This is a genomic window from Variovorax sp. AB1(2024) (assembly GCF_037482385.2).
Taxonomy (GTDB): Bacteria; Pseudomonadota; Gammaproteobacteria; order Burkholderiales; family Burkholderiaceae_C; genus Variovorax.
Genome location: NZ_JBBHKP020000001.1, coordinates 3,547,323 through 4,000,477, shown reverse-complemented (window position 1 = coordinate 4,000,477; position 453,155 = coordinate 3,547,323). Strand labels below are relative to the sequence as shown.

Below are 453,155 nucleotides of genomic sequence, written 5' to 3'. Positions count from 1 at the left end.
CACGTAGAAATTGTTGCCGTCGACGAGCGCGAACATTTCACGTCTGGAATTGCTTGATGCAGCTCGTGACCACGCCCCATACCTCGATCGTCTGGCCCTCGGAGGGCGTGATGTCGGGGTACGTAGGGTTGCCTGCCTTCAGCTTGAGGCGGCCCGCGCGCAGGTGGAGCTGCTTGACGGCGAAGTCGCCGTCGACAACGGCCACCACGATCTGCCCGTGCCGCGGCTTGATCGCCCTGTTGACCAGGAGCAGGTCGCCATCTTCGATGCCGCAGTCCCGCATGCTGTCACCGGCTACGCGGAGGAAAAAGGTCGCCTGGGGATGCGTCACCAGCACAGAGTTCAGATCGATCCGCTTGACCAGGAAGTCCTCGGCGGGTGAGGGAAAGCCGGCGTGGACGGTCGCGTCAGCTATGGGCAGCATCAAGCGTTCAGTGGCCACGGCCACCGGAATTGCTTGCGCCGGAATACTGTTCATACATACAGTATAGGCGGATCGATTGTGAACATGTAACTCCGAAGTCTTACGGCGCCTCGCGCCACAGGAAGGAGCATCCGATGTGCTTTTCAGCTGAAGTCCGGGCCGACCACGGCGCATTCCTGCGCCTGTTCCCCAAGTCGAAGCTGTCCATCGAGGAGTTTTTCAAGGCCTACTGGAAGCGCAAGCTCAACCCGATGCTGCTGTTCCCCAAGGCGATGGACGCGCAGTTCGCGCACCCAACGACCGAGCGCGAGCAGGAAATTAAGGCGCTGATCGACGAGTTCAACGCGGCGCAGGTGATGAAGTATGAGCAGACGCTGTTCAAGCAGCGCGCGCGCCTGGTCGCCGCGGAGCGGCTGCTGCAGGAAAAGGAGACGAAGCAAGCGCTCAACGATAAGCGTATCGCCAGCGAGAAGATCCCATGGGCGATGTCGAAGCTCGAAGACCTCAAGCGCGTCGAGCTTAAGCCGCGAGACTCGCGCATCTTCCCCGGCTGGTACGCCCCGGTGCTGATCGTGGAAAACGGCGAGTGGGTCATCAAGCCGATGCGCTACCTCTGCCGGCCGGAGGGCAAGCCGGCGTTCTACGACACCAAATACCCAGGCCTCTACAACGCGCGCCGCGACAACATCCGGAAATTTTGGAAGGGGCAGTTCGGCCACACCCACGGGCTGATGATCGTGAATGGCTTCTTCGAGAACGTGAAGCGGCACAACTTGGAGCACCGCGAGCTGCGGCCTGGAGAGGTTCCCGAGAACGTCATCCTCGAGTTCCGGCCGCGGCCGACGCAGGACATGCTGATCGCATGCGTCTATTCCCACTGGACGCCGCCGGCTGGCTCAGACGAGGATGACCTGTGGTCTTTCGCAGCGGTGACCGATGAGCCGCCGCCCGAGGTGGCTGATGCTGGGCATGACCGGTGCATCATCCAGTTGCGGCACGAGAACGCCGAAGCCTGGTTGACGCCTCAAGGGCGCCCGCTCGAGCAGCTTGACGAGATCCTCGAGGACAAGGAACGGCCGTACTACGAGCATCGGATGGCCGCGTGAGGATCACGCGTGCCGTCCGATCAAGCGATCGTCTCGGTGTCCCGGGCGTCTTCGGCGGCAACGATATCGCCGGCGCCTTCTATCCGCAGCCATCGAGCAGTACCGCCTTTGGCGTGAAGGATGACGTCGATGCCTGGCTTGTCCGCTTGATCTGGTCGCATGCCCTTGTGGTAGATCACGATCCATTCGAAGGTATCGCTCACAAGTTGCCGTGCACGCATGCGCGATTCGTAGTCGAGTGCCTCAACCCCCTCGGCCAGCGCTTTCCATCGTTCGTCAGCGCCGGTCAGATCTGACCGCGCAGCTTCGGCAAGGGCGAGTTCCGCCGTGCGCACCTGTTCCCTTGCCAGCTCGCGGTCGGCCTCGAGTTCGCGCGCCCGACGAACGAACGTAGCAGGGGCGGCATCGTCGCTCTCGAGGAGGGCATTCGTTATGCGCTCGAGCTTGGTCTCAATGCTTTGGAGGTTGGCTGTTGCTGCGGCGAGGTCGCTGCGAGGTAGTGCTCCCCGATCGCCGGCGTACAGGGCGCGCAGGTTGACCATGTCCGAGCAGTAGCGCATCAGCGCGCGTTCGATCGGCGCAGACGAGCATGATCCCTTGACCAGGCATCCCGTGCCGCTGTTGACGCGAACGCATTGCAGACGTCTGTGGCCATCAGCCAGGCTGCCGTCCGCGCGTCGCTTGCTGGACATGTTCTGGCTCTTGAGCGGTGAGCCGCAATAGCCGCACAGTGCTACGCCGAACCCGGTGAGGAGCGAGGGAATCTCGCCTTTGACATGACGGCGGCTTCGCAGGCCGACGAGCTCCTGCAGATCCGTCCAGACGTCTGCATCGATGACGGGCGGGTAGTAGTTCTCGAGGACGAAAGTTTCCGGCTCGAGCACCAGGTGTTTTTCGCCCTTGAGGGCCGGGTTGGCCAGCAGTCGCACCAGGTGGCCGGAAGTGGGGAGGGCGCCGCTGCTGGCCAGACCGCCGGCATGCAAGGCCTTGGCGATATGGCCCGTGCCAAGGCCTCGGCGAAACATGTCGACGGCCGCGCGGACGGCTTCTGCCCGTTCGGGGATCAGCTGCCATTTCCCGTCGACAACGCGCAGCCATCCAGGCGTCTTGCCGTAGCGGATCAGGCCGCGGTAGGTCCCGTTGATCCAGCCTTGGCACTGGCGCCGGATCGCGTCTCGCACCCGCTTGCTCTTCGTGTCGGATTCCTCGTGGGCACGAATCATCACGAGCACGCTGTAGACAAGATCCATCGGGTTCGCCTTCAGCCGCTCGCGGCTGTAGACCTTGCCGTCGCTGGCCGTGACGACGGAAATGCCGGCGGAGATGATCGCCGTCAACTGCGCCTGCGCCTGGATCGGTTCGGCCCGTGAGAGTCGATCAAGACCCTCGACGACCAGGAACGACCCGGCGGGCACCTGGCCATCCTCCACGGCCTTGAGAAAGACCCCGAGGGCACCCTTCTTGACGTGGCGCTGGTGGAAGGCAGACAGGCCCTCGTCACGCATTGAGAGCGATTCGTCAAGGATTAGGGAGTGTTCTTTCGCCCACGCTGCTGCGTAGGCGCCTTGGCGTTCGGAGCTCGCACCGCCGGCCTGGCGGGCATCGCTGAAACGCATGTAGCTGTAGACCTTGGCCGTCATGCAGCGCAGTTTACTTAGCGTGCATGAGGTTTACCTCAATCAGGTTCAAAGGGACTTTCTCAGCCGAACGGCAAGCCGTGCAGCACCCCTAGCAATTGCGCCGCGGGCAACCTACGGCGCGGCCCGGAGTTTATCCGCTGCGGGGAAGCCGCAATGGCAGGCGTGCCTTTGCGGGCAAGGGGAAACCCTCGGGTCGCGCGTGCCCCCGCGCGAGAATCGCCGCGCCCACAACAACAAAACAGAAGAAAAGGGCGCGCGTGCCGATAAGCAGACAGGAAACAAAAAAAGGGAGAGGGAAATTGCATGGCCGATGAGGATTTCAAGGGCACACGCCTGCGGCGTTTCAGGGTCGACGTGGGCTCTATCATCTGCGCCGTCGCGCTGGTGCAGTCACTGTTGCTGGTGGCCTTCGGCTACTGGGCGGCGGAGAAGCTGGTGTCCAAGGTGGGCACGGCCGCGCACAAGACCAACCACGACCGGGTCGAGGACAACGTGCTGGCGTTCCTCGCCAAGACCGAGGGCGTCATCCGCGCCATCGCCGATTCGCCCAGCGTGCACGCGACCGGCGAAGACGGCGAGCAGACCGCAGAGATGCTCTGGACCATGCTGGAGCAGACCCCCGAGCTCGACAGCATCAACGTGGCCACCGACGACGGCCATGTGCTGATGGCCGTGCGCTACCCGGTTCCGGCCATCCGCCAGGTATTGCGCGGCCCGGACTTCAGCACCGAGACCTGGCAATACAAGAGCTCGCCGGACCTCGAAGGCGGCGACGCCCGGCAGCGCTTCGCGACGACGTCCATCTCCTCGTACCGCAGCGACTTCGACCCCGAGAAGCGCACCTGGTACCGGGAGGCGGTGAAGGCGAAAGGCCCGGTGTGGACCGAGCCCTTCCTGATGAGCGACGCGCAGGAACTCGCCGTCGGCCACGCACGGCCCTCCGGGCGAGTCGACGACGAGGGCCACCGGCGCGGGCTCGTGGTCGATGCGAATGTGTCGCTGGGGCATCTGTCGAGGCTGGTGCGCATCTTCGGCGCGCTCGGCAGCGGCGACAGCGCCTTGCTGAGCTCCGACCATCATGTGATCGCCCGCAGCGACCGTCCCGACCCGGTGCGCGAGCTCGAGTCGCCCGACACTGGCGTGCTGGGCGCCATCCACGCTCACATGCTCGCGAAGAGCACGGCCGGCGGTGCCGACGACCTGGCTTTTTCGATGGCGCACGATGGGCGAAGCTACCTCGTGCAGACCTCGCACATCCCCCATACGCGCTGGCAGCTCGTCAGCTGGGAGCCCGAGGAGACGGTGCTCGGGGGCCTGCAGCGCTCGGTGCTGTGGGCATTGCTCATGACGCTCAGCTTCCTTGGACTGGCGCTGTTGCTTTCGCTGCGCTTGTCCAAGCTGGTGACCGGGCCCATCGAGAACCTTTCGCGCGTCGCGCGCCGCATCGGTCGGCTGGAGCTGGACAACCTGCCGCTCGAGCCGAGCCGGGTGCTGGAGGTCCAGCATCTCAACCAGGCGCTGGACGAGTCGGCACGCAGCCTCCAGGCGTTCAGGAAGTTCGTGCCGGTCGACATCCTGCGCCAGCTCGTGGTCAAGGGCCACGCGCTGACGCCCGGCGGTTCGCCGCGGCGCGTCACGGTGATGTTCACCGACGTGGAAGGCTTCACCAGCATCTCCGAATCAATGCAGGCCGACGTGCTCGTGAGGCAGCTGACCGAGTACTTCAACCTCGCGTCCGGCATCTTCGCGCGGCACGGCGGCGTGGTCGACAAGTTCATGGGCGACGGCATCATGGTGCTGTGGGGCGCCCCGGCCGACCTGGAAGATGCGGAGTACCGCGCCTGCCTGGCGGCGCTCGAGCTGCATGACCGGATGAGCGCGCTCAACGCCAAGTGGCGTGCGGAAGGCCTGCACGAGTTCCGCACGCGCATCGGCATCCACACCGGCCTGGTGATCGCCGGCGTGCTCGGCTCGAGCAACCGACTGTCGTACACCGCCATCGGCGACACCATCAACGCGGCAAGCCGCATCGAGGCCGCCAACAAGGAACTGGGCACGCGCACGCTGATATCGCAGGACACCTTCGACGGGCTGGGCGGGCGCCTTGCCACGCGCCGCATCGAGGAGCTGGCCGAGCTGCGCGGCCGGCAGACGCGCATGGTGCTGTACGAGCTGCTGGGGCCTAGGCCCCCGGCCTGACCCTGCGCGCGAAGGCTTCGAGCCCGTCGATGGTCATCTGGATGTGGCGCTCGAAGCTGCTGTCCAGCGGCACGGCGGTGCCGTTGTCCCAGCGCATGATGAAGGCCTTGTTGGCCAGCAATGGCAGGTTGCGCGCGAGCACCGGGTGGTCGAGCGGGCGGATGGTGTGCACGCGTTCGCGCAGTTCCTCGGCCCAGGCCTGGGTGTTGTCGGCGGGCAGGGGCGAGAACTCCATCGTCAGGAAACCCAGCATCGCCGCGATCACGCAGTTGTAGGCCTCCAGCAGGGGTTCGCCCTCGAAGCCCGCCTCGGTCAATGCGGCCAGGACGCCTTCGACCAGCTCCGTCGGCAGGCTGCCGTTGGACACGAGTTGCGCGCCCAGCAGCTGCGCGACGTTTGGGTGCTGCTGCACGGCGTCGCGGCAGCGGCGGAACAGCTCCGCGATCCATGCCTGCCATTCGAGCTTGCCCGCAGGCGGCGCAACGCCGGCCATGACGGCGGCCGCCACCTCGGCCAGCAGGGCTTCGCGCGTGCTGACGTGCCAGTGCACCGTCGCCGGATACACGCCGAGCTGCGCCGCCACCTCGCGCATGCTGAACGCGCCGAGGCCGAATTCGTCGATCTGCGCCAGCGCGACTTCGGCGATGCGCTGTTTCGTCAGTTCGCCGCCGCCGGCGGGGCGGCCAGCGGAGCGGGGCTTGGGTGGCGAGGTCGTCTTCATGGTCGACGCCATTGTGCTGCAGTTCAATTGATCGTATAAACAATATTAATTGTTCAGTGACCAATTAATCCCTGTCTGCAAATTAAGGACATCCGCCATGACCCATGCCGCCATAGACCAGGCCCTTGCCGATGCGTACCGGCGCTTCACCGACGCCAATCCGGCCAGCCAGCGCCAGTTCGAGGCGCAGGCGCGCTACATGCCCGGAGCCAACAGCCGCTCCGTGCTGTTCTACGCGCCGTTCCCCCTGACCATCGCCAGGGGCGAAGGCGCCGCGCTGTGGGACGCCGACGGCCATCGCTACGCCGACTTCATTGCCGAGTACACGGCCGGTGTCTACGGCCACTCCGCGCCGGAAATCCGCGATGCGGTCATCGAGGCGATGCAGGGCGGCATCAACCTCACCGGGCACAACCTGCTCGAAGGACGGCTGGCCCGGCTGATCTGCGAGCGATTTCCGCAGATCGAGCAGCTGCGCTTCACCAACTCGGGCACCGAGGCCAACCTGATGGCGCTCACGGCGGCGCTGCACTTCACGGGGCGCAGGAAGATCGTCGTGTTCTCGGGCGGCTACCACGGCGGGGTGCTGGGCTTCGGCGCCAGGCCTTTGCCGACCACCGTGCCGTTCGACTTTCTCGTGCTGCCTTACAACGACGCGCAAACGGCCCGCGCGCAGATCGAACGGCACGGCCCCGAGATCGCCGCGGTATTGGTCGAGCCGATGCAGGGCGCGAGCGGCTGCATTCCGGGGCAACCCGACTTCCTGCAGGCCCTGCGCGAGTCGGCCACGCAGGTCGGCGCGCTGCTGATCTTCGACGAAGTCATGACCTCGCGGCTTGCGCCGCATGGGCTGGCGAACAAGCTCGGCATCCGTTCGGACCTGACCACGCTGGGCAAGTACATCGGCGGCGGCATGTCTTTTGGTGCGTTCGGCGGGCGCGCCGACGTGATGGCACTGTTCGACCCGCGCACCGGTCCGCTGGCCCATTCGGGAACCTTCAACAACAACGTGATGACGATGGCGGCCGGCTATGCCGGTCTCACGAAGCTCTTCACGCCCGAGGCGGCCGGTGCGCTGGCCCAGAGGGGCGAGGCACTGCGCGCGCGGCTCAACGCGCTGTGCGCGAACGAGGGCGTCGCCATGCAGTTCACCGGCATCGGCTCGCTGATGAACGCGCATTTCGTGCAGGGCGATGTACGCAGCAGCGAAGACCTGGCGGCGGTCGACGGCCGGCTGCGGCAGCTGCTGTTCTTCCACCTGCTGAACGAGGGCATCTACAGCTCGCCGCGCGGCTTCGTCGTGCTGTCGCTGCCGCTGACGGATGCGGACATCGACCGCTGCGTGGCCGCCATCGGCAGCTTCATCGGCGGGCACGCGGCGCTGCTGCCCCGCGCGGACTAGCGGATCAGGCCTTGCGCACGCCCAGCAGCTCGTGCAGCCGCGTGCTGGTGGTCGTGTACTGCAGCGGCACGGCCTTGCCCGGAAACACGATGGCCGTGGCGCCCCAGGCAGCCAGCGTGGCCTCGTGGAAGCCGCAGACGATGAGCTTCTTCTTGCCCGGGTAGGTGTTGATGTCGCCGACCGCGAACACGCCGCGTTCGCGGGTTTCGTATTTCTCGGTGTCGACCGGCACCTGCTTGCGCTCCAGCTCCAGCCCCCAGTCGGCGATGGGGCCGAGGCGCGGGGAGATGCCCAGGCAGGCGATCAGCGCGTCGAGCGGCAGGTCGAGCGTGGTGGCGTCTGGCGTGACGATCTGGAGCTGTTTGCCATTGAACGCGCCGGGTTGGCCGACCTTGAAGGCCAGCTTGCCCTGCGCCACGAGCCGGCGCATGGCCGCGACCGTGGCCTCGTCGGCCTGGAAACCGTCGCGGCGATGGACCAGCGTGACATGCGCGGCCGTGCCGGTCAGCGCAATGGCGGTTTCCAGCGCGACGTCGTCGCCGCCGTTGACCACGACGGCCTGCCCGGCAAAGCGGTCCAGCGAGTCGGGGTGATAGAAAAGAGACGTGCCCTCGAAGCGCTCGATGCCTTCGACGGCGATGCGCTTGGGCACGAAGGCCCCGACGCCCGCCGCGATGAATACCGTCTTCGCCAGGAAGGCCTTGCCCGCCGAGGTTGTCAGCAGCAGCCGTTCGTCAGGTTGCCGGGCCAGCGTGGCCACCTGCTCGCCGAAGTGGAACTGGGGCTTGAAGGGCGCCACCTGCTGCAGCAGAGACTGCGCCAGGTCACGCCCGCTGGTCACGGGCGTGCCGGGAATGTCGTAGATGGGCTTGCCGCCATACAGCGCCACGCACTGGCCGCCCGCGGCGGGCAGTGCGTCGACGATGTGGCAGGAGATTTCGAGCAGGCCCAGCTGGAAGGCCTGGAACAGCCCCACGGGGCCGGCACCGACGATCAGCGCGTCGGTCTCGATGGGAGCGGCGATGGCGGCCGGCTGGTTCAGCGGACCAGCTCCCCGATCTTGTCCGTCTTGTCTTTCCACTCTTCTGCATCAGGCAGCGCGGGCTTGCGCTTGGTGATGCTCTTCCAGCCGTCGGCCAGGGCCAGCTCGGCGTTGATCTTGATGAAGGCGATCTGGTTGGCCGGCAGGTCTTCCTCGGCGTAGATGGCGTTGACCGGGCACTCGGGAATGCAGACCGCGCAGTCGATGCATTCGTCCGGGTCGATCACCAGCATGTTGGGACCTTCGCGGAAGCAGTCGACGGGGCAAACGTCCACGCAGTCGGTGTATTTGCAACGGATGCAGGCTTCGGAGACGACGTGGGTCATTTGTCTTTTTGCGTCAGAAGTGGTCGGGAAAAACCCTAGATTTTAGGCCTTTGCGGCGGCGGGCTGCACAAGTACGGCGGCAGCGGTCTTGTGGGAGGCCGTATCGACCAGCACCAGCGAGCCCAGCGCGCGCGATTGCGTGAACGGGAGCACCGCCAGCGGCTGCTGCAGCGCCAGCACCACGTCGCCGATGGAGTTGGCTTCCAGCTGCGTTGCGGGCTCCGATTCGAGCGTGGTGATGTTCACCCGGTCGACGATGCGCGCCACCTTGGCCTTGACCCAGCGGTGGCCCTGCAGCGCCCAGTACACGCGGCCCGCGACCAGCGGCTCGTCGTCGAGCCAGGCCACGGTGGCGGTGATCTCGCGCACCGGCTCGAAGGCGCCGGGCGCCAGCAGCCAGTCGCCGCGCGACACGTCGACCTCGCGGTCGAGCACGATGCCGGCGCTGTGGCCCGCGTGCACCGACTTCGGCTGGCGCGTGTGGCTCAGCACCTGCGCCACGGTGGCGGTCTGGTTGCTCGGCAGCACGGTCACGCGCTGGCCGGGCTCCACATGGCCAGAGGCGACACGGCCCCAGAACACGCGTCGGCCTTGCGAGGTGTCGGCGGAGGCCGAGAACTTCTCGACCCACTGCACCGGGAAGGCGAAGGGCACGGCCTCGTCCTGCGCGGTCACGGGCAGCTCTTCGAGCAGCTCGAGCAGGCTCGGGCCTTCGTAGCCCACCCAGTCGGCGTGGCGCGTGGCCACGTTCCAGCCCTTGAGCGCCGAGATCGGCACGATGGCCCCGACCTGCACGCCAGCCGCTTCGGCAAAGGCGGTCAGTGCGGTCGAGATGCGCTCGAAGGCCAGGCCGGCATCAGCGATGGCGTCGAGCTTGTTCACCGCGAAAACGATGGACTGCACGCGCAGCAGATGGCACAGCAGCGTATGGCGGCGCGTCTGCGGCAGCAGCTCGCGCCTGACCACGGTGCCGTCTTCCACTTCGGCGGCCCAAGCCAGCTTGGTCGCGTCGACCAGCACCACGGCGGCGTCGGCGGCCGAGGCGGCGGTGACCATGTTGCGCGTGTACTGCTCATGGCCCGGCGCGTCGCCGATGATGAACTTGCGCTTGGCGGTCGAGAAGTAGCGGTAGGCCACGTCGATCGTGATGCCCTGTTCGCGCTCGGCCGAGAGGCCGTCGGTCAGCAGGGCGAGGTCGGTTTCGCCGCCGCGCTGCACGCCGGCCAGCTGGTCTTGCAGCACGGTCTTGCTGTCGACCAGCAGGCGGCCGATCAGCGTGCTCTTGCCGTCGTCGACCGAGCCGCAGGTGATGAAGCGCAGGGCGGTGCCGGTGTCGCCGTGGACGGTGGTGTTCACAGGGGTTGCAGTCGTCGTACTCATCAGAAATACCCGTCTTTCTTGCGCTTCTCCATGGAAGCTTCCGAAGTCATGTCGTCCATGCGGGTCGCGCCGCGTTCGCTCACGTCCACCGACAGGGTCTCGAGCACCACGTCGTCGGCATCGGCCGCCAGGCTTTCCACCGGGCAGGTGGTGGTGATGTCGCCCACGGTGCGAAAGCGCACGTCGCGCACCTGCACCGTCTCGCCGTCGCGCGGCGGGGTCAGGTCGGTCACGGGCACCAGCAGGCCGCGACGCTCCACCACCTCGCGCTTGTGCGTGTAGTAGATCGAGGGCAGGCCGACTTCCTCGCGGGCGATGTACTGCCACACGTCGAGCTCGGTCCAGTTCGAGATGGGGAACACGCGGAAGTGTTCGCCCGGGGCCAGGCGCGTGTTGAACAGCGTCCACAGCTCGGGGCGCTGGTCCTTGGGCTGCCACTGGCCGAAGCTGTCGCGGTGCGAAAAGATGCGTTCCTTGGCGCGCGCCTTTTCCTCGTCGCGGCGGGCGCCGCCGATCAGCGCGTCGAAGCGGAATTCCTCGATGGCTTCCAGCAGGGTCACCGACTGGTGCGCGTTGCGCGACTCGCCCGGGTGGGCCAGGCGCACGGTGCCGCGCTTCATGGAGTCTTCGACGCTGCGCACGATCAGCTCGGCGCCCAGTTCCCTGGCGCGCTGGTCGCGATAGGCCGTCACTTCAGGGAAGTTGTGGCCGGTGTCGATCATCAGCAGGGGGTAAGGGATGCGGCCCACGCCGAAGGCCTTTTCCGCGCACTTCAGCAGCACCAGCGAATCCTTGCCGCCCGAGAACAGCAGGGTGGGGCGCTCGAAGGCGGCCGCCACTTCGCGCAGGATGAAGATGGTTTCTTCCTCCAGCGCATCGAGGTGCGTGTTGGACAGGTGTGCCGGCGGCAGCAGCAGATCGGTTTCGGTACGGGCGTTCATCGGATGGGGTGCTTGCTGGATGCTGGGAATCGGTGAGGCGCTGGCGCTCGCTCAGTGCGCGAGATGCAGGCCGCACTCGCGGTTGTCTTCGCCCTTGGTCGGGTCCACGTAGTCGAAGTTGTTCGGCAGGCCGTGCTTCACGCAGTACTCGTGAAGATCCTTGGACGACCAGTGCAGCAGCGGAGCCACCTTGATGAGGCCGTCGGGGTTCACGCTGACCGGGTCCATCTGCGCGCGCACGGCCGTGTCGGTGGCGCGCAGCGCGGTGAACCAGACCTTGGGTGCCGTCTCGCGCAACGCGCGGGCAAAGGGCTCCAGCTTCACTTCTTCTGTGAAGGCGGCGTGGCGCGGGTCGTCCAGCGCCGGTGTGGGGCCTTCCACGGCTTCGCGATGCGCACGCGAGCGGCGCGGCAGGTAGATGTGCAGGTCCAGGCCCAGCTGCTTCGTCACTTCGTCGGCAAAGCGGTAGGTGGCTTCGGTGTTGTAGCCGTTGTCCATCCACACCACGGGCACATCGCGCTTCACGCGCGTCACCATGTGCAGGATCACGGCCTCGAACGGGCGGAAGTTGGTGGTGACGATGGCGCTCTGGCCCAGGCCGAGCGCCCAGCCCACCAGGCCCTCGGCGTTGCGGCCGAGTTCGGTGTTGATGCGTGCGAAATCGATGTCCGTTGCGGTGCTCATGTCGAGGATTCCCATTCGCTCTCAGGCGCCGGCCGCGAAGTGCGGCGCGGGCTGTACCGCGTCGCCTTGGTAGAAGGCGTTGAAGCGGTCGAACTGGCGCTGCGCGTCGGAGGCGTCCACGCCTTCCTTGAGCACGGCGCTGGAGAAGCCGGTGCGCTCCATCTGCACCAGCTGGTCGATCAGCACGTCGCCCGTGGCGCGGATGTCGCCGGTGAAGCCCAGGCGGCGGCGCAGCAGGAAGGCCTGGCTGTAGGCGCGGCCGTCGGTGAACTTCGGAAAGTGCAGGTCGATGCGCTCGATGTCCGCCAGGCACACCTCGATGGCGAGCGGGTCGGCGTCGTTGGCCAGTTGCAGGACCTTCGGGTCGCCGTCGTCGATGTGTTCTTCGGCCGAGAGGATGTTCAGGGTTTTTTTCATGCTGCTTCCTCCACCTTGAAGCGCGCACCGTTGGCGGCGGCCTTGAACGGATCCGGGCCCACGCGGCGCAGTGTGTCGATGAAGTTCTCTCCGTTCTCACGGGTGTCGCGGTACGTGGTGAGCACGGCCTCGATCACGCCCGGCACTTCGGCCGCCGAGAACGAGGGGCCGACCACCTTGCCGGCCTGCGGCGCGCCGCTGAGCGCGGAGCCGTCGGAGCCGCCGAGCGTGACCTGGTACCACTCCTTGCCGTCCTTGTCGACGCCGAGGATGCCGATGTGGCCGCTGTGGTGGTGGCCGCACGAGTTGATGCAGCCGCTGATGTGCAGGTCGATCTCGCCCAGGTCGTCGAGCTCGTCGAGGTCCTGGTAACGCTCGGTGATGGCTTCGGCGATGGGAATGGAGCGCGCATTGGCCAGCGCGCAGAAGTCGCCGCCGGGGCAGGCGATCATGTCGGTCAGCAGGTGCACGTTGGCGCTGGCGAGGCCGGCGGCGCGGGCGGCGAGCCACAGCGCGTGCAGGTCTTCGGCATGCACCCAGGGCAGCACCACATTCTGGTCGTGCGTTACGCGGGCTTCGCCGGCGGAGAAGCGGTCAGCCAGTTGCGCGAGGGTGTCGAGCTGGTCGGCCGATGCATCGCCGGGCGCCTGCTTCAGGCGCTTGAACGACAGCGTGACGGCGCGCAGCGCGGGGTTCTTGTGCGGCGCCACGTTGCGGGCGAGCCAGCGGGCGAATTGCACGTCGTCGGCGGCATGGGCGCGCAGTTCGGCGTCGGTCTTCTCGGCGCTCTGCAGCACGCGGGTGGCCAGCGTCGGCGGCACGAAGGAAGCGGCCACGCGGTCGAATTCGGCCTGTGTGATGGTGTGCGGCGCGCCGTCGTGCTCGAGGATCTGTTTGTACTCGGCGTCCACGTCGTCGATGTAGCGCTGGCCTTCGGCCTTCACCAGGATCTTGATGCGCGCCTTGTAGATGTTGTCGCGGCGGCCATAGCGGTTGTAGACCCGGATCACCGCTTCGAGGTAATTCATGATCTGCTGCCACGGCAGGAACTCGCGCAGCACCGTGCCCACGATGGGCGTGCGGCCCATGCCGCCGCCCACCTGCACGCGGAAACCGATCTCGCCGGCTTCGTTCTTCACGATGTGCAGGCCCACGTCATGCCAGCCGGTGGCGGCGCGGTCTTCGGTGGCGCCGGTGATGGCGATCTTGAACTTGCGCGGCAGGAACGCGAACTCGGGGTGCAGCGTGCTCCACTGGCGCATGATTTCTGCGTAGGGGCGCGGGTCGGCGATCTCGTCGACGGCGATGCCGGCGCGCTCGTCGCTCGTGATGTTGCGGATGCAGTTGCCGCTGGTCTGGATGCCGTGCATGTCGACCGAAGCCAGCAGGTCCATCACGTCGGCCGACTTGGCCAGCGGAATCCAGTTGAACTGGACGTTCTGGCGCGTCGAGAAGTGGGCGTAGTGGGTGGGCAGCTTCTGGCTGCCGAGCAGGCCTTGCGTTTCGATGGCCTTGCGGTAGACCTCGGCTTCGGGCTCGTCGTATTCGCGGGCGATGCGGGCCAGCACGCGGATCTGGCGGCTGGAGAGCTCGCCGTAGGGCACGGCCACGCGCAGCATGGGCGCGTAGCGCTGGACGTACCAGCCGTTTTGCAGCCGCAGCGGGCGGAACTCGTCTTCATGGAGGCGGCCCTTCTGCCAGCGCTCGAGCTGGTCTCTGAACTGGGCGGCTCGTTGATGAACGAACTGGCGATCGAATTCTGTGTATTGGTACATCGTGCGTGTGTCTTGAAGAAGTGCGGTGCCGCACGTACAACGGGGCGCCCCAGCAAGAAGCCGAGATTCTGGAAGCGCGGCTTATGGAAACAAACTATTTTTTGGTTCGCGCCTTATGCGGATAAGCTTATTCGCCAGTATCCATGCGGGTTTCCAGGCGGTTTGATGCTTATTCCGGATAAGGCGAAAGCGCCTCCAAGCTGTCGCCATGCCGACCGCGGCGGACTTGGGCAGCAAGGGTAAATCCTGACGCGGCGGCCGCTGTGCGGCGTTGAAATGATTATCTCGAATAATCAAATCGACGCAGGACGCAATGAATTCCAAGCCTTCCTCGACCTCGCGCCGCGGCGCGCTGATTGCCGGAATCACCGCCATGGCCACGCTCGCAGACGCGAGGGCGGCCGATGCGCCGCCATCCGGCATCGCCACCCCCTCCAGCGAGCGCATTCCCGTCGTGTTGCCGCGCACGGAATTCGTCTACGAGGCCATCGTCGACATCGCTGCGCCGATGACGCTGGGCGCCTCGCCCTTCGGCGAGCGCTTCATGGTGCCGATCACGGGTGGTTCGTTCGAGGGGCCGGGCCTGCGCGGCACGGTGCTGGCCGGTGGTGCCGACCGCCAGCTGCTGCGCCGCGACGGCGCGAAGAACCTTGATGCCGTGTACGAGCTGAAGACCGACGACGGCGTGGTGATCTCGGTGCGCAACACCGTGCTGTCGCGCAACCCGAAGAATGCGCCGCGCTATGTGTTCTCCACGCTGCAGATCGTCGCGCCCGAGGGCAAATACGGCTGGCTCAACGACTTCGTCTACGTGGGCACGCTCGACGCGCTGCGGCCGCAGCGCGAGGCCGTGGTGATCCGGGTCTACAAGGTTGTCTAGCGCAGCATCGACGACATCGCCGAGCAGCAGTTCAGCATGCGCACGGCCGCCTCCACCGTCGGCGCGGTGAAGCGCAGGGTGACGCCGTCGACGCGCTCGAACGCCGGCCACTGGCAGAACAGGTCGGCCAGGGCGGTCGACTGCGTGCGCAGCGTCACCGTCTGCGGGCCTTCGAAGACCAGCGGCCGGGCGTTCGCGCGTGCGGCCAGCGCTTCTTCGACGCCGGCGCGGATGGCGCGGCGCGACTGCTCGGGCGACAGCGACACTCCGCTGCTGAAGCCAGTCGCCTTCTTCGTTTCCACGAAGGTCGCGTGCGGAAAAAGCGGGCGGTTCTCGGCGATGAACACGTCGTCGCCGCTGCCCATGACCACGGGCGCGCCGTATTCGCCGGCCAGCGCGCCGTAGAGCCCGGCCTCGCCCAGCTCCTGCCCGCCGAGCGCGATGCCCGCGAACGCGAAGCTGTTGATGGTGTGCGCGAGGATGCCGCGCCCCTGCGCGCGCGAGTGGTAGCCCACCATGCAGACCGCGTCCACGCCTTCTTCCACGCCGGCCACCATGCTCAGGTAGCGCGGCTTGCCCTGCACCACGCGGGCGCGCGCATCCAGCACGTCGGGCGGCATGTTGCGGAAGCCGCCGTGCGAGTCGTTCACCAGCACCTCGGTGGCGCCCGCATCGAATGCGCCGGCGATGGCAGCGTTGGCCTCCTGCGCCATCAGCAGGCGTGCGCGTTCGTACTCCGGGTTGCCCTGGCGCGTCTGCTCGGGGTGGTAGACGCCGGCGACGCCTTCGATGTCGGTGGAGATCAGGACTTTCATGGGCGCAATGTGATCGGAATCAGGAAGAAAGAGAGAGGGCCGGCAGCAGGTCACGCAGCGAGGCGCGGTGGTTGCCGTCGCGCCCCGTCACGGCCGTGGCCTGCCAGAGGGCATGGATGATCGCCTGTTCCGTGCTGTCGGCGGCGGCCTGGAACAGGCCGTCGAGCAGCCCGTCGTGCAGCATCGCCACGGCAGGCATCGGGCGTTCGACGCTGCCGGGCACCGTGTAGGCGGTGGAAAAGGCCAGCACGATGTCGCCGCTGCCGTGGCCGTAGACCGACCCGGTGCGGGCCAGTCCGGCGCCCGCGCGCAGCGCCAGCCGGCCCAGCTGGCGCGCGTCGAGCGGTGCGTCGGTCGCGACCACGATGATGATCGAGCCCTTCTCGGGCTCCGTCGATGCCGGTACGCCGCGCACGGCCTGCAGCTGCGCCAGCCGCTCGCCGATCGCATGGCCGGCCAGCAGCAGCTGCGGCTGGCGCCCGTAGTTGGCCAGCACCAGCGTGCCCACCGTGTGCAGGCCGCCGCCGCGCGCCGACACCCGGCGCGACGCGCTGCCGATGCCGCCCTTGAGCTGGAAGCTCGACATGCCGCGCCCCGCGCCGACCGAGCCCTGAGCGAAGTCGGCGGCTGCGCCTTCGTGCGCGCGCAGGTAGTCGGCCTCGCTCACCGCGAGCCGCTGTATGTCGTTGAGGAAGCCGTCGTTGCACTCGAACACCAGCGGATTGACCGTGGGCAGCGAGCGCCCGGTTTCGGGGTTGGCCGCCGCGCACTGGCGGATCTGCGCCGTCGCCACCGTGCCGACCGAGAAAGTGTTGGTCAGCGCGATCGGCGTTTCCAGCACGCCGAGCTCCGCCAGCTGCACCAGCCCCACGCTCTTGCCGAATCCGTTGAGCACCACGGCGGCGGCCGGCACCTTGTCGCGGAACGGGTCGCCCTGGTGCGGGCGGATCACCGTCACGCCGGTCTGGATGCCGCCGTCGTCCAGGGTGCTGTGGCCGACTGTGACGCCGGGCACGTCCGCGATGGTGTTGCGCTCGCCTTGCAGCAGGGTGCCGATGAAGGGCGGTGCGGTGGGCTGCACCGGGGAAGAGGTGGAAGGCATCGGGACGGGAGGGGGGCTACTGGCGGTCGATCTTCGGATCGAGCGCGTCGCGCAGTGCGTCGCCCAGCAGGTTGAAGGCGAGCACGGTGAAGAAGATGGCCAGGCTGGGGAACAGCGCCACGTGCGGCGAGGTCACCATGTCGGCGCGGGCTTCGCTCAGCATCGCGCCCCACTCGGGCGTGGGCGGCTGCGCGCCCATGCCCAGGAACGACAGGCTGGCCGCCGTGATGATCGACGTGCCCACGCGCATCGAGAAATACACCACGATCGACGAGATGGTGCCCGGCAGGATGTGCCGCACGATGATGGTCCAGTCCGACGCGCCGATGCTGCGCTCGGCCTCGATGTAGGTCTGCTGCTTGAGCACCAGCGTGTTGCCGCGCACCAGGCGCGCGAACGCCGGCACGCTGAACACCGACACCGCCACCACCACGTTGGTCATGCTGCTGCCCAGGATGGCCACCACGCCCAGCGCCAGCAGGATGCCGGGAAAGGCGAACAGCACGTCGGACACACGCATCACGATGCGGTCCCACCAGCCTTCGTAGTAGCCCGCCAGCAGGCCGAATGCGGTGCCGACGAAACCGCCCACCAGCACCGACAGGAAGCCCGCCATCAGCGAGATGCGCGCGCCCATCAGGATGCGGCTGAAGATGTCGCGGCCCAGCGGATCGACGCCGAACCAGTGCGTGGCCGAGGGGCCGCTGTTCAGCATGTCGTAGTCGAAGAAGTTCTCCGGGTCGAAAGGCACGATCCACGGAGCGAACACCGCGACGAACACCAGCAGCAGCACGAAGAGCGCGGCAATGATGCCCACGGGCTGCTTCTTGAAGCGGCGCCAGCATTCGCCCCAGGGCGTGCGGACCTTGCCGGCGGTTTGCACCGCGGCAACGGGAGACAGTGGAACGATGGATTCGGCAGGCACGCCGGAAGCTTGTTGCGTCATGGCTGCTTGCTCACTTGTATCGGATGGTGGGGTTGATGTAGCCGTACAGCACGTCCACCACCAGGTTGATCAGGATGAATTCGAGCGAGAACAGCAGCACCAGCGTCTGGATCACGGGGTAGTCGCGCATCTGCACGGCGTCGACCAGCAGGCGGCCGAGGCCGGGCCAGTTGAACACCGCCTCCACCAGGATGGAGCCGCCGAGCAAAAAGCCGAACTGCAGGCCCATCATGGTGACCACCGGAATCAGCGCATTGCGCAGCGTGTGCTTGAACACCACGCTGGATTCGCGCACGCCCTTGGCGCGCGCGGTGCGCACGAAGTCTTCCTGGATCACCTCGACGAAGGAAGCCCGCGTGAAGCGCGCCATCACGGCGGCCACGGCCGCACCCAGCGTGATGGAGGGCAGGATGTAGTGTTTCCAGCTGCTGGCGCCCACCGTGGGCAGCCAGCCGAGCTGGACCGAGAAGATCTGCATCAGCAGCATGCCGAGTGCGAATGCGGGAAAGGAGATGCCCGACACGGCGAGCGTCATGCCCAGCCGGTCCGGCCATTTGTTGCGGTACACCGCCGAGACGATGCCGATGCCCATGCCGAAGATCACCGCCCACACCATGCTGGTGATGGTCAGCATCACCGTCGGGAAGAAGCGCTCGCCGATTTCCACCGACACCGGCCGCCGCGTGCGGATCGAGGTGCCGAAGTCGCCTTGCAGCATGTGGGTGAAGAAGTTCACGAACTGCTGCGGCAGCGGCTTGTCGAGGCCCAGCTCCGCGCGGACCATGGCCACGGTCTGCTCGTCGGCGTCCTGGCCGGCGGCAAGGCGCGCCGGATCGCCGGGCAGCATGTGGACGAACAGGAACACCAGCACCGCCACGATGAGCAGCGTGGGGATCAGGCCCAACAGTCGTTTGAGAAAGTAATTCAGCATGGGGTGCGGTTGCCGCGAGCGGGCGATGGCGGCATGCCATCGCCCGTCGGGCATTCAGTCAGGAAACGAGGAACCGGCGATCAGTTCGACACCGCGACGGCGTCGATGTTGATGTTGCCGTCGGGCATCACGAACACGCCCGAGAGGCGCTTGGCGTGCGCCGACAGGTTCTGTTCCGTGATCATCGGCACGCGGGGCAGGTCCTTGCGGATTTCTTCCTGCGCGGTCTTGTAGAGCGCGGTGCGTTCCTTCTCGTCGACGGTCACCAGCGCCTTGGCCAGCGCGTTGTCGACCACCTCGCTCTTGTAGAACGACATGTTGTTCAGCTTGGGCGCCCAGGCTTCCGAGGCGAACAGCGGGCGCAGGCCCCAGTCGGCTTCACCGGTCGACGAAGACCAGCCGGTGTAGTACATGCGGACCTTGGCCGTCTTCGGATCCGGCCATGCATCGACCTGCTCCGTGCGCTGGCCCACTTCGAGCGCCTGCACCTGCAGCTTGATGCCGATCTGCGCGAGCTGCTGCTGCACGAACTGGATCGTCTTCTGGCTGGTCGTGTTGTTGTAGGCGCTCCACAGCACCGACTCGAAACCGTCGGGGTAGCCGGCTTCCTTCATCAGCTCCTTGGCCTTCTTCAGGTCATAGGGAATGGGAGCCATCTTCTCGGCGTACTTCACGCCCTGCGGCAGCACGCCCTGCGCGGGGAAGGCGTAGCCGCCGAACGCGACCTTGGCCAGCGCTTCCTTGTTGATGGCATAGCCGATGGCTTCGCGCACCTTCGGGTTGTCGTACGGCTTTTGCAGCATGTTGAATGCCAGGAAGCGCGTGATGATCGAGGGCGTGGCCACCACTTCGAGCTTGTCGCTCTTCTTCAGCAGCTCGGCCTGCTCGTAGGGGATGGGGAATGCAAAGTCGGCTTCGCCGGTCTGCAGCATCGCAGCGCGCGTGTTGTTCTCGAGCACCGGCTTCCACTGCACCGTGTCGACCTTCGGGTAGCCCTTCTTCCAGTAGCCGTCAAACTTCTTGGCCTTGACGGCTTCGGTCTGCTTCCACTCGACGAACTCGAAGGGGCCGGTGCCCACGGGGTGGAAGGCGATGTCCTTGTTGCCCCACTTCTTCAGCGCGGTGGGCGAGATCATGGCGGCCGATGCATGGGCCAGCGAGTTGATGAAGGGGCCGAAGGGCTCCTTCAGCGTGATGCGCACCGTGCTCGGGTTCACCGCTTCGACCTTGCTCACGCGGTTGAACTGGTTGTAGCGCAGCAGCTTGTTGTCCTGGTTGAGCACGCGGTCGAGCACGAACTTCACGGCTTCGGCGTTGAAGTCGGTGCCGTCGTGGAACTTCACGCCGGTGCGCAGCTTGATGGTGTACACCAAGCCGTCCTTCGACACGTCGTAGCCCTCGGCGAGCACGTTCTGCACCTTCAGGTCCTTGTCGAACTGGAACAGGCCTTCATAGAAGGTCTTGGTCACTGCCGTGGTGATGGTGGTGTTGGTGTTGTACGGGTCCAGCGTTTCCGGCTGGTAGCCGATCGACAGAACCACGTCTTTCGCGGCCAGTGCAGTGCCCGAGGCGGCCAGTGCGGCCAGGCCCAGCAGCGCGGATGCCCAGCGCAGGGAGGAAGAAGATTGCTTCATGGAAGAACTCCAGTCGGTTCGAGGAAAAAAGCAGGAGGGGGCCTGCGGGTTGAGAAAAATGAGTTGAAGAAGGTCAGAACGCGCCGCCGATGGCGTGGCGTGCCACGAAGTGGCCGGGCGCCACCTGCACCAGCGGCGGCACATCGGGCTCGTCGCCCACCGCGCGGATCGGGCTGGGAATCTCGCCTTCGAGCAGCGCGCGCGGCTTGTGGCGGCGCGACGGGTCTGCCACCGGCACCGCGGCCATCAGCTTGCGGGTGTAGGCGTGCTGCGGTGCTTCGAACACCGCGCGGCGCGGGCCGATCTCGACGATCTGGCCGAGGTACATCACGGCCACGCGGTGGCTGATGCGCTCCACCACCGCCATGTCGTGCGAGATGAACAGGAAGGCCACGCCCAGCTCGCGCTGCAGGTCGAGCATCAGGTTCACGATCTGCGCCTGGATCGACACGTCGAGCGCGGACACCGACTCGTCGGCCACCACCACCTTGGGGTTCAGCGCCAGGGCGCGCGCGATGGCGATGCGCTGGCGCTGGCCGCCCGAGAACTCGTGCGGATAGCGCTGCGCCACTTCCGGCGGCAGGCCGACCTTCTGCAGCAGCCAGTCCACGCGCTGCTGCGCCTCGGCGCCCTTGGCGATGCCGTGGATCAGCAGCGGCTCCATGATCGAGAAGCCCACCGTCACGCGCGGGTCGAGCGAGGCGAAGGGGTCCTGGAAGATGAACTGGATGTTGCGGCGCAGCGCCTGCAGCTCGCGCGTGGGCAGTTCGCGGATGTTCTGGCCGCCGAATTCGATGGCGCCGCTCTGGCTCTCGACCAGGCGCAGCAGCGAGCGGCCGGTGGTCGACTTGCCGCAGCCCGATTCGCCGACCAGCGCCAGCGTTTCGCCGGGGTACAGGTCGAAGCTGATCTTCTCCACCGCATGCACGCGGCGCTTCACGCGGCCGAAGAGGCCGCTGCGCACGTCGAAGCGCGTCACGAGGTCGCGCACGCGAAGAATCGGGCCGGCGTCGGCGCGCACGGTGTCCTGCGGCGTCGCGGGTTCGGGCGGGGCTGCATCGGCCGGGCTTTCGGTGCGCAGCAGCTCGAACTTGGCCGGCAGGTCGGTGCCCTGCATGGCGCCCAGCTTGGGCACGGCCGACAGCAGCGCGCGGGTGTAGGGGTGCTGCGGCGCCGCGAACACGGTGTCGGAGCTGCCGGCTTCGACCTTGTCGCCGCGGTACATCACCAGCACGCGGTCGGCAATCTCGGCCACCACGCCCATGTCGTGCGTGATGAAGAGCACGCCCATGCGCATCTCTTTCTGCAGCTCGCGGATGAGCTGGAGGATCTGCGCCTGGATCGTCACGTCGAGCGCGGTGGTGGGCTCGTCGGCAATCAGCAGCTGCGGCTTGCACGACAGCGCCATCGCGATCATCACGCGCTGGCGCATGCCGCCCGACAGCTGGTGCGGGAAGCGGTCGAGCACGTTGCGCGCTTCCGGAATGCGCACCAGCTCCAGCATGCGCAGCGCTTCGGCGCGCGCGGCCGAGTCGCTCTTGCCCTGGTGGATGCGGATGGCCTCGGCGATCTGGTCGCCGGCGGTGAACACCGGGTTCAGCGACGTCATCGGCTCCTGGAAGATCATCGCGATGTCGGCGCCGCGGATGCCGCGCATCGCGCTGTCGCGCGCCTGGGCCAGGTCGAGCACTTCGCCGTTGCGGCGGCGGAACATCATGCTTCCGTTGAGGATGCGCCCGCCGCCGTGCTCCACCAGCCGCATCAGCGCGAGCGAGGTGACCGACTTGCCCGAGCCCGATTCGCCCACCACCGCGAGCGTTTCGCCGTGGTCGACGTGGAAAGACAGTTTCTTGACGGCATCGACCGTGCGCTCGGAAGTCGAGAAGCGCACGGTGAGGTCGTCGACGGCGAGGACGCGGCCGTCCGGCAGGGCGAGGGCAGGGGTGGACATGGGAGTGCGAGAGAAAAAGGTGGCGTGCGGCAGCGTCAGGCGAAGATGGCTGTCTGGGGCGCTTCGTTGCCGCGCGCGTGGCCGCGGTACATGCCTTCGGTGTTGAAGGCCAGGCTCAGGTTGCCGTGGCGGTCGACGGCGATCAGGCCGCCGGTGCCGCCGATGGCCGGCAGCGACTGCTGCACCACGGCATGCGTGGCGGCCTCGAGCGTGGCGCCGGCGTAGGCCATGCGCGCGCACACGTCGTAGGCGGCGGCGACGCGGATGAACATCTCGCCGCTGCCGGTGCAGGACACGGCCGCGGTGCGGTCGTCGGCATAGGTGCCGGCGCCGATGAGCGGCGAATCGCCGACGCGGCCGACGCGCTTGTTGGTCATGCCGCCGGTCGAGGTGGCGGCGGCGACGTGGCCGTGCATGTCGAGCGCCACGGCGCCGACGGTGCCGAACTTCCTGTCTTCGTCCAGCGGGGTGGCGGGCGCGGCCGTCATGGACGCGCCTTCATGGTCGGTCACCACGCGGCCGGTGCCGCGCACGCGATAAAGCTGCTCGCGGCGCGCTTCGGTGGAGAAGAACGAAGGCTCGACCATCTCCAGCCCGTGTTCGCGCGCGAAGGCCTCGGCACCCGCGCCGGCCAGCAGCACATGGGCGCCGTCTTCCATCACGGCGCGCGCGGCGCGCACAGGGCGGCGGACGTGGCACACGCCGGCAATCGCGCCGGCGGCGAGCGTGGCGCCGTCCATCACGGCGGCGTCGAGTTCATGGGTTTCGTCGTGCGTGAACACGGCGCCGTGGCCGGCATTGAACAGCGGGCACTCTTCGAGCAATTCGACCGCCAGGCAGGCGGCGTCGATAGCGGACGCGCCCGCGAGCAGCGCCGACTGCGCGGCGGCGACGATGCGGTTCAGCGCGTCGTGGTAGGCCTGCGCCTGTTCGGCGCTGGTCGTGGCGGCGCTGATGGTGCCGGCGCCGCCGTGGATGGCGATCACGGGCACGTGGGTCTGGGTCATCGGGGAGCTTTCTTCTTTTTCGGGCCGTCGCCGTTCGGGGCGGCGGCATCGGGAGGGGTGGCGGCATTGGCGCCGTTCGCGCGCAGGAGGCCGTTGGCACCGTGCAGCCACGGGCGCACCGCCTGCAGGATGCGGCCGGCGGACTGCACCGGATCGGGCGCGCGCAAGGCGACGGCGCTGGTCAGTGCCTCGACCAGCGCGAGCACGCTGGTCTCGCAGTTCGGGCGGTAGCTGGTTTCGGTCTGGCAGTACAGCACCACGTCGGCCAGCGGCGCGAGCGGCGAGCTGGGGCGGTCGGTCAGCGCGAGCAGGGCGCAGCCCTGGGCGCGCGCGATCTGCGCCAGTGCCACGGTGTCGGTCAGGTAGCGCGGGAATGTCAGGCCGATGAAAAGGTCCTGCGGACCCGCGTGCATCAGGGTGCGCGCCGAATGCGTCACGCCGCTCACGCTGGAGAGCAGGCGCACGTCGCTGCAGCTGCCATCCAGGCCGTGCTGCAGCAGGCCCGCCAGCCAGGCGCTCGCGCCGAAGCCGGCGATGTAGATCGAACGCGCCTTGCCGATGCGCTCGACCGCTGCCTCGCAGGCGGCGTAGTCCAGCGTCTGGCGCGTGGCTTCGATGTTGCGGCGGCTCTCGTCGAGCGCCGTGGCGAACACCTCGGCCACGGTGGTCGGCCGCTCCAGGTTGCCGCGCATGCGCTCCACCGGCGCCACCAGCGGCTCGAAGCCGCGCACCAGCTCGGCACGGAAGGTGGCGTAGCCGTCGAAATCCAGCGCGCGCGCGAAACGGTTGGCCGTGGCCACCGACACGCCGACCACGGCGGCCAGCTCGTCGATGGGCAGCGTCGCGACCTGCAGCGGGTGCTCGAGCACGTAGTCGGCCACTTGGCGATGCGAGCGCGTCAACCGTGGCAGCGCTTGCGCGATGCGCTGTGCCACGGTGGTGCCTTGGGTGTCGACGGTGCTGTTCATGAAAGGTGCGTAGCGCCCGAAAGTGTGCTTTTTTTGAAAACCAGTTTACAAATATAAGTCAAACAAGAAAATTTTCTGTCATTTCTGATCGCTGACGCAAATACCGGGCCAGCGTCGAAGGGATTCGGCAGCGCTTCGCGGCGGGGCGCTTTCCCTCTGGCGGTGGTCGCGTAAGCTCGCCCGGATTCTGTTTCTAGGTGTTTTCCCGATGTCGTTGCTTTCCGGTTCGTCCGTCCAACCCCGCAATTTCAGGATCGACGTCCTGCGCGGTATCGCCATCTCGCTGGTGCTCCTGCTTCACTTCCACCTGTCGTACTCGCTGGTGGACAGCCCGCTGGCCGACCTGCTGCCGGCTGTTTTCATCAAGTCCCTGGCGATCAACGGCAACTACGGCGTCACCATGTTCTTCGTGGTGTCGGGCTACCTCATCACCTCGACCACGCTGAAGCGCTACGGCAGCCTGGGCAACGTGGACGTGCGCGGCTTCTACGCCTTTCGCTTCGCGCGCATCGTTCCTTGCCTGGCGGTGGCGCTGGCGGTCATCGTCGGGCTCGGCCTGCTCGGGCAGCCGGCGTTCATGAACATCGCCAAGCCGGGGTGGCCGCAGGTCGGCTATCCGGTGGCGGTGCTGTCTGTGCTGACCTTCTGGCACAACCTGCTGATGCAGCATGCGTGGTACTTCAACTACGCGATGAACATCTACTGGTCGCTCTCGGTGGAGGAGGTGTTCTACCTCGCGTTCCCGCTGCTGTGCTTCGGGCTGAAGCGGCAGTGGGCCATCGTCGCCGTGTGGCTGGTGGCGATCGTCGCGGGGCCGGGCTATCGAAGCTTCCACGCGCACGACGAGATCTACTTCATGTACGGCTATCTCGCATGCTTCGACGCCGTGGCCTTCGGCTGCTGCGCGGCGCTGGTCGCGCAGCGGGTCGGCCTGCACGGATGGGCCGGCCGCCAGATCCAGCTGGCCGCGGCGTGCCTCCTGGCAGTGACGTACCTGCGCGGGATCCACGGCAACGAAATCTTCGGCTTCACCGCCATCGCAGCCGGAACCGCGGTCCTGCTGGTCGGCGCGCACAACGAGAAGGTATCGGCATGGGCGCTGCGCAGCAGGGCGCTCGCGGGTCTTCGGTGGCTGGGGCGGCACAGCTACGAGCTGTACCTGTTCCACATCATCGTGCTGGGCCTGATGCGCGGCGTCGTGGCGCGCGGGCAGATGCAACCCGAGTGGAAGCTGCCGGCGCTGGTGTTTTTCGTAGCGGCGTCCGTGGCTGTGGCCTGGGCCATTGCGCGCTTCTATTCTGAGCCGATGAATGCTTGGCTGCGGCGCAGGTTGCTTGCTTCATAGCCGTCGCTGTATCGACAACGTGCATTGCAATCGGTCGATCAACGGGCCTGCTCCGGCCAAGAGATACACTGCCTTTCGCACGTCAAAAAAAGGCGTGCTTGGGATTGGCGTCCCAAAGCACCTCTGCGATCCAAGCCGCAGATTCCTATGCCCACACGCTCTTCCATGCTGCCTTCCTCTCCGATCGACGAGGAAGGCACTCCACTTGACACGACGCCTGACGTCATGCCGACGCTTTTGACTCCACCGCTGCCACCGCAGGCCACGGATGCGGATTCCATTGCACTGCAGGCGTGTGACGACATCGACAGCCTGCGCGAGGTGTGGCGTGCTTACGTATGCCTCGAGAAACTCTTGGTGCCGCTCGAGTTGGCAGACACAGAGCAGGTCTATCCGACACGCACCGAGTTGAGTTCGCTCGTCCGCTTGATCAATGACGAAATGCATCGTCGAATCGAACTGATCGACACGACACTTCATGCAGCACGAGCTCCATCGCGTCACCCGGCCTGAACGCCTCTCGCCGACGCATGCGCCGCGACCATCCAGCAGGCCGCGGTGAACCGGACTTCATCGCCATGGACATACGGCTCGAGAGCCGGGCGGACGGCCGCGATGACGCGGCTGCGCGTCCTCCTCCTGCAACTGTTTGCCGACGGGGCCGAAAAAGCTAGGCGCGCGCCTTCTGCATGAAGACGCTGAACGGATCGGGGCCGTAGCTGCCGAACGGGCCGCGCGGCAAATAGCCCGAGCGCGCATAGAGCGCAATCGCCTCGGGCTGGCGCGGTCCGGTTTCCAGCATGAAGGTCGTGCAGCCCTTCGCCGCGGCTTCGCGCTCCAGAAAGTCCAGCACCCTGGCCGCGATGCCTTGCCCCCGGTTCTCGGGCCGCACGAACATGCGCTTGAGCTCGCCGAACTCCGGGCCCACGACGATGGCGCCGCAGCCGACGGCCTTGCCCTCGTGGTCGCGCGCCACGGCGAACAGCACGTTGGGCGCGGAGAGCGCCGCGATGTCGATGCCGTGATGGCTCTCCGGTGGATAGAGCGGCTTCTGGTAAGCGTCGAGATCGTCGATGAGCTGGATGACGTCGGGCTGGGCGGGGCTTTCGAGGGAAATCTGCATCGGTCGATGTTATCGAGCAGGCATCGCCACGCGCAGTGCCTGCGCCCACCGCTCGGCCATGGCCGGCGAGTTGAAGCAGGTGGTTTCCTCGGTCGCGCTGCAGACGGCGCGCTCGAGCAACTGGATGTCGGCTTCATGCTGCCGCGCCACATGCGGGTCTTCGAAGAAGATGACCTTGTGGCAGCGGCGGTCCAGCACCAGTTCGGCGATCTGCGCGTCGCCGCCGAGCGGGCCGCTCTGGTAGCGGGTGACCCACGGCACATCCGACGGCCATCCGCGCGACCATGCCAGGTCGTTCAGCAGGCCGCCGGTCGTGCCGGTCGCCACGCGGTTGCGGAAGCCGGAGAGAAGATCGAAGTGCAGCGCGGCAAACGCGACCATCCGCTGCTTCAGGGCATCGTGCGCAATGAGCGCAACGGTCTGCTCCTCGCGGGGCACGAACGCGTTGCCGGTGGCGTGGCCGGCCAGTGCCAGCTCGATCGCGATCCATTCCCGCGCACCGGCCGCGGTCGAGAGAAAAGGCTTGCCGTGAATCACGCACTGGCGCTTCAGCGCCTGTGCCTCGGGGTACAGGGAAGACGGATCGACCGGGTCGATGAAATAGATCACGCCGTCGATTTCATCGGCCGGCACCAGGCCGCCGGAGATCCGCGACACCAGCCGCATGAGCCCGCCGTCGGGGCCGTGAGGCAGGCGCGCAAGCGGCGCATGGCTTGCGAGCAGGCCGTCGCGCACCAGCGCGTCGTGCGTGCCGCCCACCGCAAGGAGGCCCAGGTTCAGCGTGCGGATGCCGGCCTCGCAGGCCTCGGCCCATCGGCCCAATGCGCCGACGCCTTCCTGCCGGTGCAGGCGATTGGCCACGAGGCCGAAACGCCGGGAAGCTGCCAGGTGCGCCTGCGCAGGAGGCTGCTGTGAAAGCGGCGATGCTGCCATGTGTCTTTTCACCTTTGACGGAATTGGATGAGGTGTTCGAGCATGCCCGGCTATCCGGGCGTCAGCCCGAGCACCCACCGCTTGAAGTGCTCCAGCGCCCCGGAGGCCGGCCGGCCTTCCGGGTAGGCAAAGTAGTAGCCCTGGCGCACGTCCAGGTGCCGGTCGACCGGTATCACCAGTTCGCCGGTCTTCAGCTCATGTTCCACCAGGATGCGCGGCGCAAGGCCGACGCCCATGCCGGCGGCGGTGGCCGCCACCACCATGGTGAACAGCTCGTAGCGCGGCCCGCGCGACGCATGCACCGTGTATTCCCAGCCCTGCTGCGCATACCAGTCGCGCCAGGCGTGGGCGCGCGTGCTCAGGTGCACGTGGCGGCAGCGCTCGAAGCCGGCTTCGTCCCATGGGCCGTTGGCATCGCGGAAGGCAGGGCTGCAGATGGGCACCATCTCGCCTTCGGCAAAGATCAGCCCGCCGCGCGTGTTCGGCCAGAACTGGTCGCCGAAATAGATGGCCGCGTCGTAGGCGTTCTCCTGGAAGGAAAAGGGCTGCGAGCGCGCCGACAGGTTGACGGTGATGTTCGGATGCAGCTTGCTGAACTCCGGCAGGCGCGGTATGAGCCACTGCGTGGCGAAGGTGGGCACCACGGCCAGTTCGAGCACGAAGCCCATCTCGTGGCCGGCGCTGATCTCCAGCGTGTCGCGGCGGATCTGGTCGAGGTGGCGGCGGATGCGCGCAGCGTATTCGCGGCCCACGTCGGTCAGCGTGAGCCGGCGCCGCACGCGCGAGAACAGCGGCACGCCCAGCCGCTGCTCGAGCATGGCCACCTGCCGCCCGACGGCGCTTTGCGTGAGCGCGAGTTCGGCGGCCGCGCGGGTGAAGCTCCCCAGCCGCGCCGAGGCCTCGAAGGCCTGCAGCGCGCCGAGGTTGGGAATGTCTTTTCTCATCGATTGCCAGCAGTTGTCTCAGTCTCTTTCGGCGAAGCACCCATCGTGCCCGGGGAGGCGGGGTCCGCGACGCTATTTTGCGTGCCGCCACGCAGGCGCCGCGCGGCATTTGTGGATACGCTGGCGGTGGCGCCATGGATGGCGGCCGGCAAGAAAGGCATTTCATGCGTCGTGTGGTGATCATCGGCGGCGGGGCCATCGGCTCCGCCATCGCTTACTTCCTGAGCTGCGATCCGGAGCAGGAGCCCTTCGACATCGCGGTGGTCGAGCGCGATTTCTCGTACCGGCAGGCTTCGTCGGCGCTGTCGGCCAGCTCCATCCGCCAGCAGTTTTCCACCGCGATCAACATCGAGATGTCGCGCTACGGCATTCACTTCATGCGCGCGCTCGGCCAGACGCTGCGGGTGGGCGACGAGGTGCCCGACATCGGGCTCGTCGAGCCCGGCTACCTGTACCTGGCCTCACCGGCCGGCGTGGACGTGCTGCGCGAGAACCATGCGATGCAGAAGGCGCACGCGGTCGACGTGGTGCTGTTGACCCCCGACGAGCTGAAGGCGCGTTTCCCGTGGATATCGGCCGAGGGTGTCGCGCTGGCGTCGCTCGGGTTGTCAGGTGAAGGCTGGTATGACGGCTACAGCCTGCTGCAGGCCTTTCGCAGGAAGGCCGCGTCGCAAGGCGCCCGCTATGTGCAGGCGCACGCGACGGGCCTGCGCCGCGACGGCCGCCGGCTGACCGGCGTGCAGCTAGGCAACGGCGAGACGCTGGACGCCGACGTGGTCGTCAACGCTGCGGGCGCGTGGGCCGCAACGGTGGCGGGCTGGGCCGGCATCGAGTTGCCGGTGCGCGGCCGGCGCCGCAGCGTGTTCAGCTTCTCCTGCCCCGACGCGCTGCCGGGCTGCCCGCTGGTCATCGACACATCGGGCATCTGGCTGCGGCCCGAAGGCCGGCAGTTCATCTGCGGCTTCGCGCCGCCCGCGGCGCAGGACCTCGACGACCAGCCGCTGGACGTGGAGTACGAGGCCTTCGACAGCTTCATCTGGCCCGCGCTGGCCGAGCGCGTGCCTGCCTTCGAGGCCATCCGCATGACCGGTGCGTGGGCCGGGTACTACGAGATGAACGTGTTCGACCATAACGCCATCCTCGGCCTGCACCCGGCGTGCGGCAACCTGTACTTTGCGAACGGCTTTTCGGGCCACGGCCTGCAGCAGTGCCCGGCGGCCGGGCGGGGCGTGGCGGAGCTGATCCGCTTCGGCGGCTATCGCAGCCTCGACCTGGGTGCGCTGTCTTTCACGCGCATCCTCCAGAACAGGCCGCTGCTCGAGAAGAACGTGATCTAGCCGCCCGGATTCAAGGCGACGCCAATGCGGTGAACGGCCCTTGCTGGCCCAGCGCGGACTGCCCCTCGTTGAGCACCGCGACGAGCCTGCCGTAGAAGAACGGAAGGCCGAAGTCGATGGCGCTGCCGATGCTCGCAGCAGCCACGTTGTTGACCGCCACCGCGCCCGGGTTGCTCGTGAACAGCGACTGCGCGTTCGCGATGGCAAAGCTCTGGCTCAGCGCGGGCCCCGTGGCCGCCGTGAAACTGGCGCTGAGGTCGAGCGAACTGGGCGGGCAGTAGAAGCCTTGGTACGTACTGCCCTTGGCGCACTGGGCGATCGTCGAATCGTTCAGGAACAGGAAGTTCGATCCGCTGTCCAGGAAGCTGTCGGGAAAGCTGCTGTTCTTGTAGGTGGCCGAAACGCGCAGCGTGCGCGGGTTGGTCTGCAGCACCGTCGCGCCGGTCATGGCGTTGTTGGCCTGCGTGGCAACGCCGAAGTAGAGCGTGCCGACGGTCACGCCCTGGCCAGCCGAGGAAATCGCGGGCAGCCCGAGCACCACGCCGTTGTTGTCCTGCGCGAAGCTGGCGACGATGTTCTGCGCCTGCTGGGCGAGCGGCACCGCCGTGTTCTGGCACTGCGCGCCCGCCTGGCAGGTGTAGTAGGTGGCCGTGACCGCCTTCTGCGCGCATGCGCTGCCGCAGTCCTGCAGGAAGGCGGCCACGCCGATGATGCCGTTCGTTCCCAGCTCCGCGGGCGTGTTTTCGGCCTGCAGCGTGCCGTTGTCGGAGCATGCGCTGGGCACGGCGCCCGCCGCGGTGTCGCCGGTGATCTGCAGCGGTTGCGCCGCCGCCGACTTCGGCCCCAGCGTGATGTCGGCCGTGCGCATGGTTCCCCATGTGTAGCCGTCGAGGAACTGCTCGCAGGCGTTCAGCGGCGCGCCGCTCACCGACTCCTGCGGCAGCGCCGCCAGCATCGAAGAACTAAGCGCGGAGGCGGCGATGCGTATGCCGGTGGAACCGGTGTCGACCAGCACGTTGTCGATCGTCTGGCAGGTGCCGGTGCCCGGTGCGCAGAGTTTCACGCTGACTTGCGGGAGGTTGACGCCGCTCGTGTCCGTTCCGCGCGACACGGTGAGGGACATGGAGTTCTGCGAACTCGTGGTGGGTGTGGATGTGGGTGTGGGTGTCGCCGCCGGGGTGCCGGTGGTGGTCGGCAGCAGCGCGATCGGCAGTGCGCCGCCGCCTCCGCCGCCCCCGCCACCGCCACAGGCAGCGAGTACCAGCAGGCCTGCGGCGCATGCCGCCATGGCCGCCGCTTTGAGAATCAGCGCCCGGGCGCCGGCGGCGGCGCGCGGGCTGCCTGCTTGTCGTGGTTCCATGGGCATGGTGGCTGCTTGCGGGAGGGTGGATGGGTTCAGGAGTCTTGCGGGATGGATAGCGTGTCCGGATCGAGCCCGGGCGGCAGCAGCCGTGGCAGCCAGGCGATGCCCGTCGACGAGCGCTGGTGCGCCGAGGCGTGCACCGCGAACGTGTCGTCCACCTGAGAAGTGGAGCCATGCGAGCCCCGGCCCTGCTGGCGCAGTTCGCGCGCCCTGCGGGACATCTGCGTGGCGTACTGCGTGCCCAGCAACACCGAAAGCTCGGGCCGGCGGGAGCCGCGCCATGCCACCGCGAAGACCACGCCGTCGGAGTTCAGGTATTCGCGCTCGACCAGCCCGTCGGGCTGCGTGGTCTCTCGCATGGTCCAGCTGTTCGCCGCGGTGGCCTTGGCCGCGTCGGCGGCCGCAGGTGCTGCGGCCTTGCGCGATGCGTTGGTGACCCGCTGTGACGGCCCCATGGTAGGAGCGCCGCCCAGTTCCGCGAACGCGCAGGGCGTTCCGAACACAGCGGCGGCAAGCGAAATGCCAGACAGCAAGGTGGCCGCGTTGGCGCGCCGCGCATGACATTCTCGTGACTTGCCGTTCATCCTGAGTTCCTTTCCGTCCCGACGCGCGAAGGTTAATGCGCGTTCGCGTCACCTTGGCAAAGACCCGGAGCGCCGCATAGCTGCAATGCCAAGTCGGCCAGCGATCAGGTTCGCGGTGTTAACGAGTGGCCGGGGAGGGCGTAGGATGGCCGCCAGAGAGGTGTCACGACTCATGAATGCACAGACGTTGATCGATACCGCCAGCGCGCTCGTCGCCGGCGACAAGGGCCTGCTCGCCATGGACGAGAGCAACGCCACCTGCAACAAGCGCTTCGCCGCGCTGGGCATTCCGCAGACCGAGGCGGCGCGGCGCGACTGGCGCGAGCTGATCGTCACCGCGCCGGGCCTGGGCGAGAGCATCAGTGGCGCGATCCTTTTCGACGAGACGATCCGCCAGCGGACCGACGCGGGCAAGCCCTTTGCCCAGGCGCTGTCCGACGTGGGCATCGTGCCCGGCATCAAGGTCGACATGGGTGCCAAGCCGCTGGCCGGGCACCCTGGAGAGACCGTCACCGAAGGCCTGGACGGCCTGCGCGAGCGGCTCGCCGAGTACGCCGGCATGGGCGCGCGCTTCGCGAAATGGCGCGGCGTGATCGCCATCGCGGACGGCCCGGGCGCGGGCCTGCCCACGCCGGCCTGCATCGACGTCAATGCCCATGCGCTCGCGCGCTACGCCGCGCTGTGCCAGGAGGCCGGGCTCGTGCCCATCGTCGAGCCCGAGGTGCTGATGGACGGCGGCCATTCCCTCGCGCGCTGCGCCGAGGTGACCGAAGAAGTGCTGCACCGCACCTTCGCCCAACTGCTCGCGCAGGGCGTGCTGCTCGAAGGCATGCTGCTCAAGCCGAACATGGTGCTGCCCGGCGAGAAAGCCGCCACGCAGGATTCGGTCGAGGCGGTGGCCGACGCCACCGTGGCCGGCCTGCTGCGCGCCGTGCCCGCCGCGGTGCCGGGCGTCGCGTTCCTGTCGGGCGGGCAGTCCGCACAACTGGCCTCGGCGCGGCTGGATGCGATGAACACCCGGCACAAATCGCGCCTGCCGTGGGCGCTGACCTTTTCTTTCTCGCGCGCGGTGCAGCAGCCGGCGCTCGATGCGTGGAAGGGCGATGCGGCCAACGTCGCCGAGGCGCAGCAGGCGCTGGTGTTCCGCGCCCGCTGCAACCAGGCCGCGCGCCGGGGCGGCTACGACGCGAAGCGCGACGCACCCCGTTGACCGGCAACGGACCCGGGCGCACATACAACGAACAGAGACAACGCACAAAGCTTCATGACGATCCAGGACCTCTACCAGCGCAAGCTCGTTTCCGCCGCCGATGCCGTACGCCAGCAGGTGCGCGACGGCGACATGATCATCGTGCCGACCGGTGTCGGCGAGCCGCCCACGCTGCTCACGGCGCTGTCGGAGCAGCGCCGGGACTTCCGCGGCGTGAAGGTGGCGCAGATCCTGGCGATGCGCAAGTACGCCTACATCGACCCGGAGACCGTCGAGCATGTGCGCCATGTCGCGCTGTTCTTCGGCGGTGCCACGCGCGCGGGCGGGCAGGCGGGGTGGATCGACTTCATTCCCAACTATTTTTCGGAGATTCCGGCGCTGATCGAGCGCGGACAGGTGCCGGCCGAGGTGGTGTTCACCATGGCATCGCCGATGGACGCGCACGGCTACTTCTCGCTGAGCCTCGGCGCCGACTACACCATGGCCGCCGTCGCCAAGGCGCGCGCGGTGGTGCTGGAGGTGAATCCGAACGTGCCCTTTGCCTGCGGCGCCTGCCATGTGCATGTGTCGCAGGTCGCGGCGCTGGTGGAGAACGACGCGCCGGTGATGGAAGTCGGGCTGCCGAAGATCGGCCCCGTGCAGGAGTCCATCGGCAAATACGTGGCGGAGCTGATCGACGACGGCTCCACGCTGCAGATCGGCTACGGCGGCATTCCCGACGCGGTGGTGATGCAGCTCACCGGCAAGCGGGACCTGGGCATCCACACCGAGATGATCGGCGACGGCATCCTCACGCTGGTGGAAAGCGGCGCGGTGACGAACCGGCGCAAGAACTACCTGCCGGGCAAGTCGATCGCGACCTTCGCGCTGGGGTCGAACAGGCTCTACCGCTACATGGACCGCAATCCGTCGCTCGAGATGCACCCGGTGAACTTCACCAACGACCCCGCGCTGGCGGGGCTCAACGACAACCTGGTGGCCATCAACGCGACGATGCAGATCGACCTGCTGGGCCAGTGCGGCTCCGAGAGCCTGGGGCATGCGCCTTACTCGGGCACCGGCGGGCAATCGGACTTCGTGCGGGCGGCCAACCGCTCGCGCGGCGGCAAGGCCTTCATCGTGCTGCCGTCGGCCGCCAAGGGCGACACCGTTTCGCGCATCGTGCCGTCGCTGTCGCCGGGCACGCACGTGAGCACCAGCAAGAACGACATCAACTACGTCGTCACCGAATACGGCGTGGCGCAGTTGCGCGGCAAGTCCGCCGGGCAGCGCGCGCGGGAGTTGATCGCCATCGCGCATCCGGACTTCCGTGCGGAGCTGACCGAGCAGGCCAAGCGGGCGAATCTGCTGTGAGGCCCGGGCGCGACATGCGCGCGGCGGGCTGCGCATGGATTCGCTGATTGCCGCCTCGGCGCGCGCCCTGGCCGCCGGCGACGCGCTCGGCGCCCTGAAGCGGGTGGCCTTGCGCGACGACCCGCCGGCGCTGGCGCTGCGCGGCATCGCGATGGCCCAGCTTGGCGAGCATGCGCGCGCCCGCGAGTTGCTGCGCCGGGCCGCACGCGATTTCGGCGCGCATGAAGAAACCGCGCGTGCGCGCTGCGTGGTCGCCGAAGCCGAGGTGGCGATGGCCATGCGCGATCTCGGCGATTCGCCGCGCGCTTTGGCGGCGGCCGCGGCCACGCTGGAGGCGCGGGAAGACCACGCCAACGCGCTGCAGGCGCGGCTGATCGCGGTGCGGCGCCTGTTGCTGATCGGCCGGCTGGACGAGGCCGCCGGAGCGCTGGCAAGGCTCGACGCGCGCGGCCTTCCGCCTGCGCTGGCGTCAGTGGCCGAACTTACTTCGGCAGAACTCGCACTGCGCTCGCTGCGCATCGGCAACGCGCAGGCTGCGCTGGGCCGCGCGCAGGAAGCCGCCCTGCAGGCGCATGTGCCGGCGCTGCTGGCCGAAGTGGCTGAGATGCGCTCGGCGCTGGAACGCCCGGCGGCGCGACGCCTGTCCGCCGAGGGCGAACAGACGCTGCGGCTGGGCGAGGTGGCCGCGCTGCTGGCGTCCGACGCGCTGGTCGTCGACGCCTGCCGCCGCGGGCTGGGCGCGGGCGACAGCTGGCAGCCGCTGGCGCGACGGCCGGTGCTGTTCTCGCTGGCGCGCGCTCTCGCCGAGGCCTGGCCGGGCGATGTTGACCGAGAGGCGCTGATCGAATGCGCGTTCCGCACCCGTCGCCCCGACGAGACGCACCGCGCCCGCCTGCGGGTCGAGATCGGCCGGCTGCGCGCGCTCGTCAAATCGCTGGCCGGCATCGAGGCGACGGCGCGCGGCTTCATCCTCAAGCCGTGCGACGACCGCGCGGTGGCCGTGCTGGCGCCGCCCATCGACGGCGAGCAGGCATCGCTGGTGGCGCTGCTGTCCGACGGCGCGGCGTGGTCGACATCGGCGCTGGCGCTGGCCCTGGGCGCGAGCCAGCGCACTGTGCAGCGCGCGCTGGCCGAGCTGGAAGAAGCGGGCCGCGTGCGCTCCATCGGCCAGGCCAGGGCGCGCCGCTGGCTGTCGCCACCGCTGGCCGGATTCACGACGATCTTGTTACTCCCTTCCGCGCTGCCTATTGAATAAAGTTGTCTCCAGGGCGCCATGTCAGGCGCACCAGGAGCCAACGATGAGCAACAGGACAGGCAGCGCCGCGGTGCACGCGGCAGAGATCGTGCGCGAATACGGACCCTTCGCGGGCTCCGACAAGGTGGCCGGCGTCACGCACGACGGCCAGCGCGTATGGGCCGCCACCGGCGCCGCGCTGGTGGCCTTCGACCCCGCGAGCGGCGAGGCCACGCGCACGCTGGACGTGGCCTGCGACGCCGGCACGGCCTTCGACGGCACCCACCTCTACCAGATCGCCGATGCGCGCATCGACAAGATCGACCCCGTCAGCGGCAAGGTGCTGGCGTCCATTCCGGCCCCGGGCAAGGGGCTCGACTCCGGCCTGGCGTGGGCCGAGGGCAGCCTGTGGGTGGGCGAGTACCGCAACCGCAAGATCCACCAGATCGACCCCGAGACCGGCGCGGTCGTGCGCAGCATCGAGTCCAACCGCTTCGTCACCGGCGTGACCTGGGTCGACGGCGAGCTGTGGCACGGCACATGGGAGGACGATCAGAGCGACATCCGCCGCATCGACGCACGGAGCGGAGATGTGCTCGAGCGGCTCGAAATGCCGCGCGGCGTGGGAGTGAGCGGGCTGGAGTCCGACGGGGCGGACCTTTTCTATTGCGGCGGCGGCAACAGCGGGAAGGTCCGCGCCGTGCGGCGCCCGAAGGCGGCCAGGTCCTGATCGCCGCTTCATCACTTTCCAGCAAGGAGTACTGAATCATGAACACAGCCATTGCCGAGCCGTCAGCCATCCAGAACCATCCCGTCGTGCCGGGCGATCGCTGGCTCGCCGAGCGCAGGACGCTGCTGGCGCGAGAAAAGGAACTGATGCGCCTGCAGGACCAGATCGCCCGCGAACGCCGCGCGCTGCCGTGGGAGCGCGTTTCCAAGAACTACGTGTTCGACACGCCCCAAGGCAAGCGCACGCTGGCCGAGTTGTTCGAAAGCCGCCGCCAACTGGTGGTGCAGCACTTCATGCTCGGCCCGGGATGGGGCGAGGGCTGCCCGAGCTGCTCCTACATGGCGGACCACACCGACGGCATGAACGTGCACCTGGCGCAGCGCGACATCAGCTTCGTGGCCGTCTCGCGCGCGCCCTTGGCAGAGATCGCCCGCTTCCGCGAGCGCATGGGCTGGCGGTTCGACTGGGTGTCGTCCAACGGCAGCGACTTCAACCACGACTTCCACGTCAGCTTCACGCCCGAGGAACTGGCCGCTGGCGAGGTCGACTACAACTACGCCAGGCGTGCATTCCCGGCCTCGGAGGCGCCCGGCGTCAGCGTGTTCTACAAGGACGACGCGGGCGACGTCTTCCACACCTACTCGACCTACGGGCGCGGCGTGGAAGTGATGATGGGCGCCTACAGCCTGATGGACCTCACGCCCGAGGGGCGCGGCGAGCGCGACGTGCCGCACAAGATGGAGTGGGTGCGCCACCACGACCGCTACGAGCCGGCGCCCGCCGCGAGGGCCGCGGCGGATTCTTGCTGCTCGCATCGCGCCTGAGCCCGGCGCTGACGAACCGATCGGGCATGTCATGGCGAGCATGGCGAGCCTGTGGCCCTGGCTGGCCGTCGCCGGCCTCGGCGCCTTTCATGGGCTGAGCCCGGCGAACGGCTGGATGTTCGCTGCCGCATGCGGCGTGCAGGCCCGCAACGGGGCGCAGGCGCGGCGGGCGCTGCTGCCCATCGCGCTCGGGCATTGCGTGTCGGTCGCCGTGGTGGCGTGGGGGTTCGCCTGGGGCATGTCGATGGAACATGCGCGGGTGCAGGGCGTGGCGGGCGGGCTGCTGCTGGGCTTGGCTGCCTATCGCTGCCTGCGCGGCGAAGCTTCGCAGGCCGGGCATGGCGCTTCAGGCATCCGCGCGGGGCAGGTCGGCATCGCGCTGTGGTCCTTTCTCATGGCCACCGCGCACGGCGCCGGCCTGATGCTGGTGCCGGCGCTCATGCCGCTGTGCCTTGCCGACAACCCGGCGCGCGAAATCACCGCTTCGGGCTCGTTGCTGCTGGCGCTGGCGGCGATCGGGGTGCACACGGCCGCGATGCTGGCGACGACCGGTGCCATCGCCGCCGGCGTGTGCCGCGGCGTGGCCTTGCATCCCCGGCTCATGGGCGATCGATTCCAGCGCCACGCCTGGACGGCCGCGCTGGCCGCCACCGGCGTGCTGCTGGTCGTGCTGCGCGGGGGCTAGCCTGCCTTGGCGGCCTTCACCAGCGAGGGCGTCGCCTTGTAGACCTCGGGGAAGAGCTTCTTCAGGTCATCGATCTTGGGCATGTCGTTGATCGCGATGTAGGGCTGGCTCGGGTGCAGCGTCAGATAGTCCTGGTGGTAGTCCTCGGCGGCGAAGAAGGGCTTCGACAGCTCGACCGTGGTGGCCAGCGGCTTGCCGTAGGTCTTGGCCTGGTTGAGCTGCGCGATGTATTCCCTGGCGATGCGCGCCTGCTCGGCGTTCTCCGCGAACACAGTCGAGCGGTATTGCGTGCCGGTGTCGGGGCCCTGGCGGTTCAGCTCGGTCGGGTCATGCGCCACCGAGAAATAGATCTGAAGCAGCTTGCCGTAGCTGATCTGCTGCGGGTCGTAGGTGATGCGGACCGACTCGGCATGGCCGGTGCGGCCCGAGCCGACTTCCTCATAGCGCGCCGTCCTGGCGTCGCCGCCGGCATAGCCGGAGACCGCATTGCTCACGCCCTTGACGCGCTGGAACACGCCTTGCACGCCCCAGAAGCAGCCGCCGGCGAAGACGGCGGTCTCCGTCTTGGCCTTGGGGGCGGCGGTCAGGTCGGCCGTAGGAGCCGGTACGCGGCGCGAGGTTTCCGCGGACGAGGGCACCGCATACCAGACGAGGGCCGCGGCGGCCAGGGTGCCTGCGGTCAGTGCGAAGGATTTCATTGGCTTTCCTTTCAGGGGGCTCCTGTCGAATGGCGCGACATTGACGCCCAATCCGCCGTTCGTCAATGGCGGGGCGGATCGGGTGGTTCGCGCCCGGTGCTTACTTGGACATCGAGTCTTTAGACATGCTGTCCTTCGACATGGAGTCCTTCTTCATGGCGTCCTTGGACATGCTGTCCTTCGCCATCGAATCCTTCTTCATGCCGTCCTTGGACATCGAGTCTTTCGACATGGAGTCCTTCGCCATCGAGTCTTTCTTCATGGCGTCCTTGGACATCGAGTCCTTGGCCATGCCGTCCTTCGCCATTTCGTCGGCGGCAAAGGCAGAGGCGCCGGCGAAGGCGATGCAGGTGGCGAGCAGGGTTGCGGTGAGCTTGTTCATTTGGAGTCTTCCAGTTGAGGTGTCATTTTTCAAAAAAAGATCGGCCTGGTTCCTTGGAACACGGCCTCGCGCTTTCATCGGCAGTCGAGCGGCTGTGGCAGCCCCTCAGCTCCCTCCGAACCAGTTGTAGCCCTGGTCTTCCCAGTAGCCACCGGAATAGGTGTTGGTGACGAACATCGCCTTGATGTGCTTCGGGTTCTTGTAGCCAAGCTTCGTCGGCATGCGCAGCTTCATCGGAAAGCCGTACTTGGGCGGCAGCGGCTGGCCGTCGTAGGTCAGCGTCAGCAGCGTCTGCGGGTGCAGCGCGGTGGGCATGTCGATGCTGGTGTAGTAGTCGTCGGCGCACTTGAAGCCCACGTACTTGGCGGTGGTGTCGGCGCCGATGCGGCGCAGGAAGTCGGCAAAGCGCACGCCGCCCCATTTGCCGATGGCGCTCCAGCCCTCCACGCAGATGTGCCGGGTGATCTGGTCTTCCTGCGGCATGGCGCGCAGCTCGGCCAGCGTCCAGGCATGCTTGTCGGCGACCATGCCGGTCACTTCGAGCCTGTAGCCGGCTTCGTCGACCAAGCGCACTTCGTCTTCGCCGTAGTAGGCGTTGAACGGGAAGGGGCGGGTGATTTCGGCTTCGGAGTAGGTCGGCGCGAGCTGCGTGGGGCTGAAGATCAGGCCCTGCACCTTGTCGTTGAAGCGCGAGATCTTCGTCAGTGCTGCATCGACCTGCGCGTTGTCGCTGATGCTGCAGCCCGTGAGCAGCGACAGGCCGCCGAGCGTGAGCGAGCGTTGCATGAAGAGGCGGCGCGACGGCTGGTCGAGCTTCTTTTCGATCAGCGTGCGGGCTTCGCGCAGCACGGCCTCGCCGTCGATGCCGCTCAGGGTGGGTGCCTTGAAGATTTTCATGGTTGGGTCAGGCCTTGGGTGCGCGGCCGCGGAGCATGGTGAGAAGGGTGCGGGGCACCAGGGCCACCATCACCAGGTGCAAGACGACGAAGGCCACGATGGCGGCCATCGCGAAGAAATGGATGCGGCGCGCGAATTCGTAGCCGCCCAGCAGGTCGCGCAGCACCGCGAACTGCACCGACTTCCACAGCACCAGGCCCGACAGCACGATCACGATCAGGTCGAGCATCACGAACAGGTAGGCCAGCTTCTGCACGCTGTTGTAGCGACGCGGGTCGGCATGGGAGAGCTTGCCCTTGAGCGCGGCCAGCGCGTCGTGCAGCACGCCGCGCGGCGTGACGGGAAAGAACTTGGCCGCCAGCCGGCCGCTGGCGATGTTCAGCACCAGGTACACCAGGCCGTTGAACACCAGCAGCCACATGGCGGCAAAGTGCCACTGCAGCGCGCCGCCCAGCCAGCCGCCGAGCGTGACCACGGTGGGAATGGTGAACGGGAAGAACGGCGACGCGTCGTAGATGCGCCAGCCGCTCGTCACCAGCACCAGCACCGCCAGCGCATTGAGCCAGTGCGTGACGCGCATCCACAGCGGGTGGATGGGGCGGCGATCTGCCTCGGGGGCCTGGGCGGCGGGAGGAGCGATGGCTGTGCTGTTCATGGAGCGGATTGTTTGGCGCACCCCATGGCCGATTCATCACGCAAACTTCAATTAATCGTGATAACTCCGGACCGCGTATCGCGGGAGAATGCCACCCCATGGATACAGCCAAGCGCGTGCTGATCGTCGAGGACGACGCCCACATTGCCGAACTTCTGCGCATGCACCTGCGCGACGAGGGCTATGCGGTCGAGCACGCCGCCGACGGCCATGCCGGCCTGCGCGAGCTGGAGCGCGGCAACTGGGACGCGCTGGTGCTCGACCTGATGCTGCCCGGCATCGACGGCCTCGAAATCTGCCGCCGTGCCCGCGCCATGACGCGCTACACGCCGATCATCATCATCAGCGCCCGTTCCAGCGAGGTGCACCGCATCCTCGGGCTGGAGCTGGGCGCCGACGACTACCTGGCCAAGCCCTTCTCGGTGCTGGAACTGGTGGCGCGGGTGAAGGCGCTGCTGCGGCGCACCGACGCGCTGGCCCGCAACGCGCGCATGGAGTCGGGCAGCCTCACGCTGGGCAACCTCGACATCGAGCCGCTGGCGCGCGAGGTGCGGGTGGACGGCAGGCTCATTGAACTCACGCCGCGCGAGTTCGACCTGCTGTACTTCTTCGCTCGCAACCCCGGCAAGGTGTTCTCGCGGCTCGACTTGCTCAACCAGGTCTGGGGCTACCAGCACGACGGCTACGAGCACACCGTCAACACCCACATCAACCGGCTGCGAATCAAGGTCGAGGCCGACCCGGCGCAGCCGCGGCGCATCCTCACCGTGTGGGGACGGGGCTACAAGCTGTCGCCTGCCGCCAACGGGGAGGACTCGGCATGACGGCCTGGAGCACGCTGTCGCGGCGGCTTTCTGCCGTGTTCGCGGTGCTGCTGCTGGTGTGCTGCGGCGCCTCGGCGTGGCTGCAGATGCGCTCCAACGGCATTCACGAGCAGGAGGTCGTGCAGCGGCTGTCGCTCGGCCTGGCCGCGCACATCGCCGGGAACTCCGAGCTCATGAAGCCCGGCGGACTCAACCAGGAGGCGGTGAAAGACCTGTTCGACAAGCTGATGGCCGTCAATCCGAGCGTGGAGGTCTACCTGCTGGGCCTGGACGGCCGCATCAAGGCACAGGCGGCGCCGCAGGGGCACCTGAAGCGCGACACGGTCGGGCTGGAGCCGATCCGCAAGCTGCTCGCAGGCGCGCCGCTGCCCATCGGCGGGGACGACCCGCGCAGCCTCACCGCTTCCAAGGTGTTCAGCGCCGCGCCGCTGCGCATGGACGGGCGTGACGCGGGCTACGTCTACGTGGTGCTGCAGGGCGAGGACCACGATGCGCTGGTCGCCAACGTGGCCACCGACAACGTGCTGCGCACCACGCTGTGGTCGATGGGGCTGGTGGCGTTGCTCGGGCTGCTGGCGGGGCTTGCGGCCTTTCGCCTCATCACCCGGCCGCTGCGCGAGCTGACGGCGGCGGTGAAGCGCTTCGAGACCGAGGGCATCGCCTCGCTGGAGCGCGAGACGCCCACGCTGGAGCGCCTGTCTCGGGGCACCGACGAAATCGCACAGCTGGGCCAGGCCTTCACGCAGATGACGCGGCGCATCGCCGAGCAATGGCGCGAGCTCACGCTGCAGGACCAGCAGCGCCGCGAGCTGTTCGCCAACATCTCGCACGACCTGCGCACGCCGCTCACGTCGCTGCACGGCTACCTCGAAACCCTGCTGCTCAAGGCCGGCACGCTCAGCGAGGAAGAGCGCCGGCGCTATCTGGAAATCGCGCTCGGGCAGAGCCGCAAGGTCGGCCGCCTCGCGCAGGAAGTGTTCGAGCTGGCCCGGCTCGAGTACGGCGTGGTCAAGCCCGAGAAAGAAAACTTCGCGCTGGCCGACCTGGTGCAGGACGTGTTCCAGAAGTTCGAGCTGGCGGCCGAGGCGCGCCACCAGCGGCTGAAGCCCGACATCGCGCCGGGCCTGCCGGTGGTGTCGGCCGACCTGGGAATGATCGAGCGGGTGCTGACCAACCTGCTCGACAACGCCATCCGCCACACGCCGGCGGGCGGCGAGATCGTGGTGCAGTTGCGCCCGGAGAACGCCGGCGTGACGGTGCAGGTGAGCGACACGGGCCCGGGCATTCCGGGCGAGCTGCAGAAGTCGCTCTTCATGCGCCCGGTGTTCATGAGCGGCTCGCGCACCGACAGCGCCAGCAGCGGCGGGCTGGGCCTGGTGATCGTCAAGCGCATCCTGCAACTGCACGACAGCGACATCCGCCTGGTGCAGCAGCCCGACAAGGGGGCCGTGTTCCGCTTCCAGCTGGGCGGTGCGGGGAGCGCGGCAGGGGCCTGATCGGCGGTTTGCCTGTGGTGGGGGGCGATGCTACAAGCGTGGCGCGATCCGTCCCAAAACACAGGAGACAAGAGACCATGCCAGTTTTCGACACCGTCCTGATCGACAAGGATCCGCAGCACCCGCGCATCGCGCGCCTCGTGCTGAACCGCCCCGAAAAGCTCAACGCCATCGGCGAGACCACGCCCTCGGAAATCCGACGCGCGGTCGAGTGGGCCGAGGCCGACGACGAGGTGCACGTCATCGTGGTCGAGGGCGCGGGCCGCGCCTTCTGCGCCGGCTACGACCTTGGCGACTACGCCGAGGGCCAAGGCCGCGAAGGGCAGGGCGACCACCCCTGCCGGCAGGAGAAGTCACCGTGGGACCCGATGCTGGACTACGCCGCCATGAAGGGCAACACCGACGACTTCATGGCTCTCTGGCGCAGCCGCAAGCCCACCATCGCCAAGGTGCACGGCTACGCAGTGGCCGGCGGCAGCGACATCGCGCTGTGCTGCGACCTGCTCGCCATGGCCGACGACGCACGCATCGGCTACATGCCCACGCGCGTGTGGGGCTGCCCGACCACCGCCATGTGGACCTATCGGCTCGGCGCCATGCGCGCCAAGCAGCTCATGTTCACCGGCGACACCATCGACGGAAAGCAGGCGGCCGAATGGGGCCTGGCGAACTTCTCCGTGCCCGCCGACCGGCTCGACCAGGCCACGCTGAAGCTGGCCCTTCGCATCGCGGGCGTGCCGCGTTCGCACCTGATGATGCACAAGCTGGTGGTCAACCAGGTCTGGCATTCGATGGGGCTGGAACAGAGCCAGATGTTCGCCACCGTGTTCGACGGCATCACGCGCCACAACCCGGAGGGCATGTGGTTCCGGCGGCAGGCGGAGGCCGAGGGCTTCAAGAGCGCCGTCGCGTGGCGCGACAGCGGGCGGGATATTCCGGAAGGCGACGAGGCCCGGGCACGCATCGCGGAACTCGAAGCGAAGCTGGCCGCGCGCGGCTGAGCTGGCGCCCTTCGTCGCGTGGCCAATGTCACGCGACGGACATTTCCTCCCTCGATGATCCGGCGCGCCTTCTGCCAATCCGTTTGACGGCAAAAGACGTGTCAATTTACATCGATGTGAACAAAAGGGAGGAATTTAAATGCAATTGCTTGATTTTTCGAGGACCGTGCTGGCGGCTGGTGCCTGCGCGTTCATGGCGGCGTGTGGCGGCGGCAGTGGCGACGCAGGGCCGATGCCGCTGTTCTTGCCGGCTTCACCTCCGCCGGCGGCTCCCGCGCCTGCGCCTGCGCCGGCCCCGGCGCCCGTGGAGGCGGCACCCCCGCTCGTCATCGGGCATCGCGGTGCATCGGCGCTTCGGCCCGAGCACACGCTGGCGTCATACCAGCAGGCCATCGACGACGGAGCCGACTTCATCGAGCCTGACCTCGTGCCCACCAAGGACGGCGAACTCGTTGCCCGCCACGAGAACGCCATTGCCATCGTCAAGGACGGAAACCTCGTCGAGGCCACCACCAACGTGGCCGACGTGCCTAAGTTCGCCAGCCGCATGACCACCAAGGTGATCGACGGTACCTCGGTCACCGGCTGGTTCACCGAGGACTTCACGCTGGCCGAGCTGAAGGAGCTCAAGGCCCGTGAGCGCATTCCGAAGCTGCGCCCGGCGAACGTGTCGTACAACGACCAGTTCCAGGTGCCCACGCTCGACGAAGTGATCCAGCTCGCCAAGTCGCAGTCGGTGGCCAAGGGCCGCGTGATCGGCGTCTACCCCGAGACCAAGCACCCGACCTACTTCCGCTCGATCGGCCTGCCGCTGGAGAAGAAGCTGATCGACACGCTGCAGAAGCACGACCTGAACAAGGCCGAGGCGCCGGTGTTCGTGCAGTCCTTCGAAACCGGCAACCTGAAGGACATCCGCCTGAAGAGCACGGTGAAGATCGTCCAGCTCATCGACGGGCAGGGCGCGCCCTACGACCTCGTGGCCCTGAGCGACAAGCGCACCTACGCCGATCTCGTGAAACCCGAAGGCCTGGCGGAGATCGCGACCTACGCGCAGGGCATCGGCGTGGCCAAGGCGCGCGTGATCCCGGTGGCGGACGGCAAGCTCGGCGCACCGACCACGCTCGTGAAGGACGCGCACGACAGGAAGCTGCTGGTCCATGTCTGGACGATCCGCCCGGAGAACAACTTCCTGCCGGACAGCCTCAAGAAAGAGCCGAAGACCGATCCGACCGCATACGGCGACACCGCCGGGGAGATCAAGGCCTTCCTTGACGCAGGCATCGACGGCCTCTTCGCCGACAGCCCCGCCACGGCGGTGCCGGCGGTCAGGGCGTATCGCGCGGCACGGCGCAACTAGGGCGCGCTGAACTCAGATCAGATCGGTGGCGAGCAGGACGGCAGGAGCGGGCGCACGTTGATCGTGCTCGAGCCATCGTCCACGCTCACCGCGTTGCGGGTGAAGTTGCAGCCGTACCTCGAATCCTTGATCGTGGAAGGGGTCAGAACGTCGTCGCCGGCGGGCTTCGCGTTGTTGTCCTTTTCCCAGCCGATCATGGCGACGAAGGCTTCCTCCTGCTCCTTGATGGTGAAGTCGCAATGGGTGATGCCGCGGATGGCGCGCTGCACCAGCCACTGGCTGTTGCCCTTGGCCGCCACGCGCCTGTTGTAGATCTGTTCCATGCTGAAGGGCACGTACATGTCGCCAAGCGTGTGCAGCGTGACCACCGGGATCTTGAACTCGCCGTTGACCTTGGGAATCCAGCGCAGGCCGTCGGTGCGCAGGCGGTTCGCGTCCGGTGCGGCCGTGAGCTTCTGGGCGAGCGCGTTGAGTTCGTCCGATGCGGTGGTGTCGCCGTCGATCTTGTAGACGAAGCGGTTGGTGTCCAGCGTGCTCTTGTTGAGGATGCCGTTGACCGTGCCGTCACTGCCGAACACGCCCCACACCGCCTGGAACGAGCGGCCGTTCTGCAAGGAGAAGTTGAACAGGGGCCGCGGTCCGCCGGTCAGGTTCTCGAGCACCGAGGCGTACTGGTTTCCGACAGTGCCGTTGGGCGCGATGGCCGTGGCCGAGAAGGTGGAGAAGAGCGCCGGGGTGACCTGCGCCGCGATGTCCGCCCATTTGGGTGTCGGATAGCTCGCTTTCCCTGCCAGCGCCTGCGCCGCCACCTGCGCGGCGGCAAAGTAGTCGAACAGCTCCGTGTCGCCCACCACGCCGCACATCGGCACCGCGCCGTTGTACTTCACCTTGTGGTTGGCCGTGGCGTAGGTTTCGTCCTCGATGGCAGCCGCCGTGATGTGGCCGCCCATCGAATGGCCGGTGATGAATATCTTCGACGGCGCGGCCAGGTTGCGGCCGCGGGCCTTGGCGATGGCGTTGAACTGCAGGGCGAGGGCGTTGGTGTCTTCCACGCCGGCGCGCACGTCGTAGTAGTTCTTGCTGTAACTGGAGGCGGCCCAGGCGTAGCCGTTCTGGATCAGGTAGCGGCGGATGGTGGGCGTGCCGGCTTGCAGCAGGTTGCCTTCGCCCGCATAGCCGTGCGCATACATCACGAGCTGGCCGTTCCAGTTGGCGGGCACCTCGACGTTGTACTGGGCCCCACCCAGCATGCCGGCCCAGCGGCTGGTCGTGCTGTTGTCGACCGTGTCGCTGCCGTCCGCGGCGAGCGCGGCGAAGGTGGTGGCCGAGGGATCCGCCGGCGCGAACGAATTGCGGCTGTCCTGCAGGCGGGTTTCTTCGGCGACGGGAGCGGGGGGCGGCGCGGGAGGCGGCGGTGCGGCAGGCGCGGGTGCGGGCGTGGGCGCGGGAATGAAGCCGAGGCTGTTGCCGCCGCCGCCTCCACCGCCGCAGGATGCGACCGCGAGGCTGGCTGCCAGTGCAAGAAGTGTCAGGCGTGCTGAATGCATGGGGTGTCTCTCTCCGTTCTTGTGAGTTCTCGAGAAGAAATGACCGGCGCGGCGCTGCACCCGCGATCGTTCAGAACGATCGTGCTATTTCGCTGGCCGGCGGCGCAGCGTAGAGGTGTTGGGGAATGTGGCGCTGCGGGGTTTCCCGCAACGGCTATCGCCTGCGCGACAGCAGCCGTCGATCGGCGGGGGCGCGCCTCAGTTCTTGCGGCGCGTGACCACCACCGTCGCCTCTAGGCCTTCGTAGGCCTCTGCATCGCCGTACCAGCTGCCGGAGATCGGCGCCGCCTGTGCCGGATCGCGCGTGACGCCGACGCGGATCAGCTGGCCGCTGCCCATCAGGTTGTTGGTCGGGTCGAAGGCCATCCAGCCGATGCCCGGCAGGTAGGCCTGCAGCCAGGCATGCGTGGTGCCGGCGCCGGTCATCGAATCGCCCTTGGCCTGCGCCGCGGTGTCGAGCGCGGCGTCGTAGATGTAGCCGGAGACGAAGCGCGTGGCGATGCCCAGGCGCCGCGCCGCTTCCATCATCAGCAGCGCGTAGTCGCGGCAGCTGCCGCTGCCCAGCGCCAGGGTGGCGAGCGGTGTCTGGGTGCCTTCTTCGTCGCGCGCCTTGTATTCGAGGCTCTGGCCGATGTGCGCGTTCATGCGCGCGAGCACCTCGCGCGTGCTGTTGGGCTTGTCGGTGTGCAGGAACTGGTGGGCCCAGCGGATCAGCGTGCCCTGCGTGTCGTCGTCGTGGTGCGGGCGCAGGTAGTGCTCGAGGTCCAGGCGCTCCTGCACCGTATAGGCGAAGGGCAGGAATTCGGCGGCCGGGTCGAGCGCCAGCTGGTCCTGCTGGGCAGGCACATGCTCGATGGTGAACGAGCACACGATGCGCAGCTCGGTCGCCTCGCCCATCGGCTGCACCAGCGCGACGGAATTGGAGTGCGGGTCCTGGATGAGTCGGGTGAATGCCTCCGGGCTCACCTGCAGGTCGGTGGCGAGCACGCGCAGGTCATGGCTGTCGCGCGGTCGGAACATCACGCGGTGCAGACCGAAAGTGACCGGCTTGTTGTAGCGGTAGACGGTGGTGTGCTTGATGTCGTATTGGGTGGCCATGCGATGCATTCTCACGCGTTCGAATGACGGGCGGTTGGTTGATTGCAGTACCCATGCCGCAGAATCAGCCCCCGTTTGGCCCCCGTTCGGCCCGCACCGGGCCGGGCTTTTGCCGACTTTTCCGGGAGGTTTCGATTCCGCCATGTACTCCGCTACCTTCATCTTTGCCAAGAAGCAGTTCGACGACGAGTTCCACCGCCTCGACCAGACCATCGCCGCCGCGGCGAAGTCGCTGCCCGGCTACCTGGGCGAGGAGACGTGGGAGAACCCCGGCAACGGGCTGGTGTCGAACGTCTACTACTGGGACTCGCTGGACAGCCTGCAGGCGCTGATCCGCCACCCCGTGCACCAGCAAGCGAAGGCCGCGCAGGCGAACTGGCTCGACGGGTACAAGGTCGTGATTTCCGAGGTGCTGCGCACCTACGGCGACACCCGCATCGACCACATGCTGGCGCCTTCGCGGCAGCCCGGCTGACGACCTGCCCGAACGGGCGCGCCTCAGAGGCGCTGGGTGCCCAGCGCCTTGGCCAGCGTGGCTGGCAGTGGCAGCGGCTCGGCATGCCACTGCGCGGCCAGCAGTTCGGCGCACAGCGCCGCGAAGCTGAGGCCGCGCGAGCCCAGTGCGGTGCAGGCCCAGAGGCCCGTGGCGGAGCCGTCGAGCGGGCCGACCAGCGGGCGGCGGTCGCCTGAGGCGCAGCGGATGCCCACCCAGCTTTCGACATCGCCGCTCAAGAACGACGGCGCCAGCGCTGCGGCGGAAGCGGGATGCAACCGGCTCAGCCGTTCGCGGTTCGCATCGGCGTCGGCCGCTGTCGCTGCGAGGTCGGTGCTGTCGCGGTCGAAGGTCGCACCGGCCAGCCAGATCGGGGCGCCGGCGCCGTTGGGTACATGGGCGATCAGGTGGCCATCGCCGTTGATCGGGGTTGCGGGCAACGCGGCGCCATCGGGCATGGGCCCCCAGGCGACCTGGCCGCGCACCGGCTGCAGCGGAAGGGCGGGTGCGAAGCGGCCTGATTCATGGCCGGCGCAGACGACCACGCGGTCCGCCTCGGCCAGCAGCTGGCCGGCCGGGTCATGCAACTGCCAGGGTCCGCCAGGCTCCCGCTCCACCCGCGCCACACGGCAACCGCCGCGGAATTCGACGCCCGGCTGGCGCAGCCAGGCTGCGATCAGCCGGTGCGGCCGCACCCACGCCGCCTGCCCATGCCAGAGCGCGGCGGTGTCGCCGGGCAGGCCGACAGTGGCCAGTTGCCCGTCGTTCGCGGGCCAGGACTCGTTGGGGCCGCTGGCGCTCCAGCCGGCAGGCACGCGCACGTCGCCGTCAGGCCGGCGCTCGAGCACGCCGCTGGCGCGCCAGTCGCGGCCTTCTTCCAGCAGCCTCTCGAGTTCCGTCCAGGTGACGCGGATGCCGGCGCGCGTGAGCCGCGACAGCAGCGCGTCGTCCGGCGACACATGCGGCGCGAGCATGCCCACGGGCAGCCCCGACGCACCGGAGGCTGGCCAGTCGGCCGCGTCGAGCACGGTGACCCGCCAGCCGCGCCGCGCCAGGCTCGCCGCCACCGCCGCACCGGCCAGGCCGGCGCCGACGACGGCGCAGCGCCCCGGCGCCCCGATGCGCTCGGGCACGGGTTCGCGCCGGCGCACCGTCCAGGCGGGTGCGAACACGCCGCGCAGGCAGTCTCGCTTGGGTGGCAGGCCCTGGTGTTTCTCGACCGTGAAGCCGTATTGGGCCAGCGCATCGCGGATCGCCCGCGCGATGGTCCAGGTGGCGATGCGGGTGTCTTGCCGTGCGAAGCGCGACACGGCCTTCAGCGTGTCCGCCGACCACATGCCGGGGTTCTGCTGCGGGCTGAAGCCATCAAGAAAGATGCTGTCGGCGTCGAAGCGCTGCGCGCGCAGCATCGGCTGCACGTCGCCGATGCACAGCGTGAGCAGCACCCGGCCATCGTCGAAGGCCAGGCGGTGGAAGCCGGGCAGCAGCCCGTGCCATTGCGCGGCCAGTTCGCCGGCCAGCGCAGCAAGCTCGGGGTAGGCCCCGGCCGCGCGCAGCAGGTCGCCGGACGAGACCGGATGCGCCTCGATAGAGACGAAGTGCAGCATGCGCGGCCGCTCGGGATCCGCGCGCCACGCCTGCCAGGTTGTCAGGAAATTGAGGCCAAGCCCGAAGCCGGTTTCGAGAACCAGCCATTGCGGCTGTCCGGCCCAAGCCTCGGGCAGGCCGCAACCGCCCAGGAACACATGGCGCGATTGCGCCAGTGCGCCGGTTTCGGTGTGATAGATGTCGTCGAAGCGTTCGCTGCGCGGCACGCCGTCGGCGCGCCAAGTCACTGGTTCAGCCATGACGGAACGATCCAGAGGGCCTCTTCACCAGGGGTACCGCGGAACCGGCTTTGCCGGGCCGCTGGTGCCGCCCCCTGAAAGGGGGTTGGCGAAGCGACACGAAGTGCGCGAAGACTGGGGGTCAGTTTGACGGGGGTACGTAGCCTTGCGCCACGTCGGCGCCTTCGCCGAAGAAGTGCTTTTCCATCTGGCGCGCCAGGTACTGGCGGGCGCGCAGGTCGGCCAGGTTCAGCCGGTTTTCATTGACCAGCATCGTCTGCTGCTTCAGCCAGGCGGCCCAGGCCTCCTTGCTGACGTTCTCCCACAGGCGCTTGCCCAGTTCTCCGGGATAGGGCGGGAAGTCGAGCCCTTCGGCCTCTTTGCCGAGCTTGATGCACTGAACCATGCGTGCCATTTCTGTTGCCTCTGGTGGGGAAAGCGGTTGCTTAGTTGATTTAGCTATTTAGAACTGAAAACTTGGTCGTTCCAGTTTCTATATGTCGTATTGAGAATACGCAGCTTCATTGATATGCCTTTTTAGAGCAAGACACCATGAGCCTTCGCCGCGACTTTATCAAGCTTTCCCTGGGTGCCGGCGTGGCCGGTGCCATGGCCCTGTCGGCATTGCCGACGTTCGCCCAAGGCGGCGCGGGTACCGTGACGCTGCTGAACGTGTCCTATGACCCGACCCGCGAGCTGTACGTGGACTACAACCAGGCCTTCGCCAAGTACTGGAAGGGCAAGACCGGCCAGGACGTCACGGTCAAGCAGTCGCACGGCGGCTCGGGCAAGCAGGCCCGCTCGATCATCGACGGTATCGACGCCGACGTGGCCACGCTGGCCTTGGGCGGCGACATCGACGCGCTCGTCACGCACGGCGGCCTCGTCAAGCCAGACTGGCAGAAGCGCCTGCCGCACAACTCGGCGCCGTACACCTCGACCATCGTGTTCCTGGTGAAGAAGGGCAACCCCAAGGGCCTGAAGGACTGGGACGACCTGGTCAAGCCCGGCGTGCAGGTGATCACCCCCAACCCCAAGACCTCGGGCGGCGCCCGCTGGAACTACCTGGCCGCGTGGGAATTCGCCAAGCGCAAGTACGGTGGGGATGCGAAGGCCAAGGAATACATCGGCAACCTGTTCAAGAACGTGCCGGTGCTCGACACCGGCGCGCGCGGCGCGACCATCACCTTCGTGCAGCGCGGCGTGGGCGACGTGCTGCTGGCCTGGGAGAACGAAGCCTTCCTGGCGCTGAAGGAATTCGGCCCCGAGAAGTTCGAGATCGTGGTGCCTTCCATCTCCATCCTGGCCGAGCCCAGCGTGGCGGTGGTCGACAAGGTCGTCGACAAGAAGGGCACGCGTGCCGTGGCCGAGGAATACCTGAAGTACCTGTACTCGGACGAAGGCCAGGACATTGCCGGGCGCAACTTCTACCGCCCGACATCGGACAAGGCCAAGGCCAAGTATGACAAGCAGTTCCCCAAGCTCACGCTGGTGACCATCGACCAGGCCTTCGGCGGTTGGGCGAAGGCGGACAAGGAGCACTTCGCCGACGGCGGCTCCTTCGACCAGATCTACGCCCCGAAGCAGAAGTAACCCCCCAGGCTGCGCGCACTTCGTGTCGCTTCGCCCACCCCCATGCCGGGGGCGGGCCGGCCGCTTCGGGCGGCCGTGCGCGGCGGCCCCCAGGCATTCGCGCTCCTCGCTCCTCTTTACCGAACGAAAGTCTCTTGTGTCCGTTCTCCTGATTGCCGGCAGCCCTTCGGCCCCGTCCCGTTCCACCGCCTTGCTCGAAGCGGTGGGTGAGCGGCTGGCCCAGCGCCATGCGCGGATCGAGCGGCTCGCCATTCGCGACCTGCCGGCGCAGGCGCTGCTGCTGGCCGAGTGGAACCATCCGGCCATCGTCAACGCGATCGCCAAGGTGGCGGAGGCCCGCGTGGTCGTGGTGGCCACGCCGGTCTACAAGGCCGCCTACAGCGGCGTGCTCAAGGTCTTTCTCGATCTGCTTTCGCAGAACGCCCTCAAGGGCAAGACGGTGCTTCCGCTGGCCACCGGCGGCAGCCCGCACCACATGCTCGCGCTCGACTACGCCCTGCGGCCCGTGCTGCAGTCGCTGTCGGCGCGCCACATCCTGCCGGGCGTGTACGCCAGCGATTCGCAGATCACGCTGACGCCCGAGAACGCCTACCAGGTGCACCACGACCTGGCCGAGCGGCTCAACGAAGCCGTCGAAGTGCTTGCCACCGAAGGCCTGAAGCTGCCGCCAACCCACGGCTTCGAGCCGGTGCCTTTCTCGCGCGTGCGATGTAGCGTCTGAAGCCGGGGCTCCGCGCGAGCCCGGCTCTTCCGACCTCATCCCTGATCCCGCTTTTTGAGAACCGCCTGTGCGCGGCGCGGGACAGCTTTTGCCCGACGTTTTGCAACACCAAGGAATCCACGCATGAACCCCGTTGCCACCGAAGACTCCGTGCTCGATGCCTCGCCGCGCTCCCTCTGGCACGCGCTGGGCGATCTGGCTGCCAGCGTCATCGTCGTCAGCGCCATCGCGCTGATCGTGAGTTTCATCGCCGCCGCGTGAGCACGCGGCTCAACCACATCCAGGCATTGCCATGACATTGATTTCCACACCCCGCCGCCGGCTCATCCAGGGCGTTGCCGTCGCCGCCGTGCTGCCGTCTTTCGCCGCGCTGGCCCAGGCGCCCGCGCGCCAGCTCCGCATCGGCAACCAGAAAGGGCCGCTGAGCGTCCTCAAGGGCCGCGGAACGCTCGAGAAGCGTCTGGCGCCGCTGGGCGTGACCGTGAAGTGGACCGAGTTCACCGCCGGTCCCGTGCAGCTCGAAGCATTGAACGTCGGCTCGATCGACTTCGGCGACGTGGGCGAGGCGCCCCCCATCTTCGCGCAGGCTGCCGGCGCGCCGCTGGCCTATGTGGCTGCGACCGTGCCGCGTCCGAAGGCCGAGGCGGTGCTCGTGCCCAAGGGCTCGGCCATCAAGACCGTGGCCGACCTGAAGGGCAAGAAGATCGCGCTCAACAAGGGCTCGAACGTCCACTACTTCATCGTCAAGCTGTTCGAGAAGCACGGCCTGCCGTATGCCGACCTGAACCTGGTCTACCTGCCGCCGGCCGACGCGCGCGCCGCCTTCGAGAAGGGTTCGGTCGACGCCTGGGTCATCTGGGACCCGTTCCTGGCCGCGGCCGAGAAGTCGCTCGACGCGCGCATCCTGGCTGACGCCACCGGCGTGGTGGGCAACCGCGGGTACTACTTCTCGTCGCTCGACTACGTGGCCAGGAACGCCGACGTGCTGGCCATCGCGGTCGAGGAGATCAACAAGATCGACGTCTGGGGCGCAGCCAACAAGGGCGACTACGCGGGCGAGCTCGCCACGCTCTGGGGCCTGCCGAGACCGGTGGCCGATCTCTCCGTGGGCCGCGTGGACTACGGCACCGCAGCCATCACCAAGGCCATCCTCGCCGAGCAGCAACAGATCGCCGACACCTTCTTCGCGCTGAAGCTGATCCCCAAGAAGATCAACGTGCTCGAAGCAGCCGGCGCCGGAGTCGCGTGATGCAGATTTTCTGGTTCCTCCCCACGCACGGCGACAGCCGCTACCTGGGCACGAGCGAAGGCGCGCGCCCCATCGACCTGGCCTACCTGCAGCAGATTGCCGGCGCGGCCGACAACCTCGGCTACGAGGGCGTGCTCATTCCCACGGGCCGTTCGTGCGAAGACCCGTGGGTCATCGCGTCGAGCCTGATCGGCGCGACCAGGAAGCTCAAGTTCCTGGTGGCGGTGCGCCCGGGCCTGCACCAGCCCAGCCTGGCCGCGCGCATGGCCGCGACCTTCGACCGGCTCTCGGGCGGCCGCCTGCTGGTGAACCTGGTGACGGGCGGCGACCGGGCCGAGCTGGAGGGCGACGGTGTCTATCTCGACCATGCCGCGCGCTACGAGCAGTCGGCCGAATTCATCCGCATCTGGCGCGAGATCATCGCGCGCAGCCATGAAGGGCAGTCCTTCGACTACGAAGGCAAGCACCTGAGCGTGAAGGGCGCCAAGCTGCTGTACCCGCCGGTGCAGAAGCCGTATCCGCCCGTGTGGTTCGGCGGTTCGTCGGCCGCGGCGCACGATCTTGCGGCGGAGCAGGTCGATGCCTACCTCACCTGGGGCGAGCCGCCCGCGGAAGTCGCCAAGAAGATTGCCGACGTGCGCGCGCGCGCCGAGCGCAAGGGCCGCAAGGTGGAGTTCGGCATTCGCCTGCACGTGATCGTGCGCGAGACCGAAGACGCCGCCTGGAAAGCCGCGGAGGAACTCATCAGCCGCGTGGACGACGAGACCGTGATCCGCGCACAGGCCGCTTTTGCGCGCATGGACTCCGAAGGCCAGCGCCGCATGGCCGCGCTGCATGCGGGCGGCGCGAAGCGCTCGCGCGCCGACCTGGAGATCGCGCCGAACCTCTGGGCCGGCGTGGGCCTGGTGCGCGGCGGAGCAGGCACCGCACTGGTGGGCGATGCGAAGACCGTCGCCGCGCGCATCGAGGAATACGCGGCGCTCGGCCTCGACAAGTTCATTCTCTCGGGCTACCCGCACCTGGAGGAGGCGTACCGCTTCGCCGAGCTGGTGTTCCCGCTGCTATCGCGCAAGGCGAAGACGCAGCTGGCGGGCGGCTCGCTCAGCGGCCCGTTCGGCGAGGTCGTCGCCAACCTCGACGCCCCCTCGCGCCTCGTTTCCCAAAGCTAGAAGGACCGCATGCCATGACGGAACAAGTTCAGGAACTGCCGGCCGTCGCGCCGGCCGAAAGCGAGGGCAGCGTGCTCAAGTCCTTCGCGGTCAATGTCGCGAAGCGGCTGGTGCCGTGGCTCGTGCCCGTGGGGCTCATCGTGTTCTGGCAGATCGCGTCGTCGCTGGGCTGGCTCAGCACGCGCGTGCTGCCGGCACCGGTCGATGTGGTCAAGGCCGCGTGGAACCTCACGGTGTCGGGCGAGCTGTGGACGCATGTGAAGGTGAGTGCCGGGCGTGCGCTGGCGGGGCTGGCCATCGGTGGCGGGGCGGGGCTGGCGCTCGGCCTGCTCACCGGTTCGGTGAAGTTCGCCGAGACGCTGCTCGACTCCACCATCCAGATGGTGCGCAACATTCCCGCGCTGGCGTTGATTCCGCTGGTGATCCTGTGGTTCGGCATCGACGAATCGGCCAAGCTGTTTTTGATCTCTGTGTCGGTGTTCTTCCCGATCTACCTGAACACCTTCCACGGCATCCGCAACGTCGATCCGCAGCTGATCGAGATGGGCCGCACCTACGGCCTGTCGCGCTGGCAGCTGTACCGCGAGGTGATCCTGCCGGGCGCGCTGTCGTCCATCCTCGTGGGGCTGCGCTTCTCGCTGGGGCTGATGTGGGTGATCCTGATCGTGGCCGAAACCATCTCGGCGCAGGCCGGCATCGGCTACCTCACGATGAACGCCCGCGAGTTCCTGCAGACCGACATCGTGCTGGTGGGCATCCTGCTGTACGCGCTGCTCGGCAAGCTGGCCGACCTGTTCGCGCGCGGACTGGAGCAATGGTGGCTGCGGTGGCATCCCGGCTACCAGCGCAAGGCGAAGTGAGGGCAGTGGCATGACGACGCATTCATCCGACATCTCGCGCCGCACGGCCATTGCGACCCTGGCCGCGCTGGGCTCGGGCGCGGTGCTCGCGCAGGGCCTGGCCGCGCGGCCCGTGACCGTGCGGCTGGGCTACCAGAAGTCTTCCACGCTGATCGCCGTGCTGAAGGCACAGGGCGTGCTCGAAAAGCAACTGGCGCCGCTCAACGCCACGCTGAGCTGGCACGAGTTCACCAGCGGCCTGCCGCTGCTGGAGGCGCTGAACCTCGACAACCTCGACATCAGCGCCGACGTGGCCGACACAGTGCCGGTGTTCGCACAGGCGGCCGGCGCCGAGCTGACTTTCATCGCGCAGGAGGCGCCGTCGCCCGCCGCGCAGGCCATCGTGGTGCGCGAAGACTCGCCGATCAGGACCGTGGCCGATCTCAAGGGCAGGAAGGTCGGCTTCGCGAAGGCAGCCGGCGCGCACTACCTGCTGATCGCCGCGCTCGACAAGGCCGGCCTGTCGTTCAGGGACATCGAGCCCGCCTACCTCACGCCCGCCGACGGCCGTGCTGCTTTCGAGAAAGGCGCCATCGACGCATGGGTGGTGTGGGACCCGTTCCTGGCCGCAGCGCAGCGCCAGTCGAAGGTGCGCGTGCTGGCCGACGGCGCGGGCATCGCGTCTTACCAGCGCTACTACCTTGCCAGCACCAAGTTCGCGAAGGCGCGGCCCGACGTGCTGCGCGTGGTCTACGCCGAGCTGGAAAAGACCGGCAAATGGGTCAAGCAGAACCCGAAGGACGCGGCGGCGCTGCTGTCGCCCGTGTGGGGCCTGGACGGCGCGACCATCGAGCAGGCCAACGCCCGCCGCAGCTACGCGGTGCGGCCGGTCGTGGCCGAAGGCCTGACAGAACAGCAGCGCATCGCCGATGCCTTCTTCGCCGAGAAGCTGCTGCCCAGAAAAATCGATGCGCTGAATGTGGCGCTGTTCAAACCCGGAGCCTGAAGCCCATGAGTGCCGTCCTGAAAGACATCCAACCCCAGGCCCCCTCGCCGGCGATTCCCGGCGGCGTGCGCCTGGAAGCGCGCGGCCTGCACAAGCGCTACGGCGCGCGCGAGGTGCTGCGCAACACCCGGCTCGCCATCGAGCCCGGCCAGTTCATCGCCATCGTCGGACGCAGCGGCTGCGGCAAGAGCACGCTGCTGCGGCTCATCGCCGGGCTGGAGGAGCCGACCTCCGGCGGGCTCTACACCGACGGCAAGCAGGTGCACGGCCTGCACGACGACACCCGCATCATGTTCCAGGAGGCGCGCCTCCTGCCGTGGCGCCGCGTGCTCGACAACGTGACGCTGGGCCTGTCGAACGATGCCAAGGCGCGCGGCAAGGAGGTGCTCGCGCAGGTCGGCCTGGCCGACCGCGAGAACGAATGGCCGGCGCGCCTGTCGGGCGGCCAGCGGCAGCGCGTGGCACTGGCGCGTGCGCTGGTGCACCACCCGCGCCTGCTGCTGCTGGACGAGCCGCTGGGCGCGCTGGATGCGTTGACGCGCATCGAGATGCACCGGCTCATCGAGAACCTGTGGCAGCGCCACCGCTTCACCGCGCTGCTGGTGACGCACGACGTGCAGGAAGCCGTGGCGCTGGCCGACCGCGTGATCCTCATCGAGGACGGCCGCATCGCGCTCGACGAGAACATCGCGCTGGCCCGCCCACGCTCGCAGGGCGACCCGGCCTTCGCCGCAATCGAGAAACGAATCCTCGACAGGGTGCTGCAGAAGCCGGAAGACACCGCGCCCGAGAGCACCGACGCCAGCTGGCTCACGACACCGGCGCACGCATTGCGCTGGGCGATCTGAGCTTCTTCATCCATCAGCCCATCCTGAAAGGTAGTCGCATGTCGCAGAACTGGAAATTCGAAACCCTGTCGGTGCACGCCGGCTATTCGCCCGAACCGACCACGCGCGCGGTCGCGCCCCCCATCTACCAGACGGTGGCGTATGCCTTCGACAGCGCGCAGCACGGCGCGGACCTGTTCGACCTGAAGGTGCCGGGCAACATCTACACCCGCATCAACAACCCGACGCAGGACGTGCTGGAGCAGCGCGTGGCGGCGCTCGAAGGCGGCATTGCCGCGCTCGCCCTGGCCTCGGGCCAGGCGGCCGTGACCTACGCGATCCAGACCATCGCGGAGGCGGGCGACAACATCATCAGCAGCACGGCGCTGTATGGCGGTACCTACAACCTGTTCGCCCACACGCTGCCGCAGTTCGGCATCACCACGCGCTTCGCGGACCATCGTGATCCGTCCAGCTTCGAGAAGCTGTTCGACGACAGGACCAAGGCGGTGTTCGTCGAATCGCTGGGCAACCCGGCGGGCAACGTGACCGACATCGCGGCCATTGCCGAGATCGCGCACCGCCACGGCGTGCCGCTGATCGTCGACAACACCGTCCCGTCGCCGTACCTGAGCCGCCCCATCGAGCACGGCGCCGACATCGTGGTGCATTCGCTCACCAAGTACCTGGGCGGCCACGGCACCAGCATCGGCGGTGCCATCGTCGATTCGGGCAAGTTCCCGTGGGCCGAGCACAAGCAACGCTTCAGGCGGCTGAACGAGCCCGACGTGAGTTACCACGGCGTGGTCTACACCGAGGCGCTGGGCCCGGCGGCGTACATCGGCCGTGCGCGCGTGGTGCCGCTGCGCAATACCGGCGCGGCCATCTCGCCGTTCAACGCCTTCCTGATCCTGCAGGGTATCGAGACGCTGGCGCTGCGCATGGACCGGATCAGCAGCAACGCACTTGCGGTGGCGCAACACCTGAAACAGAGCAAGGCCGTGAACTGGGTGAACTACGCGGCGCTCGAAGACCACCCCGACTACCTGTTGGCGAAGAAGTACTTCGGCGGCCGCTCCAGCGGCGTGCTGACCTTCGGCATCGGCGCGGGCCGCGAGGGCGGCGCGAAGTTCCTCGATGCGCTGAAACTCTTCACGCGCCTGGTGAACATCGGCGACGTGCGCTCGCTGGCCACACACCCGGCCTCGACCACGCACCGGCAACTGTCGTCCGAAGAGCTGGCCAGGGCCGGCGTGACGGAAGACACCGTGCGCCTGTCGGTCGGCATCGAGCACATCGACGACCTGATCGCCGACCTCGACCAGGCCCTTGCCGCCGCATCGAACTGAAAGACTTTTTTTTGAAGAAATGACCGCACTGCAATCCATCCCCGAAGCCGCGCTGGACCAGCTGTTCCGCAAGGCCCGCACCGTGCACGCGTTCAAGCCGGTGCCGGTGACCGACGAGCTGATCCACAAGCTCTACGACCTCGTGAAGTGGGGCCCGACCGCCTTCAACGCCCAGCCGGCGCGCTACGTGTTCGTGCGCAGCGAAGAGGGCAAGGCGAAGCTGAAGCCGGCGGTGTCTGCTGGCAACACCGCGCAGACGCTGGCTGCCGGCGTGACGGTGATCGTGGCGCACGACACGCGCTTCTACGAGCACCTGCCCGCGCAGTTCCCGGCCTACGACGCCAAGCCGCTCTTCGAGAAGAGCGCCGAGGCCGCGCAAGCCACTGCCTTCCGCAACAGCAGCCTGCAGGGCGCCTACCTGATCCTGGCGGCGCGCGCGTTGGGCCTCGACGCGGGGCCGCAGTCGGGCTTCAACGCGGAGCTGGTCGACAAGGCCTTCTTCCCCGATGGCCGCTACAAGGCCAACTTCCTGGTGAACCTCGGCGTGGCCGACCACGCCGGCACCTTCGAGCGCGGCCCCCGGCTGGCGTTCGAAGAGGTGGCCGAGATCGTCTGACGGCAGCCACCTCATCTCATCTTTTTTCGTGCTTTTCCTCAACGAATTTCCTCAACCCGAAAGAGAACCCATCATGTCCATTCAAGCCATCAACGTACGCAACCAGTTCAAGGGCAAGGTCCGCGAAATCATCCGCGGCGACGTCGTCTCCGAGGTCGATGTCGAGACCGCCTGGGGCATCGTCACTTCGGTCATCACCACGCGCTCGGTCGACGAGCTGCAATTGAAGGTGGGCTCCGACGTGGTCGCGCTCGTGAAGTCGACCGAGGTTTCGATCGCGAAGCTCTGACGGACCCTCGGGCATCTGCGACAACCCGGCGCTGTCATGGCGCCGGGTTTTTTTGTTTCTGGGGTGATTGTTTGCAATCGCTTTGGGCGGTTTACAGGCGTGTCGAAATCGAATGTGCTGAATGTCAGGAATCCGATGAATCTTTGAAAGCCACACATCAGCCTTGAAGGGGCCGCCATAGCATGCGCCGCGAGATCGCGGTCCATGCCCTGAACCGGCTTGCGGCTCCATCTCGCGAAGAGTCGAAAAAACAAACGGAAATCTTCAGGGAGTCACCGCATGCGTGTGGAAATCGATGAGCATGGAATGATCAGTCACGCGCGAGTCAGGCACGCTCGCAGCACCCGGATCGAGAGAGGAAAGAGAACCGGAGCCATCACCGGAATCGTGGTGCACCAGACGGACGCCGATACTTCGGCGTCTTCATTGAACAGCTACAGGCAGCCGGGTGCCAACGGCGCGCACTTTCTCATCGACAAGGATGGGACGATCTATCAGACGGCAGCGATCTATCAGCGGACGAATCATGTGGGGCCGTTGAAGGCGAGGTGCCTGGTGATGCCGACGTGCAAGATGTCCGACTTTCCTCCCAAGGTAGGGCCGGCGGAGATGCATCGCATCGAGATGCTCAAGGCGCCTGCGGACCGGTATCCGAGCAATATGGAGGCTGTCGGGATCGAGATGGTTGGGAGGGCGAGGCTGCCGGCGAGTGTGAGGCTGCTTCCCACAGAGTTGACGTGGCCTCCCGAAAAGGTGCGGGCCAAGTACGCTGTATTCGACACGCCGACTGCTGCTCAAAATCAATCGCTTTCGTGGCTTGTCAGAGTGCTTCAAAATTCGATGCAAATTGCTGCGGATGAAGTCTTTCGTCATCCTGTGGTCAGCAGAAAAAATCCAACTGAGGCACAGGGCGCAGATTGGAATCTCTCGGTACCAGCACCATGACCAACTCAAGACTTTTCATGACTGCTGCGGCGCTGGCTGTGGCTGTAATTTCTTTGTCGGCGCAGGCCGCGGACCGGCGATACCCCATTGGCTATGTCAGGAAGGTGGAGGTCACGCATCCTTCACACCGAAGCGCTTGGGAAAACAAGGACTTTCTGGATTGCGACGATGTCGTCCTTACAGAGGAAGACGTTCTATATGCCCTGAGGTATATGCACAGGATTTCGTGGAAAGCCTACGATCCGGAGAAGATGGACACCACGGGCTGTGAAGGGCAAGCGCTTGTGACGTTCAAGAACGGAAAAATCCTCGCGATGGGAATCGAGCCCACCGGGCGGATCAGCACCGCAGAGTTCGATTCCAAGATGAAATCTACGGCGAGTCCCCTGGGTTTTTACGAATGCCATCCGTGCGGAGAACGCAAGATGGCTCTTCTCAAGGACGCGTTGAATCGCGCTGATGAGCGCAGGCTCAAGCGAATGGAAGCCGAAGGACGGATCCCACCTGGCGAGGCGGAAATCCTGCTGAAGAAGGCGCGGGCTGATCGTGAAAGGCCATGATTTGTTTTTCGACGCTGCATGATTCCGTGATCGCGCGCACCAGCCTATACAACGGCTGGTTGTTAAGAACCGACTTTTCGGTTGTTTGAGCTTCGGCCCCTGGCTTCTACAGTGGTGGTTATCGCCATCAGGGCGAATGCACCGCACAACAGGAGCCTCATCGCATGCCAGTGGAAGTTGAAGAAGAACTCGTCGCCTTGCCCGAAGCACTTGAACAGGCGCGCGCCAAGGCCGCCGAAAGCAATTGGCCCTATGCCGGAGGCGTGGCGCCGCCGGTGGCTTGGGAACTGGTCCGCGGTGGCCAGGCGGTGCTGGTCGACGTGCGCTCCGGCGAGGAGCGCAAGTTCGTCGGCCATGTGCCCGACAGCCTGCACGTCGCCTGGGCCACGGGCACGGCGCTCACGCGCAATCCGCGCTTCGTGCGCGAACTGGAAGCCAAGCTGGCAAAGGACGGCGGCAAGGACGCCGTGGTGCTGCTGCTTTGCCGCAGCGGCAAGCGATCGGCGCTGGCAGCCGAAGCAGCGGCCAAGGCGGGCTTCACGCGGGTGTTCAACGTGCTCGAAGGCTTCGAGGGCGAGATCGACGCGCAGCAGCACCGCGGCGGCTCCGACGGCTGGCGCTTCCACGGCCTGCCGTGGGTGCAGGACTGATCTCGCATCGAACAGACAGACATCCACGGGAGAACATTGCACATGGCCCATTTCGAAGTGAGCGACATCGTTCGCGCGTTGCACGGCGTGCGCGACGAATGGCGCGATTCGCAGCGCCGCTCGCGCGAGCCAGGCGCACGCGAGTTTCCGTCGCGCGACGCACTGGCGCAGATCGTCGAGTCGCTGAAGGGCGCGCTCTTTCCGATGCGGCTCGGCCCGCCGGACCTGCGCCATGAGAGCGAGGATTTCTACGTCGGCCACACGCTCGACGCCGCCCTGCAGGCGCTGCTGGTGCAGGCGCGGCTGGAGCTGAACTTCAACGCGCGCCACGAGCCGCGTCCCGCCAGCGATATCGACGACTCGGCCACCGACGCCATACGCCGCTTTGCCACCGCCTTGCCGGGCCTGCGCCGCCTGCTCGACAGCGACGTGCTCGCCGCCTACCAGGGCGACCCAGCGGCGCGTAGCGTCGACGAGGTGCTGCTGTGCTATCCGGGCGTGCTGGCGATGATTCACCATCGCCTCGCGCACGAGCTCTACAAGCTCGGGCTGCCGCTGCTGGCGCGCATCGTGGCCGAACTCGCGCACGGGCAGACCGGCATCGACATCCATCCCGGTGCGCAAATCGACGCGGGTTTCTTCATCGACCACGGCACGGGCGTGGTGATCGGCGAGACGGCGGTCATCGGCAAGCGGGTGCGGCTCTACCAGGCGGTCACGCTCGGTGCCAAGCGCTTTCCGACGGACGCCGAAGGCAACCTGCAGAAGGGTCTTCCAAGGCATCCGGTGGTGGAAGACGACGTGGTCATCTACGCGGGCGCAACCATCCTCGGGCGCGTCACGCTCGGCAAGGGCGCCGTCATCGGCGGCAATGTGTGGATCACCGACGACGTGCCGGCGGGCGCGAGCGTCACGCAGGCCAGCCTGCAGAACGCGCCCAAGGCAGGTGGTGCAGCATGAAAGCATTCGTCGAAGACTTCGGCGTCACCATTCGCCAGTTGCGCGAGGGCAAGGGCTGGTCGCAGGAGGAACTCGCGGAGCGTTCCGATCTGAACCGCTCCTACGTGGGCGAGATCGAACGCGGGCGCGTCATTCCGTCGATCGTCACCGCGCAGAAGCTGGCCACCGCGCTGGGCATCAACATGGTCGGCCTGCTCATGCGCTGCGAGCAGCTGGAGCAGTCGCGCCTTGCGCGAAGGATCAACTTGGCGGCTATAGCCTGTTGAGGGAAAACCCGTGGGCGCCGGACACTGGCGTCCACTTTTTCCTCAACCCACGGAGCCCTGATCCATGAGCGCAACAGTTGGTGGTACGACCGCCCTTGGCGACAACGCCGCAAGACAGCTAGCCAATGCCACCAAGACGGTACCTCAGCTCGAGACCATCAGCCCGCGCTGGCTGACGCACCTGCTGCAATGGGTGCCGGTGGAGGCGGGCATCTACCGCGTCAACAAGGTCAAGAACCCCGAGTCGATCAAGGTCACCTGCACCTCGCGCGAAGAAGAAAACCAGCTGCCGCGCACCTTCGTGGACTACGAAGAGAACCCGCGCGAGCACTACCTCAATGCCGTGAGCACCGTGCTCGACGTGCACACCCGCATCTCCGACCTCTACAGCAGTCCGCACGACCAGATCAAGGAGCAGCTGCGCCTGACGATCGAGACGATCAAGGAGAACCAGGAGAGCGAGCTCATCAACAACCCCGACTACGGCCTGCTGGCCCAGGTGACGGAAGAGCAGCGCATCTTCCCGCTGACCGGCGCACCCACGCCCGACGACCTCGACGAACTGCTGACCAAAGTGTGGAAGGAGCCCGCCTTCTTCCTCACGCACCCGCTGGCCATTGCCGCCTTCGGGCGCGAAGCCACGCGCCGCGGTACGCCGCCGCCGACGGTGAGCCTGTTCGGTTCGCAGTTCATCACCTGGCGCGGCATTCCGCTGATTCCGTCGAACAAGGTGCCGGTGGCCGACGGCAAGAGCAAGATCCTGCTGCTGCGCGTGGGCGACAAGCGCCAGGGCGTGGTGGGCCTCTTCCAGCCGGGGCTGTCTGGCGAGCAGGGTCCGGGGCTGTCGGTGCGCTTCATGGGCATCAACAACCATGCGATCGCGTCTTACCTGATCTCTCTGTACTGCTCGCTCGCGGTGTTGACCACCGACGCGCTGGCGGTGCTCGACGACGTCGAGATCGGCAAGTACCACGACTATCCCGACACCTACAAGTAAGCCGCTGTGAGCAGCACTCCATCGATTCCGGGCGAGGCGCCGTTCGACCCGGCCATCCTCGCGCGCATGGCCAGCGCCATGTTCTCCGAGGTGCCGGGCGCGCAGTTTCCCGCCAACGTCGCGCCGCCGGGCTCGCCGCTGGTGAGCCCCGCGGGCTTCGGGCCGAGCGTGCCGGGCACCCCGATTCCGCAGGGGCAGATTCCGGGCGCCAACCTGGTGCCGGCATCGCCCACGCAGTTGCCGTCGCTTGCCAATCGCGCGCCTGCCTTGCTGCCGCATGCGGTGGCGGGCAACGGCGTGCCGGACAGCGTGCTGTCGGTGGCGCCGGCTTTCGAGCCGCGCTCGGGCGGCTCGGTGCTGGGCGTGCCGCAGCAGGTGAATGCGCCTTCGGCACCGCAGCCGGCAGCGTCGCCGTTCTACTTCGTGGGCAACAGCTTCGGGCATCCTTCCGCTGGCGCCACGCAGGGCATTGCAATTCACGATCCGTTCGCTGGCCTTGAAATGCCGCAACCGGCTGCGCCGGTTTCGCCGCCGAGCCCGTCGATGGCGCCCGCCGGTCGCGACGCACAGTTCTATTTCGTCGATGCGGTGCGCCTGCCCAACGGCTTCGTCACGCCGGCCAAGCCCGATCCGCGCGGCCCTGACGCCGTGCCACTGGCGGGCAGCGGCCAGCATCCGCCGTTCGACGTCCATGCCGTGCGGCGAGACTTTCCGATCCTCAAGGAGCGGGTGAACGGCAAGCAGCTCGTGTGGTTCGACAACGCGGCCACCACGCACAAGCCGCAGTCTGTCATCGACCGCATCGCGTATTTCTACGAGCACGAGAACTCGAACATCCATCGTGCCGCCCATGAACTGGCCGCGCGCGCAACCGACGCCTATGAAGGTGCGCGCGAACGCGTTCGCAAGTTCATCAACGCGCCGGAAGTTGAAGAGGTGATCTTCGTGCGCGGCACCACCGAGGCCATCAACCTCGTGGCCAAGAGCTGGGGCGGGCAGCACGTGGGCGAGGGCGACGAGATCATCGTCTCCAACCTCGAACATCACGCCAACATAGTGCCTTGGCAGCAGCTAGCCGCGGCCAAGGGCGCGAAGCTGCGCGTGATTCCGGTGGACGATTCGGGCCAGGTGCTGCTCGACGAATACCGCAAGCTGCTCAACGACCGCACGAAGATCGTGGCCGTCACGCAGGTGTCGAATGCGCTGGGCACGGTGGTGCCTGTGAAGGAGATCGTTGAATTGGCGCACCGCGCGGGTGCCAGGGCGCTGGTCGACGGCGCGCAGTCGGTATCGCACATGCGCGTGGACGTGCAGGACATCGGCGCCGATTTCTTCGTCTTCTCCGGCCACAAGGTGTTCGGTCCGACCGGCATCGGCGTGGTCTGGGGCAAGCGTGAAGTGCTCGAAGACATGCCTCCGTGGCAGGGCGGCGGCAACATGATTGCCGACGTGACCTTCGAGAAAACCGTGTTCCAGCCGATCCCGAACAAGTTCGAGGCCGGCACCGGCAACATCGCCGACGCGGTGGGCCTGGGCGCGGCGATCGACTACGTCAACAAGGTCGGCATCGAGAACATCGCGCGCTATGAGCATGACCTGCTGGTGTACGGCATGGCGCAGCTCGGCGCGATCCCTGGCGTGCGGCTGATCGGCACGGCGGCCGACAAGGCCAGCGTGATGTCCTTCGTGCTCGACGGGTACGCCACCGAGGAAGTGGGCCATGCGCTGAACGACGAAGGAATCGCGGTGCGCACCGGCCACCACTGCGCGCAGCCGATCCTGCGGCGCTTCGGCGTCGAGACCACGGTGCGGCCGTCGCTGGCGTTCTACAACACCTTCGACGAGATCGATCGGCTGGTGGCTGTGGTGCGGCGGCTGGCGGGGCAGCGGCGGGCAGGGTAGGTTCGTCAGGGCGTCGGCGCGAGGTGGCGGGTGAAGAAAGCCGTCACCTCGGCGTTGAAGGCCGCATGAAAAGCCGTGCGATCGAAGCCGGGCGCATCGCGGCAGATCTCGGACTTCGCTTCGATCTGCGCTGGCGGGCACGGCGCAAGGAAGCCGAAGTGCTCGGCTTTCTCGGCCACGCGCCATTCGGGCGCCACGGGCAGGTTGCGGCGGACCGCCGCCACGCTGTCGGGCGTGACGCCGTCGCCGCCGTAGGCCGAGGCCCAGAGCAGGATCGGGATCTTCACGTCCTTCAGGTCATCGGCGTCGAAGACCATGCTGAGCGGGTCGGCGATCACAGCGGCCTTGATGCGGGCGTCGTGGGCCAGCGGCGACGCGAGCAGTTCCTGGAATCTCCGGCGCATCAGCGCGCATGCCGGGCTTTGCAGGTCTTTGGCGCAGGGCGATGAGGGCAGGGGCGGGAGGCGCTCGAAATCGGGACGTGCGCCGGCGAGCACGAGGCCCGTGTAGCCGCCCCTGGAAAAGCCGTAGAAGCCGATCCGGTCGGACGCGATCCGGTCATGCGAGGGCCATTGCCTGAGCATGTGGTCGATCAGCCGCTTGATGTCGGTCGTTCTCGTCGCCAGGGCCGAGATCCTGTCGTCCGGGCTGCCGCGAATCTGGAAGTTGTCTTCCGAATGGCTGATGGCGGCGACCACGAAGCCCGCGTCGGCCAGCGCCTGGGCGGTGTCGTGGTGGCCGAGGAAAGAGCCCCCATACCCGTGCGACAGCACGATCAGCGGGAGCTGGGCGCCGGGCACGAGCGGGCAATCCCGCACGCCGCGGATCGTGGTCCGGCCGAGCTGGATGTCGCCGGCCGGCGCGGCGCAGGGTGTCCACACGGCGCCGCGCATTGCCGGGCCCTCGCGGTCGGCGGGTATCTCGAGGGTGCTGAAGCCGGCGGCCTGCGCGAGCGCGGCCGAGAGACAGGCGGCCGCGAGGCCGAAGGAGCGCAGATGGCGAAGGAGATGCATCGCCGCAGTGTGCTGCGCCGTGTCGCAGGCTGCTTAGCAGACTTTGCGATCTTTGCCCGGTTTACGAATGGCGCGCTATGCTTGGAGATTGTTAACACTCGTGATGCTTGCCACCGCATGTCCCTGCCTCAAGCTCCTTTGCCCGCGTCTTCGGCGGCCGACGAATCCTGCGACGTGATGGTCGTCGGCGGTGGCCCCGCCGGATCGACCATTGCCGCGTTGCTGGCCCAGCAGGGCCGCAAGGTGGTGCTGCTCGAGAAGGCGCATCACCCGCGCTTCCACATCGGCGAATCGCTGTTGCCCGGGAATGTCGAGCTGTTCGAGAAGCTCGGCGTGCGCGACCAGGTCGACAAGATCGGCATGCCCAAGTTCGGCATCGAGTTCGTCTCGCCCGAGCACGAGCACCGCAGCTATGTCGAATTTGCCGAGGGCTGGGACAAGTCGCTCGACTCCGCCTGGCAGGTGCGCCGCTCCGAACTCGATGAGCTGCTGTTCCGCAACGCGGCGACGCGCGGTGCGCAGACGATCGAGGGCTGCAAGGTGCGCGACGTGGCCTTCGATGCCGACGGCGCCACCGTCAAGGCCGAGATGGACGACGGCGCGAAGCGCAGCTGGCGCGCCCGCTTCGTGGTCGACGCCACCGGGCGCGACACCCTGCTGGCCAACAAATTCCGCTGCAAGGAGAAGAACCCCGACCACAACAGCACGGCCGTGTTCGGGCACTTCACCAACGCCGAGCGGCTCGAGGGCAAGAAGGAAGGCAACATCAGCATCTGCTGGTTTCCGCACGGCTGGTTCTGGTTCATTCCGCTGGCCGACGGCACCACCAGCGTGGGCGCGGTCTGCTGGCCGTACTACCTGAAGACACGCGACAAGCCGCTGAAGGACTTCTTCTACGACACCATCGCGCTGTGCCCGGCGCTGCAGGAGCGGCTTCAGCACGCCACGCTGGTCGACGACGCGGTGCATGCCACGGGCAATTTCTCCTACTCCAGCACGCACGCCACCGGCGACCGCTACCTGATGCTGGGAGACGCCTTCACCTTCATCGACCCGATGTTCTCGTCTGGCGTGTACCTGGCCATGCACAGCGCCTTCGACGGCGCCAAGCTGGTGGCGACCGCGCTCGACCAGCCGGCCCAACTGGCGGCGGCGCGCCGGGGCTTCGAGGCCATGATGCGCAAGGGCCCGAGCGAGTATTCGTGGTTCATCTACCGCGTGACCAACCCGACCATCCGAGACATGTTCATGCACCCCGGCAACCCGTTCCGGGTGAAGGAGGCGTTGATGTCGCTGCTGGCCGGCGACATCTACAACGGCACGCCGATGTGGAACGCGCTGCGCATGTTCAAGGTGCTGTACTACGGCATCTCGATTGCCAACTTCCGGCGCACCTGGGCGGGCTGGAAGCGCCACCGCTTCAACACCCGCGACATGGGGATGTTGAAGGGCGAGACCATTCTCAAGTCGGAATAGCCTGCGCGTTTTTCCGGGCGATGGCGCGGAATGGCGCCGTGATTCGCTCGTCCGCGTCGACCGTCCGCCAGAACACGCTGGCAAGCTGGCGTGCCGCCTGCCATTCCCCCAGCGTCTCGACGGTCGGTGCCAGGTCGCCGGCCGCCAGGTCGCGCGGCGGCAGTTCGCCGCTGGTGGGTGCATAGAGCGTCGGCAACACGTCGTATGCGGGCGCCAGCCGCCAAGCGCCGTTCTCTATGAGCAGCGAGATGTTGCCGTAGTGTCGATCGGTGTTGCCGATGAGCCGGCCAAAGGCCTCAAGGAAGCGCAGCGTTTGGGCATCGTCTGCGCGCAACAGCCCGCGCGAAACCATGCGATTCGCAGTGGCGGCCCAGTTGTCGATCTTTCCGATGTGCTGCGCGTCGTATGCCATCAGCGAAACCATTGCGATCCGGCCCCGAGCGGTCCGGTCGAAGCGCTCGACTTCCAGGAAGACGCGGCCCGCCTCGATGAACAGGCGAGTGGTGGCCGCCGCCACGCCGGCCTCTTGTAGCGTGCGCAGCGCCAGGTGCTCGCACACGAGCAGGTCGCGCGAACGCCTGTCCGCCGGCGAAGCGCCGGATGGGGAGAACTTGACGATCACTTGCCGCCCGTCGCGCACGGTGCAGAACTTGGGCTGTTCGCCGCCGGCCGATGAGCCCGGCAATGTGCCTTGCATGGCGCTGTCCGCCATGGCGGGGTAGTCGGTGGGGGACACCTGTGGCGCTGGCCGCGCGGCAATCGACTGGAATCGTCGGAACGACTTCCCGCCGACGACCAGGTTGCCCGGCAGATCCTCGCCGCAGAGCGCCAGCGCTTGAAGCACGTCGTCATCGCGCCAGTGGTCTGGGTTGGCGGGCAGGCCGAGTTCCGGGTGGCCGTGTGCAAAGGCGCGGCCTATGAATCCCTGGGGCCGCATGTCGGCCAGGAACCATGGCAGCCCGTCATGCAGCGCGCTCGGCCCTTCTTCCTCATCCATCCAGCAGCGGCCACCTTGCAACGGCACGATGCGGCCGAACGGTGCGGCATCGCCATTCGCGTCGACCTTGATGACCGGGACTTCCGCGCCGACGCGCTCGACATGCCGGGGTGCGACATACATCTGCGAGCGCGCGGCACCCACCTTCAGGATGCTGGCGTCGCGCAAAAGAGGTGCCAGCGTTCTCGAGACTGTCGGCTGGCTTACGCGAAGCCGCGCCTGAATGTCGGCGCTGGAGGCGGCGCCCTGCGATCGGATGAATGCAAGCGCAGTCTCGGCAAGGGTCGCGGGGGTAGGGGGCATTGAATACCAATGTGAATAGATAAATTATTCTATCCTTCGCTTGGAAATTCGTCTGAGTGAATTAATTAATGAATAGATACTTGCGATTGGTTTTTGGCGGTTTGCGCCACTTGGGCCCGCATCGGATGTAAGGCGCTCAGCCCCCCGCACGGGCGCGCTGGGCTTCGTAGGCCTTGAGATGGACGTAAGCCGTGCGCAGCACCGAAGGCGCCGCCGCATGGCCCGGCGCCGCGCGGCCCAGCAGGTCGCCGACGATGTGGTCGGCTTCCACTTGCGCGCCGCGCACGATGTCCTTGTACATCGATGCCGTCATCGGCGAGCCGGCGGCGGTCATGATGGCCCGGCCGCGCTGCACTGCCGCCGGGCGCGGCGCGAAGCCGTTGTGTTCGGCGATGGCGCAGCATTCGCCGAAGATCGACAGCGCCACGTCTTCCCCGCCCGCCGCCATGATGTCGCCGATGGACGCGCGCATCAGGCTGGTGAGGCCCGCCGCCGAAGCGATGAAGACCCATTTCTCCCACATGTCCTGCAAGATGGTCTCGCTGGCGTTGCCGTCGAACCTGGCGCCCGCGAACTGCGCCGCGATGGCGTCGATGCGCGCCGAACGGCCACCGGCGCGCTCGCCGTAGCTCAGGCCGTGCGTGTCGTTGAGGTGCAGCACGCGGCCTTCGTCGTCCAGCGTGGCGGAGATCATGCACAGGCCGCCCAGCACCTTGTCTTCGCCGAAGCGCGCGACGAGGCTGTCGATGTGCTTCATGCCGTTGAGCAACGGAAGAATCACGGTGTTCGGCCCCACCGCCGGAGCGAACGAATCCATCGTTGATTCGAGGTCGTAGGCCTTGCTGCCGGCGATGACCACGTCGTAGGGCCCGTCGATGCCGTCCGCCAGCACGTGCCTGGGCGCGGGAAGCTGCAGGTTGCCGAATTGGCTCTGCACCACCAGCCCGGTCTTCGCGAGCTGCGCTGCGCGGCGCGGCCGCAGCAGGAAGGTGACGTCGCGTCCTGCTTCCAGCAGACGGCCGCCGAAGTAACCACCGAGTGCGCCGGCACCCACCACCAGAAATCTCATCGCGTGTCGCTCCTGAATCAGTCGAACCAAAAAGATCGATGGCGATGATGCCCGGGATTGCGCCGGGCTGCTTCAGGCGGGTACGCGCCAAGCCAAGAACTTTTCTGGAAAAGGTCTTGGGCGGTTCGCATAATCGCCTTCGTCAAACGACGCCCTCATTTCACAGGAGTTCCATCCATGGCCCAGATCCGCATCGCCGTTCTCGTCGGCAGCCTTCGCAAGGATTCGTACAACCAGAAGCTGGCCCTCGCGCTGGCGCATCTCGCTCCGCCCGAGCTCACCTTCGAGCATCTGCGCATCGACGACCTGCCGGCCTACAACCAGGACGACGACGGCAACCAGGCGCCCTCGGTCAAGCGCCTGAAGACCGAGATCGCCGCGGCCCAGGGCCTGCTGTTCGTCACCCCTGAATACAACCGCTCGATTCCCGGCGTGCTGAAGAACGCCATCGACCATGCCTCGCGCCCCTACGGCCAGAGCGCATGGGCCGGCAAGCCGGCGGGCGTGGTGGGTGTGTCGGTCGGCGCCATCGGCACCGCGCTGGCGCAGCAGCATCTGCGCAACATCCTGGCCTACCTCGACGTGCCGACGATGGGCGCGCCCGAAGTGTTCCTGCAGGCCAAGGACGACCTGTTCGACGACAAGGGCCACATCGGCAACGAAGGCTCGAAGAAGTTCCTGCAGGGCTGGATGGACAAGTACGTGGCCTGGGTCAAGACCCACTCGGCCTGAGCGCGTCGCGCGCCAACGAAAAAGCCGCCCGTGAAGGCGGCTTTTTTTCATGGCGGGGCAGGGTCAGGCGACTTGCGCCACGTCCTTCTGGTTGGCGGCCTCGCCGGTCGCCACCAGGATGTCGGCGCGGGCCGAGGCCAGCGCGCTGGCCCTGGCTTCGTCGCCCATGGCCACGCCTTCGGCACGCACGATGCGCACGTCGGTGATGCCGAAGAAGCCGAAGACCGCCTTCAGGTAGCTTTCCTGGTGTTCCATGGCCTGGCCGCCTTCGCTGGTCGAATAGACGCCGCCGCGCGAAGAGGCCACGATGACGGTCTTGCCGCCGGCCAGGCCGACGGGGCCCTTCTCGGTGTACTTGAAGGTGCGGCCGACTTGCCCCAGGCGGTCGATCCAGGCCTTGAGTTGCGTCGGGATCGAGAAGTTGTAGAAGGGCGTGCCGATGACGACCACGTCCGCGGCCAGGAACTGGCTCACGAGCTTTTCGGACAGCTCGTTTTCACGCTTTTGCGCTTCGGTCGGCTGGGCCTGCACGCCGATCTTGATGCCGAGCGAGTCGGCGCTGAAGTGAGCCGGGGCGTCGACGGCGAGGTCGAGGTATTCGACGGTGGTGTCGGGGTGGGCGGCGCGCCATGCGGCCACGGTCTCGGCCGAGAGCAGGCGCGAGGTGGAGTTTGCGGCGAGGATGCTGGAGTCGATGTGGAGCAGCTTCATGATCAGTCAATCACTTTCTTGGGGCTGTCGGCACTCAAGTTGGCCGGCGATGTGAGAATTCTATTTTTGGATGCAGTGGCCGATAAGTAGCCAAAATTAGCCTAGTTCGTTCTGTTTGCAGGACAATGAGCGGCATGCAAGACCTCAACGACATGGTTTTCTTCGCCGAAGTGGCCGAGCGGGGCGGCTTTGCCGCTGCCAGCCGGGCGCTGGGCATTCCCAAGTCGCGCCTGTCGCGCCGCGTGGCCGACCTGGAAGAGCGGCTGGGCGTGCAGCTGATGCAGCGCAGCACGCGGCGGCTGTCGCTCACGCCCGCCGGCGAGATCTACCTGCGCCACGCCTCCGCCATGCGCGACGCGGCGCAGGCGGCCGCCGAGGCGGTGGCGCAGGTGCAGACCGAGCCCAGCGGCCTGGTGCGGCTGAGCTGCCCCGTGACCATCGCGCACAGCGGGCTCGCGCAGCTGATGCCCGTCTTCATGGCGCGCTATCCGGCGGTGCGCATCGACATGCGCGTGATCAACCGGCCGGTCGACCTGATCGAGGAGGGCATCGACATCGCGCTGCGCGTGCGCCCCGTCATCGAGGACAGCACCGTGCTGGTGGCCAAGACCTTCGGCTACAGCCGCGGCGTGCTGATCGCCAGCCCGGAGCTGCTGGCGCTCCACGGCCCGGTCAACACGCCGGCCGACCTGGCGAAACTGCCGACCGCGGCCATGTCGGTCAACGGGGAAGGGCGCAGCGACTGGCGTCTGGAAGGCCCCGACGGCCAGAGCTGGGTGCATTCCCACGTTCCGCGCTATGTGGCGGACGACCTGGCAACGCTGCAGTTCGGCGCACTGGGCGGCGTGGGCGCGACCATGCTGCCCGACTACATGTGCCGGGCCGACGTGGACGCCGGCCGGCTGGTGCGAGTGCTGCCGGACTGGGGGCCGTCGCCGGTGGTGGCGCACATGGTGTTTCCGGCACGGCGGGCGCTGGTTCCGGCGGTGCGGCGGCTGATCGACTTCCTGACGGAGCACCTGCAGAGCGTCGACATGCGGATGTTCTGAGCGCTCGTTATGCGAAAAACGTCATATCCAAACAAGCAGATATTCGTTTGTCATTGAAGCGATGGTTCGCACAATCCGAGGCTCCCATCCAATCCAGGAGCGATCATGGCAACTCTGCGACTCGGCGACACAGCCCCCAATTTCACCCAGGACTCCAGCGAAGGCCCCATCGACTTCTACCAGTGGGCCGGCGATTCGTGGGTCGTGTTCTTCTCGCACCCGGCCGACTTCACGCCGGTGTGCACAACCGAACTGGGCAAGACGGCGGCGCTGTCGGGCGAGTTCGCCAAGCGCGGCGTCAAGCCCATCGCGCTGAGCGTCGACCCGGCCACCAGGCACAAGGAATGGATCGGCGACATCAACGAAACGCAGAACACCACGGTCAACTTCCCCATCATCGCGGACGCCGACCGCAAGGTGGCAGACCTGTACGACCTGATCCACCCGAACGCCTCGACCACGGCCACGGTGCGCAGCGTCTACATCATCGATCCGAAGAAGATCATCCGCACGACCATCACCTACCCGGCGTCGACCGGCCGCAATTTCGACGAGATCCTGCGCGTGATCGACTCGCTGCAGCTCACCGACAGCCACAAGGTGGCCACGCCCGTGAACTGGAAGGACGGCGACGACGTCGTCATCGTGCCGAGCATCCAGGACCCGGCCGAACTCGCCGAGCGCTTTCCCAAGGGCTTCAAGGCCGTCAAGCCTTACCTGCGCATCACGCCGCAGCCCAACAAGTAAGCGGGACAGGGCAGCGTCGTCATGCAGACTCGTGTCGTCATCGTGCCCGGTTGGCGCGACTCCGGGCCCGGCCACTGGCAGAGCCTGTGGGAAGAGCGCATTCCGGGCGCGGCGCGGGTGGTGCAGGACGACTGGGCCTCGCCCAAGCGCGACGCCTGGGTGCCGGCGCTCGCCAAGCTGGTGCTGGAGCAGCCCGGCCCGGTGGTGATCGCCGCGCACAGCCTGGGCTGCATCGCCACGGCCCACCTGCCGCCAGAGGCCGCGGCCCGCATCCAGGGTGCGTTGCTGGTGGCTCCGGCCGACCCCGAGCGCCGGGCGGTGCTGTCCGACTTTGCCCCCGTGCCGTATGCGGCGCTGCCGTACCGCAGCATCGTGGTGGCCAGCAGCAATGACCCTTTTTGCCCGATTCGCCTGGCTGGTGCATATTCGCGCGCCTGGGGAAGCGAGTTTGTCCGCATGCAGAATGCGGGCCACATCAACATCGACTCGGGACACGGGGACTGGCCGCTGGGCCTCGCCTTGCTCCAGTCCTTGACCGACGAGCCCGCCGCCTGGTCGGCGGGCCGTGAATTTTCAGAAACTTTGGCAACCACATGACTTCCAGAATAAAGACCTTCGTCGCCGTGCTCGCGCTGGCGTCCTCCGCACTCGCCGGCAGCAGCGCCTTCGCACAGGGCACGTCGCTGCTGAACGCCTCGTACGACGTGGCCCGCGAGTTCTACAAGGACTACAACGCGGCCTTCGTGGCGCACTACAAGAAGGCGACCGGCAAGGACGTCAAGATCGACCAGTCGCACGGCGGCTCCAGCGCGCAGGCCCGCGCGGTGGCCGACGGCCTCGATGCCGACGTGGTGACCATGAACACCTCGACCGACATCGACTTCCTGGCCAACGCCGGCGTGGTCGCCAAGGACTGGAACAAGAAATTCCCCGAGAACGCATCGCCGACCACGTCGACCATGCTGTTCCTGGTGCGCAACGGCAATCCCAAGGGCATCAAGGACTGGGACGACCTGGTCAAGCCGGGCGTGCAGGTGGTGATCGTCAACCCCAAGACCGGCGGCAACGGCCGCTACGCCTACCTGGCGGCCTGGGGCTACATCAAGAAGAAGGGCGGTACCGACGCCCAGGCCGCCGAGTTCGTCGGCAAGCTGTTCAAGAACGTGCCGGTGCTGGCGCGCGGCGGCCGCGACGCCACCACCGCCTTCCTGCAACGCAACATCGGCGACGCGCTGATCACCTTCGAATCGGAAGTGGTGTCGATCGACCGTGAATTCGGCACCGGCAAGGTCGATTCGGTCTACCCGTCGATCAGCATCGTGGCCGAGAACCCGGTGGCCGTGGTCGAGCGCACCGTCAACAAGAAGGGCACCGGCGAACTCGCCAAGGCCTACCTCGACTGGCTCTACTCCGAAGAAGCACAGGAAATCGCCGCCAAGCATGCGCTGCGTCCGCGCTCGCAGACCGTGCTCAAGAAGTACGCCTCGACCTTCAAGCCGCTGCAGCTGTTCACGGTGCAGGAACTGTTCGGCAGCCTCGGCGAAGCGCAGAAGGTGCACTTCAACGACGGCGGCCAGTTCGACAAGCTCTACACCCCTGGCGCGAAGTAAATGAGCGGCGCTGTTCCTTCGGCGCTCCCGTCCGCGGGAGCGCCTTTTTCGCGTGCCAACCGGGCAGGGGGCGCCAAGCGCGTGCTGCCGGGTTTCCACATCACGCTCGGCTTCTCGATTCTCTATCTGAGCCTGATCGTGCTGATCCCGCTGTCGGCGCTGGTCTTCAAGACCTTCACGCTGACCTGGGACCAGTTCTGGGTGGCCGTGACCGCGCCGCGCGTGATGGCGTCGTACCGGCTGACCTTCGGCGCCTCGCTGTTCGCCGCCATCGTGAATGCGGTGTTCGGCCTGCTGGTGGCCTGGGTGCTGGTGCGCTACAAGTTCCCGGGCAAGCGCATCGTCGATGCGCTGGTCGACCTGCCGTTCGCATTGCCGACGGCGGTGGCCGGCATTTCGCTGACCGCGCTGCTCGCGGGCAACGGCTGGATCGGGCAACTGCTGGAGCCGCACGGCATCAAGCTGGCGTTCACGCCCGCGGGCATCGTGATCGCGCTGATCTTCATCGGGCTGCCCTTCGTGGTGCGCACGGTGCAGCCGGTGCTCGAAGACGCCGAGAAAGAACTCGAAGAAGCCGCCACCTCGCTCGGCGCGACGCGGCTGCAGACCTTCACCAAGGTGATCTTCCCGTCGATCGCGCCGGCGCTGCTCACGGGCTTTGCAATGGCCTTCGCACGCGCCATCGGCGAGTACGGCTCGGTGATCTTCATCGCTGGCAACATGCCGATGATCTCGGAGATCACGCCGCTCATCATCATCGGCAAGCTGGAGCAGTACGACTACGCGGGTGCCACGGCGGTCGCGCTGGTGATGCTCGTCATTTCCTTCGTGCTGCTGCTGGTCATCAATGGCCTGCAGGCCTGGCAGCGTCGCAGGGCGGGAGCCTGACATGAGCGCACCTTCCAAAGTCATCCGCCGCGCGCAGGCCGGCACCACCGAATCCGCCTGGGTGCGCTGGACGCTGATCGGCATCGCGCTCGGCTTCATGTTCCTGTTCCTCGTGCTGCCGCTGGCCGCCGTGGCGACCGAGGCCCTGCGCAAGGGCGTCAATGCCTACCTCGATGCGCTGAAGGAGCCCGACGCCTGGAGCGCGATCCGCCTCACGCTGATCACGGCCGCCATCGCGGTGCCGATGAACCTCGTGTTCGGCGTGGCCGCCGCCTGGGCCGTGGCCAAGTTCGAGTTTTGGGGCAAGGCCTTTCTCACCACGCTGATCGACCTGCCGTTCGCGGTGTCGCCGGTGGTGGCGGGCCTGATCTACGTGCTGGTGTTCGGTGCCCAGGGCTGGCTCGGCCCGTGGCTCGCCGAGCACGACATCAAGATCATCTTCGCCGTGCCCGGCATCGTGCTGGCCACCGTGTTCGTGACCTTCCCGTTCATCGCGCGCGAGCTCATTCCGCTGATGCAGGCGCAGGGCACCGACGAGGAGCAGGCCGCTATCGTGCTGGGCGCGACCGGCTGGCAGACCTTCTGGCGCGTGACGCTGCCCAACATCAAGTGGGGCCTGCTGTACGGCGTGATTCTCTGCAACGCGCGCGCCATGGGCGAGTTCGGCGCGGTGTCGGTGGTGTCGGGCCACATCCGCGGCCAGACCAACACCATGCCGCTGCACGTGGAGGTGCTCTACAACGAATACCAGTCGGTGGCCGCGTTCGCCGTGGCCTCGCTGCTGGCCATCCTGGCGCTGGTCACGCTGGTGATCAAGTCGGTCATCGAATGGCGCCACGAGCGCGAGATGAAAGCCATTGCCGAGCTGCCGCCGGAACGGCCCCCTGAAACCACGGCGGCCTGAGCCTGAGAGAGAAGAAATCATGAGCATCGAAATCCGCAACATCAGCAAGCAGTTCGGCGACTTCCGCGCGCTGCGCGACGTGAACCTCGACGTCGAATCGGGCGAACTCGTCGCGCTGCTCGGCCCCTCCGGCTGCGGCAAGACCACGCTGCTGCGCATCATCGCGGGGCTGGAGACGGCCGACACCGGCAGCATCCTTTTCTCGGGCGAAGACACCACCGACGTGCACGTGCGCGAGCGCCAGGTGGGCTTCGTGTTCCAGCATTACGCGCTGTTCCGCCACATGACCGTGTTCGAGAACGTGGCCTTCGGCCTGCGCGTGAAGCCGCGCAAGGAGCGCCCGAGCGACGCGCAGATCAAGGCCAAGGTGACCGACCTGCTCAAGCTGGTGCAGCTCGACTGGCTGGCCGACCGCTATCCGTCGCAGCTCTCGGGCGGCCAGCGCCAGCGCATTGCGCTGGCCCGCGCGCTGGCCGTGGAGCCCAAGGTGCTGCTGCTCGACGAGCCCTTCGGCGCGCTCGACGCCAAGGTGCGCAAGGAACTGCGCCGCTGGCTGCGCCGGCTGCACGACGAGCTGCACGTCACCTCGATCTTCGTCACGCACGACCAGGAAGAAGCGCTCGAAGTGGCCGACCGCGTGGTGGTCATCAACAAGGGGCAGATCGAGCAGGTCGGCTCGCCGCAGGAAGTGTGGGACCAGCCGGCCAGCCCCTTCGTCTACGGCTTCCTGGGCGACGTGAACCTGTTCCACGGCCGCGCCGACAACGGCGCGGTGCAGATCGACGGCATGCGCCTGGACTCGCCCGAGCACAGCGGCGCGCGCGATGCCAAGGCCCGTGCCTACGTGCGCCCGCATGACATCGACGTGACGCGCTACGTGCCCGGCGCCTCCGGCATCGTCGCCACGCTGGCGCGCGCCATCGTCGTCGGCCCCATCGCGCGGCTGGAACTTGAGCCCACCGAATCGAATCCTGATAATCCGGGCTCCGGAACCATCATCGAGGCGCAACTCCCTGCGCAACAGTTCCGTGACCTGGGCTTGAAGGAAGGCGACACCGTCGTCGCCAACCCGCGCAAGGCCAGGGTGTTCGTAGAAGAAGATTGGGTATCTCCTTGATCGATTGGTACTTCGGCGCGCCGCGCCGCGCGTATGGGCTGATCTGCCTGGCCTGCGTTCTCATGCTGGCCTTCGGGCTCTATCTGCAGCACGTGGTGGGGCTGGAGCCTTGTCCCATGTGCATCGTGCAGCGGTATGCGCTGGTGCTGGTGGCGCTGTTCACCGGCCTGGCCGGGGTGTTCCGAAACGTCGGCCTGCGCTTCACGGGTGGGCTGCTTGCGCTGGTGGCTGCAATCGGCGGCGCCTACACGGCGGCCTCGCAAAGCTGGCTGCAGTGGTATCCGCCCGAAGTCGTGTCCTGCGGGCGCGACCTCTACGGAATGATCGAGACCTTCCCGCTGAAGCGCGCGCTGCCGATGATCTTCCGCGGCGGCGGCGACTGCTCCAAGATCGACTGGACGCTGTTCGGCCTGACGCTGGCGAACTGGTCGTTCATTGCCTTCACGGTTCTTTCGCTGCTGCTGATCGTGCTGCTGGTGCGTTCGCGCCGCGCACGCTGAGATCCATCGCATCGGGCGCAATGCCCCGATGCGGCCCCGGTTTTAGGGGGCCTTCAGAAACCGCAGCTAGGATGCAGCAGCAGCCTCCCCGTGCGTCCATCACGCGGCCATCCGGGCCCGCGCGGGCCGGGGGAGCGTTTCACTTCATCCTCGTTGCATGCAAAAAAATCCCAAGCGGCGCTCGCGCAAGCTCGTCTACGGCATCGTGGCCCTTGCGGTCCTTGGCCTGCTGTCTCTGTTCTGGCTCAGCCCCTCCAAGAAGCCCGAGTACCTCACCGCCGCGGTGCAGCGCACCGACCTCGAGAACGCGGTGCTCGCCACCGGCGTGCTGCAGGCGCTGAAGCAGGTGGAAGTGGGGGCGCAGGTCAGCGGCCAGCTCAAGTCGCTGAAGGTGGTGCTGGGGCAGACCGTGAAGAAGGGCGACTGGCTCGCCGAGATCGACCCCGTCATCTCGCAGAACACGCTGGCGCAGGAGCAGGCCAAGCTCGACAACCTGCAGGCGCAGAAGCTCGCGAAGGAAGTGCGCATCAGGCAGGCCCAGCTCAGCTGGGCGCGCCAGCAGGAAATGCTCGCCCAGGACGCCGCCGCCAGGCAGGACATGGAAAGCGCCGACGCCGAGCTGCGCGCGCTGCGTGCCGACGGCGTATCGCTCGACGCGCAGATCCGCCAGCAGCGGCTGGCGCTGGCCTCGGCGCAGACCAACCTTTCGTACACGCGCATCGTCGCGCCCATCGACGGCGACGTGGTGTCCATCAGCACGCTCGAAGGCCAGACCGTGGTGGCCTCGTTCCAGGTGCCCACGCTGATGAAGCTGGCCGACCTGTCGACCATGACCGTGAAGGCCCAGGTGTCCGAAGCCGACGTGGTGCGCGTCAAGGCGGGCCAGCCGGTGTACTTCACCATCCTCGGCGACCCCGACAAGCGCTACTACGGCACGCTGCGCGCGGTGCAGCCGTCGCCCGAGAAGATCAACAACGCGGTGTTCTTCAACGCGCTGTTCGACGTGCCCAACCCCGACCGCACGCTGCGCGTCGACATGACGGCGCAGGTCGCGATCATGCTGGGCGAGGCCAAGCAGGCGCTGGTGGTGCCGCTGACGGCGCTCGGCGCGCGCGACAAGGACGGCCGCCAGGAAGTGCGCGTGCTGAAGCCCGACCAGAGCGTTGAAAAGCGCATGGTGCGCGTGGGCATCAGCAACAACTTCCAGGCGCAGGTGCTCGAAGGCCTGAACGAGGGCGACAACGTCATCACCGGCGACGCGTCGGCCGTGGCAGACAAGCCCGACGGCGGCCCCCGGGGCAAGTCTCAATGACGCAGCAGGCCGAACGGCCGCTGCTGAGCCTGCGCGGCATCGGGCGCAGCTTTCCCTCGGGCGAGCAGGAAGTGCAGGTGCTGAAGGACGTGAACCTCGACATCGGCAGCGGGGAAATGCTGGCCATCGTCGGCGCCTCGGGCTCGGGCAAGTCGACGCTGATGAACATCCTGGGCTGCCTCGACCGGCCGAGCGCGGGCACCTACATGGTGTCGGGCAAGGACGTGGGCACGCTCGACAGCGACGCGCTGGCCGAGCTGCGGCGCGAGCATTTCGGCTTCATCTTCCAGCGCTACCACCTGATGCAGCACCTGACGGCCGCCGGCAACGTCGAGGTACCCGCGGTGTACGCCGGCACCGACGGCGAGGCGCGCGACGCCCGCGCGCGCCAGCTGCTGGCGCGGCTGGGCCTGGGCGACCGCACCGAGCACCGGCCGAGCCAGCTCTCGGGCGGGCAGCAGCAGCGCGTGAGCATCGCGCGCGCGCTCATGAACGGCGGGCAGGTGATCCTGGCCGACGAGCCGACCGGCGCGCTCGACAGCAAGAGCGGCCAGGAGGTGATCGCCATCCTGCGCGAGCTGCATGCGCAGGGCCACACCGTCATCATCGTGACGCACGACATGCAGGTGGCGAGCTGCACGGAACGCATCATCGAGATCGCCGACGGCGTGATCGTGCGCGACCGGCCGAACGTGCCCACCGCCGCGGCGCCCGCGCAGCCGGCGCAGGCCGATGCCTCCGCGGCACCAGCTGGCGCGATGACCCGGCCCAGGCTGGGCATCGCGCGCTTCAGCACCGGCTGGGCGCGATTCGCCGAAGCCTTCCGCATGGCCTGGCGCTCGATGATGGCGCACCGCATGCGCACGGCGCTGACCATGCTGGGCATCATCATCGGCATCACTTCGGTGGTGTCGATCGTGGCCATCGGGGAGGGCGCCAAGCGCTTCGTGCTGTCGGACATCAGGGCCATCGGCACCAACACGCTCGACGTGTACCCGGGGCACGATTTCGGCGACGACAAGGCCTCGAGCATCCGCACGCTGACGCCGTCCGACCTCGACGCGCTGGCGGCGCAGCCCTATGTGCACAGCGTGACGCCTTCCACCTCGCGAAGCCTGCGGCTGCGCTACCGCAGCGTGGACATCAACGGCATGGTGAACGGCGTGAGCGACAGCTTCTTCCGGGTGCGCGACATCCAGATGGCGAGCGGCGCGGCCTTCACGGCCAGCGACGTGCGGCACCAGTCGCAGGTGGCGGTGATCGACCAGAACACGCGGCGCAAGCTGTTTCCCGAGGGCACCGATCCGCTGGGCAAGATCATCCTGGTGGGCAACCTGCCGTGCACGGTGATCGGCGTGTCGCAGGAGAAGAAGAACATGTTCGGCGAGAACAAGTCGCTCAACATCTGGCTGCCCTACAGCACGGGCGCGAGCCGGATCTTCGGGCAGCAGCACTTCGACAGCATCACCGTGCGCATCCGCGACGACCAGCCGACCAAGGCGGCGGAGGACAGCGTGGTCAAGCTGCTCACCATGCGCCACGGCAGCAAGGATTTCTTCACCTTCAACATGGACAGCATCGTGAAGACGGCGGAGCGCACGAGCCAGTCGCTCACGCTGCTGCTGTCGCTCATTGCGGTGATCTCTTTGGTGGTGGGCGGCATCGGCGTGATGAACATCATGCTGGTGTCGGTGACCGAGCGCACCCGCGAGATCGGCATCCGCATGGCCGTGGGCGCGCGCCAGAGCGACGTGCTGCAGCAGTTCCTGACCGAGGCGGTGCTGGTGTGCCTGGTGGGCGGGCTGATCGGCGTGACGCTGTCGTACGGCATCAGCTTTCTGTTTTCGCTCTTCGTCAAGCAATGGCAAATGATCTTTTCGATGGGGGCCGTGGTGTCGGCGTTTCTTTGCGCTTCGCTGATCGGCGTGCTGTTCGGCTACCTGCCGGCGCGCAACGCCGCGCGGCTGGACCCGATCGAGGCGTTGGCTCGTGAGTAGCGCGCGTTCTTTTCATCGGTGCGCCGTGGTTGCGGCCGCCGCATTGGCGCTCGGCGGGTGCACGCTGTTCCAGCCGGTGGCGCGCGAGCAGCAGCCGTTGAGCGTGCCTTCGGCGTGGCGGCAGCAGGCGGCGTCGGCCGATGCATCGAATGCCGCCGCGATGCCGTCCGAGCGATGGTGGACGGCCTTCCGCGATCCGCAGCTGGACGCTCTGATCGACCACGCACTGCTCACCAACAACGACCTGGCGGCCGCGGGCATCCGCGTGCAGCGTGCGCAGTTGCAGGCCGGCCTTGCCAACACCAACCTCACGCCGAGCGTGGCGGGCCAGCTCAACACGAGTCGCGGCCATGACCTCCAGCGCGGCGGCGGAGCGGGCTCGACCTCCAGTTCGCTGGTCACGCTGAGCTACGAGCTCGACCTGTGGGGGCGCCTCGCGGCATTGCGCAGCGCCGCCGACTGGGAGTTGAAGGCCACCGTGGCCGACCGCCGGGCCGCCGCGCTCGCGCTGGTCGGCACGACGGCGGGCCTCTACTGGCAGACCGGCTACCTGAACCAGCGCATTGCACTGAGCGAAGCGGGCATCGAGGACGGCCGGCGCATCCTGGCGCTGGTGCGCACCAAGTACGCGGCCGGCGCGGTGTCGGGGCTGGACGTGGCGCAGGCCGGCCAGAACCTGGCGACGCAGGAGGCGGCGCATACGCAACTGCTGCAGCAGCGCGTGGAGGCGCGCAATGCCCTCGCGATCCTGTTCGACCTGCCGCCGGAGCCGCTGGCGGGCGAGCCCGCGCGGCTGCCGGATGCCGACGTGCCCGTCGTCGATGCCGGCGTGCCCGCCAGCCTGCTGGGCCGCCGGCCCGATCTGCAGGCGGCGGAACTGCGCTTGCGTGGCGCGCTGGCGAATGTCGACGCCACGCGCACCGGCTTCTATCCCACGCTGAGCCTGACGGGCTCGCTCGGCACTTCGAGCACGGCGCTGGGCGATCTGCTGAGGAACCCTGTGGCCACCCTGGGCGCCGGGCTGGCGCTGCCGTTCCTGCAATGGAACACCGCGCGGCTGACGGTCGGCGTGTCGCAGACGCAGTATGAAGAAGCGGTGGTGGGGTTCAGGCAGTCGCTCTACACGGCGCTGTCCGAGGTCGAGAACGCGCTGTCGTCGCGAACGCAGCTGCGCGAGGAGCGCATCAAGCTGGTGCTGGCGCTGCAGGAGGCGCAGCGGGCGGAGAGACTGTCCGAGGTGCGTTACAGGGCCGGAGCGACCGCGCTGCAGCCGGTTCTGGATGCCAAGGACCGGCGCCGCAGCGCCGAGGTATCGCTCGCGCTGAACCGCCTGAACCAGTTCAACGCGACGATGACGCTCTACAAGGCCCTGGGTGGGGGCGCGGCGGTCGCGCCGTAGCGCGCAGGCTCAGAGCGGCAGCGTGTCGAAGGCCGCGTAGGCGGTGGCCAGCCACGACTTCACGCGTTGCCGCTCCAGCAGTCCCAGCGCATGCGGCCCTTCGCGGTCGTTCACGGCCTTCCAGAAGCTCGTGTTCTGTGCATCGATCTTGCGCATGCTCGCCTCGTGCAGGCGGGGCAGCGCGATCACGCGCGCGCCGTTGGCCGTGGCCTTGGAGAGCGACTGCGAGGCCAGCAGCATCCCGAAGTCGCTGCCGCGCCCGTAGTTCTGCACCACGATGTAGTTGGGGCGGTTGCCGAAGGTGTCGATCAGGCTGCCGAGCAGGTCGGTCGAATCCTTGCCGTCGTCCAGCACGTGCCAGAAATTGACCGTGACGCCGATCTCGGCGAACACGTCGAACAGGTCCGACTCCTTGATCCAGCGCGACAGCGGCGCCAGCGTCTGCGCGGCGAGGTCGACGATCACGCTTTGCTGCGGGTTGGTCTCGAAGCCGTTCACCACGGTATCCAGGCCCTCGAAGCTGTCGACCACCACCGGCGATGCGAAGCCTTCGTAGAAGCGGGTGAACGAGCTGTGCGAGCGGTCGGTGTCGAAGCCGGTGAAGGGGCGGCTGTGGTCGATGAAGTACTGGGCCAGCACGCGTGCCGTGACCGACTTGCCGACACCGCCTTTTTCGCCGCCGATGAAATTGATGGAGCTCATGTACTGCTGCTGCCTCTGAAGGGTTGAGGGGGTAAGGGCGATTTCATTCTAGGGGCGCCGCCTTGCGGCTCCGCGTCTGACGGCCTACTTGGGCACGAGCGTGAAGAAGGGCATGACCACGCCCATGATCCAGTTCTGGCCGAAGTCGAGCGCGGCGCGGCGGTATTTCTCGTCGGCCTGCGCGGCCAGCAGGTCGAGCCGGGCCACCACCTTCGACAGCTCGCGGTCGGCCACGAGGTTGCGGCCGCGGTCGCTGATCTCGGTGGCCAGCAGCAGCGGCTGGCCGTCGGGCCCGGTCTTGGAGGAGATCAGCCAGAGCGAGATCTCGAAGTTGCGCGCGGCCCGGAAGCTGTTTTCGGCGTTCACGCCGTCGATCATGGTCTGGTCCCAGGTGTCGCCGTTGGCCTGCTTGAGCATGGTTGCCCAGCCGAACACCAGTGCCGCCACGCGGTCGCCCTGGTAGCCCTGCGGCCCGGTGTCGAAGGCCATGCGGATCGCGTCGATGCCGGTGGCGCCCTTCAGTTCGGGCAGGGGCGGGCCCTTGAGCACGGCATCCCAGGCGCGCTGGGTGGCTTCCTCCATGCTGGGCGCCGACTTGCGCCATTCGCGCGGGTTGCGCTTGTAGAGGGTGGACTGCACGCGCCTTACCGACTGGAGGTTGTCGCGCAGCGACAGGTTGGCAATGCGGTTGGCGCCGGACTGCATCCATTCCTGGCTGGCGTAGGGTTCGGCGCGCTCGGTGGATCGGACCGACGCGCAGCCCGCCACGCCGAACAGGACGGCCGCGCCCGCCAGCAGGCAGGCGCCGCGCGCCGCGAGGGTTGAAACCGGGGAATCGCTCATGCCCTGACGTTATCATCCACGGCTGGGGCGGCGGCCTGCTGCAAGCTGCAGGCCCGTGCAATTTTCCTTACAAATCAATACCTTGGCGCTATAACCAAGGCAGGCCGACAAGTCGTGCGTCTTAATTCCATCAAGCTCTCGGGCTTCAAGTCGTTCGCCGAACCCACCAACTTCCTGCTGCCGGGCCAACTGGTCGGCGTGGTCGGGCCCAACGGGTGCGGCAAGTCGAACATCATGGATGCGGTGCGCTGGGTGCTCGGCGAGTCGCGTGCGTCGGAGTTGCGCGGCGAGTCGATGCAGGACGTGATCTTCAACGGCACGACCACCCGCAAGCAGGCCAGCCGTTCGAGCGTGGAGCTGGTGTTCGACAACGCCGACCACCGCGCCGGCGGCCAATGGAACCAGTTCGGCGAAATCGCGGTGCGCCGCGTGCTCACGCGCGACGGCACCAGCAGCTACTACATCAACAACCAGCCGGTGCGACGCCGCGACGTGCAGGACGTGTTCCTGGGCACCGGCCTGGGCCCGCGCGCCTACGCCATCATCGGCCAGGGCACGATCAGCCGGATCATCGAATCCAAGCCCGAGGAACTGCGCCTGTTCCTCGAAGAGGCCGCCGGCGTCTCCAAGTACAAGGAGCGCCGCCGCGAGACCGAGAACCGCCTGGGCGACACGCGCGAAAACCTCACGCGCGTGGAAGACATCCTGCGCGAACTCAACGCCAACCTCGAGAAGCTCGAGAAGCAGGCCGAGGTGGCCGCGCGCTACAACATGCTGCAGGGCGACGCCACGAAGAAGCAGCACCAGCTGTGGTTCCTCAAGCGCAGCGAAAGCAACGCCGACCAGGCCAGGATCAAGGCCGATTCCGAGAAGGCGATCAACGACCTCGAGTCGCGCACCGCCGACCTGCGCCGCATCGAGTCCGAGCTGGAGACCGTGCGCCAGGCGCACTACGGCGCCGGCGACCTGGTCAACCAGGCCCAGGGCAAGCTCTACGAGGCCAGCGCCGAAGTCGGCCGGCTCGAAGGCGAGATCCGCTTCGTGGTCGAAGGACGCCAGCGCGTCGAGCAGCGCCTGGTGCAGCTGCGCGAGCAGATGGGCCAGTGGGGCCGCCGCCGCGAAGAGGCCGAGGCCGAGATCGAAACGCTGGCCGGCGCGGGTGTCGATGCGGAGGAGCAGGCCATCCTGCTCGCCGCCCAGCTCGAAGAACACGACGCGCGCATGCCCGAGCTCGAAGAAGCCGTGCAGCGCGCGCAAGACCAGGCCAACGCCCAGCGCACGACCGTCTCTCAGGTGCAGCAGCAGATCCAGGTGCTGGCCGCCGACCAGCGCAACATCGAAGAGCAGAGCCGCCAGCTCACGCAGCGCAGCGAACGCCTTCGCGCAGACCAGAACGCGCTGGCCGCGCCCGACGAGGCCCGGCTGCTCGACATGCAGGAGCAGCATGCCGCCGCGCAGGAAGCCGCGAGCGAGGCCGACGCGCGCCTGCAGGAACTGCAGGAATCGGTGCCGCAGCTCGACGACGACCGCCGTGCCAGGCAGCAGGCGGTCAATACGGAGGGCGCCCGCCATGCCGAGTTCTCGGCCCGCCTCGATGCGCTGCGCGCGCTGCAGGAGAAGGTCAAGACCGACGGCAAGCTCGCGCCCTGGCTCGCCAAGCACGGCCTCGACGGGCTGCAAGGCCTGTGGAGCCGCATCCACATCGAACAGGGCTGGGAAAGCGCGCTCGAAGCCGCGCTGCGCGAGCGCCTGGGTGCGCTCGAAGTCAGCCGCCTGGACATGGTGCGCGCTTTCGGCAACGACGCGCCGCCCGCCAAGCTCGCTTTCTACAGCCCGCCGGCCGCGGGCGTGCCGGAAGCCGCTGCCGCGCTGCCTCGCCTTTCGAGCCTGCTGCGCCTGAACGACGCCGGCCAGCAGGCCCTGCTGACCGACTGGCTGCACGGCTGCTACACCGCCGAGAGCTTCGAGGAAGCGCTGGCCCAGCGCGCGACGCTGCAGGCCGGCGAAGTGATCTACGTGAAGAGCGGCCACGCCGTGTCTTCGCACAGCGTCAATTTCTACGCGCCCGATTCCGAGCAGGCCGGCCTGCTGGCCCGCCAGCAGGAAATGGAAAACCTGGAGCGCCAGCTGCGTGCCCAGACGCTCATCAACGAAGAAGCGCGCACCGCGCTGGTCCGCGCCGAAGCGGCCTATGCCGACGCCGCGCAGCGCCTCGTGACCGCGCGGCGCGAAGCTGCCGAGACCCAGTCGCGCGCGCACGAACTGCAGGTCGAGACCCTGCGCATGACGCAGCTGGCCGAGCAGACCCGCGCCCGCAGCCAGCAGCTGGCCGCCGACCTCGGCGAAGTCGATGCGCAGCTCGAGGAACTACAGGAACGCCGCATCGCCGCCGAAGGGCGCTTCGAAGAGCTCGACATGCAGCTGGCCGACAGCCAGGAGCGCCACGCCGAGCTGGACGAACGCGTGATCGAGGCCGGCCGTGCGCTGAACGCCAGCCGCGAACAGCACCGCAGCCTCGAGCGACAGGCGCAGGAGGCCACCTTCTCGCAACGCACGCTCGAGGCACGCCGGGCCGAACTCAACCGCTCCATCGAAACCGCGGCGCAGCAGGTCGTGTCGTTGACCGACGAGGACGAGCGCGCTCGCGCCGAACTGAGCCGCCTGTCCGACGCCGCCGCGCAGGCCGGTCTGCAGGACGCGCTGTCGCTCAAGCTCGAACGCGAAGCGGCCCTGGGCTCGGCGCGCAGCCAGTACGACGACCTCACGCTCAAGCTGCGCGCCAGCGACGAGCGCCGCCTGCAGCTCGAGCGAGAACTCGAGCCGCTGCGCCAGCGCATCACCGAATTCCAGCTCAAGGAACAGGCCGCGCGCCTGGGCGTCGAGCAATACCAGCAACTGCTGGACGATGCCGGCGCCGACCTCGAAGCCATCGAGCAGTCGATCGAGACCGACAAGGTCAAGCTCACCGGCCTGCAGAGCGAAATCGACCGCCTCAACCGCGAAGTGGTCGCGCTCGGCGCCGTGAACCTGGCCGCGCTCGACGAACTGGCTGTCGCCAGCGAGCGCAAGACTTTCCTCGACGCCCAGTCGACCGACCTGAACGAGGCCATCGGCACGCTCGAAGACGCCATCCGCAAGATCGACGCCGAAACGCGCGACCTGCTCGGCGGCACTTTCAAGATCGTCAACGAGCACTTCAGCCGCATGTTCCCCGAGCTGTTCGGCGGCGGCAACGCCAAGCTCATGATGACCGGCGACGAGATCCTCGACTCGGGCGTGCAGGTGATGGCGCAGCCTCCCGGCAAGAAGAACCAGACCATCCACCTGCTCTCGGGCGGCGAGAAGGCGCTCACGGCCATCGCGCTGGTGTTCGCCATCTTCCAGCTGAACCCGGCGCCTTTCTGCCTGCTGGACGAAGTGGACGCGCCGCTGGACGACGCCAACACCGAGCGCTATGCAAAACTCGTCTCCGCCATGAGCCGTGAAACCCAGTTCCTGTTCATCAGCCACAACAAGATCGCCATGGAAATGGCCGAGCAGCTGATCGGCGTGACGATGCAGGAGCAGGGCGTGTCGCGCATCGTGGCGGTCGACATGGAGGCCGCCGCCTCCATGGTGGCGGCAGGCTGAGCCGGGCGGCACACCGATGAGCAGCCTCACTCTCGCCCTGACCATCCTCGGCGGCCTCGTCCTCGCGGCCGTCGTTGCCTACAACACGCTGATGTCGCGCCGCAACGCGCCGCGCCAGCCCGACGCGGTCGACGTCGCGTTGGCCGACGCCGAGCGCGCGATGTCCGGCTCGGCCGACGGCCTGGAGCCGACGCTGCACGTCGACCCCAACCAGGTGCCGGGCAGCGACCGCCACGAACCCCTGTTCGACCCCGACCTTCCGGCGCCCAGCGGCGTGCCCGTGCCGACCGGCGAGCGCCGCGGCGGGCTCGACCCGCTGATCGACGTGATCGCGCCGATCTCGCTCGACGGCCTGGCTTCCGGCGATGCCGCCATTGCCGCCATGCCGCCCACGCGGCGCGCGGGCAGCAAGCCGGTGGCCATCGAGGGGCTCAACGAACTCAGCGGCCAGTGGGAGCCACCGGTGCCGGGGCAGCGCTACAGCGCGTTCCAGGTCGGGGTGCAACTGGCCAACCGCACGGGTGCGCTCAACGAGATCGAATACTCCGAATTCGTGGTCAAGGCGCAGGCCTTTGCCGATGCAGTCAACGGATCGCCCGAGTTTCCCGAGATGCTCGACGAAGTGGCGCGCGCCCGCGAACTCGACCAGTTCGCCAGCGCGCACGACGCGCAACTGGGCTTCGTGCTGCGCGCGCTGCACGCCGCCTGGAGCCCCGGCTACGTGCAGCAGAACGCGGCGCGGCTGGGCTTCGTGCCCGGCATCATTCCGGGGCGCATGGTTCTGCCGACCAGTGAAGTGGGGCTGCCGCCGATCCTCGGGCTGGCCTTCGACACGCAGGCCGCGCTGGCCGACGACCCGGCCCAGTCGGCCATTCGCGAACTGAGCCTGAGCCTGGACGTGCCGCAGGTCGATCGCGCCGAAGAGCCATTCCGCCGCATGCGCGAAGCCGCCGCCACGCTCGCGCGCGAGATGGACGGCGTGGTGACCGACAGCGACGGCCAGCTGCTGCGCGACGAGACGATGGACGTGATCGGCAACGACCTCGAGCAGCTCTACGACACGCTCGACGGGCGCGACCTCGCGGCGGGATCGCCGCTGGCGCGCCGCCTCTTCAGCTAATTCGGACTTTCCGGAGACACCCATGACATCGCGCGACGAAGCGGCACGCGAAGCCGCCGCACTGAGCGAACAGCTCCACCGGCACGCCCACCTCTACTACGTGCTCGACGCGCCCGAACTGCCGGACGCCGAGTACGACAAGCTGTTCCAGCGCCTGCAGGCCATCGAAGCCGAGTACCCTGACCTGCGCACGGCCGACTCGCCCACGCAGCGCGTGGGCGGCAAGGTGCTCGACGGCTTCACCAAGGTTCGCCACAAGGTGCCGATGCTGTCGATCCGCACAGAGACCGACATCACCCCCGCGGGCGCCAGCGCCTTCGATGCGCGCGTGCGCAAGGAACTCGGCCTGGCCGAGGACGGGCCCCAGGTGGCGTACGTGTGCGAACTGAAGTTCGACGGCCTGGCCATGAACCTGCGCTACGAGAACGGCGTGCTGGTGCAGGCCGCCACGCGCGGCGACGGCGAGGTCGGCGAAGACGTGACGCAGAACATCCGCACGGTGCGCGAGATTCCGCTGCGCCTCGAGGGCAAGGCGCCGCCGGTGGTCGAGGTGCGCGGCGAGGTCTACATGAAGCGCGCCGATTTCGACGCGCTCAACGAGCGCCAGCGCGAGAAGATCGCGGCAGGGCAGAAAAACGAGAAGGTCTTCGTCAACCCGCGCAACGCGGCTGCCGGCGCGGTGCGCCAGCTCGACCCGTCCATTGCCGCGGCGAGGCCCCTGAGCTTCTTTGCCTACGGGCTGGGCGAGGTCACGCCGGCGAGCGAAGGCGGACCCGATTGCCCGACCCAGTTCGACTGGCTGGCGCAGTTCAGGGCCTGGGGCTTCCCGGTCGCCCGGCAGACGGCGCGGGCCACGGGCGCCATCGAACTGATCGCCTTCCACGAGAACATCGGCCGCCAGCGTGACGCCTTGCCCTACGACATCGACGGCGTGGTCTACAAGGTCGACAGCATCGAGCTGCAGCGCCAGCTGGGCTTCGTCACGCGCGAGCCGCGCTGGGCCGTGGCCCACAAGTACCCCGCGCAGGAGCAGTTGACCGAGGTGCTCGGCATCGAGATCCAGGTCGGGCGCACCGGCAAGCTGACGCCGGTGGCCAAGCTGGCGCCGGTGTTCGTCGGCGGCGTGACAGTGACCAACGCCACGCTGCACAACGAGGACGAGGCCCGCCGCAAGGACGTGCGGGTGGGCGACACCGTCATCGTGCGCCGCGCCGGCGACGTGATTCCCGAGGTGGTCGGCGTGGTGCCCGAGAGCCTCGCCAAGCCCGACGATCAGCGCGGCCCGCTGTTCACCATGCCGCACAAGTGCCCGGTGTGCGGTTCGGAGGCGGTGCGCGAGGAAGGCGAGGTCGATTACCGCTGCACCGGCGGCCTGTTCTGCGCGGCGCAGCGCAAGGAGGCCATCCTGCATTTCGCGGCGCGGCGCGCGGTCGACATCGACGGGCTCGGCGACAAGCTGGTGGAGCAACTGGTCGACGCGAACCTGATCCGCACCTTGCCCGACCTCTACAAGCTCGGCTTCACCACGCTGGCCGGGCTGGACCGCATGGCCGAGAAGTCGGCCAAGAACCTGGTCGATGCGCTGGAGGCATCGAAGAAGACCACGCTGCCGCGCTTCCTGTTCGGCCTGGGCATCCGCCATGTGGGCGAGAGCACGGCCAAGGACCTGGCCAAGCACTTCGGCAAGCTCGACGGCATCATGGACGCGACCGAGGAGCAACTGCTCGAGGTGAACGACGTGGGCCCGGTGGTCGCCCAGAGCCTGCGCACCTTCTTCGACCAGCCTCACAACCGCGAGGTGGTCGAGCAACTGCGAGCCTGCGGCCTGACGTGGGACGAGGGCGAGCCCGCGGCCCGCGCGCCCAAGCCGTTGGCGGGCCTGACCTTCGTCATCACCGGTACCCTTCCTACGCTGAGCCGGGACGACGCGAAGGATAAATTGGAAGCAGCCGGTGCAAAGGTGGCCGGCTCCGTCAGCAAGAAGACCCACTACCTGGTTGCGGGCGAAGAAGCGGGCAGCAAGCTCGACAAGGCACGGGAGATCGGGGTCGAGGTGATCGACGAGGCGCGCATGCTGGAAATCCTGGCCCGCGGCGCTGCGGATTGAGACCCGGCTTCAGGTTCTCCTTACCGGTCGTTACCCGACTTCATCGGAGCGCAGTCAACAGGGGCTACAACCTGGCGTTGAAAGAAAACTGAAAGGCCACAAGGAGTCCCTCATGCAAAAAATTCGTGTTCTTGGTGCCTGCATTGCGCTTGGCGGCGTTGCGCTGCTGACCGGCTGTGTCGGCGTGCCGGGCGATCCCTACTACGGGGGCGGCTATTCGTCGGGGTATTCGTCGGGGCCTTACTACAGCGAGCCCGCGCCTGTGGTCGTGGCGCCGGCACCTGTCTACATCAACGGTGGCGGCTACTACGAAAGCCGCCGGCCGTACTACCGCGACCGTCCGTACTACAACCGGCCTGCCTATCCTGCGGTGCGTCCGGGTTATCCCGGAGGCGGGCGACCGCCGCCGGTCTGGGGTGGCGGGCGTCCGGGCGTGGCGCCGCCTGCAGTGGCTCCCTCGGCTCCCGGGCGAAACCCCAATGCGCGTCTCTGGACTTCACCGGACCAGAAGGGCACCACGCCTCCTTGATTGATCCCGTGGCGCGCGAAGGTCGCGGGGCTGTCGCGATAATCCCGCCATGGCCATCCGCGAAATCCTGAAAATGGGCGACCCCCGGCTGCTGCGCATCGCGCAGCCGGTCGCCGCCTTCGATACCGACGAACTGCACCTGCTGGTGCGCGACATGTTCGAGACCATGCATGCCGTCAACGGCGCGGGTCTCGCGGCGCCGCAGATCGGCGTCGACCAGCAGCTCGTGATCTTCGGTACCGATGTGGTCAACCCCCGCTATCCCGACGCGCCTCCGGTGCCCCGCACGGTGCTTCTGAACCCCGTCATCACGCCCCTGAACGACGAGGAAGAAGAGGGCTGGGAAGGTTGTCTCTCGGTGCCGGGCCTGCGCGGCGTGGTGCCGCGCTTCGCCAATATCCGCTACACCGGGTTCGATCCGTATGGAGACCCGATCGATCGCGTTGCCACCGGTTTCCACGCGCGCGTGGTCCAGCACGAAGTCGACCACCTGCTGGGCAAGCTGTACCCGATGCGGGTGCGCGATTTCTCGCGCTTCGGCTACACCGAGGTCCTGTTTCCAGGCCTCGATGCCAATGACGACGATTGAAGCCTAGTTGTACTTGCTGCTCAGGGCGAAACGGCCGCCGCCCATGAAGGCGACGGCGAGTGCTGCAAACAGGAACATGCCCTGCAGTTCCAGCGCCCAGCCGCCTTGCTTGCCGAGTGAGGTCAGGTCCTTCATGTGGACCAGCGCAAAGGCCACCAGCATGTTGATGGCCACGATCCAGGCGGCAGGGCGCGTGTACAGGCCGATGATCAGCAGCACCGGCGCCACCACTTCACCGATGTAGACCAGGTAGGCCAGCGCGCCGGGAAGCCCGTGCTGGGCCAGCATGCCCGAGATGAAGCCGACGCCGCCCTGCAGCTTGGCAATGCCGTGCAGCAGGATCAGGACGCCAAGCGAAACGCGCAGGATGAACTTGCCGGTATCGTCGGATTTGACCATTTGAGTAGGTTCCAGATGAAGTGATTCGAGGGCCGTATGGTAGTGAACCTGCGTCGCTTCCGGACACATATGGATCCAACCCGGAGTTCTTTGGCAGAGTCCGGCGACGCCCCGTACACTGCCTTTTGCTTACTGTTGAGGAGAACACCAATGAACAATCGATTCCGCCCGGCGCTGCTTGCCGCCACCTCCGTCATCGCTTTCGCGGCCGCCGCCCCGGCCTTCGCAGGCAAGACGCTCGACGCGGTCAAGCAGCGCGGCACCGTCAAGTGCGGCGTGACCAACGGCGTGGCCGGCTTTTCGGCACCGGACACGCAGGGCAACTGGTCGGGCCTGGACGTGGACACCTGCCGCGCCATCGCCGCGGCCGTGCTCGGCGACGGCAAGAAGGTCGACTTCGTGCCGCTCAATTCGCAGCAGCGCTTCTCGGCCCTGCAGGCCGGCGAGATCGACATCCTCGCGCGCAACACGACCTGGACGCTCACGCGCGACGCCTCGCTGGGCTTCAACTTCACCACCATCACCTACTACGACGGCCAGGGCTTCCTGGTGCCGAAGAAGCTCAAGGTGACGAGCGCCAAGCAGCTCAAGAACGCAACCATCTGCACCCAGTCGGGCACCACCAACGAGAAGAACGTGTCGGACTACTTCCGCGCGCAGGGCATCCCGGTCAAGACGGTGGTGTTCGAGAGCTTCGAGGCCTCGTTCAAGGCCTTCTTCTCCGGCCGCTGCCAGGCCTTCACGACCGACGCCTCGGCGCTGGCCGGACTGCGCAACAAGGAAGCGCCAAACCCCGACGACTACATCATCCTGCCCGAGCTGATCTCCAAGGAACCGCTGGCGCCGCTGGTGCGCCGCGGCGACGACGAGTGGTTCGCCATCGCCAAGTGGGTGCCCAACGCGCTCATCGAAGCCGAGGAGGCCGGTGTCACCCAGGCCAATGCCGACGAGCTCAAGGCCAACAGCAAGGACCCGGCGCAGCAGCGCCTGGTCGGCACCGGTGAAGACCTCGGCAAGCTGCTGGGCCTGGACAAGGACTGGTCGTTCCGCGCCATCAAGGCCGTGGGCAATTACGGCGAGATGTTCGAGCGCAACGTCGGGCCGAAGTCGGTGCTGAAGCTGCCGCGCGGCTCCAACAACCTCTGGAGCAAGGGCGGCCTGATCTACGCACCTCCGGTTCGATGAAGGGCGGGACGTCGCGCCGCGGCGTCTGGCTGGCCTGGGCGGTGCAGGCTGCGCTGGTGCTGGCCGTGGCGGCCGGTGCCGTCTGGGTGGTGCACCACGCGCTCGAGGTGCTCCGCGCGCGCGGCGTTCGTTCGGGCTTCGACTTCCTGACCGAGCCCGCGGGCTTTTCCATCAGCGAGGGCTGGCTCCACTTCGACGCGAGCCAGCCGTTCTGGCGCGCCTTTCTCGCGGGGCTGATCAACACGGTGCGCGCGGCAGTGCCGGCGGCCATCTTTTCGGTGGTGCTCGGCACGCTGATCGGCATCGGCCGGCTCGCGCCGCATGTGCTGCTGCGCGGCATCTGCACCGCGTACGTGGAGCTGCTGCGCAACGTGCCGCTGCTGGTGCAGCTGCTGATGCTGGCCTTCGCAATGGCGAACCTGCTGCCCGACCCGACCGAGCCAGTGCATCTGCTGCCCGGCGTGTGGCTCAGCAAGGGCGGGCTCAGCGTGCCCTGGCCCGTGGCGGCCGAAGGCGGCTGGTGGCCGACGCATTTCGAATGGCCGGAGCGCGGCGACTTCGGCGTGAGCGGCGGTGCCGCGCTGAGCCCGGAATACGTGACCATCGTCGCCGGGCTGACCTTCTATTCGGCCGCCTTCGTGGCGGAAATCGTGCGTGCCGGCATCCTCTCGGTTCCGCAGGGGCAGGTGTTGGCGGGGCAGGCGCTGGGCCTGTCTTCCGGGCAGCAACTGCGCATCGTGATCCTGCCGCAGGCGCTGCGGGTGATCGTGCCTTCGCTGACCAACCAGTTGCTGAGCCTGACCAAGAACTCGTCGCTCGCGGTGGCCGTGGGTTATCCGGAGCTGGTGTCGGTGGCCAACACCACCATCGGCTCGAACGGCCGGGCCTTCGAGTGCATCGCGATCATCATGGCGGTCTACCTGCTGCTGTCGCTGCTGATTTCCTTCGGCATGAACCGCTACAACGCGCGCGTCGCATTGCGAGGCTGGCGATGAGGAACGCCGCGCAGGGGCCCATCGCGTGGCGCAGCGAACTCTGGGGTTCGCCGCTGCGTGCGCTGGCGACGGTGCTGCTGCTCGCGCTGCTGGGGTGGGGCGGCTTCCATGTCGTCGAATGGGGCATCGTGCATGCGGTGTTCCGGCCCGACGCCGAAGCCTGCCGCGCCGTGCAGCATGGCGCCTGCTGGGGCGTGGTGGCCGAGAAGTGGCGGCCGATGCTGTTCGGGCGCTTTACGTATGAAGAGCAATGGCGCCCGGCGATCGCGGTGGTCGTGCTGTCGGCGGTGACCGTGCTCAGTGCCTGGCCGCGCAGCTGGCGCTGGTGGCTGGCGCCGCTGTGGCTGGTCGCGCTGCTGCTCTTCGTGCTGCTCATGCGGGGCGGCGTGCTGGGGCTCAGCGGCGTACCGACCAGCCGCTGGGGCGGGCTGCCGCTGACCATCGGGCTGGCGGTGGTCGGGCTGGCGCTGGCATTTCCGCTTGCGCTGCTGCTGGCGTTGGGTCGCCGTTCGGGCTGGCCGGTGGTGCGCACGCTGAGCGCGAGCTACATCGAACTGGTGCGCGGCGTGCCGCTGATCTCGGTGCTGTTCATGGCGTCGTTCCTGCTGCCGCTGTTGTGGCCGGCCGGCTGGCAGCCCGAAGTGCTGGTGCGCGTGCTCGCGGGCCTTACGCTGTTCGTTGCGGCGTATCTGGCCGAGATCATCCGTGGCGGCCTGCAGGCGGTGCCGCGCGGGCAGACCGAAGTGGCGATGGCGCTGGGCTTCGGGCGCTGGCCGGTGCAGCGCGACATCGTGCTGCCGCAGGCGCTGCGGCTGGTGGTGCCGGCGCTGACCAACAGCGTGGTCGGCACACTGAAAGACACCTCGCTGGTCACCGTGGTCGGGCTGTTCGAGCTGACCGGCGCGCTGGGCCTGGCGCTGGGCGGCGACCCGACCTGGCGGCCTTTCTACCTCGAGGGCTACCTGTTCATTGCAGCCGTGTACTGGGTGCTGTGTTTCGGGCTCTCGCGCTACAGCGTGTGGCTCGAAAAGCGCCTGTCGGCCGCTTCCTGAGCCGGGCGCCGTCGGGCTGCGGTACACTCCGGCCCTTCATGCCGAGCCATAACTTCATCCCCGCATCCAGCGCAGCCCTGATGGCTCGCATGATGCCGCCTGCCTCCGCGCAGGCGATGGTTGTTGCTCGAATGATTACCACCATTACCACCGCGGCCACCTGAGCACGCGCAGGTGGCCGTTCCGGCAGCCACCTGGTGTATCGCTCTCTCCCCCGAACGAATGAACCCAGCTCTGGCAGCTGGGTTTTGTTTTTTCGTCTGGAGATGTCCATGTACCGCGATCCCGTTGAATCCCTCGAGCCCCTGCACGACAGCCGCCCGGCCGTCACCCGTACCCTGCGCGTGGGGATGATCGGCATCGGCACCGTGGGCTCGGGCACCTTCCGGGTGCTGGCCCGCAACCAGGCGGAGATCGCTGCCCGCGCCGGCCGGGCGATCGAGCTGGTGATCGTCGCGGCGCGCAATCTCGATCGCGCCGCGGGCATCGTGGGAGGGAGCGTTCCCCTCACGGCCGAACCGATGCAGGTCGCCACGCATCCCGAGGTCGACGTGGTCGTCGAAGTAGCCGGCGGCACCGGTCCGGCGCTCGACTGGGTGCTGGCCGCCATCGCACACGGCAAGCACGTGGTCACCGCCAACAAGGCGCTGCTGGCGGTGCACGGCGCCCGCATCTTCGCGGCCGCGCGCGAGCAGGGCGTGGTGGTGGCCTACGAAGGCGCGGTGGCCGTGAGCATCCCGATCGTCAAGGCGCTGCGCGAGGGGCTGGCGGCCAATCGCATCGAGTGGGTGGCCGGCATCATCAACGGCACCACCAACTTCATCCTGAGCAAGATGCGCGACGAGGGCCTGGACTTTGCCGCCGCGCTCGCGCAGGCGCAGGCGCTGGGCTATGCGGAGGCCGACCCGACCTTCGACATCGAGGGCATCGACGCCGCCCACAAGCTCACGCTGCTCGCCGCCAACGCCTTCGGCATGCCGCTGCGGTTTGCCGATGCGCAGGTCGAGGGCATCAGCGGCCTGCAGGGCATCGACGTGGCCTGCGCCGAGCAGCTCGGTTTTCGCATCAAGCTGCTGGGTGTCGCGCGCCGGCGTGCGGCCGGCGTCGAGCTGCGCGTGCAGCCCGCGCTCGTTCCCGCGGACCACCTGATGGCGCAGGTGAAGGGCTCGATGAACGCCGTCATGGTCAAGAGCGATGCGGCCGGCCTCACGATGTACTACGGCGCCGGCGCGGGCTCCGAGCAGACCGCATCTGCCGTGATCGCCGACCTGGTGGACGTGGCACGGCTCGACGGCGTCGCTGCCGCGCAGCACGTGCCGCACCTGGGCTTCCATGCGCATGCGACGAATGCCCTGCAGGTGCTGCCGCGCGCGGCCGTCGACACCTTGCACTACCTGCGCGTGCCGGTGCGGGCGGCCAGCCAGATCCAGGCGGTCACGGCTTGCCTCGGCGAGCAGAAGGTGCCGGTGCGGCAGGTGGCGCTGGCGGCCGAACGGCCTGGCCAGGGCCCGCAGGTGCTGGTGTTGACCGGGCAGGTAGCGCAGGGCACCGTGGACCTCGCGGTGCATGCGCTGCAGGAGCACGCGGCCGTGGCCGGCGCGGTGACAACGCTGCGGGTGGAAGAACTCGCCGGTTGAACCCGGTGTTCAGGCCTTGGGGCGTGGCGCGAGTTCGGCGTAGCCCGTCGCCGGATCGTGCGTGCGGGCGAAGTGCCATTGCGGCAGCCACGCGACCAGTATCTCGGCGGTCGTGCGCACCGTGCAGCCCGGCGCGGCATGTCCGCCGAAGACACTTCCCTCGGCGTCCGACACGCTGACGTGCAGGTGCGAGCCGTCCGGCGACAGGCTGCCCGCCAGCGTGAGGATTTCCAGGTCGCCCTCGATGCGGGTGGCATTCGCCGCACCCGCGAAGCGGATGCTCGCCCCGCGCAGGCTGCCGATGCCCGAGACCACGAACGCCGCCTCGCCGCCGCCTTGCTTCAGCGCGAGATCGAGCGACGCGCGCAGGTCGTCGCCGGGGTTCAGCCGCAGCACCAGCGTCTGCACGCCCTCAGCCCCCCGACAGTGCTCCGTCGACCACCTGCTGCGCTTCTTCGAGAATGCGCGCGAGGTGCTCCGTGCCCTTGAAGCTCTCGCCGTAGATCTTGTAGATGTTCTCCGTGCCCGAAGGCCGGGCCGCGAACCAGCCGTTCGCGGTCACCACCTTCACGCCGCCGATGGCCGCGCCATTGCCGGGAGCGTGGCTGAGCACGTCGACAATCTTGTCGCCAGCCAGTTCGGTCGACTTGATCTGCGCGGGCGAGAGGCTGGACAGCCGCTTCTTCTGCTCGACCGTGGCCGCCGCATCCACGCGGTCGGACACCGGCTGGCCCAGCGCCTGCGTCAGCTCGGCATAGCGCTCGCCGGGGTCGCGCCCGGTACGCGCGGCGATTTCGGCAGAGAGCAGGGCGGGCACCATGCCGTCCTTGTCGGTGGTCCATACCGAGCCGTCCTTGCGCAGGAAGGTCGCGCCCGCGCTTTCCTCGCCGCCGAAGGCCAGCGACGCATCGACCAGCCCGTCGACGAACCACTTGAAGCCCACCGGCACCTCGTACAGCTTGCGGCCCAGCCGCGCGGCGACGCGGTCGATCATCTGGCTGCTCACCACCGTCTTGCCGACGGCGGCCTGGGCGGGCCATTGCGGGCGGTGCGTGTAGAGGTAGTCGATCATCACCGCGAGGTAGCTGTTCGGCTGCATCAACCCGGTGCTGCCGGCGACGACGCCGTGGCGGTCATGGTCGGTGTCGCAGGCAAAGGCGATGCCGAAGCGGTCTTTCAGCGCGATCAGCTTGTGCATCGCGTCGGGCGAGGACGGGTCCATGCGGATGCGGCCGTCCCAGTCGAGCGACATGAAGCGGAAGGTGGGGTCGACCTCCTGGCTCAGCACGTTCAGGCGCGCGAGCTTGTAGCGCTCGGCGATCGCCGGCCAGTAGTGCACGCCCGCGCCGCCCAGCGGATCGACGCCCAGGTCGATGTCCACGCCGCGGATGGCGTCCATGTCGAGCACCTGCGCCAGGTCTTCGACGTAGGTGTTGAGGTAGTCGTGCCGGTGGGTGGTGGCGGCGCGCAGGGCCTGCGCGAGCGGCAGGCGCTTCACGCCTTCGAGGTTGTTCGCCAGCATCGTGTTGGCCGCGGCTTCGACGGCCGAGGTGATGTCGGTGCCGGCCGGGCCGCCGTTGGGCGGGTTGTACTTGAAGCCGCCGCTCTCCGGCGGGTTGTGCGAGGGCGTGATGACGATGCCGTCGGCGAGCCCTGCGGTGCGCCCGCGGTTGTAGACCAGGATGGCGTGCGACACGGCCGGCGTGGGCGTGTACTCGTCGTCCTTGGAGATCATCAGCTCGACGCCGTTGGCCGCCAGCACTTCCACCGCGCTGTTGAACGCCGGCGTCGACAGCGCATGCGTGTCGATGCCCAGGAACAGCGGGCCGTCGATGCCTTTCTGCCTGCGGTAGTCGCATATCGCCTGGCTGATGGCCAGCACGTGCCATTCGTTGAAAGCGTTGTCGAAGGACGAACCGCGATGGCCCGAGGTGCCGAAGGCCACGCGCTGGGCCGGCACGGAAGGGTCGGGCCGGCCGGTGTAGTAGGCCGAGATCAGGCGCGGCACATTGACCAGCAGGTCGAGCGGTGCGGGCTGGCCCGCGAGGGGATTGGTGGCTTGGCTCATGTCGATGGAAAGTCGAAGTTGATCAGGTCGCCGATGCGTTCGATGGTGATGTCGGCGGGAGCGTAGGCGGCAATGGCCTGCGCATCCAGCGCATAGTGTCCCTGCCGCACGAAGACCGTCGTCAGACGGTTCCCCCAGACGGCTTTCATGGCCGAGAGAATGCGCAGCTTGTCGTCGATCATCACGTAGTGCCCGGCAGGGTGGCTTTGAGCGACGGCGTCGAGCATTTCTTCCTTGTGCACGTAGATCAGCACGCGGCCGTCGGTGGCGTCCCACAGGCCCGAGCGCTGTACCTTGCGCGGCTGGAATACCACGTCGCCGTCGGACAGTATCACCGTGGGGCCATGCCGGCGCAGGTGTTTCAGCGCGTCGAGCGCGCCCGGGTAGAGGCGGTCGGCGAACGGGTAGTCGATCAGGAAGCCAGATATCAGCAGCAGCCGCGAGTCGCTCATGCCGCGTCGGCTTTCTTCGGCCCGGTAGCGCTGCAGCGCGCCCAGGTAATCGACGTAGCCGAGCTCGGTGCGCAGGGCCTCGAGGGCGTCCCAGTAGCGCGCGGAGCTTTCGGCGCCGAAGTTTTCCTCGAGGTGGGCGTGCAGGTCGGCGATGACGCGGTCGTTGTCGAGCAGGGTGTTGTCGACGTCGATCAGGAAAACGGTGGACGGAGGTTGTGTCATGGGATGTGCGGGCGGCGGCCGTCGATTGGCGCGTCGCATCCAGCATACGCCTGGCGGCCAAGGCCCGGCGACGGCCATGCGAATTAGTTGATGCCTTGCTGCCCGCTGGCTTAACCTCTGCCGCAGAACAGCCCGCTCCCCGATTCCCGGAGTTCCTGGAGGAAATCAATCAATGCATATGACGAACGGCAGGTGCCTCGCCCTGGCCACCCTTGTGTTTGCGCTCGCCGGATGCCAGTCACCGCCGGCCGACAGGCCGCTGACCTCCGACGTTCCCGAGCCGCCAGGCTTCGCGCCGCCGCCCGAGACCTGCCAAGCCGCAGCCGCGCGCTTCGGCCTGGGACTGCGCGTGTCGCCATTGCTGGTCGAGGAAATGCGCCAGCGCGCGGGGGCCCGGATGGCCCGGACCGTGCCGCCCGCCGACTCCCCCGATCCGGCCCAGGACGCCACGCGGCTCAACATCCAGGTGGAGCCGGGCGGCCGCGTGGCGGGTGCTTATTGCGGTTAGGCGCGAAGATAAAGCCCTTTTTTGCATGCACATGTGTTGTGCGCACACAGCGGCTGTCACAAATCCGCGCTCCAACGCGCCGAATAGCCAGAATTGGGAGAACAATAGCCCGCGACTTTCCGGAGCCACAGTCTTTTGTCGATCAAGCAACCTCCCGTCTCTCTGCCGTCGCATTACGACGGCTCGGCACGCCTTCCGCCAGATGAAGTGCTGCGTCCCCTGATGGACGATTGGGCACGTGCGGGCAAGCGTCTCGCGGCCGTGTGCTACCTCGACGTCGATCGCTTCGCGGAACTCAACGACCGCCTCGGCATGATTGCCGGCAATGCGGCGCTCGAAGAGGTCGCGCGCCGCATCAAGGCCCAGCTGCCGCGCGAGAGCGTCATGGCCCGGGTGGGCGGCGACGAGTTCGCCGCCGTGTTCGCCGGCCTGGGCACCTCGCAATGCGCGCAGGTGCTCGAACGCATCCAGAACGCGCTGGCCGAACCCTGGACCTGGCGCGACCAGACGGCAAGCATCGACGCCAGCATCGGCGCGATGATGCTCGACAGCAACGGACCGCCCCCCGAGATCGCCTTGCGCCAGGCGCAGCACGCGGCCTTCTTCGCCAAGCGCGCGGCCGACGGCAAGGTGCACTATTTCGACGCCCCCCAGGCGCGTGCCGACGAGCAGGTGGTGCGCGAACGCCAGCGCATTCAAGAGGGGCTGCTGCAGGGCGAGTTCTTCCTGGTCTACCAGCCGAAGGTCGACATGCGCCGGGGCGAGGTCGTCGGCGTCGAGGCGCTCATCCGCTGGCAGCACCCCGAGCGCGGCCTGCTGCCGCCGATCCAGTTCGTGCCGCTCATCGAGGACGACGCGCTGGTCGAGCAGGTCGGCGACTGGGCCATCGCCACGGCCTTGTGGCAGGCGCACCAGTGGCGCCTGGCGGGCCTGCAGGTGTCGGTCAGCGTGAACGTGGCACCGCGCCACATGATGCGCTGGGACTTCGTCGACCGCCTCGCGCGCCATCTCTCGCAGTTTCCCAAGCTGGGCGCGGGCATGCTCGAACTGGAGATCCTCGAGACCACGGCGATCAGCCAGTTCGCCAACGTGGCGCTGTTCGTGGAGGCCTGCAAGGCGCTGGGCGTGGGCGTGACCATCGACGACTTCGGCACCGGCTATTCGTCGCTGACCTACCTGCGCCAGCTGCCGGTGTCGGCCGTGAAGATCGACCAGTCCTTCGTGCGCGGCATGCTCGACAACGCGCAGGACCGGGCCATAGTGCAGGGCATCCTGGCGCTGCTGCATGCGCTGGGGCTCACGGCGGTGGCCGAGGGCGTGGAAACCGTGAAGCAGGGCGAAGCGCTGCTCGCCATGGGCTGCACGCTGGCCCAGGGCTACGGCATCGCCATGCCGATGGCCGCCAAGGACATCGTGAAATGGGTCGCCGCCTACGAGAGCGCGCCCCTGTGGGGCCGCGACACGACCCCCGACGCACCGGTGCCCGCGCCGCTCGTGGAACCGCCCACGGCCTGAGCCGCGGGCTTTCTTGCTCTTACAGCAGCGGCGTGTAGGGCGAGACCATCGGGCTCAGCGAGGTTCCGCCGCCGAGGCTCGGCACGCCCAGGTTGCTGGAGCCGCCGAACACATAGCGCAGGTACATGCTGCCGGTGAACTGGCGGTAGTTCTGCGCGTTGTTGAAGCCCAGCGCGCCGCCCAGGAACATCTTCGGCGCCAGCTGGTACTCCAGCACCGCGCCGAAGTTGTAGGCGAGGCCGGTCTTCGAACTGCTCGGATAAATGCCGTTGTATGCCGAGCTGCTCAGCCCCAGCGCCAGGGCCGCGTCCGCCACGCGCTGCGCATCGGTGTTGCGCGAGGGGTCGGTGGGGAAGTAGGGCGACGATTTCTGGGTGAACGACTGCACGCCCAGCGAGGCGTTCACGCGCCACGAGAACCGGTTCGCGCGGCCGGTCCAGTCGACCGGGAAGGCCACGCTCACGAAGCTCTGCGGGCTGAAGTAGCCGCCTTGCCCGAAGGTGTAGTAGCTCAGGTTCTTCTGGTAGCCCATCAGCCCGATGTTCATGCCCAGCGTGAGCTTGGAGCTGGGGCTGTCCAGCAGGTGCAGGTAGGCGCCGCCGCCGGTTTCCACGCGCGAGTTGCTCGCCACGTTCTTGCCGGTGAGGCTGTGCGCCGCCAGGTAGCTGTAGATGCCGTAGGTGCCGTCGTCGTAGCCGATGTCGCCGCGCACGCCGGTGGCAACAACGCCGCCCCAGCGTTCGCCGGTGCGCCCGTCCTTTGCGCCGGCGAAGGACAGCACGCTGTCGGTCACCGCGCGGCGGGATATGTCGGCCTTGTAGGTCCAGGAGTCGCCGAAGCTGCCCTTGAAGGTCGCGTTGCCGACCACGTTGGTGGTCGGGAAGCCCAGCGGCGTGGTGCCGATGCCGCCCTCGAAGTTCTTGCCCTCGTAGCCCACGTTCAGGCCGACGCCCGCGGCGTTCTGCTGGCCCGGCGTGGTCTGGCTGGCGATCGAGTTGTAGAAGGCCGTGGGGCCGCCGCCGAAGCGGCTGGCGGTGGAGTAGGCGGAAGAGGGCGTGCCGGCGTCGACCACCGTGGGCGTGACGCCGACGACGATCTTGCCTTCACCCACCGGGAAGCGTGCCTGGATCGGCAGCTGGAAGTCGGAGAGCTGGCTCAGGCCCGCTTCGCCCGCGCGGCTGCGGTACACCGTGCCCGCGGTGAGGCTCACCGCGCGCTGTGCTTCCAGGTCCTGCAGCTCCGACTGCAGCGAGCTTGCCGGTGCGGGCGCCGCGCGCAGCGGCGCGTTCCAGCTCGGCTCGCTGCGCGGCAGCGGCGTGTTGGCTTGCGCATAGGCCGCGTTGGCCGACGGATAGGCGGCCGGCGGATAGCCCGGCGCGGGATAGCCGGCCTGCTGCTGCGGATAGCCGGCAGGCTGCGCCTGCGGAATGTAGACCTGCTGCCCGCCCGGCTGCGCCATGTAGGCGGAAGCCTGCGGCGTGTTGTTGGCGGCCTTGCTGTTGCGCGCGGTGCGCGTGGTGGCGGCGCGGCCCTTGGTGTTCGATGTTGCGGCGGGCGCGGCGCCCCAGGGCAGCGCACCCGGTGCTGCCGCCATCGGGGCTGCCGGATAGGCGGCGGGATAGGCACCGGCAGGGTAGCCCGCTGCAGGGTAAGCGGGGTAAGCCGCATTCGCCGCGACCGGGTAGGAGACGGGCTGCGAGCGTGCCTGCGCGAAGGGATTGCCACCGGCGGCCGGATAGCCGGCGGGCGCGGCCGCGCTCGGCGCGCCGCCGGTCATGCCAGCGAACGGGTTGGCGGGCGGCATCTGCGAAGGTGCGCCGCCCGCTCCCGCGAAGCCGGTCGAGGCGACCTGCCGTTCGGCTTCGACCGCGGCGCGCAGGTACTGCTCGGCCTTGCGGCTTTCGCCCGCGTTGCGGTAGACGCGGCCGGCGGCGGCCAGCACGCGCGACTGGTCGGGTGCCTGCTTCAGCGCGGCCATCACGTAGTTTTCGGCCTCGCCGTGCTCGCGCTGCGCGCTGGCACTGGCGGCGGCGGCCAGCAGCGTGTCGAGGTCGGTCGGGTTGCGCTGCAGGATGCGCTGGTACAGCGCCAGCGCCTGCCCTTCGTCGCGCGCCGCCGAATACAGGCGGGCCAGCGCGGCCATCGCCTGCGGGTCGTTCGGGCGCTCGGCCAGCACCGGGGCCATCGCGTTGTAGGCGGCTTCCAGGTTGCCGGCTTCGCGCAGGGCGTCGGTCTGGCGCAGCGCAAAGGCGATGCGCAGGCTGTCGAAGTCGTTGCGCTGGCTGGCCGTCATGTTGACGCCGGCAAGCTGGCGCAGCACGGCGGACAGTTCGATGTCCTGCTTCGTCTTGAGCAGCACCGACGCATACAGCAGCCGGTCGCCGATGCTCGGCGTGGGCGAGCGTGCGAGCAGCTGGCGGCTCATGGCCAGCGCGCGCGGCGCGTCGCCGATCTCGGCGTAGGCGCCTGCGAGCTGGCCCCACAGTTCGGCCGGCATGTCCGCGCTCAGCGCCGATTCGGCCTGGGCGAGCACGCCGCGCGCGGCGTCGACCTGGCCTTGCCGCGCGAGTGCCTGCGCACGGGCGGCCTGCGACTGCGCCCACAGGCGGCGTTGCAGCGTCGCCATGTCGCGGGTGCGCGAGCCGGCGGGGATGCGTTCGAGGTACTGGATGCCGGCGGCCGAATCGCCGGTTTCGGAGGCGAGCAGGGCGCTGGCGTACAGCGCGTCGGGCATGTCGGGCTGCGACATCAGCAGCCCTTCCATCACGCCGCGGGCTTCGGAGACCATGCCCTGCTTGCGGTAGATGTTCGCGAGGTCGAGCCGCACCCAGGGGCTGTCGGGCGCCGCGAGCATCGCGTCTTCGAGCGTGCGCTGGGCGCCGGCCGCGTCGCCGGCATCCGCCTGCTGGCGGGCCCGGTTGCGCGCCTGCTCGACCTGGATGTCGCGCAGGCCGCCCATCTGCGTGGCCTGCTCGGGCGTGAGGCGGCGCGACAGCGCCAGCGCCTCGTCGGGGCGGCCGGTCTGCCCGTACACCGAGATCAGCCCGCGCAGCGCCTGCGTGTTCTGCGGCCTGCTCTCGAGCACGCGCTTGTAGCCCTGCTCGGCCTGCGCGAAGTCGCCGGCAGCGGCGCGCAGGTCGGCCAATGCGTTCTGGCCCACGGGTTCGCGCGGGTCGATGCGCACGGCGCGTTCATACAGCGACTGCGCACCGCGCAGGTCGTTCTTGCCCTGGGCGGCGCGCGCCTGCCCGACCAGCACCCAGTAGTTGGCGCTTTGCAGCGCCGAGTTCCACTTGGTGGCGCCGCCGCGCACGGCGCGTTCCAGCAGCTCCTGCGCTTCGGCAAAGCGCTCCTGGCGCATCCGCACCAGGCCCAGGCCGCCGAGCGCCTCGGTGTCGTCGGCCTTGGTGCGCAGCGCCTGCTGGAAGCGCTGCTCGGCCGTGGCCGGGTCGCCGCGTTCCAGCGCCTTGAAGCCTTCGCCCACCGGCACGTCGGGCGCATTCGCCGCGGCGGTCCTGGCGGTGGTGAGCGTTTCGAGCCGCGCGGACACGGCGGCATCGGCCTGGTTGTTGCTGAGGTAGTCCTGGTAGAGCGGAATGTCGGGCGCGCGCGCGTCGAGCCAGATCAGCGCCTGCCGCCAGGCGGCGCGCGCGGCGGTGGCCACGGCGGGCTGCTTGGCCAGCTCGACCAGTTCGCGGATGCCCGCGCGGCGCGTCGGTTCGCTGTAGGTCTTCTGCTGCGCGAGCGCGAGCCGGTAGTTGGCGTTTTCCGGGTGGTCCTTCACCAGCTGCTCGAGGCCCTTGCGGCCTTCTTCGATGCCTTGCGGGGTGCTGGCCAGCGCCTGGTAGTACTCCAGGGCCACGGCCTCCGGCGGCGGCCGGTTGTCGAACAGGCTGCGGTACAGCTCCACCGCCTCGGCGGAGCGTCCGGCACGCGCGGCGGCGCGGGCGCGCTGCAAGGTGCCGCCCTGCTGCCCGGGCTGCTGGGCCTGCTGCTGCAGGCGCGCGACGCGGGGATCGTTGGGATGCGCGGCGCGCAGGCGGTTGGTCCAGGTGCGCACCTGCTCGGCGTTGTTGCGCGACAGCTCGACCTGCGCCATGCCGTACATCGCGTCGGCGGATTGCGGGTTGACGCTCAGCAGCTTCTTCCAGCTCTCTTCGGCCAGGTCGGCGCGGCCCTGGGCCTGCCAGTAGTTGCCTTGCTCGATGAGGGCGGCGCTGGCGTCGGCCTGCGCGAAGGCCTGGCCGCCGGTGCCGAGCGCCGCGAGCATGCCGATGCAGGCCAGCCATTGCTGGGTGCGGAAGGAGGGGGGACGCTTCGGCTTCACGCCGGTCGATTGGGACGGCATAGCGTTCTCCATGATGTTTGCAGTTGGCCGTTGCGGCCGAATTCATAGCGGCCGTCGAGCCAGGCCTGGCCGAACAGCAGCAGCACCTGCTCGTAGTAGGGCAGGGGCGCCGCAGCGGCCGTACCGGAGGTCGCCGCGGCCGGCAAGGCGGCACGGCCGCCCGGTACGCGGGCGACCTGCGTGGCCAGCGCCTCGGTTTCGTCCAGCGCCTTGAGGTAGGGCAGCATCGCGCCGGCAAAGCCCAGCGGCGCCATGCCGCGCACCGCACCGGTCACGGTGTCGACGTACTCGGGCACCGGCTGCTTGTCGGCCAGCAGCAGCCGCGGGCCGCGCAGTTGCGCCAGCAGCATCTTGCGGGCCGGGTCCTTGTCGGACAGCATGCCCGCCCAGAGGTAGACGCGAATGGCGTCGTAGCTGCCGGTGACGCCCTTCTGCGGGTCGGCCACGAAGGCGCGCGCATCCTGCGACCAGGCGCACCAGTCGGGCGCGAAACCCTTGGGCGTGACGCTGCCGAACATGCGCAGCGTGTTGTCGGTGACTTCGTGCCAGGGGCCGCTCGGGTCGGCCTGCTGGAAATAGCGCAGCAGCTGCAGCGGCATGTAGCTCGGGTTGAGCCGCCAGAGCGGCCCGCTCGCTACCGACTTGGGCCAGGGCAGCAGCATGCGGCCGAGCCCGGGCAGCGAGATCACGTCGTCGCGCACCGCCAGCGCGAGCAGGCTGCGCCCGAGCGTGCGGTAGCGGTTGTCGTTCCAGAGGCGGCCGGCCTCCATCAGCGCATAGGCGATCCAGAGGTCGGAGTCCGACGCCGCATTCGGGTCGAGCACGCCCCAGCCGCCTTCGGGCTTGCGGCCCCATTGCCAGGCCGGCAGCTGCTTGGCGAGGCTGCCGCCGGCGAGGTTGGCCTCGGTCCAGGCCAGCACGCGGGCGAAGATGTCGCGGTCGTTGTGCACGAGCGCGAAGAACAGCGCGTAAGACTGCCCTTCGGAGGTGGACTGCTGCTGCGCGGTGTTGAAGTCGATCACCCGGCCGTCGGGCTGGATGTGGCGCGCGGCGAAGGCGGCCCAGTCTGTTGCCGGATGGCAGGCAGCGGCTGTGTTCGGTGCAGGCGCCGCGGCGGGCGCGGGCGCCTGTGCACCCGCCAGCTTCGGCAGTGCAAGGGCGAGTCCGGCGGCCGCCAGCAGGTTGCGGCGGCTCGCCAGCGGGAGGGCGGGAGGGCGGAAGGTCGGCAGGCGTCGCATGGGTGGATTATTTGGCCTTGTTGACCGACAGGCGGCGGCGCGCCCGGATCTGCAGGCCCGCATACGACACCGCCGCACCCAGCAGGGCCAGCACGATGACCAGCGCCGCGAGTCCCAGCGGACTGCGCGACAGGTGCCACTGCAGCCAGGTCAGAGGCGGCAGGCGGCCGACGTAATACGTGTCGCCGCCCAGCACGCTGTTGACCTGCGTGTCGCGCACGATGGTCATGCTGCCCTGCACGCGCTTGAGCAGGTCGGGCGTCATCAGCGCATTGAGCAGCGCTTCCTTCGAGTCGGCGTTGGTGATGGCGGCGATCACGCTGCGGCCGCTGCGCAGCGGCGACTCGAAGCCCGCCAGCACCGCGTCGCGTCCGTCGTCGCTCACCGCGATCTGCATGCTGCCCGGCAAGTCTTCGCGGGTGCGCGCGCCGATCACCAGGTCGATGGCGTTGTCGATCCAGCTGCGCAGCTTGAGCTCGGGCGCGTTGCCGTTGCGCTTGAGCGGCATCTTGTCGGCCCACTGCGTGAACAGCGACTGGCTCTGCAGGTTGCCGATCACCAGCAGGTCCTTGTCGGCCCACTGCCCGGCCTCGGCCGAGCGGCCCACCTTCACGCGCAGCGCGGGGTAGCCGGTGGAGCGGCCGATCTGACCCAAGAGACCGAGATAGGTCTCGGTGTCGGCGTCGTTGGGCTGGTCCGGCAGGATCACCGCGGTGTCCGACAGGTCGGCCATGCGCGAGAACGGAAAGCCGCCGTTGGCGTAGGCCGCGAGTTCCGGCATCGCGATGAAATGCGGGAAGCCCGACACGTCGATCTTCGAGGTCGGGTCGATCGAGCCGCGTACGTTGTCCAGCTGCGGCACGCAGCGCCCGCCCACGGGCTCGAAGTAGTAGTGCAGGCGCAGCTGGCTGCGCGGGCCCATGGCCAGCGGCGGCAGGATGACTTCCTTGTGCTCGGCCAGCGTGCCGTCGGGCATCAGCTTCACGGCCAGGGGGTTCCACCAGCGGTCGCCGGCCGGATTGGCCGAGCGCAGCGGCAGGCCGCCCACGAAGTTGTCGTTGACGTTGATGTTCAGCGTCGACTGGTCGGGCCGCACGCGCGGCGTGTAGCGGTATTGCAGGTCGAGCGGAATGCCGCGGCTGCGCCAGGTGAACAGGTCGGGCGGCAGTTGCAGGTTGACGCGGACCACGTCGGGGTTGTAGCCGGTCACCGACAGGTCGGCGGCCGTGGCCAGCTCGCCCAGTTGCAGTGCCCGGTCGCTCGGCACCCAGCGCGGCGCGTCATAGGGCTTGCGCACCGGAGGTTCCTGGAAGGCGGTGACGGCCGCCTGCGCGCCCGCGAAGGCCTTGCTGTTCAGCGCCAGCGCGGCGGCGGCGGTGCGCAGGTCGGCCGGGTTGCGGCCCATCACCAGCAGCAGCTTGCCGGAGGCGTCCTGCGGGTTGTCGACCACCGCCAGCCCCGGGCCCTGTATGGACGGCAGCGTGAGCCCCGCAATGGCCGACTCCGGCGTGACGAACACCACCGCATGGCCTGCCGGCAGCTCGCCGTGCGACACCGGAAAGGTGGCACCGCGGTAGTCGGCCAGCGCACCGAACCACGAAGACAGCACGCCCGCGGCCTCGAGCATCGGCCCCGTGTCGGCGCCGCCGAAGACGAAGGGAATGCGGGCGCGCCGCACGTCGCGGCGATCGAAGAAGGGCTGCGGCAGGGCCGCCAGGTCGTTCGTGAGCTTGAGCGGCGAGACCGTGAGCTTCAGCGTGCTGGATGCGTCCACGCGCGCCCAGAGGCTGGTGTGCGCCGGGTCTTCGCACTCGCGCGTGTAGTGGCCGATCAGCTCGACGTTGATGCGGTTGAACTCGGTGATCAGGCGCCGGTCGATCGGGATGTCGGCCGTCTGCGGCTTGCCCGCTTCGGCATGGCTGACCGGCAGCGTGGCCACCAGCACGTCGTTGACCGTCACCTTCAGGTGCGAAAGCTCGGGAATGAGCGAGGGCGAATAGGCGTAGTTCAGCCTGAACGACGCGGCTGTCACCAGCTCGTCGGCGCGCACGTTGAACGGGATGCCGACGGTGCCGCTGATGCCGCGCAGCTGGATGGCGTAGTCGATGCCGAGCTGCGTGAGGTTGAGCTCGCGCACGGCGCCTGCAAAGGGCGTGGTGTTGGCGGAGGCGGCCGTCGCGGCTGCTGCTGCCGTCGCGGGCGCTGCCGGCAGCAAGGGCGGCGGGACCACGGCGGGCCGGGTTTGCGCCGACGTCCCGTCGGCGAGGGACACGGCGGCAAGCGCGATCGCCAGCATGGCGCAGGGCACGACGCGACGATGCGCGAAACGGGGGGGCGTCACGTGGATTCCTTCGTTTTGACGGGGCGCAGCCTTGAAATGGCCGAACGGTAGTAATGGCTGAACATGTCTCTGAAGCCGGTGCCGCTGATGCTGATGATGTGGCCCAGCACGCGATGGATGGGCACGCGCGGGTGGTTGCCCCAGCGGGCAGCCCAGATGTCGGCGCGCGCCGTGGTGCACTGCACCAGCGCGCGCTCCTGCGCGAAGCTCATGGGCGCGAAGCGCAGGCCCAGGCGCCTGCCGCTGCTGAAGCGCACCGTGGACGCGAAGCGCGATTCCTGGTCGTTGCGGTACAGCGCCACCTCGACCGGGGTCTCCATGTCGAGCTTGAGGTCGCTGGGCAGCTCCACGCCCAGGCCGCCGCTGGAGAAGTCGAAGGTATTGCAGCGCAGCGAGCGGCCGTCGGCAAAGTACAGCGTAGCCGGCAGGTTGAGCTCCACGCGGTGCGCGCCGCGCAGCTGGCGCGACTCGTTGGCCGCGGCCACGCAGGCGCCAAGGATCATCAGGTTGTAGATGGTCCAGGCCAGGTTCAGCCACACGGTGGCGATGTTCTGCGGATCGACCCACGTCAGGCGCCACACGCCCAGGCACACGCCCACGAAGTTGAACGCCAGCAGCACCAGGCTCGCCTTGGCGATGGTGCTGTCGAAGTACTCCTTCTGGATCAGGCCGCCCTTGGCCGTCACGTTGAAGCTGCCGAGCTTGGGGTTGATGAGCGCGACCAGCGTCGGGCGGAAGATGTACCAGGCCAGCACCGCCTCGTACACCTCGTTCCAGAGCAGGTAGCGAAAGCGTCCCTGGATGCGGCTGTTGGTCAGGTTGGCGTGCAGGATGTGCGGCAGCGCGAAGGCGAAGATCATCGACGCCGACGCATGGATCACGCTCGCGCCGAAGTACAGGTAGGCCAGCGGCGCCGTCAGGTAGATGAGGCGCGGCAGGCCGTACAGGAAGTGCAGCATCGCGTTCACGTAGCACAGGCGCTGGGCCCAGTGCAGGCCGCGGCCGAACAGCGGATTGTCGATGCGGAAGATCTGCGCCATGCCGCGCGCCCAGCGAATCCGCTGGCCCACGTGGCCCGACAGGCTTTCGGTCGCCAGGCCGGCGGCCTGCGGCAGCGCCAGGTAGGCCGTGCTGTAGCCGCGGCGGTGCATCTTCAGCGCGGTGTGGGCGTCCTCGGTCACGGTCTCGACCGCGATGCCGCCCACTTCCTCGACGATGGTGCGCCGCAGGACCGCGCACGAGCCGCAGAAGAAGGTGGCATTCCACAGGTCGTTGCCGTCCTGGATCAGGCCGTAGAACAGTTCGCCTTCGTTAGGTACCGTGCCGAAGGTGTCGAGGTTGCGCTCGAAGGGGTCGGCCGAGAAGAAATAGTGAGGCAGCTGCACCATGCCCAGCTTCGGGTCGCGCCCGAACCAGCCCATGGCGATCTGCATGAACGAGCGCGTGGGGATGTGGTCGCAGTCGAAGATGGCGACGAACTCGCCGGTGGTGTTCTTCAGCGCGGCATTGATGTTGCCGGCCTTGGCGTGGCGGTTGTTGTCGCGCGTGACGTGGGTCACGCCCACGTCTTCGCAGAACACGCGGAATTCCTCGCGCCGGCCGTCGTCGAGCACGAAGATCTTGATCTTGTCGCGCGGCCAGTCGATCGACTGCGCGGCCAGCACGGTGGAGCGCACCACCGACAGCGCCTCGTTGTACGTGGGAATGAACAGGTCGATGGTGGGCCACTCGGCCGGGTCGTCCGGCAGCGGCACCGGCTTGCGCTCCAGCGGCCAGGCGGTCTGCACGTAGCCCAGCAGCAGCACCACGAAGGCGTACAGCTCGGCCATCAGCAGCCCGGTGCCCAGCACCAGGTCGACCAGGTTGTCCATGAACATGGTCTCGGTCACGCGCCAGTAGGTGTAGCGCGAGGACACGACGACCGACATGAAGATCAGCACCAGGCTCGCGAAGCGGCCCTTGATGCGGTTGGTGATCAGCGCGGCCACGAAGATGCCCACCGACAGCACGATCTGCTGCTCGAAGGTCATCGGCGTGATGATCAGCGCGGGCAGGATCGCCAGCGCGATCAGCCAGCCGGCGATGCGCACCGGCAGCAGGCGCAGGAAGGCGGGGGCCGGCCGGGGCGGCGGCGCGGACGTGGGGGCGCTGTTCATCGTGTGGATTCCATGGACCTGGGCGCCTGCCGTGCAGCGGCGATGCGCTCGAGCAGACGCTCGGCGCAGGAAGCAATGTCTTGTGTCGCCTGGCTCATGGGCGCATAGCGGTGCACCGGCACCGCGGACGCCAGCGCCTCGGGCACCGACTGGTCGAGGTGCAGCACGCCGAGCAGTTCGGGCCGCAGCCGCTGGCGCAGCATTTCGAAGACGTCGTGGTTCAGCCGCTTGCCGGGGTCGACCTGGTTGACCACGTAGGCGCTGCCGGCGTAGTCGGGGCGCGGGCGGCAGTACTTGTCGACCATGCGCTCGATGATCGGCAGCGTCGCGAACGAGCCGGCATCGGCCAGCACCGGGATCACGCAGAGGTTGGCAGCGCGCAGCACCTGCTGCAGGTAGACCGTGGGGCCCGGCGGGGTGTCGAGCAGCACCAGCATGCCGTCGGGCAGCGCGAAGCGCGCCAGCGTCTCGGCCAGCCACATCGGATGGCGGGCCAGCTGTTGTTCGAAGACGATCTGCCGCTCGTCGTCGACGTCGCCGAAAGGCAGCAGCATGGCGCCACCGTGCGCGGGGCGGATCGCATTCGCCCACGGCATCTGGCCGGTGGCGGCATCCACCAGCCCGGAGTCGCAGGCATGCGGGTCGCTGGCGATGTGAAAGCGCAGGGCGTTCTGCGGATCGAGATCGATGGCGAGCACCTGCTGCCCACGGGCGGCGAGCGCGGTGCACAGATTGGCTGCGATGGTGGTCTTGCCGACTCCACCCTTGGATGAGATGACGGGGATGACGACCATCGTCACGTCGGCCTTCGCCAGCGCGACATGAGGCCCGGCTGGGCGGCGCGCGGCTGCGGCGCCGCCAGTCGTTCGAACAACTGGGAAAGCGGAGTCGGCGCGGGTTCGCTGGCGGTGGCGGGCTGATGTGCCGCCGGGGGCTGGGGCTGGTGCGCTGCCAGCGGCGGGCGCGCGAAGAGAGGCGCCGGAGCCGGAGCGGGCGCATGAACGGGTGCAGGTGCAGCAATGGGCGAGGGCACCGGCAGCGGGCGCAGTACCGGTTCGACCCTGGGCTGCGGCGCGGCGGCGACCGGCAGCGGCTGCACTGGCGCCATCAAGGGAGCGGCAGGCGTGCGTGCGGCGGGTGCGGACGGGCGCTCGATCTTCTCGCCCGTCAGCAGCGGCCACACGCGCGGTGCTTCCTCCTCCGTTTCGGGCGGAGCGAATTCCTTGTAGTCGTGGGCATCCCCGCCGAACTTGCGGAACAGGCCGGCGATGTCTTCCGGGGTCGGATCGTCCTTGCTCATGCTTGCGCCTTCGACAGACGCAGGTCGATGCGGTGGCCGGCCTGTGCGGCGTCGGGCGGGAACGCCTGCACGCGAAGGGAGGAAGGCATGCGCTGCGAATCGAACCAGGCCTGGTAGATGCCCTCGAAGAAGCCGACGCTCCAGTCCGTGGCCTCGGGGCCGAAGGCCGTGGCGATCGGGCTGCAGGCGTGGGTGATGAAGACGCAGTCGGTGTCTTCGCTCAGGGCGCTGAAACCCCAGTCGATGCTGTCCCAGCGCGCGTTGAACTGGGCTTCGAGGTCGCCGAGGGTGTTACACGGGGGGATGGGCATGGCATGCGCAAGACGTTGGCCGATGCGGAAGAAAAGCTGCCGCAGCTCCTCCGGCGGCAGGCCGGCACTCAACTCCGCGGCCATGCCACGATTGAATTCCAGCCACTGCGAACTGCATGAATTTCTCTCGTAGTACTGAATGAACGGCGTCGCTGTTTCCATGTCCGAGCATTCTCTGGGATCAATTAACGCTTGACAACAAATGTGAACTTTTCGACACACGATCGAACGCGAACTGTCTGAATTCGGGGACGGTCGGTCGAACGGACCGGAACGGCTGCACAAAACCCGTGCACCGCCACCTTCGATACGGCGCAAGGCGCGTTCCGGATTCAACCGGCGCACCCAAGCGGGGCGCCGCCCGGTCAGTCTTCGATGCTGTCCGGTGTCGACCCAGCGGCGCGCACGGAGCCGTTGCCGTTGGGTGCCTGCGGCAGGCGCGGCGGACGCCCGGCGCGCACCACGCCGCGTCCCGCCGCCTTGGCGGCATAGCAGGCGGCATCGGCCGCATCGACCCAGGCGTCGACCGAGCCGATCTCATGCGAAAGGCTGGCCACGCCGATGCTGGCGCCGACGTGCAGGCTGCCCGACAGCCACGGCAGCGCGATCGCCGAGATCGACGCCACGATGTCTTCCGCCACACGCACCGCGGCCTCATGCGTGCACTGCTCCAGCAGCAGCGCGAACTCGTCGCCGCCGATGCGTGCCGCCAGGTCGCCGGAGCGCACCCGCGACATGATGGCCGCGGCCGCCGCGCGCAGCATGGCGTCGCCCGACAGGTGGCCGCCGGTGTCGTTCACCTGCTTGAAGTGGTCCAGGTCGATGAACACCAGCGCCGCCGGCAGCGAGCCCGGCCGGCCCTCGATCAGCCGCTGCGCCTGCTGGTCGAAGCGCTGGCGGTTGGCCAGTCCGGTCAGGCCGTCATGGGCGGCAGACCATTCGAGCGCCTTGCGGGCATTGCGCTGTTCCTCGATGTTGAGCACCGTCCAGATCGAGCCGAAATCGGTGTGTTCCGGGTCCACCGGCCGGCTGCGCAGCCGGGCCCAGAAGCGCGAGCCGTCGCCGCGCTGCATGCGGGATTCGCCCACGTACGAATTGCTGCTGGCGAAAGCCTCTTTCTCCAGCGCGGCGAGCGCGGGCTGGTCTTCCTCGGGCACGACGATCAGGTCCACCGGCTTGCCCAGCAGCTCGTCCTCGCGGTAGGAAAGCAGGCGGCACAGTTCGTCGCTCACCAGCTCGAAGCGCCGGTCGCGGATGAAGGCGATGCCGATGGGCGCCGCGCGCATCACCGAGCGCAGCTTGCTGAACATCTCGCCGTTCAGCCGTTCCAGCTCGGCGCGCTGCACGCCGACGCGGCGCAGCACCTGGCCGAGCTGGCCGATCTCGCCGTCGCCCGTGGGCCAGCCGTCCTCGGGGCGCATGGCGTCGTCGAACATGTGCTGGGCGCGCCGCTCCAGCTTGCTCAGCGGGCGCAGCAGCAGCCACAGGCTCATGAAGATGCCGGCCGACAGCACCGCCACCAGCGTGAAGGCCCAGACCAGCGCCAGCCGGCGCGCGGCCTTCACCGGCGCCAGCACCTCGGCTTCCGGCCGCACGCGCCACACCACCCAGTCGGGGCCGGGCACGCCGGCGACGCTGGCGATCTCCTGCGCCTGGGGCAGCAGCAGGCCCAGCGGCTCGACCGGACTGCCCGCGGCCTGCCAGGCCTTGAAGGCCCGGGCCAGCCGGGGTTCGTCGGCAATCGATTGCAGCAGCCGCTTGCCGTCGGGGTGCGCCAGCACCCGGCCCTGCGCGTCGGTCAGGACAACCAGCGCGCCGGCATCGCCTTCCTGCGGGTCGACCAGGCCCTCGAGCAGGTCGCGGCTCGACAGGCGCAGCGTGCCGCCCAGCACGGCATAGATGCCGTTGGCGCCGCGTACCGGCTGGTTGACGGCGATGATCGGTTCGCCGGTCAGCGTGCCCAGCAATGGCTCGGACACCATCGGCCGGCCCTCGGCCAGCAGCCGGCGGAAGTAGGGGCGGTCGCCGATGTTCAATTCCGGCTGCGACACGCCCTTGTCGTCGCTCATCACCCGGACATTGCCGTCGGGCGTGGCGATGTAGGTGTTGGCGAAGAAGGTGCGCATCACCGGCTTGCTCTGCAGGAACGCCTTCAGTGCCGCCGGGTCGTTGAGCAGCGGCTCGTTGAGCGCGTTGCCCACCGATTCCAGCACGCGCTGCAGCTGTATCACGTTGTGGCCCAGCAGGGCGGCGGTGCGCACCGACTCGTTCAGCTCGCGCTGGCGCTGCGATTCCAGCAGGTCGTGCTCGGTCCGCCCCACGATGATGGTCGTGATCAGGCCGATGCCGAGCACCAGCGCGAAAATCCCCCCCATCGTGATCCGGGCCTTGAGCGAACCCAGGGCCTTTTCTAGGCGTACCAGCCGGTCGGTGTTCATTCAGTCGAGCTGCGTTTCCCTGGCGGGCGCCGTGGCCCGGCGCTCGCGTTTGACGTTGTACATGGCTGTGTCCGCCTGCTTCAGCGCTTCTTCCGCGGTGGTGGCGCGCGGGTCGACGGCCACCACGCCGACGCTCGCGCCGCCGTACTCGATGGTGGTCTTGCCGTTGAGCCGCAGGTCGCCGATGGTACTTTCGCCCAGGCGGTCGGCCAGCGCGCGCGCCGCGGTGCGCGGCGATTCGTCGAAGCCCGGGCCCGCGCCGATCACCACGAACTCGTCGCCGCCGAAGCGCGCCAGCACGTCGCTGGCCCGCAGCGAAGCCGACAGCCTGCCGGCCATGGTCGACAGGAAATCGTCGCCCACGTCATGGCCGTACTTGTCGTTGATCTTCTTGAAGCCGTCCATGTCGATGAACCCGACCAGCGTGCTGCGGCCTTCGCGCTCGCACTGGGCGAGCAGCCGGCGCAGGGCGTCGATCAGGGTTCTGCGGTTGGGCAGGCCGGTGAGGCTGTCGGTCGAGGCGTAGGCGGCCAGCTCGGCGTTGGCCCGCTTGAGCTTGACGAGGAGCATCTCGCGCTCGACCTGCTGGGCCAGCAGTTTCGCGAAGAGCCGCAGCACCGGTGCCGCATGGGGCGACAGAGGCAGCTTGTCCGCGCTGGCGCCGCACAGGGTGCCGAAGAGGCCGCCGCTGTCCGTCTTGATCGGTGTGCTCACATAGGTCTGGACGCCGAGCTGGCGGGCGGCGTCGGAGTCGCCCCAGCGGGTGGCGACGTCGTCGGCGAAGGGGCGGTCTTCTTCGAGGGCGCGGCGGCAGAGGGTGTCGGACCAGGGGACGGAAAGGCCCTCGGGGATGGTCATTTCCTTCGCGTTCCGAGCGAAAAGAATGCTCTGCAGGCCCTTTTCGAGATCGATGGTCGTGAGGTAGGTCGATTCCAGCCCCGTGACCACTTCGAGCATTTCGAGCATGGGGCGAGCCAGGTCCTCGAGCGTCTTGGCCGAGGAGACCGAGTCTGAAAGCTGTTCAATCAGTGAGTCCATAGCCCACATTTTGACGGCGATGCGCCAAGGCTTCAGGCTTTCGTTGTACGAAAGTAGCGCCAGACCGGCCGCGGCGCCCTAAAAACCTGCGGCTCAGGACGCCAGCGCTTCCATCAGCTCGGTCTCGATGGCCAGCTGGGTTTTCTGCCCCTGCAGCTCGGGGCCGCTGATGAGGAAGGTGTCTTCCACACGTTCGCCGAGCGTCGTCACCTTGGCGAGCTGCAGGTTCAGGTGGTGGCGCGCCAGCACCCGGGCCACCGAGTACAGCAGCCCGGCCCGGTCGCTGGCCGATATGTTGAGCAGCCAGCGCTGGGCCTTGTCGTCGGGCAGCAGGCTGATGCGCGGCTTGATGGGGAAGCTGCGCACCCGGCGCGACACCCGGCCCATGCTGGGCGGGGGCAGGGCGCCGGCCTCGGTGAGCGTCTGCGCCAGGCCCGACTCGACCATGCTGATCAGGTCGCGGTAGTGGTCGGGCAGGAAGGTGGTCACCACCTGGAAGGTGTCCAGCGCGTAGCCGTCGCTCGTGGTGTGCACCTTGGCGTCCAGGATGCTGAAAGACGACTGATCGAAATAGCCGCAGATGCGCGCAAAAAGGTCGGGTTGGTCGGGCGTGTAGACGACCACCTGCAGGCCTTCGCCCACCGGCGACAGGTGCGCGCGCACGATGGGCGGCGCCTTCGGGTCGATCGGCACGCCCTTGGGCGGCACGAAGCGCGAGAGCTGCTTGGCGTGCCAGGCGATCTCGGTGGCGTCGTGGCGCATGAAGTAGCCCACGTCGAGCGTGTCCCACAGGGCCTTGTGCGCTTCGAAGCGCTGGGCGTGCAGGGCCAGCTGCACCAGCGCCTCGCGCTTGCGCGACTCGACCTCGGCGTCCGGGTCGGGCATGCGGCCGCCGAGCGCGCGCAGCGTGTAGCGGTACAGGTCCTCGAGCAGCTTGCCCTTCCAGGCATTCCACACGCGCGGCGAGGTGCCGCGGATGTCGGCGATGGTCAGCAGGTAGAGCGCCGTGAGGTAGCGCTCGTTGCCCACGCGCCTGGCGAAGGCGCTGATGACCTCGGGGTCGCTCAGGTCCTGCTTCTGGGCGACCTGGCTCATCACCAGGTGCTCGGCCACGAGGAATTCGATGAGCCTGGCGTCTTCGCGGGCAATGCCGTGCTGCTTGCAGAAGCGCTGCACGTCGCGCGCGCCAAGCGTGGAGTGGTCGCCGCCGCGGCCCTTGGCGATGTCGTGGAACAGGGCCGCCACGTACAGGATCCAGGGCTTGTCCCAGCCGGCCGCGAGCTGCGAGCAGAACGGGTACTCGTGCGCATGTTCGGCAATGAAGAAGCGCCGCACGTTGCGCAGCACCATCAGGATGTGCTGGTCGACCGTGTACACGTGGAACAGGTCGTGCTGCATCTGCCCCACGATGCTGCGGAACACCCGCAGGTAGCGCCCCAGCACCGAGGTCTGGTTCATCAGCCTGAAGGCATGCGTGATGCCATAGGGCTGCTGCAGGATCCGCATGAAGGTCTCGTGGTTGACCGGGTCGTTGCGGAACTTGCTGTCCATCACATGGCGCGCGTTGTAGAGCGCGCGCAGCGTGCGCGCCGACAGGCCCTGCACGCCGATGGTCTTCTGGTAGAGCAGGAAGGTCTCGAGCACCGCGTGCGGCTCGCGCTCGTACAGGTCGTCGCTGGCGATCTCGATGAGGCCGGCGCGCTCGTAGAAGCGCTCGTTGATCGGCGTGTGCCGCTCGTCGCTGGGCTGCAGGCGCTCGGAAATGTTGAGCAGCAGGATCTGGTTGAGCTGCGACACCGCCTTGGCGGCCCAGTAGTAGCGGCGCATGAGCGCCTCGCTCGACTTGCGCTGCGACTCGCTCTCATAGCCGAAGCTGGCCGCCACGGCGGTCTGCAGGTCGAACACCAGCCGGTCTTCGCGGCGGTTGGCGATCACGTGGAGCCGGGCGCGGATGAGCGAGAGCAGGGCCTCGTTACGCTTGATCTGCTGGGCTTCGAAGGAGGTGGCCAGGCCGTTCTTGGCCAGGTCGTCCCAGCGGCTGCCGTAGCCGGCAGCCTTGGTCATCCACAAAATGGTCTGCAGGTCGCGCAGGCCGCCGGGTGATTCCTTGCAGTTCGGCTCCAGCGCGTAGGGCGTGTTGTCGAACTTCTGGTGCCGGTGCCGCATTTCCTGCGACTTGGCCACGAAGAAAGCCTGCGGATCGATGGCGCGGGCGAAGCGGCGGCGAAAGGCGGTGAAGAGCTTCTTGTCGCCGGCGATCAGCCGTGCCTCGAGCAGCGAGGTCTGCACGGTGACGTCTTTCTCGGCCTCGGCCAGGCATTCGTCGACGGTGCGCACGCTGGAGCCGATTTCGAGGCCGGCGTCCCAGCAATGGCCGATGAAGGCCTCGATGCGGGCCGGGTCGACCGCGTTCTCGTGGCCTTCGGGCGGCAACAGCAGCAGCACGTCGACGTCGGAATACGGAAACAGCTCGCCGCGCCCGAAGCCGCCCACGGCGGCCAGCGAGAGCGCGTCGCCGAAATCGGCCTCGCGCCACAGGGCGCACAGTGTTTCGTCCGCCAGCGCCGAGAGCTGGCGCAGCACCGTATGCACGCTGCGCGTTGGCGCGCGCGCAAAGCGCAGGGTGTCGAAAAGCGCGAGCTTCTTCGCGCGATAGGCTTCGCGCAGCGTCGCCACGTCGATCTTGGCTGCTTCGATCACGGCCGGGGAACGCGTGCGCGCGTCAGGTTTTGGTCGAGGTGACGAAGGAGGGCAGCGGAGGGCTGCCGGCGGAGAGCGTCAGCACCTCGTAGCCGGTTTCGGTGACCAGCACCGTGTGCTCCCATTGGGCCGACAGCGAATGGTCGCGCGTGACGATGGTCCAGCCGTCGTACTGGCCGCCCTTGAAGTCTTCCTTCACGTCGCGCTTGCCGGCGTTGATCATGGGCTCTATGGTGAAGATCATGCCGGGCTTGAGTTCTTCCATGGTGCCCGGGCGGCCGTAGTGCAGCACCTGGGGTTCTTCGTGGAAGCGCTGGCCCACGCCGTGGCCGCAGAACTCGCGCACCACCGAGAAGCCCTGGCCTTCGGCGAACTTCTGGATCGCATGGCCCACGTCGCCCAGGTGCGCGCCGGGGCGTACCTGCAGGATGCCGTGCCACATGGCCTCGAAGGTGATGCTGCACAGGCGCTTGGCTGCGATGGAGGCGTCGCCGATCACGTACATGCGGCTGTTGTCGCCGAACCAGCCGTCCTTGATGACGGTCACGTCGACGTTCATGATGTCGCCCTTCTTCAGGGGCTTGTCGTTGGGAATGCCGTGGCACACCACGTGGTTCACCGATGTGCACAGCGACTTCGGGAACGGGACGCTGCTGGCGCCCATGTAGCCCACCGTGGCCGAGGTGGTGCCCTGCTTGACCATGTATTCGGCGGCCAGCCGGTCGACATCGTTGGTCGTGATGCCGGGCTTGATGAAGGGGGTGAGGTAGTCCAGCACCTCGGAGGCCAGGCGGCAGGCGACCCGCATGGCTTCGATGCCCGCAGCGTCTTTGTAGTTAATGCTCATCCCCGAATTATCCCATCGGCCCGGCTAAAATCCCGGGTTAACGCGGATGACCCCAGTCAGCGGTCATTCGCCTTTATTCCTTGATTCCCAACGCGGCCCCCGAGGCCCCATCGACCGTGACGCAGCCCGCACCTCAAGCCCTTCCTGTCGTAACCATGTTCGAGGGCGGCAGCGCACTCAGCGATTTCCGCGCACGCCAGCTGCTGCCGAAGCTGCAGGCCATCGAGCCGCGCATCGAGGGCATTTCGGCCCGTTTCGTGCACCTGGTCGTGACCGATGCGGCGCTCGGCACGGACGACCGCGAGCGCTTTGCCGCGCTGCTGACCTACGGCGAGCCCTTCGAGGCGCCGGCCAAGGCGGGCACTTCGGTGGTGGTCACACCGCGGCTGGGCACCGTGTCGCCGTGGGCCTCCAAGGCCACCGACATCGCCCACAACTGCGGCCTGGCGCTGCGCCGGGTCGAGCGCGTCACCCAGTACCACCTGAAGCTCAAGGCCCCGCTGATCGGCAAGGCCCCCGTGCTCGAAGGCGACCAGCTGGCCGCCGCGGCCGGCCCGCTGCACGACCGCATGACCGAATCGGTGCTGGCCACGGTCGAGCAGGCGGCCAGCCTGTTCAGCGAGCTTCCGGCGCAGCCGATGGCGCAGGTCGACGTGCTGGCCGGCGGCCGCACTGCGCTGGTGGCCGCCAACACCGGCTTCGGCCTGGCGCTGGCCGAGGACGAAATCGACTACCTGGTGGACGCATTCACCCGCCTGGGCCGCAACCCCAGCGACGTCGAGCTGATGATGTTCGCGCAGGCCAACAGCGAACACTGCCGCCACAAGATCTTCAACGCCGACTTCACCATCGATGGCAAGGCGCAGCCGCAGAGCCTGTTCTCGATGATCCGCCACACCGAGAAGCAGAACCCGCAGCACACGGTCATCGCCTATGCCGACAACGCCTCGGTGATGGAAGGCGCGACCATCGAGCGCTTCATCCCCGCCAGCGGCTCGCAGAGCTATCAAAAAGATAGCGCCCTGAGCCATGTGCTGATGAAGGTCGAGACGCACAACCACCCGACCGCCATTTCGCCTTTCCCCGGCGCATCGACCGGCGCGGGCGGCGAGATCCGCGACGAAGGCGCCACCGGCCGCGGCTCCAAGCCCAAGGCCGGCCTGACCGGCTTCACCGTGTCGAAGCTGTGGCCTGAAGACGGCCACTACGGCAAGCCCGAGCACATCGCCAGCCCGCTGCAGATCATGACCGAGGGCCCGCTGGGCGGCGCCGCGTTCAACAACGAGTTCGGCCGTCCCAACCTGCTGGGCTATTTCCGCGAATACGAGCAGACGGTGGCGAGCGACCTCGACACCGTGCAGCGCGGCTACCACAAGCCCATCATGATCGCGGGCGGCCTCGGCAGCATCGACGCCACCCAGACCAGGAAGATCCAGTTCCCGGCCGGCTCGCTGCTGATCCAGCTCGGCGGCCCCGGCATGCGCATCGGCATGGGCGGCAGCGCCGCCAGCTCGATGGCCACCGGCGCCAACGCGGCCGAGCTCGACTTCGACTCGGTGCAGCGCGGCAACCCCGAAATCGAGCGCCGCGCGCAGGAGGTCATCAACCACTGCTGGCAGCAGGGCGCGGCCAACCCCATCCTGGCGATCCACGACGTGGGCGCCGGCGGCCTGAGCAATGCTTTCCCCGAACTCACCAACGACGCCGGCCGTGGCGCGCGCTTCGACCTGCGCGCCGTGCCGCTCGAAGAATCGGGCATGGCGCCGAAGGAAATCTGGTGCAACGAAAGCCAGGAGCGCTACGTGCTGGCCATCGCGCCGGAATCGCTCGAGCAGTTCAAGGCCTTCTGCGAGCGCGAGCGTTGCCCGTTCTCGGTGGTCGGCGTGGCGACCGAAGAGCGCCAGCTGCTGGTGGCCGACGAAGGCGCCGAGGTTCAGCCGGTCGACATGCCGATGGACGTGCTGCTCGGCAAGCCGCCCAAGATGCACCGCGACGTGAAGACCGTGGCGCGCACCTTCAAGCCGCTCGACCTGACAGGCATCGACCTGCAGAAGGCCGCCATCGACGTGCTCGCGCATCCGACCGTGGCGTCGAAGCGCTTCCTCATCACCATCGGCGACCGCACCGTGGGCGGCCTGAGCCATCGCGACCAGATGGTCGGACCGTGGCAGGTGCCCGTGGCCGACTGCGCCGTGACGCTGGCCGACTACAAGGGCTTTGCCGGCGAAGCCATGAGCATGGGCGAGCGCACGCCGCTGGCCGCGCTCGACGCACCGGCCTCTGGCCGCATGGCCGTGGCCGAAGCCATCACCAACCTGCTGGCCGCCCCCATCGAACTTTCGCGCGTGAAGCTGTCGGCCAACTGGATGGCCGCCTGCGGCGAGCCCGGCGAAGACGCCGCGCTGTACGAAACCGTCAAGGCCGTGGGCCTGGAGCTATGCCCGGCGCTGGGCGTGTCGATTCCGGTCGGCAAGGATTCGCTGTCGATGCGCACGCAGTGGAAGGACGGCAGCGAAGCCAAGAAGGTCACGTCGCCCGTGAGCCTGATCGTCAGCGCCTTCGCCACGCTGGCCGACGTGCGCGGCACGCTCACGCCGCAGCTCGACGCCGAGGAGGCCGACACCACGCTGGTGCTGGTCGACCTGGGCCAGGGCAAGCACCGCATGGCCGGCAGCATCCTGGCGCAGACGCTCAACCAGAGCGGCGACACGGTGCCCGACCTCGACGACCCGGCGCAACTGGTGGCCCTGGTCAATGCCGTGAACGCGCTGCGCGCCGACGGCAAGATCCTCGCGATGCACGACCGCAGCGACGGCGGCCTGTTCGCCACCGCCTGCGAAATGGCCTTTGCCGGCCATGTGGGCGTGGCGCTGAACGTCGACATGCTGGTCACCGAAGGCGACGGCATTTCCGACAGCCGCATGGAAACCGGCGACGCCAAGAACTGGGCGCAGCAGGTCAGCGCGCGGCGCGAGGAGCTCACGCTCAAGGCGCTGTTCAACGAAGAGCTGGGCATGGTGCTGCAGGTGCGCACCTCCGAGCGCAACGATGTCATGCAGGTGCTGCGCGCCCACGGCCTCAGCACGCACAGCCACTTCGTCGGCAAGACCCGCCCCGCCAGCTCGCCCATGGATGCGGGCAAGGGCAAGGTCGAAGTCTGGCGCGACGCCAAGTCGGTGTTCAGCGCCAGCCTGCACGACCTGCAGCAGGTCTGGGACTCGGTGAGCTGGAAGATCGCCCGCGAGCGCGACAACCCCGCCTGCGCTGATGCCGAACACGCCGCGGCCGGTGTGCCGAACGATCCGGGCATGCACGTGTTCCTGCCGAATGCGCAGACCGGCTCCGCCGTTGCGCCCGCCATCCTGCAGTCGCGCCCCAAGGTCGCGATCCTGCGCGAGCAGGGCGTCAACTCGCACGTCGAGATGGCCTACGCCTTCACCGAAGCCGGCTTCGAAGCCTTCGACGTCCACATGACCGACCTGCAGACGGGCAGGGCGGACCTCGCCGACTTCAAGGGCGTGGTCGCCTGCGGCGGCTTCAGCTACGGCGACACGCTGGGCGCCGGCATCGGCTGGGCGCGCAGCATCACCTTCAACCCGAAGCTGGCCGAGCAGTTCAAGACCTTCTTCGGCCGCGCCGACACCTTCGGCCTGGGCGTGTGCAACGGCTGCCAGATGTTCGCCGAGCTGGCCGACATCATTCCGGGTGCGGAGGCCTGGCCGCGTTTCACCACCAACCAGAGCGAGCGCTTCGAGGCGCGCCTGTCGATGGTCGAAGTGCTCGAGTCGCCGAGCATCTTCTTCGCGGGCATGGCCGGCAGCCGCCTGCCGATCGCGGTGGCGCACGGCGAGGGTTACGCCAACTTCAAGCACCGCGGCGACGCCGCCAAGGCCATCGGCGCGATGCGCTTCGTCGACAACCACGGCCAGCCGACCGAGCAATACCCGTTCAACCCGAACGGCAGCGCGGGCGGCCTGACCTCGGTCACGACGCCGGACGGCCGCTTCACCGCGGTGATGCCGCACCCGGAGCGCGTGTTCCGCAACATCCAGATGAGCTGGACCTCGGGCGACAAGAGCGACCTGAGCCCCTGGATGCAGATCTGGCGCAACGCGCGTCGCTGGGTGGGCTGAAGCAGATGCTCGACCTCGATCACCCGGGAAGCCGGCACGTGCTGGAAGCGGCGCGGATCGAGGATCTGGCAGGCTTTCGTCGTGCTTGACCGCCCGGGCGACAACTTCGGCACCTGGGCGATCTGAAATAAGGACGCCCACGAAAAAGCGGCCCGCGGGCCGCTTTTTTCATTTCCAGAACACCGCGGAACCGGCTTCGCCGGGCCGCAGGTGTTGCCCCCTGCAAGGGGGTGGGCGTAGCGACACGAAGTGCGCGAAGCCTGGGGGTTATTCCACTTTCGCCTTCGCGCGCAGGTCTTCCTGGTACTTTTGGAGGCGCTGCTGCTGCAGCTGCTGCGTGATCTGCGGCTTCACTTCTTCCAGCTTCGGCAGTTGAGCCTGGCGGATGTCGTCGACGCGGATGATGTGCCAGCCGAACTGGGTCTTGATCGGGGCGGGGGTGGTCTCGCCCTTCTTGAGCTTGATCATGGCTTCCGAGAACTCGGGCACGAAGCTCGCGGGGTTGGCCCAGTCGAGGTCGCCGCCGTTGGCGCCCGATCCCGGGTCCTTGCTCTGCTTCTTGGCGATGTCTTCGAACTTGGCGCCCTTCTTCAGGTCGGCCATGATCTTCTTGGCCTGGTCTTCGGTTTCGACCAGGATGTGGCGCGCCTTGTATTCCTTGCCGCCGTTGGCCGCGACGAACTTGTCGTACTCGGCCTTCACGTCGGCGTCCGAGACGGGGTTGTTCTTGCGGTAGTTGTCGAAGAGCGCGCGGATCAGGATGGCCTGGCGGGCGAGTTCGAGCTGGTTCTTGTAGTCCTCGCTGGCGTCCAGGCCCTGCTTCTGGGCTTCCTGCATGAACACTTCGCGCGCCACGATTTCCTCGCGCAGCTGGCCTTGCATTTCAGGCGTCACCGGGCGGCCGGCGGCGGCCAGCTGTTGGGCCAGAACGTCCATGCGGGCCTTGGGCACCGGCTTGCCGTTCACGATGGCTGCGTTCTGTGCGAGCGCGGCCATGGGAATGGCACCGAGCAGCACTGCGGCCGCGACGGCCTGCAAGATTTGTTTTTTCATGGAATGAATATCGAGCTGGAAAGGAAATGCGCGTGTAGGAAAAGGCGCGGGAAAGAAAGCAGGGATAGGGAAGAAAACGGCGGGATGGCACGGCAGCCGCTGCAACCACATCGGGCGTGGCGCGCGGCCCCTTGGACGACTCAGAGCACCTCGATGGCGATGGCGTGCAGACCCTGTGCGATAAAAACTTGGAGGGCATCATACACAAGCCGATGCCGCGCCACGCGGGGCTTTCCCTCGAACCGGGGCGAGGCGATGCGGACCCGGAAATGGGTGCCGCGGCCTTGCGCATTGGCGCCCGAATGGCCGGCGTGGGCGGCGCTTTCGTCGATCACTTCGAGCTGCGTGGGGGCCAGCGCCTCGCGCAGCGCGGCCTCGAGGTCGGCCGCCGTGGGCAGGAGTGCGGTGGTGGTGTTGCTCGTCATGCGGTGGGCTTGTCGTCGTTCTTCAGGTGCGGCGCGATGTACAGGCCTTGCGCCACCAGGAAGACGATGGGAAACACGTAGCCCCAGAGCTTGAAGTTGACCCAGGCCTCGGTCGTGAAGTACGCCGCCACATAGCCGTTGATGGCGGCCATGAACAGGCAATAGCCGATCCACGCCACGTTCAGGCGGCCCCAGATGCGCTCGGGCAGCTCGAGCTGCTGGCCCAGCAGCATCTTCAGGAAGTTCTTCTTCAGCGCCCAGAGCGCCACGGCCAGCGCGAGCGCCATTGCGCCGTACAGCACGGTCGGCTTCCACTTGATGAAGCGGTCGTCGTGCAGCGCCAGCGTGAGCGTGCCGAACAGCAGGATCAGCACCAGCGTGGCCTTCTGCATGGCCTGCAACTTGCGCTCCATGGCGTAGATGATGGCCATCTGCACCACGGTGGCGGCCATCAGCACGCCGGTGGCCGTGTAGATGTCGGCCAGCTTGTAGGCGCCGAAGAACAGCAGGATCGGGAAGAAGTCGAGGATCAGTTTCATTCGGAGCGGCTCAGTCGGCCTTTTTCTGGAAGTCGAGCGAAGCCGAGTTCATGCAGTAGCGCAGGCCGGTCTCGGTCGGGCCGTCGGGAAACACGTGGCCCAGGTGGGCGCCGCAATTGGCGCAGACGTTCTCGGTGCGGACCATGCCGTGCGAACGGTCGATGATGTTCCTGATGGCGCCGGGCACCGCTTCTTCGGAGAAGCTGGGCCAGCCGCAACCGGCGTCGAACTTGGTCGAAGACTCGAACAGCTTGGCGCCGCAGCACACGCAGTGGTAGGTGCCGTCGTCCCAGTGGGCTTCGTACTTGCCGGTGAAGGGGCGTTCGGTGGCGGCGTGACGCGTCACTTCGAAGGCGGCGGGTTCGGCGCCTTTTTCAGCGAGCAGGGCTTTCCATTCGGCGTCGGTTTTCTGTACGGGAGTGGTCATGATGAGCAGCTGATTTCGATCGTGGAGGCCCAGTCGGGCGGGAAGCCGGCATAAGCATCGGCGCCGGGATGTTCTTCAAATGGGGACTCGAGCAGAGCCAGCAAGGTTGCCACACCTGAGTTGTCTTTTTGCTGACTTGCTTCGATGGCTTGCTGTCCGAGGTGGTTCCGCAGCACGAACTTGGGGTTCGACCGAAGCATCAGGCCCGCCACTCTCGCCCGGTCGGACGCCGCATGGCGCTCCGAAAACAATAGCAGCCAGGCATCGAAGCCCTCGCGGTCCAGGAACAGGTCGCGCACCGGCTCGAGCTTGCCGTCGGCCATGTAGTTCGACAGCCGGCGCCAGAAGATCGTGTAGTCGACCTTGCCCGCGGCCAGCAGCTTGAGCACGCCTTCGACGAGCGGGCGGTCGCCCTCGGCCGCGTCAGCCAGGCCCAGCTTGGCGCGCATGCGGCCCTCGAACTCGCTGGGGAACACGCTCTTGTAAGACTCCAGCGCGGCCACGGCGATTTCCTGGTCGCCGATCAGGGGCAGCAGCGCCTGCGCCAGGCAGAACAGGTTCCAGTACGCGACGTTGGGCTGCTGGTTGAAGGCGTAGCGGCCGCTGGTGTCGCTGTGGTTGCAGATATGGCGCGGATCGAAGCCGTCGAGGAACTGGAACGGCCCGTAGTCGATGGTGAGCCCCAGGATGCTCATGTTGTCGGTGTTCATCACGCCGTGGCAGAAGCCCACGGCCTGCCATTGCGCGAGCAGGGCGGCGGTGCGCTCGCTCACTGCCTCCAGGAATGCGGCGTACGCATTGCCGTTGAAGCGCCCGGTATTGCGGCAGTCCGGGTAGTAGCGGTCGATGACGTAGTCGGCCAGCGCGCGCAATTCGTCTTCGCGCTGGTTGGCGGCAAAGTGCTCGAAGTGGCCGAAGCGCACGAAGCTGGGCGCCACGCGTGCCACGACCGCTGCGCTTTCGAGCTCCTCGCGGCGCACCCGGGCGTCGGAGCCGGTCACGCTGAGGGCGCGCGTGGTCGGAATGCCCAGCCCGTGCATCGCCTCGCTGCAGAGGAATTCGCGGATGCTGGAGCGCAGCACCGCGCGGCCGTCGCCGCCGCGGGAGTAGGGCGTGCGCCCCGCGCCCTTCAGCTGCACTTCGAGCCCGCCGTCGGTCTCGCCGATCATGATGGCGCGCCCGTCTCCCAACTGGCCGGCCCACACGCCGAACTGGTGGCCGCTGTACACGGTTGCAAAGGGGCGGGTGCCCGCAATGGGCATGCTGCCCGTCAGTGCGGCCAGCGTGTCGCCCGACTCATGCCAGCCGGGCGGCAGGCCGAGTTCGCGCGCAACGGCCTCGCTGCGCCCCACCCAGTACGGATCGGGCAGGGGCGTCGGCCGCAGTTCGGTGAAAAACGCGGGGCCCAGGTTGGAGAAGCCGGGTTTCCAGCGCAGTCCCAGGTCGGCGACCGGGGTGTCTTCAGCAAGCAAGCTCATGCGCGGATTGTCCGGCAGAGCGCGAAACCCCTTGCCGCGGGGGCCATCGGGGTGGCCGTTCAGGCGGCGAGCGGCGCGGGGCTGTCCCAGATGCGTGCCCGGTACTGCGCCGGCGGCACGCCGAACCAGCGCTTGCAGGCGCGGAAGAAGTTGCTCGTGTCGACGAAGCCCAGCATGTCCGCGACGTCGGTCAGCGTATGGCGGTCTTCCGCCAGGTACTGCTGCGCAAGTTCGCGGCGGGTGCGGTCCAGCAAGCCCTGGAACGACACCGACTCCTCCTGGAGCCTGCGCTGCAGGGTGCGCTCGGCCAGGCCCAGGCCCGATGCCACGTCCTGCCGGCGCGGCTCGCCGTGTTGCAGCCGGCGCGCGATCTCGGCGCAGACGAGGCTGCTGGTGGTGGTCTGGCCCAGCAGGTCGAGCTGATCGTCGAGCAGGTGCTCCTGCAGCTCGCCCAGCGTCTCGTGATGGGTGGGCAGCGGCAGGGCCAGGTCGGCGGCCGACAGCAGCAGCCTGTTGGCCGGCGCGTTGAAACGCACCTCGCAACCGAAGGCCTCGCGGTGCGGCCGGTCGTCGGCCGGCGAGGGGTAGACGAACTCCATGGCCAGCGGCTGCAGGTCGCGCCGCGTGAGCCACTGGCATTGCATGAGCGTTGTCAGCAGGGCGTATTCGACGCGCTGGCGCGGAATCGGCAGGCTGCCGCCGGTGTGTTCCATCGCCAGCCAGCAGCCGCGCGGCTCGGGGTGCAGCGAGAAAGCTGTCGCGTCGGAGATCACCGCCATGTAGCGCGCCAGCCGCGTGAGCGCAGCCCCGAGCGTGGGGCTACAAGACATGGCATGGCCCACCGTGCCCAGCTTGCTGTGCGTGGCGGCCAGGTCGCGATGCAGGCCCAGCGTGGGCCGGGCGGCGCGCGCCACGGCCAGCTGCCACAGCACCGTGATCTCGTCGACGGGGATGCGTGCGTTCTGCCGGTGCAGGGACTCGGGGTCGAAGCCGGCCTCCAGCAGCAGCGAAGGCACGTCCAGTCCTTCGGCCTCGAACATCGACAGCACGCCTTCGAGCCACGCGGCGGAGCTGGTGCGCAGTTCCGGCTGCGGCATGCCGCCGGACCGGCGTTGCGGCCCGCGCTGGCGGTGCGACAGGGAGGCTCCTGAAGTCATTCGTTTGGCTTCCTTGCGATAGCGATGAAAACGACGCCGGTTTCTAGAATTTTTTTGCGTGCTCGGCGGCCCGGAGTATGGGTGCCGTGCGCCAGGCAAGGAATTCCGATTAACCCGGTGTGGAGACAAAAACATGAATGCAGAGACAACGACGCAAGACCAGGGCGCGGCGGCAAGGACAGCGATAGCCAGGGCCGCCGCCGCAGTGGTCGCCGTCGCGGCCCTGGCAGCGCTCTCGGCCTGCGGCGGCGGATCGTCCGGTTCGCCCGGCTTCGCCTTCCTGCCGGCTGCGCCTGCGCCGGCGCCAGCCCCCGCGCCCGCGGCCCCGCCTCCGGCCGACGGCCCGATGGTGCGCCAGACCACGGCCGGCAAGATCGAAGGCGTGGACGACAGCGCCGGCTCTGGCACCTATTACTGGAAGGGGGTCCCCTTCGCCAAGGCACCGGTGGGCGCGCTGCGCTGGCGTGCGCCGGTTGCGCCCGAAGCCTGGAGCGGCATCCGCCCGGCCGCCAGATTCGGCACTGCCTGCCTGCAGATTGGCCGCATCTTCAGCCCCGGCCTCAACAACACTTACGACGCCACCATCGGCACCAACCTCGGAAAGCCGGTCGGCAGCGAAGACTGCCTGTTCGTCAACATCTGGCGCCCGGCGACGTCCGAGAAGAACCTGCCGGTGCTGTTGTTCATCCATGGCGGCAGCAACATCTCCGGCTATACGGCCGACCCGCTGTACGACGGCGCCAAGCTGGCCAAGACCGCCAACGCGGTGGTCATCACCGCCAGCTACCGCCTCGGCATCCTGGGCTTCCTGAACATTCCGCAGCTGAAACCCGGCGGCACGCAGGGCGATGACTCGGGCAACTTCGCGCTGCTGGACAACATGGCGGCGCTGCGCTTCATTGCGGACAACGTTTCCAACTTCGGCGGCGATCCGGGCAACGTCACGCTGTCGGGCGAGTCGGCAGGCGCCACCAACCTGCTGTCGGTCATGACTTCGCCGATGGCCAAGGGCCTGTTCCACAAGGCCTTCGAGATGAGCGGCGGCATTTCGCTCGCGACCAACCTGCCGCCCGGCACGCTGCCTTCGCTCTCGCCGGCCTCGGCTTCGCTCGCGCAGGGCGCGGCCATCCTGGAGAAGCTGCTCGTGGCCGACGGCACAGCTGCCGACGAAACCGCAGCCAAGGCCTACATCGCCACCCGCACGCCGGCCCAGATCGCAGAGTACCTGCGGGCGCAGGACGGCGGTGCGCTGCTGGGCAAGGTGGCGGCGGCCGGGCTCGGCTCGGTCGCGCCGATTCCCGATGGCACCGTGATCCCGACCGACCCCATCGGCGCCATCGCGGCCGACCGGTACGTGAAGGTGCCCATGCTCGCGGGCAACACGCGCGACGAGGGCAAGCTCTTCGCCTCGCTGCTGGGGACCATCGGCTTTCCGACCTCGGGCTGGATCGTCAACGACGCCCAGCGCTTCTCGCTGATGTTCAACTTCGACCCCGATGCCGCGCCCACGCTCACGGTGAACGACATCATCGATCCGTTCTACCTTCCGGTAGACAAGGCCGGCACCGGCTACAACGCGGCCACCGCGCTCATCACGAAGGGCCTGTTCGAGGCCAACCGCGACAACCTGCTCGACACGATGAAGACGCGCCAGTCGAACATCTGGCACTACCGCCTCGACTGGTCGCAGGAGGCTTCGCCGTGGAACGACGTGTACGGGGCCTCGCACGCCTTCGACCTGCCGTTCGTGTTCGGCAACTTCGGCCCGTCGGTGCTGTCGAGCTCCATCGGCGGCAAGGCCAACGAGAAAGGGCGGCTCGCGCTGTCGAAGGCCGTCATGGCCAGCATCGGGGCCTTCATGCGCAAGGGCGATCCGAACACGCCCGAACTTGGTGCGACCTGGGCGCCGTGGCCTTCGCAACTGCTGCTGGACGCCACGCCCACGGACATCAGGATCACCCCGGTGCAATGAGCCGCTCCGTTCAATCTTGCAGTGCGGGTTTGTGTCATTGTGGAAGTGGCCGAAGCTTGCGTGAATCCGTTGTCCGCAAGTTTTCATGAAGTCATTTCACATAGGAGTCCGTAGATGCTGGGTTTGATGCAAGACCAACCGCTTTTGATCTCGTCGCTGATCGAGTTCGCCGAGCGCCACCATGGCGACGGCGAGATCGTCTCGCGCCGTGTCGAGGGCGATATCCACCGCTGCACCTGGAGCGACATCGCATCGCGCGCCAGGCAGGTGGCCAATGCGCTGGACGGCGAGCAGCTGCTGTTCAGCGACCGCGTCGCGACCCTGGCCTGGAACGGCTATCGCCACCTGGAGCTGTACTACGGCGTGAGCGGCAGCGGCCGCGTGCTGCACACCATCAACCCGCGCCTGCACCCCGACCAGATCGCCTGGATCGCCAACCACGCCGAAGACCAGATCCTGTGCTTCGACCTGAGCTTCCTGCCTCTGGTGCAGGCGGTGCACGCCAAATGTCCCACGATCCGGAAATGGGTTGCACTGTGTGATGCCGACAAGCTGCCGGCCGACAGCGGCGTGCCCGGCCTGGTGAGCTACGAGAGCTGGATGGGCGCGCAGCCCACCGACTACGAATGGCCCAGCTTCGACGAGAACTCCGCGTCGAGCATGTGCTACACGAGCGGCACTACGGGCAATCCGAAGGCCGCGCTCTACAGCCATCGCTCCACGCTGCTGCATGCGTATGCCGCGGCGCTGCCCGACGTCATGCGCCTGTCGGCGCGCGACTCGGTGCTGCCTGTGGTGCCCATGTTCCACGTCAACGCCTGGGGCATTCCGTACTCGGCCGCGCTGGTGGGCTGCAAGCTGGTGTTCCCCGGCCCGGCGCTCGACGGCAAGTCGGTGTACGACCTGATCGAGGCCGAAGGCGTGACCTTCGCGGCGGGCGTGCCCACCGTGTGGCAGATGCTGCTGGGCCACGTGCAGACCAACGGCCTGAAGTTCAGCAAGCTGGACCGCACCGTCATCGGCGGATCGGCCTGCCCGCCGGCCATGATCACGGCGTTCCAGGAGAAGTACGACGTCGAGGTGCTGCATGCCTGGGGCATGACCGAGATGAGCCCGCTGGGCACGCTCTGCACGCTGAAGAACAAGCACCTGTCGCTGCCGCCGGACGCCCAGCTGAAGATCCGCATGAAGCAGGGCCGCGCGATCTTCGGCGTCGACATGAAGATCGTCGACGGCGACGGCAACGAGCTGCCCTGGGACGGCAAGGCCTTCGGCGACCTGCTGGTGAAGGGCCCTTGGATCGTCAAGGAATACTTCAAGGGCGAGGGCGGCGATCCGCTCATTCCCGATGCGCGCAACCGCGGCTGGTTCCCCACCGGCGACGTCGCCACCATCGACGCCGAGGGCTACCTGCAGATCACCGACCGCAGCAAGGACGTGATCAAGTCCGGCGGCGAGTGGATCAGCTCCATCGACATCGAGAACATCGCCGTTGCGCACCCAGCCGTGGCCATGGCCGCGTGCATCGGCGTGTTCCATCCCAAGTGGGACGAGCGGCCCGTCATCGCCGTCGCGAAGAAGCCGGGTGCCGAAGTCACGCGCGAGGAGCTGCTGAAGTTCTACGAGGGCAAGACCGCCAAGTGGCAGATCCCCGACGACGTGGTGTTCGTCGAGGCCATTCCGCTGGGCGCCACCGGCAAGATCCTGAAGACCAAGCTGCGCGAGCTGCTCAAGGACTACAAGCTGCCCACACTCTGAAAACACAGGCAAAGCCCTGCCGCACTGTCGCGCACGCGATAGGAAAGCCGCCCCGGCGGCTTTCCTTGCGGGCAATCCCTGTGCGGTGAAAAAAAGGGCGCTTGTACGCTGCGATCCCGCATAACGAAACTGGAGACTCCTCATGCAATTTGCTATCAAGTCAGTAGCTGCCTGCGCCATGTTGGTGAGCGTTACCGCTGCATTCGCGCAAAAGGGCGAGACCGTCAAGATCGCCTGGCTCGACCCTCTGTCCGGCCTCATGGCCGCGGTCGGCACCAACCAGCTCAAGACCACGCAATTCCTTGCCGAGGAGTTCAACAAGAAGAACCAGTCGGGCGTGAAGTTCGAGATCATCGCGCTCGACAACAAGCTCAGCCCGCAGGAGACCACCGCTGCGCTGCGCTCGGCGCAGGACCAGGGCGCCCGCTACATCATGCAGGGCAACGGCTCCGGCCCGGCGCTGGCCATCATCGACGCCATCGAGAAGAACAATTCGCGCAACCCCGGCAAGGAGTTGCTGTACATGAACTACGCGGCGGTCGACCCCGACCTGACCAACAGCAAGTGCAGCTACTGGCACTTCCGGGTCGACGCCGACACCTCCATGAAGATGGAGGCGCTGACCACCTGGATGAAGGACCAGCCCGACATCAAGAAGGTCTACCTGCTCGGCCAGAACTACGCCCACGGCGTGCAGGTGGCCAAGTTCGCCAAGGAAGACCTGAAGGTCAAGCGCCCCGACATCCAGATCGTGGGCGAAGACCTGCACCCGCTGGCGCAGGTGCGCGACTTCTCGCCCTACATCGCCAAGATCAAGGCCTCGGGCGCCGACACCGTCATCACCGGCAACTGGGGCTCCGACCTGTCGCTGCTCATCAAGGCGGCCAACGACTCGGGCCTGAACGTCAAGTTCCTCACCTACTACGCGCCGGGCGCCGGTACCCCCACGGCCATGGGGGCCACTTCGGACGGCAAGGTCTACACCGTGGCCTACGCCCACTACAACATGGGCGGCGAGATCCAGCAGCTCCTCAACGGCTACAAGAAGCGCATGAACGACGACCTGACGCAGTCGTCGATCTATCACGTGTTCGCGCTGCTCGACGCGGCCTTCGCCAAGACGAAGTCGACCGATCCGGTCAAGGTGGCGGCGGCGCTTGAGGGCATGAAGATCAAGAGCTTCAACGGCGAGGTCGAGATGCGCAAGTCCGACCACCAGCTGCAGCAGGGCCTGTACATCTCGCGCTGGGAAAAGGCCAGCGCCAAGTACCCCTACGACGCGGAGAACACCGGCTACACGAACGTGCCCGTGAAGTACTACGAGTCGTACGTGGCAAGCACGCCCACCACCTGCCAGATGAAGCGGCCCTGAGGCGTCCTGGCGCGCGTCCGCTCCAGCATTTCTACCCGCTGGTAGCAGCGGTCTACCCGCGGGTAGCAACTCGGGCGCCGCGCTGTCGCATGCGCGATAGAAACGGCCCCTTGCGGCCTCGCTCTTACGGGCATTCCCTGAGGGGAGGGGCTGCAATCGCTTGTACGCTCGTACAGCGTTTTGATTCGGTTCTGATTCGGTTTGACCAGGAGATATAGATTGAATTTCGCTCTGAAAATCGCTGCCGCAGCCGTCATTGCGGCCACCGCCACCGGTGCCCTCGCCCAGAAGGGTGAAACCGTCAAGATCGCATGGCTCGACCCGCTGTCGGGCCTCATGGCCGCGGTCGGGACGAATCAGCTCAAGACCTTCCAGTTCTTCGCCGAAGAGTTCAACAAGAAGAATGCCGCCGGCGTGAAGTTCGAGATCATCGGCATCGACAACAAGCTCAGCCCGCAGGAGACCACCAGCGCGCTGCGCTCGGCCCTCGACCAGGGCGCGCGCTACATCGTGCAGGGCAACGGCTCCGGCCCTGCGCTGGCCATCATCGATGCGCTCGAGAAGAACAATGCGCGCAACCCCGGCAAGGAAGCGCTGTACCTGAACTATGCGGCCGTCGACCCCGACCTGACCAACAGCAAGTGCAGCTACTGGCAGTACCGCTTCGACGCCGACACGTCGATGAAGATGGAAGCGCTGACCACCTACATGAAGGACCAGCCGGACATCAAGAAGGTCTACATCATCGGCCAGAACTATGCGCACGGCCAGCAGGTTTCCAAGTTCGCCAAGGAAGACCTGAAGCACAAGCGCCCCGACATCCAGATCGTCGGCGACGACCTGCATCCGCTCGCGCAGGTGCGCGACTTCGCGCCGTACATCGCGAAGATCAAGGCTTCCGGCGCCGATACCGTCATCACCGGCAACTGGGGCTCCGACCTCGCGCTGCTCATCAAGTCCGCGAACGACTCGGGCCTGAACGTCAAGTTCTACACCTACTACGCCGTGACCACCGGCACGCCGACCGCCATGGGCGCGGCGTCCGACGGCAAGGTCTATCAGGTCGGCTATGCCCACTACAACATGGGCGGCGACATGCAGAAGTACGCCGAAGACTTCAAGAAGAAGTTCAACGACGACCTCTACACCACCGACATCTACACCGTGTTCCAGGCCCTGACCGAAGCCTTCGTGAAGACCAAGTCGACCGACCCCGTCAAGGTGGCGGCCGCCATGGAAGGCATGAAGTTCAAGAGCTTCAACGGCGACGTCGAACTGCGCAAGGCCGACCACCAGCTGCAGCAGGGCCTGTACATCGCCCGCTGGGAAAAGGCCAGCGCCAAGTACCCGTACAGCCCGGAGAACACCGGCTACACGCTGGCCCCCGTGAAGTACTACGACGCCTACGTGGCCAGCACGCCCACCAGCTGCCAGATGAAGCGCCCCTCCTGATTTCGGGAGCGCGCCAACGCGGTCGAGGCCCGACTTCAACACTCGGGCCTTTTTCTTTTTTACCTGACACGAAAGACCGATGAACGTCGAATTCTTCGTCATCTCGCTGCTCAACGGCGTGAGCTACGGCTTGCTGTTGTTCATGCTGAGCTCTGGCCTCACGCTGATCTTCAGCATGATGGGCGTGCTCAATTTCGCGCACGCCAGCTTCTACATGCTGGGCGCCTACTTCGCCTACACGCTGTCGGGCATCGTCGGCTTCTGGCCGGCACTCTTCATCGCGCCGCTGCTGGTGTTCGTGCTGGGCGCGGCCTTCGAGCGCTACTGCCTGCGCCGCGTCCACAAGTTCGGCCACGTGCCCGAGCTGCTGGTGACGTTCGGTCTTTCGTACCTCATTCTCGAAATCGTGCAGCTGGTGTGGGGCCGTTCCACGGTGCCCTACGGCCTGCCGACGGCGCTGCAGGGGCCGCTCTTCACGCTCTACGGCACGCAGTTCCCCAAGTCGCGCTCGTTCATCATGCTGGTGGCGGTGCTGATGCTGGTGTCCGTGTGGCTGCTGCTCACGCGCACCCGCATCGGGCTGGTCATCCAGGCGGCGCTGAAGCACCCCGACATGGTCGAGGCGCTGGGCCACAACGTGCCGCGCGTGTTCATGCTGGTGTTCGGCGGCGGCGCCGCGCTGGCGGGGCTGGCTGGCGTGGTCGGCGGCAACACCTACGTCACCGAGCCGGCCATGGCGGGTTCGGTCGGCTCCATCATCTTCGTGGTGGTGGTGGTCGGCGGCATGGGCTCGCTGGCGGGCGCATTCCTGGCCTCGCTGATCATCGGCATCGTGCAGACCTTCGCGGTGGCCATGGACCAGTCGCTCGCGACCGGCCTGCAGGCGCTCGGCGTGGCCGTGACCGACCAGACCTTCGGCTACGAGCTGCTCAAGCTCACCATCTCGCAGGTGGCGCCCATTCTTCCGTACCTGTTCCTGGTGCTGATCCTCATCTTCAGGCCCAAGGGTCTTCTCGGAACCCGGGAGGACTGACGCCATGAATACTGCAACCACAACCGCTTCGACCTCCACGCCGGTGCGCTACTACCGGTTCAAGCCGCTGAACATCGGCCGCATCTTCATCTGGTCTTTCTTCGCGCTGCTGCTGATCGTGGCGCCGATGATCTTCACCAGCAGCCTGGCGCTCACCATGCTGTCGCAGATCGGCTACCTGATCATCATCTGCCTGAGCTACAACATCCTGCTGGGGCAGGGCGGCATGCTCAGCTTCGGGCACGCGGTGTACGTGGGCCTGGGCTCGTTCATCGCCATCCACGCCATGAACCTGGCGGGCGCCGGCAAGCTGCCGATCCCGCTGGTGCTGATTCCGCTCGTGGGCGGGCTCGGCGGCATGTTCTTCGCGGTGGTGTTCGGCTATGTGTCGACCAAGAAGTCGGGCACCACCTTCGCGATGATCACGCTCGGCCTGGGCGAGCTGGTGGCCGCGATGGCGCTGATGTTCCCCAGCTTCTTCGGCGGCGAGGGCGGCATCACCACCAACCGCGTGTACGGCACCTCGTTCTTCGGCATCAACTTCGGGCCGCAGAACCAGGTGTACTACCTGATCGCGGTGTACTGCTTCATCTGCACCGGGCTGATGTTCGCCTTCACCGGCACGCCGCTCGGACGCATGCTGAACGCGGTGCGCGACAACCCGGAGCGCGTGGAGTTCATCGGCTACAACACGCAGCGCGTGCGCTACTACGCGTTCATCATCGCGGGCTTCTTCGCGGGCATCGGCGGCGGCCTGGCGGCCATCAACTTCGAGATCGTGAACGCGGCCGACAGCCTGAACGGGCTGCGCTCGGGCAGCTACCTGCTGTTCACCTTCCTGGGCGGCGCCACCTTCTTCTTCGGGCCGATCATCGGCGCGGCGCTGCTGGTGTTCGCGCTGGTGCTGCTGTCCGAACTCAGCAAGGCCTGGCTGCTGTACGTGGGCCTGGTGTTCCTGCTGATGGTGATGTTCGCGCCCGGCGGCGTGGCCAGCCTGATCATGATGAACGTGCGCGTGGCGCTGTTCGGCAAGATCAAGCGTTTCTACCTGCTGTACGTGGGCCTGTTCGTCGGTGCGGGCGTGATGCTCGCGGGCGCGGCGGCCATCGTCGAGATGATCTATCACATGCAGCTGAACGCGGCGCTCGGCCCCCTGGTGCCGTTCGCGGGCCTGCAGCTGGACACCTCTTCGGCCACGAGCTGGATCGTCGCGGTGGCGCTGCTGGCGGTGGGCCTGGGCATCTTCGAGGTGTTCCGCAGGCGCTTCGCGAAGGCCTGGGGCCACGCGCAGGAAGAAATCGAAGCCGAGATCAAGCGGCGGGAGACGGCATGACCTATTCACTCGAACTCAAAGGCCTGCGCAAGAGCTTCGGCAAGACCGACATCATCCGTGGCGTGGACCTGGCCGTGACGGCCGGCGAGCGCATCGCCATCATCGGGCCGAACGGCGCGGGCAAGTCCACGCTGTTCAACCTGATCAGCGGGCGGCTCACGCCCACCAGCGGCGAGGTGCTGCTCAATGGCCAGCGCATCGACGGCATGAAGCCGTACGAGATCAACCGCATGGGCCTGTCGCGCAGCTTCCAGATCACCAACATCTTCCCGAAGCTCAGCGTGTTCGAGAACCTGCGCTGCGGCGTGCTGTGGAGCCTGGGCTACAAGTACACCTTCCTGCGATTTCTCTCGAACCTGGACGACGCCAACGAGCGCACCGAGGAGCTCATCAGGCAGATCGGCCTGGAGAAGAAGCGCGACGTGCATGCGGTGAACCTCACGTACGCCGAGCAGCGCGCGCTGGAGATCGGCGTGACCATCGCTGGCGGCGCCAGCGTGATCCTGCTGGACGAACCCACGGCCGGCATGAGCAAGACCGAGACTTCGCACTTCATCTCGCTCATCAAGCACGTCACCGTTGGCAAGACGCTGCTGACGGTGGAGCACGACATGGGCGTTGTCTTCGGCTTGGCCGACAAGATCGCGGTGGTGGTGTACGGCGAAGTGATCGCCTTCGACACGCCGGCTGCGGTGCGCGCGAATGCGCGCGTGCAGGAGGCGTACCTGGGCTCCTCGGTTGCCGACGCACAAGGGGCGGGACACTGACATGCTGAAGCTCAAAGACATCCACGCCTACTACGGCAAGAGCCATGTGCTGCATGGCGTTTCGTTCGACGTGAACCCCGGCGAGATCGTCGCGCTGCTGGGCCGCAACGGCTCGGGCCGCTCGACCACCGCCAAGGCCATCATGGGCCTGGTGCATGCCGAGGGCGGACTGCACTGGAAGGGGCAGGACATCCTGCGCCGCAAGGCGTATGAGATCGCGCACTTCGGCATCGGCTACGTGCCCGAGAACCGCGACATCTTTCCCAAGCTCACGGTGCACCAGAACCTGCTGCTGGGGCAGAAGGGCTCCGGCAAGGGCAGCCGCTGGTCGTTCGACGACATGTACGGCATGTTCCCGCGCCTGAAGGAACGCCAGCACACCGAGGCCGGCGTGCTCTCGGGCGGCGAGCAGCAGATGCTCACGCTGTGCCGCACGCTGATGGGCGACCCCGACCTGATCATCATCGACGAACCCACCGAAGGCCTCGCGCCCAAGATCGTCGAGCTGGTGGGGCAGTACCTGCGCACGCTGAAGGACAAGGGCATCTCGGTGCTGCTGATCGAGCAGAAGCTCACCATCGCCATGCAGATCTCGGACCGCGCGCTCGTCATGGGCCACGGCAGCATCGTGTTCGACGGCACCCCCGACAGCCTGCGCGCCGACGCCACCACTCGCAAGGAGTGGCTGGAGGTCTAGGCAAACCCCCAGGCTTCGCGCACTTCGTGTCGCTACGCCTTCCCCCTTGCAGGGGGCAACACCTGCGGCCCGGCGAAGCCGGTTCCGCGGTGTTTCCCGAAAGCTCCGCCCTCCTCAGGCGGGGCCTTGTCTCTACAGCGACTGCGTGCCATTGTCTGGCCTCGCGAAACGCCTAGAATCCCTGAAAAAGAACACTCGTGCTTTTTCTTCTTTTCTTCACACACCAAGGAACGCAGCATGACGGCTGAATACAAAGTGCTCGGCGATGTCGCCGTGATCACCATGACCAACCCTCCGGTCAACGGTCTCGGTTTCTCGACCCGCATCGGCATCACCGATGGCCTGGCCAAGGCCAATGCCGACGACGCCGTCAAGGCCATCGTCATCACCGGTGCCGGCAAGGCGTTCTCGGGCGGCGCGGACATCAAGGAATTCGGCACGCCCAAGGCGCTGCAGGAGCCCAACCTTCTCAGCGTGATCCTCGCGCTGGAAGCTTCGGCCAAGCCCATCGTCGCGGCCATCCATTCGGTGTGCATGGGCGGCGGCCTCGAGCTGGCGCTGGGCTGCCACTACCGCGTGGCTGCCCCGGGCACCAGCGTCGCGCTGCCCGAAGTCAAGCTGGGCCTGATCCCGGGTGCCGGCGGCACGCAGCGCCTGCCGCGCGTGGTGGGTGTCGAGACCGCGCTGAACATGATCGTCAGCGGCGAGGCTGTGAAGAGCGAACTGCTCGCGAGCCTGCCCGGCCAGAAGCTGTTCGACAGGCTGGCCGCCTCGCCCGAATCGGTGTTCGAAGAAGCCGTGGCCTTCGCCAAGAGCGTGGCCGGCAAGACCGGTGAAGCGCTGCCGCTGGTGCGCAACCTGCCTTGCAAGCACCCGCAAGGCGACGCCTACTTCCAGTTCGCCAAGAACATGGTCGGCGGCATGTCGAAGAACTATCCCGCGCCGCTGCAGTGCGTGGACGCCGTGCAGGCCGCCACCAAGATGAAGTTCGACGCCGGCATGGCCGAAGAGCGCCGCATCTTCACCGCGCTGATGTTCACGCCCGAATCGCTGGGCCTGCGCCACCTGTTCATGGCCGAGCGCGCCGCGAGCAAGATTCCCGATGTGCCCGAAGACACGCCCAAGCGCGAGATCAAGTCGGTCGGCGTGATCGGCGCCGGCACCATGGGCGGCGGCATCTCGATGAACTTCCTGAATGCGGGCATCCCCGTCAAGATCCTCGAGATGAAGCAGGAAGCGCTCGACCGCGGCGTTGCCACCATCAAGAAGAACTACGAAGCCCAGGTCAAGAAGGGCAAGCTCAAGCAGGACAAGTACGAGCAGCGCATGGCGCTGCTGAGCACCACGCTGAGCTACGACGACCTGAAGGACGCCGACCTGATCATCGAGGCCGTGTTCGAAGAACTCGGCGTGAAGGAGAAGGTCTTCAAGGAACTCGACCGCGTCGCCAAGAAGGGCGCGATCCTGGCCTCGAACACCTCTACGCTCGACGTCGACAAGATCGCATCGTTCACCGAACGTCCGCAGGACGTGGTCGGCATGCACTTCTTCAGCCCCGCCAACGTGATGAAGCTGCTCGAAGTGGTGCGCGGCAAGGCCACCGCCAAGGACGTGCTGGCCACGGTCATGGCCATCGGAAAGAAGATCAAGAAGACGGCCGTGGTCTCGGGCGTGTGCGACGGCTTCATCGGCAACCGCATGATCGAGCAGTACTCGCGCCAGGCCGGCTTCCTGCTGGACGAAGGCGCCACGCCGCAGCAGGTCGACAAGGCCATCGAGAAGTTCGGCTTTGCCATGGGTCCGTTCCGCATGGGCGACCTGGCCGGCAACGACATCGGCTGGGCGATTCGCAAGCGCCGCGCCGTCGAGCGCGCCGACATGAAGTACAGCCGCACGGCCGACAAGCTCTGCGAACTGGGCCGCTTCGGCCAGAAGACCGGGGCAGGGTGGTACGACTACCAGGCCGGCAAGCGTGACGCGATTCCGTCGGAACTGGTCAACAAGATGATCGAGGACCACCGCAAGGAACTGGGCATCACGCCGCGCAAGATTTCTGATGAAGAGATCGTGCAACGCCTGGTTTACGCGCTGGTGAACGAAGGCGCGCACATCCTGGAAGACGGCATTGCTTCGAAGTCGGGCGACATCGACATGGTGTACCTGACCGGCTACGGCTTCCCGATCTGGCGCGGCGGCCCGATGCACTACGCATCGCAGGTCGGCCTGTACAACGTGGCCGAGACGATGAAGCGCTTTGCCAAGAACCCGCGCGACGACGCCGAGTTCTGGCAGCCCGCGCCGCTGATCCAGAAGCTGGTGGCCGAAGGCAAGCAGTTCAGCTGATCCGCGAAGGCAAAGGGACCGACCGCCAATGTTGAAACGCATCTTCCTCGGGCTGCTGCTGGCAATCGTCTTGCTGGTGGCCGCCGTGGCGGTCAAGACCTGGACCACGCCGTCGCAGCAGCTGGCGGTGGCGCCCGCGCCCAAGCTGGACATCGACCTGCAGGCGGCCGCCAAACGGCTGTCCACGGCGATCACGTTCCGCACGGTGTCGGGCATGGACGACCCGGCCGCCAACGCGGCCGAGTTCGACAAGCTGCATGCCTACCTGGAGCAGCAGTTTCCCAAGGTGCACGCCACGCTCAAGAAAGAGGTGGTGGGCAACAAGGCGCTGCTCTACACCTGGGCCGGCACCGATCCGCAAGCCAGGCCCATCGCGCTGATGGCGCACCAGGACATGGTGCCCATCGCGCCGGGCACCGAGAAGGCCTGGACGGTCGACCCCTTCGCCGGCGAGATCAAGGACGGCTACGTCTGGGGCCGCGGCACGCTCGACAACAAGAGCAATCTCTTCGCGCAGATGGAAGCCATCGAGCTGCTCATCGGCGCCGGTTTCAAGCCGAGGCAGACCGTCTACCTCGTGATGGGCGACGACGAAGAGGTGAGCGGCCTGCGCGGCGCGCTGCCCATCGCCGAGCTGCTCAAGTCGCGCAACGTACGGCTGGACTGGGTGCTCGACGAAGGCCTGCTGGTGCTCGACGGCGTGCTGCCCGGGCTGAGCAAGCCGGCGGCGCTCATCGGCCTGGCGGAGAAGGGCTACGGCACCTTCTTCCTGTCGCTCGACACGGCGCCCGGCCATTCGTCGATGCCGCCGCAGCACAGCGCCATCGGCAGCATGAGCGCGGCGCTCGCACGGCTCGAAGCCAACCCGATGCCCGGCGGCATCAAGGGCATTGCCGGCCAGATGTTCGGCACCCTCGCACCCGAGATGAGCGGCGTGAACCGCGTGATGCTCTCGAACCTGTGGCTCACCGAACCCGTGGTGCGAGGCATTCTCGAGAAGAGCCCCAGCAGCAACGCCATGCTGCGCACGACCACCGCGCTGACCATCGTTCGCGCCGGCAACAAGGACAACGTGCTGCCCGGGCGCGCCGAGGCCGCCGTCAACTTCCGCATCCTGCCGGGCGACACGCTCGCCAGCGTCGAGGCGCACCTGCGCAAGCAGCTGGCCAACGACGACATCAAGATCAAGCAGTACCCGGGCAACGCGGAGCCTTCGCCCGTGTCGCCGACCGACAGCACCGGCTACCGCGCGATCCAGCAGGCCGTGCGCCAGAGCTTCCCCGACGCGGTGGTGGCCCCCGGCCTCATGACCGCCGCGACCGACTCGCGCCACTTCAGCCTCGTGAGCGATGCCGTCTTCCGCTTCTCGCCGTTCCGGCTGAAGGGCGAGGACCTGGCACGCATCCACGGCAACAACGAACGCCTGGCCATCTCGAACTACGGCGAGATGATCGGCTTCTATCACCAGCTCCTGAGCAACACCAACGCTGCTCCGGCGCAATGACGACAACCTCTTTTCCCTTCCATCTGCTTCAAAGGACCTCACCATGACCAGCGCCGTCATTGTTTCCACCGCCCGCACGCCGCTCGCGAAGAGCTGGAAGGGTGCCTTCAACATGACGCACGGCGCCACCCTGGGCGGCCATGCGGTCCAGCACGCGGTGCAGCGCGCCGGCATCGACCCCGCCTCGGTGGACGACGTCATCATGGGCTGCGCCACGCCCGAAGGCGCGACCGGCTCCAACATCGCGCGCCAGATCGCGCTGCGCGCCGGCCTGCCGATCACCACGTCGGGCATGACCATCAACCGCTTCTGCTCGTCGGGCCTGCAGACCATCGCCACCGCCGCCCAGCGCATCATCGCGGGCGAAGGCGAGGTGTATGTGGCCGGCGGCGTCGAGAGCATCTCGTGCGTGCAGAACGAAGCCAACAAGCACATGCTGGCCGATCCCTGGCTCGTGAAGCACAAGCCCGAGATCTACTGGAACATGCTGCAGACGGCCGAGCAGGTCGCCAAGCGCTACAACATCAGCCGCGACGCCATGGACGAATACGGCGCCGCCAGCCAGCAGAAGGCCACCGCCGCGCTGGAAGCCGGCCGCTTCAAGGAAGAGATCGCCCCCATCACCGTGCTGGCCGGCGTGGCCGACCCCGTGATGGGCCTGCGCACCAAGGAAGTCACCGTCGAGAACGACGAAGGCATCCGCCCCGGCACCACCAAGGAAGGCATCAGCGGCATCCGCCCGGCCATTCCCGGCGGCCTGATCTCGGCCGGCAACGCCAGCCAGTTCTCCGACGGCGGCGGCGCCTGCGTGGTGGTCGACGAGAAATACGCCGAGCAGAAGGGCCTGAAGCCCATGGGCCGTTTCCTCGGCTTCGCCGTGGCCGGCTGCGAGCCCGACGAAATGGGCATCGGCCCCGTCTTCGCGATTCCGAAGGTGCTCAAGCGCCTGGGCCTGACGGTCAACGACATCGACCTGTGGGAGCTGAACGAAGCCTTCGCGGTTCAGGTCATCTACTGCCGCGACAAGCTCGGCATTCCGGCCGACCGCCTGAACGTGGACGGCGGCGCCATCGCCGTGGGCCACCCCTACGGCGTGAGCGGCCAGCGCCTGACCGGCCACGCGCTCATCGAAGGCAAGCGCCGCGGCGCCAAGAAGGTCGTGGTCACGATGTGCATCGGCGGCGGCATGGGTGCCGCGGGCGTGTTCGAAATCATCTGACGCTCCCCCAGGCTGCGGCGCACTGCGTGTCGCCTTGGCCAACCCCCTTGCGGGGGCAACACCAGCGGCCCGGCGAAGCCGGTTCCGCGGTGTTCCACGAATGGGCCGGGCTTTGCCGGCCGACGAGCGCTGCCGGTGGAAGTCGGCAGTCTCAACATCAAGATCCGACCATGAGCCTGCGTTCCACCCTCGACTTCCTGCTCTACGACTGGCTCGACGCCGAGTCGCTCAACCAGCGCGAACGCTTTGCCGACCACTCGCGCGAGACCTTCGACGCGGTGCTGGATACCTGCGAGCGCATCGCGCGCGAGAAGTACGCGCCGTTCAACCGCACGGTCGATACGCAGGAGCCGCATTTCGACGGCGAGAAGGTCATCCTGCCGCAGGCCACGCACGACGCGCACAAGGCCTTCGTCGACTCGGGAATGATGAGCGCCGCGCAGGACTACGACATCGGCGGCATGCAGCTGCCCTACACGATGCAGGCCGCCGCCAACAGCTTCTTCGCGATGGCCTCGGTGAGCATCGGCTCGAACATGCTCACCAGCGGCAACGCCAACCTGCTGATGGTGCACGGCACCGAGATGCAGAAAGAGGTGTTCGCCAAGAACGAGTTCTCCGGCCGCTGGGCCGGCACCATGTGCCTGTCGGAGCCGCAGGCCGGCTCGTCGCTGAGCGACGTGGCCACGCGCGCCGTGCCCGACGGCGCCGACTTCCGGGACGACCCGCTGGGCCCGCGCTACCGCCTCACGGGCAACAAGATGTGGATCTCGGCCGGCGACCACGAGCTGACCGAGAACATCGTGCACATCGTGCTGGCCAAGATTCCCGACGAGAACGGCAAGCTGGTGCCGGGCACGCGCGGCATCTCGTTGTTCATCGTGCCCAAGCGCATGGTCGACACCCAGGGCAACCTCACGGGCCAGCGCAACGACGTGGCGCTGGCGGGCCTGAACCACAAGCTGGGCTGGCGCGGCACCACCAACACGCTGCTGAACTTCGGCGAGGGCAAGTACCCGGTCGACGGCAAGGCCGGCGCGGTGGGCTACCTAGTTGGCGAACCGGGCAAGGGCCTGCATTGCATGTTCCACATGATGAACGAGGCGCGCATCGGCGTCGGCACCGCCGCCACCATGCTCGGCATGGCCGGCTACCACGCCTCGCTCGAATACGCCAAGACCCGGCCGCAGGGCCGCTTGGTCAAGAAGCCCGAGGCCGCAGGCGCCGCGGTCGCCAAGGACTCGGCCGCGCCGCAGGTGCGCATCATCGAGCACGCCGATGTGCGCCGCATGCTGCTGGCGCAGAAGGCGTACTGCGAAGGCGCGCTGGCGCTGGAGCTGTACTGCGCCCGGCTGGTCGACGAGCAGAAGACCGGCGACGCCCAGGCCGCGGACGACGCGCGCCTGCTGCTGGAAGTGCTCACGCCCATCGCCAAGAGCTGGCCCAGCGAGTGGTGCCTGGAGGCCAATTCGCTGGCCATCCAGGTGCACGGCGGCTACGGCTACACGCGCGACTTTCCGGTGGAGCAGTACTGGCGCGACAACCGCCTGAACATGATCCACGAAGGCACCCACGGCATCCAGGCGGCCGACCTGCTGGGACGCAAGGTGCTGATGGAAAAGGGCCGCGGCCTGCAGCTGCTGGCCGGCCGCATGACAGCCACCATCGGCCGCACCGCCGAGGTGCCCGCGCTGGCGGCCCACGCCAAGGCGCTGGGCGCCGCGCTGCAGCGCATCGGCAGCGCGACCGAGGCCGCCTGGTCCACCGGCGACCCGGCGGACGCGCTGGCCAATGCGGTGCCCTACATGCAGGCCTTCGGCCACACGGTGCTGGCCTGGATCTGGCTGGACGTGGCCGGCAGGGCCCTGGAGAACGACGGTGAAAAGGCCAGGGCGGTAACAGCTGGCAAGATCGGCGCCACGGACTATTTCTTCCACTACGAGCTGCCGAAAATCGGTGCCTGGCTCAACGTGGTCGAAACCCGCGACCCGACCTGTACCGCTTTGCCCGAGGACGCCTTCTGATGGCCATCAACAATCCGCCGAATTCCACCCCCAACACCCCCGCAAACGCACCGAAGCCGCCCAAGCCGCATGCCCGCCTGGAGAAGTGGATCTGGATCCTGATCTACGGCGGCCTGTTCCTCGTGATCCTGGGCATTTCCACCGGCCGCACCGACGCCGCCCTGGGCTGGTCGATCGCCGTTCCCGGCGGGCTGGTTTCGCTGGTGGGCTTCGTGCTCATCTACGTGCGCTCGCGGCTGGGCAACAAGTAACCCGAGGACGACGCCATGCTCAAGCACATCGTGATGTGGAAGTTCAAGGAGCACGCCGAGGGCGCCGACAAGGCGACCAACCTGCGCAAGGCCAAGGCGCTGCTCGACGCATGCGCCAAGCTGTCGCCGGGCACGCACCGCTTCGAAGTGGCCATCGCCCAGCCCGGCCTGGAAGCCACCTACGACCTGATCCTGAACTCGGAATTCACCGACGCCGCCGCGCTCGCGGCCTATGCGGACCATCCGCAGCACTTGGCCCTGAAGCCATTCATCGGCGCCGTCCGCGAAGCCCGCCAGTGCATGGACTACGAGATCTGACCCAGAAACCGAACCCCGGAGACAACCCAATGACCGCCCGCACCGTCCAGAAACTCTTCGACCTCACCGGCAAGACCGCACTCATCACCGGCGGCTCGCGCGGCCTGGGCCTGCAGATGGCCCACGCGCTGGGCGAGGCGGGCGCGAAGATCATGCTGAGTTCGCGCAAGGCCGACGACCTGGAGCAGGCCGCGGCCGAGCTTCAGGCCGCCGGCATCGACGCACGCTGGATCGCCGCCGACTGCTCGAAGGAGGAGGACACCCGCCGCCTGGCCGACGAGACGCTGCAGCGCATGGGCGCGGTCGACATCCTCATCAACAACGCCGGCGCCAGCTGGGGCGCGCCGGCCGAAAACCACCCGGTCGAGGCCTGGGACAAGGTGATGAACCTCAACGTGCGCGGCTACTTCATCCTGTCGCAGCAGATCGCCAACGGCTACATGATCCCGAAGAAGACCGGGCGCATCATCAACATCGCCTCGATCGCCGGCCTGAACGGCAACCCGCCCGAGATGCAGACGCTGGCCTACAACACCTCGAAGACCGCGGTCATCGGCTTCACGCGCACGCTGGCCGCCGAATGGGGCAAGTACAACATCAACGTGAACGCGATCTGCCCGGGCTTCTTCATGACGAAGATGGCCGCCGGCCTGATCAAGTCGCTGGGCGAGGAAAAGATGGCCGCGCAGGCCCCGCTGGGCCGCCTGGGCGACGACGAAGACCTCAAGGGCCTGACGCTGCTGTACGCGAGCGATGCCGGCAAGCACATCACCGGCCAGTGGCTGGCAGTAGACGGCGGTGTGAGCGTGGTGCTGGGCGCCGCCTGAAAAACCGAAATGACAATTCCAGAATCCGACGACATCAACATCCGCTCGTACACGAGCCAGATTCCCTTTGCGCGCCACCTCGGCTTCGAGCTCACGAAGTTCGAGGGCGGCGAGTCCGAGATCGCCTACACCGCCAAGCCGGAGCACCTGAACACCTTCGACGTGACCCACGGCGGCGCCTGCATGACGCTGCTGGACATCGCCATGGCCGCGGCCGCGCGCAGCGTGTCGCCCGAGACCGGCGTGGTCACCATCGAGATGAAGACCAGCTTCATGCAGCCTTCCGTGGGGCCGCTGCGCGCGCGCGGCACGCTCATTCACCGGACGGCGACGCTGGCTTTCACGGAAGCCAAGATCTACGACGAGCAGGAGCGCGTGTGCGCCCACGCCACGGGCACCTTCAAGTACGTGAAGCGCCGCCTGCCGACCGGCCCCGCGAGCGCCAACGCCATGCGCCCGCCATCGACCGACTGACAGACACACACCCCACACCGGAGATACACATGCCCACCAACAAGCAGATCCACCTCGACAACCGCCCCGACGGCGAGGCCGTGGCGAGCAACTTCAAGCTCGTGACCGCGGAAACCCCGGCGCTCAAAGACAACCAGGTGCTGGTGCGCCACCACTACATGAGCCTGGACCCGTACATGCGCGGGCGCATGAACGACTCCAAGAGCTACGCGCAGCCGCAGCCGCTGGGGCAGACGATGCAGGGCGGCACCGTCGGCGAAGTGGTCGAGAGCAAGCACCCCAAGTACGCCGTGGGCGACAAGGTGGTCGGCTTCGGCGGCTGGCAGGAATACAGCGTGGTCGACGCTTCGCAGCCCGGCGCGCTGAAGAAGGTCGACACCACGCACGTGCCGCTGTCGCACTACCTCGGCGCGGTCGGCATGCCGGGCGTCACGGCCTGGTACGGGCTGGTGAAGATCATCGCGCCCAAGGCCGGTGAAACCGTGGTCATCACCGCCGCCAGCGGCGCCGTGGGCAGTGCCTTCGGCGCGCTGGCCAAGGCGCGCGGCTGCCGCGTGGTCGGCATCGCAGGCGGCCCCGACAAGTGCAAGTACGTGACCGACGAGCTGGGCTTCGACGCCTGCATCGACTACCGCCAGCACCCCGACGTCAAGTCGATGAGCGCGGCACTGAAGGAAGCCTGCCCGAACGGCATCGACGGCTACTTCGAGAACGTCGGCGGCTACATCTTCGACGCGGTGCTGCTGCGCGCCAACGCCTTCGCCCGCGTGGCGCTGTGCGGAATGATCGCTGGCTACGACGGCCAGCCGCTGCCGCTCGCGAACCCGGCGCTGATCCTCATCAACCGCATGAAGATCGAAGGCTTCATCGTCAGCGAACACATGGAAGTGTGGCCCGAGGCGCTCACGGAACTGGGCACGCTGGTGGGCACGGGCAAGCTCAAGCCGCGCGAGTCGATTGCGCAAGGCATCGAATCGGCGCCCGAAGCGTTCCTGGGCCTGCTCAAGGGCAAGAACTTCGGCAAGCAACTCGTCAAACTGATCTGAATGAGCTGAACGCACGGCAAGGAGGCCGGTCATGGACACCACGCACGAGGTATTCAACCAGCCCACGCCGCTGGTGGACTACAACCTCTTCGATACCAACCGGCCGCTTCGCGATGCGCTGAAGTTCAACGCGCCCGCGCTGCAGACCACGCAGCTGCATGAACTGGGCGCGACCCTCGGCTCGGCCGGCATGCAGGCGCATGCGCGGCTGGCCAACATCCACACGCCCGAGCTGCACACGCATGACCGCTTCGGCCGGCGCGTCGACGAGGTGGAATTCCATCCGAGCTATCACGCGCTGATGAGCGCCGCCTTGGGCGCGGGGCTGCACGGCACGCCGTGGACCGGCGCCTCGGCGTCGCCGCATGTGCTGCGCGCGGCCGGCTTCATGCTCTTCACCGAACTGGAGCCGTCGATTCTCTGCCCCATCTCCATGACCTACGCCGTCACGCCCGCGCTGCGCGGCAATGCCGGCGTGTACGCCGACTGGGGACCTAAGCTCGGCAGCCTCCGGTACGACCCGGCGCTCAAGCGCTTCAGCGACAAGCCCGGCGTGACCATGGGCATGGGCATGACCGAGAAGCAGGGCGGCTCCGACGTGCGGGCCAACACCACCCGGGCCGTGCGCGACGGCAGCGACGCCTGGGGCGAGCGCTACGCCATCACCGGCCACAAGTGGTTCTTCTCGGCGCCGATGTGCGATGCGTTCCTGGTGCTGGCGCAGGCGCCGGCCGGGCTCAGCTGCTTCTTCCTGCCGCGCGTGCTGCCCGACGGCACGCGCAACGCCATCCAGATCCAGCGCCTGAAGGACAAGCTGGGCAACAAGGCCAACGCCAGTTCCGAGGTCGAGTTCCAGGGCGCCAGCGCCTGGCTGGTGGGCGAGGAGGGGCGCGGCATTCCGCAGATCCTCGAGATGGGCACGATGACCCGGCTCGACTGCGCGCTGGGCACCAGCGGCCTGATGCGCCAGTCGCTGGGCATCGCGCTCAACCATGCGACGCAGCGCAACGCCTTCGGCAAGCCGCTGATCGAGCAGCCGCTCATGAAGAACGTGCTGGCCGATCTCGCGCTCGAAAGCGAAGCCGCCACGGCGCTGGCCATCCGCCTCGCGAGAGCCTTCGATCGCCAGGACGACGAGCACGAGCGCCTGATGGCCCGGCTGCTCACGCCCGTCGCCAAGTTCTGGATCTGCAAGCGCGGCAGCCACTTCGCGCAGGAGGCCATGGAATGCCTCGGCGGCAACGGCTATGTGGAAGAGGGCGGCGAAGGCATCATGGCCCGCATCTACCGCGAGATGCCGCTCAACTCCATTTGGGAAGGCGCAGGCAACATCATGGCGCTCGACCTGCTGCGCGGCCTGCGCAAGGGCGACGCGATTGCCGCGCTGACGAAGGAACTGGCGCCCGCGCGCGGCCAGCACGCGGCGCTCGACCGTCTTTCCGATGCGCTGCCCGCGCGCATCGAGGCGATGGCATCCGAAGCAGAGGCGCGCCGCCTGGCCCAGGACGTGGCGTTGGCCGTGCAGGCATCGCTGCTCGCGCAGACCGCACCGGCGGCGGTGGCCGGTGCCTTCTGCGCATCGCGCCTCGGCGGCGACTGGGGCAACGCCTTCGGCACGCTCGGCGCCGGCACCGATTTCGATTCGATCATTCAGCGCGCGCAGCCCCGTTGAGCGTGCGCCGGGCCCACTGCAACGACCAAGCAACCCACAGGAAACAACCCATGGCCGACCTGATCCTCCATCACTACACCACCTCGCCGTTCTCGGAAAAGGTGCGGCTGATCCTCGGCGCGAAGAAGCTGCCGTGGAAGTCGGTCTTCATCCCGCCGATCATGCCCAAGCCCGACGTGGAAACGCTCACCGGCGGCTACCGCAAGACGCCGTTCCTGCAGATCGGCGCCGACATGTACTGCGACAGCGCGCTCATCGCCGACGTGCTCGAACATCTGCAGCCCGAGCCCACGCTCTACCCCGAGCCGGAGAAAGGCCTGTCGCGCATCCTCGCGCAGTGGGCCGACACCACGCTGTTCTGGGCCGCGATGGCCTGGAACCTGCAGCCCAGGGGCGCGGCAGAAGTGTTCGCCAAGGCGCCGCCCGAGGCCGCCAAGGCCTTCGGCGAAGACCGCGGCAAGATGAGCGCCGGCAACATGACCCGCCTGCGCCCGGCCGATGCCACCAGCGCCTACAAGTCGTACCTGCGCCGGCTGTCGGACATGCTCGACGACAAGCCGTTCCTGCTGGGCGAAGTGCCCAGCATTGCCGACTTCTCGGCCTACCACCCGCTCTGGTACACGCGCCGCGTCGAGTCGGTGCGAACCATCCTCGACCTCACGCCCGCGGTGGTCGACTGGATGGACCGCATGGCCGCCATCGGCCACGGCGCGCCGGAGAAGTTCACGAGCGACGAGGCCATTGCCACCGCCAAGGCCGCCACGCCGCACACGCTGCTGACCGACAGCACCTTCCAGGACGACCACGGCATTCCGCTGGGCAGCGCCGTGACCATCCGCGCCGAGAGCTTCGGCCTCGAAGAGACGCCTGGCACGCTGGTCGCGGCCACGCGCACGCACTACACGCTGGAGCGCACCGGCGAGCGTGTGGGAACGGTGCACGTGCACTTTCCGCGCATCGGCTATGTGCTGAAGAAGGCGGACGCCTGAGCCTGCATGGCGGGCACCTTCGTGACTGCGCCCGCGCGCATTCCGTATTTCAATAGCGCCTTCGACGTCAGAGACATTCAACAAAAGAAGGACACCGGCAAATGATTCAGGACTTCAAGGGCAAGACCGCCGTTCTCACCGGCGCGGGCTCGGGCTTCGGACTCGAGTGCGCGCGCATCGGCGCGGCGCGCGGCATGAACCTCGTGCTGGTCGACGTGCAGCAGGACGCCCTCGACAAGGCCAAGGCCGAGATGGAAGCCGCCGGCGTGCAGGTGATGGCGCGCAAGGTCGACGTGTCCGACGCGGCGCAGATGGAAGCGCTGGCCGCCGCCGTGAAGGAACGCTTCGGCGCGCCGCACTTCGTGTTCAACAACGCGGGCGTGGGCGCCGGCGGCCTGGTGTGGGAGAACACCGTGGCCGACTGGGAATGGGTGCTGGGCGTCGACCTGTGGGGCGTGATCCACGGCGTGCGCCTGTTCACGCCGATGATGCTCGAGGCCGCCGCCAAGGACCCGTCCTACCGCGGCCACATCACCAACACCGCGAGCATGGCCGGCCTGCTCACGCCGCCCAACATGGGCATCTACAACGCCGCCAAGGCGGCCGTCGTGAGCCTCACGGAGACGATGTACCAGGACCTGAACCTCGTCACCGACCAGATCGGCGCGAGCCTGCTGTGCCCGTACTTCGTGCCCACCGGCATCACGAGCAGCGAACGCAACCGTCCCAATGCGCCGAAGGACAGCGAACTCACCAAGAGCCAGCTGATCGGCCAGGCCATGAGCAACAAGGCGGTGAGCAGCGGCAAGATCACGGCGGCCGAAGTGGCGGCCAAGGTTTTCGAGGCCATCAGCGACAACCAGTTCTACGTGTTCAGCCATCCGAAGGCGCTGGGCAACGTGCGCAGCCGCATGGAGAACATTGTGTCGGTGACGAACCCGGCCGACCCGTTCCTCGAACGGCCGGAAATCGGGCAGAAGCTGCGCGAGCAACTGCGCTCGGCCTGATTCTTCACGTCTCTTCAGGCCTCTTCAGGCCGCCGCCTGCAGCTCGCCCACCAGCGTCTCGACGCGGGCGAGCGCGGCGGCGATCGACCGGTCGAGCAGGTCGCCGTGGTCTTCGGCGTGCTCCATACCCACGCTGTGCGTTTCGGTGAGCCCCAGGAGCGCCAGCGGGGCTGTGATGCCGGGCGTCAGGAAGTCCATTCCCGCCTGGAACCCGCCGGGTCCGTAGCCGCTGCTGCCGCATGAGGTGAGCAGCACCGTGCGGCGACGGCGTTCGGCCAGCAGCGGCACGTAGGGGTTGTCGCGGCTGCGGTCGAAGTCGAAGGTGGCGCCGATGCGCACGATGTTGTCGATCCACGACTTCAGCGGCGCCGGCATTCCGAAGTTGTACATCGGCACGCCGATCACGAGCAGGTCGGCGCGGCGCACTTCGGCGATCAGCGTGTCGCTCTCCGCGAGTACTGCATGCATCCACGGCTCGCGCTCGGCGGCCGGGGTGTAGCCCGCGGCGATCCATTCGCCGGTGACGTGGCACGGCGGCGTGGCGCCGATGTCGCGGTAGATCACCTCATCGTGTGGCCGTGCCGCGCGCCAGGCCGATACGAAATGCCGGCTGAGCCGGCGCGAGTGCGAGCCGTGCGCATGCGTGCCAGAAAAGCCGGGGCGGGCACTGGCGTCGATGTGGAGCAGGGTGGTCATGGTCGGGTCCTCGTTGTTGCTTGGTGGGATGAAACTGGTTCAGCTGTCGACTTGACAGGGTTCTCAATCTATCCAAGCATCCGAGGCCCAACAAACGATGATTTCTTTGCACTGCTAAAAAATAAATTCATTCATGAGCAACCTGCGCCAACTCCCGCCGCTGGCGTCGCTGCGTGCCTTCGAGGCGGCAGCGCGGCATTGCAGCGCCAAGCTCGCAGCCAGCGAGTTGTCTGTCACGCCGACCGCCATCAGCCACCAGGTGCGCCAACTGGAAGACTCGCTCGGCGTCGCGCTCTTCATCCGTCAACCGAGGCAACTGGTGCTCACGCCGCAAGGGCGCGAACTGCAGGCGGTGCTGAGCGGATCGTTCAATGCAATGGCCAACGCAGTGGCACGGCTGCGGGCACCGCCGCAGCGGCAGGCCATCACGCTGTCGGCCACGCCGGCCGTTGCGGCCCGCTGGCTGCTGCCGAGGGTCGGCGCCTTGCGTGCGCTGCATCCGAAGCTGGACCTGCGCATCCACGCATCGCACGAGGCGGTGGCACTCGACGGCGTTACCGCCGACATCGCCATCCGCTACGGACGCGGCCAGTGGCCGGGCATGGTGGCCGAGAAGCTGTTCGACAACGTGTTTGCGCCAGCGTGCAGCCCTGCGCTCAAGCTGAAGAAGCGGAGCGACCTGGTGCGGCACACGCTGCTGCACTTCGCGCTGCCCGGCAGCAGGAGCCAGCCGGGCACGTGGACGGAATGGCAGCAGGAGGCGCAGGTGGCCGGCCTCGACGTATCTGCGGGGCCGGTGTTCTCGGACGAGACGCACACCGTGTCGGCCGCGCTGCAGGGCCAGGGCGTGGCGCTGATGAGCCTGGCGCTGATCGCGGACGAACTGCGCGCAGGCAACCTGGTGAAGCCCTTCGGCCCCGAACTGCCGGGGCTGCCGTTCCATCTGGTGTGCCCCGAGGCGCGGCGATCGGAGCCCGCCGTGGCGGCGGTATTCGACTGGGTGAAGGGGCTGCAGCCGCTGGATGGAAGCGGGGCATGAGGAAGCACAGCAGGCGGCACACGGCGCGCGCACCTCGGAAGAACGCACACAGCATGGCTGGGCCAGCCAAAGAAAAACCCGCCTGAGCGGGTTGAAGGGTAGCCCTGGAGGAGGGAGGAAAGAGTGGGCTACCGGCGGTGATTGTTTCGGCCGAAACTTATGCGGCGCTTAAAGCGGCATACCCGAGCGAACAAGAGCTCACCGCGTTGCAAGCCGCAAAGTCCTACGTCCGTCGCAGGCGCTGTCGCGGAGCCCTTTTCAAGGCAGGCGATTAGAATCGCCGCTCCCTTGGGGAGTAGCCGGCTTCCGGACTTCGGAAGCGTTCACGTCAACATACTCGGTTCGCACCTTGCGACCGTGGCGTGAGCAGCCGAAAGGTTGGCGAGACCAGCGGTGCATGGACGCGGCTTTGGCCGGCGGGTTCGTGCGCCGCGGCGTCTTGAACCGGCCTTGCTTGCTACTTCCAAAATGAACATTGCCTCCACGATCCTTCTTGCATTCGCCATGTCGACGGATGCTTTCGCCGCTGCCGTCGGCAAGGGCGCAGCACTGCGCAAACCCTCCTGGCGCGAAGCCTTGCGCACGGGTGTCATCTTCGGCGTCATCGAGGCGATAACGCCCGTCATCGGCTGGGCTGCCGGCCTGGCCGCCGCCAGTTACGTCGAACGTTGGGACCACTGGATCGCGGTCACGTTGCTCAGCGTGCTGGGCCTGCGAATGATCTGGGAGGGCTGCGGCACGCCCGACGCGGTGGACGACAAGCCCAGCCGCAACTCCTTCTGGACCCTGGCCATCACCGGTTTCGCGACCAGCATCGACGCGATGGCCGTGGGTGTCGGGCTGGCCTTCATCAACGTCAACATCGCCTGGACCGCGCTCGCCATCGGCCTCGCCACGCTGACCATGGTGACGCTTGGCGTGATGGTGGGGCGCGTGCTGGGCGCCGTCGTCGGCAAGCGCGCCGAGATCGTCGGCGGCGTGCTGCTGATCGGCATCGGGTTCTTCATCCTCTATGAGCATCTGAACGGGCTGGCCTGAAGCCGGGCATCGGTTGATACCGATGTAAACACGCGACGGAGGTATTGCGTGAAAATGTGAATAAATCACGAATTCCGGCCATTTCGGATCACGTGTCCGAGCTGCTCAGGACAAGCCCCGAGCGAATCCTGAGTACCTTAAGACTACGATCCGGGGAATTAGACAAGGATCTCCATGGAGACGTACCCGACCCTTCGCCAGGCCACAGGCGTTGCCCGCATTCTCAGCAAGCGCTCGTCCTGCACCATCGTCGTCTACCGGCAAGCGGAAGGGAAGTTCGTGGCAGCGCATTCGACCGATCGGGTGGAGGGGAGCATCGAAGGCGTGTACCGCGACGGGTATGTGGTTCCGACGCTCCTGAGCAAGCCCGAGCGTTGAAGGGCTGCCTGCCTCGCTATCGCTGCGACGCCGATACGCCCTGCATCAGCAGCGACAGGGCTTTCCGCAGGCTGGTTGTCGATGCCGCCTCTCCCTTGTCAAGGCCGAGCAGGCGCCCGTGCCGTTGATCCAGAAGAAGCCCCCATAGACGGGGCGCTTGTCGGCCGCCCACGTCGAGGCGACGGTGCTCACGAACTTGACGAACCCCTCGGGCAGGAGGCGCTCGCCGTTCCACAAGCCATCTTGCAGCTGCAGAATCGCCGTCCGGAGAAACCACGGCCCGAAGTCTAAAATCTTCGACGCACGAGAAGTCGGGGGAAATCGGGATATGGAAGGCCCCGATACTGTCGCCGGAGACTCCCGCTGCACACGCCTCGGCAGCTTGAACAAGACCAATAATGAATCCCTCGGGCCCTTCGAAACTGCGCTTCGGTTTGCACACACGCCTCAGCCTCGGGGTGGCGGCGGTGGTTCTCACCGCCACGTTCACCATCGCGACCTGCGCGCTGCATTTCGTCAAATCCAGCCTGCGCGCCTCCATCGCTGGCGAGCAACTGGCCAGGGTGTCCGCCGTCGCGGACGCGATCGACCAGAAACTGAGCAGCCGCCGCATCCTGCTGCAGACTTTCGGCGACAGCGTGGTGGCCCAGGACTTCAAGGACGCCGAGCCGCTGCAGGCCTTTCTGGAGAAGCACGCGGCGCTCAAGCAGGCCTTCGACAACGTCGCCTTCATCGACATGGAAGGCAACCTGGTCGCCAACCAGAGCGGCGCGGTGCCCATCGGCAGCGTGAACATCAGGGACCGCGCCTATTTCCAGCAGACGGTGGCGTCCAAGGCCGGCATCATTTCGCAGCCCTACCGCAACCGGCTGAACGGCCTGGCGCAGGTGGCGATCACCGCGCCGGTGCTCGACGGTGCAGGGCAGGTGCGGTACGTGATTTCCGGGGCCATCAACCTCAAGGACCGCAACGTGCTGGGCGCGCTCGCCGAGGTCAAGATCGGCAAGACGGGGTACCTGTTCATCACGACCACCGACGGCATCGTGATCGACCATCCGCGCACGTCGCGCATCCTCAACCATGTGCAGGCCGAAGGCGGAGCCGGGCCGCAGGTGCTGCGCGCGATCGCTGGCTTCGAGGGCACGAGCGAAGGCGTAGACGAGCGCGGCGTGCCCGGCCTCTACGCCTTCGACCGTACCGAGCAGACGAACTGGATCGTCGGCTCGATGTACCCCAGCGCCGAGGCTTTCGCCCGTGTCGACGCCATCGAGCGTGCCGCGTGGATCGGTGCCGTGCTGCTGGCGCTGACCGCGGGCGCGCTGGCGCTGGGCGTGGTGCGCCGGCAACTGCGGCCTTTGGCCGAACTGCACCATCACATGCAGGTGGCGCAGCAGTCGCCCCACGAGATCGAGGCGCCGATGCAGTACGCGCACGACGAAATCGGTGATCTCGCCCGCACCTTCGACGAGCTGATGAAGCAGCGCCGCGCCACCGAGCAGAGCCTGGCGCACAGCGAGGCGCAGGTTCGCACCATTGCCGACAACATTCCCGCGATGGTCTCGCACATCGATGCGTCGCTGCGCTACACCTTCGTCAATGCGCACGTGCGCGCGCTTCACAACAACGCGCCGCTGGTCGGCCGCGCGATGCCCGAGGTACGCGGCCAGCGCGACTTCGCACTGGTGGAGCCGCACATCGCGCGCGCGCTGGCCGGCGAGGCCGTGATCATCGAGAAGCCGGGCGATCCCGCTCTGGGCATCGGCAATCGCACTTTCAAGGCGCACTACATTCCCGACATCGATGCCGACGGCGTGGTGCGCGGCGTGTTCTCCATGACCTTCGACATCACGGAGGAAGTGACCATCCACAAGGCGCTGACCGAACAGGAAAAGCGGCTGCGCGACGTGACCGACAGCATCCCCGCGCTGGTCGGCTACTTCGACCGCAACCAGAACTGCCTGTTCGGCAACATCCGGGCGCGGCAGATGGCAGGCGTGGGCGACGGCTCGCTGGTGGGCACGACGCTGCGCACCGCGCTTGGCGACGCCATGTACGCGCAGCACAAGCCCTACCTGCCGGTGATGTTCTCCGGCAAGAAGGTGCGCTTTTCGGTGCGTGCGCCCACGCGGGGCAAGGAGGGCTTCTTCCAGGTCAACCTCATTCCCGACAAGAACCTGCGCGGCGAGGTGGTGGGCTTCTACCTCATGAGCTTCAACATCACGGCGCTGAAGGAAGCCGAACTGCGCCAGGCCGAGAGCGAACTGCGGCTGCGTGCCATCACCGACAGCATGCCGGCGCTGATCACCTACATCGACCGCGAGGAAAAAATCACCTTCGCCAACGCCACCAGCCGCGAGTGGCTCGGCCTCGACCCGACGCAGGTGCTGGGGCGCCACATGCAGGACATCTCCGGGCGCGAGGTGTATCTCTCGCGCAAGCCGATGATCGAGCGCGCGCTGGCGGGCGAGAAGGTGGAGTTCGAGGCGCGCACCCAGCGCAAGGGCTTCGAGCGCATCACCCAGGTGATCTATGTGCCCGACGTGCGGTCCGACGGCCTGACGCACGGCATCTTCTCGCTGGCGCTGGACATCACCGCGCTGAAGGTGGTGGAGCACAAGCTCATCGAGCTGGCGCGGCTCGACACGCTCACCAGCCTGCCGAACCGGCTGGCCTTCAACGAATACCTGCCGGACGCGGTGCTGCGCGGGCGCTTCACCGGCAATTCGCTCGTGCTGATGTTCCTCGACATCGACCACTTCAAGGCCATCAACGACACGCTCGGCCACGCGGTGGGCGACGCCGTGCTGGTCGAATATGCGCGGCGCCTGCAGGGCAGCGTGCGCGGCACCGACATGGTGGCCCGGCTCGCGGGCGACGAATTCGTGCTGGTGCTCGAGAACCTCGGCGGCCAGGAGGCGGTGGCCATCGTCGCGGCCAAGATCACGGATCGCATCGGCAAGCGGCCCTTCGAGATGGACGGCCGGCAGATCGAAGTCACGACCAGCATCGGCATCGCGTTCCACCGGGCCGCCGATTCACTGGTGACGGCAGAGGAACTGCTCGCGCGCGCCGATGCTGCGCTCTACAACGCGAAGGCGGCGGGGCGCAACCGGTTCGAGTTCTTCATGTCCATCAGGAACTTGCCGGACACGACGGCCGAGGCCCACTGAGGCAAGAAGAGCGCAGCGCCGCGGGCGCCGGCGTCAGGGCAGCGGCGGCGCCACCGCGCGGTTCCGGCCCAGCGACTTCGCGGCGTAGAGCGCCTTGTCCGCTCGGCGCAACGCGCTGGCCACGCTTTCCTCGTCGCGCAGCATCTGCGAGACACCGCAACTGATGGTGATGTGGCCCACCGGATCGATGAACGCATCGCCCACCAGCCGCACCAGCTCCGTGGCCGCCTGCATTGCCTCGGCCGCATTGGCGCCGGGCAGCATCAGCACGAACTCTTCGCCGCCCAGCCGCGCTGCTATATCTGACTTGCGCAGCCGGGTCTTCATGAGCCCGGCCACCGCCTTCAGCACGAGATCGCCGGTGGCGTGGCCGAAGCGGTCGTTGACCGACTTGAAGTGGTCGATGTCGATCATCACGATGCCGAGCGGCGCGGTGTCGGGGTTCGACACGGCCAGCACCTGCTGCAGCCGTTCTTCCATGCCGTGGCGGTTGAGCAGGCCGGTCAGGGCGTCGAAGCGCGCCTGCCGGTCGAGCTCGGCGTTGGCGGTTTCCAGCGCGGCGGTGCGCTCCTTCACGCGCTGCTCCAGTTCGGCGTTGGCGCTGACCAGCTTGGCCGTCATGCCCGCGAGCGCCAGCGACAGCTGCTTGACCTCCGAGCTGCCCGCATTGGTGGGGATGCCGGTGTCGAGCCGGCCGGCACCGATGTCGCGTGCCACCGACGCGATCTGCCGCAACGGCCGCGTGAGCCGCTGCGCCAGCAACCAGCCAAGCACGAAGGCCAGGCCGGCACAGAGCAGGCCCAGCATCAGCGCCTTCCTGACGCCGTCGCGCGCCGCGGCGCGCGCCACGTCGGCGGGCTCGCGCGCCACCACGGTCCAGCCGAGGTCGATCTTGCCGTCGGTCGCCCCGACGGAGGCGGTGGCCATCAGGAACTCGCCGCCCGTCGATTCGCGCGCGAACTTCACCCCGGAGCCGCCCGTGGCGGACGGCTGCACGCCGAGGTCGGCCGAGCGGTCGAAGCCGGCGTCCGACGCGTAGATCACATGGTCTTTCGCGTCCAGCACGAACACCTCGAGGCGGCGCGCCAGGGCGTCGTCCGGGAAGAGCGACTCCACCACGCTGCGGGTCCATTCCCAGCTGCCGTGCATGCCCAGCACGCCGATCAGCTGCCCGTCGCGCCGGATGGGCGCCGCGAAGTCGACGAAGCGCTGCGGACCGCCGTCGCTGCCCCTGGGCAGCAGCGCCGCGAGCAGCTTGGCGGCGTGCACGTCGCCCACGTGCGTGCCGAGCAGGCCTTCCTGGAACCACGGCCGCTCGGCCACGTTGGCGCCGAGCAGCAGCTTGCCGGTGGACGCCTGCACCACGCCGTCGGGCGACACCACGCCGATCCACGCGCTGTAGGGCGTGAGCGCCTGGGTGCGCGAGATGGTCTGGATCACGCGCTCGGCGCCCAGGCCGTCCTTCCAGAGCGTGCTCGAGTCGGCGAGCAATTCGATCTCGCGCGTGCGCGAGGTGAGGCCGTCCGCCAGCGCCTTGGATGCGTTCCGCGCGATGGTGCGCAGCACGGCCGATTCGTCAGCCTCGCTCTTGCGCGCGAACATCGATCCCAGCACCAGCGAGAGCGTGACGGCCAGCACCGCCGCGAGCCCGCCGAAGCCCAGCGCCACCTGCGTGCGAAAGCTGCGAAACCAGCTTTTGCGGCGTGCCGGGGAGGGCGTGTCGTGGTTGTCGTCGTTCGCGGAATGGGCTGTGTACATCGATGGATGGTGCGCGGTTGTGGCTGCCCGTGCTCAGGGCACGGCGAATACGTGGTTCTCGTGGCGGTCTTCGCCCAGAGCGAACCAGGTTCGTCCCTTGAGGCTGAAGCCGTGCTTTTCGTAGAAGCGGCAGGCGCGCTGGTTGCGGGTATTGACCGCCAGCCACATCGCATCGGCGCCGGTGCGCTCCCTCACCGTGATGCGTGCCTGCTCCAGCAACGCCGTGCCGACGCCGGCCCGGGTGAACCGTTCCTGCACGTAGAGCGTGCAGAGTTCCGTGTTGCAGGCCAAGGCGAGCGGCTGCGCTGCACCGAAGCGCAACAGCGCGTAGCCGACGAGGTGCGCATCGTTCTGCGCGACCAGCAGCGCTGCTGCCGCGTCCTGCGCCAAAGCGGCAAAGCCCGGCGGCGTGAACGCGTCGAGCACGTGGCGCCCCAGCAGGTCGTTCACGCCATCGGTGGCGTAGGTGTCGAGCCAGACCTGGATGGCCAAGGCCGCCAGCGCGTGCGCGTCGGTCGCAACGGCGGGGCGGACTTGAAGGGAAAAGGGCATTGCGCAGTAGATACGGGGCTTCGGTGTCCCTGGATTCTGCCTTTCCCGCGATTCCTGCGGATTCCCGCCAGTAGAAGGTTCAGGCGGTTTGCGAAGCGCAATCGTGCAGCGTGTGGCGCGGTTCGCGCCGGTCCAGCGCGCGGCTCCACAGCGCGATGGCCAGGCCCGCGAGCGTGAGCAGCGCCGCCACCCAGCCCAGTGCGCGCAGCCCGGGGCCGTGCGCGATCACCACGCCGCCGACCCACGCGCCGAGCGCATTGCCTAGGTTGAAGGCCGCGATGTTCAGGCTCGACGCAAGGTTCTGTCCGGCACCCGAGGCCTTTTCGAGCACCTGCAACTGCATGGGAGCCACCGTGGCGAACGAGGCCACTCCCAGCAGGCCGACGAAGGCCACCGCCATCCATGGCGTGCCGATGACCCACTGCATGACGCCCAGCACCACCGCCAGCACCGCCAGCGTCCCCAGCACGGCCGGCATCGTCGCGCGGTCGGCCAGCTTGCCGCCCAGGATGTTGCCGACGGCCAGCCCGCCGCCGAACACCAGCAGCACCGGCGACACCGCCGATTCCGACAGCCCCGTGACCTGCGTCAGCAGCGGCTGGATATAGGTGAAGACGGCCAGCACGCCGGCAAACCCCAGCACCGTCATCGCAAGGCCCAGCAGCACTTGCGGGCGCACCAGCACCGCCAGTTCCTCGCGCAGCGGGGCGAGCGGCGCGTCGGTGCGGCTGCGCGGCACGAACACGGCGAGCACCGCGAAGGCCAGCACGCCCAGCGCGGCGACCGCCCAGAACGCGGCGCGCCAGCCCAGGTGCAGGCCCAGCCATGCACCGGCCGGCACGCCCAGCAGCGTGGCGGCGGTCAGGCCGGTGAACATGATCGCGATGGCCGACGCCCGGCGCTCGGGCGCCACCAGCCCGGTGGCCACCACCGAGCCGACGCCGAAGAAGGTGCCGTGCGCCAGCGAGGTGATCACGCGCGCCGCCATCAGCGTTTCGTAGTTGGGCGCGACCGCGCAGGCCAGGTTGCCGAGCGTGAAGATCGCCATCAGCGCGAGCAGCACCGTCTTGCGGGGCAGCTTGCGCGTGGCGATGGTGAGCACGGGAGCACCGACCGCGACCCCGAGCGCATAGCCCGATATCAGCAGGCCGGCGGCCGTGATGGAAACATTCAGGTCCGTCGAGACCTGCAGCAGCAGGCCCATGATGACGAACTCGGTGGTGCCTATTCCGAAGGCACCGGCGGTGAGGGCAAGTAGAGCGATTGGCATGATGCCCTGTACTTTGGAGACAAACGGGCTCGATGACTAGAATGCCGCGAGTACAAGCATTTGTGATTTGAAGTCACAGAATCAGGAGGCCGCCATGCCGCGCATCGACGTCAACCGCTCCGGCGAAATGGAGGCCTTCGTCCAGGTGGTGGAGTCGGGCGGTTTCTCGGCAGCGGCGCGCCTGCTGGGCATGACACCCTCCGCCGTGAGCAAGCTGATTTCTCGCATGGAGCTGCGCCTGGGCATCCAGCTGGTGCACCGGTCCACCCGCAAGCTGCAGCTCACGCCAGAAGGCACGGAGTTCTACGAGCGCAGCCTGCGCGTGCTGGCCGACATGGACGAGGCCGAGCGTTGCGCCGCGGCCGGCGCCGCTCCCCGCGGGCGGGTGAGCATCAATGCAAGCGTGTCATTCGGGCAGCACAGGTTGGTGCCGCTGGTGCCGCGCCTGCTGGAGATGCATCCGCAGATCACGCTCGACATCGCGCTGACCGACCGCATCGTCGACCTGATGGATGAGCGCGCCGACATCGCTATCCGCTGGGGCCAACTGCCGTCTTCAGACCTCGTGGCGCGTCGGCTCGGCGAGACCAGCCAGTCGATCGTGGCCGCGCCGTCTTATCTTGCGAAGTACGGCACGCCGCGCACGCCGCAGGAACTGGAGGCGCACAACCGGCTGGGCTGGAGCTACCGCCGCAATTCGCCCGACTGGCCGCTGCGCGTGGACGGGCGAACGCAGTGGCTGCCGGTGGCCGGCCCGGTGCGCGCGGGCGACGGCGAGACCTTGCGTCAGTTGGCGATCGCGGGGGCGGGCGTTGCCCGGCTGTCGCTGTATCACATACAGCACGACATCGACGCGGGCCGGCTGGTGCCGCTGCTGGAGGAGTTCAATCCCTGCGAGGTGGAGCCGATCCACGCGGTGTACATCGGCAAGGCCGGCACGCTGCCGGCCCGGGTGCGCGCGGTGCTGGACTTTCTGGTCGCATGCTCCGGCGTGGGCGGCGGGCGCTACACGCTCAAGCGGACCGCGCCGACACCGGGGAATTCGGCCGACACCTGATCGCCGCGCCGGCAGGGCAGCACGCCGACCCACGAGCCCGTGGTGACGACCGTGCCGGCCGGCACGGTATGGCCGTGGCGCGTGAGGTGGCGCAGCCAGATGGGCAGCAGCCACGTGGGGTCGCCCAACGGGTGCGTGCCGGTGCGCAGCACCGTGTCCGCATTGCCGACCCTGGTCTCGCAGCGCTGCGAAGACCAATCAAGCGCGGCATACGGCTTCCATTCGCCGATCACCAGCGCGCCGTGCACCTGCGAATCGGCCAGGCGCAGCAGGGCGGGCGTGGAGGGCAGGTCTTGCCAGCGGGCATCGACGATCTCGACCGACACGGCCATGGCATCGACGACCGATGCGGCGTTGCCGTGGTCGAGCGCCGCCGCCTGCGCGGGCGTGACGTCCTGGCCGAGCCGCAGTGCGATCTCCGCCTCGATGCCGGGCGTGTGGAACACCAGGTCGCTGAAGTCCGCCGGGCTCGGGCGAACGCAGGCGGGCGGCAGCGGCGCATGCGTGAGCGTCGCGCTGCGCGAGCCGCCGCCCGACTTCCAGGTGCCGGGCACGCCAGCCGCGCCGAACCAGCCGAGCGCGGCGGCCACGACGTCCTGCACTTCATAGGCCTGCTCGGCGGTTTCGAGCGTGTCGAGCCAGGGCGTGGCGTCGAGGGTGCGGTTGCCGCGGCGCGCGGCGACGAGGGCGTCGGTAAGGGCGGTCTGGGATGGGTTCATCTGCCCGATCTTCCCAGCTTCAGGTCTCGACATGGACATTGCCGTCCTTCACCACCTTGGCCCACTTCGCGATTTCCGTGCTGATGAACTGCTTGAACTTGTCCTGCGAGCCGCCGCCGTCTTCGGCGCCGTAGGTGTCCAGCCGTTCCTGCACGTCGGGCATCGCCAGCACGGTGTTGACGTCGCGGTTCACCTTCTGCGCGATGGAGGCCGGCAGCTTGCCCGGCCCCGCAAGCCCGTACCAGGTGGTCGCCTCGAAGCCCTGGAAGCCTTGCTCCTGCATGGTCGGCACGTTCGGGTGGCCCTTGGCGCGCTTGGTGCGCGTCTGCGCGACGGCGATCACGCGGCCGTTCTTCACGTGCGGCGTGGCCGCGGTCATGGTCTCGAAGCTGTACTGGATCTGCCCGCCCATCAGGTCCGCCAGCAGCGGGCCGCTGCCCTTGTACGGCACGTGCAGCGCATCGACGCCGCCCTGCAGCTTGAACATTTCCAGCGCCAGGTGCTGCGCCGAGCCCGCGCCGGCCGAGCCGAAGCTGAGTGTGCCCGGCGCGGCCTTGCAGGCGGTCACGATGTCCTTCACGCTCAGCGCCTTCTGCCCCGGATTGGCGATCAGCAGGTTGGGCGTGACGCCCACCAGCACGATCGGCACGAAGTCGCGCTCCACGTTGTAGCGCAGCTTGGGCTGCAGGCTGGGCGCCAGCGCATGGCTGTTGATGTGCGCCATGAGCAGCGTGCTGCCGTCGGCCGGCTGCTGCGCTACGTAGTCGGCCGCCAGCACGCCCGCCACGCCGCCCTTGTTCTCCACGATGACCTGCTGGCCCCACATGACGGTGAGCTTCTGCGCGACCACGCGGGCCAGGGCGTCGGTGCCGCCGCCCGGCGGAAAGCCGACCACGATGCGCACCGGCCCCGAAGGCCACTCCTGCGCGAAGAGCCGGGGCACGCCCAGCGTGGCGGCGGCCGCACCGGCGGCCTGGATGAGGGAACGTCTTTGCATCTTCTTTGTCTCCGTCGTAGGTAGGAATCCGATGCGCGCCGGGGGCGCTGTTGCCGGTGCTGCACCGGCAGTGCTGCGTGCCTATGCGGCTTTCTGCAGCGCGGCCGGTGCCGTGTGGTTCGCGAAGTGGTCCATGGCCGCGTGCACGCCGCTGCCGGCCAGCTTGATGCCCGCGAGCTTCATGCCCATCTCGACGCCCGCGACCATGGCCACCAGCGTCAGGTCGTTGCTGTCACCCAGGTGGCCCATGCGGAACAAGCGGCCCTTGAGCTTGCCCAGGCCGGTGCCCAGCGAAAGGTCGAAGCGCTGGTGGATCAGCCGCCGCAGCGCGTCTGCATCGACGCCCTCGGGCGTGATCACGCCGGTGAGCACCGGCGAGTAGACGGCCGGGTCGGCGCACTGCATCGGCAGGCCCCAGGCATTGACGGCGGCGCGCACGCCCGCGGCCCAGCGCTGGTGGCGCGCGAACACGTTGTCCAGGCCTTCGCCGAGGATCATGTCCAGCGACTCCGACAGGCCGTACAGCAGGTTGGTGTTGGGCGTGTAGGGCCAGTAGCCGTCCTTGTTCATCTCGACGATCTCGTCCCAGGCCCAGAAGGCCTTGGGCAGCTTCGCGGTCTTCGAGGCTTCGAGCGCGCGCGGCGACAGCGCATTGAAGCTGATGCCCGGCGGCAGCATCAGGCCCTTCTGCGAGCCGCTCACGCACACGTCCACGCCCCATTCGTCGTGGCGGTAGTCCGCGCTGGCCAGGCCGGAGATGCTGTCCACCATCAGCAGCGCCGGGTGCCCCGCCGCGTCGATGGCCTTGCGCACCGAGGCGATGTCGGAGGTGACGCCGGTGGAGGTCTCGTTGTGCACCACGCACACGGCCTTGATCTTCTTTTCGGTGTCCTTGCGCAGGCGCGCTTCGATCAGCTCGGCCTGCACGCCGCGGCGCCAGCTCGGCGCGCTGGGCAGTTGCGCGTCGGTGCCCGACCACGCGAGGAACTCGGTCGACAGGCCCAGCCGCGTGGCCATCTTCTGCCACAGCGAAGCGAAGTGGCCGGTTTCGTACATCAGCACGTGGTCGCCCGGGCTCAGCGTGTTGGCGAGCGCGGCCTCCCATGCGCCGGTGCCCGAGGCGGGGTAGATGGCCACCGGGTGCTTCGTCTTGAAGACCTGCCTGATGCCGCCCAGCACCTTCAGCCCCAGCGTGCCGAACTCGGGCCCGCGATGGTCGATGGTGGGCAGGCTCATGGCCCGCAGGATGCGGTCGGGCACGGGGCTGGGGCCGGGAATCTGGAGGAAGTGGCGGCCGGTGGGATGGATGTCGAGTTGCAGCATGGACTGTCCTTTCGCGTTTCAGTTTTGCATTCAAAATACATTTTTGTGCGATGGTTTACCCTGATGCATCTTGGTTGTTGGGGCAATTTTTTGCATTCAAAATGCATTCAAAGGGAAAAACCATGACAGCGGAAATCATCGAAATCTCGCGCCTTGCGTTGCACGACCAGGTGGCCTCGCGGCTGCGGACCATGCTGGTGGAGGGCTACATCGCGCCCGGCGCCAAGCTCAACGAACGCGAGCTGTGCCTGCAGCTGAACGTCTCGCGCACGCCTCTGCGCGAGGCCATCAAGCTGCTCGCGGCCGAAGGGCTGGTCGACCTGCTGCCCAACCGCGGCGCGGTGGCGGTGAAGCTCACCGAGGCCGACGTGCTCAACACCTTCGAGGTGCTGGCCATGCTCGAGGGCATGTCGGGCGAGCTGGCGGCCAAGCGCATCACCGACGACGAACTGGCCGAGGTGCGCGCGCTGCACTACGAAATGATGGCCTGCTTCGCGCGGCGCGACCTGTCGGGCTACTACCGCCTGAACGCGCGCATCCACACCGCCATCAACGACGCGGCGGCCAACCCGGTGCTGTCGAACACCTACCGCTCCATCAACGCCCGCGTGCAGTCGCTGCGCTTTCGCACCAACCAGAACGAGGCCAAGTGGAAGCACGCCGTGCAGGAGCACGAGCAGATGATCGACGCGCTGGCCGCGCGCGACGCCGCCGCCATGCGCAAGGTGCTCGTGTCGCATGTGCTGCGCAAGCGCGACACCGTGCTCGAGCTGCTGCGCGCCGGCGAAATCTATCCCTCGGCCCAGTCGAGCTGACCAGAGAACCACCATGCGCATCGATCCCGCCAGCCACATGCAGCCAGCCGGAACCGTTCTCCCGCCCAACGACACCTGCGAGCTGCTCGCGCGCCGGCTGCGTGCCGACACGCAGGGCGAGGTGCTGTTCGACGACGGTTCGCGCGGCCGCTACGCCACCGACGCGTCGATCTACCAGATCACGCCCGTGGGCGCCTTCGTGCCCACGAACGAACGCGACATCGCCACCGCCATCGACATCGCGCGCGACCTGAAGGTGCCGGTGCTCGCGCGCGGCGGCGGCACCAGCCAGTGCGGGCAGACCACGGGGGCGGCGCTGGTCATCGACAACAGCAAGCACTTCCGGCGCGTGCTCGACGTGAACGTGGAGGAGGGCACGGCCACGGTCGAGCCGGGCCTTGTGCTCGACCACCTGAATGCCCAGCTCAAGCCGCACGGCCTGTGGTACCCGGTGGACGTATCGACCAGCGCGCAGGCCACGCTGGGCGGCATGGCGGGCAACAACTCCTGCGGCTCGCGCTCCATCGCCTACGGCAACATGGTGCACAACGTGCTGGGCGCCAGCGCGTGGCTGTCGAACGGCGAACTGGTCGACTTCGGCCCCGTGGGTTCGCTGGGCGTGCGCGCGGCGGGCATCGCGCAGTTCGTGCGCGGGCTGGCCAGGCAGCAGCGCGAGCAGATCGCCGAGCACTGGCCCAAGGTGATGCGCCGCGTGGCGGGCTACAACCTCGACATCTTCGACAACCAGAGCGAGCGCCCGTACACGGCGGACGGCAGCGTGAACCTGGCGCACCTGCTGATCGGCTCCGAGGGCACGCTGGCCTATACACGCAGCCTGAAGCTCAAGCTCGCGCCGCTGCCGCGCGCCAAGGTACTGGGCATCGTCAACTTCCCGACCTTCCACGCGGCGATGGATGCGGCGCAGCACATCGTCAAGCTGGAACCGACGGCGGTGGAGCTGGTCGACCGAACCATGATCGAGCTGAGCCTGGGGAACCCGGCCTTCAAGCCCACGGTGGAGACAGCGCTCATCGGCAAGCCGGCGGCCATCCTTCTGGTGGAGTTCTCGGGTGCAGACAAGGCCGCGCTGCTGGCGCAACTGAAGCGGCTGGTAGAACTGATGGGCGACCTCGGCCTGCCCGGCAGCGTGGTCGAGATGCCTGACGACGCGCGGCAGAAGAACCTGTGGGAAGTGCGCAAGGCAGGCCTCAACATCATGATGAGCCTCAAGGGCGACGGCAAGCCGGTGAGCTTCATCGAAGACTGCGCCGTGCCGCTGGAGCACTTGGCCGAATACACCGATGCGCTGACCGAAGTGTTCGCGAAGTACGGCAGCCGGGGCACCTGGTACGCGCACGCATCGGTCGGCACGCTGCATGTGCGGCCCATCCTGGACATGCGCGTGGACGGCGCCGCGAAGATGCGCGCCATTGCAGAAGAAGCGAGCGCGCTGGTGCGCAAGTACAAGGGCGCCTTCAGCGGCGAGCACGGCGACGGACTGTGCCGCGGCGAGTGGATCGAATGGCAGTTCGGCCCGGCCATCAACGAGGCCTTTCGCGCCATCAAGCGCAAGCTCGACCCGCTGGACCTGTTCAACCCCGGCAAGATCATCGACACGCCGCGCATGGACGACGGCTCGCTGTTCCGCTTTGCGCCGCCCACCGCACCCAAGCCGTACCGACGCATCGAACTCAAGCCCGTGCTCGACTGGTCGGCATGGAACGTCAACGCCGACCCGGTGACCGAGGTGACCACCGCGCCCGGCACCGGCGGCGACAGCACCGGCGGCCTCGCCAAGGCCGTGGAGATGTGCAACAACAACGGCCACTGCCGGAAGTTCGACGCCGGCACCATGTGCCCGAGCTACCGTGCGACGCGCGACGAGCAGCACCTGACGCGCGGCCGCGCCAACACGCTGCGCCTGGCGCTATCGGGCCAGCTCGGCCCCGATGCCTTCACCAGCGAGGCCATGCACGAGACCATGGACCTGTGCGTCGGCTGCAAGGGCTGCAAGCGCGACTGCCCCACGGGCGTGGACATGGCGAAGATGAAGATCGAGTTCCTCGATCACTACAAGAAGCGCCACGGCCACACGCTGAAAGACAAGCTCGTGGCCAGGCTGCCCGACTACGCCCACAAGGCCAGCCGCCTGTCGTGGCTGCTGAACTTGCGCAACAGCGTGCGCGGCGCCGCTTGGATCGGCGAGAAGCTGCTGGGCTTTTCAGCGAAGCGCTCGCTGCCCGCCTGGCGCAGCGACACCTTCTGGCGCGCGAAGGACAACGAGCCCGGCCTGTTCGCCGATCGCGACGCGGTGCTGGCCGTCGCGCGGCGCGGCGGCAAGGCGGCGGTGCTGTTCGTCGACACCTTCAACGGCACCTTCGAGAGCGAGAACGCATTCGCTGCGGCGCGCGTGCTGCAGGCGGCCGGCTACCTGCTGCACACCGTCGAGAAGCACGGCGGCCACCTTTGCTGCGGCCGCACCTTCCTGGCGAGCGGCATGGTCGAAGAGGCCAAGGCGAAGGCCGGCGCGCTGATCGATGCGCTGGTGCCGCTGGCGCGGGCCGGCGTGCCCATCGTCGGACTGGAGCCTTCGTGCCTGCTCACCCTGCGCGACGAAACGCTGGTCATGGGCTTCGGCGAGAAGGCCGAGCTGGTGGCAAAGCATGCGCTGCTGTTCGAGGAATTCATTGCGCGGGAAGTGAAGCTTGGCCGCTTTGAACTGGCCCTGCGCCCGGCCGAGACGCCGATCCTGCTGCACGGCCACTGCCACCAGAAAGCCTTCGGCGCGGTGAGCCCGGTGATGGAGGTGCTGAAGCTGATTCCCGGCGCGCAGCCCGAGCTGATCGAAAGCTCGTGCTGCGGCATGGCCGGCAGCTTCGGCTACGAGGCCAGCCACTTCGAGGTGTCGATGCAGATGGCGGAAGCGAGCCTGCTGCCCGCCATCCGCGCCAGGCCCGACGCGGTCGTCGTGGCCGACGGCACCAGCTGCCGCCATCAGATAGAAGACGGCGCCCGGCGCGAGGCGGTGCACGTGGCCGTGCTGCTGGAGCGACACCTGTTGCACAGCGACCCTGTCGCTGGCACGGCCTGAGGGGAGCCCCCGGCAGCAGGATCTGGCAGGCTGCCGCAAAATGCGCGGCACCCCCTTTGCTGCTGATGTCGACCTCGCTCACTTCCACCGCCGCCCCGGCACAACCCGCGCTCCGTCTTGCATTCGCGCTCTCGATGGGCGCGGCCGTGTCGCTGGGCATCACGCGCTTCTCCTACGGTCTGCTGCTGCCGCCGATGCGCGCCGATCTCGGCTGGAGCTATGCGCTGGCCGGCGGCATGAACACGGCGAACGCGGTGGGCTACCTGATCGGCGCGCTGATCACGCCGATGCTGATGCGCCGCTTCGGCGTGACCCGGTTGCTGGTGGTGGGCGCCGTGCTGGCGAGTGTCTTCATGGCGGGCAGCGGCTTCGTGACGGCGGCACCGGCGTTGCTGCTGCAGCGCCTGCTGGCCGGTATTGCGAGCGCGTGGGTGTTCGTGGCGGGCGGCCTGCTGGCCGCGCGGCTCGGCGAGGCCGGCTCTTCGAGAGGCGGACTGCTGCTCGGCATCTACTACGGCGGTACCGGCTTCGGCATTGCGCTGTCGGCGCTGCTGGTGCCGCAGGTGTTGCGCGCGGCTGCGGACGTGCCGCACGGCTGGGCGTGGGCCTGGTGGGCATTGGCCATCGCCAGCGCGGCGGCCACCTGCCTGCTGGCGTGGGCGGGCCGTGCGATGCCGGACAGTGCTCCCGCTGCGCACGCCGCGCCGTCGTCCGCTGCAGCCGCCAGCGCACCGCCGGTCGCGCTGCGCCGATTCGGCTGGGCGCTGGCGGGCTATGCGCTGTTCGGCATGGGCTACATCGGCTACATGACGTTCGTGATCGCGCTGCTGCGGGAGCAGGGCGCGAGTGCCGGCTTCATCACGCTGTTCTATGCCTTGCTGGGTGTCGCCTGCGTGGCTTCCTCGCGGCTGTGGGCGGGCCTGCTCGACCGCTATCGCGGCGGCCAGCCGCAGGCGCTGCTGAACGGGCTGCTCGGCGTGGCCACGCTGCTGCCGGTGCTGAGCCCCTCGGCGCCGGTGGCGCTGGTGTCGGGCGTGCTGTTCGGCGGGGTGTTCCTGTCGGTGGTGGCGTCGACAACCGCGCTGGTGCGCCACAACCTGCCGCCCGCGCGCTGGGCGCAGGGCATCAGCATGTTCACCATCGTTTTCGCGGCGGGGCAGATCGTCGGGCCGACCGTCACCGGATGGATTTCCGACGGCGCCGGCGGCCTGGCGCGCGGCCTCGTGGCGTCCGCGATCACGCTGTGGGCTGCTGCCGTGCTTGCGTCGCGCCAGCATGCACTGCAGGAGGCGCCATGAGCGGCTTTGCCCTGTTCGAGACTGCCATCGGCATGTGCGCGCTGGCGTGGGGCCCGCAGGGGCTGGTCTGCGTGCAACTGCCCGCGGACGACGGCGAGCCGGCCACGCGGGCGCGCATGAGGCAGCGCTTTCCGGAACTGCGCGAAGGGCCGCCCGACCAGATGGCGCAGCGGGCCATTGCGGCCATCCAGGGCCTGCTGCAGGGCGTGCACGACGACCTGAGCCACATCGAACTCGACATGCGTGGCGTGTCCGAGTTTCACCAGCGCATCTACGCGATCGCGCGGCGCATTCCGCCGGGGCAGACGCGCACCTATGGAGAGATCGCCGAGGAGCTTGGCGACAAGAGCCTGTCGCGCGCGGTGGGGCAGGCCATGGGCCACAACCCCTTTGCGCCGGTGGTGCCGTGCCACCGCGTGCTGGCGGCGGGCAACAAGCCGGGCGGCTTCTCGGCCGGCGGTGGTGCGCTGACCAAGCTGCGCATGCTCGCCATCGAGGACGCGCGGCCCAACGGGATGGCTTCGCTGTTCTAGCAGCGCTCAGGTGGGCGCCAGCGCCGGCAGCCGGCGCAGCGTCGCGATGCGCGAGGCAAAGATGATCCCCGCCTGCAGCACGAAGCCCGCGAGCGCCAGCAGCAGGCAGGCCGACTCGCCCTGCGTGGCGCCGACCAGCCCCCCGAGTGCCGCGCCTATGGGCCGCGCGCCGGTGTTGATCGTCAGGAACACCGCCGACACGCGGCCGAGCATGGCCGGCGGCGCAACGCTCTGGCGCAGCGTGGCCGATGTGATGACCCAGACCATCGGCCCCGCGCCGAAGAGAAAGAACGACAGCGAGGCCAGCGCTGCGCTGGGCACGAAGAGCGTCGCCGTCATCAGCGCGCCGGCCACGACCGCTGCCGCCGGGCCTATCTGGATGGCGCGTCCGAACGGCATATGCGCCACCGCCCGCGCGGTCAGCAATGCGCCGAAAACCATGCCCGCGCCGTACATGGCGAGCGTGAAGCCGACCGCCTGCGCGCCGAGGCCGAGCACCCGCACCGCATAGGGCACGTAGGCCGCCTGCAGCACGAACCACGAGATGTTGAAGACCGCGCCGGTCATCAGCATGGGCCGCAGCAGTTCGTGCCGCCAGACGAAGCGCGCGCCGTCCCTCACGTCGAGCAGCGGATTGCGCCGCGATGCGGCTTGCACGCTCGGCGCCTCGCTGAGGCTCCACAGCAGGCCGACGGCCGAGACCGACAGCACGGCGGCGAGCACGAATGCAGCCGATGCGCCCGCCCACGCGACGAGCGCGCCTGCCAGTGCCGGCCCGGCAGTGAAGGCCGTGCTGCGGGCCAGTTCCAGCCGCCCGTTGGCCACGGCCAGTGCGTCGCGCGGCACGAGGGCCGGCACCAGCGCAGGCGCCGCGACGCTGAAGCCCACCGTGCCCACGGCACCAAGAAACCCGAGCACCGCAAGCCATGCAATGCCGAGCTTCGACCAGAGCACAAGCGCGAGCAGCATCAGCAGCGACGCCGCCCGCAACCCTTCGGCCCACACCATCAGCCGCCGCCGCGACATGCGATCTGCCAGCAAGCCCAGCGGCATGGAGACCAGCAGGAAAGGCAGTGTCTGGATGGCCGCGAGGAAGCCGATTTCTCCGGGCCCGGCCTTGAGCGCCATCACGGCGACCAGCGGCACGGCCGCGAGGCTCAACTGTTCGGCGGACTGCGCGGCGAGGTTGGACCACGCGAGATTCCGGAAGGCGCGGGGCAGCGGTGTCGTCGTCGGCGTCGTGGTGGGGATCATGCCGGCATCGTGCGGCCGGCCGGCCAATGGCGCTGGCCGCTTCCGGACACGAGCATCAGCGCCTGGGCTTCGGTTTCGATGCAGGCGAAGACACTGGAGAGACGACCTCCATCACGAAATCGATGAACGCCCGCACTTTGGCGGCCGGCAGGTGGCGTGACGGGTAGAGCGCATAGAGCGCAAGCCGCTCGTCGGGCCAGTCCGGAAACAGGTCGACCAGCTCGCCGCTGTCGAGCTGCGGCTGTATGCCCACGGCCTTGATCTGCGCCACGCAGATGCCGGCGAGCACGGTTTCCAGCACGGTGCCCGGATCGGTGAGCAGCAGCCGCCCGGTGGTGGGCACCTGCACGAGCTTGCGTCCGCGCTGGAACTCCCACGAATAGGGTTGCCCCGTGGCCGGATTGCGCACCTGCAGGCAGGCATGGCCGCCGAGATCAGCCGGCTTCGCGGGGCGACCATGCCGTGCCAGGTAGGCGGGCGTTGCGACGGTGACGACGCGCGAGTCCATCAGCTTGCGAGCCACCAGCGACGACGACGGTGGCTCGCCGAAGCGCACGGCGATGTCGAAGCCTTCGGCCACCAGGTCGCCGAGCTGTTCGCGCGCAACCAGTTCCAGCGTGAGTTCGGGGTATTGCGCAAGGAAGCGCGGCAGGTGGCGCGCCAGCAGAAGGCGTGAGGTGAATGCGTCGGTGTTGACGCGCAGGCGCCCGCGCACCGCGCCGGATGCGCCCGACGCGATCGTCACCGCGTCCTCGATGCCGAGCACCAGCGGATTGATGTTGGCGTGGAGCAGCCGGCCTTCGTCGGTGAGGTTCAGCGAGCGCGTGGTGCGGTCGAACAGCCGCACGCCGATGCGTGCCTCGAGCCGCGCGATGGAGCGGCTCACGCCGGAGGGTGTGAGGCCCAGCGCCGTGGCGGCGTTGGCGAAGCTGCCGCCTTCGACCACGGCGGCCAGCACGCTGACGTTGGAGAGGAGGCGTCCGTCGAGTGTCATTGCGCGCGTTTTTAATTGGTGATCAGGTGTCATGAATGATATGCCGCTCAGTCGCTTTACTCAAAGATGGCGCGTTCCTACCATTCGACCCCATCGTGACTCCACGCATTCGAAAGGAAAGTTTCATGTACGCAATCACCGGTATCACAGGCAAGGTCGGCGGTGCCGTCGCGCGCACCTTGCTGGCCGCGGGCCAGCCCGTTCGAGCGGTCGTCCGCGACGCGGCCAAGGGCAGCTTCTGGGCCGACCAGGGCTGCGAGGTCGCCATCGCGGAAATGGAGGACGCGCAGGCGCTCACCCATGCCTTCACCGGCGCGACGGGCGTCTTCGTGCTGCCGCCTTCGGAGTTCGATCCGCAGCCCGGGTTTCCCGAGGCGAGGGCGGTGATCGGCGCGGTGCGCCAGGCGCTCGATGCCGCGCGGCCCGCCAGGGCGGTGTGCCTGTCGACCGTGGGCGCGCAGGCCGCGCAGCCCAACCTGCTGAGCCAGCGCACGCTGATGGAAGAAGCGCTGGCCACGCTGCCGCTGCCGGTGACCTTCCTGCGGCCCGCATGGTTCCTGGAGAACCTGGCCTGGGACATCGCGCAGGCCCGCGAACAGGGCGTGCTCTCCAGCTACCTGCAACCGCTGGAGCGCGCGGTGCCGATGGTCGCCACCGCCGACGTGGGCCGCGTCGCCGCCGAATTGCTGATGCAGCCGGGCGAGCCGCCGCGCATCGTCGAGCTCGAGGGCCCGCAGCGCCTGAGTCAGCACGACATCGCGGCTGCCTTGTCGGCGGTGCTGGGCCGCGCGGTGCAGGCGCAGGCGGTGCCGCGCGAGACCTGGGGCGCGGTCTTTCTTGCGCAGGGCATGCGCGACCCGGTGCCGCGCATCCAGATGCTCGACGGCTTCAACGAGGGCTGGATCACCTTCGCGGGCGGCGATGCCGACGTGCGCAAGGGCACCGTCGGCGTGGCGGACGTGCTCCGGTCGCTGGCGGCGTCCTAAGTCGTCCTGGTGGCCTCGGCCTGCATGCGCTCGAACCACTCCGCCACGTAGGCCGCCTCCGGCGCGGCGTCGGGCGACAGGCCGTAGTAGTAACGGTCCAGCGTCATGCGCAGCGCGGGCAGCGGCGACTGCAGCCGGCCGGAGGCCAGGTCGTGCGACACCAGGGATGTGGGCGCCAGCGCGATGCCCAGCCCGTCGACCGCGGCCTGCAGCACGAAGTGCAGGTGGTCGAACTGCAGCCGGCCCGCGGGCCTTGCGCGCGGCGCGCCGAACTGCTTCTTCCAGGCGTCCCAGTCGTCCTTGCGCGTCTTGGCCGACAGCAGCACATGTGACGCCAGCGAACGCAGGTCGTCCAGCGGATGGGTCTTGAAGAGAGAGGGCGCGCCAACGACCAGCACCTCGTCTTTCAGGAAGGGGCGCGCCTTGATGGACGGCGGCCAGCCTTCGCGCCCCCGCCGCACCGCGATGTCGAAGCTGTCGACCGCCTGCTCGGGCATCACGGTGCTGGTGACCACCTGCGGCTCGATGTCGGGATATTGCTCGACGAAGGACGGCAGGCGCGGAATGAGCCAGCGCACCGCGAAAGAAGGGCGCACGTTGATGCGCACCGCGCGCGCCGTGCCCTGTGCCTGCAGCGCCCGCGCCGCCGCGCCGATCTGCGCCAGCGCCGGTTCGACCTCGGCAAAGAACTGCTGCCCCTCGGCGGTCAGCGCCACCTGGCGGATGCGGCGCTCGAACAGCTCCACGCCCAGGAACTCTTCCAGGCTCTTGATCTGCCGGCTCACGGCGCTGTGCGTGACATGCAGCTCGAGCGCCGCGCGCGTGAAACTCAGGTGGCGGGCTGCGGCGGCAAAGGCGCGCACGGCGTTGAGGGGCGGCTCGCGAAACTGCATGCGTGCAATTTTCTCACGCATGGCCGGCGTTTAAGTCGTTTGTCAGGCACGCGTGGCGCGGCGCACCATCGGCGCTCGATGTCCAGCTCTCCACCCGCTCCCGCCCCGAATTCCACCGACCTGGATTCCCGCCACGCCGCAATGGCGCTCGGCCTCTCGCTGCCAGCCGACGTGGTGCTCTACCTGCTGCTGCCGATGTATGCCGACCAGTTCGGCGTGACGCTGGCCCAGGCCGGCATGCTGCTCGCCGCCAACCGGCTGGTGCGCATCGCGGGCTACGGCTTCGTCGCCCGCTTCTATGCGCGCAACGGCGACCGGCCCACCTGCACCCTGGCTGTCTTGGCGGCCGCGGTCTGCGGGCTCGGCTACGCCACGCTGTCGGGCTTCTGGGCGCTGCTGCCGCTGCGGCTGATGTGGGGCCTGTGCTTCGCGGCGCTGAACCTGTCGACGCAGGCGCTGGCCACGGCCGACCCGCTCGGCGCGGCGCGGCGCAACGGGCGCTCGCGTGCCGTCATCGCGATGGGGCCGGTGCTGGCGCTGCCGCTGGGCGCGTTGCTCGCGCACTGGGTCGGGCCGCGCGTGATCTTCGGCATCCTCGCGGTGTTCTCGCTGCTCGCCTGCCTGGTCACGCGGCGGCTGCCCTCGGCGCCGCACCCCGTGGGCAAGCCTGCGCGGCGCTTCAAGCGGCCCAACAGCCTCGACGGCTGGTCGTTCATGGAAGGGCTGACGCTGGACGGGCTCTTCATCGTCGGCCTGTCCTACCTCGGCAAGGACCTGATGCCGGGCGGCGCGGTGATCGTCGCCGGCGTTCTGATGGCGCTGCGCTACCTGGCGGAGATCCTGCTGAGCCCGGTCGGCGGGCACATGGCGGAGCGCTTCGGCGCCGAGCGGCTACTGGTGAGCCTGTCGCTCGTCACGGCCATTGCGCTGGTGGGCTTCGGCCTCGGCTGGCTGTGGAGCTGCGCGGCGCTGATCGTGGTGCTGCGCGCCCTGCAGCTACCGCTGCTGCCGCCCATCGTGGCGCGGCGCACGCCCGGACCGGAGCGTGTGCAGGCGCTGGCCGCGCGATCCGTCTGGCGCGACATCGGCGCCGGCACCGGGCCGCTGATCGCGGGGCTGCTGCTGCCGGTGGCTTCGCCGCCGTGGATCTACGGCATCGCCGCGCTGCTGCTGGCGCTCACGGCGCTGGCCTGCGGCTGGAACTCGCCGCCCGTGGCCGCAGATGCGGATGCGGACGCGGCGGGCACCATGGGCTGAACACCAATCCCGTCTTTCCCCCTCATCACCTGGAGCTCCCGCAATGACCACGCCGCACGCCATCGAAACCCTGGCGCAGCTCGAAGCCCTGTTCGGCCAGCCCGGCGAAGCCGCGCTGAAGAAAGAGGTGCCGTACCTGCACCCGGCCTACCGGGCGTTGATCGAGGCGTCTCCCTTTGCCGTGCTCTCGACCATCGGCCCCGGCGGCCTCGACGCCTCGCCGCGCGGCGACCCGCCGGGCTTCGTCATGGTGCAGGACGAAAACACGCTGCTGATGCCCGAGCGGCGCGGCAACAACCGCATCGACAGCCTGCGCAACATCGTGGCCGACCCGCGCGTGGCGCTGCTGTTCCTGATTCCTGGCGTGGGCGAGACGCTGCGCGTGAACGGCAGGGCGCGCATCACCGTCGAGCCGCAGCTGCTGGCCCGCCTCGCAATGGAAGGCAAGCCGCCGCAGTGCGTGATCGAGATCCGCGTGGAGACGGTGTTCTTCCAGTGCGCGCGTGCCATCCAGCGCTCCAGGCTGTGGGAGCCGGTGCCGGCGGATGCGAAGCGCACGGTGCCGACGCCGGGGGCCATTCTGTCGGCGTTGACCGAAGCGGAATTCGATGGCGAGACCTACGACAGGGAGCTGCCTGCGAGGCAGAAGGCCACGCTCTACTGAGTGTGCCTGTCCGCCGCGCGAACGCCCGAGACGGAAGCCTTCGCTCAGGCCCGCCCGGCCGCCACCGCCTGCTCCGTGCGCGAGTCGTGCCCGATGATCAGCACCAGCACGAAGGCCACCACCGACAGCAGCGCGAGGAAGATCACCGCGTAGATGTCGTTGCCCATGCGGTCCTTCAGCGCGCCGAAGATCGTCGGGCCGATGTAGCCGCCGAGGTTGCCGATGGAGTTGATCCACGCAATGCCTGCCGCCGCCGCGGTGCCGCTCAGGATGGCGGTGGGCAGCGTCCAGAAGGTGGGCAGCGCACTGAAGATGCCGAAGGCGGCCAGCGTCACGGCGGCCATCTTGGGCACGGGCGAGCTGGTCTCCGCAGCCAGCACCAGGCCCACGAAGATGCAGGCCAGCGGAATCAGCAGGAACCACTTGCGCTCCTTGCGCGCATCGGAAGCGCGCGTCCAGAACAGCATGGCGACGGCGCCGACCAGGTACGGGAAGGCATTGATGAAGCCGATCTGCACATTGCTCAGCCCGCCGAAGCCCTTGATGATCTGCGGCAGGAAGAAGCTCAGGCCGTACAGCGGCACGGTGATGCCCATGTAGACGAAGCCCAGCCCGATCACGCGCGGGTTCAGCAGCGACTGCTTCCAGGAGATCTTGTTGATCGACTCGCGGTTCTGGCGCTCGGCGTCCAGCGTGCGCTGCAGCCAGGTGCGTTCTTCATCGGTGAGCCACTTGGCGTCCTTGGGGCCGTCGGGCAGGTACATCAGCACGAAGAAGGTCAGGATGAGCGAAGGCACCGCCTCCAGGATGAACAGCCACTGCCAGCCGTGCATGCCTCCGATGCCGTCCATGTTCAGGATGTAGCCCGAGATGGGCGAGCCGATCACGGTCGAGATGGGAATCGCGAACATGAACCAGCCCACGATGCGCGCGCGATACGCCGCCGGAAACCACAGCGTGATGTAGAAGATCACGCCGGGGAAGAAGCCGGCCTCGGCAATGCCCAGCAGGAAGCGCACCACGTTGAAGCTGGTCGCGCCGCCCACCCAGGCCTGCGCCGCCGACAGGATGCCCCAGCTGAACATGATGCGGGCAATCCAGCGGCGCGCGCCGAAGCGTTCGAGCGCCATGTTGCTGGGCACCTCGAACAGGAAGTACGCAAGAAAGAAGATGCCGGCCGCGCTGCCGAACACGGCGGCGGTGAAGCCCAGGTCCTTCGACATGGCCGCGCCGGCGAAGCCGAGGTTCACGCGGTCGAGGTAGGCGATGAAGTAGCTGATCATCAGCAGCGGCAGAAGCCGCCAGCTGATCTTCGAGATGGTTCTCTGTTCGACGGGGTTCATGGTTGTCTCCGGTGTTGTGTGGATTGGTTTTTGTGGAGGCTGTCGCTGCGGTGTCAGTCGTGTGGTGATGGCTCCCGCTGCTGCTGTTGCTGTTGTGCCCGCATGACCTGGTGCCGCTGCCAGTAGTGGCCGGCCGCGGCCTTGAAGTGTTCCTTCTGCTTGCCCAGGCCGCCCAGCTTGACCTTGGTGGTGCGCGCGCCGCCGAGTGTGCGCTTGTCGTGGTGGGTGACGATGAGGGTGTCGCCGAAGCTGCTGTCCTTGTAGGTCAGGCCCTTGACCTCGTCCCACGGAATCGGCGCGGCGCCGTCGGCGCTCGGGTGCAGGCCGCTGTAGCTCACGTCGATGCGGTTGCCGTTCTTCAGCGCAAAGCTGACCGGCGGAAAGTGGCGCAGCACCACGGCGCGCTCTTCTTCGGTTGCCGGCTCGTAGCGGTAGGCGAGGCTGAGCTCGTGGTTCTGCGCGAAGCGCTGCTCGTACTCGCTCCACATGCGCTGCTCGATGGCGGCGGCGGTCTCGATGAAGTCGGCCCACGAGGCCTGCGGCGCGGCGGCGACGATGGCGCCGTAGGCGGTCTCGGGCACGTGGTGGCCGACGTTGCGCATGCGCTCCAGCAGCGGCGGATGGCTGTCGTAGGGGTGCGGAACGCCGGCGGTCTTCATGGCTTCGATGAAGTCTTTCGAGCCGGCATACGGCGGCAGTCCGGCCGCCACGAAGCCGGCGATGCCCAGCGCGCCGTCGTGACGGCGGTCATGCTCGAACAGCCTGCGCTCGACGTCGTTGCGGTAGCTGGCGTAGGCGGAAATCTTGATCAGCGACTGCACGATGGCACTGGGCGCCGTGAGGCCGGCGGCCACGCGGTCGGCCCTGTGCTCGCGCTCGCGGCTGTCGCGTGCAAGGGCGAACGCGAAGATCATGCGGTACAGCCGCAGGAGGTAGTGCGCCACGATGGTCAGGCCGGCGCCGCGCATCTTCCAGGTGTACTGGTCGAACTGCAGCAGCTTGGGGCCGAGCGCCGCGCTGCTGCGGGTGTCGCCGCCGCCCAGGTGGGCCAGTTCGTGCGCCAGCACCGCGTCGGCTTCGGTCTGGTCGAGCACGCGCAGCAACGGAATGCTCACGAACAGCGTGCGGCCTTGCAGCGCTTGGCCGCGCACTTCGCAGGGTGCCTCGGTCACGAAGAAGTTGGTGTCGATACCCGCCACGATCTGGTCGGGCGGCGCGGTCTGAACGCGGGCGGCCAGCTGGCGGATGCGCTCCCACAGGCGCGGGGCATCGGCCTCGGCGACCAGCTCGCCCTCGATCTCGTTGTCCGAGGGCAGCTTCTTGAACAGCGTATAGACGGCATAGAACACGGCCGCCGCTGCCGCGATGCCCGCGATGGCGATCAGCTTGATGTAGTAGCTGTGCCAGAAATAGGCGGTGACCCAGAACGACAGCCACACCAGCATGGCGCCCTGCAGCACGACCTCGACGGCGCTCGACACCGTCATCAGCCGCCAGCCCGCGACGAAGCTGGCATAGCGCAGGCCGCGGTTGGCAAAGGCCAGCGCGCCCAGCACCAGCGCCGCCGCGAGCAGCGCGGCGCCGAGCCCGATGGTCCAGATGGCGGCGCGGTCGGCCCAGTGGAACTGCCACTGCATCGAATAGGGGCTGCAGACCTTGTCGTGGAAGTTCCTGTCTTCGGGCGACGTGGCGTCGCAGGCCTTGGAGAGCGGATGCGAGCGATAGAAGGCGGTGGCTTCGGCCTTGTCCTCGGGCGAAAGCCGGGCGTCGCCGGCGATGCGCTTTTCTATCGATTGAAGGAAGGCCGTGTCCTGCGAGCGCAGGGCGTATTCGGTGAAGACCAGTGTCGCCGCCGGAATGGCGAAGAGCGACACCAGCGTCAGCGCGAACACGCGCAAGAGATCGGTGCGGATCGTGCGGGCAAGAGCCATCGAAAACTTCTCCTGGAAAGCGATTGCTGTGTTTCGTTATGGGGCGGTCCGGGGAAGCCGATAGCGTAGCGGGCGCGGCGCATGGAGTGAAGCGCCGCATGCGTCAAGCGGCCGCCGGCACCGACCAGCTACCGAATAAGGTTATCGCTTTTGAATACTTCCGCGCTCCGGGGCGCAGGTATAGCCTTCGTGCTCGCCCATGGCTGTCACCTCCGTCACTCCCTCCGTTTCTTCGTCCCGCACCGGCCCGTCTCCGGTCGCATGGATCGCCGGTGTCGGCGCCAGCGCCGGCCTGGGTGCCGCACTGGCGCGGCGCTTCGCGGCCGAAGGTTTCATCGTCGCGCTGACCGGGCGCACGCAGGCCCAGCTCGATGCGGTGGCCGCGGAAATCGTGGCGTCCGGCGGGCGCGCGCATGCGTTCGCGGGCGACGTGGCGAGCGAGGCCGAGATCCACGGCATTGCGCAGAAGGCGAGGGCGCTGGGGCCGCTCACCGTGGCCATCTTCAATGCCGCGAGCGCGGTGCGCGCGCCGACGCTGGAGCTTTCCGTCGAGCAGTTCACGCAGGCCTGGCGCACCAGCGCGCTGGGCGGTTTCATCTTCGGGCACGAGGCCTTGCGCGGCCTGCTGGCCAACAGCTTCGAGGCTTCCGGCTCGCAAGGGCGCGGCACCTTGCTTTTCACCGGCGCCACCGCGGCGCTGCGCGGCAAGCCGCCGTTCGCGGCCTTCGCGGCGGCCAAGGCCGCCTTGCGTTCGCTGAGCCAGAGCCTGGCGCGCGAGTTCGGCCCGCAGGGCGTGCACGTGGCGCATGTGGTGATCGACGGCGGCATCGACGGCGAGCGGCTGCGCACCGGCGCGCCGCAGCGCGTGGCGCAGGCCGGCGGCGACGGCCTGCTGCAGCTCGAGGCCATCGCCGAAAGTTACTGGCAGCTGCATGTGCAGCACCGCAGTGCGTGGACGCAGGAACTCGACCTGCGCCCCTTCAAGGAGCCGTTTTGATCAAGGCAACAAGCAGCAGGAGCCGGACCCCATGAGCGCCGGATCGAACAGCCAGTTGCTGGCCGCCACGCTGCCGTCGGTGGAGGCGGAAGTCAATTACTTGAAGGCGGGCGAGGGCCGCCCGGTCAGCTACACCTTCGAGCCGCCGCCCGGCACGCCGTGGGTCACGGGCAGGCTGGAGCCGCGCCGCGTGACCATACGCGACGGCCGGCCGCTGGTGGCGCTGAACGAGCTGTCGCTCGACCGCAGCGGCTTCACGCAGATATCGCACCGCAGCGCGGTGGCCGACTTCTCGCACGACGCCACCATCCGCGACATCTACTACCGCGAGTCCGAGGCGCTGCTGCGCGACATCACGGGCGCCGAGAAGATCGTGGTGTTCGACCACACGCTGCGCGACAGCGCCCAGGGCTCGCGCCGCACGGCCGACCTGCGCGAGCCGGTGCGCCGCGTGCACAACGACCAGACTTTCGTCTCCGCGCCGCGCCGCGTGCGCGACCACCTGCCGCCCGAAGAAGCGGCGGAGCGCCTGAAGCACCGCTTCGCCATCGTCAACCTCTGGCGCCCGCTGGCCACGGTGGAGCGGCTGCCGCTCGCGCTGTGCGACGCGCGCTCCATCGCCTTGGAAGACATGGTGCCCGGCGACCTCGTCTATCCCGACAAGGTCGGCGAGATCTACTCGTTCACCTACAACCCCGGCCACCGCTGGTACTGGTTTCCGCGGCTTCGGCCCGACGAGGCGCTGGTGCTGAAAATCTACGACTCGCGCGAGGACGGCACCGCGCGCTTCACCGCGCACACCGCCTTCGAAGACCCCGGCAGCGCGCCCGAAGCGCCGCCGCGCCGCAGCATCGAGCTGCGCGCGCTGGTGTTCTGGCCGGCCGGCAGATGAGCGCCGGCAAGCAACTGCGGCTGGGCGCGTTCATGCGCCCGGTGAGCATCCACACCGGCGCGTGGCGCTACCCGGGCGCATGGCCCGATGCCAACTTCAACTTCGCGCGCATCAGGCAACTGGCGCAGACGCTGGAGCGCGGCCGCTTCGACGCCTTCTTCATGGCCGACCACCTGGCCGTGCTGAACATGCCGATCGAGGCGCTGCAGCGCAGCCACACGGTGACTTCGTTCGAGCCGTTCACGCTGCTGTCGGCGCTGGCGCAGCACACGCAGCACATCGGGCTGGTGGCCACCGCTTCGACCACCTTCGACGAGGCTTTTCACATCGCGCGCCGCTTCGCCTCGCTCGACCACCTGAGCGAAGGGCGCGCGGGCTGGAACATCGTCACCACCTCCAACCCCGACGCCGCGCTGAACTTCGGCCGCGAAGACCACATGGAACACGACGAGCGCTATGCCCGCGCCCGCGAGTTCTACGACGTGGTCACGGGCCTTTGGGACAGCTGGGCCGACGACGCTTTCGAGCGCGACGTGGAGAGCGGCCGCTTCTTCGACCCCGCGCGGATGCACGTGCTGAACCACAAGGGCAAGTACCTGTCCGTGCGTGGGCCGCTGCACATCGCGCGGCCGGTGCAGGGCTGGCCGGTGATCGTGCAGGCCGGCGCGTCGGAGCCCGGCCGGCAACTTGCCGCCGAGACCGCCGAGGTGGTGTTCTCCGCGCCCGGCACGCTGGAGAACGCCAGGCGCTTCTATGCGGACGTGAAGGGCCGCATGCAGAAGATCGGCCGCGAGCGCGACCATCTCAAGATCCTGCCGGGCGCCTTCGTGGTGGTCGGCGACACGGTGGAGGAGGCCAGGGCCATCCGTGCCCGGCTCGACAGCCTGGTGCACTACGACAGCGCCATCGCCTCGCTCTCCGTCGCGCTCGGCCACGATGCGTCCGGGTTCGACCCCGACGCGCCCTTGCCCGAAGTGCCCGAGACCAACGCGAGCCAGAGCGGGCGCGAGCGCGTGATCGACCTGGCACGGCGCGAGAAACTCACGGTGCGGCAGCTGGCCCAGCGCCTGGGCGGCTACGGCGGCCTGGCTTTCGTCGGCACGCCGCAAGGCATTGCCGACGAGATGCAGGAATGGCTGGAGGCCGAAGGCTGCGACGGCTTCAACGTGATGTTCCCGTGGCTGCCCGGCGGGCTCGATGCCTTCGTCGACAAGGTGGTGCCCGAACTGCAGCGCCGCGGCATCTTCCGGCGCGAGTACGAAGGTCGTACCTTGCGCGAGAACCTCGGCCTGCCGCGCCCGGCCAACCGATTCTTTGCCCAGAATTAGCGCCGCCTGAGCGCAGACCCCACGGCTGCAGCGATTGCCGCGCTTGGCGACAATCGGGTCAATGCGTTCTTCTCCTTTCTTCAAGATGGCCCTGTTGCTGGGCCTGCTCTCGGCCATCGGGCCTTTCGCCATCGACATGTACCTGCCGGCGCTGCCGGCCATCGGCCAGAGCCTGCATGCCGACATCGGCGCGGTGCAGATGAGCCTCACGGCGTTCTTCCTGTCGCTCGGCGCGGGCCAGCTTCTCTACGGGCCGATCTCCGACATGGTCGGGCGCAAGCCGCCGCTGTACGCCGGGCTGGTGCTGTTCGCGCTGGCGAGCGTGGGCTGTGCCATGGCCACCGACATCCAGACGCTGATCGTGCTGCGCTTCGTGCAGGGCCTGGGCGCCGCCGCCGGCATGGCGATTCCGCGCGCGGTGGTGCGCGACCTGCACACCGGCACCGACGCGGCGCGGCTGATGTCGCTGCTGATGCTGGTGTTCAGCGTGTCGCCGATCCTTGCGCCGCTCGCGGGCAGCGCGGTCATCGCCCTCGCCGGCTGGCGCGGCGTGTTCTGGGCCGTGACGATTGCGGCGGTGGCGGGGCTGGCCATGATGGTCAAGCTGCTCGACGAGACGCGCCCGGCCTCCGAGCGCGTGGAAAGCAGCCTGGGCAGCGCGCTTTCGGCCTACTGGCTGCTGCTGCGCGACCGGCATTACCTGGGCCTGGTGTTCATCGGCAGCTTCGCGATGGCGGGCTTCTTCACCTACCTGGCCAATTCGTCGTTCGTGATGATCGACCACTACGGCCTGTCGCCCGCGCTGTACAGCGTGGCCTTCGGCGTGAACGCCGCCGCCTTCATTGCGGCGTCGCAGTTCACCGGGGCGCTGGGCGAGCGCTACGGGCTGGTCAACCTGGTGAAGTTCGGCGTGGTCTGCTGCGGCGTGGCGATGGTCGCGATGTTCGTGTACTTCGCGGCGGGCGGCGACAGCATCTGGGTGCTCATCGTCCTGTATTTCATCGCCTCGGGTTTCATGGGGCTGGTGATTCCGACCACCGGCGTGCTGGCGCTCGAAATGCACGGTGCCATCGCGGGCACCGCCTCGGCGCTGCTCGGCACGCTGCAGATGCTGACGGGCGCGCTGGCGATGGCGCTGGTGGGCCTCTTCACCGACGGCCGCCCGCTGCCGATGGTGGCCGGCATGGCAGCCGGCGCCCTGATCGCGCTGGTGCTGACCTGGCTCACGCTTGGCGGCGTGCGCTCCGAACCCGCCGCGCGGGCGCAGCAGGCCTGAGCGATGAACACCGTGCGCGCAGGCACTGCGCTTCCGGCGAACGAAGGCACACCGGGCCCGGTGCCCATCGACGGGCTGGCCCCGCGCGAGCGCCGCTGGGCGATGCTGGTGATCGTGCTCGGGCTGATCGTGTCGGTGCTCGACGGCACCATCGTCAACCTGGCGCTGCCGGGCATTGCGCGTGAGCTGCAGGCCAGCCCGTCGCAGGCGATCTGGGTGGTCAACGCGTACCAGATCGCCACGCTGGTCATGCTGCTGCCGCTGGCGTCGCTGGGCGACCTGGTCGGCTACCGGCGGGTGTACCTGGTGGGGCTGGCGGTGTTCACGCTCTCGTCGCTGGCCGCCACTTTCGCCAATTCGCTTGCCACGCTGACCGCCGCGCGTGCCTTCCAGGGGCTGGGCGCGGCCGGCATCATGAGCGTGAACGCGGCGCTGGTGCGGCTGACGTACCCCTCGTCGCAGCTCGGGAAGGGCATGGCGCTGAATTCGCTGGTGGTCGCCACCTCGTCGGTGGCCGGGCCTTCGGTGGCGGCGGCCATCCTTTCGGTGGCTTCGTGGCCGTGGCTCTTTGCCATCAATGTGCCGCTGGGCATCGTCACCTTTGCGCTGGGCATGCGGGCGCTGCCGTTCAACCGGGTGGCGCCGGCCGCCGGGCTGCGCTTCTCGCCGGTGGACGTGGTGCTCAACGTGCTGATGTTCTCGCTGGTGTTCCTGGGTGTCGACCGGCTGGGCGTGCGTGAGGGCGGGGTGCAGGGCGCCGGCGGCTCGCAGGCCTCGGCCTGGGGCATCCTGCTGGCCGGGCTGGCGGTGGGCTTCGTCTACCTGCGGCGGCAGCGCAAGCAGGCGGTGCCGCTTTTCCCCATCGACCTGCTGCGCATTCCGGTGTTCGCGCTGTCGATGGGCACGTCCGTAGCCGCGTTCTGCGCTCAGATGCTGGCCTATATCGCACTGCCTTTCCTGCTGCTCGACGCCTACGGCCGCAGCCACATCGAGGCCGGCCTGCTCATCACGGCTTGGCCGCTGGGCATCGTGGTCATGGCGCCCATTGCCGGGCGGCTGATCGGCCGCTACCCCGACGGGCTGCTCGGCGGCATCGGCCTGGCTTTGCTGGCCGGCGGCCTGGCGCTGCTGGCGGCGCTGCCGGCACACCCGGGCAATGCCGACATCGCCTGGCGCATGGCGCTGTGCGGTCTGGGCTTCGGGCTGTTCCAGTCGCCCAACAACCACACCATCGTGACCTCGCCGCCGGCGCACCGCAGCGGTGCGGCCAGCGGCATGCTGGGCACGGCCCGGCTGACCGGGCAGACGCTGGGCGCCGTGGTGCTGGCGGCGGTCTTCAGCCTCTGGAGTCCGCACGGCGGCCACGGCCCGGTGGTGGCGCTGGTGCTGGCGGCGTGCTGCGCGGCGGTGGCGGCGGTCTTCAGCAGCTTGCGCCTCAAGACGACAAAACCGGGCGGCTGAATGAGTTAGGGTGCTGACCTATGAAGGAAGTACCTGACACGGTGGTCTGCCCCGGCTGCGACGCGATCTACAGCCGCGCGCCGCTGCACCCGCGCGACGTGGCGCATTGCCCGCGCTGCGGCACCGAGCTGGCGCGGCACCCCGGCCAGCAGCAGCGCCGCATCCTTCCGCTGACGGTGGCCTGCCTGATCATGTTCGCCATCGCCAACCTGTTTCCCATCGTCGAGATCGAGCTGCAGGGCCTGCGCAGCCAGACCACGCTGGCCGGTGCGGTGGTGGCGCTGACCGCCGAGGGCATGTCGGTGGTGGCGCTGCTGGTGCTGGCCACGACCATTCTTTTTCCGTTCCTGCAGCTGTGCATCCTGGCCTACCTGCTGGTGCCGCTGAGCCGGGAGCACCGGCCGGCGGGCTTCGCGCTGCTGGTGCGGGCGATGCAGTCGCTGCGGCCCTGGGGAATGATCGAGGTGTTCCTGCTGGGCGTGCTGGTGGCCATCGTCAAGCTGTCGAGCATGGCCACGGTGGTGCCGGGGCCGGCGCTCTGGGCCTTCATGGCGCTCACGGTCATGCTGACGGCGGTGCTCTCGTTCAACCCCGGCGCGTTCTGGGAAATGACCTTCCGGCCGAAGGCGACCGATGCCGGCGCGGACGAGGGCGGGGCCTCCGCATGAAGTTTTTTCCCTTTCGCAGGGCCGCCCGGGAAGAGCACGCCCACGACGTCCACGAGGACGATGACGCCCCGGTCGCCACCGCCGCGTCGCTCGGCCTGATGGCCTGCCGGCACTGCGGCGCGGTATGGAAGGACGCGCAAGAGGGCGAGGCCTGCGGCCGCTGCGGCACCCGTCTGCACACGCGCAAGCCGCAGAGTCTGAACCGCACCTGGGCCTTCCTGATCGCGGCCTGCATGATGTACATACCGGCCAACCTGCTGCCGGTGATGATCACGCGCACGCTGTTCGGCGCGCAGTACGACACCATCCTGAGCGGCGTGATCTATTTCTGGGTGTCGGGCGCCTACGGGCTCGCGGCCATCGTCTTCATCGCCAGCTTCCTGGTGCCGCTGTTCAAGCTCGCGGTCCTGCTGCTGCTCGTGGTGCTGGCGCAGCGGGGCAGCACCTGGCGCCAGCGCGAGCGGGCAAGGCTTTATCACATCATCGAGGTCATCGGCCGCTGGTCGATGCTCGATGTGTTCGTGGTGTCGCTGCTGACCGGGCTGGTGCAGATCCAGGGTTTCGCGGTCATCACCGCGGGCGTGGGCATCGCGGCCTTCGGGTCGGTGGTGGTCCTCACGATGCTGGCTTCGCTGAGCTTCGATCCGAAGCTCACCTGGGACAGCAAGGAAGAGCAGGCCCTCGCCGAGGGCCGGGACGTTCCGCAGGAACATGGCAAAAGGGACGAGAAACCAGCATGAGTGAACCAGAGCAACCGCAAGACGACAAACCGGCGCCACCCGCGCTCCCCAGGCCGCGCGTGGCGCGACGGCGCGAGTGGCTGCCATCGCTGATCTGGCTGATTCCCATCGTCGCGGCGCTGGTCGGCATCACGCTGGTGGCGCGCATCCTGATGGAGCGCGGCCCCGAGGTGGTGCTGACCTTCAAGACCGCCGAAGGCCTGGAGGCCGGCAAGACCGCCGTCAAGTACAAGGACGTGCAGATCGGCCTCGTCACGCGCCTGCGGCTGGCACGCGACCGCTCGCACGTGCGCGTGCTGGTGCAGTTCAACAAGGATGCCGAGAGCTTCACCGCATCGGACTCGCGCTTCTGGGTGGTGCGCCCGCGGCTGGACACCTCGGGCATCTCGGGGCTGAACACCTTGCTCTCGGGGGCCTACATCGGCGCCGACGCGGGCGTGTCGAAGGAAACCTCGGGCGAATTCACCGGGCTCGAAACCCCGCCCATCGTCACGCGCGACGACTCGGGCCAGCAGTTCCTGCTGCGCGCCAACGACATCGGCTCGCTGGACGTGGGCTCTCCGGTGTATTTCAGGCGCGTCAAGGTCGGGCAGGTGGCCGCCTACGAACTCGACGGCGACGGGCGCGGCGTGACCATTCGCGTGTTCATCAACGCGCCCTACGACAAGTTCGTCGGCATGAACACGCGCTTCTGGCAGGCCAGCGGCATCGACGCGCAGCTCAGCGCCAGCGGCTTCACGCTGCGCACGCAGTCGCTCGCAACCATCTTGCTGGGCGGCATCGCGTTCCAGGCACCGGACGACGCGATGGGTCCGTTGGCCAAGGCCAACGCATCGTTCACGCTGGCGCAGGACGAGGCCACGGCGATGAAGGAACCCGACGGCCCCTCGCAGACGCTGCTGATGTACTTCAACCAGTCGCTGCGCGGCCTGACGCCGGGCGCGCCGGTCGACTTCCGCGGCGTGGTGATCGGCGAGGTCAAGTCGATCGGCGTGGAGTTCGACCGCGCCGAGCGCGAGTTCCGCATGCCGGTGCTGGTGCAGGTCTACCCCGACCGGCTGCGCCGCAGGGAGAACCACGGCAACGCCGAAGCCACCGAGTCGCGCTCCACGCAGCAGGAGCGGTTGCGCTTCCTGGCGGAGAAGGGCCTGCGCGCCCAGCTGCGCAACGGCAACCTGCTGACCGGGCAGGTCTACGTAGCGCTCGACTTCTTCCCGAAGGCGCCGGCGGCCAGGATCGACGTGACGAAGAACCCGATCGAGCTGCCCACGGTGCCCAACAGCCTCGACGAGATCCAGTCGCAGGTGCAGGAAATCGCGACCAAGCTCAACAAGGTGCCCTACGAACAGATCGCGGGCGACCTGCGCACCACGCTCGCCACGCTCAACAAGACGCTGACCGCCGCCGAGCAGACGGTGAACCGCATCAACAGCGACGTGACGCCTGAACTGGCCGCGGCCATGAAGGACGTGCGCAAGACCGTCAACACCGCGGAGCGCACGCTGGCCGACGACTCTCCGCTGCAGCAGGACATGCGCCAGACGCTGCGCGAACTGACGCGCGCGGCCGGCTCGGTGCGCGTGCTGACCGACTACCTGGAGCGCCACCCTGAATCGCTGCTGCGCGGCAAACCGGACGACAAGAAATGAAGCTGAAACTTGCATTCCTCGCACTGGCAGCCGTGCTCGCGGGCTGCGCCAGCAAGCCCGACAACTACTACACGCTCGCAAGCCCGGTGGCCGCGGCCGACGCGGCGCCCTCCACATTGGGCGGCGCGGCGCCGCTCTATATCGAGCTGGCGCCGGTGGCCGTGCCCGAACGCCTGGCCCGTCCGCAGATGGTGGTGCGCCAGCCCAGCGGCGGCGTGCAGGTCGAGGTGCTGGAGCAGCACCGCTGGGCCTCGTCGTTCGAGAACGAACTGCGCGACGCGCTGGCCAGCGGCATCGCCGGGCGGCTCGGTGCGCTCGACGTGACCAAGGGCGGACGGCAGACGTCGCAGCCGGTGTGGCGCATCGCGGTGCAGCTGCAGCAGTTCGACGCGGTCGACGGCGGACGCGTGGACGCCGGCTTCAGTTGGACCCTTCGGCGTTCCGACGAAGCGCGCACGCTGGTGTGCCAGCTGAACCTCGGCGAAGCCGTGGGCAGCGGCATGGACGCGGTGGCGCGCGGTGCGCAGCGCGTGACCGCCGCGGCGGCAGCGGCCATGGCGCGCAGCGTGGACGCCGCGCGCGCGAATCCGTCGGCCACCACCTGCGCGAGCTGACCCTGTCCCTCTCCCTCCCCCTCCGGGGGAGGGCAGGGGTGGGGGCATCACGGCGTCTGCAAGAACATGGCGTATCGTGCCGGGGCAGCCCCCATCCCGACCTTCCCCCGGAGGGGGAAGGAGCAAGAAAGGAGACCCCATGGCACAGATCGGCAAGGCGCCCTGCGACGACACGCTGATCCTGCACGGAGCCAGGCCGCAGGAAGGCACCTGCCCCGAAGCCTCCAAGCCCTGGGTGCTGGCCGCCGCCATCGTCGGCTCCAGCATGGCCTTCATCGACGGCACCGTGGTCAACGTCGCGCTGCCGGCCATCCAGTCCGACCTGCATGCCACCGCCTTCCAGGCGCAGTGGGTGGTCGAGTCCTATGCCTTGCTGCTCGCCGCGCTGCTGCTGGTGGGCGGCGCGCTGGGTGACCTCTACGGGCGGCGCCGCATCTTCGCGATCGGCGTGGGCCTCTTCGCCTTGTCTTCGGTGGCATGCGCGCTCGCGGGCAGCGTGCAGCAGCTCATTGCGGCGCGGGCGGTGCAGGGCATCGGCGGCGCGCTGCTGGTGCCGGGCAGCCTCGCGCTCATCAGCGCCGCCTTTCCCGAGAAGGAACGCGGCAAGGCCATCGGCACCTGGTCGGGCTTCAGCGGCATCACCGCGGCGGTGGGTCCGGTGCTCGGCGGTTTCCTGGTCGACCACTTCTCATGGACCTGGGCCTTCCTCATCAACCTGCCGATGGCGCTGCTGGTGCTGTGGATCGTGTGGCGCCACGTGCCGGAAAGCCGCGGCGCCTCGGCCGGCGGAGGGCTCGACATCTGGGGCGCGCTGCTCGCCACTGCCGGGCTGGGCGGCATCGTCTATGCCTTCATCGAGGCGCCGACGCAGGGCTGGCGCGCACCGGCAGTGCTGGCTGCGCTGGCCGTCGGCGTGCTGGGCAGCGCGGGCTTCTTCTTCGCCGAGCGCAAGGTGCGCGCGCCGATGCTGCCGCTCGGGCTGCTGCGCATCGGCAATTTCAGCGGCGCCAACCTGCTGACGCTGCTGCTCTATGCGGCGCTGGGCGGCAGCCTGTATTTCTTTCCGCTCAACCTGATCCAGGTGCAGGGCTACTCGGCCACGGTGGCCGGCGCGGCGCTGCTGCCGTTCATCTTCATCATGTTCGCGCTCTCGGGCTGGGCGGGGCAGCTCGTCGACCGGTTCGGGCCGCGCATTCCGCTGGTCGTCGGGCCATCGATCGCCGCCGTGGGCTTCGCGCTGTTCGCGCTGCCGGGCGTGGGCGCGAGCTACTGGAGCGGCTTCCTGCCGGCCGTGGTGGTGCTGGGGCTGGGCATGGCGGTGACGGTGGCACCGCTCACGACCACGGTCATGAACGCGGTCGGCCCCGACTTGGCGGGTGTGGCCTCGGGGGTGAACAACGCGGTGTCGCGGGCGGCGGCGGTGCTGGCGATCGCGGTGTTCGGCGCGGTCATGGCGGGCGTGTTCGACGTGGCGCTGGCGGATCGGCTGCGCGAGATGGGAGCGTCGGCGCAGGTGTCGGCGTTCCTCGAGGGCGAGCGCAGCAAGCTGGCCGGCGCGGCGCTGCCGCCGGGTGTCGATGCGGCCACGGCGGCCGCGCTCAAGCGGGCCGTGGCCGAGTCTTTCGTGGCCGGGTTCCGGTGGGTGATGCTGCTGGGTGCGGGGCTGGCGGTGTTGAGCGCTGCCAGTGCATGGTTGATGATCCGGCGCACGGAACCTTGAGCAAGGAGACAGTCCGGTGCAGGAAGAACAACACGTCGACGTATTGATCGTCGGCGCCGGCCTCTCGGGCATCGGCGCCGGCTATCACCTGCAGGCCAACTGCCCGGGGCGCAGCTACGCGATCCTCGAAGGGCGCGAGCGCAGCGGCGGCACCTGGGACCTGTTCCGCTACCCGGGCATCCGCTCGGACTCCGACATGTACACGCTCGGCTATTCGTTCCGGCCGTGGACGCAGGCCAAGTCCATTGCCGATGGCCCGTCGATCCTGAAGTACGTGCGCGAGACGGCGCAGGCACATGGCATCGACCGGAAGATCCGCTTCGAACATCGCGTGGTGCGCGCCTCGTGGTCGACGCCTGAAGCACGGTGGTGGGTCGACGTCGAGCGCGGCCCCGGGCGCGAGCGGCTTCGCATGAGCTGCAACTTCCTCTTCATGTGCAGCGGCTACTACAACTACACGGCCGGCTACACGCCGGAGTTCGTGGGCGCCGCCGACTACACCGGCCGCATCGTCCATCCGCAGCACTGGCCCGACGGCCTGGACTACGCCGGCAAGCGCGCGGTCGTGATCGGCAGCGGCGCCACCGCCATGACGCTGGTGCCCGCGCTGGCAAAGACTGCCGCGCATGTCACGCTGTTGCAGCGCTCGCCGACCTACGTGGTGTCGCGCCCGGCCGAAGATCCGCTGGCCAACCGGTTGCGGCGCCTCTTGCCGGCACGCATGGCGTATGGCATCACGCGATCGAAGAACGTGCTGCTGAGCATGCTGTTCTTTCGTCTTGCAAAGCGCAAGCCGCAGAGCATCAAGCGGATGATCCTGGGCGGCGTGCGCCAGGCGCTGGGGCCGGACTACGACATCGCCACGCACTTCACGCCGCGCTACAACCCTTGGGACCAGCGGCTGTGCCTCGTGCCGGATGGCGACCTGTTCGCGGCGCTGAAGGCGGGCCGGGCGTCGATGGTCACCGATCGCATCGACCGCTTCACGCCGGGCGGCATACGGCTGGAATCGGGCGGGGAGCTGGAGGCCGACCTGATCGTCACCGCCACGGGTCTCGACCTGCAGGTGCTCGGCGGCGTCGCGCTCGATGTCGACGGCGTTCCCGTCGATCCGGCCGCGACCTTCAACTACAAGGGAATGATGTACAGCGACGTGCCCAACCTCGCGTCGTCGTTCGGCTACACGAATGCCTCGTGGACCCTGAAGTGCGACCTGACCTGCGAATACGTCTGCCGGCTGCTCAACCACATGGAGAGACGCGGCTGGCGGCAATGCACGCCACGCAATACAGACCCCGCGCTGGTGGCCGAGCCGTGGCTCGATTTTTCTTCAGGGTATGTGCAGCGCTCGATCGGCAATTTCCCGAAGCAGGGGTCGCGCGCGCCGTGGCGGCTGTACCAGAACTACGCGCGCGATCTGATGAGCCTGCGCTTCGGGTCGGTGGTGGATGGGGTGATGGAGTTTTCGAACCCGCGCAGGGGCGTCTAGGCTGCGGGCATGTGCGCGGGCGAGAGCAGTGTGTCGAGCTCCACCCACAGCGGATCGCATTGCCCCGCCCTGAACGCAGCCGCCTTGAAGGTGGGGTGTTCGCCGTGATACGTCTCCCACAGCGTCCGGTGGCCGTCAGCCACGCAGGCCCGCACATTGGCAAGCCGGTCGGCTGCCTTCACCACCAGCGCCAGTTCTTCGTCGCCGGAAACTTTCGCCAGCGCCGCGTATGTCTTGGCCTTGCGCTCCTTGCGATTGGCGCCGGGCGCGTCGGTCAACAGCGCCACGCATCGGGCGACGAGGTCGCCGAAGCGCGATTGCACGTCGGCCACGGTGGCTTCGGTGTCTTCCACCACGTCATGCAGGAAGCCGATGACGCGTGCCTGCTCGCCGTAAGGCAACAGCAGGGCGGCGACGGCGTCGAGGTGGTGCACGTAGGGGTGCACGCCGTATTTCTGGTCGCCGTGCATCTCGACGGCATAGGCGCGGGCGGCTTCGGGTGTCGACGGGTTGGTCGTGGTCATGGGCGTCCTTTGGTTTTCCATTCTGCCTTCGCGCGCGGGCCGGCAGGCGCTGGCCGGGTTGACAGGGCGCACGCACCGCGTCGATATTGAACTCTCCGGTTCATCGTTGAAGCAAAGGAGACCCGCATGCAAAAGATCGTTCCCTGCCTTTGGTTCGACCGCAACGGCGAAGACGCGCTGAAGTTCTACACCGGCATATTTCCGGACTCGCGCGTGACCGACAAACTGCTCTGGGGCGACACCAACCCCGCCCTGAAGGGGCAACTGCTCACCGCGACCTTCGAACTCGAAGGCCAGGAGTTCATGGTGATCAACGGCGGGCCGCAATACAAGTTCACCCCGGCCATCTCGATGTACCTGCGGTGCAAGACCCAGGCCGAGGTCGACAACTACTGGAACAGGCTGCTCGAAGGCGGCGGCGAGCCGGTGCAGTGCGGCTGGCTCACCGACCGCTACGGCGTGTCCTGGCAGATCGTGCCCGACGGCCTGGTCCAGATGTTCCAGGACAAGGATGCGGCCAAGGCCACGCGTGCGATGCAGGCGATGATGAAGATGGTCAAGCTCGACATCGACGAGGTGCGCAAGGCCTACGACGGGGCGTGATCCGCCGCCGCCGTGGCCCTGCCGGCGGCTACACCAGCCGGTGGATCGCCTTCTTGCGCCAGACCAGCTGGTAGTACGCGGTCTGCAGCAGCAGCATCGCGCCGAAGGTTACGGGATAGGCGATCCAGATGCCGTCCAGTCCGATGCGGTGGCTCATGGCATACGCCACCGGCACCTCCACGCCGAGGATGCAGACGATGGAGATCAGCGTCGGCACCAGCACCGAGCCGCTGGCGCGCATGATCCCCGACAGCGCCGAAGCCATGCCGAAGATCACCAGGCTCCATAGCATGATGTGCAGCAGCGTCTGCGCGATCTCGAGCACCGGCTCGCTCGTGATGAAGAACGCCATCAAATGGCGCGAGAACAGGTAGCCCAGCACCACCAGGCTGCCGGTCAGCACGACGTTCATCAGCAGCGCAGTCTTGGCGATGTCGCCGAGCCGGTTGGCGCGGCCGGCGCCGATGGCCTGCGCGCCGAGGATCGACGCGGTGATGGCGATCGAGATGGCGGGGAACTGCACGTACGCCACCACCTGGTTCACCGCGCCGTAGGCGGCCGTGGCGCTGGAGCCGTAGCTGTTGACCATCGACAGCAGCACCACCTCGGCCAGCGCGACCACGATCATCTGCACGCCCGTGGGCACGCCGATCTTGAGCACCGCCTTCAGCAGCTGCGGCTGGATGCGCAGGTGGCGCAGGAACTCCGCGTCGGGCGCCAGCGGGCTCTTGCGCTGGCGCAGCCGGAAGCCGAGCCAGGTGGTCGCCACCGCGAACGACAGCACCGAGGCCCAGGCGCCGCTCGCCACGCCCAGCTGCGGCAGGCCACCCCAGCCGCGGATGAGCGCGGGCGTGACCACCAGCCCGATCAGCGTCGAGATCATCAGCGTGAGCAGCGGCGTGACGGTGTCGCCCACCCCGCGCAGCATGGCGGTGGCCAGCAGGAACACGAACACGCCCGGCATCGCGATCAGCATGATGCGGGCGTAGCGCGTGGAGTCGGCCAGCACGTCGGGCGGCGTGCCGAGCGAAGCCAGCATCGGCGTGGTGAAGGCGCCGCCGAACACGGCGATGACGAGACCCGCCAGCACGCCCACGGTGAGCGTGGTGCCGGCCACGGCCTTGGCCTTGGCGGCGTCGCGCGCGCCCCAGGCCTGGCCGATCAGCACCGAGGCGCCGGCGCCCAGGCCGATGATGAAGGCGATGAAGAAGAACATCACCGGGAAGAAGCTCGACACGGCCGCCAGCGCGCTCACGCCGAGCATCTGCCCGACGTAGATGTTGTTGAGCGTGCCCGAAAGCGATTGCAGGATGTTGCTGAGCAACATCGGGGCGAGGAAGAAAAGAAAGACCTTCCACAAGGGCCGCGCGGCGCCGGCGGGCGCGACCGGCACGCCCTTCATGCCGCTGGGGCCCGTGGTGCCGGGGGCTTCAGTGGGTGCTCTCATTCATGGCTCCAGCCGGGCGCGGACAGTTCCTGCAGGTAGGCGCGCAGGTCGGCGGGCCAGGGCTCGATCAGGTGGCCGAAGCGTTGCTCCTCGCCGGCGAACAGGGCGCGCGTGGCTTCCTCGAAGCCGGGCAGGTTGCCTGCGATGGCGGTCATGACGCGGTAGGTGGTTTCGCGCGTGGCGCGCACGACGTCCCGGTCGGCATGCACGCGGCGCGCTTCGTCGACCAGCTTGCGCAGCGCGACCGAGGCGCCGCCGGGCTGGCGGCCGAGCCAGTCCCAGTGGCGCGGCAGCAGCGTGACTTCGCGCGCGACCACGCCGAGCTTGGGGCGGCCGACGCCGCGCGGCGCCTCGTCGCGGTGTTCGGCTTCGGGGTCGGGCAGCTCGCGCAGGTCGAGGTCGAGCTGCGCACCGGTCTGGTCGTCGAACACGAGATAGGGTCCGGGGTCGTCGCGGCGACGAAGCTGGTCGAGCACTTCGGCTCGGGTGCCGCGTGCGATGCGCCGGAAATCGAAGAACACCGTGAGGATGGTGGGAGGGGTGTCTGGTGACATGCGGATGTTGTGTTTCCTGATTCCTGTCGAAAGAGGAGGCCGGGAGAAACGAGTTGCGTAATCTACCCGCTGCGGCGCCCACGTGTGCGCCGCGCTGTCCCGCCAGCATCTCTCATATCGCCCGCAGCACGGCGTGGGCGTCGGACAACTGCCGCTGATCGATGGCGCGGAGTGCCTGCCTGCAGTGCCCTTCGACTGTGACGACCGCATCGCGCACCAGCTGCCGACCGCCGGAGCGAAGCGCGGCATGGCGGCGGTGGTCGGTGCCGGCACCGGTCGCGCGTTCGGCCAGGCCCGTTTTCTCGAGCAGCAGCATCCTGCGGATCAGCGCCGACATCGGCAGCCCGAGCGTGAGCGCCAGGTCTGCCATCGGCATGCGGCCTTGCTCCGCGCGCAGCAACAGATAGAGGAGGGTGAAGTCGGCGAAATTCAAGCCGTGGAAAGCACCGAGGTCGTCGTCCAGCTTCAGCGCCAGGCGGGCGTGGGCATGGCCGAGGTCCAGGCAGAAGGGGAGGGCGTCGGTGCTCATGGCTTGTTGTAGCCCTTCTCGCCGAAGCACTGCAGTTCCTCCTGCCAGAGCGCCAGCAGTTTTTCGAGCTCGGCCTTGCGATCGAAGGCGGGGTCGTCCTCGCGCTCCTTGACCCGGTCCATCACCTCGAAGCTGAAATGCGCCGCGCCCTGCGCGGCCCAGTCCTGCCCCAGGGGCTTGCAGCGGTGGGAGCCCAAGCCGAGCTCGAAGCGCGCACGGTTCATGGCGCCCTCGACGTCGAGGCTGCCGGCCACGTAGACACGGCCGCTCACCGTGTTGCGCACGACGAAGACGCCTGCCGGGCGCACGGATTCCTTGTATTGGCGGCTCAGCGCACGCCTGCTTTCGGATGACAGGTTCATGTGCCAAATATTACCCGGATTAAATTAAGTCGGCAATACACCCGGGTAAAACTAGATCAACCCTCCCTGAAGCGCCGCCATCCCCGCGCGATGCGTCCCTTGAGCGCACGCACGATCCGCCACGGCCGGCTCTGCCGAACGACCGTGAGCACACGGTCTTTCCAGGCTTTCCAGCGCGGATACCAGCGCGCGAACCACGGAATGCGCATCAGCGGCCGCTCGACCAGCTGGAAGATCCGCGCCACGATGGCCGTGCCCACCAGCTTGGCGAGCACCAGCACGGTGAGCGCGGTAGCGGCATGGCCGCGGCTGAAGAGGAATAGGGCGAGCACCTTCACCGGCAGCAGCAACAGCACCGGCACGAAGAAGGCCAGCAGCGCGCCCCAGGGTGGCAGTTGGCGCAGCTGGTTTTCGAGGCGCGCCCAGAGGGGAAGCCGCGCAAGCCGAGCCATGAGCGCGGCCAGCGGCTCCCAGCCCCATTCCTCGAAAAGCAGCAGCGGAACGAGGAGCGCGGTGCCCAGGGCCCGAACAAGGGCACGGAGAACGCGCAGAAGGCTCGCGAAAGGTGTCATCCGCGAAGGTTAAGGCAAGGCGCGGCTCGCGCGGCGCCTGCCGCCGACCCTACTTGCGCGTCGGCAGGAAGAACAGGTATTCGCCGCGGCCCAGCTCCGGCGTCACCTCGTAGCCGGGGCACACGTCGCCTTCGCACTGGATGATGACGACGCGCGGCCAGATGGTCGCCGCCGTCGGGTAGCCGGGCATGTACTGCGGCACATGCCACACGCCCAGGTCGCCTACCGGCTGGGCCCTGTCGGTGCCGGGCGCGTTCTGCAGGCCGCTGCCCATGTTCATGCGCTGGATGCGCAGCGTGTCCAAGGGCGGCGGTGCGGCCGCCGCGGCTGTTGCCAGGCAACAGGCCGCCGTCCAGAGAAATACGGTCCTGGTCATCATGGACTCCGCGCGCTCACTGCGGGTACGCCGCTGATTGCGGCGCTGCGGCGATGTCGCCGACCGGCTCCGCCGACAGGATGCGCTGCGCGCGCAGGGCGGCCGCCACCTCATTGGCGTCGATGGCCGTCACCGTCGCGCTGGAGACCGGCATGGAGACCACGGCCGCAGGTTCGGCCGCAGCCACCGGCTGTGTGGCCGGCTGCACGACCGCGACGGGTGCTGGTGGCGGGGCGGTTACGGGCGCCGGCGGTGCCATCGCCACAGGAGGCGTGGGCGCGGAAGCGACGGGGGCCACAGGGGCTGCGGGGCGCGTCGAGGAAACCGTGGGCGCGCCCGCCGACGAGGCTTGCGGGCCGTAGGCGCTCACGCGTTCGTCCGCTGTCATCGATTGCGGGCACTTGGTGCCGGTCATCTCCAGCGCCGCCTGGGCCGCCGGGTCCATGCAGTCCATTGCCAGCGATGCCGCCTTCATGCCCTTGTTCCAGAGCTCGCGGCTCATCTTCAGGCGCTTGCAGTGCTCGTCCGTCCAGGTGGTGCCGAAACTGAGGCCGACACCGGGGCCGTTGGCGCTCGCGCTGGTGCTGCCCATGCAGGTGTCGTTGCTGGTGGTGAGGTTGGGGCCGTTGACCGACGGCACGTTCTTGATCGTGTAACTGCCACCGTACTCGACACCCGTCGTGCCGCTGCTGTTGACGTTCTGGGTGCTCGTCACGCTCGATGTGGTGTTCGCGGGGCCGGAGAACGTCACGGCCTGGTTGTTGCCCTGGGCAGAGGTGGTGGCCGAGCTGCTCGAGCCGTTGTTCGCGCCGCCTGCCGTCGTCTGACCCATTGCCGCCGCCGAGACCGCCAGCAATGCGAGGAAAAGCAATTTTTTCATTTTCTCAACTCCTTTGAAGGCCGGGGGAGGGGCCGCAGCCCCTCCCCATTTCCGAGTCCAGCAAACGCTACATCTGAAGTTCAGGGTGCCGATGCGGTCGCGGTGGAGCCGGCCAGGCCGCCGGTGCCGCCACCGTTGCTGAAGGTGCCGGCGTTGCCGAGGTGGATGTTCGTCACGCCGAAGGAGCCGCCGGTCGAGCCCGCGGTGGCCGACGTGGTGGTGCCGTTGACGAAGCCGTTGACGGCGCCGGAGGAAGCGCTGTAGCCCGAGGTCGTGCCCGAAGTGCGGGTCACGATGGCCAGGCCGCCGCCAGGACCGGCAGCTGTCGCGGCCGTGTTGTTGGTGACCGAACTGGCGCTGCCGCCTGCACTGCCGCTGATGGGGTTCGAGCCGCCAGCGCTGTAGTTGGCGTTGGAAGCCGCGCCGGCATTGGCCGAAGCGTTGGCGCCGCCGATTGCGAGGCCGTTGCCCGTCGTCACGGCCATGCTGGTGACCGAGCCTTGCGTGGTTGCCGTGCCGCCGGCCGTTGCACCGCCGAGGCGGATGCCGGGGAAGCTGACTGCGCCGCCTGCTGCGTTGGCGCTGGCCGACGAGCTGGAATTGGCTGCGTTGTAGCTCAATGCACTGCCCGTGCCGGAACTGGCTGCCGTCGATCCAGCGGAGCTGGACGAGCCGGTGGACGTGCTTGTGGCGGCCAGTGCGGTCGTGCTGGTTGCCGAGGCAACGCTTCCAACCAGAACCACTGCGATGGCAATGAGAGTCTTCTTCATGATGCTTCCTCGAAAGTGTGTGAAACGAACCTGATCGCCGGACCATCCGGCTATCAACTAGCGGTCTGTGAACGCGGAATGAAATGTTTCCGTGGCGACCGGAAGGCAGTTTCAGCGTCGAGGAGGGATAGAAAAATGCCTCAGGCTGGGTAATGCGAGGCTATAGCGAAAGGAGTGGATGAGGCCTTGCGGAACAGGTGCCTGAAACCGCTTCCACATGCGACGGGAAATCCAAAAAATACAACTTTCGTTGGACACCGGAGCAGACTCGCAACAGAATGCAACCAAAGTAAACAAAAAAACTTAGTTCGAGATTTTGAGTAGAAATGAATTAACTTTTGGTCACGAACACGGTAGTCCATTTGTCACAAAGGGGTTGGAATGGAAAGCGAACTCGACATTTCATTGACAGACATCGGAACTGGGGCTAGGAAATATGCCACCCCCGGACAGTTCGGCGGGCTGCTCGCACCGTCCGCCGACACACTTCCATGGCCTGACTTTCTGACCGGTCAGGAGACCAAGCCGGTGCGGGTTCTTCTGGTCGACGACGACCCCTTCGTGAGACGCGTCATCGCACAGGAATTGCTGAGCGACCTGCGCATCCAGCTCGAAGGCCAGGCCGGCACCCTGCGCGAAGGACGGCGCCTGCTCATGCAGCATGAATTCGACGTGCTGATGGTGGACATCCGCCTCGGTGACGGCAGCGGATTCGAGCTGATCGAAGAGGCCAAGAAACACCGCAGCGCGGCCGAGATCATCGTCATCTCGGCGCTCGAGGACGAACCCCAGGTGCTGCACGCCTTCGAGCTCGGCGCATCGGGCTACCTGGTCAAGAACGCATGGTTCCAGAGCTATGCCCAGGCCGTGCTGCAGGTGGTCAACGGGGGCGCCGCCATCACCCCCCGGCTGGCTCGCCGGCTGCTCGTGCACCTCGATCACAAGCGCTCGAACGTCAACCCTGTGCGCCCGCCGGACAGCAAGGCGACGTTATCGGCACGGGAGCGCGAAGTGTTGCGACTTGTTGCGACAGGGTATGTCACCGAAGAGATCGCACTGCAGCTCACCATCAGTGCCCAGACGGTTAACGCCCACGTCAAGAACATCTACCGCAAGCTGCACGCACACACCCGGGCCCAGGCGGTGAGCTTCGCGTCCCACCGGGGCTTGCTCTAGGGGGCGCAATGCTCACGCCGCAGGTCTTTCACCTACCGCACTTCCTGGAAGACCAGTATGTGTGGCTGTCGATAGCCTCGTGGTGCACGCTGCTGACCTGGCTGTGGCCGCGCATTCCCCGCCGCCGGGTGCTCATGTGGGCCGGGCTGGCCGCGGCGATGCATCTCACACCGGTGACGGCGCAGGTGCTGCGGGCCACCTCCACCATCACCGTGATGGCGCACGACATGCCCGCCGCCTTCTGGGCGCTGCAGGCGCTCAACGTGGCGGTGCTGGGCGCGATCGTGAGCATCTGGTACTTCTCCCAGCGCCGCGTGGCGCGCGGCCGGCTGATGGACGCGGTGCTGGCCGAGCGCCGGCGCATCGCCAACGACCTGCATGACGGCGTCGGCTCCCGGCTGGTGGCGCTGCTGGCCAGCCAGGACCCGAAGGCCGCCACGGCCCCCGACAGCCTGTCGATGGCGCTGCAGGCCTGCCTGCTCGAACTCCAGATGACGGTGGACGACCTGGACGACCAGACCACCGCCACCGCCGTCGAGCGGCTGGCCCACCTGCGCTACCGGCTGCGGCCCGCCTTCGACAGGCTGGGTGTCGCCTTGGTATGGGACATCGCCGATGCGGCGCATGACCAGCCTCTGCCGCCTGAAGCCACGATGCAGATCTGCCGGGTGGCACAGGAGGCGCTTTCGAACGCGCTGCGCCACTCGCAAGCGACACGCGTCGAGCTGCATTTCGGGCTGCAAGTCACTCCCCGGCGCCTGGTGCTCGAGGTGCGCGACAACGGACGCGGCATCGGCGCCGTGGCCGGCCAGCGGCCGGAGCACCTCGGCAAGGGCCTGCGCAGCATGCATGCGCGCGCCGAAGCCATCGAAGGCGAACTGGTCGTGACCGATGTCGCCCCGCATGGGCTCAGCGTGCGCCTGCTGGTGCCCTGCGGGCCCGGCAAGGAACCCACGCCGGCCGGGAACCGGCCCGAGTCCGAAAGCATGCTGTAACACCCCCGCCGGGCCGGGCGGGCGGGCCGCATTCGCGCCTATGGCAAACTCCCGCGCTTTGCCAGGGACGCGCTCAAGACATGCAGAAAATCATTCGCCAGCTCGCCGCCGAAATCAAGGTCGGCGAGAACCAGGTGAAGGCCGCCGTCGAACTGCTCGACGGAGGCGCCACGGTTCCGTTCATCGCCCGCTACCGCAAGGAAGCCACCGACGGCCTCGACGACACGCAGCTGCGTGAGCTTGAAGCCCGCCTTTCCTACCTGCGCGAACTCGAAGACCGCCGCGTGGCGGTGCTCAAGGCCATCGATGAACAAGGCAAGCTGACCCCCGAGCTGCGTGCCGCGATCGAATTCGCGCCGACCAAGCAGGAGCTGGAAGACCTCTACCTGCCGTTCAAGCAGAAGCGACGCACCAAGGGCCAGATCGCCCGCGAATTCGGCATCGAGCCCCTAGCCGACAAGCTGCTGGCCGACCCCACGCTCGACCCCGCGGTGGAAGCCAAGGCCTTCCTGCAGCCCGCCACCACGCTGGACGACGGCAAGCCGGGCCCCGATTTCTCCACCGTGCCGCTCGTGCTCGACGGCGTGCGCGACATTCTTTCCGAGCGCTGGGCCGAAGACGCCGCCCTGGTGCAGGGCCTGCGCGAATGGCTCTGGGCCGAAGGCCTGCTCAAGTCCAGCCTGATGTCCGGCAAGGACGAGAACAACGCCGACGTCGCCAAGTTCCGCGACTACTTCGAGTACGACGAGCCCATCGGCCGCGTGCCGTCGCACCGTGCGCTGGCCGTGTTCCGCGGCCGCGCGCTCGACATCCTCGATGCCAAGCTGGTGCTGCCGGTCGAGCCCGAGCCGGGCAAGCCCAGCATCGCCGAAGGCCGCATCGCGCTGCACCTGGGCTGGAGCCATGCCGGCCGCCCGGCGGACGACCTGCTGCGCAAGTGCGTGGCCTGGACCTGGCGCGTCAAGCTGGCGCTGTCGACCGAGCGCGACCTGTTCACCCGCCTGCGCGAAGAGGCCGAGAAGGTCGCCATCAAGGTGTTCGCCGACAACCTGCGCGACCTGCTGCTGGCCGCGCCCGCCGGCCCGCGCGTCGTGATGGGCCTGGACCCCGGCATCCGCACCGGCGTGAAGGTGGCCGTGGTCGATTCCACCGGCAAGCTGGTCGAGACCGCCACCGTGTTCCCGCACGAGCCGCGCAAGGACTGGGAAGGCTCGCTGCACACGCTGGGCAAGCTGTGCGCCAAGCACGGCGTGAACCTGATCGCCATCGGCAACGGAACCGCCAGCCGCGAGACCGACAAGCTGGCCGCCGACCTCATCAAGCTGCTGGCCAAGATGGCCGCGCAGGCCGGCGCGCCCGAGATCAAGGTCGACAAGGTGGTGGTGAGCGAGGCCGGCGCCTCGGTGTATTCGGCCAGCGAATTCGCCTCGCAGGAAATGCCCGACGTCGACGTGAGCCTGCGCGGCGCCGCCTCCATCGCGCGACGCCTGCAAGACCCCCTGGCCGAGCTCGTGAAGATCGACCCCAAGAGCATCGGCGTGGGCCAGTACCAGCACGACGTGAACCAGAGCGAACTCGCCCGCACCCTGCAGGCCGTGGTCGAAGACTGCGTGAACTCGGTGGGCGTGGACCTGAACACCGCGAGCGTGCCGCTGCTCAGCCGCGTGTCGGGCCTGTCGGCCAGCGTGGCCAAGGCGGTGGTGCGCTGGCGCGAGGCGAACGGTGCCTTCGCCACCCGCAAGCAACTGCTGGACGTGACCGGCTTCGGCCCCAAGGCCTTCGAGCAGAGCGCGGGCTTCCTGCGCATCCGCGGCGGCACCGATCCGCTGGACGTGACCGGCGTGCACCCCGAAACCTATCCGCTGGTCGAGCAGATCATCGTGAAGACCGGCAAGCCCATCGCCGAGCTGATGGGCCGCGCCGAGATGCTCAAGACGCTGAAGCCCGAGCTGTTCGCCAACGAGAAGTTCGGCGTCATCACGGTCAAGGACATCCTGGGCGAACTGGAGAAGCCCGGCCGCGACCCGCGCCCCGACTTCAAGGTGGCGCGCTTCAACGACGGCGTGGACGACATCGCCGACTTGAAGGAGGGCATGATCCTCGAGGGCACCGTGAGCAACGTGGCCCAGTTCGGCGCCTTCGTCGACCTCGGCGTGCACCAGGACGGCCTGGTCCACGTGAGCCAGCTGAGCCACAAGTTCGTGAACGACGCGCGCGAAGTCGTCAAGACCGGCGACATCGTCAAGGTCAAGGTGATGGAAGTGGACGTGGCGCGCAAGCGCATCGGCCTGTCGATGAAGCTCGATGCGGCGCCCGCGCGCCGCGACGGCCCGCGCGACAACCGCTTCGAAGGCGCGGGACGCGGCCAGCAGCAGCAAGGCCGCCGCGACAACTCGCCGCAGCCGGCAGGGCAGATGGCCAGCGCTTTCGCCAAGCTGCAGGGGCTGCGCAAGTAAGCAGAAGCCGAGTGATATGCGCCTGTTAAACTAGTCATCTAACTAGTTTGATGGGTGGTTGTCATGAAAACCTGGGCTGTGCAGGATGCCAAGGCGCGATTCAGCGAGTTCCTCGAGGCTTCCCTGGTCGAGGGGCCGCAAATGGTGACGAAGCGCGGCGCCGAGGTGGCTGTGCTCGTTCCGGCAGCGGAATGGCGGCGTTTGCATGCGACTGCCAAGCCGTCGCTCAAGGAGCTGCTTCTTTCGGCGGACGCACGCACCGAGTTCCTGGTCCCGCAGCGGGGCGCCGCGCGCAGGCGCAGCGTCACGCCCATGCGCTGAGGCCGGCATGTACCTGCTGGACACGAACGTGATTTCCGAGCTTCGCAGGCCTCGTCCGCATGGGGCGGTCCTCGAGTGGCTCACGCCTGTTGCAGACAGCGACCTTCATCTGTCGGCGGTGACGCTCGGAGAGATCCAGGCCGGCATCGAACTCACGCGCGAACAGGACGCTGCGAAGGCCAGCGAGATCGAACAATGGGCCTCGCTGGTCGCTGCGTCGTACAACGTGCTTCCCATGGACGCGGAAACCTTCAGGCTCTGGGCGAAACTGATGCATCGCAGCTCGAACACGCTGTATGAGGACGCGATGATTGCCGCCACGGCAAAGCAGCACGCGCTCACCGTGGTAACCCGCAACGTGAATGACTTCGCGGGGTTCGGTGTCGAAATACTCAATCCCTTCGAATACACGCGGGCATGAAAGCACTGCGCATCTACGCCGGCCCCGCGGCCCGCAAGCACATCGAGCAACACGGCCTGCGCCCGCAGGACGTGCGCACCATCCCCGGCGCGGCGGGTGGGCCCAAGGGCCTGATCCTCGGGCCGCTCGACCGCTTCATCTTCGGCCGCTGGCTCACGCGGAGCAGCCAGCAGGTGCACCTGGTGGGCGCCTCCATCGGCGCGTGGCGGCTGTCGACGGCCTGCCTGACGGACCCCGAGGCGGCGTTCCAGCGATTCGAGCACGACTACGTGCGCCAGCAGTTCGAGGTGCCGCCGGGGCAGAAGCGGCTCAGCCCGCAGCAGCTCAGCGAGCGCTTTGCCGAGAGCCTCGACGATTTCTACGGCGGACGCATCGCGGAGGTGCTGAACCATCCGCGCTACCGCCTGCACGTGGTGACGTCACGCGGGCGCCACATCCTCGGGCGCGAGGGCATGGCGCGTACGCCGGTGGGCTACCTGGGGGCCTTTGCCACCAACAGCCTGCACCGCAAGGGGCTGGGCGCGTGGCTGGAGCGCTGCGTGTTTTCCACGCCGGGCGCGGCGCTGCCTTTCGGCACGCGGGACTTCCGCACGCGCCAGCATGCGCTGAGCGAAGCCAACTTCAACATGGTGCTTCAGGCCTCTTGCTCCATTCCGTTCCTGCTGGCGGCGGTGCACGACATTCCGGGCGCGCCGCGCGGCGCCTACTGGGACGGCGGCATCACCGACTACCACCTGCACCTGGACTACCAATCTGCACATGACGGGGCCGACGACGGCCTGGTGCTCTACCCGCATTTCCAGCAGGCGGTGGTGCCGGGCTGGCTCGACAAGGGGCTGCGCTGGCGCCACAAGGCCAGCGGCTTCCTCGACCGCATGGTGGTGCTCGCGCCCGACCCTGAATGGGTGAAGAAGCTGCCCAACGGCAAGCTGCCCGACCGCAAGGATTTCATCCGCTTCGCCAGCGACGCGCCGGCGCGCATCGCGGCCTGGAGCCAGGCCACGCGCGAGGCGCAGCGGCTGTCCGACGAGTTCGAGGACTGGCTTCAGCGCGACGGCGTGCCCGGGACGCTGCCGCTCTGATCCGCCGGCCCTGCCTGCCCGGCGAACGCCAGCGGCGCCGCGCAGTCGAGGATGTTCACTTCCACCCTGTCGCCTACCTTGGGCACCGGCCCGGCGGGCAGCCTTCCGGTGCCCAGCGAGCGCGAACGCACGCCGCCGTTGCGGTAGCGCACGACGGCATACGGCGCATCGGGCCCGCCGCCGGTGCCGCAGTCGCGGTCGACCGTGCCCGCCAGATCGGCCGCGCGGCCCACGTCGACGACCTGCGCGGCGCGCCAGCCTGAAGCGTGCGCCGCGTGGTCCAGAGAGTGGGCATCGAATGCGGTGCAGCCGCCGAGCGAGAGTGCGCACAGCACCACGGCGCGCGCAGCGGACGTCACGGTGCCGCCCCCGCAGCGGCGCCGATGGCCGCGGTGGCCTGGATCTCGACGCGGTATTCGGAGTCGATCAGCCTGGCCCCGACCGTGGCGCGCGCCGGCGTGTGGCCCGCGGGCACCCATTCGTCCCACACCGAGTTCATGGCCTCGTAGTCGCCCACGGTGCGCAGGTAGATGGTGACGCTCACCAGGTCCTTGCGGGTGGCGCCCTGCGTGGCGAGCATGTCGTCGATGTGGTGCAGGATCTCGCGCATCTGGCCCGTGATGTCGAGCGACGGGTTTTCCGCCACCTGGCCCGACAGATAGATCAGGCGGGCGGTGCCCAGGTCGACGGTCACCATCTCGCTGAAGCGGGGACCCATCTCATGGCGAATGATGTTCATGGCAATGCGGATTTCGATGCGGGGAGGGGAGCGGAGGACGAAGAAGAATCGGCAAGCCGCGCAGGCGGTGCGTTCCACCAGCCACCGCCCAGCGCCTGGAAGAGCGCCGCCGCATCCGTCAGCCGGAGCGCGCGCGCCTGCACGAGGTTGAGCTGCGCCTGTTGCTCGGCCTGCTGGGCGATGCGCAGCGCCAGCGGGCTGGCGTCGCCCAGCCGCACCTGCGTGCGCGTGCGCGCCAGGCTCTGCGATGCGGTGCGCTCGGCCTTCAGGGCCGCCTGCAGCGCGCGGGTGTCCGCGTCGATGGCTTCGAGCGCATTGGCCACGTCCTGGAAGGCGCTCAGCACCGTGGCGCGGTATTGCGCTGCCGCCTGGTCGAACGAAGCGCGGGCGGCCGCTTCGCGGTGCTTGAGCGCACCGCCGTCGAACACCGTCTGCGTCACGTTGCCCGCCAGGCTCCAGAACAGCGACGACGACTTGAAGAGCTGCGACAGCGTGTAGGCCGACGAGCCGTAGCTCGCGCCCAGCGTCACGTTGGGCAGCCGCGCGGCCACCGCCACGCCGATGGCGGCGCTGGCGGCCTGCAGCTGCGCCTCGGCGGCACGCACGTCGGGTCGGTGCTCGACCAGCGTGGACGGCAGCGTTTGCGGCAGTTCTCCGGGCAGCTGCAGCGCGTCGAGCTCGAAATGCGACGCCACGCCTTCGCCGGGATAGCGGCCGGCCAGCGTGGCCAGCAGGTTGCGCTGCTGCGCCAGTTGCTTGTCGAGCGGGGGCAGGGTGGCCTCGGTGGCGGCCAGCGAGGCTTCCTGTGCGTCCACGTCGGCCACCGCGACCTGGCCCAGGCCCAGTTGCTTGCGGTAGGCCTGAAGCACTTCCTTCTGGTCCGCGATGATCGCCAGCGTGGCGCGCTGCTGGGCGCGCAGCGAGGCCTCGGTGACTGCCGCCGCCACCACGTTGCTGCTCAGCGAGAGCCTGGCGGCCAGCGTCTGGAAGCGCTGCTGCTCGGTCTGCGCCTGCGCACCTTCGACCTGCCGGCGCGTGGCGCCGAACACGTCGGGCGTATAGGACACGGTCACCTGCGCCGTGTGCAGCGTGTAGAGGTTCGCGTTCGACGACACCGGGCTCGCCACCGCGCCGGCCACGCGCTGCCGCGTGGGCGAGTAGCCCAGCGCCACGCTCGGCCAGAAGGCGGCGCGGTCGGCGGCCTCGTTCTCCTGCGCTACGCGCAGCGCGGCATCGGCAGCCTCGATGGTCGGGTTGCCGGCCAGGCTCTGCGCCACCAGCGCATTCAGCGGCTCCGAGCGAAAGGCCTGCCACCACTGGGCCGGCACGTCGAGGTCGGGCGAGAAGCGGGGCAGCGGCACGCCCTCGGCTTCGGTGCTGCCGGCGGGCGCGGATGTGTACTGCGCCGGCAGGTCCAGCGGCGGACGCGCATAGTCGGGCCCGGCCGCGCAGCCGGCCAGCAGCAGCGCGATGCCGGCCGCCACCGGCGTTGCAAGGCTTGTCTTCTTGGTCATGATTTTTTTCCTCGCCTTGCTCAACGGTCGCGGCGCGAGCGCAGGCCCCAGCCCTTGCGCTCGAACAGGCGCTCCAGCGCGAAGAACAGCGTCGGCAGAATGAACAGCGTCAGCAGCGTCGACACCACCAGCCCGCCGACCACCACCGTGGCCAGGCCGCGCTGCACGTCGGTGCCCACGCCCGTGGCCAGCGCCGCCGGCAGCATGCCGATGGACGCCACCGTGGCCGTCATGAGCACCGGCCGCAGCCGCTCGGTCGCGCCTTCGAGCACCGAGGCTTCCAGCGCCAGCCCTTCGCCGCGCACGCGCCGGAAGTTCGCGACCATGATGATCCCGTTCTGTATCGACACGCCGAACAGCGCGATGAAGCCCACCGCGGTGGCCACGTTGAGCGTTTCTCCCGCCACGTGCACCGCGATCAGCCCGCCCAGCGTGGCCATCGGCACCACGCCCAGGATCAGCGCCACGTGCCGGATCTTGCCGAACTGGAAGAACAGCAGCACCGCCATGATCGACACCACGATCAGCAGCGACACCGCCAGCCGGGCCTGCGCCCGCTGCTGGTTCTCGAACTGGCCGGCCCATTGCAGCCGGACCTTGGCGTGGTCGAACTTCACGTCCTTGGCGATGCGCTCCTGCGCTTCCACCAGGTAGGAGGCGAGGTCGCGGCCGCGGTTGTCGATGCGCACCGTGATCTGGCGCGAATTGAGCTCGTGCGAAATGGTGCTCTCGCCGGTCTGCAGCTTCACGCTGGCCACCTGCGACAGCGGTACCTTGGCGCCGCCCGCGCCGTTGAGCAGCAGCGAGCCGATGGCCTCGGTGCCGCTCTTGGCCGACTTCGGCAGCTTGACGGTCACGTTGTAGGTGCGGTCGCCGCTGTACACGGTGATGACGGGCGCGCCGCCCATGCCGGTCTGCACCAGGCTGGCCACGTCGTTCGCGTTCACGCCCAGCCGGGCCGCGGCTTCGCGGTCGAGCTTGATGACCACCTGCGGAATCGGCGGCTCCTGGAACAGCGACGCCGACGCGGTGCCGCGCACGGTGTGCAGCAGGTCGACGATCTCGTTGCCGATGCGCCGGCTTTCCTTCAGGTCGTCGCCGTAGATGCGCAGCACCAGCGGGCTGTGCGCGCCGCCCACGGCGTCGTTCACGCCGTCGATGATCGGCTGGCTGATGCCCACGTCGAAGCCCGGCATCTTCGAGAAGCGCTCGTTCAGCGTTCGCACGAAGGCGGCCTTGTTCACGCCCGCAGGCCACTCGCTGTAGGGCTTCAGGCCCACGGGCACTTCCACGTGCGAAGGCGTCCAGGGGTCGGTGCCGTCGTCGTTGCGGCCCAGCTGCGTCACCACGTAGGAAACCTCGGGGTACTCGAGCAGGACGTGGCGCAGCTCCGCGGTCATTTCGCTGGCCTTGTCCAGCGACAGGCCCGACGGCAGCTGCACCTGCAGCCACAGCGCGCCTTCGTCGATGTCGGGCAGGAACTCGCGCCCGGCTGTGGCGCCCAGGATCGCCACCGCGGCCAGCGCGGCGATGCTCAGCGCATAGGCGATGGCCGGCACCCGCAGCAGGTGGCCCAGCACGCGCCGGTAGGCGCCCGTGAGCCACACCAGCGGCTTGTTGACGAAGGGCTTCATCGGCTTGCGCAGCGCCACGTAGGCCAGGCTGGGAATCAGCGTGATCGCGCACAGCAGCGCGCCCACCAGCGCGTAGCCCACGGTGAAGGCCATCGGCTTGAACAGCTTGCCCTCGGCGCGCTCGAAGGCGAACAGCGGAAAGTAGGCCGTGATGATGATCAGCGTGGCGAAGAAGATCGGCCCCGACACATGGCTCACCGTCTCGAGGATGTTGCCCTCGGTCAGCGTGGCGTGGGGCTCTTCCTCGCGCCGCCGCAGGATGGCTTCCATCACCACGATGGCGCCGTCCACGATGATGCCGAAGTCGATCGCGCCCAGCGAGAACAGGTTGGCCGGCATGCGGGTGAAGTGCATCACGATGAACACCGTGACCAGCGACATCGGAATCGCCACCGCCGCCACCACCGCGCTGCGCGGGCTGCCCAGGAAAAGGATGAGCACGAAGCACACAAGCGCCATGCCTTCGAGCACCGTGTGCGTCACCTTGTCGACCGTGAGCTTCACCAGGTCGTCGCGGTCGATGTAGGGCACGATCTTCACGCCCATGGGCGCAAGCTGCGCCTGCAGTTCGTCGATCTTCTTGTGCACGCCCTCGAGCACCCGCGACGGGTTCTCGTACTTGAGCATCAGCACGATGCCTTCGATGGTGTCGGGGTTCCTGTCCTTGCCCAGGATGCCGCCGCGCTCCTGGTGGCCGAACTGCAGTCGCCCCAGGTCGCGCACCAGCACCGGCGAGCCGCCAGACTGCGACACCACCACCGCGCCCAGGTCGTCCAGCGAGGTGATGAGGCCGATGCCACGCACCACGTAGCTCTGCTCGCCGCGCGCGATGCGCCCGCCGCCGGCGTTGGCGCTGTTGTTGTTGATGGCCGTCACCACGTCGCTCAGCGCCAGGCCGTATTTCTGCAGCGCTGCCGGGTCCAGCTCGAGCTGGAACTCCTTGGTGAAGCCGCCGAAGTTGGTGATGTTGACCACCCCGGCCACCTGGCGCAGCCCCGGAATGACGATCCAGCGCTGGATCTCGGACAGCTCCATCAGGTTCTTGGTGTCCGACTCCAGCGTGTAGCGGTAGATCTCGCCCGCGGGGCCCGCCACCGGGTCCAGCCCCGGTTGCGCGCCCGAAGGCAGCGAGACCTGGCCGATGCGCTCTGTCACGCGCTGGCGCGCGAAGTAGTCGTTGGTGCCGTCCTTGAAGGTCAGCGTGATCAGCGAGAGCCCGAAGGTGCTGCTCGAGCGGATCGAGGCCAGCCCGGGCGTGTTGCTCAGCGCCCGCTCCAGCGGCGTGGTGATCTGCTGCTCGATTTCTTCCGAAGCCAGGCCGTTGACCTGGGTCGTGACCTGCACCGTCACGTCGCCCAGGTCGGGGTAGGCCTCGACCGTCATCTGCGTCCACGACCAGGCACCGAACAGCACCAAAGCAATGGACATCGCCCAGACCAGGTGCCTGCGGCGAAAGAACTGGGTGATGATGAGATTAATCATTCAGCAGCACACCACCACGCACCACCACACGCTCGCCGGCATTCAGGCCGCTGCGAATGCGCACCTGGTCGCCGTCTTCTCGGCCCAGTTCGACCACGCGACGCACGAAGGTCCAGGGCTCCGCCTCGACGAACACGCTCACGGCGTCGTTGTTCATCAGCAGCGCCGAGGCCGGCACCTGCGGCTGCGCCGCCTGCGGCACCCCCAACACCGCTGTCGCATACATGTTGGGCTTGAACAGCCCGTCGGGGTTGGGAAACACGATGCGCGCCTTGGCGCGGCGCGTGTCGGCATCGAGCACCGAACTCACGAAGCCGACCTTGCCGGTGAAGCGGCGGCCCGGGTAGGCGGCCAGCGTGACCGTCACGTTCTGGCCGGGCGCCACCGCGCCCACCACGTTCTCGGGCACGTTCACCGTCACCCAGACCGAGTCGAGGTTGGCCACCGTCATCAGCGTGGCCGTGGCGTCGTTCAGGTTGGCGCCTGCGCCGGCATTCAGCGCGGTAACCTTGCCGGACATGGGCGCGACGATCTTCAGCAACTGGCCGGCCTGCGCGCCGCTGCCGTCCGCGCCCAGGCTGCGCAGGCGCGTCTCGCTGCGGCGCAGTTCGGCCGTCTGCTGCGCGACGGCGCTCTGGGCCGCTTCCACGTCCTTGGTTGCATTGGAGCCGGCCTCGTTCACGCCACGCGCGCGCACCAGCGCATGCTGCGCCAGTTCGAGCGCGTCGCGGGCCTTCTGCGCGTCGGACACGGCCTGCGCCAGGTCGGGCGACGTCATTGTGGCCAGCACCTGGCCGCGCTTGACCGTGTCGCCCAGGCGCACCTTCAGTTCGACCAGCTTGCCGGTCAGCGGCGGCAGCACGTTGACGGTGCTGGCCGGGTTGGCTTCCACCGTGGCAGGGAGGCTCACGTCGTGCGGCGAGGCCTGCTCGCCGACGGTGGCCACGCGCAGCCGGTCGCGCAGCGGCGAGCCGTCGGGCACGCTCAGCCGGTTGCCCTGGCGAACCAGCATCGGCGCCGGGGCGGCGGCCACGGTGGCCGCATGGGCGGTGTTGTCGAAGGAGTCGACGCACAGCGCCGCGCAGGTCAGCACGCCGAAGAAAATGCGCGCCGGCGTGATCTGGTAGAGGGATTTTTTCTTCATCTCAGGACATCCGTTGGGGCCGGACGCGCTGCGCACGGAATCCCTTTCCGTGCCCTTGATCCGCCCCCGTCACCCCAAGGGAGGTTAAGAAAGCGCGACTGAAGAAGCTCCCAAGAAATCCTGAAGTTTTCTTCAGAATCGGGGGCACGGCGCCCGCCGGGCGCGGCATGATCCACCCCGATGAGAATTCTGTTGATCGAAGACGACCGCAAGGCCGCCCGCCTTTTGGCCCGCGGGCTGCAGGAAGAGGGCTTCGTGGTCGATGTGGTGCACACGGCCGAGGAGGGCGACGAGGAAGCCTTCGTCATCGCCTACGACCTGATCGTGCTCGACTGGATGCTGCCCGGCAAGGACGGCCTGACCCTGTGCCGCGACCTGCGCCAGCGCGGCTGCAAGACCCCGGTGCTGATGCTCACCGCGCGCGACGCCCTGAGCGACCGGGTCGCCGGGCTGAACACCGGTGCTGACGACTACCTGACCAAGCCATTCGCCTTCGACGAACTGCTGGCGCGCGTGCGCGCCTTGCTGCGGCGCTCCGAGATCATGCGGCCCGTGGTGCTCGCGCTGGCCGACCTGAGCCTCGATCCGCTGAGCCAGCGCGTGATGCGCGGCGGCATGGTGCTCGACCTGACGCACAAGGAGTTCGCGATCCTGCAGATCCTGCTGCGCCATGCCGGCGAGGTGGTGAGCCGCTCCCGCCTGGCCGAGCAGGTTTGGAAGGACGACCTGATCGCCATCGACAACCTGATCGACGTGCACATCGGCAACCTGCGGCGCAAGGTCGACGCACCGCCGGCGCCGCCGCTGATCCAGACCGTGCGCGGGCGCGGCTTCAGGCTCGCGCTGGCCGAAGACAACCCCGGCGGCAGCCATGCTGCTTAGCTTCCGCAGGCGGCTGGCGCTGGCGCATGTCAGCGTGATCGTGGTGGTGATGACGATCGCCGCCCTCGGCTCGTACTTCGTGTTCTCGCGCAACGTGCACGGCGAACTCGACGCGGCGCTGCTCGCGCTGGCCGAGACCGAGCTTGGCATGCTGCTGTCGGCGAACGCCGGCGACGCGGTCATCGTGCACGAGGCGCCGCCCGGCCCGGCCGCGCCTTCGTTCGTGCGGCTCGACCGGCTGGTGCAGATCGTCGACACCGAAGGCCGCGTGCTGGCGCGCAGCAGCAACCTCGGCGAAGCGCAACTGCCCATTCCGCCCGTGCTGCGCGAGCGCCTGGCCGCCGGCGAGACCGTGTTCGAGACGCTGGACGGCTTCGGCGAGGAGCCGACACGCATGGTGTCGGTGCCCGTGCCGGGACATCGCAAGCTGCTGGCGGTGCAGGTCGCGGGCTCGCTCGACGACGTGAACCGCACCGTGGGCATGGCGAGCGTGCTGTTCCTGATCCTGGGCGTTTCCCTGCTGCTGGCGCTGGCCGCGGCGGGCGCGCTCATCACGCGGCGCGCCTTCGGCGCCATTGCCGACGTGGTGCAGCAGGCAAGGCACATCGGCGACGCCAATCTCGCCGAACGGCTGCCGCACCCGGGCACGCGCGACGAGATCGGCCGGCTGGTCGACACCCTCAACGACATGCTGAGCCGCATCGAGAACGGCATGGAAGCGCAGCGCCGCTTCACCTCCGACGCCTCGCACGAGCTGCGCTCGCCGCTGTCGCGCCTGCGCACCGAGCTCGAACTCGCGCTGCGGCGGCCGCGCGAGCCGGCGGCGTATGTCGAAACGCTGCAATCGTCGCTGGAGGAGGTCGAGTCGCTCACGCTGCTGGTCGAGGAGCTGCTGGTGCTCGCCCGCATCGACGCCGGCCAGGAGCGCGACGCGGCCGAGAAGGTGTCGCTCAACATGCTGGCCGAGGACGCCGTGCGCCGCCTGGAGCCGATGGCCCGGGAGCGCCGCCTGTCGCTGGTGCTGGAGCCCGCGCCGCCGGTGGCCGCGCGGGTGGCGCGCGGCGCGGCCAGCCTGGCGCTGGCCAACCTGCTGGACAACGCGCTCAAGTTCTCGCCGCCCGGCACGGTGGTGAGCGTGAGCGTGCGCGCCGACCTGGAGGCCGACGAAGCCATCATCAGCGTGTCGGACCACGGGCCCGGCATCCGCGGCGACGAACTGCCGCACCTGTTCGAGCGCTTCTATCGCGGCGCCACCGCGCGCTCGGACGAGAAGACGCCCGGGCTCGGCCTGGGCCTGGCGCTGTCGCAGGCGGTGGTGCATGCGCACGGCGGGCGCATCGAGGCGGCGAACGAAGCGGGGGGCGGGGCGCGCTTCGACATGCGGTTGCGGCTCGCGCGCTGAGGAGCGGGCGGGCCCGGCGGGCAAACCCTGACCGCGCGAAAGACCGCCGCTTCGAGAATGGCCCGATCCATTCCGGACCAACGAAGAGGGCCCCCGCCACCATGCTCTACGCCACGCTGTCACGCCGCCGCTTCACTTTTGCCACGGCCGCCGCGAGCCTTGCCCTGCCGGCATTCGCGCAGCAGCAGGGCACATGGCCGAACAAGCCGATCCGCATCGTGGTGCCCTACACGCCAGGCGGCTTCACCGACCAGATGGCGCGGCTGGTGCAGGTGGGCTTGCAGACCAGGCTCGGCCAGCCGGTGCTGATCGACAACAAGCCCGGCGCCAACAGCCTGATCGGCGTGGACGCCATCGCCAAGGCGCCGCCCGACGGCAGCACCTTCGGTGTCGTCATCGCGGCCTATGCGGCCAACACCACGCTGTACCCGAAGCTGCCCTACGACCCGCGAAAAGACCTGGCCGGGGTGTCGCTGATGGGCGTGTCGCCGCTGCTGGCGGCGGTCAACATCGAGTCGCCTTTCAAGACGGCGCGCGAGCTGATTGACTACGCCCGCGCCAACCCGGGCAAGGTGAGCTTCGGCTCTTCAGGCAACGGCTCGGCCGCGCACCTCACCACCGAGCTGTGGAAGTCGCTGACGCAGACCTACATGATCCACATCCCGTACCGCGGCGCGGTGCCGGCGCTGACCGACCTCATGGGCGGGCAGATACAGCTTTTCTTCGATGCGCCCACGGGCCTCATCAACCAGGCGAAAGCCGGCAAGGTCCGGCTGATCGGCGTGGCGGGCGACAAGCGGCTGGCGGCCGCTCCCGAGGTGCCGACCTTCATCGAGCAGGGCTTCGCGGGATTCACCGGCAGCACCTGGGCGGGCATGCTGGCGCCGGCCGCCACGCCGCGCGACATCGTCAGGCGCATGTCGGACGAAGTGGCGCGCATCATCCGCAGCGACGACACGCGGGCCAGGCTCGACGCGATGGGCACCATTCCGGCCGGCGGCACGCCCGAGGAGTTCGACGCGTTCATCGCGTCGGAGACCACCAAGTGGGGCAAGGTCATTCGCACGGCGGGGGTGAAGGCGGAGTAGGGCGCGACAGCAGCATCTCGATGTGCGGGATGCCGTCTTCGTCGTAGGGCTCGCCGGCCTCGACGAACCCAAACGACGCGTAGAACTTCCGAAGATAGAGCTGCGCGCCGATGCGGAGCGCGGCGCCGGGCCACAGCGCCCCGGCACAGGCAAGGCCGCGTGTCAGCAGTTCCTGGCCCAGCCCCTGTCCGCGATGCGCCGCACCCGTCAGCACGCGCCCGATCGATGCTTCCCGGTACGACACACCCGGCGGCAGCAGGCGCAGATAGGCCGCAAGCTGCCCGCCGTCGAGCGCGTAGAGGTGATGGGCCTGCATGTCCTTGCCGTCCGGATCGAGGTAGATGCAGCGCTGCTCCGCAACGAACACCTCGCTGCGCGCCGACAGGATCAGGTACAGGTCACGCGTACTCAATGCGTCGAAGTTTTCTTGATGCCATTCCATGGTGAGGTCCTTCGCGCCGAACATAACAGGCACGGTCGCTGCTACGCCTCTCGGTACTCAGACCCGCATGCCCCCTCATGAAGCACTTCATCGTCGAAATCAACTACATCGTTCCGCTCGAAAGAGTCCAGCAATCCGTGGCGCCGCACCGCGCCTATCTGCAACTGGGCTACGACGCCGGGCTGCTGCTTTGCTCCGGTCCCAAGGTGCCGGCGACCGGAGGGTTCATGCTGGCCCGCGCGGAATCGCTCGCCACGCTCCAGGAGTTCTTCGCGCAAGACCCGTTCCACACCGAGAAGCTCGCGAGCTTCACTTTCAGCGAGTTCAACCCTGTGAAGCGGCAGGGCTGGGCCGAGGCGTGGTTCGCCGAAACCCCGGCGGCCTGACGACTACCGCGGCGCGGTTGCGGCGCTAGCCACTGGCGCCGGCGCATCTTCCCAGCCGCCGCCCAGCGCCTTGTAGAGGCTCACGGTGTTCACGGCCTGCTTGAGCTGCAGCTCGATCCACTGCCGCTGCTCGATGTACAGCTCGCGCTGCGCATCGGCCCCGGCGAAGTAGTCTTCCAGCCCGTTGCGAAAGCGCGTGCGCGAGATCGCCGCCACCCGCTGCAGCGACTGCACGCGCGCCTGCTGGGCTTCGAGTTGCGGGCGCAGGTGGCTGTCGGCAATCAGCGCATTGGCGGTTTCGCGCAACGCCTGCTGCACCGAGTATTCATAACTCGCCATTGCGGCGGCCAGTCGCTCTTCGTTCGCGCTCAGGTTGGCCGAGCGGCGGCCCCAGTCGAAGATGGGCAGCGACACGCCGAGCACTGTGGCCCAACTGCGGTTGCCCGCGTTCAGCAGGCTCGAGAACTCGCCGCTCAGGCCGCCGCCCACGGCGGTCAATGAAAAGCTCGGATGGAACGCCGCCTTGGCCGCGCCGATGCCCGAATTCGCGGCCTCCACGCGCGCATACGCCGCCAGCAGGTCGGGCCGGCGCTGCAGCAGGCTCGCGGGCAGGCCCACAGGCACCTCGGCCACCGAGCGCTCCGGCCACGGGCGCTGCGCGCCTGTGGTGGCCGGCACCGGCTGGCCGACCAGTACCGTGAGCCATTGCAGGTCCTGCCCCACGCGCATGCGGAACTCCTCGCGCTGAACGGCCGCGCGCTGCACCAGCGACTGCGAGCGCAGCAGGTCGAGATCCGACGTGCCGCCCGCCTTGCGGGCACGCTGCATCACGCCCGTGCTGTCGGTCTGGATGGCCAGGTCCGACTCGGTCAGCGACAGCAGTGCGCGGTCTGCGCGCAGCGTGAGGTAGGCGTTCGACACCTCGCCCACCAGGTTCATGCGTGCTGCGGCGAAGTCGCGCTCGCTGGCCGTGGCCTGCGAGCCCGCCTGCTGCACGCCCGCATCGACGCGGCCGAAGAAGTCGAGTTCATAGGCCATGATGCCGGCCTGCACGGCATAGGTGTTGCCCACGCGGCCCACCGCCTGGCTGTTGGTGACCACGCCGGTCGAGCTGAGCGACGTGACCTGGTTGCCGCGCCCGGCCGAGCCCACCAGGCCGATCTCCGGGAACAGGCTGGAGCGCGTGCCGGCGTACACGGCGCGCGCTTCCCGGGCCTTGGCGGCATACACGCGCAGATCGCGGTTGCGCGACAGCGCAGTGCCGATCAGGCCGCGCAGCTCGTCGTCGCGCACGAAGGCCTGCCATGCCATGGGGGCGACGTCGGTGCCGGCCTTGCCGTCGGCCCATTGTGCGGGCACCTCGACATCGGCCGGCTTCAGCGGCGGCGTGAGGTTGCAGCCGGACAGCACCAGCACGGCGACCAGCAGCACCGCCAGCATCGGCGCCGTGCTCGCGAACATGCGCGGCATCCTCGGCACGCGGGGCCAGCGCCAGCCAGCGCTGTCCATGAAGGCCAGCACGGCGCGCGCCGGCTTCACCTGCGTGGCGACATGGCTGGGCGGCAGGCTGAAGACGTGGCGCACCAGCCGGTCGTGAACCGCGTCGTCGTGCACGAAGGCCAGTTCGGTGCCGGCGCCGGAGCGGCCCGTCACCGTGGCCGAAACCCAGCCCACATGATCGACGTGGATGTCCAGCGGTTGCCCGATGCCGATGCGGCCCAGCGCGGTGCTGTTGAGCAGCCGCGCGCCGTCGCCCGCGATCTCGGCGAAGCGTGCCGCACCCACGCCGGCGGCGCTGCGCACGGTGGTCGCGGCGTCGTACGGAAAGCGCTCGTCATGCTCGGGGCGCGGGCGGTCGATACAGGCGATCAACGCGGCCAGGCAGTACACGGTGGCGATGAAGGTCCACACCACGTTGAGCACGTCGCCGGTGGTCATGGCGCTGCCGATGGCGCCCAGCGCGCCCATCTCCATCGCGGCGATCAACGCGCCGAACACCGCGACCAGGTTCCAGTGCACCACCGTCCTGCTGCGGTCCTGCCCCTTGGCCGTGACCTTGAAGGGCCGGCCGAAGGGCCTTATCAGCGCCGAGACGATGGTGCGCGTGACGGCCATCGCGGCCACGATCTGCGTCACCTCGGTGAACACCGGCAGGCAGCGGCGCTGGCTGATCCAGTAGGTGTAGCCCCAGAACATGACGAGCGGTGGCAGGCCGTACATGGCAAACGCCCGGGGCGTGGCATGGAACGCCGAGGCGCCCGTGTACCAGTAGAGCGCGGGCGCCGCCAGGATCAGCAGGATGAACGGCTTGGTGAGCCAGTGCAGCAAGCCGTGCACGTAATGCAGGCGCGCCGTGAAGCTGTAGCCCTTGCCGCGCAGCGGGCCGTCGCGCAGCAGCGCCACCTGGATCGTGCCCAGGCACCAGCGGCTGCGCTGGTTGATGTAGTCGATGATGCTGTCGGCCGAAAGCCCGTTCGACAGCCGCTCGTTGAGCCAGCGCGTGACCCAGCCGGAGCGCATCAGCGTGTAGGTGGTGTAGATGTCTTCGCACACGCTGCCGGTGGGAAAGCCGCCGGCAGCGGTGATGGCGTCGCGCCGCACGATGAAAGAAGTGCCCACGCAGAACGCCACGTCGGCCGCGTCCTTGGCCGGCTGCAGCACGTCGAAGAACACGCGCTGCTCGTCGACCCAGCTGTCGGTGGCGCGCAGGTTGTGCTGTATCGGGTCGGCGTTGTAATAGAACTGCGGCGTCTGCACCAGGCCCACCTTCGACTTCGGGTCGTCGAACAGGCCGAGCACGCGGTAGACGATGTTGCGATGCGGCGCGAAGTCGGCGTCGAGCACCAGGATGTAGGGCGCGTTGGTTTGCCCGGCCGATTGCCGCAGGCCGTTGTTGAGGTTGCCCGCCTTGGCGTGCGCGTTGTCCGGCCTGCGCGCGTAGTGCACGCCTTTTCGCGCGCAGTAGTCGCGCAGCCAGTCGCGCCGCGTGTCGTCCAGCACCCAGACATTCACATGCGGATAGTCGATGGCCTGCGCGGCGAGGATGGTCTTCTCGAGCACGCCGATCTCTTCGTTGTACGTGCAGATGAAGACGTCGACGGCGGGCACATCGGCGCCGCGCTTGCGCAGCATGGCCTCGCCCGCGTCCGCCTGGGCGTGGTTGTCGCGGCGGCGCGAGAGCATCTGTATCGACAGCAGGGTGTAGACGATCGACACCATCTCGAACACCAGGAACACCCAGCCCATCAGCGTACCGAAGCCCAGGTCCGCCGGGGGCAGCGTTTCGGCCAGCCGCCACGCCACGTAGCGCACCAGCACCAGAGCGGTGAGAAAGCCGAACAGCACGCGGTGCGACGCACGGTCGGCGCGCGCATGGAAGACCATGATCAGGGCCAGGCCCACGACCATCAGATTGACCCTGAATTCGGGCGTATCGATCAGTTCGAACATGGCTTTGCTCCTGCGACGGTGGTTGTTCCGGTGAACGGGTTCCAGCCCTTGGCGGCCAGTGCGATCCAGGCCGTGGCGCCCAGGTGGGGCCAGCGGTAGTAGAAGAAGTCAGGGCCCTTGGAGTCCGGCCCTATGGCCAGTCCGGTCGATATGCGCGGGCTGGGCGTGGCGTAGTACAGGCCGTTGGGCGCGCGCTGCGAGGCCAGCAGTTGCCACAGCGCCTCGGGCGCCGCGCCCTTGACGGCCACCAGCGTGGCGGCGGCCTGCGCGCTCCCCTCGGTCCAGATGCCGTCGGGCTGGCGCGGGAAGCCGTAGCCGGCGCCGACGCGATGGTTCGCATCGACCCATGCGAGGCCGGCCTGCCATGCGCAGCGGCCCGGCGGCGCGGCCAGCAGCGGCCACAGCTGCGCGTCGAGGCCCGAGGCCGTGGTGGAAACGGTGGCGCCGTCGGCCTGCGTGCCGATGTGGAAGCGCTGCTCGGCCTTGTTCCACATGCGTTCGACGAAGGCCAGCGCGGTGGCGGCCTGGCGCTTCTGCTCCGGGTGTGCGCCGGAGCGGGCGGCCCATGCGGCGGCCATGGCGATGTCGATGTTGTGCTCGGTCGACTTCCAGGTCTGCGTAGCCTGCCGGTCGTCCCAGCCGTACCAGCCGCCGATGTAGCCGTCGGGCGCGACGCTCGAGCGCGTGCGCTGCTCGATCCAGGCCAGCAGCCTGGCGATGGCATCGGCATAGCGCGGGGAGGGTGCCGCCTGGTCGACGTTCAGCAGCAGCAGCGCGACCCACGCCACGTTGCCGGTCGCGGTGCTGACCTGGTAGGCGTCGGCGATCCACTGGTTCCTGTCCGCGTCCCAATAGCCGGAGAGCACCGGTTTCGCGTCGGCCAGCAGGCCTGCGCGGTAGGCGTTGCGGATGCGGCCGTCCGGATAGTGCGGGTCATGCGCCACGGCCAGCACCATTGCGTCGGCGATGCGCCTTGCGGATGCGGTGTCGCCGCATGCCAGCAGCGCGATGCCGGCCAGCGCGTTGTCGTACACGAAGGCCACGTTCGCGAGGCTCGGCGCGAGTTCGGGCACGCCGTCGATCTGCGCCTCGGTGCGGTAGCTCGGCAGGAAGAGCGGGGCCGAAGAATCCCCCCGGCTGCTGAACGCGACGGCGCGGCGCAGGCCATCGCAGCTTTGCCGCGCGAGCATCTGTTGCGCGGGGCTTTCGGCTGCCGGTGCTTGCGGTGCATGGAGGCACAGCGCCGTTGCCATCGCCAGCGCGCATCGTCGAGCAAGGTTCGCGTGATCCATCGTCTGCCTCCATCGGCTTCGAGGATTCATGCCGCGTGCTAGGAAGCCAGCCTTGCCGATACCACCTTGCCGGGCGCGCACAGCCCGCGCTGCGCCATCCACGCCGGGTTGTCCGATTCGACACGCGCCACCGCGTAGACCGAGCCTTGTTCCGCATACGGGAAGGGCACCGCGTAGCGGCTCTGGAAATCGTCTGGAGCAACCGGCAGCAACTGGGTAACGCGTGCCGACACTTCCGCGCCGCCGTCATCGGTTTTCACGGCAATGGTCGAGCCCATGTTGAGCTTCCTGGCCACCCGCGGGGCAAAGACCGCGACCACTTCGATGCGGCTGCAGTCGGTCATTCGCACCAAGGTGGCACCCTGCGGCACGAAACTGCCCTGCGGCATCAGCACCGAGTTCACCTGGCCCGGCTGCATCGCACGCACCTCGAAGGCGGCCATGCGGTCGATGCGGCTGCGCTCCTCGGCTTCCAGCGCGGTCACCTCGCGCAGCTGCTGGCGCAAGGCCTCGCTGTCGTGCTGCGCGCGCTCGATGGCGCCGCTCAGCGTTTCGCGCCGGCTCGCAAGAGTCTGGTAGACGCTGGCGCCACCTCCGCCCACGAACACGCCGCGGCTCGCACTCGCCATGCTCTGGCCGAGTCCTGTATAGGCCTGCTCGGCAACGGCGGCGTTGGCGCGCGAGATGCTCAGCTGCGCCTGTGCGGCGTCCATGGCCTGCGGGCTCACGGCGCCTTCGTCGAGCATGGCGGCGGTGCGGCGCACCTTCTGCTCCTGCTCGGCCACGCTGGACTGCGCCACTTCGCGCTGGCGTTGCGCGATCTGCCACGCATCGCGTGTCTGCGCCATCGAGGCCGTGCGGTACAGCTTGACCTGCTGCTCGACGAACTGCAGTTCTTCGCTCGATGCATTGAGCTGGTTCGTCAGCTGCGCCACCTGGCTTTGCAGCGCGAGACGCTGCGTGGTGAGCGTGGTGAGGATGTCGCGGTTGATGGTGGGGTTCTGCACCGTGGCCACCACCGCGCCGGCCTCGACCTTGTCGAACGCGCGTAGCGTCATGTGCGTGACCACGCCGCTGATGGGCGAGGTGACCAGCGTCACCGGGGCCTGCAGCACGGAGCGCGTGGCCTGCCTGGAAACCAGCGGCTGGATCAGCGTGGTGACGACGAGCCACAGCACGAAAGCAAGAAGCGCATAACCCGCGATGCGAGGCACCAGCGACTCCGTGGTGCCGCCGCGCCATCGTCTCAGGCGTTCATGCCATGCAGATGCTTCCGCGTTCGCAATGAGGTGCGATTCCTGGACAGTGCTTGCATTCATTCGTGCCTCGCAATCGATGACGTGGTGACTTCTCAGGACCAGCGTCTCCTCTGTCGTGGCACATCATTGGGGCATGCCATCTGCTTTGCTGCAATGCAGCAATACACATGCCAAAAGTGAATTATTTTTGCTTACAAAGGCAACCGAATGTGCATTCAGGGTGCGAGCACCAGCACCTTGAACTGGCTCGGCACGATGCGCATGCCGACGATGTTGCTGCGGTTCTGCACCGTGAGGCTGGTCATGCGCGTGCAGGGCGAGCCCTTCAGCAGCACGGTGAAAGCGCCGGTGATGTGGCGCGACGGCCCCATCACCGTTTGCGACACCACGCCCATCAGCACGCCCGCGTTGTCGCCGTTGGTGATGGGCGTGGTCGTCGCCAGGTTGTGCGCGGGCGTGCCGCCATAGAGGATGTTCCAGGCGTTGGGAATGGCCGTGGGCCCGAGCGCGAAGTTTGGGTAGGGAATGGGAACGGCCGGCGGCGTCTTGCAGACATCGGGAAAGGCCAGGTCCATGCCCATCATCTGTGCGTTGGCGAACATGCGTGAAGCTCCTTCAAGAGGTTGTGGGTGGTTCAGCCCATGTGGATCTGCTCGGCGTCTACCTTCACCAGCTCCTTGCTGGTGACCAGCGTGTTCTTCGCATGCAGGCGCAGCGTGCGCGAGGCCTGCATGTCGATCTGCCCCGCGCGCACCTGCTCGACTTCCTCGGTGATGCGAAAGCTGGAGCGCGTGAGCAGGTGCAGCCTGTCGAGCACCACCTCGCAAGCCCGGCCGACGAAGCGCGACGCCAGCACGCTGAAGCGCACTTCTGCGCCCTGGTAGTCCAGCTCGGACACGGTGCACTGGGCGCGCTCGGCAGCGAGCGTCCATTGCGGCGAGCGGGTGGCGACGGCGGTGTCCGATTGAAGCTCGATCGCGCCCGCGCCCTGTATGGCGATGCCGCCCCGGCGCGACTGCAGGCGCAGGTCGCCGTCCACCGCGAGCGTCGCCTGGCTGCTGTCGGCCTGCGCGACGACGGCGATGAGGTAGAGCGCTTCGTCGTGAGGGCCGGCGACCATCACCGTGTCGCCCGGCGCGGGCAGCAGCAGGCAACTGGCGGCGCGACGGCAGCGCAGCGTGCGGTGGCCGTCCATCGGCGTGACTTCGCAGAAGCCGTCCTCGGCTTCTGCAGCGGTGACCGTGGCCATGACGATGCCGCCTGGTTGCTGCCCAGGTTGCTGTTTCGCGGCCGCCGCCTTGCGCAGCAGCGGCGCGAGTTCGCTTTCGTCGCCAACGTCCGCGGGCACGGCGGGCGCGCCGGAAGTTGTCCTGGATGCCATCGTCATGCGGAGTCCTTCAGGTGGGAGGAGGGGAGGTCTTGCGCGCGCATCAGCCCGTGCGCGTCGCGGTCGAGGCGCACGGCGCGGTGCGGGCGCTGCCACGCAACGCGCTCGGCCTCGAAAAGCTCGGGGTCGGCATCGAGTACGCCGATGCGGTCGCTCCAGCGCGTGCCCGTCTGCAGGCTGCGGTGCATCTGGGTGCGCTGGAAGAGGGCTTTCTCGAAATTGGCGGCACGCAGGTCCGCGTACGAAAAGTCGGCATACACCAGCCGGCTGCGCGCGAAGGACGCACGCTCGCAGCGTGCGCGGTGGAACACGCACTGCTCGAGCCGCGCGTCGGAAAAGTCGGCGTCGCTGAGCTGCGCATCGATCCACAGCGACTGGTCGAACACGCCCGCGCGGCAATCCGCGCGGCGCATGTCGGCCTGCGGAAACAGCGACTGCGGTGCGTGCACGCGCCGCATGCGGGCACCGTCGAGCGCCGCGCCCTTGAAGTTGCACTGCACGAGCCGGGCGTCGTCGAACACGCAGTCCGACAGCCGCGCGTCGATGAACTGGCAGCGCTCGAACGACTGGCCTGCGAACGATTGGCCGCGCAGGTCGGCCTCCGTGAAGATCGCGTTGTCGAAGCTGGCGCCGCGAAAGCTTGCCTCCTTCAGGTCGGAGCGGAAGAACACGCCGGTCGTGAAGACGGCTTCGCCGAAGTCGGCATTGCCCATGCGGCTGTCGTTGAAGATCGTCCTGGCGACCGATGCGCGCAAGAAGCGCGCGCCGCCGAAGTCACAGTCGTGGAAGGCGGCCTCCTGCAGCACCGACTCGTCGGCCTGCATGCCATGCAGGTCGGACTCGGCAACGACAGTGCCTTCCCACCGGGCCGCATGCATGCGCGCGTCGCGCAAACTGCTGCGCAGGAAAGAGGTCTTGCCCAGCTGCGCGCGGTCCATCACCGCGCCGTCGAACACGCAGCGCTCGAACACGGAGTCCGCCAGCTGAACGCCCGCCATGTTGGAGCGCGTGAAGCGGCATTCGCTGAACAATCCGCCGGACAGGTCGAGGCCGTCTAGCGCCATTTCGCTGAAGTCCTCTCCCTGCAATGCTTCGCCGCTGCGGACTTTGGCAACCAGCGCCTGCGGGCTCATTCGACGGCGGCGGCCCGGAAGGCCGGCACGGTCTTGGTGTGCACGATGTATGCGCCGCGCGTCTCGGTGACGTCGTCGATCACGATCTGCGACATGTCGGTGCGAAAGAGGTTGGCTTCGCGCAGGTCGGCCGACAGCAGCCGGGCCTTGTTGAAATTGGCGTTCATGAGGTTGGCGGCGCGCAGCGAAGCCCGGCTCAGGTTGCTGCGGATGAAAAGGCACTCGGGCGTCTGCGCCGCGCTCAGGTCGGCGGCGGTGAGGTTGCACGAGGAAAGGTCGCAGGTGTCGAGGGTCGCACGCACGAAGCGCGCGCCCTCCATCGGAATTTCGCGCAGGCTGCATTGCACGAGCGTGGCTTCTTCGAAGCTGGCACCGCGCAGGCTGCTGTTGCCCGCGAAGCAGGTGGTGCGCAGCAGTGCGCGCGCGAAGACCATGCGGTCGTCGCAGTTCATGTGGGTCCAGGCGCAGGCTTCGAGCTCGGCGCCGGTGAAGTCGAGCCCGGCAACGCGGCAGCCCAGGAAGCCCGCCTTCATGAGTCGCGCGCCGCGGAAGCTGCAGTCTTCGATGGCCACGTCGGAAAGAAAGCCGATGCTGGCCGCGTCGACCGCGTCGAAGTTGCAATGCAGCAGCTGCGATTCGATGACGTGCAGGTGATGCATGCGGGCCGACGAGAAGTCGCAGCGCACGAACTTCAGCTTCTCGAAGGTCGTGCCTTCGAACAGGGCCCGCGAGAAGCCGGCCTGCTCGCAATCGATGCCGGCGAGGTTGGTGTCGCGGAACACGGCGCGCTTGAAGTCGCCGGTCGAGAGCCGCGCGCGCACCAGCACGGCTTCGCTGAAGTCCGCGCCTTCGCAGCGGGCGCGGCGCAGGTCGGCGCCTTCGAGCAGCGCGCGGCGAAAGCACGCACCTTGCAGGTCCATGTCCGAGAGGTCGGCGCCCGTCAGGTCCATGCCGGTGAAATCGCGGCTGCCCCGGAGGATCGACAAGACCTTTTCGCGCAGCGCGGCCTGCCGTTCGCTGCTCAGTTCATCGACCGGCGACTGGTGCTGCGCCGAGCCGCGGTACAGCGCGAGCAGGCCGCGCTCGGCGTCCTGCGCCAGCTTGCGCATCGACTCGACCTGCTGCGCGGGCAGCGGTGCGGTGCCGGTCGCGGCGGGAATGCCTTCGAAGCCGCGCAGCCGTCCGGCGCTGTCGACCTGCGGCGGGCCCTTGGGGCGCGTGGCGTCGTGCTCGCGCACCAGCTTGCCGGTGTCGAAGCCGACCTTCATCGATTCCTTGGCGTTGGCATCGGCCTCGCGCTGCAGGCGTTCGCGCTCGACGGCGCCCTGTTCGCGCTGGGCGCGCGCATGACGGTCGGCCTGGTCGACGAAGTCCGGCAGCTCACGCAGCGTCGGCATCTTCGTGAAAGGCTCGGGCAGGCGGCGTTCGTTGAAGTGCCGCGCCTTGTGGCCGGCGGCCATCGCCTTCTGCTTCAGGTCTTCGCGGGCCTGCGCGCCGCGCTCGCGCATGTTGCGCACCAGTGCCGAGTCGCCGGTGCCGGGCTGGTCGAGCCAGGGGCCGATGGCTTCGTCGGGCACGAGATCGTCGTCGCGGAACATGTAGAGCGCGCCCTTTTCCGGATCGCAGCGCTGGTGGAGCACGGTGGCGTAGTGGGCCAGGCCGCGCGGCTGGCCGACGGTTTCCAGGGCCGGCATCACGTGCGAGATGTCGGACGCGTCGTCTTCGTCGATGCGTGTTTCGCCATGGAATACCAGCACCACGCGCTCCAGATGCGGAAAGAACCATGCGGTCGTCAGGCGCTGCGGCACTTCTTCTATCTGGCCGGGCAGGCGGTGCCGTGCGATGACGGCCAGGGCACGCCAGTTCGGCAGCCGGCCTTGCTGGACCGGCGTTCCGGGGTGCATGTTCCAGACCGCGAAGGGCGTGGCCGGCGAGATCTCGGCCGCGTCCTCGAAGCGCTGGTCGGCAGGCGCGGCGTTGAAGAGCTGCCAGTCCATGTCCTCGGCGAAACCCGGGAACAGGTTCTCGCGCCAGTGACCGTCGTACTGCTTGCCGATGAGCCTCAGGCGGCGCGGCCATGCGATGTCGATCGGCCCGAAGCCCGCCGGCTCCGGCTGGTCGCCGGGATGGTGCAGGCGGTGCGCCGGGTCTTCGATGTTCGGCAGGCGCTGCACTTCATGGCCGTTGACGGTCTCCATGCCATGGCCCCGGCCCAGCGGGTTGTCCGCGAAATGGGGGCCGCCGTAGGCGCGCGTCCAGTCGATGCGCACGGCCTGGAAGGGCTGGGGCGGGGAGGGGCGTGCGCCGATCCAGAAGCGGTCGCCGAACACCGCAAGGTCTTTTTCAAGATTGCCGACCTGCAGCCGCGCGGCGCAGAGCGTCTTCTCTTCCTGGTGCGCGGTGTAGGCGTAGCCGGTCGCGAGGATCTCGGCGCGAACCTTGGGAATGCCGAGGTCGATGGCCGTGGCCGGCCCCAGCTCTTCGGACAGCGTCTTCCAGAACTCGGGCTCGGGCGTGAGCACCGGCTGGCCGTTCATGGAGACCATGCACAGCGTGGTGACGGCCAGGCGCTGCTCGGCCTGGCACAGGAATGGGCGCGTGATCACGCTCAGCCGCAGCGGCTTGACGGTTTTCATTGGCAGGAGAAGGAATGCTCAGTCGGCACGCGGCAACTCCAGCGGCGTGCGGGTGCGGTCGATGGACACCGAGGCCGGGTCGCTCGGGTCATAGCGCAAGTGAACGATGCGCCCGGGCGCGAGGAACTGAGGCACCAGCGCGTCTTCGACGAAGGTGGGAATCGAGGCCGTGCGCGCCGTGCCCGTGGCGTCCGTGTAGGCCACGTCGAGCACCAGCGCACAGACCGTCTGGCCGCGCGAGCCGCCGCGCGTCATGTTGTTGGGGTGCATGCGCACATTGCGGACCACGGCTTCAACCGGCTGGCCCGACTGCCCGAGCACCGCCCAGCGCCTGGCCTCGGCCGTGTAGCGGCCGTTCTCCTTGCGCATGTAGCCCACGGCGCCAATGCCGCCGAGCACCACCACGGCCATCACCACGCCAAAGAATCCCCAGAGAAGCGTCTCCCACTCCATGCCGGGCGTCACATGACGAGGTGCATGGCCTGCGCATAGGCCGCCATGCCGTCCATGTAGAAGCGGACCGCGGTCCTGCCGACTTCCATGGCCTGGTTGGTGATGTCGATGCCCTTGTTCGCGATCTTGTAGGTCAGGAAGTCGACCTTGAGCACCGCGTACTGCGAGTTGATGCCGTAGAACTGCTGGCGCACGCCCCAGAAGTCGAGCGACATGCCCACAGCGCCGAAGCGGAAACCCGCGCCGCCGGAGCGCGTCAGCCGCCAGTCGCTGCTCTTGGCGTAGTTGTTGGTGTAGCTGACCGAGTTGTTGGTGTAGCTCACCGCCAGGTTGTTGTACGTGTTCGACGTCGTGTTGTAGACGGTGGTGTTGATGACGTGCTGCGTCGTGTTGTGGATGTGGTTGGTGGTGTTGAAGGTCACGTCCGGCGAGGTGTGCACCGTCGGGCCGGTGACGGTGGTGGTCGAGGGGCCGTTGACCAGCACCGTGTTCGATGTGTCGATGGTGTCCTGCCGGCCCGCGCTCACGAACCGCACTTCCTGCCCGTTGATGGTGCCGTGGTAGCCGCCGGTGATGGCGGAGTTGACGCCGCCCGTGATGGTGTCCTGCAGGCCGCCGCTGAGCATGCGCGTCTTGCCGCCCGAGATGGTCTGGTTCACGCCGCCGGTCACGGTTTCGGTGAAGCCGCCGGTCACGCTGCGGGTGTCGCCGCCCGTGATGGTTTCCCTGGCGCCGGCGGTGATGTCGCGCGTCTCGCCGTCCTGGTAGGTGGCCGACTCGTGGCCCTTGATGAGGGTGGTGCGGGTGCCGTCGGTGGTGTGGGTCTCGTCGGCCTCCACTTCCACGTCGAGGTTGCGCTCGGCGTGCAGCCAGATCTGCTCGGCGCCCGTGCGGTCCTCGAAGCGCAGCATGTTGGCCTGGTTGGCCGCGCCGCCGCTGCTGGAGCGGGTGAGGATGCCGCTGGCCGTGGCGTTGGCGGGCAGCTCCCAGGGCGGCATCTGGTCGCTGTTGTAGACGCGCCCGGTGATGATGGGGCGGTCGGGCTCGCCGCCGATGAAATCGACGATCACTTCCTGGCCCACGCGCGGCATGTGCATGGTGCCGAAGTTGGCGCCGGCCCAGCTGCTCGACACGCGCACCCAGCAGGAGCTGTTCTCGTCGGACTGGCCGTAGCGGTCCCAGCGGAATTGCAGCTTCACGCGGCCGAAGCGGTCGGTCCAGATTTCTTCAGGGCCGACCACGGTGGCGGTCTGCGGGCCGTTGGTGCGCGGGCGCGGCGTCTTGCGCGCGGGGCGGTAGGCCACGCTCGAAGGCAGCACGGTGAAGTCGAACTCGCACACCGATTCGCTGCTGCCGCCGCTGGAATACTCGGGCTCCTGCAGGTCGTAGCGGGTCTCGGTGACGAGGTACTCGCGGTTGTCGGCCTCGCGCGGGCAGTGCGTCATCTGGAACAGGTAGCCGGGCGCCATGCCCACGACGTTGGTGTGGCCCCTGGCCAGTTCGTGCGAGCACTGCAGTTCCTGCAGGCGGACCCTGGCATAGGCGTCGCCCTGCTCGTGTTCGCTGTAGCCGCCGAGCCATTCGTACACCTCGTAGGTCGAATGGTCGTGGCCCTTCGGGTCCTGCTGCACGCTCTGCAGCGAGGCGCGCGATTTCCTGAAGTCGAAGTCGTCGAGCATCACGCGGCCCGAGGTGATCTGCTCGGACACGCGCCACTGGTCGATGCAGGGCTCCATCGCGTTGAGCACGCGGTCGCGCGGGCGGTAGGGAATGGTGGCGTGGCCGGGCAGGGGTGTGTAGCCGCCGGCGTCGTCGCACAGCACCAGCAGATGGGTGCCGTTGCCGTGCTCGAAGTGGTAGGCGATGCCTTCGTGCTCCATGAGCCGGCTCACGAACGCGAAGTCGCTCTCCTGGTACTGCACGCAGTTTTCCCAGGGGCGGTAGCTGGCCGTAAGGCGCTTCTCGAACTCGAAGCCGTACTTGCCCAGCACTTCGTCGAGCACCTCGGGCACGCTCTTGTTCTGGAAGATGCGGCTGTCGGTGGTGCGCGTGAGGTACCAGAGCCAAGGCTGCACCAGCGCACGGTAGACGTAGTGGCGGCCGGTTTCGTTGGCGCGGCCCACCAGCTCGAAGCGCACCACGGTGCCGTTGAGAAAACGCGGGCCGCCTTCGTCGGCCAGCTCCAGCGTGAGCGAGGTGCCCAGCAGCTGCTTGAGCTCGATGTTGAAGCTGGTGCCGACCATGTCCACCTCGAACTCGAAGAGTTGCGAGAGGCCCTCCTGCCCGCGCATTGCGCGGAACTTGAGCTGCTCGGCGCCGAGCACGGTGTGGACTTGGACGGTACGCGGCATTCGGAACTTCCCTGACTCTGCGGGTGTGCACAAATGCAAACCCTTTGTGACCAGTCTAGGAATCCCTCATGTCACATGCATGACGCACAAGCCGCCGATGCGCGCCTGTTTCCCTCTGAAACAGGCGTAGAAAAAGCCATTACATCGAGGCTTCGAGCATCGCCTTGTAGTCGTCTCGCGTGGCCAGGCGCGGGTTGGTCTTGTGGCAGTGGTCGGCCATGGCACCGTCGATGATCTGCTCGAACATCGCGGGCGTCACGCCCACCTCCGCCAGGCCCTTGGGCAGGTCCAGGCGCGCGTTCATGTCGCGGATGGCGTCGCCGAGGTCGCCGGCCGAATCGAGGTGCATGGCCTGCGCCATGCGCTGCAGGCGCTGTTCCTTGCGCACCGAATCGGCGCCCGCGTTGAAGTGGATCACCGCCGGGAGGAAGAGGGCGTTGAGCGTGCCGTGATGCAGGCGCGGATCGACGCCGCCCAGGCTGTGGCTCAGCGAATGCACGCAGCCCAGCCCTTTCTGGAAAGCCATTGCGCCCTGCATCGACGCGCTCATGAGGTTCAGCCGCGCCTCGCGGTCGCTGCCGTCCCTGGTGGCGCGCTCGATGTGGCCCCAGGCGCGCTCCAGCCCGTCGAGGCCGATGCCGTCGGCCGGCGGGTTGAAGGCGGCCGACATGAAGGTCTCCATGCAATGCGCGATGGCGTCCATGCCGGTGGCGGCGGTGAGCTTGGGCGGCAGGCCGAGCGTGAGTTCGGGGTCGCAGATGGCGGCCTTGGGCATCAGGAACCAACTGTGGAAGCCGAGCTTGCGGTGGTCGTCGACGATGACGATGGCGCCGCGCGCCACCTCGCTGCCCGTGCCGCTGGTGGTGGGCACGGCAATGAGCGGCACCACGCGCTCGGTGATGCGCGGCGAGCCGCCCTCGATGGTCGCGTAGGTCTTGAGCGGGCCTTCGTGCGTGGCCGCGATGGCCACGCCCTTGGCGCAGTCGATGGCCGAGCCGCCGCCCACTGCGATCAGGCCGTCGCAGCGGCCGCTGCGGTACAGCTCGACGGCGGCGCGCACGGCGGCCTCGGTCGGGTTGGAAGGCGTCTGGTCGAACACCGACACTTCCAGGTCCGAGATGGCGTCCAGCGCCTTCTGCAGCACGCCCGCGGCGCGCACGCCGGCGTCGGTCACGATCAGCGGGCGGTTGATGCCGATGCGCGCGCATTCGCTGGACAGCAGCTTGATCGCGCCGAATTCGAACTGGATCTGGGTGAGGTATTGAATGAGTGCCATGGGGGTGGTGATGCGCAGGGCGGTACGATTGCGGACTGTGCAAATCTACCAACAGGGGCATGTCTTGCCCACGCAAGAAACCCTTGCCGCTGTCGCGCACGGCACACCGCACGCAACGGCCGCTTTCCTACAGACATGACGACGATTCCCCCGACGACACAGGCGCAAAAGCAGCAACAGCAACACCCGCTCACCGCCAAGATGGCCAGCGTGGTCGACCGCATGGCGCGCGCCGGCCACCCCACGCTAGACCAGCTCACGCCAGACCAAGCCAAGGCCTCGTACGAAAAAGGCGCCGGCGTGCTCGAGGTGCCCAAGCCCGAAATCGCGCGCCTCGAAGACTTCAGCATCGCGGCGCGCGACGGCCATGCAGTGCCAGCCCGGCTGTATGCGCCGTCGGCCGAGGTGCTGCCGGTGCTGCTGTACTTTCATGGCGGCGGTTTCACCGTGGGCAACATCCGCACGCACGACACGCTGTGCCGCGTGCTGAGCCTGAAGAGCGGCTGCGCGGTGGTCTCGGTCGACTACCGGCTCGCACCCGCGCACAAGTTCCCGACCGCGTCGAACGACGCCTGGGACGCCTTCGAATTCATTGCCACGCAGGGCGCGAGCCTGGGCCTCGACCCGTCGCGCATGGCCGTGGCCGGCGACAGCGCTGGCGGCACGCTGGCCGCGGTGTGCGCCATCATGGCGCGCGACGCAGGCCTGCCGCTGGCGCTGCAGCTGCTGATCTACCCCGGCACCACGGCCCACCAGGACACCGCCTCGCACCAGCGCCACGCGCACGGCCCGCTGCTGACCAAGGCGATGATCGACTTCTTCTTCGCGCAGTACGTCCGCACGCCGGCCGACCGCGACGACTGGCGCTTCGCGCCGCTGCTGGCCGACGACGTCGACGGCGTCGCGCCCGCATGGATCGGGCTGGCTGAGTGCGACGCCGTGGTCGACGAAGGCATCGCCTATGCCGACAAGCTGCGCGCCGCCGGCGTGCCGGTAGACCTGGAAATCTACCGGGGCGTGATACACGAATTCATCAAGATGGGCCGCGCGATCCCGGAAGCGCTGAAGGCGCAGGACGACGCGGCCCGGGCCATCAAGGAAGCACTGCAACCATGAGCGAGACAGCCACAAGACGCGAGAGTTTCCGTTTCTTCCACCGCCTGCGCGTGCGCTGGGCGGAAGTCGACATGCAGAAGATCGTGTTCAACGCGCACTACCTGATGTACTTCGACACCGCCATCTCCGACTACTGGCGTGCGCTGGCGCTGCCGTACGAAGAGTCCATGCACTCGCTGGCCGGCGACCTCTACGTGCGCAAGGCGACGATCGACTTCCGCGGCTCTGCGCGCATGGACGACATGCTCGACGTGGGCATGCGCTGCGCGCGCATCGGCAATTCGTCGATGGTGTTCGAGGGCGGGCTGTTCCGGCAGGACCAGTTCCTGGTCGGCTGCGAGCTGGTCTATGTGTTCGCGGATCCGGCCACGCAAACCTCCAAGCCGGTGCCCGAGAAGCTGCGCAGCCTGCTGACCGGCTACGAGGCAGGCGAGCCGATGCGCACCGTGGAAACCGGCGACTGGGCCACGCTGGGCGAATCGGCCGGAGCCCTGCGGCGCGCGGTGTTCGTCGAGGAACAGAACATTCCCGAATCGCTGGAATGGGACGAGCACGACGCGACGGTGCTTCACGCGGTGGCGCGCAACCGGCTGGGGCAGGTCATCGCCACGGGCCGGCTGCTGCACGCGGAAGACGGTGTCTCGCACATCGGCCGCATGGCGGTCCACCGCAACCTGCGCAGCGGCGGACACGGCGCGGCCGTGATGCAGGTGCTCGAAGATGCGGCCAGGGAACGCGGCGACCGCGTGGTGGCGCTGAATGCGCAACGCAGCGCCGAGCGCTTCTATGCGCGGCTCGGCTATGTGGCGCATGGCGAGGTCTTCGAGGAAGTCGGCATTCCGCACATCGAGATGCGCCGCGCGCTGCGCTGAGCGGCGCGCAGCCCATTGCTTTCAGTAGCGCGGCGGCGGGTCGGGCACGTAGCCGTTGTCGGACCCCGGGAACGCCGAGGGCCCGGCCGGACGCGGCCACTGCCGCGGCTGCGGGATCACGCCGGCGGCAATGAGGTTTTCACGGCTGTCGTAGCGGATCCGGATCACCTCGTCGGGCGACGACTGCGCGCGCTCGAAGGTCGTCTTGCCGACGTAGGAAGTCTCGCGGCGGCCGTGGGCGGTGCCCAGGCTAGGGCTCGGCACAGACTGGCGGGTCATGCTGCCGGCCGGGGCCTCGGCTGAAGCCGCAACGTCCGCGCTCGGGGCCGGAGCGGCCTTGGCCAAGGAAGAATCGCTGCGCCGCTCGCGCTCCCCGTATTCGTCGCGGCGCGGGGAAGGCATGACGGGCGGCGGCGGCGGCTCCGGCATGCGCTCGCGGAACAGGGCGACGCCGATCACGCCCACGTCGTCGGGGCGGCCGGTGCGGCTCGCGTAGGAGTTGCCGGCCGCGGCGAACTGGAACGCCGCGATCTGCGAGTCGCTCTTGCGCCAGCCAGCGATGTCGCTGCGCTCGCGCGGGCCGAAGACATAGCCGTTCTGCCCCACGCTCGCGGTCTCGCCGGTGACGACGTTCACGCCGTCGACCGACATCACCGCCATGATGCATTCACCCATCGCATTGCGCACCCGGATGGCGTAGCGCGCGCCGGGGCGGCCGGCCACCCAGTACTCGCCGCGATGGCGGTAGACCGTCAGCTCGGCGCCGGTGCTGCGGTCGACCAAGCCGACCTGCATCAGCGAGCCGACGAGGCTGGGCGGGATCGGAATGTGGGGCCGCTCCTGGCTGTGTGCGCCGCTCGCGAAAGCAGCCATGGCACCCAGGGCCAGGGTGGTGGAGAAAAGTCTGCGCTGCATGGTGTCTTCCTTGCCGGGAGTTGATCGGTGCAGGCTTCTACGGCGCAGCTTCGGCAACGGGGTTGGACGACGCGCAAAAAAAATGGCGCTGCCTGTTCGACAGCGCCAAACGCCCGTTCGCGGGCGTTGGGGGTCCGATAGATCAGATGTCTTCGAGCAGGGGGTAGGGCAGTGGCTCGACCTTGAGCGCGGGCCCGTCGGCGGCGCCGGCACGCAGGCCGCCGGCCTCCAGCGCGGCGATCTGCATCGACACCAGCGCCGCCCAGCCGCCGCCCGGCGCGGGCGCGGCCTGCGCCACGGTGCCCACGGGCTGCTCGGCGTCGTTGGCCGCGAACACTTCCTGGCCGACGCTCACCGGCGCATCTGCCTGCACGAGGTAGGTGCGCCGCTTGAGCGTGCCGCGGAACTGGCTGCGCGCCACCACTTCCTGGCCGGGGTAGCAGCCCTTCTTGAAGTTGACGCCGCCGACCGACTCGTAATTGATCATCTGCGGCACGAAGGCGTCGATGACCGGGGTGGTCAGGGTCACGATGCCGCTGCGCACCTCGCTCCACTGCCACAGGCTGTCATCGAGCGCCGGGCCCACCGGGGCGGGACGGCCGGCCGGGGCGATCCACAGCGCGCGCGGTACGCCATCGGCCGGGTAGAGCGAGACGACGCTCACATCGTCGCCCACGGCAATGCGCTTGCCGGGGGGCAGCGCGGCGTCGAGGCCATTGTCCGCCAGCGCGGTGCCGGCCAGGCCGTAGAGTGCGAACTGGTCGGTGGCGTCGGTCAGCTTCACCTTGGCGCGCAGCACGAACATCGACAGGCGCTTGAGGGTGGCGGCGAGGATGTCGCGGCTGCACACCAGCAGGATCAGCTCCGGTTGCGGCTTGATGCCGATGAAACTTGCGATCACACGGCCCTTGGCGGTGCACAGGGCGGCCAGCCGGGCGTCGCCGGAGCCGAGCAGCGAGAAGTCCTGTGTCAGCTGGCCGTGCAGGAAGCTGGCGGCGTCGGGGCCCTCGGCGCGGATCACACCGAGGTGGCCGGCGGGGGAAAGGGCGGTCACGCCATTGAGAACGACAGTGGTCATCGCTGAATTATCATGGCCGGGCCTGTTCCTTCGGAGCGGCAGGGGTTCCCGCCCTGCGGCTCGCGGGACCACCTCTTTTTCTTCTTTCTTCCGTCTTCCCCATATCGGATCCGTGCGCAGCTTCTTCCTCACGCTCTTCCTGCTCGCCGCCCTGGCCGTGCTCGCGCTCGGTGGGGCCGGTCTCTGGTGGGTGCACCAGCCGCTCAAGCTGCCCGCACCCAGTGTCGACCTGTCGGTCGAGCCCGGCACCACGCCGCGCGGCATCGCCCAGGCGGTGGCCGACACCGGCGTCGATGTGCAGCCGCAGCTGCTCTACCTCTGGTTCCGCGTGTCGGGACAAGACCGCCAGATGCGCGCCGGCAGCTACGAGCTGGAGCGAGGCGTCACGCCCAAGCTGCTGCTCAACATCCTGGTGCGCGGCGAGGAAGCCACGCGCAGCCTGGTGCTGGTCGAGGGCTGGAACATCCGCCAGGTCCGTGCCGCCCTGGCCAAGGCCGACCAATTGAAGCCCGAGAGCGTCGGCCTGACCGACGAGGCGCTCATGGCCAGGCTCGGCAAGCCCGGCCTTCACCCCGAGGGGCGCTTCTTTCCGGACACCTACACCTACTCGAAGGGCTCGACCGACATCGCCCTGCTGCAGCGCGCGATGCGGGCCATGGACAAGAAGCTGGAATCGGCCTGGGCCGCCCGCGCCTCCGACCTGCCGCTCAAGTCGGCTGACGAGGCTTTGATTCTGGCCAGCATTGTCGAAAAGGAGACAGGCAAGGCCAACGATCGCGCCGAGATCGCGGCGGTCTTCACCAACCGGCTGCGCATCGGCATGCCGCTGCAGACCGATCCGACCGTCATCTACGGCATGGGTACCGCCTTCGACGGCAACCTGCGCAAGAAAGACCTGCAGACCGACACGCCCTGGAACACCTACACCCGCGGCGGCCTGCCGCCCACGCCGATCTCGATGCCCGGCAAGGCCGCGCTGCTGGCTGCCGTGCAGCCGGCGCAAAGCAAATCGCTGTATTTCGTCTCGCGCGGCGACGGCACCAGCCAGTTCAGCAGCTCGCTCGACGACCACAACCGCGCGGTCAATCGCTACCAGCGCGGGGGCGGCGACCCCAAACCCAAGGCAAATCAATGAGCGACCAAGGTCTGTTTCTGACGCTGGAAGGCATCGACGGCGCGGGCAAGTCGAGCCACCTGGACGCGCTGGAGGCGCTGTTCAAGGCCCAGGGCCGCGCGGTCGTGCGCACGCGCGAGCCCGGCGGCACGCCGCTGGCCGAAACGCTGCGCGGGCTGATCCTGGAGCAGCCGATGGACCCGCTGACCGAGTCGCTGCTGGTGTTCGCGGCGCGCCGCGACCATGTCGCGCAGGTCATCGAGCCGGCGCTGGCACGCGGCGACGTGGTGCTGTGCGACCGCTTCACCGATGCCACCTTCGCCTACCAGGGCGCGGGCCGCGGCTTCGACGCGGCCGTGCTGTCGACGCTCGAACAATGGGTGCAGGCGGGGAGGGCGGCGCTGCCCGCGTCCACGCTGCTGCAGCCGCAGGTCACGCTGTGGTTCGACCTGGCTCCCGAAATTGCCGCGCAGCGGCTGGCCGGGGCGCGCGTGCCGGACAAGTTCGAAGCCCAGCCGGTCGAATTCTTCCGCCGCGTCGCGCAGGGCTACGCGGACCGTGCCGCCGCCGATGCCAAGCGCTTCGTGCGCATCGACGCCAGCCAGGCGCGCGACCAGGTCTGGCAGCAGGTCGAAACCGCACTGCTGGCGCGCGGCGTTCTGCTGCCACTGGGCGGAACCGCACGATGAGTACGCAGATGCTGTCTCCCTGGCTCGGCCGGCCGCTGGCCGAGTTGCTGCGCCAGCGCGGCCATGCGTGGCTGCTCCAAGGCCCGTCCGGCATCGGCCAGTACGAACTGGCCCTGGCGCTGGCTTCCGCCTGGCTGTGCGAGCAGCCGACGGACGAAGGCACCGCCTGCGGCCACTGCGCGAGCTGCCATGCCATCGAGGTGCGCACCCATGCCGACTTGTGCGTGCTGATGCCCGAGGTCGCGATGCAGGAGCTCGGCTGGCCGCTCGACGAAAAAGCCCAGTCCGACATCGACGACAAGAAGCGCAAGGCCAGCCGCGAGATCCGCGTCGAGGCGATGCGCGACGCGGTCGGTTTTGCCCAGCGCACAAGCGCGCGGGGCCGCGGCAAGGTGGTGCTGGTGTACCCGGCCGAGCGCATGAACAACATCACCGCCAACGCGCTGCTGAAGACGCTCGAGGAGCCCGTGGGCGACGTGCGCTTCGTGCTTGCCAGCGAAGCCGCGTGGCAACTGCTGCCGACCATCCGCAGCCGCTGCCTGGGTTTCACGCTGCCGTGGCCGGAAACCGCCGAGGCCGAAGCGTGGCTGGCGGCGCAGGGCGTGCCCGCCTCCGATGCCGCGGCGTTGCTGCGCGCGGCCGGCGGCCGGCCCAGCGATGCCTTGAAGCTGGCCCGCTCCGGCCAGTCGCCCAAGGCCTGGTCGCTGCTGCCCAAGGCCATGACGCGCGGCGACGTGGGCGCGCTGGCCGACCACGCACCGGCCCAGGCCGTGGGCGCGCTGCAGAAGCTCTGCCACGACCTGATGGCGGTCGGCAATGGTGCTGAACCCCGGTTTTTCGACGCGGCCGACCTGCCGGCGGCGCCTTCGCGGCTGGCGCTGGCGCGCTGGTCGAAGTCCCTGGCCAGTGCCGCAAGGACCGCGGAACATCCGTTCAACGCGGGCCTCATGCTCGAAGCGCTTGTGAGCGAAGCGCGAACGACCCTAAACTCTGCCGCTCGTCGAACATGAACCAACCCGCCGCCTCCGCTGCGCCCGCAGCAGCCCCATCACCGGCCCGGCCGAGCGTCATCCAGCTCGCCATCAAGGAGAAGGGCGCGCTGTATGCGGCCTACATCCCGTTGTTCGCGGAGGGCGGCATCTTCATTCCGACCTCGCGCGAATACCGGCTGGGCGACGACGTCTACGTGCTGCTGACGCTGCCCGAAGACCCGCAGCGCTACCCCGTCGCGGGCAAGGTGGCCTGGATCACGCCGCCGCGTGCCGCCGGCAACCGGGCGCCGGGCGTGGGCATCCGTTTTCCTTCCGACGAGAAGTCGCGCCAGCTCAAGGCACGCATCGAAGCGGCGCTGGGTGGCTCCATGGCCTCCGACCGCCCGACACAGACCATTTGAGTTCCCCGCCGTCCTCGTGACGCGGAACTCCGTACACGGCACCGTCTCCCACAACCCGGGCCGGTGCCGCGCACCTTCTTATTTCCGATGTTCACAGACTCCCACTGCCACCTCACCTTTCCCGAATTCGCGGACCAGATGCCGCAGATCCGCGCAGCCATGGCCGCCGCGCAGGTCGACCGTGCCCTGTGCATCTGCACCAAGCTCGAGGAATTCGATGACGTGCAGGCCCTGGCCGCCAGCTACGACAACTTCTGGGCCAGCGTGGGCGTGCACCCCGACAACGAGGACATCGCCGAGCCCACGGTCGAAGACCTGGTGCGCCTGTCGGCCCGCCCGCGCGTGGTGGCCATCGGTGAAACCGGCCTCGACTACTACCAGATGGAAGAACGCAAGGGCGGCCGCAGCATTTCCGACATGGAATGGCAGCGCGACCGCTTTCGTGTGCACATCCGTGCCGCGCAGCAAACGCGCAAGCCACTGGTGATCCACACGCGCGAAGCCTCGGCCGATACGCTGGCGATTCTCAAGGAGGAGGGCGAGGATGGCGCCGGCAAGGCGGCCGGCGGCGTCTTCCATTGCTTCACCGAGACCGCCGAAGTGGCGCGCGCCGCGCTCGACCTGGGTTTCTACATCTCGTTTTCCGGCATCCTGACCTTCAAGAAGGCGCAGGACCTGCGCGACGTGGCCGCCTTCGTGCCGCTCGACCGCATGCTGATAGAGACCGACAGCCCCTACCTGGCGCCGGTGCCGTACCGGGGCAAGACCAACAACCCGTCGTACGTGCCCTACGTGGCGCAGCAGATCGCCGAGCTGCGCAAGCTGCCGGTGGAAGCCGTCGCCAAGGCCACGAGCGACAACTTCGAAACATTGTTCAGGGAAGTCAAATCATGAAAAACTACTTCAAGAAATCGATTTATCTCATTGTCATTGCTGCATCTTTTGCAGCGCATGCCGGTTCTTTCGAAGACTTCTTCCGGGCCGTGCGCGGCGACAACGCCAGCGGCGTGCGCAACCTGCTTCAGCGCGGTTTCGACCCCAACACGCTGGACGAGCATGGCCAGACGGGTTTGCTGATCGCTCTGCGCGAGCCTTCGCCGAAGGTCATCAAGGTGCTGATCGACGCGCCGCAGACCAATGTCGACATCGCCAGCCCCAAGGACGAAACCCCGCTGATGCTGGCCGCGATCAAGGGCCAGCAGGACGTGGTGGCGCAACTGCTCAAGCGCGATGCCGCCGTCAACAAGACCGGCTGGACGCCGCTGCACTACGCGGCCAGCAGCGGCCAGATTGCCATCATGAAGCTGCTGCTGGAGAACTACGCGTTCATCGATGCGCAGTCGCCCAACGGCACCACGCCTCTGATGATGGCGGCCATGTATGGCTCCAACGATGCCGTGAAGCTGCTGCTGGACGAGGGCGCGGACATCACCATGAAGAACCAGCTGGGCATGACGGCGGTCGACTTCGCGAACAAGGCGAGCCGCTCGGAGGCCGCTTCGATGATCACTGCGGCTGCCGGCGCCCGAGCCAATGCACCCAAGGCCGTGCCGAAGGACGGCAAGTGGTGAGCGCCTGAGGGCTTATCTGATCGGCCGCGGGGGCAGGGGAGGCGGCACCGGCCTTGGCGGCACCGGCGGGCGATATCCGCCGATCGAAACCACCGCGTTGCTTCGCGGGCGGCCGACCGGCACGGCGGGGTTCGACGAACTCACCAGCGTCGGCTGCGAGATCTCCAGTGCGTCGTGTTGTCCGAGGGCCAGTGCATAGGCGACCAGGTTGGCGAGCTGGGTCATGCCGCCTTCGGACCCTGACAACGGCTTGAGCATCGGCCTGGCGACGTACTTGTAAGGCTTGCCCTTGGCGGCCATGCCCGACAAGGCCTGTCTGCCATCGGCGCGGGCCGAGTGGTAGGCGTTCAGCACCACGTCTCTGGCGACGTCGACCATGCGCGCCGCGATCTGGTCGGAGTCCTTGTGCATCAGCTCCGCGACGCGCTCGGCGCGCATCTGCATGCCTTCCACGAAGGTGGTGATCTTGATCAGCTGCTGGCGCAAGTCCGAAGCGGAGATGCGCACTTTGGCCGCAACGCCTGGGTACAGCACCGCGTCGTTGAGGTCGGTGATCTGGTCCGGCATGGAGTTGATCAGGTTGGCGATGTGCTTGTACTGCTTCATCGCAGCTTCGGCGGCTTCCATGGCCTCTCGGTCGTCTCGGAAGAGCGCGGCGGTTTCCTGGTTGCCGCGGTTGGTGAGCACGGTGTCGGCTTCGCTGATGCTCTTGCCGTGCAGATAGCCGTCGATCCCGCCTTCTACGCCGCTGACCGCGGAGACGCCAGCGCCGACGCTCTTGGTCACCAGCGTCTTGAGGATCGAGGCGCCTGGAATCGGAATCTTGCCCAATCCGGCCCTGGCCAGGACCGCCACGCCCTTGACCACCAGGCGCTGCACATCGGCGGTGTTGCCGCAGTACTCGCTGAGCAGCACGGTCAGCTTTTTCTTGTACGGGACGCTGAAGCTCTCGTTGGACTTGGCGCGGAACGAATCCCAGGTGCGCTCGACCATGTCGGATTTCTGGGCGAAGGCCGCGCTCACCACGCCCCAGTCCTTGGTGCGCATGCGGTCCAACAGGACACGGGCGCCAGCCGCCATTTCTTTTTCGTAGTACTGGGACAGGTTCTTGCCCACTTCATCGAACGCGGTCTGTGGAATGTCGAGCATCAAAAAGTTCCAAGGGTCTGGGGGATGTTCGATGCTAGGTGGGATGCGCGGGGATCGCATGAGACGAAAGTCCCATGTTCATGTGGGTTGTTGTGCTGGAACGTCGCGATATCGTTTATCCACACAATGTGCATTATGTTAAATAAAATGGACGAGCGGTTTCCCGCTTGTGGCAGGTTCAGCCTGCCCTGACCCGAAGTCCCGAATCCTGATCCCATTGCTTGTCCTGCTCTGAGCCTTCTGCGCCATCCACCTGCCTGCGCAACGCCGCCTCCAGCGACGCGGCAACCGCGCTCCAGTCGTAGAAAACATGCACTTTCCGCGCATGGTTCCATTGACCGCCGAATGCCTTGAACACGGTGGCGAACTGAAAGCATCCGCCCTTGATTGCCGGCATCGGTGGGCCGTTGGCAAACGAAACCTCGAGGACCTTGCAGCCTTCCAGGCTCGAGGCGAGTTCTTCCGCGCGCGCTTGTGCGGGGAAAGAAAGTACGGTGGGCATCGAAAGACTCTACCGAAAATCCGGTGAAGGGTGAAACCTTTTTTCTACGCTTGCCGGGCGTGTGCTTCACTCACCCGTGCACGCCTTCGATCGAGCGCGCATACATCACGATCTCCGCCGGCGTCATTGCATCTTCCAGCGCGGCCAGTTCAAGCCGTTCGAAGTCGTGCGAGATCCATTCGAACATGTGCGACAGCGGCATGTTCGTGATGTCTTCCCCGTCGCTCCAAGGTTGCAGGCGCTTGTTGGCGCTGCCGAGCAGCATGCGCAGGTACAGCGCGCGCGCCAGGCGTATGGCGGCCACCTTGTCCTTGTTGTCGAGCGTCTGCTGAAACTCGTCCAGGCGCTGTTCGCAGGCCGCCAGTCGTTCCTGCGCCGTCACCAACCCGTGGCTGCAGATATCGGACGCCTGACAACGCAGGTCCTGAATGCGATGGAACTCGCACAACACACGGGCATATGCCAGTTGCTGAAGAAGTTGTAGCGCGCGATTCAGAAAGCCTTGCATAAGTGCCATCTGAATTTCTGCCGCCTCTGCCATGCGTAGGACGGCGCGCAAAAAAAGCGCGCGGCGGCACCGCCATCTATGGCGCACGCCAGGCGACTAGCCCCGCAAACATTGTCAACGAGATGTCACCTGGCAATCGCAATATCGGTGGCATTCCTTGTGTTTGTGGCAATTTATGCAAACCACCATTTCACGCCCAAGCACGAGCAAACGCACTTCAGGTCGCGGACGAATTTCAACTTTTTGAGGGAACGACATGATCAGAGGAACGACCGCAAGCAGCGGGCTTGCGGCTTTGGGGGCCGCCACTGTCTTTTTGCTTTCCGGCTGCGGCGGGGGCGGCGCAGGCAGTGGGAGCGCATTCATTCCGCCGGTCTCCGGCAGCACGCCGGCTCCCTCGGCCAACCAGGGCAAGAGCGGCCCGAAGGCGCTGGTGGTGGAGATCGACGGCCTTACCCATGCGGCGCTGCGCGATGCAGTCGCACAGGGCAAGGCGCCCGCGCTGCAGTCGCTTCGCATCGCTCCCGCATGGACCGGCGGCATGGTGGGCACGCTCAGCGAGCAACCCACCTTTGACAGCCAGGGGTGGGCCACGCTGCTGACGGGCACCTGGGCCAATCGCCACGGCGTGCGCGGCAACGGCGGCGCCCAGCGCATCGACGCCAAGCTCGCGCCTTCGATCTTCGCCGTCGCCAAGCAGAACGCCTCGGCTGGCTACAAGACCGGCGCGGTCACCGCGAATGCGCTCTACCCTGCTCTGCTGGGCAACGAGCCCGGGGCAATCGACGCCGCCGTCGACTGCGCGGGCGCCGATGCCTGCGTGACGGAGCGCACCTCTCAACTCATCGACGCCGGCTACGACCTGCTGGTGGCGCAATACGGCGCGCCGGCCGCCGTGGTTGCAAACAGCGGCCTGAAGGGCGTGGACTATCAACGCGCCATCTCCGACACCTCCGCCGCCGTCGGCAAGCTGCTCGCGCGCATCTCTCAACGCACCGCGAACGACTCCAAGGAAGACTGGCTGGTGGTCCTCACCACGGGCCACGGGCTCGATGCATTCGGCACCAGCGCCGGTCTGCAGGGCATTGCCGACAAGACCGTGTTCATTGCCAGCAACAAGACCCTTCCGGCGTTGCCCGCGGTCGACACGGCCGCGCCCACCGACGGCACATTGCTGCGCCTGGCCGCCGCCACCGACATCGCACCGACCGTGCTGCGCCACCTGGGCGTCACGCCGGCACCGGCGAACTACGCGTGGAGCGGCATCGCGCTGCAAGGCGCCACGAGCATCCGCGAGCTTTCCGCCGGCATCGGTGCCGACAGGGACAGCGTCGAGCTCTCGTGGAAGCTGGCCGGCACCACCAATGTGCCGGTGCAGATCCTGCGCGACGGCAAGCCGGTCGCCACCCTGCCCGCAGCCAGCACGACGTTCACCGACACCCTCCAGGGCGTGAAGGACAGCAACTTCAGCTATCTCTATACGGTGGTCGCGGGCGACACCTCGCTTGCCATCACCGCCGTCAAGCCTGTGCCGCTGCCGCCGTCGCTGCTCAACGGCCTGGTCAATTACTACCCGCTCGACGCGCTGCCCGCACTGGACGTCAAGACCGGCGCATCGACGCTCGCGCCCTGGGCCGTGGACGCCGCCGCGGGTTCGCTGGTGGACGACGATGGCTTCAAGCCCAGCTTCAAGGCCAAGGCACTGCGCGTGGACAACCGCATCGTGAATGCGGCCGGCATGTCGGGCTATCGACTGATGCAGACCAACGACGTGACGACGGATCCCGCGGTCACCGCTTTCACCATCGGCTTCTGGATGCGCACCGACGCCACCTGCAGCCAGGGGGTGGGCTACGGCGCATCGGTCATCGCCAACAAGAACTACGACAGCGGCAGCAACGAGGGCATCGCCATCGGCATGTTCGGCAACTGCGAGCTGCGGTTCAACACAGGCCTGGGCGGTTCGCGCGGAGAAATCAGCGGCGCCCATTTCCTGAGCGCCGGCCAATGGGCCTACGTGGCGATGGTCATCGACAAGTCGGGACTCGCGATGAAGGGCTACGCCATCGATCCCGCGAAGGGCGTGCAGACCGGCGGCGTGGCCCTGTCGGCCGCGCTGGTCGCCAAGCTCGGCGGCCTCAAGAACGGCATTGGCCTGAACGAGGACGGCACCGGCCTCTATTACAAGCGCGCAGGCACCAGCGCACCGCGCGGCGCCATGGACTTCAACGACTTCGCGATCTGGAACCGCGCGCTCACCGCGGACGAGATCAAGAGCATCTACCAGGCCGCCCGTCCCCTGTCGACGCTGGCGCCCTGACCCATCCCGCCTCACTCACTCCACACACGACACAAGAGAGCATTCCCATGCAACTTCTTTCACTGGCCCCACGGCTGATCCCGGCGCTGGCCCTGGCCTGCGTGCTTTCCGCCTGCGGTGGCGGCAACAACGGAGGCGGCGGTAGTGGCGTGCCCATCGCCGTGACGCCCACGCCGCCGGCTGCGCAGCCTGACACCAGCGTCAAGCCCGAGATGCGCTGCGCGCCCTGAACGCAACCAAACCACAGAACAACACATGACGAATTCACGCCGCAACTTCCTCAAGGGCACCGCCTCGTCGGGCCTCGCCGCCGTCGCGCTGACCGCCTTTCCGCCCAGCATTCGCCGAGCGCTGGCCATTCCGGCCAACAACAAGACCGGCACGATCATGGACGTCGAGCACGTCGTGATCCTGATGCAGGAGAACCGCTCGTTCGACCACTACTTCGGCACGCTGATGGGCGTGCGCGGTTTCGGCGACCGCTTCACCATTCCGCTGCCCAAGGGCATGAATGTCTGGCAGCAGAGCGATGCCAACGGCAAGCCCGTGCTGCCTTACCACCTCGACCAGAGCAAGGGCAACGCGCAGCGCGTGAGCGGCACGCCGCACAGCTGGGGCGATGCGCAGAACGCCTGGGACGGCGGACGCATGTACCAGTGGCCGCGCTACAAGAACACCGCGTCGATGGGCTACTTCATGGAAGCCGAGCTCCCTTTCCAGTACGCGCTGGCCAGCGCCTTCACGATCTGCGACGCCTATCACTGCGGCATGCACACGGGCACCAACTCGAACCGTCTTTTCCACTGGACCGGCACCAACGGCCCCTCCGGCCAGGTCGGCACCGGCCTTGCGGGCACGGCCTCGATCGACAACACCTGGGAGAACCTCAGGGAGCCGTGGGACCCGACGAGCAATCCCAATGTCGATTCCACCAAGTTCGGCTGCAACTGGAAGACCTATCCCGAGCGCCTGGAAGAAGCCAAGGTCAGCTGGATCGTCTACCAGAACCTGCCCGACAACTACACCGACAACCCGCTGCACGGCTTCCAGCAGTACCGCGTGGCCAACAAGCTCTCCGGCAAGAACGACATGCGCTATGACGGCGACGCCAGTCCGCCCGCCGGCCAGACCGTGCCTGCCTACGACCCCGCCAGCGACGACGCGGGCAACCCGCTCTACAAGGGTGTAGCCAACACCATGCCGGACGGCGGCTTCCTCGGCACCTTCAAGCAGGACGTGGCCAACGGCAAGCTCCGGCAGGTGTCGTGGATCGTCGCGCCTGCCACTTACTCCGAACACCCCGGCCCTTCGAGCCCTGTGCAGGGCGCCTGGTACATCCAGGAGGTGCTGGACGCGCTCACCGCATACCCCGACGTCTGGAGCAAGACGGTGTTCATCGTCAACTTCGACGAGAACGACGGCTACTTCGACCACATGCCCTCGCCGTCGGCACCTTCGCTGATCGACCCCACCAACCCCAAGGGCGCCGTCGCCGGCAAGACCACGCTGTCCGATGCCGACGTGGCCTTCGAGCGCCATACGTACCCGCTGGTCGGCAGCACCACCGTGCCTTCGGACGGTCGCGTCTACGGTCCCGGACCGCGCGTGCCGATGTATGTCATCTCGCCGTGGAGCCGCGGCGGCTGGGTCAATTCGCAGGTGTTCGACCACACCTCGGTGCTGCGCTTCCTCGAGGCGCGCTTCGGGGTCAAGGAGATGAACATTTCGCCGTATCGCCGCGCGATCGCCGGCGATCTGACCAGCGCCTTCAACTTCGTCTCGCCCAACAACGATGCGTTGCCGGTACTGGCCGGACGCAAGACCAAGGACCAGGCCAACCAGCTGCGTGCCGACCAGCAGGCCCTGCCGCAGATCGCGGTACCGCTCGATCCGCAACTGCCCCGCCAGGCGACGGGCACGCGCCCTTCGCGCGCCCTGCCCTACGAGCTTCACACCAGCGCGCGCAGCGACGTCGTCAACGGCAAGCTGCAGCTGCTGTTCGCCAATACCGGCAAGGCGGCCGCCGTGTTCCATGTGTACGACAAGCTCAACCTCGGGTTGCTGCCGCGCCGCTACATGGTCGAAGCCGGCAAGACCCTCGACGACACCTGGAACCCGGTGGCCGACAACAGCGGCTTCTACGACCTCTGGGTGCTCGGCCCCAACGGCTACCACCGCCACTTCAAGGGCAACCTCAACACGCTGCGCGCGCGCGACGTGGCGGTGCCCGAGGTTCGCGTGTGCTACGACATCGCCAACGGCAACGTCTACCTGAAGATGCTCAACGGCGGCAAGAACGCCTGCAAGTTCACCATCCGTGCCAAGGCCTACCGCGACGACGGCCCGTGGACCGCCACGGTGAATGGCGGCACCGTCGCCGAGCAGCACTGGGACCTGTCGGGCAGCGGCTGCTGGTACGACTTTGCGGTCACGTGCGACGCCGATGCCAGCTACTACCGCCGCTTCGCGGGCCGCGTGGAAACCGGCAAGCACTCGGTGAGCGATCCTGCGATGGGCATGGCCGACCTCTGATGCCGACGGCGGCTTCGCCCCGCGGGGCCGCTTGTCTTCCCGTCGGCAACGCACCGGTGGTAGGCACAATGGCGCCGCTCCTTCTTTTCACCACAGCGTTTCAATGCTTCAAGAAGAACGATTCCTGCGCATCCGCAGCCTGCTGGCCACTTTCTCCCGACTCAGCGTCGACCGCATCGTGCAGGACCTTGCGGTGTCTCGCGAGACCGTGCGCCGTGACCTGCTCGAGCTGGAGGGACTGGGCGAACTGCGGCGCGTGCACGGTGGCGCCATAGCCACCGGCGTGGAGCCCGAGCCGCCCCTGGCCGTGCGGCTGGTGGCGCGGCAGCGCGAGAAGCGCGCCATCGCCAAGGCTGCGGTCACGCTGCTGGCGCCGGGGCAGACGGTGTTCCTCGACGCGGGCAGCACCATGTCGATCCTGGCGGAAGAAATTGCCGCGCTGAGCGGCATGACGGTCATCACCAACTCGCTGAGCATCGCGCTCAAGCTCGAAGGCTCCAGCGAGGGCCGGCTGACCGGCAACAAGACCATCCTGCTGGGCGGAGAGATCGACGTGAAGACGCAGGCCACCTGCGGCGACATCACGGTGGAGGCCATCCGCCGCTACCGCGCCGACGTGGCGATGCTGTCGCCCGTGGCCCTGCACGCCAGGCACGGCGCCATGAGCTTCGAGCACCACGAGGCGGCGGTGGCCCGCGCCATGGCCGAACAGGCCCAGCAACTGGTGCTGCTGGCCGACCACGCCAAGATCGGCCAGGCCAGCCGCGTGACCTATGCAAGCACGGAAGACATCGACGCGATCGTCACCGACGCCAAGGCGCGCACGCTGCCCGCCCTGGTGCCGTTGCGCAAAGCCTGCGAGCGGCTGCTGATCGCCTGAGCGCGAAAAAGCGGCGCGCTACGGAATGCTCCGCGCCACCACGCCAAGGTCGCGCCAGGCCTCCGGGTGGCAGCTGAACACCAGTATCTGGTGGCGCGTCGCCGCGTCGTACAGCACGCGCTTCATCTGCTTCAGGCGCTCTTCGTCGGTGTTGACCAGCGCGTCGTCGAGGATCAGCAGGGTCGGCTTGCGCGCTTCCTTCAGCAGGTCGGCATAGGCCAGCCGGGCGACCACGCCCATCTGCTCGCGCGCGCCGACGCTCAGCTCTTCGAACTCGCCGCTCTGTGCGCCGCGCAGGCCCTGGCGGGTGATGCGGCCCGGCGAAAGGTCTTCGCCGACTTCCACCTGCGCCCCCGGAAACAGGATCTGCAGGTAGTGATCGAGGTGCTTCTGCAGCGGCGCCCGAAGACGGCGCGCCAGCGCCGATCGCTTTTCGCGCAGCAGCCTGAGCAGATGGTCGAGCGCCTTCGAGCGGCGCTCGAATTCCGCGCACCGGCGCGTGGCGTGGTCGAGTTCGCGCTGCTTCTCGGACGCGGCTTCTTCCAGGCCCGATGCGCCCTTCACCTGAAGCTCCACCTCGAGGCGGGTGATGTCGTTCGCGCGCTGGCTGTGCGCAGCCTCGGCCTGCTTCACGCTGCGCTCCAGCCGCTCCACGTCCTGCGACAGCACGGGCAGGTTGACGGTCTGCAACTGCTGCGCGAGTTCGCCGACCTTGTCCTGGATGGCCGAATGCTGCGCCAGCGCGTCGGTCAGCGCCGCGCCGGCATCGGCCTTGCGGCCGGCGCGCTGCGGATCGCTCAAGGTGGCCTTCACGGCGGCAAGCTCGGCCTCGGCGGCGTTTACCTGCTCACGCGCGTTGCCGGCCGCGACCTTGGCGTCGTTCAGCGCGGCGGAGGCATCCGACAGAGCGGCGCGGGCGGCGCCCTCCTCCGACTCTGCCTGTGCAATCGGGGTTGCCGGCGCATCGGTCGATGCCGGCATCGCCTGCAGCACCTCCTGGGCTTCCACGAGCCGTGCTTCGCGCAATGCGATGTCGGCGGCCAGTGCGCTCAGGCCCTTGGGCGCCAACGCAGCCAACACAGCCACCGCCGCCGCGGCTTCGCTCTTGCGCGATGCCTGCAGCCGTTCACGCTCTTCGACGGCCGCGACGCTTTCGGCGCGCAAGGCCTGCAGCCGCTCGGCCAGTTCGTCACGCGCGCGATCGCGCTCGATGGCCAGTCCTTCCAGGTCGGCGCCGCCCGGCAGCACCGTGATGCGGCCGACACCCGCGATGTCGATGCCGGTGCGGGCGATGACGGTCTGGCGCGTCGATCCTGACACCGCCGCGCCCGCCACGCGCACATCGGCGCCGGGCAGCAGGTCGAATTCCAGTGCCGTGGCCACCGCATCCAGCTTGGCCTGCGCGGTGCGCAGCGTGTCCGCGCAGCGCTGCAGGCGCTTGAGTTCGCCATCCGGCACTGCAAGTGCGTGCGCTTCGGCTTGCAGCCGCGTGACCTTGTCCTGCTCGCCCTTCGCCTTCGCGTGGCTTTGCGTGAGGGCTGCGAGTTGTTCGGCCAAGCCTTCGACGGCTCTTTCCTGTGCGGTGCGTGCCGCCGCCTGGCGCGCAAGCCGCAGGGCTTCTCGTGCAGCCGAGTCGGCCTGCGCCGCCGCTGCGTGGCGCGGCTCCCAGGCCTGCAGTTCCTCCAGGGCCTTGGCGAGGCCTTCCCTCACCGTCAGCAGATTCTTTTCGCGCTGCACGACGGTCGATTCTTCCCGCTCCATTGCCTGCAGCTGGGTGCGCAAGGCGTTGACCTGCACCGTGGCCTGGCGCAGCGCGGCGTCCTGCACTGCCTTGCGGTCCGCCAGCCCCTTGGCCTCGTCCAGGCGCTGCTGCGCACCGGCGAGTTGCTCGCGCAACGCGGCCCAGGGGCGCGCTGCCTCGTCGCGCTGATGGTCGCGGCGCAGGCTTGAAAGGCGGTCGACGCCCGATTGGTAGGCCTCGATGTCGACGCGCAGCCGCTTCAGTTCGCCGTCGAGCTCATCCCTGAGCCTGATCGCATCCGCATACGCGCCACGCGGCGTGCCCGCGGCGGGCGTGAGCAGCTCGTTGCGCTCGCTTTCCACCGCCTTCAGCACCGCATCGCCATTGCTCGACGCCAGCTCGCCCAGCGATTCGCCCAGCGCATTGCGCAGATGGTCGCTCGCGAAGCCCACCGCGCTCGAAATGTCGTGCGACGTGCCCTGCCGGATCCACAGCAGCCCCGGAATGCCCATGTGCTCCGGCGTGCTCGCGCCCTTGCCCGGAAACTTGAACCCCAGCAGCGCCGCCAGATGGTCTTCGGCTACCGCGCCGTCCATCGCCTTGCCGTCGATGCTGAGTTCGCAGCGCTTCTTGCCGAGAAAGGCCTTGGTCAGGCGGCAGGGCTTGCCGTCGAGCTCGAAGTCGAGTTCGACCGTGGGCGTCGCCGAGCTTTCGCCCCACGGCCGCAGATGCTCCACCGCGCTCGAGCGGTGCCGCTCGAAGAACGCGGCGCGAATCGCTTCGGCCACGGTGGACTTGCCCGACTCGTTGGGCGCCGCGAACAGGTTCAGCCCGTCGGTGAGGCCATCGATTTCCAGCGGCGCCCGAAACAGCTTGAAGTTCTCGATGCGAAGGCGTTGCAGCTTCATGCTCATGCGGCGGCTCCCGCGCGCGGTGCCTGCGCGTCGAGGATGCGGGCCAGCGTCAGCAGCGCGTCGCGCGCCAGTTCGGCATCGGCGCCGTCCTGCTGCGAGCGCAGGTCTTGCAGCGCCTCGCCGACGAAACCGTCGGCATGCAGGGCCTGGATGTCTTCCTCGGTCGGTTCGAGGCGCAGCGCCTCGCCGTCCCACACCAGCGCGCGGGCCCGTGCGCGGGCCGCGTCGAGCGCGGCGCCGAGCCTGTTGTGGCCGCCGAGGTCGCAGCTGCCTTGCGCGCGCAGCTGAAGCACGTCGTTGGCGCCCACGAGGTTCAGCTTTTCCACCAGCTCGTCGATGTCGGAAGCCACGGACAGGCGCGGCTCCCATTGCTGCCATGCATATTGGCCGGTGCGCACCGGCTCGACCTGGGGCAACGCGCCGGCGCCGGCGATGGTCACCAGCAGCGCCTGCCCGGAGTCGTTGGCGCGGAAGCGGTCGGTCTCGGGCGTGCCCGCGTACCAGGTCCGTTCGTCGGTCTGGCGCGTGCCGTGCCAGTCGCCCAGCGCGAGGTAGTCGAGCCGGGCCTGCGCCGCGCGGTCCGCCGCGATGGGGTTGGCCGAGTCGATGTCTTCCGAAAGAATGCCCTGCACGCAGCCGTGCGCCAGCCCGATGCGCGGCAGGCCTTCTTCTTCGACCGAGGCCGACGCGAACCAGTCGGTCAGGTCGCCATAGGTATGGCGCTGCGTGAGCGGTGCGGGCAGCAGCGTGAACTTGCCGGCCACGGTGCGGGGCACCGGCTCCAGGCAGCAGACCACGTTCGATGGCACCGCGCCGAGCCGGGCGGCGCGGCTCCAGACCGATTCACCGAGGGCGGAGTCGTGGTTTCCGGGAATCAGCAGCCACGGCCCCGCAAAGCCCTGCATCGCGTTGAACATGCGGCGGATGGTCTTGTCGGAAACCGTCTGCAGGTCGAACACGTCGCCCGCCACCAGCACCGCATCGACGGCACGTTCGCTGGCAATGGCGGCCAGCCGCTCGACCACCTTGAAGCGGGCTTCGAACAGCGCCGCGGCATCGTCGGGCTCGAACTGCGAGAACACGCGGCCGATCTGCCAGTCCGCGGTATGGAGCAAAGAAATCATGCGTGGCCCTCCCTTTGCCTCTCGCGTCTTCCGGTCGTCTCAAAAACAGCGAGCATCTTAGATGCCCGCGATACACGGCGACACGGGGGACGGGGCCTCCTGGCGAAGGCGCGCGCTTTCAGAAGGAGATGGTGGGCCTGTCGAACGGCCCCGCGCATTCATCGGCCAGCGCCACGGAACGCGCGACCTGCTCGGCGATCTGCTCGCGCAAGGGCTGCCAGCCGAGGCTGAACGGGACCAGCAAAAACCATTCAGCGGGAAGCAGCGCCAGCAACGTGCCGACGAGCAACCAGTACGTGAGATCCATGTAGTACCCCCTAAACGAATGAGGGCGCGAGTCTGCGCCCTCCGGGGAACCGGGAACATCCCCAATCCGTGGGATAACTTTCGGTCGAAATGCCCCGGCCGCCTACCGCGCCGGCAGGTACTGCCGGGGGTCGACGGCCTTGCCGCGGTAGCGGATCTCGAAGTGCAGCTTGGGGTGGCCGGCATCGGCAGTGCCGATCTCGGCGATCTTCTGGCCCCGCTGCACGCGCTGGCCCTGCTTCACCAGCACCGAACGCACATTGGTATAGACCGACATGTAGGAGCCGCCGTGGTCGACCATGAGCACGCTGCCGTAGCCGCGCAGCGTCTCTGTGACGGCCACCGAGCCGTTGCCGATGGACACCACCGGGTCGCCTGTGTTGCCGCCGATGTCGATGCCCTTGTTGCTGGAGCCGTTGAAGCCCGCCACGACCTGGCCCTGCGCGGGCCAGCCCCAGTCGCTGCGCCGGGCGGCTGGCGGAACGACGGGGTCGGGCTCGCGCGCGGCGGGACGCGGCGGCGGCCTCTGGCGGTCGGCACCGCCGGCCCTCGGCGGTGGGGGCGGCGCGGATGCATCCGGCGACGGCGCGGAGGCACCGCCCGGCGGTGCCACGCGCAGCACCTGCCCTGCTTCGAGGCGGTCGGGGTCCTGGAGATTGCTCCAGCGGGCGATGTCGCCGGGCGAGCGGCCGATCCTGGAGGCGATGCGGTAGAGCGTGTCGCCGGGCTGGACCACATATTCGCCGGGGCCCGCCACCGGGGCTTTCGTCGTGGAGCACGCCGCGAGCGTCAATGCCGCGATCAGCGCGATGACCGCGCACCAGTTCCTGCCTGTCACAACCACTAGCCGTTCCTTTTTTCCTGAAGACGTTCGAGCCTACCAGCAGTGGCTGAAGGCCCGTCGCGCCCGGGGCTGGACGGCGGCGGCTGCGCGCTGTCAGTTCATGCTGCGCCTGGCGATGCACATCAGGGACAGCGCGCTGTCGGGCGCGCGCGGGTCGCGGCCCGACAGCCGGTTGCCCATGCGGTATTTCCATTGCGCCGGGCCGACCTCGCCTTCCAGGGCCTGGGCGCCGATCTGGTGGTTGTGGGGATGGATGCGGACCTCGAACCCCAGCGGCTCCAGCGTTCGCCTGAACAGTTCGTGTGTCACGCCGTCCCCGGGGCGGTGGTGCAGTTCGGTCTGCAGCCCGCAGGACTGCTGGCTGCCGGTCTTGTGAAAGCCGTGCCGCGTTACCCGGTAGATCCACAGGCGCGCGTCCCACATCCATTTCGCCAGGCCCTTGTAATCCCATGCGGTCAATTGCGGGTCGTGGTCGGTAATGAGCAGGCCATTGGGTTTCACCAGCCGCGCGCCTTCGCTCAATACCGCCGTCATGTCGTCGCAATGGTGCAGCGAAGCATTGATGGCCACGATGTCCGCCACGCGCGAACGGAACGGCGTATGCGCGGCATCGGCCAGCACCGCCGTGTAACCCAGGCGCGAAGCCATTTCCAGCGAGCCGCCGGCCACGTCGACGCCGACCAGCATCCTGGGCTTGCCGCCGAGCGTGGCAAAGACATTGCCGGGGCCGCAACCGAGGTCGATGACCACCTTGTCCGTCCAGTCGCCGCCCGCTGCGAGCCAACGGCTCCTGAAATGCGCATCGCGATGGCAGAAGTCCAGATATTCCCTGGCCCAAGCCTCATTGCCGAAATAAATGGCATTGGCGGTCAATCCAGGCGAATTGTTCGGAATAACCGACTCGTAATAGAGACCGCGGCGCTGGAGAACTACATCGGGTAATAAGATGTCGTTGAGCATTGGAGGCTTTCAAATATTGCTTCCGCGCATGTGCGTATGCCCCATTGAGTTTTGTTCGTTTTTCTGTGTTGTACAGCGGTTTTTTATTCGGTTACACGCTCCACCAATTAATAACAGCCTGCTTTTAGGGCGGGGTTTCATTTTGCGAGCGTGCGTGCGGTGCGTTTTCCGCATCTCTCCCTCTGTGGGCGGTGCCTTGCGCTGGTCTCCCTGACGCTCTCGCCGCTGCGGCCGATCCGGCGCCCTCTCCCTCTCGGCATCCCCATGAGTACCCCGCTTCGGAGCGCGCCTGCCGGCGCCCGGAGGGGTGCCCCATCACCTGCTTTTGCCCTAAACGGCGCATCAGTTACCCAGGACTGGACAGTTGCGGTAGTACGTTTCAGAAATAACTATGTCAATCTGTAACGTAGATCGAAAGTACCCACATCGGCTTGGGGAAACACCCTAGGATCGAGACACGAAAAAACACAGGGTGCAAATTCAAAGCCTCAATTGAGTCACTGGCCATTCGGCCTATTCAATTGGTTCCATCGTATTTCTTTTCGGGTAATTACATGGAAATTCAATCTGTTTCGACGTCACGGCGCAGCGCTCCAGACACGCTTCTGGAAGATCTGTTCGTGCCGCGGGCGAACCCGGAAACGCCGGGCGGGCGGCACGCCGTCTCCATGCCCCTCGCACCCGAATTCATGCAACGCCGGGCACAGGCGTCCGCAACCGGTGGCCAGTTGCCCGACACCCTGTTTGCCGGCGCGTGGCTGCTGCTGCAGTCGCGGTGGCTCGGCGTGCTCTGGCCGGTGCTGCATGAACTGGCAGGCGCCAAGGCGTTGCACATGTCCACGACCGTGGCCTTCGACGCCATCTGCCCCGCGGGCACCTGGATCGCGGATCTCGATGCCGCCCGTCGCGCGGCGAGCCCTGCCGCCACCGGCGCGCAGTCGCCCGTCTCGCTGTGGCTGCGCGATGCCGCCGACACGGCCGAACCCGACGCCCGCCTGCGCCTCTGGCTGGACGAAGCCTCCGGCTCCCTGCATATGGATGTGGCGGCGGCCTTGATGGACATGGCCTGCGCCGAGCGCCTGCTGGCCGCACTCGCCGACACCGCCGCCGACCTGCTGGCCCGCCCCGATGCCGCGCTGGACGACATCCGCACCCTGCCCGTCGCAGACAGCCACGACCAGCTCGTCCGCTGGAACACGCCCCCGTCGGCGCTCGACCGCACGCTCACCGTCACAGGCATGTTCCGCCGCCAGGCCGCCGCCGCCCCCGAGGCCATCGCGCTCGCCGAAGGCGAGGTGCAGATGAGCTACGCCGAACTCGACCGCCGCTCCGACCAGCTCGCGCGCCGCCTGCAGCAACTGGGCGTGCGAAGCGGCGACGGCGTCGGCCTGCTGCTCGACCGCTCGCTGGGCGCCGTCGTGGCGCTGATCGGCATCCTGAAGGCGGGTGGCGCCTATGTTCCCGTGCCGACCGACTTTCCGCCCGAGCGGATCGCCTACATGTTCGCGGAGGCGCAGGCCCGCCACGTGATCACGGCGCAAGCCTTTCGCCACCTCGTGCCGGCCGAACAACGCGTTCTGCTGCTCGACGATGCCTTGGACAACGAAGATCGCAGTTCATGGAATGAGCCGGCCATCGACGACGAGTCGGTTGCGTACGTCATGTACACCTCGGGCTCGACCGGCACGCCCAAGGGCATCGAGATCTGCCACCGCTCGATCCTGCGGCTGGTGGTCGGCGTCGACTATGTCGAGCTCGCGCCCGGCCGCGCCATGCTGCACGCCGCGCCGCTGGGCTTCGATGCGGCCACGCTCGAAATCTGGGGTCCGCTGCTCAACGGCGGCTGCTGCGTGGTGCACGACGAGCGCGTGCCCACCGGCGCCGGCCTGGCTCGCACCATCGCGCGCCACGACGTGCATACAGCCTGGCTCACGGCCGCTTTGTTCAATGCGGTCATCGACGACGACCCGGCCCATCTCGCGGGCCTGCGCCACCTGTTCACCGGCGGCGAGGCGCTCTCGGTGCCCCACGTGCGGCGCGCGCTCGCCGCCCTGCCCGGCCTGGCCCTGAGCAACGGCTACGGCCCGACCGAGTGCACCACCTTCGCGACCACCCACCGCATCGCGCCGACGCTGCCCGCCGACACCCGCTCCGTGCCGCTCGGGCGCCCGATCAAGGACACCGTGCTGCGCGTGCTGAGTCCCTCGATGGCGCTGCTGCCCTCCGGCCTGGTCGGGGAGCTGTGCATCGGCGGCCACGGACTGGCGCGCGGCTACCTGCGCCAGCCCGAACTCAGCGCCGACCGCTTCGTGCCCGATCCCTTCGGCGGTGCGGCCGACCGGCTCTACCGCACCGGCGACCTCGCGCGCTGGCTGCCCGACGGCACCATCGAATTCATCGGCCGCCGCGACGGCCAGGTCAAGATCCACGGCCACCGCATCGAGACCGGCGAGATCGAAGCCGCCGTCCTCGCCCACCCCGGGGTGCAGTCTTGCGCGGTGGTCGCCCGGCCCGATGCCGATGGCCAACTGCGCCTGGTGGCGTACCTCGTGGCCCGGGGCCCGAAGCTGTCGTGGCAGGCGCTGCGCACGCACCTCGCGGCCCGCCTGCCGGCGGCGCTGGTGCCTTCGGCGCAGGTCTGGCTCGATCAATTGCCCGTCACGCCCAACGGCAAGCTCGACCGCCGCGCGCTGCCCGAGCCCGCCGCCGGCCGCCCCGAGCTTTGGCAGCCCTACGAGGAGCCGCACGACGCCGTCGAGCAGCAGGTGTGCGAAGCCTTCGCGCGCGCGCTGCGCATCGACAAGGTCGGGCGCAACGACAACTTCTTCGACCTCGGCGGCGATTCGCTGCTGGTGCTGCAGGTGCTGGGCGAGCTTAAGCGCGACACCGCGCTGCCGCTGTCGACCAACCTGTTCTTCCGCGACCCGACGCCGAAGGCAATGGCCGCACGGCTGCGTCCCCCGGCGGAGGCATCCGTGCAGGCGGCATCGCAGCCGTCCGCCCCGCGCGCCGCCGCGCCGGCTTCCGACGCGGTCGCGCTCATCGCCACCGCGGGCCGCTTCCCCGGTGCCGCCGACGTGGAGCAGTTCTGGGACAACCTCGTTGCCGGCCGCGACACCATCACCTTCTTCGACGACGCCACGCTCGACGCCGGCGTGAGCCAGGCGCTGCGCAGCGACCCGTCCTACGTTCGCGCACGCGGCGTGATCGACGGCATCGAGAACTTCGACGCCGCCTTCTTCGGCATCGGCCCCAAGGAAGCGCAGCTCATGGACCCGCAGCAGCGGGTGTTCCTCGAGATCTGCTGGGAATGCCTGGAGCGCGCCGGCTACGTGCCCGACGCCGCGCCCGGCCCGGTCGGCGTGTATGCCGGCATGTACAACGCCACCTACTTCCAGCGCCATGTGAGCACCCGGCCCGACCTGGTGGAACCGGTCGGCGAATTCCAGGTGATGCTGGCCAACGAGAAGGACTACATCACCACGCGGGTGGCGAACCGGCTCAACCTCACCGGTCCGGCCGTCAGCGTGCACACCGCCTGCTCGACCTCGCTGGTGGCCGTGGCCCACGCCTTCCACGCGCTGCGTACCGGCCAGTGCTACATGGCGCTGGCGGGCGGCGCATCGGTCACCTGCCCGCCGCGCAGCGGCTACCTCTACAACGAGGGCTCGATGCTCTCGCCCGACGGCCACACGCGCAGCTTCGACGCGAAGGCCCAGGGCACCGTCTTCAGCGACGGCGCGGCCGTGGTGCTGCTCAAGCGCCTGGCCGACGCGCAGGCCGACGGCGACACCATCTACGCCGTGCTGCGCAGCGCCAGCGTGAACAACGACGGCGGCGCCAAGGCCAGCTTCACCGCGCCCAGCGTGGACGGCCAGGCCGCGGTGATCCGCGCCGCGCTGGCGGCGGCCGAGGTCGACGCGCGCAGCATTTCCTACGTGGAGGCGCACGGCACCGCCACGCCGATGGGCGACCCGATCGAGGTCGAGGCACTGGCCGTGGCCTACGCCGAGCACACCGACGCGCTCGGCTACTGCACGCTGGGCTCGCTCAAGAGCAACGTGGGCCACATGGTCACGGCCGCCGGCGCGGCGGGGCTCATCAAGACGGCGCTGGCGCTGCACCACGGGCAGATCCCGCCGACAGTGCACTTCGAGACGCCCAACCCGGCGATCGACTTCGCGCGCACGCCCTTCCACGTGAACGCCAGCCTGCAGCCGTGGCCGCGCGGCGACCTGCCGCGCCGCGCGGGCGTGAGCTCCTTCGGCGTGGGCGGCACCAATGCGCACGTCATCGTCGAGGAAGCGCCGCCGCGGCCGGCATCGCCCATCGCCACCGGCGAACAGGTGCTGCCGCTGTCGGCACGCTCGGAGGCTGCGCTGGCCGTTGCCGCCGAGCAGCTCGCGGCGCACCTGCAGGCGCATGCGGAACAACCGCTGGCCGACGTGGCCCACACGCTGGCGGTCGGCCGCAAGGCTCACGCCTTCCGCCGCGTGGTGGTGGCGGCCGACACGGTGCAGGCCATCGAGGCGCTGCGTGCCGCCGATTCGCCCTGGCGCGCCAGCGGCCGGCTGGCCTCGCGCGCACCGCAGCCGGTGCTGATGTTCCCGGGCCAAGGGGCGCAGTACGCCGGCATGGGCAGGGTGCTGCACGCGGCCGACCCGGTGTTCGCCGCCGCCTTCGACGATTGCATCGATGCCATGGCAGGCGCCACCGGCTTCGACCTGCGCGAGCGCATGTTCTCGGACGACCCGAAGGCGCTGTCGCCCACCGCCGTCACCCAGCCCGCGCTCTTCACCATCGAATACGCCCTGGCGAGGCGCCTGCTGGCCACCGGCGTGCGGCCCCATGCGCTGATGGGCCACAGCGTGGGCGAGTTCGTCGCCGCAGTGCTCGCGGGCGTCATGCGGCTCGAAGATGCGGCCCGGCTCGTCGCCCGGCGCGGCGCGCTCATGCAGGCACTGCCGGCGGGCGCGATGCTGTCGGTGCGCATCGGCGCGGCCGAGCTGGAGCAAAGGCTGGGCGCCTCGCTCTCGCTCGCCGCCGAGAACGGCCCCACGGCCTGCGTCGCCGCCGGCCCCTTCGAGGCCATCGCCGCATTGCAGGCCACGCTGGAAGCCGAAGGCATCGCATGCCGCGCGCTGCAGACATCGCACGCCTTCCACTCCGCCATGATGGACGGCGCCGTCGCGCCCTTCGAGGCGCTGGTGGGCCAGGTGGCGCTGAATGCGCCACAGACGCCGATCTTCTCGACCCTCACCGGCCGGCTGCTGGAGGCGCAAGAAGCCACCAGCCCCGCCTACTGGGCGCGGCACCTGCGCGGCACCGTTCGCTTCTCGCCGGCCGTGCGCGCCGCGATGGAACACGCCGCGCAGCCGCTCTTCATCGAAGCCGGTCCGCGCAACACCCTCTCCACGCTGGTCCGCCAGCACGGCGCGAGCGCTGCCGTGCCGCTGCTGCACGGCGAGCCCGCCAACGAACACCGCACGCTGTGCCTGGCCGTCGGCCGGCTGTGGACCTGCGGCGCGGAAGTCGAGCTGTCGCGCCTGTCCAGCCGCACCGGCGCCCAGCGCGTGCGCCTGCCGACCAGCCCGTTCGAACGCAAGCGCTTCTGGGTCGACATCGCCGCCGCTCCCGAAACCGCCGGGGCCGCCGAAACCGCCGCGATCCCCGCCGCCCCTCTTTCAGTCTCGCCCGCCCCTTCCGCCACACCCACACCTTTGGAGCCGATCGTGACAGCTGCAGCGACCTCGCCTCTCCCTTCCTCCGCGTCCTCCCCTCCCGTCGATGCGCGCCTGCGCGCCTTGTTCGAGGACATCTCCGGCATCGACATGGCGCAGGCGGAAGGCCATGCGCCGTTCGGCGAGCTCGGCCTGGATTCGCTCACGCTGACGCAGGCGGCCACCCAGATCAAGAAGCACTTCAAGGTCAACCTGAGCTTCAGGCAGCTGATGGAGAACTACCGCTGCTTCGACGCGCTCTCCGCGTTCCTGCGCGAGAGCCTGCCGCCCGAAGCGGCGCCGGTCGTGGCGCCCGTCGTGGCGGCTGAAGCGCCCGTGGTGCAGCCGCCCGTTCAAACCCCGGCGCCCGCACCGGTGGCGTACGCCCCGATGCAAGGCCACGCGGCCTCCAGCCCGATCTCCCAGCTGATTGCGCAGCAAATGGAATTGATGCGCCAGCAGCTCGCCCTGCTCTCGGGCACCGCGCCCGCCGCGCCGTTCATGCCGCAGACGGTGCAGGCGCCGGCCGCCGCCGCACCGGTCGCGGCGGCACCCATCGCCGAAGAGCCCGCGCCGTCGAAGGAGCCGCTGCGCTACGACGTCGCCAAGGCCTTCGGCGCCATCGCCCGCATCCACACCCAGCGCACGGCCGAGCCCAGCGGCCGCCAGAAGGCCCGGCTCGCGGCGTTCATGCGCCGCTACATCGAGCGCACCATCAAGAGCAAGCAGTTCACCGAGGCCAACCGCTCGCACATGGCCGACCCGCGCGTGGTCAACGGCTTCCGCCCGGTCACCAAAGAGATCACCTACCAGATCGTCATCGAGCGTTCCAAGGGCTCGAAGATGTGGGACCTGGACGGCAACGAATACGTCGACGCGCTCAACGGCTTCGGCATGAACATGTTCGGCTGGCAGCCCGACTTCGTGCAGGACGCCGTGCGCAGGCAGCTCGACGCGGGCTACGAGATCGGCCCGCAGCATCCGCTGGCCGCCGACGTCACCGCGCTCATCTGCGAGCTCACGGGCAGCGACCGCGCCGGCCTGTGCAACACCGGCTCCGAGGCCGTGATGGCGGCGCTGCGCATCGCGCGCACCGTCACCGGCCGCAGCACGGTGGTGGTGTTCACCGGCTCCTACCACGGCACTTTCGACGAAGTGCTGGTGCGCGCCGGCAAGGGCGGCAAGGGCCTGTCGGCCGCGCCGGGCGTGATGAGCGGCATGTTCGGCGACATCCGCGTGCTCGACTACGGCACGCCCGAGGCGCTGGCCTTCATCCGAGACAACGCCGACGACCTGGCCGCCGTGCTGGCCGAGCCGGTGCAAAGCCGCCGGCCCGACTTCCAGCCGCGCGAGTTCCTGCACGAGCTGCGCGAGATCACCGCCAAGAGCGGCTGCGCGCTGATCTTCGACGAGGTCATCACCGGGTTCCGCACCGCGCTGGGCGGCGCGCAGGAGCTGTTCGGCGTGCGCGCCGACCTCGCCACCTACGGCAAGGTGATCGGCGGCGGCTTTCCGGTGGGCGTGATCGCGGGCAAGCGCGAGTTCATGGACGCGCTCGACGGCGGCGCCTGGCAGTACGGCGACGACTCCATTCCCGGCGTGGGCGTGACCTACTTCGCCGGCACCTTCGTGCGCCATCCGCTGGCGCTGGCGGCGGCCAAGGCCTCGCTCCTGCACCTGAAGGAAGCCGGCCCCGCGCTGCAGGCCGGGCTCACGGGCAGCACCAGTGCCATGGCCGCGGAAATGTCGGCCTGGTGCAAGGAGGTCGGCGCGCCGATCGAGATACGCCACTTCGGCTCGCTGTGGCGCGTGAGCTGGCTCGAAGACCACCCGCTGCAGGACCTGCTGTTCGCCATGATGCGCAGCCGCGGCGTGCACATTCTGGACAACTTCCCGTGCTTCCTCACCAGCGCGCACAGCGCCGAGGACATCGCCTTCATCCAGCGCGCCTTCAGGGAATCGGTCGCGGAGATGCAGGAATCGGGCTTCCTGCCGCGCCGCGCCGCGGTCGTGACCAGCTTCGACGTGCGCAAGCCGGCCGAAGAAGGCTCGGTGCTGGCGCGCGACGTCGACGGCCAGCCCTTCTGGTACGTGCCGGAGGCGCAGGCATCCACCCACCACGTCAATGGAAAGGCCGCAGCATGAACGCCGTCCTGCGCCCCGAGACCGACACCGGAACGGGCCCCGCCACCAGCGGGATCATCGAGTGCGTCATCCCGACCACCGAATCGCAGCGCGAAGTCTGGCTCGGCGCCATGCTGAGCCCGGAGGCTTCGCTGGCCTACAACGAATCGGTGCTGCTGCGCCTGCACGGGCCGCTGAATGCGCAGGCGCTGGGCCTTGCGATGGCCGCGCTGGTCGAGCGCCACCAGTCGCTGCGCGCCACCATCTCGCCGGACGGCACCTGCATGCTGGTCGGCCAGGCCCCGGCCGAGCCGATGGGCATGATGGACCTCGCCAAGCTCGACCCGCCATCGCGCGAACAGGTGCTGGCTTCCGCGCACAACGCGGCGGTGTGCACGCCCTTCTCGCTCGAGCACGGGCCGCTGTTCAGGGCAGTGCTGTATCGCCTGGGCGAGGACGACCATGAACTCGTCATGTCGGCCCACCACGTGGTGTGCGACGGCTGGTCGTGGGCGGTCATCACCGAGCAGCTGGGCCACCTGTACGCCGAACAGATCGGCCAGGGGCTGCGGCTGAAGGCCGCGCCGTCCTATGCCGACTTCGCCGCGGCGGAAGCCGCCGAAGCCGCGCACCCCGACATGCAGCAGCACGTGGACTACTGGCTGGAGCGCTTCTCGGGCGGCACGCCGCCCGTGCTGGAGCTGCCGCTGGACCACCCGCGCCCGGCCGTGCGCACCTTCACTTCGCTGCGTGCCGAACGCACGCTCGACCGCCGCCTGGTCACCGCCATGCGCTCGGTCAGCAGCAAGGCCGGCACCAGCCTGTTCGCGGGCCTGCTCGGCGCCTTCGTCGCCACGCTGCACCGGCTGACGGGGCAGGACGACATCGTGGTCGGCATTCCGGCCTCGGGCCAGCTGGCGCGCGACATGCCCGGCCTGGTGGGCCACTGCGTCAACCTGCTGCCGCTGCGCGTGAACGCACATGCGCACCTGCGCTTCGACGCGCTCATGAGCGAATGCGGCACCGCCGTGCTCGACGCCTTCGAGCACCAGTCGCTGACTTACGGCGCGCTGCTCGGCCAGCTCTCGCTGCAGCGCGACGCCAGCCGGCTGCCGCTGGTGAGCGTGATGTTCAACGTCGACCCCGACGTGGCGAGCGGCACCGACAGCTTCGTCGGCCTGTCCGTCAGGCAGGACACCGTGCCGCGCCAGTACGAGAACTTCGAGCTGTTCCTGAACCTGCGCCCGCTCGAAGGCGGGCTGGTGATCGAGGCCCAGTACAACACCGGCCTGTTCGACGAAGTCAGCGTGCAGCGCTGGCTCGACATGTTCGAGTGCGTGCTGCGGTCGGCCACGCGCGACCCGTCCGAGGCCATCGGCCGGCTCGAGGTGCTGTCGACCGAGGCCTCGCTGGTGCTGGCCGCGCTGCAGCCCGCGCCCACCGAGCTGCTTGGCGACCCGCTGGCGCATGCCGGCTTCGTGGCCCGCGCGCTGCTGCACCCCGAGCGGCCGGCGCTGCGCGACGGCGCGCGGCGCAGCACCTACGGCGAGCTCGACGCGCAGTCGAACCGGCTGGCGCATGCGCTGCGCGAGCGCGGCATCGGCCGGGGCCAGCACGTGGGCCTGTGCCTGGAGCGCGGCACCGACATGCTGGTGGCCTTGCTGGCGGTGCTGAAATCGGGCGCCGCCTACGTGCCGCTCGACCCCGCTTTCCCGCAGGCGCGGCTCGACCACTACGCCGAAGACGCGCGGCTCGGCCTGCTGCTCACCACGTCCGACATCGCGACGGCACCGCGCCAGTGGCGTGTCGACGCGAGCCAGCACATCTTCGAGATCGACCGCGACACCGCCTGGCAACAGGGCCCCGCAACGGCGCTCGAGCCGGGCGAGCTCGACGCCGGCGCCGAAGACCCGGCCTACGTGATCTACACGTCGGGTTCCACCGGCAAGCCCAAGGGCGTGAGCGTGCCGCACCGCGGCGTGGCCAACCTGCTGCAGTCGATGCGCGTGGAGCCCGGCATCGGCGCGGCGGACCGCATCGCGGCCGTCACCACGCTGTCCTTCGACATCGCCGTGGCCGAGCTGCTGCTGCCGCTCGCGGCCGGCGCCGAGATCGTGATGGTGCAGCGCGAGACCGCCATGGACGGCAACCACCTGCGCGCCCTGCTGGAGGAAGAAGACGTCACCATCCTTCAGGCCACGCCCGGCATGTGGCAGCTGCTGCTCGACGCCCAGTGGCCCGGCGCGCCCGGCTTCCGGGGCTGGATCGGCGGCGAGCCGGTGCGCCCGCGCCTGGCGCTCGAGCTGCTCGACCGCTGCGAACAGCTGTGGAACGTGTACGGCCCGACCGAGACCACCGTGTGGTCGACCGTGTGGAACATGCAGCGCGACGTGGTCGCCTCGCGCGGCGTGTCGATCGGCCATCCGATCGACAACACCCAGGTGTGGATCCTCGACGCCGAGCTGCGCCCATGCCCGCTCGGCGTGCCCGGCGAAATCTGCATCGGCGGCGATGGCGTCACGCTGGGCTACCACGACCGGCCCGAACTCACGGCCGAGCGCTTCGTCACCGCGCGGATCCTCGGCCATGCCACGCCCCTCTACCGCACCGGCGACCGGGGCCGCTGGCGCAACGACGGCCTGCTGGAGCACATGGGCCGGCTCGACTTCCAGGTGAAGGTGCGCGGCTACCGCATCGAGCCCGGCGAGATCGAGGCCCGCTGCAACGAGGTTGCCGGCGTCTCGCGCAGCGTGGTCGTGGCGCGCGAAGACAACCCCGGCGACGTGCGCCTGGTGGCCTACCTCGCCCTCGCGCCGAACGCGGCGGGCGCCGCCTTCGACCTCGAGGCGCTGATGCAGCACCTGCGCGGCAGCCTGCCGGCTTTCATGCTGCCGCAGCACGTGGTCACGCTCGCCAGCCTGCCGACCCTGCCCAACGGCAAGCTCGACCGCGCCTCGCTGCCGGCACCGCAGGCCGTGCCGCGCGAAACCATGCAGCGCGGCGCAGGCCCGCGCACCGACAGCGAGCGCAAGGTGCTCGCGGCCATGGAGCAGGTGCTGAGCCTGCCCGGCCTCGACATGAAGGACGACTTCTTCACCATGGGCGGCCATTCGCTGCTGGCCGCCCGCCTGGCCACGCTGCTGAGCCGCGAGTTCCAGATCACGCTGCCGCTGCGCACGCTGTTCGAGGCGCCCACCGCCGAGCGGCTGGCAGTGGCCGTCGAGGCGCTGCAAGGCACCGGCGCCGGCGAGCAGGTGCCGCTGCCCAACCGGCCCGACCGCACCACCGCGCCGATGACTCCGTCGCAGGAGCGCATCCGCTTCATGGAAGAGCTGCACCCCGGCCGCTCGGTCTACAACGCGCCGTCGGCGCAGCGGCTGCTGGGCGACTTCGATGCGGCGCGCTTCGAATCGGTGCTGCGCGAGATCATCCGCCGCCAGCCCGCGCTGCGCACCAGCATGGGCACCGACCCGCGCACTGGCGAGCCCGTCCAGTCGATTGCGCAGTCTGTGGATTTCTCGCTGCCGGTGATCGACCTGCGCGACCTGCCCGCCGACCAGCGCGAAGCCGAGCTGGCCGAGCAGATGCAGGAGCTGGCCGACCGCCCCATCGACATCCACCGCGCGCCGATGGCGCATGCGGCGCTGTTCAAGCTCGACGAGCGCGACCACGCCTTCGTTTTCGTGCCGCACCACCTGGTGTGGGACGGCTGGTCTTTCGACCTGATGCAGCGCGAGCTTTCCGCGCTCTACGACGCCGCCGAGCGCGGCCGCCCGCACGGCCTGCCGGCCATCGCCACCACGCACGGCGACTACGCCGAGTGGCTCGCCCAGTGGATGAAGGAGCCTGCGTTCGAAGAGCAGATCGGGTTCTGGCGCAAGCGCTTCGCCGCCGCGCCACTGCCCCGGCTGCCCAACACCGACATGCCGCGCCGCGCGGGCAAGAGCGGCCAGGGCGGCACGCAGTGGATCCACATCGACCTCGCCGCCACGCAGCGGCTGCGCGAAGTGGCGCGCGGCATGGACGTGACGCTCAGCATGCTGACCTTCGGCCTCTATGCGCTGACCATGGCCCGCACCATCGGCTCGGACGCCATCGTCATCGCCAACCCGGTGCGCGGCCGCCAGCAGCCGGAGACCGAGGACGTGATGGGCGTCTTCAACAACGTGCTGCCGGTGTCGCTGCAGATCGACATGCGCCAGTCGCTGCCCGAGTTCATGCGCTACGTGAAGCAGGAGCTGCTCACGCTCATGAACTACCAGCAGGTGCCGTTCGAGCGCCTGATGGCCGAGCCCGGCTCCGGCGGCCAGGCCAAGGCGTCGGGGCCGTACCAGTCGATGTTCTCGTTCCAGGACGCGCGCGACCGCTCGCGCCGCCTGGGCAGCCTGCAGACGCGGCAGATGCACCTGATGCAGCGCGGCGCCACCGACGACATCGGCGTGTGGCTGATGGACAAGCCGAGCGGGCTGGAAGGCGCGCTGATCTACAACGCCGACATCTACCTGCGCGAGACCGGCGCCCAGTTGCGCGAGCGCTACCTCGAACTGCTGCATCGCGCCGGCGACAGGCCCGAGGCCAGCCTGGACTACATCGCCAGCGCCGAAGGCTCGACCAGCGCCGCCTACCTGCGCAAGCTCGCGGCCGACACGTCGCGCGCCGAGGCGCCGGCCGGTGCGGCGGCGGGCGCGCCCAAGGCCAAGGCCGGGCTGATGAACCCCGAGCAGGCGCAGCTGGCACAGGTGTGGGCCGGCGTGGTCGGCATCGACGTCAACGACATCCGCGCGAGCGACAACTTCTTCGATCTCGGCGGCGATTCGCTGCTGGTGCTGCGCGCGGTGCAGCAGACCGAACTGCTGCTGGGCTACCGCGTGGAGCCGCGGCGCTACCTGTTCGAGAACCTCGGGCAGATCGCCGCCTCGTCCACCTTCCAGCCGGTGAACACGACCGGCCCGGACAGCATTCCGTCGGAACTCCAGGGCCTGCCCGCCGCCGCCACGCCGCCGCGCGGCGGCCTGCTGGGACGCGCCTTCGGCGGCTGGCTGCGCAAGAGCTGAGGAAGAAGAAAGAACGCCATGACAAGCGCCTCCCTCGCACGCTCCATCGACGCATCGGTCTGCCGCTACGTCGACCTGGACGAGTTCACCGACCTGCTGCCCGCGCAGATCCTGTCGCAGCACGAGTGCGAGCGGGCGGACGGCTTCCGGTTCGGCAGCGACCGGCAGCACTTCGTGGCGGCGCACATCGCGCTGCGGCAGGTGTTGTCCGCGCACACCGGCCTGCCGGCGGATGCGCTGGACTTTGCCGTCGGCGCCTTCGGCAAGCCTTCGCTCCAGGGCCGCCCGCGCACGCAGTTCTCCATGAGCCATTGCCAGGGGCTGGCGCTGATCGCCATCGGCGGGCGCGGGCCGCTGGGGGTCGACGTCGAACTGCTTCGCAAGGTGCCCGACGCCGCCGCATTGGCCGCGCGGCATTTCACGCGGCGCGAGAACGAGGCCCTGTCCGCGCTGCCCGAGCACGAACGCGACCGCGCCTTCCTGACCTGCTGGACCCGCAAGGAGGCCTGCCTGAAGGCGATCGGCGTGGGCATGCTGGTGTCGCCGCAGAGCTTCGAGGTGGGGTTGGAGCCCGATTGCCGCAGCGTCGAGCTCTCGGTGGCCGGGCGCATCCTGTGGCTGGTGCTGGGCGCCGCGCCGCCGCGCATGGACTGCGTCGGCGCGATCGCCGAATGGCGCGAGACCCAGGGCCGCGCGACCGTGAGCGGTCCGATGGCGGAGGCACGCGCATGAACTCCCTCGCGCTCATGTTCGGACCGGCGTCGCGCCAGCTGTTCGGCATCTTCCATCCCGCGGAAGACGCCGGCAGCGCGGAAACCGCCGTGCTGGTCTGCCCGCCCTATGGCGCCGAGGGCCTGCGCACGCACCGCTTCTTCAAGGTGCTGGCCGAGCGCCTGGCGCGCGCCGGCATCGCCACGCTGCGCTTCGACTTCTACGGCACCGGCGATTCACCGGGCGACGAGCGCCAAGGCGAGTTCGAAGGCTGGCGGCGCGACCTGTGCTCGGCGCACGAGGAGCTGCGCCGCCGTGCGCCCGGCGCGCGCATCGTCTGGGTCGGCGCCCGGCTCGGCGCCACCCTGGCGGTGCTGGCCGCGCGCAACGGGCGCTGCGACCCGGTGCGGCTGGTGCTCTGGGAGCCGGTGATCGACGGCCGGCGCTACGCCCGCTTCCTGCGCGAGCAGCACGTGGCGGCCATCGACGCCACCTTCTGCATTCCCGACCTCTCATGGCGCCGCAACCTGCTGCGCGAGCCCGACGCCGTGCCGGAAGAAGCGCTGGGCGCTTCCCTTTCGAGCACGCTGCGCGCGCAGCTCGCGGCGCTCACGCCCGACGCGCTGCAGCTCACCGCGCTGCACGACACGCTGGTGCTGGCGCAGCCAGAAGACGAATACACGGCGCAATGGGCCGCCGAGCAGCAGTCGCGCCACATGCCGGTGCGCCTCGCCTACTTCAAGCACCGTCTCGAGTGGACCGCCGACCCCTATCCCAACAGCGCGATGGTGCCGGCGGACGCGCTCAACCGCCTCCAGGGAGCTCTTCATGAATGACATGACGCAAAGCCCGGTCCGCTTCGGGCAAGGCGAATCGCTGGTGGGCATGCTCACCACGCCGGCTGGCCAGGGCGCCGCCGCGGTGGGCTGCCTGATGCTCAACATGGGCGCCAACCACCGGGTCGGCCCGCGCCGCATCAACGTCAAGCTGGCGCACCTGCTGGCCGCGCGCGGGGTGAGCAGCCTGCGGCTCGACCTGGGCGGCGTGGGCGACAGCGACGCGGCCGACGCCAGCAGCGACCTGCGCACGCGCGCCGTGCAAGACCTGCGCGCAGCCATGGACCTGATCGAGAACAGGCTGGGCATCCGGCAGTTCGTGATCGTCGGCATGTGCTCGGGCGCGGAGCACGCCATGTCGGCCGGCGCGGCGGACACGCGCGTGATCGGCATCTCGATGTTCGACGGCTTCGCCTTCCCCGAGCGCCGCACGCGCTGGGAGCGCACCGTGCGGCGCGCGCTGGCCGCGCCGGTGCACCCGTCGTTCGCTGGCAAGGCGTTGCGCTGGGTCAAGCGCCGGGTGCTGCGCATCCAGACGGGAAACAAGCCGCTGCCGGGCTTCTTCACCGAGGAAAGCTCGCCCGAGGCCACCGCCAACTGGTTCGCCGCCACCATGAAGCAGCTGGCCGAGCGCAAGGTGGCGATGCAGCTGCTGTACTCGGGTTCGCTGCATGTCTGCGACTACGACCGCGACCAGCTCGGCGCCTTCCGCCATGCGCCCTTCGCGCAATCGCTCCAGTACGAATTCATGCGCGAGGTCGACCACACCGTCTGCACCGAGAAGGGACAGCAGCTGTTCCTGCAGTCGGTGGGCGACTGGGTCGCCGAGCGCTGCTTCGGCGCCAGCACCGAGCGGCGCAGCGCAAGCCGCGCCGCGGCAGGCGCCGGGCGCGCCATGCCCACCACCCTGGCCGCTCCCTGAGCCGGCCAAGCCCGACCCACCCCGCACAGAACCGTTCACACCGGCAGTCAAGGAGATAACCATGGACCACATCCATTCCGCCAGGCCCTCACCGGGCATGCGCACGCTCTCAGCCCTCGCCCTGGCGGAATACCGCCTGCGATGGCTGGGCCTGGCCCTGCTGCTTTCCCTGGGGCTGGCGGGCTGCGCGCCGGGCTTCGGCACGCCGGGGCCTCTGAACTACGGAGACGGCAACCAGGGCGGTGGGGACGCGACCGCGTCGGCGGCCGCCGGCAAGATCATTCCGATCACGCCCGACCTGATCCGCACGCAGATCGCGCAGCGGCCCAAGGGCGTGCCCGACTCCATCAAGAGGCTGTTCGCCGAAGCGCCGGTCTACACGATCGGGCCGGGCGACGTGATCAGCATCATCGTCTACGACCATCCGGAACTGCTGCCCAACGCGGGCGCGGTGATCGCGCAGCAGTCGGACCCGACCGGCGTCACCGTGGCGCCCGGCTTCATCGTCGACGCCAAGGGCGAGATCTTCTTTCCGTACATCGGACGCACCAAGGTGCAGGGCCTGACGGAGAGCGGCGCATCGGAACTGGTTGCGCGGCGCATCAAGGCCTTCGTCAAGGAACCGCAGGTGTCGGTGCGCATCCAGTCGTTCCGCAGCCAGCGCGCCTACGTGCAGGGCGAGGTGCGCACGCCCGGGCTTCAGATCTTCACCGACGTGCCGATGACGCTTTCCGAAGCCATCAGCCGCGCCGGCAGCTTCACCCAGCTCGGCGACCGCTCTCATGTCACGCTCACGCGCGGCGGCGTATCGACGCAGATCGACCTGCCGCTGCTGCAGGCGCAGGGCTTCGACGCCAACGGCATTCCGCTGCGCAACGGCGACATCGTGAACGTCGGCACCCGCGAGGACAACCGGGTCTACGTGATGGGCGAAGTGCGGGCGCCGTCGGCGCTGCAGATGCGCCTGAACGGCCGCCTGAGCCTGAACGAGGCGCTGGGCGACGTGGGCGGGCCCGACCTGACGACAGCGGACACCGGCCAGATCTACGTCGTGCGCAACACGCCGGACAACCCCGGCGCGCCGCAGGTGTTCAACCTCAACGCGAGGAACCCGGTGGCGCTCGCGCTGGCCGACCGCTTCGAGCTGCAGCCGCGCGACGTGGTGTACGTCGACCACGTGCCGCTGGCCACGTGGAGCCGCGTGTTCAGCCTGATTCTTCCGTCGGCCCAGGTCATCAACCTGGCCCGCGACACCGCGCGCCGGTAAGCGCCCCACCCCGTCTCCCGCACGAAAAGGTGAACCCCATGAACGCGCGTTGGCAACCTTCGCTTCCCGCTCCGGCGGGCACCCCCATGCCCATGGTCGAGGCTTCCTGGGTCCGGGAATCCCGGTTCCAGGAATACCTGGACATCCTCATCGACAGCCGCTGGCTCATTGCCGGACTCACGGCGCTGGCGCTGCTGGCGGGTGCCTGCTATGCGCTGTTCGGGCCCAGGGTCTACGAGGCCAACATCCTGATCCAGGTGGAAGACTCCGACCGCTCGGGCGGCAACTTCCCCGGTGACGCCACCGGGGGCGCCGGCATCGCCTCGAAGACGCCGGTCGCCGGCGAGACCGAGATCCTGCGCTCGCGCATGGTGCTGGGCCAGGCCATGGAGAACACCAGGCTCTACATCAGCGCCAGGCCGCGCTACATCCCGGTGGTGGGCGAGTTCCTGGCGCGGCATTCGAGCCGGCTGTCTTCGCCGGGCATCTTCGGCATGGGCGACTATGTCTCGGGCACAGAGCGCATCGCCGTTGCGCAGATGGACGTGCCGCCGGCCTTCGAAGGCAAGAAGTTCCTGCTGACGGCGGAGGCCGGCGGCAACTACACGCTGACGAACTCCGGCCTGGAGGCCCCGCTGCAGGGCAAGGTCGGCGTGCCGCTGGACGCCGCCGTGCCGGGCGGCACGCTGCACCTGCTGGTCGGCTCCTTCGAGGCCGAGCCCGGCGGCGCCTTCGAGCTGGTGCGCAATTCCAAGCAGCTCACCCTGCTGGGCCTGCAGAAAGACCTGCGGGTGGTCGAGAAAGGCAAGCAGTCGGGCGTGATGGACGTCAGCATGCAGGCCGAGGACCGCGGCCAGCTGGCCGACGTGCTCAATGAAGTCTCGCGCCTGTACGTGCGCCAGAACATCGACCAGAAGACGGTGCAGGCCGAGCGCGCGCTGGCCTTCCTGGGCACCGAGCTGCCCAAGTTCAAGACCCAGCTGGAGCAGTCGGAAGACAGCTACAACCAGTACCGCAACCAGAACGGCACCATCAGCCTGGACGACGAGGCCCGCAACGCGCTGTCGCAGAACGTCGACCTGCAGGCCAAGCTGCTCGACGCGAAGCAGAAGCGCCTGGACCTGGTGGGCCGCTTCACCGCGGCGCACCCGGCGGTGCAGACGCTCGACTCGCAGATCGCCTCGCTCAAGAAGGAGCTGGGCGCGGTCGACGGGCGCATCCGCCGCATGCCGATGCTGCAGCAGAACTCGCTGCGCATGCAGCGCGACATCAAGGTCAACACCGACCTCTACGCGACGCTGCTGAACAGTTCGCTGCAGATGCGGCTGGCCAAGGAAGGCAAGGTGGCCAACGTGCGCGTGCTCGACCAGGCGCTGCTGCCCGAGAAGCCGGTGCGGCCGAAGGCGCTGATCGTCATGGCGCTGTCGCTGGCGGGCGGGCTCTTCCTGGGCGGGGCCACGGCACTGCTGCGCAAGACGCTGAAGAAGTCGATCGGCAGCCCCGAGGAGATCGAGGCCGTCACCGGGCTCAACGTGTACAGCACCATCGCGCTGAGCACCCAGCAGCGCGTGCTCGACCGCGCCATCCGCGGCGGCAAGCCGGGCGTGAAGGTGCTGGCGGCGCTGCATGTCGAAGACCCGGCGCTGGAGGGGCTGCGCCGCCTTCGCACCGCGCTGAAGTTCGTGATGCTGGGCGCGCCCAACAACCGCGTGCTCATCTCAAGCGCCACCGCGGGCGCGGGCAAGACCTTCGTGTCTTCCAACTTCGCGACGCTGCTGGCGTCGTCGGGCAAGCGCGTGCTGCTGATCGACGCCGACCTGCGCCGCGGCACCCTGAGCGAGGAGTTCGGGTTGCAGCGCAAGGACGGGCTGTCCGACGTGATCACCGGCGGCGTGCCGCTGGACCGCGCCATTCACTACCACGTGCTGCCGCGCCTGGATGTCATGACCTCGGGCACGCTGCACTCCGACCCCGCCGGCATGATGACCAGCGACGTCTTCTCGCAGACGCTGGCCACGCTGTCCAGCCGCTACGACGTGGTGATCGTCGACGCGCCGCCTGCCCTGCTGGCCTCCGAGACCGCAGCGATGGCGCCGAGCATGGGCACGCTGCTGCTGGTGGCCCGCGCCGACCAGAGCGAGAGCGGCGAGCTGCTCGAAAGCGTCAAGCGCCTGGGCCATGTGGGCGCGGCCTTCCACGGCGTGGTGTTCAACGCGGTCGACACCACACGGCGCCACTACCGCGGCTACAGCTACGGCTACTACGACGCCTACAGGCGCGAGTCCGCCGGCGCGCTGAGCTTGAACGATGCCGACACCGTGATGCCCAAGCGGATCGAACCGGAGCACGCGGCATGAGCGTTCTTCGATCCAACACCCCGCCGCAGCCCGCTCACGGCGCGGCCGCCAACACACCCGTCTATGCACCGATCGGCGGTGCCCCGTGGCTGCGCGCGGCCAAGCGCGCGGCAGACATCGCGATGGCGGGCTCGTTCTTCGTCTTCTTCGGCTGGGCCTACGCATTGATATGGCTCGGCGTGCTCATGAGCTCGGGCGGCCCGGCCATCTACATGCAGCCGCGCTACGGCAAGGACGGCAAGGTGTTCCGCTTCCTCAAGTTCCGCTCGATGGTGGCCGACGCAGACGCCGTGCTGGCCCGCCACCTGCGCGAGAACCCCGGCGCGCGTCGCGAATGGGACATGTACCAGAAGCTGGAGCACGACCCGCGCATCACCCGCTTCGGCGCATTCCTGCGCAAGTACAGCATCGACGAGTTCCCGCAGTTCTGGAACGTGCTGCTGGGCGACATGAGCATGGTCGGCCCCCGGCCCTGCATGTTCGCGCAGAAGGAGCTGTACGGGGACTACTGGGACCACTACTGCGCGGTGCGCCCCGGCATCACCGGGCTGTGGCAGATCAGCGGCCGCAACGAGGTGAGCTACCGCAGGCGCGCGGCGATGGATGCGGAGTACGTGTCCACGCTGTCGCTGACGCGGGATCTCGTGATTCTGTTGAAGACCTTCGCGGTAGTTGCCGGGGCGCGTGGCTCGCGCTAGGGCCGCCTTTTCCACCCATGAAAGCATCTATGCGCATCTTCGTAGCCGGACATCGCGGAATGGTTGGCCAGGCGCTGGCGACGCGGCTTGCGCAGGCAGGCCATGAGGTCGTCACGCGCAGCCGTGCCGAACTCGATCTGCTCGACCAGGCGGCGGTCGCCCGCTTCTTCGCGATGGAACCTGTCGACCAGGTGTACCTGGCCGCGGCCCGGGTCGGCGGCATCCATGCCAATGCAAGCTACCCCGCGCAGTTCATCTACGAGAACCTGATGATCGCGGCCAACGTGACGCACCAGGCATTTCTGGCGGGCGTGAAGCGCATGCTGTTCCTCGGTTCCAGCTGCATCTATCCCCGGCTGGCCGGCCAGCCGATGGCCGAAGGCGCGCTGCTCGGCGGACCGCTCGAGCCGACCAACGAGCCCTACGCCATCGCCAAGATCGCCGGCCTCAAGCTCTGCGAGAGCTACAACCGGCAGTACGGCGCCAGCCACGGCATCGACTACCGCAGCGTGATGCCGAGCAACCTCTACGGCCCCGGCGACAACTACCACCCGCAGAACAGCCACGTGGTGCCGGCACTGCTGCAGCGCTTCCACCGCGCCCGGCAGGAACGCGCGCCGCAGGTGGTCGTCTGGGGCAGCGGCCGCGCGCGGCGCGAGTTCCTCTATGTCGATGACATGGCCGACGGCTGCATCGCGGTGATGAACCTTCCGCAAGCCGTTTACGCGCACCACACCACGCCGATGTGCGGCCACATCAACCTCGGCACCGGCGAAGACGTGTCCATCGCCGAGCTGGCTGCACTGGCCCGCGAAGTGACCGGCTACCAGGGCGACATCCGCTACGACACCACCCAGCCCGACGGCGCGCCGCGCAAGCTGCTCGACGTGACGCGCGCCGCCGCCATCGGCTGGCGGCCGACAGTGCCGCTGGCCGAAGGCCTGCGCCGCGCCTATGCCGCCTACCTCTCCACCACCTTGTCCACCGAAGAGATCGAACATGCCTAAACGCGCACTCATCACCGGCATCACGGGCCAGGATGGCTCCTACCTTGCGGAACTGCTGATCGAGAAGGGCTACGAGGTGCACGGCATCAAGCGCCGTACCTCGCAGTTCAACACCGGACGCATCGACCACCTCTACGCCGACGTGCATTCCATCGCGCAGCGCCATCTTCACCTGCACCACGGTGACCTGGCGGACGGCAGCAACCTCACGCGGATCATGCAGGAGGTCCAGCCCGACGAGGTCTACAACCTGGGCGCGCAGAGCCACGTGGCCGTGAGCTTCGAGAGCCCGGAATACACGGCCGACATCAACGCGCTGGGCACGCTGCGGCTGCTCGAGGCGATCCGGCTGCTGGGCCTGCAGTCGAAGACGCGCTTCTACCAGGCCAGCACCAGCGAGCTCTACGGCCTCGTGCAGGAGGGCCGCCAGAGCGAAAGCACGCCCTTCTATCCGCGCAGCCCCTACGGCGCGGCCAAGCTCTACGCCTACTGGATCACCAAGAACTACCGCGAGGCCTACGGCTTCTACGCGTGCAACGGCATCCTCTTCAATCACGAGAGCCCGCGGCGCGGCGAGACCTTCGTGACGCGCAAGGTCACGCGAGGGCTGGCCAACGTGGCGCAAGGTCTGGAGCAGTGCCTCTTTCTCGGCAACATGAACGCACTGCGCGACTGGGGCCACGCCAAGGACTACGTGCGCATGCAATGGCTGATGCTGCAGCAGCCGACGGCGGTCGACTACGTCATCGCCACGGGCATCCAGTACAGCATCCGCGAGTTCGTCACCAAGGCCGCGCGCGAGCTCGGCATCACACTGGTCTTCGAAGGACGCGGACTCGACGAGGTGGCGATTGTCAGCGCGGTGGAAGGCGAAGATGCGCCGGCAGTCTGCGTCGGCGACGTGCTGGTGCGTGTGGATCCGCGCTACTTCCGCCCCTCGGAGGTCGAGACGCTGTGCGGCAACCCGGCCAAGGCGGCGGACGACCTGGGCTGGGTGCCGGAGATCACGCTCGACGAGATGGTGGCCGAGATGGTCGCTTCGGATCTCGGCTTGGCCAAGCGCCGTGCGCTGCTGCAGCGCCACGGGTACCACACGCCCCAGAGCATCGAGGCCTGAGCGCGGAGCCCGCCATGAGAACCCTCACCTTCTGGTCCGGCATCGTCTGCGCCTTCCTGTGCGGGCTGGTCGATCCTGCCTGGGGCTATGCGGCGGTGTTCGTGCTGTCGCTGGTGCAGCTCGCGCTGCTGGGTTCTTCGGGCGGCAGCGTGTTCCTGCTGATCCACTACGCCACCCTGCTGACCTATTTCTCGCTGGCGCCGGCGATGCAGATCGCCAACGACGTGGATTTCTGGGAAACGGGCGTGCTCACCACGTCTTCGCACACGCAGGCGCTGGTTCTGTTGCTGCTGTACATGGCCGGCGTGGAGGCCGCGCGCTTCGGCATGCCCGAATCGCCGGTGCACCGCCCGGGCCTCCACCATGCGCGCGCGGTCGGCGTGGCCCACCCGTTCCTGCTGCTGCTGAGCTGCTCGTTCGCGGCCTTCGCGACGCTCTTCATCCGGCCCGACCTGAACTTCGTGGCCCGCGGCATGCCGGGCGAGGACGACAGCGTTCCCGTCGACTTCATCGTGTACAGCACGCTGCCCAAGCTGGTGGTGCTGATGTGCTTCGTGGCGCTCACGATCCATGCGTTCCGCCGGCGCACGCCGTGGGCCTGGGCCTCGGCGGGGCTGGCGCTGGCGCTGGCGGCGGTGGCGGCCAACCCGGTCAACACGGCGCGGCAGATCCTGCTGATCGGGCTGCTGCCGCTGTTCATCCACGCGCTGGCGCGGCAGAGGCACTGGCGCTGGGCGCTGGCGGGGCTGATCTTCGGCGCCATCGCCGCGCTCGGGCCGGTGCTGAACCTGCTCTCGCGCGGCAGCATGTGGGGCGAAGGGCTAACCACCTTTCCGTTCAGCCAGGACTTCGACGCGATGTTCGTGGTGGCGGGCATCCTGGAGCGCGCGCCCATTCCCGACCTGGGCTGGGGCCGCTACCTGCTGTCGGCTTTCTCGTTCTTCCTGCCGCGCGACCTGAAGATGTTTCCGGATTTCGATCCGCTCGGCTGGTCGGCCATTCTTGGCAATTTCTCGCAGAGCAACCTGTCGCTGCCGCCGTTCACCACCGCCTATTTCGACTTCGGGCTGATGGGGCCGCTGCTGCTGGGCATCGCGATCTCCGCGGGCTTCCGGCTGGTCGACAGGGCGATCGATCCGCATCGCGCGTTGTCGGGCAGCTACCTCTCGGCGCTGGTGCTGCTGTCGGCCTACGTGCCGTTCATGCGCGGTCCGATCCTGGGCTGGGGCCCGTTCGCGACCTCGGGCCTCATCGCCGCGGTGATCGCCGGCGCCCTGAGCGCGCGCAGCCGCCGCATGCGCCGCGTGCGTGCCCTGCCGCCCACGGTGCGCCACGACCTCCCGACTCCGTGAGCAAGCACATGGCCACCTACCTGTTCTACGACACCATCCGCCTCAACCCGAGGTCCGGCGGCGTGCTCAACGTTGCCGAGGTGCTGCTGCGCAACATGCGGCTGTCGCAGGGGGACAGCGTGCAGTCCGTCAGCGAGCGGCATCCACGCCTGTACGAAGCGGCGCGGCGGTTCGGCGTGAGCCGCTTCCTGCTGGAAACGCTGCTCTACAACTTCCACCGCATCCGCGCGCTGCTGACCGGCGAGCGGGTGTACGCGCTGTTCCCGAACTACTTCCTGCCCTTCACGCTGTTCGGGCGCCACGCGGACGCGGTCGTCATCGTTCACGACCTCCAATACAAGGCCTACCCGGCGTACTTCAGCCGGGCAAAGCGCATGTGGCTCGACTGGAGCCTGTGGCGCGTCGCGCACAGCGCGGCCAACGCGGTGTTCATCAGCAAGAGCAGCCTGCATGACTTCGAGCGGCATTTCGCGCGCTGCGCGCATGCCTCGGTGATCTTCAACCCGGTGGACGCGCCGCGCGCGCCCGTCCGTGCTCCTGCGCCGGAAACGGAACAGGCGCAGGAGCGCTACCTGATCGCGGCCTACCACTATTACCCGCACAAGAACTTCAGCGGCATCCTCGCGCTGTTCGAGCGCATGAAGCGCGCGGGCCTGGTCGACTTCCTGGACATCACCGGCAACGGCGCGGCCGAGGTGGAGCGCATGGTCGCCGCGCTGGCGCCCGAGGTGCGCGGCTGCGTGCGCCACCGCGGGCTGGTGTCGCGTGAGGAACTGGTGCGGCTCTACGCGGGCGCCACGGCGTTCATCTCGCTGTCGACCTTCGAGGGCTTCAATCTCTCGGCCGCCGAAGCCGCCACGCTGGGCGTGCCGCTGCTGCTGTCGGACATTCCGGTGCACCGCGAACTGTTCTCGGGCTACGGCTTCTTCGTGGGCAGCGCCTCCTGCGACACCTACCGGCTCGCGCGCTACCTGGCCCGGCACGAGCGCACGCGGCCCGCATGGCTGCACGCCCAGGCCTGCGCGCCGGGCGCGGTGGCCGCGCGCTACCTGGCGCTCAAGCGCGCCGCCGTTCCGCTGGCGAGGGCCGTGCAATGAAAGCGCTCGCCACCCTGCTGCTTCTTTGCGCCACGGCATCGGTTGCGCTGGCACAGCCCGCGCAAACCGCGCAAACTGCCCAACAGGCCGAGGCCCCCGTGCCCGGCTTCGGCGTCATGGTGCACTACCTGCCGGACAAGCAGTCCATCGCGCAGGTCAAGAACTTCGACGTCGAAGCCTTCGCTTCGGGGCTGGCGCAGATGCGTGCGTCGCACCTGATCCTCACGCTGGGCCAGAACAACGGCCAGTACATCTCGCCGAACTCCGCGCTCGAGGTGCTGTGCCCCGGCGCCGCCAGGAACCGCCCGCCACGCGACCTGCCGCTGGAGATAGGCGAGGCATTGCGCGCACGCGGCATCGCGCTGATCCTGTACCTGCCGTTCCGTGCCCCGCAGGCCGACCCCGCGCTCATGGCCTGCCTGGGCGACGTTTCCGAACAGGAGCCGCCGCCGGCGCGCTTCATCGCCGCGTGGTCGAGCGTGATCCGCGACTGGTCGGAGCGCTACGGTCCGCTGGCAAAGGGCTGGTGGTTCGACGGCACCTACAACACGCAGGGCATCTCGGCCGCGGGCTGGGAAACGCTGTGCGACGCCGCGCGCAGCGGCGCGGCCAACCGCTGGCTGGCCTTCAATGCCGGCGAGGGGCAGGCGCGCTTCAGCCTCAAGAGCGCGCCCTGCCAGAACCTCATGGCCGGCGAATACATGCAGCCGCCCGCGCATTTCGCGCCGCCGCCTTCGGAGCTCGTGTTCCACGTGCTCACGCCGCTCACGCCCTCGTGGGGCCGCGAGGCGGCGCCGCGCTTCACCGCGCAGCAGCTGCGCGACTGGATCGGCGAGGCCCGCGTGGCGCGCGGCCTCTTCACGCTCGACATGCCCCTGGACAACAACGGACGCTTCCTGCCCGCCCATGTGGCGCTGGTGAAGAGCGCCACCGCCCGCAAGCCCTGACGCGCCGCATCAACCCTCCACCCATGCTGTCACACATGACCCACACCGCCCTCCCCTTCGTCGTGGTCGAAGACCGCCAGAACCGCACGCTCGCGCTGTGCCGCGAGTCCGCCGCGCTCGCGCAGGAACAACTCGTAGTGCTGTCGGACACCGACGCCGGCCCCGCCTACGAACGCTTTCGCCATGCCTACGTGCACCTGTCGAGCAACTCGCCGGAGTTCGAGCGGATCTGCTTCCGGCGCTACTTCCTGCTCGCGCAATACCTGGCCGCCAACCCCGGCTGCAGCGCCTTCGTGCTGATCGACAGCGACGTGCTGCTGTTCAAGGGCATCGGCGAGCATGTGCGACGCCTTGCCGGCAAGGCGGACTTCTCGGGCTCCTACATCAGCCCCGCCGACGGATGGAACCCCTGCCAGGTCTCGCCGCACGTGAGCTACTGGACCGCCAACGGCCTGCGGCGCTTCGTGGCCTTCGTGCTCGACACCTACACCACGCCATCGGGCCGGCGCAAGCTGCGCGAGATCGCGGCGCGCTTTGCGGCGCGCGGCATCCGCGGCGGCGTGTCCGACATGACGCTGCTCTACCTGTGGGCGCGCGCCAGCGGCAATGACGGCCCGATCAACCGCGTGCTCGAAGGCATGGTGATCGACCACAACATCAACAGCCCGCACAACCACCTGGCGAACGAGTTCCGCTACCGCGGCGGCGCCAAGCGCATCACCTATGCCGACGGCCGGCCGTGGCTCACGTCCGCGGCGGGCGGGCGGACGAACGTGGTGGCGCTGCATTTCCAGGGCAGCGCGAAGATGGCCATGCCGCACGCGCTGCACGGCCGCATGCGCACCGTGGCCGCCGTCACCTACGCGCTGATGGTGGCGCGGCGCGCCAAGAACAAGGCGTTCCGGCTGGCCACGCGGGTGCGCCGCACCCTCGACGCGCTCGGCCTCGCAAACGCCCCGGCCGCCAAGTAGCCCGAACCCGACAGGCCGCGCGCATGAAACCCTTCAGCCCTTCACTCGCATTGCCCGGCGCGCGCATGGCGCGCCTGCTCGGCCTGGGGGCGCTGGTCTCGCGGCTCTACGTCTATCTGTCGGGCTTCGTCGCCATCTTCCTGATGGCGGCCAACGTGTCGCCCGCGCGCTTCGGCGAATACTCGATCTACCAGTCGGTGCTGGAAGTGGCGCTGGTGGTCGGCACGCTGGGCAGCACGCTGCTGTTCTCGCGCAACGCGGCGGCCGTGCCGCCCGGCGTGACGCAGGGCGACGTGGTGCGCACGCTGGCCTTCGGGCTGCCGGTGGCCACGGCGCTGATCGTCGTCATCCTGGCGCTGCAGAGGCTGCCGGTGGCCGACGTGCCCTTCGTGCTGGTGGTGGTCACGCTGGCGGTGTTCTCGTTCAACTGCCTGCGCCTGGCCTACAGCCGCGGCCTCGGCCATGCGGGGCTGCTCAATCTCGAGGCCGGCATCCGCTCGACCATCCTGGTGCTGGGCGTGGGCATCTGCGCCGCGCTGGGCTTCGAGCTGGACGTGGCGCACCTGCTGCTCATCAACCTGTTCGCGTTCGTGGTGGTGTGCGCGGCCATCTGCATCCCGCCCGGCGGCGCGGCGCCGCCGCGGGGGCGGCACGCGCTCGAGCTCGCATCGCAGGCCAGCGCCACGGTGTATTCGCTGCTGACCTTCCTGCTGCGCAAGTCGGACCTGCTGATCGTGGCCTTCTTCATGCCGCTGAGCTACGTGGGCGCCTTCAAGCTCGCGTTCCTGCTGGCGGAGGCGCCGTCGCAGTTCGTGCAAGCCTTCCTGTTCACCAAGACGACGGCCATGATGGACGCCGACCCGGAAAAGCTCGCGGCCTCGAAGCTGCAGCTGGCACGGCATTCGTTCCTGCTGGGCTGCGCGCTGTTCGTCGGGCTGGCGGGGCTGATCACCGTGGCCGCGCCGCTGCTCAAGATGGGCGAGCAGGCGCGCACCATCTTCCTGTGCATTGCGCCGTATTTCCTGCTGCGCACCTACACCATCCATCACGAGATGGTGCTGTCGCTGAAGACCTCCATGGGCTCGCTCGGGCGCTGGGCGCTGCTTGAGGTGGCGCTGCGGCTGCTGTCCTACGGCGCGGTGATCCTGCTGTTCCCGGGCCGGCCGCACTACGTGTTCTTCATCGCCTGCCTGAGCGACTTCGCCTTGTACGAGACGCGCATGCGGCTGCAGTTCGGCTTCTTCCCCATCGTCCGTCTGTTGAGGCGGTCGCCATGAAGATCCTGCTGTACTCGATGAACTTCTCGCCCGAGCTCACCGGCATCGGCAAGTACTCGGGCGAGATGGCGCGCTGGCTGCATGCCAGGGGCCACGAGGTGCGCGTGATTGCCGCGCCACCGTTCTTTCCGCAGTGGTCGGTGTACCGCGGCTACTCGGCCTGGACCTACCGCAAGAGCGACTGGGCCGGCGTGACCGTCTGGCGCACGCCCCTGTGGGTGCCCGCGCGGCCGCGCGCGCTGGCGCGGCTCGGGCATCTGTTCTCCTTCATGCTGTCGAGCTTTCCGGTGCTGCTGGCGCAGTGGCGCTGGAAGCCGGACGTGGTGTTCGTGGTCGAGCCGCCGCTGTTCTGCGCGCCGTCGGCGCTGTTGTTCGCGCGGCTGCGGGGCATCAAGTCGTGGCTGCACATCCAGGACTACGAGGTCGATGCCGCCTTCGGCCTGGGCCACGTGCGCGGCGAACGCGCGCAGCGCTTCGCACGCTCGGCCGAGCGCTGGCTGATGAGCCGCTTCGACCGGGTATCGACCATCTCGGCCGCAATGATCGAGAAGGCCCGCGGCAAGGGCGTGGACGAGAGCCGCGTGGTGCTGTTTCCGAACTGGGTCGACGTGAAGGCCATCCACCCGTTGCCGCGCACGGTCGCGCCCTACGGCTACCGGCCCGCGCTCGGCATTCCCGACGACGCGGTGGTGGTGCTGTACGCGGGCAGCCTCGGCACCAAGCAGGGCATCGAGCTTCTGGCGGAGGCGGCGCGACTGCTGGTGTGCTCCGGCAGCATCCATTTCGTGTTCGCAGGCAGCGGGCCGAGCCGCGAGTCGCTGCACGCCGCCTGCGCCAGCCTGGCCAACGTGCATTTCCTGGAGCTGCAGCCGGCCGAGCGGCTCAACGAATTGCTGAGCATGGCCGACATCCACGTGCTGCCCCAGCGCGCCGACGCCGCCGACCTGGTCATGCCGTCGAAGCTGGGCGGCATGCTCGCCAGCGGCCGTGCCGTGGTCGTGACCGCGCACGCCGGCACCGAGCTGAGCAACGTGGTGAAGGGGCGCGGCATGGTGGTCGAGCCCGGCGACGCCGCCGCGCTGGCCGATGCCATCGAGCAACTCGCCATGTCGCCCGAACTGCGCGAGCAGATGGGTGCGGCCGGCCGCCGGTTCGCCGAGTCCGCGCTCGACGAGGACGCCATCCTGCAGCGCCTGGAGCAGGAACTGCTTCGCTGCGTCGCCGGCTGAGCCGACGCTGTCCACGCCAAGGAGCCCACACCATGCCCCGCGCCAAGATACTCGTGACCGGTGGTGCAGGCTTCATCGGCAGCCACACCTGCGTGGCGCTGATCGAGGCGGGCTACCAGCCGCTCGTGCTCGACACGCTGGTCAACAGCGACGCGCGTTCGCTGCAACGGGTGGGGTGCATCACCGGCCTGCAGCCGCTGCTGCTGCGCTGCGACGTACGCGACGGCGCTGCGCTGGACCGGGTGTTCGCCGAGCATGCGATCGAGGCGGTGGTGCACCTGGCGGGGCTGAAAGCGGTGGGCGAATCGGTGGCCGACCCGCTGGCGTACTACGACGTCAACCTGGCCGGCACGCTGGCACTGGTGCAGGCGATGGGCCGCGCCGGCGTGCGCACCCTGGTGTTCTCGTCGTCGGCCACGGTGTACGGCGACGCGCGGCACTCCCCCATACCGGAGAGCGCCCCGTATGCGGCGGTCAACCCCTACGGCCGCACCAAGGCCATGGTGGAAAACCTGCTGGCCGACCTCGCGCATGCCGATCCGCGCTGGGGCATTGCCTGCCTGCGCTATTTCAACCCGGTCGGCGCGCACGAAAGCGGCCTGCTCGGCGAGCGCCCGCACGGGCCGCCCGCCAACCTCATGCCCTACATCTCGCAGGTGGCTGCGGGCGAGCGCGAATATCTGCTGGTGCATGGCGCCGACTACGAAACCATCGACGGCACCGGCGTGCGCGACTACGTGCACGTGATGGACCTGGCCGAAGGCCATGTGGCGGCACTGCGCCACGCGGCGCGCGAGCCCGGCATCCTCATGACCAACCTGGGCACGGGCCGCGGCGCCTCGGTGCTGGAGGTGGTGTGCGCCTTCGAGCGCGCCAGCGGCCGGCGCATCGCGCTGCGCATCGGCCCGCGCCGGCCCGGCGACGCCCCCGCCTACTGGGCCGACGCACGCAACGCACAGGCCCGCCTGGGCTGGCGCGCGCGCCGCGACCTCGACCAGATGTGCGCGGACAGCTGGCGCTGGCAGGCCGCGAACCCGCACGGTTTCGACGACCCGGTGCCCCCGATGCAGCCGCCATGGCTGGGCGCCGCCGACCTGCAGATCTTTCACGCAACTTCCAACCTCGGACACTCCAATGCCTGACAACGCACACCGCTCCCCAGAAGAGCAGGCCGACGCCCGGAGCGGATATCCGCCGGGCGGCGTCTGCCCTCCCACCCAGCCGCTGTGGCCGGGCTTCCTGACCGGGCAGGAAGGCGCGCCGGTGCGCGTGCTGCTCGTGGACGACGACAGCTTCATGCGCCGGGTGATCGCGCAGGAACTGCTGTCGGACCTGCGAATACAGCTCGAGGGCCAGGGCGGCAGCCTGCGCGACGGCCGCCGGCTGCTGGCCACGCACGAGTTCGACGTGCTCATGGTCGACCTGCGGCTGGGCGACGGCACCGGCTTCGAACTGATCCGCGAGGCCAGCAAGCAGCATCCCGGCTGCGAAATCATCGTGATCTCCGCGCTGGAAGACGAGACGCACGTGATGCATGCCGTCGAACTGGGCGCGACCGGCTACCTGCTGAAGGACGCCTGGCTGCAGAGCTTCGCGCAGGCGGTGCTGCAGGTGGTGAACGGCGGCGCGGCCATCACGCCGCGGCTCGCGCGGCGCCTGCTCTCGCGCCTGAGCGCGCGGCCCGGCAGCCCGCCGCCGGCCGGCGACCCGCCCACGCGAGAGGCCACGCTGACCACGCGCGAGTGCGAGATCCTGCGCTGCGTGGCGCGCGGCCAGGTCACCGAGGAGATCGGCGTGCAGCTGGGCATCTCGGGCCAGACGGTCAACGCGCACATCAAGAACATCTACAAGAAATTGCACGTGCACTCGCGTGCGCAGGCCGTGAGCTACGCGGCTTACTCCGGGCTCATCTGAGCCGGCAACCAAACCATATCGCGCCATCATGAATACCACCTCCACCATCCATCCCGTGGTCCTGTGCGGCGGCAGCGGCACCCGCCTGTGGCCGCTTTCGCGCAAGGCGCTGCCCAAGCAGTTCGCGCCGCTGCTCGGCGGCAAGAGCCTGCTGCACCTCACGCTGGAGCGGCTGTCGGGGCTCAGCCGCGACATCACCTGCATCGCGTCGGAAGACCATCGCTTCCTGGTGAAGGAAACGGTCGAGAGCGCGGGCGTCACGGGCCGGCAGATCCTGGAGCCGGTGGCGCGCAACACGGCCGCGGCCATGGCTTGCGCGGCACTGCTGGCGGAGCCCGGCGACCTGCTGCTGTTCGCGCCGGCCGACCACCACATACCCGACGCGGCGCTGTTCGCGCAGACCGTGCGCGAGGGCGTTCCGGCGGCGCTGGCCGGGCAGATCGTCACCTTCGGCGTGGCGCCCAGCTTTCCCAGCACCGCCTATGGCTACATAGAGGCAGGAACGGAATCGGCCGACGGCCGCAGCCGGGCCGTGGTGCGCTTCGTCGAGAAGCCGACGGCGAGCGTGGCAGAGACGCTGATCCTGCACGGCGGCTATTTCTGGAACGCCGGCATCTTCCTGGTTAGCGCCGGCACGCTGCTCGCCGCGCTGCGCGCGCATGCGCCCGACATACTGCGCGCCTGCGAGCGTGCCGCGGCCGCGGTGTCGGTCGACGGCAGCTTCCTGCGGCTGGAGCCGGAGGCCTTCTCGGCCTGCCGCGCCGACAGCATCGACTACGCGGTGCTCGAGAAGCACAACGACATCGCGGTGGTGAAGTTCGACGGCGGCTGGAGCGACGTCGGCAGCTGGAACGCGGTGGCCAGCCTGCAGATGCCCGATGGCGACGGCAACCGGCTGAGCGGCAAGGCGAGCGCGCTGAACGCGCGCAACACCTTCATCCATGCGCCGCACCGGCCGGTGGTGGCGCTGGGCACCGACGGACTGATCATCGTGGACACGCCCGACGCCGTGCTGGTGGCTGGCGCGGGCTGCGCCGAACAGGTGGCGGACGTGGTGCGCAAGCTCGCGCTCGAAGGCTGCGCCGAGGCCACCGACCACCGCCGCGTGGTGCGGCCCTGGGGCGCCTACGACAGCGTCGACATGGGCGAGCGCTTCCAGGTGAAGCGGCTCACCGTGAAGCCGGGCGCCAAGCTGTCGCTGCAGATGCACCACCACCGCGCCGAGCACTGGATCGTGGTGAAGGGCACGGCCCGCGCCACCTGCAACGGCGAAGTGACGCTGGTGCGCGAGAACGAGTCGATCTACCTGCCCTCGGGCGCCATCCACCGGCTGGAGAACCCGGGCAAGACCATGCTAGAGGTGATCGAGGTGCAGACCGGCGGCTACCTGGGCGAAGACGACATCGTGCGCTTCGACGACACCTACGGGCGCTGCGAGCCGGTGCACACGCTGGCCGACGCGGCGGTGGCGCCGACGGTGTCGTCGGCGGGCTCGGGCGCGGCCGCGGTGCTGCACGCGCCCGTGAACCACTGAGCATCACCAGCCGTGGAAACGCCCCCAGGGCTGCAGGGTTCCGTCTTCCGATAGCGCCTGGTATTGCGGAAACTGCGCCCCGGTCGCGCAGGCGTGGTTCGGCAGGATGCGCAGCCGCGTGCCGATGGGAAAGCGCGCGGCAATGCCGGCGTCGGGCTCGCCCTGGCGCGACAGGATGCCGTGCTCCTGGTTCGCGCCGCCGAGCACGTAGCCGTCCAGCACCCGGCCGTTCAGGTCGCAAGCCTGGCCGAAGCCGAAGTCCTGTTTCTGCTTCTGCGTGCCCCGGTCGCGGCTCATGGCCATCCAGCCCGCATCGAGGATGGCCCAGCCTTTTTCGGGCTGGTGGCCGATCACCGTGGTGAGCACGCTCAACGCGATGTCTTCCTCGCTGCACACGCCGACGTTGCGCATCACCAGGTCGAAGAACACATAGACGCCGGCCCGCACCTCGGTCACGCCGTCGAGCGTCTGCGCCATCAGCGCGGTGGGCGTGGAGCCCACGCTGACCACCGGGCACGGCAGCCCCGCGTCGCGCAGCCGCTGCGCCGCGCGGGCGCAGCCCGCGCGCTCCTGCTCGGCCACGGCGCGCAGCGCCTGCGGCGTGTCGAAGTCGTAGCTGGAGCCGGCATGCGTCATCACGCCGCCCAGGCGCATGCCGCCGTCGTGCAGCACGCGGGCCACCTCCAGCAAACGGTCTTCTTCCGGCCGGATGCCCGAGCGGTGCCCGTCGGTGTCGACCTCGATCAGCACGTCGAAGGCCTCGCCATTGGCACGGCCGAAATCCGCGATGGCCCGTGCCGACTCGATGCCGTCCGTGATGATGCCCAGCGCGCAGCCGCGCCGGCGCAGTTCCAGCGCATGCGGCAGCCGGTGCGGTGCCATGCCCACGGCATAGAGGATGTCGCTGAAGCCGGCGGCGAAGAACTGCTCGGCCTCCTTCAGCGTCGACACCGTGATGCCGCGCGCGCCCGCCGCCTGCTGCGCCTTCGCCACCTCGATGCACTTGGTGGTCTTGACGTGCGGCCGGAAGCGCACGCCGAGCGCGTCCATGCGCTGCTGCATGCGCGCGATGTTCTGCCGCATGCGGGACTGTTCGACGACGGCAGCGGGGGTGTCGATGGTGTGGAGCGTGTCCATGGTCATGCCTTGTTCGTGAAGGATTGCAGCCACTGCAGCGCGGGCGCGAGCGTCGGGCCCTGCAGTTCCGGTGCCGGCGCGCCCTGCGGCAGCGCCAGCCCCACGCGGTTGTGCCAGTAGGTGCGCAGCCCGACCGCCGAAGTGCCGAACATGTCGTAGCCCGAGCCGGCGACGAAGGCCGTCTCTTGAGGTGTCACGCCCATGTGCTCGAGCGCCATGCGGTACGGGCGCGGATCTGGTTTGTAGAAGCCGGCCTCTTCCGATGTGACGACGGCATCCCACTCGATGCCCAGCAGCGCCGCCGCGCGGTGGCCCAGCCGGCGCGAGCAATTGGTGGCCACGCCCAGCTTGCAGTGCGGTTTCAGCGCCTGCAGCAGCTCGCGCGCGCCGTCCCAGGCGGGCAGCGTGTCCCATTGCGCTTCCAGCGCGTCGGGCGCGGTGCCGGCCATGCCGGTGTTGCGCGCCGCGTCTTTCACCAGTTGCTCGTAAGGCACGTAGGCGCCGCAGCCGTAGGTGAGGCGCAGGTACTCGGCGCGCCATGCGCGCCCCTTCTCTTCCGAGCCGGCCGCGGCGTTCCAGACGGTCCAGGAATCGAGCAGCGCGGTGAGCAGGTCGAACAGCACGGCGCGGGGGTAGCGCGGCGGGGCGATGGGTGTTTGCATGGCCACGGACTGTACGTTCGAAGGCTGCTGCTGTGCTTCAATGCAGGCTCATCAATCGTTAAGCGCAATTTAATGATCCAGATCGAGGACATGCAGCTCGCCGCCGCCCTGCTGCGCGAACCGTCGTTGAGCGCCGCGGCCCGCGCGCTCGACGTCACGCCGCCCGCGCTGTCGATGCGGCTGCGCAAGCTGGAAGCCACGCTCGGCCTCTCCCTGGCCAGCCGCACCGCGCGCCGCCTGAGCCTCACGCCCGAGGGCGAGCGCTTCGCGCGCGAGGCCGCCGCGCTGCTCGGCCAGATCGAGGCCCTGCGCGAATCGATGCAGCGCGACGACCAACGGCTCACGGGCACGCTGCGCATCGCCGCGCCCTTCGGCTACGGCCGCCAGTACGTGGCGCCGATGCTGGCGCGCTTCGCCCGGCTGCATCCGGGCCTGCGGGTGCAGCTCGACCTGCGCGAGACCCCGTGGCCCGACCGGCACGATGCCGACGCGGTGATCCACATCGGCACGGTGCGCGATTCGTCCTGGGTGGCGCGCACGCTCAGCGCCAACGAACGCTGGCTGTGCGCCAGCCCCGCCTACCTGCGCCGGCACGGCGAGCCGCGCACGCCGCGCGACGTGCTCACGCATGCCTGCATCTGCATCCGCGAGAACGACGAAGACGTCACGCTGTGGCATGTGCGACCGGCCTCCGATGCCGCCGAAGGAAAACGCGCCGCCGCCCGCGAAACCCTGCGCGTGTCGCCGGCCTACGTGACCAACGACGGCGGCGTGGCCCGGCAATGGGCCGAACAGGGCATGGGCCTGGTGCTGCGCTCCGAATGGGATGCGGCCGACGCAGTGGCGCGCGGCACGCTGGTGCGCGTGCTGCCCGGCTGGCACTTCGACAGTGCGCCGGTCACGCTGCTGGTACCCACCCGAAAGGGGCGTACGGCGCGGGTGGCGGCCATCGTCGATTTCCTGGTGGAGAGCTTCGGCGACGACCAGCGCTGAAGGCGGCTTCTCTCTTCTGCGCATATCCATAGCCGCATTCATTCGTTGGCAGCGCGCGCCCCGCGCGCAAACACTCGGCGCTTCGAATTTTTTGGTGGAGAAGCTCCGATGACTGTTCCTCTCGATTCATTGCCGCCCTCGCGCTGCGGCGTGCTGCAGGCCGGCGCCGCAACCGCCAAGAACGGGCTCGCATGACCACGGCAGAACAGTTCCTCGAAGCGCCGCGCCTGCCGCGCGCACCGGCCGCCCCCGTCACCACGACCGCACAGGCCGCTCCGTCCCAAGCCGCCGCGGCGCCTTCCGGCCCCTGGGCGACCGGCCTGCTGGCCGCCGCCGCCTGGGTCGCGCTGGGCCTGCTCACGCTGCTGTGGCCCAACAAGGAAGCGGGCTTCACCGACTGGGCCTTCACCCGCGAGTTCGGCGTCGCCGCGCTCGTCGTGGCCGCGCTGCTGCTTGCCATCTCGGTGCTCGGCGCGCGCGCGGGCCAGGTGGCACGGGCGTTGCGGCCCGCCGGCCAATGGCTGGTCGCGCTGGCCGTGGTGCTCGCGCTGTGGGAAACCTTCACCGCCAAGCTCGGCCTGCTGCCCTCGCCTTTCTTCGCGCCGCCGCAGAGCCTGATCGACGTGGTGCACGAAGACTGGCAGCGGCTGGGCCTGTCGACCGCGTATTCGCTGCGGCTGCTGGCCAACGGCTTCGTGCTTGGCGCGCTGGTCGGCTTCGGCACCGGCGTGGCGGTCGGCTGGTCGCGCATCGCGGGGTACTGGGTGCATCCGCTGCTGCGCTTCCTGGGGCCGGTGCCGGCATCGGCGCTGCTGCCGCTGGCGTTCTTCTTCGCGCCTTCGAGCTATTCGGCGGCCGTGTTCCTGGTCGGCCTGGCGACCTTCTTTCCGGTGGCGGTGCTCACCTGGTCGGGCGTGGCCTCGGTCGGCAAGAGCTACTACGACGTGGCGCGCACGCTGGGCGCGTCGGAACGCTTCCTGGTGCTGCGCGTGGCGATTCCGGCGGCCCTGCCGCAGGTGTTCGTCGGGCTTTTCATGGGGCTGGGCGCCTCTTTCTCGGTGCTGATCACCGCCGAGATGATGGGCGTGAAAGCCGGCCTGGGCTGGTATCTGCAATGGGCGCAAGGCTGGGCCGCCTACGCCAACATGTACGCGGCGCTGTTCGTCATGGCGGTGCTGTGCTCGGGCCTGATCACGCTGCTGTTCAAGGTGCGCGACCGCGTGCTGTCGTGGCAGAAAGGAACCGTCAAATGGTGAGCACGCTGACCTCGCCCTCGCCCTCAGCCTCGCAGGCCGCCGCCGCGGGCGGCGCGCACATCGGCATCCAGGGCGTGAGCCACTGGTTCGAGGTGTCGGGCGGCGTGCTGCAGGTGCTCGACGGCATCGACCTGCAGGTGCGGCCCGGTGAATTCGTCGCGCTGCTGGGCCCCAGCGGCTGCGGCAAGTCGACGCTGCTGCGGCTGGTGGCCGGGCTGGAGCCCGCCACCACGGGCAGCATCACGCAGGACGGCGCGCCGATCACGCGGCCCGACCCGTCGCGCATCGTCGTGTTCCAGGACCCCACGCTCTACCCCTGGCGCAGCGTGTGGGACAACGTGGCGCTCGGCCTGCAGGCGCGCGGCGTGCTGAAGGCGCAACGCGGCCGCGTCGACGAGGCGCTCAAGCTCGTGGGCCTGACAGACTTTGCCAAGGCATTCCCGCACCAGCTTTCAGGCGGCATGGCGCAGCGCGTGGCGCTGGCCCGCGCGCTGGTCAACGACCCGCAACTGCTGGTGCTCGACGAACCGCTGGGCAAGCTCGACTCGCTCACGCGCATCGCGATGCAGAGCGAGCTGGTCAACCTGTGGCAGCGCGCCGGTTTCTCGGCGCTGCTGGTGACGCACGACGTGGAAGAGGCGCTGTTCCTGGCCAACCGCGTGATCGTGCTGAGCGACCGGCCCGCACGCATCGCGGCGGAGCTGGTGGTCGACCTGCCCTACCCGCGCCACCGCGGCGATCCGCGGCTGGCCGAGCTGCGGCACGAGGCGCTCAAGCACCTGGGACTCGACGCCACGTGGTGACATGAACGCATCCCCCGAGGCCGGCTGGCTCAACCTGCTGATCGGCCTGCTCCAGGGCGCGCAACTGCAGTTGCTTCGCCTGCTGGACGCGCTGGGCCTCGTGGCGCAGGTCCACGGCCAGCCCGCGTGGCCGTGGGCGCACCGGCTGTCCGGAGAGAACCTGCTGATCGACCTCGGGCAGGCGCGCAGGCTCGGGCTCACCGTGGTCGTGCTCGCGGCGGCGTTGCTGCTGCTGGTGCTCGCGCTGCTGTGGCGGCGCCGGCGCATCTGGCTGCTGGCCGCGACCACGCTGCTGTTGGTGGCGGCTCCGTGGCCCGATGCCAACGTGGTGCTGGTGCCGGCGTATCCGACCAGCTTCCAGCGCTCGCCCACCGGTTTTACGGCCGACAGCATTGAGCGCGGGCGCGTGCTCTTCGCGGCGCAATGCGTGGCATGCCACGGCGCCGACGGCCTGGGCCAGGGCCCGCTGGCCGCCGTGCAACCCGTATGGCCGCCCAACCTGGCCGGACCGCTGCTGTGGCGGCGCGCCGATGGCGACGTGCTCTGGCATGTGCTGCACGGCATGCGCGACCGGCGCGGCTCGCCCACCATGCCTGCCTTCGGCGGCAGGCTCGACGACGACGACGCCTGGGCGCTCATCGATTTCATGAAGGCCCAGGGCGCGGGCCAGAGCCTGCGCGCAGCCGGCCTTTGGACGCAGCCGATCTCGCCGCCCGACGTGGCCGTGCAGTGCGCCGGCAAGCCGCCTCGCATGCTGAGCGGCTGGCGCGGCCAGCGGCTGCGGATCGTGGCGGCCGGCGGGCAAGCCCTGCAGGACGACCCGCGCCTCGTCACCGTGTTCCTGGCGAAAGACGGCGCCGCCGCGGCATCGCACGCGGGCGATTGCGTCGCCGAGTCGGCCACCGCATGGGATGCGTTCTCGCTCATCGCCGCCACGCCGCGGCTGGCAGGCACGCAGCTGATCGTCGACCGCGACGGCTGGCTGCGCGCGCGCGGCGAACCCGGCAAGGGCGCATGGAGCGATGACGACCTGCTGTGCCGCACCGATCAGCCCGCCCGCGCCGCGCCCGGCCCCATTCCGCTGCCGCCGGACGGCCTCGGCGCGCTCATCGCGCGCATGGACGCCGAGCCCGTGCGCTTCGTGAAAGGCGGATTCGTTCATTGAGCCGGGCCGCGGGACTACGATGGTCCTCGGCAAGCCTCACGCAACCTTCAGTCAACCAAGGAGAGAAACGCCATGTCCAACCATGTCTACAAGACCCTCGAACTGACCGGCTCGTCACCAACGAGCATCGAAGATGCGGTGCAGACCGCCATCGCCAAGGCGCACGAGACGGTGCGCAACATCCAGTGGTTCACAGTGACCGAGACGCGCGGCCACGTGGTCGACGGCAAGGTCGCGCACTGGCAGGTGACGCTGAAGATCGGCTTCACGCTGGAATAGCGTTCAGGCTGCTGTCTGCGCCTGCGGCTCGCCCAGCGACAGCATCAGCCGGTTGGCCCAGTTGAAGAAGGCCGCGCCGTGGATCACGTCGGCAATCGCCAGGTCGTCCAGCCCTTGCGCGCGCAGTTGGTCGATGTGTTCCACGCCGAAAGCCGACGGCGTGGACGACAGCGCCACGGAGGCCGCGACGATCGTGTTCCAGCGCTCGCCGAGTTCGGCGCCCACGCCTTCGTCGAGCAGCCGCTGCACGTCTTGCGTGCGGTGCGAGAAATGCGAGGCGAAGCGCGCATGCACCGACGCGCAGTAGATGCAGCCGTTGTAGCGCGAGGCCGCTGCCGCCGACAGCTCGCGCTCCGCGCGCGGCAAGCCGGCTTCGGGGTTGTAGAAGATGTCCTTGTCGGTGCGGGTGCGCGCGCCGAGGATGTCCGGGTCGCGCGCCAGCAGCCGGAAATAAGGCGACTTGGCGCGCGCCGCGTCCACCAGCCCGGCGAAGTGGCGCTCGGTCAGCTCGGCTTCGGGCAGCGGCTCCAGCCATGGCAGCCATTCGAGCTGCGCCTGGGTGAAGACGCTCGGGTGCGCGTTGCCGGGATGGGTCAGGGTCGATTCGGTGTTGCTCATGGCCGGGCTCAGTCGATGGAGGTTGCGGGACGTTGCGCCAGTGCCTGCAGGCCGGTGACGACCCGGATCTGGAACGCGAGGAATGCCACCAGCTGCGACAGCGTGACGATGCCGGTGCTGGTCCAGCCCGCATCCAGCAACGCCTGCAAGGCGGCCGGGCTGGCATCGCGCGGATGGAACACCAGCAAGTGCGCATGCGCGAGCGCGGCCGAGAGCCGTTCGCCCAGCAGTTCGCGGTGCGCATCGTTCACGGCATACGAGGGGCCGGCCTTGTCTTCCGCGCTCAGCGGGCCGGCCGGGTAGCTGCCGTAGGGGCCTTGCGCGGCGCCGCGCTGCACCTCGGCCTCGATTGCATCGGCCACCCCCGCGCGGGCGCCCTGGCTGGCCAGTTCTTCCGCATAGAAGCGCGCCACGCCCGCATGGCCGTGCAGCCCTGCCACGAAGGCCGCGAGCGCGAAGCGGTCGGCGATGTCGAAATCGCCGGGCACCGGCGGTGTCGGCGCGAACAGCGAGAGATAGCTCTGCTGCGCATGGGTGCGGGCCTGCTCGCGCCCCCGGCGGATGCGGTCGAGATGCTGCCCCGGGGCGATGCCGACAAGACTGTCGATCACGTCGGGCACCTCGGGCGCACCGGAGTCGGAGGACAAAGGAGGAGAAGCAACGGCGTTCATGCGGTCTCGCGAAGCGTGGATGAAGAATGGATGCCCAGCGCCGGCGCGACCTTGGTCGCGATCAGCTCGATGGAGCGCAGGATGGCCGCATGCGGCGGATCGACCGGGTGCACTTGGCAGACCAGGTCGGTCACGCGGTCGAGCGTGCTGTCGGCGCGCAGCGAGGCGATCACGTCGTCGGGCGAGCCGACATGCACGTCGTAGGCGGCGATCAGTTCCTCGAGCGATGCGTCCGGCCCCGCGCGGTCCGCCAGGCCGGCCTGTCCCGAGGCGGCAAAGCGCGCGGCCGAGCGGCGCAGGCCGATCTCGGCCAGCCGCAGCGCCTCCTGGCGGCTATCGGCCACGAACACGCTGCGCGAGCCGACGATGCGCGGCGCCACGCCGGCCGGCAGCGCCGCCAGGTAGGCATCGACGATGGGGTTCTGCAGCCCGGCAAGCGGTGCGTCGGGCGCGTGGCCGGGGCGCGGCTGCGTGCGCGAGAGCATCAGGCCGTCGCCGGCCTGCCCCGCGCGGGCGCCGCCGCTCACCGAAAAGGTCGCTTGCCAGATGCGCCCCGGCAACTGCGCGCCCGGCGGGTACAGGGTGTCGCCGCCGGCCAGCGGCCGGCCCGCCCATGCGGCACGCACCGCGTCGAGCTGCCGCGCGAAGATGGCCGAGCGCTCGTTGCTGTCGAGCCCGAAGGCCGCAAAGGCTTCCGGCGTGCCGCCCGTGCCGACGCCCACTTCGAGCCGCCCGCCGGAGAGCAGGTCGAGCACGGCGGCGTCTTCGGCCACGCGCACCGCGTTTTCCAGCGGCAGCGTGACGATGCCGGTGCCCAGGCGGATGCGCTTGGTGCGCGAAGCCACGTAGGCCAGGAAGACCAGGGGCGACGGCAGTCCGCCTTCGTGTTCATGGAAATGGTGTTGCGCCACCCACGCGGAGTCGAAGCCGAGGGCTTCGGCATGCGCGATCTGCTCGGCGACGAGCCGGTAGCGCTCGGCGGCGGTGGTGTCGTCGAGCAGGCGGCTGAAGAAGCCCAGGCGCCGTGGGGCGGGAAATCCGGAAGAAAGGTCTGACAAGATTCGAAGCCGGCAGCGGGAAAGCCCGACATTGAGCCCGCGCAGCGCCCCGCCGGGAACGCCTGATTTCGAGTTTGCTTATGTGTTTTTCATCGATGCCGGGGTGTGGCACGGACTGAATGCGGGTTCGACCGCCGGGCGATGGACCGCCGGGGCTGGTACATTTTCCGGCCTTGAAAACGAAAGGGATATTGGTGGCACTCGCAGCGGCAATTGCCGGTCTTTCCATCCTCATCATCGGGGACAGTCATCTGTCGCAGCCGAGCTACCTGATGTCGTCGCTGCACGACGATCTCCAGCGCCAGGGCGCGAAGGTGCATTCCATCGGCGTGTGCGGCGTGCAGCCTTACGACTGGACGGTGTCCAAGCCCGGCTCCTGTGGCAGCGCGGAACGCATCGGCAACAAGCCGGCGGTCGTGAGCCCCGGCAACCGGGCCAAGACGACGGCGGTGGCGCAACTCATCAAGGCCGAACACCCCGATCTGGTGCTGATCGTGCTGGGCGACACCATGGCCGCCTACCGGCAGGCCGACTTTCCGATGAACTGGGTCTGGCAGCAGGTCAGCGCGCTCACCGGCGCGATTTCGGCCACCGGCACCAAGTGCGCCTGGGTCGGCCCCGCGTGGGGGCAGGAAGGCGGCCAGTACGGCAAGACCTACGCGCGCGCCGAAACGGTGAGCCGCTTTCTCGCGACCAACGTGGCGCCCTGCACTTACATCGACTCGCTGGAGATGTCCGCGCGCGGCCAGTGGCCGACCATCGACGGGCAGCATTTCAACGCGAGCGGCTACCGCGCCTGGGGCGATGCGATCGCCAAGGCCGTCGCGCGGCTGCCCTTGGCGCCCGCTGCCGCCGGCACCCCGCGGCCATGAGGCGCGCCGCTCTCAAGATGCGGCGCCATGCGCTGCTCGGCGCCCTGCTGCCCGCCGTGGCCGGCGCCGCGCCCCAGTTGTATGACACGGGCCCCTCGCAAGACCTGGCGCTGGTGCGCTTCGTCAACGCGGGGGCGCAGGCGCTCACGGTGCAAAGCGGCGGCCCCGCAAAGGCGAGCGTGGTGGTGGCGCCTTCTGCGCCCATCACCGATTACCAGCCCGTGCGCTCCGACGCGCCGGTCACCGGCTACTGGAAAAACGGCCAGCGGCAGATGGCCATCACGCTGCGCGTGCCGTCGGGCGGCTCGGCCTCGGTGCTGGCGTGGCAAGGCGCGAACGGCGAGATTGCCGGCACCAGCTTCACCGAGCCGCCACCCAGCTTCGATCCCCTGCGCGCCTCGCTCGCGTTCTACAACGCCGACGCGCGCTGCACCGCCGCGGGCCTCCTGGCCAGCACCGGCAACACGGCCATCTTCGAGAACCAGGCGGCGCTTGCCAGCGCGCGCCGTGCCGTCAACCCGGTGAAGCTGGCGGTGCATGCCACCTGCAACGGCCAGCCCGTCGAGGGCACGATCGACCTGGGCTCGCTGCAGGCCGGCCAGCGCTACAGCGTGTTCCTCGTTCCCGCCGGCAAGGGCAGCCGGCTCATGGGCCTGCAGGACCGCATCGCGCGCTGACCCGGCCGTGGTTTTCGCATCGCTCGAATTCCTCTCGGTCTTTCTGCCGGCGTTCCTGCTGCTGTATGCGCTGACGCCGGCGCGCGCGAAGAACACGCTGCTGCTGCTCTCCAGTTGGCTGTTCTACGGCTGGTGGAGCCCGCTGTTCCTGCTGCTGTTCATTGCGCTCACGGCGCTGGCATGGGCGGGCGGGCTGCTGGTCGAGCGCGCGGGGCCGGGGCGGCGCGGCATGCTGGTGGCGTTCATCGTGCTGAACCTCGGCGTGCTGGCCTGGTTCAAGTACGCCAACATCGTGGTCGAGACTTTCAACGCGGCCCTGGCGCATGCCGGCGCCATGCCGATGGAATGGCAACGCATCGCGCTGCCCATCGGACTGTCGTTCACCGTGCTGCAGGCGATCTCCTATCTGGTCGACGTGCATCGCGGCAAGTTTCCGGCGGAGCGCCGGCCCATCGACTTCGCGACCTACCTGGCGATGTTCGGCCACCTCGTCGCGGGGCCGATCATCCGCTACGACTGGGTGCGCCAGCGCCTGGCGCACCGCGCCGTGCATGCTTCGGAATTCGCCACGGGCGCGCGCCGCTTCATGATCGGCATGGCGATGAAGGTGCTGGTGGCGGACACGCTCTCGCCGGTGGTGGAGCATGTGTTTTCGGCCGCGCACCCCAGCCTGGCCGATGCCTGGCTCGGCTGCCTGGCCTACACGCTGCAGCTGTTCTTCGACTTCGCGGGCTACAGCGCGATGGCCATCGGCATCGGCGCGATGCTGGGCTTTCGGTTTCCCGAGAACTTCGACCGGCCCTACCTCGCGCGCAACCTGGCGGAGTTCTGGCGGCGCTGGCATATCTCGCTGTCGTCCTGGCTGCGCGACTACCTCTACGTGCCGCTCGGCGGCAGCCGCAAGGGCACCCGGCGCACGGTGCTGAACCTGATGCTGACGATGGCCATCGGCGGGCTCTGGCACGGCGCGGACAGCTGGAACTTCCTGTACTGGGGCCTGGCGCAGGGCATTGGCCTGAGCGTGGTGCACCTGTGCCGCGCGCGCGGGCTGGGCCTGCCCGCGCCGCTCGCGCACGCCGCGACCATGCTGTTCGTGATGCTGGGCTGGACGCTGTTCCGCGCGCCCGACTTCGCGGTCGCCTGCGACATGCTGGCCGGCCAGTTCGGCGCGCATGGCGTGGCACTAGGGGCGGCGCTGTCCAACATGCTGCGGCTGCCGGTGGTGCTGGCCTATCTGCTGGGCATCGCCTGGGTGCTCGCGCCGGCCCTGGTCGGCGCGCGGCGGCATGCGGGCAATGGCGGCGCGGTGCTCGCGACGCTGGCGCCGATCGCCGGTTTCCTGCTTTCGCTCGCGCTGGTGTCGAGCCGCGGCACGGTGCCTTTCCTCTACTTCCAGTTCTGATGGGCATGGCAACAGCGCGCACCAACCGTCGACTGCGTGGAATGCTCCGCTGGACGACGGCGGGCGTGCTGGTCGCGTCGCTGGGTGCGGCGTTCGTCGCGAGCTTGCCGAACATGCCCGGCGCGCTGGCTCATGCCGGCGCTTCGCTGCTGGACGATGCCGCAGCCCGGCGCGCGCTGACGAAGACGCTGGTCACGACGCCGCTGACCGAAACGCTCGCGCGCTACCAGCGCGAGGCAAGCTGGCTGCTGCTGGGCGATCTCGGCGCGGAGGTGCATCGGGGCGAAGGCGACTGGCTCTTCCTCGACGAGGAACTGCGCGTTCACCCCGGCCGCGCTGCGAATGCGCGTGACCGTGCCGCCACCGTCGCGGACATCGCCCGCGCGCTGGCTGCACGGCGCATTGCGCTGCTGGTGGTGGTCGTGCCCGACAAGAGCCGGATCGAAAGCCAACACTTGGGCCGGCTGCGGCGCCCGCCCGAACTCGAAGGCCGTGTGCGCGAATGGACGGCCATGCTAGATGCCGCGAACGTGCCCGTGCTCGACCTGGCACCGGTGCTCGCGGGTGCATCGCCCGCGCCCTTCCTCAAAACCGACACGCACTGGACCGAGCACGGCAGCCAACTGGCCGCGCAAGCCGTGGCCGAGCGCCTTCGGCGCATGCAGGTGCTCGACGCCACGCCGGTGCCTTCCGTGGTCGCATCGCGCAAGACCGTCACCGAATGGGGCGACCTGGTGCGCCTGGCGGGCATCGACGGCCTGCCGTCGTCGCTGAAGCCCGCGCCCGACACCGGCTGGCAATCGACCGTCGAGACACGCAACGAGAGCACCGACCTGTTCGGCAATACCGCACTGCCTTCCATCGTGCTGATCGGCAGTTCGTTTTCGCGGCGCGCCAACTTCCTGCCCTTTCTTCAGCTCGCCGGCCAGTCGCTGGTCGCCGATTTCGCGATGGACGGGGGCGATTTTTCCGGCGCCGCGCGGCGCTACTTTCCGGGACCGGCTTTCGCGGACAACCCGCCGCGCGCCATCGTCTGGGAAGTGCCCGAACGGGCGCTCGAATCGCCCATCGCGGAGGCCGAGCGGCAGTGGATGCGCCAGCCCTTCGCGGGCCGCGGACGCTAGCGCATGTAGCCCAGGTCGCGCACGTCGGAGCGCACCGCCGCGCGGTCGACGCCCTGCATCGGCAGGCTCACCAGCAGCTCGAGCCGGCGGCGCAGCGAGAACAGCATCTGCACCGCCGCATGAGCGACTTGCTCGGGGTCGGTCTCGGCCGCAACGTCCGGGTAGGACCACAGCGCCGCATCGGGCTGGCCGGGCCACGGGGGTTGCAGCGACTCGGTGCCCGCATCCAGGGTGATGACGAAATCCGCGCCGGAGGGGTGGGTCCGCACCAACTCGTCCCAGCTGCGCGGCTGCCTCTGCGGAACTGGAATGCTGGCGCTATGAAGAGCGCCGATGGCCGCGGGATGAAACTCGCGCCCGACATGCCCGGGCTGACCGCAGGAAGAGACCGAGAACCGCTTGGGGTCTAGGTGCGAGAGGCATGCTTCCGCCAGGATGCTGCGCAGTGAATTTCGCCGAGAGACGAAGACCACGCCGATTCGTTTTTGCATGACCCTTGACTATAGCGAGGCGCCGCCTGCGCGGCGACGGGGCATGCCGGTCCGATGGAAAATCCTCGCGAGTTCTCCGCCCGCCGCGCACACCCGCCCCCGAACGGTGCAGACTTGGGGGCATGGACAAGCATTTCCTGAATCCGCTCTTCGCCCCGGCCTCCATCGTGGCCTTCGTCGGCCACGCCGACGACCCCGGCGGCCAGACGCCGGCCGGCCGCACGCTGCGCGAAGCCTTCCGCGCCGACCGATTCGACGGCACGCTGCGCTTCCTGGACGTGCGTACCAAGGGCACGCTCGAAGAACTGGCCCAGACCCATGCCGACCTGGCGCTGATCGCCCTCGCACCGCGCGACGTGGCCGCCGCACTGGAGATCGCGGGCCGCATCGGCTGCACGGCCGCGGTTGTCATTTCCAGCGGCATCAGCGCCGACCAGGCGGCCCAGTGGCGCAAGATCGCAAAGCGCGAAGGCGTGCACCTGCTCGGGCCCAACTCGCTGGGCTTCCAGCGCCCGCCGCTGCATCTGAACGCCAGCGTGGCCGGCCCCCTCGCCAGCACCGGGCCGCTGGCGCTGGTGTCGCAGTCGGGCGCGCTCACCGCGTCGATGCTCGACTGGGCGCGGCAGAACGGCGTCGGGTTTTCCAGCGTGGTGTCGCTGGGCCCGCACACCTCGGTCGACATTCCGCAGGTGCTCGACTTCCTGGCCAACGACCGGGCCACCCACAGCATCATCGTGTACCTCGAAGGCATCGCCGACGCGCGCCGCTTCATGAGCGCGCTGCGCTCGGCCTCGCATGCCAAGCCGGTGGTGGTGCTCAAGGCCGGCCGCAAGCCGGCGGGCAACGAAGCCGCGCAGACGCACAGCGCCGCCATCGTGGGCAGCGACGACGTGTTCGACGCCGCGCTGCGCCGCGCGGGCGCGGTGCGGGTGCGCTCCTTCGTCGAGCTGTTCTCGGCGGCCAAGTGCCTGGCCTCGCGCTACCGGCCGGTGGGCAAGCGGCTGGCGGTGGTCACCAACGGCGGCGGCCCCGGCGTGCTGGCGGCCGACTGGATCAACGAGATCGGGCTCGACCTGGGCAAGCTCTCCGCGCCCGTGCAGAAGTTGATGCTGCCGTCGCTGCCGCCGCTCGCTTCATTGACCGACCTCATCGATCTTTCGGAAGACGCGCAGCCCGCGCACTACCGCGCAGCCATCGACGCGGCCTCGGCCGACAGCCAGGTCGACGGGGTGCTCGCCATCTTCTCGCCCAAGGCCGGCGCCGATGCCGCGGCCACCGCCAAGGCGCTGGCCGACATTCCGCGCCCCATGAACAAGCCGCTGCTGGCCTGCTGGATGGGCGACTCGTCGGTGGGCAAGGCGCGCGCGGTGCTGGCCGAGGCCACCATTCCCAGCTTTCGCACGCCGGAGGCGGCCGTGGGCGCCTTCGGCAACATCGCGGCCTTCTACCAGAACCAGCAGTTGCTGCAGCAGACGCCGCCGCCGCTGTCGGCGCTGGCCAAGCCCGACATCGAAGGCGCGCGCCTGCTGATCGAAAGCGTGCTGGCCGAGCGGCGCCGCGTGCTGACGGAGATGGAGTCGAAGTCGCTGCTGTCGTCGTTCCACATTCCCATCACCCGCACCTTGCTGGCGCGCAGTGCCAACGAGGCCATGATGATCGCCACGCAACTGGGCTTCCCGGTGGCGCTGAAGATCGATTCGCCCGACATCCCGCACAAGTCCGACGTCGAAGGCGTGGCGCTCAACGTGATGAACGGCACCAGCGCGCGCGACACCTACGTCGAGATGATGGAACGCGTGGCACGCCTGGCGCCCGAGGCGCGCATCAACGGCGTGACCGTGCAGAAGATGGTGCGCGCGCGGCGCGGCCGAGAAATCTACGTGGGCCTGGTGACCGACCAGCCATTCGGCCCCGTCATCGTGTTCGGCGCGGGCGGCACCATGATCGAGCTGCTGAACGACCGCGCCATGGAGCTGCCGCCGCTCAACCAGTTCCTGGCGCGCCGGCTCATCGAACGCTCCCGCGTGGCCGAAACCCTGGGCGAATGGCGCGGCGCCAGCGCGGTGGACATGGAGGCGCTGGAGCACGTGCTGCTGCGCGTGTCGGAAATGGTGTGCGAGCTGCCCGAGCTGCGCGAGATGGACATTAACCCCATCATCGTTGACGAGTCGGGCGCCATCTCGGTCGATGCGCGCATCGTGGTCGACAGCAGCACGCAGGCGGTGTCGGGCCAGCTGGGCAATGCGGCCAACGGCTACCACCACCTGGCCATCATGCCGTACCCCGCGCGCTACCGGCGCGAATGGCCGCTGCCGGGTGGCGGCATCTACATCGTGCGGCCGGTGCACCCCAACGACGCGCAGATGCTGCAGGCGCTGGTGCAGGGCCTGTCGCCCGAGAGCCGCTGGTTCCGCTTCGTCTCGCGCTTCCACGAGCTGCCGCCGTCGATGCTGTCGCGCTTCACGCTGATCGACTACGACCGCGAGATGGCGCTGGTGGCGGTGGTGATGGAGCGCAGCGTGTCGCCCGAAGGCACGGTGCTCGAGAGCGAGCGCATCGTGGGCGTGTCGCGCTACATCACCAACCCCGACCAGACCAGCTGCGAGTTCTCGCTGGTGGTGGCCGACGAGTTCAGCGGCAAGGGCATCGGCTCGCGGCTGATGGAAAGCATCATCGACGTGGCGCGCGACAAGGGCCTTTCCGAAATCGACGGGCTGGTGCTCGCCAACAACCCCGACATGCTCAAGCTGGTGCGCAGGCTGGGGTTCACGGTGAAGTCCTTCCCGGAGGATCCGGACTTCAAGCTCGTGACGTACATGCTGTAGCGCGGCAGGCAGCCTGTTCAGGCCTTGGGCATGCCGTCGCTGCCGCTGCCGCACAGCACGACGGCGATTTTCTCTTCGTCGCGGCGCTCGAAGCAGCGCTGGCTCACGGCCGCCAGCGCGGTGGCCGCGCCCAGCTCGATGGCCAGTCCCGCGTGCTGCCAGGCGGAACGGGCCGCGTCCTCGATGACTTCTTCATCGACCAGCACGATCTCGTCGACGTACTTCTCGATCAGCTCGAAGTTCAAGGGCTCGGTCGAGCGCGCCGCGAGGATGGGCACGCGCGTCTTCACGTTCTCCAGCTTCACGATGCGGCCTTCCTTGCGGCAGGTGTGGAGCGTGGGGCAGCCCGCCGCTTCCACGCCGATGACGCGGATCGACGGCTTGAGCAGCTTGGCCGCCTGCGCAATGCCCGCGAGCAGGCCGCCGCCGCCGATGGACACCACCAGCGTCTCGACCTCGGGCCATTCATCGATGATTTCCAGCGCGGTCGTGCCCTGCCCGATCACCACGTCGCGGTCGGCATACGGATGCAGCAGCGCGCCGCCGTGCTCGGCCACGTTGGCGCCGGCGGCGTCCCAGCTCTGGTCCCAGAAGTCGCCGTGCACGGTGAGCCTGGCGCCGTGGCTCTCGATGCGCGCCCGCGTGATCGGCGTGCTGGTGTTCATCACGAACACGTTGGCCGGCAGGCCCAGCGTCTTGCCGACGTAGGCCACGGCCGCGCCGAAGTTGCCGCCCGACGCGGTGGCCAGCCCCTGCCTGCGCACGTCGTGCGACAGATTGAGCACGCGGTTGAAAGCGCCGCGCGCCTTGAAGGAGCCGGTGACCTGGTTGCACTCGGCCTTGAAGCGCACCTGCGCCGCGCCGCCGGGCACCCAGGGGTGCGCATCGACCAGCGGCGTGTGGCGGATGTAGGGCCGCACGCGGGCATGGGCCGCGCGGTAGTCGTCCAGCGTGATCGGGGTGGTGTTCTCGCTCATGCGGCAGCGCCTTCCTCGTCTTCGACCAGCACGCACAGGTTGTTGCCCTGCTTCACGATGCCGAAGGTGCGCTGCGAATACACCGTGCCGCCCTTGGCGAAGCGCACTTCGCGCGGCGCCAGCGCGGGCTCGGTCAGCAGGTGCAGGTAGCCGGCCAGCTCGCCGGCGGCCACCGTGTCGCCGAGTTGGTGCAGCGGCTCGAAGTAGCCGTCGCCCGGCGACAGCAGGTTGCCGCCGTCCGGCACGATGTGCACGCGGCGGCTCGCCGGCGGCGTGGCCGGCAGCTCGGCGGGCACCACGCCCAGCCGTGCCAGCACGCGCGACAGGCACTCGCGCGTGCGCTTCACACCCTTGGGCGACACGCTGCCGTTCTCGCCCATCTCGGCTGCGATCGCCGCCAGGCCCAGGTGAGCCGCTGCGCCGCAGCTGGTGCGCGGATCGCCCATGTTGTCGGTGATCACGGTGAACCTGGCGCCGAACCAGCGCGCCATGTCCTCGGCGCGCTCGCGCACTTCGGGCGCCAGCGTGGGCGTGACCACCACTTGCGCGCTCTCCTCGATGAACAGCGAACTGCCGCCCGCGTGCAGGTCGACATACGCGTCGCACCTGGGAAACAGCACGTCGTGGATGAACGCGGCGATCTGCTCGGTCGGCGTGCCGAAGGGGTCGCCCGGGAACACGCGCGCCAGGTTCTTGCCGTCGAGCGGGCTCACGCGCGAGGCCGCGCGCAATGCCGGCGCGTTGGCCGCGGGCATCAGGATCAGGCGGCCCTTGACCTGCGCGGCGTCGAGCGTGCGGATCAGCTCGTTGATGACGATCGGGCCTTCGTACTCGTCGCCATGGATGGCGCCGGTGACCAGCACGGTCGGCCCGTCGCCATTGCCGATGACGGCCAGCGGCAGCGCGACCGCGCCCCAGGCATCCTCATGCCCCGAGTACGGCAGCCACGCATGGCCGACCTGCTTGCCGGGCCTGGCCCAATCGATGTCCGTGAAAACGGTGGAAGGACGCGGCTGGCTCACTTCACTTCTTTCTGCTCGTCCTTGAACCACTTCAGGCGCAGCGCCGCAAGGCTGCCGTCGGCGGCCTTGGCGTCGATGATCTTGTTCATCTCGGCCAGCAGCGCGGTTTCGCTGGGCTGCACGGCCATGTAGGCGGGGCTGATGCGGATCAGCGACTTCATCTCGATGCCCTTGGCGGGGTTCTCATCGGCCACCTTCTGGGCGATGAAGTTGTTCTCGGCGAACAGCGGCGCCTGGCCCGACAGGAAGGCCGAGATGGTCGAGGCCGTGTCTTCCAGGCGGATCAGCTTGGCGCCGGGCGCCAGTTCGCTCAGCGACAGGTCGGGCGTCGAGCCCTTGGGCACCGCCACGGTCTGGCCCGCGAGCTCGCTCAGCTTGGCGAACTTGGGAATGCCCTTGCCGCCGTACACGCCCAGGTACACCGCCGCATAGGGCTTGGAGAAGGCGACCTGCTTGGCGCGCTCGGGCGAGCTGCCCAGCGCCGCGATCACCACGTCGACCTTGTTCGACAGCAGGTAGGGAATGCGGTTGGCGCCGGTCACCTGCTGCAGCTCGAGCTTCACGCCCATGGCCTTGGCCACGTTCTCGGCCAGTTCCACGTCCAGGCCCGTGGGCTTGCCGGCCGCGTCGGTGAAGCCCCAGGGGGCGGCGTCGATGGTCGTGGCGATGCGGATCGTGCCCTTGGCCTTGATGTCCGCGAGCTTGTCGGCATGCGCGAGCAAGGGAGCGGCGCAGACCAGCGCGGCGGCGAACAGGGTTTTCATTTTGAACATGGAAGCTCCTTGGGGAAGACGAAAGAGATCAGACGACGGATTGGACAAACTGCTGGAATTCGGGGGTCTGCGGGCTGCCGAACATGCGCTCCGGCGTGCCGCGCTCCCAGATGCGGCCCTGGTTCATGAAGAGCACCTCGGAGGCCACGCGGCGCGCGAAAGCCATCTCGTGCGTGACGACCATCATGGTCATGCCGTCGCGCGCCAGGTCTTCCATCACGCGCAGCACCTCGCCGACCAGTTCGGGGTCGAGCGCGGAAGTGGCTTCGTCGAACAGCATCAGCTGCGGCGACATGGCCAGCGCCCGCGCGATGGCCACGCGCTGCTGCTGGCCGCCCGACAACTGAGAGGGCATGGCGTCGAGCTTGTGGCCCAGGCCCACGCGCTCCAGCATGCGCCTGGCCAGGTCGCGCGCCTCGCCCTTGGCGATCTTCCTGGTCAGCACCGGCGCCAGCGTCACGTTGGCCGCGGCCGACAGGTGCGGAAAGAGGTTGAAGCTCTGGAACACCATGCCCACGCGGCGGCGCAGCAGGGCCAGGTCGGTGTCGGGCGACTGCACATCCACGCCGTCGACCACGATGCGCCCCGCGCTGATGGTCTCCAGCCCGTTCACGCAGCGCAGCAGCGTGCTCTTGCCCGAGCCGCTGCGGCCCACGAGCGCCACGATGTCGCCCTTGGCCACTTCGGTGGACACGCCCCGCAGCACATGGTTGTCGCCGAAGTGCTTTTCGACCGATTCAATGAGCACGAGCGGCATTCATGCGTCCTTCCAGAGAGAGTGCCAGCCGGGCCAGCGGGTAGCAGATGGCGAAGTAGCACAGGGCCACGCCGCAGAAGACAGGCAGGTGCGCCAACGTGGAGCCGGCGACGATCTGGCCCGATCGCGTGAGCTCGACCAGCCCGACGAGCGCGGCCAGCGAGGTGTTCTTGATGAGCTGCACCAGGTAGCTCACCGTGGGCCCCAGCGCCACGCGAAAAGCTTGCGGCCACACCACGTGCCGCATGACCTGCCAGCGGCGCAGGCCCACGCAGGAGGCGGCCTCCCACTGGCCCTTGGGCACCGATTCGATGGCGCCGCGCCAGATGTCGCCGAGGAACGCACCGGCCGACAGCGAGAACGCGGCCGCAGCGGCCATGAAGGCGTTGATCTCGATGCCCAGCAGCATCGGCACGCCGAAGTACAGCAGGAACAGCACGCCCAGCAGCGGCGTACCCTGCACAAGCTCCGTGTAGATGCGCGCCAGCACGCGCAGCCAAGGCAGCCGCGAAGTGCGCGCGACGGCCACGCCGAGCGCGATCACCGCGCCGACGGAGAACGCGGTGACGGCCAGCGCGGCGGTCCAGCGGATCGCGCCCAGGATGAGCCAGAGGTCGGCAACGGAAAGTCCGCGCATCTCAGCCCTCCTTGCCGAACAGGCGGCGCTGCACGAAGCCGAGGATCACGCGCAGCGCCTGCACCGCCACGAAGTACATCGCGCAGATCACGAGGTAGACCTCGAAGCTGCGGAAGGTGCGCGAGTCGATGAAGCTGCCGGCATGGAAGATGTCTTCCACCCCGATCTGCGAGATGAGGCTGGTGCCGATGAGCGTGAGCACCATCTGGCTCGCGAGCGAGGGAAACACGTTGCGCAGCGCCGGCACGAAGAGCACGTGCACCAGCACCTGCCGCGGCCGCAGCCCGAGCGCGGCGCCGGCTTCCGACAGGCCGCGCGGCACCGACATCAGCCCCGAGCGGAACACCTCGACCATGTAGGCGCCGCAGTACAGCGCCAGCGAAATCACGCCCGCCACGGGCGCCTCCAGCCGTATGCCCAGGTTGGGCAGGCCGAAGTAGATGAGAAAGAGCTGCACCAGCGCCGGCGTGTTGCGGAAGAACTCCACATACACCCGCGTCACGCCGCGCAGCGGCTTGCCGCCGTACACCAGCGCCAGCGAGCCCGCCACGCCGATCGCCATGCCCAGCACGATGCTCGACGCGGCATAGCCCAGCGTGTGCAGCAGCCCTTCCACCAGTTGCCCGGTGTAGGGGGCGAGCGCGTCGAACTGGAACTGGTAGGCCATGGCTCAGTCCACTTCCAGGATGGCCTCGACCTCGACGGTCTGGTGGCCCGGCAGCGAACCCGCGCCGATGGCCGAGCGCGCGCCGCGCCCCACTTCGTCGCCGAACACATCGACGAACAGGTCGGAGCAGCCGTTGATGACCTTCGGGTGATGCGCGAAGCCCGGCGAGGCATTCACGAAAGCCAGCAGCTTCACCACGCTGCGCACGCGCCCGAGGTCGCCCAGCGCGGCCTTGGCCACCGCCAGGAGGTTCAGCCCGGTGAGCCGCGCATGGGCGTAGGCAGCCTCGATGCTCACTTCCTCGCCGACACGGCCCACGTGCAGATGCCCGTTCGCCTCCAGCGGACCCTGGCCCGAGAGATACAGCAAGGGGCCGGTGCGGCGCCAGGCCACGAAGTTGGCGACGGGTGCCGGTGGCGGCGGCAGCACCAGGCCGAGCGCGGCGAGCCGCTCTTCGGGGCGGGGACTGGGGCCGCGGGCCGTGGCCGCCGGCGCCGTGTTGGAATCCAGGGTCATTGAGAACACTTCACCGCAGCGCCGCACGGGGGCGGCGCAGGGTCAACCTTTCGACGAAAATCAACAGCTTCGGACGGATTGGTCAACCAATCCGGAACCAGACAACGCAGCCTCGTATGACTGCGTAATGAATTCATTCTAAGATTCTTAATTGTGATTGGTCAACCATTTTGGCGAACTCTGAAACCATGGATGCAAAGCCTGTCTCGCAACCCCTGATCGAGGTCACCGACCTGTCGGGCCGGATCGCCGCGCAGGACAAGGCCACCGCCTCGAAGGTCTACCGCGCCATCCTCCAGTCGATCCGCGACGGCGTGCTCAAGCCCGGCGACAAGCTGCCCAACGAGCGCGACCTGTCGGAGCAGTTCAAGACCTCGCGCAGCACGGTGCGCCATGCGCTGGCCATGATGAGCGCGCAGGGCCTGCTGGAGCGCAAGGTGGGCAGCGGCACCTTCCTGGCGGAATCGCTGATGCAGCTGCTCAGCGAGTCCGACCTGCCCGTGGCGGCCCACCACCGCGACGTGCCGACCTACACCGAGATCCTCGAAGGCCGGCTGCTGTTCGAGCCGGCCATGATGGCGCTGTCGGCCCAGCGCGCCGACGCCGATGACTTCGCGCTCATGCGCCACCACCTGGCCGTGGTGCGCGACGCCGACCAGTGGATCGCCTTCAAGGAAGGCATCTACGGCGTGCACCAGGCAATCTTCCGCGCCACGCGCAACCGCTTCCTGATGCAGGTGTTCGACGCGGTGGTGGCCGACCGACGCGCGGTGCAGTACGACGGGCGCTCCAACCTCAACGGTCCGGTGGGTGCCATCGTGCGCGAGCAGACGCTGCGCGAGCTCACCGCCATCGTCGACGCGCTCGAGGCACGCGACGCCAAGGGCGCGACCGCGCTGGCCGACGCGTACTTCACGCGCATCCTCGCGTCGCTCAGCGTCTACGGCTAGGCGCCGCGTGCCGATGATCCGCGCGATCCTGCGTTTCTCCGGCCGCCTGCTGCTGTCGCTGGCCGTGGTGCTGACGGCGCTGTGGGCCTGCCTTGCGCTCTGGTACCAGCTGCCGGGGCCGGTATTCGTGAAGGCCGGCGCCGGCGTGCTGTGGGCCGGCTTCGGACTTGCCGCCATCGCGCTGCTGTGGCGCGGCAGGGCCGGGCGCGCCCTGCTCTCCTACGCCGTGGGCTTCGCGATGCTGCTCGCATGGTGGGGCACCATCCTGCCCTCGCAGGACCGTGTGTGGGCCGACGACGTGTCGCGCCAGCTGCGCGCGCGCGTGGACGGCAGCATCGTCACCATGGAGAACGTGCGCAACTTCGAATGGCGCAGCGACACCGACTACACGCAGCGCTGGGAAACGCGCCGCTACGACCTCGACCGCCTGCGCACGGTCGATGTGTCGCTCTCCTACTGGACCGGCCCCGCCATTGCGCACACGCTGGTTTCGTTCGGGTTCGACGACGGCCGGTTCCTCACCTTCTCCATAGAGATCCGCAAGGAGCGCGGCGAGAGCTTCTCGTCGGTCGGCGGCTTCTTCAAGCAGTTCGAGACCAGCCTGGTGGCGGCCGACGAGCACGACATCCTGCGCGTGCGCACCAACGTGCGCGGCGAAGACGTCCACATGTACCGCGTGCGCCTGCCGCAGCCCGAGATGCGCTCGCTGTTCCTCGCGTACCTGGACGAGGCCGACGCGCTGGTGCGCGCGCCCAGCTTCTACAACACGCTCACTGCCAACTGCACCACCATCGTCTACGCGCTGGCCAGGCGCATCGTGCCCGGCCTGCCCATGGACTACCGCCTGCTCGCATCGGGCTACCTGCCCGACTACCTGTACGACGTGGGCGGCCTCACGCCGGGCTACGACATGCAGGCGCTGCGCGCCGCCGGGCGCATCACCGAGCGCGCCATCGCCACCGACAAGACGCCCGGCGCCGATTTCTCGCAGACCATCCGGCAAGGCTTGCCGGGCGCAGCGCCGAAAGCGGCGCCATGATGATGCGCGCGCGCTTTCATCTGCTCGCGGCCCTGCTGTGCGCAACGATGCTGGCCGCCGGCTGCGCTGGCGTGAAGGTCGGCTCCATCTCGCCGGCCGAATACCTCGCGCAGCGGCGCGGCGACATCCTCACCACGGGCAAGCTCAGCACCTCCGCGCAGGAAGTGCTGCGCGTGATCGGCTCCGACGCCGACCTGTGCCGCCGCGACGGCCAGGCCTGCCGCCAGGCCCTGGCCGATTCGGCGGGCATCACCGACGAGCAGCGGCTTTCGGCCTTGTCGGAGGTCTGGCTGCAGGTGGCGCTGTCGGCGGACAAGGGCGGCACGACCGATGGGCCGTCGGCCGACAAGGCCATCGACGCATGGCTGGAAACCGCCCGCCATGCCTATGCCTACCTGTTCTTCACCGCCCGTAACCCGCGCGACCGGGCTTTCGAAGACCGGCAGACGCAGGTGCGCGACTACTACAACTATGCGGTGCAGCAGGCCATCAACGGCCTGTACAGCAGCTACCAGAAGAATGGCCGGCGCGGCCACGACGACACCCGGCCGCCCACTGTTCCTCAGGTGGGCGACTGGCACATCGACAGCGATGTGTCCGCGCTGCAGCTGCCGCCCGGAGCCGCGTTGCCGCAAGAGCTGATTCCCGCGGCTTCGCTCACCTTCTCCGGCCTGCGCAACATCTACCGGCGCGACGGCTTCGGCGCCGAGCTTGTCGCCGTGACCGACGAGCCCGCCCACGGCGCCAACGCGCCGCCCTACCGCGAGACGCCCTTCCCCGCGCTCACCGCGGTGCTCAAGTTCGACGGCGCCGACCTGCGCCAGGTGCTGGCCACGCGCAATCTGCGCATCGTGGTGTTCGACCCCTACCGGACATCGACGGTGCAACTAGGCGGGCAGGACATTCCGCTGGCCGCCAACTTCACCTCCGGCTACGGCCTGTGGCTCGCGCGCTCCGACTTCGCGCTGCAGGCGCTGCGCAGCCTCTTCGGCAGCGCTGACGGGCTCACGAGGCCGCGCATCTACCTGATGCAGCCCTACGACCCGAACCGCCGCACGATCATCATGCTGCACGGCCTGGCCAGCAGCCCCGAGGCATGGATCAACGTGGCCAACGAGGTACTCGGCGACGAGACGCTGCGCCGCAGCTATCAGGTCTGGCAGGTGTACTACCCGACCAATGCGCCGCTGCCGCTCAACAACCTCGCCATCCGCGAAGCCGTGGAGCAGACCATTGCGCACTTCGACCCCACGGGCAAGGCCCGCGCGTCCAACGACATCACGCTGATCGGCCACAGCATGGGCGGCGTGCTGTCGCGGCTGATGGTGTCTTCGTCGGAAGACAAGCTGTGGGAGGCCCTGCTCGCAAGCTACCCGATGCAGGGCGCGCAGCAGCAGCGCATCGAACAGCGGCTCGCGCCGTACCTGCGCTTCGAGCCCTTGCCGCAGGTCAGCGACGCCATCTTCATCGCGTCGCCGCACCGCGGCACCGACTTTGCCAACAACCGCATCTCGCGCTGGGTGGCCAACCTCATCACGCTGCCGGTCACCATGCTGGGGCAGCTGAGCGACATCTCGCGCGAGCTGATCCGCATCGCACCGGGCAAGCAGGACCAGGGGCCGCTGCGCATTCCGAACAGCATCGACAACCTCAGCGACCGCGATTCCTTCGTGCGGCTGTCGTCGGGGCTGCCGATGAACCCGCGCGTGCGCTATCACTCGATCATCGGCAACGACACGGCGGGCGTGCCGCTCGCCGCGTCGAGCGACGGCATCGTGCCGTACCAGAGCGCGCATCTCGAAGGCGCGGCGTCGGAGCTGGTGATCTCGTCGCAGCACAGCGTGCAGGAGAACCCGCTGGCCATCCTGGAGATCCGGCGGATCCTCAAGGAGCAATTGCGCACGGAGCCCGCACCCGCACGCTGAAATCGCGTGCCCTTCGCCGATTGCGCGCGGATGTGATGAAGAACACATCCGCGCCCCGAAACAGGCTGCGCGCGGCGGCCTTAATTCATACGATCGGTTTCGCTTTGATTGGTGCGTGAACCGGCTCCCGGGTCACCGACTGCATCGAAGCGCTTTTGCTTCAAGATGCCGCCCTCTCCTTCCTTCGAAACCGTTGTCGCACACAGGCCACCGCCACCAGAACTCCATCTGGTGACCCAGCCCGACGAAGCCGAAACGCGCACCGCCAGCGCAGCGGCGGTCGCGAGTGCGTTGTGCCATCTGTTCACGAAAGCCAGCGAGCCGGAACTCGCGTCGTTGCTGCGTTCCATCGAACAGGGCGATGCATCGGCGGCGGCGCGGCTGGCGCACGAGATCCTCAGGCCCATCGCGTTCCCCTCGCAGGCACCACCGGCAACCGTGGATGCCGACGTCGAGGCCATGCAGCACTTTCAACCCGCGGAAGCGAACGCGCTGCTGTCCTCGCGCGAGCTCAAGGTGCTGTGGCTCATCTCGCGCGGCTGGAGCAACCGCGAGATCGCCGAAGCCACGCATCGCTCCATCAACACCATCGAGGCGCAGCTCAAGAGCATGTATCGCAAGCTGGGCGTGAAGTCGCGCACGCAGGCGATCCGCGAGGCGATGAAACATGGCCTTCTGATCTGGCGCTCGAACAGCGGCGATCCGTCGGCGATGGCGATGAACGACGCAGGCCCGGTCGGCCTGCGGGCCTGAACGCCGCGCTAAGATGCGGGCCGCGGTTGCAAGCCGCGCCCGGGCCCGCGGGAAGGGTTGAACCCACTTGCCTCCATGTGTTGCTGATTCATTCATCAGCCTTTTGTGCAGCCGGAATTACGGGTCCTCGGCGTCCGATGCACGGAGGTTTTCATGAAGCGCATTCCCGCACGGCCCGACCTGGGCCACCTGAAGAAGCAAGCCAAGGAACTGCTTGCTCTGTACCGGGCCGACGACCCCGGCGCCACCACTCGATTCCGCGACGCACTGCCGGCTGCCGCCGGCAAGAGCGATGCCGCGATCGCCTCGCTCGGCCTGCGGCTGCATGACGCGCAGTCGTGCGTGGCGCGCGAATACGGCTTTGCCTCCTGGGCCGACCTGCAGGGCTTCGTGCTCGCGCGCAGGGCACAGGCGGACGATCCCGCGAAGACGGTGTTGCATTGGCTGCGCTGCGTGTACGCGGGCGACATCGCCGGCGGCGCGGACCGCGCGAGGCCCTCAGTCGCCGTTCGTCTGCTGGAAGAAAGCCCGGGCCTGTTGGGCGACGACCCCTACCTCGCATGCGCCATCGGCGACGAAAGCGCGCTGCGCCGCGCGACGGCGCAAGACCCGGGCTGGATTCATCGGCCGGGCGGGCCGCTCAAGCTGCCGCCGCTCGTCGCGGTCGCGCATTCCAGCCTGCTGACACTGCCGGCTTGTCGCGACGGCCTGCTGGCCTGCGCCCGGCACCTGCTCGAGGCCGGCGCCGATGCCAACCAGTCGGTCGGCAACCGCTGGCCGCCGGCATCGCTCGAGGCACCGGACGAGAACGAGCGCCTTTCCGCGCTCTACGGCGCCGCCGGCCAGAACCGCGATGCCGAACTCACCCGGCTGCTGCTGCAGGCCGGCGCCGATCCGAACGACAACGAATCGCTCTACCACTCGCTGGAGAACGCGGCCTGCGTCGAGCTTCTGCTGAAGGCCGGGGCGCGCGTCACCGGCACAAACGCGCTGTATCGCGTGCTCGACCTCGATGCGCTCGAGTCACTGCGCCTGCTGCTCGCGCACGGCGGCGACGCCAACGAACCCGCCGGGAGTTCGCCCACGTCCGAATGGGGCACGCCGCTGCTGTGGGCCATCCGGCGCCGGCGCTCTCCTGCGCACATCGCGGCCTTGCTGGCCGCGGGCGCAAATCCTTCAGTCACCACGCCGGACGGCACCAGCGCCTGCACCGTCGCCCTGCGCTTCGGGCTGACGGAGGTTGCGCGGCTGCTGCAGCAGGCCGGCGGCGGATCGGCGCTGCCCGAAACCGAAGCCTTCGTCGCGGCCTGTGCGCGGGCCGACGGAGCGGCCGCGCGGCAGATGCTGGACAGCAACCCCAAGCTCATGGAAACGCTGTCGGAACCCCAGCTCCGGCTGCTGCCCGAGCTCACGGCCCAGGGAGGCTGCGACGATGCGGTGAAGCTCATGGTCGAACTCGGCTGGCCGGTCGCCGTGAGCGCCGGCGACTGGGACGGCTCGGCGCTCAACCACGCCGTGTTTCGCGGCAACGCAGCCCTCGCCCGCTTCCTGCTCGAACACGGCGCCAGCTGGGAAGAACGGCACGGCTTCGACGACAACGCCTGCGGCACGCTGTCATGGGCCTCGGTCAATGAGCCGGTGGAAAGCGGCGACTGGGTCGGCTGCGCCGAAGCGCTGGTCGCGCACGGCATGCCCTCGGCAAGGCCGGACCCTGCGGGCACCGACGGCGTGCTGATCGGTGCGCAGCGCTATCGGTTTTCGGAAGAGGTCACGGACTACCTGCTGGGCGCATCTGGTCAGCGATAGACGCTCTTGATCAGGGCTCGATCCGTCGGCACGTCGTCCCCGTGGGCAGCCCTGTTCAGTGCCAGGTGCTGCACCAGTGCTTCCGGCTGGCTGCCTTCCACGATCAGGCGGCCAAGCCACCGGCTGTGCAACGCAGCTTCCATCAACACCGATTGGCCACACTCGGTGATGCCGTTGCGCATGAGATCCAGCTTGCGCAATACGGGCGAAGCCCCGATCAGCCTGGCCGCGCAAGCTGCGCCCTCATCGCCCATCTGGTTGGCGGGTGCGCCGAGTGCTTTGGCCGAAGCCGCATGGCCAAGATTGAGGGAAAGCAGGCTTGAACCCCGGGCCGCCTCGAAGAGTGCCCTGGCCCCATGGCTCCCGATACCGTTGCTCGCGAGTTCGAGCGTTTGCAAGGTGCTGTTCTCACGCAGGGCTTGCGCCAGTTCGATCGCGCCTGCGTCGCCGAGGTGATTCGCGCTTGCGTACAGTTCTTCGATCTGCGGCGCCTCGCGCAACAGCCGCGCAAGGTCCGCTGCCACCGCAGGCCCAAGCCCGTTGCCACTCAAGTACAGGCTTCGCAGGCCGTTGCCGCCCGCGCACAGTGCGTCGACCACCGCGCGCACACCCGCGCCGCGAAGATCGGTGTTGACCAGATCGAGCACTCGAAGATTTCGGTTGCCACGCAGCATGCGCGCGATGCTCTGCGCCCCTTCCGCCCCCAGCGGGTTGCGCTTGAGCCAGAGGCCTGTGACCTGCGGTGCCTGCGCCACCGCAACCGCCAGCTCGCCCGCGCCCTCGGGGCCGATGTTGTTGCAGCCCAGGTAAAGCACCTCGAGGTGCGCATTTGCGGCCGCCAACCTGGCGACCGCCCCCGCACCTGCATCGCCAATGGCGTCAGTACCCAGCATGAGGCTGCGCACCCGGGTGTTGTGCCGAAGCGCCGCGACCAGCTGCAGGCAGTTGTCCGTGCCCAGGCTCTGCTTGCACAGATCCAGCCGGCCGTCGTCCAGCATGGTTCCGCGCGGAAAGCGCCGGCTGCCCTGCACGGCACTGTCGGCACTCAGGTGATCGAGCAGGGGCGTCAGCTCCCGCACCTCGCATGGCGTGATCGCAACGCGATGAACTGGGCAATGCACCGGGCTCTCGTCCATCCGCAGATCACCAGGCATAGGGTTCGTAGTCCTTGAGGAAATGCCCGAACAGCGGAGTGTCCGGCTCGTTGATACCGCGAGCGATCGGGTCGAACAGTCGGGCCATGCCGTCGACAACATCCAGCGGCGTATAGAAATGCCGCGCCTCGCGCGCGTGCATGGCCCGCGGGTAAGGCTTCTCGTCCGTCACCCAGCCGGTATCGACGGCGTTCATGTAAATGCCGTCGCGGGCCCACTCCTGGGCGCTGGTGCGCACCAGCATGTTCAGCCCAGCCTTGGCCATGTTGGTGTGCGGATGAAACTCCGTCTTGTCGATGCGGTTGAACTGCCCCTCCATCGCCGAGGCCTGCACCACGAAACGGCGGGGATATGGAGAACGCAGCAACGCCGGCCTGAGCCGGCTTGTCAGCAGGAAAGGGCTCACGGCGTTCACGAGCTGCACTTCCAGCAGTTCCAGCGTGGACACTTCGTGCAGCCGCTGAGACCAGGAATTTTCCGGCCGCTTGTCGAGCGCCTGACCGTCGCTGTCCAGCTCCTGCGGCGCGAAGTACTCGCCATAGCCCGGCAGCTGCCCCTGGTAGTTGCCCTTGGCCTCCAGCAGCCATGGCGTCGGCTCGGCAGCCATGAGCGCCGCATAGAACTCGCGAGGACGCTTGATGGTCTGGGCCGCGTTGTTGACGAGGATGTCGAGGTGCGGCAAACGCCGGCACAGCTCGTCGGCAAAAGCTTCCACCGACGGGATGTTGCGCAGGTCCAGGGCCTCCAGCGCAAGCCGGCTGCGCCACGTGTCGGCATCGGGCATCGCGAGGAATCGCTGAAGTGCATCCTTCGGGAAGCGGGTGGTGACGACGACGTCGGCGCCATCGCGGAGCAGGCGCAATGCGGTCTGAAAACCGATCTTCACCCGCCCGCCCGTCACCAACGCAACGCGCCCTCGCAGATCTGCACGTTGGGCTCGCTTGGCCCAGTTCTTCTCCGAGCAGCCGGGGCACAGCAAGTGATAGAAGTGATGCAGTTCGCCGTAGGGCTGCTTGCAGACATAGCAGCGCTGCAGCCGCAACAGCGCTCCGCTCGCGTTGGAAGAAGCGGAAGAATCCGGCAGTGCGGTCGCTCCCTCCTGTGCGCGCACCAGGCCGGTCCGCAGGCGTGCATCCTGCAGTTGCGCGGCGGCCGTCGCCTGAAGCGCCTGTCGCTTGACGCGCTTGGACTGTCTCTGGATCTTGGCAACCAGTGTCTTGAAGCGCGGATGGTCGTCCATGCTGGAGGGATCGTCCGAGACTGCTTGCAACACCCGCAAGGCAATCGCCAGCTCTTCGTCCGTGAAGCCCACGTCTGGCAGACCATCGATCAAAAATCACTCCCCGGATGCGCATCGACCGTATCCACGCCGAATCCGCGTGGGGAAAACGAGCTGGATTTGAACCAGCGCTCCCCTCCTGCAAGGAGGATGTGCTTCCGCTACACCACCGCTCTCCGGCAGCGATTCTAAGAACGAATCCACGGTGATCTCGGCCGCGTGCGGCAAAAAAAACGGGCCTCGCGAGCCCGCCCAAAAGTCGCCCACCGGGTTGCAGGAAGCACAGCCCGGCTCCGACTCACCTCGAACTCATTTCCACTCTTCCTCTCCCCTCTTCCCTTGCTTCAAAACGAGCGCCAGCCGAGTTCGGGCGCGATGCGCCGCGACAGGTCGCTCAATATCTGTTCGTACTCGTCGCCCGAAAAGTGGTAGGGCAGCTCCACCCGCAATTCGTGCACGTGCGGCAGCACCGGGTCCTTGCGCAGGCGCTCCAGGATCTCGTCGGCAGTGCCCACGAGGTCGGTAGCGAACAGCGTGCGGCGCTCGCCCTGCGGTTCAAGCGTGCGCTCCACGCGGCCGGCCGCGAACGCGCGGTAGCGCTTGCGCGTGGCGGCATCGGCGCCGTCCAGTGGGACGATCACGCGGCCCAGCGCGATGCGGCCCCGGCGGGTGTCCGTCTCGCTCTGGCGGTAGCGCTCGACCAGGCCCAGCTGGGCATTCAGGAAATCGCTGGTGGTCTCGCCCGAGAGTACATTGCCCAGCAGCAGGTTGAAGCCGTTGCGCCCCGCCCACTCCACCGAGCGCAGCGAGCCGCCGCCGTACCAGAGCCGGTCGACCAGGCCCGGCGCATGTGGCTGCACCCGCGGGCGCACGCGACCGCCTGCCGATTCGACGAAGGTCTCCTCGTCGCCCAGCCATGCATCTTCCAGGTTGGCCTTGAGCCGCCCGACCCGCTTGTGCGTGAAGTCGACGATGTTCGGCGCCGCGTCGTAGAAGCGGTTGCCCAGCAACGCGCCATGCAGAGGCGCACCCGCGCTCAGGCCCACCTGCAGCCGGCCGCGCGAAAGCACGTCGACCGTGGCCAGGTCTTCCGCGAGCCGGAACGGGTTTTCGTAGCCCATCTGGATCACCGCCGCGCCCAGCTCGATGCGGCGGGTGCGCTGCGTCGCCGCGGCCAGGAAGGTCGCGGCCGAAGACACGCCGCGCTCCAGGTGCCGCTGCCGTACCCAGGCACCGTCGAAGCCCAGCTTCTTGCCGAACTCGAACAGCTTCAGCGCGGCCTCGAAGCCGGCGTATGCATCGCCCTCGGCAAAGTTGCCGGGCGTCAGGAAGCCAAGGTGCCGGATGCTCACGGTGCGAACTTCGGCAGGCCGGGCGGGTTGGTCTCGGACTTGGGCAGGGCCTCTTCCGCGAGGCTCCAGCGCGCGAGCGCCTTCTCGTACAAGCCGTTGCGGATCAGCCCGTTGGCGGCCGTGGTCAGCGCCACGGCCAGGCCGCTGCCCTTGCGCGTGGCAATGGCCACGTCGGACTTCAGCGGCCAGCCCGCGTTCACCGTGCCGACCAGCCTGATCTGCCCGTTCTTCGCAGCCTCGTAGGCCTGCGGCGCGTTCGGGTTGAAATTGGCGTCGACCCGCCTGGTGACCACCGCCAGCGTGCGCGATACATCGTCGTCGTAGTACTGCAGCTCGGCGGCTTTCAGGCCGGCCGCGAGGTTGCGCTTGTTCCACTCCAGCAGGATGCGTTCCTGGTTGGTGCCCGCGCCGGTCGTGATCTTCAGGCCCGCGATGTCCTTCGGCTCCTTGATCGACTTGATCGGGCTGTCGGCCTTCACGTAGAACCCGTGCAGGCCCAGCCGGTAGGTGGAGAAGTCGAACTTCTCCTTGCGCTGCTCTGTCACGCCCACGTTGGAGATCACCGCGTCGTACTTGCCCGAACTCAGGCCCAGAGGCCAGTCGGCCCAGGCGATGGGCTGCAGGTCGAGCTTCAGGCCCAGCGCGTCGGCGATGAGCAAGGCGAAGTCGGGGTCGAAGCCGACCACGGTCTTTGCGTCGCTCGCGTAGGTCGAGATGGGCGGCGCGAACGGCGCAATGGCAACGGTCAGCACGCCCTCCTTCACGAACTTGTAGTTCGGTGGAATGGCGCGAATGGCCTCGGCGTCCCTGGCGGCGCGCGGACGGGCACTCTGCTCCGCGCTGAAGTCGAACTTTTCGGCGGCGTGCGCCATGCCAGTTGCCAGCGTGAATGCGCTCAGCGCGACAAGGCCACGAGCGATGTTCTTGAAATTCATGGTCATCAGTTCTTCGGCAGTCCGGGCGGGTTGGTGCGCGAGGCCTGAATGGCCTCGGATTCCAGGCTCCAGCGCGTGAGCGCCTTGGCGTAGTTGCCGTTCTTGATCTGCGCGTTGAGCGCCACGGTGATCGCCTCGGCAATGCCGGAGCCCTTGCGCGAGGTGACGGCGATCTCGGCGTTCAGTGGCCAGCCGCCGGAGAACACGCCAGCCAGCCGCGTCTTGCCGTCGCGCGCCTCGTAGGCCGCAATGGCGTTCGGCCCAACGTAGGCATCCGCCCGGCCGGATTGCAGCGCCAGGCGCTGCACCACATCGTCGTCGTAGTACTGGATGTCGACCGGCTTCAGCCCGGCCGCCAGGTTCTGCTTGTTCCAGCGCAACAGGATCTGCTCCTGGTTGGTGCTGGCGGCCACGATCACCTTCAGCCCCGCGATGTCCTTCGGCTCCTTGATGGCGCCCAGCTTGCTGTCGGACTTCACGTACACGCCAATCTGGTCGTTGCGGTAGGTCGAGAAGTCGAACTTCTCCTTGCGCTGCTCGGTCACGGTCACGTTCGACACCACCACGTCGAACTTGCCCGACTGCAGTCCCAGCGGCCAGTCGGCCCAGGCGGTGGACACCAGCTCCAGCTTGCGCCCGAGGCTGTCGGCCACCAGCTGCGCGATGTCGGGCGCGTTGCCCACCGGGGTCTTGGTGTCGGTCGCATAGGCCGCGAACGGCAGGCGGCCCGTGGTCGTGCCGACGACGAGCACGCCCTCCTTCAGGAACTTGAAGTCCTTGGCCAGCGCGACGACCTGCTCGATCTTTTGCGCGCGCGGCCGGCCTGCCTGCTCCGGGCTCAGGTCGGGCGCCGGTTGCGCGGAGACGGCCAGCGGCACCAGCAGCGCAGCGAGCAGAGCGGACAGGATGTTTCGTCGGTGGGTCATGAAGTGCGATGCAGTGAGAAAGGAAAGAAAGAAAAGAAAGGAATCAGAGAACCTTGGCCAGGAACTCGGCCGTGCGCGGATGCTCCGGCGCGTTGAACACCTTGTCGGGCGTGCCGGTTTCCAGGATGCGGCCGCGCTCCATGAAGACGATGTTGTCGGCCACCTCGCGGGCAAAGCCGATCTCGTGCGTCACGATGACCAGCGTGGTGCCCGAGAGCGCCAGCTCCTTGATGACGGCCAGCACCTCGCCCACCAGCTCGGGGTCGAGCGCCGAGGTGGGCTCGTCGAACAGCAGCACCTTGGGCTTGAGCGCCAGCGCCCGCGCGATGGCCACGCGCTGCTGCTGGCCGCCGGACAGCTGGCGCGGATAGGCGTGCGTCTTGTCGCCCAACCCGACGCGCACCAGCAACTCGGAGGCCAGTGCCTCGGCCTCGGCCCGCGAGAGGCCGCGCACCGACACCGGCGCCTCGACGATGTTCTCCAGCACCGTGAGATGCGGGAACAGGTTGAAGCTCTGGAACACCATGCCCACGTCGACACGGCGCTTGAGAATCTCTTTCTCGTGCAGCTCGTAGAGCGTGTCCGCGTCGCGGCGGTAGCCGATGAGCTCGCCGTCGATGGCGATGAAGCCGTCGTCCACGCGCTCCAGGTGGTTGATGGCGCGCAGCAGCGTCGACTTGCCCGAGCCCGATTGCCCGAGGATCACCGTCACGCTGCCTTTGCCCACGGTGAGCGTCACGTCGTCGAGCACCTTGAGCGCGCCGAAGCTCTTGGAAACGCCGTGGATCGTCACCTCGCCGCCCCGCGCGAGCGGGTCGGTCCAGCGCGGCACCTGCTCCGCGGCCTTTGCTGGAGGCGCTTCGACCCCGGGAGCCGCCTGCGGTGCCTTCGTGCGCCGCAGCCCGCGCAGCACTCCGCCCAGCCGGGAAGCCGGCGGATTTCGCAGCGCGCCGCGCGCGAAATGCCGCTCGATATAGTGCTGCGCCACCGACAGCACCGTGAGGATGATGAGGTACCACACCGTCGCCACCATCAGCAGCGGAATCACTTCCAGGTTGCGCCGGTAGATGATCTGGATCGTGTAGAACAGCTCGGGCAGCGCCAGGATGTAGAGGTTCGACGTGCCCTTGGCCAGCCCGATGATGTCGTTGAAAGCCGTCGGCAGGATGGTGCGCATCGCCTGCGGCAACACGATGCGGAACGACTGCCGCCGGCGCGACAGCCCCAGCGCCGCCGCCGCCTCCAGTTGCCCCTGCTCCACGGACAGGATGCCGCCCCGAACGATCTCCGACGCGAAAGCCGCCTGGTTCAGCGTGAGGCCGAGCAGCGCCGCCACGAAGGGGCTGATGAGCTGCGTGGTCGGATACGAGAAGAAGGTGACGTCGGTGCCCGGTATGCCCAGCGTCACCGTCTCGTACAGGTAGCCCAGGTTGTTGATGATCAGCAGCAGCACGATCACCGGCACCGAGCGGAAGATCCAGGTGAACACCCACGACAGCCGCGACAGCAGCGGCGAGCGGGACACCCGCGCCAGCGCCAGCGCGGTACCGAAGAAGAAACCTAAGAGCGCGCCCAGCGCCGTGAGCATCAGCGTGCGGCCGAGCCCTTGCAGCACCGGTTCGGCGAAGAACCACTCGGCGAAAACGCCCCAGCCCCAGCGCGGGTTGGTGAGTGTCGAATGCAGCACGATGCCGATGACCAGCAGCGCGAAGACGGTGCCGGCGGTGCGCGCCGGGTAGCGGGCCGGCACGACGCGGAAATGCGAGTAGTCGCCGTTGGCCGGTGCCGGCGTCGGGGCTACGGGTGCGACGCGCTGCGGTTGCGGCGCGTGGGCCGATGCGGTGTCTAGAACGGTCGTGTTCATCGCCGCGCCGCCTCTGCTGTTGCCGTGACGCGCGTGTTGGCAAGAACCCGTGAGGCGCCCACGTCGAGATGCTTCTCGAACGGCAGCTTGCGCGGCGTCTCCGGATCGTCCGGCGGTTCGAACAATGCGGTGTAGCCGTGGCCCAGGTACAGGCCCACGGCCTCGGGCTGGCGAAAGCCGGTCGTCAGATAGATGCGCTCGTAGCCCTGCCGCAGCACCTGCGCCTCCAGCTCCGCGAGCACCTTGCTCGCCAGGCCCTGGCGGCGCAACGCGCTGTCGGTCCACACGCGCTTCAGCTCGGCGGTGCGCTCGTCGTGACGCATGAATGCGCCGCCGCCGATGGCAACGCCGTCGCGCAGCAGCAGCACGAAGTTGCCACCATGCGATGGTGCAAACAGTTCTGGCGGATAGCGGTCCATCTCGCGCGGGGCACCCGGCTCGCGCAGTACGTCGCCGTAGCGGCTGTCGTACTCGAAGGCCAGGCCTTCGATCAGCGGCTTTGCGCGCGGGTCGAGCGGCGTGGTGCAGAGAAACTGTTCGCTCATCAGGCAGCCTTCCGTACTGCCGGCGTGCCTTGCTGCGCCTCGTAGCGGCTCGCCTTGCGCGGAAGTCCCAGGTGGTCGCGCAGCGTCTGGCCCGGCAGTTCGCGCTGGTAGCGCCCGCGCGCCTCCAGCGCCGGGATCACGAACTCGATGAAGTCGTCCAGCCCCTGCCCCAACACCGGAAAGCCGAGGATGAAGCCGTCGGCCGCGCCCTCGTCCACCCAGCGGATGATCTCGTCGGCAATGCGCTCGCCGCTGCCCACGAACTGCGTGCGCGGCGTTGCCACTTCCAGCGCCACTTCGCGCAGGGTCAGGCCCTTGGCTTTCGCGTTGGCCTTGATGCGGTCGGTGGTCGAGCGGAAGCTGTTGCGCCCGATCTCGCCGAGTTCGGGGAACGGCGCGTCCAGCGCGTACTGGCTGAAGTCGTGGTGGTCGAAGAAGCGGCCCAGGTAGGCCAGCGCTTCGTCGATGGTCAGCAGCTCGCGGATCAGCCGGTACTTGGCCTCGGCTTCTTCCTCGGTGGCCGCGACCACCGGGCCGATGCCGGGGTAGATCTTCACGTCGTCGACCTGCCGGCCTTGCGCCACCGCGCTGGCCTTTACCTCCCGCAGGAAGTTGCGCGTTTCGTCAAGCGAGGGCGAGTGGGTGAACACCGCGTCTGCGTATTTGCCCGCGAGGCCGACGCCCGCGTCCGACGAACCGGCCTGGAAGATCACCGGCTGCCCCTGCGCCGAGCGCTGGATGTTCAGCGGCCCCGCCACTTCGAAGAAGCGGCCCTTGTGGTCCAGCGTGTGCAGCTTCTCGCGGTCGAAGAACTGGCCGGTCTCGCGGTTGCGCACGAAGGCGTCGTCGTCCCAGCTGTCCCACAGACCCTGCGTCACGGCCAGGTATTCGTCCGCGATCTCGTAGCGCTGCGCGTGCTCCGGGTGCGCGCGGCTGTAGTTCCTGGCGCTGCCTTCCAGCGGCGTGGTCACCACGTTCCAGCCCGCGCGGCCGCCGCTGATGAGGTCGAGCGAAGCGAACTGGCGCGCCACGGTGAACGGGTCGCTGTAAGAACTGGAGACGGTGCCCGCGAGACCGATCTTCGAGGTCACGGCCGCGAGCGCCGAAAGAATCGAGATCGGCTCGAAGCGGTTCAGGAAATGCGGGATCGATTTCTCGTTGATGTAGAGCCCGTCCGCCACGAAGGCGAAGGCGATGCCCGCCGCCTCCGCCTTCTGCGCGGTGCGCACGAAGAAGCCGAGGTTGACGCTGGCATCGGCCGGCCCGCCCGGATGCTTCCAGGAGTTCATGTGGCTGCCGGCCCCTTGCAGCATGACGCCGAACTTGATGTTGCTCATGACGATCGCTCTTGTTGTTTGATGGAGGAAAAGGCTCAGGCCGGCACCGTCTCGCGCGCCCTGGCCAGCAGCTCGACCGAGGCGTGGCGGGCCGCGAAATCGGCGACGGGAATGTCGATGACGAACTCCTCGATGCCGAAGCGCTCGCTCAATGCATCGAGCGCATCGCGCACCTCTTCGCCGGTGCCGGCAATCACATGCGGGCGGCGCTCCTCGGTGCGGTAGTCGCTCACGCCGGCCTGCCGCGCGAACTCCGCTGCGGCCTCGAGGCTGGGCAGGTTGACGGTCTGGCCCGTGGGCAGGTGCACGCGAAAGCTGCGCAGCGCGCCCACCAGTCGGGCGGCCTCCTCGTGCGTCTCGGCCGCAAAGGCGAAGAGCGCTAGCAGCGGCGCACGGCCGGCGCGCTCGCGGTAGGCCTCGACCGACTGCGCAAGGTTCACCGGGTCGCCGTTGAAGTGCCCCGCATAGACGAATTCCCAGCCGAGCTGCGCCGCGAGCACCGCGCTCTCGGGGCTGCCGCCGAGCAGCACGCGCTGCGGCAGTTGCGGCGGGTTGGGCGTAGCCACAGCGCCGGCCAGCGCATGGCCACTGGCCACGCCGTCGTGCAGGAAGGCATCGAGCTCGCTGAGCCGCACCGCAAAGTCTTCGTGCCTGCGGACCGGGTCGTGCAGCCACTGCAACGCCTTGCTCGTGAGCGGCAGGCCGCCAGGCGCCTTGCCGATACCCAGGTCCACGCGGCCGGGCGCCAGCGAGGCCAGCACGCGGAAGGTTTCTGCCACCTTGAACGGGCTGTAGTGCTGAAGCATGACGCCGCCCGTGCCGATGCGGATGAGCGAGGTCTTCGCGAGCAGGTGCGATGCCAGCACCTCCGGCGCCGAGCCTGCATAGTTCCTGTTGCCGTGATGCTCGGCGAGCCAGTAGCGGCGGTAGCCCAGCCGCTCCGCGCTCTGCGCCAGCGCGATGGTGTGCTGGAACGCCTGGGCGGCGTTCGCGCCTTCAGGGATCAGGCTCTTGTCGAGCAGGGACAGCGAGTAGGACACGGTGTGCGGCGGGAGACGCCCTTGAAAGAATTGCTGCGAATTCTCCCGGGCATGGCGCGCACCGTTTGCGCTGAATTTCTATATCGATATCTGCTGGATGCCCGGTCGCCAGCCACCGATGGCAGTCACGGCAAGGCTAGTGAAGCGGGTGCCGGGGCAGGCTGATGGTGAAGACGCATTCCGATCCCGGCACGTCGCGCACCGTCAATGTGCCCTGGTCGGCTTCGATGCTCTGCCGGGCGATCGACAGCCCGAGGCCCAGGCCGGCCCTGCTGTCGTCGTTGGGCTTGAAAGGCACGAACATCTTTGCGACGCCGCCGGGCGGCAGGCCTCCGCAATGGTCTTCCACGTCGATGTGCACGTGGTCGCCGAAGGCGTATGCATTCAGCGTGACCAGCGAGTTGTGTCGCGTGAACTTGAAGGCGTTCTGCAGCAGGTTGGCCAGGGCCGCGTGCAGCAGTTCGCGGTTGGCCAGAACCCCGAGCAAGGGGTCCACGGCGCGTACTTCGAAGACGCTGCCTTCGGTGCTGGCGTCGAGCCGCGCCGCGACCTCGACGTCTGCGATGAACGCCGCCACAGGGAAAAGCTGGCGCTGGTCGGAGCCCTCGGCCCGCACTTCCGCGGTGGCCCTGCCGATCAACAGGCCGAGCGTGGAAAGGCTGCGCTTCAGGACCGCACCGGTAGCGCCGCCGATCGGCATGTTGCCCAGCTCGAGCGCCCGAACGGCGAGAGTGGCGGTGCCGAGCGCGTTGCGCAGTTCGTGAACCAGAAAGCCCAGCCGCTGCTTCTCGAACGCCGTTCGCTGTACAGCCAGTTGGGCATCGCGCTGAAAGCTGAACTCGGTGACGGCATCCGCAATGGCGTTGTCCAGGCAGCGGTTCAGCGTACGAAACTCGGCCACGGCAAAAGGCGCGTTGCGCTCGAATGCCAGGTCGGTGATCGCCTGGCAAAGATCGCCGTAGTCGTGAACCACCTGGTCGACCGTGTAGCCGAGGTCCAGCAGCGCCTTGCCGTGCGCGGTGGCGCTCAACCCTATTTCGGACAGCGCGCGCGAGTCTCCGCCTGAGGGGCCCGAAATGGCGATGCTGGCAGCCTCGTTGTCATCGCTCTCCGCCGCCAGTGTTCGCGTAAGCTGGTCCAGGAACATCGGCACACCGTGGGCCAATTGCTGCTCCGTTGCCGCACGCTGGTGGCGTTGGGCGACCTTCAATTTGCACCTGGCGACCAGTTCGTCGCGGTTGCCGAAAAGAAAACGATGCATATACGGTGCTCCTGGCGAATTGCGACCGGCCTCGGGCCTGAGGAGCCTGGACGTCCAACGCGGCGGCAAACCACCGGAAGATGTTGCAGCGCCTGTTGCCCAGCCGCACGAACAGATAGCCGGACTCCGCATTGCCCAGAGCATCCACCGGAATACCGGCGCAGCGCAGCGCCGCCATCTCGTCGTCCGAGGCGATGTCCAAAGGCAGCCTGAGCGTCACCGTAGCCGTGTGCATGAATCTCTTGACCATGGCCAGGCTCAGTGCCTTCCGGTCGAGGCGGCCCGGAACTTCCGGGGGGTCGTGGTTTGCATGTCGAAGTCCTCCTGGACAGCAGTGGCGGGCATTCACGCTAACCATAAAGAAGCACTTGCACCGTTCGCCAGCGCACCGAACGGCCTCCAAAAATGAATAATCGGTGTTCTGTACGCCACCGCACAGACACACGGGACTGCACCGCGGAATCATGTGAACTTTGGAAGGCCACTCCAGTCATGGCATTGCTCCCGCGTTCGTCCTCTCCGCCTGCCGCCACCGCGCGAAATGGCCTGCTGGAAGTCATCCCGCCTGACGTGGTGGCCCGGATGAAGCCTTTCCTGGAACTGGTGCAGTTGAGCCTGGGCGAGGTGCTCTATGAGTCGGGCGCGGTCCAGCAGCACGTGTTCTTTCCGATCGACTGCATCGTCTCGCTGCTGTATGTGCTGGAGAACGGGCAGTCCGCGGAAATCGCCGTGGTCGGCTTCGAGGGCATGGTGGGGGTGTCGCTGCTGATGGGCGGGGGCAGCACGCCCAACCGCGCGGTGGTGCAGAGCGCCGGCCGTGCCTTTCGCCTGGGCGCGAGCCACATCAAAGAGCTGACTGACAAGGGCGGCCCGCTGCTGCACCTGCTGCTGCGCTACACCCAGTCGCTCATCACGCAGATGTCGCAGACGGCCGTATGCAACCGGCACCACTCGCTGGAACAACAGCTGTGCCGGTGGTTGCTGCTCAGCCTGGACCGCCTGCCGGGCAACGAGCTGGTGATGACGCAGGAGCTCATCGCCAACATGCTCGGCGTGCGCCGCGAAGGCGTGACGGAGGCCGCGGGCAAGCTGCAGCGCCTGAACCTGATCAAGTACGCGCGCGGCCACATCACGGTGCTCGACCGCAGCGGGCTGGAGCGGCAGGTGTGCGAGTGCTACGAAGTGGTCAAGCGCGAGACCGACCGGCTGCTGCCCCAGCCGCCGGCCATCTGAGCCTGGGCGCGCGCGTGGGTGCGGCGGCGCACAGAGAGCGGCGCACCGGCAGGCAAGAATGCGTCGGCCGCCGCTTTCCTCGCAGCGCGTGCGCTCCTGGCTCTTTCCTCTCATCGACAGGCAGCTACTTGACATCTGATCCGTCGACCCCCGTGCTCAACCGGCTGCTCCAGGCCTTGCCGCCTTCGGACCGCGCGCGCCTGCTCGCGCGCTGCGACCAGGTGCAGCTGGTGGCCACGCAAGTGCTGTATGAACCGGGTGACGCCATCCGGCACGTTCACTTCCCCACCACCGCCTTCGTGTCGCTGGTGTCCACCGCCGACGGGCACGACGGCCTGCAGACCGGCATGGTGGGCAACGAGGGTGTGCTGGGCTACGAGCTGTCGCTGAACGCGCAGCGCGCGCCGCTGCGCACCCTGGTGCAGGGGGACGGCCTCGCATGGCGGCTCTCGGCGAAATCGTTCGAACAGGAACTGGCGGACAGCACGCCGCTCAGGCGCGTGCTCCACCGGTACGTGTGCGTGCTGCTGGCCGAATTCGGCCGCTCGGGGCTGTGCCATCAGTTCCACCAGATCGAGGAGCGCCTGGCGCGCTGGCTGCTCACCACGCAGGACTGCGCGCATTCGGCGCACCTGGCGCTCACGCACGAGGTGCTGGGGCGCATGCTGGGCGTGCGGCGCGTCGGCATCACCAACGCTGCGACCGCACTGCACACGCGCAGCCTCATCGACTACCGCCGCGGCGTCATCACCATCACCGACCGCCAGGGGCTGGAGAACGCGGCCTGCGACTGCTACCGCGCCAACCGGCGCAGCTATTCGGACCTGATTGCCGCGGGATAGCCGAAGGCCCCGTCGGTCCATTCACTGCGGCTCATCGTCCATGCGCGGCTGCGACTCCCTCGTCAGGGTCTTGGCCAGCAGCCGCAAGGTGCTTGCGCAGGCCGAGGTGGCCTCGGAAAGAACGGCTCCGCGCCGGTAGGCCAGGCCCAGGTCCATCGAGGGCACCGCGCTCGACACCACCGTCCTGCGGATTCGCCCGCCATCGTGAGACCAGGGGCGAAACACCAGGTCGGACAGGATGGTCACGCCCACGTTCTGCGCGACGAGGCTGCGCACGGCCTCGATCGATTTGGTGCGGAACACGACCTTGGGCTCGAGCTTCATCGCGCCCCAGTAGCGGCCCACGGTGTCCACGTGCTCGTCCATGTCCAGCAGCACGAAGGGCAACTGGGCGATCTCCCGCAGCGGCACCGACTTCTGCGCCACCAGCGGATGGTCGAACGAGGTCCACAGGCGGCGCTGCGACTTCAGCAGGTTCTCGCGCCGGATGTCCGATGCGCGAGAGAGGTTCGACACCAGCACCACGGCCAGGTCGAACTCGCCGCTGCGCAGGCCGTCCTCGATCTCGAGCCGGTTGCGCTCCACGGGCTCGAACTCGACCAGCGGCAGTTGCCTGCGCATCGCGCCGATGATCTTCGGCAGCATGTATTCGGACACCGTGTCTGTAATGGCGATCTGCACCCGCCCCTCGACCGAGGACACCGAGTTGCGCGTTTCCTCCACCGCCGCGTCGAGCGTGTGCAGCATGTGCTCCGCGTGCCGAAGAAAGCCCTCGCCCTGCACCGTGAGCCGCAGCCCGTCCGCGTGCCGCGTGAAGAGCTGCACCTTCAGCGTGGACTCGAGGTTCTTGAGCGAAGTGGTCAACGACGGCTGGCTCACATAGCAGCGCTGGGCCGCCCGGGACACCTGGCCCGTGTGCGCGGCAGCCACGAAGTGCTGCAGCTGCTTGATGGTTATCGACATAGATACGTCCTATATCGCTCTATTGAAAATAGATATTATGAATTGTCGATGGTAGTTCCTAACATCCGGGCACCACGCCATGTCAGGCGTGTGACGAGGACGCCGCCCGTTCCATCAGCAGTAGGACGAAAAACCCATGCCATCGACATCGCAGACATCCGCCGGCCCCGGCGCCCGCACTCCCGTACCCCAAGACGCCCCGTCCGATGCGGGGCTGTTGAGCCGCCTGGGCCTGCGCTTCACGGCCTGGGCCGAGCGCTGGTTCCCCGATGCCTTCGTGTTCGCGGCCATCGCCGTGGTGGTGGTCGCGGGCGCCGCTCTGCTGAACGGGTCCAGCCCCCAGGCGGTGGCCAAGTCCTTCGGCGACGGCTTCTGGAGCCTCATTGTTTTCACGATGCAGATGGCGCTGGTGGCCATCGGCGGCTATGTGGTGGCGACCTCGCCGCCGGCCGCGCGGCTCATCCGCAAACTGGCCGCGCTGCCCGTGTCGGGGCGCCAGGCCATCGCGTACGTGGCGGCGATCAGCATGATCCTGTCGCTCTTCAACTGGGGCATTTCGCTGATCTTCAGCGCGCTGTACGTGCGTGCGCTGGCCGGCCGCCTCGACCTGCGCATGGACTACCGCGCCGGCGGCGCGGCCGCCTACCTGGGCATGGGTGCGACCTGGGCGTTGGGTCTCAGTTCGTCGGCGGCGCAGTTGCAGGCCAACGCCAGCAGCCTGCCCAAGAGCATTCTTGACATCACCGGCGTGATTCCGTTCAGCCAGACCATCTTCCTGTGGCAGTCGGTCGTCATGGCGCTGGTGCTGATGGTCGTGTCGGTGGCCATCGCGCTGTGGTCGGCGCCCGACGCGAAGAACGCGGTCACGGCGCAGGACCTGGGCGTGGACCTCACGGAAGCCAGGCCGGCCGTCACCGATTCCGCCACGCGCCGCCCCGGCGAGTGGTTCGAACGCAGCCCGTTGCTCACGCTGCTGCTGTGCGCGCTGGGCTTCGGCTGGCTGGCGCAGGAGTTCATGGCCAAGAGCCCGCTGATCGCGATCTCGGGCCTCAACACCTACAACCTGCTGTTCCTCATGATCGGGCTGCTGCTGCACTGGCGCCCGCGCAGCTTCCTCGACGCGGTGTCGCGTTCGGTGCCGTCGACGGCGGGCGTGATCATCCAGTTTCCGCTGTACGGTGCCATCGCGGCCATGCTGACCGCCGCCAAGGGCGCCGGAGGCATCACGCTGTCGGACCGCATCGCGCACCTGTTCGTGAGCATCTCCAACGTCGACAGCTTCGCGGTGGTGATGGGCGCGTATTCCGCCTTGCTGGGCTTCTTCATTCCCTCGGGAGGCGGCAAGTGGATCATCGAGGCGCCTTACGTCATGCAGGCGGCCAACGACCTGAAGGTGCACCTGGGCTGGGCCGTGCAGGTCTACAACGCGGCCGAGGCGCTGCCCAACCTGATCAACCCGTTCTGGATGCTGCCGCTGCTGGGCGTGCTCTCGCTGAAGGCACGCGACATCGTGGGCTTCACTTTCCTGCAGCTGCTGGTTCACGCACCGCTGGTGCTCTTCATGCTCTGGTTCTTCGGCCGCACGCTGAGCTACGTCGCGCCGGTGATTCCCTGAGCCAGTCGGGTTCCGGATGCAAGTGACGACGACAACCCCGGCAACGCAAACCCGGCAGGGCTACTGCACGCTCTGCCGCTCCCGCTGCGGCACCCTCAACGAGGTGCGCGGCGACATGCTGGTATCGGTACGGCCCGACCCCTCGCACCCTACCGGGCAGGCGATGTGCATGAAGGGCAAGGCCGCGCCCGAGCTGGTGCACAGCCCGCACCGCCTGCGCTACCCGATGCGCCGCACCAGGCCCAAGACCGAAGCGGACCCGGGCTGGGTGCGCATCGGCTGGGACGAGGCGCTGGCCGAGACCGCGCAGCGCCTGGGCGCCATCAAGGCCGAGAGCGGCGCCGAGTCTGTGGTGTTCGCCGTGACCACGCCCAGCGGCACGCCGCTGACGGACAGCATCGACTGGATCGAGCGCTTCGTGCGCCTCTTCGGCAGCCCCAACATCTGCTACGCGACCGAAGTCTGCAACTGGCACAAGGACTTCGCGCACGCCTTCACCTTCGGCTGCGGCATGCCCGCGGCCGACTACGCGCAGGCCGAACTGATCGTGCTGTGGGGCCACAACCCCGCCAACACATGGCTGGCACAGGCCAATGCCATCGGCCGGGGCCGCGCGAACGGGGCGAAGATGGTGGTGATCGATCCGCGCCCCACGGCGCTCGCGCGGCAGGCCGACAGCTGGCTGCCCGTGCGGCCCGGCACCGATGCGGCGCTGGCGCTGGGGCTGATCCACCTGCTGATCGCGGACGCGCGCTTCGACGAAGACTTCGTGCGCGCGTGGACCAATGGCCCGTTGCTGGTGCGCGGCGACAACGGGCACTTCCTGCGCGAGCGTGACCTGTGGCCCGATGCCGAGGGCGACCGCTTCGTGGCGTGGAACGACAGACTGGACTGCGCCGTGCCTTACGACACCGCACAGGCGGCGCAAGCCCAGGACGCAGCCCACTTCCGCCTGCGCGGCGCGGTCGAGATCGACATGGGCGCACAGCGCCTGTCGTGCGCTCCGGCTTTCGAGCTGCTGGCCCAGGGCTGCGCCGCCTATGCGCCGCAGGATGTCGAACGCATCACCGGCGTTGCCGAAGCCTCACTGCATGCGGTCGCCGAACTTTTCGGCACATGCCGCCGCGTGGCCTATCACGCCTGGACCGGCATCGGCCAGCACACCAACGCCACACAGGCCGAACGCGCGGTCGCCACGCTGTATGCGCTGTGCGGCAGCTTCGACCGCATCGGTGCGAACCGCGTTCGTGTCGGTCCGCGCGTCAACGCCGTCAACTCGCTTTCGCTGCTGCACGACGGGCAGCGCGCCAAGGCGCTGGGCCTGGCGGAGCGCCCGATCGGGCCTCCCTCTCACGGCTGGGTGACGGCGCGCGACACCTACCGCGCGATCCTCGAAGGCGAGCCTTACAAGGTGCGCGCGATGATGGCCTTCGGCACCAACCTGCCCGTGTCCCAGGCAGACACCGCGCTCGCACACCGGGCGCTTTCGCAGCTCGAATTCCACGTGCACTGCGACTTGTTCGAGACACCCGCCGCCCGCTACGCCGACATCCTGCTGCCGGTCAACACGCCATGGGAGCGCGAAGGCCTGCGCATCGGCTTCGAGATCGACGACCGCGCGGCCGGCTGGGTGCAGTTGCGCCAGCGCATGGTTGCGCCGCGCGGCGAATCGCGCTCGGACAACGACGTGGTCTTCGAACTGGCCACCCGCCTCGGCATGGGTGACGGCTTCTTCGGCGGCAGCCTCGACGCCGGCTGGAACCACATGCTCGAGCCGCTGGGCCTCACGGTCGACCAGTTGCGCGCGCGGCCCGAAGGCATTGCCTGCGCCATCGACGCGAGCGAGCAGAAGTTCGCCCGCGCCATGCCCACTGGCGTGCGCGGCTTCGACACCCCGACGCGCCGCGTCGAGCTCTATTCCGAAACCCTGCTGCGCCACGGCCAGCCGCCGGTCGCCACCTTCGTCGAACCGTCCGACACGCCGCGCGACGCGAATGCCACGCGCCAGGGCCGCTTCCCCTATGTGCTGAGTTCGGCCAAGAACGGTTTCTATTGCCACAGCCAGCACCGCAGCCTGCCTTCGCTGCGCAAGCGCGCGCCCGATCCGGTGGCCGAACTGAGCCCTGCGCTGGCGGCGGCAAAGGGCATCTTGGAGGGCGACTGGGTGCGCATCCGCACGCGCGTGGGCGAGGCGCGCTTCGTCGCACGCGTCACGCCCCAGTTGGCGGACGACGTCATCGTGGCCGAATTCGGCTGGTGGCAGGGCTGCCCCGAGCTCGACCGCGACAGCCTGCCGATCGAGGGTGCGCTGGGCAGCAACTTCAACGCGCTCATATCCGCCGACAGCTGCGACCCGGTGAGCGGTTCAGTGCCGCATCGCTCCTTTCTCTGCGACATCGAACGCGACCCGGCTACCGGAACGCGGCAGCGCAAGTGGACCGGCTACCGTCCCTTCCGCATCAGCGAGCTGCGGCCCGAGGCAGAGGGCGTGCTGGGCATCCACTTCGAGCCGGCCGACGGCGGCGAGCTGCCCGACTACCGCCCCGGCCAGCACGTCGAGATGCAGCTGCATCTCGACGATGGCACGCAAGTCACGCGGGCCTACTCGCTCACGGGAGCGGCCGAGGTGCCGGGCCGGCGCAGCTACAGCGTGGCCGTGCGTCACCAGCGCGGCCACTCGGCCGAGGGCACGCCGTACGAGGGGCGCGTGTCGAGCCACCTGCATCGCGCGCTGAAGGTCGGCGACACCCTTGCGCTGCGTGCGCCGTCAGGCGGCTTCGTGCTGCCGCGCCGCTCGCCGCAACCGCTGGTCTTCTTTGCGGGCGGCATCGGCATCACGCCCTTCGTCAGCCTGCTCGAATCATTGCCCGATGGCGCTCAGGAGCCTGTCATCTGGCTCTACTACGCCAACCAGAACGGCACGACGCACGCCTTTCGCGAGCGCATTGCGCAGCACCGCGCACGGCTGCCGCAGTTGCGGGTCATCGACCACTACAACGCGGCACAGCCGCAGGAGCGCATGGGCATCGACTACCAGTCGGACCGCTACATCGACGCGAGCGTGGTGGACGATGCGCTGATCGCACAGCGCGCCCGCTTCTACATGTGCGGCCCGCCCGCCATGATGGACGCCGTGACCGCCGGACTGGTGGCGCGGGGCGTTCCGCGCTTCGACATCTTCAGCGAGGTATTCCGCTCGCCAGCCGTGCCGCCCACCGATGGCGACCAGTGCTTCACGGTCAGTTTCGCGCGCTCGGGCCATGCCCCCGTGACATGGACGCCCAGGCAGGGCACGCTGTTGAACTTTGGCGAATCGCTCGGCCTGCGGATGGCCAGCGGCTGCCGCGTGGGCCAGTGCGAGAGCTGCGCCGTGCGCCTGTTGGCAGGCAAGGTCCGCCACCTGCACGGCAGCGAGCCTGAAGACCCGTCCACGTGCCTGACCTGCCAGGCCGTCCCCCTCGAAGACGTGGTGCTCGATGCATGACTGCAGGCACTTCCTTCCACTCGATTCCATCCGCAACCTCATGAAAATCATCGATACGGAAAGCACCCGCCGTGCCCTGCCCTTCGACCGCCTGATTCCCGCACTTCGGGAAATGTTCGTTGCCGGCTGCGAGGTGCCTTTGCGGCACACGCATTCGCTCCAGGCCGATGCGGAAGGCCCGCCCCGCACCGTGCTGGTCATGCCGGCTTGGCAGCATGACCGCTACCTGGGCATCAAGACCGTGACCATCTTCCCGGGCAACGCACAGCGCGGCCTGCCAGGGCTTTTCTCGACCTATGTGCTGTACGACGCAAGCACGGGCCAGCCGCTGGCGCAGATCGACGGCAACGAGATCACTTCACGGCGCACCGCCGCGGCATCGGCACTGGCCGCGTCCTATCTCGCACCCGCCGATGCGCGCAGCCTGCTGGTCGTGGGCTGCGGGCGTGTCGGCAGTCTCATTCCCGACGCATACCGGGTCGTGCGCCCCATCGAACGCGTCGTGGTGTGGGACCGCGACGAATCTGCGTCGAAGGCGCTCGCTGCGCGGCTGTGCGCGCAGGACATCGAGGCGAGCGTCGCGCCTGACCTGGCCAAGGCGGTAAACGAAGTCGACGTCGTGAGCTGTGCCACGCTCGCCACGCAGCCGCTGGTGCAGGGTGCGTGGCTGCGGCCGCGCAGCCACCTCGACCTGATCGGCAGCTTCACGCCGCAAATGCGTGAAGCCGACGATGCCTGCTTTGCGGGTGCACGAGTTTTTGTCGATACGCAGGAAGCGTTGCAGAAGAGCGGCGAACTGCTCGGGCCCATGTCGCGCGGCGTGCTCGCCGCCGCGGATGTGGCCGGGGAACTGGCCGATCTTGCCGCGGGCAGGATTCAGGGGCGAGCCGAGGGCGACGGGCGGACGGTCTTCAAGGCTGTCGGTACCGCGCTGGAAGACTTGGCTGCCGCGGTGCTGATCTACGAAGCTTCCGATTCGAACTGAGGCACTTGGCGTCGCCTCGCTCCAAAGCCTCTTCAGCCCTCGGCGACGCGCATGTCGTACTCGCGCAGCATCACGGGCTCCATCGCGCCCTGGGCCAGCCGCCGGCGCACTGCCGCTTCTATCTCCGGCACATGCCGCCCGAAGGTCTCAAGCGAATCGGCGCCCTCCGCGGCGCCGAAGTGGTAGCGCAGCGCCTCCCGGCCGATGCTCGCGCTGACGTGGTTGCCGCCTTCCACCCCCACCCAGAAGCGGACGGTGCCGGAGGCATCATGGAAGTAGGGAGCGTCGGACATCTTGGGGGGCCTTTCTTGCGGGCAGTCATGGCGCAAGGGCTGCCGGAGCAAGCCGAGGCGTGGCGCACTGTGGCAGGTACGCGGCCTCCGGTCTGTGCGGTAGCGCTCCGAAGTGCCGGTTTCGGCGAGGCCGGCGGCGCTCAGGCCTTGCCGTGCTGGTTCGGGTTGGTCTTGTGCTGTTCGGGCTTGTGCTGCGGCTGCCCTTGCTGCTGTTGCTTGCCCGGCTGGGTCTGGTCCTGCTGCTTTTGGGGCTGCTGGGCGGGCTTCTTGTCTTGGTCTGTCTGGTTGGACATGGCGGTTTCCTGTGGCGCAGACGATGTTGACTGCCCATGCATTCAGCGCCGCGAGGGGTCCATGCCTGTAGGCGCTTGCCGGCCCTTGCGGTAGGCAAGCGCGAAGAACTCACCAAGAGTGCGGCAACAGCGCCAGCACCGCGGCCGCCTGCAGCCGGCGCATGGCGCGCACAGGCAAATAGCCGTGCGGAGCGCGCCGCGCCAGGGCGTGCGGCGAGCTCGCGGGAATGCGCCAGGCCTTGGCCGTCAGGTCGAGAACACGCCGCGCCTGGGCGGCCGGGGAAACATGGTGGGTGCGCAATTGCATGGGGCAAGGAATCGAATGAGAGCCTGTGTTCGATTCTGCAAAGCGCACCGGCTTTTGCCAAAGACGGATTCCAAGTTTCCTGATGCGGTCCTCGATTGGAGACGACCCCGCCTCAGGCGAAATCCGTCGACGGCTTTTCCCAGAGGTTCACACCGCCCTCCACCGCGTACTTGTCGATCTCGGCCAGTTCATCGGCGCTCAGCGGTGCGTGAGCGAGCGCCGCCACGTTGTCGACGATCTGCTCGGGCCGGCTCGCGCCGATCAGCGCCGAGCTCACGCGCGGGTCGCGCAGGGTCCATGTCAATGCGAGCTGGGCCAGGCTCTGGCCGCGGCGCCTGGCGATCTCGTTGAGCGCGCGCGCACGCTCGACGTTGGCCTGCGACAGGTGCTCCTGCTTGAGCGAGCCGCCGCCCGGGCGGTTGATGCGCGCATCGTCCGGAATGCCGTTGAGGTATTTGTCGGTCAGCAGGCCCTGTGCCAGCGGCGTGAATGCGATGACGCCCGCGCCCAGTTCGTCGGTGGCGTTCAGCAGGTCTTTCTCGATCCAGCGGTTGAACAGGTTGTAGGCCGGCTGATGGATCAGCAGCGGCACCTTCCATTCGCGCAGCAGTGCCGCGATCTCGCGCGTCTTGCCCGCGGAGTACGAAGAAATGCCGATGTACAGCGCCTTGCCCTGCTGCACGGCCTGGGCCAGCGCGGAGGCGGTTTCTTCCAATGGCGTGTCGGGGTCGAAGCGATGCGAATAGAAGATGTCGACGTAGTCCAGGCCGAGGCGCTGCAGGCTCTGGTCGAGGCTGGCGAGCACGTATTTGCGCGATCCGCCGCCCTTGCCGTAGGGGCCGGGCCACATGTCCCAGCCGGCCTTGCTGGAGATGATGAGTTCGTCGCGGTAGTGCTTGAAATCTTCGCGCAGGATGCGGCCGAAGTTGGTCTCCGCGCTGCCGTAGGGCGGGCCGTAGTTGTTGGCCAGGTCGAAGTGGTTGATGCCCAGGTCGAAGGCGGTGCGCAGCAGCTGGCGCTGCGTGGCGATGGAGGTGGTGTCTCCGAAGTTGTGCCAGAGACCGAGCGAGATGGCGGGCAGCACGAGCCCGCTGCGGCCGACGCGGCGGTAGGGAAGCGCGTCATAGCGATGGGGAGCGGCGAGGTAGGTCATGGGGATTCCACGCGATGGATGAACGATGAAGACGGGCGCGCCCTCAGGGAGGCGCACCGCGCAACGATACTGCGGCGGGCGCCTTCGTGCCGGTAGGCGGTTTGCCCGATCTGCCGGCTCAGGCCTCGGGCGCGCGCCACTGCGCGAGTGCGAAGTCGCGGCTCACGAGGTTCTCGGCCAGCAGGAATTTCTTGACCTCGTCGAGCAGCGCCAGTCCTTCGGCCGGGTACGCGGCCTCGGGAAACTGCGACAGCGGATGCGAGACCCTGACGACGTCCAGCGGGAAGCCGCTGACCTCGGCATGAAAGGCGTAATAGGCCGCGCTGTCGCGCCGGATCTCCTGCAGCGCGGTGCGGCGTGCGCGGGTCCATGCGGCGGGCACGCCCGGCGCGGCGGCAAGCAGCTTGCTGGAGGCCACGATCACCGACGTGCCGCGCAGGGTCGGATGCTGCTCGGCCTCGTCGATCACCGGATAGCCGCGCGAGGCCAGCAGCGGCCCCACGTCGATCTGCGCCGCGAATGCCGCGATGGAGCCCTGGTCGAGCGCCGCCTCGCCGTCGCGCGGGAACATGTGGATCACCTTGACAGACTTCTGCAGCCCGTGTTCCTTGAGCAGGCCCAGCACATAGCGGTGCATGTAGGAGCCGCGCGCCACGCCGATGGACTTGCCATCGAGTTCCTTCACGCTGCGCACGCCGTTGCGCGGCGTGAGCAGCCACACGTTCATGCCGACTGCGTCGAAGCCGATGAGCTGGCTCTCCAGCCCGCGCGATCGCGCCACGATGGCGGGCGTGTCGCCGTAGATGCCCACATCGAGCGCTCCCGCGATGAAGGCCTCGTTGAGATCGGGCCCGTTCGGAAAGTTGCGCGTGGTCACGTCGGTGAAGCCCAGTGCCGCGAGTTCGCGCTGCAGATGGCCCTGGCGCAATGCCCAGCCGGTGGCATTCGCGGGCTTCTTGCCCGGGCCGATGTAGCCCAGGCGAAGCACCTGGCCGCTGCCCTGGGCAATGGAGAAAAGTGGCAAGGCGCTGGCGCCCGCCGCGGCAATGGCGCCGCGCAGCAACCTGCGGCGGCCTGACTGGTCGGTCATCGAAAACTCGCAAGAAGGAAAGAAAAAGGTGGCTCAGTGCGCGCGGCGCAGCAGTTCGAAGCTCGCGTCGGCGGAGGCGGTCGACTCGCGTCCCCTGCCCCATCCGATGGCGCTGCGGTAGCTGCCCATGAGGGACTCGGCCGCGGCGCCGCGCTCTTCGGCGGTGGCGCCCCGGTCGGCAATCGGCGCGACGTACAGCGCGTCTTCCGGGCAGTAGAGCTCGCACATGAAGCAGGTCTGGCAGTCGTCCTGGCGCGCGATGCGCGGCGGCGCGCCGGGCACGGCCTCGAACACGTTGGTCGGGCAGGCATTCACGCAGATGTTGCAGGCGGTGCAGCGCTCGGCACTCACGACTTCGATCATGCGGAAACCTCCTGCACGGCCTGGCGCTGGACCCATACCTCGTCGAGCCCGCCGCTGAGCAGGCGATGGCGCTGCGCGGGGTCGATCACGCCATGTTCGCGGCGCCGGTGCATGCCGCGCGTTTCGGTGCGCTGCAGCGCGCTGCGGTACATCCAGCGCGAGGTGGCCAGCATGGCCGCGGCCTCGCGTGCGCGCACCGCCTCGGTGGCGGTGGCGGCGGGCGCGCTGGTGCGCAGCCGCGCCCAGAGGGCATCGAGCCGGCCGAGCGAGTCGCGCAATGCGTCGCCTTCGCGGAACCAGTTGCGCTCGTAGGGAAAGACTTCGGCCTGCACCGCGCGTACCACCTCCGCGCTGTCGAACTGCGAGGCGCCGCGCGTGGCCAGCGCGACGCCGCCAGCGCGCAACGCGGTGCGCTGCGCCAGCCCGGCGCGTGCATCGCGACCGAAAACCGCCGCGCCCGCGCCGGCCCAGAAGCCGGACGACAGCGCCCAGGCCGCGTTGTGGCTGCCGCCGCCGGTGAAGCCGCCGCAGATCAGCTCGCGCGTGGCCGCGTCGCCGGCTGCATAGAGGCCGGGCACCGAGGTCGCGCAGGAGTCGTCGACCAGGTGCAGCCCGCCCGTGCCGCGCACCGTGCCTTCGAGCCGGAGCGTCACGGGAAAGTGCTGGCTGAACGGGTCGATGCCTTGCCGGTCGAACGACACGAAGAAGTTGGGCTGCGCGGTGCGCATCCAGGCGCGGATCTGCGCGTCGGCGCGGTCGAGGCAGGCGAACACCGGCTGCGACTGCAGCGTCTGCGCGATCACGCCGCGCCCCTTCGACGAACCCGCGCCCTCGATGGCCACGCCGTCGGCCGTGTAGAAGGTCGCCCAGTTGTAGAAGAGCGATTTCGTGACCGACGAAAACGCCGGCCCCAACCCGTAGGCGTTGGAGAACTCCATGCCCGACAGCGCGGCGCCGGCCTCGGCGGCCATCAACTGGCCGTCGCCGGTGAGCACGTTGCAGCCCAGCGCACGGCTCAGGAATGCACAGCCGCCGGTAGCGATGACCACCGCCCCGGTGCGCGCCACCCAGGTGTCGCCGGTCTGGCGGTTCACGCCGGTGGCACCGCAGACGGTGCCGTGCTCGTCCACCAGCAGTTCCAGGGCCGGGCTGTGGTCGAGAATGCGCGCGCCCGATTCCTTCACCCGCTTGCGCATCAGCCGCATGTATTCGGGCCCCTGCAGCGAGGTGCAGCGCAGCGTGCCCTGGTCGTCGGCCGGGAACGGATAGCCCCAGTCCTTGAGGCGTTCGACGTTGTCCCAGGTCTGCGCGAGCACGCGGTCCATCCACGCATGCTCGGCCAGCTGCCCGCCCATGGCATAGCGGCTGGCCTTGGCCTCCTCGCGCGCCTTGCCGTCCGGCGACACATGCCAGAGCCCGGTGCCCGAAGGCGCGGTGGCGCCAGAGGTGCCGCAAAAGCCCTTGTCGGCCAGCAGCACGCGCGCGCCCTGCGCCGCCGCGCTCACCGCGGCCCAGGCACCGGCCGGGCCGCCACCGATCACCAGCACGTCGGCATGATGCTGGATGGCCCCGTCGGCGCCCGACAGAGCCTGCCTCTCGAAATCTCTCGCGCCCATGGTCTCTCGCCCCGCAAATGCAAAGGCGTGACCGTATCAACGGGGGGCGCGGGAGACAAAGAAGGAAAGCGCGCATCGATATGCGGCAGCCGGGGATGGGCAGAATGCCGCCACCGCCTCCGCAACACCCACCGGGACACGGCCGCCATGAACATCACGTTTTCGACACCCACCGACGAAGAGCTCCGCTCCGGTGAACTCGGCCGCAAGCTGCGCCATTTCAACTACGGCTTCGTCGGCGAGTACCCCGAGCAGCAATACGTGCGCATCAATGCGCGGGACGAGTCCGGCCGGCTGGTTGGCGGCCTGCGCGCCTATGTGTTTCTGTATTGGCTTGACATCGAGGTGCTGTTCGTCGAGGAAGACATGCGCGGCACCGGCCTGGGCAGCCGGCTGCTGGCCGACGCCGAGCGCCAAGGCATTGCGCTGGGCGCTAAGAACGCGAAGCTGGGCACCTTCGAGTGGCAGGCGCGCGGCTTCTACCTGAAGCACGGCTACGAGGACTACGCCCGCATCGACGACTACGCGCCGGGCTACTACCTGCAGCTCATGCGCAAGCGGCTGATGGCCGCACCCGCCTGAGCCGCCCCGGCCCTGGAGCTACTTCGGCGCGGGCTTGCCGGCCCCGATCGCGTGGCTCTCCAGCCCTTCCTTGGGCAGCAGCAATGCCAGCGCGACCACGCCCAGGCTCACGACCAGCATCGTCACGAAGGTCAGGTGCAGCGAGCCGCCCAGCGCCAAGCGGATGCCCGCGTCCGTTGCGGCCGTGCCGTGCGAGCCCTGCAGGAGCAGGCGCAGCTGGTCGTCGGTGAAGGCCATGGCGCCATCGCCGCGCGTGAGGCCGAAGTTGAAGACCGCCCCGAAGAAGGTCGCGCCCAGCGCGCTGCCGAGGTTGCGCGAGAACACGTTCGACGCCGTGGCCACGCCGCGCTGCGCCACGTCCACCGCTTCCTGGATGAGGATGAGCGAAGCCAGGCTCATCACGCCCATGCCCAGCCCCATGATGAAGGAGCCGACCGCCGCCAGCAGCGGCGTGCTGTTGGCCGACAGCAGCGCGAACGCCGCCGTGCCCACCGGAATGAGCGCCCCGCCGATCAGCACCATGCGCCACAGGCCGATGCGGTGGAAGGTGCGCGAGGTAAGCGTCGCGCCGATGGGCCAGCCCAGCATCACCATGGTGAGCGTGAGCCCTGCGGTGACCGACGAGCGCTGCAGCACCACCTGCACATACATCGGCAGGAAGGTGGTGATGCCGATCAGCACCATGCCGCCCAGCATGGCCGCGCCGTTCACTGTGGCGATGATGCGGGCGCCCCAAAGCTTGAGCGACACCATCGGGTCGGCGGCGCGGCGCTCCTGCATGACGAACAGCACCAGCGTGACGGCGAACACCGCCGTCCACAGCACCGCGCTGCCGGTGTCGCCGATGCCGAAGTCGGTCAGCGCGATCATCAGCGCCGCGATGCCGATGGTGAACAGCACCGCGCCCACGATGTCGATGGACGAGCGCCGCACGGTCGGCGCCTCGTGCAGGTAGAGCCAGAAACCCGCGGCGGCGGCCAGCCCGATGGGCACGTTGACCCAGAAGATCCAGGCCCACGACAGCTTCTGCACGATGAGCGCGCCGATCATCGGCCCCACCACCGCCGACACCGCCCACACGCTGGCCAGGTAGCCCTGCACCTTGCCGCGCTCGCGCGCCGGGTACAGGTCGCCCACGATGGTGAGCGACACGGGCTGGATGGCGCCGGCGCCGATGCCCTGGATCAGCCGGAAGCAGATCATGGCGGGCATCGACCACGCGAAGCCCGCCAGCACCGAGCCAATGACGAACACCGCGATGCCCACGAACATGATGGGCTTGCGCCCGTACAGGTCGGAGAGCTTGCCGAACACCACCGTCATCGCGGTCTGCGCCAGCAGGAAGGATGCGAACACCCAGCTGTACAGGTGCAGGCCGCCCAGCTCCGAGGCGATCTGCGGCATCACGGTGGAAACGATGGTCGCTTCGATGGCCACCATGGCCATGGAAGCCATGATCGACGCGATGACCAGGGGGCGTCTTGTTGTTCTTGATGGAGATGTCATGAGCGGTGGATGCTATAGACGGCACGAGCCCCTGTCCGCTGCTCAAGCTCTCAGGGCCGCATCACGGGCGCGTGCCGCGCCATCAGCTCGGCCACCCAGTCGATGAAGACGCGCAGCTTGGCGCTGACATGCCGGTTGGGCGGAAACGCCAGGTACAGCGGCATCGGGTCGAGACGCCAGTCCTGGAAGAGCGGCACGAGTTCGCCGCTGGCCAGGTGCCCATCGGCCATGTAGTCCGGCAGCCAGAGCACGCCCAGCCCGGCCAGGCCGGCCGCGAGGTAGGCATTGCCGTCGTCGACCGAGAGCACGTAGCGGCCCTGCACCTCGATGCGCTCGTCGCCTTCTTCGCGATGCATCGCATACGGAAAAGTCTTGCCGTCGCGCGACCACAGGAAGCCCACGATGCGGTGATGCGTGTCTTCCAGCTCGCGCGGATGCGCCGGCATGCCGGCACGTTCCAGGTAGGCCGGCGCTGCATACACGCCGAGCCGCAGGTCGCCCACGCGGCGCGCCATCAGCGACCGGTCGGCGAGTTCACCGCCGCGTACCACGCAGTCCACGTTCTCGCCGATCAGGTCCACCATGCGGTCGCTCACGCCCATGTCGAACTGGATGTCGGGGTAGCGCGCATGAAAGGCCGGCAGCGCCGGCACCAGGATCATGCGTGCCAGCGGGCTGGGCACGTCCACCCGCAGCCGGCCCCTTGGCGATGCCGAGGCGTCCGACAGGCTGGTCTCGGCATCGTCCATGTCGGCCAGCAGGCGCACCACGCGCTCGTAGTAGGCCGCGCCGTCGGCCGTGACGTTGACCTTGCGCGTGGTGCGGTTGAGCAGCTTCACGCGCAGCCGCGCTTCGAGCTGCTGCACCAGTTGCGTGACGGTGGTCTTGCTCATGTGCAGCGTGTCGGCCGCCCTGGTGAAGCTGCCTGCTTCCACCACGCGGGCGAACGCCTGCATCGAATCGAAACGGTCCATGTGCGCTGCTCCTGTCGGATCCGGGATTGTTTGGGTTTACCAAACAGTGATTGTTGGTCTTGCCCGTTTATCGGAACGGCGGGGCTGCCTAAAGTCCCTTCATCGTCATCACTCACAGCAGGAAGAAAGCAACCCATGGCCCAACGCGACGTCGTTTTCCCGCCCGGGCGCCAGGCGCTCTATGAAAAGAACCGCTATTCGCCGGCGGTGCGCGCCAACGGCTTCCTGTTCGTCTCCGGGCAGGTGGGCAGCCGCGAGGACGGCTCGCCCGAGCCGGAGTTGGAGGCGCAGGTGCACCGCGCCTTCGGCAACCTGAACGCTGTGTTGGCGGCCGCGGGCTGCACCTTCGACGACGTGGTCGACGTGACCGTCTTCATCGTCGCCCCCGAAAAGAACTTCGAGAAAATCTGGAAACTGGTGCCCCAATACTGGGGCGAAGCGCCCCACCCCACGCTGACGGGCATCGGCGTGACCTGGCTCTACGGCTTCCAGTTCGAGATCAAGGTGATCGCTCAGCTCCCGGCGCTCAGTGCCGAGGTGTTGTCGTAGATGTAGCGCCGCGACCAGGGCAGCGTCTTCGCCGCCCTGCCCGCCTTGCGCCCGACGATCTGGTAGATCGCCACGTCGTCGTTCTCGAAGGCATAGGCGCAGCCCGCAAGGTAGACGCGCCAGATGCGGAATTTTTCTTCGTCGACCAGTTCGCGGGCTTTGGCTGCGTTGGCCTCGTAGGCGTCGCTCCAGCAGCGCAGCGTCTGCGCGTAATGGCGGCGCAGGTTCTCGACGTCGAAGGCCTCGAGCCCGCCCTGTTGCATGGCCTGCAGCGCGAGGCTGATGTGCGGCAGCTCGCCGTTCGGGAACACGTAGCGGTCGATGAAGTCGCCGCCGCCATAAGACACGCCACCGCCCTCCGGGTCCGACGAGGTGATGCCGTGGTTCATGACCACGCCGTCGTCGGCCAGCAGCTGCTGCACGCGCTTGAAGTAATCGGGCAGGTTCTTGCGGCCCACGTGCTCGAACATGCCGACGCTGGTGATGCGGTCGAACTGGCCGGTCACGTCGCGGTAGTCCTGCAGGCGGATCTCGATGCGGTCTTCCAGGCCCGCGGCCTTCACGCGCTCATTGGCCAGGTCGAACTGGTTCTGCGACAGCGTCACGCCCACGCAGCGCGCGCCGAACTTCTGCGCCGCGCGGATCACCAGCGCGCCCCAGCCGCAGCCGATGTCCAGCAGGGTCTGGCCCGGCTTGAGCTGGATCTTGGTGAGGATGTGGTCGATCTTCTTGAGCTGCGCGGTCGCGAGGTCTTCGTCGCCGTTCTCGAAGTAGGCGCATGAATACACCATGTTCGGGTCGAGCCACAGCTGGTAGAAGGCGTTCGACACGTCGTAGTGGTACTGGATCGACTTCCTGTCCGACGACTTGGTGTGCGTGAAGTAGCGCGCCATGTTCTGCAGCGCGCCGCCGGGCTTGTCGATGGAGGTCCTGGCGAGCCCGTAGGCGATGTCGATGACGTCGCTGAGCTTGCCCTCGATGTCGATCTTGCTCTTGACGTAGGCCTCGCCGAGGTTGTCGAGCGTGGGCTGCAGCATCAGCGACAGCGCGGCGGGCGACTTGACGTGCAGCGTGACCGCGGGCCCGCTGAAGTTGCCGAAGTCGAAGGACTGTCCGTCCCACAAGGTGAGCCGCGCCGGCAGGTTGGCGCGTGCGCGGACACCGGCGCTCCACTGCGCCAGCTTCTTTTCCCAAAGCATGCATTTCTCCGTGTTGTTGGGTTCCCCCGTTCGAATGAGCGGGTTGCTGCAGCGGCCAGAACAATAGCGAAATCTCGTAAATCCTGCATGGTCGTGACGACGCAAGAAATTGCGGCAAGTGCTAGAAGGCGCCCGCCTTTCCTTGCGTTGCCTTGTCGGGCGCCGGCGCGTCGCTCGCCTCGATGAAGATGCGCTTGATCATCGGGAACCGCGCGCGCACCTGCCGCTCGATGGCCGCGACGGCATCGGCGGCGGCGCCGGTCTGGGTGTCGTCCCTGAAGTTGACGTCGACGACCGCCAGCACCTCGTCGGCGCCGATGTACATCGACAGCACGTGGCCCACGTCTTCCACGCCCGGCTGCTCCATGGCGATGGCGCGGATGGCGCGCGCCGTCTCCGGCCGGATGCCCTCCCCGATCAGCAGCCCGCGCGCCTGTCGGATGAGGAACACCGCCACGCCCGCCAGCAGCACGCCGATGACCACCGACGCCACGCCGTCGAGCTCGGGCATGCCAAGCGAATGGCTGAAGTAGATGCCCAGCGCCGCCACCGCCAGCCCCGCCAGCGCGGCGGAGTCTTCGGCCAGCACGGTGTAGGTGGTCGGGTCCTTGCTGCGGTCCAGCGCCTGCCAGAAGGGCTGCCCGCGTGCCTGCGCGCGAAACTCCTTCAGCGCGATGAAGAAGCTCGTGCCCTCGAACAGCGCCGCGGCCGCGAGCACCACGTAGTTCCAGGTCGGGTCGCGCATCGGCTCGGGGTGGCGGATGTGCTGTATGCCTTCGAAGAACGACACGCCGCCGCCCAGCCCGAAGATCAGCACCGCGACGATCAGGCTCCAGAAGTACAGCTCCTTGCCGTGCCCGAAGGGATGCTCCTGCGTGGCAGGCCGCTTGCTCAGCCGCAGCCCCACCAGCAGCAGCACGCCGTTGAAAGTGTCGACGGCCGAGTGGATGCCTTCGGACAGCATGGCCGAGCTGCCGGTGATGCCCGCCACCACGAACTTGGTGATGGCGATCGCAACGTTCGCGCCGATGGCGCCGTAGATCGCGACCTTCGACTCAGCCATGAAGGGAACCGGCCGTGCGCGTCATGCCGCTTCCATGGAGGCCGCGGCGAGCGCGTCGTTGCCCGCCTCGCCGAGCCAGCGGCGCTTGTCGCGCAGCGGCGGCGCGCCGAACATGCGGCCGTACTCGCGCGCGAACTGCGACGGGCTTTCGTAGCCCACGGCGTGCGCGGCCGAGGCCACGTCGGCGCCGGCGATCAGCATCTGCCGGCGCGCCTCCTGCAGCCGCAGCTGCTTCTGGTACTGCAGCGGGCTCATGGCGGTGACGGCCTTGAAGTGATGGTGGAACGACGACACGCTCATGTGCACCGCGCGCGCCATGTCCTCCACCCGCAACGACTGCGCGTAGTTCACGCGCAGCGCGCTGATGGCCTTGGCGATGCGCTGGGTGTGGCTGTCCTGCAGCGCGATCTGCCGCAGCCGCGCGCCTTCGCCGTTCACCAGCAGGCGGTACATGATCTCGCGCTTGATGAGCGGCGCCATGATCGGCACGTCCTCCGGCGTGTCCAGCAGCCGCAGCAGGCGTAGCACCGGCTCCAGCACGGGCATGGCGATGCGGTTGACGTACATGCCCCGCGATGCCGGCGCGTTGGCCTTGGCGGGCAGCTTCTCGTCGCGAATCAGCTCGCCGATGTCGTCCAGCGCCAGTTCCAGCCGCAACCCCAGGTAGGGTTCGTTGTGGCTGGCCACGCGCACCTGGCCGCACACCGGCAGGTCGACCGAGGTCACCAGGTAGTGCATGGGGTCGTACACATAGATGTCGTCGCCCACGATGATGCGCTTGGAGCCCTGCGCGATCAGCCCCAGCGCCGGGGACGCGAACGCGTGCTTGGGGCCTTCGGGCTTGCTGATGCAGAACACATGCAGGCCGGGCACGGCGGTGACGACGGTGCCGTCCTGCCCGCCCATGACATGCTTGAGCAGCGCCACCAGTTCCTTGCGGGCTTCGTCGATCTCGGGTTCGAGCGGCATCGGCTGGGCCGGCTGGCCGACCACGGCGTTGATGGAGGGTGTTTCGTCGGACATGTTCAGGGCCTTGTCGCGATGGGGGCCGCGCGGCGGCCGTGGAGGAATGAGCGGTTTGCAGCTTAGCGCCCCGCCCGGAAATTCGCACGCACGGCAAAAGAGGTCTGGAGAATCAGGCAAATACTTTGCAGGAACGCGCTCGCCTCGCCGGGGTCCGCGGCCGGATACTTTTTGCTGTCGCCCCGGGCCGACCGGTACCGGAGCGCCTTCAACGCAAAGGAATCACGCCATGCAATACCGCAAATTCGGCCGCACCGGCCTCCTGGTGTCGGAACTGTGCCTGGGCACCATGACCTTCGGCGGCTCCTCCGGCATCTGGGGCCAGATCGGCAACCTGCAGCAGTCCGAAGCCGAAGGGCTCATCGGCCGCGCGCTGGACGCCGGCATCAATTTCATCGACACGGCGGACGTGTACTCCGAAGGGCTGTCGGAGCAGATCACCGGCCAGGCCCTGAAAAACCTCAAGCTGCCGCGCGACAGCTTCGTGCTGGCGACCAAGGTGCTGGGCGAGACCGGCAGCAAGGGCGTCAACTCGGCCGGCGCCTCGCGTTTTCACATCATGGACGGCGTCAAGGCCAGCCTGAAGCGGCTGCAGCTGGACCATATCGACCTGTACCAGATCCACGGCTTCGACCCGCTCACGCCCATCGAGGAAACCGTGCATGCGCTCGACACACTCGTGCGCCACGGCCATGTGCGCTACGTGGGCGTGTCGAACTGGGCGGCCTGGCAGATCGCCAAGGCGCTGGGCATCGCCGAGCGCGACCGGCTGGCGCGCTTCGAGTCGCTGCAGGCGTACTACACCATCGCCGGGCGCGACCTGGAACGCGAACTGGCGCCCATGCTGCGCAGCGAGAACGTCGGCCTGATGGTCTGGAGCCCGCTGGCGGGCGGCCTGCTGAGCGGCAAGTTCGGCCGCGACATCGAGGCGGAGCAAGGCAGCCGCCGCGCCACCTTCGACTTTCCGCCGGTGAACATCGACCGCGCCTACGACTGCATCGACGCGATGCGCCAGCTGGCTGAGGGCCGCAAGGTGTCGGTGGCGCAGATCGCGCTGGCATGGCTGCTGCACCAGCAGGTCGTGACCAGCGTGATCATCGGCGCCAAGCGCGTCGAGCAGCTGGACGACAACATCGCCGCCACCGCCATCAAGCTGACACCCGACGAACTGGCCACGCTGGACAAGGTGAGCGCGCTGCCCGCCGAGTACCCCGGCTGGATGCTCGAGCGCCAGGGCGGCGCGCGGGCCAAGCGGCTGGCGGAATCAGGCCGGCGCGGCTGAGGCTTCCGGCGCTTGCACGGCAGCAAGGCGCGCGGCGTGCGCCGCCGTCGCGCGCAGGGCGCGCAGGTCGATGTGGCGGGCCGCCTGTGCGGCATCGGCCTGCGCCAGGTGCGGCACGATGCCCAGCAAAGGCGCGCCGAGCCGGGCCCTCAGTGTCTGCAGGTTGGCCTGCGGCGCGAGCATCAGCGGATCGACCATGCTGGCCACCCAGCCCGCGAGCACCAGCCCGCGCGCGCGGATCGCCTCGGCGGTCAGCAGCGCATGGTTGAGGCAGCCCAGCCGCAGCCCGACCACGAGGATCACCGGCAATCCAAGCGCCACCGCGAGATCGGCGCTGTCCAGGTCGTCGCCGAAGGGCACGCAGAAGCCGCCCACGCCCTCGACCACCACCGCATCGGCGCGCGCCGACAGTTGCGCAAAGGCTGACAGCAGCGGCTGCAGGGCGATGCGCACGCCCTCTTCCCTGGCCGCGAGGTGCGGCGACATGGGTGCGCGCAGCAGGTACGGGCAGCGCAACGCCAGCGGCGCGTCGACGTTGCCGGCCTCGTGCAGGCGCGTGACGTCCTCGTTGTGCCATTGCCTGTCGCCGATCTGCTCCAGGCCCGCGGCCACCGGCTTCATGCCGACAGCGCGCAGGCCCGAGCCGGCCAGCAGGCTCAGCATCGCGCTGCTGACCAGCGTCTTGCCGATGCCGGTGTCGGTGCCAGTGACGAACCAGCGGCGCGGCGTCATGCGGCCTCCTTGCAAGGCTGCTGCGCGAGCGCCCGCCCCATTGCGTCGATCAGCCGCGCCACGTCGGCCTCCGTGTGGCTGGCCGACAGCGCGATGCGCAGCCGCGCGGTGCCCTCGGGCACGGTGGGCGGGCGGATCGCGCCGACGCGCAGGCCCTGTGCATCGAGCAGCGCCATCATGCGCATCGCGCGCGCGTTGTCCCCGACGATCAGCGGCTGTATTGCCGTGGGCGACGGCGGCAACCACGCGCCGCCATCGCGGGGCAGCAGCCCGGCCAGCCCCTGCCGCAGCTGCGCAATGCGGGCCTGCAGCCGGCCGCGCCGCTCGTCGCCCTCATCGCCTTCGATCAATGAAAGGCTGGCGAGCAAGGCATGCGCCACGGCCGGCGGCGCGGCCGTGGTGAAGATGTAGGGCCGCGCGCGCTGCACCAGGTAATCGACGACGGTGCGGTGCGCCGCCACGAAGGCGCCCGCCACGCCCGCCGCCTTGCCCAGCGTGCCCACCAGCACCAGCCGCTCGGAGCGCAAGCCCATGGCTTCGAGCACGCCGCGCCCCGTCGCGCCCAGCACCCCGAAGCCGTGTGCATCATCGAGCACCAGCCAGGCGTCGTGCCGCTCGGCCAGCGCCAGCAGTTTGGCCACCGGCGCGATGCATCCGTCCATGCTGAACACCGCGTCGCTCACGATGAGCTTGACCGGCGCATCGCAGGCGCCGAGCTGCGCGTCGAGCGCGGCAACGTCGTGATGCGGATAGCGCTCGACGCGGGCCTTGGCCAGGCGCGCGCCGTCGATCAGCGAGGCGTGGTTGAGCGCTTCCGAGAAGATCACCGCCTCCGCACCGCCCAGCGCCGACAGCACCGCGAGGTTGGCCATGTAGCCGGTGCAGAAGAACAGGCTGCGCGCCTCGGGGATGAACGGAGCCATCCAGTCCGCGAGCCGCTCTTCGAGCTGCGCATGAGCGCGCGAGTGGCCCAGGATCAGGTGCGAACCGCCGCTGCCCGTACCGTACAGCGCGGCGCCTTCGGCCCAGGCCGCCGCCAGCGCGGGATGCGCGGCAAGGCCCAGGTAGTCGTTGCTGCTGAAGCCGAGCATGGTGCGCGGCGCCGAGGCACCGTGCAGCGTGAGCGTCTGCCGGGGCGCGCAGGCGGTCTCGGCGATCTGGCGGCGGCGGCGCAGCGATTGCGCGTCGAGCGCATCGATCTCGTCCTGCAGGCGGTCAAGCAAGCGCGACATCGCGGGCTCCTTCTTGCTGTTCACCGGTGGCCGCTACCGCCTTCAGCGTGGCCAGCGTGCCGTCGACCAGCAGGTCGATCTCGCCGTCGTCGATGGCATACGGCGGCATCAGGTAAACGGTGTTGCCGATCGGGCGCATCAACAGCCCGTGGCCGCGCGCGACCATGTGGAACCGTTCGGCGAAGCGCGCGCCCGGCTCGCGCACGTCGAACGCGGTGATCAGGCCCTGCTGGCGCAGGTGGTCGGCCGGCAAGCCTTCGAGCCCGTCATGCAGCCTTTGCAGCAGGCGCGCGGCACGGGCGCGGTTGCGCCGCAACACGTCTTCGCTGTCGAACAGGTCGAGCGTGGCCAGCGCCGCGCGGCAGGCCAGCGCGTTGCCGGTGTACGAGTGCGAATGCAGAAAGCTGCGCGCCGCGTCGTCGTCGACGAAGGCCGCGTAGATCTCGTCGCGCGTCATCACCAGCGCGAGCGGCAGGTAGCCGCCGCTGATGCCCTTCGACAGGCACAGGAAGTCCGGCCAGATGCCGGCCTGCTCGCAGGCGAAGAAGCTGCCGGTGCGGCCGCAGCCGACCGCTATTTCGTCGGCGATCAGGTGCACCTCATGACGGTCGCACAGCGCGCGCACGCGCCGCAGGTATTCGGGGTCGTGCATCGCCATGCCGGCGGCGCATTGCACCAGCGGCTCGAGGATGACGGCGGCGATGCTGTCGTGGTGCGCGGCCAGCAAAGCCTCGAGTTCGGCGGCGGCGCTGCGCGCCACGTCGGCGGGGCTTTCGCCCGGCAACGCGCTGCGCGCATCCGGCGAGGCGACGAGGTGCGCGTTCGCGAGCAGCGGCGCGTAGGCGTCGCGGAACACCGGCACGTCGGTCACGTGCAGCGCGCCCAGGGTCTCGCCGTGGTAGCCCTGGCGCAGCGCCACGAAGCGCTGCTTGCCGCCACGACCGGCATTGCGCCAGGCATGGAAGCTCATCTTCAGCGCGATCTCCACCGCCGAAGCGCCGTCGGACGCATAGAAGCAATGGCCCAGCGCATGGCCCGTGAGCGCCGACAGGCGCTCGGCCAGTTCCACCGCCGGCGCATGCGTGCAGCCCGCGAGCATCACGTGCGGCAGCGTGTCGAGCTGTGCCTTCAGCGCGGCATTGATGGCCGGATGCGCATGGCCGAACAGGTTGACCCACCATGAGCTGGTCGCATCCATGTAGCGCCTGCCTTCGTGGTCGAACAGCCAGACGCCCTGGCCGCGCGCGATGGGCAGCGGCGGCGCGGCTTCGAGCCGGATGCTCTGGGTGCATGGGTGCCACACATGGCGCCGGCTGCGTTGCTGCCAGCCGGCATTGCCGGAAGAGAAATCGGTCGTCGAGGGCACCCGTGCATTCCTTTGGAGAGGGACTGAGGCGCGGGATCGTATAGAGGCGTTACGCCGCGGGCAAACAGGCTTCGAGGGCGTGACAAGACGGTGTGTTGGGCGATGTTGACAGGGGTAGAACGCGCGTTGGAGTCAACGTCGCGCAAGACAACCGCATCGTGCAAGCGAGCCAGCATGCGGGCTCGTTGCAAGTTGTCAGGCTGCCGCCAGAGAATGCTGTGGAATGTCCGATTCGCGCGAGCGACAGAGCCGCTTCCGCGATTTTCGGCCACGCGATTGGCGCGTTGCCGACATCGCTAACCTGGGCTTTTTCTGACCAGCGCGGTGATGTAGCCCGCCAGCGTGATCGCGCCGCACTCCGGCCGCTGCGGCGCGAACCTGTTTTCGAGCGTGATGCGCGTCATCGCCGCATAAGACCTGGCCGCGGCGTTCGAAAAGCCCAGCGCCTCGAATGCCGGCACCCATTGCGCCTGCGGCGTCTGCACTGCCTCCACCGGCCGCCCCAGGGCCTCTGCGAAAGCCGCCGCCACGTCGGCCGACGAGTAGCGCGCCGGCCCTTCGACATGGTGCGGCCCCGAAGACTCGGCCGGCCCCAGCATCAGCTTTGCAGCGAACTCGCCCAGATCGTGCGGCGCGACCATCGGCAGCGTGAAATCCGGCGGGTACATGGTGTGCACCTTGCCCTCTTCGCGCGCGGTCTTGAGCGACGCGTCCCAGTTGCTCATGTAGTAGGCCGCGCGCAACGCGCTGAACGGCACCGGCCCGGCCTGCAGCGCCTGTTCCATCTCGTGGAGCACGCCGAGGTCGCCAATGCCTTCGCCGGGCTGCGCGCCATACACCGATTCGGCAACGATCTTCTCTGGCCTGCAGCCCTCGAGCGCGGCCAGGATGGCGCGCAAGCTGCGGCGTTCCTCGGCGACCGTGTCGGTGGACGGGGGCGCCGGCGGGTTCAGCACGAAGATTCTCTTGGCGCCCTGGAACACACGGTGCAGCGCGGGCGTGTCGAACACGTCGACTTCCGCCACGCGCGCGCCCTTGCGGCGCAGCGCCTCGGTCTTGCTCGCATCACGCGTCAGCACGGTGACGGGCTCGTTGCGCCCGAGCAAGGCCTGCGCTAGCGCCAAGCCGACGTGTCCCGTCGCGCCAAGAATGATGTGCATCGCCAGCGCCCCGGACGCTCAGCCGCGCTTCTCGGCGTTGCGCTTGCGGGTGGCGGCGGCTTTCCTGGCCGAGGCGGAACGCTCGGCCGCCGTGCGGTGCGCCGCGGCGGCGCCACCCAGCCGGCCGCCCTTGCGCGCCGGCGCGTGGTTCTCGGCCTTGCCACGGCCCGAGCCCGACTTCTTTCCGCCGCCGGTCTCGGCGTTCACCGTGGCCCAGGCGCGGCGCTCGGCTTCGGCCTTGCCGACGCCGCGATGTTCGTAGCCTTCCTCGATGTGCTCGGCCTGCCGCTTCTGCTTGTCCGAATAGGACGACTTGTCGCCTCTTGGCATGTTGCTGCTCCTGCAAGGTTGAGGAGCTTTCGATGCTGGAGATGCAAGCGGCCGTGCGGGTAAGAAGACGCAAGCGCCTCGCGTAAGCGCTGTCTGTCTTGTGTCAAGGGCGCGTCAGCAGGCCACTCACGCCGGCGTGCCGGCGAGCAGCGGCACCGGTGCTGCCAGCGAAGCCACCATGGCCAGCAGCGTGTCGCCGAAGCCGCCGCGCGCACGCGCATCGGTGCGCGCGCTGGTGGTGACGCGCGGGCCGGCGCTCCAGGCAATGCGCGCACCGCTGGCCTCCAACGCCTCGACCAGCGCCACGTCCTCGCTGCAGGCCAGCGGCGCGAAGCCGCCGGCACGGCGATAGGCCTCGGCCGCCACGCCGAGGTTGGCGCCGTGCACATGCCGGTGATTGTCGGCATGCGTGTAGCGGCTGTCGAAATGCGCCCTCGCCCGCTCGCCTTCGGCGCCGAGCACGCTCCAGTCGTCCACGCTGACGCAGCCGCACACCGCATCGGCGTTTTCGGCCAGTTGCATCGCCAGCCAGTCGGGGGCGACCACGGTGTCGGCATCGGTGAAGGCCAGCCAGCGCGCGCCGGCCTCGATGCACAGCTCGGCACCACGGGCACGCGCAATGCCGACGTTGCGCACGTCGAGCGCCAGCCGCGCCACGCGGTGCTGCTCCGCGATGCGCTCGCTGCCGTCGGTGCAGCTGTCGAGCACCACGATCACGCCGACCGGCTCACCGCACAGCGATTCGTGCCGCGCCGCGACCCAGACGGCTGCCAGCGTGGCGCCCAGCCGTTCGCATTCGTTGTGCGCGGGAATGACGACCCCGATCACCGGATGCCCTCGCGCTGCGCCACCGAGCGGCCGTCGCGCGCCCATGCATGCAGCACGAAGTCGTCTTCCTCGTGAAGCACGAGGCGCGCGAGGCCGAGTGCGCCGAGGATGCCGTGCACCTCGTCCGTCGGCAGGCTTCGCTGCTCGAAGCCGGGCCGCCAGTCGCAGGCCACCAGAGTGCCGTCCGCGGCCAGCGAGGCTTTGCAGCATTCAGCCACGCGCTGCATGTCCGCGCGCTGCAGGAAGTAGCCGACTTCGCTGAGCACGATCAGGTCGAAGGGGCCGGCGTCCCGCGGCCAGTCGCCGGGCAGCGCGTGCTGTTCGACACGCACGTTGGTCAATTCGCGGGTGCGCTCTTGCGTGATCTGCACCGCGCGGTCGGAAAAATCGCTCGCCAGCAGTCGCCCGCAGCGTGCCGCGAGCGCATGCGTGAGTTCGCCGGCGCCGCAGCCGGGTTCATAGGCCTTGGCGTAGTGCTGCCGCGGCAGCGCGGCCAGCAGCACGGCGCGCTTGCGGGCTTCATACCAGCGGTCGCGCAGCGCATACGGGTCGTCGCTGTGCGCATAGAGCGCGTCGAAATAGGGGCGCTGTCCATCGGTCACAGGAACACCACCTCGTAAGGCCGCGCGGCGCGTTGCACGGTGGTTTCGCGAAGCACCGGGCCGGAACCGGTGGACGCGTCACTGCGCAACTGGCTGGTGAAGGCCTGTACCGCCGCGCGCTTGCGGCGCGCGGCTTCCTCGCTGAGCAACAGGCGAAAGGCGTGCTGCCACGGCATGCGCGCATCGCCGGGGTGCGACCAATGCCAGCCCCAGACCGGCACTTCGACCAGCCGCGCGCCCGCGCTCGCCGCAGCCATGGCACAGGCCTCGCCGGTGGCTTCGTGGTCGGGGTGGCCGTCGTGGCGCCAGGTGGTGAAGACCACGTCGCGAGGCCGCAGCAGCGACACCAGGCGCGCCGCGAGCACCGCCCGCTGCGCCTTCAGTCCGCCATCGGGCATGCCCAGCCGCGTGGGCGCGATGCCGTCCAGCCCCAGGCGATGCAGCGCCCTCAGGCTCTCGCGCGGGCGGGCCTGCGCGAGCCGCTCGGGCGGCCATTCGGTGGACCCCTGATGGCTGGCGGTGCCGTCGGTCACGGCGATCACTTCCACCGGCGTGCCGCTGTCGGCAAGCTGCGCGAGCAGTCCCCCGACGGCCAGCACCTCGTCATCAGGGTGCGGCGCGACCACGACCGCGCGCGAACCCGCGGGAACCAGATCGTGCGGCGCGACCGTGGGCAGGCCCGCCAGGCCGGGCCAGTTGCGCCATTCGGCTTCGGTCGTGCCTTCGCCGCGGATGGCGCGGCTTTCTACAGCGTCCATGGCGACGTTCCCTCTTCGGTGTTGCTGGTGATGATCGACTGGCCCAGCGCCGCGAGGTCGCGCTCGGCATGGCTCTGGCGCAGGAACACCGGCAGATCGGCCATGGCGCGCGCGAACTTCGGTTCACGGCACAGCGGGCCGGCGCCCACCGCCCGGCCGGCGTGGTGCATGAGTTCTTCCGCAGCCCGCTCGACAGCGAGCCGGACCCGCATCGCGACGCGCTGCGCGTTGTCTCGCGGATGGCGGTCGATCCATTCGGCGGATTCGCGCAGCAATGCAGCGGCGCCGCCGAGCGCGACCTCCATGGCGCCCAGATGGGCCAGCCGGTGAGCGTCGGCCTTCGGCCCGGTGGATTCGCGAACCCGCCGAGCGATGCCGAGCGCGCCGCCGAACCAGCAGGCGGCGATGCCCGCCCCGCCCTGCCAGAAGCCCGGGCGCCGCGTGTAGTCGCCGGGCTGGCCGACCAGCACGGCCCGCGCGTCGTCGAAGCGCACGTCCACGCTGGCGCTCGCGGCCATGCCGACGGCATGCCAGCCTTCGCCGGTCACGCGGACGCCGGGCTGGTCCATCGCGACCGCGGCCAGGCACGGTTGGCCTTCCGTATTCCAGCCGCTGACCACCGCATGCGTGACGCTGGCCGCGCCCGAGCACCAGGCCTTGGTGCCGTTCAGCCGCAGATCGCGCCCGCCTTCAGCCACTTCGAAAACAACGCGCGCATCGGGCGGCTCGGCGCACCACGTGCCCCAGCGCGCGCCCGGCGGGACGGCCGGCACGCCGCCGCCGAGCTCGGCCAGGATGGCGAGCGCGTCGGTGTGGCCTTCGAACAGCTTGACGAGCGAGAGATCGTGCGCCGCGACTGCCGCCAGCACGCGCCAGCGCGCGAGGGTCTGGCCGCCGCCAGGCAGCGGCAGCACGTCGAGGCCCGCGTCGACCAAGTGCTTCAGCGCCAGATCGAGGCCATGCCGGAGCGTGAGGGAGGCAAGGGCATCGGCGGGGTCTGAATCGAACATCGACCGACCTTAGAAAAGCCTCGCGCGCCGACCCGTCGGCGCGCAGCACCGGCGCCTGTAGGAGCTTGGCTGTCGCTCGGCCTCTTCGTCGGTCTGCGCGCAAGCCCTGTCCTGCCCCCGCCGGTTGCGCGTGGTCAGCGTGCTCTACGTGTTCGCAGGGTGATGGAGTAGCGCAGCGCCTCGGTCGGTGCAATGGCGTGTTGCCATGCCCAGCGCGCCGGCCCGCGCAGCAGGTACACCGAGCGCGGCTCGATCAGGAACTCGAGCGCGGCCGGCCCCGAGGCTGGTGCGCCCGGCACGTAGGGCCTGAACTGCATCACCGCGTCGTTGTGCAGCGAGACGCCGATGATGTCCTCGAACTCGGGCACGTCGCGGTGCCATCCGAGCGGCGTGCCGGGGCGGTACTCGGCGATCAGCATGTGGCCGAGGTCTTCGGGCGCGATGCCGGCCCACGCGGCAACCTTCGCGCGCAGCGGGTGCAGTGCTTCCGGCAGCGGCGGACCGGGCTTGAGGCGGTTGGTGCCGAAGTCATAGCTGCCGCCGAAGCTGGTGCCCCGGCGCCGCGCCGTGTATTCCTTGTAGCGCATCTCCTTGAGTGGCAGGCCCTGCACGATGCCCAGCAGGTCGGCCTCTTCGGCAAGCGACAGGAAGTCGCGCTCGTAGCGCAGGCCCTCGACGGCCGCCGCCGGCGCCTCGCCGAACAGGTCGGGGTGGGCGGCGTGCTCGAGGCGTCTGGCAGTGCGCGTCTTCCTTGTCATGTGCCCTCAGTCATGGTTGCCAGAGGCGGACCCAATCGACCTGCATGACCGGATTGGAGCCTGCACCTCGCCGGCCATAGCCTTCCGGAGGAATATTGCCCGCCCAGGCCAGGTCCTTGATCTCGGTGGTCAGCAGGATGTATTCGGGGCTTTTCGAAATCCCTTCGGAGGTCTCCCAGAACTGTTTTCCGTCAAGGAAGAACTGATATTTATCCGGAGTCCAGAGCACCCCTGCCGTATGCCATTCGGAGAACGACTCTCCCACCGGGAGCGGATTCACGCCGCTGCCTGCGCTCTTCTTCTCTCCCTCCTTGTAGCCATTCCAATGCACCGCGCTCGAATGCCGGTTGCTGAAATCACCCACGTTGTTTGCCCCGACCGCACGGTGCTCGATGATGTCGATTTCAACGCCTGCGGCCGGATTTTCCGGCGTGTACGCCCTGTTGCTGTTGGACATGAGCCAGAACGCGGACCACTGCCCCGGAGCGTTCACGAATCGAACGCGCGCCTCGATATATCCGAAGGTGAATTTGCAGCCCGGGTCCTTGTTCGTATCCAGCCAGCCCGTGTAGTGCGTGCCTGCGTCCGTGTAGGTCGAGATCGTCACGATGCCGTCGGCGACATCGATGGCCCTGGGCGTCTGCTGCGCGTCGTCCCGCTTTTCATTGACCATCCGCCACTTTTGCCCGTCCACGCCGGTGCCGTCGAACTCGTCATGCCAAGCGAGCCGATAGCCGGTTGCCGGGGTGGGCGCGGTCAATACAGCGAAGTGCGCGCTGGACCGCACCGCTCCCCCCGTCGTTCGAACGATGACGGGGCCGCTGGTGGCCGACGCAGGCACGGTGACGGAGATTCGCGTTGCCGAGTCCACGCGCAATTGCGGTGCCGATACGGCTCCGAAGCTCACGGAGGCGGTTGAATCGAACCTGGAACCGCTGATGACGATCACCTTGCCGGCGACCTCGGCAGACGGAGAGAACGATTGAATGGTCGGGCTTGTCGCCGTGGGCGAGAAATCCTCGGCCGTCGTGGCGGCTCCGTGAGATGTCGGCTGGTTTTCAACGGATGAGCCAGTTGCCGGCGGTGACGAGTCGTTGCCGGACGGATGGGTGGCAGGAGGGAGCAGATTTCCCACGCCCGCCGCCGGCCCGCTGCTTGAGCCGCCGCCCCCTCCCCCGCAACCAGCCAGCGCCGAGCCCCCCAGGAACACCGTTGCGGTCTGCGCACCCATTTGCAAAAAATTCCTGCGCGAGCTTTCCGTAACTAACGATTTGCTAATCAATTCAATTGATTTCATTAAAGACAATCCTGCTGTTGAAAATTCCCATATCGAGTTTAAGCATCGAATAAGGCATCGACAGGAAGCACATGGCAAGAATGTCTCGTCAGTTTTAATTCGGAGTTAATTTCATTTCAATGGGAAAGCCTGAATATCAACAGCGGCTTAATTCATTGCGCGCCATCTGCGTCCCCGGCCATCCGCACGTGCCACCAGCGCGGCAGCAGTTCGCGGATCTCGGCGCGCGCGAAGCGGTCGTCCAGCAGATGCAGCACGCCCCGGTCTTCCTCGGTGCGGATCACGCGGCCGGCGGCCTGCACCACCTTCTGCAGGCCCGGGTAGAGGTAGGTGTACTCGTAGCCCTTGCCGAAGCGCGCCTGCATGCGCTCGCGGGTGATCTCGTTGAGCTCGTTGTATTGCGGCAGCCCCAGGCTGGCCACGAAGGCGCCGATGAGCCGGCTGCCCGGCAGGTCGATGCCCTCGCCGAACGCGCCGCCCAGCACCGCGAAGCCGATGCCCTGCCCGCCTTCCTCGAAGCGCGCGATGAAGCCGTGGCGCTCGGCCTCGCGCATGCCGCGGGTCTGCGTCCACACCGGCACGCCGGGGTGCCGCATCGAGAAGGCGGCGCAGGCTTTCTCCAGGTAGTCGAAGCTGCTGAAGAACGCGAGGTAGTTGCCCGGCAGGCGCTCAAACTGCGCGCCGATGATGTCCGCCACATTGCGCAGCGAGCCCGCGCGGTCGCGAAAGCGCGTCGACACGTCCATGGCCACCTCGACGCGCAGTTGCGCGCTGTGGAACGGCGAGGCCACGTCGAGCAGCGCGGTGTCTTCGGGCAGGCCGAGGGCGTCGCGGTAGAACTCGAAAGGCGACAGCGTGCCCGAGAAACAGGTGACCGACGCCGCCTCCACGAAGCGCCCCTGCAGGAACGGCGCCGGCACCAGGTTGCGGATTGCCAGCCTGCGCGCCTGCTGCGTGGCGCCCAGCGTGCGCTCGAACACGGAGTGATCGCCGAAGGCCTCGGCCAGCCGCGCGAAATGCAGCGCGTCGAAGAAGAAGCGCTGCAGCGGCCCCTGCGAGGCGTCGGGCGTGGCCGCGAAGTGCTCGGCCATGGCGGTGTTGGCCGCCTGCAGGGTGCGAAGAAAGCGCTCGGGGATCTCGTCGCCGGTTTCGTAGCCGGCCTGCTGCGACTGCTGCACGGTGTCCCACTCGCGGAACACGCGGGCCAGCGGGCCGCGCAACACGGCCGGGGCCACCCGGTGGGCTTCCTCCAGCGCGCCGCCGTCGAGCTCGGCGGTGTACATGCCGCGTGCGCGTTCGAGCAGGTTGTGGGCCTCGTCCACCAGCACGGCGGCGCGCCAGTCGGCCTCGCGCATGGTGGCGTAGAGAAAGGCGCTGCTGTCGAAGTAGTAGTTGTAGTCGCCGACGATGGCGTCGGCCCAGTGCGCCATTTCCTGCGCGAGGAAATAAGGACAGACCTCGTGCGCGAGGCCGATGTCACGCAGCGCCTGGCGGTCGAGCCACGCAACCTGCGCGGCCTGCTCGCGCGCGGCGGGCAGCCTGTCGTAGAAGCCCTTGGCGAGCGGGCATGCGTCGCCGTGGCAGGCGCGGTCGGAGTATTCGCAGACTTTTTCGCGCGCCGCGAGTTCGAGCACGCGCAGCCGGCCCTGGCCGCGCCCCTTGTCGAGCACCCGCAGCGCATCGAGCGCCACCGGCCGGCCCGAAGTCTTGGCCGTGAGGAAGAACAGCTTGTCGATCCTGCGGGCGGCACGCGCTTTCAGCAGCGGGAAGATGGTGGCCAGCGTCTTGCCGATGCCGGTGGGCGCCTGCGCCATGAGGCAGCGCCCGCCGGCGCCGGCGCGATAGACGGCCTCCGCCAGTTCGCGCTGGCCCGCGCGGAAGCTGCCGTACGGAAACGCAAGCGCGGCCAGCGTGCCGTCCAGCGCGGCGCGGTGCGCGGCTTCGCTTTCGGCCCAGGCGGCATAGCGGCCGCACAGCAGCTCGAAGTGCTCGCGCAGTGCCTCGCGGGTGTGGTGCTCCTCCAGCACGGTCTCGTCGCCTGTTGCGATGTCGAAATAGACCAGCGCGACGGTCATCTCGTCATGGCCGTCCCGCTCGCAGAGCATCCAGCCGTAGGTGCGGGCCTGCGCCCAGTGCAGCGCGCGGTGGTTGCCGCGGATGGCGTCGAAGTCGCCTCGGAAGGTCTTGATCTCTTCCACCCTTGCCTTGTGGAATTCATAGCCGTCGGCGCGGCCGCGCACATGCACGCCGCCGCAGGTGGCTTCGAGCCCGACCTCGCATTCATAGTCGCCGCCGCGCCGGTGCTGCACCAGCGCGTGGCCGGCCATGCCTTCGAGCGCGCTGGGCGCGGGCACGAAGCGAAGGTCGAGGTCGCCCGCCTTCGCGCCGAAGGCGCACAGGGCCTTGACGGAGACGGTATGCGCGACCGGAAGGGGGGATTCGGATTCCATTGCGAAACAACTGGATGGATATACAGATGTTATCGCCTGCCGCAAGCAAGGACCACTCCTGGGGCTGCTACGATGCCGCACCGGGAAAACAGCCTCCCGGCCTGCAAAGCAAGACGGTGTCCCGTCCAAGCGCTGGAGACCCTCGACGGAGCATTCCGTGGACACTGCCCTGCCCGACGCAAGCCTGGCGCCTTCCGCGCCCCCGCAGCCGGTTACTTTTGCCGAAGCCTTGCGCTTCTGGCTCAAGCTCGGCTTCATCAGCTTCGGCGGCCCCGCCGGGCAGATCGCGATCATGCACACCGAGCTGGTCGAGCGCCGCCGCTGGATCAGCGAGAAGCGCTTTCTGCACGCGCTGAACTTCTGCATGCTGCTCCCCGGCCCCGAGGCACAGCAACTGGCCACCTACATCGGCTGGCTGATGCACAGGACCCGCGGCGGCATCGTCGCCGGCGCGCTGTTCGTGCTGCCTTCGCTGTTCATCCTGATCGCGCTGTCGTGGATATACCTCCGCTTCGGCAACGTGCCCGCGGTGGCCGGCGTCTTCTACGGCATCAAGCCGGCGATCACCGCGCTGGTGCTGCATGCGGCCCATCGCATCGGCAGCCGGGCCTTGAAAAACAGATGGATGTGGGGCATCGCCGCCGCGGCCTTCGTGGCGATCTTCGCGTTCGGCACGCCGTTTCCGGCCATCGTGCTGGCGGCCGGCCTGATCGGGTACTTCGGTGCAAAACGGGCGCCCGGCGTCTTCGCGCTGGGCGGCGGGCACGGCGCGGCCAAGCAGAGCTACGGTGCCGCGCTGATCGACGACGACACGCCCACGCCGCCGCACGCTCGCTTCTCGCGCCCGCGGTTGGTCAAGGTGCTGGGCGCCGGCCTGAGCCTGTGGCTAGCGGCCATGGGCGTTCTTGTCGCCACCCAGGGGCTGCACGCGACCCTCACGCAGATGGGCTGGTTCTTCACCAAGGCTGCGTTGCTGACCTTCGGCGGCGCCTATGCCGTGCTGCCCTATGTCTACCAGGGCGCCGTCGAGCAGCATCACTGGCTGTCGGGGGCGCAGATGATCGACGGACTGGCCCTGGGCGAGAGCACGCCGGGCCCGCTGATCATGGTCGTGGCATTCGTCGGCTTCGTCGGGGGTTGGCTGCACCGGGTGCTGGGGCCTGATTCGCTCTTCCTCGCGGGTGCACTGGCCGCCACGGTGGTGACCTTCTTCACCTTCCTGCCGTCGTTCGTCTTCATCCTGGCCGGCGGCCCGGCCATCGAGGCAACGCACGGCAAGCTGGGGTTTACCGCGCCGCTGTCCGCCATCACCGCGGCGGTGGTGGGCGTGATCCTGAACCTGGCACTCTTCTTCGCCTATCACGTGCTGTGGCCGCAGGGCTTCGGCGGGCACTTCGACGCCATGTCGGCGGCAATAGCCGTGGCGGCGGCCATTGCCTTGTTCCGGTTCAAGGTCGGGGTGCTGCCGCTGCTGGGTGGCTGCGCGGTGCTGGGGCTGGTGCTTTCGTTGCTGGTCCCTGGAATGCGTTGAACGCGAGCGCAGGTCAAAACTTGCGCCCATCCACTTCGGGGCTGAGTCCGGTGCGCCCGCCTTCTTCGTCGAGCGGGCCAGGCGTGCGTAGATGGTGCTACTGCCCCTTCCAGGGATAGTCAGCGACCAACTTTCCTGCCAATACAAACATGGATATGAAGACAAGGATGTCCAACCCTTGCCATACCCGGCGATTCCTGAATATCGGCGCAGCCAGACGCGACCCGACAGTGAGTGCGATGAACCATAAGAAAGACGCCACCACGGCGCCGCCTGCAAAGTAGAACTTGTCCGCCCCAACCTTGATCGCGCTGATTGATCCGATGACCAACACGGTATCAAGCCAGGCGAACGGCGTGAGCAGCGAATGAAAAAACGCGCCCCTGACCACTTGCGCGCGTGGCATCGGCCTTTGTGAAGCACCTTGTTCGTCCAGATGGGTTTGCCCAAGATAGGCCGAATACAAAGCTCTGACACCGTAGTACAGCAAATAAAGAATGCTGACCGTCATTGTCAAGACCATGACCCAGTAGTTTGCAGTAATGACCGCCCCGAGCCCGGCGACACCAAGAATGATCAACGCCAAGTCCGATAAAGCGCATATCAGTACAAGGACTACAGCATTATTTCCTGCAAGATTATTTTTTATTACAAAAGTATCCTTGGGTCCAAGCGCCATCAATAGACCGGCCCCAAGAACAAAACCCTCGATGAGCTGCAGATTTAACATTTCTTTCCATGTTTGGAGCAGAGAGGGCAGAACCCTCTCTTTTTTCCCAGATTAGATCAACGGAGTGTTTCCGAAGGCCCGATGACTTTCATCCGCGAATTCGGCAATGTTGATGCGGTCCTTTCCCAGCAAAGTGGTATACGAATGCCGAAGATCTGGAATGGCAAAGTAAACCAGTGAACTGCGCGCGAGTTCCATCTTTGGTTTGCGAACCGCGTGATACATGGTGGGAATCCGTCCATCAGAAAGCATCGTCAGCAACGATCCCGTGATAACGATGACTTCATCATCCGCAAGGTGCACAGAAACTTCTCTGTCGTTCAGAAAAATTACCAATCCGTCGCGAGTGGGTTTGATCAAGGTAATGAGATGACCGTCTTCATGCCGGTCTTGTAGATAGGTGCGCCCATCCTCATGGTAGCTGCTCTCGTACAAACACAATTGAAGATAAGAACTGTCGCGAATCGACACATGATCGTCATTGCGAAAGAAGTCCCATAGTCCGTCAATCAGGCGCTGAGCAAACGACGAGAGTTCCGTCTCGCTCTTTGCAATGTTCTGATATGCGAGCGCCTCAACGAACGGGTGACCCGTATGAAGTGATCGATGCTTATGCCAGTAGCAAAATCTGTCACAGAGATCGACGTTATCCGTGTACTTCGCATGCTCCCCACCCTTGGGTAGAAAGCCGTCAGTTCGATCAGGAAAACAAAAGTCTGCTCGCATATCTTCTGGAGTACGCGATATCTCATCCAGTGCAGACCAAACCGCTCTTTGAGCCATGCTGGTCATCTTCACTATGGCGTAGCCATGAGTAATTAAAGAAAGCACGGTATCGCGCAAATCCTCAGGCGGAGAGTCGGCATCAATCGATCCAATGCGCGTAACAGCAGAAGAGGTAGCAACATAATTCATTATTAACTCCCTTAACCCGGCTGAATTGCCGACTTTCATTACAACATCCAGCCATGACCTTTCCGTTTCCAATTACTGATTTTCTCGTGACAGATTTTCATTCTCGGAATTTCCACACGGAATGGGTCCATTTGATTGAATGGGTAAGGAAACCCCTGTGAATGAAAGCCGGCGAACAATTAATAAGGAGCCGGTCGCGTGTTGAGCGCTACGAGCCAGCGGACTGATTCGCGCGTGCGGATCGGCCCCGATAACCACTCGGTACTGACCGAGGAGGGTTTTGACGCTTAGTGCGCGTGCCGATGACGGGCGTCCGACACGTGCGCATGGGCATGCCGCAGCGGCTCGTGCAAATGGGTATGGCTGTGAGCGCCGGACGGCATGACCTCGTGGGTGTGGTGCGAGCAGCCCGCCCTGCACGGCGGGGAACGATGAATGGCGGGCGGTCTTTGGTGGCGAGGCGAATTCTCACGGCTTCGCTCCCCCATGAAATCGCATGGAATGGCCCTGACGAGGTCTTCTCCGACAGTACCAGCGTCGTTTTTCTGCAAAACTTGACAAGTTTTGCTTACAAATGCGACCGATGAACACTCCCTCCGCGATAGACCCCGAAGACTTCGACCGTCTGCTGAGCCGCAACCTCAAGCTCCCCCTGATCGGCGGCATCTTCGGCGCCGTGGTGTTCGTCGCGCTGATCCTGTTCCTGCTCAACACCATCGGCTGGGTCGAGCACACCGACCGCGTGACCCGTGCCGCCAGCGAGCTGCAGCGCCAGAGCATCGACATGGAGACCGGCATGCGCGGCTTCCTGATCACCGGTGACGAGACGTTCCTCGAGCCCTACCAGAGTGCCCTGCCCCGCATGAAGTCCGACACGGCCGCATTGCGCGAATTGGTGTCGGACAACCGCCAGCAGGTCGAGCGCATCGACCGCATCGCGTCCATCCAGGCCACCTGGACCGAATTCGCGCGCAGCCTGATCGCCGCGCGCCGCGCCGGAGAGGACGCCCAGGCCCAGGTGCGGCTGGGCCGCGGAAAGCGGCTGACCGACGACATGCGCGCCGAGTTCACCGCCTTCATCGACACCGAACAGGCGCTGCGCTTCCAGCGCAACAACGACGCCAACCGCACCGCGTGGTGGGTGATCTGCCTGTTCCTGCTGTTCACGCTGACGCTGACCGGGCTGGTGGCCTACTTCGGCCGACGGCAGCTGGTGCGGCTTTCCGACAGCTACGACGTGGTGCTGAAGGAGCAGTCGGCGCACGCCGAACGCCTGTCGCATGAGGCCTGGCTGCGCGGCGCGCAGACCGAACTGGTGGGCGAACTGGTGGGCGAGCTCAGCGCGCCGGACATGGGGCGCAAGGTCCTGGCTTTCTTCTCTCGCCACCTGGGCACGTCGGTCGGCGCCATGTATGTGCGCGAGCGGCATGGGCCGCTGCGTCGGGCCGCGAGCTACGGCTTCTCCAGCGCGGCCGAGGCCACGCCGCAGGTTTTCTCGCCGACCGAGAGCCTGGTGGGCCAGGCCGCGGCGGAGCGCCGCCGCATGGTGGTCGAGCCCGTGGATGCCGACTACCTGAAGGTCAACTCGGGCCTGGGCGAGATGACGCCCAAGGCCGTACTGCTGCTGCCGGTCGGCAGCGACGGCATGGTCAACGGCGTGGTCGAACTGGGCCTGCCGGCCCCGCTGGACGAGCGCGGCAGCCAGCTGCTGGACGTGGTGGCCGACGACATCGGCACCTCGCTGGCGGCGGCGCGATACCGCGAGCAGCTGCAGGACGTGCTGGCAGAGACCCAGCAGCTCAACGAGGAACTGCAGGTGCAGCAGGAAGAGCTGCGCACCGCCAACGAAGAACTCGAGGAGCAGTCGCGTGCGCTGCGTGCCTCCCAGGCCATGCTGGAGAACCAGCAGGCCGAGCTGGAACAGACCAACAGCCAGCTGTCGGAGCGCACCGAGGCGCTGGACCAGCGCAACACCGCGCTGCGCCGCGTGCAGCGCGACCTGGAGGACCGCGCCGACGAACTGCAGCGCGCGAGCCGCTACAAGTCGGAGTTCCTGGCGAACATGTCGCACGAGCTGCGCACGCCGCTGAACAGCGCGCTCATTCTGGCCAAGCTGCTGGGCGACAACCCGCAGGGCAACCTGACGCAGGAGCAGGTGAAGTTCGCGGAGTCGATCTATTCGTCGGGCAACGACCTGCTGGTGCTGATCAACGACATCCTCGACATCTCGAAGGTGGAGGCCGGCAAGCTCGAAGTGGTGCCCGAAGACGTGTCCCTGCGCCGGCTCGCCGAGAGCCTGGAAACCACCTTCCGCCCGCTGGCGAAGCAGAAGAACCTGAGCTTCCGCCTCGAGATCAAGCCCGATGCGCCAGCCTCGCTGGTGACCGACCGCCAGCGCGTGGAGCAGATCTTGAAGAACCTGCTGTCGAACGCGCTCAAGTTCACCGACCGCGGCGAGGTGGCGCTGGTGGTGTCTGCCGCGGCGGACGGCGGCGCCAGCTTTGCAGTTACCGACTCGGGCATCGGCATCGACCCTCAGCAGCACGAGCTGATCTTCGAGGCCTTCCGCCAGGCCGACGGCACCACCAGCCGGCGCTACGGCGGCACGGGGCTGGGCCTGTCGATCTCGCGCGACCTCACCCATCTGCTGGGCGGCACGCTCGCAGTGCAGAGCCAGCCGGGCCAGGGCAGCACCTTCGTGCTGCAGCTTCCGGCCAGGGCGCCCCAGGCACCGGGTAATGCACCGGGCAATGCATCGGCAGCGCCCTCGGCCGTCTACACGCCCAAGCCGGCGCACGCCCCGGTCGGCCTGGCACCGGCCGCGCCTGCCGTGCCGCTCCCGCCCCATCCGCCCTCCCCGGTGCCCGCGCCGCAGTTCGCGGACGACCGCTCGCTGCCGCGCGACCAGGTGCGCCGCGTGCTGGTGATCGAGGACGAACCGCAGTTCGCGCACATCCTCTACGACCTGGCGCACGAACTCGGCTACCGCTGCCTGGTGGCGCACGGCGCGGCCGACGGCTTCGAGCTGGCCACGCAATTCGTGCCCGACGCCATCCTGCTGGACATGCGCCTGCCCGACAGCACCGGCCTGGACCTGCTGCAACGCCTGAAGGACTCGCCGCACACCCGCCACATCCCGATCCACGTGGTCTCGGCCGCCGACAACGCGCAGGGTGCGGCGCTGCAGATGGGCGCCATCGGCTACGCGCTGAAGCCGACCACGCGCGACGAGCTGATGCGCGTGTTCGCGCGGCTGGAAGACAAGCTCACCCAGAAGGTCAAGGTGGTGCTGCTGGTGGAAGACGACGAGCTGCAGCGCGAGAGCGTGATGCGCCTGATCGAGGACGACGACATCGAGATCGTGGCCGTGGGCTCGGGCGAAGAAGCGCTGGAGCTGCTGCGCACCCGTGTCTTCGACTGCATGATCACCGACCTGCGGCTGCCCGACATGCAGGGCAGCGAGCTGCTCAAGGCCATGGCGGCGGAGGAGATCGTGTCGTTCCCGCCGGTCATCGTGTACACCGGGCGCAACCTCACGCGCGACGAGGAAACCGAGCTGCAGCGCTACTCGCGCTCGATCATCATCAAGGGCGCGCGCTCGCCCGAGCGCCTGCTCGACGAGGTGACACTGTTCCTGCACAAGGTGGAAGCCGAACTGTCGAGCGAGCGCCAGGGCATGCTCAAGACGGCGCGCGGACGCGACCGCATCTTCGAGGGCCGGACCATCCTGCTGGTGGACGACGACGTGCGCAACATCTTCGCGCTGACGAGCGCGCTCGAGCAGCGCGGCGCGGCCGTGGAAATCGGCCGCAACGGCCGCGAGGCGCTGGAAAAACTCGACCAGGTGAGCGAGATCGACCTGGTGCTGATGGACGTGATGATGCCGGAGATGGACGGCCTGGAAGCCACGCGCCGCATGCGCGCCGACCCGCGCTTCGAGAAGATGCCGGTCATCGCCATCACCGCCAAGGCCATGAAGGACGACCGCGAGCAGTGCCTGGCCGCGGGCGCCAACGACTACCTCGCCAAGCCCGTGGACCTGGAACGGTTGTTCTCGCTGCTGCGGGTGTGGATGCCGAAAATGGAGCGCCTGTGACCACTTCACGCCCCGGTTCTCCCGCGACGCCGCTCACGGCGGTCGCGCCGCCGCTGCCGCCCCTGAGCGACACCGAGATCGAGCTGCGCCTGCTGATGGAGGCCATCTACCTCAAGTACAGCTACGACTTCCGCAACTACACCATGGCCTCGCAGAAGCGCCGCGTGCTGCATGCGCTGGAGCAGCTCGGGCTGCCGAGCATCTCGGCGCTGCAGGACCGCGTGCTGCGCGACCCGGTGCTGTTCGGCCGGCTGCTGCAGTTCCTGACCATCCCGGTGAGCGAGATGTTCCGCGACCCGGCGTACTTCCTGGCGCTGCGCCAGCACGTGGTGCCGATCCTGCACACCTACCCCTCGGTCAAGGTCTGGGTGGCGGGCTGCAGCACCGGCGAGGAAGTGTTCTCGCTCGCCATCCTGCTGCGCGAGGAAGGCCTGCTCGAGCGCACGCAGATCTACGCCACCGACATCAACCCGGCCTCGCTGGAGAAGGCGCGCCAGGGCATTTTTCCGCTGGAGGCGATCCGCGGCTACACCACCAACTACCAGCGCGCAGGCGGGCGCAGCGCGTTCTCCGACTATTACACCGCCGCTTACGAGGCCGCGCGCTTCGACCCCTCGCTGTGCGCCGACGTGATCTTCGCCGACCACAGCCTGGCGACCGACAGCGTGTTCGCGGAAACGCAGCTGGTGTCGTGCCGCAACGTGCTCATCTATTTCAACCGTGAGTTGCAGGACCGGGCGCTGGGGCTGTTCCACGAGTCGCTGTCGCACCGCGGATTCCTGGGCCTGGGCTCGAAGGAAAGCATCGACTTCTCGGGCTATTCGGAGCGCTTCGAAACGCACGCGCGCGCCGAGCGCATCTACCGCAAGGCCTCATGAAAAGGCGGCTTCGCTCGACCAACAAGCGCGTGGAGGCCGTGGTGCTGGGCGCCTCCGCGGGCGGCATCGACGCGCTCAACACCCTGCTGCAGGGCCTGCCCGCCAGCTGGCACCTCCCGATGACGGTGGTGCTGCACCTGCCCGAGGAACACGAAAGCCATCTGGCGGAGATCTTCGCGCAGCGGCTGCCCATTCCGGTGCGCGAGGCGGCCGACAAGATGCCGCTCGCGGCGGGCAGCCTGTACTTCGCGCCGCCGGGCTATCACCTGTCGATCGAGCGCGAGCGCGCCTTCTCGCTGAGCTGCGAGCCGCCCGTGCTGTTCTCGCGGCCGTCCATCGACGTGCTCATGACATCCGCGGCCGATGCCTACGGCCCCGCCCTCGCCGGCTTCCTGCTGACCGGCGCCAACTACGACGGTGCCGAGGGGCTGCACCGCATCCATCTGGCCGGCGGACTGACCGCCGTACAGGACCCGACAGAAGCTCAGATCCCGACCATGCCCCAAGCCGCCATCGCGCGCCACGCCCCCGACTACGTGCTCCCATTGCGCGAATTGCGAGCCCTGCTTCTGCAACTGGAGTCGGCCCATGAACATTGACATCGAGAGCAAGCTGCTGATCGTCGATGACCTGCCGGAGAACCTGCTGGCACTGGAAGCGCTCATCCGCGCGCCGGGGCGCGTGGTGTACCGCGCGGCCTCGGCCGAAGCGGCGCTGGCGCTGCTGCTGGAACACGAATTCGCTCTGGCCATCGTCGACGTGCAGATGCCCGGCATGAACGGTTTCGAGCTGGCCGAGCTGATGCGCGGGACCGAGCGCACCCGGCACATTCCCATCATCTTCGTGAGCGCCGCGGGGCGCGAGCTGAACTACGCTTTCCAGGGCTACGAAAGCGGCGCGGTCGACTTCCTGCACAAGCCGCTGGACCCGCACGCGGTGGTCAGCAAGGTCAACGTGTTCGTCGACCTGCACCGCCACCGCAAGGCGCTGCGCCACGAGATGGACCAGCTCGCGGCCGCCCACCACAAGCAGGAAGAGCTGGTGCAGCAGTTGCAGCACACCCAGCGCGAGCTGGAGCGCGCGGTGCGCATGCGCGACGACTTCATGTCGATGGTGTCGCACGAGCTGCGCACGCCGCTGAACACGCTCTACCTCGAGGCCCAGCTGCGCCAGCTGCATCTGTCGAAGGGCAACCTCGCCAACTTCGCGCCCGACAGGCTGCCGGCGATGATCGAGCGCGACCAGCGGCAGATCCGCAACATGGTGCGGCTGATCGACGACATGCTCGACGTGACGCGCATGCGGCGCGATGCCCTTTCCATCCAGACCAAGCCGGTGGACCTGAGCGCGCTCTCCCGCGCGGTGGTCGAGAACCTGCGCCAGCAGGCCGAGGCCGCCGGCTCGGTCATCACGCTGCACGCACCGCCCGAACTGCGCGGCGTGTGGGACGAATTCCGCATCGAACAGGTGCTGACCAACCTGCTGACGAACGCGCTGCGCTACGGCGGCGGCAAGCCGGTGGAGATGACCGTGAGTCTCGAAGGCGACAGCGCCCGGGTGGCGGTGCGCGACCAGGGCATCGGCATCGCGCCGGAGGACCACGCCCGCATCTTCGAGCAGTTCGAACGCACCGACGACAGCCGCCGGCATGCGGCGGGGCTGGGCCTGGGGCTGTACATCACGCGCAAGATCGTGTGCCTGCATGCCGGGCGCATCGGCGTGGAGAGCGCACCCGGCGAGGGCTCGACCTTCGTGGTCGAACTGCCGCTGCAGATCCCCGACGCCGCCAGCGCCGCCCCGCAACCGACGTAGGCATGCTCCTACCCCCACGCGCGCGGGCGCCCGCGATACTGATGACCTTGAAAACCCGGAAAGAAACAAAGCTGTGAATGTGCTGATCGTCGACGACAACGAAGCCGCGGCCGACCTGTTGCAGGAACTGCTGACATTGCAGGACCACACGGCGCGCTGCACCTACACAGCCCGACAGGCGCTCGACGCGGCCGCCGCCGAGAGCTTCGATGCCGCGCTGATCGACCTCACGCTGCCCGACTTCCCCGGCACCGAGGTGGCGCGCCAGTTGCGTGCCAATGCGGCCGCCGGCGCGCCGAAGCTGCTGGTGGCGATCTCGGGTTTCTCGGCCAACGACAGCGGCGGCCAGTCGGCCAAGGGCCTGTTCGACCACCACCTGCAAAAGCCGATCGACATCGACAAGCTGGACCGGATCCTGGCGCAGCCGCCCGGCTGAGCACCGTTCAGCGCCGCTTGCCGCGCCTCGTGTAGCTGCGCATGGCCTCGTAGCGATACAGGCGGAAGCCCTCCTTCTGCAAGAAGCTGACCGGCTCCCAGCCGCGGGCCAGCGCGCTGTCGGTGATCTGCGCCATCTGCACGCCGAGGTAGTCCTGCAGGTTGTCGGCCACCGCGAGTTCGAACTTCTCGAGTTCGCCGTCGAGCGCTTCCACCGCCGCAATGGCGGCATCGACGCTGGTGAAGGGGTGCAGCGGCATCGACGTCGAATCGATGGTGCGCACGCGCGGCGGTTGCGGCGGGCTGGGAAGCTCCGGCGCGAAGCTGATGGTGGCCCCGCCTTCCATTCCGATGAGTCCGGTCATTTCATGAATCCGATGTCGCGCGGATAGGCGATGCCGCTCGGCGCCGTCAGGCCGAAGTTCCTGAGGTTGGGCAGGATGGCGTTCAGGTCCGCATCCGGCACGCCGAACCAGCGCGCCAGCGTGGCGGCGTACTGGTCCACCGAGGTGGTCGGCAGCAAACGGCCCTGGCCGACGTGCCACTGGTCTTCGTCGGCGGAGCTGTTGCCCACGCTCACCGGCGGCGGCGTGCCGTACAGGGCCTTGCCTTTCACGGCGCCGCCCATCACGAAATGGTGGCTGCCCCAGCCGTGGTCGGAACCGTTGCCGTTGCTCGACAGCGTGCGGCCGAAGTCCGAGGCGGTGAAGGCCGTCACGTTCTCCGACAGGCTCCATGCATCCATCTGCGCCTGGAACGCGGCCATGGCGCCGGAAAGCCGCTCCATCAGCGGGCCCTGCTTGGTGTCGATGTCGTCGTGCAGGTCGAAGCCGCCCATCGACACGAAGAACACCTGGCGCTTCACGCCCAGGGCCGTGCGCCCGCGTATCAGGCGCGCGACCATCTTGAGCTGGTCCGCCAGGTTGGTGTTCGGAAAGCCTGCCAGGTCGTTCATCTGGATGGCGCCGGTGATCTTGCCTTCGGCGTCGGTGGCGCGTTTCGTGACCTTGTTGTATTCGTTCTCCAGCGTATGGCCGCGCGCCTGCTGCGCGATCTGCTGCATGGCCGCCTTGACCGCCGTGGACCCGTAGACGCTGCCGCTGGCACTGCTCACGCTGGCGATGCGCACCGCACCGCCCGTGCCGACCTGGTATTGCTGTGCCTCGTCGCCCGACAGGAACACGGTGTTGCCCGACACCGAGATGCAGGTGAACAGCGACCCCGTCGCGTTCTGCGAAAGCGCGAGGTCGCCGATGTTGCCGCCCCATCCGATGGTGGAGCCTTCGGGGGACGACGACTGCCACACCGACTGCTGGTCGTTGTGCGAGAACAGCTTGGGCGGGATCGGGAAGTCCTTGCGGTTGCCGCTGTTGAACTGCGCGCGCGTGAGCGGCTTGATGAGCGGTCCGACGTTGAGCTGCACCGCCATCCGGCCCTGGTCGAACAGCGTGGCCAGGCCGCTCATCTTCGGGTTCAGCGCGTACTTGCGGCCACCGGAAAGCGGGGTCGTCGGCTTGAGCTCGGTGAGCGCGAGCGCAGCGTCCGAAGGCAGTGCGATGGCGCCGCGAATGCTGCTGTACCTGGCGTAGCTGGCGTCGTCGTAGGCGACGAGGGTGTTGGCGTAGTCGTTGCCGCCGAACAGGAAGATGCAGACCAGTGCCTTGTAGTCATCGCCGGGCGCGCCCTGGGCGGCGGCCTCGCCCATCGCCGCGAGATTGATCGCGAACGGCATCGCGGTGCCGGCCATCGCGAGGTGGCCCGCGCGGCGCAGGAAGGCGCGGCGCGTGTGCTCGGCTGGATTGATCAGGTACATGTGCGGATCGCTCCCGTGTGCTTCATTTCTGGACGAGGTATTCGGGCGAGCCCATCACCAGCAGTACGCCGGCGCAGATGAGGTTGAGCCGCGCGGCGTCGGTGCCGGGGTTCACGAGCGGTGCCTTGGAGAGCGCATCGGTGATGAGCGCTACCGTGCCGGCCGACAGCTGGTTGCCTGCGAGCAGCAGGTTGAGCCGGCGCACCAGCGCGGCGGGGTCGGCGCTCAGCGCCTTCTCGGCCGCGTAGCTGGCCGTCACGTCCTTGCCGTCGAAGCCGTTGAGCAGCTTGTCCTGCATGAAGTTGAGGTAGCCGCCAACGCTGGTCTCGTTGACGAGCTGGAACTCGGGCGCGACCATCTTGTTGCTGGCGATGGCCGTTGCCGGTGGCACGTAGCCCGGCCGGAAGAAGTTGAACACCGAGGGCGAACGCAGCGGGCTCTGGCCCAGGGACCGGCTCGGGTCGGAGGTGTTGTCGATCTTCCAGGTGTCCTTGGACGAGCCGATGCCGAAGGTGCGGCCCCATTGCACGAGCCGCAGCATGGGCTCGCGCAGGCGGCCGAAGTTGGGGTTGGCCAGGCCCGCGGGTTCACGCGCCTCGTCGTCCAGCAGCACGGCGGCAAACACGCTCTTCATGTCGCCGCGCACGCCCGCGCCGTTGTTCGCGAAGGTGTCGGCCACGCGCTTGACGTAGGCCGGGCTGGGGTTGCTCGTCACCAGCCGCTGGATCAACTGCCTGCCGATGAAGGGGGCGACGTTCGGGTGGTTGAAGAGCGTGTCGAGCGCGGTCTTCAGCGCCGCCGGGCCGGGGGTGCCGGCGGGCACCGTGGCGCCGAGGAATCGGGCCTCCAGCATCGAGTGCTTCGCGGATGTGAAGGCCATCGCACGCGTGGTCCAGGCATTGGTCTCGATGACACCGCCGCCCGGCGTGGTGAAGCTGTTGCGCTCGGCGGGCTTGATGTCGAGGTCGTAGCCGGTGAAGACGCGCGCGAGGTTCGACACGTCGTCCTGCACGTAGGTCTCGATCGGCTGGCCGTCGGCGCCGGTCTTGAGCGTGCCGTCGCCGTTGAGCTGGTACAGGCCGATGGTCATGAGCTGCATGACCTCGCGCGCGTAGTTCTCGTCGGGCTGGCTGCCGGACGCGTCTTCCTTGCGGTTGTCGCGCGTGTTCAGGTAGAAGCCCATCGCGGGGTTCAGCGTGACGTCTTCCAGCAACTGGCGGAAGTTGCCGGTGACGCCTGCGACCAGCACGTCCCAGTACTGGGCCATCATGTGGACGGGCCAGCTGGAGCCGATCTCGTTGGCCGAGACCACGAAGATCTCGCTGAGCGCCAATGCCATTCGCTTGCGAACCGGGTCCGGGGAGACCATCAGCTCGCGCCAGATCATCGGTTCGATGTCGACGCTGCCGTAGGGCTTGCCATTGGTCCAGTCCCACGCGGTGGGCGCGCGTGCCGCGCCGAAGCGCTCGCTGAGCCAGGGCAGATAGCCCTTGGCGCGCACATCGGCAATTTCCGCATCGGAGGCCGAGAACTGCGCCTGCAGAAGGAAGCGCGCCGCTTCTTCGTCGGTCTTGGCCTGGGGGTAGTGATAGAGGCCGGTGTCCGCCGCCGCCTCAGGAGCGGCACCTGGCGCCCCGCCGCCGATACCGACGAACGGGAGGCTGCTTCCGCCACCACCGCCGCCCCCTCCTCCGCCGCACGCAGCCAGCGCCGCCGAAATGGAAAACCCGGCCAGCGCTTTCAGGGGACGTTCCGCGCCGCCGGGCCGTTCTTCTTCGGTTCCTCTTGCCGCCGCCTCCTGGGGCATGGGTGCCTCGACCCGAGCCACCTCGATCTGTTCCACCATGGTCCTCGCTCCTTCGGCATTTCCGTGCCGTTGGAGCGCTCAAGGCAAGCGGCATGCCTTGCGGAATTCGGGGGTACGGCCGTGCAGGCGCATGGCAGCAAAACCCAAGAATGTGACTTTTTGTGACTTTTTCGTCACCTGCAGAAACAAAAATGGCATGCCAGAAGGCATGCCATGGGTTCGGGAGTAAGGAAAGCCGTCAGTCGCGTTCTTCGTAGTATTCGCCGTTCGGCGGACGGTACGGATAGCCCGGCCCGTAGTAGACGCGGCCCGCCGGCGGCACGTAGACCGGGGCCGGACGGTAGTACACGGGCGGCGGAGGACGGTAATAGACCGGCGGCGGCGGTGCGTAGTAGATGGGGGCCGGATACGAATAGACCGGTGCCGGCGGGTAGTAGGCAGGCGCCGCCGGATAGGTCTCCACATAGCCCGGCGTTCCGATCTGTACCGACCAGCTCGTGCGCGCACTGGCGGAAACCACGGCGAGCAGCGCGGCGGCCGCGATGGCGCCGAAGGCGGCCCATTTGAAAACGGAAGAATGATTTTTGGTGTTCATTGCGGCTCCAGAGCCAGAAAGGACCGGGGCGGACAGCGCCCGGGTCCATACGCAACGCATCTTGCACGCGCGCGGTGCACCCGGCGCGCCGACAGATGGTTGCCAAACGTCACCGACGCGCGATTTCCCGGCGCGTCAGCATCACGTCGCCGCCAGTCGTGTTGAAGGAAATGGTCGGGGCGCTGAAGTCGCTCAGCGGCGCGCCAAGGCCGATTTCCCCGCTGCCGTGCAACAGGCATTCCTCGCGCCGCAGGGCGATTTCGGTGCTGGGGCCGCCATTGCCGTGAAAACGCACCCAGGTGCCGTAGGTGCTGACGTCGATCAGCACGCAACTGCCCTGGCGCACCTCGATGCGCGCATGCAGCCGCGACACGCGTGGGTCGTTCACCACGAACTGCGCGTCGTCCACACGGCCGAGATGGATCGGCAACTGCTCCAGGCTGAACATGGAGCGCACGTCGAGCCAGGCCAGCTCGATCTGGCCGAACGATGAATCGGGCATGCGCGCAGGCGCCAGTGCAGCGGGCACGGTCAGGAAAGAGGTCACTTCCTCCTGCCAGTCGATGCGGTGCACGACCGACATCTCGCTGCGCCCGCGAATGTTGATGAGCCCGAGGTCGCGGTGCTGCACGCCGCCATCGCGCAGCTGCGAGATCACGGCATCGGTCACCCAGATCTGGCCGGGGCCGGCAAGGTCGCTGAGCCGCGACGCCAGGTTGACGGCGTCGCCATAGCAATCGCCCTCGACCTCGACCACATCGCCGCTGGCAACGCCGATCTGCAGGGCCATGCGCAACGGCGCGGGCCAGACCAGCAGGCGCTTCTGGTGATAGCGCTGCAATTCGATGACCGCGTTCGTGGCGGCCGAGCCGCTGGAGAAGATGGCAAACACGCCGTCTCCCAGCGACTTGACGACCCGCCCGCCATGGGCCTGGCAGACATTGCCGATCCATTGGGTAAGTCGCGTCACGGTTTCGGTGGCTCTTGCATTGCCCATGGCCTCGAAGACCCTGGTGCTCCCCGTCAAGTCCGCGAATACGACTGTGGAATTGACACCCATATTGTTGTGGTTCTCGAATTGCGATCTCTGGTTAATGATGGTCGGCGCCCCTCATGTTCCTCCGCAAGCAGTTTTCCCTGGCACGCGCCTGGTCAAGGAAACGATCTGCACAACTTCGATGTCGACGGAGTTGTATACGCGGGTAACAGGACGACGGATTCACAAATTGATCACAACCAGATGTACTACTTTAGAAAACAAAATTTAATCGCTGTTTGAAATCGTAGGCAAAGCGTGTTGTTTCAAGACAAGAAACACTGTTCCGGATCTTGTGCAACCGAGAACTGAGGCTTAAGGTAGCGACCGTTCTGGCTTTCGGCAATACGCTTTTCGTCCCATGCTTTTCCGCCGCATTCTTCGTCTGCTGAACGTACCCGGCTTCGGGTCCCGCCAGGTGGCGGAGAACCAATTGGGGCGCATCCGTACCGCGATGCTGTCGATTCTCCAGGGCCACGGCGGTCACTCCATACAGCGAGTCAGCCAGCGCGTTCGCTTCGCCGTCGATGTCGAAGCCCTCTGGTATCTGCGCCAGGACGTGATGATCGCGCTGAGCGCCATCGACGGCGAAACCGCCGCACGCCGCCAGATGAAAGCCATCAACAGCATGTTCAAGGGCGGCCTGCCCGGCTCGATGGCTCCCCGCACGCACCAGCGCTTCACCGACAACGGCTGAAGCCGCTCGGCGGCCTCCCCGGCCTGCCGCTTCAGTGGGCGTGATGATGGTGGTCGTGCCCGTGATGGTCTTCATTGCCGGACGGGTGCCGATGGCCCCAGACCAGAAAGACATCGCGCCCTTCCGCCGCCATCGACACCTTGGCCCCCACGGGCAGCAGCACCTTCGTGGGCACATGCCCGAACGGCAGGCCCGAGAGCACCGGAACCTTCAGCGACGCGCGCAGCCGGTCGATCACCGTGTTCATGCCGAAGCCGCGGTCGTAGCCCGGCACCTTGCGCGTGCCGGTGAATTGACCGAACACGACGGCACGCTGGCGCGCCAGCACGCCGGCCATCTTCAACTGGTCGAGCATGCGTTCCACACGGTACGGATGCTCGTTGGTGTCCTCGATGAACAACACGCCCTTTTCCACCACCGGGAAGTAGGGCGTGCCGAGCAGGCTGGCCAGCACGCAGAGGTTGCCGCCCCACAGCACCGCGTCTTGCACGGGCTTGAACTTCAGGTCCACATCGCGCGCCGGCATGCGCCAGCCGGTGCCTTCGCCCTGCCCGCTTACGAGGTCGTCGAAGCAGGCTTCCATGATGTCGTCGGGGCCGCCTTCGGCACCGAAGTCTTCGCCGACCGCCGGGCCTGACCAGGTGGTGGCGCCGGTCTTTGCGAACAACGCGTTCTGCAGCGCGGTGAAGTCGCTGCAGCCCACGAACTCGGTGCCTTTCTCGACAGCCTTTGCCAGGGCCTTGTACGGCAGCGAATCGAGGATGCGGGTCAGGCCGTAGCCGCCGCGCGAAATGAGCGCCACGTCAGCGCCGCTGGCCGCCGCGCGCGAGATCGCGGCGAGCCGCGTGACGTCGTCGCCGGCAAAACGCTGGTGCACAGAGAGTGCCGCCTCGTCGATTTCGACTTCGTGGCCCAGCGCCTTGAGGCGCTTCACGCCGCGCCGGAAAGCCGCCTTGTCGCGGATCGCGCTGGAGGGGGAATAGATGTAGATGTGTTTGGTCACGAGTTCGAGTATCCCATTGCGTTTCGCACCTGCTGCACGAAGGTGCGAGCCTGCGCGACAGTCGGCCCGGAGGAAGATGCGACCGGGCCGAGCGCGCGCAGCGCGGCCTCGTAGCCCCGGTCGGGAAAAGGCGCGCGCCAGGCGTCCTTGATGCGCTCATGGCCCTCGGGCGCGACGAGCAAGGCGGCAAAGCGCCCGGGCGCCGCCGCGTGCAGCAGCGCAGCAAGTTCGCTCGCCGCCGCACTGTGCACCAGCACCGGTGCCGAAACGGTCTGCACCCGCGCCAGCCACTCGAGCAGCACGTCGCGGTGCCATTCGAGCTGGTGCGCCGCCTCGCGCTTGGGCTTGTCGCTCTTGCCGAAGCCGATGAGGTCGGGCACCAGGGTGCGCAACCCGGGCTGGCCGACGAGGCGCCGGAAAAAGTAGCCCCACTCGCCGGGGCCGTGCAGGCAGAGGCAGCATGCGACCTCGCCTTCGCCACCCTCGCCGCTTTCATCGACCCAATGCATGCGCCAGCCACGCTGGGCAGGCAGGTCCTGAACGTAGTGCGGCGCAAAAGCGTAGTCGGGCAGCGCTGCGAAGCGGTCCGCCGGCGTGCGCAGTGCGTCGTCGCGCAAGGGCTCTGCCTGCTCGCGCGCCGCGCTGCGACGCTGCTGGAAGAAAGCCTGGAGCACGGCTGCGCATTCGTCGGCAAGCACTCCGCCGCTCACCTGCGTGCGATGGTTCAGGCGCGGCTGCGCGAACAGGTTGAGCACCGAACCGGCCGCGCCGGTCTTGGGGTCGGTCGCACCGAACACCACGCGCGCCAGCCGCGAATGCAGCATCGCGCCCGCGCACATCGCGCAGGGCTCGAGCGTGACGAACAGCTCGCAGCCATCGAGCCGGTAGTTGCCGAGCGCAGCGGCGCCGGCGCGCAGCGCGTTGATCTCCGCATGCGCGCTCGGGTCGTGCTGCGCGACCGGTGTGTTGCGGCCCGTCGCGATCAGCTGGCCATTGCGCACCAGCACCGCGCCGACGGGCACCTCGCCCGCTTCGGCTGCCAGGCGTGCCTGGGCCAGCGCGAGCGCCATCCAGTGCGCGTCTTCCGTCGGTGGTGGAAGCGAGGTCGATTCAGTTGTCATCCGGCATTGGGCGCGGCTTGCTCGCCGCTTCGAGAGCGTCCTTGACCTGCTGCTGCACGCGCTGCGACTGCTCGCGCACATTGCCCGCCGGCTCGCCGGCCGGTGCCGCGGCAACACCGGGCACCGAAGGCACCACGTGAACGACGCTGCTGGCCATCTGCTTCTTCGCGACCAGCCCGACGACCAGCAGCGCCAGCAACAGGCCGATCAACCCGAGTCCGCGCATGTCAGCGGCCCTCCGCCACGGGGGCTTCCGAAGCCAGGCCCAGGCGGTCCATCCAGGTGGCCAGTGCCTGTTCGTCCGGCGTGCCGGCGCTGTACATCGCGTGCATGGCGGCGTGCGATTCACGGCGATGCTGGTTGAGCTTGACCTTGCATTGAAGCGCCGTCACGCGCAGCTCGAAACCGACGATGCCGGCGAGCATCTTGAGCTGGAACTCCTCGCCCAGGTCGCGCCACTGCTGCGCATACGCCGGCTCGTGGTCGCCGATGAGCTTCTTGAGCAGCACGTCCTTGACGGCAGCGTCTTCGATGAGCGTGGCCTCGACCGTGCAGTGCACGCTCAGGTAGTTCCAGGTGGGCACGCGCGCCAGGTCGGGATACACCGACGGCGAAAGGTATGCATGCGGCCCGAGGAAGGTAGCGACGGCCGTGGGTCGTGCTTGCAGATACCGCCAGTGCGGGTTGGGCTTGGCGCAATGGCCCAGCAGCACCAGTTCGCCGGCCCCTCGCGGCTCGGCCACCAGCGGCAGGTGCGTGACGAACGGCAGGCCGTCGTCGTCGTTGGAGATCAGGCTCGCGAACGGATGCGAGCGCATCAGGTCCAGCGCGATGGCCGGGTCCTTGGCATTGAACTGCGGAGGCATGTACATGGGGCGGGTTCCTCGTGGCGAGGCCCGATTGTCCCCGAGCCGCCTATCTCGTGCGTGCGCTCTCCAGCAGCTTGACCATCGCGGTGTAGCCCCGCGCCTTTGCAAGCTGCAGCGGCGTGTTGCCCTGCCGGTCGGCAAGCGCCAGGTTGGCGCCCCCGTCGATCAGCGCGGCCAGCGTGCGCTGGTGGCGCGGACCGCCGTCGCCGAGCACGATCGATTCGATCACCGCCGTCCAGTGCAGGTTGTTGACATGGTCCAGCGGAGCCCCGGCCGCGATCAGCCGGCGCACGACTTCGTCATGCCCCAGGTGCGCGGCGGCGATCAGCGCCGTGCCGTCGTAGCGGCTCGTGACCTGCCCGGCCTTGGCGCCGAGCGACAGCAGCAGCGAAAGCGTGGCGCTGTCGTCGGCCACCGCGGCGATGGTGACTGCGTCGTAGCGGTCGTCCTCGAGCAGATCGAGATTCGCGCCCGCCTTGGCCAGCAGCTTGATCGCCTCGCGCTGCCGCGCATGCGTGGCGACCTGCAGCGGCGTGCGCCCGCGTGTGTCGCGGGCATCGAGATTCGCGCCCGAGGCGATCAATGCCTTGAGCTTCGGCAGGTCGCCCTGCCAGGCGGCCTGGTGCAGCCCGTCGTACGCCAGCACCTCGGCCGCCAGCGGCGGCACCTGGGCGAGCGCGCCCAGCGGCACGCACAGCCCGAGCGCGACCGCCAGCACACCCGACCAAATACCGCGCGCCGCCATCATCAGAGCAGGCCCTTGACCTTCTCGATGGCCGCGTTGGCGCATTGCTCGTCGAGGTGGCCGCCGGGCGCGCCGCCCACGCCCACGGCGCCGATCACTTCGTTGCCCGACTTCACCGGCACGCCGCCGCCCAGCAGCAGCATGCCCGGCAGGTACACCAGGTTGGCGCCGCCGGGGTTCTTCTGCGAACCTTCCATCATGGCCTGCGTCGGGCTCTTGGCCGAGGCCGAAGTCCAGGCCTTGCGCTCGCTCGATGCCAGCGTGTGCGGGCCGGCGTTGTCGGCGCGCTGCACGGCACGCACGGTGCCTGCGCGGTCGACCACGGTGGCGGCGACGTTGTAGCCGTTGGCGGCGCAGGCGGCCACGGCTTCGGCCGCGAGCTGGTTGGCCAGCGCGAGCGACATGTTCTTTTCGGTGCGAACGGCCGGTGCCGGCGTCTGGGCCTGGGCGACCGAAGCGGCGAGCAGGACGGCGAGGCTGCCGAGGCGAAGGACGGATTGCATTGTTCGTTTTCTCCAGTGGATGGTGTTTGCGCCGGCCCTTGCCGACGGCTGCGCCACTGTAGAAAACACCGGCCTGCGCGGCCATTCGTACGGCTACGCGCGGCGCTCCGTAGAACTACGGAGCGCCGCCGTCGACCAGCAGCGCGTAGCGGCGGATCAATTGCGCGAGCGAATCGCAGTCGAGCTTGGCGAACAGGTTGGCGCGATGCGTCTCGACCGTGCGCGGCGACAGCGCGAGCGTGCGCGCGATCTCCTTGTTGGTGAGCCCCTGCACGATGAAGGCCAGCACCTCGCGCTCGCGCTCCGACAGTTGCGCCACCCGTTCACGCGCGGCGTTGTCGGCCTGCGAGCGCTCGCGCGAACGCACATGCTGGCGCACCGCCTGCTGCAGTGCCTCGAGCAATTGCTCGTCGTCCACCGGCTTCTCGAGGAACTCGGCCGCGCCGGCCTTGAAGGCACGCCGGCACATCTCGACCGTGCCGTGGCCGGTCAGCATGATGACGGGCTGGTCCACGCCCTGCGCCATCAGTCGGTCGAGCACCGTGAGCCCGCTGATGCCCGGCATGCGCACGTCGAGCACGATGGCGCCGACGCTCGCGCGGTCGAAGCCGTCGATGAAAGCCGCCGGGTCGGCCCAGCCCTGCACGCGCAGGCCGACCGTGCCGATCAGCAGCGACAGGCCGTCGCGCACCGCCTCGTCGTCGTCGATCAGGTGGATCAGCGGCGACTGCGGCTGGTGGATTGCCGGCGCGTTCATGGCGCGCGCTCCGCAGGCGGCGCGACCAGCGGCAGCAACAGCGTGAAGCGCGCGCCGCGCGGCGACGCATTGGCCGCGCTCAGGCTGCCGCCCATGCCGCTGGCCAGCGTTTCGCTCAGGCTCAGGCCGAGGCCCAGCCCGCCTTCGCGCGTGCTGAAGAAGGGCTCGAAAAGGCGCGGCAAGGCATCGGGCGCGATCCCACGCCCGTTGTCGGTGACGGTCAGCACGCCCTCCTCGCCGTTGCGCCCCACCGCGATGGCCAGGCGCCGGTCGCCCGCGGGCACCAGCTCGAGCGCCTGCAATGCGTTCATCAGCAGGTTGTGCACGATCTGCTCCAGCGCCACGGCTTCGGCTTGCACCCGCACCGGCGCCTGCGCCGTGGGGTCGAACTGCGCGACGATGCCGCGCCGGCCGAACTCCGGCGCGAGCAGGTGCATGGCACTGCGCACCACCTCCTGCAGCACCAGCGGCCTGGCGTCTCCCGCAGCCTCGGGCCGCTCGATCACCCGCCGCAGGCGCCCCACGACGCCCGCCGCGCGGCGCGCCTGCTCGACCGCCTGGCCCATCGCGTCGCGTGCGGTGGCCAGGTCCGGCGGCTCGTCGTCCAGCAGGCGGCGCGCGGCCTGCGCGTTGGCCAGCACCGCCGTCAGCGGCTGGTTGAGTTCATGCGCCAGCCCGGCCGATAGCTCGCCCAGCGCGTTGAGCCGCGCGACCTGCCCGAGCCGCAGCAGTTCCTCGGCCCGGCGCCGCGCGATGCGCTGGCGCTGCGCCATCCACAGTCCGGCCAGCAGCAGCGCCGTCGCGACGGCCCAGGCGCCGATGCCGCGCCACGGGAGTTCGCCCCAGCCCACCTGCCGCTCCGCCACGAGGTCGAAGGGCTGGCTCGGCGACGCCAGCGGCTTGGTCAGGCCGAAGCGCCAGCCGCCCGCGGTGGGCCGGCCGGGCTGCAGCACCAGTTGCTGGCCGTCACGCTGCAGGCTCAGCCGCACCGGGCTGACCTGCGGGTTCATGGGCCAGTCGCGCCAGGGCACCGAGCCGGCCAGGTCGATGTCGAGCGCGTAGCTGAACGGCGTGGCGCCGATCACCAGCACATAGCGGCCGTGCGCCAGGTCCAGCGACGCGAGGTCGGCGCGATGCTGGCTGCGCGAGCGGGCCTCGGCGGCGGCCAGCGCGGCGGGTGTGGCGCTCGCCGCCGGACCGGCGTCCGGCCAGGGTTCGTCGCGCTCGCGGCGCTGCACCCGCAGGATCGACGAATACACGGAGGGCAGGCGCTGCTCTGGATGGTCGGCGCCGGTGCTGGGCTCCAGCAGCGCCAGCGTGGCCAGCACGGCGTCGTACTGCACCATCTGCTGGCTCATGAGCCGGTGCGCGATGCGCACGTCGGTCTCGAAGTCCTGGTGCATCTGCGCCAGTTCTGCGCGCGCGATCCAGACAGCGCCGGCCACGGTGAGCACCACCCATGCCAGCCACCATCCACCTTGCGCACGCAACCACTGTTTCATGGCGCGGATTGTGCCCGGCGCGGCAGGCCGCCCCCGTGTTGGCCGAGAATGCCGCCCCAGACATGGCTGAAGTACAGGACTCCCTTTTCCCCGATCTGCCGCCCGCACAGGAGGTGCAGGTGGCCCCGCCGCCCCCCGAACCAGCCGCTGGAAAAAAGCCGCGCACCGGCACGGTCGAGCCCGCGCCGGCGGACCCGGCGCTCGTCGAACTCGCCGCCGCGCTGCCGCCCAACCTGCGGCTCGGAACGTCGTCGTGGAGCTACCCCGGCTGGGCCGGCCTCGTGTGGAACGGCGAATACGCCGAGTCGGTGCTGTCGAAGAACGGCCTTTCCGCGCTCGCGCAGCATCCGCTGTTCCGCACCGTGAGCCTGGACCGCAACTTCTATCGCGCCCTCACCGCCAGCCAGTACGCGCGCTACGCGGCCATGGTGCCGGACGACTTCCGCTTCATGGTGAAGGCGCCCAGCCTGGTGACCGACGCCACCGTGCGCGACGAAAGCGGCCGCGGCATGCAGGCCAACCCGGTGTTCCTCAGCAGCGAGATCGCGCGGCAGGAGTTCGTGCTGCCCGCGCTCGAAGGGCTGGGCCATCGCATCGGCGTGCTGGTGTTCCAGCTGAGCCCGATCCCCGGCCACCTGCTGGCCAACCAGCCGGCGCTGCTGGCTCGCATTGCCGACATGCTCGGCGCGCTGCCCGACCTGAAGCAGACCGCGCCCGACGCGGTGATCGCCGTCGAGGTGCGCGACCCGCAGCTCCTGACCCCCGCCTTCGCCGACATGCTGCGCAGCATGGGCGCCACCTTCTGCATGGGCCTGCACGCGAAGATGCCGCCCATCGAAGAGCAACTGCCGATGCTGCGCGCGCTGTGGCCCGGGCCGCTGGTGTGCCGCTGGAACCTGCACCGCCGCCACGGCCGCTTCGGCTACGAAGACGCGGAAAAGCTCTATGGCCCGTTCGACAGGATCGTCGACCCCGACCCCGAGACGCGCGCCGCGCTGGCCAAGGTGATCGCGGGCACCACCCGCGCGGGCCAGAACGCCTTCGTCACCGTGAGCAACAACGCCGAGGGCTGCGCCCCTCTCACGATCGCGCAGCTCGCTCGCGACCTTGCCGCGCTGAAGGCCGGCTAGTCAGCGGATGTCGTGCTTGGCCGCCACGGTCATCTCGACCTCGACGGTCGCGTTCTTCGGCAGCGCATAGACACCGACCGCCGTGCGCACATGCACGCCGGCGTCGCCGAACACGCGGTGCAGCAGGTCGGACGCGGCATCGGCCACTTCGCTCTGCTGCGTGAAGTCGGCGGTGCACTGCACGAACACGCCGACGCGCAGCACCTTCTCCACCGCGTCGAGCGAGCCGAGCGAACGGCGCAGCAGCGCGAGGCTGCGCAGGGCGCAGATCTGGGCGCCCTCGCGGGCCTTGTCGAGCGTGACCGCATCGCCGACGCGGCCCGTGACCACCACCGTGGTGCCCACGCGCGGAACCTGCCCGCTGAGGTAGACCGTGCGGCCGTCTCGCACGATCGGCACGTAGTGGCCGCCGGCAATGATGTCGCCGTCGAAGCTGTGGCCCAGCTCGGCTGCAATCTGGTCGGCGATCTGGTCTCGGCTCTGCGCTGTCATATCGGTTCCATGAAAAAGAGCCTCATTTTCGCCAGCCGTCCTGCGGGAAAACAGATACAGATCGATCCGCTTCGAGCCGCAACAGATGGCCCGAAGCGGCTGCCTTCACTGATCGAACGAGAGGAAGACGCGGCCGCCCTCGATCTTCACCGGATAGCTGCGCAGGTCTTCGGTCAGCGGCGCGCACATCGCCTTGCCGGTGCGCACGTCGAAGCGGCCCTGGTGCAGCGGGCATTCGATCTCATGGCCTTCGAGGAAGCCGTCGCACAGCCGCGCATGGCCGTGGGTGCAGATGTTGTCGGTGGCGTGGATGCCATCTTCGGTGCCGTAAAGCGCGATGTCGCGCCCCTGCACCTCGATGCCCACCACGTCGTCGGAGGGAACGTCGTCGACCGCCGCGGCGTCGACCCAGGTCATCGTGCTCATGTTCTCGTCCTTGCTTTGTGGAGTGTTCAGTTGTCGGCCTTCAGGCCGGCGCGCTCGATCACGGGCTTCCAGCGGCGCAGTTCCTCCGTCATGAACTTGTTCAGCGCCTCGGGCGTGCTGCCCACGGGGTCGAAGTAAGCGGTCTGCAGGCGCTTGAGCGTCTCCGGCTCCTTCAGCACCGCGGCAATCTCGCGGCTCATGCGCTGCACCACGTCGTTCGGCGTGCCCTTGGGTGCCATGTAGGCGAACCAGGGCACGGCCTGGATGTCGGGCAGGCCCGATTCGCGAAGCGTCGGCAGTTCCGCCAGCAGTGGCGAGCGCTCCGCCGAGGTAACGGCCAGCGCCTTCAGCCGCCCGGCCTTGGCCTGCGGCATCACCGAGACCGGCGGCAGGCAGGCGAACTGCACGTCGCCCTGGATGATGGCCGTGACCGCCTGGCCCGACGACGCATACGGAATGTGCACCGCGAACGAATTCGTCTTGAGCTTGACCAGTTCCACGCCCAGGTGCGAGATGGAGCCGTTGCCTGTCGAAGCGAAATTGAACTTGCCCGGGTTGCGCTTCATTGCGTCGAGCCAGCCCTTCACCGAATCGACGTTCATCGAATTCGACACCGCGCACACGTTGGGCGTGGTAGCCGCAAGCGACACCGGCACGAGGTCCTTGAACGGGTCGTACGGCAGGTTCTTGTAGAGGATGGTGTTGTAGACCAGCGGCGCATTCACCGACAGCAGGAAGGTGTAGCCGTCGGGCTGCGCCTTGGAGGCCTGGTCGGTGCCGGTATTGCCGCCCGCGCCGGGCTTGTTGTCGACGATCAGCGGCTGGCCGATGCGCGCGGCCAGCTTGTCGTTGACGATGCGCGCGAGGATGTCGGGCGACGAGCCGGCCGCGAACGGCACCACGATGCGAATCGGGCGCTGCGGCCAGCCCTGTGCGTGGGCCGCCGCCGCCATTGCCAGCGCCGTGAAGGCGATGCCGAGCCGTGCGTGCTTCATGCCTTGGCCTCCACCGGCACCATGCCCAGGTGGTCCTGCTGCTCGCGCGCGATGAAGCCCGCGATGAGCGCGCGGTAGGCGGCCTCGACCACCTCCGGATAGGCGCCCTTCTCTTCGGCCAGCGCCTTCACCTTGTCGATCACCTCCTGCTGGCGCTGCGGCGCCGAGACCTGGAAGGCATCGCGCTTGAAGCGCGCGGCGTCCTTCACGTAGCGGCCGCGCTCGGCAAGCAGCGCGACGATCTGGCGGTCGAGCCGGTCGATGTTCTCGCGCACCTCGGCGAGGTCGGCGCACAGCGGCACATAGGCGGGGTCGGTGAAGCGGCGCAGCGGCGCGCCGTGTGTCTCTGGTTCTTTTTGCTGCATGGCTGACTCGGGTTTCAGATCGGATAGATGATGGAGTTCGGGATCATCTCGCTGTCGAACACGCACAGGCGCGACGCGAACTTCAGGCCCTCGGGCGTGGGCACCACGGTGTCGATGTAGCGCCCCACGTTGAACACGGTGGAGGGCTGGTCGAGCTTGGTGCGGAACACCGCGTAGTTGGCCTCGCTGTGGATCGTGCCGTCGGCATCGACCGCGTGCACCAGCGGCAGGCCGACCACGTGGCGCTGGTAGTACGGGTCGTGGAACAGCGTCTCCTGGATGCCGTAGACGCGGTCTTCGAGCATGCCCCGGCTCTCGAAAGAGAGGGTGGCCAGCGGCAGGCCGCGTTCGTGGTTCTCGCGCGGCTGCAGGCGGTAGCTGCACTGCTCGGTGAAGAAGCCGGGCCACAGGCTCCACTGGCCGGAATCGACGGCGTGCGCGTACGCGGCGTAGAGCCGCGAGAGTTCGAGGTAGGTGTCGGCGTCGAGCTTCATCATGCCTCCATCACCTCGCGCCAGTAGCGGTACATACCGCGAATCAGCGTCTCCGTCACCATGTGGTCGGTGTTCTCGACCTCCCGGCCACCAAGCTCGGCAAGCGTGCGGTGGAATGGCTTCTGCTCGAAGCCTTCCTGCGAGAACTCGATGACCTCGCCGTCGTCCGCCGAGACGAAGCCCGCGGGCCCGAACAGGTTGGCCTGGCGCAGGCGGCGCTGGGTCATTTCCTCGGTGTCGTCCTCGAAGCCGAAATGCGTCCAGACGAAGTCGAAGGCGTCGTGCCCCACAGGCTGGATGTGGCGCGTCGACACGCTGTTGACCTGCTGCTGCAGGATCAGGCTCGGGAACAGCGTCATCATCACCGCCGTCGGGCCGCCCCACCAGGGCTCGGGAACGATGTCGAGGAAGCGCGGGTCCTTGAGCTGCATGCTCTCCTTGAAGCTCGACACCTGCGTCACCTGCGCGGCCTTGCCGGCGCTGCCGCGCGTGGAAATCATGGCGGCATGTCGGCCGCGCGCGTCCATCTTCAGCTCCGACTTGTTGTCGGCGCGCCAGAGGCCGAAGGTCACGAACCAGGTGTGCAGCAGGCCCGGGTGGTACGGGTCCTTGATGTTCTCCTGCATCAGCTTCCAGTTGCCTGGAATGCGCTGGCGGCTGTAGCCGAGGATCTTGAGCTTGCGGCCATCGAACAGCCGGTCGAAATAATGAAGGATGTCGGGGCCGAGAAAGTCCTCGAACGATTCGATCGCATGGTCGAACGAAGCGAACACCACGCCGCCGCGCGAGGCCACCTTGAGCTTGGTGAGGCCGTTCTCCTCGGTCTTGAAGTCGGCGGGCATGCCGCCGTTGACCTTGCCGTCCTGCTTCACGCCGCGCCGGAACGGCACGCCCTGCAGGTCGCCCTTGAGCGTGTAGTTCCACTGGTGGTAGGGGCAGACGAACTCTTTCTTGTTGCCGTGGCGTTCCCGGCAGAACTGCATGCCGCGGTGCGCGCAGACGTTTTCGAACACATGGATCTCGCCCGCCTCGTCGCGCGACATGATGACGGAACGCTCGCCGATGGCGGTGCGCTTGAAGTCGCCCGGGTTCGGAATCTCGGCCTCCAGGCCGACATAGCACCAGTGCTTCTCGTAGAAGAAGCGCTGCAGCTCCTTCTTGTGCAAGGCCTCGTCGGTGTAGGCCATGAAGGGAATGCGGCCGGTCTGCTCGCTCTCCCATTTCAGTTCGACGGGGAACACGGCTTGCGTGGTCATCGTTGGTCTCCTTCGTTGTGTTCAGGTGCCTTGCAGGTAGAAGGCGTCGGCATGCGTCTGCTCGGGTGCGAGGCCACGGCCGCGCACCAGCTGCGTCACGGCCTCGACCATCGGCGGCGAGCCGCAGAGGTAGGCGCGCCAGCCGTCGAGGCTGCCGGGCCAGTCGGCGCGGATCGCGTCGGTGATGAGGCCCACGCGCTGCTTTCCGTTCGCCGGTCCGGTGACGACCACCACGTGCACGTCCAGGCCCGGGTGCTGCGCCTGCAGCGCCCGCAGTTCCTGCAGGCCGTAAACGTCGGCATCGGAACGCACGCCGAGGTACAGGTGGATCGGCTGCGTGAGCCCGGCGGCGATGGCGCCGCGCACGATCGAAAGAATCGGCGCCAGCCCGGTGCCACCCGCTGCACAGAGCATCGGTCCGCGGTGTTTGGTGCGCAGGTAGGCCGTGCCGAGCGGCCCGCTCACGCGCACCGGATCGCCGATGCGCAATTGCTCGAAGATGTGCGCCGTGACACGCCCGCCGGGCACGCGGCGCACATGGAACTCGAGCTCCGCGTCGCGGCTCAGCCCAGCCATCGAATACGGCCGTGCGAGGTCGGGGGCGAACTGCAACTGCGCGTACTGGCCGGGAGAAAACTCCAGCGGCTTGTTGGGCTTGAGGCGCAGGCGCCGGATGTCGTGGGTCAGCTCGTCGATGCCCGTCACCGTGGCCTTCAGGATGCGCGCGGGATGCACGACCACCTCGTCCGGCTCGGGAATCTCGATGGCGCAGCTTTCGGTGAGAGTGCTCTGGCAGGCCAGCACGTAGCGCTCGCCCTGGCCGTCCGGGCGGATGGCGTCCTGCCCGCCGTCGAGCACCTGGCCCGACACCACCTTGCAGCGGCAGGTGCCGCAGCGCCCCGACATGCAGCTGTAGGACACCGGCACGTGATGCTCGCGCAGCACTTCGAGCAGGTTCGCGCCGGGGCGTACCTCGAGGGTGCGGGCAAGGGGATGTATGTGCAGGTCCATCGTGGGGCTCTCTTGCGCCGGCGTGGGTGCCGGCCTGTCTCTGGGAGGCGATGATGCGCGGGCGCTTCCGATTGACCAATAGAATTCGGTGAATCCTCCTCATCACTGCACTGAATAAAGGTCCGCCGTGCAACTCAAGGACATCGACCTCAACCTGCTGCTGGTGTTCGACCGCATGCTGGCCGAGAAGCGCGTGTCGGCCGTGGCCGAATCGCTGGGCCTCTCGCAGCCGGCCATCAGCAATGCGCTGGCGCGCCTGCGCAAGCTGCTGGGCGACGAACTGTTCCTGCGCACCGCGCGCGGCATGGAGCCCACGCCCTTCGCGCTGCAGCTGGCGGAGCCGGTGGCCTACGCCATGGGCGCGCTGCACACGGCGCTCAACCAGCAGGTGGTGTTCGACCCCGCCACCAGCACACGCAGCTTCACGCTCGCCATGACCGACATCGGCGAGATCTACTTCACCCCGAAGCTGATGGAAGCGCTTTCGGTGGCCGCGCCCGGCGTGACCGTGAGCACGCTGCGCAACAACACCGCGACCAACCTGCGCGACGAGCTGGAGGCCGGCCACGTCGACATCGCCATCGGCCTGCTGCCGCAGCTCAAGGCCGGCGTGTTCCAGCGCCGGCTGTTCCTGCAGCAGTACGTGTGCCTGTTCTCGCAAGCGCATCCGCTCGCGAAGAAACGCAGCGTGTCATTGAAGGACTTCAGCGCGGCCGACCACGTGCAGGTCCTGGCCGCCGGCACCGGCCACGGCAAGGCCGACGACGTGATGACGGCGCAGGGCATCCAGCGGCGCATCAAGCTGCGCGTGCCGCACTTCGTGGCCATCGGCCACATCCTGCGCTCGAGCCACATGATCGCGACGGTGCCCGAGCGGCTCGCACAGAGCATCGCGGAGCCCTTTGGGCTGGTGTGGCGCCCTCACCCGGTGGCGCTGCCGCAGATAGCGATCAACCTGTTCTGGCACGCGAAGGCGCACCGCGATCCAGGCAACCAGTGGATGCGCGGCTTGCTGTTCGACAACTTCGCGGACGGCGGTTGACCGGTTGACCGATTGGCCGATGCTGGCTATCGGTCGGCCTTCAGAGGCTCGATGCGATCGAGCATGCCGTGCCTCGCGAGCTGGTCGACATTGCGCAGCAGCGTCGGCACGCGGTAAGGGCCGTGCATGCGCACAACCTCCGGGGCGGCGGCCGAAGCGTCGATGCCGACCGCCGTCACGAACAACGGCGCTTCGCTCTGGCCGCGCCGCACCTCGATGGCATCGGTCGCGCTGTGATAGCGCGTCTTCGCGACGCCGACCACGGCCAGCTTGCGCCCGAGCGCCTCGTGCAGATGCGCGCCCAGGCCCGGATGCCCCGGTGCCAGCGTCACGTAGCCGTCCACGATGATCAGGTCCGCCTGCGGGCCATTGCGCAGAACACCCAGCAGGCAAGGCAATTCGCGCCTGTAGAACGCACCGGGCTCGTACGGCGCCACCTCGCTGAAGCCGGCCACGGCATGTGTTTCTTCGCGCTCCGCGGTCCAGCCGCGAAACCAGACACCCGCCGCCACGGCGATGCCGTCGGCGCGATAGTCGACGTCGAGGCAGACCAGCAGCGGCGCTTCCATCTCAGGCCTCCGTCGCTTCCGATTCGAGCGCCGCGGCGGGCCACTGGCCGAGCACCTCGTGCACGCCCTGCCCTACATGGCTGTCGATCAGCGCGAGCTTGCCGGCGCGCCAGCGCACCGGCTGCTCGATCGCGTGCTTCTCGAGCTTGCGCCTTGCGTACACCAGCGTCATGTGCGGCGTGAAGGCGCGCTTGGGCTTGAAGCCCGCGTCGGCCAGCGCTTCGCCCAGCCGCTGCCTGAAGGCCATGAGCGCTTCGGCGCCCGCGTCGTCGCCATACAGCACGAGTGCCTGGCTCTTCGCATAGCTCATGGCTTCGTCGAAGACGACATCGAACGCGGGCGGCGGCAGCGTCGCTGCGGCGGCCAGGGCCTGCTCGACCTTGTCGCGCGGCACCGCTGCGTAGTCGCCCAGGTCGAACAGCGTGACATGCAGGCGGTGCGCCTCGACCACCGTGCCCTTCAGCGCGTGCTGGAAATTCATGCGCTCGCCGAGCGCTGCAATCGTCGTGGCGTCCTGCGCGGCGGGAAGCAATGCGAAGAAGAGCGAATGCGGCATCGGCTCGGCGCGTCGCGCCTTGCTGCGGGGGCGCGGCAAGGGCCGCGGCGGAGGATCGATGCCGGGAAGAAGAAGCTGTTGGGACATGCCTCGATCATCGCCCATCGACCCGGCGCCTTCAGGTGCTCTTCAGCAGGCGCCAAGCTCGTCTTCAGGCTGGAATTCCAGAATCGCCGAGCGCTGATGGCATGGCTTCAAGCCACCAACAGTCTCAATGATCCCAACGACTCCAACCAGGAATTTCATCTTGACGAAAACGCAAGCCTGCACCGCCCTCGCCGCACTTCTGCTCGGCACCGCATCCATGGGCGCCTGCGCCGCCGGCCCGGCACAGGACACCGGTCTCTACGTGGGCGGCTCCGTCGGCCGTTCGAGCTACAGCCTCTCTTCTTCCAACACCGTGCCCACCCCGTGGGGCGGCCAGAAAGCCAGCAAGGCCGGCACGGCCTACAAGCTGTACGGCGGCTATCGCCTGACGGAAAACTTCGGCGTGGAAGTCGGCTACGCGCGCCTTGGCCGCGTGAGCCAGTGGACGGCGGCGGGCCTGGGCTACTCCAGCCTGCAGAGCGGCACCGGCCAGGCCTTCTACGCGGCCGCCACGGCACGCCTGCCGCTGGGCGATGCCTTCGCGCTCAACGGCCGCCTGGGTGTTTCGCGCGGCCGCATCTCAGGCGGCGACAACAACAATACCGGCAACTGGTGGCAACCCGGCAGCCAGCGCTTCTCGGGCAGTTCGACCGGCCTCATGGCGGGCTTCGGTGCCGAATACCGCATGACACCGAACCTCGCGATCACCGCCGACTACGACTACTTCGGCAAGCTGTCGAAGCAGGCCAAGGGCGGCATGCTGTCGGTGGGGTTGAAGGCGAGCTTCTAGGCGCTGGCGTAGCGACCCAGACTGGCGCACTCACGCCAGGTTCGTGGTCGCCTCGCGCTTTGCCGAACCCGTCCATTTGCGCACGAATGGGTCGGGTGCATGCCGCTCAAGAGGCTGCGTCGCCTCTTTGGGCGTACTTAGGTACAGGAAGCCCAACAACCGCTCCGTGCTTTGCAGGCCAAGCGCCAGGCGCACGTTGCGTTCGTAGCTGTTCAGGCCCTTGGCCCAGAAGCGGCCATAGCCCAGCAGGTGCGGAGGGTTGAGCATCTTCATCGCGGCGGCGCCCACAGCGATCACCTGCTCCGACTTCGGCACCTTCTGAGGTGCCTGCGCGCGCGCCGATTGCGATGAGTACAGACGCGGCCATCGCCTTGGCGCTAAAGCGCTCGCCGTCGTCCTGCGGATCGCGCAGCAGCGCCACGCTCGAGAGGACGTTGCCCAGCGCCATCCTCGCGTTGCCGCGGATGATCACGAAACGCCAAGGCCGCAGTTGAAGCGAAGATGAAGGTCTTGCACCAACGTTCGACTGGACGGCGAACGGAGGCCATCGTATGCGAGGGCGCATCGCCGACGCACCAGGTGGGTGTAAGACGCCGTTGAGCTTGCATGTGACAGCGTCGCTCCCCCTTTTCCCGCCGCCCGGCATGCCATCATCCTATGCGCGCACCCTTACAGCCTCCGCAACGGGGACAAGCGTTAAAAACAAGTGCGTGCCTGATGGTTTTGAAGGGAGGAAAAATTCTGATGGAGCAAGAGAGCATTGTTCGGTATTGGCATGCAGTCGAGTTGCTGCAGCCTCAGTCCGCGCCAGCACTGGAGAAGCGCAGCAGCTTATATACGGCATTCATTCACGACACCCCGATTCGACACCCCGTTCCTCCCTGGGCTTCAGGAAGTGTTTTAGCCAAGCAGGAACTGCCCGAGAGACGCGTCTGGAGCCACACGCTTTATGCCCACCTGTATGACAGTCGGGACGTCGGCGAAAAGCTCAAGGAGTTCTACGGTGCCGACCACGGCTATCGAGAGCCGCAGCACCGCGAATCGGCACTGTTCGCAGCAAAGTTCACTGCGGACGGCCGGATGGCCGATGGCAGTCTGGTGCTTTCAAGTGAAGCATGGTTTCTGGGGCGGGTGCTGGCCGGAAAGGACTGGACCCGAGGCTTCGATGACGCTCAGCGATCGGCCTGCGCACAGGCGAAAACACTGCTGAACGGCGTGGTATCCGATGACGCTCTCCGGGCACTTACCCAATGGATTCTCGAGTTTCTTGGCGTGGCGGGCTTCTTCGGCGAGAAGGATGCATATCCGTTTCGCTTTCGCTCCCAGCCCGTCAAGCCAAACAAGCCAGAGTCGGAAGACGATCCTCTCAACAGCTTCTTCCTCGACGAACTGGCCCTTGTTGCCGAAAGCATCCGCGAGGGAGTGAAAAGCCAGCCGCTAGACCAGTATCTGCGCCGACACGACCCGCAGTCGCGTTTGCACGTGGACGACGACCGGGCATCGCAAGCCCTGATCGAACGCCTGGCCCCGGCAGCCTATGCGAACAGCTGCTGGCCTACAGACCGGCATCTGGGACTGGTGCATTCTCAGCAACTGGCGGTCAATACGATCCTCTCCACCCTCGGCAACGGCCGGGGAGTTCTGGGCGTCAACGGTCCCCCGGGTACCGGCAAGACGACGCTGCTGCGCGACTTGATTGCGGCCGTCATCACAGGCCGTGCCGACGAGCTTGCCAAACTGCGCCGGGCCTCCGATGCTTTTGCCCGCAGCGCCCCCGAGATCGCGAACCATGGTGGCAGAGAGCAATCTTGCTTCAAACTCAATCCGGCGTTGTATGGCTTCGAGATCGTGGTGGCTTCATCCAACAACGGTGCGGTAGAGAACGTCACGCTTGAATTGCCCCAACGAGACAAGATCGATGAGAGCTGGCTACCCGAGGCAGAGTACTTTGCCGACTTGGGCAAGCTGATCACTGACAAAGCGGCCTGGGGAATGATTTCTGGAGCTTTGGGCAGTAAATCGCGGCGTACCGAGTTCGTGAATAGCTATTTTTTTGGCCAGCCTCCGTTTGACAGTAAGGGCAAGGAAGAACCTTCGATCAAGGAAGGTACCTACACCGAGCCCAACAGAGAATCGGATGACGTTGCAGCCCATTCGCCGCCGGAGAAAGAAAAAATCCCTCAGGGCTTTATGGGTTGGCTCGGCTTGCACGTCCAAGCCAATCGGCAGCGTGACTCTGATGAGCGCGAGGCCATTTGGAAACACGCAGTCACGGCCTACGAAGCGGCCAAGACACAAGCGCGCGAAGCCTGCACCAACGCAAGCCGTATCGGCGAGTTGATCAAGCCCATCAGCCAGGCCAGAGAGACGATTGCAGCGCAATCCGAAGCGCTGCGAACGTTGCAACTGGAGCTATCGGATGTCGTCAGCCGGCTATTGCGGCTTGACACTGAAGAGAGCGCTCCTGCCGACACTGCGCTTCAAGAGTGCCTCACTGCGCTCGCGAACCATCAAGCCAGCCAACCAAGCTTCTGGGCAAAGCTGTTCAGCCTGTGGAAAGCCCAGCGCACTTGGGACGCAACGCGAGAACTTCTGGAAGACCACCGCGATGTGGCCAAGTCCGCGTTCGATCGAATTGCGCGTCGTATCAAGCAACTGTGCATTTCACAGGAGCGCTTGCAAAAACAGACCACCGACACGCAACAGGCGATCCAGCGGTTGCAGAAGCAGCTTGCGGAATTGACAAAGCCAGCCGTCGCCCTGGCGACCGCCTGCCACGCCGAGCACCTCCTTGCATGGCTGCAAGGCGGTGCCATCGGCCGCGGCGACGCCATCGAACTGGCAGAGCCCTGGCGGATAGAAGGCTGGCGACAGGCACGAGCGCGCGTCTTCATCCAAGCACTCAAGCTTCATAAGACGTTCTTCGAACTGGAAGCATCGCGGATGCGCTCCAACCTTTTCCTGATAAACGGCATGCTGACCGGTACGCGCTTTCAGGGCTTCTCACATGACGCCATACGTTCCGCCTGGGCTTCGCTATTCATGGTCGTTCCGGTATTGAGCAGCACCTTCGCGTCGTTTTCTCGTTCTTTCGGTTCCCTGGGAGCCGGCGACATCGGATGGTTGCTGGTAGACGAGGCTGGCCAGGCGCCGCCCCAGGCCGCGGTGGGTGCGCTGTGGCGGTCACGACGCGCACTGCTGGTGGGCGATCCGTTGCAACTCAAGCCCATCGTCACCGTGTCCGATGCGGTGCTGGAACACATGCGCAAGGCCTTTCGTGTCGATGCGCACTGGCTGCCCAACCGGCAATCTGCTCAAAGCCTGGCCGATGAAGCCACCGCATGGGGGCGCATGGCCGGGCCGGCCGATGGCAAGGTGTGGGTGGGACTTCCACTGGTCGTCCACCGCCGAAGCGACAGGCCAATGTATGAGCTGGCCAACCGCATCGCGTACGACGGTGCCATGGTCTACGGCACGCTGGCGCCGCGTCCCAACAAAGAAACACATGCCAGCCTGCCGACGGGGTGGATACATGCCAGCGGGCCATCCGAAGGAAACTGGGTACCGGCTGAAGGGCAGGCCCTGGAAAACTTGCTTGCGCTGCTACAGCGGGATGGCGTGCCCGTCACGGACATCTCAGTCATCACGCCCTTCAAGGCCGTACGGGAGTGCCTCACGCGGAGGCTCGACGAAAAGATGGTGTCTGGCACGATCCACACCATGCAGGGCAAGGAAGCTCAGGTCGTCATCATGGTGCTCGGCGGAAACACCGCGGGTCCAGGGGCCCGCGATTGGGCCGTTTCGGAACCAAATCTTCTGAACGTGGCCGCGACGCGCGCCAAGCGGCGCTTCTATGTGATCGGCGACAGGAACGACTGGAAGAACCGGGCGCTCTTCTGCGATGTCATGGACCTGTTGCCGCTCCAGAGGATTCCTTGAGGCGAGCTGGTTTCACTCCCACTCCATCATCAACAGGCCATCGAAACCCCCGTGGTTGAAGGACTTGGCTGTGATCGACATGGATCTTTACCGTCGCTTCTACCGTCAGAAGCGATTTCATGCCCGCCCATGGCGTCCTCCTGAAACGGGTGCAGAAAGGTCAAAAATCAGGCACGTCGTGGTCGCGTCCGCACATGGAGTGCGTCAACTACGCATCGAGGGGAGCCGATAGCCTCGACAGGGCTGCCACACGACAGACATCCAGAATTTCATCGGCGAGGGGCGAGTCGTCAGGACACGCCCGCGACAGCATCAACGCGCCAATCGCCTGCGCGAACACTTCGATGCGCCTGGCGCGCTGGGCTCCTGCCCGTTTGCCGTCCTCCGGCGCACCGAGCGGGTTGGCCAGGGTCGCCAGCAGGCCTTCAACGCCGGCCTCGAAAGTCGCCTTGATCGACGCCGGCTGACGCGCAGCGTCTCCGCATAGCGCGGCCATCGTGCAACCTTCACCACGAGCGTCACGATGCTCTCGGGACAGGTATTGCTTGACGACCGCTGTCGCATCGGCCCCTTCGGCTTTGGCAGCCGACTGCGCAAAACCACAGGTCGCCGCCTCCGCCAGCAGGTCTGCCTTGGAGCCGAAGTGCTTGTAGAACCCGCCGTGGGTGAAGCCTGCGACCGCCATCAAGTCCGCGATCCCTACCCCGTCGTAGCCACGCTCGCGAAACAGGGTGGAGGCCGTTTCGACGATGTGCGCCCGGTTCGCCTGCGCCTGCGCTTTGGTGACCTTCATGTCCAGGATCCCTCTAGATGTGCCATTGGTGAAGCCTTGAATATACATTGATGTTAACTATCATCAAAATCCTTGACAACAAAGATGATGATCGACATCATTGAGCCAACTTGCCTTGTAAGGCTTCCGGATATGAGCGGCACCCACCTGATCAACGACGACACAGCAACCCAACATGACTGACAACACGCTTTTCGAGTCCTACACCCTTGGCTCACTCAAACTTTCCAACCGCATCGTGATGGCGCCGCTGACGCGCAATCGTGCCGGTGCGGGCCTGCTACCCAGCGAGCATGCCGCCACCTACTACAGCCAGCGCGCCTCGGCCGGCCTGTTGATCACGGAAGCCACGCAGATCTCGGCACAGGCTCAGGGCTACCAGGACACCCCGGGCCTCTACACGCAGCCGCAGATCGACGGCTGGCGCAAGGTGACCGACGCCGTTCATGCCAAGGGCGGGCGGATCTTCGTCCAGTTGTGGCACGTCGGACGCATCTCGCACGTCGATCTGCAGCCCGGTGGCGCTCTACCGGTTGCACCTTCGGCCATCCGCGCCGCGACCAAGACCTTTGTCAACAATGGTTTTCACGACGTCTCCGAGCCACGTGCTCTGACCTTGGATGAGCTTCCGGGCATCGTCGAAGATTTCCGCAAGGCTGCGGCCAACGCGATCGCCGCGGGCTTCGATGGCGTCGAGATCCACGGTGCCAACGGCTATCTGCTCGAACAGTTCATCAAGGACGGCGCCAACGCACGCACGGACGCGTACGGAGGCTCCATCGAGAACCGTGCCCGCCTCTTGCTGGAAGTCACCGCCGCAGTGGCCAAGGAAATCGGTGCGGACCGCACTGCCGTGCGTCTGTCTCCCGTCTCGCCGGCCAACGGCATTTCCTGCAGCGATCCGCAACCGCAGTACGAATACATCTCCGAACAGCTCAGCGCATTGGGCATCGTTTATCTGCACGTGGTGGAAGGCGCCACCGGCGGTCCGCGCGATGTCGCACCGTTCGACTTCGATGCTTTGCGCAGCCGCTTCAAAAACACTTACCTGGCCAACAACGGGTATGACCTCGAACTGGCCAACGCCCGCCTGATCGGTGGCGAGGCCGACCTGTTCGCCTTTGGACGCCCCTTCATCAGCAACCCCGACCTGGTCGAAAGACTGAAAGCCGGCGCCCCCCTCGCCGCCCTGAACCCGGCCACGCTCTATGGGGGTGGCGCGGCGGGCTACATCGACTACCCGGCGCTCGCCGGTTCCAGCGCCCAGTAGCGATTGCCCCATGCCGCACACCGCGGCATGGGCTCACCTTTCTATCAAGAGGAAAAACACATGACCACTCGTACCACTGTTCTCATCACGGGCGCCTCGACCGGCATTGGCGCCATTTATGCCGACCGCTTCGCACGCCGCGGCCACGACCTTGTGCTGGTGGCGCGAGACCAGGCGCGGCTGGAAACGCTCGCTGCACGCCTGCGCGACGAAACCGGCACTGCCGTCGAGATCCTTGCGGCCGACCTGACCCGACCTGGCGATCTGGCCGCAGTCGAGGCGCGCCTGCGCGAGGACGCCAGGATCGACACCCTGATCAACAACGCCGGGGCCGCGCTGTCCGGTCAGTTCATCGACCAGTCGACAGACGATGTGGCCCGCCTGGTCAGCCTCAACACCACCGCACTCGTCAGGCTGGCGAGCGCCGTCGCCCCGCGCCTGGCGCAGGCTGGCAAAGGCGCGATCGTCAACATCGGCTCGGTGGTCGGACTGGCGCCCGAGTTCGGCATGTCCGTCTACGGTGCGACCAAGGCCTTCGTGCTGTTCCTGTCCCAGGGGCTGAGCCTGGAGCTCACGCCCAGGGGTGTCTACGTGCAGGCGGTGTTGCCTGCCGGAACCCGTACTGAGATCTGGGAGCGCGCGGGCATCGACAGCAGTTCGATGCCCGATCTGATGGGAGTGGAAGAACTGGTAGATGCCGCGCTGGTGGGATTCGACCGCCGCGAACTCGTGACCATCCCGCCGCTGCACGATGCCGCGCGCTGGGAGGTGCTGAACACGGCACGCCAGGCCCTGATCGGGGACATCCGGCAGGCACACGTGGCTGAGCGCTATCGAACCGTCGCCTGAAGCGGCAAAAGACTCCAGAACGCAACGGACGGCACATGACATTCAAGGCACTGCTCGCCAGCAAGACTGGCGACACCATTTCAACCGGCCTGGTCGACTTCAAGGACGAGGAGCTGATGCCGGGCGACGTCACCGTTGCGGTCGAGTACTCGACGGTGAACTACAAGGACGCGATGGCGCTCAGTGGCCGGTCACCGGTCATTCGCCAGTTTCCGCTGATTCCGGGCATCGACTTTGCCGGTGTCGTCGAGTCGTCGGCCTATCCCGGCCTCGTCGCTGGCGACCGCGTGCTGGCGACCGGCTGGGGACTGAGCCAGACGCACCATGGTGGCTTCGCGCAAAAGGCACGGGTGAGCGGTGATTGGCTGGTCAAGGTCCCGGAAGTCTTTTCGACCCGGGATGCCATGGCCATTGGCACCGCCGGGTTCACCGCCATGTTGTCCGTACTCGCACTGGAGCATGGCGGCCTGACACCCGAGCTTGGCGACATCCTGGTGACCGGCGCCAATGGCGGCGCCGGCTCCGTGGCCATCGCACTGCTGTCGGGCCTGGGCTACCGCGTGATCGCCTCGACCGGTCGCCTCGAGGAAGCCGCCTACCTGCGTACGCTGGGCGCGGCGGACGTCATCGACCGCCACACCCTTTCCGAAGCGGGCGCACCGATCGCCAGGGAGCGGTGGGCCGGGGCCATCGATTCGGTCGGCAGTCATACGTTGGCGAACGTCCTGGCCCAGACCCGGTATCGCGGCGTGGTCGCGGCCTTCGGCCTCGCACAGGGCGCGGACCTGCCGGCATCGGTCCTGCCTTTCATCCTGCGCAACGTCACCCTCGCCGGTATCGACTCGGTCAATGCGCCGCAGCCTATGCGGCTGCAGGCGTGGTCGCGTCTGGCCAGCGACCTGGACCTGGACAAGCTTGCACGGACCACCAAGGTGATTGGCCTGGCGGAGGTGCCTGAGGTCGCCAGCCAAGTCCTCGCAGGGAAGGTTCAGGGGCGCACCATCGTCGATGTGAACGCCTGACCGCCAACGCGATGACGATGCCCCCTACCGACAAGCACCCAGGATCGCACATGCCCTACATCGACACCCCCAACCAATCGATCGACGTCGACGGGACTGCATTCGCGTACCGTGACCTGGGGCCGCGCAGCGGCGTGCCGCTGGTTCTGCTCAATCACTGGGGCGCGGTCCTCGACAATTTCGACCCGCGTATCGTCGATGGACTTGCCCGCAGACATCGCATCATCGCCATCGACTACCGGGGGATCGGCGCTTCAGGCGGAACAGCACCCGTGACCATCGATGCGATGGCCCGGGACGCGATCTCGCTGATCCACGCACTGGGTTTCGAGAAGGTCGACCTGCTCGGCTTCTCCCTCGGAGGATTCGTGGCACAGGACATGATGCTGAAAGCTCCTGGCCTGGTGCGCCGGCTCATCCTGACCGGCACGGGGCCGGCGGGCGGCAAAGGCATCGAACGGGTCGGAGCGGTTTCTTGGCCGCTGATCGTCAAAGGCCTGTTGACGCTGCGCGATCCAAAGACCTATCTGTCCTTCACCTCCACGGCCAATGGCCGTCGAGCCGCGAAAGCCTTCCTGGCGCGACTGAAGGAGCGCAAGGCGGATCGGGACAAGGAGCCGACGCCACGAGCTTTCCTGCGGCAGCTGAAGGCCATCAAGGCCTGGGGCCGGCAGGCGCCGCAGGATCTGGGCGGCATCCGCATCCCTGTGCTGATCGCCAATGGCGACAACGACATCATGGTGCCCACCGTGAACAGCCATGACATCGCGCGTCGCATTCCCGGCTCGCAACTGGTCATCTACAAGGACGCCGGGCATGGCGGGATCTTCCAGTACCACGGCGAGTTCGTGCCCAGGGCGCTGGCCTTCCTCAATGACTGAACAATAAAAAACCCTGAAAAAGCCCCATGAAAGCTTTCATCATCGACCGGTACGGAAAGAAAGAAGTCGGCCGTATTGCCGACATGCCCGACCCAGAGGTCCGGGACGATGACGTCCTGATCCGGATCCACGCGGCGAGCATCAATCCCCTGGACTCGAAGACCAAGAGCGGTGAATTCAAGTTGATTCTTCCCTACCGCCTCCCCCTGATCCTGGGCAACGACATGGCCGGAACGGTCGTGCGGGTCGGCGCTCGCGTTCGCAACTTCAAGCCCGGCGATGAGATCTATGCACGCCCCGACGACGATCGCATCGGCACGTTCGCCGAGTTCATTGCCGTCAAGGCGTCATCGCTGGCACTGAAGCCCGCGAATCTCAGCATGGTCGAGGCCGCATCCGTTCCTCTGGCGGCCCTGACGGCCTGGCAGGTGCTGGTCGAAACCGCCAAGCTGAAAAGGGGGCAGAAGGTTCTGATCCATGCCGGCTCCGGCGGCGTCGGCACCATCGCCATCCAGCTGGCCAAGCATCTCGGGGCGTTCGTGGCCACGACCACCAGTACGGCCAACATCGCCTGGGTGAAGGACTTGGGAGCGGACGTCGTCATCGACTACAAACAGCAGGACTTCGCCGCGGTGCTTCGCGACTACGACGTGGTGCTGAACAGCCTCGGAAACGGCGAGCTGAACAAATCCCTCCAGGTTCTCAAGCCGGGCGGGCACCTCATCTCCATCTCCGGGCCGCCGACCCCGGCGTTCGCCATCGCGCGAGGACTGGCCTGGCCGCTCCGACTGGCGCTGCGCCTGTTGAGTTTCAGCATCAGGAACAAGGCAAAGAAGAACGGGGGCCAATACACCTTCGTCTTCATGCGGGCCGATGGGGCGCAGTTGCGCGAGATCACGGCCCTCATGGAGTCAGGCGCCATCCGCCCGGTCGTCGACAAGGTATTCCCATTTCAGGACACCCACAAAGCTTTGGCCTATGTCGACAGTGGGCGCGCCAAGGGCAAGGTCGTGGTGCAAATGCTGTAGCTGACGCGCATGCGGCAGGACACGGAGAACGATAGGAGTACCCACACAACCATCAACATCGGCAAGCGCGCTGGTAACCGGCGCATCCAGCGGCATTGGCGCGGCCATCGCGCGCGAGCTCGCGGCGCTCGGCTCGGCAAGCCCGATGCCGCGGGCGCGCTGTGGGACGCCGGGCTCGCCGGCGGCCCGATCGACATCCTGATCGACAACACCGGGTTCGGCTATTTCCGCCGGTTCGACGAGGTCGACTGGGCGCGCGACGCGGAACTCATCCAACTCAACATGACCTCGCTGGTCGCGCCGGTGACCTGCATCTGCCCTGGCGGCACCGAAACCGCGTTCCACGCTGCGTCCGGCGGGGGCGACTACTCGTGGATCGCGAACGCGTCGACGAAAAGCGCGGAGTTCGTGGCGCACGCCGCGATCCGCGCGATGCTGCGCGGCGAGCGCACGGTGGTGCCCGGGCTGTTCAACAAGCTGTCGTGCTTCGGCGTGCGTTTCTTGACGCGGCGGTTCGCGTCGCGTGTGGCGACTCAAGTGCTCGGCAAGCCGCGGTTGGCGCTGCCGGCGCGACAAGGGACTTGAGACCGCGCGCAACCATTGCAGACAACTGCAGGGGCGCCCTCACTCCCACTCGATCGTCGCCGGCGGCTTGCTCGAAACGTCGTAAGTCACCCGGTTGATCCCGCGCACTTCATTGATGATGCGCCCCGACACTTTCTTCAGCAGCGCATACGGTAGCTCCGCCCAGTCCGCCGTCATGAAGTCGCTGGTCTGCACCGCACGCAGCGCGACCACGTAGTCGTAGGTGCGGCCGTCGCCCATCACGCCCACGCTCTTCACCGGCAGGAACACGGTGAAGGCCTGGCTCGTGAGGTCGTACCAGGTCTTGCCGGTTTCGGCGTCGGTGAAGTTGCGCAGTTCCTCGATGAAGATCGCGTCGGCGCGGCGCAGCAGGTCGGCGTATTCCTTCTTCACTTCGCCGAGGATGCGCACGCCCAGGCCGGGGCCCGGGAACGGATGGCGATACACCATTTCCGGCGGCAGGCCGAGCGCCACGCCCAGCTCGCGCACTTCGTCCTTGAACAGGTCGCGCAGCGGCTCCAGCAGCTTCAGGCCGAGCTGCTCGGGCAGGCCGCCCACGTTGTGGTGGCTCTTGATGGTGACGGCCTTCTTGCTCTTGGCGCCGCCCGACTCGATGACGTCGGGGTAGATGGTGCCTTGCGCCAGGAAGGTCGCGCCCTTGTGGCCCCCGTCGCCAGCCTTCAGCTTCGCAGCCTCCTGCTTGAACACGGTGACGAATTCGCCGCCGATGATCTTGCGCTTGGCTTCGGGGTCGCTCACGCCGGCGAGCTTGCCGAGGAACAGCTCGCTGGCGTCCACGCGGATCACCTTCGCATGCAGCTTGCCTTCGAACATTTCCATGACCATGTCGCCTTCGTTCAGGCGCAGCAGGCCGTGGTCGACGAACACGCAGGTCAGCTGGTCGCCGATGGCGCGGTGGATGAGCGCGGCGGCCACGCTCGAATCGACACCGCCCGACAGGCCGAGGATGACTTCTTCGTCGCCCACCTGCTCGCGGATTTTCTGCACGGCTTCCGCGATGTGGTCGCGCATGACCCAGTCGGGCTTGGCGTCGCAGATGCCGAGCACGAAGCGCTCGATGATCGCCTTGCCCTGCACGGTGTGCGTCACTTCGGGGTGGAACTGCAGCGCGTAGTAGCGGCGCGCCTCGTCGGCCATGCCGGCGATGGGGCAGCTGTCAGTGCTGGCCATGAGCTTGAAGCCCGGCGGCAGTTCGGTGACCTTGTCGCCGTGGCTCATCCACACGTTGAGCATGCCGTGGCCTTCGGGCGTGGTGAAGTCGGCGATGTCCTTCAGCAGCGCGGTGTGGCCGTGGGCGCGCACGGCCACGAAGCCGAATTCGCGCTTGTGGCCGCCCTCGACCTTGCCGCCGAGCTGGTGCGCCATGGTCTGCATGCCGTAGCAGATGCCGAGCACCGGCACGCCGAGGTCGAACACGGCTTGCGGGGCCTTGTCGGTGGTTTCCTCGTACACGCTGGCGTGGCTGCCAGAGAGGATCACGCCCTTGAGGTGGCCGTCGGCGGCGTATTCGCGCACCCATTCGTCGGTGACGTCGCAGGGATGCACTTCGCTCAGCACGTGGGCTTCGCGCACGCGGCGTGCGATCAGCTGGGTGACTTGCGAGCCGAAATCGAGGATGAGGATCTTGTCGTGTTGCATGGCGAAGGACTCAGAGCGTTGAAATGTCGAACAGCCGGACGCCGGCTTGCGGCGCGGCCTGGATGAGGCGCTCGTCGAAGGTGGCGAGCGGAAGATTGAGCGATTTTGCGAGCCAGAGATAGCCCGCGCCGTACTGGGACACCCCCGCGTCGATGGCCACGGCGAGCACGGCCTTGTGCTGCGCCGGCGCCAGCTCGTGCAGCTCGACGCGGTGGCGGATGGCGTCGAGCACGCTCCACAGCCCTTCGACCGCGGACGACGGAATGCGGCCGCTTCGCACGCCGTTGGCCAGGATGTTGGCGCACTCCCATTGCCACACATTGGGCGCTTGCGGCTCGACCTCGTCGCGGCGAATGGCGGCGTAGAGCTTGCGGGTGTGGTCGGTGGCGTGGTCGGGCAGCAGCCAGGCTGCGGTGACCGAGGCGTCCATGACGAAGGCTGTCATGGCTGGCGCCCTTCGGCGCGCAAGGCGCTCGGCGAGGGGCCGGGCTGGATGGTGGCGTGCAGCGCGTCGATCTGGCCGAGCTCGCGCTGGATCTGCTCGTCGGTGATGACCGGCTTGCGGCGCACCGGCAGCATGCGCACGACTTCCTTGCCGTGGCGGGTGATGCGAACCTCCTCGCCCTTTTCGACCGAGTCGATCAGGGCCGAGAAGTTGTTCTTGGCTTCGGCGATACCGATGGATTGCATTTGGGCCAGAAAATTGGAATCCGGCCCAAATTCTAAACCCAATCTGGCCTGACTCTCAAGATCTGGCCAGATTGGACTTATTCAGCGCGGTAGTTCGGCGCTTCCTTGGTGATCTGCACGTCGTGGACGTGACTCTCACGAATGCCGGCCGTGGTGATCTCGACGAACTCGGCCTTGTTCTGCATGTCCTCGATGGTCGCGCAGCCGCAGTAGCCCATGCTGGCACGCACGCCGCCGGCCATCTGGTAAACGATGGAAACGATCGAGCCCTTGTAGGGCACGCGGCCTTCGATGCCCTCGGGCACCAGCTTGTCGGTGTTGGGGTTGCCGGTGGTCGATTCCTGGAAGTACCGGTCGGCACTGCCCTGCTGCATCGCACCGATGGAGCCCATGCCGCGGTAGCTCTTGTAGCTGCGGCCCTGGTACAGCACGATTTCGCCCGGCGCCTCTTCGGTGCCGGCGAACATGCTGCCCATCATCACGGTGCTGGCGCCGGCCGCGATGGCCTTGGCGATGTCGCCCGAGTAGCGCACGCCGCCGTCGGAGATCAGCGGAATGCCTGTGCCCTGCAGCGCGGTGGCCACGCTGTCGACCGCCATGATCTGCGGCACGCCCACGCCGGCCACGATGCGGGTGGTGCAGATGGAGCCGGGGCCGATGCCGACCTTGACCGCGTCGGCGCCGACGTCGGCCAGCGCGCGCGCGGCGTCGCCGGTGGCGATGTTGCCGCCGATGACGTCGACCTGCGGGTAGTTCTTCTTGACCCAGCGCACACGCTCGATCACGCCGGCGCTGTGGCCGTGGGCGGTGTCGACCACGATGGCGTCGACGCCGGCCTTCACCAGCGCCTCGACGCGCTCCTCGGTGCCGTCGCCCACGCCGACCGCAGCGCCCACGCGCAGGCGGCCGTTGGCGTCGCGCGCGGCGTTGGGAAAGCTGGTCTGCTTGGTGATGTCCTTGACGGTGATCAGGCCCTTGAGCTCCCAGTCGCCGTTGATGACCAGCAGGCGCTCGAGCTTGTACTTGTTGAGCAGCGCCTTGGCTTCGGCCAGCGTGGTGCCGTCAGGCACGGTGATGAGCTTCTCGCGCCGCGTCATGATTTCGCTGACGGGCACGTCGTAGCGGTTCTCGAAGCGCAGGTCGCGCCCCGTGACGATGCCGACCACCTTGCCGGCGTCGACCACCGGGAAGCCCGAGATGCCGAGCTGCTCGGACAGCGCCATCACCTGGCGCACCGAGTGCGTCGGGGTGATCACGACCGGGTCGCGCAGCACGCCCGATTCGTATCGCTTCACGCGGGCCACTTCCGCGGCCTGCTGCTGCGCCGTGAGGTTCTTGTGCACGATCCCCATGCCGCCCTCCTGCGCGATGGCGATCGCAAGGCGGGCTTCCGTCACGGTGTCCATAGCCGCCGAGACGAGCGGCAGGTTCAGCGTGATGTTGCGGGAGAGTTTGGTAGCGAGGGAGGTGTCCTTGGGCAGGACCTGGGAGAACGCTGGCACCAACAACACGTCGTCGAAGGTGAGCGCTTTGCCGAGAAGGCGCATGGGTGAAGCTCCAAAAGACGGATTGTAACGAGGGCCCCGAGGGGTTTGCTGGCGCAGGCCATTAACGAACGTTGCAAAACCACCCAATGAGGATGTTGCAAAAAGTAAGGCAAGGCTAAACTTCGGGGATGAAATTCGTGCACTGGCTGCTATTGGGATGTGTCGTTGCGATGCCGCTGTCTGCGAGCGCGCAGTGGCAATGGATCGACAAGAACGGCAAGAAGGTCTTCAGCGACCAGGCCCCGCCGCCGGACGTGCCAGAGAAGAACATCCTGCGCCGCGTCGGCCCGGTGCCGGGGGCGCGCTCCACGGCGAACCCGAACGTAGACGCCGCGCCGGCCGAAGGCGCGGCCGATGCCGCTGCAGCCGCCCCCGCAAAGGCCGCGGCCGCCCCCAAGCCGACCGGCGTCGACAAGGAGCTCGAGGAAAAGACCAGGAAGGCCGAGGCCGACGCAAAGACCAAGCAGGCCGCGGAAGCCGCCAAGGTGGCACAGGCCAAGGCCGAGAACTGCACCCGCGCCCGTCAGGCCAAGGCCACGGTCGACAGCGGCATGCGCATTGCGCGGGTCAACGCGCAGGGCGAGCGCGAAATCATGGATGACACGGCACGCGCTGCCGAGCAGAAGCGCGTGCAATCGGTGATCGACGCCGACTGCAAGTAAGGCGCCGGCACTGCCGGCTTCAGTAGCCGGCCTTGCCGCCCTTGCGCCGGTTCGCAAAAAGGCCGGTGCCCTTCGCGCCCTGGCGCTGGAAGCGCTCCCGCCGCGCCACCTTGGGATCCACCGCCAGGGGCCGGCACAGCTCGATGCGGTCGCCGTCCTTCACGGGCTGCTCCCACTCGACCACCCTGCCCCAGATGCCCGGCGTCATTGCGTGGCGCCAGTCCAGGTCCGGAAATCGCGCGGAAAGGCCGCTCGCCTTCACCGCTTCGGCCAGCGTGGCACCGGGCGCGAGCTGCAGCACCTGCTCGAACACCTCGCGCGCAGCGGGTGAACAGCTTAGCGTGACCTCGATCATCAGGGGCTGCCGTAGACCTGCTCGGCGCGCTTGACGAAGGCCTCCACCAGGCTCGATGCGATGGTGTCGAACACCGGCCCCACCAGCGCCTGCAGGGCGAAGTTGCTGAAGCCGTAGCTCAGGTGCAGCTCGACACGGCAGGCGCGCTCGCCCTCTTCGCCCACGGGCACGAATTTCCACTTGCCGTCGAGGTTGGAGAAAGGCCCGTCGACCAGCTTGAGCTGGACTTCGCGCCCCGGCACATGCGTGTTGCGGGTGGTGAAACTCTGGTGCAGTCCGGCAAAGGCAAGGCCGACTTCGGCGGTCATGCCGGCCTCGTCCTGCTCGATGACTCGCGACTTGTCGCACCAGGGAAGAAATTGCGGATACTTGGCCACATCGGTGACGAGCGCATACATCTCTTCGGCGCTGTACCAGATGAGGACGGACTTGTTGACTGTTTTCATAGAATCGGCACAGCGTGCGCGATGGATTGTATTGAAGCCATGCAGCCCCAACATTCCCGAGTCATGGCCACAAAGAAACAAGATACCTCTTCCCGAATCGCCGACAACAAGAAGGCCGCGTACAACTATTTCTTCGAAGAGCGCTTCGAGGCCGGCATGGTCCTCGAAGGCTGGGAAGTCAAATCGCTGCGCGAAGGCAAGGTGCAGCTCACCGACGGCTACGTCGTGATCCGCAACGGCGAGCTGTTCGTCGTCGGCTGCCAGATCAACCCGCTCAAGAGCGCGTCGACCCACGTCAACCCCGATTCGGTCCGCACCAAGAAGCTGCTGCTGAAGAAGGACGAGATTCGCCGCCTGATCGGCAAGGTCGAGCAAAAGGGCTACACGCTGGTGCCGCTCAACCTGCATTGGAAGGCCGGCAAGGTGAAATGCGAAATCGCGCTGGCCAAGGGCAAGGCCGAGCACGACAAGCGCGACACCATCAAGGACCGCGAAGGCAAGCGCGAAGTGGAGCGCGCCATGAAGAGCCGCAACCGCTGAAATTTTTTTGCACGCAATGGAATAAAAGACGGGCTGCGGGCGTTTGTGCGGTTGTCATCGGATCGCCGATGGCAAGCCAACCACCCCAGGAGCTCTTTCATGTCGCCCTTTCGTGCCCCTTCCGCCGGCCTTGCCGCCATCCTGCTGAGCGGCGTGCTCGCCCTGCCGGCCCTCGCCCAGCCCAAGCCTGCCGACGGCGCGCTGGTCGGCCCCAACGGCATGACGCTGTACACCTTCGACAAGGACACCGCCGGCGCCGGCAAGTCGGTCTGCAACGGCGCCTGCGCCACCAACTGGCCGCCGTTCATGGCCGCCGACGGCGACAAGCCCGCGGGCGACTTCACCATCGTGACGCGCGACGACGGCAAGAAGCAATGGGCCGTCAAGGGCTGGCCGCTGTACTACTGGGCCAAGGACACCAAGCCGGGCGACAAGACCGGCGACGGCGTCAACGGCAGCTGGAAGACCGCCAAGCCCTGACGCGCTGATTGCCATGGACGCCCGCCTGCTGGTCGAGCACATCCCGAGCCTGCGCCGCTACGCCCGGGCGCTGACCGGCAATGCGTGGGCGGCCGACGACCTGGTGCAGGACACGCTGGAGCGTGCCTGCGGCAAGTGGCGGCTGTGGGTGGTGGGCAGCGACCTGCGCGCGTGGCTCTTCACCGTCATGCACAACATCTTCGCGAGCCAGGTGCGGCGCGCGCCGCCGCCGCACGCCGTGGTGCCCCTCGACGACCTGCCGCACGAACTGCACGGCGGCATCGACCCCGGACGCGGCAATGACACCAGCCTCGACCTGCAGCGCTGCCTGATGCAGCTGCCCGACGAACAGCGTGCGGTGCTGCTGCTCGTGACGCTGGAAGACCTGTCGTATGCCGAAGTGGCCAAGGTGCTGGGCATCCCCGCCGGCACCGTGATGTCGCGCCTGTCGCGCGCCCGCGTCCGGCTCCAGGAGTTGATGGACGGCACCTCGGCGCCGGTCCGCCCCGGCCTGCGCCGCCTCAAATGAAACCCGCCGCATCATGAACCGCCCCGTACCGCCCCCCACCGACGACGAGCTGCACGCCTGGGTCGACGGCCAGTTGCCCCCGGACCGTCATGGCGCAGTCGAAGACGCCATCGCCCGCGACCCCGCCGTGGCCGCCAGGATCGCGTCCTGGCACACGCAGCGCGACGCCCTGCGCCGGCTGCACGGCGAGCTGCTCGACGCGCCCGTCCCGGAGGCGCTGATGGGCGCGCTGAACCGCAACCAGCCCCGGCACGCCCAACGCGGCGCATGGATGCGCCTGGGCGGCATGGCGGCCGGCGTGCTGCTGGCCTTTGCCGCCGGCTGGCTGGGCAATGCGCAATGGTCCGCGCAGCGCGGCGGTGCGCAGCTGCAGCAGCAACTGGCTCGCGCACCGGCGCTGAAAGAGTTCGTGCATGACGCATCGATCGCGCATGCCGTCTACACGCCGGAGAAAAGACACCCGGTCGAAGTGACCGCCGCCGAGCAGCAGCACTTGGTGCAATGGCTGTCGAAACGCCTCGACCGGCCGCTGAAGGTGCCCGACTTCTCGGCCCAGGGCTACACCCTGGTCGGCGGCCGCCTGCTGCCCGGGGAGACCGGCGCGCGCGCCCAGTTCATGTTCGAAGACGCTGCCGGCGAGCGCGTGACGCTCTATATCGGCACCCTCGACGCGAATGCCGCAGGTGCCATCGCTGCCCGCGAGACAGCCTTCCGCTTCGCCTCCGAAGGCCCCGTACCCAGCTTCTACTGGGTCGACCAGGGCTTTGGCTACGCCATTGCCGGCAAGCTGCCGCATGACCTTTTGCTCAAACTCGCGACGCTGGCCTACCGCGATCTGTCTTGATCAGCGCATAAACTGCCGGCTCGCGTAACCACCCCGGCCAGTCACCCGGCCTTGTTTTCGCGATTCATCAACTGAAGGAGAAACTGCATGAAATTGCTCAGCGCCTCGATCCTCGCAGCGGCACTGCTTGCCGGCTGCGGCAGCATGTCCCCGGCCGCGCCCGACACGCCCACCCGCACCGCCGACGGCATCTTGGTCGGCCCGAACGGCATGACGCTGTACACCTTCGCCAAGGACACGGCCGGCGCCGGCACCTCCGCCTGCAACGCCCAATGCGCCACCAACTGGCCAGCGCTCGGCGTGGCCGAAACCGCAAAGCCCATGGGCGGCTACACCATCATCATTCGCGAAGACGGCAAGCGCCAATGGGCCTACAAGGGCTGGCCGCTGTACTACTGGGCGAAGGACGCCAAGCCCGGCGACAAGACCGGCGACGGCGCCCTCAACGGCGCATGGAAAGTCGCCCGTCCCTGATTCCATCGGGACCTGACGCAAGACAACGCCGGCACCCGCCGGCGTTTTTTTATGCGCTTCGGCCGACGCGAAGGCGCCGGACACCCACGGCAGAATCCCCGCATGATTCCTGACGCCAATCCCGACGCGTTCCTCGCCCTGCTGAGCCAGGGCCTCATCACCGACTCGCAGCACGAGGCTGTGCTCGCCCACCCCGAGACCTCTACCCTTCCCCCGCTTCCGAGCCCGGCCCACGCGCTCGCGTGGATGCGCGTGAAAGGCCTCGTCACCGAAGAAGAACAGGACGCGGCACTCGACCGGATCGAGGCCGCAACGCCACCGGACCCGAACGCAGAAGACGCGGCCGACACCGCCTTCGACGCGGACGACCTCGTGGAATGCGCCGAGCGCGGAATCACGCACGAGGCAGTGCAGGCGCTCTACCGCGACGGCTTGATCGACGCGCAAACGCGCGACATCGCATTGCAGGAAACGCCGGTCGCGGGCACCGTTCCCGCCGCGCCGGGCGCCACGCTCGCCTGGCTGGTGACGGACGGCCCGCTCGAGCGGGAGCACTTCGACGCCACCCGCGCGCAGGTTGCCGCCGAGCCTGCTTTTGCAATGGCGGCCGAACGCGCCCGCATCGTCGCCGAGTCCCAGGCATTGATTGAGGCCGAAGACCGGACCATCGCGGAATGGAAATCGCGCTCGCAGCGCCAAGGCCGCATCGGCGCCTGGAAGTTCATCCTCACGGTGCTCGTGATCGGCGGCGGCCTGGGCTGGTATCTGTTCGCACCCGACAGCGTGCCCGCCTGCGACGCCAGTTCCACGCGCAAGACGCTGAACAACATGCTGTTCCGCGTGACCCTGGACGTGCGCATGCGCACCTTCGACGCCGAGAAACGCGCCGACATCCGCACGCCCTTGCTCGGCGGCATCCGCGAAGTCGGCTACCGCAAGGACCAGCGCGTGCGCGGCTGCATCGCGACCCTGACCCGGGGCGACGACAAGGACACGATGGCATTCACCATTGGCGCGACATCGCCCAAGAGCGACGACATGGTGGTGCGCGGCGCGGATGCGGACATCGTCGAGGCACGTTTCGGCCACCTGGACGCCAGCGGCAAGCCGCTTTTCAACGCCGAGCCCATCGGCCGCGAGGCGATGGAAAAGGCTTTCCGCGACGGCGCCGAGTCGCTGTCCGCGCGTTCACAGTCCCGCGCGCTGGCACGCATGAGTGCACAGGAGCGCGCCGCTTCGGGGCTGTCGGACCTCGACCCGGACCGCACGCGCGAAATCGCCGACATCGAGCCCACGGGCCCGTGCCGGGCGCTCGACGGCGACGCGGGCCGGCAGGCCTGCCCGCTGGTCGTCGAATACAACGACAGCCTGCTGGGCGCCCTCGCCGGCAGCGGCGGCGCGTCGCTGCCGCTGACCGGCGAATTCACCTTCGTGCAGGACAACGGCACCTGGCGCGTGGGCGACGATTTCATGCAGGCGTTCATGCGCAAGGTGGTCGAGGCCCGCATGCGCAAGATCGGCGCCACCGATGTCGCCATGCCGGCCTTCCCGGCCCCGCCCAAGAAGCCATCCCCCTGAGAAGCAAGGCCCCGGACGGCAAAAATCACCAGCGGTGACAACTTCACGAAGAAGCCGCACCGGATGGTGATTTCGGGGAGCATGCCTCGCCGCGCACCAGGGCACGCGGCAAGGCGCACGCGGTCGATCAGCCTTGCGACGTGTCGCGGCCGGCGCGCTTGCGCTCGTGTTCCTTCAGGAAGCGCTTGCGCAAGCGAACGCTCTTGGGCGTGATTTCGACCAGCTCGTCGTCCTCGATGAATTCCACGCCGTATTCGAGCGTGAGTTCGATCGGCGGCGTGATCTTGATCGCGTCTTCCTTGCCGCTCACGCGGAAGTTGGTCAGCTGCTTGGTACGCGTGGCGTTCACCACCAGGTCGTTGTCGCGGCTGTGGATGCCGACGATCATGCCTTCGTACACCGGGTCGTTGGCACGCACGAACATGCGGCCGCGGTCGTCCAGCTTGCCCAGCGCGTAGGTGAAGATTTCACCGTCGTCCATCGAGATCAGCACGCCGTTCTTGCGGCCGCCGATGTCGCCCTTGTGCGGCTCGTAGCTGTCGAAGATGTTGCTGATGAGGCCCGAGCCGCGCGTCAGGTTCAGGAATTCGTTGGTGAAGCCGATCAGGCCACGCGCCGGAATGCGGTATTCCAGGCGCACGCGGCCACGGCCGTCCGGTTCCATGTTGACGAGCTCGCCCTTGCGCTCGCCCAGTGCCTGCATCACGCCGCCCTGGTGCTGTTCCTCGATGTCGGCCGTAACCAGCTCGATCGGCTCGTGCTTCTCGCCGTCGATGGTGCGGAACACCACGCGCGGCTTCGACACGGCCATTTCATAGCCTTCGCGGCGCATGTTCTCCAGCAGGATGGTCAGGTGCAGTTCGCCGCGGCCCATGACCTCGAACACGCCTTCCTCGTCGGTCTCGTTCACGCGCAGGGCCACGTTGTGCTGCAGTTCCTTCTGCAGGCGGTCCCAGATCTGGCGGCTGGTGACGTACTTGCCTTCGCGGCCGGCCAGCGGGCTGGTGTTCACGCAGAAGTTCATCGTCAGCGTGGGCTCGTCGACCTTCAGCATCGGCAGCGGTGCCGGGTTGGCCGGGTCGGTGATGGTCACGCCGATGCCGATGTCGGCGATGCCGTTGATCAGCACGATTTCGCCGGGGCCGGCTTCCGTGGCCTGCACGCGGTCCAGGCCCTGGAACGTCAGCACCTGGTTGACGCGGCCCTTGATGGACTTGCCGTCCGGACCTTCCATGACCACGACGTCCGTCATGGGCTTGATCGTGCCCTGGCTGATGCGGCCCACGCCGATGCGGCCGACGAAGGTCGAGAAGTCGAGAGCCGAAATCTGCAGCTGCAGCGGCGCGGCGGGGTCACCCTTTTGCGACGGCACGTGCTTCAGGATGGTGTCGAACAGGGCCGACATGTCGGGGCCCCACTGCTCGCCGGGCGCGCCCTCTTCGAGCGACGACCAGCCGTTGATGCCCGAGGCGTACACCACCGGGAAGTCGAGCTGCTCGTCGGTCGCGCCGAGCTTGTCGAACAGGTCGAAGGCGGCGTTGACCACCTTGTCGGGGTTGGCGCCGGGCTTGTCGACCTTGTTCACCACCAGGATGGGCTTCAGGCCGAGGGCCAGCGCCTTCTTGGTCACGAAGCGCGTCTGCGGCATCGGGCCTTCCTGGGCGTCGATCAGCAGCACCACGCCGTCGACCATCGACAGCGCGCGTTCCACCTCGCCGCCGAAGTCCGCGTGGCCCGGGGTGTCGACGATGTTGATGTGCGTGCCCTGCCAGGTCACGGCGCAGTTCTTGGCCAGGATGGTGATGCCGCGTTCTTTTTCGATCGCGTTGTTGTCCATCACCGTGTCGACCACCTTCTCGTGCTCGGCGAAGGTGCCCGACTGGCGCAGCAGTTGGTCGACCATGGTGGTCTTGCCATGGTCCACGTGGGCAATGATGGCGATATTGCGAATTTGCTTGGTACTCATGGTGTCGCTTCGGTCTGTTGTGCGTTCAAAAGAATTTGCTGGATTTCGATGGGGTTCAGCAAGCGCCCCGGAATCAGTTCGCCGCCGGTGACATGGGCGGTTCCGAGAAAGGCGGCAGGCTCGGCGCCGAAAACGGCCACCTCGCCCGCATCGGCCCAGCTGCCACGGCGGCGCAGGCCCGAAAGAAAGCGTGCAGCATCTTCCGCGCCAAGCGTGACGCGGCTGTGGCCGTCCACCAGCGCCTCGGCGGGCAGGAGCCGCGCCAGCCGCTCGTCTTCGTCCATGGCCTCCAGCGCCTCGAGCGTGACGCACTGCGCCTCGACGAAATCGCCGGTGGCGACGCGGCGCAGCGAAGTCAGGTGCGCGCCGCAACCCAGTGCCTCGCCGATGTCCTCGCCGAGGGTGCGGATGTAGGTGCCCTTGCTGACGGTGGCACGGATGCGGATGAGGTTGTCGCCCACCGCGCCGGCCACGCCGATGTCGAGCTTGTGGATCACCACGTCGCGCGGCGCCCGCTCCACTTCGACGCCCTCGCGGGCGTATTCGTACAGCGCCTTGCCGTCCTTCTTGAGCGCGCTGTGCATCGGCGGCACCTGCCGGATCGCGCCGGTGAACTGCGCCTGGACGCGCGCCAGGTCTTCCGGCGTGACGTGCACGGGCCGCTCGGCGATGACTTCTCCCTCGGCGTCGCCGGTCGCGGTTTTAACGCCAAGGCGGGCCGTGGCCTCGTAGGTCTTGTCAGCGTCCAGGTGGAGCTGGCTGAATTTGGTGGCCGCGCCAAAGCACAGCGGCAGGACGCCCGTCGCGAGCGGATCGAGCGTGCCGGTGTGGCCCGCTTTTTCCGCGCGCAGCAACCACTTGGCCTTCTGCAAGGCCTGGTTGCTGGAGAGTCCCAGCGGCTTGTCGAGCAACAACACCCCATGCACAGGGCGCCGCTGCACCCGTGTGCGTGGCGCGTTCATGGCTAGTCGTCTTTCGAGCGCGAAGCGACGGCCTGCGCGATGAGCGCGTTCATGTCGGCCGCACGCTCGGTGGTGCGGTCGAACAGGAAGTGCAGCGTGGGCACGGTGTGGATATGCAGGCGCTTGAACAGGCCGTTGCGCAGGAAGCCCGCGGCCTGGTTCAGCGCTTCGGTGGTCTCGGTCACGTCGCCCGTGAGCATGCTGAAGAAGACCTTCGCATGCGCATAGTCGGGCGTCACCTCGACCGCCTGGATCGTGACCATGCCCACGCGCGGGTCCTTCAACTCGCGCGCGATCAGCTCCGTCAGATCACGCTGGATCTGGTCGGCGACCTTGAACGCGCGGTTGGGGGCGGCGGCTTTTCTTTTCGGCATGGACTCTCTCGCGTCGAACGCTTACAGCGTCCGGGCGATTTCCTTGATCTCGAAGAATTCGAGCTGATCGCCCTCTTTGATGTCGTTGTAGTTCTTGAGCTTGATACCGCACTCAAAACCTTCGCGGACTTCGCGCACATCGTCCTTGAGACGCTTGAGCGAGTCGATTTCGCCGGTGTAGACCACCACGTTGTCGCGCAGCAGGCGGAAATGCGCACTGCGGTTGACCGAGCCCGAGGTGATGTACGAACCCGCGACGGTACCGATCTTCGAGGCCACGAACACCGTGCGGATCTCGGCCGAGCCGATGATTTCCTCGCGGCGCTCCGGTGCCAGCATGCCCGACATCGCGACCTTGATCTCGTCCACGGCGTCGTAAATGATGCTGTAGTAGTTCAGCTGGATGCCATTGCCTTCGGCCAGCTTGCGCGCACCGGCATCGGCGCGCACGTTGAAGCCGATGACGACCGCCTTCGAGGCGATGGCCAGGTTGATGTCGCTTTCGCTGATACCACCCACGCCGGCATACACGATCTGCACCTTGACCTCGTCGGTCGCCAGCTTGAGCAGCGACTGGGCCAATGCTTCCTGCGAGCCCTGCACGTCGGCCTTGATGATGATGCGCAGCGTCTGCACTTCGCCGGCCGACAGGTCGGTGAACATGTTCTGCAGGTTCGCGGCTTGCGCCTTCGCCAGCTTGGTGTTGCGGAACTTGCCGGCACGGTAGGTCGCGATTTCGCGCGCACGGCGCTCGTCGCTCATCACCATGAACTCGTCGCCCGCCTGCGGCACTTCGGTCAGACCCTGGATTTCGACCGGGATCGACGGGCCGGCGGCCTTGGTCGACTTGCCGTCTTCGTCCAGCATGGCGCGCACGCGGCCATAGGTGGAGCCGGCCAGCACCACGTCGCCGGTCTTGAGCGTGCCGGACTGAACCAGCACGGTGGCGACCGGGCCGCGGCCCTTGTCGAGCTGGGCTTCGATGACGAGGCCCTTGGCGGCGGCATCCACCGGCGCCTTGAGTTCCAGCACTTCGGCCTGCAGCAGCACCTGCTCGAGCAGGTCGTCGATGCCCTGGCCGGTCTTGGCCGACACGCCGACGAACGGAACGTCGCCGCCGTACTCTTCGGGCACGACCTCCTCTGCCACCAGTTCCTGCTTGACGCGGTCCAGGTTGGCATCGGGCTTGTCGATCTTGTTGATCGCGACCACGATCGGCACACCCGCCGCCTTCGCGTGCTTGATGGCTTCCTTGGTCTGGGGCATGACGCCGTCGTCGGCAGCCACCACCAGGATCACGATGTCGGTGGCCTGCGCACCGCGGGCACGCATGGCCGTGAAGGCCTCGTGACCCGGGGTGTCGAGGAACGACACCATGCCGCGTTCGGTCTGCACGTGGTACGCGCCGATGTGCTGCGTGATGCCGCCGGCTTCGCCAGCGGCGACCTTGGCGCGGCGGATGTAGTCCAGCAGCGAGGTCTTGCCGTGGTCGACGTGGCCCATGACGGTCACGACCGGAGCGCGCGGCAGGGCTTCCGCCGTTTGCGCCGACACGTCCTCGTCGGTGAAGGCTTCGGGATCGTCCAGCGCGGCAACCACCGCGTTGTGGCCCATTTCCTCCACCAGGATCATTGCGGTGTCCTGGTCGAGCGACTGGTTGATGGTCGCCATCTGGCCGAGCTTCATCAGCTGCTTGATGACTTCCTGCGCCTTCACGGCCATCTTGTGGGCGAGTTCCGCCACGGTGATGGTTTCGGGCACGTGCACTTCGAGAATGCGCGCCTCGACCGGTGCGGCCGGTGCATGCTGCTCGTCGTGACCGCCGCGGTCGTTGCCACGGCGACCACGCGGGCCTCCGCGCCAGTTGCCGCGACCGACACCGCCGCTGGCGTCGCCGCGGGTCTTGATTTCCTTCTTCTTGGCAGGATCGCCGGCCCAGCTCGAAGAGAGCTTGGCGGACTTGACTTCCTTGCCGGCACCGGCTGCTGCGCCGGGTGCGGCCGCAGCGCCGGGCGCCGCAGGCGCGCCGGGGCGGGCCGCAGGCGTGGCCGGCTTGTGCAGCGTGCCCTTGACCGCGGCCTTTTCGGGCTGCGGCTTCTCGGGCGCCTTGTGCGGCACCAGCACGCGGGCCGGTGCGTTCATCATGGCGCGAATGGCTTCGGCTTCGGCCAGGGCCTTGCGGCGGCGCTCGTCGAGGTCCTTGGCACGAGCGGCTTCTTCGTCGGCACGGGCCTTCGATTCGGCGGCGGCCTTGGCCTTCGCGTCTTCCTTGGCTTGCGCGGCGGCGTTCTGCGCGGCGAGCTTGGTGTCGGCAGCCTGCTGCTCGGCGGCGGCTGCCGCGGCGGCCGCTGCCGTCACTGCGGGAGCAGGTGCGGGCGCAGCCGGCTTGGCGGGGGTGCTCTTGGCGGCGGCGGCGAGAGCGGCTGCCTCGGCGGCGGCCTTCTTCTCGGCGGCGGCGCGCGCAGCTTCCTGCTCGGCCTTCTCGGCGCGCTCGGCCTTCTCGGCCTGTTCGCGTTCGCGCGCTTCGGCTTCTTCGCGCAGGCGGCGCTTCTCGGCCAGTTCTTCTTCCTGGCGGCGGATCAGTTCGGCCTGGCGGCGCGCCTCTTCCTCGCGGCGGGCCAGTTCGGCCTCGTCGACGCGGGGAGCGGCGGGTGCCGCGGCGGGCGCTTCAGCCGCCTGTGGCGCAGCCTCGGGCGAAGCCGGATGGCCGTCGTCGCGCTGGATGAAGGTGCGCTTCTTGCGCACCTCGACCTGGATGGTGCGGGCGCGGCCGGTGGCGTCGGCCTGCTTGATCTCGCTGGTCGACTTCTTGGTCAGCGTGATCTTCTTGCGCTCGGGCTCGACAGTGCCGTGGCTGGCCTTGAGGTGGCCAAGCAGGCGCTGCTTGTCAGCCTCGGTGAGCGCATCGGTGACGGCCGCTTTGGGCACGCCTGCGCTCTTGAGCTGGTCAAGCAGGGTTTCGGGAGTCTTCTTGAGCTCGTTCGCGAACTCGGCGACAGTGGTACTGGACATATTGGTTTCGTGCCTCCATGACCGTCACTCTTGGCCGGCGAACCAATGTTCGCGGGCTTTCAAGATGAGGGCTTTGGCGTCATCGGCGCTTTGGCCGGTGATCTCGGTGAGTTCATCGACCGCGAGGTCGGCAAGATCGTCACGGGTGTTCACACCCGCTGCGATCAGCTTGGGAATCAGCTCGGGGTCGAGCCCTTCGAGGTCGTGCAGGTTCTGGGACACCTGCGACTGGGCCTCGACGCCCTCTTCCTTGGCGATTTCCATGGTCAGCAGCGCATCCTTGGCACGCGCGCGCAGCTCGTTGATGGTGTCTTCGTCGAATGCCTCGATTTCCAGCATTTCGGAAATCGGCACGTACGCGACTTCCTCGAGGCTGTTGAAGCCTTCGGAGATGAGGATGTCGGCGATTTCCTCGTCGACGTCGAGCTTCTCCATGAAGAGCTTGCGGCTGGCGTCGGTCTCGGTCGCCTGCTTCTGGGCCGACTCGTTGGCGTCCATGATGTTGATCTTCCAGCCGGTGAGGTCGGAAGCCAGGCGCACGTTCTGGCCGCCGCGGCCGATGGCGATGGCGAGGTTTTCCTCGTCGACCACCACGTCCATGGCGTGCTTTTCTTCGTCCACCACGATCGACGACACGTTGGCCGGAGCCAGCGCACCGATCACGAACTGGGCCGGGTCTTCGCTCCACAGCACGATGTCGACACGCTCGCCGGCGAGCTCGTTGGTCACGGCGTTCACGCGGGTGCCGCGCACGCCGACGCAGGTGCCGATCGGGTCGACACGCTTGTCGTGCGAGAGCACGGCGATCTTGGCGCGCGAACCGGGGTCGCGGGCGCAGCTCTTGATTTCGAGCAGGCCCTGTTCGATCTCGGGCACTTCCTGGCGGAACAGCTCGACCATGAACTCGGGAGCGGAGCGCGACAGGATGATCGGCGCGCCGCGCAGCGTCAGGTCGACTTCCATGATCATGGCGCGCACGCGGTCGCCATTGCGCAGGTTTTCCTTGGCGATCATCTCGCTGCGGCGCAGGCGGCCTTCGACACGGCCGGCCTCGACGATGATGTCGCCCTTGTCCAGGCGCTTGACGGTGCCCACGAAGATCTTGTCGCCGCGCGACATGAAGTCGTTGAGCAGCATCTCGCGCTCGGCATCGCGGATCTTCTGCAGGATGACCTGCTTGGCGGCCATGGCGCCGATACGGCCGATCGGCACCGACTCGACCGCTTCCTCGATGTATTCGCCGACCTCAATGTCCGACATTTCTTCCTTGGCTTCGAAAAGCAGGATTTCCTGGTCGGGCAGTTGCAGGCCAGCTTCGTCCGGGACGACGTGCCAGCGGCGGAAGGTTTCATAGTCGCCGCTGTCGCGGTCGACCGAGACGCGGATGTCCACGTCGCCCTGATGGAGCTTCTTGGTGGCTTGCGCCAGCGCGGACTCGACCGCGCCGAAGACGACGTCACGCTCGACGTTCTTCTCGCGCGAGATCGCATCCACCAACATCAACATTTCGCGATTCATGCCACCACTCCTCTGTCATTCCGGAACTTGCGTTCCGTCGTCAATATCCGAAAAACCCGGTTGGGTTTTGGCCTTGCGGCCCTTGAAATCCACAATGGGCGCGAGCCGCGCCTCGCGCAGCTCGTCCAGCACGAAGCCCAGCGCATGCAACGGTGCAGGCGCGCGCTTCTTGCTCACTTTTTGACCCGGCTTGGGTTCCGGCGCCTCGCTCCAGACGATTTGCCAGCCCGCGGCTGCGTCAGCGCCCTCTGCCACTGCAGCACGCTCCAGCGTGCCGCGAAACTTCTTGCGGTTGGCCGACACCTGGCCCGCCGCGGCGGCGCCCATGGGCGCCTTGAGCGTGATGTCGATCACCTCGCCCACGAAACGTTCGAAATCCTGCTCATTGCGCAGCGGACGGTCGATACCCGGCGAGGACACCTCGAGCCGCTTGTAATCGACACCATCGACCTCCAGCGCGAACTGCAGCTGGCGGGTCACCTTCTCGCAGTCTTCCACCGTCACGAAAGGCTCGGGCACGCCGGCAGCCACAGCTTCGGAGGTGGGGGCCGTCCAGGGCAAATCAATCGTCACGCGCAGCAATCCCCCGGCGGAGCGCTCGATCTCTACCAGGTCGTAGCCCAGACCGGCTACGGTTTGTTCCACTATTTGCTGCAATGCCACGTGTTCGAAAAAGCCTTTTTAAGAATCGGTTTCCGTGTCACCCGCCCGCCGTGGGTGCCACCTGCATGAATAAAGCCAAAAGCTCGAGAATGCATAGACCAAAAAAAACGGGCGGTTGGTACCCGCCCGTTTGGTCGTGAGCCTCGAATTATATGCTATTCACGTGATAAATGAAGGGCCTCGACCACTCAAACTGCCACCAGACGCCGAGATTTGGACCAGACCACCGCAAATAAGAGCGATCCGAGCGCCAGGGCAGCCGCCGCGACCAGCAATGGCAGCTCGAAAGAACCGGTGCGCTGCGCGAGCGGCGCCGCAAAGAGCGGCCCGACGATCTGCCCCACCCCATAAGACGCCGTGGCATAGCCGATCAGCCCTGCCGCCGCGTTTCCGCGCAGCCGCCGCGCTTCCCGCACCGCAAAAAGGGTGATGGCGGTAAATGGCATGCCCAGCAGCAAGCTGCCGAAGGCGAACCCGACGATCGTCGGCCAGACGACCGACAGCACCACGCCGAGCGCCTGCAATGCGTAAGCCACCGCCAGCAGCAGCCGGTTGTCCCAATGCGTCGGCGCGCGGGCACCGATCAGTGCCCCTGGGATGACGGCCAGCCCGAACAGCGGCCAGAAATAGTCCGGCCACGACGAACCGGGCAGCGCCTGGCGCGCGATCACCGGCAGGAAAGTGGCCGTGATGATGTAGCCGAAGCCCGCCAGCCCGTAGAGCGAGACCAGCCAGATCGCATCGCTGCGATCGGTACGCGTCGCCGTCGCGCCCGAATCAGCAACCGACGCGGCGCCTTTGGACAACGCCAGTTGCCCGTCGTCGAAAACCCGCCAGATCACCGCGATCAGCGCGAAAGCCAGAAGGCCCAGCCCGATCCACCCGGCCTCGGAGCCCCACCGTCCGAGCGCGCCGCCCAGCAAGCCGGTCATCGCGATCCCGATGCCGGGACCGGTGTAGATCACGCCGCCCAACGTGGGCGCATTGGTCTCGGCCAGCCTTCGCAACCCCCAGCCCGACGCGAAGACGAAAACCCACGCGCTCATCACCCCCGCGGTCCAGCGCAGCACGCCCCAACTGGTGAAACTGTGCAACAGGCCCATGCCGATCAGCAGCAGCGCCGTGGCGATCAGCCCGCCGCGCACCATGGTCGATGCCTTGACGCCGATGGCCGCGCAAGTGACCGCGCCCAGGAAATAGCCCAGGTAATTGAGCGACGCCAACACCCCGCCGGCCGCCAGCTCCAGCTTTCCCTCGTGAAGCATGATGGGCAGCATGGGCGTGAAGGCAAAGCGTCCCAGGCCCATTGCCACCGCGAGGGTGACCATGCAGGCCAGCGCCGCGCGCCAGGCCTCGCGCCGGTCGCGTCCGGTTTGCGACATTTCTTGCTTGCTCCGTTTATTCCAGCAGCGCGGCGGCCACCAGTTTTTTTGTATAGGGATGCTCGGGCTCGTCGAGCACGCGCTCGACCGGCCCGTTTTCCAGAATGGCTCCGTCCTTCATCACGATGACCTGATGGGCCATGGCCCGGATCACCTCCACGTCGTGCGTGATCAGCAGGTAGCTCAGCCCGCGCTCGCGCTGCAGCCGCTGCAACAGGCCCAGCACCTGCTTCTGGATCGTCACGTCGAGCGCGCTGGTCGGCTCGTCGAGCACCAGCAGCTGCGGATCGACGATCAGCGCCCGCGCAATGGCCAGCCGCTGCCGCTGCCCGCCAGAGAATTCATGCGGATAGCGGTCGAGCAGCGACGGAAACTGCGATTCGGTCAGCCCCACGTCGGCCAGCGCGGCGAGCGCACGGGTCCGGCGCGCCTCGGCGCCAAGTTCGGGCGCATGCACGCGCAGCCCCTCGCCCACGATCTGTTCCACCGTCATGCGGGGCGACAGCGACGAGAACGGGTCCTGGAACACGACCTGCATCACCCGGCGCAACCGCAGGTCGGACGCGCGGTCGACCGCCCAGTCCTTGCCGGCAATCTTCAGCGCTCCCTGGTGCTTCAGCAGGCCCAGCGCCGCCAGCGCGAGCGTCGACTTGCCCGAGCCCGACTCGCCGACCACGCCCAGCGTCTCGCCCGGCACGATGCGGAAATCCGCACCCTGCACCGCCACGAACTCGCCCTTGCTGAACCAGCCGCCGATGCCGGGCTTAGGCACCGGATAGATCACGCGCAGCGCCTTGGCTTCGAGCACCGGCAAGGCGCCAGGGCTGGCCGCCACTGCGGCGACGTCGCGCGTCGGATGGCTGTCGATCAGCTTGCGGGTATAGGGGTGCTGCGGCGCATCGAACACCGGGGCCACGGCGCCGTGCTCGACGATGTGCCCGTTCTCCATCACGACCACGCGGTCGGCGAAGCGGCGCACCAGGTTCAGGTCGTGCGTGATCAGCAGCACGGCCATGCCGTATTTGCGCTGCAGATCGGCGAGCAGCTCCAGGATCTGCGCGCGCACCGTCACGTCGAGTGCCGTGGTCGGTTCGTCGGCCAGCAGCAGGCGCGGCTTGCAGGCGAGCGCCATCGCGATCATCGCGCGCTGACGCTGGCCGCCCGACAACTGGTGCGGAAACGCCCTCGCCCGCCGCGCCGGCTCGGGAATGCCGGTGTCGGCCAGCAGCTGCACTGCCGCCGCCTGCGCGGCGCGGGCCGACAACGCTTCGTGCAGCTCGAGCACCTCGGCAATCTGGTCGCCCACGCTGTAGAGCGCGTTGAGCGCGGTCATCGGCTCCTGGAAGATCATCGCGATCTCCTTGCCGCGGATGCCGCGCAGCTCGCGCTCCGGAATCGACAACAGGTCGCGCGGCGCTTGCTCGCGCTGCGGGCCGAAGAGCCGCGCCTCGCCGGCCACGTCGGCGTTCTGCACCAGCCGCAGCAGCGACAGCGCGGTGACGGTCTTGCCCGACCCCGACTCGCCGACGAGCGCCAGCTTTTCCCCCGTGGCGATCTGGAAGTCGATGCCGTGCACCACTTCCTTGCCGCCGAACCCGACGCGCAGGCCCTTCACGTCGATCAGGGGCTGGCCGGTTTTGGTGTTGTTGTTCTCGCTCATCACTTGTCAGCCTTGCGCGGGTCGAGCGCGTCGCGCAGCGCGTCGCCCATGAAAGTCAGCAGCATCAGCGTGACGACCAGCACGCCGAAGGTGGAAATGGAAATCCACCAGGCGTCGATGTTGGCCTTGCCCTGGCTCAGCAACTCGCCGAGCGACGGCGTGCCCGGCGGCACCCCGAGGCCGAGGAAATCGAGCGATGTCAGCGCCAGGATGGCCGCGCTCATGCGGAACGGCAGGAAGGTGACGACCGGCACCATGCTGTTGGGCAGGATGTGGCGCCACATGATCTGCAGGTTGCTCACGCCCAGGGCGCGCGCGGCACGCACGTAGTCCATCTGGCGGTTGCGCAGGAACTCGGCGCGTACATAGTCGGCCAGGCCCATCCAGCCGAACAGGCTCAGCAGGATGAGCAGCAGCGCCACGCTGGGCGCGAAGATGGCGCTGAAGATGATCAGCAGGTAGAGCTCCGGCATCGAGCTCCAGATTTCGATGAAGCGCTGGAACGCGAGGTCGGTCTTGCCCGCGAAATAGCCCTGCACCGCCCCCGCCGCCACCCCCAGCACCGTGCCGATGGCAGTGAGCGCCAGGCCGAACAGCACGCTCACGCGAAAGCCGTAGATCAGCTGCGCGAGCAGGTCGCGGCCGCGGTCGTCGGTGCCGAAGATGTTGTCGGCCGTCGGGGCTGCCGGACTGGGCGCCTTGGCAAAGTAGTTGAGCGTCTTCGGGCCGTAAGGGTTGGGCGCATAGATCGCCCAGTTGTCGCCCTTGGTGATCCGGTCGCGGATGTAGGGATCGAGGTAGTCGGCGGGCGTCTCGAAGTCGCCGCCGAAAGTCTTCTCGGAGTAGTCGCGCAGCACCGGAAAATAAGTGCGGCCTTCGTACCGCAGCACCAGCGGCTTGTCGGTCGACAGCACCTCGGCGAACAGGCTCAGCACCACCATGATGGTGAAGAGCACCAGGCTCCAGAAACCGAGCCGGTTGCGCTTGAAGCGAAGCCAGGCGCGGCGGCCGGGCGAGATATGGGTAGAGCCGCTCACCATGGGTGCATCAACCCCGCCGCGCCTGCATTCGGCAAAGCCCATTCCAGAAACACCGCGGAACCGGCTTTGCCGGGCCGCAGGTGTTGCCCCCGGTAGGGGGAAGGCGAAGCGACACGAAGTGCGCGCAGCCTGGGGGCGAGCCAGTGCTCATTCGAATTTGACACGCGGGTCCACCCATACGTAGCAGAGATCGGAAATCAGCTTCGTCACCAAGCCGATCAGCGTGAAGAGGTACAGCGTGCCCAGCACCACCGGATAGTCGCGCCGGATCACGCTCTCGTAGCCCAGCAGGCCCAGTCCGTCGAGCGAGAACAGGGTCTCGATGAGCAGCGAGCCCGCGAAGAAGGCGCCGATGAACGCCGACGGCAGGCCCGTGATGATCGGGATCAGCGCATTGCGGAACACGTGCTTCCAGAGCACCTGCCGCTCGCCCAGGCCCTTGGCCCGCGCGGTCAGCACATATTGCTTGCGGATTTCCTCGAGGAAAGCGTTCTTGGTGAGCATCGCGGTCACCGCGAAACTGCCGAGCACCATGGCCGTCACCGGAAGGGTGATGTGCCACAGGTAGTCGACGATGCGCGCTCCCCAGCCGAGCTCGTCCCAGTTGGCCGAGGTCAGCCCGCGCAGCGGGAACCACTGCAACTGCCCGCCGAAGATCACCAGCAGCGCCACCCCGAGCACGAAACCCGGAATGGCATAGCCGATCAGCACGATCAGCGTGCTGATCAGGTCGAAGCGCGTGCCCGCCCTCACCGCCTTGGCAACGCCCAGCGGCACCGCCACGCCATAGCTGATGAAGAAGGTCCACAGGCCCAGGCTGATCGACACCGGCAGCTTTTCGAGGATCAGCGTCCAGACATCCTTGTTCTGGAAGAAGCTCTTGCCCAGGTCGAAGCGCGCGAACTGCCCGAGCATCTGCCACAGGCGCTCGTGCGGCGGCTTGTCGAAGCCATAGAGCGCCTTGATCTGCTCCAGGCGCTTGGGGTCCACCCCCTGGTTGCCCCGGTAGCTGCCGCCACCCGATTCGAAACCGCCGCCTCCGCCGCCGCGCCCCGCCGTCTTGGCTTCGGCCAGGTACTGCTCGACCGGCCCGCCGGGCACGAACTGGATGACCAGGAAAGTGACGAGCAGGACGCCGAGCAGGGTCGGAATGAACAACAGCAACCGCTTGAGGACATAGGAGAGCACTGGCTGTTTCCTTCTCTTCTACTTGTTCGATTGCTTCTGCGGCTGCCTGGCCCACCAGGTGCCCATGACCCAGTCTTCACCGCCGGCATAGGGCGGCATCGGAGACTTGAACGCCAGGCGCCAGTCGTCGTAGACGATGCGGTGCGAGGTCAGCGTCCACTGGGGGATCAGGTAGTGGCTGTGCATGATGACGCGGTCCAGCGCGCGGCAGGCAGGCATCAGCTCGGCCTTGGTGTCGGCATCGACGATGTCCTTGAGCAGGGCATCGACCGCCGGGGTCGAAACGCCCATGTAATTGCCCGAGCTTTCCGTCCTGGCCGCCTTGCTGCCGAAGATTTCGAGCAATGACTGGCCCGGGTTGTTGGTGCCAGGGAAGTTGATGGTGGTGATGTCGAACTCGAAGCGGTCGAGCCGCTCCTGGTAGAGCGCGAAATCGACCGTCGCGAAGTTCAGCGTGATGCCGAGCTTCTCGAGGTTGCGGACCCACGGCGACACCGTGCGCACGCCGCCTTCCTTGCTGTCGAGGTACTCGAGCGTCATGGCGTCGCCCTTGGCGTTGCGCAGCGCGCCGTCGCGGTATTCCCACCCGGCCTCCTTCAGCAGGTCCCGTGCGCGGCGCAGGTTGTTGCGCAGCGAGTGGCCCTCGCCCTCCGTGGTGGGCGGCGTGTACATCGGCCCGAAGCTCGCGTCCGGGATCTTGCCGCGCCAGGGTTCGAGCAGGGCTTTTTCTTCCGGGGACGGCAGGCCCTGGGCCTCGCAGTCGGTGTTGCCGAACAGGTCTTTCACGCGCGGATAGCCGCCGTAGAACATCTGCCGGTTCATCCATTCGTAGTCGAGCGCCAGGCCCAGCGCCTCGCGCACGCGCGGGTCCTTGAGCTTCTCGCGGCGGCTGTTGAGCACGAAGCTCTGGAAGCCCGCGGGCTTCCTGTGCTGGAACTCGCGCTTCACCAGTTCCCCGGTGTTGAAGCGCTTGCCGTTGACCCGCCGCGCCCAGTCGCCAGCCGAGTAGAAGCTCATCATGTCGAACTCGCCGGCCTTCAGCGCCTCGAGCCGTGCCGTGTTGTCCTTGTAGATCTTCACGGTGATGCGGTCGAAATTGTGCGAACCGCGATTCACGGGCAGGTCGCGTCCCCAGTAGCCGGGGTCGCGCACGTAGGTGATGTCCTTGCCGAAGCGCACCGGACCGATCTTGTAGGCGCCGCTGCCGATGGGAATGTCCATCACTACCTTGTCGAACGGCTTGGCCTTGCCGTTCTCCATGCCCCACGCGCGGCTGAACACCGGCAGGCTGCCGACGATCAGCGGCAGCTCGCGGTTCGGCGTCTTGAAGCGGTAACGGATGGTGCGCGCGTCTATCACGTCGGCGCCATCGACTTCCTGCAGCAGGGTCTTGTAGCCGGGCGAGGTGTAGGGGCCGATCAGCGTGTCGTAGCTGTGCTTCACATCGGCCGCCTCGACCGGCATGCCGTTGTGGAACCGGGCCTCGGGCCGCAGGCGGAAGGTCACGCTGCGGCGGTCGGGTGCCACGGTGACGTCTTCGGCCAGCAGGCCGTAGCCGGAGGCGGTTTCGTCCATCGATCCGGCCAGCAGCGTGTCGAACAGCAGGCTGTCGAGGTAGGCAGGCGCCGAGCCCTTGATGGTGAACGGGTTGTACTTGTCGAAGGTGGAAACGCGCAGGTTGCTCACCAGCCGCAATTCGCCGCCCTTGGGCGCCGCCGGATCGACATAGTCGAAGGCCTTGAAATCGGGCGCGTACTTCAGGTCGTCCCAGAGTGCATATCCATGCGCAGCCCAAGCGGGAACCGCACACACCATCAACGACCAGGCCCAGAGAAACCGCATGCGAGAATTCTGCCCAAGATTTTCACGAGGCAACTTCATGGGCTTTCTTTCCGGCAAGAAACTGCTGATCACTGGTGTATTGAGCAATCGCTCCATTGCTTATGGCATTGCCAAGGCCTGTCATGAACAGGGCGCGGAGCTCGCCTTCAGCTACGTCGGCGAGCGATTCAAGGACCGTATCACCGAATATGCCGCAGACTTCGGCTCGAAACTCATTTTCGACTGCGATGTGGGCGACGACGCGCAAATCGACAAGCTCTTCGCCGATCTGGCGCAGACCTGGCCAAAGTTCGACGGCTTCGTGCACAGCATCGGCTTCGCGCCGCGCGAGTCCATCGCCGGCGACTTCCTCGACGGGCTCTCGCGCGAAGGCTTCAAGATCGCGCACGACATCAGTACCTACAGCTTCCCGGCCATGGCCAAGTCGGCCCTGCCCTACCTCAACGACAAGTCGGCCCTGCTCACGCTGACCTACCTGGGCGCCGAGCGCGCGCTGCCCAACTACAACACCATGGGCCTGGCCAAGGCCTCGCTCGAAGCGTCGGTGCGCTACACGGCCGCCTCGCTCGGCCCGAAGGGCATGCGGGTCAACGGCATCAGCGCCGGCCCGATCAAGACGCTGGCCGCCAGCGGCATCAAGGGCTTCGGCAAGATGCTCGCGGCCGTGGCCGACGCCTCCCCGATCCGCCGCAACGTGACGATCGAGGAAGTCGGCAACGTGGCCGCCTTCCTGCTGAGCGACCTGGCCAGCGGCGTGACCGCCGAGATCACCTATGTGGACGGCGGCTTCAGCAACGTGGTCGGCGGGATGGCTGAGTAAGTCCGGCCATCAAGACCCGGCACGGCCGCCAGCTGGCCGTGCTTAGCTATTCATTTCATAGCATCGTGCTGAATCGACGCTCCCTCCTGCTTGCCGCTTTCGGCCTGGTTACCGCGCCCGCCGCGTTCGCGCGCGCGGCGGCGCCTTCGCTGATGCTGGCCGACGTCTACCGCCCCGGCATGTCGCTGAATGACTACTGGGTGAGCGAGAAGTACGACGGCGTGCGCGGCTACTGGGACGGCAAGCAACTCTGGACTCGCGGCGGCGAGCGGATCGCGGCGCCCGCGTGGTTCACAGCCGCACTGCCCGCGCAGCCGCTCGACGGCGAACTGTGGGCAGGACGAGGCCGCTTCGCGCACGCCGTGGCAACGGTGCGCAGCCAGACGCCCAACGACGTCGCATGGCACGAGATGCGCTTCATGGTGTTCAACCTGCCCAACCAGCCCGGCGACTTCACGGCGAGGCTGGGCGCACTGCGCAAGCTGCTGCCCATCACCGACGCACCGTGGGTCGTGGCCGTTCCGCAGGAGCGCGCGACCACGCATGCAGAGCTGCAGTCGCTGCTCGACAAGACGGTGAAGATGGGTGGCGAGGGGCTGATGCTCCACCGCGGCAGTTCGCAGTACCGTGGCGAGCGCAACAACGATCTGCTGAAGGTCAAGCCCTACGAAGACGCCGAGGCCCGCGTGGTCGAGCACGTGCCCGGCAAAGGCAGGCACGCCGGGCGGCTGGGCGCGCTGCTGGTCGAGACGGCCGACGGCAAGCGCTTCAAGCTCGGCACCGGGTTGACCGACGCCGAGCGTGAGAATCCGCCCGCCATCGGCAGCTGGGTGACCTACCGCTACAACGGCACCACCACGACGGGCCTGCCCCGCTTTGCCCGCTTCATGCGGGTGCGCGAAGGCTAGGCCGGCCCTGGCTTATTTCACCTGCTTGACGCAGTCGGCGTAATAGCGCTTCTTGCCAGTCTCGTCGACGCGCGCCACCAGGCCGTGGATGTCGGTCTCGAAGCCCGGGCACTGCAGGTTGAACTCGCGCGAGAACTTCAGGTAGTCGACGATCTTCTTGTTGAACACTTCGCCCGGGATCAGCAGCGGAATGCCCGGCGGGTACGGCGTGATCAGGCTGGTGGTGATGCGCCCTTCGAGCTCGTCGATCTCCACGCGCTCGGTCTTGCGGTGGGCAATGTGGGCGAAGGCGTCGCTCGGCTTCATGGCCGGCGTCAGGTCGCTCAGGTACATCTCGGTCGTGAGGCGTGCCACGTCGTAGCGCGCGTACAGCTGGTGGATGTGCTGGCACAGGTCGCGCAAGCCGAGGCGCTCGTAGCCGGGATGCTGCTGGCAGAACTCCGGCAGGATGCGCCACATCGGCTGGTTGCGCGCGTAGTCGTCCTTGAACTGCTGCAGCGCCGTGAGCAGCGTGTTCCAGCGGCCCTTGGTGATGCCGATGGTGAACATGATGAAGAAGCTGTACAGCCCGGTCTTCTCCACGATCACGCCGTGCTCCGCCAGGAACTTGGTGACCACGCTGGCGGGTATGCCGGTCTCTGCGAAGTTGCCTTCCAGGTCGAGGCCGGGAGTCACGATGGTCGACTTGATCGGGTCGAGCATGTTGAAGCCGTCGGCCAGCTCGCCGAAACCGTGCCAGTTGCGCGGCGACTTCTTGCCCTTGGCCTTGGACGGGCCGTTCTTCTCGCCGTGCATGATCCAGTCCTCGGCGCGGCCGATGCCCTCGTCGACGAGCTTCTCGGGGCCCCAGACCTTGAACCACCACTCGTCCTTGCCGAATTCTTCCTCGACCTTGCGCATGGCGCGGCGGAAGTCCAGCGCCTCCAGGATGCTCTCTTCCACCAGCGCGGTGCCGCCGGGCGGCTCCATCATGGCGGCGGCCACGTCGCAGCTCGCGATGATCGCGTACTGCGGGCTGGTCGACGAGTGCATCAGGTAGGCCTCGTTGAAGAGGTCGCGGTCGAGCTGGCGGTTCTGCGAGTCCTGCACCAGTACGTGGCTGGCCTGGCTGATGCCCGCGAGCAGCTTGTGGGTGGACTGGGTGGCAAACACCAGCGATTCCTTCGGGCGCACGCGGCGCTTGCCCATCGCGTGGTAGGCGCCGTAGAACGGGTGGAAGGCGGCATGCGGCAGCCAGGCTTCGTCGAAGTGCAGCGTGTCGACGTAGCCGTCGAGCATGTTCTTGATGGTCTCGGTGTTGTAGATCACGCCGTCGTAGGTCGACTGCGTGAGCGTCATCACGCGCGGCTTGACCTTGTCGGGGTCCACGTCGGCCAGCAGCGGGTTGGCCTTGATCTTGGCCTTGATGGCGCTCTGCTCGAACTCGCTCTTGGGAATGGGGCCGATGATGCCGAAGTGGTTGCGCGTGGGCTTCATGAACACCGGAATCGCGCCGGTCATGATGATCGCGTGCAGGATCGACTTGTGGCAGTTGCGGTCGACCACCACCACGTCGTCCGGCGCCACCGTGTGGTGCCACACCATCTTGTTGCTGGTGCTGGTGCCGTTGGTGACGAAGAAGCAGTGGTCGGCGTTGAAGATGCGCGCCGCATTGCGCTCGCTGGCCGCCACCGGGCCGGTGTGGTCGAGCAGCTGGCCCAGTTCTTCCACGGCGTTGCAGACGTCGGCGCGCAGCATGTTCTCGCCGAAGAACTGGTGGAACATCTGGCCCACCGGGCTCTTCAGGAACGCCACGCCGCCCGAATGGCCCGGGCAGTGCCACGAGTAGGAGCCGTCTTCCGCGTAGTCGATCAGCGCCTTGAAGAACGGCGGCTGCACGCCTTCGAGGTAGCTCTTGGCCTCGCGGATGATGTGGCGCGCCACGAATTCGGGGGTGTCCTCGAACATGTGGATGAAGCCGTGCAGCTCGCGCAGGATGTCGTTCGGGATGTGGCGCGAGGTCTTGGTCTCGCCGTAGATGTAGATCGGCACATCCGCGTTCTTGCGGCGCACTTCGCCGATGAAGTTGCGCAGGCTCAGCACGGCCGGATCGAGGTCGGGGCCGACGGTGAACTCCTCGTCGTCGATCGACAGGATGAAGGCGCTGGCGCGGCTTTGCTGCTGGGCAAACTGGCTCAGGTCGCCGTAGCTCGTGACGCCCAGCACCTCGAAGCCCTCCGTCTCGATGGCTTGCGCGAGCGCGCGGATGCCGAGGCCCGAAGTGTTTTCGGAGCGGAAGTCCTCGTCGATGATGACGATGGGAAAGCGGAATTTCATGAGCGGGGCTCCGGGTCAGGCAATGAGACGAGGCGCGAAGTGTACGGAATTCAGATGAAGAATCCGGTCAGCTTGCCGCAACCCATTCGCCGGAGGCAGGCATGTGCCGCGCCGGCCCGGCGCCAGTACCCCTACGCGGGACAAGCGCTTGGGGGCAATGCCGCAGAATGGCGCGCATCGAACAAGCAAGAAGAGGAGTCGACAACATGGCGAATTCCACCGTCTGGTGGCTGATCGCGGGGGCAGCCATCGTGGCCGAGCTGCTTTCGGGCACGGTCTACCTGCTGTTGCTGGCCGCTGGCTTCGCCGGCGCGGCAATCTCGGCACACCTGGGCTTCGACATCGTCACGCAATTGATCGTGGCCTCGGTGATCGGCGTGGGGGCCGTGCTGGCCTGGTATTCCATTCAACGCAAGCGACCGCCCGCCCCGTCCAGCGGCGCCAACCCGGACCTGAACCTCGACATCGGCGAGATCGTGCACGTGGAGGCGTGGAACGCCGACGGCACGGCCACCGTGCGCTACAGGGGCGCGCAGTGGACGGTGGTGCCCCGCGCGGGCCGCGCGCCTTCGACCGGCGAGCACCGGGTGGTCGAGGTGATCGGCAGCCGTCTGGTTGTCGACAAGGTTTAGTCAGTACGTCCGTAGAACTCAGAAAAGGAAGCGCACCATGGAATTTTCGGTCCCTCTCATCATCCTGGTCATCGCGATCATCTTCATCAGCCAGTCTGTCAAGTTCGTGCCGCAGCAGAACGCCTGGGTGCGCGAGCGCCTGGGCAAGTACCACGGCACCATGACGCCCGGCCCCAACTTCCTGATTCCCTTCATCGACCGCGTGGCCTACAAGCACAGCCTGAAGGAAATCCCGCTCGACGTGCCGAGCCAGATCTGCATCACGCGCGACAACACGCAGCTGCAGGTCGACGGCATCCTGTACTTCCAGGTGACCGACCCGATGCGCGCGAGCTACGGTTCGTCGAACTACATCGTGGCGGTGACGCAACTCGCGCAAACGTCGCTGCGCAGCGTGATCGGCAAGCTCGAGCTCGACAAGACCTTCGAGGAACGCGACGTCATCAACGCCCAGGTCGTGGCCGCCATCGATGAGGCCGCACTCAACTGGGGCGTGAAGGTGCTGCGCTACGAAATCAAGGACCTGACGCCGCCGAAGGAAATCTTGCTGGCCATGCAGGCGCAGATCACCGCCGAGCGCGGCAAGCGTGCGCTGATCGCGGCTTCCGAAGGCCGCCGCCAGGAGCAGATCAACATCGCCACTGGCGAGCGCGAGGCCTTCATCGCCCGCTCGGAAGGCGAAAAGCAGGCGCAGATCAACAACGCCCAGGGCGAGGCGGCTGCCATCACGGCGGTGGCCACGGCCACGGCGGACGCCATCGAGCGCGTGGCGGCGGCCATCCGCCAGCCGGGCGGCGAACAGGCGGTCCAGCTCAAGGTGGCCGAGCGCGCGGTCGATGCCTACGGCAAGGTGGCGGCCGATTCCAAGACCACGCTGATCGTGCCGAGCAACATGTCGGAGACCGCCGCGCTCATCGCTTCGGCAATGCGCATGGTCCAGGCAGGCAAACCTTCGAATCCGGCCTGAACACACTGCTACAATCGTGGGCTCAGGAGCGGTGGATGAGCGGTTTAAGTCGCACGCCTGGAAAGCGTGTGAGGGTTAATAGCCCTCCGCGGGTTCGAATCCCGCCTGCTCCGCCAGAGATTGATTGTTCGTAACCGTTCGCGAACATTGCTGATCAGGAAAAGCCCGAGTCGCCACAAGCACTCGGGCTTTTTTGTCGTCCGCATGACCGCCAAGAGCGTTGCTTTACAACAACTGGCTTCGGCACCCCAGGCACTTTCGTCTGGCGTACGATCCAAAGGTTTTACTTTCAAGCCCGCAAAGGAGCCTCGATGGCTGGACAACCGCAACCCTCGCCGCGTGGCACGACATCGCTGGACAGCACCCTGAAAAAGAGCGAACAGGTGGCCGCAGACGTGCAGCGGGCATCGGACAACCTCGCCGTGGTGAACACGGTGCTCGAACAGGAACTGCCTGAAGAAGTTCAGGTCGGCGAAGTGGCACAGGCCATCGAACACACGAACCAGCTCGAGGAGAAACTGGCCAGGTCCGCCGAGAAACTGGCCGAGGTCAACGCGGCCCTGAGCGAAGAAATCGAGAAGCGCCTCGAAGCGACTGCCGAGCGCGACGAGAGCCAGGCGCTGGCCGAGAAGCTCAAGGCCAAGCTCCGTTCGGGACAGGCGGACTGAACGTCGCATCGCGCGCCGCTCTCTCCGTCCGTCTCCCTTCTCCTACGCTGCGCCGGCATCAGGCACGCTACGCTATTGGTTCTCAAAGCGAAACCACGGCATGGCCCTCATCACGTTCCTCGTCGAGGACAACAAGACCATCAGGGACAACCTGGTCCCGGCACTGGAGGACCTGGTCAACGGCCGCGTGGTCGGCTTCGCCGAAACCGAGTCGGACGCACTGGCCTGGATCGCGGCGCATCCTGACGGCTGGCAACTCCTCATCGTCGACCTCTTCCTGAAGGAAGGCTCCGGCCTGGGCGTGCTGGCGGGCTGCAAGACGCGCAAGCCCGGCCAGCGGGTCGTGGTGCTGAGCAACTACGTCACCGCTGACATCCGGGCGCGCTGCGGCGCGCTGGGCGCCGATGCCGTGTTCGACAAGTCGCGCGACCTCGATGCCTTCATCGAGTACTGCAACGCCGACCGGCCGTCGGGTCTCGCGCCGCTCTGACCCCCGCCTTCACGCGGACATGAAAAAAGGGCCCGAAGGCCCTTTTTCTTTTGCGGCAGCCGCGCGACTCAGCGCACCACGGCGATCTGCGTGCGCACACCACCCTTGTAGGTGTACAGCGTCAGCGCGCCGTTCTTGATGTCGCCCTTTTCGTCGAAGGCGATCGGGCCGGTGACGCCCTTGTATTGCACCTTGCCGACTTCCGGCAGGTACTTTTCGGGGTCGGACGAACCGGCCTTGACCATGGCTTCGGCCAGCACGTTGACCGCGTCGTACACGTACGGTGCATAGATCTGCACTTCCACGCCGTTCTTGGTCTTGAACTTGGCCTTGAAGTCTTCCAGCGGTTGCTTGAAGTCGCCGTCCACGCCGCCTGCTTCAGCGCACACCACCATGTCTTCGCCGATGGCATCGCCAGCCAGCTTCGGAAGTTCGCCGGTGCACAGGCCGTCGCCACCCATGAACTTGACGTTCAGGCCGAGCTGCTTGACCTGCTTGAGCATCGGGCCGCCGACGGCGTCCATGCCGCCGAAGAACAGAACGTCGGGCTTGGCGGACTTCAGCTTGGTCAGGATGGCGTTGAAGTCGGTCGACTTGTCGGTGGTGAATTCGTGGCCCACGATGGTGGCGCCGGCAGCCTTGGCCGACTTCTCGAACTCTTCTGCGACGCCCTGGCCGTAGGCGGTGCGGTCGTCGATCACGGCGATGTTCTTGCCCTTGAGCGTGTCGACCGCGTACTTGCCCAGCGTGCCGCCGAGTTGCGTGTCGTCAGCCACCACGCGGAACGTGGTCTTGAAGCCTTGACGCGTGTACTTGGGGTTCGTGGCCGAAGGCGAGATCTGCGGAATGCCGGCGTCGCTGTACAGCTTGGAGGCGGGGATGGTGGTGCCCGAGTTCAGGTGGCCGACCACGCCGTTGACCTTTTCGTCGACGAGCTTCTGGGCCACTGCGGTGCCCTGCTTCGGATCGCCAGCATCGTCTTCGGCGACCAGTTCGAACTTGGCGGTCTTGTCGCCGATCTTCACGCCCTTGGCGTTCAGGTCTTCGATGGCCATCTTGGCGCCCATTTCGTTGTCCTTGCCCAGGTGGGCGATGGGACCGCTGGTAGGTGCAACGTGGCCGATCTTGACGACCAGCGTGTCCCCGGCAGGTGCTGGTGCAGGCGCGGCGGCCGGAGCAGCGGCCGTTGGCGCGGGCGCTGCAGCGGGAGCAGCGGCTTCTTCTTTCTTGCCGCAAGCCACAAGCGTGATTGCAGCCAGTGCGACCGCAGTCCATTTCAATTGCATGAGAACCTCCAGAACTTGGATGAAAAGAATAAAAAACCGGTCGTGTGATCCGGGCGGCTAGACCTCGCAAGTTTCGCGCCGCGGACCAGCGGCACCCTCACGCCCTTCCGACCTGCGGCGCAGTTTAGCCGAGGATTTATGCGCCGGAAGCTGGCGTAGACCCTGTGTTTTCGCTGAGTTCGGCGGCCATTGCCTCGATCACCAGCGCACGCAGAACGGCTTCGATTTCATTGCGCAAACGCGGCACCATTGCGTCGAGTTGATGCTGAACGGCAGCTGACACGGTGTCGCTCAAACGCTCTTCCAAAGAGAGGTCTACACGCTGCAGCACGCGATGCAGAAGTTGCTCCTCGAGGCTGACGATTTCGGCCTGCGAGAACTGCGCGGCCGGCGGCAACGCCATGGTGCTTGCCGGGTCGGGCTGCGTTGCCGGCGCGGCCTCCGGCGGCTCTGGCCTCGCGGGCTCCGCCGGGATCTCGAGCACCGTGGTGAGGGTGGGAACGAAACGGGGCGGCGTGCGCAGCGTGCTGGCCATGTCAGGAACTCTTTGCGAAGTCGTGCGGCTGGATGGCGTAGCCGCGGTCGGCGTAGTGGCGCCAGCGCGAGCGGCCGACCTGGCGGTCGTTGCCTTCGTCGCTCACGATGTCGATGAGGCGCTCATAGCGCTCGAAGCCGGCCGGCACCTCGAGCCCGAGGTTCACCAGCATCTCGCGGTGCGGCAACGTCGCCGCATTGGCGCCGTCGGAAGAAAGAACGACGGGCGTGCGTGCCAGCACGTGGGCCGGCGCGTCGCCGCGGCAATGCGCGACGAAGTCGACCGGCGAGAGCTGCCAGAGCGCGGCATCCACCACGTCGAGCGCGCGCGCGTCACCCACCACCACGACGCGCAGGCCGCGCGCATTGACGGCCTTGCGAACCAGCCGGCAGGCGTAGTTCAGCTTGTCGGGCGCGTTGTAGTGGAAGCCGATTTCCGTCACTTGGCGGACCGGGCCTTCCTGGCCGGGGCCTTGGCCTGCGCGTTACCGGCGGCACGGCTCGTGAGGTACGACACCAGCAGCCCCACCGGCCGCCCGGTGGAACCCTTGGCCGCCCCGCTCTTCCAGGCCGTGCCCGCGATGTCGAGGTGGGCCCAGGCGAAGTCGCCGGCAAAGCGCTGCAGGAACTTGGCCGCGGTGATGGCACCGCCGGCACGCCCCGCGATGTTGGCCACGTCGGCGAAGTTGCTCTTGAGGCCCTCGGCGTAGTCGTCGTCGAGCGGCAGGCGCCAGCAGCGGTCCTGCGAAGCTTCGCCGGCGGTTTCGAGCGCGGCGGCCAGCGCTTCGTCGCTGGAGAACAGGCCGCTGCGCACGCCGCCCAGCGCCACCACGCAGGCGCCCGTCAGCGTGGCGATGTCGATCACCGCAGCCGGATCGAAGCGCTTGGCGTAGGTGAGCGCGTCGCACAGGATCAGGCGGCCCTCGGCGTCGGTGTTGAGCACCTCGATGGTCTGGCCGCTCATGCTGGTGACCACGTCGCCCGGCTTGACCGAGCGGCCGTCGTTCATGTTCTCGCAAGACGGGATCAGGCCGACGACGTTGATCGCGGGCTGGATGTCGCCGAGCGCGCGGAAGGTGCCCAGCACGCTCGCGGCACCGCACATGTCGAACTTCATCTCGTCCATTTCGGCCGCCGGCTTGAGCGAGACGCCGCCGGTGTCGAAGGTGATGCCCTTGCCCACCAGCACCACGGGGGCCTGGTCCTTGGGGCCGCCCTGGTAGCGCAGCACGATGAAGCGCAGCGGCTCGGCCGAGCCCTGGGCCACGGCCATGAACGAGCCCATGCCGAGCTTCTCGACTTCCTTCGGGCCCAGCACCTCGCACTTGATCTTCGGCAGCTTGGCCAGGTCCTTGGCGGCCTCGCCCAGCAGCGTGGGCGTGGCGTGGTTGGCGGGGCGGTTGCCCCACTCCTTGGCCAGCTCGATGCCCAGCACGGTGGCACGGGCATCGTTGAAAGCGCCGGTAACAGCCGTTGCGTCATTCACGCCGACCGTCAGGTGCCGGATGCTGCGCGGCTCGGCCTTCGACTTGGTGGTGGTGTAGACATAGCTGGCGTCGGCCGCCGCCGTGACGGCGCAAGCCACCGCCGCGCCGTCCGCGGGCTGCGCAAACACCAGGACCACCCGCTTGGGCGCATGGGCCTTGGCCGCATTCACCGCCGCAGCGACGCCGCTGCGCACCGAGCCGGGCTTGCCGTCGCCGATGGCCGCGAGCACCACGCGGGCCGCCACGACGTCGTCCGGACGGTAAAGCGTGAGCAGTTTTCCCGCCTTGTCGGGCAGGTCTCCGGCCTTGCGGGCACTGGCTGCCAGCACGGAAAGCGGGTCTTTGGTGGCGAGGGGAGCGCTGCCGACGAGCACGATCAGGACATCGGATTTCTCGGCTGCAGCCTGGGCGACGGTGAGGGTCTTGAGTTGAAAGTCCATAATCCTTTTTTTCCTCGAACGATGTTATTCCATTCTTCCCTACGCAAGGAGCTGTCCCGCAGCTTCGGAGCGACCCTCGTGGTTCTGGTCACCATCGTGATGACCATGATGCTCATCCGTACCCTCGGGCTCGCGTCCAAGGGCAGTGTGAACCCGCAGGAGGTGTTCCTGGTCATGGCCTACACGGTGCTCGGCTACATGCCGACCATCCTGAGCCTGAGCCTGTTCATCGCCATCGTCGGCACGCTCTCGCGCATGTACCGCGACAGCGAAATGGTGATCTGGTTCTCCAGCGGCCGCGGCCTCATGGACTTCGTGCAGCCGCTGTTCCGCTTCGCCTGGCCGGTGCTGATCCTGATCGCGGTGATGGCGCTGGTCGGCTGGCCGTGGGCCAACTCGCAGACCATCGGCATGCGCAAGCAGTACGAGCAGCGCAGCGACATCGAGCGCGTGGCGCCCGGTGAATTCCGCGAATCCGCGGGCCGGGTGCGGGTGTTCTTCATCGACAAGGAAACGCCGGACAACTCCAAGGCCACCAACGTCTTCATCTGGTCGGTCGAGCGCAACATGCAGATCACCACCTCGGCGCGCAGCGGCAGCATCGAGAACATCGGCGATTCCCGCTACCTGCTGCTCAACAACGGGCAGCGCCTGGAACAGCCGATGGCCAACACCGGCCTGAAGATCAGCGAATTCAAGACGTACGGCACCCGCGCCGGCGGCAGCGACGGCCTCACGAACGACGCCACGCCCTCGCGCGCCCGCACCACGCTGTCGCTGCTGACCGACCCGAGCGACATGAGCAGGGGCGAACTCGCCTGGCGCATCGGCATGCTGCTGACGGCCATCAACTTCGTGCTGCTGGCGCTGAACGTCTCCAGCGCCAATCCGCGTGTCGGGCGCAGCGGCAACCTGCTGCTCGCGCTGTTCGCCTTCGTCATCTACTACAACATGCTCAACCTGGGCCAGAGCTGGATCAGCTCGGGCCGCTTCAGCATGGGCGGCTTCATGCTCGTGCTGCACGGCGGCGTGCTCCTCATCAACCTCGCGTGGTTGAGCGCGCGCCAGAACAACTGGGGCCGCCGCGCCAGGAAGGCCGGCGCCGCCGCGCCCGCGACCACACCCAAGATCGAACCCACCGCGTGAAAACGATAAGACGCCTGATCTATGTGGAGGTACTGAAGTCCGTCGCGTTCGTGACGCTGGGCTTCCTGAGCCTCTTTTTCTTCTTCGACTTCGTCGATGAACTGCAGTCCATCGGCAAGCCGGACAGCCTGAACTACGGGCCCTTGCAGGCGCTGATCTACGTCGCCCTGCTGATTCCGAGCCACCTGTACGAGCTGCTGCCCATCACCGTGCTGATCGGCTCCATCTTCGTGATGGCGCGGCTCGCGCAGAGCTCGGAATACACCATCCTGCGCACCAGCGGCCTGGGCCCCTGGCGCGCGCTGCGCACCCTGCTGCTGCTGGGCCTGAGCTTCGTCGTGCTGACCTTCGCGGTCGGCGACTACGTGGCGCCGAACTCGGAGCGCACCGGGCAACTGCTCAAGGCGCGCTACCAGGGCACCTATTCGCTGGCGGGCAACACCGGCGCGTGGCTCAAGGAAAAGCGCGGCGATGTCTCGTACGCGGTGAATGTGCTGGCCATCGACCGCGGCGGCGCGCTCAAGAGCCCGCGCATCTTCGAGTTCGACGACAAGGGCTACATCAAGACGCAGACGCTCGCGGCCTCCGCCCGCATCAGCGACGACGGCCACTGGATCCTCTCCGACGTCGACCAGCAGAAGTACGACACGCAGGGCTCGGCCGACCAGGCCCACATCGTCAGCACCAAGCTCCCCGAGCTGAACTGGCCGACCTCGCTGACCGCCGAGATGGTGTCGGTCGCCCTCCTGCGCCCCGACCGCATGAGCACGATCGACCTGTTCGACTACATCCGCCACCTCGACGCGAACGGCCAGACCGCCCAGCGCTACGAGATCGAGTTCTGGCGCAAGGTGTTCTATCCGCTGTCGTGCCTGGTGATGGTGGTGCTCGCCCTGCCCTTCGCCTACCTGCACTTCCGCCAGGCCGGCATCACGACCTACGTGTTCGGCGGCGTGATGATCGGCATCAGCTTCTTCCTGCTGAACAACGTGTTCGGCTACCTGGGCAACCTTGGCAACTGGTCTCCGTGGCTCACGGCGGCGGCGCCGGGGCTGATCTATTCGGTGATGTCGTTGACGGCATTCAGCTGGCTGGTGCTTCGGCGATGACGGCGCAGGCACGAGGAAGGCAGGTCCAGGGCATCGTGCTGCTGGCGCACGGCTCACGTGACGAGCGCTGGCGCGAACCCATCGAGGCCGTGGCCGCGCGCGTGACCAGCCGCACGCCGGACGCGCTGGTGGCCTGCGCCTACATGGAGCTGGCCGCGCCCGATCTCCCCACCGCGGTGGCGGCCCTGGTGACCGCCGGCGCCACGGCCATCCGGCTCGTTCCGCTGTTCCTGGGCATGGGCAAGCACGCCCGCGAAGACCTGCCGGTGCAGGTCGAAGCGCTGCGCCAGCGCTGGCCCGCCATCGACATCTCGCTGGCCCGGATCGTGGGCGAAGAGCCTGAACTGGTCGACCTGCTCGCCAAAATTGCTATCAAAAGCTGAATTGCGGCAATTTCGATAGATTCCGAAGGCATAATGAATTCCGCAATAAGACGGAATTTGATATGAATCTGCATCAGTTCAAGTTTGTTCAGGAAGCCGTGCGGCGCAACCTGAACCTCACCGAGGCGGCCAAGGCGCTCCACACCTCGCAGCCCGGTGTCTCCAAGGCCATCATCGAGCTCGAGGAAGAACTGGGCGTTGAAATCTTCGCGCGCCACGGCAAGCGGCTCAAGCGCGTGACCGAGCCGGGCCAGCATGTCATTGCCAGCATCGAGCTCATCATGCGCGAGGTGGGCAACCTCAAGCGCATCGGCGAACAGTTCAGCGCGCAGGACAGCGGCACCCTTTCCATCGCCACCACCCACACCCAGGCGCGCTACGTGCTGCCGGTGCCCGTGGCCAACCTGCGCGAGGCCTACCCGAAGGTCAACGTGAGCCTGCACCAGGGCTCGCCCGACCAGGTGGCGCGCATGGTGATCGACGAGATCGCGGAAATCGGCATCGCCACCGAATCGCTCGACGGCTACGCCGAACTGGTGACGCTGCCCTGCTACGAATGGCAGCACGTGCTGGTGCTGCCCAAGGACCATCCGCTGGCGGCCAAGGAGCGCATCTCGCTCGAAGACCTGGCCAGCGAGCCGATCATCACCTACCACCCGTCGTTCACCGGCCGCACGCGCATCGACCACGCCTTCGCGCAGAAGAAGCTCACGCCGCGCATCGCGCTCGAAGCCATCGACTCCGACGTGATCAAGACCTACGTGCGCCTCGGCCTGGGCGTGGGCATCGTGGCCGAGATGGCGGTGCGGGACGAGTCGAACGCCGACCTCGTTGTGCGCCCCATGGGCCATGTGTTCGGCCAGAATATTGCCCGCGTCGCCTTCAAGCGCAGTGCCTACCTGCGCAACTTCGTCTTCAAGTTCGCCGAGCTGCTCTCCGACCGCCTCGACCGCAACCTGATAGCCAAAGCCCTCAGCGGCCACCAACAAGATTACGAGCTGTAAACAGGATCACCCCCAGGCTTCGCGCACTTCGTGTCGCTTCGCCATCCCCCTTCCGGGGGCAACACCAGCGGCCCGGCAAAGCCGGTTCCGCGGTGTTTCCGGAAGGGGCAGCGACGAGCAAGTGGCATGCTGAACAACAGTTGAAGAAATCACGAACATCATGAGCACGTCCCCGCGCACGCCCGAAGTGGGCACCAAGCTGCCCTCCGTCGGCACCACCATCTTCACGGTCATGTCGACGCTGGCGGCCGAGAAGAACGCGGTCAACCTCGGCCAGGGCTTTCCGGATTTCAACTGCGACCCGAAGCTGCTCGAGGACGTGACGGCGGCCATGGCCGCCGGCCACAACCAGTACCCGCCGATGCCGGGCATTCCGGCGCTGCGCGAGGCCATCGCCGCCAAGATCTCTGCCCTCTACGGCCACGGCTACAGCGCGGCCACCGAGATCACAGTCACCGCCGGCGCCACGCAGGCCATCATCACGGCCATCCTTGCCGTGGTGCGCCCGGGCGACGAGGTGATCGTGCTGGAGCCCTGCTACGACAGCTACGTACCCAACATCGAGCTGGCCGGCGGCAGCGTGGTGCGCGTGCCGCTCATCCCCGGCACCTTCCGCCCCGACTTCGACAAGATCGCCGCCGCGCTCACGCCGCGCACGCGCGCCATCATCATCAACACGCCGCACAACCCGAGCGCCACCGTTTGGACCGAGGCCGAGATGCGCAAGCTCGAGGAACTGCTCGCGCCCACCGACGTGTTCGTGATCAGCGACGAGGTCTACGAGCACATGGTGTTCGACGGCGCGCGCCACGAGAGCGTGGCGCGCTTCCCGGGCCTGGCGGCGCGCAGCTTCATCGTCAGCAGCTTCGGCAAGACCTACCACGTCACCGGCTGGAAGGTCGGCTTCGTGGCGGCGCCCGCGCCGCTGATGGCCGAGTTCCGCAAGGTGCACCAGTTCAACGTGTTCACCGTGAACACGCCGATGCAGCATGCGCTCGCGCGCTACATGGCCGAGCCCGCGCCCTACCTCGAGCTGCCCGCCTTCTACCAGCGCAAGCGCGACCTGTTCGCCGCCGGCCTGGCCGAGAAAACCCGCTTCAGGCTGCTGCGCAGCGAGGGCAGCTACTTCCAGTGCGTCGACATCTCGGCGGTGAGCGAGCTTTCGGAGGCCGACTTCTGCCTCTGGCTCACGAGCGAGATCGGCGTGGCGGCGATCCCGCTGTCGGCGTTCTACGGCAACGGCTTCGACCAGCGCGTGGTGCGCTTCTGCTTCGCCAAGAAGGACGAGACGCTGCTCTCGGCCCTGGAGCGGCTCGCGCGACTCTGACGCCTGCAGAGCGCCGACCCCAGCGGTAGGACGTTGGCTGACCACCGAAGGGGCGGCTATCCGGCGCCCCGCGCGACATGGCGGGGTGAGCATGAAGGCTCATCACAACAACGCCCTGGAGAAAACATGTCGCTCTCGTTCATTCTGCTGATCGTCCTGATCCTGATACTGATTGGCGCGCTGCCGAGCTGGGGCTACAGCCGGTCCTGGGGCTATGGTCCCAGCGGCGGCGTAGGCCTGATCGTGCTGATCGTCGTCATCCTCGTGCTCATGGGACGCATATAGGCACGGCCGGCCCATGAAGAAAAAGCCCGCATCCGCGGGCTTTTTTTCGTCCGCCGCGGCGCCCCTCGGCGCTCAGGCCTGCAGCTGCGCCCAGGCCTTGTCCAGCCGTTTCACGCTCACCGGCTGCGGCGTGCGCAGTTCCTGGGCGAAGAAGCTCACGCGCAGTTCCTCCAGCAGCCAACGGAATTCGAGCATGCGGTCGTCCACCACGCCCTTGCGCTCGGCCACCAGGCGCCAGTAGCGCTGGTCTTGCGGCTTGAGTTCGGCGAGCTTCGCCGCGTCCCGCGCGGGGTCGGCGCGCAGCTTGTCGAGCCGCAGCACGATGGCCTTGAGGTAGCGCGCGAAGTGCTGCAACTGCGTCCACGGCGCATCGGCGATGAAGCGCTTGCCGACCAGCCGCTGCAGCTGCTGCGCGGCGTCCTGCACCGCGTCGGGCTGGATCTTCGTGTCCTTGATCTTGCGCGCCGCGGCGGCGTATTCGACGAGGATGGCCGAGGCCAGCCGCGCCACTTCGTTCGCGATCAGCGTGAGCCGGCCACGGCCTTCGTCGAGCCGCTTCCTGAACGCGAATTCGTCGGTCGGCAGCGGTTCCTGCAGGAAGGCACGGTCGATCGCCACGTCGATGATCTGGGTGCGCAGTTCCTCCGACGTGCCCAGCGGCATGTACGCCACCGACATCTTCTGAAGATCGGGGATGTTCTTCTCGAGGTACTTGAGCGCGTCTTTCAGCTGCAGCGCGAACAGGCGGCGCAGGCCGGCGCGATGCTTGGCGGCGGCCACGGCCGGCTCGTCGAACACCTCGATGGTCACGGCGTCACCTTCGTCGCGCAGCGCCGGGAAGCCGATCAGCGACTGCGAGCCGCGCCGCACTTCCATCAGTTCGGGCAGTTCGCCGAAGGTCCAGCCCGTGTAGCGCTGGCCGGCCGGCAACGCGGCGGCGGCGGGTGCGCTGGCAGCCTTGGCTGGGGCCCTGGAGCCCTGGTCCGGCGAGGTTGCTTCCTTCCTGTCCGGCGACGCCTTCACGTTCAGCCCCGCCAGCGCCTGGAACGCGCCGCGCGCCTGCGCACCGAGTTCGGCCTTCAGCGCACCAAGATTGCGCCCCATGCCCAACTGCCGCCCGTGCTCGTCGATCACGCGCAGGTTCATGAACAGATGCGGCGGCAGCATGTCGAGCTTGAAGTCGGCGCGCTTGACGTCGATGCTGGTCATGTCGCGCACGCGCTTGAGCAGCACGTCGGTCAGCGAGCCGGTGCCGAACAGCTCCGGCGCCGACAGCTCTTCCGCCAGCTTGCCGGCCGACTCGGGCAAAGGCACCAGCCGCGAACGCGGGCGCTGCGGCAGGCTCTTGAGCAGCGCCTGGATCTTGTCCTTGAGCATGCCCGTCACCAGCCACTCGCAGCGCTCCTCGCTCACCTGGTTGAGCACGAACAGCGGCACGCTGACCGTGAGGCCGTCCTTCGCGTCGCCCGGCTCGTGCAGGTAGCTCGCGGCGCAATCCACGCCGCCCAGGCGCAGCGTCGGCGGGAACGACTGGGTCGTGATGCCGGCGGCCTGGTGGCGCATCAGCTCGTCGCGCGTCAGGTACAGCAGGCGCGGCTGCTCCCTGGAGGCGTGGCGATACCAGTTCTCGAAGGTGATGCCGCTCGCCACGTCGGCGGGCAGCTGCGCGTCGTAGAAGGCGAAGATCAGCTCGTCGTCGACCAGCACGTCCTGCCGGCGCGACTTGTGCTCCAGTCCCTCGACCTCGCGCACCAGCTTGCGGTTGGCCGTGAGGAAAGGGAACTTGCTTTCCCACTGCCCGCCCACCAGCGCCTCGCGGATGAATATTTCGCGCGCCGCGACCGGATCGACCTTGGTGAAGTCGACGCGCCGCCCGCTGTAGACCACCAGGCCGTACAGCGTGGCGCGCTCCAGCGCCGAGACCTGCGCGCCCTTCTTCTCCCAGTGCGGGTCGAGCAGCTGCTTCTTCAGCAGGTGGCCCGCCACCTGTTCGAGCCACTGCGGTTCGATGTTGGCGATGCCGCGCCCGAAGAGCCGCGTGGTCTCGACCAGTTCGGCCGCCACGATCCAGCGGCCCGGCTTCTTCTTCAGGTGCGCGCCAGGGTGCTTGTAGAACTTGATGCCGCGCGCGCCCAGGTACGCCTCGTCGTCCTCGAGCTTCCAGCCCACGTTGCCCAGCAGGCCGGCGAGCATCGACAGATGCAGCGGCTCGTAGCCCGCGGGCTCGGCGTTGAGGCGCCACTTGTGCTCGGTGACCACCGTGAGCAGCTGCGAGTGGATGTCGCGCCACTCGCGCACACGGCGGATGTTGATGAAGTTCTGGCGCAGCAGCTGCTCGTATTGGCGGTTGCTGAGCTTGTGAGTGTCGCCGTGGCCGCCGCGCGCGTCGGCGATCCACTTCCACAGCCGCAGGTAGCCGCTGAATTCGCTTTTCTCGTCGTCGAATTTCGAGTGTGCCTGGTCGGCCTGCTGCTGCGCGTCCATCGGGCGGTCGCGCACGTCCTGAACGCTGAGGGCCGAGGCGATGATCAGCACTTCTTCGAGCGCACCGCGCGCGCGGGCTTCCAGGATCATGCGGCCCACGCGCGGGTCGAGCGGCAGCCGCGACAGCTCGGCGCCGGTGTGCGTGAGTTCGTTGGCGTCGTCGACCGCGCCGAGTTCGTTCAGCAGCTGGTAGCCGTCGGCAATCGCGCGCGGCGACGGCGCCTCGAGAAACGGAAAACGCGCCACGTCGCCCAGCCGCAGCGACTTCATCCGCAGGATGACGCCGGCCAGCGACGAACGCAGGATTTCCGGATCGGTGAAGCGCGGGCGGCCCTCGAAGTCTTTCTCGTCGTACAGGCGGATGCAGATGCCGTTCGCCACCCGCCCGCAGCGCCCCGCGCGCTGGTTGGCCGCGGCCTGGCTGATCGGCTCGACCAGCAGCTGCTCGACCTTGCTGCGGAAGCTGTAGCGCTTGACGCGCGCGGTGCCGGTGTCGATCACGTAGCGGATGCCCGGCACCGTGAGCGAGGTCTCGGCCACGTTGGTGGCCAGCACGATGCGCCGCCCGTTGTGGCTTTCGAAGATGCGGTCCTGCTCGGGGCCCGACAGCCGCGCGAACAGCGGCAGCACCTCGGCGCTGCGGAACAGCGGCTGGTGGCTGACGTGGCGGCGCAGGTGGTCGGCGGCCTCGCGGATTTCACGCTCGCCGGGCAGGAAGACCAGGATGTCGCCCGCGTTGTGCGGGTCGCGCCAGAGCTCGTCGACCGCATCGGCGATGGCGTCGTTCAGGTCGTGCTCGCGCGACTCCTCGAACGGGCGGTAGCGCTGCTCCACCGGGAAGGTGCGGCCCGACACCATGATGGTCGGCGCCGGCCCCTTGGCCGAGGCGAAATGCTGCGCGAAGCGGTCGGCGTCGATGGTGGCCGAGGTGACGATCACCTTCAGATCGGGCCGGCGCGGAAGAATCTCGCGCAGATAGCCCAGCAGGAAGTCGATGTTCAGCGAGCGTTCGTGTGCCTCGTCGATGATGAGGGTGTCGTAGGCCTTCAGCAGCGGATCGGTCTGCGTCTCGGCCAGCAAGATGCCGTCGGTCATGAGCTTGACCGAGGCATCGCGCGACAGGCGGTCCTGGAAGCGCACCTTGAAGCCGACCACGTCGCCCAGCGGCGTCTTCAGTTCTTCCGCGATGCGCTTGGCCACCGAGCTGGCGGCAATGCGCCGCGGCTGCGTGTGGCCGATCAGCCGGCCCTTGCCCGGCTCCGCGTTGAGCTTGCCGCGCCCCAGGGCGAGCGCGATCTTGGGCAGCTGCGTGGTCTTGCCCGAGCCGGTTTCGCCGCACACGATCACGACCTGGTGCGCCGAGATGGCGGCCATGATCTCGTCGCGCCTGCCCGAGACAGGAAGCGATTCGGGGAATTCGATGCGAAGGGGTGTCGAGGTCGTCA

409 protein-coding genes, 2 tRNA genes, 1 pseudogene and 1 riboswitch (2 of these 413 cut by a window edge) are annotated in these 453,155 nt (G+C 67.9%); of the genes and pseudogenes, 206 read left to right on the top strand and 206 right to left on the bottom strand.

Annotated elements, in window-relative coordinates:
• On the bottom strand, positions 1 to 36 hold the start of the coding sequence (locus WIX39_RS18650) for a Y-family DNA polymerase (RefSeq protein WP_409195572.1). 1,263 nt of this gene lie to the left of the window's left edge; only the first 36 of its 1,299 coding nucleotides appear in the window; its start codon is at positions 34 to 36; its stop codon lies beyond the left edge, outside the window.
• A gap of 1 nt (position 37) precedes the next feature.
• Positions 38 to 478, bottom strand: a complete 441-nt coding sequence (locus WIX39_RS18645; RefSeq protein WP_409195571.1) for a LexA family protein — start codon at positions 476 to 478, stop codon at positions 38 to 40.
• Between the two features lie 80 nt (positions 479 to 558).
• On the opposite strand from WIX39_RS18645, the gene WIX39_RS18640 reads away from it, so the two are divergent.
• Complete coding sequence (locus tag WIX39_RS18640; RefSeq protein WP_409195570.1) at positions 559 to 1,530, top strand: SOS response-associated peptidase family protein; 972 nt, start codon at positions 559 to 561, stop codon at positions 1,528 to 1,530.
• A 20-nt stretch (positions 1,531 to 1,550) separates the two neighbouring features.
• Here WIX39_RS18640 and WIX39_RS18635 read toward each other — a convergent pair whose 3' ends face one another.
• Complete coding sequence (locus WIX39_RS18635) at positions 1,551 to 3,170, bottom strand: recombinase family protein (protein WP_409195569.1); 1,620 nt, start codon at positions 3,168 to 3,170, stop codon at positions 1,551 to 1,553.
• Positions 3,171 to 3,473: 303 nt separating this feature from the next.
• Here WIX39_RS18635 and WIX39_RS18630 point away from each other — a divergent pair, with 303 nt between their 5' ends.
• A complete protein-coding gene (locus WIX39_RS18630) occupies positions 3,474 to 5,369 on the top strand; it encodes an adenylate/guanylate cyclase domain-containing protein (protein ID WP_409195568.1) in 1,896 nt (631 codons plus the stop codon).
• On the opposite strand, the gene WIX39_RS18625 is transcribed toward WIX39_RS18630, so the two are convergent.
• Positions 5,353 to 6,090 (bottom strand): TetR/AcrR family transcriptional regulator, encoded by a 738-nt coding sequence (locus WIX39_RS18625; RefSeq protein ID WP_106937429.1) that lies wholly within the window; start codon positions 6,088 to 6,090, stop codon positions 5,353 to 5,355. The genes WIX39_RS18630 and WIX39_RS18625 overlap by 17 nt on opposite strands.
• 97 nt (positions 6,091 to 6,187) lie before the next feature.
• Between WIX39_RS18625 and WIX39_RS18620 the strand changes: the two genes are divergently transcribed.
• Positions 6,188 to 7,492: an aspartate aminotransferase family protein gene (locus WIX39_RS18620; RefSeq protein WP_106934339.1), complete on the top strand. Its 1,305-nt coding sequence runs from the start codon at positions 6,188 to 6,190 to the stop codon at positions 7,490 to 7,492.
• A 4-nt stretch (positions 7,493 to 7,496) separates the two neighbouring features.
• Here WIX39_RS18620 and WIX39_RS18615 read toward each other — a convergent pair whose 3' ends face one another.
• The 8 genes from WIX39_RS18615 to WIX39_RS18580 form a co-directional block, all read right to left on the bottom strand.
• Positions 7,497 to 8,573 (bottom strand): NAD(P)/FAD-dependent oxidoreductase, encoded by a 1,077-nt coding sequence (locus tag WIX39_RS18615; RefSeq protein WP_106934340.1) that lies wholly within the window; start codon positions 8,571 to 8,573, stop codon positions 7,497 to 7,499.
• Positions 8,531 to 8,860, bottom strand: a complete 330-nt coding sequence (gene fdxA, locus WIX39_RS18610; protein ID WP_056599092.1) for a ferredoxin FdxA — start codon at positions 8,858 to 8,860, stop codon at positions 8,531 to 8,533. Before fdxA ends, WIX39_RS18615 begins: the two co-directional genes overlap by 43 nt.
• A 42-nt stretch (positions 8,861 to 8,902) precedes the next feature.
• Complete coding sequence (locus WIX39_RS18605) at positions 8,903 to 10,240, bottom strand: sulfate adenylyltransferase subunit 1 (protein ID WP_106934341.1); 1,338 nt, start codon at positions 10,238 to 10,240, stop codon at positions 8,903 to 8,905.
• Positions 10,240 to 11,181, bottom strand: a complete 942-nt coding sequence (gene cysD / locus WIX39_RS18600; RefSeq protein WP_081266344.1) for a sulfate adenylyltransferase subunit CysD — start codon at positions 11,179 to 11,181, stop codon at positions 10,240 to 10,242. Before cysD ends, WIX39_RS18605 begins: the two co-directional genes overlap by 1 nt.
• Before the next feature lie 51 nt (positions 11,182 to 11,232).
• Positions 11,233 to 11,865, bottom strand: coding sequence for a phosphoadenosine phosphosulfate reductase family protein (locus WIX39_RS18595; protein WP_106937430.1), 633 nt, complete (start codon positions 11,863 to 11,865; stop codon positions 11,233 to 11,235).
• Positions 11,866 to 11,886: 21 nt separating this feature from the next.
• Entirely contained in the window at positions 11,887 to 12,282 is a 396-nt protein-coding gene (locus WIX39_RS18590; RefSeq protein WP_106934342.1) for a DUF934 domain-containing protein, read from the bottom strand.
• Positions 12,279 to 14,057, bottom strand: coding sequence for a nitrite/sulfite reductase (locus WIX39_RS18585; RefSeq protein WP_106934343.1), 1,779 nt, complete (start codon positions 14,055 to 14,057; stop codon positions 12,279 to 12,281). The genes WIX39_RS18590 and WIX39_RS18585 overlap by 4 nt, the downstream gene beginning before the upstream one ends.
• 81 nt (positions 14,058 to 14,138) lie before the next feature.
• Entirely contained in the window at positions 14,139 to 14,432 is a 294-nt protein-coding gene (locus tag WIX39_RS18580) for a hypothetical protein (RefSeq protein WP_409195567.1), read from the bottom strand.
• Here WIX39_RS18580 and WIX39_RS18575 point away from each other — a divergent pair.
• Complete coding sequence (locus WIX39_RS18575) at positions 14,431 to 14,937, top strand: DUF3237 domain-containing protein (protein ID WP_409195566.1); 507 nt, start codon at positions 14,431 to 14,433, stop codon at positions 14,935 to 14,937. The two genes, WIX39_RS18580 and WIX39_RS18575, sit on opposite strands and share 2 nt — an antisense overlap.
• On the opposite strand, the gene WIX39_RS18570 is transcribed toward WIX39_RS18575, so the two are convergent.
• The 8 genes from WIX39_RS18570 to WIX39_RS18535 form a co-directional block, all read right to left on the bottom strand.
• A complete protein-coding gene (locus WIX39_RS18570; protein ID WP_285410742.1) occupies positions 14,934 to 15,752 on the bottom strand; it encodes a M55 family metallopeptidase in 819 nt (272 codons plus the stop codon). The two genes, WIX39_RS18575 and WIX39_RS18570, sit on opposite strands and share 4 nt — an antisense overlap.
• A gap of 19 nt (positions 15,753 to 15,771) precedes the next feature.
• A complete protein-coding gene (locus tag WIX39_RS18565) occupies positions 15,772 to 16,854 on the bottom strand; it encodes a P1 family peptidase (protein ID WP_409195565.1) in 1,083 nt (360 codons plus the stop codon).
• 16 nt (positions 16,855 to 16,870) lie between these two features.
• Complete coding sequence (gsiD, locus tag WIX39_RS18560; protein WP_285410739.1) at positions 16,871 to 17,800, bottom strand: glutathione ABC transporter permease GsiD; 930 nt, start codon at positions 17,798 to 17,800, stop codon at positions 16,871 to 16,873.
• 10 nt (positions 17,801 to 17,810) lie between these two features.
• The gene (gene gsiC, locus WIX39_RS18555) at positions 17,811 to 18,731 is read right to left on the bottom strand and encodes a glutathione ABC transporter permease GsiC (protein ID WP_081266383.1); all 921 of its coding nucleotides are present in this window, start codon (positions 18,729 to 18,731) and stop codon (positions 17,811 to 17,813) included.
• An 80-nt stretch (positions 18,732 to 18,811) separates the two neighbouring features.
• Positions 18,812 to 20,365: a glutathione ABC transporter substrate-binding protein GsiB gene (gsiB, locus tag WIX39_RS18550; protein ID WP_081266351.1), complete on the bottom strand. Its 1,554-nt coding sequence runs from the start codon at positions 20,363 to 20,365 to the stop codon at positions 18,812 to 18,814.
• Positions 20,366 to 20,438: 73 nt separating this feature from the next.
• A complete protein-coding gene (locus WIX39_RS18545; RefSeq protein ID WP_106934348.1) occupies positions 20,439 to 22,316 on the bottom strand; it encodes a dipeptide ABC transporter ATP-binding protein in 1,878 nt (625 codons plus the stop codon).
• 35 nt (positions 22,317 to 22,351) lie between these two features.
• Entirely contained in the window at positions 22,352 to 23,323 is a 972-nt protein-coding gene (locus WIX39_RS18540; RefSeq protein WP_409195564.1) for an isoaspartyl peptidase/L-asparaginase family protein, read from the bottom strand.
• Positions 23,320 to 24,291, bottom strand: a complete 972-nt coding sequence (locus tag WIX39_RS18535; protein ID WP_106934350.1) for a MurR/RpiR family transcriptional regulator — start codon at positions 24,289 to 24,291, stop codon at positions 23,320 to 23,322. Before WIX39_RS18535 ends, WIX39_RS18540 begins: the two co-directional genes overlap by 4 nt.
• A 208-nt stretch (positions 24,292 to 24,499) precedes the next feature.
• Here WIX39_RS18535 and WIX39_RS18530 point away from each other — a divergent pair, with 208 nt between their 5' ends.
• Positions 24,500 to 25,636, top strand: a complete 1,137-nt coding sequence (locus WIX39_RS18530; RefSeq protein WP_409195563.1) for an acyltransferase family protein — start codon at positions 24,500 to 24,502, stop codon at positions 25,634 to 25,636.
• Between the two features lie 225 nt (positions 25,637 to 25,861).
• A complete protein-coding gene (locus WIX39_RS18525) occupies positions 25,862 to 26,149 on the top strand; it encodes a hypothetical protein (protein ID WP_409195562.1) in 288 nt (95 codons plus the stop codon).
• Here WIX39_RS18525 and WIX39_RS18520 read toward each other — a convergent pair.
• From WIX39_RS18520 to WIX39_RS18505, 4 genes and pseudogenes are all read right to left on the bottom strand, one after another.
• A pseudogene (locus WIX39_RS18520) lies at positions 26,137 to 26,268 on the bottom strand (SAM-dependent methyltransferase); the annotation flags it as partial. The gene WIX39_RS18525 and the pseudogene WIX39_RS18520 overlap by 13 nt on opposite strands.
• Positions 26,269 to 26,306: 38 nt before the next feature.
• On the bottom strand, positions 26,307 to 26,759 hold the full coding sequence (locus WIX39_RS18515; protein ID WP_285410728.1) for a GNAT family N-acetyltransferase: 453 nt from the start codon (positions 26,757 to 26,759) through the stop codon (positions 26,307 to 26,309).
• Between the two features lie 9 nt (positions 26,760 to 26,768).
• Entirely contained in the window at positions 26,769 to 27,692 is a 924-nt protein-coding gene (locus WIX39_RS18510; protein ID WP_409195561.1) for a methylglyoxal synthase, read from the bottom strand.
• 50 nt (positions 27,693 to 27,742) lie between these two features.
• The gene (locus WIX39_RS18505) at positions 27,743 to 28,636 is read right to left on the bottom strand and encodes a LysR substrate-binding domain-containing protein (protein ID WP_285410725.1); all 894 of its coding nucleotides are present in this window, start codon (positions 28,634 to 28,636) and stop codon (positions 27,743 to 27,745) included.
• A gap of 164 nt (positions 28,637 to 28,800) precedes the next feature.
• On the opposite strand from WIX39_RS18505, the gene WIX39_RS18500 reads away from it, so the two are divergent.
• Positions 28,801 to 29,973, top strand: a complete 1,173-nt coding sequence (locus WIX39_RS18500; protein ID WP_409195560.1) for an NAD(P)/FAD-dependent oxidoreductase — start codon at positions 28,801 to 28,803, stop codon at positions 29,971 to 29,973.
• Positions 29,974 to 29,983: 10 nt separating this feature from the next.
• Here WIX39_RS18500 and WIX39_RS18495 read toward each other — a convergent pair whose 3' ends face one another.
• Together WIX39_RS18495 and WIX39_RS18490 are read right to left on the bottom strand one after the other, a co-directional pair.
• Complete coding sequence (locus tag WIX39_RS18495) at positions 29,984 to 31,333, bottom strand: DUF3443 family protein (RefSeq protein ID WP_409195559.1); 1,350 nt, start codon at positions 31,331 to 31,333, stop codon at positions 29,984 to 29,986.
• A 35-nt stretch (positions 31,334 to 31,368) separates the two neighbouring features.
• Positions 31,369 to 31,920 (bottom strand): DUF2844 domain-containing protein, encoded by a 552-nt coding sequence (locus tag WIX39_RS18490; RefSeq protein WP_409195558.1) that lies wholly within the window; start codon positions 31,918 to 31,920, stop codon positions 31,369 to 31,371.
• Positions 31,921 to 32,092: 172 nt separating this feature from the next.
• Here WIX39_RS18490 and WIX39_RS18485 point away from each other — a divergent pair, with 172 nt between their 5' ends.
• The 6 genes from WIX39_RS18485 to WIX39_RS18460 are packed head-to-tail and all read left to right on the top strand — an operon-like array spanning position 32,093 to position 37,956.
• On the top strand, positions 32,093 to 33,130 hold the full coding sequence (locus tag WIX39_RS18485) for a class I fructose-bisphosphate aldolase (protein WP_409195557.1): 1,038 nt from the start codon (positions 32,093 to 32,095) through the stop codon (positions 33,128 to 33,130).
• A 54-nt stretch (positions 33,131 to 33,184) separates the two neighbouring features.
• A complete protein-coding gene (locus WIX39_RS18480) occupies positions 33,185 to 34,483 on the top strand; it encodes an acetyl-CoA hydrolase/transferase family protein (RefSeq protein ID WP_409195556.1) in 1,299 nt (432 codons plus the stop codon).
• A 34-nt stretch (positions 34,484 to 34,517) separates the two neighbouring features.
• Positions 34,518 to 35,738 (top strand): helix-turn-helix domain-containing protein, encoded by a 1,221-nt coding sequence (locus tag WIX39_RS18475; protein WP_409195555.1) that lies wholly within the window; start codon positions 34,518 to 34,520, stop codon positions 35,736 to 35,738.
• A 43-nt stretch (positions 35,739 to 35,781) separates the two neighbouring features.
• The gene (locus WIX39_RS18470) at positions 35,782 to 36,447 is read left to right on the top strand and encodes a Vgb family protein (RefSeq protein ID WP_409195554.1); all 666 of its coding nucleotides are present in this window, start codon (positions 35,782 to 35,784) and stop codon (positions 36,445 to 36,447) included.
• Between the two features lie 38 nt (positions 36,448 to 36,485).
• Positions 36,486 to 37,271, top strand: coding sequence for a DUF899 domain-containing protein (locus WIX39_RS18465; protein ID WP_409195553.1), 786 nt, complete (start codon positions 36,486 to 36,488; stop codon positions 37,269 to 37,271).
• Between the two features lie 31 nt (positions 37,272 to 37,302).
• Positions 37,303 to 37,956 (top strand): hypothetical protein, encoded by a 654-nt coding sequence (locus tag WIX39_RS18460; protein WP_409195552.1) that lies wholly within the window; start codon positions 37,303 to 37,305, stop codon positions 37,954 to 37,956.
• On the opposite strand, the gene msrA is transcribed toward WIX39_RS18460, so the two are convergent.
• The 4 genes from msrA to WIX39_RS18440 all read right to left on the bottom strand — a co-directional run bounded on the left by msrA (position 37,953) and on the right by WIX39_RS18440 (position 40,588).
• A complete protein-coding gene (gene msrA, locus WIX39_RS18455) occupies positions 37,953 to 38,654 on the bottom strand; it encodes a peptide-methionine (S)-S-oxide reductase MsrA (RefSeq protein ID WP_409195551.1) in 702 nt (233 codons plus the stop codon). The two genes, WIX39_RS18460 and msrA, sit on opposite strands and share 4 nt — an antisense overlap.
• A gap of 100 nt (positions 38,655 to 38,754) precedes the next feature.
• The gene (locus tag WIX39_RS18450) at positions 38,755 to 39,036 is read right to left on the bottom strand and encodes a pentapeptide MXKDX repeat protein (protein WP_106934365.1); all 282 of its coding nucleotides are present in this window, start codon (positions 39,034 to 39,036) and stop codon (positions 38,755 to 38,757) included.
• A 105-nt stretch (positions 39,037 to 39,141) separates the two neighbouring features.
• On the bottom strand, positions 39,142 to 39,933 hold the full coding sequence (locus WIX39_RS18445; protein ID WP_409195550.1) for a molybdopterin-binding protein: 792 nt from the start codon (positions 39,931 to 39,933) through the stop codon (positions 39,142 to 39,144).
• A 7-nt stretch (positions 39,934 to 39,940) separates the two neighbouring features.
• Complete coding sequence (locus tag WIX39_RS18440) at positions 39,941 to 40,588, bottom strand: cytochrome b/b6 domain-containing protein (protein ID WP_409195549.1); 648 nt, start codon at positions 40,586 to 40,588, stop codon at positions 39,941 to 39,943.
• Positions 40,589 to 40,686: 98 nt separating this feature from the next.
• On the opposite strand from WIX39_RS18440, the gene WIX39_RS18435 reads away from it, so the two are divergent.
• From WIX39_RS18435 to WIX39_RS18420, 4 genes are all read left to right on the top strand, one after another.
• Positions 40,687 to 41,412: a response regulator transcription factor gene (locus tag WIX39_RS18435; protein ID WP_081266371.1), complete on the top strand. Its 726-nt coding sequence runs from the start codon at positions 40,687 to 40,689 to the stop codon at positions 41,410 to 41,412.
• Positions 41,409 to 42,908: a sensor histidine kinase gene (locus WIX39_RS18430; RefSeq protein WP_106934368.1), complete on the top strand. Its 1,500-nt coding sequence runs from the start codon at positions 41,409 to 41,411 to the stop codon at positions 42,906 to 42,908. The genes WIX39_RS18435 and WIX39_RS18430 overlap by 4 nt, the downstream gene beginning before the upstream one ends.
• Before the next feature lie 14 nt (positions 42,909 to 42,922).
• Positions 42,923 to 43,909 carry a crotonase/enoyl-CoA hydratase family protein gene (locus WIX39_RS18425; protein ID WP_409195548.1) on the top strand — a complete coding sequence of 329 codons (987 nt, stop codon included), beginning with the start codon at positions 42,923 to 42,925 and terminating at the stop codon, positions 43,907 to 43,909.
• A gap of 139 nt (positions 43,910 to 44,048) precedes the next feature.
• A complete protein-coding gene (locus WIX39_RS18420) occupies positions 44,049 to 45,266 on the top strand; it encodes a glycerophosphodiester phosphodiesterase (protein ID WP_409195547.1) in 1,218 nt (405 codons plus the stop codon).
• A 17-nt stretch (positions 45,267 to 45,283) separates the two neighbouring features.
• Here WIX39_RS18420 and WIX39_RS18415 read toward each other — a convergent pair whose 3' ends face one another.
• Both WIX39_RS18415 and WIX39_RS18410 read right to left on the bottom strand, forming a co-directional pair.
• Entirely contained in the window at positions 45,284 to 46,813 is a 1,530-nt protein-coding gene (locus WIX39_RS18415; protein WP_409195546.1) for an alpha/beta hydrolase family protein, read from the bottom strand.
• Between the two features lie 198 nt (positions 46,814 to 47,011).
• A complete protein-coding gene (locus tag WIX39_RS18410) occupies positions 47,012 to 47,911 on the bottom strand; it encodes a transglutaminase family protein (protein WP_234382551.1) in 900 nt (299 codons plus the stop codon).
• Between the two features lie 142 nt (positions 47,912 to 48,053).
• On the opposite strand from WIX39_RS18410, the gene WIX39_RS18405 reads away from it, so the two are divergent.
• Positions 48,054 to 48,386 (top strand): antibiotic biosynthesis monooxygenase family protein, encoded by a 333-nt coding sequence (locus tag WIX39_RS18405; RefSeq protein WP_285410700.1) that lies wholly within the window; start codon positions 48,054 to 48,056, stop codon positions 48,384 to 48,386.
• Between the two features lie 23 nt (positions 48,387 to 48,409).
• Here WIX39_RS18405 and mnmC read toward each other — a convergent pair whose 3' ends face one another.
• Both mnmC and WIX39_RS18395 read right to left on the bottom strand, forming a co-directional pair.
• On the bottom strand, positions 48,410 to 50,251 hold the full coding sequence (mnmC, locus tag WIX39_RS18400) for an FAD-dependent 5-carboxymethylaminomethyl-2-thiouridine(34) oxidoreductase MnmC (protein WP_409195545.1): 1,842 nt from the start codon (positions 50,249 to 50,251) through the stop codon (positions 48,410 to 48,412).
• Between the two features lie 121 nt (positions 50,252 to 50,372).
• On the bottom strand, positions 50,373 to 50,645 hold the full coding sequence (locus WIX39_RS18395; RefSeq protein WP_012748083.1) for an oxidative damage protection protein: 273 nt from the start codon (positions 50,643 to 50,645) through the stop codon (positions 50,373 to 50,375).
• 137 nt (positions 50,646 to 50,782) lie between these two features.
• Between WIX39_RS18395 and WIX39_RS18390 the strand changes: the two genes are divergently transcribed.
• The 18 genes from WIX39_RS18390 to WIX39_RS18305 all read left to right on the top strand — a co-directional run bounded on the left by WIX39_RS18390 (position 50,783) and on the right by WIX39_RS18305 (position 66,168).
• Entirely contained in the window at positions 50,783 to 51,823 is a 1,041-nt protein-coding gene (locus tag WIX39_RS18390; RefSeq protein ID WP_106934375.1) for a sulfate ABC transporter substrate-binding protein, read from the top strand.
• A gap of 136 nt (positions 51,824 to 51,959) precedes the next feature.
• A complete protein-coding gene (gene ssuE / locus WIX39_RS18385; protein WP_106934376.1) occupies positions 51,960 to 52,544 on the top strand; it encodes an NADPH-dependent FMN reductase in 585 nt (194 codons plus the stop codon).
• Positions 52,545 to 52,667: 123 nt separating this feature from the next.
• Positions 52,668 to 52,805 (top strand): hypothetical protein, encoded by a 138-nt coding sequence (locus WIX39_RS18380; protein ID WP_172839890.1) that lies wholly within the window; start codon positions 52,668 to 52,670, stop codon positions 52,803 to 52,805.
• A gap of 31 nt (positions 52,806 to 52,836) precedes the next feature.
• A complete protein-coding gene (locus WIX39_RS18375) occupies positions 52,837 to 53,793 on the top strand; it encodes a sulfonate ABC transporter substrate-binding protein (RefSeq protein ID WP_106934377.1) in 957 nt (318 codons plus the stop codon).
• Positions 53,793 to 54,962, top strand: a complete 1,170-nt coding sequence (gene ssuD, locus WIX39_RS18370) for an FMNH2-dependent alkanesulfonate monooxygenase (RefSeq protein WP_106937433.1) — start codon at positions 53,793 to 53,795, stop codon at positions 54,960 to 54,962. Before WIX39_RS18375 ends, ssuD begins: the two co-directional genes overlap by 1 nt.
• 14 nt (positions 54,963 to 54,976) lie before the next feature.
• On the top strand, positions 54,977 to 55,822 hold the full coding sequence (ssuC, locus tag WIX39_RS18365; RefSeq protein WP_106934378.1) for an aliphatic sulfonate ABC transporter permease SsuC: 846 nt from the start codon (positions 54,977 to 54,979) through the stop codon (positions 55,820 to 55,822).
• Between the two features lie 10 nt (positions 55,823 to 55,832).
• Positions 55,833 to 56,807, top strand: coding sequence for an aliphatic sulfonate ABC transporter substrate-binding protein (locus WIX39_RS18360; RefSeq protein WP_081269381.1), 975 nt, complete (start codon positions 55,833 to 55,835; stop codon positions 56,805 to 56,807).
• A gap of 5 nt (positions 56,808 to 56,812) precedes the next feature.
• On the top strand, positions 56,813 to 57,655 hold the full coding sequence (locus WIX39_RS18355) for an ATP-binding cassette domain-containing protein (protein ID WP_081269382.1): 843 nt from the start codon (positions 56,813 to 56,815) through the stop codon (positions 57,653 to 57,655).
• A 38-nt stretch (positions 57,656 to 57,693) separates the two neighbouring features.
• A complete protein-coding gene (locus WIX39_RS18350) occupies positions 57,694 to 58,983 on the top strand; it encodes an O-acetylhomoserine aminocarboxypropyltransferase/cysteine synthase family protein (RefSeq protein ID WP_106934379.1) in 1,290 nt (429 codons plus the stop codon).
• A gap of 19 nt (positions 58,984 to 59,002) precedes the next feature.
• Positions 59,003 to 59,599 (top strand): malonic semialdehyde reductase, encoded by a 597-nt coding sequence (locus WIX39_RS18345; protein ID WP_081269384.1) that lies wholly within the window; start codon positions 59,003 to 59,005, stop codon positions 59,597 to 59,599.
• Between the two features lie 73 nt (positions 59,600 to 59,672).
• Positions 59,673 to 59,888, top strand: a complete 216-nt coding sequence (locus tag WIX39_RS18340; protein ID WP_007829250.1) for a TOBE domain-containing protein — start codon at positions 59,673 to 59,675, stop codon at positions 59,886 to 59,888.
• A gap of 279 nt (positions 59,889 to 60,167) precedes the next feature.
• Positions 60,168 to 60,833 (top strand): peptidoglycan recognition protein family protein, encoded by a 666-nt coding sequence (locus WIX39_RS18335; protein ID WP_081269385.1) that lies wholly within the window; start codon positions 60,168 to 60,170, stop codon positions 60,831 to 60,833.
• Complete coding sequence (locus WIX39_RS18330; RefSeq protein ID WP_081269386.1) at positions 60,830 to 61,393, top strand: hypothetical protein; 564 nt, start codon at positions 60,830 to 60,832, stop codon at positions 61,391 to 61,393. Before WIX39_RS18335 ends, WIX39_RS18330 begins: the two co-directional genes overlap by 4 nt.
• A 164-nt stretch (positions 61,394 to 61,557) precedes the next feature.
• Entirely contained in the window at positions 61,558 to 62,043 is a 486-nt protein-coding gene (locus WIX39_RS18325; RefSeq protein ID WP_081269387.1) for a rhodanese-like domain-containing protein, read from the top strand.
• 42 nt (positions 62,044 to 62,085) lie between these two features.
• On the top strand, positions 62,086 to 63,003 hold the full coding sequence (epsC, locus tag WIX39_RS18320) for a serine O-acetyltransferase EpsC (protein WP_106934381.1): 918 nt from the start codon (positions 62,086 to 62,088) through the stop codon (positions 63,001 to 63,003).
• Positions 63,000 to 63,269, top strand: a complete 270-nt coding sequence (locus WIX39_RS18315) for a helix-turn-helix domain-containing protein (protein WP_081269389.1) — start codon at positions 63,000 to 63,002, stop codon at positions 63,267 to 63,269. Before epsC ends, WIX39_RS18315 begins: the two co-directional genes overlap by 4 nt.
• A 64-nt stretch (positions 63,270 to 63,333) precedes the next feature.
• Positions 63,334 to 64,266, top strand: a complete 933-nt coding sequence (locus tag WIX39_RS18310; protein WP_106934382.1) for a family 2A encapsulin nanocompartment shell protein — start codon at positions 63,334 to 63,336, stop codon at positions 64,264 to 64,266.
• Between the two features lie 66 nt (positions 64,267 to 64,332).
• The gene (locus WIX39_RS18305; protein ID WP_409196354.1) at positions 64,333 to 66,168 is read left to right on the top strand and encodes a family 2A encapsulin nanocompartment cargo protein cysteine desulfurase; all 1,836 of its coding nucleotides are present in this window, start codon (positions 64,333 to 64,335) and stop codon (positions 66,166 to 66,168) included.
• Positions 66,169 to 66,173: 5 nt separating this feature from the next.
• Here the strand turns inward: WIX39_RS18305 and WIX39_RS18300 are convergent, their stop codons facing one another.
• Positions 66,174 to 67,181 (bottom strand): alpha/beta hydrolase family protein, encoded by a 1,008-nt coding sequence (locus WIX39_RS18300; protein ID WP_106934383.1) that lies wholly within the window; start codon positions 67,179 to 67,181, stop codon positions 66,174 to 66,176.
• Positions 67,182 to 67,298: 117 nt separating this feature from the next.
• Between WIX39_RS18300 and WIX39_RS18295 the strand changes: the two genes are divergently transcribed.
• Positions 67,299 to 68,657, top strand: coding sequence for an NAD(P)/FAD-dependent oxidoreductase (locus WIX39_RS18295; RefSeq protein WP_205367071.1), 1,359 nt, complete (start codon positions 67,299 to 67,301; stop codon positions 68,655 to 68,657).
• Here the strand turns inward: WIX39_RS18295 and yjjJ are convergent.
• A complete protein-coding gene (yjjJ, locus tag WIX39_RS18290; protein WP_106934385.1) occupies positions 68,644 to 69,957 on the bottom strand; it encodes a type II toxin-antitoxin system HipA family toxin YjjJ in 1,314 nt (437 codons plus the stop codon). The genes WIX39_RS18295 and yjjJ overlap by 14 nt on opposite strands.
• A 136-nt stretch (positions 69,958 to 70,093) precedes the next feature.
• Positions 70,094 to 71,026, bottom strand: a complete 933-nt coding sequence (panE, locus tag WIX39_RS18285) for a 2-dehydropantoate 2-reductase (protein ID WP_106934386.1) — start codon at positions 71,024 to 71,026, stop codon at positions 70,094 to 70,096.
• Positions 71,027 to 71,203: 177 nt separating this feature from the next.
• Here panE and WIX39_RS18280 point away from each other — a divergent pair, with 177 nt between their 5' ends.
• A complete protein-coding gene (locus WIX39_RS18280; RefSeq protein WP_106934387.1) occupies positions 71,204 to 71,758 on the top strand; it encodes an NADPH-dependent FMN reductase in 555 nt (184 codons plus the stop codon).
• A 63-nt stretch (positions 71,759 to 71,821) separates the two neighbouring features.
• On the opposite strand, the gene WIX39_RS18275 is transcribed toward WIX39_RS18280, so the two are convergent.
• Positions 71,822 to 72,469 (bottom strand): FMN-dependent NADH-azoreductase, encoded by a 648-nt coding sequence (locus WIX39_RS18275; protein ID WP_106934388.1) that lies wholly within the window; start codon positions 72,467 to 72,469, stop codon positions 71,822 to 71,824.
• 134 nt (positions 72,470 to 72,603) lie between these two features.
• On the opposite strand from WIX39_RS18275, the gene WIX39_RS18270 reads away from it, so the two are divergent.
• From WIX39_RS18270 to WIX39_RS18220, 11 genes are all read left to right on the top strand, one after another.
• Entirely contained in the window at positions 72,604 to 73,518 is a 915-nt protein-coding gene (locus WIX39_RS18270; protein ID WP_081269545.1) for a LysR family transcriptional regulator, read from the top strand.
• A gap of 105 nt (positions 73,519 to 73,623) precedes the next feature.
• Entirely contained in the window at positions 73,624 to 74,265 is a 642-nt protein-coding gene (locus tag WIX39_RS18265) for a peroxiredoxin (protein ID WP_081269397.1), read from the top strand.
• A 21-nt stretch (positions 74,266 to 74,286) separates the two neighbouring features.
• Positions 74,287 to 74,862, top strand: a complete 576-nt coding sequence (locus WIX39_RS18260; RefSeq protein WP_081269398.1) for an RBBP9/YdeN family alpha/beta hydrolase — start codon at positions 74,287 to 74,289, stop codon at positions 74,860 to 74,862.
• Entirely contained in the window at positions 74,859 to 75,875 is a 1,017-nt protein-coding gene (locus WIX39_RS18255; protein ID WP_285410659.1) for a sulfate ABC transporter substrate-binding protein, read from the top strand. The genes WIX39_RS18260 and WIX39_RS18255 overlap by 4 nt, the downstream gene beginning before the upstream one ends.
• Positions 75,876 to 76,763, top strand: a complete 888-nt coding sequence (gene cysT / locus WIX39_RS18250) for a sulfate ABC transporter permease subunit CysT (RefSeq protein ID WP_106934391.1) — start codon at positions 75,876 to 75,878, stop codon at positions 76,761 to 76,763. It begins immediately after the preceding gene.
• Between the two features lies 1 nt (position 76,764).
• On the top strand, positions 76,765 to 77,667 hold the full coding sequence (gene cysW, locus WIX39_RS18245; protein WP_106934392.1) for a sulfate ABC transporter permease subunit CysW: 903 nt from the start codon (positions 76,765 to 76,767) through the stop codon (positions 77,665 to 77,667).
• Between the two features lie 19 nt (positions 77,668 to 77,686).
• Complete coding sequence (locus WIX39_RS18240; RefSeq protein WP_106934393.1) at positions 77,687 to 78,784, top strand: sulfate/molybdate ABC transporter ATP-binding protein; 1,098 nt, start codon at positions 77,687 to 77,689, stop codon at positions 78,782 to 78,784.
• Entirely contained in the window at positions 78,781 to 79,284 is a 504-nt protein-coding gene (locus WIX39_RS18235; protein ID WP_106934394.1) for a disulfide bond formation protein B, read from the top strand. The genes WIX39_RS18240 and WIX39_RS18235 overlap by 4 nt, the downstream gene beginning before the upstream one ends.
• A gap of 157 nt (positions 79,285 to 79,441) precedes the next feature.
• Positions 79,442 to 80,596: a macrolide transporter subunit MacA gene (gene macA / locus WIX39_RS18230; RefSeq protein WP_106934395.1), complete on the top strand. Its 1,155-nt coding sequence runs from the start codon at positions 79,442 to 79,444 to the stop codon at positions 80,594 to 80,596.
• Entirely contained in the window at positions 80,593 to 82,593 is a 2,001-nt protein-coding gene (gene macB / locus WIX39_RS18225; protein ID WP_106934396.1) for a macrolide ABC transporter ATP-binding protein/permease MacB, read from the top strand. Before macA ends, macB begins: the two co-directional genes overlap by 4 nt.
• A 25-nt stretch (positions 82,594 to 82,618) precedes the next feature.
• Complete coding sequence (locus WIX39_RS18220) at positions 82,619 to 83,992, top strand: efflux transporter outer membrane subunit (protein ID WP_106934397.1); 1,374 nt, start codon at positions 82,619 to 82,621, stop codon at positions 83,990 to 83,992.
• A gap of 9 nt (positions 83,993 to 84,001) precedes the next feature.
• Here the strand turns inward: WIX39_RS18220 and WIX39_RS18215 are convergent, their stop codons facing one another.
• Together WIX39_RS18215 and WIX39_RS18210 are read right to left on the bottom strand one after the other, a co-directional pair.
• Positions 84,002 to 84,694 carry a mobilization protein gene (locus WIX39_RS18215; protein WP_106934398.1) on the bottom strand — a complete coding sequence of 231 codons (693 nt, stop codon included), beginning with the start codon at positions 84,692 to 84,694 and terminating at the stop codon, positions 84,002 to 84,004.
• Between the two features lie 84 nt (positions 84,695 to 84,778).
• Positions 84,779 to 85,537, bottom strand: coding sequence for a hypothetical protein (locus tag WIX39_RS18210; protein WP_081269407.1), 759 nt, complete (start codon positions 85,535 to 85,537; stop codon positions 84,779 to 84,781).
• Between the two features lie 114 nt (positions 85,538 to 85,651).
• Here WIX39_RS18210 and smc point away from each other — a divergent pair, with 114 nt between their 5' ends.
• The 5 genes from smc (at position 85,652) to def (ending at position 93,512) form a co-directional block, all read left to right on the top strand.
• Positions 85,652 to 89,167 carry a chromosome segregation protein SMC gene (gene smc / locus WIX39_RS18205; RefSeq protein WP_106934399.1) on the top strand — a complete coding sequence of 1,172 codons (3,516 nt, stop codon included), beginning with the start codon at positions 85,652 to 85,654 and terminating at the stop codon, positions 89,165 to 89,167.
• A gap of 16 nt (positions 89,168 to 89,183) precedes the next feature.
• On the top strand, positions 89,184 to 90,287 hold the full coding sequence (locus WIX39_RS18200; protein ID WP_081269409.1) for a cell division protein ZipA C-terminal FtsZ-binding domain-containing protein: 1,104 nt from the start codon (positions 89,184 to 89,186) through the stop codon (positions 90,285 to 90,287).
• 22 nt (positions 90,288 to 90,309) lie between these two features.
• On the top strand, positions 90,310 to 92,394 hold the full coding sequence (gene ligA, locus WIX39_RS18195) for an NAD-dependent DNA ligase LigA (protein ID WP_106934400.1): 2,085 nt from the start codon (positions 90,310 to 90,312) through the stop codon (positions 92,392 to 92,394).
• A gap of 112 nt (positions 92,395 to 92,506) precedes the next feature.
• Positions 92,507 to 92,923, top strand: a complete 417-nt coding sequence (locus WIX39_RS18190; RefSeq protein ID WP_409195544.1) for a hypothetical protein — start codon at positions 92,507 to 92,509, stop codon at positions 92,921 to 92,923.
• 49 nt (positions 92,924 to 92,972) lie between these two features.
• Positions 92,973 to 93,512: a peptide deformylase gene (gene def / locus WIX39_RS18185; RefSeq protein WP_106934402.1), complete on the top strand. Its 540-nt coding sequence runs from the start codon at positions 92,973 to 92,975 to the stop codon at positions 93,510 to 93,512.
• Positions 93,513 to 93,515: 3 nt separating this feature from the next.
• Here the strand turns inward: def and WIX39_RS18180 are convergent, their stop codons facing one another.
• Positions 93,516 to 93,911 (bottom strand): DoxX family protein, encoded by a 396-nt coding sequence (locus tag WIX39_RS18180; protein ID WP_081269413.1) that lies wholly within the window; start codon positions 93,909 to 93,911, stop codon positions 93,516 to 93,518.
• A 150-nt stretch (positions 93,912 to 94,061) separates the two neighbouring features.
• Here WIX39_RS18180 and WIX39_RS18175 point away from each other — a divergent pair, with 150 nt between their 5' ends.
• The 4 genes from WIX39_RS18175 (at position 94,062) to WIX39_RS18160 (ending at position 98,780) form a co-directional block, all read left to right on the top strand.
• Complete coding sequence (locus tag WIX39_RS18175) at positions 94,062 to 95,096, top strand: amino acid ABC transporter substrate-binding protein (RefSeq protein ID WP_409195543.1); 1,035 nt, start codon at positions 94,062 to 94,064, stop codon at positions 95,094 to 95,096.
• Positions 95,093 to 96,091, top strand: coding sequence for an amino acid ABC transporter permease (locus tag WIX39_RS18170; RefSeq protein WP_106934403.1), 999 nt, complete (start codon positions 95,093 to 95,095; stop codon positions 96,089 to 96,091). The genes WIX39_RS18175 and WIX39_RS18170 overlap by 4 nt, the downstream gene beginning before the upstream one ends.
• Positions 96,088 to 97,143, top strand: a complete 1,056-nt coding sequence (locus WIX39_RS18165) for an amino acid ABC transporter permease (RefSeq protein WP_409195542.1) — start codon at positions 96,088 to 96,090, stop codon at positions 97,141 to 97,143. The genes WIX39_RS18170 and WIX39_RS18165 overlap by 4 nt, the downstream gene beginning before the upstream one ends.
• 272 nt (positions 97,144 to 97,415) lie before the next feature.
• Positions 97,416 to 98,780 carry a homoserine dehydrogenase gene (locus WIX39_RS18160; protein ID WP_409195541.1) on the top strand — a complete coding sequence of 455 codons (1,365 nt, stop codon included), beginning with the start codon at positions 97,416 to 97,418 and terminating at the stop codon, positions 98,778 to 98,780.
• Between the two features lie 9 nt (positions 98,781 to 98,789).
• Here WIX39_RS18160 and WIX39_RS18155 read toward each other — a convergent pair whose 3' ends face one another.
• Genes WIX39_RS18155 through WIX39_RS18145 form a run of 3 tightly spaced genes read right to left on the bottom strand, consistent with a single transcriptional unit; the run spans position 98,790 to position 101,522 of the window.
• On the bottom strand, positions 98,790 to 99,188 hold the full coding sequence (locus WIX39_RS18155; RefSeq protein ID WP_409195540.1) for a PPC domain-containing DNA-binding protein: 399 nt from the start codon (positions 99,186 to 99,188) through the stop codon (positions 98,790 to 98,792).
• A gap of 4 nt (positions 99,189 to 99,192) precedes the next feature.
• Positions 99,193 to 100,848, bottom strand: a complete 1,656-nt coding sequence (gene pgm, locus WIX39_RS18150) for a phosphoglucomutase (alpha-D-glucose-1,6-bisphosphate-dependent) (RefSeq protein ID WP_409195539.1) — start codon at positions 100,846 to 100,848, stop codon at positions 99,193 to 99,195.
• Positions 100,845 to 101,522 carry an HAD family hydrolase gene (locus tag WIX39_RS18145; RefSeq protein ID WP_409195538.1) on the bottom strand — a complete coding sequence of 226 codons (678 nt, stop codon included), beginning with the start codon at positions 101,520 to 101,522 and terminating at the stop codon, positions 100,845 to 100,847. The genes pgm and WIX39_RS18145 overlap by 4 nt, the downstream gene beginning before the upstream one ends.
• Positions 101,523 to 101,700: 178 nt before the next feature.
• Here WIX39_RS18145 and WIX39_RS18140 point away from each other — a divergent pair, with 178 nt between their 5' ends.
• Positions 101,701 to 102,030: a hypothetical protein gene (locus WIX39_RS18140; RefSeq protein ID WP_409195537.1), complete on the top strand. Its 330-nt coding sequence runs from the start codon at positions 101,701 to 101,703 to the stop codon at positions 102,028 to 102,030.
• Positions 102,031 to 102,252: 222 nt separating this feature from the next.
• Positions 102,253 to 103,545, top strand: a complete 1,293-nt coding sequence (locus WIX39_RS18135; RefSeq protein ID WP_409195536.1) for a putative bifunctional diguanylate cyclase/phosphodiesterase — start codon at positions 102,253 to 102,255, stop codon at positions 103,543 to 103,545.
• A 19-nt stretch (positions 103,546 to 103,564) separates the two neighbouring features.
• On the opposite strand, the gene WIX39_RS18130 is transcribed toward WIX39_RS18135, so the two are convergent.
• From WIX39_RS18130 to map, 11 genes are all read right to left on the bottom strand, one after another.
• Positions 103,565 to 107,893: a cellulose synthase subunit BcsC-related outer membrane protein gene (locus tag WIX39_RS18130; protein ID WP_409195535.1), complete on the bottom strand. Its 4,329-nt coding sequence runs from the start codon at positions 107,891 to 107,893 to the stop codon at positions 103,565 to 103,567.
• Positions 107,869 to 109,131: a cellulose synthase complex periplasmic endoglucanase BcsZ gene (gene bcsZ / locus WIX39_RS18125; protein WP_409195534.1), complete on the bottom strand. Its 1,263-nt coding sequence runs from the start codon at positions 109,129 to 109,131 to the stop codon at positions 107,869 to 107,871. Before bcsZ ends, WIX39_RS18130 begins: the two co-directional genes overlap by 25 nt.
• Before the next feature lie 7 nt (positions 109,132 to 109,138).
• The gene (gene bcsB, locus WIX39_RS18120; protein WP_409195533.1) at positions 109,139 to 111,472 is read right to left on the bottom strand and encodes a cellulose biosynthesis cyclic di-GMP-binding regulatory protein BcsB; all 2,334 of its coding nucleotides are present in this window, start codon (positions 111,470 to 111,472) and stop codon (positions 109,139 to 109,141) included.
• Positions 111,469 to 113,628, bottom strand: a complete 2,160-nt coding sequence (gene bcsA, locus WIX39_RS18115; protein ID WP_106934412.1) for a UDP-forming cellulose synthase catalytic subunit — start codon at positions 113,626 to 113,628, stop codon at positions 111,469 to 111,471. The genes bcsB and bcsA overlap by 4 nt, the downstream gene beginning before the upstream one ends.
• The gene (gene bcsQ / locus WIX39_RS18110) at positions 113,625 to 114,422 is read right to left on the bottom strand and encodes a cellulose biosynthesis protein BcsQ (protein ID WP_106934413.1); all 798 of its coding nucleotides are present in this window, start codon (positions 114,420 to 114,422) and stop codon (positions 113,625 to 113,627) included. The genes bcsA and bcsQ overlap by 4 nt, the downstream gene beginning before the upstream one ends.
• A gap of 2 nt (positions 114,423 to 114,424) precedes the next feature.
• Positions 114,425 to 114,928 carry a BcsR/BcsP family cellulose biosynthesis protein gene (gene bcsR / locus WIX39_RS18105; RefSeq protein ID WP_409195532.1) on the bottom strand — a complete coding sequence of 168 codons (504 nt, stop codon included), beginning with the start codon at positions 114,926 to 114,928 and terminating at the stop codon, positions 114,425 to 114,427.
• Positions 114,925 to 115,401, bottom strand: coding sequence for a cellulose biosynthesis protein BcsD (gene bcsD / locus WIX39_RS18100; RefSeq protein ID WP_081269428.1), 477 nt, complete (start codon positions 115,399 to 115,401; stop codon positions 114,925 to 114,927). Before bcsD ends, bcsR begins: the two co-directional genes overlap by 4 nt.
• Before the next feature lie 203 nt (positions 115,402 to 115,604).
• The gene (locus WIX39_RS18095; protein ID WP_409195531.1) at positions 115,605 to 117,677 is read right to left on the bottom strand and encodes a sensor domain-containing diguanylate cyclase; all 2,073 of its coding nucleotides are present in this window, start codon (positions 117,675 to 117,677) and stop codon (positions 115,605 to 115,607) included.
• On the bottom strand, positions 117,678 to 118,715 hold the full coding sequence (locus tag WIX39_RS18090) for a GGDEF domain-containing protein (protein ID WP_106934416.1): 1,038 nt from the start codon (positions 118,713 to 118,715) through the stop codon (positions 117,678 to 117,680).
• A gap of 93 nt (positions 118,716 to 118,808) precedes the next feature.
• A complete protein-coding gene (locus tag WIX39_RS18085) occupies positions 118,809 to 121,415 on the bottom strand; it encodes a [protein-PII] uridylyltransferase (RefSeq protein WP_285410615.1) in 2,607 nt (868 codons plus the stop codon).
• Positions 121,416 to 121,437: 22 nt separating this feature from the next.
• On the bottom strand, positions 121,438 to 122,262 hold the full coding sequence (gene map / locus WIX39_RS18080; RefSeq protein WP_081269432.1) for a type I methionyl aminopeptidase: 825 nt from the start codon (positions 122,260 to 122,262) through the stop codon (positions 121,438 to 121,440).
• 155 nt (positions 122,263 to 122,417) lie between these two features.
• Here map and purL point away from each other — a divergent pair, with 155 nt between their 5' ends.
• On the top strand, positions 122,418 to 126,395 hold the full coding sequence (purL, locus tag WIX39_RS18075; RefSeq protein WP_409195530.1) for a phosphoribosylformylglycinamidine synthase: 3,978 nt from the start codon (positions 122,418 to 122,420) through the stop codon (positions 126,393 to 126,395).
• 267 nt (positions 126,396 to 126,662) lie between these two features.
• Here the strand turns inward: purL and WIX39_RS18070 are convergent, their stop codons facing one another.
• From WIX39_RS18070 to WIX39_RS18045, 6 genes are all read right to left on the bottom strand, one after another.
• Positions 126,663 to 127,448: a peptidylprolyl isomerase gene (locus WIX39_RS18070; RefSeq protein ID WP_081269435.1), complete on the bottom strand. Its 786-nt coding sequence runs from the start codon at positions 127,446 to 127,448 to the stop codon at positions 126,663 to 126,665.
• Positions 127,449 to 127,588: 140 nt separating this feature from the next.
• On the bottom strand, positions 127,589 to 127,873 hold the full coding sequence (locus WIX39_RS18065) for a BolA family protein (protein WP_081269436.1): 285 nt from the start codon (positions 127,871 to 127,873) through the stop codon (positions 127,589 to 127,591).
• The gene (locus WIX39_RS18060; protein ID WP_081269437.1) at positions 127,870 to 128,412 is read right to left on the bottom strand and encodes a septation protein A; all 543 of its coding nucleotides are present in this window, start codon (positions 128,410 to 128,412) and stop codon (positions 127,870 to 127,872) included. Before WIX39_RS18060 ends, WIX39_RS18065 begins: the two co-directional genes overlap by 4 nt.
• 10 nt (positions 128,413 to 128,422) lie before the next feature.
• Positions 128,423 to 128,839 carry a peptide-methionine (R)-S-oxide reductase MsrB gene (msrB, locus tag WIX39_RS18055; protein WP_081269438.1) on the bottom strand — a complete coding sequence of 139 codons (417 nt, stop codon included), beginning with the start codon at positions 128,837 to 128,839 and terminating at the stop codon, positions 128,423 to 128,425.
• The gene (locus WIX39_RS18050; RefSeq protein ID WP_106934419.1) at positions 128,836 to 130,317 is read right to left on the bottom strand and encodes a protein adenylyltransferase SelO; all 1,482 of its coding nucleotides are present in this window, start codon (positions 130,315 to 130,317) and stop codon (positions 128,836 to 128,838) included. Before WIX39_RS18050 ends, msrB begins: the two co-directional genes overlap by 4 nt.
• A gap of 59 nt (positions 130,318 to 130,376) precedes the next feature.
• Positions 130,377 to 131,456: an AraC family transcriptional regulator gene (locus tag WIX39_RS18045; RefSeq protein ID WP_106937436.1), complete on the bottom strand. Its 1,080-nt coding sequence runs from the start codon at positions 131,454 to 131,456 to the stop codon at positions 130,377 to 130,379.
• Between the two features lie 151 nt (positions 131,457 to 131,607).
• Here WIX39_RS18045 and WIX39_RS18040 point away from each other — a divergent pair, with 151 nt between their 5' ends.
• The 20 genes from WIX39_RS18040 to WIX39_RS17945 all read left to right on the top strand — a co-directional run bounded on the left by WIX39_RS18040 (position 131,608) and on the right by WIX39_RS17945 (position 155,532).
• Positions 131,608 to 133,446, top strand: coding sequence for a carboxylesterase/lipase family protein (locus WIX39_RS18040; protein WP_106934420.1), 1,839 nt, complete (start codon positions 131,608 to 131,610; stop codon positions 133,444 to 133,446).
• Between the two features lie 114 nt (positions 133,447 to 133,560).
• Positions 133,561 to 135,204 carry a 3-(methylthio)propionyl-CoA ligase gene (locus WIX39_RS18035; RefSeq protein WP_409195529.1) on the top strand — a complete coding sequence of 548 codons (1,644 nt, stop codon included), beginning with the start codon at positions 133,561 to 133,563 and terminating at the stop codon, positions 135,202 to 135,204.
• A gap of 142 nt (positions 135,205 to 135,346) precedes the next feature.
• Positions 135,347 to 136,576, top strand: a complete 1,230-nt coding sequence (locus tag WIX39_RS18030) for a branched-chain amino acid ABC transporter substrate-binding protein (protein WP_081269442.1) — start codon at positions 135,347 to 135,349, stop codon at positions 136,574 to 136,576.
• 219 nt (positions 136,577 to 136,795) lie between these two features.
• On the top strand, positions 136,796 to 138,028 hold the full coding sequence (locus WIX39_RS18025) for a branched-chain amino acid ABC transporter substrate-binding protein (RefSeq protein ID WP_081269443.1): 1,233 nt from the start codon (positions 136,796 to 136,798) through the stop codon (positions 138,026 to 138,028).
• 79 nt (positions 138,029 to 138,107) lie between these two features.
• Positions 138,108 to 139,061: a branched-chain amino acid ABC transporter permease gene (locus WIX39_RS18020; protein ID WP_081269444.1), complete on the top strand. Its 954-nt coding sequence runs from the start codon at positions 138,108 to 138,110 to the stop codon at positions 139,059 to 139,061.
• Between the two features lie 4 nt (positions 139,062 to 139,065).
• Entirely contained in the window at positions 139,066 to 140,394 is a 1,329-nt protein-coding gene (locus tag WIX39_RS18015; protein WP_106934422.1) for a branched-chain amino acid ABC transporter permease, read from the top strand.
• A complete protein-coding gene (locus tag WIX39_RS18010) occupies positions 140,391 to 141,161 on the top strand; it encodes an ABC transporter ATP-binding protein (RefSeq protein WP_081269446.1) in 771 nt (256 codons plus the stop codon). The genes WIX39_RS18015 and WIX39_RS18010 overlap by 4 nt, the downstream gene beginning before the upstream one ends.
• 1 nt (position 141,162) lies before the next feature.
• The gene (locus WIX39_RS18005; RefSeq protein ID WP_093056893.1) at positions 141,163 to 141,858 is read left to right on the top strand and encodes an ABC transporter ATP-binding protein; all 696 of its coding nucleotides are present in this window, start codon (positions 141,163 to 141,165) and stop codon (positions 141,856 to 141,858) included.
• A 237-nt stretch (positions 141,859 to 142,095) separates the two neighbouring features.
• Positions 142,096 to 144,201 (top strand): 3-hydroxyacyl-CoA dehydrogenase NAD-binding domain-containing protein, encoded by a 2,106-nt coding sequence (locus tag WIX39_RS18000; RefSeq protein ID WP_409195528.1) that lies wholly within the window; start codon positions 142,096 to 142,098, stop codon positions 144,199 to 144,201.
• Positions 144,202 to 144,229: 28 nt separating this feature from the next.
• Positions 144,230 to 145,705 (top strand): M20 family peptidase, encoded by a 1,476-nt coding sequence (locus WIX39_RS17995; RefSeq protein ID WP_409195527.1) that lies wholly within the window; start codon positions 144,230 to 144,232, stop codon positions 145,703 to 145,705.
• Between the two features lie 43 nt (positions 145,706 to 145,748).
• Entirely contained in the window at positions 145,749 to 146,924 is a 1,176-nt protein-coding gene (locus WIX39_RS17990; protein WP_081269450.1) for an acetyl-CoA C-acyltransferase, read from the top strand.
• A gap of 170 nt (positions 146,925 to 147,094) precedes the next feature.
• Positions 147,095 to 148,948, top strand: coding sequence for an acyl-CoA dehydrogenase (locus WIX39_RS17985; RefSeq protein ID WP_409195526.1), 1,854 nt, complete (start codon positions 147,095 to 147,097; stop codon positions 148,946 to 148,948).
• On the top strand, positions 148,948 to 149,199 hold the full coding sequence (locus tag WIX39_RS17980; protein ID WP_081269452.1) for a hypothetical protein: 252 nt from the start codon (positions 148,948 to 148,950) through the stop codon (positions 149,197 to 149,199). Before WIX39_RS17985 ends, WIX39_RS17980 begins: the two co-directional genes overlap by 1 nt.
• Before the next feature lie 15 nt (positions 149,200 to 149,214).
• Positions 149,215 to 149,517, top strand: a complete 303-nt coding sequence (locus WIX39_RS17975; RefSeq protein WP_409195525.1) for a Dabb family protein — start codon at positions 149,215 to 149,217, stop codon at positions 149,515 to 149,517.
• A 29-nt stretch (positions 149,518 to 149,546) separates the two neighbouring features.
• Positions 149,547 to 150,344 (top strand): SDR family oxidoreductase, encoded by a 798-nt coding sequence (locus WIX39_RS17970; RefSeq protein WP_081269454.1) that lies wholly within the window; start codon positions 149,547 to 149,549, stop codon positions 150,342 to 150,344.
• Positions 150,345 to 150,353: 9 nt separating this feature from the next.
• Entirely contained in the window at positions 150,354 to 150,818 is a 465-nt protein-coding gene (locus tag WIX39_RS17965) for a PaaI family thioesterase (RefSeq protein WP_106934426.1), read from the top strand.
• 29 nt (positions 150,819 to 150,847) lie between these two features.
• Complete coding sequence (locus tag WIX39_RS17960; RefSeq protein ID WP_081269456.1) at positions 150,848 to 151,864, top strand: NADP-dependent oxidoreductase; 1,017 nt, start codon at positions 150,848 to 150,850, stop codon at positions 151,862 to 151,864.
• 31 nt (positions 151,865 to 151,895) lie between these two features.
• Positions 151,896 to 153,536: an isovaleryl-CoA dehydrogenase gene (locus WIX39_RS17955; RefSeq protein ID WP_409195524.1), complete on the top strand. Its 1,641-nt coding sequence runs from the start codon at positions 151,896 to 151,898 to the stop codon at positions 153,534 to 153,536.
• A 50-nt stretch (positions 153,537 to 153,586) separates the two neighbouring features.
• Positions 153,587 to 154,525, top strand: a complete 939-nt coding sequence (locus WIX39_RS17950) for a glutathione S-transferase family protein (RefSeq protein WP_106934428.1) — start codon at positions 153,587 to 153,589, stop codon at positions 154,523 to 154,525.
• A gap of 101 nt (positions 154,526 to 154,626) precedes the next feature.
• Positions 154,627 to 155,532, top strand: a complete 906-nt coding sequence (locus WIX39_RS17945; protein ID WP_081269459.1) for an SDR family oxidoreductase — start codon at positions 154,627 to 154,629, stop codon at positions 155,530 to 155,532.
• Positions 155,533 to 155,556: 24 nt separating this feature from the next.
• Here WIX39_RS17945 and WIX39_RS17940 read toward each other — a convergent pair whose 3' ends face one another.
• On the bottom strand, positions 155,557 to 156,228 hold the full coding sequence (locus tag WIX39_RS17940; RefSeq protein WP_409195523.1) for an FMN-dependent NADH-azoreductase: 672 nt from the start codon (positions 156,226 to 156,228) through the stop codon (positions 155,557 to 155,559).
• A 133-nt stretch (positions 156,229 to 156,361) separates the two neighbouring features.
• Between WIX39_RS17940 and WIX39_RS17935 the strand changes: the two genes are divergently transcribed.
• From WIX39_RS17935 to WIX39_RS17920, 4 genes are all read left to right on the top strand, one after another.
• Entirely contained in the window at positions 156,362 to 157,267 is a 906-nt protein-coding gene (locus WIX39_RS17935; RefSeq protein ID WP_409195522.1) for a LysR substrate-binding domain-containing protein, read from the top strand.
• A 283-nt stretch (positions 157,268 to 157,550) separates the two neighbouring features.
• Positions 157,551 to 157,721: riboswitch (yybP-ykoY riboswitch) on the top strand.
• Between the two features lie 14 nt (positions 157,722 to 157,735).
• Positions 157,736 to 158,305 (top strand): manganese efflux pump MntP, encoded by a 570-nt coding sequence (mntP, locus tag WIX39_RS17930; RefSeq protein ID WP_409195521.1) that lies wholly within the window; start codon positions 157,736 to 157,738, stop codon positions 158,303 to 158,305.
• A gap of 174 nt (positions 158,306 to 158,479) precedes the next feature.
• Positions 158,480 to 158,683, top strand: coding sequence for a hypothetical protein (locus WIX39_RS17925; protein ID WP_081269463.1), 204 nt, complete (start codon positions 158,480 to 158,482; stop codon positions 158,681 to 158,683).
• A 434-nt stretch (positions 158,684 to 159,117) separates the two neighbouring features.
• Positions 159,118 to 161,853, top strand: coding sequence for a sensor domain-containing diguanylate cyclase (locus WIX39_RS17920; RefSeq protein ID WP_409195520.1), 2,736 nt, complete (start codon positions 159,118 to 159,120; stop codon positions 161,851 to 161,853).
• 33 nt (positions 161,854 to 161,886) lie between these two features.
• Here the strand turns inward: WIX39_RS17920 and WIX39_RS17915 are convergent, their stop codons facing one another.
• From WIX39_RS17915 to WIX39_RS17905, 3 genes are all read right to left on the bottom strand, one after another.
• On the bottom strand, positions 161,887 to 163,611 hold the full coding sequence (locus WIX39_RS17915; RefSeq protein WP_409195519.1) for a sensor domain-containing diguanylate cyclase: 1,725 nt from the start codon (positions 163,609 to 163,611) through the stop codon (positions 161,887 to 161,889).
• A gap of 33 nt (positions 163,612 to 163,644) precedes the next feature.
• On the bottom strand, positions 163,645 to 164,163 hold the full coding sequence (locus WIX39_RS17910; RefSeq protein WP_409195518.1) for a GNAT family N-acetyltransferase: 519 nt from the start codon (positions 164,161 to 164,163) through the stop codon (positions 163,645 to 163,647).
• A 79-nt stretch (positions 164,164 to 164,242) separates the two neighbouring features.
• Positions 164,243 to 165,433 carry an MFS transporter gene (locus tag WIX39_RS17905; RefSeq protein WP_409195517.1) on the bottom strand — a complete coding sequence of 397 codons (1,191 nt, stop codon included), beginning with the start codon at positions 165,431 to 165,433 and terminating at the stop codon, positions 164,243 to 164,245.
• Positions 165,434 to 165,527: 94 nt separating this feature from the next.
• Here WIX39_RS17905 and WIX39_RS17900 point away from each other — a divergent pair, with 94 nt between their 5' ends.
• The gene (locus WIX39_RS17900; protein ID WP_409195516.1) at positions 165,528 to 166,490 is read left to right on the top strand and encodes a LysR substrate-binding domain-containing protein; all 963 of its coding nucleotides are present in this window, start codon (positions 165,528 to 165,530) and stop codon (positions 166,488 to 166,490) included.
• Here WIX39_RS17900 and WIX39_RS17895 read toward each other — a convergent pair.
• The 3 genes from WIX39_RS17895 to WIX39_RS17885 form a co-directional block, all read right to left on the bottom strand.
• Positions 166,439 to 167,209, bottom strand: a complete 771-nt coding sequence (locus tag WIX39_RS17895) for a fumarylacetoacetate hydrolase family protein (protein WP_409195515.1) — start codon at positions 167,207 to 167,209, stop codon at positions 166,439 to 166,441. The genes WIX39_RS17900 and WIX39_RS17895 overlap by 52 nt on opposite strands.
• Positions 167,210 to 167,228: 19 nt before the next feature.
• Positions 167,229 to 168,206, bottom strand: coding sequence for a tripartite tricarboxylate transporter substrate binding protein (locus WIX39_RS17890; RefSeq protein WP_409195514.1), 978 nt, complete (start codon positions 168,204 to 168,206; stop codon positions 167,229 to 167,231).
• An 81-nt stretch (positions 168,207 to 168,287) separates the two neighbouring features.
• Entirely contained in the window at positions 168,288 to 169,529 is a 1,242-nt protein-coding gene (locus WIX39_RS17885) for a pyridoxal-phosphate-dependent aminotransferase family protein (protein ID WP_409195513.1), read from the bottom strand.
• Positions 169,530 to 169,651: 122 nt separating this feature from the next.
• Here WIX39_RS17885 and WIX39_RS17880 point away from each other — a divergent pair, with 122 nt between their 5' ends.
• The 4 genes from WIX39_RS17880 to WIX39_RS17865 all read left to right on the top strand — a co-directional run bounded on the left by WIX39_RS17880 (position 169,652) and on the right by WIX39_RS17865 (position 175,266).
• Positions 169,652 to 170,344 (top strand): GntR family transcriptional regulator, encoded by a 693-nt coding sequence (locus WIX39_RS17880; RefSeq protein WP_409195512.1) that lies wholly within the window; start codon positions 169,652 to 169,654, stop codon positions 170,342 to 170,344.
• Between the two features lie 13 nt (positions 170,345 to 170,357).
• A complete protein-coding gene (locus WIX39_RS17875) occupies positions 170,358 to 173,435 on the top strand; it encodes an FAD-binding and (Fe-S)-binding domain-containing protein (RefSeq protein ID WP_409195511.1) in 3,078 nt (1,025 codons plus the stop codon).
• 65 nt (positions 173,436 to 173,500) lie between these two features.
• Complete coding sequence (locus WIX39_RS17870; RefSeq protein WP_409195510.1) at positions 173,501 to 174,733, top strand: YbfB/YjiJ family MFS transporter; 1,233 nt, start codon at positions 173,501 to 173,503, stop codon at positions 174,731 to 174,733.
• Positions 174,730 to 175,266, top strand: coding sequence for a methylated-DNA--[protein]-cysteine S-methyltransferase (locus tag WIX39_RS17865; protein ID WP_409195509.1), 537 nt, complete (start codon positions 174,730 to 174,732; stop codon positions 175,264 to 175,266). Before WIX39_RS17870 ends, WIX39_RS17865 begins: the two co-directional genes overlap by 4 nt.
• A 6-nt stretch (positions 175,267 to 175,272) precedes the next feature.
• Here the strand turns inward: WIX39_RS17865 and WIX39_RS17860 are convergent, their stop codons facing one another.
• A complete protein-coding gene (locus WIX39_RS17860) occupies positions 175,273 to 176,520 on the bottom strand; it encodes an MFS transporter (protein ID WP_409195508.1) in 1,248 nt (415 codons plus the stop codon).
• Positions 176,521 to 176,575: 55 nt separating this feature from the next.
• Positions 176,576 to 177,514, bottom strand: a complete 939-nt coding sequence (locus WIX39_RS17855; RefSeq protein ID WP_409195507.1) for a LysR family transcriptional regulator — start codon at positions 177,512 to 177,514, stop codon at positions 176,576 to 176,578.
• A gap of 125 nt (positions 177,515 to 177,639) precedes the next feature.
• On the opposite strand from WIX39_RS17855, the gene WIX39_RS17850 reads away from it, so the two are divergent.
• Positions 177,640 to 178,500: an NmrA family NAD(P)-binding protein gene (locus WIX39_RS17850; protein ID WP_409195506.1), complete on the top strand. Its 861-nt coding sequence runs from the start codon at positions 177,640 to 177,642 to the stop codon at positions 178,498 to 178,500.
• Here the strand turns inward: WIX39_RS17850 and gcvA are convergent.
• Positions 178,497 to 179,393: a transcriptional regulator GcvA gene (gcvA, locus tag WIX39_RS17845; protein ID WP_409196353.1), complete on the bottom strand. Its 897-nt coding sequence runs from the start codon at positions 179,391 to 179,393 to the stop codon at positions 178,497 to 178,499. The genes WIX39_RS17850 and gcvA overlap by 4 nt on opposite strands.
• Before the next feature lie 78 nt (positions 179,394 to 179,471).
• Here gcvA and WIX39_RS17840 point away from each other — a divergent pair, with 78 nt between their 5' ends.
• Both WIX39_RS17840 and WIX39_RS17835 read left to right on the top strand, forming a co-directional pair.
• Positions 179,472 to 180,650, top strand: coding sequence for an MFS transporter (locus WIX39_RS17840; RefSeq protein ID WP_409195505.1), 1,179 nt, complete (start codon positions 179,472 to 179,474; stop codon positions 180,648 to 180,650).
• A gap of 43 nt (positions 180,651 to 180,693) precedes the next feature.
• Positions 180,694 to 181,314 carry a pyridoxamine 5'-phosphate oxidase family protein gene (locus tag WIX39_RS17835; RefSeq protein ID WP_409195504.1) on the top strand — a complete coding sequence of 207 codons (621 nt, stop codon included), beginning with the start codon at positions 180,694 to 180,696 and terminating at the stop codon, positions 181,312 to 181,314.
• A gap of 44 nt (positions 181,315 to 181,358) precedes the next feature.
• Here the strand turns inward: WIX39_RS17835 and WIX39_RS17830 are convergent, their stop codons facing one another.
• On the bottom strand, positions 181,359 to 182,657 hold the full coding sequence (locus WIX39_RS17830; protein WP_409195503.1) for an MFS transporter: 1,299 nt from the start codon (positions 182,655 to 182,657) through the stop codon (positions 181,359 to 181,361).
• Between the two features lie 53 nt (positions 182,658 to 182,710).
• A complete protein-coding gene (locus WIX39_RS17825) occupies positions 182,711 to 184,588 on the bottom strand; it encodes a M48 family metallopeptidase (RefSeq protein WP_409195502.1) in 1,878 nt (625 codons plus the stop codon).
• Between the two features lie 199 nt (positions 184,589 to 184,787).
• On the opposite strand from WIX39_RS17825, the gene WIX39_RS17820 reads away from it, so the two are divergent.
• From WIX39_RS17820 to WIX39_RS17770, 11 genes are all read left to right on the top strand, one after another.
• Positions 184,788 to 185,585, top strand: coding sequence for an SDR family NAD(P)-dependent oxidoreductase (locus WIX39_RS17820; protein ID WP_081269483.1), 798 nt, complete (start codon positions 184,788 to 184,790; stop codon positions 185,583 to 185,585).
• Between the two features lie 31 nt (positions 185,586 to 185,616).
• Positions 185,617 to 186,477, top strand: coding sequence for a CmcJ/NvfI family oxidoreductase (locus WIX39_RS17815; RefSeq protein ID WP_409195501.1), 861 nt, complete (start codon positions 185,617 to 185,619; stop codon positions 186,475 to 186,477).
• Positions 186,474 to 187,805 (top strand): LLM class flavin-dependent oxidoreductase, encoded by a 1,332-nt coding sequence (locus tag WIX39_RS17810; RefSeq protein ID WP_409195500.1) that lies wholly within the window; start codon positions 186,474 to 186,476, stop codon positions 187,803 to 187,805. Before WIX39_RS17815 ends, WIX39_RS17810 begins: the two co-directional genes overlap by 4 nt.
• Positions 187,806 to 187,866: 61 nt before the next feature.
• Positions 187,867 to 189,081 (top strand): multidrug effflux MFS transporter, encoded by a 1,215-nt coding sequence (locus WIX39_RS17805; protein ID WP_409195499.1) that lies wholly within the window; start codon positions 187,867 to 187,869, stop codon positions 189,079 to 189,081.
• A 3-nt stretch (positions 189,082 to 189,084) separates the two neighbouring features.
• The gene (locus WIX39_RS17800) at positions 189,085 to 190,542 is read left to right on the top strand and encodes an MFS transporter (RefSeq protein ID WP_409195498.1); all 1,458 of its coding nucleotides are present in this window, start codon (positions 189,085 to 189,087) and stop codon (positions 190,540 to 190,542) included.
• A gap of 20 nt (positions 190,543 to 190,562) precedes the next feature.
• The gene (locus tag WIX39_RS17795) at positions 190,563 to 191,210 is read left to right on the top strand and encodes a paraquat-inducible protein A (RefSeq protein ID WP_409195497.1); all 648 of its coding nucleotides are present in this window, start codon (positions 190,563 to 190,565) and stop codon (positions 191,208 to 191,210) included.
• Complete coding sequence (locus WIX39_RS17790; RefSeq protein ID WP_409195496.1) at positions 191,207 to 191,950, top strand: paraquat-inducible protein A; 744 nt, start codon at positions 191,207 to 191,209, stop codon at positions 191,948 to 191,950. The genes WIX39_RS17795 and WIX39_RS17790 overlap by 4 nt, the downstream gene beginning before the upstream one ends.
• On the top strand, positions 191,947 to 193,599 hold the full coding sequence (locus tag WIX39_RS17785) for an intermembrane transport protein PqiB (protein WP_081269488.1): 1,653 nt from the start codon (positions 191,947 to 191,949) through the stop codon (positions 193,597 to 193,599). The genes WIX39_RS17790 and WIX39_RS17785 overlap by 4 nt, the downstream gene beginning before the upstream one ends.
• Positions 193,596 to 194,213, top strand: a complete 618-nt coding sequence (locus tag WIX39_RS17780; protein ID WP_409195495.1) for a PqiC family protein — start codon at positions 193,596 to 193,598, stop codon at positions 194,211 to 194,213. The genes WIX39_RS17785 and WIX39_RS17780 overlap by 4 nt, the downstream gene beginning before the upstream one ends.
• A gap of 139 nt (positions 194,214 to 194,352) precedes the next feature.
• Positions 194,353 to 195,933, top strand: coding sequence for an MFS transporter (locus tag WIX39_RS17775; RefSeq protein WP_409195494.1), 1,581 nt, complete (start codon positions 194,353 to 194,355; stop codon positions 195,931 to 195,933).
• Positions 195,934 to 195,949: 16 nt separating this feature from the next.
• A complete protein-coding gene (locus tag WIX39_RS17770) occupies positions 195,950 to 197,422 on the top strand; it encodes a flavin-containing monooxygenase (RefSeq protein WP_409195493.1) in 1,473 nt (490 codons plus the stop codon).
• Here WIX39_RS17770 and WIX39_RS17765 read toward each other — a convergent pair.
• Positions 197,419 to 197,946, bottom strand: coding sequence for an HD domain-containing protein (locus WIX39_RS17765; RefSeq protein ID WP_409195492.1), 528 nt, complete (start codon positions 197,944 to 197,946; stop codon positions 197,419 to 197,421). The two genes, WIX39_RS17770 and WIX39_RS17765, sit on opposite strands and share 4 nt — an antisense overlap.
• Before the next feature lie 126 nt (positions 197,947 to 198,072).
• On the opposite strand from WIX39_RS17765, the gene WIX39_RS17760 reads away from it, so the two are divergent.
• Entirely contained in the window at positions 198,073 to 198,549 is a 477-nt protein-coding gene (locus WIX39_RS17760; RefSeq protein WP_409195491.1) for a VOC family protein, read from the top strand.
• Between the two features lie 28 nt (positions 198,550 to 198,577).
• On the opposite strand, the gene WIX39_RS17755 is transcribed toward WIX39_RS17760, so the two are convergent.
• From WIX39_RS17755 to WIX39_RS17720, 8 genes are all read right to left on the bottom strand, one after another.
• Positions 198,578 to 199,951 (bottom strand): MATE family efflux transporter, encoded by a 1,374-nt coding sequence (locus WIX39_RS17755; RefSeq protein ID WP_172839892.1) that lies wholly within the window; start codon positions 199,949 to 199,951, stop codon positions 198,578 to 198,580.
• A 41-nt stretch (positions 199,952 to 199,992) separates the two neighbouring features.
• Positions 199,993 to 200,550, bottom strand: coding sequence for a DUF2239 family protein (locus WIX39_RS17750; RefSeq protein WP_106934462.1), 558 nt, complete (start codon positions 200,548 to 200,550; stop codon positions 199,993 to 199,995).
• Between the two features lie 112 nt (positions 200,551 to 200,662).
• Positions 200,663 to 201,079 (bottom strand): AsnC family transcriptional regulator, encoded by a 417-nt coding sequence (locus WIX39_RS17745; protein WP_409195490.1) that lies wholly within the window; start codon positions 201,077 to 201,079, stop codon positions 200,663 to 200,665.
• A complete protein-coding gene (locus WIX39_RS17740; RefSeq protein ID WP_409195489.1) occupies positions 201,076 to 201,441 on the bottom strand; it encodes a GIY-YIG nuclease family protein in 366 nt (121 codons plus the stop codon). Before WIX39_RS17740 ends, WIX39_RS17745 begins: the two co-directional genes overlap by 4 nt.
• A gap of 56 nt (positions 201,442 to 201,497) precedes the next feature.
• Positions 201,498 to 202,013, bottom strand: coding sequence for a hypothetical protein (locus tag WIX39_RS17735; protein ID WP_409195488.1), 516 nt, complete (start codon positions 202,011 to 202,013; stop codon positions 201,498 to 201,500).
• 49 nt (positions 202,014 to 202,062) lie between these two features.
• Positions 202,063 to 202,389, bottom strand: a complete 327-nt coding sequence (locus tag WIX39_RS17730; RefSeq protein WP_081269552.1) for a hypothetical protein — start codon at positions 202,387 to 202,389, stop codon at positions 202,063 to 202,065.
• A 16-nt stretch (positions 202,390 to 202,405) separates the two neighbouring features.
• Positions 202,406 to 203,269, bottom strand: coding sequence for a hypothetical protein (locus WIX39_RS17725; protein ID WP_409195487.1), 864 nt, complete (start codon positions 203,267 to 203,269; stop codon positions 202,406 to 202,408).
• A gap of 80 nt (positions 203,270 to 203,349) precedes the next feature.
• Entirely contained in the window at positions 203,350 to 204,039 is a 690-nt protein-coding gene (locus WIX39_RS17720) for a hypothetical protein (protein ID WP_081269500.1), read from the bottom strand.
• Positions 204,040 to 204,420: 381 nt separating this feature from the next.
• On the opposite strand from WIX39_RS17720, the gene WIX39_RS17715 reads away from it, so the two are divergent.
• From WIX39_RS17715 to WIX39_RS17690, 6 genes are all read left to right on the top strand, one after another.
• A complete protein-coding gene (locus WIX39_RS17715; RefSeq protein ID WP_081269501.1) occupies positions 204,421 to 205,215 on the top strand; it encodes a LuxR C-terminal-related transcriptional regulator in 795 nt (264 codons plus the stop codon).
• Positions 205,216 to 205,223: 8 nt separating this feature from the next.
• On the top strand, positions 205,224 to 206,210 hold the full coding sequence (locus WIX39_RS17710; RefSeq protein WP_409195486.1) for a sensor histidine kinase: 987 nt from the start codon (positions 205,224 to 205,226) through the stop codon (positions 206,208 to 206,210).
• A gap of 80 nt (positions 206,211 to 206,290) precedes the next feature.
• Positions 206,291 to 208,666 (top strand): Tex family protein, encoded by a 2,376-nt coding sequence (locus WIX39_RS17705; protein ID WP_081269503.1) that lies wholly within the window; start codon positions 206,291 to 206,293, stop codon positions 208,664 to 208,666.
• Positions 208,667 to 208,729: 63 nt separating this feature from the next.
• Positions 208,730 to 208,987 (top strand): type II toxin-antitoxin system Phd/YefM family antitoxin, encoded by a 258-nt coding sequence (locus WIX39_RS17700; protein ID WP_106934468.1) that lies wholly within the window; start codon positions 208,730 to 208,732, stop codon positions 208,985 to 208,987.
• Positions 208,988 to 208,994: 7 nt separating this feature from the next.
• Positions 208,995 to 209,408, top strand: a complete 414-nt coding sequence (locus tag WIX39_RS17695; protein WP_081269505.1) for a type II toxin-antitoxin system VapC family toxin — start codon at positions 208,995 to 208,997, stop codon at positions 209,406 to 209,408.
• Complete coding sequence (locus WIX39_RS17690) at positions 209,405 to 210,490, top strand: patatin-like phospholipase family protein (protein ID WP_106934469.1); 1,086 nt, start codon at positions 209,405 to 209,407, stop codon at positions 210,488 to 210,490. The genes WIX39_RS17695 and WIX39_RS17690 overlap by 4 nt, the downstream gene beginning before the upstream one ends.
• On the opposite strand, the gene WIX39_RS17685 is transcribed toward WIX39_RS17690, so the two are convergent.
• Genes WIX39_RS17685 through WIX39_RS17665 form a run of 5 tightly spaced genes read right to left on the bottom strand, consistent with a single transcriptional unit; the run spans position 210,454 to position 217,003 of the window.
• The gene (locus WIX39_RS17685; protein WP_106934470.1) at positions 210,454 to 210,849 is read right to left on the bottom strand and encodes a hypothetical protein; all 396 of its coding nucleotides are present in this window, start codon (positions 210,847 to 210,849) and stop codon (positions 210,454 to 210,456) included. The genes WIX39_RS17690 and WIX39_RS17685 overlap by 37 nt on opposite strands.
• Complete coding sequence (locus tag WIX39_RS17680) at positions 210,846 to 211,229, bottom strand: RidA family protein (protein WP_106934471.1); 384 nt, start codon at positions 211,227 to 211,229, stop codon at positions 210,846 to 210,848. The genes WIX39_RS17685 and WIX39_RS17680 overlap by 4 nt, the downstream gene beginning before the upstream one ends.
• A complete protein-coding gene (locus WIX39_RS17675; RefSeq protein ID WP_106934472.1) occupies positions 211,226 to 212,743 on the bottom strand; it encodes an efflux transporter outer membrane subunit in 1,518 nt (505 codons plus the stop codon). Before WIX39_RS17675 ends, WIX39_RS17680 begins: the two co-directional genes overlap by 4 nt.
• Before the next feature lie 20 nt (positions 212,744 to 212,763).
• A complete protein-coding gene (locus WIX39_RS17670; protein ID WP_409195485.1) occupies positions 212,764 to 215,859 on the bottom strand; it encodes an efflux RND transporter permease subunit in 3,096 nt (1,031 codons plus the stop codon).
• Positions 215,852 to 217,003, bottom strand: a complete 1,152-nt coding sequence (locus tag WIX39_RS17665; RefSeq protein WP_409195484.1) for an efflux RND transporter periplasmic adaptor subunit — start codon at positions 217,001 to 217,003, stop codon at positions 215,852 to 215,854. The genes WIX39_RS17670 and WIX39_RS17665 overlap by 8 nt, the downstream gene beginning before the upstream one ends.
• A 180-nt stretch (positions 217,004 to 217,183) precedes the next feature.
• Between WIX39_RS17665 and WIX39_RS17660 the strand changes: the two genes are divergently transcribed.
• The 3 genes from WIX39_RS17660 to WIX39_RS17650 all read left to right on the top strand — a co-directional run bounded on the left by WIX39_RS17660 (position 217,184) and on the right by WIX39_RS17650 (position 220,375).
• Positions 217,184 to 217,885: a response regulator transcription factor gene (locus WIX39_RS17660; RefSeq protein ID WP_081269512.1), complete on the top strand. Its 702-nt coding sequence runs from the start codon at positions 217,184 to 217,186 to the stop codon at positions 217,883 to 217,885.
• Entirely contained in the window at positions 217,878 to 219,287 is a 1,410-nt protein-coding gene (locus tag WIX39_RS17655) for a sensor histidine kinase (protein ID WP_409196352.1), read from the top strand. The genes WIX39_RS17660 and WIX39_RS17655 overlap by 8 nt, the downstream gene beginning before the upstream one ends.
• A gap of 101 nt (positions 219,288 to 219,388) precedes the next feature.
• The gene (locus WIX39_RS17650) at positions 219,389 to 220,375 is read left to right on the top strand and encodes a Bug family tripartite tricarboxylate transporter substrate binding protein (RefSeq protein ID WP_409195483.1); all 987 of its coding nucleotides are present in this window, start codon (positions 219,389 to 219,391) and stop codon (positions 220,373 to 220,375) included.
• On the opposite strand, the gene WIX39_RS17645 is transcribed toward WIX39_RS17650, so the two are convergent.
• Positions 220,344 to 220,817, bottom strand: coding sequence for a GNAT family N-acetyltransferase (locus tag WIX39_RS17645; RefSeq protein WP_409195482.1), 474 nt, complete (start codon positions 220,815 to 220,817; stop codon positions 220,344 to 220,346). The two genes, WIX39_RS17650 and WIX39_RS17645, sit on opposite strands and share 32 nt — an antisense overlap.
• A 77-nt stretch (positions 220,818 to 220,894) precedes the next feature.
• Here WIX39_RS17645 and WIX39_RS17640 point away from each other — a divergent pair, with 77 nt between their 5' ends.
• Positions 220,895 to 221,203, top strand: a complete 309-nt coding sequence (locus WIX39_RS17640; protein WP_409195481.1) for a YciI family protein — start codon at positions 220,895 to 220,897, stop codon at positions 221,201 to 221,203.
• Positions 221,204 to 221,206: 3 nt separating this feature from the next.
• Here the strand turns inward: WIX39_RS17640 and WIX39_RS17635 are convergent, their stop codons facing one another.
• From WIX39_RS17635 to WIX39_RS17590, 10 genes are all read right to left on the bottom strand, one after another.
• Complete coding sequence (locus WIX39_RS17635; RefSeq protein WP_409195480.1) at positions 221,207 to 224,653, bottom strand: efflux transporter outer membrane subunit; 3,447 nt, start codon at positions 224,651 to 224,653, stop codon at positions 221,207 to 221,209.
• Positions 224,641 to 225,945 carry a hypothetical protein gene (locus WIX39_RS17630; RefSeq protein ID WP_409195479.1) on the bottom strand — a complete coding sequence of 435 codons (1,305 nt, stop codon included), beginning with the start codon at positions 225,943 to 225,945 and terminating at the stop codon, positions 224,641 to 224,643. The genes WIX39_RS17635 and WIX39_RS17630 overlap by 13 nt, the downstream gene beginning before the upstream one ends.
• A gap of 38 nt (positions 225,946 to 225,983) precedes the next feature.
• Complete coding sequence (locus tag WIX39_RS17625; RefSeq protein WP_409195478.1) at positions 225,984 to 227,264, bottom strand: HlyD family secretion protein; 1,281 nt, start codon at positions 227,262 to 227,264, stop codon at positions 225,984 to 225,986.
• Positions 227,265 to 227,419: 155 nt separating this feature from the next.
• Positions 227,420 to 227,806 (bottom strand): DUF4150 domain-containing protein, encoded by a 387-nt coding sequence (locus tag WIX39_RS17620; protein ID WP_019652627.1) that lies wholly within the window; start codon positions 227,804 to 227,806, stop codon positions 227,420 to 227,422.
• A gap of 32 nt (positions 227,807 to 227,838) precedes the next feature.
• Positions 227,839 to 228,585, bottom strand: a complete 747-nt coding sequence (locus WIX39_RS17615) for a DUF3540 domain-containing protein (RefSeq protein ID WP_409195477.1) — start codon at positions 228,583 to 228,585, stop codon at positions 227,839 to 227,841.
• Positions 228,586 to 228,587: 2 nt separating this feature from the next.
• Positions 228,588 to 229,655: a pentapeptide repeat-containing protein gene (locus WIX39_RS17610; RefSeq protein ID WP_285410507.1), complete on the bottom strand. Its 1,068-nt coding sequence runs from the start codon at positions 229,653 to 229,655 to the stop codon at positions 228,588 to 228,590.
• Between the two features lie 65 nt (positions 229,656 to 229,720).
• Positions 229,721 to 232,360, bottom strand: coding sequence for a DUF2169 family type VI secretion system accessory protein (locus WIX39_RS17605; RefSeq protein WP_409195476.1), 2,640 nt, complete (start codon positions 232,358 to 232,360; stop codon positions 229,721 to 229,723).
• A gap of 18 nt (positions 232,361 to 232,378) precedes the next feature.
• Positions 232,379 to 232,813 carry a DUF3592 domain-containing protein gene (locus tag WIX39_RS17600; protein ID WP_409195475.1) on the bottom strand — a complete coding sequence of 145 codons (435 nt, stop codon included), beginning with the start codon at positions 232,811 to 232,813 and terminating at the stop codon, positions 232,379 to 232,381.
• A gap of 8 nt (positions 232,814 to 232,821) precedes the next feature.
• Positions 232,822 to 235,164 (bottom strand): type VI secretion system Vgr family protein, encoded by a 2,343-nt coding sequence (locus WIX39_RS17595; RefSeq protein ID WP_409195474.1) that lies wholly within the window; start codon positions 235,162 to 235,164, stop codon positions 232,822 to 232,824.
• A 139-nt stretch (positions 235,165 to 235,303) separates the two neighbouring features.
• Positions 235,304 to 236,440, bottom strand: a complete 1,137-nt coding sequence (locus WIX39_RS17590) for an iron-containing alcohol dehydrogenase (protein WP_409195473.1) — start codon at positions 236,438 to 236,440, stop codon at positions 235,304 to 235,306.
• Positions 236,441 to 236,575: 135 nt separating this feature from the next.
• Between WIX39_RS17590 and WIX39_RS17585 the strand changes: the two genes are divergently transcribed.
• Together WIX39_RS17585 and WIX39_RS17580 are read left to right on the top strand one after the other, a co-directional pair.
• A complete protein-coding gene (locus tag WIX39_RS17585) occupies positions 236,576 to 237,556 on the top strand; it encodes an alpha/beta hydrolase (protein ID WP_106934488.1) in 981 nt (326 codons plus the stop codon).
• A complete protein-coding gene (locus WIX39_RS17580; protein WP_106934489.1) occupies positions 237,553 to 238,428 on the top strand; it encodes a YbgC/FadM family acyl-CoA thioesterase in 876 nt (291 codons plus the stop codon). The genes WIX39_RS17585 and WIX39_RS17580 overlap by 4 nt, the downstream gene beginning before the upstream one ends.
• 21 nt (positions 238,429 to 238,449) lie before the next feature.
• On the opposite strand, the gene WIX39_RS17575 is transcribed toward WIX39_RS17580, so the two are convergent.
• Entirely contained in the window at positions 238,450 to 239,343 is an 894-nt protein-coding gene (locus tag WIX39_RS17575) for a hypothetical protein (RefSeq protein WP_409195472.1), read from the bottom strand.
• Between the two features lie 142 nt (positions 239,344 to 239,485).
• Positions 239,486 to 240,421 (bottom strand): YgfZ/GcvT domain-containing protein, encoded by a 936-nt coding sequence (locus WIX39_RS17570; RefSeq protein WP_106934491.1) that lies wholly within the window; start codon positions 240,419 to 240,421, stop codon positions 239,486 to 239,488.
• Positions 240,422 to 240,533: 112 nt separating this feature from the next.
• On the opposite strand from WIX39_RS17570, the gene mltG reads away from it, so the two are divergent.
• The 6 genes from mltG (at position 240,534) to WIX39_RS17540 (ending at position 245,188) form a co-directional block, all read left to right on the top strand.
• Entirely contained in the window at positions 240,534 to 241,556 is a 1,023-nt protein-coding gene (gene mltG / locus WIX39_RS17565) for an endolytic transglycosylase MltG (RefSeq protein WP_409195471.1), read from the top strand.
• On the top strand, positions 241,553 to 242,224 hold the full coding sequence (gene tmk / locus WIX39_RS17560; RefSeq protein WP_106934492.1) for a dTMP kinase: 672 nt from the start codon (positions 241,553 to 241,555) through the stop codon (positions 242,222 to 242,224). Before mltG ends, tmk begins: the two co-directional genes overlap by 4 nt.
• Entirely contained in the window at positions 242,221 to 243,234 is a 1,014-nt protein-coding gene (locus WIX39_RS17555; RefSeq protein WP_106934493.1) for a DNA polymerase III subunit delta', read from the top strand. Before tmk ends, WIX39_RS17555 begins: the two co-directional genes overlap by 4 nt.
• Positions 243,231 to 243,617: a PilZ domain-containing protein gene (locus tag WIX39_RS17550; protein ID WP_081269532.1), complete on the top strand. Its 387-nt coding sequence runs from the start codon at positions 243,231 to 243,233 to the stop codon at positions 243,615 to 243,617. Before WIX39_RS17555 ends, WIX39_RS17550 begins: the two co-directional genes overlap by 4 nt.
• 87 nt (positions 243,618 to 243,704) lie before the next feature.
• Positions 243,705 to 244,511, top strand: a complete 807-nt coding sequence (locus tag WIX39_RS17545) for a TatD family hydrolase (protein WP_237674258.1) — start codon at positions 243,705 to 243,707, stop codon at positions 244,509 to 244,511.
• A complete protein-coding gene (locus WIX39_RS17540) occupies positions 244,508 to 245,188 on the top strand; it encodes an ankyrin repeat domain-containing protein (protein ID WP_285410488.1) in 681 nt (226 codons plus the stop codon). Before WIX39_RS17545 ends, WIX39_RS17540 begins: the two co-directional genes overlap by 4 nt.
• 12 nt (positions 245,189 to 245,200) lie before the next feature.
• Here the strand turns inward: WIX39_RS17540 and WIX39_RS17535 are convergent, their stop codons facing one another.
• From WIX39_RS17535 to WIX39_RS17525, 3 genes are all read right to left on the bottom strand, one after another.
• Positions 245,201 to 246,337 carry a hypothetical protein gene (locus tag WIX39_RS17535; RefSeq protein WP_409195470.1) on the bottom strand — a complete coding sequence of 379 codons (1,137 nt, stop codon included), beginning with the start codon at positions 246,335 to 246,337 and terminating at the stop codon, positions 245,201 to 245,203.
• Positions 246,338 to 246,515: 178 nt separating this feature from the next.
• Complete coding sequence (locus tag WIX39_RS17530) at positions 246,516 to 246,839, bottom strand: hypothetical protein (RefSeq protein WP_081269536.1); 324 nt, start codon at positions 246,837 to 246,839, stop codon at positions 246,516 to 246,518.
• Between the two features lie 70 nt (positions 246,840 to 246,909).
• Positions 246,910 to 247,380, bottom strand: a complete 471-nt coding sequence (locus tag WIX39_RS17525; protein WP_159053602.1) for a hypothetical protein — start codon at positions 247,378 to 247,380, stop codon at positions 246,910 to 246,912.
• 223 nt (positions 247,381 to 247,603) lie between these two features.
• Between WIX39_RS17525 and WIX39_RS17520 the strand changes: the two genes are divergently transcribed.
• From WIX39_RS17520 to WIX39_RS17505, 4 genes are all read left to right on the top strand, one after another.
• The gene (locus WIX39_RS17520) at positions 247,604 to 249,667 is read left to right on the top strand and encodes a LamG-like jellyroll fold domain-containing protein (protein ID WP_409195469.1); all 2,064 of its coding nucleotides are present in this window, start codon (positions 247,604 to 247,606) and stop codon (positions 249,665 to 249,667) included.
• Between the two features lie 47 nt (positions 249,668 to 249,714).
• Positions 249,715 to 249,897: a hypothetical protein gene (locus WIX39_RS17515; RefSeq protein ID WP_081269539.1), complete on the top strand. Its 183-nt coding sequence runs from the start codon at positions 249,715 to 249,717 to the stop codon at positions 249,895 to 249,897.
• 25 nt (positions 249,898 to 249,922) lie between these two features.
• Entirely contained in the window at positions 249,923 to 252,199 is a 2,277-nt protein-coding gene (locus WIX39_RS17510) for a phosphocholine-specific phospholipase C (protein ID WP_106934498.1), read from the top strand.
• Positions 252,200 to 252,302: 103 nt separating this feature from the next.
• Positions 252,303 to 253,079 carry a DeoR/GlpR family DNA-binding transcription regulator gene (locus tag WIX39_RS17505; RefSeq protein ID WP_081269541.1) on the top strand — a complete coding sequence of 259 codons (777 nt, stop codon included), beginning with the start codon at positions 252,303 to 252,305 and terminating at the stop codon, positions 253,077 to 253,079.
• Positions 253,080 to 253,097: 18 nt separating this feature from the next.
• On the opposite strand, the gene WIX39_RS17500 is transcribed toward WIX39_RS17505, so the two are convergent.
• The 5 genes from WIX39_RS17500 to WIX39_RS17480 form a co-directional block, all read right to left on the bottom strand.
• A complete protein-coding gene (locus WIX39_RS17500; RefSeq protein WP_409195468.1) occupies positions 253,098 to 255,734 on the bottom strand; it encodes an AAA family ATPase in 2,637 nt (878 codons plus the stop codon).
• Positions 255,731 to 256,858, bottom strand: a complete 1,128-nt coding sequence (locus WIX39_RS17495; RefSeq protein ID WP_409195467.1) for a metallophosphoesterase family protein — start codon at positions 256,856 to 256,858, stop codon at positions 255,731 to 255,733. The genes WIX39_RS17500 and WIX39_RS17495 overlap by 4 nt, the downstream gene beginning before the upstream one ends.
• A gap of 118 nt (positions 256,859 to 256,976) precedes the next feature.
• Complete coding sequence (locus tag WIX39_RS17490; protein WP_081269543.1) at positions 256,977 to 257,165, bottom strand: hypothetical protein; 189 nt, start codon at positions 257,163 to 257,165, stop codon at positions 256,977 to 256,979.
• Between the two features lie 102 nt (positions 257,166 to 257,267).
• Positions 257,268 to 258,002: a peptidoglycan DD-metalloendopeptidase family protein gene (locus tag WIX39_RS17485; RefSeq protein WP_285410470.1), complete on the bottom strand. Its 735-nt coding sequence runs from the start codon at positions 258,000 to 258,002 to the stop codon at positions 257,268 to 257,270.
• A 99-nt stretch (positions 258,003 to 258,101) separates the two neighbouring features.
• Positions 258,102 to 258,968 carry a class I SAM-dependent methyltransferase gene (locus tag WIX39_RS17480; protein ID WP_106934501.1) on the bottom strand — a complete coding sequence of 289 codons (867 nt, stop codon included), beginning with the start codon at positions 258,966 to 258,968 and terminating at the stop codon, positions 258,102 to 258,104.
• Positions 258,969 to 259,636: 668 nt separating this feature from the next.
• Between WIX39_RS17480 and WIX39_RS17475 the strand changes: the two genes are divergently transcribed.
• The 19 genes from WIX39_RS17475 (at position 259,637) to WIX39_RS17385 (ending at position 291,102) form a co-directional block, all read left to right on the top strand.
• Complete coding sequence (locus WIX39_RS17475) at positions 259,637 to 266,833, top strand: amino acid adenylation domain-containing protein (protein ID WP_409195466.1); 7,197 nt, start codon at positions 259,637 to 259,639, stop codon at positions 266,831 to 266,833.
• Entirely contained in the window at positions 266,830 to 271,866 is a 5,037-nt protein-coding gene (locus tag WIX39_RS17470) for a non-ribosomal peptide synthetase (protein WP_106934503.1), read from the top strand. Before WIX39_RS17475 ends, WIX39_RS17470 begins: the two co-directional genes overlap by 4 nt.
• 18 nt (positions 271,867 to 271,884) lie before the next feature.
• On the top strand, positions 271,885 to 272,598 hold the full coding sequence (locus WIX39_RS17465) for a 4'-phosphopantetheinyl transferase family protein (protein WP_106934504.1): 714 nt from the start codon (positions 271,885 to 271,887) through the stop codon (positions 272,596 to 272,598).
• Positions 272,595 to 273,413, top strand: coding sequence for an alpha/beta fold hydrolase (locus tag WIX39_RS17460; RefSeq protein ID WP_106934505.1), 819 nt, complete (start codon positions 272,595 to 272,597; stop codon positions 273,411 to 273,413). Before WIX39_RS17465 ends, WIX39_RS17460 begins: the two co-directional genes overlap by 4 nt.
• Positions 273,406 to 274,335, top strand: a complete 930-nt coding sequence (locus WIX39_RS17455; RefSeq protein WP_106934506.1) for an alpha/beta fold hydrolase — start codon at positions 273,406 to 273,408, stop codon at positions 274,333 to 274,335. The genes WIX39_RS17460 and WIX39_RS17455 overlap by 8 nt, the downstream gene beginning before the upstream one ends.
• Positions 274,336 to 274,432: 97 nt before the next feature.
• Entirely contained in the window at positions 274,433 to 275,602 is a 1,170-nt protein-coding gene (locus WIX39_RS17450; protein WP_106934507.1) for a polysaccharide biosynthesis/export family protein, read from the top strand.
• A 38-nt stretch (positions 275,603 to 275,640) separates the two neighbouring features.
• Positions 275,641 to 277,959 carry a polysaccharide biosynthesis tyrosine autokinase gene (locus WIX39_RS17445; RefSeq protein ID WP_106934508.1) on the top strand — a complete coding sequence of 773 codons (2,319 nt, stop codon included), beginning with the start codon at positions 275,641 to 275,643 and terminating at the stop codon, positions 277,957 to 277,959.
• Positions 277,956 to 278,657, top strand: a complete 702-nt coding sequence (locus tag WIX39_RS17440; protein ID WP_106934509.1) for a sugar transferase — start codon at positions 277,956 to 277,958, stop codon at positions 278,655 to 278,657. The genes WIX39_RS17445 and WIX39_RS17440 overlap by 4 nt, the downstream gene beginning before the upstream one ends.
• Positions 278,658 to 278,686: 29 nt before the next feature.
• Positions 278,687 to 279,664: a GDP-L-fucose synthase family protein gene (locus WIX39_RS17435; RefSeq protein ID WP_106934510.1), complete on the top strand. Its 978-nt coding sequence runs from the start codon at positions 278,687 to 278,689 to the stop codon at positions 279,662 to 279,664.
• Entirely contained in the window at positions 279,657 to 280,781 is a 1,125-nt protein-coding gene (gene gmd, locus WIX39_RS17430) for a GDP-mannose 4,6-dehydratase (protein ID WP_106934511.1), read from the top strand. Before WIX39_RS17435 ends, gmd begins: the two co-directional genes overlap by 8 nt.
• A gap of 14 nt (positions 280,782 to 280,795) precedes the next feature.
• Positions 280,796 to 282,133 carry a hypothetical protein gene (locus WIX39_RS17425; RefSeq protein WP_081268277.1) on the top strand — a complete coding sequence of 446 codons (1,338 nt, stop codon included), beginning with the start codon at positions 280,796 to 280,798 and terminating at the stop codon, positions 282,131 to 282,133.
• Entirely contained in the window at positions 282,130 to 283,230 is a 1,101-nt protein-coding gene (locus tag WIX39_RS17420) for a glycosyltransferase (RefSeq protein WP_234382585.1), read from the top strand. The genes WIX39_RS17425 and WIX39_RS17420 overlap by 4 nt, the downstream gene beginning before the upstream one ends.
• Positions 283,227 to 284,177 (top strand): hypothetical protein, encoded by a 951-nt coding sequence (locus WIX39_RS17415; protein ID WP_234382588.1) that lies wholly within the window; start codon positions 283,227 to 283,229, stop codon positions 284,175 to 284,177. The genes WIX39_RS17420 and WIX39_RS17415 overlap by 4 nt, the downstream gene beginning before the upstream one ends.
• 35 nt (positions 284,178 to 284,212) lie before the next feature.
• On the top strand, positions 284,213 to 285,148 hold the full coding sequence (locus tag WIX39_RS17410) for a hypothetical protein (protein WP_106934512.1): 936 nt from the start codon (positions 284,213 to 284,215) through the stop codon (positions 285,146 to 285,148).
• Positions 285,149 to 285,171: 23 nt separating this feature from the next.
• Positions 285,172 to 286,425 carry a lipopolysaccharide biosynthesis protein gene (locus WIX39_RS17405; protein WP_106934513.1) on the top strand — a complete coding sequence of 418 codons (1,254 nt, stop codon included), beginning with the start codon at positions 285,172 to 285,174 and terminating at the stop codon, positions 286,423 to 286,425.
• A complete protein-coding gene (locus tag WIX39_RS17400) occupies positions 286,422 to 287,654 on the top strand; it encodes a glycosyltransferase WbuB (RefSeq protein ID WP_106934514.1) in 1,233 nt (410 codons plus the stop codon). The genes WIX39_RS17405 and WIX39_RS17400 overlap by 4 nt, the downstream gene beginning before the upstream one ends.
• Before the next feature lie 32 nt (positions 287,655 to 287,686).
• Positions 287,687 to 288,796 carry a UDP-glucose 4-epimerase GalE gene (galE, locus tag WIX39_RS17395; RefSeq protein WP_106934515.1) on the top strand — a complete coding sequence of 370 codons (1,110 nt, stop codon included), beginning with the start codon at positions 287,687 to 287,689 and terminating at the stop codon, positions 288,794 to 288,796.
• Positions 288,789 to 289,568, top strand: coding sequence for a response regulator transcription factor (locus WIX39_RS17390; protein ID WP_409195465.1), 780 nt, complete (start codon positions 288,789 to 288,791; stop codon positions 289,566 to 289,568). The genes galE and WIX39_RS17390 overlap by 8 nt, the downstream gene beginning before the upstream one ends.
• A gap of 28 nt (positions 289,569 to 289,596) precedes the next feature.
• Entirely contained in the window at positions 289,597 to 291,102 is a 1,506-nt protein-coding gene (locus WIX39_RS17385) for a mannose-1-phosphate guanylyltransferase/mannose-6-phosphate isomerase (RefSeq protein ID WP_106934516.1), read from the top strand.
• Between the two features lie 3 nt (positions 291,103 to 291,105).
• On the opposite strand, the gene WIX39_RS17380 is transcribed toward WIX39_RS17385, so the two are convergent.
• Together WIX39_RS17380 and WIX39_RS17375 are read right to left on the bottom strand one after the other, a co-directional pair.
• Positions 291,106 to 292,239: a DSD1 family PLP-dependent enzyme gene (locus WIX39_RS17380; RefSeq protein WP_106934517.1), complete on the bottom strand. Its 1,134-nt coding sequence runs from the start codon at positions 292,237 to 292,239 to the stop codon at positions 291,106 to 291,108.
• 2 nt (positions 292,240 to 292,241) lie between these two features.
• Positions 292,242 to 292,901, bottom strand: a complete 660-nt coding sequence (locus WIX39_RS17375) for an HAD family hydrolase (protein ID WP_106934518.1) — start codon at positions 292,899 to 292,901, stop codon at positions 292,242 to 292,244.
• 72 nt (positions 292,902 to 292,973) lie between these two features.
• Between WIX39_RS17375 and WIX39_RS17370 the strand changes: the two genes are divergently transcribed.
• The 5 genes from WIX39_RS17370 (at position 292,974) to WIX39_RS17350 (ending at position 297,397) form a co-directional block, all read left to right on the top strand.
• Positions 292,974 to 293,894, top strand: coding sequence for a LysR family transcriptional regulator (locus WIX39_RS17370; RefSeq protein ID WP_106934519.1), 921 nt, complete (start codon positions 292,974 to 292,976; stop codon positions 293,892 to 293,894).
• Between the two features lie 191 nt (positions 293,895 to 294,085).
• A complete protein-coding gene (locus tag WIX39_RS17365) occupies positions 294,086 to 295,150 on the top strand; it encodes an ABC transporter permease (RefSeq protein ID WP_106934520.1) in 1,065 nt (354 codons plus the stop codon).
• Positions 295,144 to 295,953, top strand: coding sequence for an ABC transporter ATP-binding protein (locus tag WIX39_RS17360; protein WP_409195464.1), 810 nt, complete (start codon positions 295,144 to 295,146; stop codon positions 295,951 to 295,953). The genes WIX39_RS17365 and WIX39_RS17360 overlap by 7 nt, the downstream gene beginning before the upstream one ends.
• Position 295,954: 1 nt before the next feature.
• Positions 295,955 to 297,118, top strand: a complete 1,164-nt coding sequence (locus WIX39_RS17355) for a c-type cytochrome (RefSeq protein WP_106934522.1) — start codon at positions 295,955 to 295,957, stop codon at positions 297,116 to 297,118.
• A gap of 72 nt (positions 297,119 to 297,190) precedes the next feature.
• Positions 297,191 to 297,397: a dodecin gene (locus tag WIX39_RS17350; protein WP_106934523.1), complete on the top strand. Its 207-nt coding sequence runs from the start codon at positions 297,191 to 297,193 to the stop codon at positions 297,395 to 297,397.
• Positions 297,398 to 297,400: 3 nt separating this feature from the next.
• On the opposite strand, the gene WIX39_RS17345 is transcribed toward WIX39_RS17350, so the two are convergent.
• From WIX39_RS17345 to WIX39_RS17335, 3 genes are read right to left on the bottom strand one after another with little or no spacing between them, the layout of a single operon-like run.
• Complete coding sequence (locus WIX39_RS17345; protein ID WP_199851915.1) at positions 297,401 to 298,015, bottom strand: alkylhydroperoxidase domain protein; 615 nt, start codon at positions 298,013 to 298,015, stop codon at positions 297,401 to 297,403.
• An 8-nt stretch (positions 298,016 to 298,023) separates the two neighbouring features.
• A complete protein-coding gene (locus WIX39_RS17340; RefSeq protein ID WP_106934524.1) occupies positions 298,024 to 298,686 on the bottom strand; it encodes a CMD domain protein in 663 nt (220 codons plus the stop codon).
• Positions 298,683 to 299,744 carry a putative FMN-dependent luciferase-like monooxygenase gene (locus tag WIX39_RS17335; RefSeq protein ID WP_106934525.1) on the bottom strand — a complete coding sequence of 354 codons (1,062 nt, stop codon included), beginning with the start codon at positions 299,742 to 299,744 and terminating at the stop codon, positions 298,683 to 298,685. The genes WIX39_RS17340 and WIX39_RS17335 overlap by 4 nt, the downstream gene beginning before the upstream one ends.
• A 194-nt stretch (positions 299,745 to 299,938) precedes the next feature.
• Between WIX39_RS17335 and WIX39_RS17330 the strand changes: the two genes are divergently transcribed.
• From WIX39_RS17330 to WIX39_RS17315, 4 genes are read left to right on the top strand one after another with little or no spacing between them, the layout of a single operon-like run.
• Complete coding sequence (locus tag WIX39_RS17330) at positions 299,939 to 300,616, top strand: SGNH/GDSL hydrolase family protein (protein WP_081271603.1); 678 nt, start codon at positions 299,939 to 299,941, stop codon at positions 300,614 to 300,616.
• Positions 300,613 to 301,293: a cell division protein FtsQ gene (locus WIX39_RS17325; protein WP_106934526.1), complete on the top strand. Its 681-nt coding sequence runs from the start codon at positions 300,613 to 300,615 to the stop codon at positions 301,291 to 301,293. Before WIX39_RS17330 ends, WIX39_RS17325 begins: the two co-directional genes overlap by 4 nt.
• A gap of 7 nt (positions 301,294 to 301,300) precedes the next feature.
• Positions 301,301 to 302,695, top strand: coding sequence for an MBOAT family O-acyltransferase (locus WIX39_RS17320; RefSeq protein WP_205367054.1), 1,395 nt, complete (start codon positions 301,301 to 301,303; stop codon positions 302,693 to 302,695).
• A 41-nt stretch (positions 302,696 to 302,736) separates the two neighbouring features.
• The gene (locus WIX39_RS17315; protein WP_205367052.1) at positions 302,737 to 303,819 is read left to right on the top strand and encodes an alginate O-acetyltransferase AlgX-related protein; all 1,083 of its coding nucleotides are present in this window, start codon (positions 302,737 to 302,739) and stop codon (positions 303,817 to 303,819) included.
• Here WIX39_RS17315 and WIX39_RS17310 read toward each other — a convergent pair.
• Entirely contained in the window at positions 303,816 to 304,310 is a 495-nt protein-coding gene (locus tag WIX39_RS17310; RefSeq protein ID WP_205367050.1) for a protein tyrosine phosphatase, read from the bottom strand. The two genes, WIX39_RS17315 and WIX39_RS17310, sit on opposite strands and share 4 nt — an antisense overlap.
• 122 nt (positions 304,311 to 304,432) lie before the next feature.
• Between WIX39_RS17310 and WIX39_RS17305 the strand changes: the two genes are divergently transcribed.
• A complete protein-coding gene (locus tag WIX39_RS17305; protein WP_106934530.1) occupies positions 304,433 to 307,135 on the top strand; it encodes a bifunctional acetate--CoA ligase family protein/GNAT family N-acetyltransferase in 2,703 nt (900 codons plus the stop codon).
• A 17-nt stretch (positions 307,136 to 307,152) separates the two neighbouring features.
• On the opposite strand, the gene WIX39_RS17300 is transcribed toward WIX39_RS17305, so the two are convergent.
• The 7 genes from WIX39_RS17300 to WIX39_RS17270 are packed head-to-tail and all read right to left on the bottom strand — an operon-like array spanning position 307,153 to position 312,484.
• Complete coding sequence (locus WIX39_RS17300) at positions 307,153 to 308,112, bottom strand: threonine ammonia-lyase (protein ID WP_106934531.1); 960 nt, start codon at positions 308,110 to 308,112, stop codon at positions 307,153 to 307,155.
• Positions 308,109 to 309,134, bottom strand: coding sequence for a succinylglutamate desuccinylase/aspartoacylase family protein (locus WIX39_RS17295; protein ID WP_106934532.1), 1,026 nt, complete (start codon positions 309,132 to 309,134; stop codon positions 308,109 to 308,111). Before WIX39_RS17295 ends, WIX39_RS17300 begins: the two co-directional genes overlap by 4 nt.
• Entirely contained in the window at positions 309,131 to 309,907 is a 777-nt protein-coding gene (locus WIX39_RS17290) for a transporter substrate-binding domain-containing protein (protein ID WP_205367046.1), read from the bottom strand. The genes WIX39_RS17295 and WIX39_RS17290 overlap by 4 nt, the downstream gene beginning before the upstream one ends.
• 28 nt (positions 309,908 to 309,935) lie before the next feature.
• The gene (locus tag WIX39_RS17285) at positions 309,936 to 310,664 is read right to left on the bottom strand and encodes an amino acid ABC transporter ATP-binding protein (RefSeq protein ID WP_106934534.1); all 729 of its coding nucleotides are present in this window, start codon (positions 310,662 to 310,664) and stop codon (positions 309,936 to 309,938) included.
• Positions 310,645 to 311,301 (bottom strand): amino acid ABC transporter permease, encoded by a 657-nt coding sequence (locus tag WIX39_RS17280; protein ID WP_106934535.1) that lies wholly within the window; start codon positions 311,299 to 311,301, stop codon positions 310,645 to 310,647. Before WIX39_RS17280 ends, WIX39_RS17285 begins: the two co-directional genes overlap by 20 nt.
• A 1-nt stretch (position 311,302) precedes the next feature.
• Complete coding sequence (locus tag WIX39_RS17275; protein ID WP_081271577.1) at positions 311,303 to 311,968, bottom strand: amino acid ABC transporter permease; 666 nt, start codon at positions 311,966 to 311,968, stop codon at positions 311,303 to 311,305.
• Between the two features lie 3 nt (positions 311,969 to 311,971).
• Positions 311,972 to 312,484, bottom strand: coding sequence for a RidA family protein (locus tag WIX39_RS17270; protein ID WP_106934536.1), 513 nt, complete (start codon positions 312,482 to 312,484; stop codon positions 311,972 to 311,974).
• A gap of 188 nt (positions 312,485 to 312,672) precedes the next feature.
• On the opposite strand from WIX39_RS17270, the gene WIX39_RS17265 reads away from it, so the two are divergent.
• The 5 genes from WIX39_RS17265 (at position 312,673) to WIX39_RS17245 (ending at position 318,957) form a co-directional block, all read left to right on the top strand.
• Complete coding sequence (locus tag WIX39_RS17265; RefSeq protein ID WP_081271579.1) at positions 312,673 to 313,434, top strand: FadR/GntR family transcriptional regulator; 762 nt, start codon at positions 312,673 to 312,675, stop codon at positions 313,432 to 313,434.
• Positions 313,435 to 313,447: 13 nt separating this feature from the next.
• Positions 313,448 to 314,473 carry a DUF4105 domain-containing protein gene (locus tag WIX39_RS17260; RefSeq protein ID WP_106937443.1) on the top strand — a complete coding sequence of 342 codons (1,026 nt, stop codon included), beginning with the start codon at positions 313,448 to 313,450 and terminating at the stop codon, positions 314,471 to 314,473.
• A complete protein-coding gene (locus WIX39_RS17255; protein ID WP_325002110.1) occupies positions 314,470 to 316,398 on the top strand; it encodes an esterase/lipase family protein in 1,929 nt (642 codons plus the stop codon). The genes WIX39_RS17260 and WIX39_RS17255 overlap by 4 nt, the downstream gene beginning before the upstream one ends.
• Positions 316,399 to 316,629: 231 nt before the next feature.
• Positions 316,630 to 317,151, top strand: a complete 522-nt coding sequence (locus tag WIX39_RS17250) for a response regulator transcription factor (RefSeq protein ID WP_159053603.1) — start codon at positions 316,630 to 316,632, stop codon at positions 317,149 to 317,151.
• Positions 317,152 to 317,304: 153 nt separating this feature from the next.
• Positions 317,305 to 318,957 (top strand): ankyrin repeat domain-containing protein, encoded by a 1,653-nt coding sequence (locus WIX39_RS17245; RefSeq protein ID WP_409195463.1) that lies wholly within the window; start codon positions 317,305 to 317,307, stop codon positions 318,955 to 318,957.
• Here the strand turns inward: WIX39_RS17245 and WIX39_RS17240 are convergent.
• From WIX39_RS17240 to WIX39_RS17190, 11 genes are all read right to left on the bottom strand, one after another.
• A complete protein-coding gene (locus tag WIX39_RS17240; protein ID WP_409195462.1) occupies positions 318,948 to 320,093 on the bottom strand; it encodes a hypothetical protein in 1,146 nt (381 codons plus the stop codon). The genes WIX39_RS17245 and WIX39_RS17240 overlap by 10 nt on opposite strands.
• A 7-nt stretch (positions 320,094 to 320,100) precedes the next feature.
• A complete protein-coding gene (locus WIX39_RS17235) occupies positions 320,101 to 321,351 on the bottom strand; it encodes an SDR family NAD(P)-dependent oxidoreductase (protein WP_409195461.1) in 1,251 nt (416 codons plus the stop codon).
• A 140-nt stretch (positions 321,352 to 321,491) separates the two neighbouring features.
• Positions 321,492 to 321,567, bottom strand: a tRNA-Ala gene (locus WIX39_RS17230).
• Between the two features lie 167 nt (positions 321,568 to 321,734).
• A complete protein-coding gene (locus WIX39_RS17225; protein WP_409195460.1) occupies positions 321,735 to 322,742 on the bottom strand; it encodes an LLM class flavin-dependent oxidoreductase in 1,008 nt (335 codons plus the stop codon).
• Positions 322,739 to 323,683: an ABC transporter substrate-binding protein gene (locus WIX39_RS17220; RefSeq protein WP_409195459.1), complete on the bottom strand. Its 945-nt coding sequence runs from the start codon at positions 323,681 to 323,683 to the stop codon at positions 322,739 to 322,741. Before WIX39_RS17220 ends, WIX39_RS17225 begins: the two co-directional genes overlap by 4 nt.
• On the bottom strand, positions 323,683 to 324,603 hold the full coding sequence (locus WIX39_RS17215; protein ID WP_409195458.1) for an ABC transporter substrate-binding protein: 921 nt from the start codon (positions 324,601 to 324,603) through the stop codon (positions 323,683 to 323,685). The genes WIX39_RS17220 and WIX39_RS17215 overlap by 1 nt, the downstream gene beginning before the upstream one ends.
• Before the next feature lie 43 nt (positions 324,604 to 324,646).
• Complete coding sequence (locus WIX39_RS17210) at positions 324,647 to 326,467, bottom strand: amino acid ABC transporter permease/ATP-binding protein (protein WP_106934543.1); 1,821 nt, start codon at positions 326,465 to 326,467, stop codon at positions 324,647 to 324,649.
• Positions 326,464 to 327,012: a GNAT family N-acetyltransferase gene (locus WIX39_RS17205; protein ID WP_106934544.1), complete on the bottom strand. Its 549-nt coding sequence runs from the start codon at positions 327,010 to 327,012 to the stop codon at positions 326,464 to 326,466. Before WIX39_RS17205 ends, WIX39_RS17210 begins: the two co-directional genes overlap by 4 nt.
• Positions 327,012 to 328,349: an LLM class flavin-dependent oxidoreductase gene (locus WIX39_RS17200; protein ID WP_106934545.1), complete on the bottom strand. Its 1,338-nt coding sequence runs from the start codon at positions 328,347 to 328,349 to the stop codon at positions 327,012 to 327,014. Before WIX39_RS17200 ends, WIX39_RS17205 begins: the two co-directional genes overlap by 1 nt.
• 35 nt (positions 328,350 to 328,384) lie before the next feature.
• A complete protein-coding gene (locus tag WIX39_RS17195) occupies positions 328,385 to 329,389 on the bottom strand; it encodes an LLM class flavin-dependent oxidoreductase (RefSeq protein ID WP_106934546.1) in 1,005 nt (334 codons plus the stop codon).
• Positions 329,390 to 329,525: 136 nt separating this feature from the next.
• The gene (locus tag WIX39_RS17190) at positions 329,526 to 330,650 is read right to left on the bottom strand and encodes a sensor histidine kinase (protein ID WP_106934547.1); all 1,125 of its coding nucleotides are present in this window, start codon (positions 330,648 to 330,650) and stop codon (positions 329,526 to 329,528) included.
• 492 nt (positions 330,651 to 331,142) lie between these two features.
• Between WIX39_RS17190 and WIX39_RS17185 the strand changes: the two genes are divergently transcribed.
• Together WIX39_RS17185 and WIX39_RS17180 are read left to right on the top strand one after the other, a co-directional pair.
• Positions 331,143 to 331,883 carry a Crp/Fnr family transcriptional regulator gene (locus WIX39_RS17185; RefSeq protein ID WP_106934548.1) on the top strand — a complete coding sequence of 247 codons (741 nt, stop codon included), beginning with the start codon at positions 331,143 to 331,145 and terminating at the stop codon, positions 331,881 to 331,883.
• Between the two features lie 128 nt (positions 331,884 to 332,011).
• Positions 332,012 to 332,725 (top strand): Crp/Fnr family transcriptional regulator, encoded by a 714-nt coding sequence (locus WIX39_RS17180; RefSeq protein ID WP_106934549.1) that lies wholly within the window; start codon positions 332,012 to 332,014, stop codon positions 332,723 to 332,725.
• Positions 332,726 to 332,746: 21 nt separating this feature from the next.
• Here the strand turns inward: WIX39_RS17180 and WIX39_RS17175 are convergent, their stop codons facing one another.
• Positions 332,747 to 333,688, bottom strand: coding sequence for a LysR family transcriptional regulator (locus WIX39_RS17175; protein ID WP_081271585.1), 942 nt, complete (start codon positions 333,686 to 333,688; stop codon positions 332,747 to 332,749).
• A gap of 136 nt (positions 333,689 to 333,824) precedes the next feature.
• Between WIX39_RS17175 and WIX39_RS17170 the strand changes: the two genes are divergently transcribed.
• Genes WIX39_RS17170 through WIX39_RS17160 form a run of 3 tightly spaced genes read left to right on the top strand, consistent with a single transcriptional unit; the run spans position 333,825 to position 339,772 of the window.
• Complete coding sequence (locus WIX39_RS17170) at positions 333,825 to 335,303, top strand: short-chain fatty acid transporter (RefSeq protein WP_234382591.1); 1,479 nt, start codon at positions 333,825 to 333,827, stop codon at positions 335,301 to 335,303.
• Positions 335,304 to 335,319: 16 nt separating this feature from the next.
• A complete protein-coding gene (locus WIX39_RS17165) occupies positions 335,320 to 338,787 on the top strand; it encodes a molybdopterin-dependent oxidoreductase (protein ID WP_409195457.1) in 3,468 nt (1,155 codons plus the stop codon).
• Positions 338,788 to 338,827: 40 nt separating this feature from the next.
• On the top strand, positions 338,828 to 339,772 hold the full coding sequence (locus WIX39_RS17160; protein ID WP_106934551.1) for an ornithine cyclodeaminase family protein: 945 nt from the start codon (positions 338,828 to 338,830) through the stop codon (positions 339,770 to 339,772).
• A gap of 32 nt (positions 339,773 to 339,804) precedes the next feature.
• On the opposite strand, the gene WIX39_RS17155 is transcribed toward WIX39_RS17160, so the two are convergent.
• The 7 genes from WIX39_RS17155 to WIX39_RS17125 all read right to left on the bottom strand — a co-directional run bounded on the left by WIX39_RS17155 (position 339,805) and on the right by WIX39_RS17125 (position 344,887).
• A complete protein-coding gene (locus WIX39_RS17155; protein WP_106934552.1) occupies positions 339,805 to 340,065 on the bottom strand; it encodes a DUF1488 family protein in 261 nt (86 codons plus the stop codon).
• 140 nt (positions 340,066 to 340,205) lie between these two features.
• The gene (locus tag WIX39_RS17150) at positions 340,206 to 340,358 is read right to left on the bottom strand and encodes a hypothetical protein (protein ID WP_159053605.1); all 153 of its coding nucleotides are present in this window, start codon (positions 340,356 to 340,358) and stop codon (positions 340,206 to 340,208) included.
• 109 nt (positions 340,359 to 340,467) lie between these two features.
• Complete coding sequence (locus WIX39_RS17145) at positions 340,468 to 340,665, bottom strand: hypothetical protein (protein ID WP_081271589.1); 198 nt, start codon at positions 340,663 to 340,665, stop codon at positions 340,468 to 340,470.
• A 112-nt stretch (positions 340,666 to 340,777) separates the two neighbouring features.
• Positions 340,778 to 341,818 (bottom strand): L-glyceraldehyde 3-phosphate reductase, encoded by a 1,041-nt coding sequence (gene mgrA, locus WIX39_RS17140; protein ID WP_106934553.1) that lies wholly within the window; start codon positions 341,816 to 341,818, stop codon positions 340,778 to 340,780.
• A 118-nt stretch (positions 341,819 to 341,936) separates the two neighbouring features.
• The gene (locus WIX39_RS17135; protein WP_106934554.1) at positions 341,937 to 342,908 is read right to left on the bottom strand and encodes an ABC transporter substrate-binding protein; all 972 of its coding nucleotides are present in this window, start codon (positions 342,906 to 342,908) and stop codon (positions 341,937 to 341,939) included.
• Positions 342,909 to 342,941: 33 nt separating this feature from the next.
• The gene (locus WIX39_RS17130; protein ID WP_081271592.1) at positions 342,942 to 343,271 is read right to left on the bottom strand and encodes a 4Fe-4S dicluster domain-containing protein; all 330 of its coding nucleotides are present in this window, start codon (positions 343,269 to 343,271) and stop codon (positions 342,942 to 342,944) included.
• Positions 343,268 to 344,887, bottom strand: a complete 1,620-nt coding sequence (locus tag WIX39_RS17125; RefSeq protein ID WP_285410378.1) for an FAD-binding protein — start codon at positions 344,885 to 344,887, stop codon at positions 343,268 to 343,270. The genes WIX39_RS17130 and WIX39_RS17125 overlap by 4 nt, the downstream gene beginning before the upstream one ends.
• Before the next feature lie 147 nt (positions 344,888 to 345,034).
• Between WIX39_RS17125 and WIX39_RS17120 the strand changes: the two genes are divergently transcribed.
• The gene (locus tag WIX39_RS17120) at positions 345,035 to 345,469 is read left to right on the top strand and encodes a GNAT family N-acetyltransferase (RefSeq protein ID WP_106934556.1); all 435 of its coding nucleotides are present in this window, start codon (positions 345,035 to 345,037) and stop codon (positions 345,467 to 345,469) included.
• A gap of 18 nt (positions 345,470 to 345,487) precedes the next feature.
• Here the strand turns inward: WIX39_RS17120 and WIX39_RS17115 are convergent, their stop codons facing one another.
• Positions 345,488 to 346,975 carry an MDR family MFS transporter gene (locus tag WIX39_RS17115; protein ID WP_106934557.1) on the bottom strand — a complete coding sequence of 496 codons (1,488 nt, stop codon included), beginning with the start codon at positions 346,973 to 346,975 and terminating at the stop codon, positions 345,488 to 345,490.
• Positions 346,976 to 347,025: 50 nt separating this feature from the next.
• A complete protein-coding gene (locus WIX39_RS17110) occupies positions 347,026 to 347,949 on the bottom strand; it encodes a LysR family transcriptional regulator (protein ID WP_106934558.1) in 924 nt (307 codons plus the stop codon).
• A 135-nt stretch (positions 347,950 to 348,084) separates the two neighbouring features.
• On the opposite strand from WIX39_RS17110, the gene WIX39_RS17105 reads away from it, so the two are divergent.
• Complete coding sequence (locus WIX39_RS17105) at positions 348,085 to 348,498, top strand: RidA family protein (RefSeq protein ID WP_106934559.1); 414 nt, start codon at positions 348,085 to 348,087, stop codon at positions 348,496 to 348,498.
• Here WIX39_RS17105 and WIX39_RS17100 read toward each other — a convergent pair.
• The 3 genes from WIX39_RS17100 to WIX39_RS17090 form a co-directional block, all read right to left on the bottom strand.
• On the bottom strand, positions 348,462 to 349,697 hold the full coding sequence (locus WIX39_RS17100; RefSeq protein WP_106934560.1) for an SAM-dependent methyltransferase: 1,236 nt from the start codon (positions 349,695 to 349,697) through the stop codon (positions 348,462 to 348,464). The two genes, WIX39_RS17105 and WIX39_RS17100, sit on opposite strands and share 37 nt — an antisense overlap.
• A gap of 121 nt (positions 349,698 to 349,818) precedes the next feature.
• Positions 349,819 to 350,760 (bottom strand): cation diffusion facilitator family transporter, encoded by a 942-nt coding sequence (locus WIX39_RS17095; RefSeq protein WP_081271598.1) that lies wholly within the window; start codon positions 350,758 to 350,760, stop codon positions 349,819 to 349,821.
• A gap of 21 nt (positions 350,761 to 350,781) precedes the next feature.
• Entirely contained in the window at positions 350,782 to 351,783 is a 1,002-nt protein-coding gene (locus WIX39_RS17090; RefSeq protein ID WP_081271599.1) for an AraC family transcriptional regulator, read from the bottom strand.
• A 229-nt stretch (positions 351,784 to 352,012) separates the two neighbouring features.
• On the opposite strand from WIX39_RS17090, the gene WIX39_RS17085 reads away from it, so the two are divergent.
• Complete coding sequence (locus tag WIX39_RS17085; protein WP_106934561.1) at positions 352,013 to 353,065, top strand: aldo/keto reductase; 1,053 nt, start codon at positions 352,013 to 352,015, stop codon at positions 353,063 to 353,065.
• On the opposite strand, the gene bioD is transcribed toward WIX39_RS17085, so the two are convergent.
• The 12 genes from bioD to WIX39_RS17025 form a co-directional block, all read right to left on the bottom strand.
• Positions 353,048 to 353,797, bottom strand: a complete 750-nt coding sequence (gene bioD, locus WIX39_RS17080) for a dethiobiotin synthase (RefSeq protein WP_106934562.1) — start codon at positions 353,795 to 353,797, stop codon at positions 353,048 to 353,050. The two genes, WIX39_RS17085 and bioD, sit on opposite strands and share 18 nt — an antisense overlap.
• Positions 353,794 to 355,029: an 8-amino-7-oxononanoate synthase gene (bioF, locus tag WIX39_RS17075; RefSeq protein ID WP_106937447.1), complete on the bottom strand. Its 1,236-nt coding sequence runs from the start codon at positions 355,027 to 355,029 to the stop codon at positions 353,794 to 353,796. The genes bioD and bioF overlap by 4 nt, the downstream gene beginning before the upstream one ends.
• Entirely contained in the window at positions 355,013 to 356,395 is a 1,383-nt protein-coding gene (bioA, locus tag WIX39_RS17070) for an adenosylmethionine--8-amino-7-oxononanoate transaminase (RefSeq protein WP_409195456.1), read from the bottom strand. The genes bioF and bioA overlap by 17 nt, the downstream gene beginning before the upstream one ends.
• A gap of 296 nt (positions 356,396 to 356,691) precedes the next feature.
• On the bottom strand, positions 356,692 to 357,555 hold the full coding sequence (locus WIX39_RS17065; protein ID WP_106934564.1) for an NmrA family NAD(P)-binding protein: 864 nt from the start codon (positions 357,553 to 357,555) through the stop codon (positions 356,692 to 356,694).
• 18 nt (positions 357,556 to 357,573) lie between these two features.
• Complete coding sequence (locus WIX39_RS17060; RefSeq protein WP_081270606.1) at positions 357,574 to 357,885, bottom strand: plasmid stabilization protein; 312 nt, start codon at positions 357,883 to 357,885, stop codon at positions 357,574 to 357,576.
• A gap of 126 nt (positions 357,886 to 358,011) precedes the next feature.
• On the bottom strand, positions 358,012 to 358,713 hold the full coding sequence (locus WIX39_RS17055) for a glycosyltransferase (RefSeq protein WP_081270605.1): 702 nt from the start codon (positions 358,711 to 358,713) through the stop codon (positions 358,012 to 358,014).
• On the bottom strand, positions 358,710 to 359,315 hold the full coding sequence (locus WIX39_RS17050) for a class I SAM-dependent methyltransferase (RefSeq protein ID WP_106934565.1): 606 nt from the start codon (positions 359,313 to 359,315) through the stop codon (positions 358,710 to 358,712). The genes WIX39_RS17055 and WIX39_RS17050 overlap by 4 nt, the downstream gene beginning before the upstream one ends.
• Positions 359,312 to 360,073, bottom strand: a complete 762-nt coding sequence (locus tag WIX39_RS17045) for a PIG-L deacetylase family protein (RefSeq protein ID WP_106934566.1) — start codon at positions 360,071 to 360,073, stop codon at positions 359,312 to 359,314. The genes WIX39_RS17050 and WIX39_RS17045 overlap by 4 nt, the downstream gene beginning before the upstream one ends.
• Complete coding sequence (locus WIX39_RS17040) at positions 360,061 to 361,083, bottom strand: acyl-CoA dehydrogenase (RefSeq protein ID WP_409195455.1); 1,023 nt, start codon at positions 361,081 to 361,083, stop codon at positions 360,061 to 360,063. Before WIX39_RS17040 ends, WIX39_RS17045 begins: the two co-directional genes overlap by 13 nt.
• A gap of 134 nt (positions 361,084 to 361,217) precedes the next feature.
• Positions 361,218 to 361,841, bottom strand: a complete 624-nt coding sequence (locus WIX39_RS17035; RefSeq protein ID WP_106934568.1) for an alpha-ketoglutarate-dependent dioxygenase AlkB — start codon at positions 361,839 to 361,841, stop codon at positions 361,218 to 361,220.
• A gap of 10 nt (positions 361,842 to 361,851) precedes the next feature.
• The gene (locus tag WIX39_RS17030; RefSeq protein WP_106934569.1) at positions 361,852 to 363,138 is read right to left on the bottom strand and encodes a family 16 glycosylhydrolase; all 1,287 of its coding nucleotides are present in this window, start codon (positions 363,136 to 363,138) and stop codon (positions 361,852 to 361,854) included.
• Positions 363,139 to 363,290: 152 nt separating this feature from the next.
• Entirely contained in the window at positions 363,291 to 365,588 is a 2,298-nt protein-coding gene (locus tag WIX39_RS17025) for an ATP-dependent DNA helicase (protein WP_106934570.1), read from the bottom strand.
• Positions 365,589 to 365,745: 157 nt separating this feature from the next.
• Between WIX39_RS17025 and chrA the strand changes: the two genes are divergently transcribed.
• Positions 365,746 to 367,119: a chromate efflux transporter gene (chrA, locus tag WIX39_RS17020; protein WP_409195454.1), complete on the top strand. Its 1,374-nt coding sequence runs from the start codon at positions 365,746 to 365,748 to the stop codon at positions 367,117 to 367,119.
• Between the two features lie 97 nt (positions 367,120 to 367,216).
• Here the strand turns inward: chrA and WIX39_RS17015 are convergent, their stop codons facing one another.
• Both WIX39_RS17015 and WIX39_RS17010 read right to left on the bottom strand, forming a co-directional pair.
• Positions 367,217 to 367,849 (bottom strand): LysE/ArgO family amino acid transporter, encoded by a 633-nt coding sequence (locus WIX39_RS17015; RefSeq protein ID WP_106934572.1) that lies wholly within the window; start codon positions 367,847 to 367,849, stop codon positions 367,217 to 367,219.
• Positions 367,850 to 367,900: 51 nt separating this feature from the next.
• A complete protein-coding gene (locus WIX39_RS17010) occupies positions 367,901 to 368,803 on the bottom strand; it encodes a 2OG-Fe(II) oxygenase family protein (RefSeq protein WP_409195453.1) in 903 nt (300 codons plus the stop codon).
• A gap of 544 nt (positions 368,804 to 369,347) precedes the next feature.
• Between WIX39_RS17010 and WIX39_RS17005 the strand changes: the two genes are divergently transcribed.
• The 5 genes from WIX39_RS17005 (at position 369,348) to WIX39_RS16985 (ending at position 375,986) form a co-directional block, all read left to right on the top strand.
• Complete coding sequence (locus WIX39_RS17005) at positions 369,348 to 372,860, top strand: response regulator (RefSeq protein WP_106934573.1); 3,513 nt, start codon at positions 369,348 to 369,350, stop codon at positions 372,858 to 372,860.
• Positions 372,857 to 373,738 (top strand): CheR family methyltransferase, encoded by an 882-nt coding sequence (locus tag WIX39_RS17000; protein WP_409195452.1) that lies wholly within the window; start codon positions 372,857 to 372,859, stop codon positions 373,736 to 373,738. The genes WIX39_RS17005 and WIX39_RS17000 overlap by 4 nt, the downstream gene beginning before the upstream one ends.
• On the top strand, positions 373,735 to 374,337 hold the full coding sequence (locus WIX39_RS16995) for a chemotaxis protein CheB (RefSeq protein ID WP_106934574.1): 603 nt from the start codon (positions 373,735 to 373,737) through the stop codon (positions 374,335 to 374,337). The genes WIX39_RS17000 and WIX39_RS16995 overlap by 4 nt, the downstream gene beginning before the upstream one ends.
• On the top strand, positions 374,327 to 375,550 hold the full coding sequence (locus WIX39_RS16990) for a hybrid sensor histidine kinase/response regulator (RefSeq protein ID WP_106934575.1): 1,224 nt from the start codon (positions 374,327 to 374,329) through the stop codon (positions 375,548 to 375,550). The genes WIX39_RS16995 and WIX39_RS16990 overlap by 11 nt, the downstream gene beginning before the upstream one ends.
• Positions 375,551 to 375,623: 73 nt before the next feature.
• Positions 375,624 to 375,986 (top strand): response regulator, encoded by a 363-nt coding sequence (locus WIX39_RS16985; RefSeq protein ID WP_081270594.1) that lies wholly within the window; start codon positions 375,624 to 375,626, stop codon positions 375,984 to 375,986.
• A gap of 7 nt (positions 375,987 to 375,993) precedes the next feature.
• Here the strand turns inward: WIX39_RS16985 and WIX39_RS16980 are convergent, their stop codons facing one another.
• The 5 genes from WIX39_RS16980 to WIX39_RS16960 form a co-directional block, all read right to left on the bottom strand.
• On the bottom strand, positions 375,994 to 376,350 hold the full coding sequence (locus tag WIX39_RS16980) for a hypothetical protein (RefSeq protein WP_106934576.1): 357 nt from the start codon (positions 376,348 to 376,350) through the stop codon (positions 375,994 to 375,996).
• Positions 376,347 to 377,798: a DUF1501 domain-containing protein gene (locus WIX39_RS16975; RefSeq protein ID WP_106934577.1), complete on the bottom strand. Its 1,452-nt coding sequence runs from the start codon at positions 377,796 to 377,798 to the stop codon at positions 376,347 to 376,349. Before WIX39_RS16975 ends, WIX39_RS16980 begins: the two co-directional genes overlap by 4 nt.
• Before the next feature lie 22 nt (positions 377,799 to 377,820).
• Positions 377,821 to 379,644, bottom strand: coding sequence for a DUF1800 domain-containing protein (locus WIX39_RS16970; RefSeq protein WP_106934578.1), 1,824 nt, complete (start codon positions 379,642 to 379,644; stop codon positions 377,821 to 377,823).
• A 199-nt stretch (positions 379,645 to 379,843) separates the two neighbouring features.
• Positions 379,844 to 380,200, bottom strand: coding sequence for a hypothetical protein (locus WIX39_RS16965; RefSeq protein WP_106934579.1), 357 nt, complete (start codon positions 380,198 to 380,200; stop codon positions 379,844 to 379,846).
• Between the two features lie 109 nt (positions 380,201 to 380,309).
• The gene (locus WIX39_RS16960) at positions 380,310 to 381,260 is read right to left on the bottom strand and encodes an adenylate/guanylate cyclase domain-containing protein (RefSeq protein WP_081270589.1); all 951 of its coding nucleotides are present in this window, start codon (positions 381,258 to 381,260) and stop codon (positions 380,310 to 380,312) included.
• A 337-nt stretch (positions 381,261 to 381,597) separates the two neighbouring features.
• On the opposite strand from WIX39_RS16960, the gene WIX39_RS16955 reads away from it, so the two are divergent.
• Positions 381,598 to 381,933, top strand: coding sequence for a hypothetical protein (locus WIX39_RS16955; protein WP_081270588.1), 336 nt, complete (start codon positions 381,598 to 381,600; stop codon positions 381,931 to 381,933).
• Between the two features lie 31 nt (positions 381,934 to 381,964).
• Here WIX39_RS16955 and WIX39_RS16950 read toward each other — a convergent pair whose 3' ends face one another.
• The 8 genes from WIX39_RS16950 to WIX39_RS16915 all read right to left on the bottom strand — a co-directional run bounded on the left by WIX39_RS16950 (position 381,965) and on the right by WIX39_RS16915 (position 388,433).
• Positions 381,965 to 382,936: an LD-carboxypeptidase gene (locus tag WIX39_RS16950; protein WP_409195451.1), complete on the bottom strand. Its 972-nt coding sequence runs from the start codon at positions 382,934 to 382,936 to the stop codon at positions 381,965 to 381,967.
• Positions 382,933 to 384,057 (bottom strand): tRNA adenosine(34) deaminase TadA, encoded by a 1,125-nt coding sequence (tadA, locus tag WIX39_RS16945; RefSeq protein WP_409195450.1) that lies wholly within the window; start codon positions 384,055 to 384,057, stop codon positions 382,933 to 382,935. Before tadA ends, WIX39_RS16950 begins: the two co-directional genes overlap by 4 nt.
• Positions 384,047 to 384,283 (bottom strand): hypothetical protein, encoded by a 237-nt coding sequence (locus WIX39_RS16940; RefSeq protein WP_409195449.1) that lies wholly within the window; start codon positions 384,281 to 384,283, stop codon positions 384,047 to 384,049. Before WIX39_RS16940 ends, tadA begins: the two co-directional genes overlap by 11 nt.
• 1 nt (position 384,284) lies before the next feature.
• Positions 384,285 to 384,929: an FMN-binding negative transcriptional regulator gene (locus WIX39_RS16935; protein ID WP_409195448.1), complete on the bottom strand. Its 645-nt coding sequence runs from the start codon at positions 384,927 to 384,929 to the stop codon at positions 384,285 to 384,287.
• Between the two features lie 43 nt (positions 384,930 to 384,972).
• Complete coding sequence (locus tag WIX39_RS16930; RefSeq protein ID WP_409196351.1) at positions 384,973 to 385,671, bottom strand: ankyrin repeat domain-containing protein; 699 nt, start codon at positions 385,669 to 385,671, stop codon at positions 384,973 to 384,975.
• Positions 385,672 to 385,673: 2 nt separating this feature from the next.
• Entirely contained in the window at positions 385,674 to 386,174 is a 501-nt protein-coding gene (locus WIX39_RS16925; RefSeq protein WP_409195447.1) for a GlcG/HbpS family heme-binding protein, read from the bottom strand.
• Between the two features lie 115 nt (positions 386,175 to 386,289).
• Complete coding sequence (locus WIX39_RS16920) at positions 386,290 to 386,931, bottom strand: response regulator transcription factor (RefSeq protein ID WP_285410329.1); 642 nt, start codon at positions 386,929 to 386,931, stop codon at positions 386,290 to 386,292.
• Entirely contained in the window at positions 386,928 to 388,433 is a 1,506-nt protein-coding gene (locus WIX39_RS16915) for a sensor histidine kinase (protein WP_409195446.1), read from the bottom strand. Before WIX39_RS16915 ends, WIX39_RS16920 begins: the two co-directional genes overlap by 4 nt.
• A 62-nt stretch (positions 388,434 to 388,495) precedes the next feature.
• Here WIX39_RS16915 and WIX39_RS16910 point away from each other — a divergent pair, with 62 nt between their 5' ends.
• On the top strand, positions 388,496 to 389,563 hold the full coding sequence (locus WIX39_RS16910) for a DUF72 domain-containing protein (RefSeq protein WP_409195445.1): 1,068 nt from the start codon (positions 388,496 to 388,498) through the stop codon (positions 389,561 to 389,563).
• On the opposite strand, the gene WIX39_RS16905 is transcribed toward WIX39_RS16910, so the two are convergent.
• The 7 genes from WIX39_RS16905 to WIX39_RS16875 all read right to left on the bottom strand — a co-directional run bounded on the left by WIX39_RS16905 (position 389,564) and on the right by WIX39_RS16875 (position 394,602).
• On the bottom strand, positions 389,564 to 390,055 hold the full coding sequence (locus tag WIX39_RS16905) for a RidA family protein (protein WP_285410324.1): 492 nt from the start codon (positions 390,053 to 390,055) through the stop codon (positions 389,564 to 389,566). It lies immediately after the preceding gene.
• 105 nt (positions 390,056 to 390,160) lie between these two features.
• Positions 390,161 to 390,481, bottom strand: coding sequence for a non-heme iron oxygenase ferredoxin subunit (locus tag WIX39_RS16900; RefSeq protein ID WP_285410322.1), 321 nt, complete (start codon positions 390,479 to 390,481; stop codon positions 390,161 to 390,163).
• A 26-nt stretch (positions 390,482 to 390,507) separates the two neighbouring features.
• Positions 390,508 to 391,476 carry a Bug family tripartite tricarboxylate transporter substrate binding protein gene (locus WIX39_RS16895; RefSeq protein ID WP_409195444.1) on the bottom strand — a complete coding sequence of 323 codons (969 nt, stop codon included), beginning with the start codon at positions 391,474 to 391,476 and terminating at the stop codon, positions 390,508 to 390,510.
• Positions 391,473 to 391,841 carry a chorismate mutase gene (locus WIX39_RS16890; RefSeq protein ID WP_409195443.1) on the bottom strand — a complete coding sequence of 123 codons (369 nt, stop codon included), beginning with the start codon at positions 391,839 to 391,841 and terminating at the stop codon, positions 391,473 to 391,475. Before WIX39_RS16890 ends, WIX39_RS16895 begins: the two co-directional genes overlap by 4 nt.
• A gap of 14 nt (positions 391,842 to 391,855) precedes the next feature.
• Positions 391,856 to 392,338, bottom strand: coding sequence for an aromatic-ring-hydroxylating dioxygenase subunit beta (locus WIX39_RS16885; protein WP_409195442.1), 483 nt, complete (start codon positions 392,336 to 392,338; stop codon positions 391,856 to 391,858).
• The gene (locus tag WIX39_RS16880; protein WP_409195441.1) at positions 392,335 to 393,591 is read right to left on the bottom strand and encodes an aromatic ring-hydroxylating dioxygenase subunit alpha; all 1,257 of its coding nucleotides are present in this window, start codon (positions 393,589 to 393,591) and stop codon (positions 392,335 to 392,337) included. The genes WIX39_RS16885 and WIX39_RS16880 overlap by 4 nt, the downstream gene beginning before the upstream one ends.
• 21 nt (positions 393,592 to 393,612) lie before the next feature.
• Entirely contained in the window at positions 393,613 to 394,602 is a 990-nt protein-coding gene (locus WIX39_RS16875) for a 2Fe-2S iron-sulfur cluster-binding protein (RefSeq protein WP_409195440.1), read from the bottom strand.
• A gap of 127 nt (positions 394,603 to 394,729) precedes the next feature.
• On the opposite strand from WIX39_RS16875, the gene WIX39_RS16870 reads away from it, so the two are divergent.
• Positions 394,730 to 395,644 carry a LysR family transcriptional regulator gene (locus tag WIX39_RS16870; RefSeq protein WP_409195439.1) on the top strand — a complete coding sequence of 305 codons (915 nt, stop codon included), beginning with the start codon at positions 394,730 to 394,732 and terminating at the stop codon, positions 395,642 to 395,644.
• Between the two features lie 26 nt (positions 395,645 to 395,670).
• On the opposite strand, the gene WIX39_RS16865 is transcribed toward WIX39_RS16870, so the two are convergent.
• Both WIX39_RS16865 and WIX39_RS16860 read right to left on the bottom strand, forming a co-directional pair.
• Complete coding sequence (locus tag WIX39_RS16865) at positions 395,671 to 396,213, bottom strand: endonuclease V (RefSeq protein ID WP_409195438.1); 543 nt, start codon at positions 396,211 to 396,213, stop codon at positions 395,671 to 395,673.
• Position 396,214: 1 nt separating this feature from the next.
• Positions 396,215 to 396,856, bottom strand: coding sequence for a 2'-5' RNA ligase family protein (locus tag WIX39_RS16860; protein ID WP_409195437.1), 642 nt, complete (start codon positions 396,854 to 396,856; stop codon positions 396,215 to 396,217).
• 160 nt (positions 396,857 to 397,016) lie between these two features.
• Here WIX39_RS16860 and WIX39_RS16855 point away from each other — a divergent pair, with 160 nt between their 5' ends.
• Entirely contained in the window at positions 397,017 to 397,646 is a 630-nt protein-coding gene (locus WIX39_RS16855; protein WP_409195436.1) for an outer membrane beta-barrel protein, read from the top strand.
• 30 nt (positions 397,647 to 397,676) lie between these two features.
• On the opposite strand, the gene WIX39_RS16850 is transcribed toward WIX39_RS16855, so the two are convergent.
• A complete protein-coding gene (locus WIX39_RS16850; RefSeq protein ID WP_409195435.1) occupies positions 397,677 to 397,961 on the bottom strand; it encodes a hypothetical protein in 285 nt (94 codons plus the stop codon).
• A 429-nt stretch (positions 397,962 to 398,390) separates the two neighbouring features.
• Here WIX39_RS16850 and WIX39_RS16845 point away from each other — a divergent pair, with 429 nt between their 5' ends.
• Positions 398,391 to 401,585: a DEAD/DEAH box helicase gene (locus WIX39_RS16845; protein WP_409195434.1), complete on the top strand. Its 3,195-nt coding sequence runs from the start codon at positions 398,391 to 398,393 to the stop codon at positions 401,583 to 401,585.
• Positions 401,586 to 401,793: 208 nt separating this feature from the next.
• Here WIX39_RS16845 and WIX39_RS16840 read toward each other — a convergent pair whose 3' ends face one another.
• Positions 401,794 to 402,378 carry a TetR/AcrR family transcriptional regulator gene (locus WIX39_RS16840; RefSeq protein WP_106937450.1) on the bottom strand — a complete coding sequence of 195 codons (585 nt, stop codon included), beginning with the start codon at positions 402,376 to 402,378 and terminating at the stop codon, positions 401,794 to 401,796.
• Between the two features lie 175 nt (positions 402,379 to 402,553).
• On the opposite strand from WIX39_RS16840, the gene WIX39_RS16835 reads away from it, so the two are divergent.
• The 6 genes from WIX39_RS16835 to WIX39_RS16810 are packed head-to-tail and all read left to right on the top strand — an operon-like array spanning position 402,554 to position 408,013.
• Positions 402,554 to 403,648 (top strand): alkene reductase, encoded by a 1,095-nt coding sequence (locus WIX39_RS16835; RefSeq protein WP_409195433.1) that lies wholly within the window; start codon positions 402,554 to 402,556, stop codon positions 403,646 to 403,648.
• A gap of 60 nt (positions 403,649 to 403,708) precedes the next feature.
• Entirely contained in the window at positions 403,709 to 404,497 is a 789-nt protein-coding gene (locus WIX39_RS16830) for an SDR family NAD(P)-dependent oxidoreductase (RefSeq protein ID WP_409195432.1), read from the top strand.
• A gap of 35 nt (positions 404,498 to 404,532) precedes the next feature.
• On the top strand, positions 404,533 to 405,519 hold the full coding sequence (locus tag WIX39_RS16825; RefSeq protein WP_081270569.1) for an MDR family oxidoreductase: 987 nt from the start codon (positions 404,533 to 404,535) through the stop codon (positions 405,517 to 405,519).
• Between the two features lie 50 nt (positions 405,520 to 405,569).
• Positions 405,570 to 406,400, top strand: a complete 831-nt coding sequence (locus WIX39_RS16820; protein ID WP_409195431.1) for an alpha/beta fold hydrolase — start codon at positions 405,570 to 405,572, stop codon at positions 406,398 to 406,400.
• A 26-nt stretch (positions 406,401 to 406,426) separates the two neighbouring features.
• Complete coding sequence (locus tag WIX39_RS16815) at positions 406,427 to 407,428, top strand: NADP-dependent oxidoreductase (protein ID WP_409195430.1); 1,002 nt, start codon at positions 406,427 to 406,429, stop codon at positions 407,426 to 407,428.
• Positions 407,429 to 407,437: 9 nt separating this feature from the next.
• Positions 407,438 to 408,013 (top strand): hypothetical protein, encoded by a 576-nt coding sequence (locus tag WIX39_RS16810; protein ID WP_409195429.1) that lies wholly within the window; start codon positions 407,438 to 407,440, stop codon positions 408,011 to 408,013.
• 39 nt (positions 408,014 to 408,052) lie between these two features.
• Here the strand turns inward: WIX39_RS16810 and guaA are convergent, their stop codons facing one another.
• The 4 genes from guaA to guaB form a co-directional block, all read right to left on the bottom strand.
• Entirely contained in the window at positions 408,053 to 409,672 is a 1,620-nt protein-coding gene (guaA, locus tag WIX39_RS16805) for a glutamine-hydrolyzing GMP synthase (RefSeq protein WP_409195428.1), read from the bottom strand.
• A gap of 10 nt (positions 409,673 to 409,682) precedes the next feature.
• Positions 409,683 to 410,117, bottom strand: a complete 435-nt coding sequence (locus WIX39_RS16800; protein WP_409195427.1) for a type II toxin-antitoxin system VapC family toxin — start codon at positions 410,115 to 410,117, stop codon at positions 409,683 to 409,685.
• On the bottom strand, positions 410,114 to 410,362 hold the full coding sequence (locus WIX39_RS16795) for a type II toxin-antitoxin system Phd/YefM family antitoxin (protein WP_409195426.1): 249 nt from the start codon (positions 410,360 to 410,362) through the stop codon (positions 410,114 to 410,116). The genes WIX39_RS16800 and WIX39_RS16795 overlap by 4 nt, the downstream gene beginning before the upstream one ends.
• A 77-nt stretch (positions 410,363 to 410,439) precedes the next feature.
• Positions 410,440 to 411,909, bottom strand: coding sequence for an IMP dehydrogenase (gene guaB / locus WIX39_RS16790; RefSeq protein WP_081270564.1), 1,470 nt, complete (start codon positions 411,907 to 411,909; stop codon positions 410,440 to 410,442).
• A gap of 128 nt (positions 411,910 to 412,037) precedes the next feature.
• On the opposite strand from guaB, the gene WIX39_RS16785 reads away from it, so the two are divergent.
• Positions 412,038 to 412,571, top strand: a complete 534-nt coding sequence (locus WIX39_RS16785; protein ID WP_409195425.1) for a DUF4124 domain-containing protein — start codon at positions 412,038 to 412,040, stop codon at positions 412,569 to 412,571.
• 19 nt (positions 412,572 to 412,590) lie between these two features.
• On the opposite strand, the gene WIX39_RS16780 is transcribed toward WIX39_RS16785, so the two are convergent.
• Positions 412,591 to 412,926 carry an RnfH family protein gene (locus WIX39_RS16780; protein WP_409195424.1) on the bottom strand — a complete coding sequence of 112 codons (336 nt, stop codon included), beginning with the start codon at positions 412,924 to 412,926 and terminating at the stop codon, positions 412,591 to 412,593.
• Positions 412,926 to 413,372, bottom strand: coding sequence for a type II toxin-antitoxin system RatA family toxin (locus WIX39_RS16775; RefSeq protein WP_081270561.1), 447 nt, complete (start codon positions 413,370 to 413,372; stop codon positions 412,926 to 412,928). The genes WIX39_RS16780 and WIX39_RS16775 overlap by 1 nt, the downstream gene beginning before the upstream one ends.
• Positions 413,373 to 413,435: 63 nt before the next feature.
• On the opposite strand from WIX39_RS16775, the gene smpB reads away from it, so the two are divergent.
• The 6 genes from smpB (at position 413,436) to WIX39_RS16745 (ending at position 417,817) form a co-directional block, all read left to right on the top strand.
• Entirely contained in the window at positions 413,436 to 413,912 is a 477-nt protein-coding gene (gene smpB, locus WIX39_RS16770; protein ID WP_081270560.1) for an SsrA-binding protein SmpB, read from the top strand.
• 99 nt (positions 413,913 to 414,011) lie between these two features.
• Positions 414,012 to 414,392, top strand: coding sequence for a COG4315 family predicted lipoprotein (locus WIX39_RS16765; RefSeq protein ID WP_409195423.1), 381 nt, complete (start codon positions 414,012 to 414,014; stop codon positions 414,390 to 414,392).
• A 13-nt stretch (positions 414,393 to 414,405) separates the two neighbouring features.
• Entirely contained in the window at positions 414,406 to 414,921 is a 516-nt protein-coding gene (locus WIX39_RS16760) for an RNA polymerase sigma factor (protein ID WP_409195422.1), read from the top strand.
• Between the two features lie 13 nt (positions 414,922 to 414,934).
• Entirely contained in the window at positions 414,935 to 415,765 is an 831-nt protein-coding gene (locus WIX39_RS16755; protein WP_409195421.1) for an anti-sigma factor family protein, read from the top strand.
• 87 nt (positions 415,766 to 415,852) lie between these two features.
• Complete coding sequence (locus tag WIX39_RS16750; RefSeq protein WP_081270556.1) at positions 415,853 to 416,239, top strand: COG4315 family predicted lipoprotein; 387 nt, start codon at positions 415,853 to 415,855, stop codon at positions 416,237 to 416,239.
• A 102-nt stretch (positions 416,240 to 416,341) separates the two neighbouring features.
• Positions 416,342 to 417,817 carry a hypothetical protein gene (locus WIX39_RS16745; protein ID WP_409195420.1) on the top strand — a complete coding sequence of 492 codons (1,476 nt, stop codon included), beginning with the start codon at positions 416,342 to 416,344 and terminating at the stop codon, positions 417,815 to 417,817.
• 127 nt (positions 417,818 to 417,944) lie between these two features.
• Here WIX39_RS16745 and typA read toward each other — a convergent pair whose 3' ends face one another.
• The 11 genes from typA to WIX39_RS16690 all read right to left on the bottom strand — a co-directional run bounded on the left by typA (position 417,945) and on the right by WIX39_RS16690 (position 433,424).
• The gene (gene typA / locus WIX39_RS16740; protein WP_081270554.1) at positions 417,945 to 419,783 is read right to left on the bottom strand and encodes a translational GTPase TypA; all 1,839 of its coding nucleotides are present in this window, start codon (positions 419,781 to 419,783) and stop codon (positions 417,945 to 417,947) included.
• Positions 419,780 to 420,745: a tRNA pseudouridine(55) synthase TruB gene (gene truB / locus WIX39_RS16735; RefSeq protein ID WP_106934608.1), complete on the bottom strand. Its 966-nt coding sequence runs from the start codon at positions 420,743 to 420,745 to the stop codon at positions 419,780 to 419,782. Before truB ends, typA begins: the two co-directional genes overlap by 4 nt.
• A gap of 2 nt (positions 420,746 to 420,747) precedes the next feature.
• Positions 420,748 to 421,119, bottom strand: a complete 372-nt coding sequence (gene rbfA, locus WIX39_RS16730) for a 30S ribosome-binding factor RbfA (protein WP_081270552.1) — start codon at positions 421,117 to 421,119, stop codon at positions 420,748 to 420,750.
• Positions 421,120 to 421,140: 21 nt separating this feature from the next.
• Entirely contained in the window at positions 421,141 to 424,131 is a 2,991-nt protein-coding gene (gene infB, locus WIX39_RS16725; protein ID WP_106934609.1) for a translation initiation factor IF-2, read from the bottom strand.
• Positions 424,132 to 424,155: 24 nt separating this feature from the next.
• Positions 424,156 to 425,649: a transcription termination factor NusA gene (gene nusA / locus WIX39_RS16720; protein ID WP_081270551.1), complete on the bottom strand. Its 1,494-nt coding sequence runs from the start codon at positions 425,647 to 425,649 to the stop codon at positions 424,156 to 424,158.
• Positions 425,650 to 425,664: 15 nt separating this feature from the next.
• Positions 425,665 to 426,312 (bottom strand): ribosome maturation factor RimP, encoded by a 648-nt coding sequence (gene rimP, locus WIX39_RS16715; RefSeq protein ID WP_106934610.1) that lies wholly within the window; start codon positions 426,310 to 426,312, stop codon positions 425,665 to 425,667.
• A gap of 188 nt (positions 426,313 to 426,500) precedes the next feature.
• Entirely contained in the window at positions 426,501 to 427,694 is a 1,194-nt protein-coding gene (locus WIX39_RS16710; protein ID WP_106934611.1) for a YbfB/YjiJ family MFS transporter, read from the bottom strand.
• 16 nt (positions 427,695 to 427,710) lie between these two features.
• Positions 427,711 to 429,354 carry an ABC transporter ATP-binding protein gene (locus WIX39_RS16705; RefSeq protein WP_106934612.1) on the bottom strand — a complete coding sequence of 548 codons (1,644 nt, stop codon included), beginning with the start codon at positions 429,352 to 429,354 and terminating at the stop codon, positions 427,711 to 427,713.
• Positions 429,354 to 430,391 carry an ABC transporter permease gene (locus tag WIX39_RS16700; protein WP_409195419.1) on the bottom strand — a complete coding sequence of 346 codons (1,038 nt, stop codon included), beginning with the start codon at positions 430,389 to 430,391 and terminating at the stop codon, positions 429,354 to 429,356. Before WIX39_RS16700 ends, WIX39_RS16705 begins: the two co-directional genes overlap by 1 nt.
• Before the next feature lie 150 nt (positions 430,392 to 430,541).
• On the bottom strand, positions 430,542 to 431,582 hold the full coding sequence (locus WIX39_RS16695) for a microcin C ABC transporter permease YejB (protein WP_081270546.1): 1,041 nt from the start codon (positions 431,580 to 431,582) through the stop codon (positions 430,542 to 430,544).
• Positions 431,583 to 431,600: 18 nt separating this feature from the next.
• Positions 431,601 to 433,424, bottom strand: a complete 1,824-nt coding sequence (locus WIX39_RS16690; RefSeq protein WP_106934614.1) for an extracellular solute-binding protein — start codon at positions 433,422 to 433,424, stop codon at positions 431,601 to 431,603.
• Between the two features lie 37 nt (positions 433,425 to 433,461).
• Between WIX39_RS16690 and fabI the strand changes: the two genes are divergently transcribed.
• Together fabI and WIX39_RS16680 are read left to right on the top strand one after the other, a co-directional pair.
• The gene (gene fabI / locus WIX39_RS16685) at positions 433,462 to 434,244 is read left to right on the top strand and encodes an enoyl-ACP reductase FabI (RefSeq protein ID WP_106934615.1); all 783 of its coding nucleotides are present in this window, start codon (positions 433,462 to 433,464) and stop codon (positions 434,242 to 434,244) included.
• A 65-nt stretch (positions 434,245 to 434,309) separates the two neighbouring features.
• The gene (locus WIX39_RS16680) at positions 434,310 to 435,152 is read left to right on the top strand and encodes a DNA ligase (RefSeq protein ID WP_409195418.1); all 843 of its coding nucleotides are present in this window, start codon (positions 434,310 to 434,312) and stop codon (positions 435,150 to 435,152) included.
• A 12-nt stretch (positions 435,153 to 435,164) separates the two neighbouring features.
• Here the strand turns inward: WIX39_RS16680 and WIX39_RS16675 are convergent, their stop codons facing one another.
• Complete coding sequence (locus tag WIX39_RS16675; RefSeq protein ID WP_081270542.1) at positions 435,165 to 437,468, bottom strand: arginine/lysine/ornithine decarboxylase; 2,304 nt, start codon at positions 437,466 to 437,468, stop codon at positions 435,165 to 435,167.
• Between the two features lie 206 nt (positions 437,469 to 437,674).
• Between WIX39_RS16675 and WIX39_RS16670 the strand changes: the two genes are divergently transcribed.
• From WIX39_RS16670 to WIX39_RS16650, 5 genes are all read left to right on the top strand, one after another.
• Positions 437,675 to 438,100, top strand: coding sequence for an NfeD family protein (locus WIX39_RS16670; RefSeq protein ID WP_106934616.1), 426 nt, complete (start codon positions 437,675 to 437,677; stop codon positions 438,098 to 438,100).
• A gap of 37 nt (positions 438,101 to 438,137) precedes the next feature.
• Positions 438,138 to 439,067, top strand: coding sequence for an SPFH domain-containing protein (locus WIX39_RS16665; protein WP_081270540.1), 930 nt, complete (start codon positions 438,138 to 438,140; stop codon positions 439,065 to 439,067).
• 25 nt (positions 439,068 to 439,092) lie between these two features.
• Positions 439,093 to 439,183 (top strand) — tRNA-Ser (locus WIX39_RS16660).
• Between the two features lie 195 nt (positions 439,184 to 439,378).
• On the top strand, positions 439,379 to 439,735 hold the full coding sequence (locus WIX39_RS16655) for a hypothetical protein (RefSeq protein ID WP_081270539.1): 357 nt from the start codon (positions 439,379 to 439,381) through the stop codon (positions 439,733 to 439,735).
• A 100-nt stretch (positions 439,736 to 439,835) separates the two neighbouring features.
• Positions 439,836 to 440,225 carry a response regulator gene (locus tag WIX39_RS16650; protein ID WP_106934617.1) on the top strand — a complete coding sequence of 130 codons (390 nt, stop codon included), beginning with the start codon at positions 439,836 to 439,838 and terminating at the stop codon, positions 440,223 to 440,225.
• A 68-nt stretch (positions 440,226 to 440,293) separates the two neighbouring features.
• On the opposite strand, the gene WIX39_RS16645 is transcribed toward WIX39_RS16650, so the two are convergent.
• From WIX39_RS16645 to WIX39_RS16630, 4 genes are all read right to left on the bottom strand, one after another.
• Positions 440,294 to 441,511, bottom strand: a complete 1,218-nt coding sequence (locus WIX39_RS16645) for a branched-chain amino acid ABC transporter substrate-binding protein (protein ID WP_081270537.1) — start codon at positions 441,509 to 441,511, stop codon at positions 440,294 to 440,296.
• 136 nt (positions 441,512 to 441,647) lie between these two features.
• On the bottom strand, positions 441,648 to 442,046 hold the full coding sequence (locus WIX39_RS16640; RefSeq protein WP_081270536.1) for a hypothetical protein: 399 nt from the start codon (positions 442,044 to 442,046) through the stop codon (positions 441,648 to 441,650).
• A 1-nt stretch (position 442,047) separates the two neighbouring features.
• A complete protein-coding gene (locus tag WIX39_RS16635) occupies positions 442,048 to 442,488 on the bottom strand; it encodes a DNA polymerase III subunit chi (protein WP_106934618.1) in 441 nt (146 codons plus the stop codon).
• Positions 442,485 to 443,972: a leucyl aminopeptidase gene (locus WIX39_RS16630; RefSeq protein ID WP_106934619.1), complete on the bottom strand. Its 1,488-nt coding sequence runs from the start codon at positions 443,970 to 443,972 to the stop codon at positions 442,485 to 442,487. The genes WIX39_RS16635 and WIX39_RS16630 overlap by 4 nt, the downstream gene beginning before the upstream one ends.
• A gap of 21 nt (positions 443,973 to 443,993) precedes the next feature.
• Here WIX39_RS16630 and lptF point away from each other — a divergent pair, with 21 nt between their 5' ends.
• The 6 genes from lptF to WIX39_RS16600 all read left to right on the top strand — a co-directional run bounded on the left by lptF (position 443,994) and on the right by WIX39_RS16600 (position 449,226).
• Complete coding sequence (gene lptF, locus WIX39_RS16625; RefSeq protein ID WP_106934620.1) at positions 443,994 to 445,118, top strand: LPS export ABC transporter permease LptF; 1,125 nt, start codon at positions 443,994 to 443,996, stop codon at positions 445,116 to 445,118.
• The gene (lptG, locus tag WIX39_RS16620; RefSeq protein WP_081270532.1) at positions 445,115 to 446,227 is read left to right on the top strand and encodes an LPS export ABC transporter permease LptG; all 1,113 of its coding nucleotides are present in this window, start codon (positions 445,115 to 445,117) and stop codon (positions 446,225 to 446,227) included. Before lptF ends, lptG begins: the two co-directional genes overlap by 4 nt.
• Complete coding sequence (locus tag WIX39_RS16615; protein ID WP_106934621.1) at positions 446,224 to 446,610, top strand: sirohydrochlorin chelatase; 387 nt, start codon at positions 446,224 to 446,226, stop codon at positions 446,608 to 446,610. The genes lptG and WIX39_RS16615 overlap by 4 nt, the downstream gene beginning before the upstream one ends.
• Before the next feature lie 62 nt (positions 446,611 to 446,672).
• Positions 446,673 to 447,614: a CysB family HTH-type transcriptional regulator gene (locus WIX39_RS16610; RefSeq protein ID WP_007832298.1), complete on the top strand. Its 942-nt coding sequence runs from the start codon at positions 446,673 to 446,675 to the stop codon at positions 447,612 to 447,614.
• A gap of 160 nt (positions 447,615 to 447,774) precedes the next feature.
• Positions 447,775 to 448,941 (top strand): pyridoxal phosphate-dependent aminotransferase, encoded by a 1,167-nt coding sequence (locus WIX39_RS16605; protein WP_081270530.1) that lies wholly within the window; start codon positions 447,775 to 447,777, stop codon positions 448,939 to 448,941.
• Between the two features lie 126 nt (positions 448,942 to 449,067).
• The gene (locus WIX39_RS16600) at positions 449,068 to 449,226 is read left to right on the top strand and encodes a DUF3309 family protein (protein ID WP_013541242.1); all 159 of its coding nucleotides are present in this window, start codon (positions 449,068 to 449,070) and stop codon (positions 449,224 to 449,226) included.
• A gap of 72 nt (positions 449,227 to 449,298) precedes the next feature.
• Here the strand turns inward: WIX39_RS16600 and hrpA are convergent, their stop codons facing one another.
• Positions 449,299 to 453,155: the 3' portion of an ATP-dependent RNA helicase HrpA gene (hrpA, locus tag WIX39_RS16595; protein ID WP_409195417.1), read on the bottom strand. 127 nt of this gene lie beyond the right edge of the window; the window shows 3,857 of its 3,984 coding nt (coding positions 128-3,984); the start codon falls outside the window, past its right edge; its stop codon occupies positions 449,299 to 449,301.

Bases quoted from the DNA above. Each gene is read 5' to 3' on its own strand.
- WIX39_RS17595 (WP_409195474.1), bottom strand. From the start codon at position 235,164: ATGCCGCGTACCGTCCAAGTCCACACCGTGCTCGGCGCCGAGCAGCTC.
- WIX39_RS17695 (WP_081269505.1), top strand. From the start codon at position 208,995: ATGTACCTGCTGGACACGAACGTGATTTCCGAGCTTCGCAGGCCTCGT.
- WIX39_RS18255 (WP_285410659.1), top strand. From the start codon at position 74,859: ATGACTTCCAGAATAAAGACCTTCGTCGCCGTGCTCGCGCTGGCGTCC.
- WIX39_RS18130 (WP_409195535.1), bottom strand. From the start codon at position 107,893: ATGCCGTCCCAATCGACCGGCGTGAAGCCGAAGCGTCCCCCCTCCTTC.
- nusA (WP_081270551.1), bottom strand. From the start codon at position 425,649: ATGAATCGCGAAATGTTGATGTTGGTGGATGCGATCTCGCGCGAGAAG.
- WIX39_RS16975 (WP_106934577.1), bottom strand. From the start codon at position 377,798: ATGTACCTGATCAATCCAGCCGAGCACACGCGCCGCGCCTTCCTGCGC.
- WIX39_RS17570 (WP_106934491.1), bottom strand. From the start codon at position 240,421: ATGACCACTGTCGTTCTCAATGGCGTGACCGCCCTTTCCCCCGCCGGC.
- def (WP_106934402.1), top strand. From the start codon at position 92,973: ATGGCCATCCGCGAAATCCTGAAAATGGGCGACCCCCGGCTGCTGCGC.
- WIX39_RS17135 (WP_106934554.1), bottom strand. From the start codon at position 342,908: ATGACCGACCAGTCAGGCCGCCGCAGGTTGCTGCGCGGCGCCATTGCC.
- WIX39_RS17035 (WP_106934568.1), bottom strand. From the start codon at position 361,841: ATGACAAGGAAGACGCGCACTGCCAGACGCCTCGAGCACGCCGCCCAC.
- WIX39_RS17160 (WP_106934551.1), top strand. From the start codon at position 338,828: ATGAAAATCATCGATACGGAAAGCACCCGCCGTGCCCTGCCCTTCGAC.
- WIX39_RS18190 (WP_409195544.1), top strand. From the start codon at position 92,507: ATGCAAAAAATTCGTGTTCTTGGTGCCTGCATTGCGCTTGGCGGCGTT.
- WIX39_RS18580 (WP_409195567.1), bottom strand. From the start codon at position 14,432: ATGGCGGTGATTCCGGCAATCAGCGCGCCGCGGCGCGAGGTCGAGGAA.
- typA (WP_081270554.1), bottom strand. From the start codon at position 419,783: ATGAGTACCAAGCAAATTCGCAATATCGCCATCATTGCCCACGTGGAC.
- WIX39_RS18095 (WP_409195531.1), bottom strand. From the start codon at position 117,677: ATGAACACCGACCGGCTGGTACGCCTAGAAAAGGCCCTGGGTTCGCTC.
- guaA (WP_409195428.1), bottom strand. From the start codon at position 409,672: ATGCAACACGACAAGATCCTCATCCTCGATTTCGGCTCGCAAGTCACC.
- WIX39_RS17215 (WP_409195458.1), bottom strand. From the start codon at position 324,603: ATGACCCACCGACGAAACATCCTGTCCGCTCTGCTCGCTGCGCTGCTG.
- WIX39_RS18270 (WP_081269545.1), top strand. From the start codon at position 72,604: ATGCAAGACCTCAACGACATGGTTTTCTTCGCCGAAGTGGCCGAGCGG.
- mntP (WP_409195521.1), top strand. From the start codon at position 157,736: ATGAACATTGCCTCCACGATCCTTCTTGCATTCGCCATGTCGACGGAT.
- WIX39_RS17780 (WP_409195495.1), top strand. From the start codon at position 193,596: ATGAAGCTGAAACTTGCATTCCTCGCACTGGCAGCCGTGCTCGCGGGC.
- WIX39_RS17490 (WP_081269543.1), bottom strand. From the start codon at position 257,165: ATGGATCTCACGTACTGGTTGCTCGTCGGCACGTTGCTGGCGCTGCTT.
- WIX39_RS16920 (WP_285410329.1), bottom strand. From the start codon at position 386,931: ATGAACGCGCCGGCAATCCACCAGCCGCAGTCGCCGCTGATCCACCTG.
- WIX39_RS17970 (WP_081269454.1), top strand. From the start codon at position 149,547: ATGACCGCCCGCACCGTCCAGAAACTCTTCGACCTCACCGGCAAGACC.
- purL (WP_409195530.1), top strand. From the start codon at position 122,418: ATGTTCGAGGGCGGCAGCGCACTCAGCGATTTCCGCGCACGCCAGCTG.
- WIX39_RS17575 (WP_409195472.1), bottom strand. From the start codon at position 239,343: ATGCAGCGCAGACTTTTCTCCACCACCCTGGCCCTGGGTGCCATGGCT.
- WIX39_RS16795 (WP_409195426.1), bottom strand. From the start codon at position 410,362: ATGCAATCCATCGGTATCGCCGAAGCCAAGAACAACTTCTCGGCCCTG.
- WIX39_RS17270 (WP_106934536.1), bottom strand. From the start codon at position 312,484: ATGACCCTGGATTCCAACACGGCGCCGGCGGCCACGGCCCGCGGCCCC.
- WIX39_RS17290 (WP_205367046.1), bottom strand. From the start codon at position 309,907: ATGTTCAAAATGAAAACCCTGTTCGCCGCCGCGCTGGTCTGCGCCGCT.
- WIX39_RS16710 (WP_106934611.1), bottom strand. From the start codon at position 427,694: ATGTCGCAAACCGGACGCGACCGGCGCGAGGCCTGGCGCGCGGCGCTG.
- WIX39_RS17950 (WP_106934428.1), top strand. From the start codon at position 153,587: ATGGCCGACCTGATCCTCCATCACTACACCACCTCGCCGTTCTCGGAA.
- WIX39_RS18475 (WP_409195555.1), top strand. From the start codon at position 34,518: ATGGATTCGCTGATTGCCGCCTCGGCGCGCGCCCTGGCCGCCGGCGAC.
- WIX39_RS18030 (WP_081269442.1), top strand. From the start codon at position 135,347: ATGCAATTTGCTATCAAGTCAGTAGCTGCCTGCGCCATGTTGGTGAGC.
- WIX39_RS17870 (WP_409195510.1), top strand. From the start codon at position 173,501: ATGTCGACCTCGCTCACTTCCACCGCCGCCCCGGCACAACCCGCGCTC.
- msrB (WP_081269438.1), bottom strand. From the start codon at position 128,839: ATGACCACTCCCGTACAGAAAACCGACGCCGAATGGAAAGCCCTGCTC.
- WIX39_RS16640 (WP_081270536.1), bottom strand. From the start codon at position 442,046: ATGGCCAGCACGCTGCGCACGCCGCCCCGTTTCGTTCCCACCCTCACC.
- WIX39_RS17415 (WP_234382588.1), top strand. From the start codon at position 283,227: ATGAAAGCGCTCGCCACCCTGCTGCTTCTTTGCGCCACGGCATCGGTT.
- WIX39_RS17475 (WP_409195466.1), top strand. From the start codon at position 259,637: ATGCCCCTCGCACCCGAATTCATGCAACGCCGGGCACAGGCGTCCGCA.
- WIX39_RS17065 (WP_106934564.1), bottom strand. From the start codon at position 357,555: ATGCACATCATTCTTGGCGCGACGGGACACGTCGGCTTGGCGCTAGCG.
- WIX39_RS17995 (WP_409195527.1), top strand. From the start codon at position 144,230: ATGTTGAAACGCATCTTCCTCGGGCTGCTGCTGGCAATCGTCTTGCTG.
- map (WP_081269432.1), bottom strand. From the start codon at position 122,262: ATGAGCATTAACTACAAAGACGCTGCGGGCATCGAAGCCATGCGGGTC.
- WIX39_RS18540 (WP_409195564.1), bottom strand. From the start codon at position 23,323: ATGACCCAGACCCACGTGCCCGTGATCGCCATCCACGGCGGCGCCGGC.
- WIX39_RS16880 (WP_409195441.1), bottom strand. From the start codon at position 393,591: ATGACCACGCAAGCCGTGTTCCCCGTCGAACTGAAATGGGAGAGCGAG.
- WIX39_RS17240 (WP_409195462.1), bottom strand. From the start codon at position 320,093: ATGGACGAGAGCCCGGTGCATTGCCCAGTTCATCGCGTTGCGATCACG.
- WIX39_RS17410 (WP_106934512.1), top strand. From the start codon at position 284,213: ATGACCCACACCGCCCTCCCCTTCGTCGTGGTCGAAGACCGCCAGAAC.
- WIX39_RS18300 (WP_106934383.1), bottom strand. From the start codon at position 67,181: ATGCATCTCCTTCGCCATCTGCGCTCCTTCGGCCTCGCGGCCGCCTGT.
- WIX39_RS17630 (WP_409195479.1), bottom strand. From the start codon at position 225,945: ATGGATCACGCGAACCTTGCTCGACGATGCGCGCTGGCGATGGCAACG.
- WIX39_RS16925 (WP_409195447.1), bottom strand. From the start codon at position 386,174: ATGCAATCCGTCCTTCGCCTCGGCAGCCTCGCCGTCCTGCTCGCCGCT.
- WIX39_RS17480 (WP_106934501.1), bottom strand. From the start codon at position 258,968: ATGCTCAACGACATCTTATTACCCGATGTAGTTCTCCAGCGCCGCGGT.
- WIX39_RS17665 (WP_409195484.1), bottom strand. From the start codon at position 217,003: ATGAAGAAAAAATCCCTCTACCAGATCACGCCGGCGCGCATTTTCTTC.
- WIX39_RS17750 (WP_106934462.1), bottom strand. From the start codon at position 200,550: ATGTCACCAGACACCCCTCCCACCATCCTCACGGTGTTCTTCGATTTC.
- WIX39_RS17805 (WP_409195499.1), top strand. From the start codon at position 187,867: ATGCGTTCTTCTCCTTTCTTCAAGATGGCCCTGTTGCTGGGCCTGCTC.
- WIX39_RS17040 (WP_409195455.1), bottom strand. From the start codon at position 361,083: ATGTTCGATTCAGACCCCGCCGATGCCCTTGCCTCCCTCACGCTCCGG.
- WIX39_RS17155 (WP_106934552.1), bottom strand. From the start codon at position 340,065: ATGTCCGACGCTCCCTACTTCCATGATGCCTCCGGCACCGTCCGCTTC.
- WIX39_RS18510 (WP_409195561.1), bottom strand. From the start codon at position 27,692: ATGGCAGCATCGCCGCTTTCACAGCAGCCTCCTGCGCAGGCGCACCTG.
- WIX39_RS17115 (WP_106934557.1), bottom strand. From the start codon at position 346,975: ATGACATCTCCATCAAGAACAACAAGACGCCCCCTGGTCATCGCGTCG.
- WIX39_RS16655 (WP_081270539.1), top strand. From the start codon at position 439,379: ATGGCTGGACAACCGCAACCCTCGCCGCGTGGCACGACATCGCTGGAC.
- WIX39_RS16705 (WP_106934612.1), bottom strand. From the start codon at position 429,354: ATGAGCGAGAACAACAACACCAAAACCGGCCAGCCCCTGATCGACGTG.
- bcsR (WP_409195532.1), bottom strand. From the start codon at position 114,928: ATGAGCAAGGACGATCCGACCCCGGAAGACATCGCCGGCCTGTTCCGC.
- WIX39_RS17360 (WP_409195464.1), top strand. From the start codon at position 295,144: ATGGTGAGCACGCTGACCTCGCCCTCGCCCTCAGCCTCGCAGGCCGCC.
- WIX39_RS17795 (WP_409195497.1), top strand. From the start codon at position 190,563: ATGAAGGAAGTACCTGACACGGTGGTCTGCCCCGGCTGCGACGCGATC.
- WIX39_RS17255 (WP_325002110.1), top strand. From the start codon at position 314,470: ATGATGATGCGCGCGCGCTTTCATCTGCTCGCGGCCCTGCTGTGCGCA.
- WIX39_RS18585 (WP_106934343.1), bottom strand. From the start codon at position 14,057: ATGTACCAATACACAGAATTCGATCGCCAGTTCGTTCATCAACGAGCC.
- WIX39_RS17305 (WP_106934530.1), top strand. From the start codon at position 304,433: ATGGACAAGCATTTCCTGAATCCGCTCTTCGCCCCGGCCTCCATCGTG.
- WIX39_RS18310 (WP_106934382.1), top strand. From the start codon at position 63,334: ATGAGCGCAACAGTTGGTGGTACGACCGCCCTTGGCGACAACGCCGCA.
- WIX39_RS17315 (WP_205367052.1), top strand. From the start codon at position 302,737: ATGCTCCGCTGGACGACGGCGGGCGTGCTGGTCGCGTCGCTGGGTGCG.
- WIX39_RS16965 (WP_106934579.1), bottom strand. From the start codon at position 380,200: ATGAACACCAAAAATCATTCTTCCGTTTTCAAATGGGCCGCCTTCGGC.
- macB (WP_106934396.1), top strand. From the start codon at position 80,593: ATGACGCAGCAGGCCGAACGGCCGCTGCTGAGCCTGCGCGGCATCGGG.
- WIX39_RS17820 (WP_081269483.1), top strand. From the start codon at position 184,788: ATGGCTGTCACCTCCGTCACTCCCTCCGTTTCTTCGTCCCGCACCGGC.
- WIX39_RS17645 (WP_409195482.1), bottom strand. From the start codon at position 220,817: ATGGAATGGCATCAAGAAAACTTCGACGCATTGAGTACGCGTGACCTG.
- WIX39_RS18535 (WP_106934350.1), bottom strand. From the start codon at position 24,291: ATGAACAGCACCGTCGACACCCAAGGCACCACCGTGGCACAGCGCATC.
- WIX39_RS16615 (WP_106934621.1), top strand. From the start codon at position 446,224: ATGACGGCGCAGGCACGAGGAAGGCAGGTCCAGGGCATCGTGCTGCTG.
- WIX39_RS18415 (WP_409195546.1), bottom strand. From the start codon at position 46,813: ATGCATTCAGCACGCCTGACACTTCTTGCACTGGCAGCCAGCCTCGCG.
- WIX39_RS18160 (WP_409195541.1), top strand. From the start codon at position 97,416: ATGTACCGCGATCCCGTTGAATCCCTCGAGCCCCTGCACGACAGCCGC.
- mnmC (WP_409195545.1), bottom strand. From the start codon at position 50,251: ATGGCTGAACCAGTGACTTGGCGCGCCGACGGCGTGCCGCGCAGCGAA.
- WIX39_RS16980 (WP_106934576.1), bottom strand. From the start codon at position 376,350: ATGACCGGACTCATCGGAATGGAAGGCGGGGCCACCATCAGCTTCGCG.
- WIX39_RS18645 (WP_409195571.1), bottom strand. From the start codon at position 478: ATGAACAGTATTCCGGCGCAAGCAATTCCGGTGGCCGTGGCCACTGAA.
- WIX39_RS18525 (WP_409195562.1), top strand. From the start codon at position 25,862: ATGCCGACGCTTTTGACTCCACCGCTGCCACCGCAGGCCACGGATGCG.
- WIX39_RS17530 (WP_081269536.1), bottom strand. From the start codon at position 246,839: ATGCCCACCGTACTTTCTTTCCCCGCACAAGCGCGCGCGGAAGAACTC.
- WIX39_RS17345 (WP_199851915.1), bottom strand. From the start codon at position 298,015: ATGAGCAACACCGAATCGACCCTGACCCATCCCGGCAACGCGCACCCG.
- WIX39_RS17220 (WP_409195459.1), bottom strand. From the start codon at position 323,683: ATGACCATGAATTTCAAGAACATCGCTCGTGGCCTTGTCGCGCTGAGC.
- WIX39_RS16895 (WP_409195444.1), bottom strand. From the start codon at position 391,476: ATGAAGCACGCACGGCTCGGCATCGCCTTCACGGCGCTGGCAATGGCG.
- WIX39_RS17450 (WP_106934507.1), top strand. From the start codon at position 274,433: ATGCGCACGCTCTCAGCCCTCGCCCTGGCGGAATACCGCCTGCGATGG.
- WIX39_RS16960 (WP_081270589.1), bottom strand. From the start codon at position 381,260: ATGGGTGTCAATTCCACAGTCGTATTCGCGGACTTGACGGGGAGCACC.
- WIX39_RS17170 (WP_234382591.1), top strand. From the start codon at position 333,825: ATGCCATCGACATCGCAGACATCCGCCGGCCCCGGCGCCCGCACTCCC.
- WIX39_RS17365 (WP_106934520.1), top strand. From the start codon at position 294,086: ATGACCACGGCAGAACAGTTCCTCGAAGCGCCGCGCCTGCCGCGCGCA.
- WIX39_RS17740 (WP_409195489.1), bottom strand. From the start codon at position 201,441: ATGAACCTGTCATCCGAAAGCAGGCGTGCGCTGAGCCGCCAATACAAG.
- WIX39_RS17715 (WP_081269501.1), top strand. From the start codon at position 204,421: ATGGAAAGCGAACTCGACATTTCATTGACAGACATCGGAACTGGGGCT.
- WIX39_RS18040 (WP_106934420.1), top strand. From the start codon at position 131,608: ATGAATGCAGAGACAACGACGCAAGACCAGGGCGCGGCGGCAAGGACA.
- WIX39_RS18530 (WP_409195563.1), top strand. From the start codon at position 24,500: ATGTCGTTGCTTTCCGGTTCGTCCGTCCAACCCCGCAATTTCAGGATC.
- WIX39_RS18450 (WP_106934365.1), bottom strand. From the start codon at position 39,036: ATGAACAAGCTCACCGCAACCCTGCTCGCCACCTGCATCGCCTTCGCC.
- WIX39_RS17285 (WP_106934534.1), bottom strand. From the start codon at position 310,664: ATGCCGCTCGTGCTCATTGAATCGGTCGAAAAGCACTTCGGCGACAAC.
- tadA (WP_409195450.1), bottom strand. From the start codon at position 384,057: ATGACAACTGAATCGACCTCGCTTCCACCACCGACGGAAGACGCGCAC.
- WIX39_RS18140 (WP_409195537.1), top strand. From the start codon at position 101,701: ATGACGAACGGCAGGTGCCTCGCCCTGGCCACCCTTGTGTTTGCGCTC.
- WIX39_RS17610 (WP_285410507.1), bottom strand. From the start codon at position 229,655: ATGGCGCTAGACGGCCTCGACCTGTCCGGCGGATTGTTCAGCGAATGC.
- gsiD (WP_285410739.1), bottom strand. From the start codon at position 17,800: ATGACGCAACAAGCTTCCGGCGTGCCTGCCGAATCCATCGTTCCACTG.
- WIX39_RS17425 (WP_081268277.1), top strand. From the start codon at position 280,796: ATGAGAACCCTCACCTTCTGGTCCGGCATCGTCTGCGCCTTCCTGTGC.
- WIX39_RS17010 (WP_409195453.1), bottom strand. From the start codon at position 368,803: ATGAAAGTCGGCAATTCAGCCGGGTTAAGGGAGTTAATAATGAATTAT.
- WIX39_RS18570 (WP_285410742.1), bottom strand. From the start codon at position 15,752: ATGAAAGTCCTGATCTCCACCGACATCGAAGGCGTCGCCGGCGTCTAC.
- WIX39_RS17045 (WP_106934566.1), bottom strand. From the start codon at position 360,073: ATGGACGCTGTAGAAAGCCGCGCCATCCGCGGCGAAGGCACGACCGAA.
- WIX39_RS16775 (WP_081270561.1), bottom strand. From the start codon at position 413,372: ATGAAAACAGTCAACAAGTCCGTCCTCATCTGGTACAGCGCCGAAGAG.
- WIX39_RS17325 (WP_106934526.1), top strand. From the start codon at position 300,613: ATGAGGCGCGCCGCTCTCAAGATGCGGCGCCATGCGCTGCTCGGCGCC.
- WIX39_RS18325 (WP_081269387.1), top strand. From the start codon at position 61,558: ATGCCAGTGGAAGTTGAAGAAGAACTCGTCGCCTTGCCCGAAGCACTT.
- WIX39_RS17100 (WP_106934560.1), bottom strand. From the start codon at position 349,697: ATGCTTTGGGAAAAGAAGCTGGCGCAGTGGAGCGCCGGTGTCCGCGCA.
- WIX39_RS17800 (WP_409195498.1), top strand. From the start codon at position 189,085: ATGAACACCGTGCGCGCAGGCACTGCGCTTCCGGCGAACGAAGGCACA.
- WIX39_RS17165 (WP_409195457.1), top strand. From the start codon at position 335,320: ATGCAAGTGACGACGACAACCCCGGCAACGCAAACCCGGCAGGGCTAC.
- WIX39_RS18605 (WP_106934341.1), bottom strand. From the start codon at position 10,240: ATGAGTACGACGACTGCAACCCCTGTGAACACCACCGTCCACGGCGAC.
- WIX39_RS17105 (WP_106934559.1), top strand. From the start codon at position 348,085: ATGGCCCAACGCGACGTCGTTTTCCCGCCCGGGCGCCAGGCGCTCTAT.
- WIX39_RS17015 (WP_106934572.1), bottom strand. From the start codon at position 367,849: ATGTTAAATCTGCAGCTCATCGAGGGTTTTGTTCTTGGGGCCGGTCTA.
- WIX39_RS17030 (WP_106934569.1), bottom strand. From the start codon at position 363,138: ATGAAATCAATTGAATTGATTAGCAAATCGTTAGTTACGGAAAGCTCG.
- cysW (WP_106934392.1), top strand. From the start codon at position 76,765: ATGAGCGCACCTTCCAAAGTCATCCGCCGCGCGCAGGCCGGCACCACC.
- WIX39_RS17980 (WP_081269452.1), top strand. From the start codon at position 148,948: ATGGCCATCAACAATCCGCCGAATTCCACCCCCAACACCCCCGCAAAC.
- WIX39_RS18635 (WP_409195569.1), bottom strand. From the start codon at position 3,170: ATGACGGCCAAGGTCTACAGCTACATGCGTTTCAGCGATGCCCGCCAG.
- gcvA (WP_409196353.1), bottom strand. From the start codon at position 179,393: ATGCAGTTTCGCGAGCCGCCCCTCAACGCCGTGCGCGCCTTTGCCGCC.
- WIX39_RS17110 (WP_106934558.1), bottom strand. From the start codon at position 347,949: ATGGACCGTTTCGATTCGATGCAGGCGTTCGCCCGCGTGGTGGAAGCA.
- WIX39_RS17355 (WP_106934522.1), top strand. From the start codon at position 295,955: ATGAACGCATCCCCCGAGGCCGGCTGGCTCAACCTGCTGATCGGCCTG.
- WIX39_RS18500 (WP_409195560.1), top strand. From the start codon at position 28,801: ATGCGTCGTGTGGTGATCATCGGCGGCGGGGCCATCGGCTCCGCCATC.
- WIX39_RS17605 (WP_409195476.1), bottom strand. From the start codon at position 232,360: ATGAAAACCGTCAAGCCGCTGCGGCTGAGCGTGATCACGCGCCCATTC.
- WIX39_RS17755 (WP_172839892.1), bottom strand. From the start codon at position 199,951: ATGAAGGGCGTGCCGGTCGCGCCCGCCGGCGCCGCGCGGCCCTTGTGG.
- WIX39_RS17945 (WP_081269459.1), top strand. From the start codon at position 154,627: ATGATTCAGGACTTCAAGGGCAAGACCGCCGTTCTCACCGGCGCGGGC.
- WIX39_RS16875 (WP_409195440.1), bottom strand. From the start codon at position 394,602: ATGGACCTGCACATACATCCCCTTGCCCGCACCCTCGAGGTACGCCCC.
- WIX39_RS18335 (WP_081269385.1), top strand. From the start codon at position 60,168: ATGCGTGTGGAAATCGATGAGCATGGAATGATCAGTCACGCGCGAGTC.
- WIX39_RS17925 (WP_081269463.1), top strand. From the start codon at position 158,480: ATGGAGACGTACCCGACCCTTCGCCAGGCCACAGGCGTTGCCCGCATT.
- WIX39_RS18435 (WP_081266371.1), top strand. From the start codon at position 40,687: ATGGATACAGCCAAGCGCGTGCTGATCGTCGAGGACGACGCCCACATT.
- gsiB (WP_081266351.1), bottom strand. From the start codon at position 20,365: ATGAAGCAATCTTCTTCCTCCCTGCGCTGGGCATCCGCGCTGCTGGGC.
- WIX39_RS17585 (WP_106934488.1), top strand. From the start codon at position 236,576: ATGACGACGATTCCCCCGACGACACAGGCGCAAAAGCAGCAACAGCAA.
- WIX39_RS17440 (WP_106934509.1), top strand. From the start codon at position 277,956: ATGAGCGTTCTTCGATCCAACACCCCGCCGCAGCCCGCTCACGGCGCG.
- WIX39_RS17830 (WP_409195503.1), bottom strand. From the start codon at position 182,657: ATGAACCCCGTCGAACAGAGAACCATCTCGAAGATCAGCTGGCGGCTT.
- WIX39_RS17960 (WP_081269456.1), top strand. From the start codon at position 150,848: ATGCCCACCAACAAGCAGATCCACCTCGACAACCGCCCCGACGGCGAG.
- WIX39_RS17510 (WP_106934498.1), top strand. From the start codon at position 249,923: ATGACGAATTCACGCCGCAACTTCCTCAAGGGCACCGCCTCGTCGGGC.
- WIX39_RS16675 (WP_081270542.1), bottom strand. From the start codon at position 437,468: ATGAAATTCCGCTTTCCCATCGTCATCATCGACGAGGACTTCCGCTCC.
- WIX39_RS18630 (WP_409195568.1), top strand. From the start codon at position 3,474: ATGGCCGATGAGGATTTCAAGGGCACACGCCTGCGGCGTTTCAGGGTC.
- gsiC (WP_081266383.1), bottom strand. From the start codon at position 18,731: ATGCTGAATTACTTTCTCAAACGACTGTTGGGCCTGATCCCCACGCTG.
- WIX39_RS18280 (WP_106934387.1), top strand. From the start codon at position 71,204: ATGGCCCAGATCCGCATCGCCGTTCTCGTCGGCAGCCTTCGCAAGGAT.
- WIX39_RS18090 (WP_106934416.1), bottom strand. From the start codon at position 118,715: ATGGACTCACTGATTGAACAGCTTTCAGACTCGGTCTCCTCGGCCAAG.
- WIX39_RS18210 (WP_081269407.1), bottom strand. From the start codon at position 85,537: ATGAGCGATTCCCCGGTTTCAACCCTCGCGGCGCGCGGCGCCTGCCTG.
- WIX39_RS18060 (WP_081269437.1), bottom strand. From the start codon at position 128,412: ATGAAACTGATCCTCGACTTCTTCCCGATCCTGCTGTTCTTCGGCGCC.
- WIX39_RS17700 (WP_106934468.1), top strand. From the start codon at position 208,730: ATGAAAACCTGGGCTGTGCAGGATGCCAAGGCGCGATTCAGCGAGTTC.
- WIX39_RS17865 (WP_409195509.1), top strand. From the start codon at position 174,730: ATGAGCGGCTTTGCCCTGTTCGAGACTGCCATCGGCATGTGCGCGCTG.
- WIX39_RS16940 (WP_409195449.1), bottom strand. From the start codon at position 384,283: ATGCGCGGACTCGGGTTGATCGGCCTGTTGCTGGCGCTGCTGGTCGTC.
- WIX39_RS18395 (WP_012748083.1), bottom strand. From the start codon at position 50,645: ATGGCACGCATGGTTCAGTGCATCAAGCTCGGCAAAGAGGCCGAAGGG.
- WIX39_RS17850 (WP_409195506.1), top strand. From the start codon at position 177,640: ATGTACGCAATCACCGGTATCACAGGCAAGGTCGGCGGTGCCGTCGCG.
- WIX39_RS18165 (WP_409195542.1), top strand. From the start codon at position 96,088: ATGAGGAACGCCGCGCAGGGGCCCATCGCGTGGCGCAGCGAACTCTGG.
- WIX39_RS17745 (WP_409195490.1), bottom strand. From the start codon at position 201,079: ATGAGCACCGACGCCCTCCCCTTCTGCCTGGACCTCGGCCATGCCCAC.
- WIX39_RS17775 (WP_409195494.1), top strand. From the start codon at position 194,353: ATGGCACAGATCGGCAAGGCGCCCTGCGACGACACGCTGATCCTGCAC.
- WIX39_RS17340 (WP_106934524.1), bottom strand. From the start codon at position 298,686: ATGAACGCCGTTGCTTCTCCTCCTTTGTCCTCCGACTCCGGTGCGCCC.
- WIX39_RS17880 (WP_409195512.1), top strand. From the start codon at position 169,652: ATGACAGCGGAAATCATCGAAATCTCGCGCCTTGCGTTGCACGACCAG.
- WIX39_RS16845 (WP_409195434.1), top strand. From the start codon at position 398,391: ATGGAGCAAGAGAGCATTGTTCGGTATTGGCATGCAGTCGAGTTGCTG.
- WIX39_RS17910 (WP_409195518.1), bottom strand. From the start codon at position 164,163: ATGCCCTTTTCCCTTCAAGTCCGCCCCGCCGTTGCGACCGACGCGCAC.
- WIX39_RS17620 (WP_019652627.1), bottom strand. From the start codon at position 227,806: ATGTTCGCCAACGCACAGATGATGGGCATGGACCTGGCCTTTCCCGAT.
- msrA (WP_409195551.1), bottom strand. From the start codon at position 38,654: ATGAAATCCTTCGCACTGACCGCAGGCACCCTGGCCGCCGCGGCCCTC.
- WIX39_RS17525 (WP_159053602.1), bottom strand. From the start codon at position 247,380: ATGGCAGAGGCGGCAGAAATTCAGATGGCACTTATGCAAGGCTTTCTG.
- WIX39_RS17705 (WP_081269503.1), top strand. From the start codon at position 206,291: ATGCAGAAAATCATTCGCCAGCTCGCCGCCGAAATCAAGGTCGGCGAG.
- WIX39_RS17460 (WP_106934505.1), top strand. From the start codon at position 272,595: ATGAACTCCCTCGCGCTCATGTTCGGACCGGCGTCGCGCCAGCTGTTC.
- mgrA (WP_106934553.1), bottom strand. From the start codon at position 341,818: ATGACCTACCTCGCCGCTCCCCATCGCTATGACGCGCTTCCCTACCGC.
- WIX39_RS17690 (WP_106934469.1), top strand. From the start codon at position 209,405: ATGAAAGCACTGCGCATCTACGCCGGCCCCGCGGCCCGCAAGCACATC.
- pgm (WP_409195539.1), bottom strand. From the start codon at position 100,848: ATGAGCCAAGCCACCAATCCCCTCGCGGGCCAGCCCGCACCGCTCGAC.
- WIX39_RS17350 (WP_106934523.1), top strand. From the start codon at position 297,191: ATGTCCAACCATGTCTACAAGACCCTCGAACTGACCGGCTCGTCACCA.
- WIX39_RS18180 (WP_081269413.1), bottom strand. From the start codon at position 93,911: ATGGTCAAATCCGACGATACCGGCAAGTTCATCCTGCGCGTTTCGCTT.
- WIX39_RS18485 (WP_409195557.1), top strand. From the start codon at position 32,093: ATGAATGCACAGACGTTGATCGATACCGCCAGCGCGCTCGTCGCCGGC.
- WIX39_RS16800 (WP_409195427.1), bottom strand. From the start codon at position 410,117: ATGACAGCCTTCGTCATGGACGCCTCGGTCACCGCAGCCTGGCTGCTG.
- WIX39_RS17975 (WP_409195525.1), top strand. From the start codon at position 149,215: ATGCTCAAGCACATCGTGATGTGGAAGTTCAAGGAGCACGCCGAGGGC.
- WIX39_RS18340 (WP_007829250.1), top strand. From the start codon at position 59,673: ATGTCCATTCAAGCCATCAACGTACGCAACCAGTTCAAGGGCAAGGTC.
- WIX39_RS17790 (WP_409195496.1), top strand. From the start codon at position 191,207: ATGAAGTTTTTTCCCTTTCGCAGGGCCGCCCGGGAAGAGCACGCCCAC.
- WIX39_RS17955 (WP_409195524.1), top strand. From the start codon at position 151,896: ATGGACACCACGCACGAGGTATTCAACCAGCCCACGCCGCTGGTGGAC.
- WIX39_RS17090 (WP_081271599.1), bottom strand. From the start codon at position 351,783: ATGTCCGACGAAACACCCTCCATCAACGCCGTGGTCGGCCAGCCGGCC.
- WIX39_RS17670 (WP_409195485.1), bottom strand. From the start codon at position 215,859: ATGATTAATCTCATCATCACCCAGTTCTTTCGCCGCAGGCACCTGGTC.
- WIX39_RS18495 (WP_409195559.1), bottom strand. From the start codon at position 31,333: ATGGAACCACGACAAGCAGGCAGCCCGCGCGCCGCCGCCGGCGCCCGG.
- WIX39_RS17300 (WP_106934531.1), bottom strand. From the start codon at position 308,112: ATGAGCGAGAACACCACCCCGATCACGCTGGACGACTACCGCGCGGCC.
- WIX39_RS17280 (WP_106934535.1), bottom strand. From the start codon at position 311,301: ATGCGCGGACTTTCCGTTGCCGACCTCTGGCTCATCCTGGGCGCGATC.
- WIX39_RS17650 (WP_409195483.1), top strand. From the start codon at position 219,389: ATGCTCTACGCCACGCTGTCACGCCGCCGCTTCACTTTTGCCACGGCC.
- WIX39_RS17840 (WP_409195505.1), top strand. From the start codon at position 179,472: ATGTCCAGCTCTCCACCCGCTCCCGCCCCGAATTCCACCGACCTGGAT.
- WIX39_RS17085 (WP_106934561.1), top strand. From the start codon at position 352,013: ATGCAATACCGCAAATTCGGCCGCACCGGCCTCCTGGTGTCGGAACTG.
- WIX39_RS16605 (WP_081270530.1), top strand. From the start codon at position 447,775: ATGAGCACGTCCCCGCGCACGCCCGAAGTGGGCACCAAGCTGCCCTCC.
- WIX39_RS18505 (WP_285410725.1), bottom strand. From the start codon at position 28,636: ATGAGAAAAGACATTCCCAACCTCGGCGCGCTGCAGGCCTTCGAGGCC.
- WIX39_RS17265 (WP_081271579.1), top strand. From the start codon at position 312,673: ATGGATGCAAAGCCTGTCTCGCAACCCCTGATCGAGGTCACCGACCTG.
- WIX39_RS16990 (WP_106934575.1), top strand. From the start codon at position 374,327: ATGAACATTGACATCGAGAGCAAGCTGCTGATCGTCGATGACCTGCCG.
- WIX39_RS16750 (WP_081270556.1), top strand. From the start codon at position 415,853: ATGAAATTGCTCAGCGCCTCGATCCTCGCAGCGGCACTGCTTGCCGGC.
- WIX39_RS16865 (WP_409195438.1), bottom strand. From the start codon at position 396,213: ATGGAAGCGCCGCTGCTGGTCTGCCTCGACGTCGACTATCGCGCCGAC.
- WIX39_RS17540 (WP_285410488.1), top strand. From the start codon at position 244,508: ATGAAAAACTACTTCAAGAAATCGATTTATCTCATTGTCATTGCTGCA.
- WIX39_RS18215 (WP_106934398.1), bottom strand. From the start codon at position 84,694: ATGAGCTCCATCAATTTCATCGGCGGCGAAAAAGGCGGTGTCGGCAAG.
- WIX39_RS17210 (WP_106934543.1), bottom strand. From the start codon at position 326,467: ATGAACACGACCGTTCTAGACACCGCATCGGCCCACGCGCCGCAACCG.
- WIX39_RS17260 (WP_106937443.1), top strand. From the start codon at position 313,448: ATGATCCGCGCGATCCTGCGTTTCTCCGGCCGCCTGCTGCTGTCGCTG.
- WIX39_RS17375 (WP_106934518.1), bottom strand. From the start codon at position 292,901: ATGCAAACACCCATCGCCCCGCCGCGCTACCCCCGCGCCGTGCTGTTC.
- WIX39_RS18020 (WP_081269444.1), top strand. From the start codon at position 138,108: ATGAACGTCGAATTCTTCGTCATCTCGCTGCTCAACGGCGTGAGCTAC.
- WIX39_RS16780 (WP_409195424.1), bottom strand. From the start codon at position 412,926: ATGATCGAGGTCACGCTAAGCTGTTCACCCGCTGCGCGCGAGGTGTTC.
- WIX39_RS18430 (WP_106934368.1), top strand. From the start codon at position 41,409: ATGACGGCCTGGAGCACGCTGTCGCGGCGGCTTTCTGCCGTGTTCGCG.
- WIX39_RS17625 (WP_409195478.1), bottom strand. From the start codon at position 227,264: ATGAATGCAAGCACTGTCCAGGAATCGCACCTCATTGCGAACGCGGAA.
- WIX39_RS16970 (WP_106934578.1), bottom strand. From the start codon at position 379,644: ATGGTGGAACAGATCGAGGTGGCTCGGGTCGAGGCACCCATGCCCCAG.
- WIX39_RS16915 (WP_409195446.1), bottom strand. From the start codon at position 388,433: ATGAAACAGTGGTTGCGTGCGCAAGGTGGATGGTGGCTGGCATGGGTG.
- WIX39_RS17060 (WP_081270606.1), bottom strand. From the start codon at position 357,885: ATGCCAAGAGGCGACAAGTCGTCCTATTCGGACAAGCAGAAGCGGCAG.
- WIX39_RS16905 (WP_285410324.1), bottom strand. From the start codon at position 390,055: ATGACAGCGCAGAGCCGAGACCAGATCGCCGACCAGATTGCAGCCGAG.
- WIX39_RS18345 (WP_081269384.1), top strand. From the start codon at position 59,003: ATGACCGCACTGCAATCCATCCCCGAAGCCGCGCTGGACCAGCTGTTC.
- WIX39_RS18315 (WP_081269389.1), top strand. From the start codon at position 63,000: ATGAAAGCATTCGTCGAAGACTTCGGCGTCACCATTCGCCAGTTGCGC.
- WIX39_RS17535 (WP_409195470.1), bottom strand. From the start codon at position 246,337: ATGCTCGACATTCCACAGACCGCGTTCGATGAAGTGGGCAAGAACCTG.
- WIX39_RS18200 (WP_081269409.1), top strand. From the start codon at position 89,184: ATGAGCAGCCTCACTCTCGCCCTGACCATCCTCGGCGGCCTCGTCCTC.
- WIX39_RS16745 (WP_409195420.1), top strand. From the start codon at position 416,342: ATGATTCCTGACGCCAATCCCGACGCGTTCCTCGCCCTGCTGAGCCAG.
- bcsQ (WP_106934413.1), bottom strand. From the start codon at position 114,422: ATGGTCGTCATCCCCGTCATCTCATCCAAGGGTGGAGTCGGCAAGACC.
- WIX39_RS17470 (WP_106934503.1), top strand. From the start codon at position 266,830: ATGAACGCCGTCCTGCGCCCCGAGACCGACACCGGAACGGGCCCCGCC.
- WIX39_RS18640 (WP_409195570.1), top strand. From the start codon at position 559: ATGTGCTTTTCAGCTGAAGTCCGGGCCGACCACGGCGCATTCCTGCGC.
- WIX39_RS16820 (WP_409195431.1), top strand. From the start codon at position 405,570: ATGCCCTACATCGACACCCCCAACCAATCGATCGACGTCGACGGGACT.
- WIX39_RS17735 (WP_409195488.1), bottom strand. From the start codon at position 202,013: ATGACACCTTTCGCGAGCCTTCTGCGCGTTCTCCGTGCCCTTGTTCGG.
- WIX39_RS17680 (WP_106934471.1), bottom strand. From the start codon at position 211,229: ATGAACATCATTCGCCATGAGATGGGTCCCCGCTTCAGCGAGATGGTG.
- WIX39_RS17590 (WP_409195473.1), bottom strand. From the start codon at position 236,440: ATGGCACTCATTCAATACCTCACCCAGATCCAGTTCGAATTCGGCGCG.
- WIX39_RS18355 (WP_081269382.1), top strand. From the start codon at position 56,813: ATGAGTGCCGTCCTGAAAGACATCCAACCCCAGGCCCCCTCGCCGGCG.
- WIX39_RS17380 (WP_106934517.1), bottom strand. From the start codon at position 292,239: ATGGACACGCTCCACACCATCGACACCCCCGCTGCCGTCGTCGAACAG.
- WIX39_RS18275 (WP_106934388.1), bottom strand. From the start codon at position 72,469: ATGAAGCTGCTCCACATCGACTCCAGCATCCTCGCCGCAAACTCCACC.
- WIX39_RS18000 (WP_409195528.1), top strand. From the start codon at position 142,096: ATGACGGCTGAATACAAAGTGCTCGGCGATGTCGCCGTGATCACCATG.
- WIX39_RS18620 (WP_106934339.1), top strand. From the start codon at position 6,188: ATGACCCATGCCGCCATAGACCAGGCCCTTGCCGATGCGTACCGGCGC.
- WIX39_RS17505 (WP_081269541.1), top strand. From the start codon at position 252,303: ATGCTTCAAGAAGAACGATTCCTGCGCATCCGCAGCCTGCTGGCCACT.
- WIX39_RS16825 (WP_081270569.1), top strand. From the start codon at position 404,533: ATGACATTCAAGGCACTGCTCGCCAGCAAGACTGGCGACACCATTTCA.
- WIX39_RS18050 (WP_106934419.1), bottom strand. From the start codon at position 130,317: ATGAGCTTGCTTGCTGAAGACACCCCGGTCGCCGACCTGGGACTGCGC.
- macA (WP_106934395.1), top strand. From the start codon at position 79,442: ATGCAAAAAAATCCCAAGCGGCGCTCGCGCAAGCTCGTCTACGGCATC.
- WIX39_RS17990 (WP_081269450.1), top strand. From the start codon at position 145,749: ATGACCAGCGCCGTCATTGTTTCCACCGCCCGCACGCCGCTCGCGAAG.
- WIX39_RS17200 (WP_106934545.1), bottom strand. From the start codon at position 328,349: ATGAGCAACATCAAGTTCGGCGTCATGCTGCAAGGGGCCGGCAGCCAC.
- WIX39_RS17985 (WP_409195526.1), top strand. From the start codon at position 147,095: ATGAGCCTGCGTTCCACCCTCGACTTCCTGCTCTACGACTGGCTCGAC.
- gmd (WP_106934511.1), top strand. From the start codon at position 279,657: ATGCCTAAACGCGCACTCATCACCGGCATCACGGGCCAGGATGGCTCC.
- WIX39_RS18170 (WP_106934403.1), top strand. From the start codon at position 95,093: ATGAAGGGCGGGACGTCGCGCCGCGGCGTCTGGCTGGCCTGGGCGGTG.
- ssuC (WP_106934378.1), top strand. From the start codon at position 54,977: ATGACGGAACAAGTTCAGGAACTGCCGGCCGTCGCGCCGGCCGAAAGC.
- WIX39_RS17545 (WP_237674258.1), top strand. From the start codon at position 243,705: ATGTTCACAGACTCCCACTGCCACCTCACCTTTCCCGAATTCGCGGAC.
- fdxA (WP_056599092.1), bottom strand. From the start codon at position 8,860: ATGACCCACGTCGTCTCCGAAGCCTGCATCCGTTGCAAATACACCGAC.
- tmk (WP_106934492.1), top strand. From the start codon at position 241,553: ATGAGCGACCAAGGTCTGTTTCTGACGCTGGAAGGCATCGACGGCGCG.
- WIX39_RS16760 (WP_409195422.1), top strand. From the start codon at position 414,406: ATGGACGCCCGCCTGCTGGTCGAGCACATCCCGAGCCTGCGCCGCTAC.
- WIX39_RS17550 (WP_081269532.1), top strand. From the start codon at position 243,231: ATGAACCAACCCGCCGCCTCCGCTGCGCCCGCAGCAGCCCCATCACCG.
- WIX39_RS16610 (WP_007832298.1), top strand. From the start codon at position 446,673: ATGAATCTGCATCAGTTCAAGTTTGTTCAGGAAGCCGTGCGGCGCAAC.
- WIX39_RS17275 (WP_081271577.1), bottom strand. From the start codon at position 311,968: ATGGCCTACCAGTTCCAGTTCGACGCGCTCGCCCCCTACACCGGGCAA.
- WIX39_RS17885 (WP_409195513.1), bottom strand. From the start codon at position 169,529: ATGCTGCAACTCGACATCCATCCCACCGGCCGCCACTTCCTCCAGATT.
- bcsA (WP_106934412.1), bottom strand. From the start codon at position 113,628: ATGAACAGCGCCCCCACGTCCGCGCCGCCGCCCCGGCCGGCCCCCGCC.
- WIX39_RS16630 (WP_106934619.1), bottom strand. From the start codon at position 443,972: ATGGACTTTCAACTCAAGACCCTCACCGTCGCCCAGGCTGCAGCCGAG.
- WIX39_RS17095 (WP_081271598.1), bottom strand. From the start codon at position 350,760: ATGGCTGAGTCGAAGGTCGCGATCTACGGCGCCATCGGCGCGAACGTT.
- WIX39_RS17635 (WP_409195480.1), bottom strand. From the start codon at position 224,653: ATGTTCGAACTGATCGATACGCCCGAATTCAGGGTCAATCTGATGGTC.
- ssuD (WP_106937433.1), top strand. From the start codon at position 53,793: ATGCAGATTTTCTGGTTCCTCCCCACGCACGGCGACAGCCGCTACCTG.
- rbfA (WP_081270552.1), bottom strand. From the start codon at position 421,119: ATGCCGAAAAGAAAAGCCGCCGCCCCCAACCGCGCGTTCAAGGTCGCC.
- WIX39_RS16765 (WP_409195423.1), top strand. From the start codon at position 414,012: ATGTCGCCCTTTCGTGCCCCTTCCGCCGGCCTTGCCGCCATCCTGCTG.
- WIX39_RS17815 (WP_409195501.1), top strand. From the start codon at position 185,617: ATGAGCGCCGGATCGAACAGCCAGTTGCTGGCCGCCACGCTGCCGTCG.
- WIX39_RS17125 (WP_285410378.1), bottom strand. From the start codon at position 344,887: ATGGGCGCGAGAGATTTCGAGAGGCAGGCTCTGTCGGGCGCCGACGGG.
- WIX39_RS17860 (WP_409195508.1), bottom strand. From the start codon at position 176,520: ATGATCCCCACCACGACGCCGACGACGACACCGCTGCCCCGCGCCTTC.
- WIX39_RS17405 (WP_106934513.1), top strand. From the start codon at position 285,172: ATGAAACCCTTCAGCCCTTCACTCGCATTGCCCGGCGCGCGCATGGCG.
- WIX39_RS17185 (WP_106934548.1), top strand. From the start codon at position 331,143: ATGGCATTGCTCCCGCGTTCGTCCTCTCCGCCTGCCGCCACCGCGCGA.
- WIX39_RS17245 (WP_409195463.1), top strand. From the start codon at position 317,305: ATGAAGCGCATTCCCGCACGGCCCGACCTGGGCCACCTGAAGAAGCAA.
- WIX39_RS17445 (WP_106934508.1), top strand. From the start codon at position 275,641: ATGAACGCGCGTTGGCAACCTTCGCTTCCCGCTCCGGCGGGCACCCCC.
- WIX39_RS18260 (WP_081269398.1), top strand. From the start codon at position 74,287: ATGCAGACTCGTGTCGTCATCGTGCCCGGTTGGCGCGACTCCGGGCCC.
- WIX39_RS16860 (WP_409195437.1), bottom strand. From the start codon at position 396,856: ATGTCCCAACAGCTTCTTCTTCCCGGCATCGATCCTCCGCCGCGGCCC.
- WIX39_RS18330 (WP_081269386.1), top strand. From the start codon at position 60,830: ATGACCAACTCAAGACTTTTCATGACTGCTGCGGCGCTGGCTGTGGCT.
- WIX39_RS17835 (WP_409195504.1), top strand. From the start codon at position 180,694: ATGACCACGCCGCACGCCATCGAAACCCTGGCGCAGCTCGAAGCCCTG.
- WIX39_RS17555 (WP_106934493.1), top strand. From the start codon at position 242,221: ATGAGTACGCAGATGCTGTCTCCCTGGCTCGGCCGGCCGCTGGCCGAG.
- WIX39_RS17940 (WP_409195523.1), bottom strand. From the start codon at position 156,228: ATGACCACCCTGCTCCACATCGACGCCAGTGCCCGCCCCGGCTTTTCT.
- bcsZ (WP_409195534.1), bottom strand. From the start codon at position 109,131: ATGCGACGCCTGCCGACCTTCCGCCCTCCCGCCCTCCCGCTGGCGAGC.
- WIX39_RS17190 (WP_106934547.1), bottom strand. From the start codon at position 330,650: ATGCATCGTTTTCTTTTCGGCAACCGCGACGAACTGGTCGCCAGGTGC.
- WIX39_RS17675 (WP_106934472.1), bottom strand. From the start codon at position 212,743: ATGACCAAGAAGACAAGCCTTGCAACGCCGGTGGCGGCCGGCATCGCG.
- WIX39_RS17005 (WP_106934573.1), top strand. From the start codon at position 369,348: ATGAACACTCCCTCCGCGATAGACCCCGAAGACTTCGACCGTCTGCTG.
- WIX39_RS18625 (WP_106937429.1), bottom strand. From the start codon at position 6,090: ATGAAGACGACCTCGCCACCCAAGCCCCGCTCCGCTGGCCGCCCCGCC.
- WIX39_RS17580 (WP_106934489.1), top strand. From the start codon at position 237,553: ATGAGCGAGACAGCCACAAGACGCGAGAGTTTCCGTTTCTTCCACCGC.
- WIX39_RS18305 (WP_409196354.1), top strand. From the start codon at position 64,333: ATGGCCAGCGCCATGTTCTCCGAGGTGCCGGGCGCGCAGTTTCCCGCC.
- WIX39_RS18515 (WP_285410728.1), bottom strand. From the start codon at position 26,759: ATGCAGATTTCCCTCGAAAGCCCCGCCCAGCCCGACGTCATCCAGCTC.
- WIX39_RS17150 (WP_159053605.1), bottom strand. From the start codon at position 340,358: ATGTCCAACCAGACAGACCAAGACAAGAAGCCCGCCCAGCAGCCCCAA.
- WIX39_RS17465 (WP_106934504.1), top strand. From the start codon at position 271,885: ATGACAAGCGCCTCCCTCGCACGCTCCATCGACGCATCGGTCTGCCGC.
- WIX39_RS18175 (WP_409195543.1), top strand. From the start codon at position 94,062: ATGAACAATCGATTCCGCCCGGCGCTGCTTGCCGCCACCTCCGTCATC.
- WIX39_RS16930 (WP_409196351.1), bottom strand. From the start codon at position 385,671: ATGGCGGCGCGCGGTATTTGGTCGGGTGTGCTGGCGGTCGCGCTCGGG.
- WIX39_RS17145 (WP_081271589.1), bottom strand. From the start codon at position 340,665: ATGCAATTGCGCACCCACCATGTTTCCCCGGCCGCCCAGGCGCGGCGT.
- WIX39_RS18595 (WP_106937430.1), bottom strand. From the start codon at position 11,865: ATGAGCACCGCAACGGACATCGATTTCGCACGCATCAACACCGAACTC.
- WIX39_RS17390 (WP_409195465.1), top strand. From the start codon at position 288,789: ATGCCTGACAACGCACACCGCTCCCCAGAAGAGCAGGCCGACGCCCGG.
- WIX39_RS17615 (WP_409195477.1), bottom strand. From the start codon at position 228,585: ATGGCATCCAGGACAACTTCCGGCGCGCCCGCCGTGCCCGCGGACGTT.
- WIX39_RS16690 (WP_106934614.1), bottom strand. From the start codon at position 433,424: ATGCGGTTTCTCTGGGCCTGGTCGTTGATGGTGTGTGCGGTTCCCGCT.
- WIX39_RS17660 (WP_081269512.1), top strand. From the start codon at position 217,184: ATGAGAATTCTGTTGATCGAAGACGACCGCAAGGCCGCCCGCCTTTTG.
- WIX39_RS17855 (WP_409195507.1), bottom strand. From the start codon at position 177,514: ATGACACTCGACGGACGCCTCCTCTCCAACGTCAGCGTGCTGGCCGCC.
- infB (WP_106934609.1), bottom strand. From the start codon at position 424,131: ATGTCCAGTACCACTGTCGCCGAGTTCGCGAACGAGCTCAAGAAGACT.
- WIX39_RS17810 (WP_409195500.1), top strand. From the start codon at position 186,474: ATGAGCGCCGGCAAGCAACTGCGGCTGGGCGCGTTCATGCGCCCGGTG.
- WIX39_RS17025 (WP_106934570.1), bottom strand. From the start codon at position 365,588: ATGGAATCCGAATCCCCCCTTCCGGTCGCGCATACCGTCTCCGTCAAG.
- WIX39_RS18070 (WP_081269435.1), bottom strand. From the start codon at position 127,448: ATGAAAAAACAAATCTTGCAGGCCGTCGCGGCCGCAGTGCTGCTCGGT.
- WIX39_RS16910 (WP_409195445.1), top strand. From the start codon at position 388,496: ATGGCTGAAGTACAGGACTCCCTTTTCCCCGATCTGCCGCCCGCACAG.
- WIX39_RS17500 (WP_409195468.1), bottom strand. From the start codon at position 255,734: ATGAGCATGAAGCTGCAACGCCTTCGCATCGAGAACTTCAAGCTGTTT.
- truB (WP_106934608.1), bottom strand. From the start codon at position 420,745: ATGAACGCGCCACGCACACGGGTGCAGCGGCGCCCTGTGCATGGGGTG.
- WIX39_RS18575 (WP_409195566.1), top strand. From the start codon at position 14,431: ATGGCCACGCTCGCAGACGCGAGGGCGGCCGATGCGCCGCCATCCGGC.
- WIX39_RS17175 (WP_081271585.1), bottom strand. From the start codon at position 333,688: ATGTCGATAACCATCAAGCAGCTGCAGCACTTCGTGGCTGCCGCGCAC.
- WIX39_RS18350 (WP_106934379.1), top strand. From the start codon at position 57,694: ATGTCGCAGAACTGGAAATTCGAAACCCTGTCGGTGCACGCCGGCTAT.
- WIX39_RS18405 (WP_285410700.1), top strand. From the start codon at position 48,054: ATGTACTCCGCTACCTTCATCTTTGCCAAGAAGCAGTTCGACGACGAG.
- WIX39_RS18390 (WP_106934375.1), top strand. From the start codon at position 50,783: ATGAGCCTTCGCCGCGACTTTATCAAGCTTTCCCTGGGTGCCGGCGTG.
- WIX39_RS17965 (WP_106934426.1), top strand. From the start codon at position 150,354: ATGACAATTCCAGAATCCGACGACATCAACATCCGCTCGTACACGAGC.
- WIX39_RS18295 (WP_205367071.1), top strand. From the start codon at position 67,299: ATGTCCCTGCCTCAAGCTCCTTTGCCCGCGTCTTCGGCGGCCGACGAA.
- WIX39_RS17310 (WP_205367050.1), bottom strand. From the start codon at position 304,310: ATGCAAAAACGAATCGGCGTGGTCTTCGTCTCTCGGCGAAATTCACTG.
- lptF (WP_106934620.1), top strand. From the start codon at position 443,994: ATGTTATTCCATTCTTCCCTACGCAAGGAGCTGTCCCGCAGCTTCGGA.
- WIX39_RS17205 (WP_106934544.1), bottom strand. From the start codon at position 327,012: ATGAGCGAACAGTTTCTCTGCACCACGCCGCTCGACCCGCGCGCAAAG.
- WIX39_RS18460 (WP_409195552.1), top strand. From the start codon at position 37,303: ATGGCGAGCATGGCGAGCCTGTGGCCCTGGCTGGCCGTCGCCGGCCTC.
- WIX39_RS17710 (WP_409195486.1), top strand. From the start codon at position 205,224: ATGCTCACGCCGCAGGTCTTTCACCTACCGCACTTCCTGGAAGACCAG.
- WIX39_RS18545 (WP_106934348.1), bottom strand. From the start codon at position 22,316: ATGTCCACCCCTGCCCTCGCCCTGCCGGACGGCCGCGTCCTCGCCGTC.
- bcsD (WP_081269428.1), bottom strand. From the start codon at position 115,401: ATGGAAACAGCGACGCCGTTCATTCAGTACTACGAGAGAAATTCATGC.
- WIX39_RS18480 (WP_409195556.1), top strand. From the start codon at position 33,185: ATGACGATCCAGGACCTCTACCAGCGCAAGCTCGTTTCCGCCGCCGAT.
- WIX39_RS16665 (WP_081270540.1), top strand. From the start codon at position 438,138: ATGGAATTTTCGGTCCCTCTCATCATCCTGGTCATCGCGATCATCTTC.
- WIX39_RS18440 (WP_409195549.1), bottom strand. From the start codon at position 40,588: ATGAACAGCACAGCCATCGCTCCTCCCGCCGCCCAGGCCCCCGAGGCA.
- WIX39_RS17235 (WP_409195461.1), bottom strand. From the start codon at position 321,351: ATGGACGACCATCCGCGCTTCAAGACACTGGTTGCCAAGATCCAGAGA.
- WIX39_RS18005 (WP_093056893.1), top strand. From the start codon at position 141,163: ATGCTGAAGCTCAAAGACATCCACGCCTACTACGGCAAGAGCCATGTG.
- WIX39_RS18065 (WP_081269436.1), bottom strand. From the start codon at position 127,873: ATGACGAGCAACACCACCACCGCACTCCTGCCCACGGCGGCCGACCTC.
- WIX39_RS18375 (WP_106934377.1), top strand. From the start codon at position 52,837: ATGACATTGATTTCCACACCCCGCCGCCGGCTCATCCAGGGCGTTGCC.
- WIX39_RS18420 (WP_409195547.1), top strand. From the start codon at position 44,049: ATGCAATTGCTTGATTTTTCGAGGACCGTGCTGGCGGCTGGTGCCTGC.
- WIX39_RS16755 (WP_409195421.1), top strand. From the start codon at position 414,935: ATGAACCGCCCCGTACCGCCCCCCACCGACGACGAGCTGCACGCCTGG.
- WIX39_RS16890 (WP_409195443.1), bottom strand. From the start codon at position 391,841: ATGCAGCAAAAAGAACCAGAGACACACGGCGCGCCGCTGCGCCGCTTC.
- WIX39_RS18035 (WP_409195529.1), top strand. From the start codon at position 133,561: ATGCTGGGTTTGATGCAAGACCAACCGCTTTTGATCTCGTCGCTGATC.
- guaB (WP_081270564.1), bottom strand. From the start codon at position 411,909: ATGCGCCTTCTCGGCAAAGCGCTCACCTTCGACGACGTGTTGTTGGTG.
- WIX39_RS17435 (WP_106934510.1), top strand. From the start codon at position 278,687: ATGCGCATCTTCGTAGCCGGACATCGCGGAATGGTTGGCCAGGCGCTG.
- galE (WP_106934515.1), top strand. From the start codon at position 287,687: ATGCCCCGCGCCAAGATACTCGTGACCGGTGGTGCAGGCTTCATCGGC.
- WIX39_RS17890 (WP_409195514.1), bottom strand. From the start codon at position 168,206: ATGCAAAGACGTTCCCTCATCCAGGCCGCCGGTGCGGCCGCCGCCACG.
- WIX39_RS17400 (WP_106934514.1), top strand. From the start codon at position 286,422: ATGAAGATCCTGCTGTACTCGATGAACTTCTCGCCCGAGCTCACCGGC.
- WIX39_RS17640 (WP_409195481.1), top strand. From the start codon at position 220,895: ATGAAGCACTTCATCGTCGAAATCAACTACATCGTTCCGCTCGAAAGA.
- fabI (WP_106934615.1), top strand. From the start codon at position 433,462: ATGGGCTTTCTTTCCGGCAAGAAACTGCTGATCACTGGTGTATTGAGC.
- WIX39_RS17730 (WP_081269552.1), bottom strand. From the start codon at position 202,389: ATGACCAGGACCGTATTTCTCTGGACGGCGGCCTGTTGCCTGGCAACA.
- WIX39_RS18565 (WP_409195565.1), bottom strand. From the start codon at position 16,854: ATGCCTTCCACCTCTTCCCCGGTGCAGCCCACCGCACCGCCCTTCATC.
- WIX39_RS18015 (WP_106934422.1), top strand. From the start codon at position 139,066: ATGAATACTGCAACCACAACCGCTTCGACCTCCACGCCGGTGCGCTAC.
- WIX39_RS16835 (WP_409195433.1), top strand. From the start codon at position 402,554: ATGACTGACAACACGCTTTTCGAGTCCTACACCCTTGGCTCACTCAAA.
- WIX39_RS17725 (WP_409195487.1), bottom strand. From the start codon at position 203,269: ATGAAAAAATTGCTTTTCCTCGCATTGCTGGCGGTCTCGGCGGCGGCA.
- WIX39_RS18410 (WP_234382551.1), bottom strand. From the start codon at position 47,911: ATGGCCACCCAATACGACATCAAGCACACCACCGTCTACCGCTACAAC.
- WIX39_RS16955 (WP_081270588.1), top strand. From the start codon at position 381,598: ATGCTTTTCCGCCGCATTCTTCGTCTGCTGAACGTACCCGGCTTCGGG.
- WIX39_RS16810 (WP_409195429.1), top strand. From the start codon at position 407,438: ATGCGGCAGGACACGGAGAACGATAGGAGTACCCACACAACCATCAAC.
- WIX39_RS18380 (WP_172839890.1), top strand. From the start codon at position 52,668: ATGAACCCCGTTGCCACCGAAGACTCCGTGCTCGATGCCTCGCCGCGC.
- panE (WP_106934386.1), bottom strand. From the start codon at position 71,026: ATGAGATTTCTGGTGGTGGGTGCCGGCGCACTCGGTGGTTACTTCGGC.
- WIX39_RS17825 (WP_409195502.1), bottom strand. From the start codon at position 184,588: ATGGCTCTTGCCCGCACGATCCGCACCGATCTCTTGCGCGTGTTCGCG.
- WIX39_RS18590 (WP_106934342.1), bottom strand. From the start codon at position 12,282: ATGAAAAAAACCCTGAACATCCTCTCGGCCGAAGAACACATCGACGAC.
- WIX39_RS16600 (WP_013541242.1), top strand. From the start codon at position 449,068: ATGTCGCTCTCGTTCATTCTGCTGATCGTCCTGATCCTGATACTGATT.
- WIX39_RS16935 (WP_409195448.1), bottom strand. From the start codon at position 384,929: ATGTACATGCCTCCGCAGTTCAATGCCAAGGACCCGGCCATCGCGCTG.
- WIX39_RS17120 (WP_106934556.1), top strand. From the start codon at position 345,035: ATGAACATCACGTTTTCGACACCCACCGACGAAGAGCTCCGCTCCGGT.
- bioF (WP_106937447.1), bottom strand. From the start codon at position 355,029: ATGTCGCGCTTGCTTGACCGCCTGCAGGACGAGATCGATGCGCTCGAC.
- WIX39_RS16650 (WP_106934617.1), top strand. From the start codon at position 439,836: ATGGCCCTCATCACGTTCCTCGTCGAGGACAACAAGACCATCAGGGAC.
- WIX39_RS16815 (WP_409195430.1), top strand. From the start codon at position 406,427: ATGAAAGCTTTCATCATCGACCGGTACGGAAAGAAAGAAGTCGGCCGT.
- WIX39_RS17875 (WP_409195511.1), top strand. From the start codon at position 170,358: ATGCGCATCGATCCCGCCAGCCACATGCAGCCAGCCGGAACCGTTCTC.
- WIX39_RS17720 (WP_081269500.1), bottom strand. From the start codon at position 204,039: ATGAAGAAGACTCTCATTGCCATCGCAGTGGTTCTGGTTGGAAGCGTT.
- yjjJ (WP_106934385.1), bottom strand. From the start codon at position 69,957: ATGCCCCCTACCCCCGCGACCCTTGCCGAGACTGCGCTTGCATTCATC.
- WIX39_RS17760 (WP_409195491.1), top strand. From the start codon at position 198,073: ATGCAAAAGATCGTTCCCTGCCTTTGGTTCGACCGCAACGGCGAAGAC.
- cysT (WP_106934391.1), top strand. From the start codon at position 75,876: ATGAGCGGCGCTGTTCCTTCGGCGCTCCCGTCCGCGGGAGCGCCTTTT.
- WIX39_RS17455 (WP_106934506.1), top strand. From the start codon at position 273,406: ATGAATGACATGACGCAAAGCCCGGTCCGCTTCGGGCAAGGCGAATCG.
- WIX39_RS18135 (WP_409195536.1), top strand. From the start codon at position 102,253: ATGGACGATTGGGCACGTGCGGGCAAGCGTCTCGCGGCCGTGTGCTAC.
- WIX39_RS16670 (WP_106934616.1), top strand. From the start codon at position 437,675: ATGGCGAATTCCACCGTCTGGTGGCTGATCGCGGGGGCAGCCATCGTG.
- ligA (WP_106934400.1), top strand. From the start codon at position 90,310: ATGACATCGCGCGACGAAGCGGCACGCGAAGCCGCCGCACTGAGCGAA.
- cysD (WP_081266344.1), bottom strand. From the start codon at position 11,181: ATGAACGCCCGTACCGAAACCGATCTGCTGCTGCCGCCGGCACACCTG.
- WIX39_RS18490 (WP_409195558.1), bottom strand. From the start codon at position 31,920: ATGAACGGCAAGTCACGAGAATGTCATGCGCGGCGCGCCAACGCGGCC.
- WIX39_RS17495 (WP_409195467.1), bottom strand. From the start codon at position 256,858: ATGATTTCTTTGCTCCATACCGCGGACTGGCAGATCGGCCGCGTGTTC.
- WIX39_RS18465 (WP_409195553.1), top strand. From the start codon at position 36,486: ATGAACACAGCCATTGCCGAGCCGTCAGCCATCCAGAACCATCCCGTC.
- WIX39_RS18265 (WP_081269397.1), top strand. From the start codon at position 73,624: ATGGCAACTCTGCGACTCGGCGACACAGCCCCCAATTTCACCCAGGAC.
- WIX39_RS17600 (WP_409195475.1), bottom strand. From the start codon at position 232,813: ATGGAGTGGGAGACGCTTCTCTGGGGATTCTTTGGCGTGGTGATGGCC.
- WIX39_RS16785 (WP_409195425.1), top strand. From the start codon at position 412,038: ATGAAATTCGTGCACTGGCTGCTATTGGGATGTGTCGTTGCGATGCCG.
- smpB (WP_081270560.1), top strand. From the start codon at position 413,436: ATGGCCACAAAGAAACAAGATACCTCTTCCCGAATCGCCGACAACAAG.
- WIX39_RS18145 (WP_409195538.1), bottom strand. From the start codon at position 101,522: ATGACACAACCTCCGTCCACCGTTTTCCTGATCGACGTCGACAACACC.
- WIX39_RS18470 (WP_409195554.1), top strand. From the start codon at position 35,782: ATGAGCAACAGGACAGGCAGCGCCGCGGTGCACGCGGCAGAGATCGTG.
- WIX39_RS16885 (WP_409195442.1), bottom strand. From the start codon at position 392,338: ATGATGAAGCTCGACGCCGACACCTACCTCGAACTCTCGCGGCTCTAC.
- WIX39_RS18010 (WP_081269446.1), top strand. From the start codon at position 140,391: ATGACCTATTCACTCGAACTCAAAGGCCTGCGCAAGAGCTTCGGCAAG.
- WIX39_RS16840 (WP_106937450.1), bottom strand. From the start codon at position 402,378: ATGAAGGTCACCAAAGCGCAGGCGCAGGCGAACCGGGCGCACATCGTC.
- WIX39_RS16830 (WP_409195432.1), top strand. From the start codon at position 403,709: ATGACCACTCGTACCACTGTTCTCATCACGGGCGCCTCGACCGGCATT.
- WIX39_RS18445 (WP_409195550.1), bottom strand. From the start codon at position 39,933: ATGAAAATCTTCAAGGCACCCACCCTGAGCGGCATCGACGGCGAGGCC.
- WIX39_RS17515 (WP_081269539.1), top strand. From the start codon at position 249,715: ATGCAACTTCTTTCACTGGCCCCACGGCTGATCCCGGCGCTGGCCCTG.
- epsC (WP_106934381.1), top strand. From the start codon at position 62,086: ATGGCCCATTTCGAAGTGAGCGACATCGTTCGCGCGTTGCACGGCGTG.
- WIX39_RS17905 (WP_409195517.1), bottom strand. From the start codon at position 165,433: ATGCCAATCGCTCTACTTGCCCTCACCGCCGGTGCCTTCGGAATAGGC.
- WIX39_RS17130 (WP_081271592.1), bottom strand. From the start codon at position 343,271: ATGATCGAAGTCGTGAGTGCCGAGCGCTGCACCGCCTGCAACATCTGC.
- WIX39_RS16995 (WP_106934574.1), top strand. From the start codon at position 373,735: ATGAAAAGGCGGCTTCGCTCGACCAACAAGCGCGTGGAGGCCGTGGTG.
- WIX39_RS18360 (WP_081269381.1), top strand. From the start codon at position 55,833: ATGACGACGCATTCATCCGACATCTCGCGCCGCACGGCCATTGCGACC.
- WIX39_RS17900 (WP_409195516.1), top strand. From the start codon at position 165,528: ATGCCGCGCATCGACGTCAACCGCTCCGGCGAAATGGAGGCCTTCGTC.
- WIX39_RS16900 (WP_285410322.1), bottom strand. From the start codon at position 390,481: ATGAGCACGATGACCTGGGTCGACGCCGCGGCGGTCGACGACGTTCCC.
- WIX39_RS16645 (WP_081270537.1), bottom strand. From the start codon at position 441,511: ATGCAATTGAAATGGACTGCGGTCGCACTGGCTGCAATCACGCTTGTG.
- WIX39_RS17915 (WP_409195519.1), bottom strand. From the start codon at position 163,611: ATGTACACAGCCCATTCCGCGAACGACGACAACCACGACACGCCCTCC.
- WIX39_RS17895 (WP_409195515.1), bottom strand. From the start codon at position 167,209: ATGAACCCATCCCAGACCGCCCTTACCGACGCCCTCGTCGCCGCGCGC.
- WIX39_RS17935 (WP_409195522.1), top strand. From the start codon at position 156,362: ATGAGCAACCTGCGCCAACTCCCGCCGCTGGCGTCGCTGCGTGCCTTC.
- WIX39_RS17520 (WP_409195469.1), top strand. From the start codon at position 247,604: ATGATCAGAGGAACGACCGCAAGCAGCGGGCTTGCGGCTTTGGGGGCC.
- WIX39_RS17370 (WP_106934519.1), top strand. From the start codon at position 292,974: ATGATCCAGATCGAGGACATGCAGCTCGCCGCCGCCCTGCTGCGCGAA.
- WIX39_RS17765 (WP_409195492.1), bottom strand. From the start codon at position 197,946: ATGACCACGACCAACCCGTCGACACCCGAAGCCGCCCGCGCCTATGCC.
- WIX39_RS17785 (WP_081269488.1), top strand. From the start codon at position 191,947: ATGAGTGAACCAGAGCAACCGCAAGACGACAAACCGGCGCCACCCGCG.
- bioD (WP_106934562.1), bottom strand. From the start codon at position 353,797: ATGACGCCGCGCCGCTGGTTCGTCACTGGCACCGACACCGGCATCGGC.
- WIX39_RS17385 (WP_106934516.1), top strand. From the start codon at position 289,597: ATGAATACCACCTCCACCATCCATCCCGTGGTCCTGTGCGGCGGCAGC.
- WIX39_RS18240 (WP_106934393.1), top strand. From the start codon at position 77,687: ATGAGCATCGAAATCCGCAACATCAGCAAGCAGTTCGGCGACTTCCGC.